Below are 461373 nucleotides of genomic sequence, written 5' to 3' on the forward strand. Positions count from 1 at the left end.
GGCTTGTCAGAATTGATGCCCACCGACTGAATAATTTTTTCAAAGTCTGCTTTTTCAGGAATCAGATACTTGATCTTTTTCCCGTCAATCATGCGATCAACCCTTACCTTTTTAAAGTCAAGCAATGTGGACTCTGGAATATGGCCGCCTACCTCAACTAAAAACTTCTTCCCTGTTTTTTTATCAATTTCAAATTCAGGGGCACGGGTATAGCTGGCTACATCGCCGCGAACCTCTAAGATCTGAACCTCTGATTGATTGGCAGCAAGCCATTCAGCGCTAACTAATGGGCCCGGCAAACTTACCGCGTGCACTAATCCAATAAAACTTGTAATCGCAACGACTAGTCCTATTTGAATCTTTTTCATTTGAACTCCTTGATTAATTTGCAGGTAATAAATATTGCGAAAGTCGATCTAATAAATCAATCTTGCTTTCAGTTAATACGTGGTGCTCCCTTGAATTGAGAGCCGACTTCAAGTCACCACGGTCAATTTCTAGTTGAGTAATTTTGTGATCCCTTTCAACTATTAATACTTTCATATCGGTAAAAAATAGCTTAGTAAGTGCACTAACCCAACGGGACACCGGACCCAAGCGACCCTTGGTTGCCATATCAAAGTTACGCAATTCATCCAGCACCAGATCTGCGGAGATTAACTTCTCCCCAGTAACCCACTGGTTTGTAGTGAATAAACGTACTGGCAAGCCTTGCTGATTTAATGCGATGCCAATGAGGTGATGGAATTCCACTCCATTACGCTTGAATAAATGGAAGTGACCGTGCTCACCATCTTGCATCTCATCAGCTGTATGTGCATGGTAGTAAAACTCATATCCACTATCGGGATCTGAGAGATCATTTTTGGGATAGTGATTCCACTCAATAAACTCTCGCGCGCCGCACAACGCTGCTTGGCTTAAAGTCAAACCTTTTTTTGCGTAACGCGTTTGGATGCTAGCTATTTCTTGAGCAGCCAAACAGAGAGTAGATTGAATGAGCACGGTAGTAAATTAATCAGCAGATTTACGTTTTTTAGGGCCACAAGGATTTGCTGGACCACATGGGTTGGCTGCTTTTTTCTTAGCCGGGCCACATGGATTGCTTGATTCCTTCTTGGGTCCGCATGGGTTCTTTTGTTCGGCACCAGCTGGAGTTGCTGGAGCATCTGCAGCATTAGCCATAGGGGCCGCTGCCAATCCAGCTAAAGCTAAAGCAAGCGCAGCTACTGTTGATTTTTTAGACATTATTTTTCCTTTTGAAGTATTAGATTTCTTGAGAACTGACAGGGCCCGTGGATTTCTTCTCCATCCATGCGCCCAAGATAAATACACCAATTGCAGCAAGCACCATGATGAGGTCTATAGAAATGCTTGAGACGTTGAAAAGCTCCGGTAATGAATCTGCATTTGCTATCTCACCCAAAGTCGTAAGAGATTCAATGCTTGGATAGATGCCTGCAAATAGGATTGTTCCCAGTAGCAAACCAATCAGAAAGATTCCGGCATCAATGCGACCTGACATCAGACCAACTACTGAAGTGCCAGGACAATAGCCACCAATAGCGAAACCGGCACCGACAAATGCACCACCCAAAGCTGCCGCACCTAAAAATGATGGGGGAACGAAAAGGCTGCCACTCTCCACGAAACCAGTCTTTTCCAGAATGAAAAGTCCGACCGCTGCAAAAACGATTGCAGTAAACATGACTTTAAATACCGACCAATCTGTTAAGCGAAATTGGCCTGTTAATTTGTTGGGATTGCCAAAACCAGCCCGCTCGAGCACAAATCCAAATGCTCCACCTATCAATAAACCCGAAAGAATTGTTCCCATCTTATTTCTCCTCTTTCATTAGGCGGCTAGCAAGTAATCCAACCGCGAAGAATGTACCTAAAAATGTAAATCCAGCCAAACTCAGAACAGCCGCGCCAGATAAACCGAGACCACTAGTACAGCCTGCAGCAATGCGAGCGCCAAAGCCAGCCAAGATTCCGCCAAATAAGGCAGTTAGAGGTCGCTTAGAGCCTCCTAAGAATTTCTGACCATCTAACTTGATTGCAATTCTTCCTGCAAAAAATGCCGAGATGAGAGCGCCTAGAGCAACCCCAATTACCTGCCAAGTGATCCATGCATCCAAGGGCTTGCCCTCTTCAACCATTCCTCCGAGATATTCATTGGCATTAGTGGCTGCTGGCAGAAGGTACATTCCAAACCATGCTGTTAGGCGCGTTGTAAATCCTGTAGCACCCAAACCATGTCCGGTAAAAGCAAATGTGGATAACAGAACAATCCCGAGCAAGATGCCCGCAAGCAAGGGATTCCAGTATGGAGCTGGTTGACCCAGTTTTTCTTTATTCATTTTTGATCACCTCAATTAAGGTATTAATAATATATTAATTTATATAATATTACCTAGGATCAACACAGTCAAGATGAAATAAGCGAATCATTTTGATGTAGATCAAAAAAAGGGGGGCAAAGCCCCCCGTAAAAGAACGAACAAGAAAATATTTAAAATTCGCCCTTAACCGTAGTTAAACCTAAGGCATCCCAATCCAGCATGCCGCCGCGATAGTAGTAAATCTTGCTGGCTGGAAAACCATCACGTGTCATTGCTGCCATAGCCATAGGGCTTTGTGGGCAAACAGGACCATTGCAAAAGGCATAGACCTTTTTAGCCTTAGAGCAATCCCATTTAGTGGAGCCGGCAGATGGCTTCTTGCAACCGAGTTCATCCATGCGCATCGCAACCTCGGTATACGGAATGCCAACAGAACCAGGAATTGTGCCCTTTACACGATCATCAACAACACGCATATCAACAACAATTGCGTCTTTATCATTTAATGCATTCAACACGTCAATCTCATCTACAGGAACAACACCCTTAATTGGGATTAATGGCTGTAACCAGCCTTTATTCTTGGCGCAAGAGGTCATCACTCGGGTGATTTCAACGGGCCCCTTGGATGTATTAACAACAAACTTGGTTGATTTATCAATAATTTGGAGTAATTCTGGATTGGAAGATGGTGCAGACTGCGCCAAAACAAAGCCCGAAACAAGGGTTAGGCAGCAAACTAATAATTTCTTCATAAAGTCTCTTTTCAGTAATGGGATGCAGAAATGGCGTTTTAAATGCATATATACGCATTTATGCATAGATTTGTAGTTTCGCCCTAAGTCACGGGTAAATTAATACAGAGAAACCCCTATTGATGGCGAATTTAGCAGTATTATCATGCCAGGAAGCTAGCGGTAATTGCTACCCACGATCCCTTTAATAATGGAGTTTCAATGAAAAATAGTCGTCGCCAATTCATGATTTTGTCTGCAGCTGGTGCCTGCACAATCGCTTTGAACGGTAAAGTTCAAGCTCAAGCAATGGTTTCTGAAACTGATCCACAAGCTGCTGCTTTGGGTTACAAGGCAGTTGCAACAACTGTTGATAAAGCAAAATATCCAAAATATGCAGCTGGTCAAGAGTGCGATAACTGCGCATTATGGCAAGCAAAAGGTTCAGCTACACAGGGTGGCTGCTCATTATTTGGCACAAAACAAGTTGCCGCCAAAGGCTGGTGCTCTGCTTACGCTAAGAAAGCCTAATGCTTCCCTAGTAGCACATCATAAAAAGCTGCTTCGGCAGCTTTTTTCTTGTCTACAGATTTACGAGCTGGCTTGTGAGAAGGCTTTTAGCTTCTCAAGACTAGGTATTTGAATGCTAAGGCGGGTGACATTTGAAATAACCCCTTGATCGGCCATAGATGCAAGCGCCCTACTGATGGTCTCGAATTTCACATCCATCATTAAACCCATATCTTCCCTCTTAAATAATGGGGCAACTGCCATATCACCAGAAACCTTAGCGGTCCTGAGAAAGAAACGCGCAAGACGTACTTCAATCCTACCCGTATTAATTTCAGAAAACCAAGACTCCGATTGGGCAAGCGCTTCGCCCCACTTCTTAACAATCTGACGATGCAATCGAGGTGACTCTTCGCCTAAAGAAGAGATGATTTTTTTAGGGATACGGCAGAGATGGATATTGGATAGTGCGGCTGCTGAATGGGCATAACTGTCACCTAAGAGCGCCTCCATACCAAATAGATCTCCAGGAACTACTAAGCGGACAATTCTTCCAGATCCATCTGAATTAATATGAAGTAACTTGATATACCCATCCCTCAAGGTGTACAGGAAATCAGCAGCTTCGCCCTGGTTGTAAATTCCCGAATGCGACTCAAATCGAAGGTCATCAATTGGCTCATGTATTTTGGAAAAATCATCTTCATTTAATTCAGCAAAGAGTGCAGAGCTTCTGATAGAGCAAGCATTACAGTCGCTGTTGCCTTGCCAAGCACTTTTGATCTCGATGGTTTTCATGCGATTTTTTTGGCAACCATGCCGAGTAAAGCTGACATGCCAGTATGTCTAGCACCTTCAGATAATTCTTTTTCGTAGCACTGAAGATCTAGGATTTCAAAGTCGTAGCTAAGTTTACGAATCATCTCTTCGGTATAGAGGTGCTCGATTAAAGATGGGCCACCAGTCTTGTACTCCAGCTGCTTGGGCGTGTAGCCCTGGAGAATAAATATACCGCCGGGTTTCAAAGTCTGATGTACTTGCTTAAAAATCCTAACTCGCATTTCTGGATCAGCAAATTGTATAAAGATAGCAATGATTGCATCATAGGAATTAGTTTTCCAGTCAAACCCATCCGTATCGCAAAGACTATATTCAATATTGACTTCGTTGTCTTTAGCAAACTGTTTCGCCTTAACAAGCGCAATATCAGAAACATCAAAACCAGTAACACGCATCCCTTGCTTGGCGAGCCAAACTCCATTACGCCCTTCTCCATCGGCGATGCAGAGCACAGAAGCATTCGGTTTTAGGTATCGAGATGTTTGCTCAACAAGATATTCATTTGGCTCTTTGCCAAAGATAAACTCTTCTCGATTAAAACGTTCATTCCAAAACTGAGTGGCATCTGTAAAACTCATGGATCTCCTAATCTGCGATTAAATAAATCTAAAGTTACTTCTTCAATCCACCAATAAGATCATTCTTCAAATCAATCACATTCTCAAGACCAACAGCAATTCGGACGAGTCCATCAGTTATACCTGCCGCCTTGCGGGCTTCTGGACTAACGCGGCAATGTGTTGTTGTTGCAGGGTGTGTAATGGTTGTACGTGTATCACCTAAGTTTGCGGTAATGGAGCAAAGCTTGGTTTGATTAATCAATTTGAAGGCGGCCTTTTTGCCACCCCTAAGAGTGAAGGACAAGATAGCGCCACCTGCTTTTTGTTGACGCTTAGCCAGTGCATGTTGCGGATGAGATTTCAGACCAGGGTGATAAACGCGCTCTACCCCAGGCTGTTTCTCTAGCCATTGAGCAATTTCCAAGGCATTTTGACTTTGCTGCTTCATGCGCAATTCGAGCGTCTCAAGACCTTTTAAAAATACCCAGGCATTAAACGCAGAGAGTGTTGGGCCAGCAGTTCTAACATACGGAAATACTTTACCCATAATGAAATCATTGCTGCCAACAATGGCGCCACCCACTACGCGGCCCTGACCATCCAAATACTTCGTTGCCGAATGGATGACTATATCGGCACCCAATGAGAGAGGCTTTTGTAACGCGGGCGTGCAGAAACAGTTATCTACTGCAAAGAGAGCTTTTGCCTTCTTGGCAATCTTAGAAATTGCCTTAATGTCTGCAATCTCAGTTAAAGGATTGGAAGGTGTTTCCAAATAAAAAAGTTTGGTGTTTTCTTGGACGGCATTCTGCCAAGCCTTGGTATCTGACAAATCCACATAAGTAGTTGTAATACCAAAACGACCCAAAATATTACTAAACAATTGAATGGTTGCACCAAATACCGAGCGAGAGCACACCACATGGTCACCCGCTTGCAGATGGGACATGGCCATTGTCAAAATAGCAGCCATTCCTGAGGAGGTTGCAATGCAAGCCTCACCACCCTCTAACGCAGCCAATCGATCCTGGAACATGCTGACGGTAGGATTGGTAAATCGTGAGTAAATAAAGCCTTGGTCTGCATGCGCAAAACCATCTGCAGCCAACTCTGCACTATCAAAGCAAAAGCTGGAAGTGAGAAACATCGCCTCTGAATGCTCTTGGTATTCAGCTGTGCGGCGAGTACCAGCGCGAACCGCAAGGGTCTCTAGCGCAAGTTTTGAGAAATCGGGTTTTTTGCGGGTAGTTTTGCTCTTCATACCGCTATTTTGACACCGAATTGCAGATTTGCCTCAGACAGTAGTATCTGAGGAATTCTGTCGTTGTTTTTAGTCTTCGGTAGCCAAATGCAGGTGAAGTTGTGAGCGTGCAAAATCGCTTGAATCGCGTTGACGATCAGCCTTAGCCTCAGAGGTATTACGAGCTGCCTCTAACGCATCTAAATAAGATTCATTGATGTCGCCAGTTATATAGTGCCCATCAAAACAAGAGGCTTCGAAGTGTTGGATATTGGGATTGATATCTTTAACTGCCTGCTTCATATCCTCAACACTTTGGTAAATCAGTTGATCTGCGCCAATCATCTTATTAATCTCTTCGTCGGTGCGACCGTAGGCAACCAGCTCACTCCGAGTTGGCATATCAATTCCGTAGACATTCGGGAAGCGGACAGGAGGCGCGGCAGAAGCAAAGATCACTTTCTTAGCACCAGACTCCCGCGCCATCTGCACTATCTCAAATGAGGTGGTGCCACGAACGATTGAGTCATCCACAATCAACACGGTTTTATCTTTAAATTCAATCCGCATTGCATTTAGTTTTTGGCGAACCGATTTCTTGCGAACCGCTTGACCTGGCATGATGAAGGTTCTACCAATGTAACGATTCTTAAAGAATCCTTCGCGGTAATCAACACCCAGGCGTTTAGCAACTTGCATTGCCGCCGGACGACTAGAGTCTGGAATCGGCATGACAACATCAATCTCACCCGGAATAGTTTCTTTACGAATCTTTTCGGCAAGATAGTCGCCCATGCGCATACGTACGTTATAAACAGTAACGCCATCAATCGTTGAGTCTGGACGCGCCATATAGACATACTCGAAAATACAAGGTGTCAAAACTGCGTCAGCAACACATTGACGGGAATAGAAATTGCCATCTAAATCAATATAGATTGCTTCACCTGGATTGACGTCACGTACAAAAGTAAAGCCAAGACCATCAAGAGCAACAGACTCAGAAGCAATCATCCACTCTGGACCCTTAGGCGTATCAATGCGACCAATACACAATGGACGAATGCCAAATGGATCCCGAAACGCTAATAAGCCATAGCCAGCAATCAAAGAAACAACCGCATAAGAGCCCTTAACGCGCTTAGTTACCTCAGTAATCGCATTAAACATTGCACCTTCGTCCAGCGCTACGCTATTAGTCTCTTTTTGAAGTTCGTCAGCCAAAACGTTTAGCAGCACTTCAGTATCAGAACTGGTATTGATATGGCGACGATCACGATAAGCCATCTCTACACGAAGGCTAGCCGCATTGGTGAGATTGCCGTTGTGAGCCAAGATAATTCCATATGGCGCGCTAACGTAAAAAGGTTGTGCCTCTTCTTCGCTACTAGCGGAGCCAGCGGTTGGATAGCGAACTTGGCCGATGCCAGCATTACCAACTAAGCTACGCATATTGCGAGTTCTAAATACATCCCGAACTAAACCATTTGCTTTATGCATCGTGAATGAGTTGCCATTCATCGTTGCCATACCTGCAGCATCTTGACCGCGATGTTGCAAGAGCAACAAAGCATCGTATATCAGCTGATTAACTGGGGAGTGGGAAACTGTTCCAACAACGCCGCACATAAGCCTAGATCCCTATGGTTAAAGATGGTGTAACGGTGGGTGTAATTTTAGGCATAGAACTGCCCAATTGTTTTGCCCAGTCGGATGGTAACCAGCCTTTTATTAAACTGGTAGCCATATCGATAGCTGGTCGAGTAATTGCTTTCTGCCAAGCTACGCTTTGAGGTATTGGTGTTAAAGCCGCTAAGGTTGCCAACACAACCACAACCACAGCACCACGTGCTAAACCAAACACCAGCCCAAGAAAACGGTCCGTCATGCTCAATCCAGCAGACAAGATAATCTTTTGAATCACATTACCGACTAAGCCACACACAATCAAAGTCAGAATAAATAGAATAAGGAAGCTCACACCCAAACTAAGTAGTTCATCCATATGAAAAGTGGATAACCATTCAACAGAAAGATAATTGGTGTAGTGATAGGCTACCCAGGCTGCAACAAACCAAGATGCCAAGGCTAAAACTTCTTTAAATAAGCCACGTGAAATCCCCACCAATGCAGAGACTAGCAGCACAACCAGGGTGAAGTAATCCACCGTAGTTAACTTTAAGGTGGATAAATATTCCATTAAGGCGCTCCGACCTCAACTAGCCTTGGAGATAGGCCCATAGATTTAACTTTCTTCTCTGCAGCTTCAGCTGCATCCTTATCAGTAAAAGGACCCGCTCTGAGAACATAAAGCTTCACACCATCTGCACCGGTTTTATTAATGACGTAATTGGGGATCTTTTGATCCTTCATCTTAGTAATCCAGCCATTTGCACGCTCTTCAGAAGCAAAGGCGCCAATCTGAATAACGTACTTACCGGCCCCAGCTTTTTTCGGAAATTCTTCGGCTTTTGACTTGGTAGCGGTACTTGGGGCTACAACCACTTCTTCCCCAGCAGCCAAACCAATTGAGTTAGCCTTGCTCGTGGATGGCGCCTTGGCATCTGGCTTCACTTGAGTTGAAGTTGTTGCCACCGGCTCCTTGACTGGAATAACTTCTTTTTCTTTTACTGGTGCTTCAATCGCTGGTACTGCTGCCTTTACCTTTTCATCGCTAGCAGGCATTGCAGCATTGGGGGCAGGCAAACTAGTCACGATATTCACAGCAATATCGTTATTCACAGACTTGGGTTTGTTATCTAGGATGCGAGGCAGACCAACCACTGCGATCAGGACTAGAACAGATGCACCAATCAGGCGATGGCGAGCACGTTGTTGTTCGGGATCTTCGGTAAGGGCAAGCTCTTCATTTTCTTGAGCACGCTGAAAACTGCGGGGGGCTGATGTATTGATGGTGCGGCGACCCCTTGCTGAACCTCGATCAAGGTCTTCAGTCTCAGAGTTTCGCTTAAAAAGCTTCGGTAAACGAATCATGGATCAATGGGCCTGGTTATTTCGATATGCCATTACGCCGGCAACGGTATAGAAGGATCCGAAGATGACAATTCTATCACCCTCACCTGCCTTAGAAAGCGCTTTTTGATACGCTGCAGCAGGGTCTGGGAAACACTCAATTCCGCCATCTGCCCCATTTTTAACTGCTACACCCAGTTCAACCAGCTTCTCAGATAAGGCTGAAGCGCTAGCAGCACGAGGGGTTGGCAAATCCGTGCAGAACCAGAAGTCCACACTGCTGAGCAAAGGCTTGATCACGCCGGCAATATCCTTATCCGCCATTGCACCAAAAATGGCATAGGTATAGGGGTGATAGCCCATCTTATCGAGGCCTTGCCCTAAAGTGGCTGCCGCATGGGGATTATGAGCGACATCCAAAACTACAGTTGGCTGGCCTGGAAGTACCTGGAAACGACCGGGTAGTTCTACTAGAGCAAATCCATTCCGGATATCTTGAGCACTCACCGGTAAACGTAGATGTAAGGCCATCAAGGCGGCAATCACAGCAGAGGCATTGAGGATTTGATTGGCGCCTCGCAAAGCGGGATAGCCTAAACCGCTAAAGCGTTTTTGACGCCCTGCCCAACCCCACTGTTGCTTATCGCCCTGAAAATTGTAATCACGACCCTGAAGCCATAAATCGCAGCCGAGTTTTTCAGCATAATCAATCAAGGATTGAGGGGGTACAGGATCACCACAGACTGCAATTGCTCCTGCACGGAAAACACCAGCCTTCTCAAGGCCAATTGCCTCACGTGTACCGCCTAAAAAATCAGCGTGATCAATATCAATACTAGTGACGATCGCGCAATCTGCATCCACAATATTTACGGCATCTAAACGACCACCCATGCCAACCTCAAGAACAACAGCATCTAAATTTGCCTTAGAAAATAAATGCATGATTGCCAAGGTAGTGAATTCAAAATACGTTAGCGTTGGAGCATTCACTAAGCTGACGCGCGCTTTCTCAACGGCGGCAAAATGCTCTAGCAAGAGATCATCTTTAACCTCCTCACCATTGACTCGAGCGCGCTCGTTAAAGACCAGTAAGTGAGGAGACATATGGCAACCCACTCTATAGCCAGAGGCCAGCAAGATACTCTCAAGATAGGCGCAAGTTGAGCCCTTGCCGTTTGTCCCAGCAACAGTGATCACAGGACAATCAAAGTGCAAGCCCAAAGCTTCTTTAACTCGATTAATCCGATCTAGACCCATGTCGATACCGACTGGGTGGGCTGTTTCGAGGTGACTAAGCCAAGCCGTTAGGCTAGAAAACAGAATGGGGGATTGGTGTGCTGAACTCAAGCGCTTTATACAGCTGCGCTACCCGCAATCGCAGGCTCAGGAAGCTGCTGGAGCAATGCCAAGAGACGAGCGATTTCACCGCGCATTTGGCGACGATCGACAATCATGTCAATGCCACCCTTTTGCAATAAGAACTCAGAACGCTGAAAGCCTTCTGGTAATTTTTCACGAACAGTTTGTTCAATAACACGCGGACCTGCAAACCCAATCAAGGCTTTGGGCTCAGCCATCACTACGTCACCCATAAAGGCGAAGCTAGCAGAGATTCCGCCCATAGTTGGATCTGTCAAAACGCTGATGTAAGGCAAACCTTTTTTAGAAAGTAAGGTCAACATGGAGTTGGTCTTAGCCATCTGAAAAAGAGAGAGCAAACTTTCCTGCATACGCGCACCACCGGTAGCTGTTATGCAGATAAATGCACACTTTTTAGCGATGGCTTCTTGCACGCCACGGGCAAAACGCTCACCAACAACTGAACCCATCGAGCCACCCATATATTGAAACTCAAAGCATGCAGCTACAACTGGAATACTTTCAATTTTGCCGCCAAGCACAATCAAGGCCTCGGACTCACCGGAGGCGTCACTTGCCTCTTTTAGGCGATCTGGGTATTTTTTAGAATCTTTAAATTTAAGCGGATCGGTTGGGTAAATGTCAGCACCAATCTCATAGCGTCCTTTTGGATCCAAAAGACTATCAAGGCGCTGACGCGCGCCGATGCGCATGTGATGACTACATTTTGGGCAAACCGATAAATTAGCTTCAATATCTGTGCTGTAAAGGACAGTTTCGCAGCTGGGGCACTTAACCCAAAGTCCTTCAGGAACAGATTTGCGATTTGCAGGATCCGTATGTTGGATTTGTGGGGGTAGTAATTTATCGATCCAGCTCATCAGTTTTTAACTATCCAGTGCATTAACTATCTAAAGCGACGCGAATTTCACGTATGAATGTTTCGAGTGATTGTACCGCTTGGCCGGGGGCAGAATCCTCTAAAAGCCGAATAATTCGACTTCCAATAACCACTGCATCTGCTGTTTTTGACACTGCGCGGGCACTTTCAGCGTCATTGATACCAAAACCTACCGCAATCGGAATGGAAGTGGCTTCACGGATTTTGGGAATAATACTGGCCACATCTTGGGTATTGAGGTGGGACGCGCCTGTAACACCCCGCATGGATACGTAATAGATATAACCAGAAGCTATTTTGGCGGCATCCTTTATTCGTTCTGGTGATGATGTTGGAGCCAATAGAAAGATGGGGTCAACTCCTGCTACTTTCATGCTGGCAGCAAAATCAACGCACTCTTCAGGTGGGTAATCCACAACCAAGACACCATCAACACCAGCAGATTTCGCCTCCGCTGCAAATCGCTCCGAACCCATTTGCTCCACTGGATTGGCATAGCCCATCAACACCACTGGAGTATTGGTATCAAGCTTACGAAATTCTTTCACCATTTCTAAGCAACCATGCAAAGTGACGCCTTGAGTAAGCGCTCTTTCAGACGAGCGCTGAATCACTGGACCATCCGCCATTGGATCGGAAAAGGGAACGCCGAGTTCAATCACATCAGCACCACCACGAACTAATGCATGCATCAAGTCAACAGTAAGTTTTGGGTCAGGGTCGCCTGCTGTAATAAAAGGAATCAGCCCTTTTTTTCCAGTAGCTTTTAGTTCGTTAAAGAGAGCGGAAATTTTTGACATGACAATTCGTGTTTATTATTTTTATAGGTGATCGTAATGGATTTATACTAACCCTCAGAGCCGGTAGCTTGTGCAACGGTATGCATGTCTTTATCACCACGACCAGATAAGTTCACTAGGATCGTTTTATCTTTAGATAAAGTTGGCGCCAGCTTGCATGCATAAGCAATAGCATGAGAGGACTCTAAAGCAGGAATGATGCCTTCGATGCGACAGCAATCATGAAATGCTTTCAAGGCTTCTTCATCGGTCACTGCCACGTAGTCAGCACGACCAGAATCTTTTAACCAGGCATGCTCTGGACCAACACCGGGATAATCCATACCAGCAGAAACTGAATGGGTTTCAGAAATCTGACCATTCTCATCTTGCAGTAGGTATGTACGATTGCCATGCAATACACCTGGCTTACCCACGCAAAGTGCTGCAGAGTGAAGGCCGCTATTTAAGCCATGGCCCGCCGCTTCTACACCAACTAGCTTCACTTCTGGGTAGTCAATATAGGGATAGAAAATACCCATGGCATTGGAGCCACCACCAACACATGCCATGACATAGTCAGGCTGACGCCCAGTCATTTCAGGCATCTGCACCTTGCACTCTTCACCAATCACACTCTGAAAATCTCTGACCATCATCGGATAAGGATGAGGCCCAGCAACAGTACCAATGATGTAGAAGGTATCTTCTACATTTGTCACCCAATCTCGCATCGCTTCATTCAGCGCATCTTTGAGTGTCTTTGTTCCAGATTCAACAGGCACAACTTTTGCGCCTAGCAACTTCATACGAAATACGTTTTGAGCTTGACGAGCGACGTCCACGGATCCTTGATACACAGTGCAATCCAAACCAAAGCGCGCACAAATCGTTGCAGTTGCGACACCGTGCTGCCCCGCTCCCGTTTCCGCAATAATGCGTGGCTTACCCATACGCTTGGCTAGCATGGCTTGGCCAATCACATTATTAATTTTGTGAGCGCCAGTGTGATTAAGATCCTCGCGCTTCAGATAAATCTGCGCACCACCCAACATTTCGCTCCAACGCTTAGCGTGATAGACCGGTGAAGGACGCCCTACAAAATGCTTGAGCTCGTAATGAAACTCTTCTAAGAATTCAGGATCATTTTGATATTTAGCATATGCCGCCTTAAGTTCATCCAAAGCAAACATCAGCGTCTCAGAAACAAATACGCCACCGTAAGGACCGAAGTGTCCACGTGCATCTGGCTTATCGTACATAAATACCTCTTTTGATTAGTTACAGCAAATAGTTAGGGCAATGTGCTTGCGTCTGCCGCTCGCACTGCCTCGATAAACTCTTTCATCAAGGCGTGATCTTTTACACCCTTGCTGATTTCAACGCCGCTAGAGACGTCAACCGCGCAAGGATGAAGACGAGCAATAGCTTCGCCCACGTTGTGAACGTTCAATCCACCACTCAAAACGACCTGAGGCGCGTTTGCGCTTATCCATGCTTGCGGAATTCCTGACCAATCAAAAGGAACGCCTCCTCCTCCATAGCCCTCAACGAGCGCATCGAGCAAAAAGGCATTTGCTTGCCTATATTGTAGGGAAAAATTATCAAATGCGAAGCCAGCTCCAACGCGCGCAGCCTTCATCCAGGGTTGGCCTGCTGCTAGGCGCTGACACTCCTGCGGAGACTCATCCCCATGAAACTGCCATAAAGTGATGGGGGCAGCGGCCCTAATAGCCTCAAATTCGGCATCTGAGGCATTTACGACTAATCCGACAGCATCAACCCCAGCTGGAAGCCTGGAAATTAATGCAGCAGCAATATTGGGGGTAACGGCTCTTGGACTGGGCGGGTAAAAAACAAAGCCGACAGCGTCTACACCAGCAACAACAGCAGCATCGACATCCGAAGGCGTCTTTAAACCGCAGATTTTGACTCTAGTGCGTCCGGGAGAGTTAGTGAGTAAGCCCATATGGGAAATGATAAGGCCTTGAGTAAATAATGACCTGCTTAAGCATAAACCGCCTTAGGCAACCAAGAATTAGCCAGCCAAGGCTTAGGAATCTGAAACTCATCGGGGTAGGCAATTTGAGTCAAATAGAGTCCAGCTGGAGAAAACGTAGGCGCCGCAATACTGCGGTCTTTTGCCTCTAGAACTTCTGCCATCCACCCTGCTTTTTGCTTACCAACGCCGATTTGAACAAAGCTACCAACTAAATTACGCACCATGTGATGCAAGAAAGCATTTCCTTTGATCTTGAAATAGAGCCAAGGTTCATTCGAAAAGATTTCGATGGAATACATGGTCTTTACTGGGGTCTTACTTTGGCACTCTGAAGAGCGAAATGAGGTGAAGTCATGCTCACCTATTAAACACTCACCAGCCAGCTTCATGGCCTCAACATCAAACCAGCGATCCGGGGGCAACATGACATAACCAGCCCGATCTGCCGCCATTGGAGATCGACATGGTCCAGCATGCAATGCATAAATATAGGTTCGCTCATGTGCAGAATAACGAGCACTGAATTCTTCAGTGACAACTTGAGCCCAATTGACCACAATCGATGCAGGCAGGAAGGTATTTACCCCCCTCACCCACGACCAGTTTTCTCGCTCCACCTCAACATCAAAGTGCACCACCTGACCTAAGGCATGAACGCCAGCATCTGTTCTGCCCGCCGTAATTACACGAATAGGATTGGATTTCGATGCATCTATCCCAACAAATGCAGAAATCGCCTTTTCTAATTCATCTTGAATTGTATTCTGACCTACTTGTGACTGCCAACCTGAATAAGGGCTGCCGTCATACTGAAGTCCGAGGGCAATACGCATCAAAGAATTTAGCTATTACTATTTGAAATCTCGACCAACATACCCTTGGCTTCAACCACAATTTCAGGGTCGATTGAAGTGCCAATACGAACAATCTCTTCTAGAGATTTCTTGGCGGCTGAAAAATCCTCAATAGTGATGTAAGCACGGGCAAGATTCAAACGTACCCTCAGTTCATCAGGCGTTAAATCTGAGGTAGTAGGTTTAGCGACAGGTAGATCTAGGTTAATACTTCCAAAGAGCGCCTTAGCTTTATCAGACATGCCCTCATGATGATGCTCATGAGGGGTATGTTCAGTTTTATGATGAACTGGCAGTATGGATTCTGTCTGCTCGCTTTCATAGGGGTACTCACGAGCTGGAATTCCAGGTGAAGCATTTTTACGTGACTGGCTCATAAAGAACCAAATAAAGAGAGCGGCCGCTAGAACTAGGCCAATGAGACCCAGAACAGCTGCTTTGACATTAAATCCACTTTTTTTAACCTCAATAACTTCCGTAGCGCCCTGAGATTGATCTAATAATTTCTTTAAGTCAGCAATATTTTTCTCTAACTCCACTACTCTAGCGTTAGTTTGTTCCAAGATTTTTTCTTGGGCTACTATTTCTTCAGTGATGCGCTTGGCATCAGCATCGGCATCGCCACTAGAGCCAATCTTTAAACGATTAGCCGGATTAACCGCCTCATCCGCGCTCACTTCAACACTGGCTGAATCATTCTTTTTCTCAGACCATTGTTGAGCAGCAGAATCAACAAACTTTTGAGCCTCCTTTGAATCAATCGCCTGCACCGTCTCGGGATTAGGAATCAGGAGCTCAGAACCAGCGCGTAAACGATTAATATTACCGCCAGCAAATGCATCTGGATTGGCTTGATATAAAGCCATCATTTTTTGATCAAGCGTAAATTCCGGCCGATCTGGATCCATCTGTGAGGCGATGGAAGAAAGTGTTTGTCCCGGCTCAACAATGAACTTAGGAATAGTTCCATTTACAAACGTGAATATTCTGGTGATCGATCCTGACGACCAATTTAAGGTCAGCAATAAATCAACAAAGATATCTTCAGTAACAGGCACTGGTTTAACTGTTTCAACCAGAACCATCAAACGCTCGTCTTTTGATCGATAGACCATGACTTGAGCATTGAAGTCTAAAATTTTGGATGAAATACCCAGTCGCTCATAAGCACTTACAGGCGGTATAGAGGCTGATAAAGTCGATAAGAGATTTTGCTCGTCGGGCGCCAACTCGATTGGCACCTCAATACGAAGGGTTTGGCCAGGGCTAGATACTAAATTAGCTTTGCCTAATGAAATAGCAAAGGCACTAGTGGAAAGCGCAATGCCAATAAATCCAGCAAAGAGAAGTTTGAGCATCTGAGCCTTAAGCATTGTTATCCAATAGAATTCTTAACATCCGACGTAATGGCTCAGCGGCGCCCCATAAGAGTTGATCGCCAACTGTAAAAGCACCAAGATACTCTGGACCCATTGCCATCTTATGCAAGCGGCCAATAGGAACTGTCAAGGTACCGCTAATTGCTGCTGGAGATAATTCACGCTCAGTAGTCTCGCGGTCGTTTGGAATTACCTTAACCCATTGATTATCGTTAGCTAAGATAGCTTCGATTTCCTTTAAGGGAATATCTTTTTTAAGTTTGACAGTGAGACCTTGGGAGTGGCAACGCATAGCGCCAACACGAACACATAAACCGTCAATTGGAATGCTTCCAGGAGATCTAAATGCAGGTCGGCCCAGGATCTTATTAAACTCAGCGCCGCCCTTCCACTCTTCTTTAGTTTGACCATTCTCTACCGGGACATCAATCCAGGGAATCAAGCTACCGGCTAGAGGCGTATTGCGGAAGTTTTTCTTCGGAAAATCCGGAGATCGCAAAGTATCGGTAACTTTGCGATCAATATCTAAGATCCACGAAGACGGATCAGCTAATTCAGTTGCTACGCTGTCGCGTAAGGCGCCCATTTGCAACAACAACTCACGCATGTTTTGAGCGCCAGCACCAGAAGCCGCCTGATATGTCATAGCGCTAATCCACTCAACCATATCGGCCTTCACCAAGCCACCCATCGCCATCATCATTAAGCTAACTGTGCAGTTACTACCAATCCAATTTTTTCCGCCAGCAGCCAATGCTTTATCAATTACAGGTCGATTCACAGGATCCAAAATTAAGACTGCATCGTCTTTCATGCGCAATGCGCTAGCTGCATCAATCCAGTGGCCTTGCCAACCGGCAGCACGTAGCTGAGGAAAAATTTCATTGGTGTAGTCACCGCCCTGGCAAGTCAAAATGATGTCGCAACGAGAAAGTGCTTTGATGTCATTTGCGTTGAGCAACACATTCTCGCTCTTGGTCACCTTCTGACCATTCAAGAGCGGTACTTCACCGCCTGCCTGACTAGTACTGAAAAATACAGGTTCAATCAGATCAAAATCTTTTTCAGCCAGCATTCTCTCCATAAGGACGCTACCGACCATACCGCGCCAGCCTACTAAGCCTACTAATGGTGTTTTTGTATTTGCCATGATGAATGATCTATTGAATGTATATGTAATGTGACAATGATTATGAAAGAGCGGCTACAACCGCATCGCCCATTTCCACAGTGGATACCTTTTTTGTACCTTCTGTAAAAATGTCAGCAGTTCGCAATCCCAGTGATAAAACCTTTTGTACTGCCGCTTCGATACGATCAGCTTCGGATGGCATACCCAGGGAGTAGCGCAGCATCATCGCAGCAGACAGAATTGTTGCCAATGGATTAGCAATCCCTTTGCCGGCAATATCTGGCGCTGAGCCATGGCTAGGCTCATACAGGCCTTTATTATTTTTATCTAATGAAGCTGATGGCAACATCCCAATCGAGCCGGTTAACATCGAAGCTTCGTCAGAGAGAATGTCGCCAAACAAGTTGCCCGTAACGACTACGTCAAACGCTTTGGGTGCCTTGACTAACTGCATTGCTGCGTTATCAACATACATGTGTGATAACTCTACATCTGGATATTCTTTGCCAACACGAATCATGACATCCCGCCAGAGCTGTGATGTCTCAAGAACATTCGCCTTATCAACGCTACATACTTTTTTACCGCGTTTACGTGCAGCCTCAAAAGCAACTCGACCAATACGCTCCACTTCTGGCTCGCTGTAATGCATCATGTCGTAACCTTCACGTGCACCCTTAAATAAAGGAAGCTCAGAAGTGCGAATGCCGCGAGGCTGACCAAAGTAGATATCACCATTGAGCTCACGAATAATCAAGATATCGAGGCCGCTCACAATTTCAGGCTTAAGACTGGAGGCAGCAGTTAGCTCCTTGTAACAAATAGCTGGCCTGAAATTGGCAAACAACTCTAAATGCTTACGCAATCCGAGGATTGCTTGCTCTGGACGCAGTTCGCGAGCCAGCGTGTCGTATTTCCAGTCACCAACAGCACCAAACAAAATAGCGTCTGCTTTTTTAGCAAGCTCTAAAGTTGCGGGAGGGAGTGGATGACCGGCCAGATCATATGCGGCGCCGCCAACGGGGGCCGTCTCGAGGTCGAATTTAGGACCAAGCGCGTTTAAAACCTTAACGGCTTCAGCAACAATTTCCGGGCCGATACCATCGCCCGGTAGGACTGCAATTTTCATGAAAGGCCTTTAACTGAATAAAAACTACGGCAGTTGCGTCGCAAGCCAAGGCATTTTCAGGATGCGCTCAGCCTCGTAAGCCTTGATTTTATCTGCATGTTGAAGGGTTAAGCCAATATCGTCTAAGCCGTTCAGAAGGCAATGCTTCCTGAATGGGGCTACATCAAAGCTATAGGCAGTGCCATCGGGCGCAATTACTTGCTGAGCATCTAAATCAATAGTGAGCTGATAACCAGCAAAAGCAAGTGTTTCATTAAATAGATGATCAACCTGGAGCTCTGTAAGCACTATTGGCAAAAGACCATTTTTAAAGCAATTATTGTAGAAAATATCCGCAAAGCTAGGGGCAATCACCGCTCTGAAGCCATACTGGCCCAGAGCCCAAGGTGCATGCTCGCGAGAGCTGCCACAGCCGAAATTCTTGCGGGCCAGTAAAATTCCGGCATCTTTATAGCGCGGCTGGTTTAGAACAAAATCTGGATTAATCGGGCGTGTGCTACAATCTTGTCCAGGTTCACCATGGTCTAAATAGCGCCACTCATCAAATAGGTTCTGACCAAAGCCCGTTTTCTTAATCGACTTTAAGAACTGCTTAGGGATGATGGCATCGGTATCGACATTCTCGCGATTGAGCGGAGCAACCAAGCCTTTATATACCGTAAATTTTTCCATAATGATCTTTTGCTAAATATCGACTGCGCGCTTACTTGACTGGCGTCACAACAACATCTTTCCCCTGAGTTTGGGACTGATTGGATGTGTTGGAATTTTTGCTCCCACCCATGGAGTTGCCCATAGTTTGCAAATCTTTACCAACACCCTCCATCGTATTTGCACAAGCAGAAAGAATGATTCCCGCAATAGCAACGATAGTTAACTTTTTAATCATTGTGAAAGAAGACCATTTAAACACTGTATTTCCTTAAGAAATTTTACGAACATCAACGAAGTGGCCTTCAATAGCAGCAGCAGCAGCCATTGCAGGACTAACTAAATGGGTTCTACCGCCATTGCCCTGGCGACCTTCAAAATTTCGATTAGAGGTTGAGGCGCAACGCTCACCTGGCTCCAAACGATCAGCATTCATTGCCAAGCACATAGAGCAACCTGGCTCACGCCACTCAAAGCCCGCAGCTTTAAAAACCCGATCTAAGCCTTCACGCTCAGCCTGAGCCTTTACTAAGCCAGAACCAGGAACGACCAAGGCTAATTTGACATTAGCAGCTACTTTCTTCCCAAGGCGATCAACTACCTTGGCCGCGGCACGGATATCTTCAATACGACTGTTGGTGCAAGACCCGATAAAAACTTTATCAATTGAAATATTGCTAAGCGGAGTATTTGGAACAAGACCCATGTACTCCAGCGCACGTTCCATTGCAGAACGCTTGTTTGCGTCACGCTCTTTTTCCGGATCAGGAACTCGATCGCTAATAGCTAGAACCATTTCTGGCGAAGTGCCCCAAGTGACTTGAGGAGCAATTTCTTCTGCGCGTAACTCCACTACTGCATCAAATTTGGCGTCCGCATCTGAATGTAAGGTACGCCAATATTGCAAGGCATGACGTAGAGCCTCACCTTTAGGGGCATAAGGTCTACCTTGAATATATTCAATAGTAGTTTCATCTACTGCCACCAGTCCAGCACGAGCACCAGCCTCAATTGCCATATTGCAGAGGGTCATACGACCTTCCATAGACAAATTGCGGATAGCTTCACCTGCAAACTCAATCGTGTAACCAGTGCCGCCAGCAGTGCCAATCTTGCCGATCACAGCTAGCACGATATCTTTCGCAGTGGAACCAGGTTGGAGGCGTCCATCCACCTTGACCAGCATGTTCTTACTCTTTTTCATGAGCAAGGTTTGCGTTGCTAATACATGCTCCACTTCTGATGTACCAATACCAAATGCCAATGCACCAAATGCACCATGCGTACTTGTATGAGAATCACCGCAGACAACTGTCATTCCGGGCAGAGTTGCACCCTGCTCTGGCCCAATCACGTGAACAATCCCTTGGCGCAGATCATTCATCTTGTATTGAGTAATACCAAAGGCATCACAGTTTTGATCCAGCGTATCTACTTGTAACTTCGATATTGGATCTGTAATGCCCTCAGAGCGGTCCGTTGTTGGAACATTGTGATCTGAAACCGCCAGATTGGCAGAGATGCGCCACACTGGTCGGCCTGCAAGATTTAACCCCTCAAAAGCTTGAGGACTTGTCACCTCGTGCAATAACTGACGATCTATATAAATTGTGGCCGTGCCATCCTCTTCGGAATAGACGACATGGTCATCCCACAATTTGTCGTAAAGCGTACGTGACATGTAAACCCTCTAAAGCTTTTATTTACGCACAGTAATGTTAGGAACTTTACGTGAAGTTTCCCCAACATATAACTGACGTGGACGGCCAATCTTGTACTCAGGATCAGTAATCATTTCTTCCCACTGTGCAATCCAACCCACTGTTCTTGCTAAGGCAAAAATACAGGTGAACATTTCAGTTGGCACGCCTAGTGCGCGCTGAACAATTCCAGAGTAAAAGTCAACGTTTGGATAGAGCTTACGGCTTACGAAGTATTCGTCTTCCAGGGCAATCTTCTCAAGCGTCATGGCTAACTTGAACAATGGATCATTCTCAAGACCCATTTCTTTTAATACCTCATGGCAAGTTTCACGCATAAGTTTTGCGCGTGGGTCAAAGTTTTTATAAACGCGATGACCAAAGCCCATCAAACGAACGCTTGAGTTCTTATCTTTTACTTGAGCAATAAATTCATGAATATTATCTACGCCACCATTAGCCTGAATTTCATTCAACATCTGCAAGCAAGCTTCATTGGCTCCACCGTGGGCAGGACCCCACAAACAAGCGATACCTGCAGAGATAGCAGCAAATGGATTTGTGCCAGACGATCCACATAAGCGCACTGTTGATGTAGAAGCGTTTTGCTCATGGTCAGCATGCAATGTGAAGATGCGATCTAAAGCGCGCACCAAGACTGGATTGACTTTGTACTCTTCACACGGTGTTGCAAACATCATGCGCATGAAGTTTGCTGTGTAGGATAAGGAATTATCAGGATAGATAAAAGGTTGGCCTACAGAGTATTTATAAGCCATTGCAACCAGTGTTGGCATCTTCGCAATTAAGCGAATTTGAGCAACTTCACGAGCATGTGGATCGCTGTAATCAATCTCATCATGATAAAAGGCAGCCATTGCACCAACCAAGCCAGTTAAGACGGACATGGGATGGGCATCGCGACGGAAGCCGCGCAAGAAAAATTGCATTTGCTCATGAACCATCGTGTGATGCATGACCATCTCTTCAAAATCTTTTTTCTGTTTAGCGTTTGGTAGCTCACCGTTTAACAGTAGATAACAAACCTCTAAGAAGTCGCAGTTATGCGCAAGATCTTCGATTGGATAACCACGGTAAAGCAGTTCACCCTTATCGCCATCGATATAAGTGATTTTGCTATTACAAGAAGCTGTGGATAAAAAACCTGAATCGTAGGTGAACTTTCCGGTTTGACCGTAAAGCTTACGAATATCAATTACATCAGGACCAATCGTGCCTTTATAAATTGGCAAGTCGATATCTGGTGTACCGTCTGAAAAAGATAATTTTGCCTTGATGTCCGATTCAATCATTTCTAATCCTTAGTCATTCAAATTGATGATTAATACACTATTGATCATGCGTCTTTACTACTGTTGCAAGCAAAAGCCTAAATTACTTCTGTCTCAGCTTTTGTAAAACAGCCTTAAAGGCTGCTTCTTGTGATTCTTTTTCCAATGAAGCTACTGAATCCTTGCGACCGATTAGTAAATCCATCAGGTCATTGTCTTCTAGAGCTAGCAACTGGCTTAATACTTTTCCATCTTCCGCATTGAGTTGAGAGCCGTGGCGCTCAAAAAAACGCTGCAGAATTAAATCGTTTTCAAGCAAACCCCTGCGGGCATCACTCTTTAAGCGATATAACTCTGCATTAGTGAGGGTCATACCGCCCTACGCACCATCAGTTCCTTAATCTTTCCAATTGCTTTGGTCGGATTCAAATGCTTAGGACAAACGTCCACGCAGTTCATGATGGTATGGCAACGGAACAGGCGATACGGATCTTCCAGGTTATCCAAGCGCGCTGCAGTATCTTCATCACGACTATCGGCAATGAAACGATATGCCTGCAACAAACCTGCTGGGCCAACGAACTTATCTGGATTCCACCAGAAAGATGGGCATGAGGTTGAGCATGATGCGCACAAGATGCACTCATACAAACCATTCAATTCTTCACGCTCTTCAGGACTCTGGAGGCGCTCTTTCTCAGGGAATGGATTGTCATTTACCAAGTAAGGCTTGATAGATAGATACTGCTTGAAGAACAAGGTCATATCCACAATCAAATCACGCACGACTGGTAAGCCAGGTAATGGGCGCAATGTGATGACTTTAGGCAAGGTCAACATATTGGTTAAGCAAGCCAAACCATTCTTACCGTTAATGTTCATCGCATCAGAGCCACAAACACCTTCACGGCATGAACGACGATAAGAAATTGTTTCGTCTTGTTTCTTGAGAGAAATCAAAGCGTCTAACAACATACGCTCACCAGTCAATTCAAGCTCATAACGTTCCATGCGAGGAGCTGCATCGACATCTGGATCGTAGCGGTAAATTTCAAATATACGAATATCACTCATTTTTAATTTCTCTTCGCTTAGAAAGTACGTTCTTTAGGTGGGAAAGACTCAACAGTCAATGGCTTCAGAACAACCGGCTTGTAATCCAAGCGATTGCCTTCGCTATACCAAAGCGTGTGCTTCATCCAGTTCGCATCATCGCGCTCTTGATGATCATCATGCGAGTGCGCACCGCGACTTTCAGTACGAGCAGCTGCTGAGATCATGGTTGCGTTTGCAGCTTCAATTAAGTTAGCAACTTCCAAAGCTTCGATACGTGCCGTATTGAAAATCTCTGACTTGTCTTTGAGCCACAAGTGTTTAGCGCGCTCAGTCAGTTTCGCCATTTGACGAACACCTTCGTCCATCAATTCCTGATTGCGGAATACACCAGCATATTTCTGCATGGTTTTACGAATGTCGTTCGCAACGTCTTGTGCATACTCACCTGAAGTCGAGTTATCAAGAGCAGCAATACGAGCCATCGTTTGCTCACCAGCATTGGCAGGCAATGGCTTGAACTCACGGTTCTTGAGGTCCATAGCAACAATGTGATTGCCGGCAGCACGACCAAACACCAGCAAATCCAGCAATGAGTTTGTACCCAAACGGTTTGCACCATGAACAGATACGCAAGAGCACTCGCCGATTGCATAGAGGCCGTTAACGATCTCGTTATGTTTTCCATTCCCAGGTACAACAACTTGACCATTGATGTTGGTAGGAATACCGCCCATCTGATAGTGAATTGTTGGCACAACTGGAATAGGCTCTTTGGTAACGTCAACGTTAGCAAAATTGATACCGATTTCATAAACAGAAGGCAAACGCTTCATGATGGTCTCGGCACCGATATGCGTCAAGTCGAGAACTACATAATCGCCATTCGGTCCACAGCCACGACCTTCTTTAATCTCTTGGTCCATACAGCGAGAAACGAAATCGCGCGGCGCTAAGTCTTTATAGGTTGGAGCGTAACGCTCCATGAAGCGCTCGCCATCCTTGTTACGCAAAATACCGCCTTCACCACGGCAACCTTCTGTCAACAACACGCCCGCACCAGCTACGCCAGTTGGGTGGAATTGCCAGAACTCCATGTCTTCCAATGGAATGCCTGCGCGTGCTGCTAGTCCCATACCGTCGCCAGTATTAATGAAGGCATTGGTGGATGCATCCCAGATGCGACCTGCACCGCCAGTAGCCATCATGACAACTTTAGTTTCGAGAATGTAAACCTGGCCAGTTTCCATTTCAAGAGCGGTAACACCAACAACGTCACCAGCATCATCACGAATGAGGTCAAGCGCTAACCACTCTACGAAGAAGTTTGTTTTTGCACGCACATTACGCTGATACAAGGTATGCAACATTGCATGACCAGTGCGGTCAGCTGCTGCGCAAGCACGTTGAACAGCTTTCTCACCATAGTTGGCTGTGTGACCACCAAATGGACGCTGATAAATCGTACCGTCTGGGTTGCGGTCAAAAGGCATACCAAAATGCTCTAACTCGTAAACGACTTTAGGAGCTTCGCGGCACATGAACTCGATCACGTCTTGGTCACCTAACCAGTCGGATCCCTTAATCGTGTCGTAAAAGTGATAGTGCCAGTTATCTTCACTCATGTTGCCCAGTGATGCACCGATACCACCCTGTGCAGCCACAGTATGTGAGCGTGTTGGGAAAACTTTAGTTAATACCGCAACGTTCAGGCCAGCTTCCGCTAATTGCAAAGAAGCGCGCATACCTGAACCACCTGCACCAATAATTACCGCGTCGAAACGGCGGCGTGGCAATGCTTTTTTAATCGCGGTCATTGAATTACACTTTCCACAAAATTTGTACGGCATAAGCCGCACAGGCTACGAGATACAAAACAGTTAACACTTGTAGTGTCAAGCGAATGCTGACGGGCTTGATGTAATCCATCCAGATATCGCGGATACCAATCCAAGCGTGATAGAACAAACTGATGAAGAATAGAAGCGTCAATAGTTTCATGAACTGATTGCTAAACAATCCAGCCCAGCCTTCATAAGTTGCACTACCAGTAATGCAATAGTCAACTAGCAAAACGATTGTGAACACCACCATCACGATGGCAGTAACGCGCTGAATAATCCACTCTTTAAGGCCGTAATGAGCGCCAACAACTAAGCGCTTCGGTCCAATTTGATAAATAGGCATTAGATTTCCTTGATAAAGAAGTGCTTAGTACAAGCCAAATAGTTTGAGACCAACAAGCGCAGTCAAAGCGAGGCCTAGGAAAAATACAAAGATCGCTGAACGATTAGCGTCAGCCTTTTCAACACCAATCTCTAAATCCAGCAAGAGGTAGCGGATACCAGCGCAGAAATGGTGCAAGAAAGACCAAATTAAGCCCAAGAGAATCAGTTTTACTAACACGTGGCCAGTGATTGCCTGGAATTTTTGGTAACTCATCTCTGAAGCAAGGCTTTGATCAAAAAGATAGAGTAAGAAAGGCAACATCAAAAACAGTGCCGCCCCACTAATCCGATGAAGGATGGAGACTTTTCCAGCCCAAGGAAGACGGTATTTGATTAACTGGGCAAGACCAATATTGCGGTAAACCGGTCTATCTTTTTTTGTGTTTTGCTGTGCATCAACCATGGGCAATCTCAATCTGTAGGTGGAGGTTCAGTGTGGTTTTGTTGTGTTGCAACATATTCTATTGGAAACCTTGGGGGTGGTGGGGACTTTTTAGCGTTTAAAGGGGTTAAATAGTGGTTTTTACTGATTTTTGAGTGTACTACCTAGTTTAATTTATTGTCGTAATGCTGATCAGAAGTGTCGTACCTTGCACGCCGAATTTCTACTGGTTTATTCCCGTAGGTAAATGCGACACGTTCAACCGACAATAAGGCAGAGCCCTCCTGAACTTGAAGATGCTTAGCAAGCTCTGAATTCGCTAAAACTGCCTTAATTTTTTCTTCCGCCCTCACCATATGAGTGGCGTATTCACTTTCATAAAATGCATACATGGGACCAGGCCAAGTATTAAGGGCTTCGAGCGTCAACCCTTCAAAGCGCCCCTCTGGCAACCAAATCTCCTCAAATACGATTGGGCGCCCCGCAGAGCTTTGCACGCGGTCAATTCGAATAATGGGGTCACCTGCCTTTAATTTAAGCAATTTTGCGATATAGGCATCGGATTGTGCGATTTCACAGGCTAAAAACTGGTTTCTGAGGTGTAACTTCTCTCCAGAATCAGGCTCTAAGCGTAAAAAACGATACTGAAAGTCCTCTTCTTGGTGGGTGGCTACAAAGGTGCCCTTGCCTTGACGTCGCACCAGTAAATTTTGTGCGGCCAACTCATCAATTGCCTTGCGCACGGTTCCCTGGCTGACTGCATATCGAGCTGCAAGCTCCATCTCACTGGGGATGGCGTCCCCAGGCAACCATTCTGAGGCCTGCAAACTTGCCAAAATCATGGCTTTAATTTGCTCATAAAGAGGGCTAAACGAGGCAATTGGTTCAGATATTAGTGACAAATTAACTCCACAGCAGCTTCTATTGGATAAAATTCAAGCTTATCTCATATCTTATATAAGACATGATTGACAGTGTAAATGGAAAGTCCATACACTTGAATGGATAATAGAAAAGATTTCATTAATTAACCTCAACTGGAGTTATTAGTAATGGCAAAAGCCCCAATGCGTGTTGCAGTCACCGGTGCAGCCGGTCAAATCGGTTATTCCCTCCTTTTTCGCATCGCTAATGGCGATTTATTAGGCAAAGATCAGCCTGTAATCCTCCAGTTACTAGAGATTCCAGACGAAAAGGCTCAAAAAGCCTTGGCTGGCGTGATGATGGAATTAGATGATTGCGCATTCCCATTGTTGGCTGGTATGACAGCCCACTCTGACCCGATGACTGCATTCAAGGATATTGACGTTGCCTTGTTGGTTGGTGCACGTCCTCGTGGCCCTGGCATGGAGCGCAAAGATTTGCTCTCAGCCAATGCTCAGATTTTTACTGCCCAAGGTAAAGCTTTAAATGCAGTTGCTAAGAAAACTGTGAAGGTATTAGTTGTTGGTAACCCAGCAAATACCAATGCATACATTGCTATGAAGTCTGCTCCAGATATTCCTGCAAAGAATTTCACTGCAATGTTGCGCCTCGATCACAACCGCGCGCTCTCTCAATTGGCTAGCAAACTCAATAAGCCAGTTGCTGATATTGAGAAATTGGTTGTTTGGGGTAATCACAGCCCAACAATGTACCCAGACTATCGCTTCGCAACAGTTGATGGCAAGTCTGTCAAAGACAGCATTAATGACCCAGCATGGAACAAAGACACATTCATTCCTACAGTTGGTAAACGTGGCGCCGCCATTATTGAAGCTCGCGGACTCTCTTCTGCAGCATCAGCTGCGAATGCAGCAATCGATCACATGCATGACTGGGTTCTCGGCACGAATGGCAAGTGGGTCACTATGGGCATTCCTTCCAAAGGTGAATATGGCATTCCAGCTGAAGTAATTTACGGTTACCCAGTAGTTTGCGAAAACGGTGAATACAAAATGGTTGAAGGCCTAGAGATTGATGAGTTCTCACGTGAACGCATGAATCACACATTGAACGAATTGCTTGAAGAACAAGCAGGCGTTAAACATTTACTCCCTTAAGGATTCTTGCATGAAGAAAACCCTGCTCGCTATTAGCTTGGCTGCTGCTGCCATTATTGGTACGACTCCAGCCCAAGCTAGTAACGAATCATTTTTGTGGACTTGTAGCGATAGCAAGCAATTCAAAACTACAGGCACGATAGAAAAATTGCGTCTGACTTGGGAGTCGAAGAGCATTGACATGAATCGCCAGACTTCGCTTCCAGGAAGTTTGCGTTACAAGAATGCTGCCACAGGGCATGACCTTGTAGTGCTTGGTAATAAAGCAATGCTTTTCAACATTAAATCTGGAACTCGTCTTGCTGATTTCTGCCAAACAGCAGAAATGAAAAAGGGTGACCTTCCGCACTTATTTGCTGATGCGGAGCCGTTTACACAGAACTAAATCTTAGCTCTGACTCCACAATGAAAAAGCCGAGAATCTCTCGGCTTTTTTACTTTATAAGATTCAACGTAGACCGAAATGCTAATGAAATAAAGGCTGCTGCGTAGGCGCATCATCAGGCAGCTCTGCATGGACAGCATCACCCGATCGATCTGGAAACAGTGGTGCTCCGCAATCATCACAAAGCTCTGGGTCAAATAGCATTGCATGACGGAATACATCTTCAACCCCTGCATCCCTAAGCGCATCGGCAATACGCTTCATCGGACTCTCATCATCCGATAAATCATTGAGCGCATCATTAGCAACACTCTCTCGGTCGTATAAAGGCCAAATCACACCATATACAACTTCTGAAGAACCTTTTAAGCTAAATGAGATTCGATACTCGTCAGCTTGATCTTCACCAAATGCGCCGACTACGCAAGATAAACCAGCCGGTAGAACTCCAAGCGTGCTCTCAAGAAAGTTCACGGCAGCTCGAATGCTTAATGGACGCACCTGCTTATCTGCCAATCGGCAATTTGTAAAATATGCTTCGGGTAATAAGAGCTCAAACTCGCAACCAGGCAAAAGCGCCGCAATAGGTTCTTGCATCATGTTTTGCCAACCTATCAAGCTGACGCCACGCTCTTGACGTGTTGGCGCATCAGCTTGCCACCGGAAAAGTGGTGAGCCGGAAGGTGCAGCAACAGCTGCAATAATAAAACGTGGATCAGCCAAAACTGCAATGGTCTCCGACATCTCTCGCAACTCTAACTTGACCTCACTGGCGCTAATGGCAGCGCTTGCTAAGGCTTCAGTAAGTAGGCGTGTTTGGCAATGTGAGTGTGGCATCTGATCAATGCTGTAAAGCCAGGGAACGATGGCTAGGCGTGCATCAGTGGAAGTGATTGAGCTATGTAATGCAGCGGCTGTAGATTCAATAACGCTCACTGAAAGTGCGCCAGAAGGAATCTGATAACGGGTGTGAGCAACAATAGGTAAAGCTAATAAAAGAACATCCCAGTTCTGGCCCTCATGCTCCATGAGCAAAGACTCAGCCAGGGTCTCAGCACAGTCTGCAAGTACCTCGAAGGCTACCGTATTAATTCGAAATGTTTGATCGAGAGCGGCATCAATCACATTTTGATTTTGGCTTTTGAGAAGACGCATTAGGCGAACATTTAAACGCTCCTCCCAAAACTGATCCTCAATGTGACTCCCGGAAGCTGCTAAGGAAATAGCGTCAGCAACTAGGCGCTCGACATCTGGTGAGGAGCGTTGGGAGGATTTAGTGCGATGAACAGCCATGATGCACTCTCCTACTTTCTTTCGGGACGTCTAAATAGCGGCTTTTCTTCTGTAGATTCAGAGGGAATATATTTGTAACCATCTAAATTGAAGCCTTTTAGATCTACTGGATTAGATATACGGTTCTCGACCACATAGCGTGCCATTAAGCCCCTAGCCCGCTTGGCATAGAAGGAAATGATTTTGTATTTGCCGTCTTTGCCATCCTGAAATACGGGAGAGATGACTGGGCAATCCAAGTTCTTCGCCTGCAATACCTTAAAGTACTCTTCAGAGGCCAAATTGAGAAGGACGGGCTTCTTCTGCTTCTCCAGCACTGCCTTTAAGGAGTTGGTTACACGCTCACCCCAAAACGCATATAAGTCTTTACCTCGAGCATTTTGAAAAGAAGTGCCCATCTCCAGGCGATAAGGCTGCATTAGATCCAGGGGACGCAGAGCACCATACAAACCCGAAAGAATGCGGATATGGTCTTGCGCAAAATCAAGGGCCTTTTGATTTAGCGTCTTAACGTCAAACCCATCATAGACGTCACCGTTAAAGGCGTAAATCGCTGGCCTGCTATTTTCTTCAGTAAATTTCTTAGACCAGTCACGGTAGCGCCCCACATTCAGCGCAGCCAATTGATCTGACAGCCCCATGAGATTAGCGACTTCCTGAGGCGAGAGCTTCTTGAGATCCGTTATCAACTTTGCAGATTCGGAGACGAATTCCGGAAGAGTCGGAGCCTTAGCCTTAACTGGTGTTTTGTAATCTAAGGATTTAGCAGGTGAAAGGACGATCAGCATGGCACAATTTGAGGATGAATAACTACCATTCTAGCGACTACCTACCTTATTTGCCCTAAACCGCCCGCATGAACCAAAATCCCCTACTGACGCCAGCATTTCCGAGTCGCCTACCTAAAGTAGGAACAACGGTATTTACAGTCATGTCGGCTCTCGCTGCAGAGCATCAAGCCATCAACCTGGGGCAAGGCTTTCCAGACTTTCCGTGTGATCGAGAGCTGATATCTCAGGTCAATACAGCAATGCTGTCTGATCAAAATCAATATCCACCAATGATCGGGGTGGCTGAGTTACGTCAAGGTGTGTCGAAAAAAATATCTGCTTTGTATGGTCATGACTACGATCCCGATACAGAAATTACTATCACCGCCGGAGGTACGCAAGGAATCCTGACGGCAATCTTGTCATGCGTCAGCGCTGGCGACGAAGTTGTCATCATCGAGCCTGCCTACGATAGCTATCGCCCTTCGATTGAGATGGCTGGTGGAAAAGTAATCGCTGTATCTTTAATTGCCAATCGTGATGATCAAGGCCGTGTTAATTCTTACTCAATACCTTGGGATGATTTGACCAAAGCAGTGAATCCAAAGACACGACTCTTCATCATCAACACTCCGCATAATCCAACTGGGATGATTTGGCAGAAGACCGATCTAGACCGCCTGGCAAATTTAGTCAGAGATACCAATGCACTGGTCTTAAGTGATGAGGTCTACGAGCATATGGTGTACGACGGACATCAACACGCCAGCATAGCCAGCCATCCTGAATTAGCGGCGCGAAGTTTCTTGATATCAAGTTTCGGTAAAACCTACCATGTCACCGGCTGGAAAGTAGGCTATGTAGCTGCGCCTGCAACGATGATGGCAGAGTTTCGCAAGATACATCAATTCAATGTCTTCACAGTAAACACGCCAATGCAATATGGTTTGGCCAAGTACCTTGAGAATGCGGATCACTACTTAGGGCTGTCATCTTTTTATCAGGCTAAGCGGGATTTCTTTAGCAAGGGCTTAACTCAGACAGGCTTTGAATTATTGCCAGCACCAGCAACCTATTTTCAGTGCGTTAACTACACCAATTTACAGATCCCTCAAGCTAAGATGGGCGAAGCGGATTTTTGCTCTTGGCTTACTACCAAGATTGGTGTCGCCGCCATTCCAGTATCAGCTTTCTATGCTCATCCGGTTGAGTCCGGCGTTATCCGTTTTTGTTTTGCTAAAAAAGAAGAAACGCTTTCAAAAGCATTAGAGCGTTTACAAACCCTGTAGAAGAGGAATCAATCCATCATGGCAATAAGCAAACCCAAGAGAGACATCATTGATGTTTATAGCTGGCCGACACCAAACGGTCATAAAGTTCACATCATGCTTGAAGAGTGTGGCTATAAATTAGATAAAGACTGGATTGCCCATCCAATTGATATTGGTGCAGGCGATCAGTTCAAACCAGAATTCTTGGCCATTAGCCCAAATAATAAGATTCCTGCCATCGTTGATCCGCAAGGGCCTGATGGCAAACCGATCCATCTTTTTGAGTCTGGGGCAATACTGCTCTACCTAGCTTCCAAAACAGGGAAGTTTTTACCCAAATCCACTCGGGGTAAATATGAAGTCTTGCAATGGCTTATGTTCCAAATGGGTGGCTTGGGGCCTCTATTGGGGCAAAACCACCACTTTCGAATCTATGCACCAGAAAAAATTGACTACGCAATCACTCGCTACACCAATGAAGCCAAGCGCCTATATGGCGTGATAGATCATCAACTGAAAGATAATCCTTATATCGCTGGTAAAAATTATTCGATAGCCGATATTGCTATTTTTCCGTGGACAAGAAACTGGAAAAACCAAGGTATTGATATTAACGAGTATCCGCATTTCAAGCGGTGGTTTGAAATGGTTGGTGAGCGCCCTGCTGTCAAGCGTGGCGTTGAAGTATTAACTGCATTACGTAAGCCATTGCATGATGACAAAGCAAGAGAGCAATTATTTGGTTCATCACAGTATCAAAAAAGGAAATAGCATGAAGATTGATTCGGTTGGAGTAATTGGTGCAGGCACGATGGGTAATGGCATTGCACAAGTTTGTGCAGTTGCAGGTCTTGATGTTGTGATGGTGGATATTAATGATGCTGCAGTTGAACGTGGTTTGAGTCAAATAAGCAAAAGCTTGGATCGTCTCGTCAAAAAGGAAACTCTCACAGCTAAAGATAAAGATGCAGCATTAAACCGGATCAAAGGAAGCACATCGTATTCAGACTTTAAGGGTCTGCAATTGGTTATTGAAGCGGCTACAGAAAATCAATCTGTTAAAGAGAAAATCTTGAAACAAGTTGATGAGATCGTCGGCAAAGAAACCATTATTGCCACGAATACTTCTTCACTATCTATTACGAAACTGGCTGCATTAGATTCCAACCCAAGCCGCTTCATTGGCATGCACTTTTTTAATCCTCCGCCGATGATGGCTTTGGTGGAGGTGATTCGAGGCTTGCAAACCTCTGATGCAACACATGCAGCAATTATTGAAATGGCTAAGCGCATTGGTAAGGAGCCTATTACAGTCAAGAACTCACCTGGCTTTGTCGTCAATCGGATTTTGTTGCCGATGATTAATGAGGCCTTTTTTGTTTTGCACGAAGGACTTGCTAGCCCAGAGGATATTGACGCTGGCATGAAATTGGGCTGCAACCAACCGATTGGTCCACTTGCTTTAGCTGACCTCATTGGTCTTGATACCTGTCTAGCAGTTATGGAAGTCTATTTTGAGAACTTCAGTGACTCTAAGTACCGCCCTTGCCCATTGCTTCGCGAGATGGTTGCCGCAGGATATCTCGGTCGTAAGACTGGACGCGGCGTCTACACCTACGAGCAATAATTTTTATATTCATCATCCATTAATCAAAATAAAGAAGTTTTTGTGAACCCATTACCCCCTCTCGTTCTTAAATTAGCTTACGCTGGCCTCATCCCTTTTGTGAGTCTCGCTTTAATGGTTCAGTTGGCACCAACCCCGCTTAACTACTTAAGCGCTGAATCACTAGCCGGTTATGGGGCTGTGATTACTTCTTTCATGGGCGCATTACATTGGGGCGCTAATTTACATACCCTAGGCAAAGCACCTCCCGGGGATCGTTGGGAGGATCGAAATGCCTGGATTTGGGGTGTGATACCGGCGATAGTGGCCTGGGTTGCACTACATATTTATATTCCAGTTGGCCTGGTAATCTTGGCATCGGCTTTACTAATACAACGCAATATCGATAAAGAAACCTATCAGTACTATTTTTCCAGTGAAGAGGCTTGCGCAGCTTTTATGACCTTGCGCAATCGACTGACACTTGTTTCTGCTATCTGCTTAATTTGGTCTGCACTTGTGATTTTGTTTGTACAGAACTAAATCAATAGAAATGGGCAATCTATTTGATCAAGCGCCTCCACCTCCATTGGCGGAAGCCTTGCGCCCAAAATGTATTGAAGAGGTCATTGGACAAACCCATCTTTTAGCTTCAGGCAAACCACTCAATCTCGCCTTTGCTTCTGGCAAGCCGCATTCAATGATTCTTTGGGGGCCGCCAGGGGTTGGCAAAACTACCTTAGCAAGACTTTCAGCAAAAGCCTTTGATCGAGAATTCATAGCCATATCAGCCGTTCTTGCTGGTGTAAAAGAAATTCGCGAGGCTATTGAGCAAGCCCAGCAAAGCATGTCGCAATATGGTAGACAAACCATTTTGTTTGTTGATGAGATTCATCGTTTCAATAAAAGCCAACAAGATGCCTTATTGCCGCATGTTGAATCTGGATTATTTACCTTCATTGGCGCTACCACCGAAAACCCTTCCTTTGAAGTTAACTCTGCCCTGCTATCACGTGCACAAGTCTATGTACTCAAATCATTAAGCTCTGTAGAGCTCAAGCAATTATTTGATAGAGCACGTGAATATGCTCTGCCGAGTATTCAATTTGAATCAGCGGCAATCGATAGTCTAATTACCCATGCAGATGGTGACGCTAGGAGATTGCTCAATTTAATCGAGCAAGTTCGTAATGCGGTTACAACACCGAACTCAAATATCCAGAAGGTAGACCAGCAATTCATTGAAAATGCTTTGACCATTCAAGCACGTCGATTTGATAAAGGGGGCGACCACTTTTACGATCAAATCTCGGCGCTACATAAATCAGTACGCGGTTCTAATCCGGATGCTGCACTGTATTGGTTTTGCCGAATGCTTGATGGCGGAGCAGATCCACGCTATCTTGCACGAAGAATAATTCGCATGGCATGGGAGGATATCGGTCTTGCCGACCCAAGAGCAATGCAGCTAGCAAATGATGCGGCTCAGACTTTTGAGAGGCTCGGCTCACCGGAGGGAGAGCTAGCGCTTGGGCAAGCAGTGGTTTATTTAGCTGTTGCCGCTAAGAGCAATGCCAGCTATAAAGCCTTCAACGCGGCAAGGGCCTACGTTGCCAATGATCAAAGCAAGCCAGTACCTAACCATTTACGCAATGCCCCAACTAAGCTCATGAAAGAGCTGGGCCATGGTAAAGAATATCGGTATGCACATGATGAGCCGCATGCCTATGCTGCTGGAGAGTCTTATCTTCCAGAAGGAATGGCAGAACCTCATTGGTACGAGCCTGTTGATCGAGGCTTAGAAAGTCAGATTGTCGAAAAGATGGCTTTCTTACGCAAGTTAGACGAGGAATCAAATAAGAAATGAATCAGGACGAGATTAGCGCCAAAGCGCTTAAAGGGACTTTTTATTACGACATCATTTCTCCGTTTTCATACTTTTACATCAAGCAGCGCCATCGACTTGATCAGCGCGTGGCTATTGAACCAGTTCCCATCTTGCTCGGCGGCCTCTTTCGAGCAACTGATAATCGTGGTCCCGGTGAAGTGGAGGCAAAGCGCCCGCACACCTACCAATACTGTGTGTGGCTAGCTGAAAAGCTGGGTTTGCCATTTCGCTTTCCAGAACACCACCCTTTTCTTACAGTGGCAGCACAGCGTTTACTAGTTCAGGAAAATGCGAATTGGGAAATGGTTGAGCGTGCATTTGAGTATGTTTGGGTTGAGGGCAAGGATCCCAATTTATCTTGGCCAGAATTTTGCCTACACCTTGGTCTATCGGCTGATACGCCTAAGCCAGATGCTCCAGAGATTAAAGCAAAGCTCATCAGCAATACCGAGCGTGCAAAATTGGATGGTGCCTTTGGGGTGCCATCCCTGATCGTAAATGGCCATGCTTTTTGGGGTGTAGATACCATTGATTGGGTGCTTGATTATCTTGATAGGCCAAACATGTTTGAAGAGACAGCTTACCGCTATGCCGCCCAAGTCCCATCTGGACTTTGAGCAATACAATCAGTCATTAGTTATTTTTATTCGATTTTTAAGGACCTACTACTATGCGCAAAATTATTGCTTCCCTATTCATGATCACCAGCTTGATTGCTAGCGCCACAAGCTTTGCAGGTCCTAAGGTTGAATTCAAAACCACTATGGGTAACTTTGTCGTTGAGTTGGACTCTGTCAAGGCACCAAAGACCACAGCCAATTTTTTAAACTATGTGAATAGCGGTTTTTATAACGGCACCATTTTTCACCGCGTGATTGACGGCTTCATGATTCAAGGTGGCGGCTTTACTCCCGACCTAGTTCAAAAACCAACCAATGCCCCAGTAGTTTCAGAAGCTCAAAATGGCCTTAAGAACCAAACTTACACCATTGCCATGGCGCGCACTTCAGATCCTGATTCCGCTACAGCTCAGTTCTTTATCAATGTTAAAGATAATGAAGGCCTGAATTATCCAAACGCGATGGGCAATGGCTACACAGTATTTGGCAAAGTCATTTCTGGAACTCAAACCATAGATGCCATTCGCAAGATTCCCACCATGGTTGCATCTGCACCGAAAATGGGCCGGATGGCCGATGTACCTAGCAAGACTGTCACGATTGAATCAGCAACTGTATTGAAGTAATTTTCACCTCTTACTAGAGCCTTGAAGGTCAATAGCATGATATTGCTAGATGACGCTCAAAGTACTCAGACTGAGCCGAGCAGCCGCCTGTATGAACAGGCACTGCATTGCTGGACTGTCTATCCCCAGCCCAGCCCTTCAGACACAATCACCGCAGTAGATGAATGTCTGCGGAGCATTAATGCAGCATTGACTCGCGGTGAATATGTTGTGGCAGCATTTGCGTATGAATTGGGTCTATATATTCATAAAATTGAACGGCACCGAGATGGCGCAATGCATCAGCATCCACTGGTTCAGGCATGGTCATTTAAATCCCATGAGAGCCTAAGCAAGCAGGATGTCGATGCACTCATTAAGGCTAGAGTTGAATTAATTGATTCCGAATCTCAAGTTGCAGGCGTTAGCAACCTTCATTCTTCTATTAATGAAGGAAAGTTCAAGTCTGATATTGAGGCTATTCAAGAATACATTCGTAATGGTGATACGTATCAAATTAATCACACCTTTCGAATTACGGGGGAGGCCTATGGTGACCCGCTCGCACTGTATGCACGATTAAGAAGTCGCCAGCCAGGAAGATTTGGGGCATTTATTAAAAGTGATTCGAACTATATTCTTTCCCAGTCTCCCGAATTATTTATTCAAAAACAAGGCAACACTCTGAAGGCTATGCCTATGAAAGGCACAGCAAGTGCCTTGAGTGATTCAGCGGAGCACTTGTCAGCAGATGCCAAAAATCAGGCAGAGAATGTCATGATCGTCGATTTACTGCGCAATGATCTAAGTCGCCTAGCCTTGCCGGGAACAGTCAGAGTTCCTCAACTTTTTGAAGTTGCCAGGTACGGTGATGTATTGCAAATGACATCAACGGTTCAGGCTCAGATGAAACCTGGAATTGAATTACGGGATGTCATGAACGCAGTCTTTCCTTGTGGCTCCGTTACAGGTGCACCCAAGAAACGCAGCATGGAGATCATCCAAGAATTAGAGCATCAAGATCGCGGCTACTATTGCGGGGCTCTTGGCTGGATTGATCCTGATGGTGACTTTGCATTTAGCGTACCCATTCGCACACTGGAAATTGATCGGAATCCAGAGACCTTAGCCTCACCTTTTACTCTAGGTATCGGCGCCGGCATTACGATTGATTCGGAAGCCAAACAAGAGTGGGAAGAATGTGAAATTAAGGCAGCCTTCTTGAGTAAGATGCCAAGCGAAATAGGATTATTTGAAACTATCTTAGTTCACCAAGGCAAACCCCAACATTTACAGCTCCACTTGAAGCGTCTGGCTGATTCAGCGCTGGCACTAGGTATACCCTGCGACGTGAGTAACACCCTCAAATCCATTGAAGATGTTTGCGCAAACTGTAGTAATGATGCTGACTATCGATTGCGAGTAGATTTAAACTTTATTGGCAAACCAAGCTGTCAAACATATCCAATTGAGCCACTGCAAGGTCCAGTACAGATCTTTTGGGCGAGTGACATTCTTCCCGATCCCAGTAATGCCATCCTTCACTCAGGCAATGTCTTATTAAGACATAAAGTCAGCAGTCGAAATGTCTATGACCAAGCCTGGAAATTAGCCGAGAATCTTGGTGGCTTTGATGCCCTATTTATTAATGAAAATGGCTTCGTAACCGAAGGTGGAAGAAGCAGTATTTTTATTAAGTCCGGAAATCACTGGCTTACACCCCCAGTCTCAGCAGGTCTTCTTCCAGGAGTGATGAGATCAATCATCTTAAATAATCCAAAATGGAATGCCCATGAAGCTAACCTGACTATTGAGGATGTTCTCAATGCAAAAGAGATTATGCTTAGCAACGCCTTACGCGGTCATCTCTCCGCCCATTTTTAGAAAGCCTGCATGAAGTTTTGCTCTCAATGCGCATCGCCAATTAGCATCAAGATTCCTGCAGATGATTCGCGGGAGCGTCATGTATGTGACTCTTGCGGCGTCATTCATTATTTCAACCCCCGCAATGTAGTTGGCTCTATTCCAGTTTATCGCGATCAAATTTTATTGTGCCGTCGCGCAATTGAACCGAGACATGGCTTTTGGACTCTTCCAGCTGGCTTTATGGAGCTAGGAGAAAGCACTACAACCGGTGCAGCCCGAGAGACACAAGAGGAGGCTGGCGCCATTGTTCAAATTGGCCCACTTTATTCACTGCTCAATGTGCCGCATGCAGAGCAAGTACATCTCTTTTATCTCGCCACCATGAGTTCACCAGACTTTCATGCTGGAGAAGAAAGTCTAGAGGTTGCACTATTTGATGAAAAAGATATCCCCTGGAGTGATATCGCCTTTCCGACAGTCAAACAGACTCTAGAGTGGTTCTTTGCTGATCGTACCGCAGGGGTGTTTAATTCAAGCAAAGAGTTTAGCGTGCGCAGTAGAGATATTCTTCCAACAGAAAAGATCTAGACGCAATAAGTTTATGAGTAACATCAACTGGCTAGGGTCTCAGGATGAATTTCCAAATCCACTGAATTGCCCAGACCCTGATGCAACTGTGCCGGGTTTAATTGCAGTCAGTGAGCGCATCTATCCAGGGCAACTGGAACGCGCCTATCAGATGGGAATCTTTCCATGGTACTCGGATAACCAACCCGTGCTCTGGTGGTCACCTAATCCCCGAATGGTATTAAAGCCCGCTCAATTTAAATGTCATGACTCTTTAAAAAAAACCATACGACATTTTTTAGCGGATGCCAGAAAAGATATCTGGGTTGATCATGATTTTGGAGCTGTCGTTCGGTCCTGCGCAACTGCGAGCAGAAAAGATCAGGACGGAACTTGGATCACCCATGAAATCATGGACGCCTACACTGGCCTTCATGAACAAGGTCACGCCCACAGCATTGCTGTAATGGAGGATGGTCGCCTGATCGGCGGTCTGTATTGCGTTGCTTTTGGTGGGATGGTATTCGGAGAATCTATGTTTAGCCACCAAGCCGATGCTTCAAAAATTGCCTTAGCGGCTCTAACTGCCTGGTGCGAACAACATCAGGTGGAAATGATTGACTGTCAGCAGGAGACTGCCCACTTGGATTCGCTGGGCGCCGAACCAATTTCTCGCGATCAATTTTTAGCTCATCTGCAAATTACTCTAAAGCAAACTAATATAGAGGTTCCTTGGAAATTTAATAAAGAAATTCTGCGTCACTGGCTATGACACAACTCAAAGAGCTTCCTCTAACCGAGCTACAGTTTTATGCAACAGCACCCTACCCTTGCAGCTATCTGCCTGGTAGAACTGCTCGCTCACAGGTGGCAACCCCATCGCACTTAATACATGCTGATTTGTATAGTGAGCTAGTCAACGCGGGATTTCGTAGAAGCGGTTTATATACCTATCGACCCTATTGCGATGAATGCAATGCTTGCACCGCTACCCGCATTCCGGTCAAACACTTCAAGCCCAGTCGCAGTCAAAAACGTACATTGAAAAAACATGCTGGACTGGAGATTCGTATTCTGAACTTGGGATACCAAGAAGAACACCTTGAGCTATATAACAACTACCAAAATGAACGTCATGCTGACGGCGACATGGGTCACAGCACTGAAGAGAGTCAAGATCAGTACATGCAATTTCTACTGCAAAGTCGTGTGAATTCCAGAATCGTTGAATTTCGGGATGGTCCAGAAGATAGCGAGCCTGGTCGTCTACGCATGGTCAGCATGATTGATATCTTAGATCAAGGCATCTCTTCTGTTTATACCTTCTACGACACCAGCAATCCATCAGCAAGCTATGGAAGCTTTAGCATCCTATGGCAAGTTCAACAGGCTTTGAACTTAGATCTTCCTTATCTTTACCTGGGTTACTACATAAAGGATAGTGAAAAGATGTCCTATAAGGCTAAATTTAAGCCTATTGAGGGTCTGATCAGTGATCACTGGCAGCCAATCATTGAGCCATAATATCTACCCATGATCGATAGCTACCCCCTTTTACGCCCCTGGCTTTTTTCTTTAGATCCAGAGCAAGCTCACAATGTCACCCTTAGCAATCTAGATCGAGCGCAACGTTGGGGTTTATTGCGTTGTCTAGTTGATCAACCCGAACCGGATCCACGCACATTTTGTGGCATCACTTTTCCAAATCCCGTGGGGCTTGCTGCAGGCCTCGACAAAGATGGCAAACATATTGATGCGCTAGCCTCTTTAGGTTTTGGATTCTTAGAAATTGGAACCGTCACTCCTAAACCACAACCTGGTAATCCAAAGCCCCGCATGTTTCGCTTGCCTGAAGCACAAGCCATCATCAATCGCATGGGCTTTAATAACGATGGTGTCGATGCATGCGTCAAGCGTGTACGAGAGTCTGCATATTGGCAGAATGGTGGCATTATTGGACTAAACATTGGCAAGAATGCAAGCACTCCAATAGAGAATGCTGCGAGTGATTACATCACTGCTATGGAAGCAGTTTATGACCTTGCTTCATATATTACCGTCAACATCTCCTCTCCTAACACCCAGAACTTACGGGCACTTCAGGGTGAAGATATGCTGCGCTCTCTCCTTAGCTCCCTGCATTTAGCACGCGAAGCTCTAAGTGATCAGTACGGTGTTCGCAAGCCCCTCTTTTTAAAAATTGCACCGGACTTAGATCAAAACGATATCAAACTCATTGCCGATCTCTTGCTGGAATTCAAGATTGATGCCGTCATCGCAACCAATACAACGGTTGCGCGCGATGCGGTGAAAGGACTCAAGTTTGGAGAAGAACTTGGTGGCCTCTCCGGCGCACCAGTTCGAATTGCCTCTACAGAGGTAGTAAAAAACCTCAAACAATATTTGGGAGACGCCATTCCGATCATTGGCGTTGGTGGCATTCTCTCGGGCCAGGATGCACTAGAAAAAGTTGAGGCAGGTGCGAGCCTAGTGCAGATCTATAGTGGGCTGATTTACCGTGGCCCAAAACTGATCAGTGATTGCGCAGCTGCTCTAAAAAGGTAATTAGCTAGCCCCTGGAATTGGGTTTAGATAGGCAATTTGCGTTTCATATTGTGCAATTTCAGCAAAAATCGCTACAATTGACAACATGAGCACAAGCAAAACCGAAAAAGTGTCAAAAGCACCTGGCGAGGCTGGTAAAACAGCGATTCAGGTGGTTGAGCGCATGATGAACTTACTTGATGCCCTTGCCAATCATGAAGAATCCACCAGCCTTAAAAGCCTTGCTGAAGAAACCGATCTGCACCCTTCCACAGCGCACCGCATCCTTAATGACTTAGTTGCTTGCCGTTTGGTTGAGCGAGGTGACGGTGGAACTTATAGGCTGGGCCTCAAATTGCTGGAACTTGGCAATCTGGTTAAGGCTCGTTTATCTGTGCGGGAGGCTGCTCAGGCACCAATGCGTGCCTTACATAAACTCACAGGTGAGACCATTAATCTTTCGGTTAGGCAAGGTGATGAGATTGTCTACATTGATAGAGCCTATAGCGAACGCTCTGGCATGCAAGTAGTCCGCGCTATTGGCGGGCGTGCACCCCTTCACCTCACCTCAGTAGGTAAATTATTTTTAGCAAGCGATGATCCGAGTCAAGTGCGCGCTTATGTCACGCGCACTGGCTTGGCGGGCCACACCAGAAATAGCATTACGGAGTTAAGCAAACTGGATTTAGAGCTAAATCAGGTGCGCAAATTAGGTCATGCAAGCGACAATGAAGAATTGGAGCTTGGTGTGAGTTGTGTTGCTGCTGAGATATATGATGACAGTGGCAAGTTAGTCGCAGGACTCTCGTTAAGCTCCCCTACTGATCGCATTCAGTCTGACTGGTTAAAACTCTTACAAGACACCGCCCTGCAGATTTCTAAAGGCATGGGCTACAAACCCAAAGCCAACGAAAACAACCATTAAAAATTCAGATCGCTTGGAATTTTAATTACATCAAGCGACGAATAGCATGCGGTTCGCCTGAGGGCATGCGTTCATACCAATCCCGAACCCTCACCGCATCAGCAAAACGCGATTGCGTACCAACTGAGTCCAAGAAAACCAATAGCAAGGGAGTGTTATTTACTCTGGCCTGCATCACCAAGCACTTACCAGCCGCATTAATGAAGCCTGTTTTTTGTAAGCCAATATTCATATCGCCAGCACGCACCAAACGATTGGTGTTCAAGAATTTCTGTGGACGCTTTGCAATCACCATAGTGAGATCTGGCCAAGTGGAAAACTCACGAATCACTTTGTATTGGTAAGCTGCACTCAACATACGGGCGAGATCTTCGGCTGAAGCTACGTTCTCACTCTTAAGGCCGGTAGGATCAGCGAAAAAGGAATGTGTCATCCCAATTTCTCTGGCCTTAAGATTCATGGCATCGATAAAGGCTGGGATGCCGCCTGGGTAATTTCTGCCGAGGGTATATGCTGCCCGATTTTCAGATGCCATCAAGGACAACAATAAAGCTTCTTCTCTCGTTAAAACCGTACCACCAGCAAGACGGGAGTTTCTATATATATTCACATCATCTGAGTTAATGACGAGCGTCTCATCCATTGGCAATTTAGAGTCAAGTACTACCATTGCCGTCATCAGCTTGGTGATGGATGCAATCGGCAGGCTGACCGAGGAGTTTTTCTCAAAGTACACGTCTTTGGTATCTTGATTAACAACCATCGCAACGCTGGACTTCAGATTGAGATCATCATGTTGACCACGCAACCCCAAGGCAGTTGCAAATGAAGGTCTTGCTGCTACCGCAGGCTCGCTTGATCGCGTTACTGTGGTTCGAACTGTTTTAGATTTCTTAGAAGATTTTGCTTGCTTCTTTACTGATGGTTTAGGAGGTGCTTTGGATGTCTTGGCAGTCTTGGGGTCATTGTTGTTTGCGCTTGCCTGAAAAGAAGTGGCTAGACCAAATGACATTAGTCCAACAAAAGCAATAAGCCAAAATCGATTCAAACGCATCCCAAATAACCTTCCAAAACTTTTAACATACTGAATGATAAATAACTTTTTCTTCTCTACAGCCATTATTGCCTGCATTAGCTAGAAAACTCCTAGTGGAGCACTCTTATTCTGCAATCGTTGCAAGAGCCTTTACCTGCCCTCGATTAACCAATATGACACCAGTCATGGTCAATATAAGGCCACCAGCCATCATTACCGTGAAAGGCTCATCAAACAAAAACCAGGCCATTACTGCGGTAGTTGGTGGTGTTAGGTACAAGAGACTGGTTACCTTGGTTGCCGCCCCCTTGCGAATCATCATGAATAGCAGGCTAATTGATCCGATTGATAAGGGGAAAATTGCCCATAGCAAAGCGCCAATAACCGAAGCATTCCAAACCATGACTCCAGACTCAAAGTAATACATACAGATAAAGCAAAGTACTGCTGAGACACCAAACTGAATTGATGACCCGGCACGAAGATCAAAAACTGGGCAAAATTTCTTCTGATACAGAGTGCCGAATGTAATAGCAAGTAAAGCAGCGAAAGCAAGAACGTAGCTTAATAATGGAATTTGAGTAAAGCCAATTTTTTCGGCCACCACCAGAGCCACACCAGCAAACCCAAAACACAATCCAACCCACTGAGGTCCCGTCACCTTTTCAGAAATCCAAGCAGCAAACCATGCAGTCAGGATTGGCTGGAGACCGACAATGATTGCGATCAAGCCTGCAGCCATACCCAAGCGTACGGCGAACCAAACACCTAAAAGATAGCCAAACTGTAGCAATACCCCAGCAATGGCAATGTGCTTCATTTGAGGCCAGCTTGGCCAGCTGATTCTCCAGACCAAACTCAGGCATGCCATAGCCATTAAGACGCCCATGAAGCGCCAAAATAGAAATGTGGCAGGCTCAACATAAGGCATTGCCAAACGCGCAATCACAAAACCCGTACTCCAGATCAACACGAAGAGTGGTGCAATTAGGTTATCTAGCTTCAAACTCATGTTTAACTTATTGAAAATAGGGGATTTTTTTATTCAATTAATGATTTTAGGCTCATTTATAAATAACTAGTCCCATATGGCTGACAGTACTCTGTTTGATATTGCAGCGCACCATGAATACGATAAAATGATAGCTAAATGAATTGACAATAATCAGATAAAGCTCATAGTGAGCAAATGAATCAAGCCCACAGGAAAGGGAAGAAATGAATCTAACGCCAGAACAAATTGCAGCAGCACAAAAAGCCAATCTAGAAACTTTGAGTGGACTAACTAATCAAGCACTTCAGAGCATTGAAAAACTAGTTGAGCTCAATATGCATATTGCCAAACAAAGCTTAGGCGACAGCATGAGTAGTGCCAAAAAGGCATTAGAAGTAAAAGATATTCAACAACTCCTCGCCCATCAAGCAGAGGCAGTTCAGCCGATGGCTGAAAAAATCATGGCTTATAGCCGTCATTTGTATGAATTAGCCCATGAAACTCAAGCAAGTTTCACAAAGTCTGCCGAGAAAGAGTTTCAAGCAGGACAGGTAAAGATTAACGCACTAGTTGAGGATTGGACTAAGAATGCGCCAGCGGGATCTGAAGCTGCTGTTGTCGCTATCAAACAAGCCATTGCCTCTGCAACCAATGTGTTTGAAACCAGTCAAAAGGCTGTCAAACATGCGGTTGAGATTACGCAAACCAATCTGAGTAACGCTAATAGTTCAGTTGAGAAGACAATCAAAGCAGCCAGCAAGCCTGCAAGCAAAGCTAGCAAGAAAAAGTAACCCCACCCTACTTCTGTTTTTTCCTTGTTGAAAAGCAGAAAGAGAAAAAGCCCCATGTTCGGGGCTTTTTCTTAAGCGGTTAAATGGAAAGCGTTCTAATGCGCCTTCTTTTTTACTGGCGGTAAATCAGTGCAGTGGCCATGTGCTGCCTCTGCAGCTAAACCAACTGACTCGCCTAGAGTTGGATGCGGATGAATGGTTTTACCAATATCAACAGCATCAGCACCCATCTCAATCGCAAGGCATACTTCACCGATTAAATCACCGGCATGAGTACCTACAATTCCACCGCCAATGATGCGTTTGCTTGTAGCATCAAAAATCAGCTTAGTGAATCCCTCATCTCGACCATTAGCTATAGCTCTACCACTGGCAGCCCACGGGAATAAACCCTTCTCATAAGCGATTCCCTGAGCCTTACATTGCTCTTCAGTCAAACCAGCCCAAGCTACTTCTGGATCGGTATAAGCAACGGACGGAATTTGCTTGGCGTCGAAGTAAGATTTTTCACCAGCAGCCACTTCAGCAGCGACATGACCTTCATGAACAGCTTTATGCGCGAGCATGGGTTGACCAACAATATCGCCAATAGCAAAGATGTTATTCACATTAGTACGCATTTGATTATCGACCGGTATAAAGCCTCGCTCATCAACAATGACGCCTGCAGCAGATGCATCAATTTTCTTGCCGTTAGGCGTGCGCCCCACTGCTACTAATACTAAGTCATAGGTCTGGGGCTCTGCAGGTGCATTCTCGCCTTCAAAACTGACCTGAATACCATCAGCCTTCACTTCAGCTTTTGATGCACGGGTCTTGAGCATGATCTTTTCAAAACGGCCAGAGTTAAATTTCTCCCAAACCTTTTCTAAATCGCGATCGGCTCCGGCCATCAGACCATCCATCATCTCAGCAATATCTATACGGGAGCCTAAGGTGCTGTAGACAGTAGCCATCTCCAGGCCAATAATGCCGCCGCCAATCACGAGCATGCGCTTTGGAATGCTCTTGAGCAATAAGGCACCAGTACTATCCACAATGCGTGGATCTTCTGGCAAAAACGGGAGTTTTACTGGCTGACTTCCAGCTGCAATGATTGCCTTCTGAAAGCGCACCACTTCTTTTTGGCCAGCTAGATCTTGACCATCGCCTTTAGTGAGCTCTACTTCAACGTGATTTGCATCTAAGAAGCGTCCCAATCCACGCACCACAGTCACTTTGCGCACTTTAGCCATACCAGCCAATCCGCCGGTTAACTTAGCGATGACAGAATCTTTGTAGCCACGCAGTTGATCTATTTCAATTTTTGGGGCGCCATAACTAATGCCATGCTTAGACATCGTCTTGACTTCGTCCATTACTGCAGTCGTGTGGAGCAGAGCCTTTGATGGAATGCAGCCTACATTCAAACAAACACCGCCTAAAGTTGCATAACGCTCAATCAAAATCGTGCTCATGCCTAAATCTGCGCTACGGAATGCAGCGCTATAACCACCAGGCCCAGCACCCAATACAAGCACTTCACACTCGTGATCCACTTTGCCGCTGTACTGACCAGCGATAGGAGCAGTGATCACTGGAGCCTCCACTGGGACTGCTACAGGCGTTGGACTGGCTGCGGATGAAGAAGCCTGAGGCGCAGATGCTGCTCTCACTTCAATCTCAGCAATCGCACTACCCTTGCTCACTTTATCGCCAGCTTTTACAGAAATACTGAGAATGGTTCCTGCAGCATCCGCTGGAACTTCCATGGTTGCTTTGTCAGATTCAAGAACAAGTAATGGCTGTTCTTTTTCAATCACATCACCCACTTTAATGAGTACTTCAATTACTGGAACATCTGAGTAATCACCAATATCTGGCACGAGAATAATTTGCTTAGCCATATCTTTTCCTTATAGTGCTGCGCGACGGAAGTCGGACATGAGCTGAGCGATATAGACGTTGAAGCGCGTTGCTAAAGCACCATCAATGACGCGATGATCAGCACTTAAGGACAGCGGGCAAATTAAACGAGGAACAAATTGCTTGCCATCCCACACTGGTTTCATAGCAGCTTTACTTACCCCCAAAATTGCCACTTCAGGTGCATTGACGATAGGCGAGAAATACGTGCCACCAATACCACCTAAAGAAGAGATCGTAAAACTGGCACCCTGCATTTGTTCTGGCTTGAGTTTTCCGTCTCGCGCTAGAGCAGCCAATTCAGAGGTTTCACGCGCGAGCTCAAAGATGCCTTTTTTATCTGCATCACGAATCACTGGCACTACTAAGCCATTTGGAGTATCGGCAGCAAAGGCAATATTGAAGTATTTCTTCAACACCAAATCATCACCATCAATAGAGCTATTAAATTCAGGGAATTTCTTAAGTGCTGCAACAGCAGCTTTCATTAAGAAAGCCAACATCGTGATTTTGAGTCCCTGCTTTTCATTCTCTTTATTTGTGAGAACTCTAAATGCCTCTAGATCTGTGATGTCTGCATCCTCGTGATAAGTCACAGCAGGAATCATGACCCAGTTACGACCTAAGTTCGCAGCAGTCAATTTCTTTATACGATTTAATGGTTGGCGCTCTGTCTCACCAAACTTAGAGAAATCGACCTTAGGCCAAGGAATTAAATTCAGGCCACCTAAGCTACCACCAGATGCAGTAGATGGACTTCCAGCTCCGCCGCTCATGGCAGCTTTTACAAAGGCCTGGACATCTTCTTGAGTAATTCTGCCTTTAGGGCCAGATCCCTTAACTTGGTGAACGGTGACGCCAAGTTCACGAGCAAATTTACGCACTGACGGGCTGGCGTGACTTGCAGTGGGATCAATCTCAACTGGGGCTATAGTTATTGGCGGTGGCGCAGGTGCGCGCACAATCGGTGGCTCTACTTTTGGAGCCGTCGCAGCAACAGGTTCAGATTTCGCGGCTACTGGAGCTGACGCAGTTTGAGTGGGTGCAGGAGCTGCGGCACCACTTTCTTCAAGCACCAGCACAACAGCGCCCTCTGAAATAGAGTCACCCACCTTCACCTTGACCTCTTTCACCACACCTGAATGGGATGAGGGAACGTCCATGGTTGCCTTATCTGATTCAAGAACAACAATCGACTGCTCTTTCTCAACACGGTCACCGGCTTTTACTAATACCTCGATGACAGGCACATCTTTGTAATCCCCGATATCCGGGACTTTAATATCAATTAGTTGGCTCATAGTCTGTCTCTTATCAAACCGTCATTGGGTTTGGTTTGGTGATATCGATTTCATATTTCTTAATCGCTTCAGCTAGCACTTGTCTATCAATCTGGCCGGCATCCACCAAAGAACGTAAAGCTGTCAATACAACCCAGCGACGATCTACTTCAAAGAAATCGCGTAACTTTTCACGAGTATCTGAGCGTCCGAAACCATCAGTACCCAAGACTTCAAAACGACGGCCCATGTGCTGAATCGCAGGACGAATCTGCTCCGCAAATAGACGAACGTAGTCAGTCGCAGCAACAATTGGACCAACGGTACCTGTCAAGCACTTCTCTACATGCGACAGAGATGGCGCTACTGTTGGGTTTAATAGATTGCTGCGATGAACTGCATTCCAATCACGACCTAACTCAGTAAAGCTTGGGCAACCCCATAAATCAGATGCGATACCCCAATCTTTATGCAAGATATCAGCAGCTTCAATCACTTCACGGAAAATCGTGCCAGAACCTAAAAGCTGAACGCGCAGTTTCGCATTAGCATCACCAACTGACTTGAGCTTGTACATGCCCTTAATGATGTCTTGTTCTGCACCCTTTGGCATTGCTGGGTGAGCGTAATTCTCATTCATGAGAGTAATGTAGTAGTAGACATCTTCTTGTTCAGCCAGCATGCGACGCATACCATCCTGAATCACCACGGCTACCTCAAATGCAAATGAAGGGTCATAGCTGATGCAGTTTGGAATAGCAGCGCTCCAGACTTGACTGTGTCCATCTTCATGCTGAAGGCCTTCACCGTTCAGAGTAGTTCTACCAGCAGTACCGCCAAGCAAGAAACCGCGGCTACGCATATCACCAGCAGCCCAACAGAGATCGCCAATACGCTGGAATCCAAACATGGAGTAGAAGATGTAGAAAGGCAACATCGGTACGCCATGAGTTGAATATGAAGTTGCAGCGGCAATCCAGTCGCACATACCGCCTGCTTCATTAATACCCTCTTGCAAAATCTGACCAGTTTTATCCTCTTTATAGAACATCAATTGATCATGATCTTCTGGGGTGTAGAGCTGACCTAGCTGATTCCAAATACCGAGCTGACGGAACATGCCTTCCATACCAAAGGTGCGGGACTCGTCTGGAACAATCGGAACCACCCTCTTGCCTAAAACCTTGTCACGCACAATCGTATTGAGAATACGGACAAAAGCCATGGTTGTGGAAATCTCACGACCTTCAGTTGTAGCTTCCAGCAAGGGCGCAAATACCTCGAGCGCAGGAACCGGCAAACTTTCAGCCTTCATACGACGCTGCGGCAAGTAACCACCCAACTCTTGACGACGCGCCTTCATATATTCAAGTTCAGGGCTGCCATCGGCGAACTTCACCAAAGGCATTTCATCGAGCTGCTCATCCTTTACAGGAATCTCGAAGCGATCACGGAAACGACGCACATCATCTGCATTCATCTTCTTGGCTTGGTGGGCAATATTCATGGCCTCACCTGATCCACCCATACCGTAACCCTTAATGGTGTGCGCCAAAATAACTGTTGGTTGATCTTTATGATTTACAGCTGAATGAAACGCTGCAAATACTTTATGGGGATCATGACCGCCACGATTGAGCTGCCAAATTTCTTCATCACTCCAATCGCTAACCAAAGACTTTAATTCAGGTGTGTTGAATACGATCTCACGTACATAAGCACCATTCTTGGCCTTCATGGTTTGGTACTCACCATCCACGATTTCACCAAGACGCTGCATCAAGATGCCTTTTTTATCGCGAGCGAATAAAGCATCCCAATGACCACCCCAAACTACTTTAATGACATTCCAACCAGCGCCACGGAATTCGCTTTCAAGCTCTTGAATAATCTTGCCGTTACCACGCACAGGACCATCAAGACGTTGCAAGTTGCAATTCACAACAAAAATTAGATTGTCTAATTTTTCACGGCCGGCCATACCGATTGCACCGAGTGATTCAGGCTCATCAGTTTCACCGTCACCGAGAAAGGCCCAAACTTTGCGGCCCTCTGATTTAATAAATCCACGATCCTGCATGTAGCGCATAAACCGCGCTTGATAAATAGCCATGATGGGACCAAGTCCCATAGATACAGTTGGGAACTGCCAGAAATCAGGCATCAACCAAGGATGCGGATAACTAGAAATACCTTTACCACCTACTTCTTGACGGAAGTTATTAAGTTGCTCATCTGATAATCGGCCCAGCATGTAAGCGCGCGCATAAACGCCAGGCGCTGAATGTCCCTGAACAAAAATCAGGTCACCACCATGCTCTGGAGATGGTGCGCGCCAAAAATGATTAAAGCCAACGTCATATAAAGTAGCGGCCGACTGGAATGATGAAATATGGCCACCAACATTGGTGTCTTTGTTTGCACGAAGAACCATCGCCATCGCATTCCAGCGAGTGTATGAACGAATTCGATGCTCTACATTTTGATCGCCAGGTAAGCGCGCTTGCTGCTCAACTGGAATCGTATTGATGTAAGGAGTTTCGGCATGGAATGCTTGATTAACTCCATTGACTCGAGCGTGTGAAATTTGCTGATCTATGAGATAGGCCGCACGTTCAGGCCCCTCATTACGAATCACGCCATCTAAGGCCTGCAACCATTCTTGAGTTTCACCTGGATCCGCGTCTTGCTTACCTGCGCTACCCAAAATTTGATCTGGAACTGCTGCCATAAACTGCCTCCATTAGTCACATCGGTCTGATTTATTCACTCTATAGGCAACATTCTAGGAAGGTCCATGGGTGTAAACAAGCAATTTTCCACATAATGATAATATTTATCACTATGTGATATTTTGTTGCAATGCAATCGAAACAAGCAAAAACGCTTTAAAGCATGAAAAAGGCTAGCAGTAAGGCAAAATAGCCCTATTACATGAAAAAAATCGCATTTTCAATATGGCAACTCAAGCCTGTGAGGTGGATCCGTCGAATACGGGGATTTAAGCTTGTCTACACACCATTAATCGCGATTGTGCTGTTTACCGTGGTGATGGGTGTCATCATGGGCACGCTTCAGCTGCAGGAAAAAAGTCAGCAAGAAGCGGCACTATTTAGAGAGCTCTCTTTTGCGAAGCAGCGCATTCAATTACGTTTTGCAAACAATACCGACGTATTGCAATCCATTGGGCGGGATTATGTCAGCGCCGGAGATTCCGCAAAGTTAAAAGATAACGTGATTATTCAGGCGGAGAATCTTCTGCAAAGCAATCATGAGATTGCAAAAATTGTCTGGTTTAACGAAACATACCAGAGCCAGTGGAAAGTTCCACCTCATAACTTAAAAACCGATTGGTTTAACAAAGTGAATAATGCAAATGTCATCAACAAGACATTGCAGAAAACGCTTGAGCTTAGTGCCGCTACCAATAGGCCAGCCTTTAGTAATTTCATCTCTCTTGAAGTTCCAAGCAATGAGGTAATCTCCAAAGAAATTCGCAATGTGTTTTGGCAAACAGTACCTCTACTTTCTGGTAACGAGATTAAAGGCATGGTTGCCGCCCTGTATACAACCCAAGGGATACTAGAAATGATCCCAGGGGAACTCAAAGCCCAATATCGATTCACTCTAATTACAGATGATGATCAGGTCTTGGCAATCTCATCTGATAAAAATACCCCGAAGCGAGCATTTAGCAATCAAACCAGTTTGGATATTGGCGTCTTAAGCCCAAATCTTAGTCTCAGAATCGATACCTACCCTCCAGAAACCAATTTAACGTTCAGGATGTTGATAGGCGTTGTTCTGGGTTTAAGTGCTTTCGTGATTTGGAGTTTATGGTCTGTTTTGAAACAAATGCAAGTTCGGCAAGAAGTAGAAGCCAATCTTCGGGCTGAGACGAATTTTCGTAGTGCGATGGAAAACTCTACGCCCGTTGGTATTCGTGCACATGATATGAATCGGGCGATCACCTATGTCAACCCTGCTTTTTGCGAGATGACTGGTTGGTCAGCAGAAGAGCTAATAGGACTTTGCCCCCCTTTTGCATTCTGGCCCGAAGACCAAAAAGAAGAGCTCACCAAAAAAATGAATCAGGCTCTCCAGTTGACACTCAATCAAGATAAGAAGATTGGTGTTGAGGGCTCAATACTCCACCGCAATGGTTCAATCATCCAGACCCGCACCTTTATTGCTCCGCTAATTGATGAAAAAGGTAAGCAGACAGGTTGGATCACTTCATTAATTGATATTTCTGAGCCAAAGAAAATTCGTGAAGAATTGGCTGCTTCTCAAGAGCGATTCATTACCGTTTTAGAAGGTTTGGATGCTTCTGTTTCGGTAGTCTCCAATGAAACGGGTGAATTATTGTTTGCTAATCGCTTCTATCGGGAACGCTTTGGCAGCTCTGCTCAAGGCCATTGTGATTTAGCCGGCGGCGATATCAAACAAAAAATATTTCAAGCTTCTATTGAAGCCAATTCGCCCTCGTCCCTGCATCAAGAAACAGAGTCAGAAGAAATTCAATTGCTGGATCCAAGCACTGGAACTTCAAAGTGGTATGAAGTACGTAGACGTTTTGTACCGTGGGTTGATGGTCAGTTAGCGCAACTATTGATTGCAACAGATATTACGATTCGTATTGAAGCGGAAGATTTAGCTCGACAACAAGAAGAGCGTATGCAATTCTCAAGCCGCTTAACGACTATGGGCGAAATGGCATCATCACTTGCTCATGAATTAAATCAACCGCTCGCTGCAATCTCTAACTACTGCATGGGTGTAGCTAAACGTTTGCAAGGGCAACTCGAGCCTGCCCTGCAAAAAGATATTCTGCCTGCACTAGAAAAAGCCTCTGACCAAGCACATAGGGCTGGAACCATCATTCAGCGCATTAAAGGTTTTGTGAAGCGCAGCGAACCACAACGAAAATCTTGTGACATCAGTGAAATTATTAATGATGCGGTTGGCTTAGTGGAGATCGAAGCCCATCGACACCGCCTGAACATTGCTACGCAAATTGCTGAAAATATCCCAACGGTGGATGTAGATCCGGTGTTAATTTTGCAGGTTTTAGTAAATCTTCTTAAGAATTCACTAGATAGTATGCGAGAGGTTTACCCCCTCTCATCTCGTTGGTCTGCCCCTCCAGTCAAAATTTCGGCCGACCTAGATACCAGCACTTTTCCTGCAATGCTACGCATCCAAGTGACTGATACGGGCGCCGGGATCGCTGATTCCGTTATCGAACGGATGTTTGAGCCCTTTTTTAGCACTAAAAACGATGGAATGGGCATGGGTCTCAATATTTGCCGGTCTGTGATCGAGTCCCACCAGGGTCGACTTTGGGCAAAAAATCAGATGGATGCAGAACAAACAAAGCTATCGGGCTGCACCTTTACAATACTATTACCGCTAGAGTCTCCGGGCTCAATGGTCAGTAGTTAATTTATGTATTTTTAGATTTATCTGTGAGAGCTAATATGAATATCAGTGCTGCTACCAAACCTAACCAAGCTGAAGTGGTTTATGTTGTAGATGACGATGAGGCAGTTCGTGACTCCCTCACCTGGCTACTAGAAAGTAATGGGTATGTTGTACGCTGCCATGCAAGCGCTGAGCGATTCTTGCAGTCACTTCAAAGCACAGATAGATCCACGATCTCTTGCGCCATTTTAGATGTTCGAATGTCAGGCATGTCAGGTCTTGAATTACAAGAACGTTTAATTAGCGAAAATCTACCAATGCCAGTTGCATTTATCACTGGTCATGGCGATGTCTCCATGGCAGTTTCAACAATGAAACGTGGCGCAGTCGATTTTATTGAAAAGCCTTTTAAAGAAAACGATCTCTGCGGCTTGGTAGATCGTATGCTTGCAAAAGCACGTGTTGATTATTCTCAAGCAAGCCAACGCAAAATCACTCAGAGCCTCTTAAGTAAGCTTACTGGGCGTGAGCGCCAAGTTCTCGAACGTATCGTGGCTGGTCGCTTGAACAAACAGATTGCAGATGATCTTAGTATCTCCATCAAAACTGTTGAGGCACATCGCGCCAATATTATGGAAAAGCTCAATGTGAATACCGTTGCAGACTTACTCCGCTTAGCGCTATCAGACCCACAACCTAATTAATTTCTTATGCCTGCACAGTTACTTGATGGCGTTGCCTTATCTAAAAAACTTCGTACTGAAATTGCTGCCCGTGGCGCAATCGTCACTGCCAAAGGCATTAGGCCAGGCTTAGCAGTCATTGTTGTTGGAGAAATTCCAGCAAGCCAAGTTTATGTCCGCAATAAAGTAAAGGCCTGCGAAGATGTTGGCTTTCATTCTGTGCTTGAGCGATATTCAGCTGATTTGGGCGAGGAAGAATTACTAGCTCGCATTACCACCCTCAATGCTGACCCTTCAATTCATGGAATCTTGGTTCAACTTCCTTTGCCAGAACATATTGCAGCGGAACGCGTTCTTGAAGCCATCGCCCCAGAAAAAGATGTGGATGGTTTTCACGTGGCGAATGCTGGCGCCTTAATGGTGGGCCAACCTGAATTCAAGCCATGTACGCCTTATGGCTGCATGAAGATTCTCGAAAGTATTGAATACCCAATCCGCGGAGCACGTGCAGTGATCGTGGGCGCCTCCAATATTGTTGGCAAGCCGATGGCGATGCTCTTGCTACAAGCGGGAGCTACAGTCACGATTTGTAATAGCAAAACGCGTGACCTGGCGCACCACACCAAAGATGCTGACATCTTGGTAGTTGCCACCGGTAAACCCAAAATGATTACGGGCGATATGGTGAAAAACGGCGCAGTTGTAATCGATGTAGGTATCAATCGGATGCCTGATGGCAAGCTTTGTGGTGATGTCGATTTTGATGCAGCCCAGTATGTTGCTGGCTGGATCACGCCTGTACCTGGTGGCGTCGGCCCAATGACTATCACCATGCTACTCATGAATACCTTAGAAGCGGCGGAAAAGGCAGCAAAACGCTAGGGAATTGACTGGGACTTTTGGCAAAATTGCTCACAGTCCATTAAGCTAGAGGGATGACTACATCTACCCCTCTACAAGCTTCTGCTGACCTACAACAAAATCCACTCATTTCATTCGGTCGCGGTATTTGCGACTACTCTCAGGTCAAGTCATCTGACATTAAACCTGCGATAGATTTTCTACTGGCACAGGCGGAAAAAGCAGTAGCTCTAGCAATCGACCCAAAGACTCCAGCAAGTTGGAACGAACTTCTTGAACCCCTCGAAGATGCTACCGAATCCCTCAGCAGATCTTGGGGGGTAATTTCGCACCTCAATAGTGTTGCAGACACCCCAGAACTGAGAGCAGCTTATGGTGAGATGATCCCCAAGGTGACTGCGTTCTTCTCCAGCCTAGGCCAAAACCTAGCGCTTTACCAAAGATTCAAAGAGCTTAGTCAAAGTGCTGACTATGCCAATTTGAGTGCTTCACAGAAAAAAGTGATTGAAAATTCTTTAAGGGATTTTCGTCTTGGTGGCGCCGAACTCAGTGATGCTGATAAGCCTCGCTTTTCTCAAATTCAGGATGAGCAAGCATTGTTAGGAAAAGCATTTTCCGACCATGTTTTAGATGCGACTGATAGCTTTGTCCATCTCGTTACAGACAAATCTGAGTTAGCTGGATTGCCTGAAGATGCTATTGCTGCAGCTGCAGATACAGCACAACAAAAAGGTTTGCAAGGTTGGGCTTTTACCCTCCACTTCCCCTCCTACTACCCAGTCATGCAGTATTCAGAGAATCGCCCACTCCGTCGCTTGATGTATGAGGCTTACGTCACACGAGCTTCGGAATTAGCCCCCCAATATTCAAAAGGGAAGCTAGATTGGGATAACACTGCAAATATGTTGGAGCAACTCAAATTGCGTGATGAAGAAGCACGCATGCTGGGATTTGAAAACTATGCTGCCCTGAGTTTAGCCCCCAAAATGGCTAGTAGCGTCAGTGAGGTAGATACTTTTCTAACTACCTTTGCACATAAAGCAAAACCATTTGCACAGAAAGATTGGCAAGAGCTTTCTGACTTTGCTAAAACTGAATTGGCTATTGATGGATTAGAGCCATGGGATATTGCTTTTGCCTCTGAAAGACTTAAACAAGAGCGCTACTCATTTTCCGAGAACGAGCTCAAGCAATACTTCCCGCTGCCCAAAGTGCTAGATGGGCTCTTTCAAGTAATTCAGACTTTGTTTGGCGTGAATATCGAGAGCGCCAATCTACCAACATGGCATGCGGATGTTCAGTCCTTCGCAGTGAAAAATACTGAAGGCCAAGTTGTAGCCTACTTCTATCTAGACCCATATGCTCGCCCTGGTAAACGCGGTGGCGCCTGGATGGATGATGCGCGTGGCCGCAGAGAATTACCTAATGGTGAGATTCAAGTGCCAGTAGCGTATTTGGTTTGCAACTTTGCCCCGCCAGTAAAAGTGGATGGGGTACTGCGTCAACCCACTATTACTCATGATGATGTCATCACCCTATTCCACGAGAGTGGTCATGGCATGCACCACCTCTTAACTCAGGTAAGCGCCCTGGGCGTATCTGGCATTAATGGTGTTGAATGGGATGCGGTGGAGTTGCCAAGCCAGTTTATGGAAAATTTCTGCTGGGAATGGGAAGTCTTAGAGAAGATGACCGCACATGCAGAGACTGGAAAACCACTCCCCAGAGAACTCTATGAAAAGATTCTAGCAGCCAAGAATTTCCAAAATGGTTATATGACATTGCGTCAGGTGGTGATGTCTCTAACCGACTGGCGTCTGCACGCTAATTTTGATGTTGAAAAAGCAAAAGGACAGGCCGTACTGGATCTATCTAAAAGCATTGCCGATGAATTCAATGTTATTCCACAACCAGCCATCTCCCGATGGATCAATACCTTTAGCCATATTTTTGCAGGAGGTTACGCAGCAGGCTATTACAGCTATAAATGGGCTGAAGTACTTTCTGCGGATGTGTACTCTGCTTTTGAAGAAGCAGCAAAACTCACTGGTAGTGTGCTAGATGAAAAAACCGGCGCTCGTTATCGCAAAGAGATCTTAGAGGTAGGCGGCAGTCGTTCGGCAGCGGATTCATTCAAAGCCTTTAGAGGCAGAGAACCGAGTATTGATGCGCTACTGAGACACGGCGGCTTAGTTACTCAATAAGATTCGGTTTAGACCGTAATTTCAGCTATGACGGGAGCATGATCTGAAGGTTGCTCCCAAGTACGAGGCTCCTTATCGATAATGCTTAGTGTGCATTTTTCTTTGAGAGCCTCGCTTAATAGAATGTGATCAATCCGCATTCCTGCATTTCTTCTGAAACCCATCATGCGGTAATCCCACCAGCTAAAGGATTTAGGCGCTTGTTCAAACATCCGATAAGAATCGGTAAGCCCTAGATTAAGTAGCTGCTGAAACGCCTCTCTTTCTGGTGGAGAAACGAGATTTTGACCAATCCACTTAGCGGGATCATGTACATCAGAATCCGTAGGCGCGATGTTGAAATCACCTAAGAGTGCTAAGCGACTATTTTGGGCCAACTCTTCACTTAACCAATTTTCTAAGGCTTTGAGCCAAGCTAATTTGTAGACAAACTTATCGCTATCGGGTGATTGACCATTAGGGAAATAAGCTGATACCAAACGAATAGGCTGCATTCCTTTAAAGCAAACTGTAGCCGCCAAAATACGCTGCTGTTCATCCGTGTTGCCAGGGATATTTCGTATTGGCTTTAAAAATGTCGTCTCATGATTACTTGCAATCGAGGCTAATGCGGCTTTACGAACGATGATAGCAACACCGTTATAAGTCTTTTGACCAGCGGCAATACTAAGGTACCCCGCCTCTTCAAGCTCTTGATGTGGATACTTATCATCAGTGAGCTTAAGCTCCTGAAGGCACAGTGCATCAATCGGCTTTTTCGCCTTCTCTTGATCCTGCAGCCATTTCAAAACATGAGGTAAACGCACCTTCAGTGAGTTGACATTCCACGCGGCAATCCTCACAGACTCAGCCATCGATACCCAGCTCCTGTAATTTACGCGTGATCGTATTGCGGCCAATTCCAAGGCGTTGGGCGGCTTCGACGCGTCTTCCGCGAGTTACTTCAAGAGCTGCCTGCAATACTGCTTTTTCAAACTTGGAACACAGTACGTCGTATACCTCTGAATCTCCATCCTGTAGCATTTTGACTGCCAAACGGCCTAATCCGCCCTCCCAGTCCGCTGAGCCAACTCTGCTCGCCACTTGTGCCGCAGGGTTAGATTCACCTTGCAAGATGACTGGCTGCTCACCCGCCTCTGCCAAAATATCAGCAGGTAAATCACTTACTCCAATAACATTAGACGGCGTCATTACTGTGAGCCAATGACAAAGATTTTCTAGTTGGCGCACATTACCAGGAAATGGCATAACACTAATTTCTTTTAAGACATCATCTGACAGCTTTTTAACTTCAACACCAAGAGACTTGGCACAGGACAACATAAAATGCCTTGCCAGAACTGGAATATCTTCCGCGCGCTCACGTAAGGCTGGCATCCTTAAACGAATCACATTGAGGCGATGCAATAAATCTTCACGGAAAGCACCAGCAGCAACTCGAGCCTCAAGATTTTGATGGGTTGATGCAATGATTCTCACGTTGGCTTTGATGGGATCTTGTCCACCAACTCGATAGAAATGACCATCGGTTAATGCGCGTAATAAGCGAGTTTGAAGATCAAAAGGAATATCGCCAATCTCATCCAAAAATAAAGTGCCACCGTCGGCCTGCTCAAAACGACCACGACGCAAGGTCAAGGCTCCAGGAAAAGCACCGCGCTCATGACCGAATAATTCAGACTCCAATAAATCCTTGGGTACTGCGGCCGTACTAAAGGCAATAAATGGGCCTTTGGCGCGAGGGCTATGCTTATGTAAAGCCTGCGCAACCAATTCTTTACCAGTACCGGATTCACCAGTAATTAAAACGGTAGAGTGCGACTGAGCCAAGCGACCAATCGCTCTGAAGACTTCTTGCATTGCAGGAGCTTGACCAATAATTTCAGTTGAGTCTTGTCTCCAGCCATTCATCTCTTTATTACCTGATTGATTGCGCTCACTTTGCTCCATTGCACGCCGAATCAACTCTACAGCCTTATCAATATCAAATGGCTTGGTGAGGTACTCAAATGCACCGCCCTGAAAAGACGAGACTGCCGAATCTAAATCTGAGTATGCAGTCATGATGATGACCGGTAGCATGGGGTGACTCTCTTTTACGTTTTGCAAAAGATCTAATCCATTACCACGGGGCATCCGAATATCAGAAATGAGTACTTGTGGAGCTTCCTTCTCCAATGCATCAAGCACATCATTGGGATTAGAAAAGCTCTTATGAGGAATATTCTCGCGAGTCAGGGCCTTCTCTAGCACCCAACGAATAGATTGGTCATCGTCCACGATCCAAACGGGTTTCATAATGCTTTCTCCTGCCTACGGTAAGGAATTTGAATATGGAAGTCGGTCCGTCCAGGACGACTGTCACAGGCTATGAAGCCTTGGTGCTGTTGAACAAAAGTTTGTGCGAGAGTGAGGCCAAGACCGCTACCACCATCTCTGCCAGAAACTAATGGAAAGAAAATACGCTCTCGGATATCCTCTGGAATACCAGGTCCGTTATCAATAACGTGCAAGTCCATAGCCATTTTGTATCGTTGCTTAGAGATAGTGACTGAACGGGCAACCCTTGTCTTCAGTTCAATTTGAGCAACACCTTGGGCAATTTCTTCTGAAAGTGCTTGTGCAGCGTTATGGGCAATATTGAGAACGGCCTGAATGAGCTGCTCGCGATCACCCAGAACTTCAGGAAGGCTGGTGTCGTAATTACGAACAATACGCAGACCCTTGGGAAATTCCGCCAAAACAAGACTGCGTACACGCTCTAAAGCTTCATGAACATTAAATGATTCCATGGCGTGCGCCTTACGATGAGGCGCAAGTAATCTATCAACTAAGTTCTGTAAGCGGTCCGATTCTTTAATAATGACTTGGGTATATTCACGCAAGCCCTTCTCTGGCAGCTCAAACTCCAGCAATTGCGCAGCGCCTCGGATACCACCCAAAGGATTCTTAATTTCATGCGCTAAGTTACGCATCAACTGTTTGTTTGCTTCTACCTGCTGCGTGACACGCTCATCACGCTCACTACGTAACTGTTGATCAATCGGAAACCATTCCATCATGATCAGAGTTGGATCTTCCAGACTAGCAACAACCACATGCGCAGGAATCGACTCCTGATGAATACTGCCAGGCAAGGAATGCAAGACCATCTCTTGACGCTGAGCTGATACGTGTCCAGCCTTGACCTCCTCGATCATGCGCTTGATAGACTGATTATCACCAAACAAGTTATGCACAGACTGGCCCTCAAGGGATTTACGCGAAAGGTCCAGAGCAGACTCTGCAGCCGGGTTTACGTAAACCAATTGTTGGTTCTCAGCCTCAAATACCACGATGGCATTGGGCATCTGATCAAGCAATGTCGGAAAAAAAGGAGCAGCCGAAGCTGCCCCTTTGAACGAATTGCGCAACAGACCTGCGCTCAACATTTCTCCTTCGCTTACAGGGAGTAGTACATATCGAATTCGATTGGATGAGTCGTCATACGGAAACGTGTGACATCTTCCATCTTCAAAGCGATATATGCGTCGATCATAGAATCAGTAAAGACACCGCCACGAGTCAAGAACTCACGGTCTTTGTTCAAAGCTTCTAATGCTTCTTCTAAGCTTGCACAAACGGTTGGGATCTTTGCATCTTCTTCTGGTGGCAAGTCATACAAGTTCTTGTCAGCTGCTTCACCTGGATGAATCTTGTTCTGAACACCATCCAAACCTGCCATCATCAATGCTGAGAAGCAGAGGTATGGGTTGGCCAATGGATCGGGGAAGCGAGTCTCAATACGACGACCCTTAGGACTAGAAACGTGTGGAATACGAATAGAAGCAGAACGATTGCGCGCAGAGTAAGCCAACTTCACTGGCGCCTCAAAACCTGGAACCAAACGCTTGTATGAGTTGGTACCTGGGTTAGTAATCGCGTTCAATGCCTTAGCGTGCTTAATGATGCCGCCGATGTAGAACAATGCGAACTCGGACAAGCCTGCATAGCCATTACCCGCAAATAAGTTCTCACCGTTCTTCCAAATAGATTGGTGAACGTGCATACCAGAACCGTTGTCGCCAACGATAGGCTTAGGCATGAAGGTTGCAGTTTTGCCATAAGCATGTGCAACGTTTTGAACAACATACTTCTGCCAGATAGTCCAGTCAGCGCGCTGTACCAATGTGCTGAACTTAGTTCCCAATTCGTTTTGGCCTTGGCCAGCAACTTCATGGTGATGAACTTCGACAGGGATGCCTAAAGATTCAAGGATCAAACACATTTCAGAACGCATGTCTTGGAATGTATCTACTGGAGCAACTGGGAAGTAACCGCCTTTTTTACCTGGACGGTGCCCAGTATTACCACCTTCGATTTCAGCAGCTGAAGACCATGGAGCCTCTTCAGAATCTACCTTAACGAAACAACCCTGCATATCAGCACCCCAACGGACGCCATCAAAAATAAAGAATTCTGGCTCTGGACCAAAGTAAGCTGTATCGCCTAGACCAGTGCTCTTCAAATAGGACTCAGCGCGCTTAGCGATAGAACGTGGGTCACGGTCATAACCTTTGCCATCTGAAGGCTCGATCACATCACATGTGATTACTAATGTTGGCTCTTCATAGAATGGGTCGATATAGCAAGATGTTGGATCTGGCATCAACAACATATCAGATGCTTCAATACCCTTCCAACCAGCAATAGATGAACCGTCAAATGCATGACCGCTCTCAAATTTGTCTTCGTCAAATGCTGAAATAGGTACAGTTGTGTGTTGCTCTTTACCCTTTGTATCTACAAAGCGGAAATCAACGAAAGTACATTCTTTCTCTTTAACTAACTTCATCACATCAGCGACGGTCTTCGTCATGCAAATCTCCTCTATTAACTAAATTCGGAATACAAACTTAAGGTGTACACCCTTGTTCATTCCAGGCATCAAACATGCCCTTGGGATGTATCTAATTTACTGAAGCAAACAAATGGGAACGATCATTATTGCACTAATTAAGTGCTGAAATACCCCCTAAAACCTGAAAAAATAGTGTATTTGCACCAAAATAGTGCTTAATCAGCTTTAGAAATATCGTGGATTGCGTAACCCAACGCCTCCGTACCAGCTCGTAAGGCAATCCAAGCATTTTCTAGCAGATTTGCATTACCTTTGATCCCCAATTCAATATGGCGTTCAGAGTAAACACCACCCTTAGATGGGTCACCAACCGATGGAAGGCTAAAGACCTTTACCCCAGGAAAAGAGGCTTCAATACGCTCCATTAATGGCGTTAAGGTTGACTCTACGCCCTTAGGAACGATAAAGCTCTGCTCAGCCCAGTTTTCACGATGGAAAAGGTTTTGATAGTAGTTATCCAGACACCAGGCCATCATAGGAGCAGCCATCACCGGGAAGCCAGGGACAAAGTAGTGCTCTCGAATAGAAAAACCTGGGATCTGGTTATAGGGGTTCGGAATAATGTCACTGCCAAGCGGGAACTCGCCCATCTTGAAGCGATGTTGATTCTCTGGCGTGTTGAGGTCTGCCTTAATAGGATCGCCCTCAGCCATTACCTGAATTCGCCCCGCAATTAATTCTTGAGCAGTTGGATGTAATTCCGTGTTGGTTCCGAGTGCCAATGCAGCACACTGCCTTGTGTGGTCATCGGGAGTGGCGCCAATACCACCAGTACTAAACACTACATCGCCACTGGCAAAACTATACTTAAGAGTGGCAGTAATTTGCTCTGGATCATCCGCTACATATTTAGCCCAGGACAAACTCAAGCCCCGCTCACTTAGAAGCTCAATCAACTTGCTCATATGTTTATCTTGACGACGCCCAGACAAAATTTCATCACCAATAACGAATAAACCGAAGCGACGTGACTTAGGCTCTGACAGATTCATGTCAACTGAATTTGATGCATCAGCCATGGAAGGGGAGCTCCATATCAATTACACGCGCTTCTATATTTAAAGATTGATCTAGTTCTTTACTACGCAATTCTTTTAGTGCATCTAGCAAATAGTGTGTAAACCACAGCGCTGCAAACACGAAGATTAATGAATAAATCCAGAGGGCAATAAAACTCACAATAGGAAACAAGACCAGGGCTAATGCAGAGGTTGCCCAAAAGAAAGTAGGAACAGCACCTAGCATGCCTGAAGCAATGCCCATGGATAACAGTGGCCAGCGATGTTGGTGCAAAAGAGTATCGCGCTCTTCAGAAGTGGCATGTTGTGCCAATACATCGTAAGACATCAGGCGCATCGTCAGCCAACCCCATAGCAATGGTGGCAAGACTGCAACTAGTGGCGGAATCCACCACACCGGTAAAGTCAACATCACTAAGGCTAGGCAGATTAAGGCAGACCAAAGGGTATATAAAAAGCTACCAAATAAACCGCCGCCCTTCTTTCTCTCAAGATCTTTGTAGGCCTGCTGACGGGTTACCACCTTTACGATGGTTGGTACGGTAGTAAAAGCGATGAACACCAATAAGCTGATTGAGATTAATGGAATGAGCATCATGACAAAAAAGAGTGGCGCAATCCAAGCGCGAGCATTTTCAAAGCCAGCCCAAATTAGGCCATCCTGAATCCAACTCGTAAAAATAGATGTAGTTAAAAAGATGCTGAGCATCTCAAGGGCTGGAGTCCAGGTCAGCCAAATTAAACTGCCCCATAAAATCGAAACGATCAAAAATGGGCGCAGACTTAACCACAGCATTCTCGGATGCATTGTTCCCACTAAAGCCAAGCCGAAAGACTTAAATACTTGCTGCATGCTATCCATAGATTTCCATTGTCAACAAACCAAACGATGGCTTTACTTTACCTTGGAAAATATTTCTCGAACTGAATGAACAATGCCCTGCCACTGTTGCTCAATTACATTAGGAGATATAGCCAAACCCCTAACGCCAGTGGGATGAACTTCCCTCGGAAAAATGGCCGTGTTGAACATCATGTCCCACCACGGGAATAAGACACCAAAATTGCAGCCCCCTAATACACCGGGCTTACCTTTGGCCTCATGACCGTAGCCTACAGCATGGTGCATGCGGTGATACATTGGGGAAACCAAAAAGTACTTAAAAGCACCAAGATGAATCTTCAGATTAGCGTGCTGCCAACTCTGAATAAATTGACTCAACACCACTAGCAAAATAAATTGGCTCGGGGAAACACCAAATAGCAAGGCAAAGAAGGAGAACACAACTGCATGCAAAATGCTATCTAGAATGTGATTACGATCATCAGACCAAGCAGTCATAACGGTTTGACTGTGATGCAATGCGTGTAATTGCCACCACCAGTTAAACGTATGTGAGGCACGGTGATATAAGTACTCAACAAAATCTAATAATACAAAGTAGATGCAAAAACTGACTACCGGTATGGACGTCACTGGTGGCCACCATGATTCAACATTCAACCTAGTAAAACGAAAATCATGGAGTACGGAATCGATTTGAAAGAAGAATCCCGACAGGGTCAGAAAAACTAAGGCTTGAAAAATACCTAGGCGATGAAACAAGGTATAAAAAATATCCGCTTTGGAACCCTTCGCGAAACGTTCCTGGATCTCGGCCGGCGAGAATCTTTCCCAGGTACGCAAAATAAGAGCGATCAGTAAGACCTGAATACAGCCGAATAAAAACCAATCGATTCCATCAAACACATCCTCAGCCATCGACATGAGATCGAATTGATACAAAATTGGCCCAGCAACATTAGCAAACAAGAATTCTTGAGTGCTGGCGTAGGCTGCAGAAATGGCGGCTATCAGAGGATTGAAATCCATATCCCTAATTGTGACTTATTTATCTTGTTTTGGCAGAGTTGCAAAGCAAAACCCCCGAGCTTTTAAATTGATAATCAGCTGCTCTAAAACTGCTGGGGCCCAAGGATCCTGGCGCGACCAAATGCCTAAATGGGCCATAGTGATGTCGCCATCTTTCAGTTGCTTGCTTGCTTTATCCAAGAGCATTTGATTTGGATGGGTCTGTGAGCTCAACTCATCACCCAAAAACCCTGCCGGACTCCAGCCGATATGCTGGTAACCGCATTGATTCCCCATCCTAATAGAACGTGGCGAAGTCTTTCCACCAGGTGCCCGCCAGATTTTTTGAATATTGACTCCAGTGAGCTCTTTAAAACGATCATCAACGCGTCTAATTTCTCGGCAATAGCTCGCTTCGTTGTATAAGCTCATTACCCCCGCCTTGGATCCAAACTGCGGCCTAGCAAAAATCTCTCCACTGGGGCCATCCTTGACGAAGTACACATGGTCGTAGGTATGACTGCCAAAGTGATGGCCTTCACGTAAACGGTCCTGCCAATAGGATTTCCATGAGTCATCTAGAGAAAAATCACCGCGCTTAGTTTTTTCATTAGCAAGAAAAAAGGTAGCCTTAATTTTTTGACGATTCAATATATCTGCAACAGTTTCGGCAACAGACATGTTGCCAGTATCGAAAGTAAGATAAATTGTTTTCTTGCATTGCATTTCTTGAGAAAAGCTAAGCGAAGAACATGTCGCTAAAAAAATTAGCGCTACTAGTCTGGCAAGATTGCTATTCAAATACATCTCGGCTGATTACTCCCAGCCAGCACGTGGCGTGAAGAAAACGCCATGCGGAGATCTTCCAACCGGGATGACGGTCATGAGCTTCATGGATGGAATATCAATGACCCCTACTTTTTTGGAGAAACGCAGAGTAACCCACATGGTTTTACCGTCAGGCGTAATTTCCATATCGTCAGGACCCGCAGGCAAGCCAGTAATATCTCCAGTCTTTTCGAGGGTCTGCATATTAATCATGCTGATAGTTGAGGCGATACGGTTGCTCACGAAAACATGTTTTTTATCACCCAATGGGCGAAAGTTATGAGCGCCCTTACCAGTAAAGATTCGCTTCACTTCTTTACGATTCTTCCAGTCAATTACCTGAACATTGTCTTCGCCAGTAATACCAACTAGAAGATATTGATCACCAGGCGTCATCCAAACACCAGCAGGAACTTTACCGGTAGTCATTTTCCAAATAACAGTCTGCGAATCTAAATCAATAGCAGCTAATTCATTGGAATCTTGCAGAGTGATAAATGCGATCTTGCTATCAGCCGTAAATGCCACATGACTTGGTGTCTTACCCAATTTAATGGACTTAGCTAGCCTAAGATCCGATCCATGTGCGTGATATACGTCCACCCTATCCAGGCGATTACCGTTTGCAACAAACCACTTATTATTTGGCGAATAGCCAATTTGGTATGGATCAATAATGTCAGGAATCCTACCAGTCAACTCGCCCGTAGTGGGATTCATTAGCACGACATCATTACCTGCAGCATTGGCAATGAGCAAGGTCTTTTGATCTGGTGTCATCATCAAGTGATGAGGCTCCTTGCCTACAGGGACTGTCTTAATCACTTTGCGGCTGGGCATATCAATTAAGCTAACTGTTGCTTCACCAGAATTCAATATAACTGCCAACTTAGGTTCAGACTTGGGATCAGAAGACGCTGAAGTTTGAGCGTGGGTGAGTGTCACAAACCCCAAAAGGGCAAGTACGATCACGGCTGAAATAGTGCCAAATTTGGCTTTAGTAATATAAATATGCATAGCTACATTGTAAGCAATTGATGCGCCACTGCAGTGCGCCTAGTCGGATCAATTTGACCTAACGCAAGCTACCCAAGACCTTTTCTAGGCGTTTTAAAGACATTGGGCTTGGAGTCTTTAGTTCCTGGGCATATAAGGCCACCCTCAACTCCTCCAGTTGCCAACGAAAATCCGTTAATGCTTGGTCTTCATCCATGGCGTAGGTGGCAGACCCGCGACTGCCTTGGACCAACTTTTGCCATGGCCTCGCAACAGACTCCCAGTCCTTTTGACATTGGGCGTCTCGACTAGGATTGGATCGCAACTTATCAATTCGCATCGCAATCGCCTTGAGATATCGAGGGAAATGCACTAACTGAGCATATGGCGTATCAGATACGAATTTCGGGAAAATTAAACCCTGAATCTGCTTCTGAATGTCTGTGTATGCAGCACCTGAAGCAGCCTTGGCTTGAGCTAACTTCTTTTGAAGGTCTGCATAAGCCTGCAAAGCCGCTAGAGCATGCTTTGAAATCTCTTGAGCAATCAGAGCCAATCGAGGCTTGCCAGCTTGTAGACGATCAGCAAATTGCTCAGCATTCACTGGCAATGGATCATTCATAAAAGCCCGCTCCAGGGCAAGATTCAGAATTTGCTCAATCAGACTGTCTACTGAGCCCACATTGATAAATAGCAGGCCGAGCTCCCGAATTCCGGGAAGCTGTTTCTGAAGAGCCTTAAGCGTATCTTTATTGGACAAAGCGAAAAGTCTTCGCAATCCTTGCCAGTGATATTTTCTAGCCTCTAGCAAGTCATCAAATACTTCAAGATCAGATGACTCAGTACGATCTACTAAAGCTGGATAGCCAAATAAGGTGCGATTGCCTTTCTGAATCTCGAGAGTCTCGGGTAGCTCTCCAAAGTCCCAGCTTCGATAGCCACCCTGCTCTACTTTTTTTACTGCAGCAGTAGTTGTGGCTTGGCTTGTATTAGTGCTTACATTTTGGGTGCTGACGGATGTATCGGCACCAAACTCTTCTTGAACCGCTTGCTGAGCAATCGCCTGGAATGCAGTTCGAGCAGTTTCTCCATGTTCAGCACGCAATCGGGCTAAGTTGCGCTCCAGCTCAAGCTGGCGACCATGTTCATCTACTAGACGGAAGTTCATTGCGGAGTGCAAAGGCAGAGATTCAGGTCTGAAGTCTGTACGCTTAATTTCTAAACCGCGTTCTTTGCGAATATCCGTAATGAGACTATCTAAAAAGTCACCAACACCAAACTGCTTTTCTGCGAGCATGCGGTCTAAGAAAGACTTTGCATATTCCGGCAGCGGAACACAGTGACGACGTAACTTCTGGGGAAGTGATTTTAGGAGCAGGTGAATTTTTTCTTCGCACATACCTGGCACAAGCCATTCGCAACGGCGACCATCTACCTGATTTAACAGAGTCAAGGGAACAACTAAAGTTACTCCATCTTTAGGACTGCCGGGCTCAAAGTGATATGTCAGACTTAGCTCAGTTCCTCCAACAATCATTTTCTTAGGATAGCGATCTACTGTAATGCCAGCAGCTTCATGTCGCATTAAGTCCGCTTTAGCTAAGCGCAATAGGGAGTCAGGGCTCTGATCGCTAGCACCTTCGCTTTTTGCAGCATTCCTTAACCAGGCTTTCATCCCCTCTCTACTGAGAACATTTTTCGGAATGCGTGAGTCATAAAAAGCAAATAAGAGCTCATCATCCACTAAGACATCAGGACGCCTTGAACGATGCTCTAGCGCCTCGATCTCTTTAATCAGCCTGCGGTTGTACCAGAAGAATTCGAAACTACCTGGATATTTTTTTCTTGCATCAGCTTCAGTCTCCCGCATCAATGCCGGAGTGTCCATACGGCCAAACATTTCTTCCTGCACCAAGGCTTGTTTAATGAATAATTCGCGAGCTTCTTCCGGATTGTGAGACTCATAACGAACGCGACGTCCGTGATAGATAGGCAGGCCGTATAAAGTGCCTCTCTCAAATGCCATGACTTCACCTTGGCGACTATCCCAAAAGGGATCGCTCAAGGATTTAATCAAGCGGTGGGCTGCAACTCTCTCAACCCATTGAGGTTCAATCTTCGCAATCGTACGGGCATACATGCGATTGGTTTCTTGGAGCTCACCAGCTAAGATCCAAGCACCGGCCTTTTTACCAATAGTTGAACCCGGCCAGATAAAAGGACGAATACCACGAGCACCAATGTAACCACCGGTCTTGCTACCGCGCTCTTGAGATTTTTCATCCTCTTCTTTTTTGGCAACATAACCTAGTAAGCCAGTTAATAAAGACAGATGTACTTGTTCATAAGTAGCGGCTGAGGGATTCTCTTTCCAACCCTTTTCACCAAGCATGGTGTGCAACTGCCCATGCACATCACGCCATTCTCGCAATCGCCTTGGAGATAAGAATTTACTACGGCACAGATTTTCTAATTGGCGATTACTGTGTTTGTGCTTCAGTGCATCCTGATACCAATCCCATAGCTTTACAAAACTTAGAAACTCAGATCGCTCATCTGCAAACTGCAGGTGAGCTTGATCGGCAGCAGCAGCCTGATCCATTGGTCGATCACGCGGGTCTTGCGTGGCTAAAGCAGAAGCAATGATGGTGACTTCACGTAGTGCGTTTTGTTCTTTAGCTGCTAAGAGCATACGACCGATACGAGGATCCAAGGGAAGATCTGCTAACTGCTTGCCTATAGGCGTTAGCTTGAAACTATTGTTAATGTCTTTGTCATCACCCCTAGAACTCTCCTCATAGACGATGGCACCCAACTCATCTAGCAACTGCACACCATCTGCAATAGCTCGACCTAGGGGTTTATCAATGAATGGGAATTCTTGAATGCGGGGTAAACGCAAAGAACTCATACGTAGCAACACTGCCGCCAGTGAACTACGGAGAATTTCTGGATCAGTAAATTTAGGCCGGCTTAAATAATCTTGCTCGCTATACAGACGAATACAAATACCGTCAGATACACGACCGCAACGACCTGCCCTTTGATTGGCTGCCGCCTGAGATATTGGCTCAATTTGCAACTGCTCGACTTTATTGCGATAGGAATAGCGCTTCACACGGGCCAAGCCACTATCCACTACATAGCGAATATTGGGAACTGTTAATGAGGTCTCAGCAACGTTGGTAGTGAGGATGATGCGTCGACCATTGCCGGGATTGAACACACGCTCTTGTTCCGCAACCGACTGGCGCGCAAATAGGCTTAATATCTCCGGATGAAAGCGTTGCTGCAGGATATGGTCTTTGCGAAGCGCTTCAGCGCAATCCCGAATCTCTCGCTCCCCAGGCAAGAAAACCAAAACATCGCCAGCACCTGAGGCGCCCTCTCGCCACACATTAGCGATCGCCTCCGCCACAGCATCTGGAATCTCCTTAGCCTCTTTGGACTCTTTCTTACCGTCTGGCTTGGTATCCGGCTCCAAAGCTTCGTAACGCTGTTCTACGGGAAAGAGTCGTCCACTGACCTCAATCACCGGAGCTGACTTACCATTTAAGGCGAAATGATCTGAAAAACGCTTGGCATCGATCGTGGCTGAGGTGATGATCAACTTGAGATCTGGGCGCTTCGGTAGCAGCTGGCGAAGGTAGCCTAGTAGAAAGTCGATATTGAGGCTGCGCTCATGAGCCTCATCGATGATAAGTGTGTCATAGGCACGAAGTTGAGGATCCCTCTGAGTCTCAGCAAGCAAGATTCCATCAGTCATCAACTTAATTGAGGCGCCCTGACTAGTCTTATCGGCAAAACGAACTTGATAGCCAACGTCTTGACCGATTGGGGTACCCAGCTCTTGAGCTATACGCTTCGCTGTGGCTGTTGCAGCAATACGGCGAGGCTGTGTATGTCCAATGAGGCGCCCGCCGTTGATGGTGCCCCTACCTAGGTCTAGACAGATCTTCGGTAATTGGGTTGTTTTGCCTGAACCAGTCTCACCACAGACAATCACCACTTGATGAGAGCTCAAAGCATCCTTAATGATTTGACGCTGACCAGATACTGGCAACTCCTCCGGAAAGCGAATTTCCAGACGTCGGGAGGTGTTGGAAGCAGGCACAGTCGCAGGGCTTGCTTTGGGTTTTTGTTGGTTTATAGGCTCTTGCACCCTATAATTTTCTCACTATGCCAACAAATGCACCAAACCCCGGCTCAAACGCCGAAGAATCAAGCTCCAACTTTCCTTTTGTAGGATGGCTGCGTGATGTTGCGCCCTATATCCATAGCTTCCGCGAGAAGACCTTTGTTATTGCTTTTGCTGGTGAACTTGCCCAAGAAATTGGCCTTGAGAATCTGATAGAAGATATCGCAATGTTGCATGCCATGGGAATGCGCATTGTTTTAGTTCACGGCATTCGCCCTCAAATTGAAGAGCAGCTCATGCTCCGGAACATCAAGAGTCAGTTCGGCAAGAGCACGATGCATAGCTATCGCATCACGGATGCCGCAGCCTTGGAATGCGTCAAAGAAGCTGCTGGTGAATTACGCCTCGATATTGAAGCAGCATTTAGTCGTGGCTTGCCCAATACTCCGATGGCAGGATCACGCATTTCAGTGATCTCAGGAAACTTTATTACCGCCATGCCTGTGGGCGTGGTTGAAGGTATTGATTACATTCATACCGGATTGGTTCGTAAGGTGGACTCCACTTCAATCAAACTATCACTTGATAGCAACAAAATTGTGTTGCTATCACCGCTGGGCTTCTCGCCAACAGGGCAAGCTTTTAATCTTGCCTTTGAAGATGTAGCGGCTTCTACTGCTGCTGCACTCAAAGCAGATAAATTAATATTCCTTAGCCCCTACGCTGGTCTTAAAGATGAGGAAGGTGATTACATTACCGAACTCTCGATGCCGCAGCTACAAGAATATGTAGCCGAGCATCCTAATCTTGATCTAGGGATGAAGAGCTTACTTAATATTTCAGGTAGAGCCATTCGTGCTGGCGTGAGTCGCGTGCACTTCTTACCTTGCAATCGTGATGGCGCACTCTTAGAGGAGCTCTTTACCCACGATGGTATTGGCATGATGCTAGCTTCATCCGATATTGAGAATTTACGCGAAGCGAATCAAGATGACGTTGGTGGCATATTGCAACTTACTAGCCCGCTTGAAGAAGAAGGTATTTTGGCTGCCCGCGGACAAGATGTGATTGAGCGTGACATTCAGCGCTTCTCGGTGATTGAGCATGATCGCGTGCTCTTTGGATGTGCCGCCCTCTTCCCCTTCCCCAATGGCGTAGGCGAACTTGCTTGCCTCGCAGTCGATCCTGATGTTCAGGGCTCAGGCGATGGAGAACGTTTACTGAAGCGCGTTGAAATGCGGGCAAAGCGTGAAGGCATTAAAAAACTTTTCGTTTTAACCACCAGAACAGAGCATTGGTTTCTAAAGCGTGGCTTTAAGCGCGCCTCTGTTGACGATCTTCCAGAAGAGAGAAAGCAAATTTACAACTGGGATCGCAAGTCCATGGTTCTCACCAAAGATCTATGAGTTTCATAACTTTCTTTGGTATACATTTTTTTATTTAGTACATCGTATTTGAAAGGCATTACAAATGGCACGCATGGTTCAATGCATCAAACTCAATAAAGAAGCTGAAGGTATGGACTTTGCTCCACTGCCAGGCGAGCTAGGCAAAAAGATTTGGAACCAAGTTTCTAAAGAAGCTTGGGCGGCTTGGTTAAAGCAACAAACCATGTTGATTAATGAGAATCGCCTCAATATGGCCGATCCTCGTGCTCGTCAATATTTGCTCAAACAAGTTGAAAAATACTTCTTTGAGGGTGGTGCTGATACTGCTCAGGGCTATGTACCGCCAGCAGATGAGTCTAAATAATTCATTTAGGCTACAAAACTAGACGGCTTACGCCTGACGCATTGCTCACCAGCAAAATATCGGCTTTCTCTTTGGCAAAGAGACCCACAGTAATCACGCCAGCAATTTGATTAATTTGCGCCTCTAGCGCGAGTGGATTGGTGATCTTTAAGCCAGCAATATCTAAAATCCAGCCACCGTTATCCGTCACAAAAGGCTGGCTTGGCGTCTGCCCTAAGTCAGCACGAGTTTCTTTTGCCATCCTGAGCGAGACTGAACCGCCTAACTTAAGCAACTCTTGAGTAACGATAGCTTTGGATAAAGGAATGATCTCCACCGGCAATGCGAAGCTTCCCAAGACTGGGACTTGTTTAGATGAGTCGCAAATACAAATGAATTGCTTTGCCATCGAGGCAATAATCTTTTCGCGGGTCAAGGCACCGCCACCGCCCTTAATCATGTGACCAGCAGGATCGATCTCATCTGCGCCATCAACATAGGTGGGCAACTGATTCACATCATTCGGATCTAAAACCTTAAAACCATGCTTTAACAAGCGCTCAGTCGTAGCATTAGAACTAGATACCGTTCCTGCAAAATGCCCCTTATGCGGCGCCAAAGCATCAATAAAACAATTAGCGGTGGAGCCAGTCCCAACACCTATGATCTGGCCAGCTGGCAACTTCAAAACCTCATCCCGCGCTGCTTCACCCACCAATTGCTTTAGTTGATCTTGATTCATGATCTTGCCCGATATCCTTATCTAAACTGGAACAGCCTTATTTATGCATCTATCATATGATATTCAATCTGCTTTACTGATTAATTAAATAAGAACATTCAAGATCCTTATGACCACTTCCCTCACCGCGCTTAGCCAACTAAAGCAACTGACAACGGTCGTAGCCGATACCGGCGACTTTGAGCGCATGCAGGAATACCAGCCCCAAGATGCAACAACCAATCCATCCCTGATACTCAAGGCGGCACAGCAAGCCAACTATCAGGCCTTGGTAAATCAAGTTAAATCAGCCCACCCTGGTATGAAACCAGTCGATTTAGTCGACCACATCCTAGTGGCTTTTGGCCTTGAGATTTTAAAGATTGTTCCAGGACGGGTTTCAACTGAAGTAGATGCCCGCCTCTCTTTTGATACTCAGGCAACCATTAACAAAGCACGGCATCTTATTGCACTGTATGAATCTCACGGGATCGATCGTCAGCGCGTCTTAATCAAACTAGCAGGTACCTGGGAAGGCATTCAGGCGGCTAAAGCTTTGGAAGCCGAGGGCATTCACTGCAATATGACGCTGCTTTTTTCTTTGGTGCAAGCTGCCGCTTGTGGTGCAGTGAATGCTAAATTGATTTCACCATTTGTAGGGCGTATTACCGATTGGTACAAAGCCAAACTGGGTAGCAGCTGGAGTGATATAAATAATGGCGGTTCGAATGATCCTGGCGTTACCTCAGTCAAGCGCATATTCCACTATTACAAGCACTTTGGCATCTCCACTGAAATCATGGGAGCCAGCTTTCGCAACACTAGCCAAATCTTAGAACTTGCTGGGTGTGATTTACTCACAATTAGCCCAGAGCTTTTGGGTGATCTTCAGAACAGCGCGACAGCGGTTAAGAAGAAGCTCAATTCGAGCAATGCAGCAAGCGCTCTTGCTAGCGAAAATATCTCAGCCCTCAAGTTAGATCAGTCAAACTTTAGATTGCAATTGAATAATGATGCCATGGCCACAGAAAAGCTTGCAGAAGGTATACGAAATTTCTGTATCGATACTGAAAAACTAGAGATCTTATTAAGTAGCTGAGGAGTCAAGATGATTATTCATTGCCCACATTGCAATAAAGCAAATCGCGTCCCTGCCGAGAAACTTAAGCAGACCCCTGTTTGTGGAGTCTGCAAACAAGAACTCCTGTCACTCCCCATCAATGCCACTGCGGCAAACTTCAGCGAACTAGTGACTCAGTCAACAATACCGGTAATAGTCGACTTTTGGGCACCATGGTGTGGTCCATGCAAGATGTTTGGTCCTACCTTTCAGGCAAGCGCTATTGCTCACGCAAATCAGGTCTTGTTTGTCAAAGTCAATACCGAGGCAGAACAAATGCTCGGATCGCAATGGAATATCCGCTCAATACCAACGCTAGCGGGATTTAAAAACGGCAAAGAAGTGCATCGCATTAGTGGAGCACTACCGCCAGCTCAATTAGAGCAATTCATTCAGCAACTAATTGCTTAATTTTTTGCTAATCAACTACCAAATTACTTCTTAGCGGTATTGATACCCAAAATACTGTAAGCAGGGCAATTTCCCATCATCCCAGTCAGCAAAGGGATGACGCCGATCCAAGCCCAGGGGCCAGTAATTCCAAAGCCTGCAAGCCCCATCAGGGTGACGCCAACAGTCATTCGTAGAACGCGGTCAGTATGTCCAATATTGCATTTCATAGAAGCCTCTTGAGTAAATTGATGGATTTACTACTTATTTAGACTCTTTAGCCAAGCGTTGTCTTAGTGCTTCGTACAAGCATACGCCACTCGCAACAGAAACATTCAAGCTCTCCACTACACCCTTCATTGGGATACGCACCAACTCGTCACAAGTCTCACGCGTTAAGCGCCTCATGCCCTCACCCTCTGCACCCATGACAATGCCAATAGGACCAGTGAGATCCAGATCGTAAATAGATTTTTCTGCCTCATCGTCAGTGCCAATTAACCAAACGCCCGCCTCTTGCATTTCTTTCATGCTGCGTACTAAGTTGGTAACGGTAATCACTGGCATTACTTCAGAAGCGCCACTCGATACCTTACTCACAGTCGCATTAATAGAGGCCGAGCGATCTTTAGGGATCACTACAGCATCAACACCAGCGCCATCAGCAACACGTAAACATGCACCGAAATTATGGGGATCAGTTACTCCGTCCAATACCAAGAACATTACCTTACTTTGATTACTCTCCGCATCTTCAACCACCTCGGTAATGGTTCTGGCGATGGTCATCTTCTCTGCTAAAGCTACTACACCTTGATGGCGATCATGACCAGCGAGTTTGTGAAGACGTTCAGAATCGGCTGCATGCAATCTTTCACCCAAAATCTCTTCAGCTTGTTTAAGAAAATCACCCATACGACGGTCACGACGGCTAGGATCAAAATAAACTGACTTCAGACTTGCGGCATCAACTCGCAAACGCGCTTGCACTGCATGAAAACCTACCAATATTTGCTTCATCTTTACTTATCTCGATTCTGTATTACCCATTATTTGCGACGCGCTTTAGTACTGCGGACAGGTGGTTTAGTACCAGCAGGCTTACCGGCAGGTCTAGTTGGTTTACCGGACTTACCTGACTTGGCAACTTTACTGGCCGCTCTTCCAGCCTGATTCTTGGACTGATTGGCACCCAGATTACCGGCAGACTTTGCAGCATTCACATTAATTCCAGAATGCTTCTGTGGCTCTTTACTGCCAGGGCGACCCTTCTTTGGGGATGCCTTTTTATTAGGCCTGCCAGTATCGCTAGCTAAAATAATTTGACGGCGATTCGTTGTACCACCTGGCTCTAGACCAACAGACTTCACCAAACTAAATTCAATCTTGCGGGCGTCAAGATCAACGCGGCTGACTAAGACATGCACACGATCACCTAAGCGATAGCGGATACCCGTTCTCTCGCCACGCAGCTCTTGTCGGGCTTCGTCATACTGAAAGTAATCGCCACCTAATTCTGTGACATGAATCATGCCCTCAACAAAGAGATTTTCTAGCTGCACAAATAAACCAAAAGAAGCTACGCCAGTAACGGTGCCAGCATACTCTTGACCCAAATGATCTCGCATGTAATAACACTTGAGCCATGCTTCGACATCACGAGATGCTTCATCTGCACGACGCTCGTTAGATGAGCAATGGACACCCAGCTGGCCCCAAATAGGCAAGGCGGCATTCGCACCCTTGGGTAATTTAGGCAAGCGCGTACCTTTAGCAGCAGCTTCCTTCGCATCACTGTGAGACTTCTTGGCATTAACTGCATTTTCACGACCCTTACCCTTGCGTGGCAAAGTCAGGTTGAGCGGGACGGTTGGCGGCAATACAGGTGTGTATGGCTTCTTGGCCAGAATCGCTTTAATAACTCGATGAGTCAATAGATCGGGGTAACGACGAATCGGGCTAGTGAAATGCGAGTACGCTGGATAGGCAAGTCCAAAATGACCTTCGTTATCAGGCTGATACATTGCCTGTTGCATCGACCGCAAAACAACCGACTGAAGCATATTGGCATCAGGACGCTCTTTGATTTCGCGCATGAGCTTGGCATAGTCTTTTGGCTTTGGCTTTTCACCACCACCCAATGACAAACCAGAGGTACGCAATACTTGGCGCAAGGTGACTAACTTTTCTTCAGAAGGTTCGCCGTGAACACGATACAAACTGAGATGCTTATTCTGATCAATAAAATCTGCTGCACAGACGTTAGCTGTCAACATGCACTCTTCAATGAGGCGATGCGCATCATTGCGCAAACGCGGCTCAATACGCAGAATCTTACCCAGCTCATTACTAATGATTTGGGTTTCAGTGGTTTCAAATTCGATAGCGCCCCGTTTTTGACGAGCATCTAACAAAATTTTGTATAGCGAATAGAGATTGGTGAGTAACGGCCTGAACTCAGCAAAGCGGGTTGCTTCAGGACCCTTGCTATTAGAAAGAATCTCCCAAACTGTATCGTAGGTAAAACGCTGTGCAGAATGCATCACCGCTGGATAGAACTGATATGCCAACACCACTCCGTTGTTATCCACAACTGAGTCACACACCATACAGAGTCGATCAACACCAGGGTTCAAAGAACAAAGACCGTTAGAGATCTTCTCAGGCAGCATTGGTATTACCCGTCTCGGGAAATACACCGACGTTGCACGCAGAAGGCCTTCATCATCTAGAGGTTGGCCTGGCTTTACGTAATGGGATACATCAGCAATGGCAACAATCAGGCGCCAAGCCTTACTCTTGCCATACATCACTGGTTCGCAATACACCGCATCATCGAAGTCGCGAGCATCGGCACCATCGATTGTGACTAAAGGGACATCACGTAGATCAACTCGACCCTCAAGGTCGGATTGCTGAACTGTATCGGGCAAGGCAGCCGCTTCTTTTTTAACAGCAGCTGAAAACTCATGAGGGACGCCATACTTGCGAACGGCGATTTCAATTTCCATACCAGGGTCATCAATTTCGCCAAGCACTTCTACAACGCGTCCAACAGCTTGACGATAACTATCTGGATAGTCAATGATCTCAACGCTGACTACTTGACCCAATTTGGCATTACCCTGACCCTTTGGTGGAATCAGAATATCGTGGCCAATACGCTTATCTTCTGGCGCAACAATCAAAACACCATTCTCATTTAAGAGACGACCGATGACGACTTTATTAGCGTGCAGAATCACATCAACGATCTGACCCTCTGGTCGACCACGACGATCTGTTCCTAATACTCTGACATTGACCCTATCACCGTGCATAACGCGGGACATTTCTCTTTCAGAAAGAAAAATATCTTCTCCACCATCATCCGGTATTACAAATCCAAATCCATCTCGGTGACCTTGGACTGTACCTAAGCGGTCAGCCTCTCGTGGCACCAAGTTTTTTGCTTTACGCATTTAATTCCTTCGGCAATTCATGCCTTATATATCAATCATTATTCTTGCTTAGGCTACTGTATCAAACCACTAAGTCTGAAGGGAAAAAGCCAAAAGGGGTTAGAAGGTAGGCCAAAAGGCACATACCTTTATAATAACGGCATGCCCAGGTGGCGAAATTGGTAGACGCACCAGCTTCAGGTGCTGGCGATCGTAAGGTTGTGGGGGTTCGAGTCCCTTCCTGGGCACCAAATACTCCTACAAAGACCTATATGGGGACTAAACAACCTCTTTTCAATAGGCGACTAAATTCCCATGGTCCTATGCAAGATCTTGGGCTTCATCTCTTCCCAAAGACTTTCAAACTCCTCCGCCCTATCTTCCGATAGCTCAATAGGCTTAAAGAGGCCGCTGAAGAAGATAGTTTTTTTAGGCGCCAAGGTCTTCTCAAACTCACTGAGTCCAACCGGCTTATCGTCAATATCCCGCGTCAACTGGGCTGAGCATACAATGGCCTCATTATCGTCTTGATCAATAACGGCAAACTCGATCAGCTGTTGATTTTTCTCCAGGATGACCAAGGTTCCTCGCGCATAGCAGACCGCCTCGTGCTCTTGAACGATATAAGCCAAAAACTGATCTTCCTCCGTCTTCTCCATACGCAGATCATCTATAAAGAAGAGGTATTGATCCCCCGCTCCATTTACTAAGGTAAACACCTTGGGGATGACGCCATGGGCCAGAGCGAGATTTCGGTAATACGAAGAAATTTCAACAGCGAGGTTTTCAGCAAAAAGATGCATTAGAAATTGAGATCAAGAAGATTATTGGGTGGAGATTTTTACAAGCCCTTGCGAGGACTAATCATTGCCTAGTGTATTTTTTAAGAATGTCATAGTGCGTTCCCAGGCTAATTCAGCAGCATCGGAGTTGTATTGCAATGGTGGTAGACCTCTTGAGTCTGATTTAGGATTTGCGAAGGCATGTTTAGTGTCATAGCGCTGAAAGTCATAAGTAACTCCAGCAGCCTTTAGCTTTGCTTCAAGTTGATCAACGCCAGCAATCGAGAAAAATTCATCATGAAGAGCCCAGTGCGCCAACATTGGTTTTTTGATAGCCGATACATCAACATATTCTAGTGGCGGATAGCCGTACCAAACTACAGTTGCATCACATTCTGGAACGAGTCCGGCAGATAATACGGTGAGGGCTCCGCCCATACAAAAACCCGTAACAGCCACTTTGGCACTGCCAGTTGCTTTGAGATATTGAACGGCACCACGGATATCTTGACTGGCAGCATCGCCAAAATTCAAACCATTCATGAGGTGTTCTGCCTCATTCGCCTCTAAGGCCAACTTGCCACGATAGAGATCTGGCACCAAGGCGCGATAACCTGCTTTCGCCAAACGATTAGCGACATTCTTAATTTCATCATCCAAACCCCACCACTCCTGAATCACTACTACACCAGGAGCATTTTTTGGATCGGCGGGCTCAACAACATAAGCCTCCACTGAAGCGCCGTCAGGTCTTTGAAATGTAATCATGACTATCTCCAATCTCTCTTTTAAAAATGAATTAGGCTTACTTCGACTGTTTATCAGTATGAATATATCCCACTAACCAAAAGGTAAGCAAGCCGCACAGAGCTGCCCCATAACCAACCTGGTTGTAATGGTCCATCATCCCATCGGCACCAATAGTCACGACCATACCCGCCAAAACCGAGGCTAGGCCAGATGCAAGCATTTGCACTGAACCCACCAAACTCATAAAGGTGCCTCGGACTTTGGCTTCGACTACTTGACTCACAATCGCCATCGCCGGAATCATCCGCCCAGAAACCAGAACAAAAAAGGCAGTGGAGTTAATCAATACCACCCAAAGTGGGACCGGCATGAGATTGGTTGTAACGATCAATGGAATTAAGCTAATCACAGCGAGCACTCTAAATACCTTGACCTTGCCGTATTGGTCGGCCATATGGCCAATCACGCGAGAACTCATGAGTGTTGCAATCCCACCGCAAAGATAAATTAAGGAAATGTAAGAGTTATCAATACCAACATTGGCGGTCAAGTAGAGGGCGATATAGGGAATGACGGAAAATCCAGTCAACATAATGAGCGCCATAAAAACAAATGCTCGCAAGTGCTGATGGGCAAAGAAGATATTCCAGATTTGACTAAGTCGACTACCTTCGTGAGTCTGACCAAGATGTCCTGTGATCTTAGGAATATTGCGATAGCCGACATACAAAATAAGGCTGGATATCAAAGCAATAAAGATAAATGGCGCACGCCAACCTAAAGAAGGAATGTTGTTGGCTAAAAATAAACTGAGCGGAACACCAGCTACTGTCGATATTGAGAATGCTGACATTACAGTACCCAATGCCTTCCCCCTACGCTCAAATGGAATGGAATCAGCAACAATCGTTTGTACCAATGAGCCTAGGATACCCCCAAATGCTCCTGCGAAGGCTCGCGCAATAAAGAGTGAATGGTAATCGGGGGCCAAGCCACAAACTAAGGTCGCAATAATGAAACAGGCATACAAACTCAGTAGCAGTACTCTCCGTTCAAATCGATCAACGAAGTAAGTGGCAAAGATTCCAGCAATGGCAGCGGCAAATGTATAAGAGGACAGTAATAAACCGAACTCATGGGTATTGATATTGAGCTCACGAATAAATTCAGGACCCAAAGGCATCATGATCATGAAGTCCAGAATATGGGTGAACTGAATTCCGGCTAAAGAGAATAAGAAAAAACGTTCCTTTCTCTTTCCGCCTGGCATGTGATGCTCGGTCAAGGGTTTCTTTACATGATATTGAGGATGTGCCATTATCAACCCACCAAGAAATCATTGCCCAAGCTCACTCAATATAAGCCCATGAACGATTTTATTAATACCCTAAACGCTTTTCATTTTGCACTTCTAGCGCGGGATACTGCTTGGGGAATCGCCTGTTTGATTGCCATTCTGATATTCCATGGCAGCGCCATTAACCATGTCTATATGCGCTTTGAGCGCCTCACTCGCAAAAATCTAGAAGCACATCAATACAACCGTGTTTTCTTTCATTTCTATGTAACCTTCTTATTTCTTGCCTTAATTCACGTATTAGAAATTCTCTTTTGGGCAATCTTTATTATTTGCCTTGGAATCATGGCAAATCCTGTTGCCGCAGTTCTTTTTGCAGGCAGCTGCTATACAACCGTAGGTTTTGAGTCAGATACATTGATTAATGGCTGGAAGAGCTTCGCCTTCTTTATTTCGCTCAGCGGCCTCTTTTCATTGGCGTGGACCACTTCAATCATGATTGGCATGACTACTGCCTATAAGAATGCTTGGGACCAGAAGTACCGTCACACCAGCATCTATTAAAACAATCTGAATTAATTGCTGCAATGCAAGATGATCGGGTGTATCATTAGGGTTAACCCTTAAGGAGCTCACCATGGCACATGCAAAATCAGTACAGCTTCATCAAGCACCAACTATTAGCTTTAAGCCTTTATTAGCAATTAAGGGCTACCTAGCCATATTGCTAGCAGCATTTGTAGAAGCTAAAGCAATGGAACTGAAATCACGCAAAACTAGTGGAAATTGGTAATTTATTGCTAATTTAGCCTGTTTTTAGGCCTTTTTTGGTCTTTTTTAAGAAATATGCCTCTGAATCTTCAGAGGCTTTTTCTTTTTCAGCCCTAATGGTTAGCGCTTAATGTAATAACCATAGACACAGCGAGAACCTCCTCGAGATGGATTATGCGTGTCGTAAATAACGCCATCAATTACGGCACTTAAGTGCTTAGAAACCTTCACTATTAATCTACCTTCAACTAGCTCATTAGCTAGTAAATGCACCTGGCAGCCAGCCCCAATCTTCATGGTCGGAACCCATTCAAAGCCATGACCTAGAATGTAGTCATGAAAGACATTGCGATGATTACCATTGCGAGGTGAAGAACCCTTCTCGGCAAGCCTTCTGGCCAACTTATCATTTCGCTGCTCCGCATAGGTTGCATTAGCAATACGAAGGTCTTCATAGACTTGCATATAAGGCAACTCTGCAGCAATGGCGATGGCACGGACAACACAGTCGCCAGCTCCACCTTTAAAGCCTGCTGCCTCCCTACCCCCATCATTAAATTGAAACCCCAGCGCTTCCCCACGTGCTGTAGCACGTCTAGCAAAGGGATTTAAAAAGCTAAACATAGAGCGATAAAGGGATTAAATAATTAGCCAGTAAAAAGAAAAATGGACTTGCCTTTCGACAAATCCATTTCGCTCATGAGACCAAGAAATAAAGATTAAGCGTGAGCCTTCTTCACCTCTAAGCGCCATGCATGAAGCAAAGGCTCGGTATAGCCATTAGGCTGCTCTAGACCTTTGAAAATAAGATCACTTGCAGCTTTATAAGCATAAGAGTCTTTGTAATTTGGCATCATCGGCTTATACAAAGGATCGCCAGCATTTTGACCATCAACTACTTTAGCCATACGCTGCAAAGACTCATTCACCTGATCTTCGGTAACAATGCCATGCAATAGCCAGTTGGCAATATGCTGACTAGAGATACGCAAAGTTGCACGATCTTCCATCAAACCTACGTTATGAATATCTGGTACTTTAGAGCAACCAACACCTTGGTCAATCCAACGCACCACATAACCCAAGATACCTTGGCAATTGTTATCCAACTCTTGCTGAATTTCTTCTTTAGACCAGTTGGCTTTTTCCACTACCGGAATGGTCAACAAATCATTGATCAAGGCTTCAGCTTCAGCAGCCGTATCTAACTGCTCCATCTCTTTTTGCAGTTGAGCGACATTCACCTGGTGGTAATGCAAGGCATGCAATGTTGCTGCAGTAGGTGAAGGCACCCAAGCCGTATTTGCACCTGCCTTTGGATGAACAATCTTTTGCTCAACCATAGCTTTCATCAGATCTGGCATTGCCCACATACCCTTACCGATTTGAGCGCGACCACGCAAGCCACAATCTAAACCAGCCAGAACGTTACGACGCTCATAAGCTGACAGCCACTTACTGGTCTTCATATCGCCCTTGCGCATCATTGGACCTGCATGCATTGCTGTATGCATTTCGTCACCAGTGCGGTCCAGGAAGCCAGTATTAATAAAGGCTACGCGAGCACCAGCAGCTGCAATTGCAGCCTTGATATTGGCGCTCATGCGACGCTCTTCATCCATGATGCCAAGCTTCACAGTATCCGCGGGCAAGCCCAGCAACTTCTCAACGCGACCAAAGAGCTCACCAGCAAAAGCAACCTCTTCTGGACTATGCATTTTTGGCTTAACAATATAGACAGAACCTTTACGAGTATTGCCAATTGCCTGAGTAGCTGGACGCTTGATATCGTACAAAGCAATTAATACAGTCACGACTGCATCCAAGATACCTTCGTAGATCTCTTTACCATCACCAGTAATGATGGCTGGATTAGTCATTAGGTGGCCAACGTTACGAAGGAACAATAAAGAACGGCCATGCAAAGTCACTACACCGTCTTTAGCATCCACTGCGCCAATGCCTGCCTTGTATTGACGATCTGGATTGAGGGTGCGAGTGAAAGTTTTCCCACCTTTGCTAACTTCTTCAACCAAAGTGCCTTTGAGAATGCCTAACCAATTCTCATAGGCCAACACTTTGTCATCGCCATCAACAGCAGCAATCGAATCTTCCAAGTCCAAAATAGTAGAGAGAGCGGCTTCAAGCACAACATCGTTAACGCCAGCAGCGTCGCTTGCGCCAATCGTTTTAGTCTTATCAATCTCGATATCAATATGCACACCGTTATTACGCAGGAGCACTGAAGAAGGTGAAGCAGCATCACCTTGATAGCCAACAAATTGCTTTTCATCAGCAAGGCCTGTTTTGCTGCCATCCTTCAGGCTAACTACTAACTTGTTGCCATCAACCGCATACTCAATAGCATCCGCATGTGAACCCTTAGCAAGAGGTGCTGATTGATCTAAAAACTTGCGGGCAAATGCAACGACCTTGGCACCACGAATCGGGTTATAGCCACCCGCCTTAGTTGCGCCGTCTTCTTCAGAGATAACGTCAGTACCATAGAGAGCGTCATATAAAGAGCCCCAACGTGCATTAGCGGCATTCAGCGCATAGCGGGCATTGAGCACTGGAACGACCAATTGCGGTCCAGCTTGAAGAGCCAACTCATCATCAACGTTCTTGGTAGTGCCAAGAACTTTTCCTGGCACTTCATCGAGATAGCCAATTTCCTTGAGATGCTTACGATAAGCAGGCATATCCTTAATCGGACCAGGATTGGCCTGATGCCATTTATCCAAGTCCACTTGCAAACGGTCACGCTTAGCAAGCAATGCCTCATTTTTTGGGCTTAGGTCTTTGACGATTTCGTCAAAACCTTTCCAAAAGTCTGCGCTTTTAATACCTGTACCAGGCAAGACTTTATCTTCAATAAAGCGATATAAGGGTGTAGCCACTTGAAGGCTATTACATTGTGTACGTGCAGTCATATCAAAACCTCAAAACAAATATGTAAATTAAATATACAAACGTTAATTAAAAACTCTTATTAACCCTTGAATGGATGTTGTAGAAGAATCGTTTCATCGCGTTCCGGTCCTGTTGAGACCATAGCGATCGGCTTTCCTGCAACTTCTTCGATACGACGCAGGAACTTCTGTGCCTCTATTGGGAGTTTGTCCCATTCACGAATACCAAAAGTAGTTCCCTTCCAGCCTGGGAAATCCTCATAAATCGGTTCACAGCGCGCAACGGCTTCAGCGCCGCGCGGCAATACATCTAATGTTTGACCATCCAGCTTGTAACCAACACAAAGGCGAATAGTCTCAAAGCCATCTAATACGTCCAACTTGGTGATACACAGGCCAGACAAGCCATTAATCTGAATGGATCGCTTGAGTGCGGCAGCATCTAACCAACCAGTCCGGCGTGGGCGACCAGTAACAGAACCAAACTCTTTGCCGACTTCAGCTAAACGAACGCCAACAGGATCTTGTTTAGCGGGATTATCAAAGTCATACAACTCGCTTGGGAATGGACCAGCACCAACTCGGGTGCAGTAAGCCTTAGTAATACCTAAAATATATTGCAAAGAATCTGGACCAACGCCAGAGCCAGCTGCTGCATTACCTGCTACGCAGTTGCTTGAAGTGACGTATGGATAAGTACCATGATCAATGTCGAGCAAAGTGCCTTGTGCACCTTCGAACAATAAATTTTGACCTGCCTGCTCTGCTGCATATAAAGCACTAGAGACATCAACTACCATCGGCTTAATGCGCTCGGCATAAGACATGGCCTCTTCTAAAGTTTTTTGGAAATCAACTGGCTCAGCACCGTAGTAATTTGTGAGCATGAAGTTGTGATATTCCAAGTTCTCACGCAATTGCGCGGCAAACTTTTCTGGGTAAAACAAATCTTGAACTCGTAAGGCGCGACGAGCGACTTTATCTTCATAAGCTGGTCCGATTCCACGACCCGTTGTGCCTATCTTGGCATCGCCGCGTTTTTTCTCACGCGCATGATCAATCGCAACGTGATACGGAAGAATTAATGTCGTTGCCTCAGAAATCTTCAAACGGGATTGAACATCCAGCCCAGCAGCTTCTAGCTCGCCGATTTCTTTAAAGAGCGCCTCTGGAGAAAGCACTACACCATTACCAATGTAGCAAATCACATTTTTGTGCATGATTCCAGATGGGATCAAACGCAGAATAGTTTTCTTGTCTCCAATGATCAAGGTGTGACCAGCATTATGTCCACCCTGAAAACGTACAACCGCTTGAGCATGATCAGTTAACCAATCCACTACTTTGCCCTTGCCCTCATCACCCCACTGGGTGCCGATGACAACGACGTTACGACCATGAGCTTGTTGCTTTGAAGACATAATAAAATCCAAAAGATAATTACAGAATGAATGCGTTATTAATGAGGCTTTACTTCGTTTTTACTTCCCATGAACTGCCCTGCTTTACCAGCTCTCGATCACAAATATATTCAGCGGTTTCGACAGCATCACCAGCCATTGCTTGAATCACCACTTCACCAGTGAGTCGCAATTCAGCGATCTTGCTGGCTAAGCCAGCATCCAAAATCCAAGGCGCTACGATGGCAGACCGTTGTTTTGCCAAAGGCGCGAGATTAGCCAAAGTCAATAGATCAAGAGAAAAGCCAGTGGCAGGACGTGGGCGCCCAAATGCTTGACCAACATAATCATATCTACCACCACGAGCGATTGGCTGCGGCAGTTTATCTACATAAGCTGCAAACATCACACCGCTGTGATACTGGTAACCACGTAAGTCTGCTAGATCAATACTGAGCTCAACATCCTTAAGAGATATAGCTGTTGCTTGCACCAGCTTTTCCAGCTGAGTCAATGCATCATCAATCAGTTGATGCTTTGGCAAAACATGTTTGGCGTTAGCTAATACTTGCGCACAAGGGCCATTCAATTCAGTCAGTGCCATTAAAGCTTCGGCTGATTGAGTGGGTAAGGATTTAGCCCAGATCGCTAAGCGTGAGCGATCCTTGCTTTGTAAGAGGCCATAAAGAGTTTCGATATCACTCTTATCCAAGTTTTGCCCATCCAAGATGCCTTCAAGGACTCCCGCATGCGAAAGGTCTAGATACACTTTATTTAGACCAGCGAGGGCTAAAGTCTGCAGAAGCAAAGTGACCGCCTCAAAATCAGCTTCCCATCCTGCGCAGCCATAAATTTCAGCGCCAATTTGCAACTCTTCACGAGCAGAACTACCGACGGGTGTACGAGCATGTGCAACGGAGCCCGCATAGCAAAGACGGGTTACACCTTGGCGATTCAATAAATGCGCATCAATCCGAGCAACTTGTGGAGTCATGTCAGCGCGCAGACCCAATGTACGACCAGACAGCTGATCGACCAACTTAAAAGTTTGTAAGTTGAGATCTGAACCAGTGCCAGTGAGCAGTGAATCTAAAAACTCCAGAATCGGAGGGGCAACAAGCTCATAGCCATAGGACTGATACAAATCGAGGATGGCACGACGCAGAGACTCTACTTTTCGAGCCTCAGCTGGTAAAACATCAGCAATATCTTCAGGAAGCAACCAACGATTCATAGTCCGAAATGTTCACTCTTAATTTTTTTTGTGCAGGAACTTGAAGAATTCACCATTAGGCTCGACCACCATGACATCCTTCTTATCCTTGAAGGAGCTGCGGTAAGCCTGAAGACTTTGGTAGAACTGTGCGAACTGTGGATCGCGTCCAAATGCCTCTGCATATAGCGAAGTGGCTTTTGCATCGCCAGAACCTTTAATCTTTTGCGCTTCACGATAAGCTTCGGCCAAAATGGTGTCACGCTGACGCTCAGCATTTGCTCGAATCTTGTCAGACTCTGCAGCACCAGTTGAACGTAGCTCGTTAGCAACGCGTTTACGCTCAGCTTCCATACGTCTGTATACAGAGTCGCTAATTTCAGCCAAGAGGTCAACACGCTTGAGTCGAACATCGACGATTTCAACACCAATATCAGAAGCGTCATCAGCTACTTTTTTACGGATTCCCTGCATCACTTGTTCACGTTGATCTGAGATGATTTCCCGGACTGTTCGCTTGGTGAACTCTTCGTTTAGCGCTGAACGTACTAATTGTGTAAGACGATCTTGCGCTAAACGTTCATCACCTTTAAAGCTAACGAAGAATTTACGAGGATCAACAATGCGCCATTTAACGTAAGAGTCAACTAAGAGGTTTTTCTTTTCAGAAGTAATAAAGCGCTCTGCTTCAGGTGTATCAATCGTCAAAATACGACGATCAAAAAAGCGTACATTTTCAAATGGTGCCGGGTACTTCAATTGCAGACCAGGCTGTTCAATCACCCTGACAATTTGCCCGAAAGCAAACACCACAGCAAAGTTGCGCTGATCTACGACAAAAATACTAGAGGCCAGCACATACCCGAGAGCAATCAGACCAGCGATAGCAGCTAAGAGACGATTTGCGTTCATTATCTTGCATCCCCTCTATCACGGCTTCTCAAGCCGTCGCGTTTTTCGGCAGCACCAATACTCGAAGCATTGCTCGAGCTTGGGCTAGTTACGTTGTTGCTAAATGGAGCGGCTGGGTTACCTGTCGCACCACCCACTGTTACTGATCCGGTAGGTGTAGAAGCTGATACCTGACCAGCAGCAACTTGTGCACTTTCAGCGCTGACTTGCGCAATGATCTTATCAAGCGGCAGATAGAGCATGCTGTTGCTCTTGGTGGTGTCCACCAGGACTTTAGAAACGTTGTTATACATCTCGCGCATGCTATCAATGTACATACGGTCACGAGTCACACCAGGTGCCTTTGCATATTCAGTCAAGACTTGCTTAAAGCGATTTGCATCACCCTCTGCAGTTGCAACCACCCTAGCCTTGTAACCTTCAGCCTCTTGAATAAGTCGATCAGCCGTACCTTTTGCACGAGGAATAATGTCGTTAGCGTATGCCTGCCCTTCGCTCTTGAGTCTCTCCTGGTCTTGCCCTGCTTTTACAGCATCGTCAAATGCTGCCTGCACTTGCTCTGGAGGCTGAACGTTTTGAACAGTCACACTAGTAACGTAGATACCAGTTTTATAGCTATCTAGAATTTTCTGTATCGAGGCCGCCAAATCAATCGCAATCTTTTCACGACCTTCGTATAAAACAGTATCCATCTTGCTACGCGCAACGATTTCACGGACTGCAGTTTCTGCAGCCTGGACCACAGTCATATCGGGATCACGATTATTAAATAAATAATCTGTTGGATCTTTTAAGCGGTACTGAACTGCAAAACGTACATCAATGATGTTTTCGTCTTCAGTCAGCATTGAGGTATCTTTTTGATTAGTTGCTTTAATCAAAATTGAACGCCCAACTTCTACAGAACGCACCCCTGAGACATTTACAGTTTGCTCAGCCTGGACAGGCCAAGGCATGCGCCAGTTAATACCAGGGCCAGACGTGTAAGAGTACTTTCCGAAGGTAGTCACTACCCCAGACTGACCCTCTTGGATCATGTAAAAACCACTCAAAAGCCACATCAATCCCACGCCACCAGCAACCAGAATCAAGCTTGCTCTTGAACCAAAGGGATTGCTGAAGTTGAAGTTAGGTGCACTCATGCCACCACCACCGTTATTGCCACCGCCATTACCGCGCTGGGATGGAGGTGGAATGTCGGTACTGTTTGGCTTATTTGCAGGCTTGCTTGAGCCGCCTGGCTTTTTCTTACCGCCAAATAAACTTCCTAGGCGGTCATTAAAGTCACGCCAAAGTTCATCTAAGTCTGGAGGGCCGTCTGGTCGTGCAGGCCGATTCTGCGGTTGAGTTTCAACAGGCTTATCCGCATCTGGCTTGGCCGGATCAACTTTAGGGTTTTGGTCGGAGCTTTGACCCTCTTTCGCATCTTTAGATCCACTGCCTGGGTGACTATTACCCCAGCCTGGATCATTGACCGAGAACAGCTCAAGAAATTTACGCATCGTTTGGTGAATATTTTCGGTTAGGAAGTGGGTTAAATTCGGAAGTCTCTGGTCGTTCGGGCAAAGGAGCTAAAAACTCGTCTGGATCCATTTGGACCTTAGCGCGATTCTGCTCGACCCTTATTCTATCAGTCATTTGAGAGCATTCAGCCAGCGCCGAGCGCAATAAATCAAGGCCAAGGCCAGTCTTGGCGGAAAGGAAAACCTGGCTCGGGATTCCCTCAGAATCACGGACCAAAACAGCCCCTTCCGTAAAGGTCTGGGGCATCTGGTCAATCTTGTTCATGACCTCAATTCGAGGGATGTCATCAGCCCCAATTTCTCGTAAAACCGCCTCTACTTCGGCCTTTTGCTCCCTAGCTACAGGGCTGCAGGCGTCGATAACATGCAAAATGAGGTCTGCATGGATAGTTTCATCTAAGGTAGCCCTGAAGGCCTCCACCAGCTGGTGGGGCAATTCCCGGATAAAACCCACTGTATCGGAGACCACAATAGAGCCCACTTCATCTAAATGGACTTTTCGGGAGGTGGTGTCGAGGGTCGCAAACAGCTGATCTGCCGCATATGTCCCTGCTTTTGTAAGGGCATTAAACAGTGTGGATTTACCCGCATTGGTGTAGCCAACTAGGGATACGGAAAAGACATCTTTACGATTGCGTGCCCTTCTTTGGGTTCTTTGCTGGCGCTGAAGCTTCTCAAGTTCTGTTTCTAGGCGCTTAGCCTTAGTTGCCAGCATCCGTCGATCAAGCTCCATCTGGGTTTCACCAGGACCGCCACGAACACCAATACCACCTCGTTGGCGCTCTAGGTGGCTCCAGGCTCGCACCAATCTAGACATGCGATAACGCACTTGGGCTAGCTCAACCTGAGTTTTACCAATATGGCTTTGTGCTCTTTGGCTAAAAATATCCAAAATCAGGCCTGTACGGTCCATGACATGAAAACCAATATGGCGCTCTAGATTACGTTGCTGTGTTGGAGATAAGGGATGATTAAAAATCACTAATTCAGCACCTTGCTCTTCCATCACTTTTTTGACTTCATTCGCTTTACCAGAGCCAATAAATAAAGCGGGATCAGTTTTACCCTTACGGGCAATCACGCTAGCAGTAGGTATAGAGCCGGCACTGTCTGCAAGAAGGCTGAGTTCAGCCATGCTGTCCGCAAAATCCTCGCGGCCTGTATCCACTCCAACCAAAACGGCTCGTGCCGCATCAACACCTGTTTTATACAGAGCCAACTTCTTCCGTACGGAACTCCACTGCACGGGCAGGGACGATTGTGGAGATGGCATGCTTGTAGACCATCTGCGTTACGGTATTACGCAAGAGCACTACATACTGATCAAATGATTCAATATTGCCTTGCAGTTTGATTCCGTTAACGAGATAGATGGATACAGGGACATGCTCTTTGCGCAAGGCATTGAGAAACGGATCCTGTAGTAATTGGATTTTGCTGTTATTCATACTGCTCCTTATTGATTTTTATTCGTTGCTTCTTTTTTTGGGAGTCTTGCTTTTTTATTTATTCGCTGCTTATTACTAGTTAGTGCTACTAACTGCGACTGTCTACCTCCAACATAAGGGGTCTGATATTCAAAAATCAAGCCCCCTAACTAAAATCTGGCTAAAACTTGGCTAAAACATACTTAAACCATAACAAAACTGTACCGCTATTTTTAACTTTTTACTTCTTTTTGCCTTTTTTACCTTTGTCCGCATCAACATAGGGGTTTTTGGCAGTATTCATCTGGATACGTAATGGCGTGCCGCGTAACTTAAATACATCCCTAAAGCGACCTTCCAAGTAGCGCTTATAGCTATCAGTTACACCACTCAAGGATGTGCCATGAATCACCACAATAGGCGGATTCATACCGCCCTGGTGGGCATAGCGTAATTTTGGACGACCCATGCCTACACGCTTAGGCTGCTGATGCTCAATTGCCTCTTGCAAAATACGGGTCAGTTTTGGTGTTGGCAATTTCGCCATTGCTGCAGCATAGGCAAGATCAACGTCTTTAAATAACTCTTTAAGGCCAGTACCTTTTTTCGCAGAGATGGGATGCACGTTTGCAAAATCGAGGAAGCGCAGTTTTTGAGCAATCTCTAAACGTGCGCGCTCTTTAACGTAAGCATCTAAACCATCCCACTTATTCACGGCGACAACCAATGCACGCCCTGCTTCCACAATAAATCCAGCGATATGCGCATCTTGCTCTGAAATATCTTGCTGTGCATCGAGCATCAAGATTACGACATTGCAATCAGCAATCGCTTGCAATGTTTTAACAACCGAGAACTTCTCAATCGCTTCAAATACTTTGCCACGACGACGCAGACCAGCGGTATCCACTAGGATGTATGGCTTGCCATTGCGCTCAAAAGGAACTTCAATCGCATCACGCGTTGTTCCTGGCATATCAAATGCAATCACGCGCTCTTCACCGATCAATTTATTTATCAAGGTGGATTTACCAACGTTAGGACGACCAACCACCGCAATTTTCATTGGGCGATTAGGGTCATTTTCTTGCTCTTCTGGCTCAGGCTCTGGAACTCCCAAAGAATCCAAAGCATCATCAATCAAACCTCGCACACCGTCACCATGTGCTGATGAAATCGGGAATGGCTCACCCAAACCTAATTCATGGAAGTCTGCTGTGACTACGCCAGCTTGCATGCCTTCCGTTTTATTGACTGCCAGAATGACTGGCCTACCTGTCTTGCGCAAGAAATCCGCAATCACACGGTCTTGTGGTGCCATGCCCAAGCGACCATCGACTAAGAAAATCACAATATCGGATTCAGCAACAGCTTGCTTGGTTTGCTTGGCCATCTCGGCAACAATACCGGTCTTCGCTACCGGCTCAAAACCACCAGTGTCTACGCAAATAAATGCGCGTTCGCCAATACGACCCTTGCCATAGTGACGATCACGGGTCAAGCCCGAGAAATCTGCCACCAATGCATCGCGTGAGCGCGTTAAGCGATTAAAGAGTGTCGATTTACCAACGTTAGGACGACCGACAATAGTGATGACTGGATTCATTTTGGACTGTACGCCGCTAGTTTTCCACCTTGAGATTGAACCAAGATGAGGCCGTTCACCGCAATCGGTGCGGCTGAGATTGGACTACTGTCATGACGAATGCGTGCCAGCATTTCACCATTCGCTTGTGAGAGTGCATGCACATAGCCTTGCGCATCACCCACGAGAAGAACTTTACCAACTGCCATCGGCTCACCCACATCTCTAAATGTCAGCTGGGTGTTTTCCCAAACTTGTGAACCATCTTTGACCGCAAATGCAGTGACGTAAGACTTTTCATTAGAAGAAAAAACTAGCTCAGGACTTTGTGCAGTACCGGTATAGCTTGAATAATCTTTGAACCACAATAAATTGCCTGTACGTGCTTGGCCACAACCAACACGGCCCTGATAAGAAACGGCGCAAATAATTTCGCCATCCATACTTGGCTTAGCAGTCACATCATTAAGGCGCTCAATTTCAGAAAATCCTTTTGGAAAGGAAACCGGGGTCTCCCAAACTAGGCCGCCATTTGCAATCGCAATCATGCCGAAACGACCACCGGCAAATCCAGTCACAATCACCTCATTGCCAATTGCCAGCATGCCATAGCCAACACGCAAAGATAAAGCGGATTGTTGACGTTGATAAGTCCACTTACGCGCACCAGTCTGAGCATCCAAACCAATAAAACGGTTATCCAGCGTACGAATGATGACAACCCCACCAGCAACCACTGGCTCTGATAGCACTTCACTACCAACATTGACATTCCAGCTTGGCTTGCCAGTATCGTCATAGGCGTAGACAGCACCTTTAGTAGTGACAACTGCAGTAGTGCGTCCGTCAGATCCAGGACCGATAGAAAGGCGATCAGGCACAGAGACTTCCCAGATTTTTTCACCGGTGCGCAAATCGATCTTAGTGAGATTCCCGCGATGAGATGCCGCATAGACTGCGTCGCCCACTACCGTAGGATGAAAGTTAAATGGTACGGATGAGCCAATACTAGTTGACCATACTGGCGCCAATTCAAACTGATTGTTAACCGATACAAGCTCAGCAGGTTTGCGTACACGCGAGCTACCAGAGCAGGCTACCAAAGCAACTACTACAGAGCCCAGTACCAAGGCTGTGCTTGCTAGTTTTGCTACGCGTTTGCAATCCATCATCACTGAGCAACTCCTCCAACAGCATCTAATTTAACCTTCAAAAGGCGACGAGCCTCTTCAGGGAATTCTTTTGAATCATTCAACTGCTTCCATGCAGCCTCATAACTCTTACGCGCATCAGCACTATTATTTTGCGCCAAATACCAGTCGCCACGTCGTTCTAACCACAATGCCTCAAAACCTGAAATGGGCTTTTCTTTGAGGATTGCATCAGCTTCAGCAAAATCTTTTTCTGTACCAAGCTCAATTAATTGAGCACTTAAGCGCAACTTAGCTAGAGCTAAGTATCCCTGGTCAGATGAGTTCTTGGCAGCCCAGCGCAAATATTCCGTCGCTTTAGCAGGGTCACCTGCATCAGAGGCAATCTTTGCAGCGACTAGACTCGACATCGCTGCGTAAGGCGTACCCGAATATTGCTTTTGCAAATCATCAGCGGCACGTAAGGTTTGATCTTTATCCCCCTTGCCAATTGCAGTGACCATTGTTTCGTATAACTGAGATGCAGAGGCAGCCTGACTTGTGCGCCACCATTGGTATCCACTATAGGCTGCGTAGGCAAATAAGGCAGCGGTGATTACAGCGGTAATCAGGTTGCGATACTTTTGCCAAAATGCTTTAAGTTGATCTAATTGTTCTTGTTCTTCTAGGTCTAAAGGCATGTCAATCCAGGCTAATAAATACAGTATTAATAATGAATGTCTTAATTCTATTCGGTGGCGCCGACTATGGCATCAATTACCGCTTCCACCACGCTATCCAGGGCTACCGCCTTCTGCTCACCAGTAGCACGTAGATCCTTGAGCTGAGCCTCATTCTTGGCCAATTCATCTGGGCCAATAATGACGGCATAGGCTGCCCCACTGGCGTCTGCCTTCTTCATTTGTGACTTAAAGCTGGCAGTCTGGCCATCTGGAGGGCAAAACAGGATGACATCAATGCCGGCATTACGGAGGCGCTCGGCAATGATCATGGCCGCAGTCAAAGTCTCACCACCCTGGTGAATGACAAAAGCATCACATTGAGCCTGAGGCTCTGGCAAGGAACCTGAAACCTTCATTAATTCCAGAACTCGCTCCATGCCCATTGCCCAGCCACAGGCCGGTGTAGCTTTACCGCCCATGCGCTCAATTAAGGGGTCGTAACGACCGCCACCAGCAATCGTGCCCTGCGCACCCAACTCTTCAGTAATCCATTCAAAAACCGTTAGGTTGTAGTAATCCAAGCCACGCACTAAGCGAGGATTGATCTTGCAAGGAATGTTGTTGGCCTTTAATAAGGTTTGTACAGCCCCAAAATGCTGGAGCGACTCTTCACCTAAGAAATCCAGTAACTTTGGAGCACCCTCAATTAAATCTTGCATTGCTGGATTTTTAGAATCCAAGATACGCAAAGGGTTTGTTAATAAACGACGCTGAGAATCTTCATCGAGCTGGTCTTGATGTTTCTCAAAGTATGTTACCAAGGCAGCACGATGCTCAGCACGCTCCGGAGCTTGCCCAAGAGAATTAATCTCCAGACGTACGCCCTTGAGTCCAAGCTCATCCCACAGACGTTGACCCATCAAAATGATTTCTGCATCAATATCTGGGCCAGCAAAGCCCATCGCTTCAATACCAAATTGATGGAACTGGCGATAGCGACCACGCTGTGGACGCTCATGGCGGAACATCGGCCCTGTATACCAAAGACGCTTTGGTCCTTCGTAGAGCAGATTGTTTTCAACTACGGATCGAACTACAGCGGCTGTACCTTCTGGACGCAATGTGAGCTGCTCACCATTGAGGCGATCCTCAAAGGAATACATTTCCTTTTCAACGATATCGGTTACTTCACCAATGCCACGCTGAAATACGGCGGTTGCTTCCACAATCGGAGTGCGCAGGTATTCATAACCGTAAGCGCGAGTAAGGTCACGTAATACATGCTCCAAATACGTCCACTGCGCAGCATCGGCCGGCAAGAGATCATTCATGCCGCGAACACCATTAATTTTCTGAATCTTTTGAGCTTTGGAGGAATTGATCTGGTCTGTCATGTTGTACGCTTGTTTTGTATTTCTTTATTGTTCTTGTTTTGTATTCTTGCTGGCTTTGGCTCTTATTTAGGAGCGTAATGTTGGTTGACGTAATCGTCCACAATCACCTGAAACTCTTGGGCAATGTTCTCGCCACGCAGGGTCTTTACTTTGACCCCATCCACAAACACTGGTGCTGCAGGAGTCTCGCCAGTACCTGGTAAAGAGATGCCAATATTGGCATGCTTACTTTCGCCTGGGCCATTAACGATACAACCCATGACAGCAACATTCATTGCCTCAACGCCGGGATGGGTTTTTTTCCATACCGGCATTTGCTGACGCAGATAGGATTGAATATTTGCGGCCAATTCTTGGAAGGTAGTGCTGGTCGTTCTGCCGCAACCAGGACATGCAATCACCATCGGCGTGAAATTACGCAAGCCCATGGTTTGCAAAATTTCTTGCGCCACAATAATTTCATTCTCACGTGGGGCACCTGGATCAGGAGTCAGAGAGACTCGAATCGTGTCACCAATACCCTCTTGCAACAAGATGCCCATCGCTGCTGTTGAAGACACAATGCCTTTGCTTCCCATACCTGCTTCCGTGAGACCTAAATGCAATGGGTAATCGGAACGACGAGACAGATCGCGATACACGGCAACCAAATCTTGCACATTACTGACCTTACAAGACAGCAAAATTTGATTGGGGTTCATGCCAAACTCCACAGCCTTTTCTGCAGACTGCAATGCCGACTGAATCAATGCCTCAATCATGACTTCCTGTGCAGTCTTGGGTTCAGGCAATGCGGCATTACTATCCATAATGCAGGCCAGTAAGTCTTGATCTAAGCTGCCCCAGTTCACACCAATCCGAATGGGCTTGTCATATTTACAAGCGGCTTCGATCATCTGCGCAAATTGTGGATCGCGTTTAGCGCCCTTACCCACATTACCAGGATTAATGCGGTACTTGGATAAAGCTTTGGCGCACTCTGGATAGTCATTCAATAAGGTGTGGCCGTTGTAATGGAAGTCACCAATCAATGGGACTAAGACATCCATCTTGTCTAACTGCTCACGAATATAGGGCACCGCTTCAGCTGCAGCTGGTGTGTCTACCGTAATACGCACCATCTCCGATCCTGCGCGAGCCAACTCTTTAACCTGTATTGCGGTAGCGAGCGCATCAGCAGTATCGGTGTTGGTCATAGATTGGACGCGTACTGGCGCATCGCCACCAACAGTAATGATGTTGGTTTTCCAAGCAACCGTTGCTTGACGTGTAGCTCTCTTAGGCGATGGGCCTAAAGGTAACTTAGGAAGATTGCTAGATGAATTACTCATGGGACTTGTTTTATGAAATCAGTCGTCTAATCTTTTGAGCCACTGCACTGAGTGCTCGGGCTGATACTCTTGCTCATCTTCTTCATCATCAAGACTGTCAACATCATCATCTTGATCGAGATTGATCTGCTTGTCGTGCACGGCACGCTCTCGTACTCGGGTACGATCGACCACATCACCCGCTAACTGACCACAGGCAGCTGCAATATCATCACCACGGGTTTTACGCACTGTGGCTACCATGCCAGCGTCCAACAGAATGCTGGCAAAGGCGTGAACGCGCTGGGCTGGTGAACGCTTCAATCCAGACTCTGGGAATGGATTAAATGGAATAAGGTTGATCTTGCACTTGATGTTGGCTAATAAGCGTACCAACTCTTTTGCCTGAATATCAGAGTCATTCACGCCATCGAGCATGCAGTATTCAAAGGTTAAGAAATCCCTTGGGGCAAACGGCAAATACCGTTCGCACGCGGAAAGCAATTCTCTTAAAGGATATTTTTGATTGAGCGGCACTAGCTGATCGCGCAACTTGTCATTCGGAGCATGCAATGAGACTGCTAATGCCACTGGGCAATCCTGAGCCAAGCGATCAATCATTGGCACAACGCCAGAAGTCGAGACGGTTACACGACGACGCGACAAACCGTAGGCTCGGTCATCAAGCATCAAACGTAAAGCAGTGACGACGTTGTCGTAGTTCAGTAGCGGCTCACCCATACCCATCATGACCACATTGGAGATCACGCGACCGGTGTGTTCCCAGCCTGGGGTTGGGTATTTTTCAATACGACGTACTGCATTCGGATCCGTGCGGAGTAAATGCTCTGCAAACCAGAGTTGACCAATGATTTCACCGGCGGTGAGATTGCGCGAGAAGCCTTGATGCCCGGTTGAGCAAAACCGGCAATTGACCGCACAACCAGCCTGAGATGAAATGCACAAGGTGCCACGATCATCTTCGGGAATAAATACAGACTCCACGGCATTACCGGCTCCAACATCGAGCAACCACTTGCGGGTGCCGTCAGCTGCATGCTCGTCTTTAATGACTGGTAGAGAAAGAACTTGCGCTTTATCGAGCAGGGTTGCTCTAAAGCTTTTTGCTAAATCGCTCATGTCGTTGATATCAGAAACACCGCGTTGGTGTATCCACTGCATGAGTTGCTTAGCCCTAAAGGGCTTTTCATTCAACCCCGCGACATACGCTGCCATTTGGTCAGCGTCAAAATCTAAGAGATTTACGCGCGGGGAGGTCAATGCGCCTACTTATGTATTAAATAGGTTGTTCGTTAGCAATCGTGAATTAACGATTGAAAACGTTCATGCCAGCGAAGAAGAATGCAACTTCGACAGCAGCAGTTTCAGGAGCATCAGAGCCATGAACAGCGTTTGCATCAATGCTGTCAGCAAAGTCAGCGCGGATAGTGCCTTTGTCGGCCTTCTTAGGATCAGTAGCGCCCATCAAGTCACGGTTCTTAGCAATTGCGCCTTCGCCTTCCAATACCTGAATCATGACAGGACCAGAAATCATGAAGCTCACCAAATCTTTAAAGAAAGGACGGGCAGCATGCACAGCGTAGAACTGCTCAGCTTCAGCTTGTGACAAATGCGCCATTCTGGACGCAACAATCTTCAAACCAGCAGATTCGAAACGGTCGTAGATCTTGCCGATCACGTTTTTTGCTACAGCATCAGGTTTGATAATAGAAAGGGTGCGTTCGATAGCCATGTAAAACTCCAATAGTGATTTCAAAGATTTTGCTGAAATTAGCGCCAATTTGGACCCAGGGTGAACTTCTGCCCCATTTCCTACAACGCGCCAGGAATTCAGCGACCCCCGAATTATACATCGGCTGACCGTATTTACCCTGATCTGGGCGTAGCTAAGCTATTGAATTTACAGGGCATAACCCTATGATTTGTAGTCTTTTTCATAGGGGGCTTGAAATTACCCCATTTTGTCTATACTTACTGTCAACAGCCCCTGGTGGGCTCGTGTTTTAACTATGAAAAGGAGTCAATATGAGTGATCTTAACTCTTACGGCTTTGGGCAAACAGGCTCGATTAGCACCCCACAAATACGCAACCGCGTACTTCGCAATACTTATGCCCTTTTGGCGCTCTCAATGATTCCAACTGTCATTGGCGCTTGGCTTGGCGTTGCCTTTGGACTCAATTTTATGGCGAGTAACCCTTTTATGGGTTTCATCGTCTTTATGGCAATCGCTTTTGGTTTTTTCTGGGCTATTCAGAAGAATAAGGACAGCGGCTTAGGTGTTTTGTTGCTGCTAGGCTTCACTTTCTTTATGGGCATCATGATGTCCGGCTTGGTCGGTTACACACTCAACAGCTACAGTAATGGCGCTACCTTGATCATGTTGGCCTTTGGCGGTACTGCGGCAATTTTTGCTGTGATGGCCTCAATTGCTACTGTGAGCAAGAGCGACTTCTCAGGCATGGGTAAATGGTTGATGGTAGGCGTACTGCTCTTGATCGTGGCTTCATTAGCCAACATCTGGTTACAGTTACCAGCCTTGATGTTGACTGTGATGGTCCTAGCTATCGCAATCTTCTCAGCCTTTATCTTGGTTGACGTGCAGCGCATTATCAACGGCGGTGAAACCAACTATGTAATGGCTACTTTGGCTATTTACCTGGATGTGTACAACGTCTTCACCAACTTGCTCGCACTCTTGGGCATTATGGGCGGCGACAGAGACTAAGAAATGAGTTTTAAGTTTTAATAAAAAAGGCACCTGCGGGTGCCTTTTTCTTTGCTTCAATATTTTGAGCAACTGATCTTTTAAAGTAAAGAATTGCTAGAGTCTTTCAAACACTGCCATTGACTCTACATGGGAGGTGTGGGGGAACATATTAACGATCCCCGCACTCTTAAGAACATAGCCCGCCTGATGACACAGGATATCGGCATCTCTCGCTAGCGTCTTTGGATTGCAGGACACATACACAATGCGTTGTGGCGGTAGATCACTGCCTTGCTCATGGAGTTGGGCTAAGGCCTGACAGATTTCCATGGCGCCCTCTCGTGGGGGATCCATCAACCAACGCTCAGCTTTGCCCCATGAAGCGATTGTCTCTGTGCTCACTTCAAACAAATTGCTTTGCATAAAACTGGCTTTATCTGCGAGCTGGTTATGCTCTGCATTGGCTTTGGCTCTGGTAGTAAGACTTTCTAAACCCTCAATACCCAGAACTTTGCTTGCCCTTCTTGCCAGCGGTAGCGTGAAATTACCAATGCCACAGAACAAATCAAGCACACGATCACTTGCGTGAACCTCTAGGAGGCGAATCGCCCTACTCACCAAGGCACGATTCATCATATGGTTCACTTGCGTGAAATCAGCCGGCTTAAATGGCATCTCGATTTCGAACTCAGGTAAACGGTAGCAAAGCTTGCCTGTTAGGGGGTAGAAAGGTGCAACGGTTTCTATACCTTTGGGTTGCAACCATATCCAAACTTGATGCTTATCTGCAAAATCTCGGAGCAACTCTTCGTCGGCTGGCGTTAGTGGCAAGAGATTTCTGAAGACCAATGCCGTGACTGGCTTTAATTTTTTAGGGTCTTCTGAATTGAGGTCCTCAGGCTCACCTACCGCGATTTCAATTTGCGGCATACGATCGACGATGGAAAGAGCCATGACCAATTTGCGCATCTCGGGCAGCAGATCAGAAACATGCTTTGGCAAAATCTCACAAGCAGTCATATCCGCGACATAGCCACTCTTGCCCTCATGAAATCCAATCAACACCGTGCCTTTTTTGATAGACCGATTGACTGCGCTCAAACGTGCGCGATGACGATATTCCCAAGCAGGGCCACCCATTGGACGAAGGATTTCTTCAGGGGCGACTTTTGCGATGTGCTTTAGATCATCCTCAAGAACGCGCTGTTTCATGGCCACTTGAGCCCGAATATCTAAGTGCTGCATGGTGCAGCCACCGCAAACACCAAAGGCTTTGCATTTAGGTTCCGCTCTGAATACGGCTGGCTTGAGGATATCGAGTACTTTGGCTTTACTAAAGCGGGCTTTGTCTTGTGTCACAACATAGGTGACTAGCTCAGTGGGTAGCGCCCCTTTGATAAAAATGACTTTACCGCTTTGACCTTCAGCCGCCTCTTCCTCATTAGGCGCTAAACGCGCAATGCCTTGTGCATCGAGATCAAGGGAATCTACTCGTACCGGCTCAGTCACAACAATGTGAACTGGCTTTTCTCCTCTACGCATCGGGAGCAAAATCCTGGAGATATTCTTGCCACTGCTCGCCATGCGGCTCTTGAGATTCTTTTTCTAAGTAGGATTTTACGAAAGTGATTTCTTCTTTGTATTCTTCTAATGAGAAGCCGCCACGCATCAACTGAAAGCGGCAGTACATCAGATAAGTATTGACCACATCGGTTTCGCAATAGCGACGAATCTCGTCAATTCTGCCTTCTTGATAAGCAGGCCAAACTTGACTGCCATCCATTTCCATCTTACCGGGGAAGCCACAGAGTTTTGCCAGACCATCTAAAGGAGCATTGGCGCGACCATTAAATTTAGCCAAGAGATCCATCAAGTCCAGATGACGCATGTGATAACGACTGATGTAGTTGTTCCACTTAAATTCACGGCTATCGTTTTCTTGGCTCTCGCCCATTTCCCAATAGCGTGGTGCTTGCACATGATTTGCTAGTGCACGGTAGTGCAGTACTGGCAGATCAAAACCACTGCCATTCCAGGAAACCAACTGCGGGGTATATTTCTCTACTAACTCAAAGAAGGTCTGTATCAATACCTTCTCATCATCTTGCGCTGTGCCTAAGGTACCAACTTTAATTTGGGGCGAGCCATCTTTTGTTGTTCTGCGAATAACGCAGGAAATAGCACAAATGCGTTGAAGATATAGCGGCAGAAACTCACTACCGGTTTTCTCGGCCCGCTCTGCCATTGCTTTGGCAGCAACCTCGCTATCCGAGAGTGCATCCGGATAGTCATTAAGACGACGTAATCCTGCTACATCAGGAATAGTTTCAATATCGAAAACGAGAACTGTTGCCATACTTAAATCGCTAGCAATTTGTCGAGAGCAATTACTGCAAGTATGGCGTGGGGTTTACTGGCTTGCCATTCACACGTAATTCAAAGTGGAGTTTTACTGAATTTGTATCAGTGTCACCCATCTCAGCAATCTTCTGATCTTTTTTCACTGTATCACCCTCTTTTACTGAAAGCGTACGGTTATGAGCATAGGCTGTGAGATACGTATTGTCGTGCTTAATAATGATTAGGTTGCCATAGCCACGTAAACTATTGCCGGCATAGACCACCTTGCCATCGGATGCTGCGGTAATGGGTTCACCTAACTTACCAGCGATATCAATCCCTTTTGTCTTTTCACTAAATTCTTCAGTGACCTTGCCTTTAGCTGGCCATGACAAACGAATCCCTGGCTCTGCAACGATTTCTTTGGGGGCTTCTTTAGCAGTATCGATCTTTGGCGCATCTGCTTTCGGAGTATCACTAGGTGTTTTTGGAATTGGCTTAACAGTTAATTTGCTGCTAGCTGGAGGTCTCACCAAAATCAGATCACCCACTTCAATTAAGTTTGGGTTCGATAAATTATTCCACTGCGCTAAATCGCGTGGAGATTGACCGTTGTCCAATGCAATTCGTGCCAAGGTATCACCACGCTTAACGCGATAGTAGCCCGGAGGAGTAGGTTCACTACCGCCACCGCTTCGATCAACCACATTTGCTGGCTTAGCCCTAGGTGTGGTCGAGCAACCAACATTGAATGCCAAAGATGCGATTGCCAGAAGTAATAGAAGATATCTAAACATGGGATTTATTGGGGTTTTCATACTACCCCTGATTGTAAGGGGACAAAAAAGACCTCGTCTAGAACGGTTCTTTGATAGCGCTGGGAGCTCATCCGCTCGACCATAATCAATTGTTGCTCTTTCTCATTCTTAGCAACTGGGGCCACAAGGCGGCCACCAATAGCCAATTGATCCAACAAGGCATCCGGAATACCCAATCCAGCGGCTGCCAAAATAATTCCATCAAATGGGGCCGCTTGGGGCAGACCTAAGATACCGTCCCCATAGATTAAGCGCAGGTTTTTAATCCGAAATGGACGCAGCTTCTCTCTAGCCATGTCATGCAAAGGACGAATGCGCTCAATTGAATACACCTCATCAGACAACAAACTCAGTACCGCAGCTTGATATCCGCAACCAGTGCCGATTTCTAATACTTTGCCCAACTGCTGCTTGGGCTTATGCAAAAGCTCAATCATGCGCGCCACTACCGATGGCTTTGAAATCGTCTGTGAATGACCGATAGGCAAAGCAGTATCTTCGTAGGCCTGAGGATGCATGCCTGCATCCATAAAAGCATGACGGGGAACGGTAGCAATCGCTTCTAATGTTTTGCCGTGCTTAACCCCGGCCGCGAGCACCTTCGCAGCCAAGGCCTGCCGGTGACCGGCATTACGTTCAGCAGCTGGCCTCAACCGCGGGTCCAGCCATTGGCACGCATCGCAGCTAAACGTGCATGATGGGTTAAATCCAACTGCATAGGTGTGATCGAGATACACCCCTCAGCAATTGCATGAAAGTCGGTACCTTCAGAACTGTCTTTTGCATGCCCAGCAGCACCAATCCAGTAAATATCATCACCACGCGGGCTCTTTTGAAGTACCACGGGTTGTGAGTGATGGCGATTGCCCAAGCGGGTGACCCGCCAACGATTGAGATCAGCATAGGGACGATTTGGAATGTTCACGTTCAGCAAGGTAGCTGCACCATCGGCGTGCGTCAACTGAGATGCCAACATTTGCGCGACGATATCGTGCGCAGCTTTGGCAGCATCATCAATCCGGTTCCAACCTTTATCAATCTGTGAGAAAGCAATGCCGGGGACGCCAAACATGACACCTTCAATTGCGGCAGCAACAGTACCTGAGTACAGGGTATCTTCACCCATGTTCTCGCCTTGATTAATACCGGAGACGACGAGATCCGGTTTTTCATCTAAGAATCCGGTCATGGCAATATGCACGCAATCGGTTGGCGTGCCATTAATAAATAGGAAGCCATCACGCTCACCACCAGCTACTCGATGAATCGATAGTGGCCGTGATAGCGTTAAAGAGTTAGATGCGCCACTATGATTTTGTTCGGGAGCAATCACGGTGACTCGTCCCAATGGGCGAATGGCATTCACTAGAGCCAAAAGGCCGGGAGCAAGATAGCCATCATCATTCGAAATCAGAATATGTGGCTGCTTTGTGCTTTCACTCATTAATATCAATACTTTCTATGTAGCCTTAGGCCTTTGCCATCTGGCTTAGCGCTCGACCTCTGAACCACCCATATATTACTGGTAATACCAAGAGGGTCAAAATAGTGGTCGTCACCATACCCCCCACAATTACTAGGGCTAAGGGGCGTTGGGCCTCTGAGCCAATCGAATGGGATAAAGCGGCAGGCAATAGCCCCAGACCTGAAAGTGCCGCAGTCATCAGTACTGGGCGAACTCGTAAGGAAGCGCCCTCCACCATGGCATCTTTCATTGCGTGATGCTCGGTAGCTGCCGTCTTATTGATGAAGGAGATCAAAATCACCCCATCCTGAATCGCAATACCAAATAAGGATAGGAAGCCAAAGAAGGCAGAAATACTCAGAGTCTCGCCAGCAAGATGCAAGGCGATTACACCGCCGATTGCCGCAAATGGTACGTTAATCATCACAATGACTGCATCACGGAAATTACCAAAAGCACTAACCAGTAATAAGAAAATACCCAGCAAGGCCAAGGGTACGATCAGCATGAGCTTCTTCTGCGCTTGCTTCATCTGATTAAATTGACCGTCCCAGCTAATGGAGTAGTTTGGCGGCAAGGTGATATTTTTCTCGACTAGAAATTGAGCATCTTCAACAGCGCTACCTAAGTCACGATTACGCACGCTGAACTTAATGGCAATGTAGCGCTTACCAGCCTCGCGATAGATAAAAAATGGTCCATCAGACAACTGGACAGTGGCAACCATCGACAAGGGAATTGCTGCACCATTAGGAGAATCCACCAATAAGCGACTGATATCAGCCACATCGTTACGGCTTCCCTCGCTCAAACGAATCGCAACCCCAAAGGTTTTCTCATCCTCCAGTAAGTTGGTGACTGCAGCACCACCAATAGCATTACTAACTAGGGTCTGAATATCATTGACATTGATGCCATAGCGAGCAGCCCGCTCTCGATCAATCTGAATATTCAAAGTAGGCTGACCTAACTCTTTCAAAATGCCTTCATCTGCTACACCACGAACTTTTTTAAGTTGGGCAATGACTTCATGAGCTTTTTGATCGAGAACCTCAAGGTCTGTGCCGTAAATTTTGATTGAGTTCTCACCCTTGACGCCAGATAAAGCCTCATTCACGTTATCTTGAATATATTGAGAGAAGCTATAAGTAATTCCTGGAATCTTATTGAGTTCAACCTCAAGATTGGCAATCAACTCTTTCTTGCCAGAACCACTTGGCATCTTATCCGGGCTCTTGAGATAGAGGCCGTATTCTTGATTAAATACGCCCGTAGAATCGGTACCATCATCTGGACGACCAATCTGAGCGGCTACTTTTTCAATTTCAGGCTGCTTTAAGAATGTCTCACGCAACTGATTGGCTACCTTCACCGAGTAATCTAAATCCACCGTATTGGGTAAAGTGACTCGTAGCCAAATATTATTTTCTTCAAGAGTTGGCAAAAAGGCTGTCCCCAAACGCGTGACACTTAACAAGGTTAAGCCCAATACAAAGACCGCCACTGAAACGACAGTTAAAGGACGATCCATCCATCTTCTGAGCAATGGTTTGTAAGCACTCAGAAGTCTTGTAATAAATCCCGGTGGTTTGTGCTGCAGGTTTTCACCAAACACCAATGAGATCATGGCTGGCAAGAATGTCAGACTTAAGATCATTGCCGCGATCAAGGCAAAGCCCATCGTAAACGCCATTGGCTTAAAGATGATCCCTTCGACACCACCCATAAAGAACAATGGGGAGTAGGCAACAATAATGATGCCAGTGGAATAAATCATGGCGCGTTGCACTTCACTTGTTGCCAGAATGATGCTTTGATTCAGTCGCTTACCACCCTCCTCTAGATGGCGCATGACGTTCTCGGTCAGGATCACCGCAGAATCTACGATGACACCGAAGTCAATCGCACCTAAAGAAATCAGGTTTGCTGGAACACTCCATAAATGCATCTGAATAAAAGATACACACAGCGCCAAGGGAATGACTGCAGCTACTACAGCCGCCGCACGTAAATTACCCAAGAAGAAAAACAATACTGCCAGAACTAAAGAGATACCAAAAAATAGTGTGTGCTTCACTGTTCCAATCGTGATATCCAGTAAAACTTGGCGATCATAGAATGGCACTACTTCAATACCAGGTGGCAAAATTTGCTTATTAATATTCTCGACAGTGTTGCGCACTCGCGCTAGAACTTCGGTGGCATTCTCGCCACGACGTAGGTAAACGATGCCTTCAACAGAATCTGGGTTGTCATTAAACTGGAACATCCCTAAACGAGGGGCGTTACCAATTTCGACACGCGCCACATCACCAATCCGAATTGGTACCCCGTTGTGAATGGAGACAACTACCCGCTTAATGTCATCGATACTTTTTAAAAGCCCCACTCCACGCACTACAAACTGCTGCTCACCGCTAGGCAGTAGTCCGCCACCGGTATTGCTATTCGCATTGGTTAATGCGGTAATCAATTCATTAACAGTGATGCCCTTCGATTGCAAACTTTCTGGACTAACAATCACTTGATATTGGCGAACCTTGCCGCCAAATGAAGAAACATCCGCAACACCGGGTGTTTGCTTTAGCTCTTTATAAATCTCGTAATTCTGCAGTGTCTTGAGATGGGACGATGAGGCGTAATCAGACTTCACCTCATAGCGCATGATCTCACCAGTCGCATCGGAGTCCGGGCTAACGCTAGAAGTGACCCCATCTGGAAAGTTCACATTAGACAAGCTGCTCATAAAACGTTGACGCGCTTGAAATGGGTCTGTCGTATCGTTGAATTTCAGAGTAACAACAGATAGGCCAAATAAAGACACTGAGCGGAAAGCCTGGAGACCAGGAATACCTGCCAAAGCATTTTCTACCGGAATGGTTACCTGCTGCTCTACCTCGGTCGTGCTTCGGCCAGGCCATTGAGAAATCGCCTGAATCGTTAATGGCGCTACACCCGGGTATGGCTGTATTGGCAACTTAGAAAGGCTGTACATCCCCAAACCGAGAAGCACAATTGAACCAACGATGACAAGCACCCGTTTTTCAAGTACACCTCGAATGAAAGAAGTAAAGGCGCTCACTTAACTAATCTTCCTGCTTTGCAAATCGATCGTTTAGTAGCACTGCACCTTCTGCCAGTATGCGCGAACCAGGTTCAATGCCACTAGTAATCGCAAAGGCCTTGCTGTTTAAATCGTAACCTTTAACAGGAATGCGACGATACACTTCGTCTCCAGCCTTAATAATCACGTAACGCATCTCGCGTATGCGGACCACGGCTGTTTGTGGCACAACGATAGCATCAGCCATGCCGGTGGTGAGCTTGGCAGATGCGTACATATCTGGACGCAAAAGGTCATCATGATTATCTATATCCGCACGAATCAATAAAGCGCGAGTTTGCGGATCAATCGCGGGAGCAATATAGTTTGCGTAAGCTACGAACTCTTTATCCGGATAGGCTTCTACCTGCAAAACTATTTTCTGACCGGATTTAATCAAGCGCAAGTCTTGTTCAAACACATTTCCCAAGAACCAGAGTTGCTTTGGATCTGCCAAGGTAGCAATCACATCACCTGAGTCCACAGCAGACCCAGGCTCCACATTCCGCTTAACCACTACACCCTTTAGGGGTGATCGCATCACTAAGTTGCTTTGAGTTTTACCGGTAGCTTCAATTGCCCTGATATCACCATCACCAGCGCCAAGATTACGCATACGATTTGCGGCCGCTTGTTGGGTAATGCGAGCATCCCCAAGTAAATCACCCATGGTCTTACTAGATTCCAATACCCTGGCTGTTTTTGAAGAGAGCAAATATTCTTGCTGAGCTGAAATAAATTCTGGGCTATAGAGCTCTACTATTGGAGAACCAATATTGATCTCGGCACCATCAAAAGCGTAAATACGTTCTACCCGCCCAGGTGCGCGTGCTGATAGCACCTTAGACTTTTCAGCATTAAACGCTAAGCGACCTGGTACTTTGATATCCACTGGTACCTGTACTTTTTCTGCCGTTTGGAAGATATAGATTTCTGGGTTCAGCTTGACGCCAGGAAGCCTTAACTCCAAGACGCCACTCTTCTCTATTTTGAGGGCCTTATCAGAAGCCTCAATCTTCACATTGCGATTGACATTGGTAATCCGACCTAAAACAATACCCATCGATAGGATGGCAAAAGCAAAAGCGGCTAAGCGGACACGGTAGCGATTTTGGGGGCTGAGATTCCAGTACAGACCAGCAATACTAGCGAGTGCCACATGTAATCTATGCCCACCAAAGTGCATAGCCTTTTCAGCAATGGGCTTAGCTTTATCACCAAGCTGTTTTAGAAAAGAAAGAATTTTGTCTTTCAATACCACTCCTTAAAAAGGTTCTTTGCCAGATGTAGCTAGCAACACGGCTTGCGCTTGAAGTAGATTGCTCTCTGCTAAGGCTAATTGAACTTCGAGGCTACGCAATTGGGTTTGTGCTGTCAGCAAATCGTTAAATCCCTGACCATTATTTGAGTACTGAGTTAAGCCAACTTTATAAGCAGCATCTGCTTGTGGAACTTGGCGCTCTTTGAGAAATTGCGCCTGATTCTTGGCTTGCTCATATGTGGCATAAGCACCATTAACCGCCAACACAATTTGTTGTCGATTAGAAATATTGCCAGCTTCAGCTGCCGCTTGATTGCGCTGCGCCTGCTCTACCCCATACTTTTCTTTGGTAAAGAAATACAGCGGAATAATCAAATCCAATTCAAACTGGTAGTACATCGCGCCATTATTCGCTGAGAATGGTCCCCGTGGTGTGAATGAAGAACCAATCACTTGAAAGTCAGGTAGGTAGGCTTTCTTGGCGAGATCAACGCCTTTGCGAGCAGCCTCAAGCTGTAATGCTGAGCTCTTCAATGAGGGGTGACTGGTTTCGGCATAGTCTTCCAACTCCAGCAAAGTTGGAACGCTGCTGATGGCACGACGGACGTCACCGCGCAAGATCAACTTTTCTCTCGAGTGGCGGCCTATCAAGGTATTAATGTTGTGCAATGAGACCGATAGCTGGCGCTCTACAATGAATTGATCTGCTTGAGCAGCACTTTGCGCCACTTGTGCGTTGAGATATTCAACATAAGCAGCAGCATTATTAGAGTAGCGCGCTTTGGCAACATTCTTAATCATCTCCAAACGCATTACCGATTCCTTGAGAACCTGCAACTGTTTCTGGGATGCTAAGGCGCCGTAATACAGAGTAGATAGCTGAGCACCCAACTGCAGGTAGGTGGATTCGCTTTGAGCTAAGAGTGCTTCCGCATTGGTATTGGCAATATCAGATGCCAAGCTTTTCTTACCTGGAAACTGAAGTGGTTGGGCAAGCGTAATGGCATTATTACTGCTGACCCCATTTGGGTATTGTGATGTCGGTGCATTTGCCCCACCCAATGCAAATGGGGAGTTCACTGGCATGCCAGACCACACCAACCCGACTTGTGGGTTAGCTGGGGCATTAATCTGCGGCACAGTAGCCTTGGCAGACAAATAGGACTCGCGCAAAGAAGACAATTGCGGGTTGTTTAATTTAAGTTCGTTCCAAAGCTGGCGCAAATCCATTTCTGCGGGGCCAGCTGGTGCACCCATGGTGTAGATCTTCGGCGTATTACTTTGCGTTACTGGCGCAAATAAGCTTGCGGCCTTGGCAGGATTCGGAGCATTAGGGGTGCTACTGACATTGCTAACTAGTGGAGGTGCAGATAAGCTCTCTTGAGATTCATTGAGCTGCACAGTGACGCTAGCTGGAGTGGCAGTATTTACAGGCGATGTTTGCGCAAAAACAGATGTCACTAAGAACAGGGGTGCAAAAGAACAAACGCCAGCAAGCCACTTTGAGGGCTTTGCTTTTGCATGCATCTGTTTCTGAGTTGTAATCTGGCCGTGAATCAAATCGGCTGCCTCTAAATCTCTACTAATGCTGTTTTTATAGTCCTGAATGTAGATTTCCCTACATATCAAGGGGTTTTAGTGATTATAGGGGTCTAGAGGCAAAAGTCCATCAAATACGAATTCTTATCTTATTGATTCTAAAGACAATAATGAATTTAGCCCTACTGATAATGCCTAGAATTCAGCATGAACCCTGAAAGATAGGATCTTGACCGGTCCGCGGGCAGAGTTATAGGCTGGATTGATGATGTGCTGCAAGTTCAAACCGGCGAGCATGTTCTTAATCACCGTGGCGTTGTAATAGATCTCACCGATGCGCTCAGGTGAATAAGAAATCGTTTGGCTGGGACTAGCGTAGTCACCAATAAAATAAGACACACCACCAGCTTGCAAGTAACCACGGCGGTAGCTCGACAAACCATTTTGCATGGCAGAGATACCAATACTGTCTTTGGGGCGCTTCCAACTTGTGCCATTCATGCCCATACCAATAGAGATGGAGTTGTCTGCTTCAGTAAATGACATCGTTTCAGTCTGACCGTCGGATGTGAAGGCACGACCATAGATACCAAGATCTTTGGTCAAAGCCTGCTCGCCATGTATGCCAATACCCGTTTTGATTTGCATATTGTTGCGGACATTGTTAATTGCTTGGGTGCCTTGGCGAGCATTGGGGTCCTGGTCAATGTAATTGGTGGCGTCTGAGAAACGTGCCAAGATCATTTTGTTGCGATAAGCCAAGACGCTGACCTTGCCTGGTAGATCGGCAATATTGTGCTGGCGCTCTACTTCTACTTGATCACCATAGGTATTAAAGATTTGCCAATTGAGATCACGACCATTGGGTGATTTGGGAGCGAGCATGCGTGAGGCACGCATCACCCAGTTATCCAAATACCACTCCCCTGCCAAGCCCCAGCTATAACCTCTTGCATCAGCTGCATAGTCGTAAGCGAGATAGGTCATATTGCCCCAATTCATAAACTGAATGCGTGGGTCTTTGGCATAACGGCTGTCATCAAAAATATCAAGTGTGGAGAACTGGCCGCCAGTAAGCACCACGCGATTACTACTCACGGTTTGTGTAATTTGATTGGCTTCATTCTCAAGAACGACTTTGTCACCCTCTTGATTGATCGTATGGCGCGCAAATGCACGAGCAGAATAGAACTTGGCCTGCGTTCCTGTTGCTTTACTACCCTCACCGTTGGTAAAGCCACCAAGACCAACTAATCCAGAAAACGGCACACCAGAAATCACTTCCGGATTGAAGTAGACATCGGTATTGGGTGCTAGGCGTGCACCCATGAATAAAGTACCCGACCAGGTATAGCTCATCGAGCTTTGAGCGTTCAAACTATTCTGCCCAGAATAAGATGAATTGAAATTGTTGTAGCGCTGATTAACGTAAGTTGTTTGCCCGTGAAGATTGACGGGCATACCCCATAGACCTCCCTCAGTAGGCACACCCTCAATCGGAGAGGCGAAACTTGCAATCTGATCTGAACCCGATCCCGCCTTCTGGGCGATAGCAGTTGTGCTGCAAAAGGCAACAAGCAAGCAAGGCAGAAGTCGAAAGGATTTGTGGGTCATTCACAATTTCACAATACTGAGCATCAATGACCAATCAATCACTAGAAAAGAAACTAAAGGTCAGATCTACCGGGGTAAAAACTAGACAACTCGGATAGGCACTGCGTGAGATTGAAGCTCATCAGGAGTGCAGGCCAAATTATCCCTAAAAAGAGCTAATTTACCTAGAATTTATGTCGCTTTAGTGACTATTGAGCCTATTGCGCCCTATCGCTTAAGGTCTCGATAAAAATTTTCATGAACTCCATAGCCAATTAATGCGATTTGAGTTCCATCCAGACTAACCGAGTATGCCAACAACATTTGTTGATGGAGATGGCGAAACTTATAAACCTGCACACCCAACAAATCACCCTTCTTCATCTCCCCAACAAATGGCTTGGAGATAATATCTTTAACCGCTGAATCAAGGGCCTTCTTTTCGGCGGGAGAAATTTTCTTAATAGCTCGATCAAATCGAGGGGTTGTTAATACCCTCATCCGAATTTATATGGGGAAAGATTGCCAGCTTTTACCTCTTCAATACTTACGAGCATATCTTGAAGCATGTTGATGGGTAGATCAGGATTCTCTTCAGCGACCTTACCCAAGCGAGCCCAGTACTCAATTTGCTTAGGTACTGATCTATGCATTGCCTGAGCATAGGGCTTGGCGTCTTCCACCAATATATCCGATAACTTGATTGCTATAGCCATAATGAGCTCCTTATTAAACTAGTATCAATTTAATACAAAAGGTTGCAAAAAGCAACTTTTTACTAAGCACCATTATTAATGGGGATTTAGGATATAACTTAGATATACCAAACTTAGCGCCGATCCATCAGCGCCCTGGCTAATGTGCCCGCATCCACATACTCAAGCTCACCACCCACCGGAATACCTCTTGCAATTCTGGTGACTTTAATACCTTTGGATTTGAGCACTTCACCAATGTAGTGGGCTGTGGCCTCACCTTCACTAGTGAAATTCGTTGCCAGAACAACTTCTCGCACTGGCACTCCAGTATCAGGAGCTTCAATGCGAGCTAGCAGTCGATCAAAATGAATTTCATTAGGGCCCATGCCATCAAGTGGTGAGATGCGACCCATTAATACGAAGTAATTACCTTTGAAACTCAAAGTCTGCTCGACCATCACTTGGTCAGCGGGGGTTTCCACAATACACAGCAAGGATGGATCACGACGATCATCGTTACAAGTTACGCAGATTTGGGTTTCGGAGAAAGTATTACAACGGGCACAGTGACCTACAGTCTCTACTGCTTCACCCAATGACTGAGCAAGCACTGCAGCACCATTGCGATCATGCTGAAGCAAATAAAAAGCCATGCGCTGAGCAGACTTGGGGCCTACGCCAGGCAATACACGCAATGCCTCGATCAAACGACCAAGGGCATCTTGCGGAGCTTCTTGACGTGCCATTAAATAAAGATATTTCTAAGGATGATTAAAACGGCAGCTTAAATCCAGGAGGCATCGGCATACCAGCAGTAGCACCAGACATCACTTGTGCATTAGCAGCCTCTACTTGTTTGAATGCATCTGTATAGGCGGTAACCAATAAGTCTTCGAGCATTTCACGATCATCCATTGCACCTGGATCGATCTGCACGCGCTTCATCTCATATTTGCCAGAGATACTCACTTTGACTAAGCCACCAGCCGCTTGGCCAGTGACTTCAAGCGCAGCCAATTGCTCTTGCGCTACCTTCATCTTCTCTTGCATCTGCTGGGCTTGTTTCATCAAACCCGCAAGGCCGCCTTTCATCATCGCTTATTTCCTTTGTTTACTTATATGTCTATCAATATTGAACTGAACAATCAAAGAGGCTTCACGGAGCCACCGACAACCTTGGCTCCAAACTCTTTTTCTAATTGCTGAATAAATGGATCTTGCGCAATCATCTGCTCTGCATTTTGTCTTTTCTCTTGATGAATCTGAGCATCTACTTTGGCCACTGTCTTACCCTCAACTTCACCCTTCTCGATAATGACTTTGATGGGTTTGCCAAAGTGTGCTGTTAATGCATCTGCAAGACGGCCAATAGAAGCTTCGGATGCCAGTTGCGGCATCGGCGTTACAACCGTGGCGCGCACACCTACCGGTGAATCTTCCCAATCTTGCAACTCCGTCTGAAATGCTAACTGCTGAACTAAGCCTTTAACCGGCAACTGGCGCATTAAGGAATGCCAGTCTGGACGATTAGCCGCAGATGCAGTAGCGACTGGTGCAGGAACTGCTGGAGCTGCGGCAGCAGGTTTAGCTGCGGCTGGAGTAGATGCCGCAGGCGCAGACCTTACTGGGGCAGCAGTTTGATTTGCTGGTGCGGAAGGTCTTGGTGCTGACGCTACTGGAGGCGCTGAATTACCTACCCTACCTGGAGTTTCATTTCCGGGACGAAAAGCTAGCATCCGCAGAAGAGTCATAGCAAAGCCAGTTTGCTCATCTGGAGCTAGCGATAAATCGGGACGGCTAGTAATACTAATTTGGTAGAACAACTGGGCTTCTTCTTTTGTCAGTGCGCTAGCTAAGCGACGAATCTCTGCCGCTTCTGGCCAGTCTTCTAGTACAGATTCCGGAACAATTTGTGCAGCTGCGATTTTCTGAATCAGGCTCGATAAATCTGCCAGCGCTAATGAGAAAGACATACTGCGCTCACCCATCTCATTGGAGATAGCTAATAATGTCGCACCATCTTTAGCAATCAATGAATCCAAAATTCTGATGAGGTAGGCATCATCGAGTGTGCCGAGCATGCCACGTACTGCCTCTTCAGATACTTTGCCAGCGGCATAAGCAATCGCTTGATCCGTCAGTGACAAAGCATCGCGCATAGAACCTTGCGCTGCTTTTGCCAAAACACGCAGTGCATTGGTTTCACATTCAACGTTTTCTGCGGCAAGTACTTTTTCTAAATGCTCAACGATGAGCGGAACAGGCATTTGCTTGAGATTGAACTGCAAGCAACGGGACAAAATGGTAACTGGAATCTTTTGTGGATCAGTAGTTGCAAGTATGAACTTCACATGCTCAGGCGGCTCTTCGAGCGTCTTGAGCATGGCATTAAAGGCATGATTGGTGAGCATGTGCACCTCGTCAATCATGAATATCTTGAAACGAGAACCCGAAGGCGAATAAGCTGCGCTTTCAAGTAAAGGGGTTATTTCCTCGACCTTGCGATTACTCGCCGCATCCATTTCAATGTAATCGACGGAACTACCACTATCAATAGCAACGCAAGACGCGCATTTTCCACACGGCGTGGAGGTCATTTGACCCTGACCATCCTCGCCAACACAATTGAGTGCTTTAGCAATAATTCGGGCAATGGTGGTCTTTCCGACCCCACGAGTGCCTGTAAAGAGCCAAGCGTGGTGTAGTCGACCTTGGTCTAAGGCATGGGTTAATGCCTTAACCACATGGTCTTGTCCTACCAATTGGGAGAAAGTTTTAGGGCGCCACGAACGGGCTAAAGCCAATGCTGTCATGTACTCCATTCTAACAAGCTAAAATGGAATTGGACGGGCCTCCCCGCATGGCGGTTTGGATAACCTGGTCAGGTCGGGAACGAAGCAGCCAAACCCAATTCTGTCAGTGCCGGGGGTCGGGCTCGTCCACCCTATTGATAAGTCCTTGTTTAGTTTGATATTTGTATTTCTAGACAAGGATTTGCACTAAGCTAAGGTCTCAATGTCACAACCAGACATGAACAAATACGTAGTCATCTCTATCGAACCGACCGATCTAAGCAACCACTGGGTCATTACCTACCAAACCCCTAGAGGCGTAACCGAACAAGAATCTGTAGAGGCTTTTGATTCCAATGACGCATTCATTAAATTTCGCAATCAGCGGATTCAAGAGTTAAAAGCAAAAGTCATTCGAAAAGCGCAAAAATAATTACTGCTTCCAAAAGCAGGATAAGCGCCGGTCAATTCCAGCAGCAAAGTCGTGATAAATCCACTTATTGCAAATGAACTGATCCACGACGATCAATACTAGGATGACTGCCACCAGAAATATCAGCAACCATTTAAGAGAAGTGTTCATACAGCAAGCTCCATTGAGGGGGTTGCGATTCGATTCAAGTTATTAGGGCTCAATCTTGATTTTCTTGAACTTACCAAGCAGAGCCAAGCTAGCTAAGATTTGATTAGCCATATCCGCACTCAGATCCCCTTTAGCCAAGGCATACAAAATTTGATCCGCACGCTCCGATTCTGGGGCAGCTAGCAAGGCTTTAAAGATTTGCGCCTCAGTCATCACGCTATTAATTTGTATTGATGTCAGATTAATCTGAACCTTGCTGCCCTTGATACCATAGCGCACTTGGGCCATTTCAATGAGTTCACTGCGTTGCTTTTCTTGCAAGCTTTCAAGTGTAGGTAATGCTGAATCAGCGCTAGGTGCTAGAGCCGGACCTTTGCGAGGCTTCTTGTAAACCAGATCATCATCCACAAAAGCCTCCAATCCCTTGATGAATGCAATTCATTTTGGGGAGTGCAAGTGCCATATCTGAGCGATTACTTATTTTGGTGCGAGCAAAATTCGCATTAAGGCAGTACGCGCTTCTGGCACCTTGAGTTGGTCAGCTAAATTGAGCAGCTCAGTGGCCTTGGGGATATTTTTTAAATATTCCATCACAAGACCATAGTTATAAATAGCTACCCCGTTTTTGCGTTTGACTTCAGTATCGAGTTCATAAAAGAGGCGGTCAATTTGACGCTCTTGCAATTGATCACTCCAAGCCATCTCGCAGCATTTACGAAAGGTGCGCTCGTAGCCTGCGCTTTCAATCGTGATGAAAGCATCAAACGCTTGGGGATATAGACCTAAGTTCTGGAAACGTAAACCTTCAGCAAAATCAGCGTTATTTAACTCGGACATAGTGGGGGCTCGATGCAATATAAAGACGTGAAGCCCATATATTACCTTGTGCGCCTACCCTTTTGGGAGCGCATGCGCTCCTCTTCTTGGGCGGCGGTTAGAAAGGCCTCTTGCTGCTGCGTTTTTTGGGCTGCCTGCTCCAATAGAGTCTTTCCGGTTTTGACTTGACCCTCTCCCAATAGCTCGTTTAAGGTCTTTTTGACCTTCGGTGGCTTGCTGGGTTTGAGTAAATCGGACATAACCACATTCTAAATTTAGAGCGAGAAAAGGCCAACCACCAGCATCCCAATAGATGCTGGTGGACTTATGAATTATCTAAATTGTTAAAGAACAGAAAAGCAAAAACTACTAAATTCAGGGGCTTACGGCATTTCGCTCGTTCGTCCCTGCTACTGCTTTAATCCACTTCTACTTCATCATCCTGGAGGTTCTCGAACTTTTTCTTCATCTTGCGATACGCTGCCAAACGCTCGAGCTGAGCAAAAGCAAAGTTTTGGGATTTCACAAAATGATCACTAAATCCAGAGAATGGCCGAAACGTTGCCTTCCAATACAAGCGCTCCAAAAGCAACGCAATCTGCGGTTTTAATCTCATGAAATGGACCTCAAAGAATAGGAAATAGGCATAACAATTTAAGTCATGCCACAGGCAATCGGGATTTTGAAGTTGGTACTCATCGAGCACTTTTTCCTCATCATCAAAGACGGCAATTTCATCGCCCCTGGCAATGAGCCATTGGTTGAGAGATTCAAACAGCTCTGGATAGAATTTGAGGGCTGCCGGCCAATCCAAACTATGGGGATCACCCGCTTCCATACTCTCTCTAATCTTGGTATGACACTCGAGCAAAAAGGTCGCGTGATCGATTCGCTCAGGTGAAATTTCATACGCAAGATTGCTTATGTAAGCAGGTGCATGAACTTGATGGTGATTACTCAAGCCCAGTTTCTCGGCAATTTTCTGAGGTCCTAGAGAGCACACCTTCTCCTCAAATTGCCCGCTCGCTCTAGCTTGCTCATAGCTTTCATAGCGTGGTGAAGTCCACAGCGCATAGGCATAGGCTTCAATGATTTCTTGCTCCACGGCATCTTGGGGTTTGAGGGTCTTCACGATCTTTTGTGCATGCGCTTCATACTCTTTGGGGTCTTCAAAGGGCATGAGCAACTTCTTAGCGCGTAGACCATGAACCATCTTGCAATTGTTGCGTGAAGCCTCTTTGCCCTTCTTGCTACGAGGACCGGTTTGGCCTTGATACTTGCCCTTCTTGCCCCGTTTTGGGGGCTCGGTGGCGAGGAGCTCTTGGCTTATTGCACTTGTATCTGTTCCATCTAGAACCTCTACTACATCTTGCACTTGCGCTTCTTCTGGGGTTGATGATTCTTCGTTGTGTATATCTCTTAAATTTTGATTTAGATCCATGATCTATCTCCTGGTAGGTTGGTTTTTTAGTTAGCTTTACAAACCCCTGCTGCGGATGACATTGCCATCCGCTCCAAAGGGCACTGCAAGTACCAACAAAACCTCAGAGACAGGTTTATGACCAGACTGGGTAAGGTTCCGGTATTTCGCTCCAAATGCGACAAGAGCGCTAAACATCAGCAATCACATCACAAGTGAATCACGCTCAATAACAGCGCTTAAGGCAAATCAATAGGGGGCAAATTCTGGGCAGAATTCTTGGATCATTCGCTAGGCTTTGACAGCCAATTAATGAACAAGTGACTGTGGAGAAGATGTCTACTCTAAGCGCTAGTAGCGAGATCATGGCGATCTACTACGTTGCTGCGCTCTACATAATTCCAACATGGTGCTTGTTAACAAAATCTTAATACGAAATATTTTGGAATGCAACAAGCAAAACATAAATTATTTTTTAGATTGTAGTTTTCATGATTTGAAGTCTGAGGCTACATTACAAACTAATTAATATTTAGTTGATGTTTACATCATGTTTACTACACATTTCCACATATTTTCCTTATATTTTCGTATGTTTTCTTATGTTTGCTAAGCCACCTCTTCATCATTGCCAAGCGAATCATCCGTCGTGGAGGTATCAAGCAATACGGAACTCGTGATGGGCAGTGCCTCTACTCCGCTTAAGGTCTTATTAATTTTGCGAGTACGCACATCAACGCTCTCAAAAGATTTGCTAGCAGCATCAAGTTTTTTACGGGTTGCATCGATTACCTCCCCAAACTTGCCGAACTCAGTCTTAATTTGACCCAAGGTATTCCATATTTCTGATGAGCGCTTTTCAATAGCCAGGGTTCTAAAGCCCATATGCAGGCTGTTGAGCATCGCTGAAAAGGTGGATGGGCCAGCTACTGTAACGCGGTAATCACGTTGCAATAACTCCAGCAAGCCTTGCCTGCGCATGACTTCGGCATATAAGCCTTCGGTTGGCAAAAACAAGATAGCAAAGTCAGTAGTGTGCGGCGGCTCGATATACTTTTCTCGAATTGTTTTAGCCTCTAACTTAATGCGCGACTCTAGCGCCTTTGCTGCAGACTCCATATCTGCGATATCCGCTCGATCTTGTGCATCCATGAGGCGTTGATAGTCTTCCATGGGAAATTTAGCGTCCACCGGCAACCAAACTGGGGACTCTGCAGATGGGCCAGGCAAGCGAATGGCAAATTCCACAACATCACGGCTACCCGGTTTAGTAGAAATATTCTTTTGATACTGATCGATTGTGAGGGTTTGCTCTATCAAGGCGCCTAACTGCACTTCACCCCATGTACCGCGTGATTTGACGTTAGTCAGAACACGCTTTAAATCACCTACCCCAGAAGCTAGGGTTTGCATTTCCCCCAACCCGCGATGTACAGCTTCCAAACGATCTGAGACCTGCTTGAATGATTCGCCGAGGCGCTGCTCAAGCGTAGCGTGTAACTTCTCATCTACCGTTTTACGCATCTCTTCTAATTTATTTGCAGTATCACTTTGAATCTCACCTAAGCGCGTAACTAGTGTTTCGCGCACTTCACGACCGGTATTACCCAATTGATCCGTCAACACTGTGCGTAAGTTCGTTAGATCTCGATTTAAATCTGCTTTTAAATCATTGCCCGCCTGACGATTATTTTCTAAAAGTGCTTTGACAGCTCCTGAAAGCTCAGCGACCTGTTGTTGCATTTGTAAGAGCGCTTTGGAAGACTCTTCGTCAGCCCTCGTATCTCCATTTAGGGAAAACATTTTATAGAGCACTAAAACCAGCAAAAGGGCTATTGCAATGAGGAGTGCGGTGTTGAGGTCAACTGCATTCATTCTAAATACCTTAGAGAGTAGTTTTTATCAATCTGACTATACCCCAGAGACATTTTTCAATGCCGCTGGGTATTAAGTTATTTACTTTTGCACATCACCTTGTGAATCGGTATTGCGCCCTTGACTGACCTTCTTGCGCATATACGCCGGTTTAACCGACTCTTCATCCATACAAAACATCATGCTGTCATTCAGATCGGCCACTCGGTTCATCATCTTGCTTGACGAATACATCAATTCTTTTTCCATCAAACCAGAATCACGGCGATCTAGTAATTTACGTAAGTACTTCACGGTTTCTTGCAGCCACGGATTGTTGTGCGCCCGATCCTCTAATTGACGCACTAACCCCTCTACAGCATCCCAGTTGCGGTTTTGCACATGGCGGCGCGCTTCACGTTGAATTTCAGCGGATTCAACTTCATTAAAGCGACGCGCGACCAGTTCATTTTCTGTTGCCATCCGGTACTCAGGTAAACCGACTACTGGCATGGCGGGTAATTTGACCTGGCATTGCTGCTCTTTACCCTGCTTGTCTTTCAAATTGATAGTGCATGTGAGAACTGAATTAGCGTCTTGCAGGTGAATAACTTCATTCATCGAAAGTGAAATCGCCATCCACACTTCAGAACCGGCAGCAATCGAAGGCAAGCAATACTGCCCCTTACCATTTTGAATATAGTCATTGCGCACTTGAATTTGACCCATGCGTGCTAATAAGGGGGTATCTAACTTCACGCGTACATCTTGAAATGCCAGGTTAGCCAAAAAGCCCATCTCTGCATCAAAGGATTCTGCTAAGTCTTCCACGCGCTCACCGTACCAAGAATTGCCTTGACCAGCATTGGCAATGGCGGTCATGAGCTCTTCATTAAAGTCGACGCCAATGCCGACGGTTGAAGTGGTGACTCCAGCACTAGCTAATTCGCGCACCTGATCGCAAATTTGCTGGGTATCGACAATACCGTGATTAGCCTCACCATCAGACAATAAAATCACGCGACTCATCATGCCACTACCGGCTGTCGGTGCTAATGTCTCAGCACCTTTGAGCCAACCAGCATGCAATGCTGTGCCACCTCTCGCTTCAACTTCTAATAAACGCATTGGCATAAGTGTGCGCGCTAAGCGCACGGGCATCGTCTCTACTAAGACATCAATGGCCGTGTCATAGACAACAAGTGATACCTTATCTTCATCATCTAAGCGTCCCAATAAATCGAGTGCGCAGCGTTTTGCCTCTTCAATCTTTCTGCCACCCATGGAACCTGAACGGTCAATGACTAAAGAGATTGCTAAAGGGGTACGTTTGACTTCACCCGTTAGCAAAGGAGCGCGCAATCGCACCAGAAGATCTAAGCTATGCCCAGCGTTACTCGCAATAACATCTTTACGAAGATCCAGAATCACTTCTAGGCCTTGGCCAGCAGCGTTGGTGTTGTTCTGTGCGTTGTTATTTGCGTTACTCATTTTCTTTTCCTTTGCATTGCTGCGCATTTGCAGCCAGTAGTTGATTCAGTATTTCTTCTATTAATAAATTTTGGTGTTGAATTTCTTTTTGCAGAATTTCAAAATGTGTGAAGGATCGCATTCGATCTCCCTCCATATCGAATCGCGTTCGCTCTAGCTCTTGCCTTAATTCCTCTATCTGCGCACGCAAGGCCTGCGTACTCTCCCCTTGCCGCTTGTAGATGTCATGCATTCCGGCTTTAAGTGTTTCGCCAATTGCGATGAGCTGCTCATTAGTTTTGGATTGTTGACCAAGGTCAACCATCTCATCCATGCTGTCGTACGAGTGAGATACCTGTTCAACTGCATCAGAAATACTGTTGCTGATTGAAAACGACATACTGTCTTGGCTGCGCTGTTCTGCTTTTTCTATTTGCTCCATAAAAGACAGTCTTTGACTATCGCGGCGAGTGCTTGCGACATTTCTGATGCTGTCTTTGGATGGATGAGGTCGCTCTAATTGACTGCGCTTTGTTTGCTGCGCCCCAGGATTTTGAAATGAAGCAACCAAGATCTCAGCCATGCTTGGTACTGTTTTGGTCATGACCAGGGTTTCGAGTTTGTCCAAATTTTCCGACATGAGATACGGCGCAACCTTTTGCATGGGGTAACCGTTTTCAACCAAGAGCCTGCCCGCTAAAAATTGCAGCAGGTGTTTGTAGCCATACTGGGCATCGCGGCCGATACGTTCAGGACGCGCTACTAAGCCTTCTGCTACGTAATAGCGCACGATGCGTTCATTGATTTTGTCTAGGTCCCCAGGTAATTGGAGGTAATGGGCGCACTGACTGGCAAGGTTGGCCAAGTCGGTGGCATTGCCACTGAAATGCTGGTGCTCGTTAATAAAAAAACCCATAAAACCCCCTTTTAATACTATCTAGACCACTATTTGGCGTTTAAATCCACTGTCAACGTATTACTGTCAATATAACTATGTTGACATCTATTACTGTCAATATCACACCAAATACTGGCAATGTCAATAGGTCTTGAAAAGTTTTTTAAGGTTTATTGACTCTGGATTCAGGGTACGGGGGTCAAAGCTCAGGGGATGAGCTTAGCAATACTAAAAGAGCCTATTTCTTAGATTTCCAGCGTACGCCAGCGCCGTCTTCTGGGCTGCCGATGAATTCAAGCCCTGCTTTTTCAAATGCTTTTTGAATTGAGTCAAGCGTCTTTGCCTGAGCAGCTGGCACGCCCTCGCCTGTTTCAAGGCGCATCAACGTAGAAAAAGCTACGCCAGAGAATTCGGCAAGTTCTTTTCCGGTCCATTTGAGTAATGAACGCGCTGCGCGAATTTGACCACTTGTAATCAAGTAACTGTTACCTTATACTAGGTAATCATTACTCATTAAGAGATAATGATTATTTAAAATAGGACAATAAATATGCTTATGAATCAAGATTTTACACAGGATCGCACGAAATACATAGGCGGTTCTGATATTGGCGCAATTCTAGGGCTTTCTAAGTTCCGCACGCCGCTTGAGGTCTGGATGGAAAAGACAGGTAAAGAAGTAAGGCATCTCGACACCCTACCCCTGCGTTTTGGATCCTTTGCAGAAGAGTTTGTTGCCAGTGAATACGCCAGAGCTACCGGCTTTGAACTTCTTCATGATGAGTCCATCTATATCCACCCCACTCACCCCATGATGAGTGCGCATGTAGATCGATTTGTATTAGGTAATGGACTAAGCAAGCCTGCAACTCGCCTCTTGGAGTGCAAGACAGCAAATCCTTTTGCTAGAGGTGAATGGGGAGAGCCAGGCACTGATCAGGTGCCCATGAGTTATCTGTGTCAATGCATTTGGTATATGGCCATTACCGGTATTGAGCAATGCGACCTTGCAGTGCTCTTTGGTAATAGTGATTTTCGGATTTATGAAATAGAGCGTGATCTGGAATTAGAAGCGCTTGTCATTGAAAAGGCAATGCGCTTTTGGAATGATTACATTCTTAAAGACATTCCACCTCCAGCCCAAACAGAGGGCGACTATCAAGCGCTCTTTAAAAAGAGCAATCCTTCTAAAACAATAGAAGCCAATCCAAAGACAGTGGAGCTCATACGGCAGTTGCAATCATTGAGTAAGCAAAGCGGTGATATGGATGAACGGATTGCACAAATAAAGCAGCACATCATGAATGAGATGAAAGAAGCGGAAATTCTCAGCTATAAAGGCAATGTGATTGCGACCTGGAAAGCCCCAAAGCCTAGCTTTCGATTAGATGGCAAACGATTAGAGGCGGAAGAGAAGGAAATCTATGAGCGCTACAAGATGCAGATTCAAAACAGCAGGCGCCTAGTGATTAAAAGCTTGGATATATAGAAAGAATATTTAAGGAGAAAACAATGGATATGAATACTGCGGTTAGTCTTCTGAACATTAAAGAAGATTTATTAGATGATGAAGTGAATAGTTTTGGGATAAGTCCTAAGAGCGAGCGACTTAATCCAGTAGACCCCAATGGAAAAGCTAAAAAAGCTAGAAGCAAAAGAATTCAAGCTGAACTCAACACTCATGAAAAATTAATGGCAACAGCAATTAAGAAAGTAGGCTGTACCGCCAGTGAATTGACAGCCTGGCTTAATGAAGCACCAAATACACCAGAAGCAGTTCAGCTCAATGCATTGAGATTGATTGGAAAGCATGAGTTAGATCCGTTTGCCGGTGAAATATCCATTCATCAATATGAAAATGGTCACTGGCAAGCGTTTATTACGATTGATGGTTGGTCAAAGCTGATTAATAGCCACCCCGCTTTTAGCGGCATTGGCTTTACTGAGTCTAATGAACTTATTAGTGGAGTGCCTTCTTGGATGGGGTGCGCTATTTATCGCAATGATCGAGTGGTTCCAATTGAAGTAAAAGAGTACCTATACGAAATTCAGACAGAGCATAGTATTTGGAAGGAGATGCCCAGAAGGATGCTTAGGCATCGGGTCATTGCACAGTGTGCGAGATTGGCTTTTGGAGTTTCGGCGCCAGAAATAATTCAGGGGGTGAACTTAACAAATAAAAATATAAAATTCTTGAAAAATCAAAGAGACGGCAATAAAAAAGCAAGCCAGACAGATAACTTAAAATTTTATATTGATGGTATGTTAAGGTAAATAACTTATGGCAATACGGACTGTCAGCGGCACTTAAGTAACTAGATTTTGATATGGCAAGAAAAATTGGCATTCAAAGCAGAAGCAAGATTGATTGCCAGTATTGGCCACAAGGATCTTGGTAAGGGCCCGCATCTAAATATGTCGGATAACGGCGAAGGAGCTAGCGGAGAAGTTAGACCCCAGAGCAAATCAAGTTTCTTCAAAAATAATCGCAAAGAATTGTCTGGGGCATGAACGAAACAATAAACACTACCCACCCAAACCGGGCCGGTCATTTAAAAGGAAGCAGTAAATGATATCTGGTAAACCAACAAAATTACCTAAGCCACGGCTTTTGCATATGTTTAGGCATATGAGAACAAACCTCAATTAACCAACCATTACGCTGTGCTGCTGCCCATGCACCCTTATGCTTTTGCTTGAATTCATTGCGGGTTTTGCATTCCTTAGCTGCGTTAGTTACAAAGCCTTTTGTATATTTCCCATGCTCTTTAACCCGCATTAGTGACTTACCAAGTTCAGCCCATATTCCGTGCTTTCGGGCATAGTCCTGAGCACTAGGATATTTTTCCCGAAATTCCTTAATGGTTTTACACTTGGCGATTGCTTCCTTAACGGTCTGATGATTCCAAATAAATGCGGTTTCCAATGTCTTGAGTTCTGAGGCGGTTAGCTTTCTTCCCTTTAAGGAAAATCCAACTTGGTTCTTTTTAGCCAGCCTAGTCAGCTCTGCTTCTAAGCAATGAATTACAGCTATTTTTGTATTGGCATCTAATTCAAGGTAATTAATCTTATTTGTTTTTGCAAAATCTCTTTTAATCTTATCTCTAGCCTGTACTCCAATGGCGCTTTGCTTATCTCTAAGCCACCCCTCTTTATGCTGCCTACCTTGATATTCAATGACCAGATTGAAATCTGGCAAATAAAAGTCGTATGGAAGCTTTGCTACTTCAGAGTGCTCCTTAAACTTATATTCGATCACGTAATTAATGTCATGAGTCATTAAATACTCCCTAATAACTCTGGGCCCAAACCATGGAGCTTTATTTAGCATATGCTGACAAACATCCTCTAACCACCCCTTACCAATAGCAATCGCATACGCACTAGTATAGGTATCTCTAAACTCTCCACGAGTCTTGCAATCTTTAGCGACCCTTGAGATATTTTCCTTAGTCCACTTACCATGAATCAGGCCTCTCTCCATTGATTTGGGGATGAGTTTTTGATTTTTTGCAGCAGCATATGAATGCGGGTCTTTGCTATGCCATTCTGCTGTGGTTTTATATTTCTTAGATGCTGAGAGAATTTTTTCTTTGGTCCAAAAACCGTTAGGCCGCTTAACAATGACCATATGAGTACAAGCCTCATCATTCCATTTGTTACGACAACAAATAGCATAAGCGCTTGAGCTACTCTTTCGCCAATCGGCTACTGTTAGATATTTTGAGGCATCTTTAATGACAGCCTCTTTATCCCAGATTTTTCTATTCATACACCTTAAAGCTCATCTAACGAGCTATTTGAGTCTAAAAATTAACATGAATTAATATAGAGATTCTAACGGGTAGAATCTTCAAACCACTCATAAATCCAAAAGGCACAGTATTCAAATGCGATACGAATATTTTTTCATAGTAGCAATTATTGGATTTTTCTTATTTGCCCTAAAAACCAATAATCAGAATTGGAAAGATCGCGCTGAAGAGGTGTTAGTAACTGCAGCCTTAGTTGGATGTTTATTTTCAATTTCAATTGCCCTATTTCATTTTGACCCATCAAACCCAATCGAATCAATTACAGCCTTTTTAGGAGATATTAGGTTCGGCTTTATTTTGAGTCTAACAGGTTTAGGATGTAAATTAGCCATGGGGATTGCGAATGGGTTGCGCAAAACTTTGACCCATGGAGATATTAATTTAGGCCACATTCAGGACACGCTTCTTGGAAACCAAACTCGTCAGATTGAGCAATTCGACCGCTTGAATAAAACGCTTGAAGATTTTGCTAAACGAATGGCCGAAGACTCAACTAAAGCAATTGTTGCTGCTTTAGAAATGGTAGTAAAAGATTTCAATAAAAACTTAACTGACCAATTTGGTGAAAATTTTAAACAACTTAATCTTGCCGTAGGCGATCTTGTTACCTGGCAAAGACAGTACAAAGCCGAACTAATAACGCTTCAAGAAAAAAATAGTCAAATTACCGAAAACTTAGGCAAAGCAACACAACATTTAATTGAAATTAGTACGAGCCTTCAACAACTCGCAGGCTCTGCAACTAACTTTACTCAAAGAAGTGAGGAAATAACAGCTTTATTAGGTGGTCTTGAACAACAGTATTCACTAATAGCGGAAGGACAGGAATCACTTACAAAAACATTAGTTGCATACGAAGGATTGCCGCCTGCTGTTAATCAGAAGATTGAAGATATGATTAACAAACTTCAAGAAGGTGCAACCAAGCTAAGCCAAACCGTAACTGAAGGACAAGAGAAGGCAACTGGTGCAACAGTAAAAGCAACTGAGGAATTAAAAAATAATTTAATTGCGCTTGATAAACAAATCAAATCAAATCTAGATTCAACAATGAGTAGGTTTGGTCAACAATTGGCTGACATTATTGAAAATCTTGCATTACAAATCTCTGATATAAAACAAAGATTATCCCAGTCAGAAATTAGATAAAGATGTCTAAGAATTCTTCATTTATTGCGATGAGCGACTTCATGACGTCGCTATTCATGATATTTTTACTTCTTACTGTTGTACTCCTAACCGAAGTATCTCGGTTAAGCATTAACGAGGATTCAGCAAAAAAAACAAGAATTGAATTGCTTGGGGAGCTGCAAACAGAGTTTGCGCAAGATTTACCTAAATGGGATGCGCAAATACTTGATGACCTTACATTACGCTTTAAGAATCCAGACCTAATGTTTGCAATTGGCAAAGCAGATGTCAGACCAGAATTTAAAGCAGTTATGGATTCATTTTTACCAAGATATTTTGCCATTATTACTAAACCAAGATTTAAGCCGTATATCAAAGAACTTAGAATTGAAGGCCACACCTCTGCTTTATGGGCTCTTGGGACTGACTCAAAAACAGCTTATCTTTTAAATATGGAGCTATCACAAAAACGAGCACTGTCTACCCTTGCCTATACACTTCAGAATGCTGGTGATAACTACGACTGGTTAGTAGCAAATTTATATTCAATTGGACTCTCAAGCTCAAAGCCCATTGATGTATCTGTTAATGATATTAGGAATCAAAGGGTTGAATTCAAAATCAATTTGATAGGCAACAATGCAAAATGATTGAGGACCATCTTGGCAATCTAATGCGTCGTTTTGGATATATCTCTGGTATAGCCAAGATTCCCAAACAAATGGCCACCCCCATTCAAGAGGACCCAACTCGTCTAAATCTGGGAACTGCAGTTGAAATTAGACATGGTGAGTATCAGGTGGCCAAAGATGGCACGATCATTGTTGATGGCAAACGTACATTTATTTATATTTGCAATCCTTCAAACTATATGGGCAAGCTCTCAAAAAGGGCTGTAGAGGATTTGCCAAAATACCACTTTACTGAATGCACCACAATTAGTAAAATGGCCTCAATCGGAAAGGCGGATCGATATGTAAGGCCTATTATTCCGGATGGAAGATTTAGATTGCTCTTAGTGGAGGGTAGAAAAAGGGAGACTTTTGATTCCCCGTTGTATCCATGCGGCTACTGTCTTCGAGCCTTATTTCCAGAAATGCCATTTTCTAAACGCTCAAGTTTTACTGTAGAGCAGTTTTTTAAAAAGTTCTCCCTTGAGTGTGCTGATGAGTTTATTACCTCAAGAAAATCAGTTCTCCAAGCGAATCACAATACTTATTCAGATAACTTCAAAACTCTCTCAGCTGAGTTAAGATCTAAAAGAGAGTGTCACGGTTGTTTTGAAAAATTTGAACCGAAATATCTGGATACCCATCACCTAAATGGAGATGCTAGTGATAACAGCACTTTAAATTTAAAAGTTCTTTGCGTACATTGCCATATTAATGAACCTAATCATGGTCACTATCGAACTTTGCTAGAAAAAAATGGACGGCTAGCGCATTTCTACGAAAAATACCCAAATGGGAAGAAAAGTTAGTTTTTAGTTGATTTACCTAACTTTGTATGCCCTCTTTATATCTCCAGTCTTGACCACTCAGCTTTAACGGCGGCTTTCTCTTAAACTCCCCCAACTTAAGCCTCACAACAAAAGAATTGCACAATTCATTATATTGAAAATTAAGGCCAAAAGGCATTAGACCTTCCTTAAGAAGTCAGCCCATGTAACTTTTAATGCGAGGTATGCCAGAATAAGATCACCGATTTAAATCCTATTACGTTACCCCGCCAAAGTTTTCTAAATACAACTTAATAAGAGTGTCTGACTAAGTAATCGCGCAAAGTATTGAGCTTTAAGGTAACGGTAAAATTCATTTAAAAGCTTGTACGCTCCTGATATCATCAAAATAATCTCTCAATTTAATTAAAAAATACTGCAAAAATGTCCTCCTCAAAGAAACCTCTTGTGATTAGTCTTTTTTCGGGGGCAGGTGGCATGGATCTCGGCTTTGAAGCTGCAGGATTTGAAATTGCTGTAGCAGTAGAGCTTGATGGAAGTTGTTGCGATACGCTTAGACAGAATAGACCAAATACCCCTTTGATTCAAGGAGATATATCTACATTAAAAACAGGTGAGATTCTAAAGGCTGCAAAGTTAAAACCGCTAGAAGCAGCTTTAGTAATTGGTGGGCCACCATGTCAAAGTTTCAGCCTTGCTGGCAAGAGACTTGGCATGGATGAGCCTAGAGGTAGATTAGTGCTTGATTTTATAAGAGTTGTTAGGGAATCGCTACCAGTTGCATTTGTAATGGAAAATGTAAAAGGTATGCAAAATTGGCATCATGGAGAAGCTCTTCGAGCAATCGAAGAGGCAATTGCAGAACCAATTCTCTATAAGCGAAAAAAATATCAATATCAGATAAAACACAAGGTACTGAATGCAGCAGAGTTTGGCGCCCCTCAATTTCGTGAGCGCATTTTTCTAGTTGGCAATAGAATCGAGGTGGACTTCAGGTTTCCGCAGCCAACACATGGTGTTGCCTCAAAACAAGGCAAGTTATTTATGGAGTCTAATCTAAAGCCATACGTAACAGTTGCAAATGCTATTGAGGGGCTACCAAAAGCTGATGAACCTTCAGAAACCGCAAAAAGAGTTTCAAAAACTATTAAAGCGAGAATAGTTAAACATGGCTATTAAAAATCATCAGCAAACTGCGCACTCTCCATCAACATTAAAGAAAATAAAAAAGGTTCGGTCAGGCCAAAAACTGAGTGATACAGAGCAAACATTTGGTTCAACATATAGAAGGCTTAACCCGAATAAACCTTCGCCCACAGTAACAAGAAGTGGCTATAGAGATTTTATACATCCAAATGAAGATAGGATGCTTACAGTTAGAGAGCTAGCGTGTTTGCAGACTTTCCCTTTAAATTGGGAATTCAAAGGCGTTCGGCTCGACTCATATAGCAGCAAAAGAAAGACAACCATGACCCAGTTTGGTCAAGTAGGAAATGCAGTTCCTCCATTGTTAGCTGAAGCGGTTGCAACAGAAATCTATTTGCAAATTTTTGATAAAAAAAATGTTAAGTAAAATAATAAATTCGTCAAAAGATCTTGAAACCACGCATGCGGCAACAAGAAGCGGGTTTCTGGAAATGGCTTTAAGAAAAAATCGGGAGGCAGCTCCTTATCTCGATGAAGCTAGAGCCCTGCATGCCATCGCGCAACAATATAATGGTCCGGAAAAATTAGCTAAAGATCCGAAGGTTAGAGGGCCCCTCTCTGAGGCATCGGGCATCTCAAGCAAGGCTAATAGTTATCTTAGCGAAAAAGATATTGATGAAATCATTAAAGAGTTCATCACGAAATTTTTAGCACCAGCAGGTGAAAAATTTGCGGATGAGATTGTTTATCGTTTTTTATTAGCCAAAGGCGACTCTCTAGGCGGCAGAATGAGGAATATCGCCGGAGCAATTGCTGGTGAAAAATTTACTAGGTTCTTAATAGCAAATTTAAGAAATTCTCAGATTGACTTTGAGTACCTATTAAAAGATAGTTCCAGATGGCAAAAGGCATCAAAGGTCACGCAAGATGATTTAATTTCTATAAAAATGATTCGTTGGACCAATATTAATGGGTCTGGACGTCAAATTATCTATAACACCAAGGTTCCAATTGTTGATAAAAATATAGATATAACTATGTTTAAAAAATTTGTCCCAATAACAAAACCAGAGCTGAAAACTTTTCTTGCAAGTGCAAATAATTATTTGGCATTGGGCGAGCTAAAAGGCGGAATTGACCCTGCTGGGGCAGATGAGCATTGGAAAACAGCTAACACTGCACTTCAGAGGATAAGAAATTCATTCAATAAAGCCGGCAACCCTGTAAAAACATTCTTTGTTGGTGGTGCCATAGAAGCAAGTATGGCTCAAGAGATCTTCAATCAAGTTCAAAAATTAGAATTGAGTAAAGCTGCAAATTTGACCAATGAAGATCAACTTGCAGCATTATGTGGGTGGCTAATTGAGCTTTGAACTACTTTAATTCTGCAAAAATAGAAGCAGTAATGTCATCAACGTTACCGGTACCGCTGACCTTGCGGTAGGCGGGAGCCTTCACTTTATCGGCGGGATTACTTTGAGTTGCCCAAGTAGAGTAGTACTCCACTAACGGGCGAGTCTGGTCGTCGTATACCTGCAAGCGTTTGCGAACGGTTTCTTCTTTGTCATCATCACGCTGAATTAAATCTTCACCAGTTACGTCGTCTTTGCCTTCAACCTTTGGTGGGTTGAATGTGATGTGATAAGTACGGCCTGATGCTGGGTGAACGCGACGACCGCTCATGCGATCTATGATGGCATCAAAAGGCACGTCGATTTCTAAAACATAATCGATTGGCACACCCGCATCTTTCATGGCTTGCGCTTGAGGAATGGTTCTTGGAAAACCATCAAACAAATAACCCTTGCTGCAATCAGGTTGAGTTAAACGATCTTTTACTAAACCAATGATGATGTCGTCAGAAACGAGGCCGCCGGCATCCATAATTTTTTTAGCAGCAATGCCAAGTTCAGTTCCAGCCTTAACAGCAGCGCGCAACATATCTCCTGTCGAGATTTGTGGAATGGCAAATTTTTCGCAAATGAACTGAGCTTGTGTTCCTTTGCCAGCACCTGGTGCACCGAGCAGAATTAACCGCATTGTTTTCCCCTTAGAAGCCCTCATTGTCCCGTATTTTTTCGGGATCTTTTGTTATCAACTCCTAGGATTATCCCCAAGAAGACTTTGCTAACACCAGGCCGCTTTTTTTCGTGCCTCACAATCATTACTATGGCCAGAGTATTAAGTTCACAGTATCTGAGCAGGGCATTTTTAATTCGCTTACGTTCTCTATCGGCAAAGTCTTCAAATCTATGCCTTACAAATGCTATTAGGGCTGTTTCGACCTATGAAATCCTCAGCTCTTCAGAATCCAATTTTTCGCCGCACCCCCTTCCTAGCATATCGTCAAGACCGGTCTTTAATCTGCTAAAGGCATCAGCCACCTATCCACTCTCCAACTAAAAAATGTGAAGTCCTTTAAATTTAGGCTATGTAATTAGCTTGGTTGAGCACCAAATACTTATTTGAAATTGGATTTAGTTAAGTGCTGCGGTTTGATACCGCATCCAGTTTTTGATCAATTAGCTCGGAAGCCTTTTCAGTTAGTACTAGGCTAACTACCAATCGCGCTCTCGAAAGACCTACAAACAACCTACGCTTGACATTTTCCGTCCATTCATCGAAGTCAATTTCAGTTAATATTACAGCGTCTGCACACTGCCCCTTAAACCTAAAGAGCGTATCGACAAATATTTTTCCATCTGACCATGTGGCATTTCCTTGGCTATCATAACCAGTAAATCTCCTAACACCTAACCCTGCAAGCTTGGATACACCGCTAGAAAGCAACTTGCTAGTAGCAACGCCTCTGTAACTCAATACCGCAATCGATTCTGGAGCATATCCTTCTGTAATTAGGTCTTGAATAGCCTTCTCGGTTGCTTCAATTTCCATGCCGTCTTGATAGGGCTCAATATTGGGAATCATCCCCGCATACCCATTGCCCGCCTCCAGATGATCATCCGTTAATTCAAGGGCATTCATCAAATTTACTATGCGTTGTGGAGACCGATAATTAATCGGGGAAGAAATCTTGACCCACTCCGGCCAGTTTGTTTGCCATCTTCCATATAGGTCTTGAGATGGATCTTCTAACCAAATGATACGGCCATCATCCTTAACCATCGTGATTAATGCATTGCCCCAAGTCTTGTCGAAGTCTTGCCCCTCATCAATAATCAGTACATCTAACTGGTTGCTCAGGAGTGAAATATTTTGAACAAGGTATTGAGCAAGTTTTTGGAATATATTTTCCTCTTGAAAATCTACTTTTTTCCCATTTTTCTTAAAAAGTAATTCAGCAAGCTCATGATAGGTCATGCAATTATTGGGCTCGGGAGCCGATAACTTCATAGCATCAACCAGAGGCCTGTTAAAGCACAAATACATAGCCGTTTGCTTATTAGCTTTTGCGAGCCTAAGCTCTTTTAATGCTAACTGGGTTTTCCCAGAACCTGCAGTACCCTGAACCCATAAACGGAATGGTGAAAACTCAAGCCTCTCACCCCACTCAGATAGGCCGCTAGATAGCCTAGTAGTCATCTCCTTGGCCGAGTGACCCAGCATCCCCATTTGTGGGACTACGTTTGCTTTTTCAGACAGGAAATCTTGGATTGTTAAAGCGTCTGCCATATCTTTTCCTGCCGGAATAGGGTCGTCTTCTAGAATCTTGAGAATAATTTCCGGCAAATACTTAGACTCGGATGAATCCACGATTCTTCCTAGTGTTAGATTGACAGGAAGCTCGCCTTCAATTTTTGCAGTTGGCAAATATAGTAGATGCTCAATATGGAGAGATTGGTTCTTATATCTCTTGGAAAACTCCTGCCTTAGAGATTGGATATTTCTCGCAACCTGGCTATGGATTTTCTTTTCTTGCCGTTGTCCATCAGCACGCGGGTATATCGCAACAAGATCACCCTGTCCGTTTCTCTCTATTGATGTTTCTTTTTGCTCTATTGCAAGAATTTTTCCGTAGGGATTTAGAATCAAAAAATCAATTTCACCATAGACCGAGGCATCATTCTCAATCTTAGTCCAGTGAACACCATGAAATATGCAATATTGATCTGAAAGCCTGTCTTTTAACGTCAATAAGGTTGCAAGTTCGCCATGAAATCGGCGCTCATTATCTACAACATCGAAGTCTTGAGGAAATAGACGTGCCATTTTTAAAAAAGGGACATAAAGTCGCTTACTTATTATCTTTACTGCTTGCCTGTGCCATTATGGCCGCCAAGCGTGCATAGGTCTCTTCCGGAAATGTTTTAAGCATCTTGATGATTTTTTCATCGCCAGATGCTAAAAATAACTCTCTCAACTTTGGAGCCATCGCTTCAGACTCTTGAACCTCATCCTCCGTCATGTCAATGCCACGAACAATTGCGCCTACGCGCATAGCATCCTCTAAGGTCAACTTGAATTCCTGCAAGAAACTATGTCCGCATGAGTGGCAGGCTGAAGCAGAAAGCCTATTTAACGCATCACATGTTGGGCAATTTTTCATTTGCCGAGGCTTAACCGGAAACTCATGGCCACACGCATTACAACTTGTTGCATTTAAAGGCAACTCGGTACTACACGATGGACACTTCTTGGTACTTGCCGTATCTTCCTTTTTGGCTGCAGCCGACATTTCTGATTCGACTCTTCTTGCATATTTATCAAATATCTCCCAGCTGGGCATAATTACATATGCGCGACTATCATCATCTGGACCTGCCGTTCTAACAACCCTACCTATAGCCTGTCTAAATGCAACCTCTGTTGATGCATTAGGAAGATATACAAGCACACGTAGACGTGGGATATCAACACCCTCAGAAATCATGGCGACCGAGACAATCCATCGCTTATTTGTATTTCTGAATGCAGAAATACGGCCCTCAGCATCACCCATTTCGCTATGAACAATGTAAGGTTTTTCTCCCTCTATTTCTTCGATAACTTTTACAAAATATTCAGCCATAGCAATGTTAGGCGCAATGACTAATCCGCCGGCATTTGGCATTCTATTTCTTAAATCTGTTAGCTTATCGCTACCCCACTCGACCATAGACCACTGGTATCCACCATTCAATGGCTTCTCAGGGCTATCAGGCTCGTAAAGAGGGGTGCAGGCTAGCCTATAAAACGATAGCGCCTTTTTAAGTGCGGGTATCTTCTTAAGATCACCGCTAAGCTCTGCATCCCCACTACCAGAGACGGTTACTTGATCATCTTCAAACGAAACTGTAAAGCGGCCATCATGCCTATGAAAAGTTACAGGTCGACAGTAGCCTAAATCAACCGCCTCTCCATAGGTGAGGGTATAAGTTCCCTCCTCGGGATGATCAATTTTTCCGCGATCATCGTAGGCCAGCCAAGCAGTACTATTACCATCACTTCGAATAGGAGTTCCGGTAAGGATAAGAACATACTTAGCATGAGCAAATGCGCTTGTTGCGCCATCACCCCATGCTGCTTCAATTGCAGCATGATGGTGTTCATCACAGATAACCATAGTTTTAGAAGATTTACAAACTGCCTGAAACGGCTCTAATAATCCCTGAACAGCAGCCCAAGTAGCACATACGTCTAGATCCAAGTCCTTGATGTCATCATCTGAACCGGTGACCTTTGACATGTAGCGACTAGTTACAACCTTGAAATCATCAGCCCACTGTCGAACAACCTCTCTTCGTGGCGCTATAACAATTACTCTTTCAATTTCACCAAGCTCAATCAAGCGTCTAGCTAGCTCACAGGAGGTAATTGTTTTACCAGCCCCTGGAGCGGCATTGATTAGAAAATGCTTATCAGTTTTTGTAACAACCAACCATTTGATAGCCTTACTAATTGCTTTCTCTTGCCAATCACGTAACTTTAATGCCATTTTGCTTCCCTTCTGTAGATTGCATTTCTCACAAAGAGCCTGCCCATTGTTAACAAGTGTTCTCCCACCTCTTGACCATGGAATAACATGATCAGCATGAAACGCTCCCTCTAGCTTTTTATTGCATTTGGCACATTTTCCAGCGGACTTAAATATTAAAATCTTTCTTTGAATGGAAGAAAAAATACGCCCCATTCAAGTTGATATCCAATACTCTGTTAGTTGAATTTCGCGTATTGGGAGATCTGTCGGTGGCTTCAAAACTGCTACCTTGTTAATTCTGACTACTGCCACCGCATACGGAATCGTTCTAGATTTAATTAAAAATCCATCCCTTCTTAGCAGGGAAATTGTTTTTGTTAGACTCGAAACTCCAAAGTAAATTAAAGCCTCCAATCCAGTTATAGGATTTCCGGTCAATAAATGCTCTCTTACTGCCGCCTCTTTTCCATGGGCTATGGACATAGAATTCCTCTATTAAAAAAGTATTAACCTAAATTCAATATTGTTTTGATTCTATCTATCAGCTCAGGATCATCTTGCTCCAACTTATCCAGAAAAATTTCTCTGTCCTCTTCATACCTATTAATATCCCAACTATCGCTATTCATAAACATATCAACTGGCCACTCTGCTGGAGAGAGCTCATCAAGGTCATCTTCAAAAACTGGGCCGTCGTCGTACTCATCACCAACCTCTAGATTTTTTAGATAGAGCTTAAGTAGGCCATGGGCGAGAGTAATTATCTCTCGTGAGCTAGTTTCTCTTGGAAGTGAGTTCCGTAGCTCCGCATATATCTCCCTCAGTATGGTCGATCTATTTTTCACAATGCGTTAACCATGACCCATTTTTTTATGATTCCCATATGAGACTGCCTCCCAAATACCTTGAGGTATAGATATTGGTGAAAAGTGAGCTCTAAAATTATCGTTTACCTTAGCAGACCATACATTTAATGGCTCAAAGTATTTAAAGTCCAATCCAGGTAAGCAAGAGGATTTAATTAACTTTGATTTCGTCTTCTCCCAGAAAGACTGATGGCCAACAGGCACATCGCTTAAAAATTTCGGCGTCTCCCTAATTTCTTTTACGGACGGTATAAATCTAGCGGGAGATATTAGTTTTGAGTACTTTATTCCTACAACCAAATGCTCAGGAATGTCAGAATGACTACAGTACCCCGAAGGATGTAAGCCGACCCATGGAGCCAAATCATCTGCCCGCGCATACTTTGAACGTTGGCTATTAAAAATACCTGCTGCTGCCTCACTTTTCAAATCAAAAAGATTTTCATCAAACCGCGCATATGCTCCCGGTTGATTTTTCATGAATTGAAAGAAAAAATCTAAAACCCCAGGGATTCCAATGGTCTGAGCAGACCTAGATGAGGATTTATTAGGATCAATACTCTTGGCATATTTCCACGCAGAAGCATTAGCCAATGCTTCTTCGGGCTGATAAGACTTTGATCGGCGGAAGGCAAATTTCTGCGGAAGGTATAAATGTGTCTTTGAAAATCCTTCAAACCCCAGTACGCCGACATCAAACTTTGCATGAAAAATCTCATGACTCCATAAGAAATTTAAAGCAATTTCTCTTAAGTTTTGAGCGCACGGGAATTCAATAGCAAGCATCTGTGAAATGTGTTGTACCCCACTATTGACGTAGAAAATTCCCCACTTGCCACGAAACGGCGGGCTATTGATATGTCGATATGACTTATAGAACGCTAGAATTTCAATGCCTGCGGCACGGACTCCGCCTTCAGCAGCCCCCATCTCCCCTTCATTTTCCGACTGTGACTCTGGATCAAAATCATCATCTTTTGGCAATGGGATTGCTTCGCCAGAATCAAATAATTCAGCCTCAGGTTGAAACTCGTCATTAGGATAACCAATCTCAATTTCCTCAAAATCCTTCGGATTAAATTGAGGTAATTTTGATAGCACTTCATTGAAGATTGATACAGCCATATAACTTATCCTTAAGCTACTTTATGTCTAGTTAATTGTAAGCACGATGAAGAATAAATTACATTTATTTCATAAATTTATAATAATTCCCACTCCCCTATCTCCTCCATTCCCTCCATATCCTTCGGGCAGATTGGTGGGCCTAGATTGAGGTGCTTCTTCAGCATTACAACTTCATAACCGCACTTAGCGCACTTAGCACCTGGTCTTTTGGGTGCCTTTTGAGCTGTCGGTATTGGCAGACTTAGTCTCCCGTGAGGGAATGTCCCTAGTCTTTCTACGATCCTGATCAAGTCTTGCTTTAAGTGTTCGCCGGCTCCTGCACTTCGCATGGGGCCTTTGAGGCCGACATCTAGCGCAATCTTTTTAAATCCCTCGCCATGGCCACTTTCACAGTTATCTACTGCATGCACTAATTCATGGACTAAGGTATCCAGAAAATCGAATGGTGTTTTGAGGTGTGGGGCAATAAAGATTTGGTTTATTTGGTCTTCAGCTGATTTTGATGACCAGCATTGGCCAAGGTGTCGACCTTTTCCGCCAGTACTCGGAAATCCTACAGATACTCTTACTTGTGGGACAACATATCCTCTTGATTCAAATATAGGGGTAATGTGCTTCACTGCACTCATTAGCCATTCCTCCCTATTCATAAAGGTCATTTGATTTGCATTATTAGATTCGCTCACCGGTCAGCCCCCCTAGTGATTGAGATAACTGCGGTTTTCAGCCATTCTCAAAAATTCTAGATCGAGTGATTTAGAACTCTCGTACTTCCAATCTAATGGGTAAGCAATCTCTCCTTGATCCCAGTTTTTAATTCGAAGTTCTTCCTTCTCATCCGTCTCTTCATAGGTTGCTGCAATCAAAATATGTTCCTGGGATGACTCCTTAAGATCCTCTTTTGATTCCCCCTTTACTTCAGCTTTCATCTTTCTAGATCTGCTTACCGGAATCAGATCAATCCACCAGACTCGTACGCTTGGCCCAAAGACTTGATCAACCAAAACAGCATCTGTCCTTGCTGGATCCTCTTCGTTAATGAGAGCAACTCTCATGCCTTTTTCAGCCAGCATCTTGAGTAGTGCTCTAGCTTCATCATGAGTTTTGTAGGCAACACAAAGCAGTTGGTTGCTAGCAATAAAGCTTACATAGTCATTGAGATCAAATAGAAATTGGGCATAACCCCCTTTGTAGCGCTCGTGAATTGAACCCTTACGAAGCAATACAGAAACACCTTCAATTAACACCGGCATAAATCATCCCTCCCTCACTTAAATTGGATCTATTGAGAGAGCGTAGGCAGACTTAAGCTCATATATCGAGCCATCAAATTTATTTATGAATTCTTCATTTTTCTCATGATGTGAAACGCGAATATGCCATACTTAAATAGGGAATTTCAATTGCGTAGTAACTTTCCAGGAGAGTGGCAATGAATAAAAATGGCACCAAATTACCCAAACAACGCACCATAAGTCAGTCCAATATCAGAGCGAGCAGTACCCATGGCGGCTGCACCTTAAGTGAAGTTGCCAGCATGCTGAGCATTGGCAAAGAGCGAGTGCGTCAGATAGAGGCTAGGGCTTTGACCAAGCTGAGAAAAGCCATGCAGGAAAAGGGTATCGAGGCTCAGGATTTGATTTAGCCACTGGATTAAAGCTGTTTTTCGCTCTGGCTCACTATTTGAGCCATTTAGTTGCAATACTAAATATCAATAAACGACTCTCTAATCTTTAGGGGATAAATGACCGCTCAAGCATCTGAATTACTAATTTATGGTGGCAAGGAAATTCGCCTATGCAGTAATCCCCTCTCCTTATATTTAAGGCAAGCAGGTATTTCGTTTAAGTCTCCAAGTACCGCCTGTTGGCGTGGCTATATAGGCACCTGGGAGATTATTGAGAGCGGTGGTGTAGAGCGTCTGTACTTGGTTGAACTCTCCGCACACCGCACTTATGAAGATGTTGTGGGGGTCTCGGACATCTTTCCGGGATTTGATCGCGTCTTTGCGCACTGGTTTACCGGTGAATTACGTTGCCCTCAAGGTGAACTCTTGAACTATGTTCATGGTGGTTATGCCAGCACCTATGAATACGACCTTCTCATGGATTTTAAGCAAGGTGTACTAGTCAATAAACACGCACGGCATAACGAAAAACCTGTGAAAGCATCTCGATGAACTACCAGTCTCCAATGGGAATTAGTTGGTATTGGTGGTTATGCGCCTACACATCACCAGGTCTTGCGTATGCAACATATCACTTATTTAAAGAGTATTTCAATCGCCCATCTGACTTTGTTAAAGGTATGCTCGAAGCAATTGGTCAAGCCAAGAAAAAAGGCTTTCTTGATCACCTACTGGAAACGTTTGCGTACACCATAGCAACTCTTTGCATTGCACTGGGGTGGCCAGCGTTCTTTGTCTGGTCAAGAATAAAAGCAAAAAAGGATGCTGCTAGGGAAATTGAGCGTAATAAACCAGAATTTATTTGCATGCCAAAGTATTTAGTTGCCAAGGTAGATCCTCAGGATGCAGAAAAATCGAATTATGTGAATGATCCCCTTGGGTATGCCCCCGCCCTACCCTTTGGCCACTTAAATCAAGCTTGGGGTAGTTTTCTATCTAACATGATAGATCCTGAAGATGAACTTTGGTCCTTTCATATACCTAAGGGTAATAAATGCGGGATGTTTGGAATGGATTCTTCTGGCGATATTTCTGGATACGCAAAAGTACGTAACGGCCAAATTCTTGAAGAATTTATTGTTGAAATTGATTAAAAATATTAGACTTCAGAGTATGTAAATGACTGAAACCATGAATAATTAAGTACGACGCTGAAGTCTTTTTAGTTGAGCAGAAGAGCTTGTTGAAACAGGCTTAACAAATTGATATTTAATATGCAAGTTGCTCATTAGTCTTTTCCAAAATGATTTTTTTGCATCCTCAGTTTCAGCAATAATATTTTTATTTATAGACTCTTGCAAAAAAATACTCCTAAAATTCATGAATTCCTCATAATTCAAGTCTTTAACAGCCTGGTAAAGAGAGTCTTCATTAATATCGAATACTTTTCTTTCTTGAAATAAATTGTTATCCATAACTCATTCTATTTGAATTTAGCACTGCGTAGATATGTAATGCCGCTTTACTCATAAAAAATCTGCCCACGCATATCTTTAATAAAGACCTGGTAAAAATCTCTCCAGTTTTGTAGCTCTTCGGGCTGGCATACCGCCCCCGCTCTTTGAACTGCCAGCTTCCTGGTTACCAATAGACTGTTATTACGCTCGGTATAGGTCGAGTCATATTTAATGCCCGCCTTTTCATAAGTCACATCTGGCGGAATCCGCGTGACCTTGGTATTACTCGGAAACGTAATTTGATAAGCCTCGCCCACCATTCGAGTTGAGCAGGTGTAAGGCTTAGTAAATTTCTCAGGAGGCCTATCGTTAGCAATCATGGCAAGTTCTCCAGGTGCCAAGCCTACCGGTACTGTAATGGCACCAGGGCCTGGGACATTGGCAATCGCATCTAGAGTGAACTCGGTATCGCTTGTGAAAGGCTTATCAAGATCATAGATATAACTTGTAGAAATCTTGCCCTCTCCTGTTTGCCTAAATTTAGCCAACTGGTTTTTCACAAACTTATCTGCGTAAGAGGTATCTACTCCTTCGTACTTGTAGCGTGCGCTGATTTCAGCACTACCAAAATACTTGGTATGCGCCTTGCCTTTAATTTGTCCATCTTTTCCAATGATCATATTGATGCCCGTAGCCATTTGGTTATCTTCTTTCTTAGCCTTGGGAGTGCGCCCTACTTGTTGCAGCTTTGTGAGTAATGTTGGCTTATCAATCACGCCATTTGAGAGTACGCCAAACGGCGCCATCTCGGATGTGGAATCTAAATACAGATCCCAAGCCGGTATATAGGTAATGACATGATTAAAGGGGCCAATGACGGGCAACTTCGGCACCACAAAGGCCGACCCTGAATTAATCAGGGCACTCGTCGCATTAATGCCTTTAGCAGAGAGCAGCGCAATGAGGAGTGCGTTGTGATCCTTACAGTCTCCATAGCGATTACGAATGATGCTACTGGCATCATGCGGAATGATTCCGCCATCACCAAGATAAATAGCTACGTAACGGATATTGCGTGTTACCCAGTTATAGATGGCCCTAGCCTGCTCTTTTTTAAGGTCTAAAGATGGATCAGCTGCCACCTTCTTATCAACTCCTTTGGTGATTTCATCAGCAAGCTTTTGCACTTCTGGGGTGACAAGTGACTTACTAGCAATCCGCTCTTCATAGACTTTGGCAAACTCGGCTTGATTAGCCATGCTCGAGATGTAAATATGGGGAGCAAAGTCACTATTGGATACTTGCAGTTGCTCTTTGGGTATTGCCTTGAGATTTTGATAGGAATAACTGACATGACGCATCCCATCTTTGCTTTCATCTCGGGTCTGCTTAACTCCCTGAACATCAAAGTACAGTTTTAAGGATTCGGGATAGCTCAGCTTGTACTCATAGTGCTTGACCTCAGCATTAGGCGACAGTATCAAGCGCGTATAAAAGTAATTGGGTAGCAGTGGCTTATAGGTCGTGAGCTTAGACTTATAGTAGGTACGCGCTCCGGGTGTGACCTTAGGAAAAATAATGATTTTGTGCTTTTGATCCGAGAACATCGCAGCGCCAGCACTATTGTCATCTTCTACTGTGCGAATCGCATTGGCAGCGACCGGGATCTTTTCACCTTGCGGAGTAATCGTATAGGCCTCTAGGATTTCTAGGTTGGAGAATGTCGAGTTGTAGGGCAAATCCGCTTGCGATTCCGCATCCACAATGATTTGCGACTTCACCAAAGTGGTCACTTCATCAATCTCCACTACCGTGCCATCAGCCCCAATGGTTTCCGTGATGATTTCACGCTCGACTACAGAGAGGGATTCATGATCGCCCCTACCTGCACTAGAGATGCCGACATTGGCGAGTAATAAAAAACCGAATAAGACAGCGCCAAGGCCGCCAATCGATTGCAGTGCAAACTTCATGAATCTTCTTTCAAGTTACGCTGGGAGCCAACAAGTTCACCAGGCTGCGTACCAGCAAGATACACGCCACCTGTATTTTCATCTACTGCCAACCAATCACAGGGCATCGTTGCTCCGCCAAAAAGGCCTTCATAAACACAAACATCTTGCCAATGCTTTATCCCATCTACTTCTTTGTAACACTCAAAACCAAGACTTGCCCATAAATCAACTAATGCCTCAATTCCTTGCGGGCCCATCGCCCCATCACGAAAGAGGTGCTCGTCATACCAAACCCGCCCACCGATGAGCTCTTTGTGGTCTTCTAGGCAACGCTCCCATCCGCCAAAGTATTTTTGACGGATGACGTGGATCGGAACAATAAAGTCGATAAATTCAGTAGCGATTGCCATAATGCATCCCTCCTTTATTTGATGATGAACTTAGCGCCGAACATAGGTGCTGATGAAGGCTTTACGTTTAGTTTGATGGCTAATGAACAGCATGCCTGAGTCTCGATACAAGAGAGCAGCAGGCTCTTGTAGTTGTGATCGATTTGCAAAATACAAATTGCCACTAGAGTCGCGCAGACGAAACTTGGGCAAACCCAAAATCTGGGCACTATCGACAAAGGCGGCCACTGCCAGGGGTTTGTTGAGGGGCAGCATCGCTGCGCCACTAGGCGAGACCTGTAGCGGCATCAATGTAATGAATACTAGGGAACTGAGCATTGCTCTCTCTATGAAATAGGGTTTATTGGCAGTGATTTGATTGTGATGAGCTAGTAGCTCATTAGGTGAGCCTAGAGCTCACTAATCTTCCGATATGCAACATTTTTCTGTCCAAAGATGCACCAAAGGAGATATCCATGTCACGCAAACCATTTAGCCTTAAGTTCACCCTGATTTTTCTGAGCACAGGCCTGATCGCTAGTAGCGCGATTGCCCAAGTGACCAATTGGGACAATTCCCCGCTCAACTACAACAATAGTCCGCTGAACTATGAGAACAGCCCACTGAATTACAACAACAGCCCGTTGAACTATCAGAACAGCCCGATGAACTACAACTCCAATAACGGGGTCTATGACAACAGTGGCAATCGCATTGGCTACCAAACACAATCGCCCACTGGCGTGACAAACGTCTTTGATAACAAAGGCAATCGCATTGGCTATTCCCCTGCTGGAGTGAAACAATGAAAACCTATGAGTACCAGGTCATCAAGATGGAGCCTGTGGAGACCGATTGCGATACCGTCGAAGAGATGCTCAATATTCATGGAGAGCAAGGCTTTCGCTTTGTAGGCATTCATAAGTTATGGGCCAGAGATAGCGAATACAACGCCATTCAGCGCAACTTTCTCGTTTTAGAAAAAGAAGTGGAAGAAGAGCTTTAATGTCCTCCACAAAAGTGGTGTACCTCGACTTTGATGGGGTCTTGCATCCGAGTAGCCCAGTGATGGATGGGCTATTTAGCCGCAGTCATTTACTGGAACCGCTTTTTGAGAACAGCAATGCTGAGATTGTGATTTCTTCTAGCTGGCGTTTCACTCATAGCCTTAGAGAACTGCAAGCCAAGCTGCCTAGTCACCTTGCTCAGCGCGTCATTGGCATGACTGGAAATGCAGTAATCGGCAAACACGCGCGCTATCAAGAAATCCTGTATCACGCAAAGCAGCTGGTGTCTGGCGCCAATTGGCGCGCTTTAGATGATTCCTATTGGGAGTTCCCTACCTCCTGCAAAGAGCTGATTCGCTGCAATCCCAATACGGGCATTGGCCCTAAAGAAGTAGGGCTACTGAGAACTTGGCTTACTATGTAGCGATATATGACTACCAACGATTCTCCAAAGCGCTCAAAGACTTTATCTACTGAATCGAGCCTAATTGCCCAAAAGAATATTGGTCATTACGAAGAGCATGCCGCCTCATACTATGAGGGCACCAAAGATCATGATGTGAGTCAAAATATTGATGCGCTCTTGCGTGCAATTACAGCGCCTGCACCCTTGACCATTCTAGATTTTGGTTGCGGCCCCGGCAGAGACTTACAAACCTTTACTAAGTTAGGTCACCGTGCAATCGGTTTAGAAGGCAGCAGTGAGGCTGCTCGTATTGCAAGATCTATTAGTGGTTGCGAAGTCTTAGTGCAAGACTTTTTTAATCTCGATTTGCCAAGGCAATCCTTTGATGGGGTGTTTGCCAACGCGGCGCTCTTTCATATTCCCAAAGAGGTGCTGCCTCAAGTCCTCAGTGATTTATGGTCTTGCTTAAAGCCTGGCGGGATTTTGTTTAGCTCTAATCCTAGAGGCAATAATGAAGCCCACTGGTATGGCGAGCGCTTTGGGCTCTACCATGATCTGGAAGGCTGGCGCTCTTATATGAGGCAGGCCAATTTTGTAGAAATTGAGCACTACTACAGGCCTACTGGTCTACCCTTTGAGCAGCAAGCTTGGCTAGCGAGCGTTTGGAAAAAGAATTAGCATGGCGGTAAGATATACCGAAGTGATTAACTAGGAGAATCCTGATGCCATACGCAATTGAAGTTAAAGCCGGTCAAGAATATTGGCTCTGTGTTTGCGGCAAAAGTGGAACGGGGCTTTGCAACGGATCGCATAAATCTACAGCAATACTACCCAGTCAATTCAGGGCTACAAAAGATCAAACCATTTATGTATGCGGTTGTACTAAAACTCAGAACAGCCCTTTTTGTGATGGGACACATAAATCCTTGTAATTCACCTATCTGGGATTTTGAGGCGGTTCGGGATACTCGCACGAAATTTGATTGGTGTAGTAATTAATTACAAAACGCTCTACGGCCACAATCCCAGTGAGTAGAACCCCAAGCACTAAGCCAATCCGAATGGATCGTTTAACAATAGCCCCGCATGCAGCGCTGGCTCGGTATTGAGATAAGAGCCAAATCGTTACCAGGAAAAAAGCGGTGCATTTGAATCCTAAAAATAGTGGGGCAAGATCTAATGGATATCGATGCGCCTCATTACTAAGCCAGTAATACGCAAATACCCGAAACGCACCTTGAACTATATTAAGTAGGCCAAAAGCGAATATCAAACTCAAACACAGTGTGATTACGCTCTTGATGAGCCATTGCACTGTTTGGATGGCCCACTGAGCGCCGGCGATTAAATCATGATTGCTATTGATCGTTTTTTCACCCGACTGCTCATTCATCCCAATCAAGCTCCAAAATAACAAAGTCGGTTCGAGAGGGATAAGATTTACGCAGGTGCTGTATTACGGCACTTTCAGACTTGCCATAAATATTCATGGTCACTGAATCAATCGAGCGATGATTGCTATCGCTCACCGGCGAATACTGAAACTTGATGCGCGCTTTATTCCAAGTGGACATAGTTAATCAAACATGATGGTTGCAGGTTCAAATTCTAGCGTCATCTCTTTGCATTTAGGGCATAAATTTCCAGTGCGCGGCGCTTTATAACCACCCCACTCCACTCCTGGTCTCCCTTCATTTGGTAGAGAGATTGGCGGCTGACCGTAAGCAATCACCTCTTGCGACTGACATGTAGGGCAAGCAATGGGATCGGCCTGCATATTGACATTTACTAGGCCGCAAGTCTTGCAGTAATGCGGAAAAGGTGCGTTTGTTTTAAAGTCGCGCATGCCTCCACCTACAGTAATGGTCGAACTAAAACCACACGCGCAGGAAACACTTTGTATTTGACCCATTTTTATTCTCTTTGCTTTTTATAAGGTACTAGGCTCAATCGCCTCGCGTGTTTGGCAATCCTCAAATTCCAAACGCATTTGATCATTCTCTGGAACTAGGCGCCTTAAAAAGCAATCAGGGATGGGGCCAGTAGCTTGAACATCAAGCTGATGTTTGTTGGGATAAAAGTAATGCAAGAGACTTCCCTCTGAGGCCACTTCAACCTGCCAAACATGGACAAGACCATCCATCTCCGGCCAAGGCATCATCCCTAAAGAATCAATCACCCGCACGACCTTGCCAATATTGCCGCTAAATTTGGCATTGACTGTAATCGCTAGTGAGCCCACTTCACAATTGAGCTTTGGTGTATCACTCATCATGCGTTAGCTCCTCTTGGATTGTTTGGTCTGCAGGTTCAGTAAGCAGTAAATCCATTTGCAATTGCTCTGAATTAATGAATTCATCCATGAGGTAGTTTTGCGGAGGCGTGATGCGCCGCAAGTACTTATCAGGCACTGGGCCTTCCTGAAAGCCCTCAATGCCATCTTCCATTTGATAAAAGAGTTGACCCCCTTCTGTGGCGACCTGCACATTCCAAGTAAAAAGCGGCTCGCTAAATCCTTGCCACTCCTCAAAGCCACTTGCGGAAAGGATTCGCACAATATTGCCTAGGTTCTGGGGAAAAGAGCAATTAACCGTTATGGCCAAGTCCCCTACACCGCAATTGAGCTTGCTTGTGTGTTCTGTCATCTTCTTCTCCTGTATTTGGCACGCACTTTTTCCCTCTCAACAAATAGCAAATGGCTACAGATTCCTCGGCTCAATACCAAGAATAAGCCGAATAAAAACCACAGCACTAATGACAGCTCAAACCCCTGCTCTAGGCTGACCGCACTGACAAACATGAGGAGGATGCCAATAAATTTGATCATTTTTACCCCTTTAAATCGATATTCATCAGATTAATGACCTACTAGCTCATTAAATGAGCTATAAAGTAAATAAAGTGATAAAAACAATAACCTTTATGACATTGATTAAGAGAGCCAAATGAGCGATCCAGAGCGTCTACACCGCATTAAGTACATGATTCAGCAGCGTAAATGCGTGCCAATTGAAGACTTTATGAGTGAGCTCGAGATCTCCAAGGCGACCTTTAAGCGCGATTTGGAATACCTGCGCTCTCGCTCAAAAGCCGATATTGAATATGATCGCTTTTTAGGCGGTTATAAGTTCAAAGAAGGCAGCGACATTAATAAGATTGAGCTCACCGGCATCTGGTTCTCTGAAAAAGAGGCTACTGCCTTAGTTCTCATGCAGCACCTTTTATCTTCACTAGATCAAGGCGGCCTCATTGGCCCACACATCGAACCGCTCACCGCGATTATTGATGGCATTTTGGGTAAAAACGAAACAACTGCCAAAGAATTGCGTAAGCGTATCAAAGTAATTGGCATGGGATCGCGCAAAAATTCCATGGATAACTTCTCAGAGATTGGAGCTGCCCTATTAAAGCGCAATCGCTTAGTGATTCGCTATCACTCCAAAGGTAAGGATGAGAATACCGAGCGCGAGATCTCACCGCAGCGCCTGATCTATTATCGTGAAAACTGGTACCTTGATGCCTACTGTCATATGCGCAATGATTTACGCAGCTTTGCTATTGATGGCATCTCCACTGCAGTACTGACGAATACCAAGGCTCAAGAGATAGCTGAAAAAGAATGCCAAGAACACTTTGCGGAGAGTTACGGCATCTTCTCTGGTAAAGCAACGCAAAGGGCAAAGCTACGATTTACACCAGAGCATGCTAGGTGGGTTGCCGGTGAACATTGGCATGGCCAGCAAGTAGGCTCTTTTGATAAAGAGGGTTACTTCAACCTCGAGTTTGACTTTAACCAAGATCCTGAATTAGTCATGGATATTTTGAAACACGGCTCTGGCGTTGAAGTGATTGGGCCAGCGGGCCTTAAAGCAAAAGTCAAAGCGGAATTACAAAAAGCATTTCAAAACTACGCTTAAGGCTAACGAATACTCCAGTCGTGTGCTAAATCAATAAAAAGCGCTGCCTCTTGCGAGAGGTATTGGGCAGATGGGTAGATCCCTACCCTACCTAGATCAAGTCGATCTGCATCCCAGCAGGTTTGAATCGTGGCATTAGTTGAGACTTCGCCCCCAGAGTGGTGATGCAAGGCATAGCAAAGATAGTCTAGTTGCAAGGGTTGTAACTGAAAGTAATCCCCATGGATGCCATGCGCAAATTCAGCAGCACGCTTACCGTGATCGGGATCGCGGCCATCATTGCGCCGGCAACTGTCATGCAAAAAACCAAAGAGCTCAACCACTAATAAGTCAGCCTTACGCAACTGGCCGATATTTTTGCCATGGTGCAAGACCCGAGCCCAATGATTAGCTCCATGGATCCCCTGCCAATCTAAAGCAAACTCATCGCGAATGAGCGCAATGAGTCCACTTCGGTCATAGGAAGACTTAACTTGCTCGATCATGGATAGAGCTTTTCTAAGCCGTTTGAAGTGAGTTTGAACATGCGGTCGAGTTCAGTCCCAATCGAAATAGCGCAACCATCAGGCCGAGCTTGTGGCCATGGCGTATTCCAATCCCAAGAGCCTGGTGCTAGCCAGTGCTCTTGCTCCTTGTTACTCACCGTCATTAACCAATTACGCTCTGCTTTTGGCAATTGCTTGGCCGCTGCATGCAAATGCACAGGCAATTCGTCAAACCATTCCTCGAGCTCTTCTGCACTAGGATCCGCTACGGGGTAACGCAGCTTGAGATTAACTAAGGCATTGGCATTGGCAATCCACAAAAATGCATTTTGCCCATATTGATCTGCCAATTGCTCAGCATGTGAGCGTGAAAGCCCCAGAGCAAGCACACTAGGCTCAGCATCCCAATCATCATGCGGATCAGTGCCCAGGCCTTCAATTGTCTCTATGCCCGCCTGAGTAAGCTCTGCCACTAGTTTTTGATGCGCCGCTTGATTTTCTTCTTCAGAACGTACTTGGCTATAGGGGTTACACGCCGTTATAAAGGCAGCACTGGTCGCGCCATAGGTATTGAGTAAATCACTGAGGGCGTGATTGACCTCTCCCGCTTTCAGTAAATAGATTTCCTCACCATGATGGACGAAGTAATGGGCATTGCGATAGGCCTTTACAAGCCATGGTGCAATCGTTCTGTTGGTATTCATGCGTTGCCCCTGGTTTGAGCTTCTAGATTATTTGCCAATGAAAAAATATCAATCGGCGCTGCAGGGTTTGTTGGCCAGTGATAGCCAATACCCAGCTCTTTCGCCTTGCGGATGCGATGATGCAATTTTAATGCTGAAGAAAAGTAATACAAGCTAGGGTTTGTAATCACCCGCTCATACTCATACTGCTCAGCTTGCACCGTCACGCCATCAACTCGGTAAAAATACTCACCTTGATGCTCAATGGCTTCAGCAATGTAATTATTTTCATCTTTGATATAGGCTATTGGAATATATCGATCTCGAAGGATCTCCAGTACCTTTTTCCACTTGCTGCCATTTGATTGCAGTAAACCAATTTTGAGTTGGGTAATATTCATTGCATTCTCCTATTTAGCCAATTTGACGAGGGTCTGGGCTTGGCAATTGGGATTAAACCGCCCTTACTACTTCAATTTCTAATGCAACACCGACTCACTCACTTCGGGCTTTCCTTCTAGATCTTTTTTTTGACTAGTGACCAAATACTCTTTGGTCTCGAGCGCCACTTTGAGGTACGCATCAGTCGCTGCTCTAAAGGCATCAGCACCCTCTTCCTTACTAAAGATGTAGGTGAGGCTATAAATCAGGTTATCGCCATCTTCACCATCGACTGTGACGGTATTGATTTCATCGTTGTCGACTACGCGCAAGCCTCTAGTAAATTCAGGCTTCTCACCATCGACCCAGCTCATGTCTAAGCGGTCAATATCAAACCGTAGACTACGAAAGAGGTTGCACACAGTAAAGCGAGCGCCATTGAGATAGGTATAGTCACGCATGATTTCTCCCTTGTTGATTTGATAAATTCATTGTAAAAACCTGATAGCTCATAGATTGAGCTTCTGACTCCTTTTTTGAGCTATCCCAAGCCATAATCACCCTCCAATACTTCTAGGCGAATTCCTTGCTCAAGCTCGTTAAGCCGAGCCTGTAATAAGGAGATCGATAGCAAGTCAGGCACTTCAACCCAGAGGGATTCATTACCCGGATGAAAGCCATCAATAAAGCGAATACTGCCCGCTGTTTTTCCGGCAACATCAAACTGCGGCCCTAGATCAATTCCCTCTAGTTCTTTGTAGGCCAAGGCATTGGGCGATTGATGACGTAGCCACCAATCCAGCACCAAGTCATCATCGGCTTTTGTATATAAGCGATCTTGCGCTCCACATTTACATAGGTCATAGTTCTCACGCAGATACTCCAGCGTGTCATTCTCACTATGTCCCCAAGCAATATTGCCAAATTCTTCCCAAGTAAATTGAGGATCAAGGTACTCGTTCGGCTTACCACCTAGGAACAAGGCAAACTTTCCCTCACTCGGTGCGGCGTATAGCGTTTCTAAGCTACGCGCTATAGGCTCAATAAGTAGAGGCTTATCTTCTTGAGCTATGAGCCACTGCGCCTCTTTTAAGAACTGGCTTGTCAATAAGGCTCCAACAGCTGCGCTTGAGCGAATCAAAAAGGATCTGCGGTTCATGAGCATACCTCCTCATGATTGGCTTGGGATATTTCATCCAAACTTGGAATATGGATCCACCAACCTGCTTGATAGTGGCGTCCTTTTTTCCTAGGCTTAAAAGTAAACCAAGTGCTACCGGTAGTTTTAATGGGGGTCTCGTACAACCACTCATCGGTGATGCAAATATACCCAGCAGGAAAAAATCCATGATCTGCATAATGAAATAACAACAGATTGAGCAAATACTCCCGCTTTAAAAAGGAATAGGCATGAGTGCCATGTGGGCCGTACCTCTGAGGCGAACAATGATCGACTATTTGCTTGGCCTGCTCGATCACCAGCTCATCTTGGATATTGGCATCAATGTTGGCCACCCAAGTTTTTTCTGCTCCGCACTCACCCCAAGAGGTTTGAATCCGTTTTGAATCTCTTGTAAAAAAAGACATATTGTTTCTCCGATTTAGCTAGTTTGACGATGTGTCGGGCCTAGCAATTTGGCTTAAAGCGCCCTTAAAACAAAAAACCCACCAAGGCGGTGGGTTTGTCGCTTTGGATTACCCGTAGCTATTCGCTTTGGGTCTCATCTTTTTTAGCACCTTACTAGCGTTAGCAGGTTGCTGTGGCGACAAAGCCATCTCTTAATGTAGGTTCAATTATAAAAACTTTAGCAGATTATTGCAAGCTCTTTCCTTGCTCAATCAAGCCATCAAAAATCTTTTCCATCTTGGTATTCGTTCCACGAATACCAGCAATCACTGCAGCAGCCCAGGCAAAGTAATCTTGTTTGCGTTTAAGATCCCAGCCTGTTGGCGGCGCGGCCAACATATCGCGCAAATTACAAATCTTATCAGCAAGCTTGACTAGTTTGGCTTCATGACTCGCAAACGGGGCATGTTCAATTTGCAGGCGTTTACGCACGTCTTTAGCAAGGGATTTATCGTCGCTCACTTCCATCACAATGGCAGCAACTTTTTTACCAAATTTAGCCAACAATTCTTCTTCGGTCGTTTGCGTATCTTCAATCACATCGTGCAATAAGGCAGCGCACAGCACATCCCAAGACATGACTCCGCCCTCATTCACTAATACATTGACTAATTCAATGGGGTGATTAATGTAGGGCGTAATTTGCGCATCTTTACGCCGCTGATTTTTATGTTTCTCAGCTGAAAAAGCCAAGGCATGGACAAAATGATTAATCATGATGTCATCCATTATAGGGATTGCTATGGTGTTTTCCAATGCGCTCATAGTCCATAGTCGCGCTACTCTTCAAGCTCCTTCCCAGCTATTCAACACTGACCTGACCAATGACCGCGCCAGGTTTTTGTAAGGCCTCTGCACGGCGCGCCACATACTCTGGATTTTTTGATCCAAGCAATCCTATTTGCTTATCAGCACCATTAGGGCCTTGCACAATCACTGCATCATTCCCAATTGCTTTAACGGATTCGAGAAGTGAACCGTCAGGCTTAGTTGCCGGAGCAACAAATGGTCTACTTGATGCTGGTGAGAGCGGTGGCATCACTTGCTCTACCCTAGCAGGCTCGGCTTGCGCACTAGGAGTACTCAATATGGGCGCTGGGGTTTTACTGATCTGCTCTACTCTATTAGGCGCTATTGGTGTCGCTACTGGCGCCACTGGTGCTGCACTAGTATTTTGGTCTCTTGTATCTTTAGCATCTCTAGTAATGCCATCGAGCTCTTTAAAGGCATCTCCTGAGCGGTTCTGAATCTCTTTAGCACTCTTAGCCACATTCTTTGAGCCTAATGGCAAAGCAACAAGTACGTAAGTACGAATGCGATTGCCTTCGGCCACATGCTTCATCTCTACGGTCTCAACCCCAGAGATATCCACATCAGGACATAGACTACGCACGCTTAATTCAGACTGCTCAACAGAGGCCGCATCGTTATCCGCACGGTACATCTTCATTTGGCTGCGCACCTTACCGCCAGCGCCGGTACAAATCTTTACATAAGCCATCGTTTTGGCTTTGAGATCAGCCATAGAAAAGTCGCTACTAATAGCCGTGCCATTTTCATAAATAACACCAGACTCTTTGGGCAGCTTGCTCATCCAATCAGGCGCCTCACTAATAGCCTGCTTTGCCACTTTGGCCTGCGCCCGATAGTCGTCTTGCTGCTGGTTTTGTACCTGCTGCACGGGATTAGTGCCACAAGCACTCAGCATGAGTCCTAGAGCGCTACTGATGGCAATACTGCGAATGCGGTAATTTTGCTGTTTCATGATGATTCCTTTTTAAATAGATTTAAAACTTGTCGACTACAGTCCATTGGTTCACGCCTGAGCGCACGGTCACTAAGGTAAAACGCACTGCTTGGTTTAAATGCATCTCAGTCTTTGAGACGAGCTGGTAAATGTTGCCTTTCCACTTACGCAAAGCTGAATGTGATGCCCCATCTTTAATATCCCTAGGACTCAAGCTCATCTGGTCCCCCACCCGAATAAACGGCCTTTCTTGGGCATAAGGAAAATTGGTGCAAATTTCTTTACGGGTGGATTTGTGATCACTTGTTAAGTATTGGGTTTGCTGATAGCCCGTTTTAGCTTCTACAGTCTCTTCAAAGTAGCAACGTGGCATTGCGCTAGGCGGCTGACTTGGAGCGGCTTGTAGATCGGCTTTAATAAAATCACGATTCACTTCACTGCCCTGACAAGCAAAACGCAAAGACCAGATTCGATACTTGGCCAGCGAGTAGTAACTCTTACTAATTTTTCCAGGGTAGGTATTGCCCTCTACCCCATCAACGGTATAAAAACGACTGCGTTTGAGCTGCTCTTCCAATAGCGCAGTCTGCTCTACTCGCCTCTCACAATCGGGCTCAAAGCGCACTAAGTCTTCATAACTTAAGCGCTCAAAATTCGATACCGTCACTGAGGGTGATACTGACGATACTTTTTGGATCGGCCTTTGCGCGCTATAGGAATTGTTTGCTGGTGCTGAATAGGCCTTAGCCTGATACTGCGGTTTAGTTGGTGCGACATAGGCATTGCTGTAGCTATAGTTACTATAGTTGCTGCCATAGCGATTAGCGCTAGAGCAAGCACCTAGCACTATCACTAGACCGAGGATCCAAAACGCTTTCATGATGCCGCTTTTGCTCCAAAATCAGGCATGATGCTAAATGGATAGACCTTAGCCCCAGCTGCTGACTCTGATGATGACGCAGTTGATAAATTAGCCTCATTGGAAGACTTACTTGCAAAAGGTTTGCTCACTGTAGCCATCGCCGGCATCACCACGCGATTAACAAATTGACCACTGGCTTGAGTAAACGACTGTTTAAATTGATGCTGCGCTCGTAGATACGCATTACTTTGACGCTTGAGCTCCTCCAATTCTTGGCGGATCCTTTCATTTTCCATGTCTTGAATAAGCTTTTGCTTGACCACATTAGAGTCCAGCTCTTGGCGCACGGCATATTGCTCTTTATCTACTAGGGCATGCTCGTGACGCGCTAGCGCAATCTGCGCATCGGCATCAAGGCGCCTTGCTGCGCTTTGATTTACTTGTGCAAGAGCGCGTGTTTTATTGTCATAGGCAAAGATCGCCATGCGATGGCCTAGCGGTGATTGCCCTGCCTGGAGCTTGAGCAAAATTGGCATGAGCTCTAAGCACAACTGCAGAAATGTAATTAAGGCGTACTTCATAAATGCGCCAGGATTGTTGCGCACTAAGGATGAGAGCACATCAGCTGAAGCCACATTGATATAGGATTCGTTTATCTTGCTAGCCTTATCCAAATCTTGTGCAATGTCTTTTTTGGCGGTATCAATATCGACTTGAGCTTGCGTGATAGCTGCGCCCATTTGCGCGAGCTCCGCCTCTTTAGGACCTACATAATTGCGATAGTTTTCGCGATAGATAGCATCGATTCGCTCACACTCACGCTTATCCTTGGCATATAAACTAATGATGTCATGCTCATCCAAATCGGGTGCAAAGGTAGTCTTGGTTTTTTTGTTGTAGTCCGCAAAACATTGACCTACTAAACTGCGCTGACGCACTAACGCGGGAGTTAGAGACGATATCTCTTTGCGAAGCTTGGTCGTCTTATCTTCCAGACTCGTAAGTCCAGCAGTCTTATCTGCTAATTCATACTTTTCTTGATAGCGCTCCTTAGCCTCAGTAAACCGGCCATCTTTCATATCCTGCGCATGAATGGCAAGTTCAGACTTTAAAAACAAAGGCATCGTAAATTGACTACTGAGTGAACCAATCACGGTAATTAAAAAGATACGAATGCCTAGATATACATAAGTGAGCTTCTTGTCAGTCTCATACCGAGTATCGGCGAGATAAATAAAATTTCGGTCCAGCACTAGAACAATGGCGGCGCCAATAGTGGCGAAGACCAATGCCATCAGCATTTGCAGAAAGATGTTTAAGTCCATTGCGAGGAACCAACCCGCAATTCCAAATTGCAAAGCTGCTAAAAAGCTGGCAAAGGCGATGGCAGCGCCAATTTTGCTAAGGCTTCCAAGCTCTTCGGCAGACGTATTTGCACTAATGCGATGGCCGGTGAGAAATACAAGGTATTGACGAACAGTGGTCATACATCCATCCACAAGTTATTAGGATGAATGCAGTATTACGACTTAAAAGCTCATAGATTGAGCTTGCAAAAATTTAGCGTAAAAATTGGCCATTAAAGCAATTTATACTGTATGTATATACAGTATCACAAAAACAATCTCTGTACTACCCAAAGAAAAAACCACCCGAAGGTGGTTTTGGTATTGCTTGAAAGCCAAGTAAAACAAGTTATGCAGCGATTGCCTTCTGTTTTTTTGGTGCAGCCTTTTTGCTCGGAGCATATTGATCTTGAAATAAGTTCATTGTGCTTTCAATTGTTTTCTCAAAACTTGTGTAAGCATCTTTTGATGCAGCATAGGCTTGATCAAAACTCTGGAGAGTTGAATCAAATACATAATCAAATGTATTGATAACCGGCGCTGAACCACCAGGAGCTCCACCAGAAATCTCTTTAACCATCTTTTTTAGCTCAAGCTTAGACTCATCGATTGCGGACTCAATCATGCCAATAACCTCTTTGTGGCTATGACTAATCACTTTAGATACCTTGCCCTGAATAGCGGATACCTCAGATACGGCTACCTGGGCTTCTTCAACAGTAAATAGCTCCAAGACTTCTTTGACATCTCGAATAGCTAGGATTTGAGCAGCCTTAACTTGCGTGGCAAGTACCGCATCTTTAGTTGCATCATAGTGAATATCAGCTATGGCTTTTGCGTTCTCAATAGCCAGTTGAGCCAACACTTGCGCAGACTCAATCGCTTTGGCTTGGGTTGCAATCAATTTCTCAGTTTGAAACATGGTGACTCTCCATAAGAATAGGCCAGAAGAAATAACAACGAATGCTGTATTTCAAAAGCTTAAATCAGATATGTGAAGTTTTGATGACTAAACCAGGCCCAGCTTGAGAATGGGTAAATTGTGGCTTTGTGTGATTGCCAACGTTAATTCGACTAATCATTGGCCGCCAAAATCGATGCTATTGATTTTTGGTGACTTTAGGTTGAAAGCCCAGGCAGGCTATGTTGGTATTTGCCAAAACTTGAGCGTCTGGAGTTGTCTTGGACTTAATTTCATATAACTTACAGCCATAGGGGAACTTCTTGTCCCAGGTAATGTAGAAAAATTGACATTTTTTACAGTTCATCACTCAACATTAACATTAAGCTTTGGAAGTCTGTAGTTACTGCATTCCAAACAAACCACCCTAAGGTGGTTTATACATTCTGAGCTTGCTTTTGGGTTCCTCTAGCTGTTGCCCACAATCGTCCCATCTGAAGCCCTTATTTTGCGGTAAGTGCGCATCATATCCATCATTACAGCAGTACTCCAAGCAAAACAAAAAAGGCTACTCATGGATAGAACCACAGCAAGAATGCGATATCTACTTGGCAGATTTGATACAGCCTGCTCGGATCCAATCGTTGTGTATATGCCACCAATCACAACAATAGCGTGATCAATACTTGTTGCCACTCCGTGCATCAAGCCTAAGATAGATAGTATGCCAATCTCACTTAAATGAATTAGCGCTAGTGCGGATAAGCCCATAAAGAAAAAAATTTCCATTCGGAAATATTGCTTTTTAGCAATCAATGTACTGGCGTGTCGGTGGTATATGGATTGAGCGGCCCACAAACATAAGCCGTGATACACAATCAATACAAAAAACACGACAATAAAGCCTATCAATAAGCCAAAAGAAGATAAGTCACCAATTGAAATGTCTTTCATTTTTGAGCACCTCACCAATACTGTCTAATTAAATTTTCAAAGCTATTGGATAGATTGTATCTAGCACCGACTAACTGTGTAGCCCGGAGCGAAATCGACCAGGGCTTCAGGAGATTTTGAATGCTCTACTGGCAAAGTCCCAATCACCGATAGAAGGCTTAGCTTTTATTCTTCAGATTATCCCCATTATTTTGCAATAGGATCTGAAGCATGCTGCTCTGCAGTGCCGTCACATTATCCGGATTATCAATGTACTGACGCAATTGCTCAAGATCAGATACGCTGACAATTTGCTGCAGTTTGGAGATGGTGATCTTCAACTGTTCTGCTGCAAGTTCAGGATGCTTAGATAAAAACTCTAGGCTCATTTCTCCTGCAGCACCTTTGCCTTGAGGTCCATCAGCATCACTGCTAGGGGCATGATCTATGCCCATTTCAACCCTGGCTTTTTCAAGTAAGCGCGTGAGCTCCCCTTGGGTCAAGTGAAGTCGCTTAGCCTCTGCTTCAATTAGCTCTTGCTCGTCTGGGGAAATCACACCATCTTCTAACATGGTGTACAACTCGGTCATCATGCTTTCACGCTCAATACGCAACTGATCACTTAAGGCTGATGACAAAATCGCCGCTGGGATCGCAAAAATACCAATTCCCAAAAGCGCAATCACAATCGTGACAGCCCTACCCGCCGGGGTAATGGGAGAAATGTCGCCATAGCCAACACTGGCCAAAGTAATCACAGACCAATAAATAGCTTGCGGAATATTTTCAAATTTATCCGGCTGAGCTTCGTGCTCAAAGACATAACCTAAGCAGGCAGCAAGCATCACCAGCAACAGCAAAATGAAGACAGCCGCCTTCATCACTGGCCACTCGCGCTTAATCACTGTAAATAATGATTGAGTGGCGCCAGAGTAACGCGCTAACTTGAGCAAACGCATCAATCTGAAGACGCGCAAGAAACGCAAGTCAAAGAGGTGATGGAGCAGATGCTCTAAATAAAATGGAAGTATCGCTAAGAGATCAATAATGCTTGTTGGTCTAAGTGAATAGCGTAAGCGCCCCTTGAACCAACCCTTGAACTTTGGATCCTCTGGGGCACTATAGATTCGCATTAAATATTCTGTGGAGAATATTGCTACTGCAATCGTATCGAGAATGACGAATTCAGAATGTAATTCGTAATAAATACCCTGGACCGATTCAAGGATGACGGCTAGCACCGACAAAATGACCCAGGTCACAATAAACATATCAAAGATATGGTGCAAATTACCGCTCGTCGGTGTTTCATTAACAAGGGCATAAATCTTGTAACGATACGATTTATCTTTATTTAGCTCTAAGAATTCATTAAATGCTGGCGCTAAAGCGCGGAATAGTTTTAATAAGCGCAGTAAACGCAGAGCTCGCAAGACACGCAGGTCGGTATCAAAGAAGGCGCCTAAGTAAAACGGCAATATGGATACCAAGTCAATAATGGCAAATGGGCTCTTAAAATAAGCTAAGCGCGGATACTTAGCAGAGCTAAAGACTTCATCTTCCGGCGCCACATAAAGCCGTAATAGATACTCTACAGAAAAGATGGCCAGTGAAACAACATCAAAAATATGGAATAACTGCTCGCGCGTGTCATAAATAACCGGAATATGCTCAAGCACCAGACCTGCCATATTGAGCACAATCATATAAGTAATGAAGCGCTCAAACTGATTGCAATAATTATTTTTAAGTTCTTGGTTAAAGAATAAGTTAAATACCCACTTGCGTACTTGCAAGTTCAAGCTACCAACAGATACTGGCTGGAGATTCATAATTTGAATTCTCCAATTTTGACTAGGTAATAGCCAGTATCACAAAGACTTAAGCGAATATTTAAGCCAGTGATCAGTTTTTCACCAGGCTCCATCGGAGAGACCGAGGATGGTCCCGCAGGATTGATGGTCATTTTTTCAAAGATGTAAGATCCGCTCGTAAGCAAATCTTTTTTATTGCATTTCATAGCGTACGCTGGGCCATCTGGCTTAAGTAGATTGACGTAGCTCTCAAAAGGACCTTTGGCTGCAAAGAGTGCTTCAATACAATCTTTCCAGATATTTGCTTTAGCACCTTTTGTAAATTTACTATCTTCATCTATAGGTTTGCATGCCTGTGGTTGAATCGGCTCATCAGTCTCAAGCTTGCTCGCTAGAGACTCAAACCACCCAATGATGACCTCGCCATTACCTTGAGATATTGCAACCTTAGCGCTGTTTTGATAGTTACTAAATCCGAGATAGGCTACTAGTATTAAGTTGGCCCATATCACTACAATAAAAATGTAGTCTGAGATACGCATCTCTCGAAATAGAATTTGGATATTCTTGCCCAACCTGCTCTCCCAGCTTTTGCTCGATGAAAGCGACTATCTTGTCGCTTGTAATTCCTGTATATTCAGCCCTTGAGTTACTATGACGGCCACTTGGGGATTTCCAATGTTTTTCCAAACGCTACTGCAAAGTTTAATTAAGAAGAAGCAAGTCAAACCAGCTGAGCCCACTCAAGAATTATCCCCATTGGCTCAGAACATAATGCAAAAACTGGCTGAGCACGATAAAAACAAGGGTTTATCCCCAGATGTTGCTAGTAAGTCAGATATTCCAGGCGATAAATAGCCTGCCTGTCTTTAGGCGATTCTCTTTTAAGAATTTATGACCCAAGCCATTATTTTTGATGTTGAAGCAACCGATAAGAAAGATGCTGTCATTATTGAAGCAGCCTCTTTAGAGGTCACCTCCATCAATCCACTTGCTGTTGGCAATCCTTGGGTACAACGCTACAACCCTGGTAAACCGATTAGCTTAGGCGCACTAGCAACCCATCACATCATGGATGAGGAATTAGTGAACTGCCCTTCTAGCAGCTCATTTAGATTGCCAGCAGGCACGAAATATATCATTGGGCATAGCGTGGATTTTGACTGGGAAGCAATTGGCAGCCCAGAGGTCAAACGCATTTGCACGCTTGCACTTGCTCGTAGCCTTTGGCCTGACTTAGATAGTCACACTCAAAGCGCCCTGCTCTATCACTTTGAGCGCGCTACTGCTAGAGAACAATTGCGTGATGCTCATAGTGCATTAGCGGATGTGTGGATTTGCTCCAAGATTCTGGGGCAGATTATCGAAAAGCTCAAACCCGCTTCTCTTGATGCTTTATGGGAGATGTCTGAGAATGCCCGCATTCCAAAGATCATGCCCTTTGGGAAGCACAAAGGTGAATTGATTAGCCAGGTACCGTCTGATTACAAGCAGTGGATGCTTCGTCAAGACAACGTTTCTGAATACTTGCGTAAAGCTTTGCAAACCTAAGCCTTTTAGTCCCAATCAATTTAGTGCTTCTGATGCGCTGAGGCTACGAGCTTTTCTGTATAGGCAATCGCGAGAGCTGAAAATACAAAGGTCATGTGAATGACGGTTTGCCACAGCAAAGTTTTTTCATCGTGTGAGGACGCATTAATAAAGGTTTTGAGCAAATGGATCGATGAGATGCCAATAATGGCCGTGGCCAATTTCACCTTGAGTACGCCTGCATTAACATGCGATAACCACTCAGGTTGATCTGGATGGTTCTCCAGCTCCAAACGCGACACAAAGGTTTCCCAACCGCCAACGATGACCATCACCAGCAAATTCGAGATCATCACCACATCAATCAGACCCAACACAATGAGCATGAGTGCGGTTTCTGTCACATTCCTCTCTGACATCATGCTAATGAGATGGGCTAACTCTATCCAGAACTGCCACACATAAACGCCCTGGGCTACGATTAAACCAATATAGAGCGGCGCCTGTAACCAACGGGACATGAATATCCAGCGCGGTAGAGGGCGTAATTTTTTATCTAAAAAGGTTTGTTTGTCTTCAATCATGGCGTCATTTTAACGATATTTAAGACATTTCTTTTGCACGCAAATATCTAGTTGGTTTGCGTCATTATGCTGAACTATTGATTTCTTGGCCTCACCTTACCTTTGACAGGGAATAAGGAATCCGTGATTTCCTTATTCCCCTTATTGGCTTACTGCTTACTTATTGCTACTGACTGATTACTGCTGACTGCTATTTTTTGCCACCCACCCTCTTACTGATAGTGACGGCTAAAGATGTGTGACTTTTTTTGCTCACTGCGCTTGGTATTTTTCAGCACAGCCCAGTAAGACATCATCATGATGATTGCAAGTGAAGCGCCGTTGAAGTTATTTAATAGTTCCATTTGATTTCTCCTGGTTTGTATCTAAGTTAATTTGGTTTTGTTGCTATTGCTTGTTACTATTTTGCTGCTATGTATTCAGAATATTTGCTTACAAGCTCACGAAATGAGCCAGTAAAATTCAGTTCATGATTTGTTGTTTTTCTTCATCTTTTTCATCGTTTTTTTGCTTTTCATTTGTCTAGTTCTTTAACGCACTACCGGCAACTCATCCCACTGCGTGGTGTAGTTCGGTGATCGGTTACTGGATCTCATTTGCCAGTCTTGCTTAGTTCCCGATGCGGCAGTTTTGATGGCGGCATTACCAAAGCGACTATTAATTGAATCCATGGCCTTCATGAGTCCAGCAGACTTGCCTTTCACTTCCATGTCATCAAATAACGATTGCTGTATCGTAGGTTTATCAGCCAAGAGATTGAGGATCACCCCTGCTTTCTTATACTTAAAGCCAGCTTTGTAGATTTGTTTCAAACCTTTTAATGCAGCGCCAGTCAAGGTTAAGGTGTTGTCACTAGGATCACTCAGAACAACGGTGATACTTTGGTGGTGCTGTGGCTCAAATGGCTTATGTGGATTAGTTTGTACAAAGATGGTGAGCGCGCCCGTCACTGACTTCTGACTTCTCAGCTTCTCAGCACCTCTTGCGGCATGTGTAGCAACTGACTCAGCTAACTCTTCCATTGAAGTGACTGGCTTACCAAAACTTCTTGAAGAAATAATCTGTTGTTTAGCTGGCGCCACTTCCTCCAGTTGAAGGCAAGAGACTCCGCGCAACTCATAGCAAATGCGCTCGATCACAACGCCAAACTGTTGACGCATAGCTTGCGGTGATATTTGCACCAAATCAAACACGCTGTTGATCTTGAGCTCTTTGAGCTTCTTGGCAGTCTTGCCACCAATACCCCACACCTCACCTACCGCTGTCTCGGCCATCCATTGATAGAGGACTTCTTTAGACATGGAACTGATGTCACACACGCCAGCAAATTGGGGATTCTTTTTAGCCAAATGATTGGCCAACTTAGCAAGCGTCTTGCTAGCACCAATGCCGACACACACCGGCAGGCCAGTAGTATCTTTAACATCTTGCTTCATGATTTGGCCCAAGCTAGTCGGGTCAGCATATTGCTTTAGCACTGTCTCGATTTGCAGAAAGCTCTCGTCAATACTGTAGACCTCTAAATTGGGTGTGAACTTTCTTAAGACTTCTACTACCCTGCCGCTCATATCGCCATACAAGGTGTAGTTAGATGAATACGCTTGAATACCATGTTGCTTGGCTAAGTCTTTCATCTGAAACCAGGGTGTACCCATCTTTACACCAAGTGCCTTGACTTCAGCGCTACGCGCTACGGCGCAACCATCGTTATTCGAAAGAACGACCATTGGTACATCTTCCAGCTTGGGCGCAAATACACGCTCGCAAGATACATAGAAGTTGTTCACGTCGACCAGCGCGAAGAGTTGATTGGTTTTGCCGGCTTGATGAATGGCGCTCATATAGATTTACCATTTCTGCTGCTAGCGTGGCTGTACTTGCGTACCACCCCAACCACTACACCCCAGATTTGGAGTTCGCTGTTCTCGTTAAATGTAATGGGCTCGTAATTGGGGTTCTCCGGCTGGAGCTCAGTCTTGCCACGCAATTGATAGAGCCGCTTGATGGTGTACTCGTCATCGACCACGGCAACCACGATGTCTTTGTGTTTTGGCTTGAGGGCTTTATCAACCACCACCTTATCGCCGTCACAAATACCTGCACCCATCATCGAATCACCCTTAACGGTGAACATGAAAGTGGCTGGTTTGTTTTGGACTAAATAGTGGTTTAAATCGAGGCCTTCCTCGGCATAATCGGCCGCTGGACTCGGAAATCCCGCTGAAATACGGTGACTCAGGAGCTTGAACTCATAGGCGCCATTTGCCACCAAGGCTTGTGGAGCCTGGGTCAGAGTGCTTTCTGAAGAGCTTTGTGGAAGTGCGATTAGTGCCATAGGTTCTAATATACTGTATATCCATACAGTATTTCAATACCCAGGCCTTATTTTTCCAAAAACGTGGTTTTTACCCCTTTTTAGGGGTACTGGCAAAACAAAGGTTGCATCTACTATCTAATCATGAATAACCGAGCTTACAGCCCAAAACCAACCCTTGCCCAGAGCAAATACAAGAAGAGTCTCACTTGGCTGGAATGTTGTATGGGCCATCAGGCAGTTGATTTGGCCCCATTAAGAAGACTTGCTGATGCGCAGACTGTGCAAGAGGCATGTAATTTGGCGCAGCTCTTGTAATGGCTGCAGAGATAGCGGCAGCAATCAAGCCACCTAAACCGCCACCGCCACTATTTTGAGGTGAGTAAGCCATTTTCTTATTTTCCTCCCATATAACCGTGCCATCTGCGGAAACCATTTTGTAGTCAAACTCTACCGTTACCGTAGTTGCAATAAATGCATACTGAGCATCCCACCGCTTAATCGTCACATATAAGATGGCATCAGCGCCAAACATTTTTGCAAGAGTTGGCACGGGTATTGTCAATATCCTATCACCCTCGTACAAACCCTCTTGCTCCAAGATGTACTTAGTTGTATTTACTGGGAACACATAGTAGCCCTTGTTGGCAAGAGGTATGGGCAATGTTGTCAGTACATATACTGGCGCATCCACATCTAAAGTCTTATTGACAACTGGGACTACCAAGATTGATCTAGGGGCAGCCGCATTAAATGCAGACATGTCCTTTTTTTGAATATTCGCACATCCAATTAGCGACAGAGCCGATAGACAGACGATTAAATATTTCATGTTTTACTCTTTTCTAAAACTTTCTTTCTGCTATCGAGATTCTTAATTAAGGTATCCATCAAGGTTTTACTTTCAGGCCAAGCATCTCGCTCTTTTGCATAATATTTCTTTGCCTTCTCTACATCTCCCTCCTGGAGATATAAAGTGCCAAGCTCTGCATATAGACCCGGGGGGACAACCTGTTTTTCCTTTTCAAGAGCATCTACAGTCTCTTGCAATTTAATCTGCAGGGCTACCACTTGATTGGGATCTTTATATGCATCATAAAGACTCTTATCGTACCCATTCCAGTTATATTTATTTTGCGCACACCCCGTTAGCAAAAGAAGAGTAAGGCCAGTAATTACTGTCATTAAGCGCATATTGATCTTTATTGAAGTAAGAATGTTTGATTAACGCCATCGCTAGTAAAAATCTTCTCATCAAGAAGCTTCTGCCCATTAAATGTCACATTGAGCATATGGGGTCCAGGCAAGATACGCATCATAGCGACGCCCTCTTGATAGTCTTTTGCTTGCCCCATATCCAATCCATCAAGCACTACCCTTCCATCAAGCAAAGCAGTATTTTGAGCTTTAAAAGAAATACCTGGACGCAAGTCGGAGATGCTTTGCTTCTCTGTAGGCCACTGCGTACAACCAGCTATAAAGCTAAGGGCTAGAATTAACCCAGCAATGTATTTAAATAGGGATTTCATTTCATTACTCCGTCATAACGAACTACCAAATCACTGATTTTTCTTCCACCCAAAGAGCCGCTGACTACAGATGCTACAGACCCCTCATTTAGCTCGCCCTCACCGAACAAAGAGATTACCCGGATGGTTGCAATGTTCTGACCAGGCAGGGTGATCTCTGCGCCAGTTTGAGGTGATTTAATTTTTTCGCCAGCACTCTGAACGTTAAAAATCATACCCTCTCTAATACCTTGACTTTTTCCACCACCAATAAAGATGCGACCACCCTCCGCCTTCAATATATAGGTTGTCCATGGCTGTTTATCAACTACAGCACTAATTTTGGAAACCGCATCAGTAATCGCCTGCCGCATTGCGGCATCATTTAAGGTTCCGTCGTAGTCCGCCTTAGAACCAAAGCCAAACGTAGAAGCTGTTTCAGTAGATGCTTCGCCGGCACCAGAAGCAGCAAAGTAGACTTGGCCATTTTTAGTATCGACCAATCTAATATCAACTTTCGCAAAAGCAACCTGACGCTTACTTTGAGATACAAATCCAGATTCACCAACAGTCTTGCGACCAAACTCAGTAAGGGAACCGACAATCAGTGTATCGACTCCAATGATGTTTAGCTTGCCACCACTCATGGCTACATCATTTTTAACCCTAGCAATATCGGGTCTTTCAAAAACTAAGTAGGCTCCGCTTTCTGTAAGTACCTTACTCATCATGTCAGTTACTTGCTTACCCAATGGGTCGTTATATTCATCTCTTAATAGTGAGCGCCCATAAATAGTCTCATTTGTAATTCGCCCAAGAGCAATTTTTCTCTTAAGGGTTGGCATAGAAGGCACTTGATCCTTAACCGCTTGCTGAGCTGCTTTTTGAGCCTGAAGAGATTGAGGAGCCTCTTTTTGCTCCAATGGTGGCGTTTGGATTGCACAACCAGACAAAAGAACAAAAAACAGTAGAAGAAGATATTTACCCATTACCGGATTCCAACATATGAATTAGTTATAAGAATTTTTAATAATAGCTTGATTTACTATGTCCAGACGAAATTCTGGTCTGAGGCTGATGACCTTAGTCCGCTTTGCTTAGCGCATGAGTCTACTTTTTTGGACCTGCAGATAATTACGGTTGCTCAGTCTTTTCCATAAAGCGCTGCACATCTTCTTTAGAGGCCGGCAAATTACTTAACTCCGCGTAATAGGCTGCAGAACCCGGAATGCTCTGGATATTTTTGGGGGTGATGCGGCCTACTGGTACCAAGTAGCCCCTCCATAAAACGCGCATATGCATACCAAAAACGGTGGCTGGAACCTTCATCTCTACTGCCCGCTCGACTAGGTGCTGACACAAAGTGCTCGGCTCTTCAATGCGCAGATGGTAAAGATGGGGGATTTCTGACTCAGCGCGCTTTTCATATTGCTCTACATGGTAGTCATGGTAGGTGCGCTGCCCAAAATCAAAGATATAGTCTGCGATGGCACGCGAGAACCAATACGCACCAGAACTATCACTTCTATGCTCTAGAGCGTCATGCAATTTAGATTGGTAGCGCTCTTTGTGTTTTTGGGTTTTATAGCGATAAAAGGGGTGCTTTTGCATATAGCGCACCACTAGGCCGCCCAACACCAACAGTGATCCTATTACTAAACCTTCTGTCATTGCGCCAAACTCTTCTAAGTAATGGTATTAATTTTAGTAAATATTTTATCGAAGCATTAAGTCTAATTGAAGACAGCAAGATGCATGGGTAAAACTAGCAAAATCCAAAGATCAAAAGGGCTGGACACCCTAAGATATCTCGGCGATCTCACCCCAAGCAGAGATTAAGTAGGCCTTAGCCGGCTTATCCGGCCGAATTCTGCCTAACTCTTGTTTGTAGTTATTGAGTTGTGCGCTGTACTTGTTATATGCCTCACTACCCACCTCTGGGATTGTGAGCTTGTAATCGAGGATAGCTAAGTGATCATCAAACTCCACTAGGCGATCTAAGCGAAAGCTCTTACCCTCTAGACTAACAACATCAATTTCATTCCAAGCCTGTACCCACTGATTTTCTGTGAGGTAAGGTTTCAGTTTGGGCGCATCCATCACTATCTGCACGCGCTCCATCAGTTTTTTGGCGTGCTCTTGATCAATGCTTAACCAATTCATGAGCTCTTGCTCGCTTGGCATTGGACTGGTTATTTGGCTACCTGAGTGCGCAGTTAAGAACTCCAGCAGCTTATGGAAATGGGTACCCTCTTCCAAAATTTCTGGGTCGGGCTGCTCTACCGCTTGCGCTTGCTCTCTTGCCTTTTCAGCTATAGCTAGTGCACCGCTTTCAATATTGGCAATGGTTTCTTGATGGGCCTGTTTAGCTGCATCCCATGACAATTGAAAATGATTTATTTGGAATGGTTCGCTACCGCTAGATTCGAGCTTCTCCTGACCTTGAAGCGGCAGCTCACGCAACTGGGTCACATCCAATGTCTCCATGCCTGCCGCAAGCGCTCTGCCATACCAAGATTTTTGGCTAATACCGTCTTTGATATGAGATTGAACGCCGCTAATCCATAAACCTTGCTGTGCACGAGTCATCGCTACATAGAGGACGTTCCAATTTTCATTCTCACTGACTTCATTCTCTTTTTCATAGATTGCCGCCCGCTTCTCCGTCAAAGACTTTGCGGTATACAAAGAAAGATGGCTTGGACTAGTCTCATCTGGCGACCAATCCAGCAGTACGCCACGATTAGGCGCCCTCCACTCCGTATGGTTGGCATCGAGCATGATGACAAATGGAGCCTCTAAGCCCTTGGCCCCATGAATTGTCATTAAGCGCACGCGCTTGTGCTGATCTTCCTCGGACATCTCACTGTCGAGATCTACTTCACCAATATCGTCATCAGCCTCAGCCTCTACATCACCCTCATCCGGAGTCTCGTCATCATCACCTCGGCGCATCGCATTAATCTCTTCGATAAAGCGACTCAAGCTCGGATAACGACCACCGTCTTGATTTAAGGCAAGCTCTAAGAATGCATCTAAATTAGCCAGCACCTGTGCACGCGCGAGATTTTGAGAGGCCACTGCATAACTGACTCGTAAATTACTCTCTTGATATATGAGATCAAGCAAGTCATGTACGGGCAAGACTTCACCTAGACTTCTCCAACGCTCTAAATAGCGTGCCGCCCTTTGTATGGGCGCATCGACGCTACTCTGTAAGGCATCCCACCAAGATGATGAGGTTTGAGTTTGGTGTTGACTTTGGATATCACCTACATGGCTGCTAAGCGACTGCATTTGCTGCTCAGTAAAACTAAAGATAGGGCTACGCAGCACCTGCGCTAGTGGCAAGTCATGCCTTGGGGATACTAAGACAGTAAGCAAGGCAATTAAGTCATCGATCTCTAGCGTATTTAAGAGGCCGCCCAAGCGGGAGCTGTCATAAGCCAAGCCCGCTTCGCGCAGTGCTCGCTCAAATTGCGGCAAATAGGCTCGGCGCCTGACGAGCAATATAAAGTCACTAGCCCTTGCTGGACGCCAATACTCTTTGCCATCTGTTTTATCAATCACTTGGCGGGTTGCCAGAACATGATGAATCAAGCGACTTACCTGTTGACCCTCCCAATAGCGCTGTTGCACTCCAACAGTCAGTCCCAAATCCTCAATCGGGCTATCCAGAGCACTACCGGTGCGTTCAGCTTGATCCTCTTGTTTGCGCTCAATCAGTGGCAATAACATCGCCTCGCCTTTAGCGGCATATTCTGGTTCAGCCATACCCCCTAATGACGGCTTCCAATCTGTACTCTGCTTAGAGAATTGGTAACTTGCAGGAAGGGATTGGGATAAAAAGATGTTGTTGACGGCATTGTTAATTGCGTCGGCATTTCTGCGAGTGGTGTTCTTCTCCAAATACCTAGCCTGCATGGTCGCTTCCAAAAACTTCTTGGCACTAGTAAATAGTCTGGGGTCAGCACGGCGGAAACGATAGATCGACTGCTTAGGATCTCCCACAATAAAGACGCTAGGGCGTGAGCCATCTTGTCCATAACCTTCTAGCCATGAACGCAGAATCTGCCATTGCAGCGGATTAGTGTCTTGAAACTCATCAATCAGAATGTGGCTGTACTTGGCATCCAGTCTTGCTTGAAGATAAGCGGCATTAGAGGGGTCGGCCATTAACTGACTCACACCAATCTCTAAATCATCAAAGTCACGCACACGCATGGATTCTTTTGTTTTTTGCATATGACCTAACATGACTTCACTCATGGCAAACCAAGCAGTGTTGATTGCATGAGCATCTTGATCATTCTGCCAAGGAAACCATGCCAGATAGGCGTCTACCCAAGCATTTCGTATGGAGGTGATCTGCATCGGGTCGCCACCAGTCGCAGCCAGATACTTCTGCATGGGTGAGGACATATTGGCGATATCGTCTGCTGGAGTGTGCTTTTGGGTTAAGAAGCAGCTTTGCCATATATCTGCAATTTCCATGACAGAGCCTCCTGCCGCGTGAAGCGAGATCGCCTTCTGAATCAGTGGCACCCTTTTCTTTTGAGTAGCAGTGCCATTGCTAAAGCAATCGAGCATCACTTGTAAATCTTCTGCAGTGCCAGGGCGTCGCCAAAATTCTTCTAGCGGATTTGGCAAAGATAAATGGGGTAAGCATTGTGCTAATGCGTCGACCGGACTAATGCCCTTAGCCTTGCAAGAAGCCAAGAAAAATGTCCAAGCGCCCCTTTGCTTAAAGAGACTGTAATTACCCATCAAGAACTTGTCAGTTTCAAAGGCTCCAAACTCTTTGAGTAACACGTCATAGTGTTTTTTAAGATCAGCAGGTAAATCGCCCCACCAATCTTGCATGCACTCTTCTTGCAAGCGCTTAGCATCTTCACGAAGATTAAATCCAGGCTGGACTTCTGCGGAGATTGGCGCCGCTCCGAGAAGTTTGCCAAACCATCCATGGAAGGTGTCAATCACAATCGATTGGGGGCTCATTAATACTTTGAGATATAGCGCTCTTGCTTGCGGCAGCAATTTCTTCGCTTCCACATCATCCAAACCCCTGATCTTGAGCTCATGAATAAGTTGCTCATCAGTCATATTGGAAAACTGTTCTAGCAATCCGTATAGACGGTCACGCATTTCTTGGGCGGCCTTACGGGTAAAAGTCAACGCCAAAATCTCTTGAGGCTTTGCACCAGCCAGCAATAAACGCACCATGCGAGCAACCAAGAGCCAGGTCTTGCCACTGCCTGCACAAGCAGAAACAATTACCGAGTGATTCGGATTGCAGGCTATGGCGTAATCAAACTGATCGCTCACCACATCCCCTTTCGACAAATACCTCTGGCTTCGCAATACTGGCAAACGCTATCAGGCGCAAACGCTTTCATGGGCTTTCGTGCCCATAAGACTTCGAGATCATCGCTGAGTTGCTCTGAAAATTGCACCATCATCTCTGGCATCTGCTCAACCGGATAGGATCTAACAATCTTGTCCTCGGCTTTCTTCAGATCTGCTTTTAAGGACACCCACTCGGCTTGCTCAATGTTACGGCCAGGAAGATGTGCTGCGATGGCATTTTCATTAACAGCTCGGGCATAAATTAGTAACTGAGGATCATCCAAGAGATGATCTGCCCGCTTCTTAATTTTATTAATGCCTTGGTTTTTGTAATCAATCACTGCTGCGGCAGTGGAATTATTGGTATTGATATCAAAGCGGTCAGCGCGCCCCGCAATCTCAATCTCTCTTTGCACGCCATCTGGATCAGTCAACGTCACCATGAATCCAACAGGCAACTCTGCATCGTGATACTGCCAACCCTCTGCCTCGCGCTGGAGTTGCCACTCTACAAAACTAGGAATCTGCTTTTGCCAATCACGCAAAGTACCAGTGACTCTGGCATCACCTTTAATTAGGCGCTCAAACTCTTTTTCTGAATACTTGGTGAGATGTTCACGCATCCATGCACGACGAGCATCTTCACCTTGATGAATACTCGAATGGGGTTTTTGCTCTTCTGTTTTTAATGCTTGGAAGAAGTTCTTTAGTAAAGCATGTAAAACCTGCCCAGCCAATGAGGCATCAAAACCCTCTTCGAATTCTTTGGCCTTACGCAAACCCAAGATGCTACGCACGTAATAACGATAAGGACAATCTCTTAATGCTTTGTAAGCACTAGGAGACATGCTGATCGGCAAAGCAATATCTGGGTGCACCGTTGTGACCGCTTCTTGTAGTGGGTCTGACAGGCTTGAATACGTATCAGGCTTCGCCTCTAATATCGGCCAATCTGGCAATTGCGTGCGTAGGCGACTAATCCAAGCTGATGGTCTGAGTGGTTCGCCGCTTTTGCTTTTACTTTGCCAAAGCAAATCGACTTGTGGGCAAGAAATCAGTAATTGCGAGAGATCTCTAGCCTGCTGAATATATTGCGCCGTAAGAGTTGAGGCTTTTAGTAAACGATTGAGCGTATCCGAGAAAAATAATGGCGGCTCAGAAAACGCTGGCAACTGTTGCTCATCGCAACCAACCAAGACAACGGCATCAAACTCACGCAAGCGTGTTGAGCTCAGAGGCAGAATGCTTAAAGTAGCCTCCGCTTGTTGACCCACCTCTTGATAGGAGGCCTCTTCAATAATCGTCTTGAGTAGGCTTAGCCATTCTGGTAAACGCATGCTGATCTGTCGGTAAGCTCCCGCCCCCAAATCAAAGGTTTTAAGCACTTCGAGTAATTGCTTACCAGCAGAGTCTTTTTCAAGTTCTTGTGCCATCCCCATGGATTGCAAATTAGATTGCAGGAGTGCATAAGCATTTTCACAATCGAGTTTGAGCTCTAACCACTGCGCATGATGTCTTTGCAATAATATGAGTAACTCTAAGAGTGATTCATGGGGTACGGTGCCACGTGATGATGAATACGCATTAGCTCGCTCAATCGCAATCCGAAAGGTTTCCCAACCTGACTTTGCTTGGCTTGCAATCAATATATCTTCAAGCTGAGCAACTAGACTGACACAAGCTTCTGATGACTTTTGTAAGGTATGAGCAAGATCAAAAAATGGGTTTTGCAAAAACTCCAGTAAGGCGCTTGCACTAGGCCCCTCCTTAGGAGAGCGAATCAACTCCAACCAACTATTGAGCGATGCTGCGGCACGGGTGGTCGAGAGCTTCCAACCGGTCTCGTCACGAATACGCAGACTTGGGCCAAAGCGCGATAACAATGCGCGCGCCCTTCTTGCGGCTAAACGATCTTGTGCAACCAAAGCGATGTTAGTTTTACCTGCAACCAAATGGGCCTCAATCGATTTGGCAGCCGCCCAAGCTAATTCTTCAAAACGTCTAGCGGACAATAACTTCCACCCATCATGAAAGCTGGCTTGAATATTACGATCAATAAGGTTCTGCTGTTCGCTATCTACTGCTTGAAGCTGCCCTTCAGCATCTTGTCCAGTTAAGGCCTCAGACCAGAGCGCTACTGAATACCAATCCATTCCGATATTGATAACGGGTGCACATTGTGAATACTCATGCAAATACCGAGCCATCGTCTCTTGATCAATTGGCTTTGGATCAGCAGTCTCCACCCAGATCAAAGGTCTTGCTACAGATTGATTGGTGCTTGCAGCTTGCAGATGGGCGGCTAATGCGAGATGCTTGCGCATGACAGGATCACCGGGACTGCTAAGGTAACGCCAGAATGCCAATAAAACGGTGGATTCTTGATCAACGACCTGACGAGATAAACCAACATAGGCCTTAGCGATCGCTTGATCCAACAATGTTTCTACTTTTTTAATCCACAACTCTGTATCCAGAGCTTGGTTTTGCGCTAGGGAATTGATCTCACCTTGCATCAGTGGCACAACCGACTCTGACAATAAATCACATGCATCGATCACTGCTTGTGCCAAACCCCAAGCTCCGGCTTCACTCTCGGCCTTAAACCAGCTTTGCAATATTTTGTGTTTGCGTAGATTGATGTACACCGATAACCAACGCTCTAAATCGGTTTGCTTTTTAGGAAACTTCCATGCACCTGGTGCCGCTTCTAACCAATCGTTAAAACTCATCACCTGGGGTAAAAAAGCAATATGACTCGGCAGGTCTTTAGGTCGATATTTTTCTAGGGCGGCTCTCACCCCCATTAATGGGCCCGCAGTACTCAGAACCACTAAAGGGCGCTGCTTCGTTTGCATCGCACAATTCCAAATACCCTCGGCAAGCGATTTCAGGGCACTGGCATTAGGCGCTATTGCCCAAGCATGAGGCTGCTTTTGCTCTTTTAGGGTTGGAAATGGGCGCGACATGCTTAGTGGGGTAGTGTGTCTAGGGCTGGCTTTAGGGTTATTTTGTGAGCGGATTATGAGAATTTAGGCAGAAAGTGTGGCTTATTGCTAATATAAGCGTTGTAGTGCAATAACTATATAAAACTAAATAAGACTAATTAAGGAATTTTCATGAGTGCCGGCATCAAATACGTAACTGACGCTTCTTTCGAGCAAGACGTTCTCAAGTCCGATAAACCTGTTCTCCTCGACTTCTGGGCTGAGTGGTGTGGTCCTTGCAAGATGATCGGCCCTATCCTTGAAGAGCTGGCTGGTGAGTATGGCGACAAGATCCAAATTGCAAAGATGAACGTAGATGAGAACCAAGGCGTTCCTGCCCAGTTCAATATTCGTGGCATCCCAACATTGATCCTCTTTAAGAACGGCACTGTTGCTGCTCAAAAAGTAGGCGCTTTGGCTAAATCCCAGCTGACTGCATTTATTGATAGTCATCTGTAAATAGTCCCAGGTCACAGGTTCACTGGGTGAGCCTGTGGTTTTTAACTGTTTTTAGTGTAGTATCTAATTCATCGCACTTTCAGTGCTCCGATTTCTAGCAAGATTCCCAGTAATTTCCCTCCCCCTTCTTTTTTAGCAAACTCCCCAAAATTCTGTTTTTCCAATCTGTCTGATGTTCGTCTAGACAGCGATACCTCAAAACACATTTACATCCTTATCTACACCCGAGAACCACATGCAATTATCTGAACTCAAAGTCCTCCACGTATCCGCTCTGCTTGAAATGGCAGCCAGCCTGGAGATTGAAAATACGCAGCGTATGCGCAAACAGGAGTTGATGTTTGCCATTCTCAAGAAACGCGCCAAGGAAGGTGAATCCGTTTTCGGTGACGGCACTTTGGAAGTGTTGCCTGATGGCTTTGGTTTCTTACGCTCCCCAGATGCCTCCTATATGGCTTCTCCAGACGATATCTATATCTCACCTGCTCAGATCCGCCGCTTTAACCTGCATACGGGTGATAGCGTTGAGGGCGAGGTTCGCACCCCTAAGGATGGTGAACGTTACTTTGCCCTGGTTAAGGTAGACAAGATCAACGGTTTGCCTCCAGAGGCTTTAAAGAATCGCATCATGTTCGAGAACTTAACGCCTTTGCATCCAAATCGCGTTGTTCAATTAGAGCGTGATATCAAGGCTGAAGAGAATTTAACTGGCCGCATTATCGATATGATCTCCCCGATTGGCTATGGCCAGCGTGGCTTGATCGTGTCTTCACCGAAATCCGGTAAGACCGTGATGATGCAGCACATCGCTCATGCAATCTCTGCAAACAACCCAGATGCGATCTTGATCGTATTGTTGGTAGATGAGCGTCCTGAAGAAGTTACTGAAATGCAGCGCTCTGTACGCGGTGAAGTCGTTGCCTCTACATTTGATGAACCAGCGGTGCGTCACGTACAAGTTGCTGAGATGGTGATCGAAAAAGCCAAGCGCTTAGTGGAGATGAAAAAAGATGTCATCATCCTGCTTGATTCGATTACCCGCCTTGCTCGTGCTTACAACACCGTGATTCCTTCATCTGGAAAAGTACTCTCTGGTGGTGTGGATGCCAACGCATTACAACGTCCAAAGCGCTTCTTCGGTGCAGCACGTAACGTGGAAGAAGGTGGCTCACTCACCATCATCGCCACTGCCTTGATTGAAACAGGTAGCCGTATGGATGACCTGATCTACGAAGAGTTCAAAGGTACTGGCAATATGGAAGTACACCTTGAGCGTCGTTTGGCTGAGCGCCGTGTTTACCCATCAATTAACCTCAACAAATCCGGTACGCGCCGTGAAGAGTTGCTGGTTAAAGCTGAAAACCTCCAAAAAATCTGGGTTTTACGTAAATTATTGGCTGATATGGACGATATCGAGGCAATGAACTTCATTGTTGATAAGCTCAAATCCACCAAAAATAATGGTGAATTCTTCGATTTAATGCGTAAGGGCGGCTAATTTAGGCTCTCAGAGTCGGTAAAAGTGGGCTTTGTTGTTGATTTCATGGCATAATTTCGCTTTTACCGCTTTAATAATTTGCATTTAACTGGGTAAGTATTTGGGTCTTTGGACCTAAACGGCTGCCTGCTAATAGGACTTAATAATGAAACCTGGCATTCACCCCGAATATCGTGAAATCGTCTTTGTAGACGTTTCTAATAACTTCAGCTTCAAGACTCGCTCCACTATGTCTACTAAAGAGACAATCAAGTGGGAAGATGGCAATGAATATCCATTGGCCAAGATCGAGACTTCATCTGAGTCACACCCTTTCTACACTGGTACCCAGAAGATTATGGATACAGCCGGTCGTGTTGAGAAATTCCGTCAGAAATTCGGTACTAAAGCTGTTGCTAAAGCTACCGGTGATGGCGCTGCTAAAACGGCTGAGAAAAAAGCTGCCGCTGCAGAAGCTAAAGCTGCTGAAAAGCCAGCTAAGAAGAAGTAATAGACTTACTCTACAAAGGGGCTGGGGTTTGGATATTCAGTATTCACCCTCCCTTGCGAGATAATCAAGGCAGCGTTTGCTGCCTTTTTTATTGCTAGTTTTCTATGGTCAAACTCACTGCCGCTGCTACCACCTCTATTCCACGCATCATTATTTTTGCGTTGACTTTGGTCTATGGTTTTGCCGGTCTTTTTGCACGCGATCCTTGGAAGAATGAAGACGCCATCGGATTTGGTGGCATGTGGACTTTGCAAAGCGGCAAAGCACTCGATTGGATTGTTCCGCATCTTGCAGGACGCGATGTTTCTCTGGGCGCACCCTTTCCTTACTGGCTAGGTGCCACCCTCATGGATCTCTTTGGTCCTTGGATTGGCATAGCCAATGCTGCACGTCTCTATGCAGCAATCTGCTTCTTCGCTGCTGCTCTCGCTATTTGGTATGCGACTTACCTATTAGGGCGTCGTCAAGAAGTTCAGCCTATGGTCTTAGCAGTGGGTGGTCAGCCTGGTCGTAAAAACTATGGAATGACTTTAGCCGATGGTGCGCTATTGATATTCTTGGCTTGCGTCGGTCTTGCACAACGTGCACATGAGACTACACCAATGATGGCTCAACTGATGGGTATCAGCATTGTCTTGTATGGCACAGTGCGTGGATTAGATAAGCCTTGGCAAGGTGGCTTATGGACTGGTCTTGGCATTGCGATTGTTGCACTCTCCGGCAATCTCACACTTAGCTTAATTGTTGTCAGCTCCACCATCATTGCGGTGATTGCGAGTAATGCGAAATTACGCTTTCGTTGGACTTTAACTAGTACAGTTTTAGGCTTGATTGGTTTTGCGATTTGGCCCGCGCTTTGGTACCTAGGTAATATCACTCCAGAGTGGCGTCATATCGCCGAAGAAGGCTGGCGCAATATGCCAGAGATGCGTGCAAGGCCTTCCATTGAATCTCTCGGATTTTTGAGTGTTAACTTCTGGGCTTACGCTTGGCCGGTTTGGCCGCTAGCCATCATCTCTCTTGCCCACTGGGGTCGAGTCAAAGAGGCAGGCCAATGGCGTGCGCCGCATCTGTGCATTCCGCTAAGTTTATTTATTGGTTGCTTGATTTATGTTCTCTTCCGCCTTGAGGCGAATGAACATGATCTCATCATTTTGATTCCGAGCCTGTCGATCATTGCTGCATTTAGCTTACCAATACTCAAGCGTAACCTCATTAGCTTTATCGATTGGTTTGCGATGTTTAGCTTCACCATGATCGCTTTGGCCATTTGGATTATTTGGCTTGCAAAAGTGACTGGCTTCCCTGAATCGACAGCTGCCAATTTAGCAAGACTCCTGCCAGGCTTTCAGGCGCAGTTTAATTACTTTGGTTTTGTGATTGCCCTCATCATTACTGGTGTTTGGTTAGCCATCGTTCGCTGGAGAACATCGCGCGCTCCAAAAGAAATCTGGCGCTGCCTGATTATCTCTGCCTCTGGAACCACCTTGATGTGGGTTTTATTGATGACGCTTTGGTTGCCAACAATTAACTATGCAAAGACCTATCGCGATGTATCTGATCGCCTGGTGCAAATGATTGCCAACACACCGGGGTGTATCGATACCAGTAATCTAGGTCCCGCACAGTTAGCTTCGTTTAATTACTTCACCAAACTACCACTACGAGATGATCCTAGCTGCAATCTGATGCTGACTCATAGCTCTTCAGAGGCTAGGGCTTACGCCAGCCTCAACAAAAAGAAAATAGAATTACTTTGGGAAGATCGCCGCGCATCTGACCGAGATGAGCGTCTGCGCCTCTATCAAATTACCCCTGCTGGTAAAGAATAAAGCGTGCTGCACTTTAAATTATCGCGTTTGCGCGAGGATATTCCCTCTCTACTAAAACTCGCTGGTCCCCTACTGATTGGTCAGCTTGCAGTCATTACCTTTGGTGTTTTAGATACCGCCATGACCGCACGCTACTCCGCTGATGACTTGGCTGCCTTGGCAATGGCCTCCGCCATCTTTATCAGCATCTATGTTGGCCTAACTGGCGTCATCTCTGCCCTCGCCCCAATTGCTGGACAACTCTTTGGTGCCAAGCGTTATGGAGAGATTGGTGAAGAAGTGCGTCAAGCCACTTGGCTAGCAGTAGGCCTGACTGTATTGGGTGGCGCCATTCTGCTCAATGCCGATCTTCTTCTGCAAATCTCCCAAGTCACACCAGATATTGAAGGTAAAGCGAAGCTGTATCTCAATATTCTTGCGATTGGCTTACCAGCAAGCATGGCAATGCGGGTTCTCATGGCATTACACAATGCCGTCTCCAGGCCAGCAGTCATTACCGTGGTGCAACTGATTGGCTTAGGCTTAAAGCTCCCGCTCAATCTGCTATTTATTTATGGTGGCCTGGGCATTGAAGGTATGGGCGGCCCAGGTTGCGCAGTTGCTACCGTCATCATCAATTGGTTTTGGCTCATCATCACTCTGGGCTTTGTGCTCTTTGATGGCTTTTACAGGCCATTTAAGATCTTTGCGCGCTTTAGCTGGCCCGACTGGCATCGCATCTGGACACTCTTGAAATTGGGTGCGCCTATTGGCTTTAGCTATTTGATTGAAGTAACCTCATTTACTTTCATGTCACTCTTTATTGCGCGCCTAGGCACTACTGCTTTAGCTGGCCATCAAATTGTGGCCAATATGGGAACTGTAATTTATATGGTGCCACTATCCCTGTCGATTGCGACGATGACCCTGGTCTCTCAATCGATTGGCGCAGATAAACAAGAACGTGCTGAGGAAATTGGGTGGTCCTCGGTATTCTTCACAACAAGCTTATGTGTTTTGATCGGTATTGCAGTCTGGATTTTTAGAGTGCAGCTTTTGGAGTTATACGATCCACCAGAAGAAGTGAAATTATTCTCGATTCCACTCTTTTTGTTTATCGCTTTTTATCAAGTCTTTGATGCTCTGCAGATTACAGCAGCCTTCATACTGCGAGCCTATCGGATTGCCTTCTGGCCGATGGTCATTTATGCCGGCTCACTTTGGGGCGTGGGGCTTGGGGGTGGCTACTTGATGGGCTTTAATGTTTTTGGCAATACACCAGAGTTCTTACAAGGCGCTAACGGCTTTTGGGCTGGTAACAGTATGAGCCTAGGATTGGCTGCACTACTCTTACTCTACCTCTTTAGAAGAACGGCGGCACGCTTCGAGAAAACGCATCCGCCGGTTGAGGTTTAGTCGAGATTCAATTCCAGTAAACCGATTTACTGGATTGGCTTGAAACCATTTGGTGGCATCGATGGCTTACCTTGTGGAATGTTGTATCCATTATTACTACTGCTTCCAAAGCTTTGGGTTGGGTAGCTAGGAACCTGATTGCCTTTGGAATACATGCACTGTTGGTAGGCAATGTTGTATTGGACTTGAGCTTGATTTTGTTTGCCAGAAGAATTCATGGCACCCATAGCAGCACCACCGAGCAAGCCAATGCCTGCACCAGTACCAATGTTCTGGCTGCTTCCACCCTGAATCACTGCACCGGCTGCTGCACCTAAAGCTGCGCCAATGGCTGCACTGGTCGCACCCTCTTTGAGCGCTGCATTACTAGTATCTTTAATTGCATTCGCAGCAAACTCACGACACTGTTGATCATCCTGCTGAAAGACTTCAAAAGGCTTCCCTTCGCGCGGCATGATTGCGATCGTTGGGCCAGTTGGTGCGGATACGCAAGCGGCTAAAGAGCTGATGATGGCTAAAGTCAGTACAGCACGTTTCATATTGATTCCTTAAATCAGTTAAAGCATTAAATTCTGTTAATTTTGATTGCGCTGTCTTGTGTTCGCACTACTAGAGGGTGGCGCTGCTGGTCGAGTTTCCCAGCCCGATGCGCAACTTTGTACATACGGAAAGTATTGCGCGCTTGCTTCGCAGTAATACCAAACTGGAGCCTGTGGTTGAGAAGCCAAGACCATGGGTTGCTGAGGCGCTGCATAAGTGACCACAGGCGGAGCTGCGTAAACCACGGGTGGTGCATAGTAGCCAGCAGCATAAGGGTAGCCATAGCCGGAGCCATAATATCCACCACGCCAGCCTGGACCCCAGCCACCACCCCAACCAGGGCCGTATGCTGCTGGACGCCAACCGCCGCCATAGCCACCTCCGTATCCACCGCCAACAGAGACTGCCCAGCCAACATTACCCGCTTGAGCTGAGACAGGAGCAAGAGCAAATAGACCTACTGCTGCAAAGAGCATCAGAACTACCTTAGACACAACTGAGTTGTATTGCTTATGGCTTGTTTTCATAGTGGACCCCATTAATTGGTCGCCTCCTACTACCTTTAACGCTTGATCCAAATCTAGGCTGACAGGATTTGGGCTTTTATTTGAATATTTGTTAATTACCTCTAGATACTCACTGCTCTAATTTTGCGCCTGATTTATAAATCACTCTACCCCATTTATTGGTCTCAGATTGAATCAATTTAGATAGCGCTTGTGGGCTTCCAGGGGCAGGATCTAGCCCGCTTGCGAGTAGCTTATTTCTGACTTCCGCTTGATTCAGGGTTTGGCGGGTTAAGGTATTTAAGCGTTTTTGCAGGTCAGATGGGAGATTGGCTGGTGCCATCAGCGAGAACCATGATGTTGCCTCAAATCCAGGCAAGCCTTGCTCTGCCATCGTCGGAATCTCAGGCGCTGCTGGAGAGCGTTTTAGCGAGGTAACTCCCAAAGCCTGAATCTCCCCTGCCTTGATTAAAGAAAGTGAGGAGGACAGATTATCAAAGAGCATCGAAATCCGACCACTAATGAGATCAGGTAAAGATTGCGCCCTTCCCTTATACGGAATATGTCGAATCTGCACTCCGGTCATTTCTTTTAGGAGCTCACCTGACATATGCAAGGAGGTGCCAACACCAGAAGAACCAAAAGTCAGTTCATTAGGTTTTGATTTGGCCAACTCAATCAGTTCATGCAGATTACTCACGCCCAATTTTTTATTCACCACGAGCACGTTAGGCGTACTCGCTAAAAAGCTAATGGGCGTGAAATCATTGATCGGATGAAAAGACATCTTGTCATAAAGAGCGCCATTGATAGTATGGATACCCACCGTCCCAATCAGGAGCGTGTAGCCGTCTGGCTCACTCTTTGCCACTAGGTCAGCACCAATATTGCCGCCATAGCCGGGACGATTTTCTACGAGGACTGGCACCCCTAGACTTTGTTGCCAACTCTCAGCAAGCACGCGCGCCAAAATATCAGGCGCTCCACCAGGAGTAAATGTCACCACAATACGAATCGCTTGTTTAGGCCAAGCAGTATTGGATTTAGCTGTTTGAGATTGAGCGGCACTGGCAAAGCTCAGGCAGGCCAAAACGATAGCTAGAGCCTTCACCACCTTAGAAGTAATCATCATCAATTTACTTGCGATTTTTTAAATGCCAAAACGCGAGCGCAACCAAATTAATCCATCGTATTTAACAGGATCATCAGCGCAAGGACCAATGCCACACTCCAGTAGCGTGGATGCCAGATTAGCAAAGACCAGAAGAATAAATGTAATCACTAAAACATTTGCAAATAGGGATCGTGAGCGCACATCACGATTAGGCAGCATCAATAAAATAGCTAGACCTGCTAATAATCCAACGTAGCCTACATAAGCCCAAGTATAAAAATGCAACTCTAAGAAAGTTTTTCCAAATCCTGTATCGCCCGGCAAGATATGCAAAAGTACTTGGCGCAAAGACACCATCATCCCTACCAAACCACCAATGATTCCCCAGCCGTAATGAGAAGAATGAGCGCCACAGCGGATATTCAATACCAGAGCGAAGCCGATGATGATAAAACCCATGCGCTGCATTAAACACAGCGGGCAAGGTAACTCGCCAAAATAGAGTTGATCAATAAAGGCATAGGACAGCATGCCAATGATCCCAGCTAAGGCTAATTGATTGCCAAGCGCAGCTAAAGAGGGAAAAGAAGAGAAAGAGTGTTTACTCATTTTTCTCAGAGACTGATATTGAGATGATTAGTGGCATGAACTCGGAACCACAACATCAGGATACCGACGGTAATAGCCAGCATCACCAAACCTGCCAGACGCTTCTCAAACCATACAAGGGCAAGACCGATCAAAGCTGTCAGGAAAGGTAGAAACATATACATAGAAGAATTCTATCGCAGGTGGGTTCTAGCTTGAAAAACAAGTGCTCCAAAGGGTCTTTTGTATAGAATGCACTCATGAACACCACCTCGCCCAGTGTCGACTTCCAGCTCGATGGCTCCATTGCCCGCATTACCTTTAACAATCCTGCGGCACGCAACGCCTTAAGCTGGCCAATGTACGAAGAGCTCAAGCGAATTTGCGATGACATAGCAAATAGACCAGAGATCAGGGTGGCTATTTTTCGAGGCGCTGGTGACAAGGCATTTGTGTCGGGTAGCGATATTCAGCAATTTGTTGATCTACAAGAAAACGAAGCTTATGAAGTTGCAGTAGATGCTATTTTTCATTCTTTGCAACACTTACCTATTCCAACCATTGCGCTGATCGAAGGATTGGCGGTTGGCAGTGGCTTACTGATTGCTACTGCTTGTGACTTCAGAATATCCACTCTTGATGCGCGCTTTGGAATTCCGGTAGCAAAAACCTTAGGTAATTGTTTGTCGCCGAGTAACCTATCCTGGATCGCCAATCACTTAGGCGTGCCCATGGTCAAACGCATGCTATTGACTGCGGAACTCGTTAGAGCCCCCGAGCTATTGAACTTAGGCTACCTTTATCAAACAACTTCACCAGAAGAGATTGCTGAGGCGACTGAAGCCCTGGCCAAAAAATTAGCTGCACTTGCGCCAATTACTCAAAAAGCGAGCAAAGTGACCTTAGCGCGTTTGATGGAAAGCAATTTACCGGACTGCACCGAACTGATGCGAGAAACTTACAACAGCGTCGACTTCAAAGAAGGGGTTAATGCCTTCCTTGAAGGACGCCCGCCAAGATGGCTTGGTAAGTAGTTTTAAAGAGCGATTGTTTGAATTAAACAATCTTAATCTTGAGTGGAGTAAGTCCCTCGACGCTACCCTCAAGTACATCACCCTTTTTAACGGGGCCAACACCTGCAGGTGTACCAGACATAATTAAATCACCTGGTTCAAGAGTAAATAAGGTGGAGAGATAAGCGATAGTGTCGGGAACATTCCAGATCAGTTGATTGAGATCACCCTCTTGGCGCACTTCACCATTGACTAATAGCTTTACTGTGCCCTTACTCGGATGTCCGAACTGAGCAGCAGGAGTCAGCGCAGCACAAGGAGCGGATTGATCAAAGGCTTTACCGGTATCCCAAGGGCGCCCCATTTTCTTAGCCTCACCCTGTAGGTCACGACGTGTCATATCCAGACCAACACCGTAACCATATACATGCTCTAAAGCCTTATCCGCAGAAATATTGGCGCCACCCTTACCGATAGCAACAACCATCTCAATTTCATGATGAACATCATTCGACAGATTGGGGTATTGCATATCCTTACCGTCTGTCACGATCGAATTGGCTGGCTTCATAAAAAAGAATGGGGGTTCCCGATCGGGATCATGACCCATCTCGCGTGCATGGTCAGCATAGTTACGGCCAACACAATAGATACGATTCACAGCAAACCGACGGGTGTCACCCACCACCGGAAGAGATGGGATGATTGGTGGGTCAATGACGTATGCAGTGCTCATAAAAGCCTTTCTAATGGGTGCCAAATTTTTTATAAATATTTTGTAAATGAATTATGACACTACTTAAAAGAAGGTCATTTTGGATCTTTGGTGCGCAGCTTGAGAAGCAAAATACTTAAAGCTAGAGCAAAAGTTAAGGCATTGGCCAAAATTAAAGGCCAGGTCTCAATCATGAGGCCATAAATAAGCCATAAACCTACCCCAGTAGTGAATAGGCTATACATTCCCACAGAGATCCCAGAGAGATCTCGAGTGCGCCAGGATTGAATAGCCTGTGGAAGAAAGGCAATTGTTGTTAGAAACGCAGCGCAGTAACCAATAATCTCAATCTGATGTGGCTGTAAATTCATGCGCTGCTAGATCTTATTACGGCTTCTTATTTAAGCTAGCTTTGCGCGCTTCAATTTCTTTATTAATGGCGGCCAAAGTTTTTGCATCGGGCGTTTTCCAGTTACCACCCGCTTTATTAGCCATGTATGCCACAGCATCGGAGAAGCCCTCTACTGTGAGGTTAGGATTGCCTCCTTTAGCAGGCATACCCCTAACACCAACATATGCATGGGCTGTCAGAGTGGCTTGCCCCTCTGCAATCAATGGGGCCCACTTAGCCTTATCACCCAGCTTGGGAGCATTTAAGACTCCAGAGCCGTGACAGGCAGCACAAACTTGTTTATAGGTATTCTCGCCAGGCTCGGCAAAGGCAGAAAAGCTTAGAACACCAAGGGCAAGAATCCAGGGGCGAAGAGATAAATTCATATCAATAGAAATAGAGAATGTTGATCATTCCTACAATTTATCTCAATTTTTAAACCAATGTGCTATTCCAGATAAAAGCAAGATTGGATGGAGGTCTATTGGGTTGATTTACAGGGGTTGATTCACAGGCTAGAGCCAGCCAGCAATCTGCTTCTTTAGTCCAATCGATTTATAGCCTGGGCTAGCACCCGAGAGGACTCGGATTTTCCGAATGAGTTTTGCAAGGTCAGTGTTGACGCTTAATTCCTCGCTCATAGCTAGAAAAAAGATTTCGTCCTTGAGTTGAATAAAATCTAAACCATTCTCCAGGGCAACGCTTTTCACTCCCATACCCACATCTGCCTTTTTGGCTAATATCGCCGTAGCAATTGCGGAGTGGGTGAATTCTTCGTTCTCGTAACCTTTAATACCCTGAGCAACCATACCTTCTTTGGCCAAAATGGTGTCTAGGAGTAAGCGCGTACCGGAACCTTTCTGTCGATTGATAAAGCGAATCTTTGGTCTCAGTAGATCTTTGATTGAAATAATGTTGAGCGGATTGCCTTTGGCCACCAATAAACCCTGCACACGTTTCATTACAGGAAATATTTGCATCCCCTCTTTTTGCAACCGTTTAGAAATAATTTGAGAGCTTTGTGGATCGGAGACATGGAAACCTGCAATATCCACCTCATAGTTGAGTAAGCGCTCCAAGGCCTCACCTGATCCAGCTGTAATGAGCTCAAATCCACCAATTTCGAAAACAGCCTTTTGAATAATGGGATCGCTACTACTAGCAAAGCGCAGCTGTTTTTTATCTTTAACTCGAAATTGGGAAAATCCTTCTTCTAAGTGCGAGAGACTAGATTGACCCAAACGCATTGTCTTTTGATCAAAGTCTTCAGTAAATTGAATCAAATACCGAGCATATTCTGATAGCTGGGAGCCATGCCCCCTCACCCTATCGATGAGCTTGAAACCAAGTGCTTGTTCAACATCATTTAGCTTTTGCCAAACATTTCTGTAGGACAGGCCCATTTTCTTGCAGGCAGACATCAGTGTTTTGCCATGCTCAATGTCTTTAAGCAAAGCCGTTAACCACACCAAATCAACGATAGCCGGGTCTTTAGTGTTTTTGCTACCAAAAACTAGGGTCGGCCGAATCTGAATTCTCATATGTAATTTTTTGCATATTCATGTTTTGTAATATGACAAATCTTAACCGAACACACTCAATGAAAGTGAACTCAAATGAAATTCTCATTTAATAGATTATTAGCAACCGCCATTACTGCGGTAGCACTTTTCAGCAATTGTGCTTACGCGCAAGAGAAAAGTATTGTTGTGTCATCCACAACCTCTACAGAGCAATCTGGTCTTTTTGGATTTATGTTGCCTATCTTCAAAATGAAGACTGGTATTGATGTCAAAGTGGTTGCAGTTGGAACTGGTCAAGCATTAGATATCGGTCGTCGCGGTGATGCCGATGTAGTGTTTGTACACGACAAGCCTGCTGAAGAAAAGTTTGTGAACGAAGGTTTTGGTACAAAACGTACTGAAGTTATGTACAACGACTTTGTGTTGGTTGGGCCAAAGTCTGACCCAGCTAAAATTGCAGGCGGAAAAGATATCAAAGCAGCATTTCAGAAAGTTGCAGCAGCTCAGGCACCATTTGTATCTCGCGGGGATAAGAGCGGCACACACGCAGCAGAATTACGCTATTGGAAAGATGCCGGCATTACAGTAGCTCCAAGCGCCTGGTATAAAGAAACTGGTTCAGGCATGGGTCCAGCGCTCAATACTGCTTCAGCAATGAATGGCTACATCCTGACTGATCGCGCAACCTGGCTCTCTTTCAAGAACCGTGGCGATTTAACAATTCTGGTTCAAGGCGATCCAAAGCTATTTAATCAATATGGCGTGATGTTGGTTAACCCAGCAAAATTCCCACATGTGAAAAAAGCTGAAGGCCAAGAATTTATTGACTGGATTACTTCCAAGAACGGGCAAGACGTAATTGCTAGTTACCAAATTGGTGGCGAGCAACTCTTCTTCCCGAACGCAAAGAAATAATTTAGATGAAAAATTCACACCAATTCATCAGCGCACTTTTTGCCACTTTATTAATGGGACTTGGAATGCAAACATCGCTAGCGCAATCCAGCCCCCCAAAAGTAGAAGCCACCTATGGTCAGGGTTCCAAGAGTTTTAAATTGGCAACCGGTAGCCCTGGGGAATTAGGCTTACTACAGCAACTTGGTGAGGCCTTTGACAAGAAGGAAGGTGCGCGCCTGGTGTGGATTAAGGCGGGAAGCGGCGCCTCCCTCAACTTACTTAAGACACAGCAGGTTGACATGATCATGGTGCATGCACCAGCTGGTGTGAACAAAGCTATTGCTGAAGGTTGGGCAACCGGGAGAACGCTCATTGGCTCTAATGAGTTTTATATCGTTGGGCCTAAAGCGGATGCGGCAAAAATTAAATCTGCTAGCAGTGGTGCAGATGCTTATGCAAAGATCGCGAACTTGCAGGCTAACTTTATCTCTCGAGGGGATAAATCCGGTACACATCAAAAAGAAATGGATATTTGGAAAAAGGCTGGAATCACACCCGAGGGAAATTGGTACATCGTGACCAATGACTTTATGACAGCATCGCTTAAAAGGGCGAATGCAGATAAAGCCTATTTCATGACAGATAGCAGCACCTGGGTGGCAGAGAAAAATGTCGCTCCTGATCTGCAAATTCTTTATCGCGGGGATCCTTACCTAGTCAATACCTACGATGCTTTAGTTGCTCCCGTAGGTGCAACTGAGAATCGCGATATTGCTGCTAATTTCATCCGATTTGTAGCGTCAGATGAGGGTCAGGCGATCATTCGCAATTATGGCAAGTCGCAATACAAGGAGGCCCTCTACAATGATGCTACCTATGCTAAACAATACGTCCACTAGGAGAAATCATGGAACTTAAAGTCAAACTCAGCGCACGCAATACTCTCAGCGGCAAAGTGGTTGAGCTCAAAATGGGTCAAACCACCTCTCACGTGAAAATCGATATTGGCTCTGGCCATATCGTTACTGCCTCTATTACCAATGAGGCAGTAGATGAACTCAAACTTAAAGTTGGCGATCAAGCTTGGGCTGTAATCAAAGCTTCTGATGTCATGATTGCTAAAGACGCTTAATCTTTTATTCGGTATGCAAAAGGCCCGCATAGCGGGCCTTTTTCTTTACTGCTCCAGCATGACTCATGCTGAAGTAGTTTTTAATGCTTCTTTCTTTGCTTATTTCTTTGGTGTTACAAAGCCAATCGCTGTGTCATCAACGAACTCAACCATAACGTCATCGCCAGCCTTGAATTTCTCAAGACCTAACACGCTTTGATCAACCTTCACTTTTTGCTTCTCACCTGATGGCAATGTGAAAGTGACAACACGGGTCTTTGCATCAATTGTGCTGATCTTCACTGTGGCATAAACAGTATCAGTCGTTTCTTCAAATGGCTTAGCAGAACCCTTACCTGCTACTACTACTGAGCGAACGCCAGAAACGCCTGGCTTGGCATCTTTTGGTGCTGCAACCAAGCCAACTGCAATCGCTTGAGCATGCTCAACTACGAACAGATCGCCTTTCTTTACTTTATCCAAGTCATTCACTTGCTTGGATACATTCATTTGTGCCAGATTGCCATTCACATCCTTCAAAACGACAATGCGCTTCTTTACATCCACTGAATCAACAGTGGCAGTCAATACAACAGCTTCTGCAGCCAAAGGCAACATCTTTGCCGGTGCTTGAGCAAATACCGAACTTCCAACAACTAAACCGAGTGATGCAACTAATGTAGCTAATAAAGATTTCTTCAAAATAACTCCTAGATAAAGGTTTTATGGGGCATTGCTAAGCTAGCCCGCTCTTCCATTTTACCCATGAAGTGGCTTGGTGATAAGCCTTGGGGCTAATATTTAAAGCTTATATAGGTGCAATTTGCTACATTAGATGTTTAATGAGCCATTCACCTCAACATACACAGCAAAGAGACTGCACGTGATCTTGATTAAACCCTGGCAAGAGGCTAAGAACGAGGCCTATTTAATAAGAAAGTGCGTGTTTATTGAAGAGCAAGGGGTTCCAGAGGATATGGAGCTAGATGAATTTGACCCGCTCGCACAGCATGCTCTTGCCTACCTTGACTCTCAAGCCATTGGCACTGCACGCCTAGTCACAATGCCTGGGAACATTGGCAGAATTGGACGCATGGCGGTACTGGCTGCATACCGCAGGGGTGGAATTGGCACTCAACTACTTCGCACCTTACTTCAACAGGCGACCTCTCAAAACATGGTGAAAATTGAGCTCCATGCCCAGTTATCAGCTATTCCTTTTTATGAGCAGTTTGGGTTTATTGCACAAGGTGATATTTACGACGAGGCAGGCATCGCACATCGCGATATGATTCTCAATATCTAAAGACACTTCATTCATCATGACTCAATCCACCCAAGCCACTAACCCGCCCTTCCTCTTTCGAGTTTGCTACTCAGATACTGATGCAGCCGGATTTGTGTATCACGCTCGCTATTTAGAGATTTTTGAGAGAAGTCGCTCGGAGTGGCTCCAGCAAAGAGGTCTAAGCCCAACAAAACTGGTGAATGAGTTCGGCATTGTTCTCCCAGTTCGAGAAATCACCATGAATTTTCATCGGCCTGGACGCTTAGATGATCTTCTGAGCATTGATCAAGTTATTGAGAATCGCGGCAGAACCCAAATTGCTGTCAAGCAAACTGCAAAACGCATTGTTGAAGGCATGGAGCCTGAGCTGATTGCCAGCGCAGTTCTACATATTGTCTGCGTTGATACCACCACCCTCAAACCGAAGGGCTTCCCCGATTGGCTGTTTTCAGCTAATCAGTAGTACCTCAATCCTGGAGCATATATGCAAGAAGGCAAGTTACTGACTTTCGTTAAAGAGCTGGCGATACTACTAGAGACCAAGCCCAGTGAAGAGATCATTTTCTCCAAAGGAAAAGCGCTCTTGGAGAATTTAGTTGCCGTGGATGACTGGCTACCGGAGGAATTTTGCAAAGCCCATCCCCAGTACTACCAACAGTACCTTCTCTATGCAGATCCACTCGATCGCTTTTCAGTAGTCAGCTTTGTTTGGGGTCCCGGTCAAAAAACACCATTACATAATCATACCGTTTGGGGCATGGTTGGACAGCTACGAGGGCAAGAACGCAGTGCTGACTATCACCAACAGACTGATGGCAGCTATAAAGCAGATGAGTCATTCCTTTGCCAGCCAGGTCAAGTTGCTACCGTATCTCCCAATACACATGATATTCACGTGGTCGAGAATGCCTTAAGCGATCAAACCTCAATCAGCATTCATGTATATGGCGGAAATATTGGGCGCATTGAGCGAGCAGTATTTGACCCAACTACAGGCACGGAAAAATTATTTATCTCGGGGTATGCGAATTCTGTAACACCCAATCTTTGGAATACAGCAAGCAATAGGGTTTGATAGCTTAAAATAGACTCTCTTTCTGCAAACACTGTAAGTGTGGCAGCTCACCCCATTGACCGGGATAGTCGTTTAATTGAATACGGGTCAATATTTATTTGGCCCCTATGTTATTTACAGATCTTGGTTTATCAGAATCCATCCTTCGCGCTATTAGCGAGGAAGGCTATACCAGCCCTACCCCCATTCAAGAAAAATCTATTCCTGCCGTATTAAAAGGTGGAGATTTACTCGCAGCAGCCCAAACCGGCACTGGCAAAACTGCAGGCTTTACCCTGCCCATTTTGCAGCGCTTAAGCAGCACCTCCAAGGCAAGTGGCAAACGTCAATTACGCGTATTGATTCTGACTCCTACTCGCGAGTTAGCTGCTCAAGTTCAAGAGTCTGTTGTGACTTACGGCAAATACACTGGCCTAAAATCCACTGTCATCTTTGGCGGTGTCGGCGCTAATCCTCAAATCAAGGCTATTGCAGCTGGCTTGGACATTTTGGTAGCAACACCAGGTCGCTTACTAGATTTGATGTCACAAAACTGCGTTTCACTTGCCAATATTGAAATCCTCGTTCTGGACGAAGCTGATCGCATGCTGGATATGGGCTTCTTGCGTGACATTAAAAAGATTTTGGCTGCACTACCAAAGCAACGTCAGAACTTATTGTTTTCAGCCACCTTCTCTACCGAGATCAAAGCTTTGGCAGATGGCTTACTCAATTCACCAGCCTTAATTGAAGTGGCACGTAGTAATAGCACCAATGAAGCAATTGCTCAACTCATCCACCCAGTAGACAGAAACCAAAAGCATCCTTTGTTAGCGCATTTGATTAAATCCAATCAGTGGCAACAAGTGCTCGTATTTACTCGCACCAAACATGGTGCCAATAAATTAGTGACCCAGTTGGAAAAAGATGGCATCACTGCCATGGCCATTCATGGTAATAAAAGTCAAAGCGCTCGCACTAAAGCCTTAGCAGAATTTAAGGATGGGAAAATCATCGTCTTAGTTGCTACTGATATTGCCGCACGCGGTATCGATATTGATCAATTGCCCCATGTTGTGAACTATGACTTACCCAATGTCTCTGAAGATTATGTTCACCGCATCGGTAGAACCGGTAGAGCAGGTTCAAATGGGGTTGCTGTGTCTTTAGTCTGCGTTGATGAACATCAAATGCTCCGCGATATTGAAAAGCTCATCAAGCAAAAACTACCGCAAGAAGTGATAGCTGGATTTGAGCCAGATCCTAATGCCGTGGCGCAACCAATCCAATTACGAAGCCAACAGCACCAACAATCTCGCAAGCCTAGACCGGGTAGTGCTGGTGGCGGCAATGGCGGAGGCAAACCCGCGGCAAAACGGAGCAGCCCGCCAAAGCGAAGTTTCAATCAATAGATTTCCGTTAATATTGCAAGCATTAATACGTATAGTTAATTGATATGAATACCCAAAGCCCTCAAGAGCCCCGTTTAACCTCACTCTCCCATGGCGGTGGCTGTGGCTGCAAGATCGCCCCCGGAGTTCTCTCGGAGATTCTGAAAAGCGTTCCACAACTACCGTTTCCTAAAGAGCTCTTGATTGGTATTGAGACCTCAGATGATGCCGCCGTATATCAAATCAATGAGTCGCAAGCGATTGTTGCCACAACGGATTTCTTTATGCCAATCGTGGATGATCCATTTGATTTTGGCAAGATTGCTGCCACGAATGCCATCAGCGATATTTATGCCATGGGCGGTACTCCAATATTTGCCTTAGCGCTTGTTGGCATGCCAATTAAAGTACTTTCAAATGCAACCATTGCCCGAATCTTAGAAGGCGGTGCTGAAGCCTGTAGATCTGCCGGAATTCCGATTGCTGGCGGTCACACGATTGATTCAGTTGAACCCATTTACGGCTTAGTTGCTATCGGTATTGTTGACCCCAAACTCGTGAAGAGTAATGCTGCTGCTGAGGCTGATGATGTACTCATTTTAGGCAAACCATTGGGAGTGGGCATTCTATCTGCCGCCCTCAAGAAAGATCTGCTCGATGGTGCGGGATACCAAGAGATGATCGCCAACACAACTAAGTTAAATTCTGCTGGTCCAGACCTAGCTAAACTGGCTGGCGTACATGCCTTAACTGATGTGACCGGTTTTGGCTTAGCAGGCCATACTTTGGAATTGGCTCGCGCTTCAAAACTGACTGCGCAAATTGACTGGCAACAAGTACCCCTGCTTTCTCATGTTCAGGATCTAGCTGATCAGGGAGTCATTACGGGCGCATCGGATCGCAACTGGCAAAGCTACGGCTCACAAGTCCATTTACCAAAACAATTTAGCCCTGCACAACAAGCCCTTCTTACTGATCCTCAGACTAGTGGTGGCCTATTGGTTTCTTGTAGCGCAGATGCCGTAAGCGCTGTGATAGAGATCTTTAAACAGCATGGCTTTACTAGTGCCTGTGTCATTGGAAAAATGACCGGCAAGCAAAATCAATTTCTAGAGGTATTGCTTTAATGAACTTGATAAATTTTTTCGGGGGATATCATGGGGATTAAAGTGATTGGCCTCATTCAGGTAAATGACCCAGAGGCATTTGAGGAGTATCGGTCTCAAGTAGGGGCTACGGTAGCCCTATATCAAGGGAAAATTGCAAGCCGAGGATCATTTCATTCATTCCTCTGGAATGAATTGGAGTGCGATTCGTTTAGTGCATTTGTGGAGCTAGAGTTTCCGAGCCTATCGGACTCCCAGGCATGGGCTAGCAGCCCAGAATATCAAGGCTTGCTGCCAGTCAGAAGCAGAGCCATGAAGTTAACCTTATTTTCTGTCAGCGTATAAAAATAAAGCCCAGCTCCTTTTGGGGGCTAGGCTGAATTTAATTCGGAGAAAGAAGAATTACTTCTTTGCTTCCATCGCTTCTTTAGCGGCTGTAATTTCTTTACGACGCTCTTTGCAAGCCCCAGCAATTTCTTGCAAAGCCTTACGAGCACGCGCAGCGGATGCCTTAACACCCTTTTCAATAAACTTTTCGTTTTCTGCTTTATAAGTTTCGAAAGCAGCCAACAATGTATCGTGTTGTGACATCTTGTCTCCTATGTAACCGTTCAATGTGTGAGTAATCAGCTCAGAATTAGTATATCCCTATAAAAACCACAGGATTTGATCGGCGATATCAGGGATAACTCTTAGATGCTATAAATCCTACAAAATACAAAAAACAAAAAAACTAACGGAGACACACGTGAAAATCATCAATAAGTCGTTTTTCAGGCTCAAAATCGTGCTTTCGGCACCCTCCCTCAGGGGTGGCCTCAAGATCTAAAAATGGAGCGCTGGAGTGAGGTAGCAATATGACCCCTACTCCCCGCATCCAGCATCAGCCGGCATCAACAAAAATCAAGAGAGAAACCCATGTCCATCAAATATCAAGACTACGCATTTGTTCGAAATAAGCTACTTAAAAAAGAAGAAGTTGCACTGCTAGATATTCGTGAAGAAGATCCCCATGCTCAAGAGCATCCTTTGTTTGCGGCTAACTTTCCGTTGTCACGTCTTGAAGTCGATGCGTTTAGCAAACTTCCCAGAAAAGATGTGCCCATCGTCACACTCGATGATGGCGAAGGCGCTGCAGAGTTGGCAGCACAAAGACTCTTAGAGCTAGGTTACTTGGATGTTTCTGTTTTTAAAGGTGGCATTCCTGCCTGGAAAGCTGCCGGCGGTGAAGTATTTAAGGACGTCAATGTACCCAGCAAATCTTTTGGTGAATTCGTAGAATCGAAAAGACATACCCCCTCTTTGTCTGCCCAAGAAGTGAAGAAGCTGATTGATGATCAAGAAGATGTTGTGGTGGTAGACGTACGTCGCTTTGATGAATACAACACCATGAGCATCCCAACGGGCATTAGCGTACCGGGTGCTGAATTGGTATTGCGCGTTCCTGAAATTGCCCCCAATCCAAAGACCAAGATCATCGTGAACTGCGCCGGAAGAACACGCAGCATCATCGGCACTCAATCCCTAATTAATGCAGGCATTCCCAATGAGGTGAATGCTTTGCGCAATGGCACAATTGGCTGGACCTTAGCTGGGCAAGAATTAGATAAGGGGCAAAGTCGTAAATTCAAAGAGGTTAGCGAAAGCACTGCGAGTGAAGCCGCGAAACGTGCACGTAGCGTTGCGGATCAGGCTGGGGTAAAGCGAGTAAAGCTTGCAGATATTGCGCAATGGAAATCTCAAGCAGAACGTACCACCTATTTCTTTGATCCAAGAACCCCTGAAGAATTTGAAGCAGGCCATCTTCCAGGATTCCGCTCCACACCAGGCGGGCAATTAGTACAAGAAACAGAAATGGTAGCGCCGGTTCGTGGCGCACGAATCGTACTATCTGACCCAGGTGGTGTTCGAGCCAATATGCCTGCCTCATGGCTTGCCCAAATGGCTTGGGACGTCTACGTGATTGATGACATCAAAGCTACCGACCTTACTGAGAAAGGGGTATGGACTCCCGCCCTACCAATTACGCCTCAGATTCAAACAGTAGATGTCAAGACAGCCTCTTCTTGGCTAGAGAGTGATACCACAACCATCTGTATAGATCTGAGCACTCATGCAAATTATGTGAAAGGTCATATTCCTGGAAGTTGGTTTGCACTGCGCTCACAGTTTTCAAACGCGATGAAAAATCTACCAACCGCAAATCGTCTCGTCCTCACAAGCACAACCGGTGAACTTGCAATCTTTGCTGCAAATGAAATACAGGCGCTAACAGGATCAGCAGTTTTTGTTCTTGCTGGCGGTAATAAAGCTTGGATTGATGCAGGCTTAACTCTTGAAAAAGGTGCCACACACCTAGCGTCACCTCCGCTGGACCGTTATAAACGCCCGTATGAAGGCACTAGCGTCGATCCAGCAGCAATGCAGGCCTACCTAGATTGGGAGTATGGCTTGGTTGAACAGCTAGGCAAGGATGGCACTCATCACTTCTGGGTTCTATAGTTGATATTGGTTGCGCAGCTTTGGCCTTAGCAACTTAGAATGCCTTATGCATAAAACAACTGCACTGGTCATCTTATCTTTAGGTCTTTTAGCCTGCGAGAGAGAAACCTATACAACCTGGTCATGCATCGATAGCGCCGGAATCAAGTACCCGATGGTTCTCAAAAAAGCTCAAATGCAGTTTCAGGATCGTCAGCTTGATTACTGCGGCAGCTTGGGGCCTGTGAGCTATTTTGATGTGAAGTGCCCAGCTCAAATCCAAAGCTCTAATAAAAGCTTTATACCCAGCTCTGGTCAATTAATTAGTAATGCCAATGAATTTCAGTGCAATGCCCTCTAAGAATCAAAACTCACTCAATCCAAAGAAGCTGTTGCTGACTAAGTGGACGGCAGTTAAACCCATTAATAAACGCAAACACTTTCTCGTTAGCAAGGTCATTATTCCAGAGCCACCTGAAATGCCTATTGAGTTCATTGAGCTAGAAGCCGTCTTTGACAAGAGTGTGCAAATCATTCCTTGGCGAGACCTGAAAGCAACTGGGGTCTGGCTTCAGGGCTGGGTGTAAAAAAGCCGTCATTGATTGACGGCTTTTTTATTGGCAACGGACTTAAAAATACTTACTTCGTTTTCTTCTTGCTAGGAGATGAACTTCTGAGATCCTCAATGTTTTTCTCAGCAGCATCTGCGACTTGGTTCACAATTTTTCGACCTTCTTTAAACATCTTTTGGCCGGCAGTGGACATGTCATGAACTACCTTAGATAACTTATCAGCATGACCTGGAATTTTATCTTCAACATCTTCAAGCCAACTTACTAAAGAACTGCGAACCTTTTCAAGATGTTTCTCAGTGCCATCCGCTGCGTCATCGCCAATCTCTTTCAGAACTGATTTCACTTTCTTCTGATAAACAGTTGCACGCTTAGCAGCCTCTTTTGCGGCAGATTCCTGGAGCTCTTTGAGCTTAACAAGATCGTTCTTAGCAGCTGACTTGGCACTCTCCATTGCATTTTTCATACCCCACTGAATTTCCTCGAGATGGTGCGCACTGAGATCCTTTGCGGCATCTAATAATTTATGGGAGTAATCAAATAACTCCTTTGCCTTCTCTTGTTGCCATGCTTGAATGTCTTTCTTATCCATTACATTTCTCCTGTAGTTAAATTAGAGCGGTGAGCCATCAAAAACCGATACTTCCACTCTATACCCAAAATAGGAACTTGCCAATTCTCCCCCTTTGTTGGCATTAAATTGGCATTAAAATTCAGGTATGAGCGAAAGAAAAATCCCTTACGAGATTATTGGTGGTGCGGCAAAGGTTGAGGAGCTAGTTGACCGCTTCTATGATTTGATGGCGCTAGAGGAGCCTTTCGCCGAGTTGCGGGCTATGCACTCCGAGGATCTTTCGAGCTCTAGAGATAAGCTCAAACTATTTTTATCGGGCTGGTTAGGTGGTCCAGATGTTTACTCGCCGAAGTATGGCCACCCCATGCTTCGTGCCAGGCACCTACCCTTTAAGATCGGCCTAAAGGAGCGCAATCAATGGCTAGCCTGTATGTATCGAGCCATGGAAGACTGCGGTATTGATGGTCAGATTGGTGCCCAGCTTGAGGAATCTTTTTTCAATACCGCAGACTGGATGAGAAACCAAGCAAACTAATGCACTGCTTGGCAGCTTGATCTAGATGGAATGTGCACAGGCAAAACCACTAGCCCAAGCCCATTGAAAGTTATGACCACCAAGGTGTCCAGTTACATCAACGCACTCTCCAATGAAATACAAACCTGGGTGCTTACGAGCCATTAAAGTCTGACCATCTAACTCTTTAGTGTCTACACCACCCAACATCACTTCTGCTTTTTTCCAGCCCAGGGTTCCAGCCGGTTTTACTGACCAATTGGTAATCAGCTCTTTGAGAGCTTGCCTATCCTTTTTAGAGACCTCAGCCCATTTTTTACCTAAGAGATTTTTTTGTTCTGCAAATGCCTTTGCTAAACGTAGTGGCATGACGGAGGCTAAGATATTTTCAGTCAACTTCAGTCGATTGTCTTCGTCATTAAATAATTCATCGCAACTGAAACTCCCATTGACCTCGACAGCACCCAACCAATCAATATGAATCACCTCACCCTCAGTCCAGTAGCTACTAGCCTGGAGGACTGCTGGGCCCGAGAGGCCTTTGTGAGTTAAGAGCAAGTCTTCGTTAAAGCGGCATGCACCATAACGATTACCCTTTGATCCTGCGGCAATACGAACCGGCAAACTGAGACCAGATAAGGCCGTTAGATGATCAAATTCTCCAGAGGTAAAGGAGAGCGGCACTAATGCGGGGCGTGGATGGACTACATTCAATCCAAACTGCTTAGCGATATCTAAAGAGTATGCCGTGGCCCCAATAGCAGGGACTGGTAGACCCCCTGTTGCCATCACCACAGAACGTGCTCTCTCAGTACCGGCATTGGTTTTAACACTCCATATCCCTGCCTCATGAGAAATGGACTTCACTGTAACTGGATGACGAATATCAACATGTCCCTTGGCGCATTCACTCAATAGCATCTCAATAATCTGCTTAGCGGAGTCATCGCAAAATAATTGCCCCTGATGTTTCTCGTGATAAGCAATTCGGTATGACTGTACGAGCTGAATAAATTCTTTTGCGGGATAGCGAGATAAAGCACTTTTTACAAAGTGCGGATTTAAGGAGAGAAAATTAGCTGGACTGCTGTGGAGATTGGTAAAGTTGCATCGCCCTCCGCCACTGATACGAATTTTTTCACACAAGACATCTGCATGGTCTAGCACTAAGACCTTTTTACCTAACTGGCCAGCAACTCCAGCGCAGAATAGTCCAGCTGCACCACCACCGATGATGATGGCATCCCAAGATCTACTCATGACTTACTTAAAGCGCTCAATGACATCGGCAGGCAAGTTCAGTTTTTGCATATGCAAACGGGTATAGGCTTGGCGGAAGTTCTTGGTCATCGAAATCATGACAGAAGCAGTCCAGGCAAAAGCAAACATCCCGGAGAAAGCAATGATGATCGCCAGCATCTTCCAACCTTTTGGCAGGAGGTCATCCATAAAACCCATTGCGGTATAGGTGCTGCCACTAAATAAAATACTCTCACCCAAATTTGGCAAGAGATTAAAAGCTTTGAGGGCAATCCCCCAGAGAATGATTTCAAAGATGTGTGTCAGAAATAAACAGAGCACGCTGATATAAAACACGATAGCTACTGAAGAGTACTTATGCTCTGAAAGATATAGGAATGATTTCACCTCATAGCGTTTCGCAATTTGAAGTAAAGCAAGACCGTGTACCAACATGACCACTAAAAGCATGGCAATGCCAAACAAATAGGCCGGTAGGTCTAGTTCGGAGCTGAGGGATAAGGTGTTGGAAATAGTCATGGTGTCTGTGAGCCTATTTTACCGTTCTCATGAACCTACTAGGCCAACTGATACCAGTTACGAATGACGTCCCAAGCTTCTTGAGCAGTTTCAACAAAGTGGATTAAATCCAAATCTGCCTGCTCAATCACCCCATGCTCAAGCATCTGGTGGAAGTTAATCACCTCCTGCCAGAATGTCTTGCCCACTAAGATGATCGGAAATCGATCCACCTTCTTCGTCTGCATTAAAGTGAGCACCTCAAAGAGTTCGTCAAAAGAACCGAAACCGCCTGGATAAGCCACAATCGCCCTCGCCCTGAGCATGAAGTGCATCTTGCGAATAGCAAAATAATGAAAGCGGAAACTTAAACCGGGTGTGAGATAGGGATTGGGATACTGCTCTCGCGGTAAGCTGATGTTAAAACCAATCGTCTCATCCCCCGCCTCAAAAGCACCACGATTAGCAGCTTCCATAATTCCAGGCCCACCACCAGTAGCGATGTGTAGCTTATTTCGATTCTCAGATTGCGTAGCGTTATAAGCAGCAACAATTGCCCCAAACTCCCTTGCCGAATCGTAGTATTTGCAATGCAGTAATGCTCTTTTAACTTCTGCTACAGCCTCTGGAGTTTTGGCATTCTTCTCTAGCTCTCGTGCCGCTTCACAGCTAATAAAACGAGTGGAACCAAATACAGTAATCGTGTGCTCAATACCTCGCTCATGCAATAAGATCTCAGGCTTTAACAACTCCAACTGAAAGCGCAAGCCTAAAGTTTCACGACGAGCTAAAAAGGCTTGGTCATCAAAAGCAAATCGATAGGAGTCTTCAGAACTCTTTTCCTCCAACTGGCTTTTCTGAAGATTCAGAAAATCAGTGATAGTTTGAGAATTATTGATCGGGAGTCTTGGGCTCATATTTGGACCTCTAGATACAGCATCAGAAAGGGTAATAGTACCTAGAATATTGCATTCATTCACTGATGGGGCTTATTCCAATTTACTAGCAGCCCCAGAAACCTTAATATGAGAGGAAATAGAGCTTGGTTTGCCACAGCTTTTTGTTTTCTTTTTCTCCACTTTGCATATGAATACACTCAACCCTTCCCTGCTGAGCTCTTTTGTTCCAACCGGCACCTTGCGAGTCGGTATTAATTTAGGCAACCCTCTTTTGGCTAGCTTGGATGGCAACACAGGGGGTCCCAAAGGGATTACTGTGGATATAGCAAATTACATTGCTACCAAGCTACAACTACCTATTACGTTTACCTGCTATCCAATGGCAGGAGCTACTGTTGAGGCAGTTAAATCAAATGAGGTGGACTTGGTATTTGTAGCAATCGACCCGGTTCGTGGGGCCGATATCAGCTACACCCCTGCCTATATTCAGATTGAGGGGGCTTATATGGTGAAGGACTCTTCACCACTCACTAAGAATGAAGATGTAGATGCAGCAGGTAATGAAATTGTTGTTGGTAAAGGTAGTGCATATGATCTTTACCTTACTCGAGAAATCAAACACGCTAGTCTGCTACGTTCTGCTAATTCTCAAGCTGTGGTGGATGACTTTATGAAGGGCATTGGAAACGTTGCCGCTGGAGTTAAACAACAATTAGAAAGTGATGCCCTGCGCTACGATGGTTTACGCATGCTACCCGAACGATTTATGGTGATCAATCAGGCCATTGGCATTCCTAAGGCACGTGTTGATTTTGAAAAAATTAATGTCTACCTTAGTAGTGTGATTCAAGAACTCAAGACCTCAGGATTTATCGCAGAGGCCATGTTGCGCCACCAAGTTCAGGGTGCTAAGGTAGCTGAATAAGCCTCAACAAGAATAGGTGTGTAGACGCTCCGGAATAATCACGTTTTTCCACTCCAGTTCGTCACGAATGGTCTGAGCCAAGACGGCCGACGCCTCCGGTTCACCGTGCACCACAAATACGGATTTGGGTGCCGACTCAAAGCCACGCAGCCAATCCAATAAGCCAGCCTGATCAGCATGAGCGGATAAACCGCCAATCGTATGAACGGATGCACGAACTTGAACCTCTTCGCCAAAGAGTCGCACTTTAGCTGCCTTATCTACCAAGCGACGACCTAAGCTACCATACGCCTGAAAGCCGGTAATCACAATCGCATTTTGTGCCCGTGGCAAATTATTTTGTAGATGATGAACGATACGACCTGCATCGCACATACCACTTGCTGAAATAATGATCGCCCCACCCTTAATCTTATTGAGGGCTTTTGACTCCTCTACATCCGCAATGAATCTCAGATCAACCGCACCAGGATTTTTCTTAAACCATTCAAAAGTAGATTGAGACTCTTTATCTAGTTGAGCAAAAAAACGTTGAGTTAAATGAGTGGCCGCTGTTGCCATCGGTGAGTCCACCCAAATACTGAGATGAGGCAATAATTTACGCCTTACTAGATCAATCAATAGAAACAGCATCTCCTGTGTACGACCTACTGCAAAGGCGGGAATAATAATATTTCCATGGGCACTCAGAGTACTGGTGACCACTTCAATTAATTCAGACTCTGTATCAGCTAAAGTTTTATGCAAGCGGTCGCCATAAGTTGACTCCACCACTACTACATCGGCTTGAGCAATTCTGGCAGGATCGGGCATCAATAACTTACCCTTCATCCCAATATCCCCAGAAAACACACAGCGCTTTTTCTGGGCATGATCCTCGGTAATGTCGATTACAGCAATCGCCGATCCCAAAATATGTCCCGCATTTAGAAACTCTAAATGAATTCCCTTGCAAAGCTCGACATGTTCTCCGTAAGACAACACTTCACATTGGCCGAGCGCAAGCTCAGCCTCTTCCATTGAGTACAGCGCTACCGGTAAGTCCCCACGCCACTTACCCGCTTTTTGCCTACGCTCTGCCCGCTCGACATCAGAGCGCTGAAGGTGAGCACTATCTGGCAACAAAATCTTGAGTAACTCAAATGTGGCATCTGTACAGTAGATCGGGCCAGTAAATCCTTGGGCGCACAGTCTTGGCAATAGACCGCTATGGTCAATATGCGCATGAGTCAACACAATAAAATCAATTTCTTTGGGAGAAAACGGCAAAGGCTCCAGATTCTTAAAGCTGGCCTCGCGCCCACCCTGGAACATACCAAAGTCCACAATGAACCGGACTTCACGTCCACCAACAGTAGCCTCTACAGAATGTCTTGAGCCTGTAACCTCACCAGCTGCACCGAGAAATTGTATTTTCATTACTTAAGCATACTCTCGATAAAATCGATTGTTAAGCCACCTTTAAGAGCGATACTATTTAAATGAGCATTCCTTCCGAACTGAGATCTCTCGAGCTTGTTACTCGACTCAAGCGAGCACCCTCAGAACATAAAGGGAATGCTGGCAAAGTCCTGCTGGTTGGTGGTGCACCCGGCATGGCTGGCGCACTGTTGCTCTCCGGTAGCGCAGCGCTTCACTTAGGGGCTGGCTGGACGATATTGGAGATGCTAGATCCAACGGCTGCTCATGCAATGCCAGAGCAGGCTGAGTTAATGGTGCGCTTAGCGAGCTTTAATGCCCAAGAACAACTCGAAGCTACTGCTCCCGATGTCATTGCGATTGGCCCAGGCCTTGGTTTTTCAGCGCTGGCAAGAGATTGGTTAGTTGCCGCACTGCACTACCCAAATGCGCCTGTGGTGATTGATGCCGATGCACTCAATTTAATTGCCGATAACCCTGAGTACTTAGATCTTCTCAAGCAGCGTAATCAAGTCTACCCAGGCATGAGTGTTCTCACCCCGCACCCAGGAGAGGCTGCACACCTGCTCAATACGACAAGCGATGTCGTGCAAGCAAATCGTTTGGCCGCATTATCAGACCTCATCACACTCACCAACTCCATTGTTGTACTCAAGGGTCAACATACACTGATAGCCTCACCGCTTAATGCAGCTATGCAGTGCCAACAAGGAAATCCTGGTATGGCTGTCGGTGGCATGGGGGATGTATTAACGGGTAGCATTGCTGCTATTGCCGCTCAAGGCCTTCGCCATGATCTCAATTTATGGGAAGCGAGCTGTATTGGGGTTCAGCTTCATGCATCTGCAGCCGATAGCTTGGTGGCCAAGCAAATTGGTCCTATTGGACTTACTCCAACAGAGGTTATTTTGGAGATGCGGAACTTGCTCAATAAACTGTTATAAAACTGCATGCCATCCGCTAGCGAAACCCTTCATCACCGTCGTTACATTTACGGCCTCTTAATGGCCGGCTTAGGTTCTGTGCTTTTTTCCGGAAAAGCGATTCTCATTAAGCTCGCCTTTAGCTACGGTGCAAATGCAGAAACTTTGATTGCTTTACGCATGTTGATGGCCCTCCCTCTATTCTGGGGGATTTTTTGGTGGCACTCACGTAAACAGTTTATGAGCCCCCTCACTTGGCGAGATCAAGTGAAGATATTTGTTCTGGGATTCATGGGTTACTTTCTATCTAGCTATCTCGACTTTCTGGGTCTTCAATATATCTCCGTTGGATTGGAACGCATTGTTCTGTATCTCACACCAACCATCGTGCTCTTGATTTCTTATTTTGTTCTCAATAAATCCATTAGTCGTTTGCAGTGGTACGCACTTGCTGTTGGGTATCTTGGTGTCATTGCGGTGTTTATCCAGGATGCCAGCTCTACCGGCACCTTGGCAGTGCTCGGCATGTTACTGGTCTTTGCAAGTGCATGCTCCTATGCGATCTACATGATTGGTTCTGGAGAAATGGTGAAGCGTGTGGGTAGCGTACGCTTAGTGGTCTATGCCAGCTCTGCCTCTGCACTTCTCAGTGTGATTCAGATTCTGATTTACGAACCTTCGGCTGTATTTAAGCAAGTGCAGCAGATCTATTGGCTCAGCCTTCTCAATGCAAGCCTTTGCACAGTCATTCCAATGCTCTTGATCATGATTGCAATCAACCGTATTGGCTCACCCTTAGTTGCTCAAGCCGGAATACTCGGCCCTGTCTCAACACTCTTTATGGGATGGCTTGTACTCTCCGAGCCGATTACCTGGATTCAGATTATTGGGATGAGCTTGGTGATGGGGGCAATGTGGTTGCTAGTGCGTAACGATGGCGCTAGCAAAACAAAAGAGTTAAACCCTTCAAAGCCTTTGGACCTTGAGGGATCTGACCCCCTCAATTAGTTCTTGAGTTAAAACCGAGAATCTATTGTTGAGGAGCGGCAGGTTGAGGAGTTGCTGGTTGTTGAGCTGCTTTTGCTTTTTTCTTCGCTTTTTTCTTAGACTTCTTCTCTGCTTTCTTATCCTTCAGGGACTTCTTAGCAGTCTTCTTGCTAGCTTTCTCTGCTTGAGCAGCAGGTGCTGTAGCAGGAGCAGCTAGTGGCGCTGGGGCTGTTACTGGGTCTGCCGCCATTACGCTCAGAGGTGATAAACCAATAGAGGCAGAAATGAAGGTAACAAAAAACAGTTTTACAAAGCGGGCAGGCATTAAAACTCCAAAATGTTTGTGGATAATTTGATAATACTCAATTATTTACCATTCATTCCTCATTTACCCAGGACCTGCCCATGAACTCTTTTCCATCTGATATTTATACAGAACCGCAGGGATACTCAGTCAATACCCTGGAAAACTTAGGCCCCCTCACCCGCCTTGCTGGCATCTGGGAAGGCCAACGAGGATTGGATATCAAACCAAAAGCTGAGGGGCCAAAGAAGCAGGTCTATACCGAACGTATTGAGATGCAGCCAATTGATCCGCAAACCAATGGGCCGCAGCTGTTTTATGGATTGCGCTATCACCTTCACATTACCAAACCAGACCAAGTAAAAACTTATCATGATCAAGTTGGGTATTGGCTTTGGGAGCCTGCAACCGGGCTGATCGTTCACACCCTTACCATCCCAAGAGGCATGGTCACTATGGCAACAGGAAAAGCTTCCGCTAATGCAACTCAGTTTGAGTGTGTAGCCAAAATTGATGATCCAACTGCTGGTATCTCATCAAGTCCTTTTCTAGACTATGCCTTCAAAACAATTGAGTACCGCATCATGGTGACCATCTTGGAAGATGGCACTTGGTCTTATGAGCAAGACACAGTGATGATGATCAAAGGCCAAACCGAAGCCTTTCATCATCTAGATACCAATGTACTGAGCAAAGTTGGTGAAGCGACACCCAACCCTCTAGCTTTAGACGCAATGAAAAAGCCGTCGTAAGACGGCCTTTCGGGTTGAATCTTTGTTGCTTAAGCTGGCTGTGCTTCAGTCTCAGTAATTTTTTCTAGAGCCGCAGCAAGATGACCAACCGTGCGATCAATATGTGCCAATTTTTCTAGGCCAAATAAACCAATTCGGAAAGTACGGAAGTCTGGACGCTCATCACACTGCAGTGGCACGCCAGCAGCAGTTTGCAAACCAAGAGCAATAAACTTCTTACCAGACTGAATATCAGGGTCCTTGGTATAGCTCACTACTACGCCGGGAGACTGAAAGCCTTTTGCTGAAACTGAGTGGTAGCCGTTCGATACCAATAAGGCACGCACCTTCTCACCCAACTCTTGCTGTTTGGCTTTGAGTGCTGCGAAACCTAGAGACTGAGTTTCTTTCATCACATTGCGCAAAATTTTGAGCGCATCTGTTGGCATGGTGGTGTGATACACGTGACCACCCTTTTCGTAGGCTTCCATAATTTGGAGCCACTTTTTCAAATCCATTGAGAAGCTGCTGCTTTGCGTAGCGTCAATACGCTCACGCGCCCTGTCACCCATTGCAATCAATGCACAGCAAGGCGAGCTACTCCAGCCTTTTTGTGGTGCCGTAATGACTACGTCAACATTACAAGCCTTCATATCTACCCACATCGCACCAGAGGCGATGCAATCGAGCACAAACAAACCATTCACTGATCGAACTGCTTCTCCGACAGCCTTGAGATAGTCATCCGGCAAAATAATTCCGGCAGATGTTTCTACATGAGGAGCAAAAACCACTGCTGGCTTTTCTTTCTTAATGAAAGCAACCACCTCTTCAATAGGCGCTGGAGCAAACACACCCTGAGCGGTATCTTCTAATTGCTTACCTTTGATAACGGTAATGTCTTGGGTAATGTTTGCGAGATCAAAAATCTGCGTCCAGCGATAGCTAAACCAACCATTGCGTAATACGAGGCACTTTTGATTATTGGCAAATTGACGGGCAACTGCTTCCATACCAAAGGTGCCGCTACCTGGAACAATCACTGCAGAGCTAGCGTTATAAGCATCTTTCAAGACGCTAGAGATATCCACCATGACTTTTTTGAACTCTTCAGACATGTGGTTTAGCGAACGATCGGTATAAACGACCGAAAACTCTAATAGACCGTCTGGATCAACATTCGGGAGTAAGCCTGGCATAGTAATTTCCTAGTAAATCGTAAGATTAGGACTAAATGATACTGATTTAGCACTCTTTAGGTGGCGAAGCTTTGAAAATTGGCTTTTTTGGCAAATAAAGGGGGTTATGCACTTTTCCGTGCCGTGGATGAAACCAATATTCCGACCACAATCAGGACAAAAGCTAGGCCATGGAACAGTTGAGGCGGATCCCCCAAAATAGCGGCTGAGAGAAGTGCTGTGAATAAGGGGATCAGGTTGGCAAAGAAAGCTGCCACCGTGGGTCCGGCACCATTTACCCCTAAACCCCAGCAGCGATAGGCAATTAATGATGGGCCGATTGCCACAAAAACGATTAATGCCCCAGTCCAATAGTTGAGATCAATAAAGGCATGCCCTGTAGCAATCTCGACCCCCTCAAATAACATCGTCCACATAAATCCAATGAAAACCTGGGCCATTAAAAACTCAGCCCACGGCCACTGTCGCTCAGTACTCTCTCCTGGACGACTAATCATCCAGCTATAGAAGGCCCAAAGAATCGTTGCCAACATGATGAATAAATCACCCATCACCACTTCCATACTTAACAGGCTAGTAGGCTCACCACGGGTTAACACCACAGTGACGCCTACTAAAGAAACAAGCGCCCCCAGCATTTGTAATAGCGTTGGTTTCACTTGATATAAGACAGCGCCAATCAAAAGCATCCAGATCGGCATACTGGCCCCAATCAGGGTGACATTAATAGCCGTCGAGGTCTGCAGGGCAAGATAGAGGAGCACGTTATAGCTACCGACCCCCAATAAACCTAAGACCAGAAAACGGCTTTTGTTTTGCCAAAGAGCGCTGCCGGGCTTAAAAATTTTCCAGCCAAAGGGTAGCAAGATCAAGGCTGCTAAACCCCAGCGAACCGCACTTAGGGTGATCGGGGAAATACTCCCCACCAACACCCTCCCGGCTATTGCATTACCCGCCCAGAAAATGGTAGCTAGCGTTAAATAAAAGACGGTCGACAGGCTTAATTGAGGCATTCAGAAGGATTTGACTAGGTAAGAAGGGCTTATTGAGCCCCAAGAAGGACTTTACCTAAGCATTGTAGAAACAAATGTCCGGTATTGCTAAGATAGAGCTTAAATTAGCATCAGCCATCTGGCATCAGCGACATACAAAGGGGTTTTAGTGGAAATCATCACCAATATTGAAGATTTGCGGGTTTTACATCAAAAGCGCACCCCCAAGATGTTCTATGACTACGCAGATTCTGGTTCATGGACTGAGTCTACTTACCGATCTAACGAATCCGATTTTCAGAAAATCAAACTGCGTCAACGTGTTGCAGTGAATATGACTAACCGCACCACCAAAACCACGATGGTGGGTCAAGAGGTGGCAATGCCAGTTGCGCTGGCTCCAACTGGCCTAACTGGCATGCAATATGCCGATGGTGAAATTCTGGCTGCGCGTGCTGCAGAAAAATTTGGTGTTCCCTTCTGCTTATCCACTATGAGCATTTGCTCTATTGAAGATGTCGCAGAACGAACCACTAAACCTTTTTGGTTCCAGCTTTATGTCATGAAAGACCGCGGTTTTATTGAGCGTCTAATTGAACGTGCCAAAGCAGCAAAATGCTCTGCTCTCGTGCTCACTTTAGATTTACAAATTCTAGGGCAACGTCATAAAGATTTAAAAAATGGTTTATCTGCACCTCCAAAGCTGACGCTCAAAAACATCATGAACATGATGACCAAGCCCCGCTGGTGCATGGGCATGGCAATGACTCCTCGCAGAACCTTTCGCAATATTGTTGGTCATGCCACTGGTGTTGGCAATATGTCCTCCCTCTCCTCCTGGACAGCTGAGCAGTTTGACCCAGGCCTTAGCTGGGATGATGTGGAGTGGATTAAAAAACTCTGGGGTGGCAAGCTCATTATTAAAGGTATTTTGGATGAAGAGGATGCACGCCTAGCGGTTAACTCCGGCGCAGATGCATTGATTGTCTCCAATCATGGTGGACGTCAATTAGATGGCGCTATCTCCAGTATTAATGCTTTACCAGGGATCGTCAATGCAGTTGGCAATGACATCGAGGTTTGGATGGATGGCGGTATTCGATCTGGTCAAGATGTATTGAAGGCTTGGGCACTTGGTGCACGCGGCACCATGATCGGCCGCCCTTTCCTCTATGGCTTGGGCGCCATGGGTGAGGCCGGTGTGACCAAATGTCTCGAGATTATTCACAAAGAATTGGATATAACAATGGCCTTTACAGGTCACCGCGACATTCAAAATGTAACTAAAGATATCTTGTATCCAGGGACTTTTTAATATTCCACACCTCGCCAATTACCCCGGATTAGTATTTGTCATCTCTGCTGTAGTCCTCTCAGGTTCAGTATGGTTTGGCAATGTTGTACTAGGCAAGTACCGTACTAAAGATACCGAGACCTCTGCTGATTTAGGAATCATTCAGACTGCAACACTAACTTTGCTGGGTCTCATTATTGGCTTTACCTTCTCTATGGCTATGGCTCGATATGATCTGCGGCAAACATACGAGGAAGCCGAGGCAAATGCCATTGGTACTGAGTTTTTAAGGGCTGATCTCTTGCCAAATAAAACGGCAGAAACTATTAAAGGGATTTTGAAGGATTACTTGGATCAGCGCATCTTGTTCTACTCCAAACAAGATCGAGAAACCGCCAGACAAATTACGCAACGCACTATTTCCATAGAAAATGCCATGTGGAACGAACTAATGCCGGTTGCTCGCAGCCAACCATCCCCCAATATGGCACTCGTAATCTCCGGTCTAAATGATGTCATTAATGCACATGGCTACACCCAGGCTGCCTGGTGGAATCGCATACCAACTGCCGCCTGGTGGTTAATGGCAGCAGTTGCTATATGCGCAAATGCATTGGTAGGTTTTGGTGCAAGAAACTATAAGCGCAATGTCGGACTATTTATGATTTTTCCTGTGATGATTTCTATCGCATTCTTTTTGATTTCAGATATTGATAGCCCTCGTGGTGGCGTAATCCGAATCGATCCACGAAATTTAATTGATTTGAAACATAATCTGAATGCTGTGCATAACCCTGCACTCTCTATAGGTGGTAAAAAATGAAACGTGTTGTAGACGTATATAAAGATCGAGGTCGTGAACTGGTATGGACTTATGTCATTCACCTTGGCAATGTGGATTTTCATCCAGCCCAAATTGACTTTGAACAAGAGGCTCTGAGACTTTCTCAGCTTGATAAGCGCGGAACTCTGAACGAACTCAGCGCCAAAGCGAGACTCTCCGTTCGATAAATTTCACACTGACTCTGATATATGAAACCCTTAAGCAAAAAAGCCAAGATGGCAGTTGGATGGACGATCTTGATGACTGTTATCGGCACTGCCATGCTGCATCAATGGGAATTCTTTGCCATGGGTTGCGCTTCCATTGCGCTACTACTAGTTGCAAACCACTACGATCTATTGAAAGATCCTGAAGACAAAAAATAAGGCCCCCATCTTTCGATAGAGGCCTGTATCAATCTTTTTAGTTTTATAGCGTTGGGTAGTCCGTATATCCCGCTTCTGCCCCACCATAAAACGTTGCACGGTTATAGGGATTGAGGGCTGCACCCTGCTGGAAACGCTCTGCTAAGTCCGGATTAGCAATATACAAACGACCATAAGCTACAGCGTCTGCCAAGCCAGCCTCTAAAACGGCCTCACCCATGGCTTGATCATATCCGCCGGCACTAATGAATTGACCCTCATATGCAGCTCGGAATATCTCTGAAGTAATGGGTGCCTCAGAGTTCACCTGATCATTACCGCCAGCAGTAGTAGATCGCGGCTCAATCATATGAACATAGGACAAGTGATAGCCATTGAGCTTTTGAATCACTGCATTGAATAAGGCAATTGGATCGCTATCAGCAATGTCATTAAAGCTGCCGTAAGGTGATAAACGCACGCCAATACGATCATTTGAAAAGACCTTGGCAACCGATTCAATCACTTCACCTAGTAGACGAATACGATTTTCAATTGAGCCACCATACTCGTCAGTACGTTGATTGGTTTTATCTTGTAAAAACTGATCCAATAAATAACCATTGGCAGAATGAATTTCCACACCATCAAAACCCGCTGCTTTGGCATTGGCTGCAGCCAATTCAAAATCTTTTAATAGGCGAGCAATATCTTCAGTCGTCATTGCTTTAGGAGTTTCATAATCATGCAACTTCCAGTCAGCGCCATAAGTTTGACCTGCAGGTGCAATAGCAGAAGGCGCTTCGGGAGCGCCCTGCTCAGGATGCAAGGAGGAATGAGAGATACGACCCACATGCCAAAGTTGGGCAACCATCTTGCCACCCTGAGCATGCACTGCATTCACAATCTCTTTCCAAGCGGCTGTTTGATCGGCAGAATAAATTCCAGGGGTTGCTGGATAGCCTTTTCCGATTGACGAAATTTGTGTTGCTTCGCTGATGATGAGACCAGCACTTGCCCTTTGTGCATAGTATGTTTTTGCCAAAGGGTTAGGCACATCGCCTTCAATAGCGCGCATTCTGGTAAGTGGAGCCATCACCAAGCGATTTTTTAATTCAATGGCGCCAAGTTTGACGGGGGTAAACATGATTTCTTTTCCAGACATGAACTACTTTCTTTTAAATTAGATACATTTATTAATGGGGCAACTTTAGCAGGGATAGCATAGTCCTGCAGACACCCCGCTAGACTCTTTGAAAACTCTTGCGACTGCCACGACTAATTCTTGGGTTAGACTTAAATCTAACTTCAATACTTTCGGCGAGCGCCTGGAACTCTTCAAGATGTGCAGTAGAAGCGCGAGCCACAAGCGCGATCACCCTCTTAGGAGCGGGCGGAGCTAGTGGTCGAGCAAGCAATGTCGTGCCATTTAAGAGCCCTCCCTTGACCGCCATCTCAGGCAGCAGTGCAATGCCCATGCCTGACTCCACCATTTGTAACAAAGTGAGCAGACTCGTTGCCTCCACACCATCTGCATTACGAATATCAGAGCGCTTACAGGCTTGCATTGTGTGGTCACGAAGACAGTGACCTTCCTCCAGCAGCAATAAGCGTTCAGCCATTTTTGCGGGTAGGTGAATATCCTTGCCTTTAAGAGCTGGATCGTCTGCTCTGGCTACCACCCAAAATTCATCGATAAAGAGTTCTTTTACCAACAAGCCGGCCGTGTCATATGGCAAAGCAATTAATGCAAAGTCCAGCTGATGATCAACTAAGCGCGACAATAAATTAGCAGTTAAGTCTTCACGCAAGGCAACTTTTAGATTGGGGTAATACTCCCGAATATCTGGCAATACATTTGGCAATAGGAATGGTGCGATAGTCGGAATCACGCCAAGGCGAATAGTTCCAGACATCGGCTTGCCAGCTGCATCCGCATATTCCACCAAATCCTGAGATGAGGCCAAGATTGCCTTAGCCCTCTCCAGAATCTCCATACCAATTGGAGTAATGGCCACGTTTTGGCGATCTCGCTCTACCAAGCGCACGCCTAGACCATCCTCAAGCTCCTTTAAGCCTGCACTTAAGGTTGACTGACCAACGAAACAGGCCTCTGCAGCCCTAGTAAAGTTCAGCTCTTGAGCAATGGCTACAAAATAGCGCAACTGACGTAATGAAGGTAAAGCAGTCATACGTTGCAAAACTCCTTATAATCGATTTATTAGATAAATAATATCATTATTATTTATTGGACTGATTATCTTTTGAGGTTCAGAATTCATTCCATGGTGTTTAAGCACCGTTTACAAATCAATATGAAAAGGAATGAAAAAATGGCACGTCCAGAAATTAAAACCATCCAAAACTTAGAGTCTGCTTTTGCAGGTGAATCTATGGCGCATATCAAGTATCGTTATTTTGCAAAATTAGCACGCGCTGCTGGCGATATTGAAACTGCTGAAATCTTTGAGGCAACTGCAGACCAAGAAGTCATGCATGCCTTTGGTCACCTCGATTTACTCTACCCCGCGAATACGATTACTCCAACTCGTGCCTTAGAGATCGCAATCGAGGGTGAGACATATGAATACACCGAAATGTACCCAACTTTCCGTAAAACAGCGGTAGATGAAGGTAATACAGCAGCGGTAGTGGAGATTGATGAGCAAATTGCCGAATCAAAAGAGCATGCAGAGCAGTTTCAAGCCATGTTGGCAAAAGCAGCAAAACGCTTTGCAGCCTTGGCTAATGTAGAGGAGCGCCATGCTAACCACTACAAAAAGGCCTTAGAAAAAGCGAAAGAATTTGCTGCAGTCTGAGCGGCTTTAGAAATAAAACAGAATTAAATTTAAACTGATCAAATTATCTTAAAGGAAATATCATGAAATCTTGGCAATGTATCGTATGCGGCTTCATCTATGACGAAGCAAAAGGCTTACCGGAAGACGGCATTCCTGCGGGCACAGCTTGGGCTGACATCCCAGAAGATTGGGAATGCCCTGACTGCGGTGTAGCAAAATCGGATTTTGAAATGGTGCAAGTTTCTTAATTCAAGCCTCATATCACTCATTTAACTGCATTACTAGGGAGTCCAGCTTTGGATCATCAGAATCAATCATCTTCATCAGGAATTGTCATCATCGGTAGCGGCTTAGCTGGATTTACAGTTATTCGCGAATTGCGCAAGCTGGATAAAGCAGTACCGATCACTCTGGTGACTCGCGAGCCAGGCTACTTTTACTCAAAGCCCATGCTCTCTACCGCACTAGCGAGTAATAAGTCTGCAGAGCAATTGGTTTCAAGCAATGCAGAAGGTATGGCAGCCCAATTGGAGATTACGATTTTGGATGACCTTGATGTCACTGAAATCAACACAGCTTCCCAGACAATTGAAACCTCTAAAGGATCAATTCCATATGGAAAGTTGGTGCTAGGCTTGGGCGCAGATCAAATACGCCTGCCTTTGCAAGGTAACGCTGCTAAAGAAGTGATTACAGTAAATGATCTGGAAGAGTATGCCCAATTTCGCAAGGCAATCGCAGGGAAAAAACGCATTGTGATTTTAGGTGCTGGACTTATTGGATGCGAATTTGCAAACGATTTAGTTTTGGGGTCTTATGAAGTGGATGTGATAGATCTAGCGCCCCAAGCCTTAGGACGACTCCTTCCTGAAGCAGCTGCTCAAGCACTCCAAACTAAGTTAAGTGAGGCGGGTGTTCGTTGGCACTTTGGAACTACCGTGCAATCAGTGGATCGCAATGGTGAATCCCTCACGGTGACCCTCGCTAATGGAACGGTGATCACCAGTGATGTCTTTCTATCAGCAGTAGGATTGAAGCCTCGACTAGATTTGGCTAAAGCGAGCGGCATTGCAACAGGCACAGGAATTACAGTGAATCGCCAGTTGGAGACTAGCGCAAAGAATGTCTTTGCCATCGGTGACTGCGCTGAAGTAGATGGCCTGGTTCTACCCTATGTCATGCCAATCATGCAGGCAGCACGTGCTTTAGCGCCAAACCTCATCGGACAGCCAGCCACCCTCACCTATCCTGCTATGCCGGTGATGGTAAAGACGCCCGCCCTTCCAACGATTGTTTCTCCACCAGCAAAAGGTGCGCTTGGCGATTGGAAAATCAATGACGTGGAAGGCGGCCTTGAGGCACGTTTTGAGTCAAGTGATGGCAAGCTGCTAGGCTTTGCTCTTTTGGGAACAGCAACAGCACAACGCGGTGCCCTGACAAAAGAGTTGCCGCCAATATTGCAATAAGCGGTAGATTTATATCGCCCATTCAAATTGTTTTTTGAAATAGCTGCATGGATTAAGTAAAAGGCCCGCAATTGCGGGCCTTTTCAATGAACTAGTTCAACTTACTTAAGCAAGCGCAACAAACCAAGTTGCATTGTGTGATTGAGCGACCATCAAAAACAACATAGGAATAGAAAGCATCGTATTAAAGCGTGAGACCAACATCGCAACACGCGCAGACTTAGCCTTGACATCAGGCTCGACCGCCACAATACCCAGGGCTCGTTTCTGAAGTGGCCAAATAATGAACCAAACATTGAAGGCCATTACCAAAGCGATCCACATACCTAAACCAATTGCACGAAATGGCGCTTGCAAGGTAAATGCTTGATGCGCATAGCCATTCAAAACGGCCAAAATCATGCCGCTAACAACGGTAAATAAAGCTGCCCAACGAAACCAAAACAAAGCCGTTGGGGCGATGACTTTACCAATAGCTGGCTTTTGCTCATCAGGAATTTTTGGCATCGAGGGAATTTGCACAAAATTGAAGTACCACAGCAAACCAACCCACATCACGCCAACCATCACGTGAATCCAGCGGAATAAAAATGGCAACTCAATAGAGCTTAGATTGGCACCTAAGCCCAAAACAATTAAAGCAAGGAGTACAAACCCAGCTAAAACTGTGCGACCTAATGAGGTAAAGATAGATGCCATAGAAACCTTCTTAATAAAAATAGTTAAGCGAGATTAAGCAAAATTCTTGCTAGCAAAATCCCAGTTCACTACATTCCAGAAATTTTCTAAATACTTAGGACGTGCATTGCGTGTATCAATGTAATAAGCATGCTCCCATACATCGCAAGTCATGAGCGGCTTTGCATCAGTAGTCAGCGGTGTAGCAGCATTGCTGGTTGAAGCCAAATCCAGTGAACCGTCAGCCTTCTTCACCAACCAAGCCCAACCGGATCCAAATGTACCTATTGCACATTTGGCAAACTCTTCTTTGAATTTATCAAAAGAACCCCACTTAGCATTGATGGCATCGGCCAAAGCACCCGTTGGAGCGCCGCCACCATTTGGCTTCATGCTATTCCAGTAAAAGGTGTGGTTCCATACTTGAGCTGCATTATTAAAAACACCGCCAGCAGATTTTTTAACAATATCCTCTAAAGATGCATTTTCAAACTCAGTCCCTTTAATTAAGTTATTGAGATTGGTGACATAAGTTTGGTGATGCTTCCCGTAGTGAAACTCTAGCGTTTCTTTAGAAATGAATGGGGAAAGCGCATCCAATGCGTAAGGTAACTGAGGTAATGTGTGTTCCATCATTTTTTCCTTTAAAGACGTGTTAATAAATAGCTATAGGGCCATATTCGACCTAACTATAGTCGATTCTGGCGATTTTGTTTGAGCGTGAAAAAATGGGGCTGACTGTATCAACCCCACCCATGGATTACTGGGCTGTCCAGCCACCATCCATATTCCAAGCCACTCCACGCACCTCAGAGGCATCAGGACCGCAAAGGAAAATGGCTAATGCAGCCAATTGCTCGGGAGCCACGAATTCGCCGGAGGGCTGCTTCTCTGAAACCAAAGCCTTTTTAGCCTCTTCATTTGAAATCCCATCGCGCTCTGCGCGGGCATCCACTTGTTTTTGAACCAAGGGGGTAAGGACCCATCCTGGGCAAATCGCATTGCAGGTAATTCCAGTTTTAGCATTCTCTAAAGCAGTCACTTTAGTTAAGCCAACAATGCCATGCTTTGCAGCAACGTAAGCAGACTTTTGAACTGAACCCACCAAACCATGCACAGAGGCAATATTGATAATGCGACCCCAGTTACGCTTCTTCATTCCAGGCAAGGCGTGATGAGAGGTATAGAAAGCTGAACTGAGATTAATGGCAATAATGGATTCCCATTTATCTGCCGGAAAATCTTCCACATTAGCTGTGTATTGAATGCCCGCATTGTTCACCAAAATATCAAGTGATCCAAAACGTGCTTCAGTTTGCTTAATCAGATCTTCAATCTCAGCAGGCTTACTCATGTCAGCACCGTGATAATCCACCTCTACTCCGCATGCTTTGATCGCAGCGATAGCGGCATCTTTTTCACCAAAACCATTGACCATAATATTGGCGCCCTGCTTTGCTAATCCGATAGCCATTGCCAAACCAATGCCACTTGTAGAGCCAGTGACCAGTGCCGTTTTACCTTTTAATTGAGACATGAATGCCCTCTAGAGAAATTGACAATAAGAACATAGGATACAACGGAAGAAATTAGATCAGATGCAGCCAGTGGCCCAACTGGTGCCAAAAGCTGGTAGGTACTAAAGTTAAAAGCCAGGTCATCGTAAGATAACGCAGCAACTTGCCGATACACATATAGATTAAACATGGTAACCAAGGCAATCTAAGCCAACCAGCAGCCAAACAAAGAGGGTCACCAAACCCAGGCAGCCAGGACAGCAGAAGCATCTTAGGACCCCGCTCCTCCAACCAGCGCTGCATTCGGTTGTTTGAAGGGCCCTTCAAGGACTCAAAGCTATTACGACTCAATAGCCCAAGCCACCAATCCAGCATACCCCCCAGGGTGTTACCAATTGTGGCAACAATAATGGCAACCCAATATAAGTGCGGATTAACCGAAACATATCCAAACAAGATGGGCTCAGAACCTACAGGCAATAAAGTTGCAGAAATAAAGGCGCTAATAAATACCGCTGGCAAACCAACTGATGGCATACCAAAGAAATCAAAGAACTGACCTAGCATTTGCTCCATTAGGCAAGCGCTCCAGGTCGGATGGAAATCAAGGATTTGGTCATGCCCCAAGTATGCCCCAAGCACCATCACACTCCATAATCAAGCAGGTAAGGGGTAAGATTTTGGGTCGCCCACAATCCTGAATTCTTGCTTAAACTGTGAGGATTCATAAATTTCATAATTTTTATAGATAGCTAAATGAACCACCCCATACCCAAGCCAGATCAATATCAAGACATGCGTGAAGCCTTGCGCGACCTTTGCGGCAGTTTTGACTCCGCCTACTGGCAAAAAGTAGATCATGAGCGCGCCTACCCCGAAGCATTTGTCGATGCCATGGCGCAAGCGGGCTGGTTGGCCGCCCTCATTCCGGAAGAGTATGGTGGCTCCGGCCTAGGTTTGGCAGAAGCCTCCGTAATCATGGAAGAAATTAATTTATCAGGCGGTAATGCGGGTTCATGTCATGGCCAGATGTACAACATGGGCACCTTATTGCGCCACGGCTCAGATGTTCAAAAGAAGCTCTTCCTCCCTAAGATTGCTACCGGAGAATTGCGCCTACAAAGTATGGCTGTGACCGAACCGACTACAGGTACCGATACCACCAAACTCAAAACTACCGCCGTTAAAAAGGGTGATAAGTATGTAGTGAATGGCCAGAAGGTTTGGATCTCCCGGATTCAGCATTCTGATTTAATGATTCTTTTAGCGCGCACTACTCCGCTTGCAGAGGTAAAGAAAAAATCAGAAGGCATGTCCATCTTTATCGTCAATCTCAAGGATGCGATTGGCAAAGGCATGGAGATTCAACCCATTGCCAATATGGTGAACCATGAAACGAATGAAGTCTTCTTTGATAACTTGGAAATTCCCGCCGAGAATTTAATTGGTGAAGAAGGCCAAGGATTTAAATATATTCTTGACGGCCTCAATGCGGAGCGTGTCCTCATTGCTGCCGAGTGCATTGGAGATGCCTATTGGTTTGTAGATAAGGCTCGTCGCTACGCAAATGAACGCGTGGTATTTGATCGACCTATTGGCAAGAACCAAGGCATTCAGTTTCCGATCGCAGATTCTTATATCGAGACAGAAGCTGCCAATCTCATGCGCTTTAAAGCGTGTGAATTATTTGATGCTAAACAAGCCTGCGGTGCCGAATCTAATATGGCCAAGTACTTAGCCGCCAAAGCCTCTTGGGAAGCTGCCAACGTTTGTCTGCAAACTCATGGTGGATTTGGCTTTGCCAATGAATACGATGTTGAGCGTAAATTCAGAGAGACGCGCCTCTACCAAGTAGCGCCAATTTCGACCAACTTAATTTATTCCTATATTGCTGAGCATGTTTTAGGACTCCCCCGCTCTTTCTAATTCTGTAGACCTTTTAATTAATTTAGTTTTTGGATAAGTAATTACATGAGCATTCGCCCTCTAGACGGCATCACTGTGGTTTCTTTGGAGCATGCCATTGCTGCTCCGTTTTGCACTCGCCAATTAGCTGACTTAGGTGCACGCGTCATTAAGGTTGAGCGACCAGGTGCCGGAGACTTTGCCCGCGCCTATGATGAGCGAGTCAATGGCATGTCATCTCATTTCACTTGGGTAAATCGCTCTAAAGAAAGCCTCACACTCGATCTCAAACAGGAGTCTGCATTAGCAGCACTAAAGACGCTGCTCAAGACAGCAGATGTACTGGTGCAGAACTTAGCCCCTGGTGCCGCAGCACGTATGGGATTGACCGCAGAACTATTGCAAAAAGACAATCCCGGCCTAATTTTGTGCGACATCTCAGGCTATGGAAATAATGGGCCTTATCGTGACAAGAAAGCCTATGACTTACTCATTCAGAGTGAGGCTGGATTCTTGTCGGTTACGGGTACGCCAGAGACGCCCAGTAAGGCAGGCAACTCCATTGCTGACATTGCAGCAGGTATGTATGCCTACACTAATATTTTGGCCGCACTACTTCAAAGAGGTAAGACTGGTAAGGGTTCTTGTATTGACGTTTCTATGCTGGAGTCTTTAGGTGAATGGATGAGCTACCCACTCTATTACGCCTATGAGGGAGCTGCACCCCCTCCTCGTAATGGCGCATCCCATGCCACGATTTATCCCTATGGGCCATTTAAGGCGGGAGACGGTGGCACTGTGATGTTGGGCCTGCAAAATGATCGTGAGTGGGTTTTATTCTGTGAAGTCGTACTTGAGAATCAAGCACTAGCTAAAGATGAGCGCTTTGATAAAAACTTCAAGCGCAACGAAAAGCGAGATGAACTCCTCTCTATTATTGATGCTTGTTTTAGCAAACTGACTACCCAGCAAGTGATTGCAAAGCTAGATCAAGCGCAAATCGCTAATGCTCGCCTAAATGATATGCAGGGTTTATGGAATCACGATCAACTCAAAGCAAGAGATCGCTGGGTTCAAGTAGGATCACCTGTAGGCCCTATTCCAGCAATGCTACCCCCGGGCAGCAATAACAGTTTTGATTACCGCATGGATGCGATACCTGCAGTAGGTCAACATACAGAAGCCATCCTCTCTGAGCTTGGTATTGCTGCTGATGAGATTGCAAAGATGCGGAGTCAGGGCTCCATTTAAAGCAAGGGTGATGTCAGATGAGCCGCATTCTCCAGCAGAATATGCCAATGCGGTCTCTTAGCCCAAGTTACTGGATTGACCATATCTGATTTAGCCAAATAAGACTCAATCAAGGTTTCGAGCTTTGCGCAAAACTCGTCGTTATAGACGATTAAACTAATTTCAAAATTGAGACGCAAGCTACGCTGATCAAAGTTCACTGAACCAAAAATTGCAACTCGCTTGTCTATTAACAGGCTCTTCGTATGCAATAGGCCGCCATGGAACTCAGCGATGTTCACACCAGCACTCATGAGATCAGAATAGAAGCTGCGACTGCTCCAAGCGACCAGTGTGGAATCATTTAATTTAGGAACAATCAGAGTCACTTTCACACCACGACCAGCAGCTGCCATCAGCGCCTGAATCAAACCATCGTCAGGACCAAAGTAAGGTGTAGTGATGGTCAGCTCTTCACGAGCATCCATGATTGCTGAGAGCAATACCTGGTACAAGATATCGTCACGGTATACCGGGCCAGAAGAAAACTCTTGAGCCAATACCTTCCCTTCAAGTGGGCTGGCAGCTGGTACTACATTGCTGAAGTGCTTAATCTTAGGGTTATCAACACTCCAGTCAAACGAGAATGTCAGCTCAAACTGAGATGCTACAGGCCCCTCAATTCTGACCATCGCATCTACCCACTCACCTACGCCCGAGTCCTGCTTGAATGTGCGCGGATCCACCATATTCATACTGCCAGTCCAAACAATGGTGTTATCGATCACAAATATCTTACGATGCAGTCTTAAATCAGCGCGTCGAAATTGAAATCGACCAACTTGAATCGGTAAGGCCTCAGTTACTTGAATACCAGCATTTCTGAAGCGCTTAGGCCAAGTCGATTTAAACCAGTCTTTACTACCCAAAGAATCCAATAGCACTTTACAAGTCACACCGCGCTTAGCTGCAGCGATTAAAGCCTCGCCAACACGATCCGCATCACCACCTAAAGCCCATATATAGAATTCCAAATGCAATGTGTTCTTGGCCTGATTAATCTCGTCAATAAAGTACTGCAAGATTTCTAGAGAATTCGTAAAGAGTTCAATCTGATTGCCAGCGATTACTGGCGAACCATTTTTAGCCTCCGCCAAGAGACTCAGAGCCCTGCCTTCAGTTGGGAGTAGTTGTTTATCAGCCTGATAGCGCTTACGCATCGCTTCGGTAATGGCAGCGTACTCTTTATCCATACGAATAATTTTTCGAGTGAGTTTTCGACCAACGGGACGCTCACCAATGAGGATATATAAGCTAATACCAATTAAGGGGAATAGAACCACAATCAGAAACCAGGCTAGTACAACACCAACCGGTCTTCTCACTGAGATTAATCTAAATCCAAATAGAATCACAATCAGGATGTGCGCGATTGGGACCCAAATAAAGGATTCGCCAAAAAGGGATCCTAGTAAAAAATTAATGATGTTCATATGATCTCAAGTTCTGCTGCAATGCCTAAGTGATCGGATAGTTTCAACCATTCATGCATCACTTCCGCAGAATGGATTTTTAAGCCCCGTACATAAATTCGATCCATCGCTAGCATAGGCTTCACACTAGGAAAGGTTTTTGCAGGGGCGCCAGTAAGCACCTCAAATACTTCATTAAAACCGGCGGCTTGCATCGGTGCACTCACGCGGTTGCGCCAATCGTTAAAGTCACCAGCCACAATAGTTGGGCCGCCATTCGCCAGTGAATCAATGTAACGAATAATTTCATTTAACTGTCGTTCTCGTCCGCCTTCGAATAAGGCCAGGTGTACACAAAAACAATGGATCGGCGTGGCCACACCCTCTAAATGAGTAACGCTGTGTAGCAAACCACGTCTCTCAAATCGATAAGCGGAGATATCGTAGTTTTCACCCTTATGCAATTGCCCTTTAGAAAGAATCGCGTTGCCATGATGCCCATCTGGATATTCGACGTTTTTACCGTAATGCCAATCATGCCAAAAGTCTTCGGATAAAAAATGGGTGAGCTCCGTTAAAGGCCATTGACCAAATCTTCTGAGTCGCCCACGATGCTCCTGCTGGAGCTCTTGCAGAAAAAGCAAATCGGGATGATGGCTACGCATTTTTTGGCGTAGCTCGTAAATGGTGGATTTCCGGTGCAAGGGTGATAGCCCCTTATGCACATTCATAGTCATCACGCTAAAACGACCCAACTGTAATTGCGTCATCAAAACTGTCCTGCAGCACGCTGTCGTCGCACGCGTGCCAAATAGATTTCACCCTCAACTAAATCTTGGCATTGCATACATTTATTGCAAATAGAAGCTTGCTCGCGCAACTCATCAATCGAGTCGATTGGATGGGTATCAAGATATTCTCGAAGATCGACATCGAGCACCTCATTGCAGAGGCAAATCACTTCAGCCATGAGTTAAAAAAGGGGAAATTGTTTGCATTTATGCCATTTTGCCATCCCCTTGCTAGAATCAAGCCCATGTTAATGACCTTTCAGGATGCATTTAAGCTACTCGCGCATTTAGATGCCGGGGTTGTGGGCATAGTACTGATCTCGCTACAGGTTAGCCTAAGTGCATTACTGCTCGGCACTTTACTTGGTCTACCTATCGGCGCCTTACTGGCTACGGAAGAATTCAGAGGCAAAAAGGCTATTACAGTCACCCTAAATACGCTCATGGGCGTCCCAACAGTCATTGTTGGCGTTGTGGTCTACCTTCTACTCTCGCGTTCTGGGCCTTTAGGGGTATGGGGGTGGCTATTTACACCCAAGGGCATGATCCTGGCCCAAACACTGCTCACAACGCCTCTAATTGCTGCTCTAAGCCGGCAAATTCTCGAAGACTCTTGGAGAATCCATCGGGATTCCTTCATGGCACTTCGCCTACCCAGAATGTCCACCCTGAAATGGCTGATCTGGGACTGCCGTTTTTCACTGACGATTGCCGTCCTGGCTGGGCTGGCTAGAGCCATATCTGAGGTTGGGGCTGTCATGATCGTAGGCGGGAACATTGATCAATCTACTAGAACCATGACCACTGCAATTGCTCTTGAAACCAGCAAGGGTGACCTGCCATTGGCACTTGCCCTAGGGATTGTTTTGCTGGGTATTGTTCTACTGGCAAACCTCTTTACATTTGTAGTTCGCCAAATTGCGGAGCGACGCTATGGTTAATCCCTCCGAACAATTTCAGCAATACATCGAGCTACAGGACATCATCGTCAAAAGTGATGGTCGGACCATATTGGATATCCCTCATGCGCTCATTCCTGCCGATCGAATTTGCGCCTGCATTGGACCTAACGGCGCCGGAAAAACAACCTTCCTCAAGTTAATTGATGGTTTGATCAAACCAGACTCAGGCACCATCAGTCACTCAAGAAGATCCATCAAATCATCCCTGGTATTGCACCATACGCCAATGATTAAGGCCTCCGCTAGAACCAATATTGCGATGGTTCAAGACTCCGATCCCTCCATTCAATCGAGTGATATAGATGCAGTCATGGAGCAGATCGGATTAGGCCGTCTTGCCAATAGCCCCGCTCACAAACTCTCGGCAGGGGAAAGACAAAAGCTCTGCTTAGGTCGAGCCATATTGCAAAGACCCAATTTGGTGTTACTGGATGAACCTACCGCTAATCTAGATCCCAATACTACAGAGCAAGTAGAAGAAATCATCCGCCAATTTAAGCTTCAAGTATCAGATGTCATCTTTACCTCTCACCAGCTGGCACAAGTACAAAGACTGGCCGAGTACATCATCTTCATTGATCATGGTCAGATAAAGGAAAAAGGACCCGTAGGTCCTTTCTTTGCCGATCCTCAGACACAAGCAGCTAAACGCTACTTACATCAAGAGTTGCTCTTCGACTAATTACTTTGCGGCAGCTACCGGTGCCACGAATGGCGGGGGAGCTACACAGGCTGCTGGCGCTGGAGTACCAGACACCCTGTATTTATCAGCTACCTTATTCTGCGACTGGCAAAGCTGAAATGCGCCAACTTTTCCGGCATAAGCCGTTTTAGCCTTCTTCAGATCAGCTTCCGCCTGAGCTTCAGGCGACAGTGGAGGTAAGGCTGCAAAAGCAATAGCGCTAGCAAATGAGCAGAGTGTGAAAGCAATGATTTTTTTCATGGCCATGTCCTTATTTATTAACTTTGTCATACCAGAGCTCATGGTGCTCTTTAGCCCAAGTAGCATCAACATAGCCAGTCTTCATGCCGTCGATTGAGCCCTGCATACCAATCGTACCGATGTAGATGTGACCCATTGCCATTGCTGTCATCAAGATAGCCGCAGAGCTATGAATGATGTTGGCCAGCTGCATAGTACCGCGCAAGTATTGAATGTCCATGAATGGCACGATCATATCGAGCACGAATCCTGAAGCAGAAATAATCAAGCCAAGGAAAACCATACCAAACCAGAACCAGAACTTCTCACCAAAGTTAAAGAAACCAGCTGGAATATGCTTACCAGAGAAGAGTCCACCGAAAGACATCAACCAGGCCATGTCCCCTTCTCCAAAGACGTTCTTACGAACAAAGAGGAAGAAGAAAATCACAATACTTAAAGTAAAGAGTGGTCCAACGAAGTTATGGATATTCTTGCAAACCATCAAGAAAGAACCATAGGCAGCACCGCCCATCAATGGCATTGCAAAGTACTTACCATACAAAATTAATAGGCCAGTCAACGCAAGAGCAATAAAGCTAGATGCCATAGTCCAGTGGGTCAGACGATCAAAACCGCTAAAGCGTTTGATCTTCACGCCTGATAAAGGCTCATGTAACTTGATCGAACCCTTGAGCGTATACATCGCAATCACACCAAAGAACGCAAGAGCAAGAAGCCAGCCACCATAAACAGTGATTACGCCGTTACGAATCAGGCGCCATTGCTGACCAGCGCGTTGAATTAAAACGCTCGACTCTTTGTCTGGAATGCTGACGTAGTTGTAAGGGGCGCTATTGGCTGAATCCCAGATAGAACCCTCTTTAGGAGCGGTATTCGCAGGCTGAGATTGAGCTTGAGTTCCATCGGGAATCGCATTGAGATTCTTAGGAAAATCAATTCCGCTTGGCGATGGCAAAGGTTGCATTGGCGCACGATCGGCCAGAGCAACCCCGCTTAACAAACTCAGTGAAACGCCCAGAGCCAAGACCCAGGAGCGACTAACACTTGAAAATGATCGATTCATACAAATATCCTTAAACGTTTTCGTTTTATTTATTGTTGTTTAACTGATCACTTAGCGCGTGAATACTCAGATTGCTTCTGATTGCGCTTGTTAATCGCCTCCGTCCAACTAGCTTGATTACCCGGAGTCCAGCCCTTTGTCATGAATCCATTGTCAGCACCCATATAAGGGGCAACATCAGGACGCTTGGCAGCTTTCGCTGCAATTTCTGGAGGCTCTGAACATGCCGCCAACAAAGTACCAGCAGCCAAACATAAGCCGAGAGTTTTGAAATTTAATTTCATGACTTTGCTCCTGGAATTTTGTCAGCAGGTGTTGGCTTCGGTGCAGGTGATCCTGATGGACCATAAGCAGTAGACCAACCGAAGATATCGTTACTTGGATAGCGGCCGTTTGCCTCACGAATCGAGACACGTTTGGCGTAGATTGAAGAAATCACTTCGTCATCGCCACCAATCAAAGCCTTGGTTGAACACATCTCAGCACATAAAGGTAATTTGCCTTCAGCCAAGCGGTTACGACCATACTTCTCAAATTCGGCAACACTACCGTTGGCTTCTGGACCACCGCTACAGAAAGTGCACTTGTCCATTTTGCTGCGGGAGCCAAAGGCACCCTGACTCAAGAACTGAGGCGCACCAAATGGGCAGGCGAAAGAGCAATAGCCACAACCGATACAGATATCTTTGTCATGCAACACCACACCCTCGTCGGTGCGATAGAAGCAATCTACTGGGCAAACTGCCATACAAGGCGCATCTGAGCAGTGCATACAAGCAACTGAAACAGACTTTTCTTGACCAACAATGCCGTCATTTACCGTAACAACTCGGCGACGATTGATACCCCAAGGCACTTCGTTATCGTTTTTACAAGCTGTGACACAGCCGTTGCACTCAATGCAACGCTCTGTATCGCAGATAAATTTCATTCTTGCCATGATGTTCTCCTGACTTTATTTTTTAACTTAGGCAAATTTTTCGATTTGGCACATAGTGGTTTTGGTTTCTTGCATCATCGTTACCTGGTCATAGCCATAGGTTGTTGCAGTATTAACCGCTTCACCTAGGACTACTGGGGCAGCGCCCTCTGGGTAATATTTGCGCAAGTCATTGCCCTGCCACCAGCCTGCAAAGTGGAATGGTACGAATGCGGTGCCTTGATCGACGCGCGGAGTTACCAATGCGCGCACCTTGATCTTGGCGCCGGTTGGTGACTTCACCCATACGTAATCCCAGTTCTTAATACCGCGAACTTCTGCAGCCTTAGGATTGATCTCGACAAAGTTCTCTTGTTGCAACTCTGCCAACCATGGGTTGGAACGAGTCTCGTCTCCTCCACCTTCGTACTCAACCAAACGACCAGAGGTCAAAATGATTGGGAACTTTTCGTAGAGCTTCTCATTCAAGTTCTTATCCTGAACTGTTTTGAAAAGGGTTGGCAAGCGCCAGAAATTCTTCTTATCGGCAGAAGTTGGGTACTTGCGCATCATTGGCTCGTTAGTACTGTAGAGAGCTTCACGATGCACTGGAATCGCATCAGGGAAGTTCCACACGACTGCACGTGCTTTTGCATTACCAAATGGATGACAACCGTTCTTCATGACAACGCGTTGAATACCGCCAGATAAGTCGGTCTTCCAGTTCTTACCTTCAGCCGCTTTTTGCTCATCCTCGGTCAACTGACTCCACCAGCCCAGTTTCTTCATGAAGACATGGTCAAACTCTGGGTATCCAGTTTTAATCGCTGAACCCTTAGAGTAAGAGCCATCTTCGGCCAACAAATTCTTACCGTCTTTTTCAACACCAAAGTTTGCACGGAAATTACCGCCGCCTTCCATGACGCTCTTGCTGGTGTCATAGAGGTTTGGTGAGCCAGGATGCTTGATAGCCGCAGTTCCGTAGCAAGGCCAAGGCAAGCCATAGTAATCGCCTGTTGTGTCGTAGCCAGTTACTGGATCAACACCACCGCGTGACTTCAATGTCTTAGGATCAAATACGCCAGCCATTCTCATGTGAGCCTTCAAGCGCTCAGGAGTTTGGCCGGTGTAACCAATCGTCCAAACACCACGATTAATTTCTCTCAAGATGGATTCAATTTCAGGCTCTCTCCACTGCTTGCCTGCAAACTTCGAGCTCAACATCTTGTAATTAACTGACAATTCTTGACCAAAACCAAGGCGGTCGGCCAAGGCTTGCATGATCACGTGATCAGGAACGGACTCAAACAACGGATCAATGACCTTCTCACGCCACTGCAGCGAACGATTGGATGCTGTAGCAGAACCAGTTGTTTCGAACTGAGTAGTAGCTGGCAATAAATACACGTTGCGATTCTTATTCACAGCATCGCCCTCTGCAGGAGGCATTGCTGCCATTGCCGCAGTTGCACTTGGATATGGATCAACTACCACCAACAAATCCAACTTGTCCATCGCGCGCTTCATATCGAGACCGCGAGTTTGTGAGTTTGGTGCATGACCCCAGAAGAACAAACCTTTGACGCTGGTTTGCTGATCAATCATGTCATTCTTCTCGAGCACCGCATCCACCCAACGAGAAACCGTTGTACCGGATTTCTCCATCATGTCTGGAGCGTAGCGACCCTTAATCCAATCGTAGTCCACACCCCATACAGTCGCATAGTGCTTCCATGAACCAGCAGCAAGACCGTAGTAGCCAGGCAATGAATCTGGGTTAGGACCAACGTCAGTTGCACCTTGAACGTTATCGTGACCACGGAAAATGTTTGCACCACCACCGGACTTACCGATGTTGCCCAAAGCTAATTGCAAAATGCAAGACGCACGAACCATCGCATTACCAATGGTGTGCTGTGTTTGACCCATACACCAGACCAAAGTGCTTGGACGATTCTTCGCCATAGTTTCAGCAACTTTGTACATCTGCGCTTCTGGAACTCCACAAGCTTCTTCTACATTCTTTGGAGTCCACTTTTCCATAACTTCTTTGCGGATCTCATCCATACCGTATACACGGTCATTGATGTACTTCTTATCTTCCCAACCATTGTTGAAGATGTGATACAGAACACCAAACAAGAATGGGATATCAGTACCTGAACGAATACGAACATACTGATCAGACTTCGCTGCAGTACGGGTGTAGCGTGGGTCGACTACGATGACCTTGCAACCATTTTCTTTTGCATGCAACAAGCTAAGCATGGATACTGGGTGCGCTTCTGCAGCGTTTGAACCAATATACAAAGCAGCCTTGGCATTCATCATGTCGTTATAGCTATTGGTCATCGCACCATAGCCCCAGGTGTTTGCAACACCGGCAACTGTTGTGGAGTGACAAATACGTGCTTGATGGTCTGTGTTGTTGGTTCCAAAGAAAGAAACCCACTTACGCAATAAATAAGACTGTTCGTTGTTATGCTTTGAAGAGCCAATGAAGAACAATGAATCTGGGCTGTACTTGCTACGCAAATCTTTCATCTGCGCAGAGATTTCGGTCAAAGCCTGATCCCAAGAAATTCTTTGGTATTTACCGTCAACCAACTTCATTGGGTAGCGTAGACGGAAATCCCCGTGTCCATGCTCACGCAAAGATGCGCCCTTCGCACAGTAAGCACCCAAGTTAATTGGGGAATCAAATGCAGAGTCTTGACGAACCCAAACACCATTCTCAACAGTAGCGTCAGTTGCGCAACCTACTGAACAGTGCGTACAAATCGTTCTCTTAACTTCGATCTTGCCCTTGCCGTCCAGCATTGCTTTGCTTTGCTCAGCAGATGCCTTCTGCACCAAAGTTAATTGGCTTGCTGCAATACCGGCACCAACACCGACACCGGAGCGCTTGAGGAAGGTACGACGATCCATCGTTGGCACTGCGGACTGAAGTCCACGTGACAAGCTACCGATGAGGCGTGATGCAGGCGTGGCACGGCTGCTTTGTGGGGTATTGGATTTACGAGTCAGACTCATATGTTGTCCCTGAAAAATATTTTTATTTAATTATTTGGAAACGACTTCATTAGCAACTAGATTTAAAGCATCGTGGTTTCGTAATACTTACGAATGTGCGCAGACAACTGATAGCCGTCATCCTTGCCCTTAACTGTGCTGCCGATTTCTTGAATCACTGCCTTACCGATTGAGGTTTGCGAAGCAACAGCAACAGCGCCAACTGTGGCACCTGCTCCGATAAAAAACTTTCTGCGTGAAGGTTTATTTTCTTCATTTACTGCAGTTGCGGATTTGGTAGTCATCGCATGCTCCTAGTTAGTGCAAATTTGATATAGATCAAGTGTAATTGGTAATTGTATTTTTTGCATATTTAGAATTAATTTATTTCTAGGGGTTTTCCTCTTGTGCAATGCAACATCAAATCATGTCAAAACTTTGGCCTTCGATTGCAAGAAACTCCCGCGTTAATGCAGCAACTGGATGGTATAGATGCATGTCTGGAATGTTTTCTATTGCATCGCACAATTCGTCATACCAAGGACGAATGTGTTCATTGAAGAAAGCACGTTGATTAGTCAGGTTCGATATTTCGACATCATCACCCGCTATGAGGTAGCGCATGACTTCACACAAGGCGGATAAGTGATCCTCTGTCTCTGTAACTTCTTCGGCAGATACCAGGCCAAAACTATCTAAAGATCGACGAATATCAACTAAGGGCTTTTCATTTAAGTGCCCCGCCATATAAAAAGAGCCATTCAAAATGACGTTGGGACGACCAACGCTAATGAAATTACGATCAAATTCCTCATGCCAAGCTTTGGCTTGGTTATTTTTGGCAACCTCCACCACGCTATCCCAGACCTTAGCGAGCGGCGCATCATCAACCCGACTCTCCTGACCATCCGGAATCGAGGCAGCAATTTGATCCAATAACTCTTGATCAGGCGGTTGATGAAAGAGTCTGGCAATCAAGCCATACAAATCAGATCTGGCCAAATCCTCTGGCAAGCCCACATCACCCACCTCAGTTGAGGCACCCTCTTTTATCCGCTCGCTCATAACTCTTTCTTCACCATATCGACAACACGACAATCACCACACATCTTGAGTCTATCTAGCCCAGCTCCTGCAAAAGCGCCATGAGCCCCCAACTTCACCAACATGAGATCCACCATCTTGGCGGTTCCAAAGACCTTGCCACAGCTGATGCAATGAAAGGGCTTGGTCTCGTTTAGCTCTACTCTTTGCTTGCGCTCCTCCACAGTCTGTAAACGGGGAGCTAAAGACAGCGCTTGTTCTGGGCAAGTTTGAACGCAAATGCCGCATTGAACACATTGCTTTTCTATAAAAGAAAGCTTGGGTTCATCTAAGTTATCTAGCAAGGCTCCCTCAGGGCAACTGCCCACGCATGACATGCAAAGCGTGCAGGCATCCTTATTGATATTGATGCCACCCAAGAAGGAAGCTTTTGGTAAAGCAGCTCCACCAGCAGGAAGTGGTGTTTTAGCTTGCTTTTGCAAATGCTCCAAAACCATTTCAATAGTTTCACGCTTCTGATTACCCAAACCAAAACTGGCTGGAGAACATATTGCTGGCAGAGAACCGCGTTGACGCAGCTTGCCCATTGCAGCAGATACAGGCTGCAGATCATCAGCAGAGCTAATCTGTATCAGCGAGAATCTAGCGTCAAATCCATAAGCAGCCAAAATTGCATTTCCCAAATCGGTTTGGGTTTCTAGTGCGGCACGATAAGCTGGGTCTTCATCACCCGTGAGTAGCAGAATGACTTCAGCAAAACCATAGCTAAGCGCACCAAGCCATAGATCTAAACCAGTGGAGGCGATATGCTCAACTCCGTAAGGCAATACATAAGATGGCAATGCCTCAAATTGCTTTGGTCTTAAATGCGCTAAGCGTCCAAGAGAATCTAAAGCTTGAGTTCCTACCTTGAGCGAATGCAACAGTAAAGCAGGTGCTTGCGATTGTTTTATCTTAGCGCTCTCAGCAGCAAACACATTAGCAAGCGTTTTAATCTCTTTGCCTTGATGGGTCACACTTGGATAGTTGTAGCGCATCGCACCCGATGGACATACGGTTGAGCAAGCACCACAACCCATACATAAATTCGGATTGACTTCTACCGTGCCCTGCCCGCTTTTGAATAAAGAGGAGATGGCGCCTGTTGAACACACATCGATACAAGCGCTGCAACCTACTTTGCCGTTGCGCCCGTGAGCGCAAATCTTTTCGTTATAAGCAAAGTATTTAGGTTTCTCAAACTCACCAACTAAACCTAATAATTCGTTTGCCACCAAGGCTTGCTCAAGCGGATCTTTTCCAGGGGCAAAGTAGCCTTGTGGAGTTTGACTCATGCGCATCTGAGGATCAGCGCGTAGATCCATAATCAAATCAAATTCAGCATTACGTTGACGCTCTGCGCGATCAAAATTAATGGCACCAATACCAGCGCAGGCTGTGACGCAAGCGCGATGGGATTTGCATTTATCTAGATCAATCTGAAACGAATCATCAATTGCACCTTCGGGACAAACCTCAACACAAGCTCCACAGCGTGTACACATTTCTGGATCGATTGGGTTTTGCAAATTCCAGTCGACTGAAAATTTACCTAAATATCCATCCAGCTTAATTACTTCACCGGTATAGATCGGGAAATTTCTTGCAAGGGGCAATGTGCCCGGCTCTGTACAGAGAACCGAGACATCAAGAGAATCACTCAGCTTTTCAGCCCAAGGCAAAGCCTGATCACCAGAGCCAACAATCAACAGGCGACCTTGGCTTTCATAGTTGACGACCGGCACTGGTTCTGCTTCAGGCATCTCTGCCAGAGCAAGCAATGCAGCGATCTTCGGTGTAGAAGATTTAGCTTCTTGAGTCCACCCAGCTACTTCACGAATATTGACAAAGCGTAATGGAGCTACTAAAGGCTTTGTAGATTGCTCAGCAAGCTCACCAAATAAAGCACGCTCCTGAGTACAGGCAATGACGATAGCATCGCTACCATCGAATGCTTTAATGACTGAGCCAATCTCCTGTCTACATAAGGAGGTGTGCATGGTAAGACCCAAAGCCTTGCCATCCAAGGGCATGGTTCCATTGCAATTACAAACTAATTTTTGACTCATTGATTTCTTCTTAACTGGTTTTCTTATCCACGGGTAATGGGTCTTTATCCCCCACTTCCTGAATAGGTAATGTTGTGGATGTTAAATCAGTCTGAGGCGCTAGGGGTAAAGCCTGCTCTTCCGGTTTGGAGACCTTGTCATCGGCAGCTTGTGTAACCGGGGCCTCATCATCACTATCTTTACGGAAAATGTTGAGCATGTCAGATTGCACCATGCGCTTGAGCATTTCGAGGGGGATGGGGTCGGGCTTGGAATAATCATCAATATAAATATCCAAACCATCCATCACATTGAAATGCGGGTCCGAGAACATCTTTTTCATCGCTGCTTGCTGAACTGCAGGATCCACATCCGGCTTCATAAAAGAAGAGAAGTCAGGAGCAAAACGATCGATCTTCTCTACATCGTCCAAAGTAGCTGATGGGAGAGCTTCTTTGGTATCAGCAGAATCTTGCTGTGCTTCAGGAGGATTTGTTAATTCTTGTTTGGATTGATCGGCTGATTTTTTCTCAAGCTCGACTTCCTCCCCAGACTTAAGGCGCGACCAGCGATTGAGAAATCCCCCAGCCATTAGTCCTCCGCCCCACGATTGGCGCCTTTGAATGATTCAGGACGATGGCGCTTCTTAGGTTCAGGGCGGTAATGCTCATTCACATACTCTTGCAACCAAGAAGCATGCTCTGAAGATAAGGGAATGTTATCGACTGACTCGCCACCATCCAATAGTCGACCTGCTTCGTTATAACTCACGCTAATACGGTGCGGAACAGCGATGGTTGCTTCCGATTTGGCTAACTCGAGGGACTGAGCATCAATGTAGCGCTCAATATCTTCTTCCAGGCGCCACATCACAAACCAACAAGGCTGGGGGGCCGAGAGATTGAGGTAGTAACCTTCAGCCTCATCTGGAAACAGATTGAGCTCATACCCGGTAAATAGCCAAGACTCACCTTGATCATCGCGCCCTAAGAACTGCCCAACAATTTTTCCCTCATCGGCAGTTGCATTATTAAATTGCCCAAAATCTGGCAACACCTCCCGAGGCTCCCAACGATAGGAAATCCAGGGGTTATCAACGAATTGCTTACGCATGAGAACTGCAAAACGCATAAGGCCTCAGGTGTTTTGAACAACGATGTTAGGAAATTTACTGCTCATATCTTTTGAAAGCGCCGCTACTTTAATGGCAACTCGTCTAGCAATCGTCTTATAGATTGCACTGATAGCACCATCCGGATCGGCCACTACAGTTGGACGACCTGCATCAGCCTGTTCACGAATCGATAAATTGAGAGGTAAGTCACCCAAGAAATCAACGCCGTATTCTTTGCACATTTTTTGGCCGCCACCGGTACCAAACACATGCTCCTCATGACCACAGCTTGGGCAAACATAAGTACTCATGTTTTCGATGATGCCCACAATAGGAACACCCACCTTCTCAAACATCTTCAAGCCCTTACGCGCATCTAGTAATGCAATGTCTTGTGGAGTAGTCACAATAACTGCGCCAGTAACAGGCACCTTCTGCGCAAGCGTTAACTGAATATCCCCCGTACCTGGTGGCATATCCACAACCAGGTAATCAAGATCACGCCAACGTGTCTGACGAAGCAATTGCTCAAGAGCTGAAGTTACCATTGGACCGCGCCACACCATAGGTGCATCATCATCGATTAAAAATCCAATCGAGCTCGCTTGCAGGCCGTGGCCTTCCATTGGCTCCATCGTATTTTCTTCAATAGAAGTGGGTCTGCCAGTAATACCGAGCATCATCGGTTGACTCGGACCGTAAATGTCCGCATCCAACATGCCAACTTGCGCACCTTCCGCAGCCAAGGCTAAAGCTAGATTCACTGCCGTGGTGGATTTTCCTACTCCACCTTTACCGCTGGCTACAGCAATAATATTTTTTACATTAGGTAGTAACTTCACTCCACGCTGAACAGAATGTGCCACGATTTGACTGCTGACATTAACGCTGACATTCTTGACATCAGGTAATTCACGCAGAACAGTAATGACAGATTTGCGGATCGAATCGAACTGACTTTTGGCTGGATATCCGAGAACGATATCTAGACTGATATCGCCACCATCAACTTTTAGATTTTTGACACTCTTTGCTGATACAAAATCAATTTGTGTATTTGGGTCAACCAGACCTTTTAATGCTGCTTGCACAGCCTCTACAGTAAGCGCCACCGACTTCTCCTAAGATAAACATTCCCACAAGGGGATCTCAATAGGGTTTATTGAGATGTATTACAAATAATGGAATAGTGGGTAGATTAACCGCACATGCAAAAAATTGCTAAAGCCGGGCTAATCTCTATTGTGAAACTGGAAATCCGGCATCTGTTATGAGCTCAGCAGCTAGCTCGGGGGTGAGGGTTGTTTCAAGCGTCACTATCTGTGTCGCCAAGTCTGCTTGAACCTGTGCCTGAGGGTCTTGAGCTTGCACAGCTCTAGTTACAGCATTAATACAGCCGCCGCATGTCATACCTGAAACCTTGAGCGCAAACATAACTACCCCTTAAAAACTGTCAAAATACGGTTGTTGATGGCCTTTTTTCACCTTACGGTAGATTATCTTCTACATGCACTCCACAGAAACGAGTAATTCAGAGTTTTATACCCTCGATATAGGTGGGATGACCTGCGCCTCTTGCGTCAGTCGTGTAGAGAAGGCTTTGGACAAGATTCCTGGGGTTGAGGCGGCTACCGTCAATTTAGCGACTGAGCAGGCCCGGGTTCGGGTAAAACGCGGCTCCTCCACCCTCGAAGACATCATCACACTTGTTAAAAAAACAGGTTATGAGGCTAAAGAAAGTTCTCCACAAGGAAATTTAGACAAGAGCACCAGCAAGTCCTTTTGGGCTGACGATGGCTTAGGCCGGGTGATTCTGAGCTTCCTGCTTTCCGCCCCACTCTTCTTGCCTATGTTCTTCATGCCTTTTGGCATTCACTGGTCTTTATCGGGCTGGTGGCAGCTAGCTCTGGCCACACCAGTGCAGTTCATTCTAGGCTGGCGCTTCTACGTGGCAGGCTATAAATCTTTGATGGCTGGTGCCGGCAATATGGACTTACTGGTTGCTTTAGGCACCAGTGCTGCCTATGGACTTAGCCTGTACCTCTTACTCACCTCAAACCACACACATGAACTCTACTTTGAGGGATCTGCGGTCATTATTTGCATGGTCTTATTAGGTAAATGGCTAGAGTCACGCGCCAAGCAACAAACTAGTGAAGCGATACGCGCCCTACAAAAACTCTGGCCTGAGCATGCGAAAGTGTTAAACGCGGATGTTGAGCTCCGAGGCAATACAGGTGTAGGCGAAGATCAACGCCGTGACTTACCCCTTGATCAAGTGCTACCAGGGGATCGGATATTAATACTTCCCGGTGAACGCATCCCAGTAGATGGCGTGATTATTTCTGGGTCTAGCCATGTCGATGAATCTCTACTCACTGGTGAAAGCAAGCCCGTTAAGAAATTAGTCGGATCGAAGGTCATTGGTGGCGCCTTAAATGGTGAAGGCGTACTGATAGTAAGTGCTCAAACAGTTGGTGTTGAAAGCGTGCTCTCGCAAATTATTAATTTAGTAGAGGAAGCGCAAACACAAAAAGCACCTATTCAAAAGTTAGTTGATCAGGTAAGCGCTATCTTTGTACCCACCGTGATTGTTCTTGCGCTGATTACCGGTATTGGGAACTGGCTCTACTTTGACTCCGTATCGATCGCAATCTTGCGGGCTGTCGCTGTTCTTGTAATTGCCTGCCCTTGCGCACTTGGACTTGCTACTCCAGCTGCGATCATGGCCGGCACTGGTATCGCCGCACGCTTTGGCATTTTGATTAAGGATCCTCAAGTTTTGGAGCTGGCGCACAAACTCAATATCGTCGCCTTTGATAAGACTGGGACACTCACTATTGGTAAGCCACGCATGCTAGCCCTGCTCCCTTTTGATCAATCATCTGCCGATACTGAGCTCATTCTCGCTACAGCCGCAGGCTTGCAGTTAGGAAGTGAACATCCTTTGGCTAAAGCACTGATAGATGCGTCCAAAGAAAAAGGTGTCACACCGATTGCTACTTCATCGAGCAAGGGTTTGCCTGGTATTGGGATTGAAGGCGTACCAAGCTCCGGTCCTTTTGTAGGTGAAACGCTTCGCCTACAAAGCGTAGCCTCACTTGAAGGAAGTCTGCAACACGATATCGTTTTGCAAAAGGCTCAGGCCTGTTTTGAGCAAGGTCAAACCGTTTCCGTCTTGATGAGTGTGAGTAGTCAGGATGAGCAAGCGTCAAAGCCAATTGCAGTGATTGCTTTTGGGGATGAGCTCAAGCCCAGTGCGAAATCAGCAGTCGCTGCACTTCATGCGTTGCATATTCAGACGGTGATGCTCTCTGGTGATAACTTGGCAGCCGCAAACCGCGTAGGCAAGACTATTGGTATTGATGAAGTGTTTGCCCAAATCATGCCAAGTAATAAAGCAGACATCATTCGAAATCTGCAGAACAGTATTAAAGGTAAAAAACATTTCGTGGCGATGGTTGGTGATGGCGTGAATGATGCCCCAGCATTAGCTATGGCAGATGTGGGTATGGCGATGTCCACTGGAACTGATGTCGCAATGCAGGCAGCTGGAATTACTCTCATGCGCGGAGACCCAACACTAGTAGCAGCTGCGATTGATATCTCTAAAAAAACTTGGGACAAGATTCGTCAAAATTTATTTTGGGCATTTGCATTTAATACGATTGGTATACCGATGGCAGCTTTGGGTTATTTATCACCCATGCTGGCTGGTAGTGCGATGGCGCTCTCCAGTTTCTGCGTCTTGAGTAACGCCCTACTGCTCAAGCGTTGGCGCCCTATGCAGTCTAAAGTTATTTAAGATTCTTGCGAACCAATTCAATATCACCGTAGAGGGCACGGGTTTCTGACTTGGTGTTATCGGTATCAGTCAGAAGTGCAATCCCAATGACATTACCTGGTGCCTCACCATAGGCTAACTTGTAGTCTGCAGCTAAATCACGCTCGTGCTTACGCCATTCACCCAAGTTATTCATACCTGAGTCAACCACAATCATCTTCACGCGAGAAGTATGAGCGTTATTCAAAACCGTATTGACTGGATTCTTACCCGACCAGACATACATCACTGTGGCGTATGGCATCTCTTGCCCACTAATCAAGCTAGCCATCTCAAAGGTGAGCTTTTCTTTTAAGGGAAGCTTGGATTTATTACCATCAAAGGCTACCAAAATGCGAAGTGGTGCATCATCCTGTTGGCTCTCTGCGTTGTCTGCATTCGGTATAGCAGCTACCGCCTTCCACTCCCACTGCAACCATAAATTTTGAGCTGAGCGCGGGCGAAGTTTTACAGCAAGACCGGATGCTGATGTTTTAGAGTTAGCAGCAAGCACCGTGCGACCTTGATAATTCTCCAACCGGTAAATCGTGTTCTTTTTATAAGGTGCTATGCGATAAAAATGCCACCCATCTGGCATGCCATTTCTGGGTCTATCCGCAGAAAATTTCGGCAAATCTTCTTGGGCTGGCAACTGATCTACGTTAAATGCTTGACCCGCCTCATTCTCAATAGAATTCCCAGTGAAGCCTGCACAGCCAAGCAAAGAGATGGCTATAGCAGTCAACAGCAGCAGGGATCGAAAGCCGGTTTTTGTAAACATCCCTAGAATTGTCCCAAAGAATGGGGTGCTAAGTCTAAAATTGCCTGATGCGCCATGAATCCCCCTCAAGCTGGGCCGCTATCAGCATCTGTATTGCTGCGGCGCTGCACTTTGCCCTTGGCTTCTCGATTGAGTTCTCTGTTGATGAAGCGCATTACGCTTTATATGCAAAACATCTTGCCTGGAGTTACTTTGATCATCCGCCATTAGTTGGCTGGATCCAGTGGCCACTAGTGGCTCTGACTTCATCTGAGGGGATCATTCGCCTCATTCCGGAATTGCTTTGGGTCCTTTCTGCTTTCTTGGTATATCAGGTAACTATTGAAATTCATCACCTCATGCAAGGACGTAATGCGGGTTACCTAACCACCGCCCTACCTTCAGCCAATCTATGTGGATTGATGGCTGTGTTAACAATCATTGCAGCGCCACTACCTCATGTTTTAGCAATCGGTCTTTTGCCTGACACCTTGCTCGCACCCTTAAGTCTGGGTTTAATGTTGATGGCTTTGCGCTGGATCCAAAATGATTGCTTCACTGTTTCTGACTGGATTATTACTGGCTTGCTACTGGGCCTAGCAGGTCTGAGCAAATACACCGCCGCATTTACTGCATTTGCCCTGCTCTTTGTTTTCTTGGCCTTACCAAAGAAACCTTGGATTACTAAAGCAGGTTTTTGGATAGCGGCAGCAATTGCCTTAATTGTGATTAGCCCAGTTCTGTATTGGAACTGGATCAATGATTGGATCTCGTTCAAGTACCAAATTGCCCATGGTAGTGGTGGCACTTGGGCATGGCGTAGAGTTGGCGCTTTCATTGGTATTCAGATTGCCTGCTTTGGGCCGCTATTACTTTTAGGCAGCTATACATATATTAAGCACTGCCTTCACTCCCACAAGCTCCTTATCTTTGCTTTGCTGAGCTTTTTCATGATCCCTTTCATGATTTTTGCTTCACTTTCTGGGGGCGGCAGTCTCCCCCACTGGACTACACCTGCCTGGTTTTGTCTAGCGCCATTTGCTGGTATTGGTCTAGCCAAGGCATGGGCCATGCAACATCGCATGGCAATCCGCATCTTGTTTGTTGGGCAACTACTCATTTGCTTAATAGGCTTTGGTTACGTTCTATCGGGAGGCATGAATACGGCAGCCCTCAAGTCCAATCCAATTGCTGACCTCTACGGATGGAAGATTGCAGGCAAAAAAGCGGCTCAATTGGTAGAAGCGACTAAAGCAAACGGTATTGCAGTACAAAACTGGACATTGGGTAGTCGCGCCGCTTGGTATGCGCAACCAGTACCAGTCTTTGTATTGGACCAGCGTCAGGATCAGTTTGACCTCTGGTTTGGGCAATTACGAGCTGGTGCGAACGTCTTACTAATCAATTGGTCCGGCATGACTTTTAAGCAGCCTGTTGGCGGAAATCCCGGCTTTGAGCTCTGCGAACCTCTGGACAGCCTAGAAATCATCCGGTTTGGGCAGGTTTTATCCAAATTTGACTACAGTCTTTGCCGCAACTGGCAGGATGCCGGTACAGCGCGTTAATTCCCCAAATTCAAGACCTTAGGAGCCATAGGCATTATCCTTATGCCTATGAGTTCACAACCCCAAGCCACCCCAAAAGCCACATCTGGGTGGAAAGCAATCCTCAAACGGGCTTGGCCCACCATTCGCATTGTTTTGTCAGTCGCACTCCTCTGGAAAGCCACGAGCGGAATTGATTGGCACGCCCTATTCAATTCTGAAATTCGGATGCAGCCTTGGTGGTTTTTAGCTGCAGTATTCACGATGCTCTCGGCATTTATTTGTGGTGGACTGCGCTGGGGATTTTTAATGCGCAAAGTTGGGTTTCAAGGAAGTCTCCTTAACTTTGTAGCGCTCTATTTTGCCGGCGGACTCATCAATCAGGGATTGCCAAGCACACTTGGTGGGGATAGTTATCGCGCCATTACCGCCACCCATTTAAGTAGCAGTGGCAAATTGACTGAAGAAAAAGGCTTAGATGAGGAGCTTCATCACTCGGTTGACTTGGAGCACGCAACACCTAAATTGCGTCTGAGTTTTTCTATGGTGCTAGTAGATCGCCTACTTGGCTTGGCAGGAAACAATTTGCTGGGTGGACTGGGTCTCATTTTGGGTGGCGCTACTTTGGCCGCTTGGGGAAAAGACTTAGGTTACGCCGTTACTGGCATCATGATTTTTGCTGGTTTATTTATTGCCGTAGTGTTGGCCTGGAGTCCGAGCTGCAACTTGCTACAAAAATTATTAGATCGCCTCAAAATGAGCCATGCCCTCCCAGGAATTAAGCTCGCTTTTTCTTGGCCCATGAATATCGCTCAAGCTATATTTGGAATTGGCATTCATGCTCTCACAATCTTGACACTGCTCTTCTGCCTCAAGGCCTATGGAGTTGATGCCCCTATTGAAGCTCTAATGATTGGCTTGCCTGCACTTAGCCTCCTTTTAATGCTACCGATTAGCATCTCTGGCTGGGGCTTGCGTGAAGCCACACTCTCTTCAGTACTGGCATTGTGGGGTGTTAGCCCTTCTATGACTGTATTAGCATCCATTAGCTACGGCGCTATTACCGTGTTATCGGTATTACCCGGCGCTTACTTTTTATTAAAACGGAAGTAATTTTTTTAGAGCCCTACTATGAGTATTAGTGTCAATACTATGCGCGCCATTGACCATTGGGTTGGTGTGCCACTTTGTGCAGTAGCAAGCCCAGTAGTCGCTCTGATGGATAGCATCAAGAATATATTTGGTCGGGGACCAGATGAGCCACGCAAACTACTCTTAATTGAGTTATCAGAAATGGGTAGCGCCATCTTAGTAGACCCAGCTATGCGTAATGCACAGGCTCGTGGCGCTGAATTATTTTTCCTAATCTTTAAAAGTAATCGCGCTAGTCTCACTTTATTAAATACTGTTAAGCCTGAGAATATTTTTACGATTGATTCTTCAAGCTTGGGCGGCTTAATTAAAGACACACTCAAATTCTTACTACTAGCTCGCAAGCATCGCATTGACACCGTGATTGATTTGGAGTTGTTCTCTCGCTTTACCGCTCTACTCACTGGCCTCTGTGGTGCACGTCGTCGCGTGGGTTATCACATCTTTCATGGTGAAGGTTTATGGCGTGGCTTTATGCTGACTCGCAAAGTCCATTACAACCCGCACATCCACATTACCAAGAATTTTCTATCTCTTATTCATGCGGCATTTGCTAAAAAGATTGAAGTCCCGTTTAGCAAGATAAATATTGCAGATTCTGAAGTGCGTTTAGAGCAAGCGGTAATTAATCCAACTGTATTGAATCAAATTCGCGAGCGTATTGAGAAACTGAGCGGGTCTTTTGGTATTCAATTTAAGCAAGGCGGGCAACGTCTGATTTTGGTCAATCCCAATGCCAGTGATTTATTGCCGCAACGACGTTGGGCGCAACAGCGCTTCTCAGAACTGATTCAAGGATTAAATCAACGTTATCCTAATGACCTTATTTTGATCACTGGCTCGCCCGCTGAATTTCAGTATGTTGAAAAAGTACGCTCAGTTGCTAATGTTAAAAACGCTCTGAACTTTGCCGGTCAAGTGAGCTTCGCAGAACTACCGGCGCTGTACACACTATCTGATGTTATGGTGACTAACGACTCTGGTCCCGGGCATTTTTCTGCAGTGACTCCGTTGCGCACAGTCGTCTTATTTGGGCCAGAAACTCCAGCGCTCTATGGCTCGGTTGGCAAGTCAATTGCGATCACAGCCAATCTCGCATGCTCACCTTGTGTCAGTGCTGCCAATCATCGCAAGACACCCTGCCACGACAATGTCTGTATGCAGGCCATCACTGTCACTCAGGTGCTGGAGAAGATGGTACATCAGCTCAATGAAGCCGATCAAGAGCGAGCACGTTAATTCGCATGACTGAGCAGCGCAAGTCGATTTTTGCAATTGCCTCGATTTGGGTTTGGTGCATCCCATTTCTGCCGCTTGGCCTAGCAATTGCTATTTACTTTGGTGAACTGCAAACCCCAACGTTTTTATTCATTAATCGCTATACCCAGATTCTGCCCGATACCCTATGGGCCTGGCTTACTTTTATTGGTAATGGTTGGGGCATCTTTGCTTTGTGCTTTCCACTCTTAGTACTAGCGCCTCGATTACTCTGCGCTGGACTATTGGCCTCTCTGATTGGTGGCGCTTTTAGTCAAATGATTAAACCTTTCTTGGCGCTTCCCCGTCCTGCAGGCGTCTTAGCTTTAGAAGATTTTTATCGCATAGGTGAGCCTTTACTGCATAGGGCAATGCCATCAGGCCATACGATTACTGCTTTTGCAGTGGCTTCTGGAATCTATTTTGCCAGCGATCGAAATAACAGAACTTCTTTGTGGTGGATTTTTATCATTGCTGGCTTTGCTGGCATCTCTCGTAACGCGCTGGGCGCTCACTGGCTTACCGATGTCCTAGCGGGTTGCGCAATTGGACTATGGTCTGGAATGCTTGGGGCGGGATTAGCCAGGCTTATTCCAGAAACCAAGCTGGCTGCTAATCAGATCGGGCCGCGCTTACTTGCCCTAGGTGGGCTTGCTACGATCTATGTACTTCTCACTCAAACTCTAGACTCAGAGCTCAATCAATCTTTGCAATATGCTTGCGTGGCATTAATCAGCATTACTTTGGCTTTATTTATTAAAGCGCAAAAACCTAGGGCCATCTAAAGATGTTTAGTTATCGCCATGCTTTTCATGCGGGTAGCCATGCCGATATTCTGAAACATCTTGTGATGATTCAGCTGGTGGAATATCTACAAGAAAAACCAGGCGCCCTGACCATTGTCGACACCCATGCTGGTGCTGGTATCTATAGTCTGATTGACGGTTTTGCGGCAGTCAGCAAAGAAGCAGATCAAGGCATTTATCGCTTAGCGAAATTTGCAGAGACCAATCCCATAAGTCCAGGCATTGCCAATTATCTCGAGTACATTCGGGCTGAGAATACTGGCGATGAGATCACGATCTATCCCGGTTCCCCATTTATTTTGGCGCGATTACTGAGAACGCAAGACCGCTTGAAGCTCTTTGAATTACACCCAAAAGAGATTGATATCTTGCGCCACAATATCAGCGAGCTTAAGCAATCAAGGCAAATTGATATCTATGCAGAGGATAGTTTTACAAGATTAAAAGGGTTAATGCCGCCACCCAGTAGGCGCGGACTTGTTTTAATTGACCCTTCTTACGAAGATAAGCAAGACTACCGTTATCTCGAAACGGCGATGGAAGAAGCTATGCAACGCTTCGCCACTGGGTGTTATGCCATCTGGTACCCATGCCTCTCCAGACGAGAATCAGCAGCCCTACCCGATCATATGAAAAAGATTGCGGCAGCACATAAGCGCTCTTGGTTACATGTTGAGTTACGGGTTGAGAACGCACCTAAAGAACGTCGACTTCAGGCAAGCGGCATGTTCATCATCAACCCACCATGGACTCTAGAGAAGCAATTGGCTGAAAGTCTACCCATTCTGGTTAAAGCGCTGGAGCAAGATGGTGGCGCTGGATTTGTATTAAAGAGTTTTGAGGCTTAAGCCTTAAAACTCAGGGCATTACTCCTGGACTTGAATCATCACTTCATTGCGACGCATGAAGGGTAAAGTCCAAGGCGGGTTGTAGCGGGCAAACTGAGGTTCACCGCTTGGCTTTAAATTCTTCAACTTAATCCACTCTCGTAATGCTTGGGTTTTTTCTTCTACCTTCTCTTGATTGTAAAAACCAGAGAAGATAATTACTGCCCTTTTTTCTGCGGGTACTTCTCTGATTTTGACTTGCGGATCCAGTGGCTTTGGCAAGCTCGCTAAGGTGTACTCTGCAGGCATCACAAACGATACCATCCATTGATTGCCTGCGTTTTCAGAAGACTTGCTGCTCTCAATTCCTACAGGAGCAGTCATGGCAATCTTGGCGCTCTGATTCTGATCGGTAGATTCAATACCAACAGGTGCAGTCATGGCAATTTTTTCAGATACCTGATTTTTTCCAAAGATATAGGCGGCAATTAAACGAAATCCTTGATTAGAGGCGGCATCCAAGTCACCGTCAACCTTAACTTCCGCCACAATCTGAGGTGCATAGGCACGCAATTCAAATGGCTCAGATTTCTCGAGAAGAGTGTATTTTGGTTCTTCGGTTGCCATTGCAGTGCTCGCAATCAATATGCTGGTGAGAAATGCTAAAACTCGCAAGGAGACGTCCTTAATTTGAAATAACTACCAATGAGACTGAATAGTAAAGCCCGAACCATCGTATTGAATGTGCGCTTGCGCACCTACTGGCAAAGTCAGTTTTTCAGCTTGATGCCCAAAAGGTAAGCCGGTCAATATCGGGATATTGTCGGGTAGACGTTTACGAATAGCCTCAATAGCACTGTCCAAGGTGTAACCACGGTCATTATCGTAAAGACGGTATGCCGAGAATCCACCCAAGAGAATGGCGCTTTGATTGGCCAATATGCCTGCATCCAATAATTGCATCAGCATGCGCTCAATCCGGTAAGGATGCTCATTGACATCCTCTAGAAACAAAATGCCGCCCTGAGTTTGCTCTTTGCTTGGCAAGTATGGTGTTCCTACTAGACCTGATAGCACTGTTAAGTTGCCACCCCAAAGCATTCCCGAAGCTTGGCCTTCAGCAGAATTTTTTAAGAAGGCTTGATTGGCTTTAATCGTGTAATCTAATCTACGCTCATGAATGGCTTTTTGAAAATGTGCCCACATGAATGTATTGGGAGCAACCCCCTCGCCCTGCTCACCCTGACAAGCAAAATCAAAATTGAGCATAGGGCCTGCCAATGTAACTGCGCCAGTCTTTGCCAATAAACCCAATTGAAAGACTGTGAAATCGCTGTGTCCACAAATCTGTAGACCATTCTTAATAGCTTTGGCAATCGCATCCCACTGAATATCTGGAAGTAGGCGATGTAAACCATATCCACCGCGCATAGCAACAACAGGAATCTCAGGAGAGAGCTTGGCGAGTTGATTGATTTCAGCTAAACGTTCAGCATCAGTGCCAGCAAAACGTTGCTCGACTCGATCAACACAGGCAGTATTGAGAACTTCAATACCCTGCTTTTGCAACCACTCGATTCCAGCCAATGGACTGCGAGTATCTAGACTAGCCCCTGAAGGAGCAATCAAATGAATTTGCTTCAACGCCGCTCCTTAAAAAAATCGCGCAGTATCTGACCACACTCTTCACCCATGATGCCACCTTCAACTACTGTCTGGTGGTTAATCTGCTTTTCTGAGAATACATTGAGTACGCTGCCTGCGGCACCCGTTTTAGGATCTGTGGCACCAAATACAACCCGATCAACCCGAGCATGGAGCATCGCTCCTGCGCACATAGTGCAGGGCTCTAATGTGACATACAGGGTTGTGCCAGGTAGGCGGTAATTAGATTCATCTGAGGCGGCAGCACGCAATGCCATCATCTCAGCATGAGCGCTAGGATCGCTATTAGTAATTGGCTGATTAAAGCCAGTGGAAATCACTTCACCATCACGGACTAATACAGCGCCAACCGGCACTTCACCAGCAGCGGCAGCGAGCTTAGCTTGATCCAAAGCTTGCTGCATAAATTGGCGATCAAGCTCTGCTTGCATATTACTTTTTATGAGTGAGAAACGTCAGCCCAGCAATTGGGGGTTTCGTAAAGACGAATAGATGCCAGCTTGAGTCGGCCATCAAAGGCTTTTTCAAAAACAGGCTGCAATACCTTAAAGGCGGCGCTAGCTAAATTCTCAACAGTAGGAACATGCTCCATCACTACCGTCTTGTGATTGGGGATGGAATTTAAATAATCCACTAATCCAGCATCTTCTTTGGCAACCAAAAATGCATGATCCCAAGGCTCCACTACATATTGATTCGTGAGGCGCTTAATATCTCCAAAATCTAAGACCATGCCATCATCTGCTTTACCAGGATGATCGGCGATCACGCCAGTGAGCGTGACTTCAATGGCATAGCGATGGCCATGCAAATGACGGCACTGGCCATCATGATTCGGAATGCGATGACCCGAGTCAAACTCAAGTCTACGGGTAATGGAGATGGCTTCTTGCTTGTTGGTCATGATTGCTTTTCTAAATACTTAAATATTGCTTGATAACGCTACTATCGAATACCGATCATTTTATGGGTCTGAACACTCAAACGCCATAAAGGTCGCTTTTGACAGAGACGAACTGCCAATGCGAGGTTTTCTTGAAGGTTTGGACCATCCATGGCCTGCAAGAAGCGATTGCGATAATCCATCTTCTCAAATCGAGCCAATAAGGTCTCAATAGCAACATGACCCTGCTGAGGAATCACCAGCTTAATTTCATCGGCTTGCAAAACAATCAGCTCAGAACCAGCCTTAGGACTGACGCATACCCAATCAATGCCTTTAGGAACCTTGATCGTGCCGTTGGTCTCAATGGCGATAGAGAAACCCTTGGCATGTAAAGCGTCGATTAAAGCAGTATCGAGTTGCAGTAGTGGCTCTCCACCGGTGAAGACAACGTAACGTTGCTGCGGGCCTGCTGAGGTGCTGACCCACACCTCTTCTATAGTATCTGCCAATAAAGAGGCGGTTTCAAACTTGCCACCACCGACGCCATCACTTCCAACAAAGTCGGTGTCGCAAAATTGGCAAACTGCAGTAGCGCGATCTTCCTCACGCCCGCTCCACAAATTGCAACCAGCAAAGCGACAAAATACAGCTGCACGACCTGCGTGGGCACCCTCACCCTGAAGGGTTGGAAAAAGTTCTTTTACGGTATACATAGCTATGTGCTGATTTTAAGCGCTTTGCTTACTTCCAGGACACAAGCTCCCACTCTAAGTAGTCTTCCCAGAGGGCATTGCTCCAAAACATACCTGCCCATAAATAGCGTCCATAGCCACGCCGGATAACCCAACGGCCGACTTCCGGGGCAAACCAAACATCTTCCTGACGATAGTTGGCTACTCGAGAGAAGTCGTTACTGGTGAAGAAAGGCGCCTCATTCTGATATTTCAAGACGGGGAATTGGCCAGCAGGCACGCTGACACCCTCCCACTGAAGTGCCGTTATATTCAATCCCCAGTAATAGTCATTATCGGGATAGCCGACTACTTGATAGCGGTCACGATAGAACCCAGACCAACCTGGAACGAGTTGCTCAGGCCACAAGGGAATCGGCTTCAAAAACTTTTGTGGAGGATTCCAATGGGGATCTTGCAAGACGTAGCCCCAAGGTTGTTGAATTTCATCGGGGAGTCGCCCTGCTTTTAGTCCACTACGCTCAATTCGAATCTGGGGCCCAATAGAAGCCACTCTCTCGGTAACAATATCTACCAACTCTTGGTTGAATACATTGCGCACGTTGTAGACCCACTGCTGCCCTACTTGCGGCGCCCTCACCTTAGGAGGATTTGTGGGTTGAGGTAAAGGTGTTGACGCTGGATACGGCTGACCAGCAATACAGGCCACCAGCAATGCTGGTGACAACAATACGAGAAGCCTACGTACAGTGTTTATTTGTAGGAGCTCAATTGCCATTGATAGCTACCTTCTAGAATCACTGCACCAATTTGTCCCTGTATTTGATAAGAGCCAGATGCCTCACGCGCAACCCAGCGACCGATCTGCGGAGCAAACCAAACTGTTTCTTTACGAATGCAATCCACCTTGTTGGGATCGTCACTCTCATAATTAATCAGAGTCTGAAAACGTAGTGCTACAAACTCTCCAGCAGGAACAGTAATTTTTTCCCAACCCTGCACGCTCATATATTCTTGCCAGTTCATTTGCGAGCCTGAGTAGCCAGCAATGCTGTACTTGGTGTTGAACTGTTTTGCCCAAGTCGTAGATAGCTGCTCAGGCCAAAGCGGCAAAGATGGACTGAAGTTGAGCAAGCGTGACCACTGTGTGTCTGTAGAAACCATTCCCCATGAAGTCTGAATTTCACTGGGCAAGCGTGCACCATCCGCAGTCATACGATCAATCACAATCGTGGAGCCAATATTAGAAACGCGCTCAGTAATCACATCTAAAGTTTTGCCATCAAAAACATTCTTCTTGATATAGGTCCACTCCTGTCCAATTTGTGGAGGACGAACCACCGGTATTGGTTTTGGTTGAGCAACCGGAATGCCATGCTCATATGAAAGGCCTCCACAAGCAACTGGAGCTAAAGCGGCAGAAACGATAAAAGTGCGACGAGATAAGTTCATATTGCTACCCACGGTAATTTAAATAAATGAGTTGGATGAATAAAGTTTACGGGTATTTAATTATGCTTGAGTGCTTTTGCTATTTTATTGCGCCCCACTGAGGCTTTTGGAATGCCGGACATATCAAACCACTGATGGGCATCTTCTTCAAAGCCCACGCCATGCATAAAGTTATAAATCGCCTTTTTAAGACCCACTCCGAGAAGATCGTGATCGACTCCAGTAGGGTCAATAAAGGCAATATCATTCTTGGCAAAGCTAATCGGGGGTAATGGCACAAGCTCAATGCCATAGGCTGCTGGATCAAGCCCAACAGGTGAGTGCACCGTACAAGTAAAGCGATGGAAGAAGCCACTCTGAATGCAGCCATTCTCAAAAAGCTGACGAACGTATTCCAGTGAGTCAACTGTCTCTTGGACAGTTTGTGTTGGGAAACCATACATGAGATAAGCATGCACGAGGATTCCAGCATCTGAGAATCCTTTGGTGACTTGAGCTACTTGCTCGACTGATACCCCTTTTTTCATCAGATCGAGAAGTCTGTCGGAGGCAACCTCTAGACCGCCGGACATGGCAATGCATCCACTTTGCGCTAACAACTCACATAGTTCAGGCGTGAAGGTCTTTTCAAAGCGGATATTGCCCCACCAGGAGATCACTACCTTGCGACGTATTAATTCCTCGGCAAGGGCTTTTAGAATTTTGGGGGGCGCTGCCTCATCTACAAAGTGAAATCCACTCTGCCCAGTCTCTGCAACGATAGCTTCAATACGATCAACCAAAAGACTTGCAGAAGCAGTTTCATAACGAGAGATGTAATCTAGGCTGACATCACAGAAGCTGCATTTTTTCCAATAGCAGCCATGAGCAACAGTGAGCTTATTCCAGCGACCATCACTCCACAAGCGATGCATGGGGTTAAGCATATCCAGCAGCGATAAATAAGAATTCAGTGGTAGACCATCCCAGGTGGCAGTACCAACTTCCTCAAAAGGAATGTCCGGCTCTTGCCAATTGATATAACGAACTTCATTACTAGCGGTTCGGATAAATGTACGAACGAGTCTTTCCACAGAGCGTTTGCCATTCAAATGCTCAATCAGGGCAAGTAATGGTCGCTCACCAGAATCTAGGGTGATGAAGTCCACAAAACCAAATATGCGCGGATCGGTCAGCTCACGTAACTCCGTATTGACGTAGCCGCCACCAAGGCCAATATGAATGTCAGGGTAATGCTGTTTGATGGTTTGGGCGATTCTTAATGCGGCGTACATTGCCCCAGGGAATGGTACCGAGAGCAATACCAAACTAGGCTGATGCTTTTCAATAGAAGATCTTGTCAGTTCCTGTAAATGCAAATCCATTAATGTGGGACTTGCAGCCAGAGCGTCCGCTAAAGGTGTAAAGGTAGGCTGACTACCCGCCAGAGATTCCGCATAGCGAACAAACTCAAACCGCTCATCTACTGCATCACGCAGGACATCGGATAGATCATTGAGATAGAGAGTTGCTAAATGACGCGCCCGATCTTGAGAACCCAGTGCACCAAATGCCCATGCCAAAGAATCCCCGCCCTCTTCTTCATCATAGGCATCAAGAGATGCAAATCGCGGACCTTCAGGTAATAAAGCACGACTGTTGATGCGATGGGCAAGAGTACTATCGCGCCCTTGCAAAAATGCAATTGCTAGAGTGATAGTGCTTTGGTAATCCGAAAAGTAATCGAGAAAAAAGTTGACGCTCGCACTGCGATTTTCTTCAGGAAGCTGTAATGCCTGCTCTTTAATTTCTTGCAAACCAGATGGAGTGAAAAAACCTAGGACCAAGGCTAATGCTAAATCCTCTTGAACTGCATCAAAACCTCTTGATCGTAGAAAGCCAGTGAGATAGGCGGTTGATGGATACGGCGTATTAAGCTGCGTCATCGGCGGAATGAGGCTAAGAATCTTCATGCCGCTTGGGTCCGCTTCTCACTCAGAGATTCCAATATCTCTAATTCCTCAGAAGTAAAGCCAGCCTGCTCACGCGCATCAAGATTAAATGGCCCCCGCAAAGTTGGCGCACGGTATTTTTCGGCCAACTCTCGATAAGTCGCAATTGGGGATAGGTTGTCATTGGCACACAAGAAGTTAAACCAGCGATTACCAACAAGCACATGCCCAATCTCATCATGGAGAATGATCTCCAGAATTTCTACTGCTCGCTCATCTTTGATTTGTTTAAACCGATCCCGAATCTCTGGAACCGCATCAAGACCTCTTGCCTCCATTGTTCGAGGAACCAAGGCCATCCGCGCAATCACTGAATCTGTTGTTCTCTCCACCATCTCCCACAAACTATTGTGAGCTGGGAAATCCCCATAACTAAATCCAAAGGACTGTAAATGGGTATTGATTAAGCTGAAATGGTATGACTCTTCTTTTGCGACCCTAAGCCAATCTTCGTAATAGGCCTTAGGCATATTTGGAAATCTCCAAATAGCATCTAAGGCTAAATTCATGGCATTAAATTCAATATGCGCCAAGGAGTGCCAAAGAATAGCTCTGCCCTCAACCGTATCCATTTTTCTTTTAGGAACAAACTTTGGCGCAACTAAATCTGGTTTAGCTGGTCGCCCAGGGAGGCAATGATTTTGACTAGTAAGGTTGCTAGAAGGGTTTATAGCAATGCGTCCAGCTTGATGCTCAGCAAACAAGTTAGCCAGCTGGCTAACCTTGGACTGCACATCAGTATTTGCCAGTATTGCGAGGGAGGTTTCTCGAAGCTCAGACATAGGTGACTTTAGAGAATCCTCTCAATCCAACAAAGCTTGAGAAGAAGCTTTATCTCGAATTGATCTTAGGATTAGCAGCAAGGTTACTAGATGCACCAGCGCAACCAGGATATTACTAATGACTACCGGGTTTGTGAAGTTTCCTACAGTGAATGGGGTTGTGAGCTTATAAAGAATCTGAACCAGAAGCAAAGGCGCAACCAGCATTGGCAAGGGATTAATTAGTAGGCCCAGCGAAACCAGCAATATAGAACCGTAGATAGATAAAAGAATGCCTCTTGCAGGGCTGGCTGGACCATAGCCATATTCAACCCAAGATGCATCCGAAATAAGACCAATGCAAACAGGAATCAAGACCACCACATTAATGATGAGGGAGATATAAATCATCCTCTTCATTGGCGTCATTCCCACTCGATAGTTGCTGGAGGTTTTCCGCTGATGTCGTAGACCACGCGATTAATGCCGCGCACTTCGTTAATGATGCGATTAGATACCTTGCCCAGCAAATCATGTGGCAAGTGAGCCCAGTGCGCAGTCATAAAGTCTTGGGTTTGAACGGCTCTGAGCGCAACAACATACTCATAGGTTCTTCCATCACCCATAACGCCAACAGATTTCACTGGCAAGAACACTGCGAAGGCTTGACTGGTAAGGTCATACCAAGATTTTTGGCTTGCTTCATCAATCGTATTACGCAGCTCTTCAATAAAGATCGCATCGGCACGCTGCAGGAGGCTAGCGAACTCTGCTTTAACTTCACCTAAGATGCGCACGCCAAGACCAGGCCCCGGGAATGGATGGCGATAGACCATCTCACGCGGCAGACCTAAAGCAACGCCGAGTTCACGCACTTCATCTTTAAATAACTCACGCAATGGCTCAAGCAGCTTGAGGTGCATATCTTCAGGCAGACCACCCACATTGTGATGACTCTTAATCGTATGCGCGCCCTTCTTGCCTTTACCAGCAGACTCAATCACGTCTGGGTAAATAGTGCCCTGAGCAAGCCACTTGGCATTTTGAATCTTGCCAGACTCAGTTTGAAAGATCTCAACGAATTCTTTACCAATAATTTTGCGCTTAGCTTCTGGGTCAGCAACACCAGCAAGCTCAGACATAAATTTGTCTTTAGCATCAACTCGAATTACTTTGACACCGAGATTACGAGCAAACATTTCCATCACCATGTCGCCTTCGTTCAAACGAAGCAAACCATGATCAACAAATACGCAGGTGAGTTGCTCACCAATCGCGCGATGGATTAATGCCGCTGCTACGCTAGAGTCAACGCCGCCGGATAAACCAAGAATGACCTCTTCATTGCCAACTTGCTTGCGAATGTGGTCAACTGCTTCGCTAATGTAGTCACCCATCACCCAGTCCGGCTTGCACAGACAGATCTCATGTACAAAACGACTCAAAATGGCCTCGCCTTGTAAGGTGTGAGTTACTTCTGGATGGAACTGAAATGCATAGAAACGACGCTCTTCATCAGCCATACCTGCAATCGGGCAAGACTCTGTTGAAGCCATTAACTTAAATGCAGGTGGCATTGTCGTTACTGAATCGCCATGACTCATCCACACTTTGAGAATGCCGTGGCCTTCGCTGGTAGAAAAGTCTTGTATACCTTTAAGCAAATTGGTATGACCATGTGCACGCACTTCAGAGTAACCAAACTCGCGTGCTTTACCCAAGGATTCAGCAGAAGCAACCGCACCACCCAATTGGGTTGCCATGGTTTGCATGCCATAGCAAATACCTAAAACGGGAACGCCTAATTCAAAAACGATTTGTGGTGCGCGAGGACTTCCCTCTTCAGTAACCGAGCTTGGTCCACCAGAAAGAATAATTCCCTTGCCACCCTGCTCTTGAATGAACTTACGAATAAATTCTGGATCGCAATCGTAGGGATGGATCTCAGAATAGACGCGCGCATCACGTACTCGTCTGGCAATTAATTGGGTGACTTGTGAACCAAAGTCGAGAATCAGTATTTTGTCGTGCACGAAAGGATTACCTTAAATTCAGCCTGCTTTTACTTCTTAGTCAATGTGGTAATTCGGGGCTTCCTTCGTGATCTTCACATCATGAACGTGTGACTCGCGCACACCCGCTGAAGTGATTTCCACAAAATTCGCTTTTTCATGAAGCTCATCAATCGTCTTGCAACCCAAGTAGCCCATTGAAGAACGGATGCCACCAGTCAGTTGATGCAAGATGGCGAGAACACTGCCCTTGTAAGGCACTTGACCCTCAATACCTTCTGGAACCAGTTTCTCAGCATTGGCTGCGCTGATGTCACTTTGGAAGTAACGATCTGCAGAACCATCGGCCATTGCACCTAAAGAGCCCATGCCACGATAACTCTTGTATGAACGACCCTGATACAAGAACACTTCACCAGGAGCCTCTTCAGTTCCAGCAAACATACCGCCCATCATTACAGAGCTTGCGCCAGCAGCTAAGGCTTTCGCAACGTCTCCAGAGTAACGAACACCACCGTCTGCAATTAATGGAATGCCTGTGCCCTTGAGTGCAGCAGCCACATTCACAATCGCACTAATTTGAGGAACACCAACGCCCGCAACAATTCGGGTTGTGCAAATGGAGCCCGGGCCAATACCTACCTTAACGCCATCAGCACCATGATCAGCCAATGCTCTAGCGGCATCGCCAGTAGCAATGTTTCCGCCAATCACTTGCACGTGAGGGTAATTTTTCTTAACCCATTTGACGCGATCTAAAACACCTTGGCTATGTCCGTGAGCGGTATCAACCACAATCACATCAACACCCGCGCGAACTAAAAGTTCAATACGCTCATCGTTGTCAGGACCTACGCCAACAGCTGCACCAACGCGCAATTTACCTTCGCTATCTTTACAAGCATTTGGATGCTCAGTAGCTTTCAAAATATCTTTAACAGTGATGAGGCCGCGCAATTCAAACTTGTCGTTGACTACCAACACACGCTCTAAGCGATGCTGACTCATCAAGCGCTTTGCTTCTTCTAGCGAGCAACCTTCTTTGACCGTGATCAAACGCTCGCGTGGAGTCATTTTGGTTTTCACTGGCGCATCTAAGTCTTCTTCAAAGCGCAAATCGCGGTTAGTAATAATGCCCACGACTTCTTTGCCAGTTAGCACTGGGAAACCTGAAAAGCCATGTTCACGAGAAAGCTGAATGACTTGACGAAGCGTGACATCGGGGCTGACTGTAATCGGGTCACGCAAAATGCCAGATTCGTAACGTTTGACCTTGGCCACTTCCCTAGCCTGTTCAGCAGGCTTGAGATTTTTGTGAACAATACCAATACCACCCTCACTAGCCATGGCAATTGCCAAACGGCCTTCAGTGACGGTATCCATCGCTGCGGACACCAACGGTGTATTGAGTGAAATATCTCGAGTTAACTTACTTGCCAAGCTGGCATCTCGAGGGAGTACCGAAGAATAAGCCGGTACGAGGAGCACATCGTCAAAAGTGAGTGCTTTTTGAATGAGTCGCATGCAAAACCCCTAGTCGCAAAAACAGATTATAGCCTCCTAGCCTTTCTTTTAGCTGCGGCAGCCTGGAATTTGGCATCCTGGTTCTGGTTAGCCTTCTTTCGGCGGACAGCCTTAGGGTCGACTAGAAGAGGTGAATACAACTCCAGGCGATCACCCTCATAAATTGGGCTATCCCAGTCCTTGCGCTTTCCAAAGACGCCAAAACAGCCTTTTCTAGCCAAGACAGGATCCTCAGGACTTTGGGCGATTCCAGCCTTAATGAGAGCTAGGCCCACTGTGGGAGCCTCGGATGGCAAAAAATGGAGTGTGAAGGGGCTCAGTTTAGGCTCACCCAAGCGGGCATCGCAAATCCAAATTTCCATGGACTGATTAGCCATAGAGATCTTCGGCTCGCTTGACGAAGCAATCCACAAAGGTGCCGGCTATATGACCAAATACTGGGCCAATGATCTTGTCGAGGATGACGCTCTTAAACTCCCAATGGAGCTTAAATTCCACCTTACAGGCATCCTCCTTAAGGGGAATAAAGTTCCATTGCCCAGAAAAATGCTTGAATGGCCCATCTACAAAGACCATATCGATGGTTTCAGGGCGGTGATTGATGTTTCGAGTATGAAAGTACTGGTCAATACCCTTAAAGTGGATATTGATTTTGGCATCCAAAACAGTCTCGGTTTGCTCAAAAATTTCCACGCCGCCGCACCAGGGCAAGAACTCTGGGTAACGTGCAACGTCAGTGACTAAGCCATACATGCGGTCGGCTGATTGGCCAATTAAAACGGTCTTGTAGACGTCTGCCATAATCGATCTTGAGAAGCTAAATAAATATGAGTATCGTCGATAACAAAAAAGCCTTCTTCGATTATTTTATCGAGGAACGGTTCGAGGCAGGACTGGTTCTAGAAGGCTGGGAAGTAAAAGCCATCCGCGCCGGTCGAGTCCACATTAAAGAAGCGTATGTTGTCATCCGTCGGGCGGAGCTATTCCTGATCGGCTGCCATATCACCCCCCTGCTATCAGCCTCCACTCATATTGTTCCCGACAGTACCCGAACCCGCAAACTCTTGCTAAATGCCATCGAGATTAAAAAGCTTATCGGTAAAGTGGAGCAAAAGGGCTACACCCTCGTCCCACTAAATCTGCATTTCTCCAAAGGAAATGTGAAATGTGAAATTGGGCTGGCTCGAGGCAAGAAACAACACGACAAACGCGCAGCAACTAAAGATCGTGAATGGGAAGTCCAAAAAGGTCGTATTGCTCGAGGCGACCTTAACGCATAAGTCCCGGAGTGGGTTTCTTAGTCATTAATGCACCAATAAAGTGCATAGGGCACCAAGCTGCCACATTCCCACCATAGCAGTTAACCTCGAAGGCATTAGTTTGTAACTATGAAATTGCCTTTTGATGAAATGCTCGACGCCAGCGGAAAAGCGCGTCCCCATTACCAAGTTTTCCATAACTGGCTGAAGCAGCAAAGCGACACCCTTATGGGCCTCAAGCGCGCTGAAGCGGATCTCATCTTCCGACGAGTTGGCATTACCTTTGCTGTCTACGGAGACGATCTGGGATCTGAGAGAACTATTCCCTTTGATCAAGTGCCCCGCATCTTTACTGCCAAAGAATGGGAGCAGCTCGAAGCTGGTCTTCGTCAACGGGTTAAAGCCCTCAATCGCTTTATCTATGACGTGTATCACGAAGAAGAAATCATTAAAGCTGGAATCATTCCAGCTGAGCAAATTTATAACAACGCGCAATATCGTCCAGAGATGCGTAACGTTAACGTGCCACGAGATATCTACGCCCAAATCGCTGGAATTGATATCGTGCGCGCTGGCGAAGGTGAGTTCTACGTTCTAGAAGATAACTTACGCGTTCCATCCGGCGTCTCTTATATGGTTGAAGACCGCAAGATGATGATGCGACTCTTCCCTGATCTGTTTCAGAAATATCGAGTTGCGCCGGTAGAGCACTATCCAGATTTTTTATTGGAGTGTCTCAAGTCCGTTAAACCGGATGATGTCAAAAAACCCAATGTCGTAGTACTCACACCAGGCATGTATAACTCCGCCTATTTTGAGCATAGCTACCTTGCCCAGCAAATGGGCGTTGAATTAGTTGAAGGCAAAGATTTGTTTGTGAAGAACGAGCAAGTCTTTATGCGCACCACTCAGGGACCTGAGCGTGTAGATGTCATTTACCGCCGCGTTGATGATGATTTCTTGGATCCGCTCGCATTCCGCTCTGACTCCACATTGGGAGTTGCTGGATTACTCTCTGCACATCGCGCAGGCAATGTGACTTTAGCCAATGCAATTGGCACCGGCATCGCTGATGACAAGTCAATCTACCCTTACGTACCGGACATGATTGAGTTCTACTTGGGCGAGAAACCAATCCTCAATAATGTGCCGACTTTCCAATGCCGTAAACCAGATGATCTCGCATATACCTTGGCTAATTTAGACAAGTTGGTGGTGAAGCTAACCCATGGTGCTGGTGGCTATGGCATGTTGGTTGGACCAGCATCTACCAAGGCAGAGATAGAAGAATTCCGTGGTCATCTGATTGCCAATCCAGATAAATATATTGCCCAACCAACACTCGCACTCTCTACTTGCCCAACTTTTGTTGAATCTGGCGTTGCACCCCGCCATATTGATTTACGGCCATTTGTTTTATCCGGAAAAACAATCAAGATGGTTCCAGGCGGCCTTACTCGCGTTGCCCTCAAAGAAGGTTCTTTAGTCGTGAACTCCTCACAGGGTGGCGGCACTAAAGACACCTGGGTTCTAGAAGAATAAAAGGGATAAATCAATATGTTGAGTCGTACCGCTGATTGCCTTTACTGGATGGCCCGCTACACAGAGCGAGCAGAAAACACTGCCCGTATGTTGGACGTCAATCACCAAACCTCCCTACTCCCGCAGCCTGCAGAGTTTTTAGAGCAGAGCTGGAAGAAGTTACTCACCATCTCGAAGCTAGAAGAATCCTTCTTGATGAAATACGATGTAGTCACTCGTGAGAATGTCTTGGATTTCATGATTTATGAAACCAGCAATCCCTCTAGCATCGTGTCCTGCTTATTTGCCGCTCGTGAGAATGCTCGCGTTATTCGGGGCAAGATTACCTCTGAAGCATGGGAAACCCAAAACACGACTTGGTTAGAGTTGCAACGTATTCTGGAAGCGCGTACTCAAGCTGACCCCAGCAGATTACTGGAATGGGTGAAGCATCGCTGCCACCTCTTTAGGGGCGTTATGCATGGCACCATGCTGAAGAATGAAGCCTTCTACTTTATGAATGTTGGCACCCTACTAGAAAGGGCTGATAACACTGCTCGTATTTTAGAAACTAAATATGAAGGTCAAGCAGCGCTAAAGGGATTGCGTTCCAATAAAAAAGATAAGTTAGTTGACGGCGATGTCTCTGAAGTGATTGATGGGGCTGATGGCAACTTCTTTGATTTTTATCACTGGGCTGCCCTGCTTCGCTCTGTCTCTGCTTTTGAGATCTATCGTCAAATCTACTCTGATCAAGTAACTCCAAAGCAGGTAGCTCAACTATTGATTTTTAATAAGCAGATGCCACGCTCATTGGTGTGCTGTGTCAATGAGCTTATTCCTCTGATTGCAGAGATGAAGAACCAGCAATCCAAGGAAATTGAACGCCTGCTTGGTAAGCTCAAAGCAAGCTTAGATTATTCCGATATTGATGAGGTCTTCTCGCAGGGCTTAGAAGAGTTCATTGAAGAGTTCTTAGAGCGCATCAATCATATTGCTGATGAATTCAGTAATGCCTACCTCATACCATTAGCTGTAGCTTAAAGATCGCCATGCACCTGAAGATTCGTCACCGCACAGAATACCGCTATGAAACACCGGTACGCTACTCTATTCAAGAGTTGCGCCTCACACCACCTGATGTGGCCGGTCAAACAATTTATAAGTGGAAAGTTAGCGCCCCCATTAAGGCAAGCACTTCGCTGGATGCTTTTGGAAACTTGTACAGTGTTTTTGTGCAAGAGAACGCATACACCTCCATGATGATTGAGGCTGAAGGTGAGGTTCATACGCAAGATGCTTTTGAGTTTATTGATGAGCCCAAGGCAGTCTCCCCTTACCACCTACTTCAACAAACCAACCTGACTGAGCCAACTGCAGAGATGCTGGAGTATTTTGCAGCCTCTCTTCCCAAGAAAAACTCAATTGATCAGGTTTTAGCCTTAGCCGCCTCAGTACAAGAGGCAATTCTGTACTCACCAGGGCAAACTAATTTTGCAACCACTGCCGCCCAATCTTTCGCCATGAAATCCGGTGTTTGCCAAGATCATGCGCACATCATGTTAGGCCTGTGTCGTGCCTCAGGCATTCCGGCACGCTATGTTAGCGGCTATTTCTTTGCTGAAGATGCGCCTAACCTCGCGAGTCATGCCTGGATTGATTTCTGTACTGATATTGATAAAGGTCTATGGACCAGTATTGATATCACCAATGCCTGCTTTACTGATGCACGTCATGTTCGCTTAGCGATTGGCCGAGACTACTACTCCGCAGCACCCGTCAAAGGGGTTCGCTCTGGCGGAGGCGGCGAAGAGTTAAGCGCCAGCATCTCAATTACCCAAGCCAAGTAAGAGATAATCCAGGGAAATAAATAAAGGGGTTGCAGGATGACGTATTGCGTTGGGCTTTGCCTAAAGGATGGCTTGGTATTTTTATCGGATACTCGCACTAATGCGGGTGTTGATCAGATCGGCACATTTAGAAAGATGTCTCTATTCCAGAAGGATAAGGATCGATTTTTTACCCTGATGAGCGCTGGCAATCTTGCCATTACTCAAGCCGTTAAAGAGATCCTATTACAAGGGCAACTCCTCAATGGAAAGAATCTTTGGAATGTCGAAAGCACCCATGATGCAGCTGTCGTGATTGGTGATGCCATTAAGCAGGTTTATGACCGGGATCACAAGGCGCTGGAAAAGGCCGGCATTGATTTCAACTGCAATTTGATCTTTGGTGGACAGATTAAGGGCGAGCGCCCTCGACTCTTTAATATCTATTCAGCTAGCAACTTTATTGAAGCTACGCCTGAGACTTGTTACTTCCAGATTGGTGAGTCTAAATATGGCAAGCCAATCTTAGACAGGGTCATTAGCTTTGATACTCCACTCAATCTAGCCACCAAGTGCGCCCTCATCTCGATGGATTCAACACTCAACAGCAATATTTCTGTTGGCCTGCCGCTAGACCTCATGGTTTACGAAAAGAACTCATTACAGGCTAGTAAGTTGGTCACCATGGATGAGTCCAACCCCTACTTCCAAATGATTCATCAATTGTGGGGTGAGAAATTACGCGCTGCATTTAATTCCATTGCGGAACCTAGCTGGTCAGGCGCAACGCCTTCACGCTCGATTGCATCCCCTGCCAAGAAGATGGGTGCAGTACCCATTCATCGCAATAGCAAGGTCGCAAAAAAGGTGGCTGCACCAGTGAAGGCGACGGCTAAAGCTAGCCCAAAGAAGAAAGTGGCTGCAAAAACTAAGCGTTAATTGAGTTAGGACTCAAAAGACAAAAGGCCTAGATTTCTCTAGGCCTTTTTGCATATTGCTAGCGATTAGCAACTCAGGGCTTAGGCTTCTTTCTTACCCAACATTTCCCAAGTAGCCACTACGCTATCAGGATTGAGGGAGATTGAAGTAATGCCCTTGGCAACCAACCAACGCGCAAAGTCTGGGTGGTCTGAAGGACCTTGACCGCAAATACCAACATATTTGTTTTGCTTACGGCAAGCCTCAATGGAGCGTGCAATCATGAACTCCACCGCTGGGTCGCGCTCATCAAAGTCAATTGCCAGCAATTCCATACCGGAGTCACGATCTAGACCCAGCGTTAACTGAGTCATATCGTTTGAACCGATTGAGAATCCATCAAAATGCTCGAGGAATTGATCTGCCAAGATGGCGTTAGAAGGAATCTCGCACATCATGATCAGACGCAAGCCGTTGACACCGCGCTTGAGACCAAACTTCGCCATCATGTCGATCACGCGCTCAGCCTGCTTGATGGTACGAACAAACGGCACCATGATCTCCACGTTATCCAAGCCCATGTCTTCACGAACACGCTTCATTGCAGCGCACTCTAAGGCAAAAGCTTCGCCGAAATCTGCTGATACGTAACGGGATGCGCCACGGAAACCCAGCATTGGATTCTCTTCATCCGGCTCATAGCGTGAACCGCCAATCAGTTTTTTGTATTCGTTTGACTTAAAGTCGGACAAGCGAACGATTACTGGTTTTGGATAGAAAGCAGCAGCAATCGTTGCTACACCCTCAACCAATTTATCTTCGTAGAACTGACGTGGGCTTGCATAGCCACGAGCAACGCTCTCAACGGCACGCTTGAGATCAGGATCAATGTTTGGGTACTCCAATACAGCACGTGGATGTACACCAATATAGTTATTGATAATGAACTCGAGACGAGCCAAGCCAACACCGGCATTCGGAATTTGGCAGAAATCAAATGCTAACTGAGGATTACCAATATTCATGGTGATCTTAACTGGGATCTCTGGTAATACACCACGCGATACTTCAGTCACTTCAGTTTCAATCAAGCCATCATAAATATGACCTTCGTCGCCTTCAGCACAAGAAACCGTCACCATCATGCCGTCTTGCAAATGTTCAGTTGCATCACCGCAACCTACTACCGCTGGAACACCTAACTCACGAGCAATAATCGCTGCGTGACAAGTACGGCCACCACGATTAGTCACAATCGCGGAAGCGCGCTTCATGACTGGCTCCCAGTTAGGGTCGGTCATATCAGCAACCAAGACGTCGCCTGGCTGCACACGATCCATCTCGCTAGGATCACGAATTACGCGAACTGGACCCGCACCAATCTTTTGACCAATCGCACGGCCTTTGGCTAGAACCTTAGAAGTGCCCTTGAGTTTGTAACGCATTTCTACCTGGCCAGCTGCCTGACTCTTCACTGTCTCTGGACGCGCTTGCAAGATATAGATACGGCCATCTTGACCATCTTTACCCCACTCGATGTCCATTGGACGACCGTAGTGCTTCTCGATGATGACGGCATATTTTGCTAGTTCAGTAATGTCGGCATCTTCCAGTGAAAAACGATTACGTTTTTCTGGAGCGACATCCACAGTCATTACCTTCTCAGCAGAACCTGCTGGGGCGAATTGCATCTGAATTAACTTAGAGCCTAAAGAGCGACGAATAATCGCCTTCTTGTCTTGTGCCAATGTCGTTTTGAATACGTAGAACTCATCTGGGTTCACTGCGCCCTGCACTACCGTCTCACCCAAGCCGTAACTAGAAGTGATGAATACGACATCTTCAAAACCAGATTCAGTATCTAGGGTAAACATCACACCAGCTGCACCCAAGTCAGAGCGAACCATGCGCTGGATACCAGCAGATAAGGCTACTTCAGCGTGAGCAAAGCCCTTATGAACGCGATAAGAAATCGCACGATCGTTATACAAGGATGCGAATACTTCACGAATCTTCTTCAGAACATCGTCAATACCTTCAACGTTCAAGAAAGTTTCTTGCTGTCCAGCAAATGAAGCATCAGGCAAATCTTCTGCAGTTGCAGAAGAGCGCACTGCAAAAGAACCTTTGCTAGAATCATCTAATTTCTTAAATGCTGTACGAATCTCCTCGTCAAGACGCGGTTGAAACGGGGCAGTTTCAATCCAGCCGCGGATCTCTTTACCAGCTTCAGCTAGAGCACGCACATCATCAATATTGAGATTCTCTAAACGCTTCTGAATGCGCTCAGTTAAATTGTTGTGTTCTAAGAAATCACGAAATGCTAATGAGGTAGTTGCAAATCCAGTTGGTACACGAACTCCTGTGGAGGACAACTGAGAAATCATCTCACCGAGTGAGGCATTTTTACCGCCGACTGACTCAACATCGGTCATTCGGAGTTGCTCAAAAGGCAAAACATAGGCATTTGCTACATCGTTACTTTGTTGCTGTTGGTTGGACATAAAATACTCTCTAAAGATAAGGAAACTGGTCGAGCGGCCGAATACAATACGGCATACTTCATTAACTGCATATTGTAGTGCTGACCACGACTGATAGGCCAATCTCATGTCTACCCAAACCCGCATTGTTTTTATTGTTTCAGACGGTACCGGCATTACCGCCGAGAACTTCAGCCAATCGATTTTGGCCCAATTTGAGGCCACTTTTAAGCACATTCGGGTGCCTTTTGTGGATAGCCCTGAAAAAGCGCATGACGCGGTTTCTAACATCAATCAGGCTGCCGTCAAATACGGAGTTCAGCCTATCGTTTTCACCACTTTGGTGAATCCAGACCTTAATCAGATTGTCGGTAAGGCTAATGGCTTGATTCTGGATATGTTCCAGACTTTTGTGGCACCTTTGGAGCAAGCTCTAGGGGTCAAATCGACCCATGCCATGAACCGCCTTCACCACAATGCCGATACCGAAGCCTACAAAAACCGCATTGAGGCTATTAACTACTCCCTAGCCCATGATGATGGTCAGTCAAACAAGAACCTTGCTGAGGCTGACGTCATTTTAGTGGGCATCTCCCGAGTGGGCAAAACGCCAACCAGTCTTTACCTGGCAATGCAATACGGTATGAAAGCAGCGAACTACCCTCTCATTCCTGAAGATTTTGAACGGGGGCAATTACCAAAGGATTTAATCCCCTATCGCAATAAGATTTTTGGCTTAATGATTGATGCTGAACGTTTATCGGAGATTCGTAATGAGCGACGCCCAGGCAGTAACTATGCCAAGCTAGAAAACTGTCGCTATGAAATCAATGAAGCCACCGCCATGATGAAAAAAGAATCTATTCCTTGGGTGGCTACAACGAGTAAATCGATTGAAGAGATTGCCACCACCGTATTGCAATCCATTAAGTCAGATAAAACAATTCTAGGCTAGTCTTTTATTGGCTTTACTTAGCATCATTGTTTAACTACGGCGCACTCGAACCGTTTCAAATAAGCAGATCGCTGCTGCCGTAGAAACATTCAGGGATTCAACTCTTGGATCAATCGGAATGGATACGCCCTTGGCTTGAGCCATCAGGTCTTCAGAAACGCCCTGCCCTTCACTTCCCATCACCCAAGCAACTGGATGAATCAATACCTTAGGCATATTGAAGAGATCAAGCTCACCATCGGCAGTAGCAGCGAGTAAAGGCGCTGTTACCGCGCTCAGCACTTGCGGGGTTGACCAACCCTCATACAGATCTAGCAGACGATGTGCGCCCATCCCAGCACGCAATACTTTGCTTGACCAAAGATGGGCACAACCCGTTAATGCAATGACTTGAGTAAAGCCAGCCGCTGCAGCAGTGCGTAAGATCGAGCCCACATTCCCCGCATCCTGAATACGATCCAAAATAATCACATCGCCAGAAATCGTCGCAACTGATTTTTGGGGATTTAATGCAGACTCCGGGAGATCTAGTAAGCCCGCAATCTGGGGAGCATTGACCAAATCACTGAGCAAGTCCCACAAGCCTTTATCCAGCTGATAAACCCGAGTATCAGGACAAATTTCTACATGGTCATAAACGGCTTGCGCAATTTCTGGGTTTTGCAAACCTAACTCTGAGGTAATTAAGGTCTTGAGCCCTGGATTACCCACCCAGGTTTGCACTAAATGGATGCCTTCCAGCAAAGCCTGACCGCAAGCAAATCTGGCCTTCTGACCTTTGGGGCCAGTAGCTTGTAATTGACGAATTTCCTTAAACAGGGAATTGTCTTTTGAGCTAATAAATTCCATTTTCATAGTTGGGATTATCAGCTATGCAGAGCTAAGACATTGCGAACAGGGGAAAAGCTCCGACGATGCTGATCGCAGGCGCCAAACTCTTTAAGAGCAGCAAAGTGCGCTTCTGTTGGATATCCCATATGTTGAGCAAAGCCATACTGGGGATGTAACTCATGTAAGGCCATCATTTGACGATCACGCGTGACTTTAGCCAAGATTGATGCTGCTGAAATCGCCGGCTCTTTGGTATCACCCTTCACAATAGCTTCTGCTGAGATTGGAAGCTCAGGACAGCGATTGCCATCGATTAGAGCTTTATCTGGCCAGCCACCCAAACGTGTGGTGAGATCTTCAATTGCACGGCGCATTGCGAGCATCGTCGCTTGCAAAATATTAATCTCATCAATCTCAGCTGGACTCGCTTCGCCGATACCCCAGGCTTTTGCCTTGAGCTGAATTTGCTCAAACAGAAACTCGCGTCTGGCGGCTGATAACTTCTTAGAATCTTTTAATCCAGCAATAGGGTTCTCGGGATCAAGAACAACAGCGCCGGCAACAACCGCCCCCGCTAATGGGCCACGCCCAGCCTCGTCAATACCACATACCCAAATCATGCTCACACAGTGGTCCGATTTTTACTAGCAGTAATTGTTTGTGCCACAGCCTGCGCAACCAATAAACCTGTTGGTCTACGCAAGGTCTCGTGCATTTCTGCAAAACGGGTTTTTAGCTGGGCAACTTTATTGGGCTTATTTAACCAATCGACTAAGGCATCAGCTAATTTGTTTGGAGTCGCATCATCTTGCAGAAGCTCGGGGACAACGAACTCGCCACAGAGAATATTCGGTAAACCCACGTAGGGCAAGTAACCCTGTCGCTTCATAATCTGTGCGGTTAACCAAGGTACCTTGTAGGAGATCACCATCGGCTTTTTCCAGAGTGCAGCCTGCAATGTTGCAGTACCACTGGCAATGAGGACGACATCGGCAGCCTCAAGTACTGCATCAGCCTCACCATCAATCAGATAAATTTTGAGGTCAGGATTTTTATCTAGGGTATTTTTTAATTGCGCCTCAAGCGGCTCTCGTAAGCGCGGTGTAGCAACCGGAATAACAAAATGAATCGCCTGGCCCGGCATCAGCTTCGTGAGCTCTGCCATCGTCTCAAAAAAGACGGGTGCAATAAGTTCAATTTCTGAACCGCGACTACCCGGTAGAACAGAAACCACGATTCCATTTAATGTATTGACTGGCAGGCTTAGGATTTTTTCTATCCTTTGCTTAGCCATTACTGGATTTGGTTCTAGCGGAATCTCACTTGCTAGAGGATGACCAACATAAGTTGCGCTAATGCCAGCACGTTCATAAATCTCAGTTTCAAAGGGAAAGATGCAGAGCATGCGCTCTACTGCTTGCTTAATCTTCGTAATACGCCCTGCTCTCCAAGCCCAAATCGAAGGAGAAACAAAGTGCAAAGTTGGAATGCCTGCTTTACGCAAAGCTAACTCGACACCCAAATTGAAATCCGGCGCATCAATACCCAAATACACATCAGGGCGACCTTCACCAGTGAGATTGCTGATGAGCTCCTTACGTAGTTTTAGAATGGCGGGCAGTTGCTTAATAGCCTCAACGTAACCGCGAACACTGAGTGTCTCCATTGGCCAATCTGAGCGCAGACCTTGCTCCTGCATACGAGGGCCACCAATGCCATAAACCACTAGATTAGAAGTATCAGGGATCTGCTTTAGCGCACTCAATACTGGCGCTGCCAGCAAGTCGCCCGAGGGCTCTCCGGCAACACAAGCAAGTTTGGACACTCGATTGACTCTATCGAATAATGCCGCGTGTAGAGGCGGCAATAAAGTCATGGAATTCTGTTAGCTTCTCTGCAGTAGCGGCATCAGATACGCTAGCCAGAGCCATCTTCTGAATCTCTACCTTAGCCTCTTCGAAACTTAGGCTATCCTTGTAGAGAACTTTATACGCCTGACGCAGCGCAGAAATCGTTTCACTGGAGAAACCACGGCGCTTCAGCCCTTCCACATTAATGCCATGTGGAGAAGCCTTATCACCTGCAGCAATCACAAATGGTGGAATGTCTTGTACTAACGCAGAAGCACCACCCAACATAGCGTGTTGGCCGATACGGACAAACTGATGCACGCCTGACATGCCACCCATGATTGCCCAGTCACTTACCTTCACATGACCAGCAATTTGCGCGTTGCTCGAGAAAATCGTGTGATTGCCGATTTGGCAGTCATGCGCAATGTGCACATATGCCATGATCCAGTTGTCATCACCAATGCGGGTAATACCTTCATCCTGAGATGTACCAGTATGGATAGTCGTGAACTCACGAATCGTATTGCGGTCACCAATAATGAGTTGTGTTGGCTCGCCACGGTATTTCATATCCTGAGGGGCGCCACCAATAGCCGCAAAGTGTGCAAAATTATTCTCTTTACCGATCGTGGTGTAACCCTCGATCACAGTATGCGAACCAATCTTACTGCCAGCGCCAATTTTGACATTTGGTCCAATAACAGAATATGGACCAATCTCTACATCACTAGCGATCTCAGCCTTGCTATCAACTACAGCGGATGCATGAATCCGAGTCATTACGCGCCTTTCGTACGAACAGCACAAGTAATATTTGCTTCAGCAGCAAGTTCACCGTCAACAGTGGCTTGCACTTGAAACTTGTATATACCAGCTCGTTCACGCTCTAGCTTAGCTGTCATGATCAGCTGGTCACCAGGCAATACTGGTTTCTTAAATCGGGCACCATCAATACCGGCAAAATAGTAAATGGCATTTTCTTCGCGTACTTCTGAAAAGGTCAGAAGTGCAGCGGTTTGAGCAAGCGCCTCAATAATTAGAACGCCTGGCATTACCGGAAAATCTGGAAAGTGCCCCTGAAAGAATGGCTCGTTCATGGTGACATTCTTAAGCGCAGTAATACTCTGACGAGGCTCAATCTCTAACACGCGATCAACCAATAAAAATGGATAGCGATGAGGCAACAACTTCAAAATTTGATTGATGTCGATAGCGATGGGTTTGCTCATGTGTTTACCTACTGGATAAAGTTTCTAATTTTTGAATGTGGTGACGAATTTATTTAGATTTATCTAATAATCGTAAGCGTTGACGTATTTTATCGAGGCCGCGCAAAATGGCAGCATTTTTCTCCCAGGCGCCATGTAGCATTGAAGGATAAACGCCTGTGTAATGCTGGCCTGGCTCGGTAATAGAACGAATAATCGAGGTATTTCCAGAAACCGTAGTTTTATCAGCAATAGTGAGATGACCTGCAAAATTAGCCGCACCGCCAATAATGCAGAAGTTACCAATTTTGGTGCTACCTGAGATAGCTGCGCAACCCGCGATCACACAACAGTTACCCACCACCACGTTATGGGCGATCTGAACTTGGTTATCAATCTTAGTTCCACTACCTATGATGGTGTCACTCATGGCGCCACGATCAATCGTCGTAGACGCACCAATCTCAACATCATTACCAATCACTACAGCACCAGTTTGAGGAATCTTGACCCACTCGGCGCCGGTTGCAGAAAAATCAGGAGCAAAACCAAAGCCGTCTGCACCAATCACAGCACCACTGTGAATAATGCAACGCTCACCAATAGTAGTCTCCGAATAAATCGAGACATTGGGGTAAATTAAAGTGTCGCTTGCAATGGCGGAATTTCTAGCAACTGAAGTATTGCCTAATAAGCTAACACGCTCACCCAATTTCACGCCAGGGCCAATTTGTACAAATGGTCCGATATGACATGAATCTGGGATATTTACAGATGGGTCTACTGCGGCACTTGAGTGCACACCAGGAGCATAAATTGGCGCAGATGCTTTCGCAAAATGCTGCGCCATTCTGGCAAAAGTAGCGTAGGGATTTTTGGAAACAAAATACACGCGCCCCACTGAGTTGCTTCCGGGATTTGCCTGAAGGAAGTCTGCGTCAGCTTGATTAACAATCAATCCACCAGCAGCACTATCACTAGCCTGTTGACGGTATAGCGGATTTGAGAGAAAGGAAATCTGGCTGACTTGGGCTCGCTCGAGAGGAGCGAGACCCTGAAGCACGAGGGAGCCATCCCCCACCAAGCTTACTTGAAACTGTTCGGCCAGCTCGATGGCGGTGGGCATAAAACTTACTTGAGACTATTCAAAGCCTTGATGACATCATCAGTTACATCAACCTTAGGATTGGCATAGGCTGGATCTTGAATAATGACATCAATTTTTCTTTGGTCAGCAATTTGCTTGAGGGCTTGATTTGCTTTTTCAGCAATCTTGGCGCGCTCTTCAAAATTACGCTGATTCAGATCTTCCGTGTACTCACGTTGTTTGCGCTGCAGTTCACGATCTTGGTCAGCCAGCTCGCGCTGACGACGAACACGATCCGCCTCAGACATCACTGCTGAGTCGCGATCTAATTTTTCTGCTGCAGCTTTAATTCTTTCAGCGCTACTACGAATCTCATTCTGACGCTTCATAAACTCATTTTGCAACTTAGTCTGACTTGCTTTAGCCATATCCGATTCGTTGAATACTTTTTCAACGTTCACAGCTGCAACACGAGTGCCGGCATCTTGCGCAAATGCCTGAGGCAAAGCGATTAGTGAAGAAACAGCAATTAAGCCGTATTGAATCCATTTTGAAGATTGACGAAGCTTCATAAAACTTTCCTTAAACAATTAAAACGCTGTACCAACTTGGAACTGCAAACGCTGAATATTATCCGTTGGTAACGACTTGATTGGAATACCGTAACTGAATTTTAGCGGGCCCAGTGGTGATATCCATGATAAACCTAAGCCATAAGAATATCGCAAGACGAGATTGATGTTTTCGTTATAAACGTTACCGCCGTCTACGAAACCAAATACGCGGAGGGTTTTATCAACGCCAGACCCAGGAACTGGGACGGTGTACTCAACGTTGCTGACAATTTTGGACTGACCGCCGGTAGGTTGATTCAGGCCGGTATAGGTATTGACGTAGGTAGGTCCAAGTGATCCTGGAGCATAGCCTCGAACAGATCCAATTCCACCCACATAGTAGTTTTTGGTAATCGGAAATGGGTACTTGCCGTATGCCTCACCATAACCAACTTCACCATTAAAGGACAGGATATTGCCCTTTGAGAAGGAGTGATATTTTTGATACTGACCAAACAAACGATAGAACATCATATTTCCAACCGGTGTACCTAATTCAGCATTCAGCTGCTGCAAGGAACCTGTTGATGGAATCAGCGTGCTATCTCGACCATCACGTGACCAACCAATTGTGATTGGAACGTTGTAAGTATTGAGTGTTGCAGGATAGCCTGGGGCAGCAATGCCATAGTCCTGCATGTAATTCAAATATGGTGTTGGCGTATTAATACTGGATTGGATTTGGAATACTTCAAATCCAGTACCGAAGAAGACTCTATCTACTTCGGTGTAGGGAACGCCAAACTTGATATTCGAACCAACAGATTTAATTTGGTAATCAGGGTCACCGGTGTAGTACAGCGGCTTAGATGAGCGGTAGTACAAATCGGTGAAGCGGCTAATACCATCCTCAGTGAAGTAAGGGTCATAGTTTGATAAAGCCAAACTTTGATTAATCTTACCGAGGGAGAAATTCAAGCCCACTGCCGTACCAGTACCGAAGGCATTCTCTTGATTAATACCAGCAGAAAGAATCAACTTCTCAGTGGATGAGAAACCGGCACCCAGAGTAATTGCGCCAGTTGGCTTCTCGGTGACCTTCACGTTCACGTCAACCTGATCAGCAGATCCTGGAACATCTTGCGTAGATACATCAGTCTCCGTGAAATAACCCAAGCGGCCCAAACGTTTTTTCGATAAATCAATCTTTTCACTGTCGAACCAGGCACTTTCAAACTGGCGCATCTCGCGACGAATTACTAGATCACGAGTCTTGGCATTACCGGTAACATTGACTTGACGAACATAGACGCGACGACCTGGATCAACCACCAGAGTCAAATCCACTTCACTTAGTTCACGACGAATGTCTGGTTGTGGATTGATGGTTGCAAACGCATAACCATATGAACCTAGAATTTCAGCAATCGCTTTAGTACTCTCAGTCAACTTAGCAGATGAGAAGGTGTCGCCAGGCTTAAGACTTACCAACTGAATTAACTCAGCCTCTTTGCCCAATAAGTCACCAGCTAAACGCACATCTTTTACTGTGAATTTATTACCCTCACGGATACTAATTGTCAGATAGATGCCTTTTTTATCAGGGGTAATAGAAACCTGGGTGGACTCAATAACAAACTCAAGGTAACCACGATTGAGATAGTAGGAGCGAATATTCTCCAAGTCGGCCGTGAGCTTTTGCTTGGAATACAAATTGTCTTTGCTATACCAAGAAAGCCAGCCACCAGTTTTCAACTGCATCTGGCTCTTAAGGGTGCTCTCACTGAACACCTTATTGCCAATAAAATTGATCTCTTGGATCTTAGCTACAGGACCTTCATCGATATTGAAATAAATCGCCACTTGATTACGCTCTACTGGGGTAACGGTTGCAACTACTTCAGCTGCATACATACCTTTACCAACATACTGGCGCTTCAGTTCTTGTTCAGCTTTATCAATCAAAGCCTTGTCATAGAAACGAGCTTCAGCAACCCCAACGGCTTTGAGTGACTTCCGAACTACCTCTACATCAAACTCCTTCATGCCAGTAAATTCAATCCGGGAAATAGTAGGACGCTCTTCAACGATCACAATCAAAACATTACCCTGAGCCTGAATTTGCACATCTCGGAAAAAGCCAGTGCTGTAGAGTGCCTTAATGGCCTCAGCACTCTTCTCTTCGGTAAAGGTATCGCCTACCTGAACTGGAAGGTAGCTAAATACAGTGCCTGGCTCCACTCGCTGCAAGCCTTCGATTCGAATATCTTTAATGACAAAGGTATCGGCTGCTTGTGCGTTTATACAAAAACCTGCCGCAACAATCAGAACGACTTGAGCAATAAATCGAGTTAGGGAGCGAAAAGAAGGTATCAAAAAATTCAAGGTGAAAGGTAGCGTTGCAAATCGTTAAACAAGGCCAGCAAGGAAAGGGCTATCAGCAGCAAAAAACCCACTTTTTGGAGCTTTTCCTGCAGAGATAATGAAATTCGCTTACCAGCAACCAACTCCCATGCATCATACAGGAGCTGACCCCCATCTAGCATTGGTAAAGGCACTAAATTCAAGAGTCCAATGCTAATACTCATGAGGGCCAAAAAGGCTACAAATGGCTGCCAGCCCACCTGGGCTGACTTCCCAGCCATATCCGCAATACTCAAGGGTCCACCCAGCTGCTTTAAGGTCGTTTTGCCGGTCAATAAACCAAGCATTAGCCTCATAGAGACCTTGGTGATCAAATAGACCCGCTGACTAGCAAAGCTCAGGGCATCAATCGGACCCAATTTCAGCTGATTCCACTCTGCAGGCGGGGTGATCTGGGGAAATAAGCCTAATGCTTTTAGTGGGTCCGATTCTGGTGTTACCGGGGGTAAATCACCCTGCCTAAAGGATTTAATATGGCGCCCACCAGAGGCATCCCGCATTTCTAGGGCAAAGCCCTGCTCTCCAGTTACGGCATCCAATAGCTGCCAACGCAGAGCATTCCAACTTGGGACGGGATCAAACTCTTCAAGAATTGGGGCGCCACTATAGTCAGATGGCAGCGATTGCCAACCAATCACTTGATCACCCGCTGCTACCCCTAGTTTGGCAGCAATCGATTGCTCAGGGGGAGCCTGCAGTTTTGCTGGCAACTGAGGCACGCCTGTGACGTAAATGATCGAAAATAAAATGACTGCCAAGAGGAAATTGGCAAATGGTCCAGCAGCCACAATGACAGATCGTTGCCAGAGCGGCTTTACATCAAAGGACTGAGATCGATCCTGCGCTGAAATATTTTGTTGACCATCTCGGCCATCCAATAATTTGACATAGCCGCCCAAGGGGATAGAAGCTACAACCCACTCGGTACCGCTACTGGCGCGAAAAGTAAATAATGGCTTGCCAAAACCTAAGGCAAAACGAAGTACTTTGACACCACATAAACGGGCTGCTAAAAAATGACCATATTCATGAAAGCTGACCAGCACACCTAAAGTGACCAAGAATGAAGCAAGAGTAATTAAGGCCTGCACAAATCGCCGATCTATCTTTTGAGATCGCGAATGAAATCATTCGCAGTACGACGAGCCAAAGCATCAACCTCAAGAATCGCTTCCAGGGAGCTCGCAGCAACTGAAGGCAAGGCATTTAAGCAGTGCTCCACTACATTAGGAATGCTTAAGTATGGCAAGCCATCATCCAAGAAAGCGGCCACAGCAACTTCGTTCGCAGCATTCAATACAGCAGGAGTAGTGCCCCCTGCTTTTGCCGCAGCAAAGGCCAAGTTAAGACAGGGGAATTGAGCAAAATTTGGTTCGGTGAAACTGAGACCACTCAACTGAGTCAGATTTAAAGGAGCAACACCAGCCTCGATGCGTTCAGGCCAGGCAAGGCCATAAGCAATTGGAGTGCGCATATCAGGCTGACCCATTTGCGCCAGCACAGAGCCATCACGATAACGCACCATCGAGTGCACTACGCTCTGCGGATGAATCAACACCTTAATCTTTTCTAGCGGCAAACCAAACAACCAAAAAGCTTCGATAACTTCCAAGCCTTTATTCATCATCGTTGCTGAATCAACTGAAATTTTTCTACCCATCACCCAGTTTGGATGGGCGCAAGCTTGCTCGGGGGTAATGTCCGATAAATCCGCAAGCTGTCTGTCTCTGAATGGTCCGCCAGAGGCAGTTAACCAAAGCTCTTCAACACCTAAATGCGCAGATGGATTTTTTGTAAAGCGATCTGGCAGACATTGAAAAATCGCATTATGTTCACTGTCGATGGGAAGTAATTCACCGCCGCCAGCTTGCATAGCCTGCATAAATAAATTACCTGACATCACGAGCGCTTCTTTATTGGCCAACAATACCCGCTTACCTGCTTGAGCTGCAGCTAGGGCAGGGACTAGGCCAGCTGCACCCACAATCGCTGCCATAACGGTATCGCACCCTGATTCGGTGATGGCACTTACTAATGCCTCAGGCCCATAAAGAACTTGAGTCGCGATCTTTTTTGCTTGCAGGAGTTGAGCCAGCTTAGCAGCGCCCTCAGCGTCAGCCACTACTGCAATAGTTGGCTTGAACTCAATACATTGCTCAGATAGACGTTCAATCTGTTTTGCAGCAGTCAAAGCGACCACCTTGAAGCGATCTGGATGCGCACGAATCACATCTAAAGTATTAACACCAATCGATCCCGTAGATCCGAGGATGGCAACTTGCTTAAGAGACATCAAATCAATCCAGCTAGTAATGCAGCAATCGGCATTGTCGGGATGAGAGCATCAACCCGATCTAGTACGCCACCATGGCCAGGCAGCAAATGACTGCTGTCTTTAACACCAGCTAAGCGCTTCAACTGAGACTCAAACAAATCACCAAAGACGCTGAACGCAGCTAATACGGTAACCATCAAGAGCATCGGCACCCATCCAAATCGAATAGCCCAGGCACCAAATAAGGTATCAGCTAGAGGTAAATACATGACACATAAGAATGCGTAGAGATAGCAAAGCACGAGACCGCCTAGCGCACCCTCAATTGACTTCCCCGGACTAATATTCACGGCTAACTTATGCTTACCAAAAGCCTTGCCAACAAAGTAAGCGCCGATATCGGCAACCCAAACTAAAGCCATACTACTCAATAAAAAGACTAAGCCCAGCTCACGTAAGAAGACTAAAGCGAACCAAGTGGCTGGGAGAATGATCAAACCCAGAATGCTGTAGAAAGGTTTGAATTTTTGAAGCGAGAGGTTCATCCCCTTTGCCAAAATAAATGGCGCCAGAAAGAACCAAAACAGGACTGCCATCATGAGCAGAGAGAACTGCCATGAGATCGCCTGAGTAGCCAGCAAAAACAAAATGATGGCCAAACAAAAAGCAGCATAGAGCCATGCCGCCTTTTTTGCCTCAGGGGCAATCATGCGACTCCATTCCCAAGCAGCTACAACTAATGCGACGAGGAAAAATCCGCCCAAATAGATTGGTGGTAATAAAAATAAGATGGGCAATAGCACTGCCATCAAGATAGTGGCAGTAATGATTCGGGTTTTTAACATAAGGGAATAAGAATACTTAGACTGCGTCGCTCAAAGGCTCGGAAGCTAGCTGAGCACTCGTACGTCCAAAACGACGCTCGCGCTGACTAAACCAGTCAAACGCTTTATGTAATTCAGCCTCATCAAAATCAGGCCAAAGGATATCCGTGAAATACAACTCGGTATACGCGAGTTGCCACAATAAGAAGTTGCTTACTCTTTGCTCCCCACCAGTGCGAATGAACAAATCTGGTTCTGGAGCATAAGCCATGGATAGATGGGCTTGCAATAACTCCTCTGATACTTGCTCCGGCTTCAAACCAGGATTAGCAGCCAAACATTGGCGCATCGCCTGCAAAATATCCCAACGACCACCGTAGTTAGCCGCAATCGTAAAAGTGAGACTTTTGCAGCCAGCAGTTTTTTCTTCAGAGAATTGCACCATCTCCTGGATCGCAGAATCAAATCGGCTGAGATCACCAATAAGGCGTAAAGAGATATCGTTTTCAGCGAGACGAGAGACTTCGCTTTTTAATGACTTGAGAAACAACTTCATTAGAAAGCCCACTTCTTCCGGTGGGCGACGCCAATTTTCAGAGCTAAATGCAAATACAGTGAGGTATTCAACACCGAGACGGCGGCACTCTTGAACAATCTTCCGCACTGCGCCTAATCCCTCAGAGTGCCCCGCTACTCGCGGCATAAAACGCTTGCTGGCCCAGCGACCATTGCCATCCATGATGATGGCAACATGGCGAGGAATAGCGCTCACCTCTGGAACAACTAAGGTAGAGCTAGTGTGCTGGGTCATAAACCGAAGAATAAAAAAATGATCTGACGATTAAACCGTCATGATCTCTTTTTCTTTTTCAGAAACCAACTTATCAATCTCAACAACCGTGCGATCGGTCATCTTCTGAATATCATCAGTTGCACGACGCTCATCATCCTCTGAAATTTCTTTATCTTTAGTTAAGCGCTTCAGGTGCTCATTCGCATCACGGCGTAAATTGCGTACGGCGATTTTGGCGTCTTCACCTTCATTCTTGACCACCTTAGTTAAGTCACGACGGCGCTCTTCTGTCAAAGCAGGCATTGGTACGCGAATCACAGTACCTTGGGAGGCTGGATTAAGACCTAAATCAGAATCGCGAATTGCTTTCTCAATTGCACCAACCATGGTCTTTTCAAATGGCTGTACATTAATCGTTCTAGCATCAGCCAAACCTAAGCTAGCTACTTGGCTTAGCGGCGTTGGATTACCGTAGTAATCCACTTGAATATGCTCCAAAATTCCTGGGTTAGCACGGCCAGAACGAATCTTGGCTAAATTGGATTTCAAAGCCTCGAGAGACTTCTGCATCTTTTGATCGGTAGTGGTTTTAATTTCTGCTGCGGACATCAAGCCTCCTATTAAACGTGTACTAAAGTACCCTCAGATTCACCCTGAACCACGCGCATCAATGCGCCTGGCTTGAGTATTGAAAATACTTTGATTGGTAATTTACGATCACGACACAATGCAAAAGCAGTTGCATCCATTACTTGCAAGTTTTTGATGATGGCCTCATCAAAGGTAATTGTCTTGTACAGAGTAGCAGTTGGATCCTTCATTGGATCTGCACTGTAAATGCCATCAACCTTGGTAGCTTTCAGAACGATCTCCGCACCCATCTCAGCACCACGCAAAGCAGCTGCTGTATCGGTAGTAAAGAATGGGTTGCCAGTACCCGCAGCAAAGATCACAACCTTACCCTCAGTCAATGCGCGAATTGCACGAGGACGAATATATGGCTCAACCACTTGATCCATTCTGAGAGCAGATTGCACGCGCGCTTCAACACCTTTTTGGCGCAAAGCATCCTGAAGTGCAAGGGAGTTCATCATGGTGGCAAGCATTCCCATGTAGTCAGCTGTTGCACGATCCATGCCGGCTGCACCACCTGCTACACCGCGGAAGATGTTTCCACCACCAATAACAATGGCCAGCTGAACACCGCTGTTTACTACATCGGCAATTTCTTTCACCATGGAATCAATGGTGACTGGATTGATGCCAAAAGCATCATCCCCCATGAGGGCTTCACCAGAGAGTTTTAAGAGAACACGTTTGTAGGCTGGCATCGTTTTATTTTCCGTAATTTGCTAAGCAATTTACTTGCTTAGCTTATTGATCTTTAAGTACTTTTTTATATCTTGCCCAAATTATAAAGGGCTTGGCACAGATCAAACAAAAGGGCATAGAAACCGAGATTTCCATGCCCTTTTGGGTATGACAGCCTTACTGGGCAAGCCCAGCAGTTTTGGAGCTAATTAAGCGCCTTTAGCAGCGGCAACCTGAGCAGCAACTTCTGCTGCAAAGTCGTCTTGACGCTTCTCAATGCCCTCGCCCACAACAAACATGGTGAAACCCTTGATTGTGGTGTTGGCGGCCTTGAGCATTTGCTCAACAGTTTGCTTGTCGTTTTTAACGAAAGTTTGGTTCAACAAAGAAACCTCTTTGAGGTACTTCTGAATAGAACCTTCAACCATCTTCTCAACGATTTCTGGTGGTTTGCCAGATTCAGCAGCCTTTTGAACGGCAACACTACGCTCCACAGCAATCGCTTCAGCAGGAACATCAGCCATCGACAAAGCCACTGGCTTCATTGCAGCAATATGCATTGCCACGTCTTTAGCTGCAGTCTCGTCACCTTCGAACTCAACCATCACACCAATACGAGTACCGTGAAGGTAAGAAACCAACTTGTTGCTACCAGCAAAACGCTTGAAGCGACGTGGCATGATGTTCTCGCCGATCTTACCGATCAAGGCGCTACGAACTTCATCAACAGTTTGACCATTCATTGGCAATGCAAGTAATGCAGCAACGTCAGCTGGATTCTTTTCAGAAATCAGATTTGCGCAGGCTTGTGTAAATGCCAAGAAATCATCATTCTTTGAAACGAAGTCAGTCTCACAGTTCACTTCAAGTAAAGAACCTGTAGTGCCATTAATGGCTGAAGCAACAATACCTTCAGCAGTAACGCGTGAAGCAGCTTTGCCAGCCTTGCTACCGAGCTTTACACGCAGAATTTCTTCTGCACGAGCCATATCGCCATCAGCTTCAGTCAATGCTTTTTTGCACTCCATCATCGGAGCATCAGTCTTGGCGCGTAACTCGCCAACCATTGCAGCGGTAATAGCGGCCATTATTCAGCTTTCCCTTCTTCAACAAACTCTTCTTCGCCTTCTTTAACGGCAGTCAAGATTTCTTGAACAGAGTTTGATTTACCTTCGAGGATTGCATCGGCAATGCCACGAGCGTAGAGAAGAACAGCTTTGCTGGAGTCATCGTTACCAGGGATGATGTAATCAACACCTTCTGGCGAATGGTTGGTATCAACCACGGCGATAACAGGAATACCAAGCTTGTTAGCTTCAGTAATAGCAATCTTGTGATAACCAACGTCCACTACGAAAATTGCATCAGGAACGCCATTCAAATCTTGGATACCGCCAAGCGCTTTTTGCAACTTGTCGAGATCGCGATCATTAGTCAAAGCTTCTTTCTTAGAAAGCTTTTCCCAATCGCCAGCCTCTTTAGCAACTGCCATATCCTTCAAACGCTTGAGGGACCCTTTAACAGTTTTGAAGTTAGTGAGCGTACCGCCCAACCAACGGCTGTCGATGTAAGGCATACCAGCACGAGCAGCTTCTTCAGCAATGATCTCGCGTGACTGACGCTTAGTACCAACGAATAAGATGGTTCCACGATTAGCAGCAACTTGTTTTGCAAATTTCAGGGCGTCCTGAAACATTGGCAATGTTTTTTCTAAGTTGATGATGTGAATTTTGTTGCGATGGCCGAAAATATAAGGGGCCATTCTTGGGGACCAGAAACGGGTTTGGTGACCAAAATGGCAACCGGCTTCCAGCATTTGACGCATAGTTACTGACATAACTTCTCCTAAGGGTTAGTTTCTAAGATTGAGTCCTAGCTGCGCTAAAAAACGCCACCCTGGAAGGCTCAACCCGCGATTTCAGATCAAAATTGACCTGAGAGCGAAATTATAGCTTAAATATCAACAACCTAGACCCCTGCCATCCTGCCCCAGGAATCTCAATCCCCGTGGAAATAGCTTCAAATCGACTATTTGCCCAATTTTTGAGCACTACGCATCTACCAAAAACTGCCAAGTCGTTGATAATCAAGGCATGAATAGTGTATTTACTGCCGAAAAAGACATCCAAGGGATGCGCGAGGCTGGCCGCCTAGCCAGTGAAGTTCTTGATCATGTTGCTCCGCACGTCAAAGCGGGTGTGAGTACCGCCGAATTGGATCGCATCTGCCACGAGTACATGCGCGATGTCCAAAAGACCATTCCCGCCCCATTGAACTACCAACCGCCAGGCTACCCACCCTTCCCGGCATCTATCTGCACTTCGGTAAATGATGTCATTTGCCATGGCATCCCCGGCGAAAAGATTTTAAAGATTGGTGACGTCGTGAATCTCGATATCACTGTCATTACTCCGGATGGCTACTATGGCGATACCAGCCGTATGTTTATGGTTGGCGAGGTTTCCGTATTAGCCAAACGTCTTACTCAAATTACATTTGAATGTATGTGGCTTGGCATTGCACAAGTCAAGCCTGGTGCTTCGCTGGGAGACATTGGTCACGTCATTCAACAGCATGCTGAAAATGCTGGCTACTCCGTTGTCCGTGAATATTGTGGTCATGGCATTGGCAAAGTGTTTCATCAGGATCCACAGATTCTTCACTATGGCCGCCCTGGCACTGGTGAAAAGTTAAAAGAAGGAATGACCTTCACTATTGAACCCATGATCAATGCTGGCAAACGTGATATTCGCACCATGCCAGATCAATGGACGGTGAAGACTAAAGATCGCAGCCTGTCTGCACAATGGGAACACACGCTTTTGGTAACAGCTACTGGTGTTGAAGTGCTTACTTGGTCAGAGGGTAGCAATCCAGCTCCTGATTGCGTTAAAGGACTATCCTTTAGGCCAAGTCTAGCAAGCGCATAAATTCATGAACAAACCCAGGGCAGCCAGCAATATTACCGATGCAGCTAGCCTGCGTGCAGCTCGCGAAGTTGCTTACGACGACTTCAGAAAAACACAGGTAGTTGGTAGGTTAACCAAACAACTTACCAAGATGAGCGATCAAGTACTCACCCATCTCTGGAGTAGCTGCGGCTTAAACAATGAAGCTAGCCTAATTGCCGTTGGCGGTTATGGAAGAAATGCTTTATTCCCCCATTCTGATATTGATATTCTCATTCTGCTCCCAGCCGAAGAAAAAAAGGCACTCGCTTTATCAAAACAGGTTGAACAGTTTATAGCCAGCTGCTGGGATATGGGATTAGAGATAGGCTCTTCAGTGCGGAACACTGCGGAATGCATGTCTGAATCCGAGCAAGATGTCACTGTACGCACATCACTCTTAGAAGCACGATTTCTGTGTGGCAATAGACAGCTATTTAAAGATTTTGTAAAAGCCTTTGAAGCAGCCATGGATCCAAAGTCATTCTTTCAGGCTAAGCTAGCAGAGCAAATTCAGCGTCACTACAAATACCAAGATACACCCTACTCTTTAGAACCCAATTGCAAAGAGAGTCCTGGTGGCTTGCGTGACTTACAGGTCATCTCCTGGGTCAGTAAAGCAGCGCACCTAGGCAATACATTTAAAGATCTTAGCCTTGCTGGTCTAGTTACTCAACGTGAGTTAACTGAACTCAATCGCAACCAGCGTTTTTTAGAAACTCTGCGTGCCAATCTTCACCTACTAGCTAAACGTAGGCAAGATGTATTGGCCTTTGACTTACAAGCGCCACTTGCTGCAGCCATGGGTATCACAGAAGAGTCCTCTAGGCTAGCTAGTGAGGCCATCATGCGCCGCTACTATTGGGCAGCTAAAGCAGTGAATCAATTGAATGACGTACTGCTGCAGAACATTGAAGCACTACTCTTTCCCCAAGAGTCCAAAACAACCCATGCGATTGCCGGTGAAGGCAATGAGTGCTTTATTGAGCGTCAAGGTGTCTTAGATATCACCGACCCCCAGTTGTTTCAGAAACACCCAGAACAAATTCTACGTACCTTCTTGGTGTTTGCACAGACAGCTAACGTCAAGAGCTTATCTGCAACGATCTTTAGAGCGCTATATAACGCGCGTCAGAAGATGGATAGTAAATGGCGCAAAGATCCAGTCAATCGTGCACTCTTTATTGAGATTCTTAAAGAGCCAGAAGGAGTGAGTCGAGCATTCCAACTCATGAACCGCACCAGCGTACTTGGTCGCTATCTACCCGCCTTCAGAAAAATTGTTGGTCAAATGCAGCATGATTTATTTCATGTCTATACGGTTGACCAACACATCTTGATGGTTCTGCGTAATGTGCGTCGCTTTATGGTGGTCGAGCATACGCATGAATTTCCCTTCTGCAGTAGCCTGATTGCCCACTTTGAAAAACCTTGGCTATTGGTGATTGCCGCCCTCTTTCATGACATTGCTAAAGGACGCGGTGGTGATCACTCTGAACTTGGCAAAGCAGATATGCGTAGGTTTGCAAAAGATCATGGCCTCGATAAAGCGGATACCGAGTTATTGGTTTGGTTAGTTGCAGAGCACTTGAATATGAGTCAAGTAGCTCAGAAGCAAGACATCACAGATCCAGAAGTAGTGCAGGCGTTTGCTAAAAAGGTAGGTGATGAGCGCCATCTCACAGCACTATATCTATTAACTGTTGCTGATGTCCGCGGAACTAGCCCTAAAGTCTGGAATGCCTGGAAGGGCAAACTATTAGAGGATCTCTATCGCGTCACCTTACGTGTATTGGGTGGTGCAAAACCAGATGCTTCTTCCGAGCTTGCACAGCATCAAGAAGGATCTCGCGCCAAGCTACGTCTCTATGCAATTGAAGATTCTGCTTATGAGAATTTATGGAAGCGGTTAGATGTTGCCTTCTTCTTGCGTCAAGATGCGGCGGATATTGCTTGGCTTACACGCCATCTCTACAACAAGGTGGATAGTGAAATTCCTGTAGTACGGGCCCGCCTCTCTCCGGTTGGCGAAGGCTTGCAAATTGCCGTCTATGTAAAAGACCAGGAAGATCTCTTTGCCAGAATTTGCGCCTACTTTGAGCGCCACGGCTTCTCGATTTGGGATGCCCGCATTCATACAACGAAGCATGGGTATGCACTGGATACTTTCCAGATCTCTGGTAGTAATTTAGTTGATGAAGGCGGCAGTTACCGCGACCTCATTCAGTTAGTTGAATATGAGCTAACAGCTGCATTGCAAAACAATGATCCTTTGCCATCTCCCAGCATGGGAAGACTCTCAAGACAGTCTCGCACCTTCCCAATCCAACCACGTGTGCACATGATTCCGGATGAACGCGGTCAGTACTATGCACTCTCCCTTTCAGCAAGTGATCGCACCGGACTACTTTACGCAATCTCTAGAGTCTTGGCTAAGCACCAAGTCTCATTGCACACTGCGCGTATCAATACCTTGGGCGAGCGCGTAGAAGACGTATTCCTATTGGATGCAGCTAACTTGAGCAAGAATCCAAAACTACAAATCCTGCTAGAGACAGACTTGCTAGAGGCATTAGGAGCTTAATTAGCTTTACCTAGCCGTACTGACTTACAAGCAGTTTTAATGCAAGAAATCTCAAAGAGAATATTGAATCCCAGTCACAAGAAGAAAAGGGGTTCTATTACATATTTTTTAAAATTTCTGCCTTCTTCTTGGCATATTCTTGATTCGTAATTAAGCCTTTTTGTAGCATTAAATTTAACTCTTCTAATGTTTTTAACGCATTGGAATTCTTTGCGCTTGCATCGGAAGAAACGCCTGTAGTGTTGCTAGATTTAACAGGACTAACTTGAGGGGCTGGGGCTGGGGCTTGAGTTGGGACAGGAGTAGGTTGCTCACCAGTTTCATTGGGGGTATTTGGTTGATAAGGAGCGGGAGGGCAATTACGATCTACGCCCATTTGCTGTAAACGATCATATCTCGCTTTAGCCGCACGCTCTTCTATGGTTGGCGTATCACCTATGTTCATAAAAAACCAGGGAATCCCAAGAGTAAAAATTCCAGCTACCCCCAGTGCAGCGTTGGTACCGGTCTGCCGATTTTTATCCCCGTTCGCCTGCAGTTGTGCAGTAATCATTTGCTGCATTTCATTCGCAATAGCATCACAACTCAAAGTACTATCTCCAGCTTGAGCAACAGGAACAGTAATGGGAACGGTGGTGGTGCAACCCACAGAAATTAGTGAAATGGCTACTATGCTCACTGTAATCTTTTTAATCACTCCCTGCTTTCGTGATATTTGTTGCACTTAACATTGCCAAAACTATTTCGCAACATTTAATGGATTTTTAACTCTTGGAAAATTTCATAATTATTTGGAATTTATCATACAAATTCACCACCCGCCTTTGTTTACGTCTATAGAGAATTAGTATTGTTGTGGTAGACCCAAGATTCAGAATAAAAATTGCTATAAATTAGTTTGAATTGCTTTGCAATTAAACAGATTCCTCATCTTCCTATCCAGGAGTGGAGAACTTAACTTAATAAGCTGAGCATTGCGGTCTCATCAATAACGGGAATGCCCAGCTCTTCTGCTTTTGTGAGTTTGCTTCCCGCGTCTGAACCCGCTACTACATAGTCTGTTTTCTTGGAGACTGAACCCGCAACTTTAGCGCCTGCTTTTTCAAGAAGATCTTTGGCTTCATCCCTTGTCATGGTTGGAAAAGTACCCGTGAGTACAAAGGTTTTTCCTGCAACGGCGGCACTGATGACTTTCTCTTCGACGCAGAGTTGCATACCTGAGGCCAACAGTTGCTCAATGACTTCTCGGTTATGAGCTTCTTCCATAAAGCTGGTGATGGAGTCGGCCACTACAGGGCCAACATCTTTTACTGTTAGTAAGTCTTCGAGCTTAGCATCCATCAGGGCATGCATGGACTGATAGTGATTAGCCAAATCTTTAGCAGTGGTTTCGCCGACGTGGCGAATTCCCAAGGCAAATATAAATCTGGCTAAGGTAGTGTTTCTAGATTGGTTGATTGCGGCAATGAGATTGTCGGCAGACTTCTCACCCATACGCTCAAGATTGGCAATAGCTGTAAAACCAAGACGATAGAGATCTGCTGGCGTTCTCACAAGATTGTGATCAACTAACTGGTCAACAATTTTCTCTCCTAGACCTTCAATATCCAATGCACGTCTATGTGCAAAATGAATTAATGCCTGCTTACGCTGCGCGCCGCAGAATAGTCCGCCACTGCAACGTGCGACTGCTTCGTCTGCCAAGCGCTCTATATGTGAATCACATACGGGGCAGTTTGTTGGCATTACAAATTCTGTTGCATTGGCAGGTCTACGTTCTTTAACCACTGAAACCACTTCAGGAATCACATCCCCTGCCCTTCTAACGGAAACGGTATCGCCAATACGCACATCTTTACGTTTGACTTCATCTTCATTATGGAGAGTAGCGTTCGTCACGGTGACTCCACCGACCTCCACGGGAGCAAGCCTTGCGACTGGTGTGATGGCGCCTGTACGCCCTACTTGCACATCAATGCCAAGTACGGTTGTTAAGGCCTCTTGTGCTGGAAACTTATGAGCCAATGCAAAGCGTGGGGCTCTAGAAACAAAGCCCAACTTGGACTGTTCTGCAAACGAATTGACCTTATAGACCACACCATCAATATCGTAAGGCAAAGAATCGCGCTTGACACCAACTTCCTCATAGAAAGCCAATATCTCATCTACAGATTTGAGTACGCGGCGCTCCGAACAAACTGGTAATCCCAGTTTGACGTAAGCATTGAGTAATTCTTCATGCGTTTTGGGGAGCCAAGATTGTGGTTCTAGCGCTCCAAGTCCATAAGCAAAGAATGAGAGCGGTCTTTTGGCGGTGATCTTGGAATCAAGTTGGCGCAGACTGCCTGCTGCAGCATTGCGGGGATTGGCAAACTCTTTTTCACCTTGAGATGCTGCTTGCGCATTCATTTTCTGGAAGTCTTTGAGATACATAAAGACTTCACCGCGCACCTCTAATACAGCGGGAATATTTTTACCAGACAGTTTTAATGGAATTGCACGAATAGTTTTGATGTTTGCTGTGACATCTTCACCGCTAGCACCATCACCACGCGTAGCAGCCCTAACTAGTGAGCCACGCTCGTAACGAAGTGAGATTGCTAAGCCATCAAATTTGAGTTCGCCCGCATAATACACTTGGTCAACATGAAGACCTTCACGACAACGACGATCAAAGGCAATGAGCTCAACATCTTCAAACGCATTGTTTAAAGACAGCATGGGCACTGTATGCGTAACCGAATCAAATTCTTTAAGTGCCGTGCCACCAACCCTTTGCGAGAGCGAATCAGCAGTAATCCACTCAGGATGAGCAGCCTCAATATCGATCAACTCTCGATAAAGACGATCGTATTCGCTATCAGGGACTATTGGATTATCTAGAACGTAGTAGGCATGCTCTAAGCGTGCTAACTCAGACTGTAAAAATGCGTAGCGATCCGCTAAATTTGTCGGACTAGAAGACGACAAAACAATTCCTTAGCTAAAAAGTCTACTAGCAGCAGAAGATCCGGCAGGAACACCGCTTCTCTCAAGGTTCTCGTATAAACCATCAAGATGCTGACGAATGCTTTGAATTGAGATATCAGACAGGTTAATTCCATTGTCATCCACCAAGCGTCCATGAGCGGCTTGTGCAATTTCAAGGCCCTCTGAAAGCATGCGCTCGAATGGTTTCTCTTCAAACGAAATTAAAGGTAATTCTAGGAGCAAAGTCAGCTGCGGCACTGGCTGCCCAGGATTCAGATCAGTGGTACTGAAAATAGGCGCTCGATTACTAAAGTAATCGTAAGTCCGGCCACTACGTGACAAGATGAACCCGCGTTGATTCATGAGTGAATCCAGCTTAGTCCAAGCGCACGCTTCATCGAATAGCACATTGATACTCAATTGAATATCGCTTTCTGCTGCCATGGCATCCAAATCTTTTGCCTTCTCTAGCATCGTACTAACACTTGGCATATCAATTTGAGCACCTAGCGTTAACGCTAGTGCTTGAGCTCTGGAGCAAAAATCAGACAGCTCTAGTACACCTATTGGTCCACGACGACTTGCTAACTGAATAGCCAACTGAAGCTCTGAATAGGAGGAGTCCGACTCAAGCAAGCCCCACCCCTCAGAAGAATTCAGATCGACGTTTAAACCTTCACACATCCAGCGAGCTGAAGATGGAGTAGACAAATCATCCCAAGAAATCATTTCTTTCAGAATTTCTGATCCAGTAATCGGTTGAGAGAAGCGAATAGTAATGACACAATCAATTCTTGGATCAATAGAAAAGCTGGCCGAGTCAGCCTTCACTGGCAAGCTTACTTCTTTAAAAGTTGGCTCAAGCTGCTCGCCTGTAATTGGATCAGCAAAGCCAGCTCCAAAAGTAGGTTCACGTGCAACACGCTCAGCAAGGTAATCCTCTGCTTCAGCCCTTGCTTTACGGAGTGCGCGCGCATACTTTACATTCAGAATAGCTACTGCAATCAGAATCAATAGGCCAATAACAGCCAAAGCAAACTGCAAGTCAGACAAACCCAGCGTTGTCATGAGTTGCTCTAGATTCACTTAAGCTGCCTCCACCATAGAAACTGCAGAAGAAATATCCACCGCCACGATACGCGATACGCCCTGCTCTTGCATGGTGACACCAATCAACTGATGCGCGATTTCCATAGTGATCTTGTTATGTGAGATGAATACAAATTGAGTCTTGCTAGACATTTTGGCAACCATCTGGGCATAACGCAAGGTGTTCGCGTCATCCAATGGGGCATCAACCTCATCGAGCAAGCAGAATGGGGCTGGATTGAGAAGGAATAATGAGAAGACTAGGGCAATTGCGGTTAAGGCCTTTTCACCACCAGAGAGTAAATAGATTGAACTATTTTTCTTGCCGGGAGGCTGAGCCATAACCTGTACGCCTGCATCCAAGATTTCTTCACCAGTCATCACCAACTCTGCATGACCGCCACCGAAGAGCTCAGGGAACAGTTTTCCAAAATGGGTATTTACTTGGTCAAAAGTGCCTTGTAATAGATCACGGGTTTCTGCATCAATCTTCGCAATAGCATCAGTCAATGTCTGCATCGCTTCGTTTAAGTCAGCCGATTGAGCATCTAGGAACTGCTTACGCTCACGTGAGCTAGAAAGCTCATCTAAGGCAGCCATATTCACTGGGCCTAGAGATTGAATTTCTGTATTCAGACGATTCACTTCGGTTTGCAAAGCTCCAACCTTGAGGTCGGGACTAAAGCTAGCTTCCAATGCAGTGAGGTCTGCTTCGGCATCTGAAAGCAAGGTTGCAAACTGTTCAAAGTTCAAGCGAGCAGCCTGTTCACGCAACTGTAAATCCACCACCTTGTCGCGCATTGGCTGAAGACTGCGCTCAATCTGTAAGCGCACTTCATCCGCTTCACGTAGTTGATGTAATAAAGCGTCTTGTTCAGTACGGGCATTTGCCAGTGCAGCCTCACGAGCACTCCGTGCCAACAATAAGCCCTGCAATTTATCTTGGGCTTCTTCATCGCTGAGAGTTTCAAGTTCTTGCTCAGAGCTAGCTTGCTTATCCTGAATCTCCATAATCTGGACACGCGCTGTACTTTGATCACGCTGCAAATCCGCAATACGCTGCTGCAAAGATCGGGTTGCAAACGCTGCTTCTTGAGCTGACATCTCAGATGAACGCAAGGATTCACGAAGACGATCACGTTCTTGAGTGGCTAACTCAAGCTTCTCCTGAGCAATCGCCAGATTTTCTTGTAAGCCTTGTTTAGATTCTTCAGACTGCGCGAGCTCTTCTGCTGATTGCTCTTGAGTTTGAGTGAGCTGCTCCATTTGCTGGCGCAACTCGCTTAACTCACTCTGAATTTGCTCAGCGCGCTGGCTGTACTTTTCTTCAGCTTGAGTTAACTGCATTCTTTCCACTTCAAAGCCATGCACTTCTTGTACAGCTTGTTCTGCAGCAATACGAGTTTGCTCAGCAGTTTGATGGGCAGCCTGATAATTAGAGACGCATTGATCCAACTCACCTTGCAACTCACTCTGAATTAACTTTTGTGCACGCAATTGCTTTTCGAGACCTTCCATCTCTTGAGCACGCGCCAACATACCAGCCTGCTCAGAGTCTGCAGCATATAACTGCACACCCACACGGCTCACCAAATGGCCTTGTTGGGTGACGAAAGCGCCTCCTGCTGGCAACTTCTCGCGACGATGCAGTGCATCTTCCAAGCTATTAGCAATGTAGATGTTATCTAACCACTCTTGCAATACGCCTGCAACACGCGGTGCGCCTGCGCTCTGAACTCGAGTCAATAGTGGCGTGAAATCCGCCGGCACAGTAGTGTGCGCAGGAGAGATGTCTTCTGTTAACAAAATAGCCAAACGACTTGGGGGAGCATCATTGGCTAAAGCTAGAGTTTCTTGGACACTCTTCGCCGTTACCGCAGCCAAGCGTTCACGTAATACGGATTCCAAAGCAGCTTCCCAACCACTCTCCACCTTGAGCTCTTGCCAAAGACGCTTGCTCTCTTTTAAGCCTTTGCTCTCGAGCCATGGGCCAATCTTGCCCTGTGCTTGAACGCTGGCTTGCAATGCAGTCAGCGCAGTTAATTTAGCTTCAGTTTGAGCCAATTCTTGGTTGGCTGATTGAATCTGCTGTTGTGCAGTATTACGAGCCTCATCAGCAGCAGGAACGCGCTGTTGTGCTTCGCCGGCTTTTTGTCTTGCTTCATCAACTTTTCGCTGAGCCATTGCATGACGATCAATTGCCATTTGTAATGCTTCAGCATCTGGTCTACGCATGCCAGCAAGTTCAGCCTCAAGACGACTATCGCGCCCTTTGAGCTCTTCTACTTGAGTGGTAATTGCTTTAACGCGTTCACCTAGACTTGCCAAGCGCTGATCGATGGTTGCCAAGCTCTCGCGGGCATCATTGAGTTCTCGTGAATAGACTTGATAGGATTCTTCGCGAGCTGGCATCTGCTCTTGTAAGCCAGATAATTCCGCTATTAATGTTTGCTCTTTTTCTGCAGCCAGGCTGAGCTCTTGCTCGGCAGTGCGTTGAGCTTGTGCAGCATCTGTTTCTTGCACAGTCCAGCGCTGTAGTTGAGCTAGTAAATCTTGAGATTGCTGCTGTAGACGCTGACGCGCTTCTTGCACGTAACGAATCTGTGACTCTACTTGGCTGACATCAGCATTGGTTTGATACAAGTCACCTTGCGCTTGAGAAACCTTATCTTGTAATGCGTACTGTTCGGTGCGCATGGTCTCGAGCTCAGTTTCAGCATGACGCATTTTTGCAGTCTGCTCTTCTAAATTCACCTGAGTATCACGAATGCCATTGGCATGACGCTCCTGCTCTTTACCAGCCTCTGTTTGACGCACGAACCAGAGTAACTGTTGCTGAGATTTCATCTCTGCTGAAAGTTCAGCATGACGCTCAGCTACTGTAGCCTGCTTTTCTAAACGCGTGAGTTGTTGATCGAGCTCACGCAGGATGTCTTCTACGCGTACTAAATTTTCCTTAGTGTCTTCAAGTCGAGAGGCGGTTTCTTTACGACGCTCTTTGTATTTAGATACGCCTGCAGCCTCTTCCAAGAAAACACGCAGTTCTTCTGGCTTTGCTTCCAAGATGCGGTTGATGGTGCCCTGCCCAATAATCGCGTAGCCTCTTGGTCCCATGCCCGTGCCCAAGAAAATATCTTGAATGTCTTTACGACGGACAACTTGATTGTTGACGTAGTAGCTGGAGTTGCCATCACGAGTTAAGACGCGTTTCACGCCCAGCTCAGTAAATGCACTCCATTGCCCTTGTGCGCGACCATCTGAATTGTCAAAAATGAGTTCTACACTGGCACGACCAGAAGGTTTACGCAAACCAGAGCCATTAAAAATAACGTCCTGCATGGATTCACCACGCAACTCACTGGCTCGGGACTCCCCCAAAACCCAGCGTACTGCATCAATAATGTTCGACTTTCCGCAACCATTAGGACCCACAACGCCGATCAATTGACCTGGCATTTCAAATTGAGTCGGATCGACAAATGACTTAAAGCCGGAAAGTTTGATGGATTTCAGTTGCACGGCGCACTTTGCAGGGAAAAAGGGGGTTTAAATAAGGGGGTAAAAATTATTACTTAAGTGGGAAGATGATAGCAAGCTTAGGTCTACCTACACGGCTTTTTGCCCCACCGATATAATGATTAATCTACTTCCAGGGGCAAAACCCCTTAACAATCTGATAGTTAACTAAAAAGCATGAGCCAATCACCACAAAGCATCATCGAACAAGCCTGGGAAAACCGCGCAAACCTGTCCCCTGAGGCCGTTTCTGGAGAAATCCGTAATGCCGTCAATGCGGTCCTAGAGGGCCTCAATACAGGCAGTATTCGCGTAGCGGAGCGCCGTAGCGTTGGCAAATGGGAGGTAAACCAGTGGGTGAAAAAGGCAGTTTTGCTCTCTTTCCGCCTAGAAGACAATAAACCCATGGGTGCTGGTGGCTATACCCAGTTCTACGACAAGGTTCCTAGCAAGTTTGAGCACTACACCGCTGAAGACTTCGCCAATGGCGGTTTCCGTGTAGTTCCTCCTGCAATGGCTCGTCGTGGCTCATTTATTGGTAAAAATGCCGTTTTAATGCCTTCCTACGTCAATATTGGCGCTTATGTCGGTGAAGGCACCATGGTGGATACCTGGGCAACAGTAGGTTCATGCGCCCAAATCGGTAAAAACGTTCATCTTTCTGGCGGCGTTGGCATTGGCGGTGTTTTAGAGCCGATCCAAGCTGGTCCAGTGATTATTGAAGATAACTGCTTTATCGGCGCCCGCTCAGAGGTGGTTGAAGGTGTGGTGATTGAAGAAAACGCCGTGCTCTCTATGGGCGTTTATATTGGTCAAAGCACCAAGATCTACGACCGTGAAACTGGAGAAATCCATTATGGCCGTGTCCCAGCAGGCTCTGTTGTGGTGCCAGGCTCCCTTCCTTCTGCTTGCGGCAAGTACAGCCTGTACGCTGCGATCATTGTGAAAAAGGTAGACGCTCAAACTAGAGCAAAAACTGCCATTAATGAACTATTACGTGATTAATCTAGATCTATGAGCGCTACCCTTGAGTTAACTGAAGCTCTTATCTCCTGCCGCTCGGTAACACCAGCGGACGGAGGCTGTCAGGATCTCATAGCCCACCGCCTTCAAGCAATTGGCTTTCACACTGAGAGCGTGATCAGTGGTCCTGAGAATTTCCAGGTCACCAATCTTTGGGCAATCAAAAAAGGTACATCAGGCGATCAAGGCGAAGTTTTGATGTTTGCCGGCCATACCGACGTGGTGCCAACCGGCCCATTGGAAAAGTGGACTAATGATCCATTTACTCCAACTATTCGGGATGGCATGCTTTATGGTCGTGGCGCTGCCGATATGAAGACCTCACTGGCAGCCTTTGTAGTTGCTACAGAAGAATTTGTCATCACTCACCCCAATCACAAAGGCTCCATTGCTTTTTTGATTACCAGTGATGAAGAAGGTCCAGCAAACGATGGCACCGTCATCATGTGCGAGCGTTTGCAAAAGCATGGTCAACGTTTGGATTACTGCGTGATTGGTGAGCCAACCTCAGTAGATAAATTAGGCGACATGATTAAAAATGGTCGTCGTGGCTCGCTCTCAGGCAAGCTTCGAGTCAAGGGTATTCAGGCGCACATTGCCTATCCTCACCTCGGTAAAAATCCAATTCACATTTCAGCACCCGCAATTCAAGCGTTGGTAGAAACTGAGTGGGATAAAGGTAATCAGTATTTTCAGCCAACCAGCTTCCAGATTTCCAATATTCATGCTGGCACCGGTGCCAACAATGTCATTCCTAGCGAGCTAGCTGTAGATTTCAACTTCCGCTTTTCCACTGAAAGTAAGCCAGAAGAATTACGCAGTCGTCTAGAAGGAATACTTGCTGCCGCAGGTCTCGACTTTGAAATTGACTGGGTGTTGGGTGGCAGTCCATTTATTACTGGCGATGGTGCCCTTGCTGGCGCCCTCCGCAAAGCCATCAAAGGCGAAACCAAAATCGATACTGAACTCTCTACTACTGGCGGTACCAGTGATGGGCGCTTCATTGCCAAGATCTGCAAAGAGGTAGTCGAGTTTGGCCCGATTAATGCGACGAGTCACAAAATTGATGAGTGTGTGAATGTGGATGATGTTGTACCACTCAAAAATATTTTCCGTAAGACTCTCGAACAACTCGTTGCTTAAACGTATTCAGCCAATTAATTCCGATACAAATTCCTAATGGACCCTGCGCCCCAGCAATATTTATCACTTGATCAATGCATTGATCAAATTGCACAACGACTAGAGGCAGCAGATTTGCATTATGGACATGGTGCGATTGATGCTGGGAGCGAGGCTCTGTGGATTGCTAGCAAACAGCTAGATCTCAGCCCTGCTGATGCACTCGATCATCTAGAGCGAATCATGACTGCCGAGCAAATTGCTAAGGCTTTTGAAGTTACACAAACTCGCATCTCTACACGCAAGCCCTTGGCCTATATCTTGGGTGAAGCCTGGTTGATGGGTGTGCCTTTTTACTCCAGCGAGCAGAGCATTGTTCCCCGCTCATGGATTGCAGAACTCATCGTAGATGGTTCACTAGAGCCTTGGCTCCCCGCCGATGGCAAAGCTCTAGATCTGTGCACTGGCAATGGCTCCTTAGCGATTTTGCTTGCCTTATCTTGCCCAGATATTCATGTCAGCGCTTGCGACATTAGCTTACCTGCATTAGCGGTGGCATCACGTAATCTTGATCGCCATGGCCTTACTTCGCAGGTAGAACTCTTTGAAGGTGACCTCTGGAATGCGCTACCAGAACCTCATGAAGACAATCTCTTTGACCTGATCATTTGCAACCCGCCTTACGTCAATGCCAATTCGATGAGCGCCCTACCTGCCGAATATCATGCAGAGCCTGCTTTAGCATTAGCAGGTGGCACTGATGGCATGGATCTGATTCGTAAGATTATTGCTGGCGCTCCGGACTATCTCTCTGAGCGTGGCGCCATTCTGATTGAGATTGGCAATGAGTATGAACATTTTAAGAAAGCATTTCCACAGATCCCTGTCATTTGGATGGAAGTGTCTGCAGGTGATGAGCAAGTCCTACTTATTCAAGCGGAAGACTTGCGCTAACTTTTGTCGCTTGCTTTAACTCAACTCTGCTGCCGCAGAGATAGCCTGATCAATACGCTCTACTGGTATCACTCTTAGCCCTGGAATCTTTGTCTTCGGCATATTTGCCTTCGGAATGATTGCCACTGTGAAGCCGAGCTTAGCCGCTTCTTTCAAACGCTCTTGACCACGTGGGCATGGACGAATTTCTCCAGCCAAACCAACCTCACCAAAGACAATCAGCTCTTTAGGCAAGGCTTTATTCCGAATCGAAGATTGAATTGCCAATAACACTGCCAAGTCAGCAGCAGGTTCTGAAATCTTCACGCCACCAACTGCGTTTAAGAAGACGTCTTGATCAAAACACGCTACACCAGCATGACGATGCAGGACTGCCAAGAGCATTGCAAGACGAGCTTGCTCTAGTCCAACTGCCAATCTTCTTGGATTAGGGATATGCGCTGTATCCACTAAAGCCTGAATTTCTACCAAGAGCGGACGACTGCCCTCTTGCGTCACTAACACGCAAGCACCAGGCACCATCTCCGCATGCTGGGATAAGAAAATAGCTGAAGGATTAGCAACACCACGCAAACCTTTTTCAGTCATAGCAAAGACGCCGAGCTCATTGACTGCACCAAAACGGTTTTTAATCGAGCGCACCAATCTAAATGAGGAGTGTGTGTCACCCTCAAAATAGAGAACGGTATCCACAATGTGCTCAAGTACACGGGGACCAGCTAAATGACCGTCTTTAGTTACGTGCCCCACCATCAGGACACAGATGCCGCTCGATTTAGCAGCTCTAGTCAGTTGCGCAGCACACTCGCGCACTTGCGCAACAGAGCCTGGAGCAGAACTCAGGACTTCTGAGTACAAGGTCTGAATGGAGTCCACCACTAAGACCTGTGGCTTTACCGTATCCATGATGGATAAGAGTTTTTCTAACTGTATCTCAGCGAGGACTTCTAATTGAGGGGCATCCAGTGCAATACGTTTTGCTCGTAATGCAATTTGAGCGGCAGACTCCTCGCCACTACTATAAAGAACATTCATGCCTGCAGCACTCATCTCAGCGAGTGCTTGCAGCAGTAAGGTTGACTTACCAATGCCAGGATCACCACCTAATAGAACCACCCCACCAGGAACTAGTCCGCCACCCAATACACGGTCAAACTCTTCGACACCAGTACTAAAGCGTGGGAGATCTTCAGCACTGATAGCAGAAAGTTTTTGACGCGGAAGTGACTGCGCTAAACCCTGAAAACGGGTGTTGGAGCTCACCTCAGGCAAACCTTCTTCTAGCGTATTCCATGCCTGGCATGAAGGGCATTGTCCTTGCCACTTAGCAGAGGTTCCACCGCATGACTGACAGATATAGATTGTTTTAATCTTGGCCAAAGTATTACCTAGTAATTAATAAGTGAGTGCAGCAGTAAAAATCATTTAATCGAGCTGGGTGCCCGCTTTATTCTCTTGAGCGCGCTTAGGTGCATCTTTGCGGCGTTGCTCTACATCTGCTGCGCGAGCTGCTGCTGCTTTTTGCTTCTCTTCAAATTCTTTCTGATTGACTACACGCTCAGCCGCTTTTTCAGCAGAGGCACGTTCAGCAATCTTCGCGGCATCGCGCTGATCTTTAATGCTGGCGCGCAACTTACGCTGGACTTCATGTAATTCGACTTCTTGCACTCGAATTGGATCAATCTCTTTGCGGTACTGAGCACGAGAATCTTTCAGGCAACTGTTAACCCAATACTTTTGATAGCACTCAGAATTGGTTTTGTCCCAGCGGTACTTAGCCCAATCACGTTGCAACTCCAGATCACCTTCAATCTTGTTGAGCTGCTCTAACTGAGCTTCTTCAGCAGGAGTAGCCGGCACTAAAGTGCTGAAGGAACATGCCAGCAGGAATGTCCCAACAGAAAATAATGCACGCACAGAAATGAACTTTATCAAATCTCCACCTTTGCACCTAACTCAACCAAGCGATTGGCAGGAATCTTGAAAAAATCTGAGGGCTTTGCGGCATTTTGCATCATCCAACCAAACAACTTCTCCCTCCACAGCGCCATCCCAGGATTCGCCGATGGAACAATGGTGTCACGAGACACAAAGAAAGAAGTATCCATCACATTAAATTCAATATTTTCTTGTTTTTGCAAGAGCTCTAAAACTTTATTGATATCGGGCGACTCTTTAAAGCCATGCACGGCCCTGACTAAGTAAACGCCACCCCCCAGATCTTTCATCGTGATGCGCTGATCATCATTCACGTATGGCACATCCCAGGTACTTAACTTAATAAAAAAGATACGCTCATGCATTACGCGGTTGTGCTTGAGGTTATGGAGCATTGCTACCGGGACATAGTCCACATGGGCTGTCAAAAAGATAGCGGTCCCCTCAACACGATGGGGTGGATGAGCTAGTAGGCTGCTCACAAATGCTTGCAATGGAATAGACCCTTCTTCCACTTTAGCGCGCAACAGTTTGCGCCCTCGATACCAGGTTATCAAGCAAGTGAAAATGACTAAGCCCAAAAACAGCGGGTACCAACCACCATCTTTAATTTTGATTAAATTCGCGGTCCAGAAAGCAAAATCTAAGATAAAGAAAATAATCGACAAGCCCAGTACTAAGAAGATGTTCATCTTCCACTCGCGATACATAACCACTCCCAATAAGATTGCAGTAATCATCATGGTAGAGGTCACTGAAATACCGTAAGCTGCAGCCAGATTGACGGACTCTCTAAATTCAATAATCGTCACTACGACCATAAACAAAAGAACCCAGTTCACAACCGGAATATAAATCTGCCCTTGCTCTGAATCAGAGGTGTGCATGATCGTCATGCGCGGCATAAATCCAAGCAAGATTGCCTGACTTACTAAAGAGTACGCCCCAGAAATAACTGCCTGAGAAGCAATTACAGTGGCAGCAGTCGCCAAGCCCACCACTGGCCATAGGGCCCACTCAGGAACCATTAAATAAAATGGATTGGAGACTGCTTCTGGGTTTGATAACAAGAGTGCACCCTGACCCAGATAATTAATCAAGAGGCTTGGTAGAACCACAATGAGCCAAGCGTAGCGCACAGGGCTTCTACCAAAATGGCCCATATCCAAATATAAGGCCTCGACCCCAGTTACCACCAGCACTACAGCGCCCATCACAATATAAGCAGTAGTGGGATGATCAACAATAAAATTGACTGCGTATATTGGGTTGATTGCCCCAATAATTTGTGGTGCTGCGCCTATATTAATAGCACCCAATACCGCAAGCGTAATAAACCAAGTCAGAGTGACTGGGCCAAAGAGATTACCAACAGCTGCGGTACCGTATTTTTGGATTAAAAATAAAGCCACCAAAATTACTAGAGAGATCGGGATAATATATTTATGCAAACCAGGCGCTGCAATTTCAATACCCTCAACAGCAGATAAAACTGAAATCGCTGGAGTAATTACAGACTCGCCAAGCAGCATGCATGCACCAAGCATCCCCAAGATCATAAGAAAGAAATATTGCTTAGACTTACTATCAAAAGAACGTAGTGCTAAGGCCATCAGCGATAAAACACCACCCTCACCTTTATTGTCAGCGCGCATCACAAACAGCACATACTTAAAGGTTACGACCATGATCAAAGACCAGATCATCATGGCAATCACACCAAATAACGCCTCTGGTGAAAATGTAATGCCGTGTTCTGGGTCAAAACATTCTTTGAGCGCGTACAAAGGGCTCGTACCAATATCTCCGAATACCACCCCGATGGCAGCAATCATCATTGCCCCAAGACCCTTTTTATGGTCATTGTGATCATCGTGCAGCTCAACCGGTTTTAACAACGTGGAATTAGAAAACTCAGGGTTACTAATTGACATTTAAAAGGCCTTGGTGGATGTTGCGTGGCAATATATTACTCCTTATGCAGCTTGACTCAGATGACTTATTTACCCTAAAAGGCCGTTTTTTATGCTGAATTTAAAGGTTTCCTCGACAGTGAGGGTCAAAAAATGGTAGAATTTCAGCTTCAGACGCGGGGTGGAGCAGTCTGGCAGCTCGTCGGGCTCATAACCCGAAGGTCGTAGGTTCAAATCCTGCCCCCGCAACCACAAACCCTTGATTTCAAAGGGTTTTTTGGTTTCTGAAGTTCCGAAAAGCACTAAAGTTAAAACTTTGGTGCTTTTTTGTTTGTGGACTCAGGGTCAATAGACACATAGCTTTTATTAATAGAAGCTGATCTTAGTTACGACTTAAGACTCTCATACCCTCTTTTTATAAGAACAATCTCACCCATCAGGAGATTCTTATTTTTTTGAAAATTTCAAAATTATCGTTAGACAAAAACACTGAACTACATTACAAATTAACAAATTAACAAATTTTGTAATTTATGGAGTTTTAGTGATACTAAAGATCTCAGATATAACTTTTGTTGGACCAAACAAAACAGCCAAAGGTTTTGTAATTCGGTTCAAAACTGGACAAGAAATCTACCTTCATAAAAGAAGAACGATTCCAGCCCTTCTAACACTCATTAAACATGGGGAGGGATGTGAATCAGATTTAAGTAATGGGGCTACAAACTTAAAAGACCTAAAAAAAGAGTTAGGTAACAAACTAACCGAAGGATTAATCCAAGATGGATACTCGGACGCTAACAAGCCCTTTAGTGAATTATGGAATGAAGAGGGATTCGTCTTTATTGAGAATCCACCAAAAGAAAAAAAGGGTGGGAGTCAAAGTTATGTATTAAAAACCTCAGATCACCATAAACTTTTTTCTGTAGTAAAAAAAGCAGAAAGAAAACCTCCAAATAAAATAGAGCAAGCTGAATTACTTAAACTACAAAAAGGTAGATGTAATTTTTGTGATTCGATTATCAAAAGTGCCGGTGAACTTAAGCAAACAACTTATGCTAAAGATAGATCAAGGCTGGTCTGGGATCACAGAGCGCCAGTTGAAAAAGGAGGTGACAGTGATAAAGGTAACTATCAAGCCCTCTGTTTTTATTGTAATAAATGTAAATGGCAAATTTGTAACATCTGTGATTTAGATAAAAAGTCTTGCTTAAAATGCGCTTTAGCCTTCCCCGAGAAATCCAAAACAATTAGCCCTACAGGGGAAGATATTTCTGATCGGGCTCCTCATCACCGTCTTTAATAGTTTTGATTACCTTTGACATGATTGCTTCTATAACTGGTGGACAAACAGCATTAGCTAATTGTTTGATGGCTGATGTTCTAGAGACAGGAAATAAATAATTATCTGGAAAGCCCATAAGCCTTTTCAATTCGATCAAATTCAAATGTCTTCTTTCTTTTGAGTAAATTGGAATCATAGCTCCACCACCCGAAATACTTACAGCCAAGGTGGGAAGAGGCTTATCTACGGAAAGCGCTCTCACACCACTTGACCTCATTTGAAAAATACAATCATTCAAATTGACATTTTTATCAGCTCGCTCAATTGACACTCTAGTTTTTGGTGGCTGAAAACTTAACTGGTCAACTCTTTTTTTACCCGTGTAGTAATCAAGATACTCTTCCCATTTTTTTGTAATCGGGATGGAGTAATCCCCATTATTGATTATGTTTCTGAAAGGGATAACTTTTGAAGATCCCACTGGAAATTTGAAGTTATTAATCTCAAGATCTCTTCTGAAGGCTACTATGAAAAGTCTTTTACGAACTTGGGGAACATTGAATCCTGAGGAATCTAAAACTGAATGAAATACTTTATACCCCATAGACTCGATTGATTGTTTTGTTGATTCAAGAAGAGATCCACCACCAAAGTTCTCAAAATTCTTAACATTTTCTAAAAATACAATCTTAGGTTTTTTAATTTTAATAATACTAATTAAGCTACTTAAAACGCCGGATCTTTCATCCTCCAAGCCGAGTCTTTTACCTGCTATTGAAAATGGTTGACATGGAAATCCGGCACAAATGACATCGAAGTCAGGTATTTTTCTTGGATTTAACTTAGTAAGATCAGAGGAAATATTTTCTTCATTAAAATTACTGTTATATGTTTTGACAGAATCATCATTAATTTCCGAAGAAAATACACAAGTAAGCCCGAGCGACTCAAGAGCAACCCGAAAACCTCCAATCCCAGCACAAAAATCAGTAAAAGTATTAAGTTGAGTCATGAATAATTGTTAATCTTGATGTGAGTACATTGTAGTTTCTAATGAATTTAGAAGCTAAATTACAATTAGCCTCAATGATGAGTAGTTCAACTTAACTCCCTTCTCATCATTAAGCCACCTATGAATAGCTAAGATTGATTCTCCATTAGCCCTTTTCTTTTTCATTTCAACTATTAGCTTTTGTTCTTTCATATTTGGGACTTTCTTACCGTCCTTGATATTAAAACCAAATCCACGACGACCACCAACAAAGTAACCTTGACTTTTCCTCATCTGCTTCACCTCACTAATTCTTGAAGCAATTCTTTCTCTTTCAAAGGAAGCAAAAGCTGAGAGGATAGTAAAAATAATAGCTCCGACACCGTTACCAGTAACATCTCCACCGAGATCAATAGAGTGAACACTACAGTTTCGCTCTTTGAGAAGATGAAGCGTATTCAAAGCGTCTCGTGTATTACGAAAGCCTCTATCTAGTTTGGGAAAGATTAAGACATCCCCTGACTGAATCACCCTGAGTAGTTTTGAGCCTTCTGGTCGGCTATTAAATTCAAGTCCACCACTGACCCCTCTTTCGACGAATACCGAACTCTCTTCTAGATCTAAACCTCTCGAGGAAGCGTAACTCGTAACTTGTTTAATTTGGGCTTCCAGTGAGTCACCTTCTTTAGCCTGTTGAATAGTTGATACCCTTACATAACCGTAAACAGCCATTTCGTCGTCCTTTTCAAAATTTGATCGAGACGAACTATTGATGGTTTTTGAATTAAAGACAACAACGGTTGAGGGTTAGATACAGTAATCCTTCAGTTTTAATTAAAAATCGTGTCAAATTTATTTTTGAAAAAGTGTTACAAATCAACAACTTATAGCTAAAAGTAATGAAAAAACAGGTCAAAATAGGTAAAAAGACTAGAAAAATGGCTTATTTTTCATAATGTGGAATTATTTTGGACTCGGATCTTATAAATAGTTAAACGAAGGAAAAACCTTCGTTAATCGACCCCTGAACCCTATCGTTGGTCTTGAACCCCCTGAGAATTGGATCGAAAAACCTGAAATTCAAATATCGTTAATGAGAACGATATGACCGTGTTCGACCTATAAAAGCTAATAATGAAAAAAGAATACTTAGAACCGTGGAAACGAATCTACCCTACGAAGAATGAGTTAGCTGAAGCCTGGTCTAACTGGTTCGAATCTAAATCTGATGAGTGGGATCTTTTTACTATGACCGTAGTCTTTAAGTCTGGTGGAAAAATACCTAGACCCGATCGATGGGAGGGGGAGTATAAAAAATATGTACTTAATAAAATAAAACGAGCCTTAGAACCAAATCAAAAAAATCAAGAACACGCTATTCCGTATGAAGAGTTCTTATATTACGAGAAAGATGAATCTTCATTGTTTAGGGTTTCCAAATCACACAAGCCTCATCACATCCACTCGTTAATTCCAATCAGAAAATCACAGGTTTATCGCTTTTGGTCTATTGACAGTAACGATCTACAGGAACGAATTAAAAGGGATATTTACTCGATTGAGACTGTCCAGTCTGTTCTTGTAGAGAAAGTTAAGGTTGATCAAACAATCAATTGGGTCAAATATCTTCTGAAAGGTAAATCAATTTAACTCGAAAAGTTTTCCTCGAGTACTAATTATGTAGTCTGAACTAAAGCTAGACCAGTTCCAAATGTAGTTGAAGTAACCACCCTTGTATGTTGGATTAATCACTGTGAAAATTGTTCCGTTATAAAGTCCATATCTCTTATATTCAAATTTAAGTTCTTTTGGATCAAAGTCACCATCAAATTCAAGTTCCGAGTTTCCATTCTTAAATCCACTCTCCGAGACATAGATGAATTTTTCCATACCTGTCGTTTTCTTAGATGAACCGAGTATGGGTAGATAGGTTCGTTCGTAGTCCGTTAACAGAGTCTTTTTTAGACCCATTCGAGCTTCGTTCACTTTAATTTCAAAGGAAGGCTTACCCTCCCATTGGAAAAAGCCGTAGTGAACTATTTCTCTGTTATTCGATTCCTTGAGGCTCTTGTAAAAGCCTCCAGCTCTACCAGTTTTTATTAACTCGTTAAATTCTTCTTTCGTAATGGACTTAAAAGCTAATCCGAACATCTTTCCATGAGCTTGTAATTGATTTTTCAAAATATCCCCTATTAAAGAGAATATTTATTTACCGAACCTACAAAGTTAAATTAATATGAAGTAATCATAAAAAAAGTATCAGGAAATAGTGTGAATTTAGATCACGGAAAAATTGTATTTAATACACAAGAAGAAGCTCAAAAGGCAGCTCAGAGAATGAGTCGAAATTATGACGAGCCATTCACAACTTATAAAATTCCGAATTCAGGTTGGGCTGTTGGTGGAGTTTTCTTAAAGAAAAAACAGCCACTTAAGGTTAAATCGACAAAAGACTTAAGACTTCTCTGGGATGAATTTAAGGAAAATGAGTTCGACACCTCCATTGAAGATTACACATCAGCGGTTGAAGCCAAAGAACTTTCTGATGAAATTAGTACAACTAATGGAGATGATTCTGTTTGGATTTTAGTAAATCATTACATTAAAACTGGATCAGAGTTAGGTATGAAAACTACTGGAATCTACCTAGTCTTAGAGATCACAAATGGTATAGAGACAGTTAATCCGAAATTGGGAGGGGCTTTTGGAAGACACATTCCACTAATGACAAAAGTGGCTGAATCTCTTAGAGACAAGCCTGTAATTTGGTCGAGTTGGAATCCAAAAACAAACCCAACTAAATGGGGTAACAATAGTTGGTTTTATAAATTAGAGCTTAATGAATCATTTAACGAGGAAGTATGAGAACCATTTCAGATAAAACAGAATTCTCCCTTCATTTCATCATATTAAAAGAAAGAATTACTCGTTCAAATCTTCCTGACAATCTAAATTCCTTTTGTACTGATTCTATAAACAATGAACCAATCACGATCTCTTTTAGATGTAATGATGAGGAGCGGTTTAATAAAATTCTTGTTCTATCATTCAAAGATAGCGGGGTACTAAACCCAATTGGAAAATATTCTACTGATGGAATTTATGGAAAATCAGGTGGTATTGAAATAGTCAGTGAATACCTACTATCAAACTTCATAACTGATCCCTATGATCCTGAATATTATGGAGAATGCTGGGTTGACCAAAATGATAATGAGCTTACCTTAGATATATTGGGTGATATTGTTGTCGATGGTGAATCTACTGGTGTCTTTCCACCTTCTTATACTGACGAGTCTGAATTTACATTCAACAACATTCTTTACAAGAGAAAATTTTCTAACAACCTCACACTAGCTCCAGATTTTAGAAATCTTCTTCTACAAAGGGAATATCCGAGCTATGACTACGATTTCGATGGACCCGTGCATGGAGATAAAAGATTTCAATACAACATCAATCAATCTAACTTGAAAACATGGATTGATGACCACAATGTTCCAGAATTTATTTTTGAGATTTTGAATCCAGCCCAAAAGAAGTTGTTATCTGAACGACTATCCAGCCATATTGAAACTTGTTCGGATTTATTTTTTACAGATATATTTAATCAAAAAATTGAAGTTAAAAATACTCTGTCCCAAAAAAAGGTGGCTCGAGATACATGGGGATCTGAAATGTATTCATCATTAGGTGGTGATGGTGAAGAGGATGTATATCTTTCTGAGGGTATCAGTATCCGACCTAATGGAACCCTTACTGATGATTAGAAATCTCTAGCCATCTTATTAAAACCACCTTCGGGTGGTTTTTTTATTGTGAACTACCTTCGTTAAAAATCTCCTAAATAGAAATACCTTCAAAAACACAAGGAGACGCTTTGTCAAAGGTCTTAAATAGAAATCAAATTTTAGGAATTAGAACCACTAATGACTTCGTTACGAAGTTCGATTCGTTATGTGACCGACTGGGTTACAACCGAAGTGAAATCATTCGATACGCTCTTAAGAGGTTTTATAACGAGCATTTCAACAACCCAGAAGGCTTTTCTAAAGTAAGAAAGGAGCTTTATTGATGATGGGATTTTTAGAGTGGGTTGAATTGAATAAGAAGAAAAAACAAAAAGAGGAAAAGAATGTCGGATCAATTAGCCAAGCAGATTCAAAAAACGGGGATGTCTATATCAAAGGACAAACTGATCGATTTGATCAAGAAATCCCCGAGCCAATCGTTTACCGTTTCTCAGAGCCAAGGTAGTAAAGCTATGGTCGTGGTGATTAATCAATGAAAAAATCTTCATCAATCTTATTCACATTAAAAGTTTGAGCGATTCTAGTTCCGACCTGGTGTTCAATCATTAAGCCAACAAGACGCTTACCGTCGATAGGGACAATTCTTGTCTGAATTGTTTTTAGATATTCGAGAGCCGGTTTAGAAAAGTATGAGGTAGTTACAAAAACACCTTTAGTGGATTGATGACCTGCTAAAGAGCCAACAAATGCTTGAAGCTCAGGTCTACCAATTTGGTTTTGAGTGTCATATCGCTTTGCTTGAATATAAACAACATCCAAGCCTAATTTGTCTTGGTGAATCACACCATCAATTCCACCGTCACCACTTTTACCAATCGCTTTAGCTAAAGTTCCTTCACTACCGTAACCCATACCAGATAAAAGCGTCACAACCAGTCTTTCAAAGAAAGCGGGGGTTTGATCTAATATTCTTTCAAGTAGCTCCCGTTGTAAATCTTCGTCAAGCTCACGAGTGGCTATTTCTAAACGGTCAGTAGGTGTTAATTCAGAAGATGTTTCAGCTTTTAAGATCGGTTTATCTCCGTCAATCTCAGCCTCCACAGCTGACTGTTTCCTGAATTCATTAAATTCAGCAAATTGAGATAAATCATTATTGTTGAAACCCGTCGGATGTTGATGGAGAAAATTAACCCCCCTGTCGGTAATTTTATAAATCCCACGGCTAGGTTTAGTTAAGAGCTCGGCTCTTCTTAAATAATGAATAGCCCACCTAACTCTATTTCTAATAATTCCTTCACCACTAGGGTAACGAAGCGCCAAGTCCTCTTCAGTAATATTTAATTCAGAGGCTACGATAGCCACATATTCATCAGCGGTTTTAGCTTCTAAAGAATTCCTAAGAAGGATTGGATAAAAATTTTGATAGGTTGGTAAGCTCATTCCGTAAACCCTGACTTTATTTACACCTTAATTGATTGATTATTTCATACTAATCATAACTAATATTTACCCTGAAATATTTTTATCAACTTTAATCTTTATAGGCTTTTTCTCAATAAATGAATGTAGTTGTTTACGAGCCTGAGCCGTTGTTAAATGGGCTCCATAGAACTGTTCAATAACGGCTTGTGAGGTTCGAGCATTCTTAGCTAAAACCAATGTGTCTACCTGTGAATAGATCAATCTGAACATGATCGAGGTATGACGAAGACTATAGAGCTGAATATTCTTTCCAGTCTTTTCCTGTAGCTTTGATTGAGCCACTACTTCACGGAAGAGACGACCCCAAGTACTCATCATGGTGGTTCTATTGAGGTAGGTCGGGAAGAAAACATAATCATCAGGGTTAATGTACGGTGATCCTTCAAGCTCCTCTAGAGCCTTCTGACGCTTCTTATCATCCTGAATTGCTTTTGCTTCTTTAAGCTTTCTAGTGTGTTCGGCTTTTCTAAACTTTACTAGCTCGTTATAAATCTCGACACACTCCGGCATTGTCTGTACTTCACGAGCCGTTGTCTTTGTGGCTGGATGAGTCAGAACCAACCACTCGACTGGCTCTCCATCAATATCCTTATCGGTCTTACGGTTTACATGTTTATGTTTTAAGACTTTGATATCCGATGGTCTTAAGAATGAGTTAACCATGAACTTATTCAAGAGTTTCATCTCTTCGGTAATCGGAACACCTCGAACTACAAATCCGTCTTTCGCTAAATCACGAGCCGTATTGTTTAGCTTCGTGTATTCACCCATCGTCAGGAAATCACGCTTTTCCTTCGTTGTCAGTCTTTCCGAAATCTTAGGAAATAGAGGAATGGATTTGATCACCCCCTCCTCCACACCGTGTTTGAAAATCTTACTCACCAAAGATAGGTAATGTTTCTTAGTAGCTGGAGATAGCTCCTTTTCATTGAGCTTTTCCATCATCCCGACTAAATCCTTGTGGTCGATCTCGGAAATGAGTTTTTCACCGAAATGAGGAATCAGGAAATTGTTGATTTTTCCCTTATCGTTCAAATACAGGCTTTTCTTAGCTGTCGTTTTTTCAATATCCAGTAGAGAAACGGCTAGACCAGAGAAAGAGCGGGTTTTGACCTTAGATCCAGCCTTACCCCCTTTATTCTGTAAAAGCTCGTAGAAGAACTCCTTAGCTACCTCAATAGCCTCTTTTTTGACCTCGGTTTTGGTCGATCTCATCCTCATCTGACCATTGACATAAACCCGAGCCCACCAAAAGCGGGAACACTCCACCTTAAAAATGACCAGTTTTTCAGGGAATTTGGGGATACTTTGTTTAGTCCCCTCTACGATTTTGGCTCGTCCCACGGTGTTTTAACCCCTTTATGACTTTGGTGCCTAGTTTAGTGCTTTTTAGGGGATGGGGCTAGAGGGTATACAGGATAAGGGGTAAAAAGTCTGGTACTTCGGGACACTGGCTCTCATAACCCGAAGGTCGTAGGTTCAAATCCTGCCCCCGCAACCAACATTCATAAAGCTTTCAGGTTTATCGACTTGAAAGCTTTTTTGATCTCTCCTGTGCCATAAGCAACCCTAGGGATACTAAAACACGGCTTTGCAAATACTGGCGCCCGCAGAGGGTGATTCAATTACAGAGGCGCAAATTATGGTAACTAAGATTGGAATTTTTAATCATGACTGCTGTAGTTGGCCAAGAGCTTCCCCTTCGAACGCAGTTATGAACACCACAATAGCAACTACCCGATGCTACCTACACAAATCAACTGGTGACTGGGGTGCCATTTTCAGGGGATCTTGGAATGTCGGATGCAATTGAGGCGGCAGCCAGCAAGCCCATCATCAAGGAAAACAGGAGACTTTCTGCATGATCGATTAACAAGGCGTTCACGACCCCTCCAACCCCCATCCAAAGAGCCAAAGCTGGGGCTAAAACACGCTCGCTTAACAAGGACATTTTCCGACCAGCCAATGCCAATCTAACCAACAAATAAAGAAAAAGTAGCAAAGCAGGAATTCCAGCTTGAACAAGAAGCAGTAGAGCCTCATTGTGAGGATTATTAGTTGGAGTTCTCCCGGTACCATCTACTTGACGCTTATATTCAACGGGAAAACTACCCAGCCCATAACCGACCAGAGGACGCTGGCTAACTAAATTAAAGCTGTTGACATAAAACTCTAATCGAGATCCGATTGAATTACCATCAGACACCGGTCTTTCAGATTGCCAATTTGAATATTCAGATACCGCAAGGTTAACTCTTTTGCGCATTGAATCGGAACCTTCATAAACCGCAAAAGAGCCCAGACAGACTAAAGCGCCGGCAATTAGCAACCCCCGCCAACCAGCACGCAGCCCGAAAACCAGAACAATAAATGCAGCTACAACAAGATATCCCGTTCGGCCTTGCACCATCACCATCACATTAATCAAAGCTAAGAGGCAGGCCAGCCCCCAGAGAGCCGCTAGAAATTTACGTCCACCCCTCCAAGCCTCTACAGAGAACAGTGAAAAAATTAGAGCGGCAAGCGACATCATGAGATTTTGCGTTATGTGCAGCCTAAAAATCGTAGCATTACCAGGCGTAGCATGCAGCCATGACATCGAAGGCAAAAGACCAAATGCCGCCAAATACGATAAGGCTAGGGTAAGCAGCATTGATATCGAAAATGCAAAAATGACTTTGGATCGGCAAGTCTTATCCAAAAAAAACCAAATGAAAATACTTACAAATAGCAAGTTTGAATACTTGCGAAAAAAGTGCACTTGGTCGTAACTAAGATCATCAACCCAAACTAGGCTTATTGCAAGCCAAGTAAATAGCACTGTGGAGGCGAGCGCTATTGGATTATTTATAAATAAACGAAATTTATCTTTATATTGACCGCTAGCAAGCCAGCATACCAAAACCAGTCCAAGAAATATATTGGATAGCGCAGTGGAAATAGGTAAGGCAAAGGCTACACCAATCACTGCGTAGCGTCCAATTACATCAATCAGAAGTCCCAAGCCCATATGACCAGACCTCAGTTGCAAAAGTTGAGTCACTTTACCGCCCAACCAATCAAGGACTTTCTAAATGATGGCACTAAGTCCTTCAGCGCAGTCCCCATTGACTGCATACGACTTAACCCAGTTCGCAAACGACGAGACTTTAAGAAAGTTACGTCAACCTTCTTAAATCCAGCCTCAACCAGCAATAATGTCAATTCATCACGAGTGAACTCGCGGTTATGACGTAGTGGATAAAAGGATTTATTTGCATAAAGAATTGGCTTGGCATGCAAGTAATGCTCAGCATAGTCATAGGTAATATTGCGACCACGAATAATGCGACTTCGATTGCGAAATGAAACAGCATTTGGAACATCAACTTCAAGCAGTCCACCAGAAACGAGAACCCGAAGCATTTCTCGCACAGCTGGAAGGTGGGAGTGAGTAAAGTGTTCAAGTACTTGACAACAAACAACTGCATCAAAAGAATTGTCTTCAAATGGGAGTGGGTCGACCTCGATATTGCATACCTTAAAACCAATTATTGAATTCTTTATTTCAATATCTTTGCTGCCATAGGCAAGCGGAAACCGCGCACTCATGTCCTCATGATCAACTGCATGGCATTCGTGCCCAAGAGCGGATAGAAATGCCACCAATATGCCGTGACCCGCTCCTACATCGAGAACGCGCAAACTGCCCTGAAGACGAAAGGCGATCTCAACAAAGCGATCAACGCTTCCACGAAAAACATCATCCAAGCCAGCATCAGCAAGATCATACAATCTACCTTCAGCGCGAAATCTGAGAGCTTTAGAAAATAGCTCGGAGCGAGACTTAATCATAATATTTCTAGGTTATCCACATAAAGTAATGATTGATTGTATACAGAGGATGGAACAATAACAAAGTACGAGTGAAAGAATAACCTCGCAAATCACTAACGCCAGCATTTAACTCTGAATTTACATTATTGAAGGTAAATTCAATATATCCTGAGCCCGCTTGAGGTATTTGGCTACCAAGAAAATTCTTCCTAAAGATTACACCAAGGGCATTAGCAAAACAACCTAAACTCAGTGGGAATTGCTTCCTATAACCCTAGTCGTCCACTATACCAAGTGCGAGAATGAATTAACAATTCCCATGAAGTACCTATTTTGGAGAACAAGCAATGACCTTAACCAGTAAATTAGTTGCGATAGCCTGTGGCTCACTCATTAGCTTTGGAGCGATCGCTCAAAACTACCCTAACAAACCTATCAGAATTGTTGTTCCATTTGCCCCCGGCGGGAGTACCGACATCATTGCACGCAGCATGGCTGAGCCATTAAGCAAGCAACTTGGTCAATCTGTCATTGTGGAAAACAAAGCTGGTGGTGGCGGCTCTGTTGGCGCACTAGAAGTGGTACGTGCTCCGAAGGATGGGTACACACTAGGTATGGCCACAATTTCTACTACAGCCTCTAATCCAGCAATTAATACTAAGATTGGTTACGACCCACTGAAGGACTTCACAGCAATTACTAATATTGCTGCGACACCCAATGTGATTGTGGTGAACCCATCATTCCCAGCAAGGGATTACAAAACCTTTATTGAGGTCATCAAAAAGAATCCTGGCAAATATTCCTACGCGAGCTCAGGTACTGGTGGTATTGGCCATCTGCAAACAGAGTTATTTAAGAGTTTGACTGGAACATTTATCGTTCACATTCCTTACCGTGGTGCAGGCCCTGGTCTCGTTGATGTTGTAGCCGGTCAAGTGCCCATCATGTTTGACAACCTACCTTCTGCACTCCCCTTCATCAAAGATGGTCGCCTTATTCCAATTGTGATTGCTGCACCTAAGAGAATCGCACAACTGCCAAATGTTCCAACATTTGCTGAGGTGGGTTTAGCACCAGCAAACAGAATGGCTTACTACGGCCTATTAGGCCCTGCAGGTCTGCCTAAGGATGTGGTGGATAAGATTTATGCAGCCGCTCAAAAAGCAGTCTTGGATCCTACTGTCAGAAAGCGCATTGAAGACACCGGTTCTATCATTAACGTGAATGGTCCTGATGCCTTCTCCAAAGAAATGGCTGCTGAGCTTGCAACCTACAAAGGAGTTGTTGCTAAGCAGAAATTAGAATTAGAGTAATTTCATAAACACTCAATAAAAAACCGCCTGAGGGCGGTTTTTTATTATTGCAATTTATTACTTAATGCGCATGTCCTTTTGAATTATACACACCATACACACCATAAACGCTTATATCGATCTACTCTCCTTTTCGATGCCATAGGCGCTGGCTATGCTGGCGCCAAAATAGTGGCTCACTCTCGTTTAACTCCCATTTAGCTGGAAATTCCCAAATCTGCGCACCAGTGATTGGTGTTTGATAGAAGGGAATATTCATACTTTGATATCGGGCTGTGACCGTTGGGTGTGGATGCCCATAACGATTTCGATAGCCGTTCTGTGCAAATGCTTCATCAGGATTTAGTGCGGTTAAGAGCTCTTGGGATGAGGATGTCTTGCTACCATGATGTGGAGCCATGAATATCAGCGCTTTGTTTTGTAAGTCACTTAGTACTTCTTGGGTTAAGCGCTCAGTAATATCAGCCTCACCCTGCTTTTCAACATCACCTGTTAACCAGAACGAAGTGCTTGAGTTACGAACTTCCAGAACACAACTTACTTCATTGGGCTTTCTAGGGTGTTGATCTTCAAAAACTGTTAGCTCATGCGGATGCCAAATATGAAACTCCACCCCATCCCATGACCATTGCTGGCCAAAGCGACAAGGGATCGCAGGAATCTTTCTACCTTCTAAATTTGCGAGCAATGGATTGGCACTTGGCAAGGATCCCATCATCGAGTCAAACCGTATTTCTTTTAACAGAGTTGCAGCACCTCCAATATGGTCGCTATCGCTATGACTAATCACCATGCGATCAATATGACTAATTACTTTCCCCCTCAAATACGGCAAGATAATTCTTTGGCCAGCATTATCTTTTCCTTGAATGGGTCCAGTGTCATATAGCAATCGCTTTGTTTTTGTTTCAATGAGGACTGCCGTGCCTTGCCCGATATCAAGTACCGTTGCTCGAAATTCACCTGTAGATAAATTGGTGTTTTGACTTGGGTGGATGAATAAACTCATAGTGAGTGCGAGCCCGATGACTCTGGAAATCCAACTCCCTCTGATCGATCCAGGGCGAATCACCAAGACGATACCAGCGGTGGTAAGTGCTATCGCCCACCAAGCAGGCTGACTGAACCAGGCGACTGCCCATCTCCAATTAGCCATCCAAGCCAGCATGATAGCTAGGCAATCCATCGTGGCATGGGCTGATATTAATAGCCACTTACCTATAAAGTCAGGCAATAAGGCGCCCGCAATCGCCAGAGGCGTCACGATATAACTCACCACAGGAATGGCAATTGCATTTGCCAATGGCGACACTATCGAGACTTGATAAAACCAATATAGAGTCAATGGCAAAAGTGCGATAGTGACAACGACCTGTACACGACAAGCCTCTTTAAGTGCTTCAGAAAATCTATGCCGCCAATCAAGCTCCAACTCTCTGCCAGTGGGTAGGCCCAACAAACCATCCGAATCCTGCATAGCGAACAAAATTGCCGCTACCGCCCCAAATGAGAGCCAGAATCCCGGCGTATAGGGTGCCATTGGATCAATCAGTAGAACAACAAAGAGAGTCCACCACCAGATATCAAATGATCGGGGGTTTCTGCCTGACCATAGAGCAAATGCAACTACGCCCACCATATACATCGTTCGTTGTGCCGGAATCTGAAATCCAGCTAACCATGCATAGACAAATGCCGTTAGAAAACCTACTGCCGCAGCAAACTTCCCAACAGGGATCAATAAGGGCAGATTATTACGACGCCATAAAAAGGTGGCCAGCATCGCACCGAAGCCGGCCAGCATCGTTACATGAAGGCCTGATATGGATATGAGATGTCCAATACCAGTGGCATTAAATACACGCCAGTCTTCTTGATCTATCGCATTTTGATCCCCCATGACCAGCGCTGCAATCACCCCACCGTAACGTGCATCCCTTGGAAGTAGACGCTCAATTTTTTGCCTTAATTTCCAACGCTGATATTCCATGGCTAGAGCGAACTCAGACATGCCAATCTCTTTTTCAAGAAGTAACTTGCCGGACCTCACTGATCCAATGGGACCAAAGTCTTGATGAAAAGACCAGCGCTCAAAATCAAAGGTGTAAGGATTGAGCGACCCATATGGCCTTTTGATTTTGACTTTGAACTCCCAGCGCTGACCCGGAATAATTTGGGTGATATCTTGAGGGTTACGCCATGCTGGCTGCCAGCTTAAATACACCTGCCTAGGAAATGAATTAATGAACTCTTTTCCTAACCATGCCTGATCGACCTCAAAAGAAAACTTAGCGCCACCAGGAGAACTTTGTGGCAAGGCATTGACTCTGCCTTCAAGAACAAGATCCTTACCCTCGTACTCGATGGAAAGAACATGAGTTAGTCGACTTTGTGCGTAATGTGCATTCCAAGCAAATCCCAAAGCAAAACAGCATGTGGTGAGTAATGCGCTGCTTACATAGCTATATTGAATTAACGAGCGCTTGATGTAGGCGCAGGATAGAGAAATGAAGATGGTTGTTATGCATATCCAATGCCAATACTCTGGCACAGCAGGCAAAAATAGAAGAAGCGATCCCCCGGCGATGAACGCCGCAATATTGATGCGCAAGTTCTTAAGAGGCGGACTGTGGGTTTAGTTTGTTAGCCAATAATAACGACCAACGGGGCAATACCTGCATTGCGTTTTGCCAAACTACTTTTGAAAATACTTCTTCATTAATACCGCGAATACCAGCTAATTGCTGAGCAATTCTGGGGAGTAAAGCGGGCTCATTAAATTGCCCACCCTCTTCTCTAAGCCATGCCGGCGGAATATCCGGCGCATCCGTTTCAGTAACAATGCTCTCAAGCGGCAATTCTTTTAAAAGACGGCGAATCTGTAATGCTCTATCGTAGGTTGCCGCCCCACCAAATCCTAACCTGAAACCCAATTCAATAAATTGCTCGGCTTGCTGATGACTACCATTAAAAGCGTGCGCTATACCGCTGGGGACTTTTCTTTTGCGTAGGGCTTTGAGAATCGCATCTTGTGAGCGGCGCACATGCAAAATGACTGGCAACTGGAAATGTTGAGCCAAATCGAGTTGTTTATGAAAGAAATATTCTTGGCGCTGCGGATCAAGTCCCTCAACAAAATAATCTAAGCCAATCTCGCCAATGCCCACAAATCGAGGATCGTCTAATGAACCCTCAATTTGTTTCTTGAGAATATCAATATCACTCTCTTGCGCTTGCTTAATATATAGCGGATGAATACCCAGGGTATAAACCAAGCCAGGAATTTGATTGCTAAATTGGTCTACTAACTCTCTAGCCTTAAGCCAATCAGACGATTGAACTGTAGGCAGCAAAATGGCTTTAACGCCTTTACTAGCCGCTCTTGAAACAATCTCAGGAAGAGAGCTTAAAAACTCCGGCGCATCTAGATGGCAATGGGTATCAACCCATACGAGCTTTTTACCAACTTCGCTCATTGCGCGAAAGTCTTTAATACTCCACGCTCTAAATGCAAAATCCGGTCACAACGTTTAGCGCGAATAGGATCATGGGTCACGATCACGAAAGCAGTGCCCTGCTCACGAGCAATATCCAACATTAAGTCAAATACACCATCGGCAGTTTCGGTATCGAGATTACCCGTTGGTTCATCTGCTAAGACGCAAGCTGGATTACCCACTAAGGCACGAGCTACCGCCACTCGCTGGCGCTCACCACCAGATAGCTCACCTGGGGTATGTTGAACTCGCTTAGCTAGACCGACCGCATGCAACATCGTATTGGCACGCTCCATAGACTCTTCATTACTCAATCCACGAATACGTAAAGGTAAGGCGACGTTTTCAACAGCACTGAATTCATCTAAGAGATGATGGAACTGATAAATGAAACCCAAACTCTGATTACGCAATTGATCTAGTTTTCTCACTGGCAATTGATGGAGATTTTCTCCAGCCAAGATGACTGTCCCTGAGCTAGGCGTATCTAAACCACCCAATAAATGCAACAAAGTACTCTTACCTGAACCTGAAGAGCCAACAATTGCTACCTTTTCGGAAGCGTTTACCTGTAAATCAATTTCCTTAAGAACATCAACTGCTGTTGATCCTTTGCCATAGGTCTTTGCTAGGTCGGATGCACTCAGAATCACATCACTGTTTTTTTCATTCTTGAAATTACTCATAGCGCAATGCCTCCGCAGGCTGAACTTGGGCGGCACGTCTACTTGGATACAGGGTTGCTAATATAGAGAGGCCGAAAGCCATTAAGCCCACTGTCACCACATCAGATAAACGCACATCCGAAGGCAACTCACTAATAAAGTAGACATCGCGGGGCAAGAAGCGCACTCGGAAGATTGCCTCTATAGCTGGAACAATCACATCAATATTTAAGGCGATAAGGAGCCCCAAACCAACACCGGCTAGAGAGCCCAGCAATCCAATCGCCAATCCCTGTACCAAGAAGATGCGCTGAATGAGTCCTGGACTTGCGCCCATCGTTCTCAAGATGGCGATATCGGCCTGCTTCTCATTCACCGTCATTACCAAGGTAGAAACCAAATTAAAGGCTGCCACAGCAATGATCAAAGTCAGGATGATGAACATCATCTTCCTTTCAGTTTGAACTGCTGCAAACCAATTGCGATTTGATCTTGACCAATCACTTACCCACAATGCTTGCGGAACAACTTGAGCTAACTCAGATGCAATCTCTGGTGCACGTTGCATATCATCCACCTTCACGCGCAAACCAGATGGATCCTGTAAACGCAATAAAGCGGCGGCATCTTTCCAATGCATGATGGCAAGGGAGCTGTCGTACTCATAATGGCCACTATCCACAATGCCGACGACTTGAAGTGTTCGCATTCTAGGCATGGCACCTGCTGGAGTGAGATCACTTTCTGGAACGATCAGATTAATACGATCGCCAACACGTGCGCCAACCATATTGGCAAGTTGTGCACCTAGGGAAACACCAAAAGTCCCCGGCTTGAGATCCTCAATGCTGCCGGTAACAAATTGTTTTGGTAAATCAGAAACCTTACCTTCTTCGCTTGGAAGTACACCTCTAATAGCGACGCCACGCATCACACTATCGCGACTCAATAAGCCCTGTGAGCTCACCATTGGGGCGACACCAACAACGTGAGGCTGAGCAGCCACCTTCAGTGCAATCGGCTCCCAATTGGCCAAGCCATCTGGGGCAGTAATTTCAACATGAGAAAGGACGGAAAGCATCCGATCGCGCACTTCCTTTTGGAAGCCATTCATGACCGAAAGCACCACAATCAGGGCGGCAACGCCTAAAGCAATACCTGCCGTGGAGATTCCGGAGATAAAAGAGAGGAAGCCATCACGCTTACCCACGGTCTTCCGACGCTTGGATCGGGTGTAGCGCAGGCCAATTTCTAGCTCAATAGGAAGTCTCAACATATATACAGTTTAGTGAATTAAACGAGCAAACCAATGGAAACTGTAAATGCCACCTAAAATCAGGGGAATGACTGCTAATTTGACCTCCCCAGCAAGTGCTTTGCGACGCTTTACCCTGATGGTGTCAGGGGAAGATGCTATTGACGCTGGACTGGACCAGAATACCCCGCCAAGTGGACTGCCACAAGAGCGGTTTCTATTGGGCGATAGACTCCCAATAGCTCCAGTATTGCTATTAGGTCAGAGTGACTTGACGATCAATCCAATTGAAACCATAGCCTGCCTTCAACCGGTGCACCTGCACGCTACCCGAGATCACTTGATTTTGATGGCACAAAGTCAGATAGATCTGACTGAAAATGAATCTGCCGGATTACTAAATGTTGCCCTCCCATTTATTGAAGAGGATTTTGGCAGCAAAGTCTTATTCCAAGGGCAGCGTGATTGGTTTATTCCAGCAGGGCCTTTTGCCAGTCTAGCTACGCACTCCATTGATCAAGCACATGGGCGCAATATCGATTGGTGGATGCCACGCGATACGAGTGAAATTGGAATTGCCAAACTCTGGCGAAAACTCCAGAATGAAATTCAGATGCTCTGGCATATTGACGCAGTCAATGTAGAACGTGAGCAACGCGGATACCCCAGCATTAACTCGCTGTGGATTAGCGGCATCGGCAAACTAGCGGATATTCAGACTCCTCAATTGTTTGAGAAAGTAAATCAGATATATGGAGATCATGCCTTTCTACCTGGATTGGCAAAGTATCTTGGAATTTCCCAGCAGAACGAAATTGATTTCTCAAAACTTCAGAATGCCTTTGCGTGGATTGATCGCCCTGACAGCATTTGGGATAACTTAAGCAAAGCGCTTCTCAATCAAGAATTGCATGAGATTGAAATTATCGATTTTCCAAAGGGTCAAACCCGCCACAGAATCTTTACAGCTAAAGACCTACATAAAAAATCTTGGGCCTTCTGGAAAAAATCAGCACCCTTAACTTGGTTAGAAATCATCTCAACATGAGTGTATTTTCTCAGCGCCCCTTTTCTGATCGTACGGCCAGTTGGTTGCAACAAAGCGGTTTACACCCACTACTGGCTAGACTGTACGCAGCACGTGGTATTGATAAACCCGATGAACTCTCATTAGATCTCAAACAACTTCTCTCACCAGTGGAGTTGAAAAACTGCATCAGCACCGCCACCCTACTCGCCGATATTCTCGAGCGTCAGGAAGCGATGCTGGTGGTGGCAGACTACGACTGTGATGGCGCCACTGCCTGTGCTGTTGCGCTCAGAGGCTTAAAGATGTTGGGTGGGCCAGATACCCCCATTCAGTTCTTAGTGCCGAATCGTTTTACGATGGGCTACGGACTAACTCCAGAGGTAGTGGATTTAGCTGCGCAGCAAACTCCAAAACCCAAATATCTCATTACGGTGGATAACGGTATTGCTAGTGAAGCTGGTGTTGATCGAGCTCGCGAATTGGGCATGGAAGTCATCGTGACTGATCACCACTTACCAGGTGATCGATTACCAAAAGCGACTGCAATCGTGAACCCCAATCAGCCTGGCTGCACATTCCCAAGCAAAGCGCTTGCAGGCGTGGGTGTGATGTTCTATTTATTGGTGGCTCTTCGCGCAGAACTTCGCAAGCGCGGAAAATTTACTACTGAGACTCAACCTAAAATCGAGAACTTATTAGATTTGGTGGCCTTGGGTACGGTAGCGGATGTAGCGCAACTTGATCGTAATAATCGCATCTTGGTTTCCAATGGCTTAAAGCGTATTCGCGCGGGAGTGTCACAAGCAGGTATTCAAGCACTATTTCAGGCCGCAACACGAGATCCTCGAAAAGCCAATACCTTTGATTTAGGTTTTGCAATTGGGCCTCGCCTGAATGCCGCTGGTCGCTTAGCAGATATGACTCTAGGCATCCGCTTATTGCTCAGCGATAAACCTGAAGAGGCTATTGAGCTTGCATACGAACTAGATCGCATTAATCGCGAGCGACGCGTCATTGAAGGTGGCATGCAAGAAGCTGCCCTCGCCCACCTCGCCGAAGATCAATTGGCAGGTACCATAGCCGAGCGCTCTAGCATTTGTCTTTGGAATGCAGAGTGGCATCAAGGCGTAGTTGGTATCGTGGCATCCCGCCTCAAAGAACGTTTTAATCGCCCTGCAATTGTGTTTGCTCCAGCAGATGGTGCTAGCGGAGAAGAGTTACGTGGATCCGGCAGATCATTGACAGGCTTTCATCTACGCGATGCTTTAGATATTGTTTCTAAACGTGAGCCGGGTCTGATTCTCAAATTTGGTGGTCATGCCATGGCAGCGGGCCTGAGCATCAGAAAAGCGGATTTTGAAAAGTTTGATGGAATGTTTCAACAAGTTGCCAATGAATTACTGAACGATGAACTATTAGAGCGTCGCCATATTCATGATGGCTCCCTCGATCTTTCTGAGTTCACGCCAGAAACGGGCGATCTTCTTGCTGAAGAAATCTGGGGCCAGGGCTTTCCTCAGCCCATTTTTTATGGGGAATTTGAAGTCGGACAGCAAAGCCTCATGAAGGAAAAACATCTACGCTTACAGCTTCGCCCGATTGGGGATGGCCAGTTAGCCAGCAAACCATTTACCGGCGTTTGGTTCAACCGGACTCAGCCCTTGCCAGCCAAGGCCAAGCTGGCCTATCGCCTAGTAACAGACCGCTTTCAGGGTCAAGCTCGCGTACAACTCATGGTTGAGGCCCACGACGAGGCTTGATCTGCAATAACCCCCTTATAATTAGGGGATGGAAGCCGAACAACTCAATATTATTTCAAATACCCTGTCCGATCTGCTCACCCGTGAGCAAGCACTTCGGGGGTATCTTTGACTTCGAAGTAAAGTCACGACGCCTTACTGAAGTTAACTCTATTCTTGAAGATCCCACCATTTGGGATGATCAAAAGAAAGCACAAGCCCTCGGCAAAGAAAAGAAATTGCTTGATGGCGTTGTTGCCACCCTCACTGATTTAAATAGCAATATCACTGGTGCCATCGAGTTATTCGATATGGCCAAAGAAGAAAGTGATTTTGAAACGATTGGCGCTATTGAGCAAGACGTTGAGAGCTACAGCAAGATCATCCATGATCTCGAGTTCCGTCGCATGTTCCATAACGAGATGGATTCCTGCAATTGCTTTATTGACATTCAAGCGGGTGCTGGCGGAACAGAGGCTTGCGACTGGGCCAGCATGCTCTTCCGCCAATACCTCAAGTATTGCGAACGCAAAGGCTATAAAACAGAAATTCTGGAAGAGTCTGACGGTGACGTTGCTGGCATTAAGAGCGCCACTATCAAAGTCGATGGTGAGTATGCTTACGGCCACCTCCGCTCAGAGACTGGCGTTCACCGCCTAGTTCGTAAATCACCATTTGATTCATCAAACGGTCGTCACACCTCTTTTGCCAGTATTTATGTATACCCAGAGATTGATGACTCGATTGAGATTGATGTTAATCCAGCCGATATTCGTACTGATACCTATCGCGCCTCTGGTGCGGGTGGTCAGCACATTAATAAAACCGACTCTGCAGTTCGCTTAACCCACCTTCCAACTGGAATTGTGGTGCAGTGTCAGAATGACCGAAGCCAACACCGCAATAGAGCTGAAGCGATGACGATGTTGAAATCACGTTTGTATGAGCATGAGATGCAAAAGCGTCGTGCAGAGCAAGACAAGCTTGAGGCAAGCAAAACCGATGTGGGTTGGGGTCATCAAATCCGCTCCTACGTGCTCGATCAAAGCCGCATTAAAGACTTACGTACTAACGTTGAGATATCCAATACACAAAAAGTATTGGATGGCGATCTTGATGCCTTTATTGAAGCCAGCCTGAAACAAGGCGTTTGATTCATTCCCCCTATTCCAGTTATTAATATTGCATATGAACGATCAAGTGAACTCCAATCCTAACCAAGCGGCAGCCACTGAAGCTGTTGATGAAAATCACATCATTGCCGAGCGTCGCGAGAAATTAGCCAAGTTACGCGAAGGCGGAGTAGCGTTTCCAAATGACTTCGTACCCACCCACTTAGCTGCAGATCTGCATACTCACTATGACAGCCTCACTAAAGAAGAATTAGCCGCTAAGAAGGTGCATGTCAAGGTTGCCGGTCGTATGGTGCTCAAGCGCGTCATGGGAAAAGCCAGTTTTGCGACCATTCAAGATCGTAGCGGTCAGATTCAGTTCTACATCAATGATGAAATCAGCGGTGCTGATACTCATGGTGCATTTAAGCACTGGGATATGGGCGACTTTATCTCTGCCGAAGGCAATCTCTTTAAAACCAATAAGGGTGAACTCTCCGTTGAATGCAGCAATCTGCGCCTGCTGAGCAAATCATTGCGCCCCCTTCCAGATAAGTTTCATGGACTCTCAGATTTAGAGACCAAGTATCGTCAACGCTATGTTGATTTGATTGTGAATCCAGAGAGCCGCAATACATTCAGAGCGCGGAGCAATACGATTGCCTCATTGCGTCGCCATATGCTAGATGCGGACTTCATGGAAGTTGAAACACCAATGCTCCACCCGATTCCTGGGGGTGCTACCGCTAAGCCATTCATTACGCACCACAATGCTTTGGATATGCAAATGTTCTTGCGTATTGCTCCAGAACTCTACTTGAAGCGCTTGGTTGTAGGTGGTTTTGAGCGCGTCTTTGAAATTAACCGCAACTTCCGTAACGAGGGAGTTAGCCCACGTCACAATCCAGAATTCACGATGATGGAATTCTATGCAGCGTATACGGATTACCGTTGGCTGATGGATTTTACGGAGAACTTAATTCGCTCTGCTGCAATGGATGCGCAAGGTACTTCCGTTCTGAACCATCAAGGTCGTGAACTTGATCTCAGCAAACCTTTCCAGCGCCTCACGATTACCGAAGCGATTCTGAAATATTGCGGCCAATCCAATAAGAGCTATGAGCCAGCCCAACTGGAAGATGCTGCATTTATTCGTGCTGAATTGAAAAAAGGTGGCGAGAACCCAGATTCCCCAACCCTGAAGAATGCCGGTATTGGCGCCTTGCAACTTGCTTTATTTGAATTGGTTGCCGAGTCACACCTCTGGGAGCCAACTTACATTATCGATTACCCAATTGAAGTCAGCCCTCTCGCTCGTGAATCCGATACACGTCCTGGCATTACCGAACGCTTTGAATTGTTCATTACCGGTCGTGAGATCGCCAATGGCTTCTCAGAGTTAAATGATGCCGAAGATCAGGCCAACCGCTTCCGTAAGCAAGTGGAGCAAAAAGAAGCGGGTGATGAAGAGGCGATGTACTTTGACCATGACTTCATTCGTGCACTGGAATACGGCATGCCCCCAACAGGCGGTTGTGGCATTGGTATTGATCGCTTAGTCATGCTACTGACTGACGCACCTAATATTCGTGATGTGATTTTGTTCCCTCACCTGCGTCGCGAGGAAGAGTAATTAATTCAAACTCTATTCTTAGAAATTAAAAAGCCGCAGACTCCTCTGCGGCTTTTTCTATTGATAGGCCTGGAAAACTCAACTTGCTGGATATAGTTTTGTGTTCTCGCTATCGATAACCGTGACATTGACTGGAATACCCAGGCTAACACTAGAAGATACGGTGCAGAAATCCTGAAACTGAGCCAACACTCGATCCAGGTTTTCTAAAGTTGCACCTGGAACACCAATATGAATATCAACGTAGATCGCCAGAATGCGTAAGCGGTTTTGTTCATTTCTTCCAATCTCGCAACGTGCCTTGGTTTCAATTGGCTCTGGATTTTGCTTAAATTTTCGGAGGGCAAACAATAGAGAATCAGACAGGCAGTTTGCAACACCAGCGAGCAAGAACTGTGACGGAGTAGCGCCTTGAGATGTACCTAATGGCGGTGGCTCGTCACCATATATAGGATCCCGCTCTTCGTTGTAATAAATCGCAAATTGATAATCAGCTTGCTGAACAAGCCTTACAGAGGGTTCGCCGCTCATATACTCTCCAATAACTTAAAACACTATCTTAATAGATTGCTGGAATTAATTTTTTAACTTTCAATTGGTATGCTGTATAGGCAGGAAAGCGCTCTACCAGCCAAATCTCCTCCCTTCTCGCCTTGACATCAAATAAAACAAATAAGGCAATTGCATAAGCCAAAACATACACGCCAGGGAAGATCAGGAACCAAGCAAGTGCTGCCAGAAGCACTCCAAAATAAATGGGGTGGCGAACATAACGATAGAGGCCAGACTGTACTAACTGCGCATTATCTTTTGGACATGGCAAGGGGGTAAGATTTTTACCCAGATTGATCACTGCAATCAGCATCACCAAGATTGACATCAGGCCAACCGAAATACCAGACGACATCAAGATATTTTTGAGAGACTCGGAAGTCAGTAAATCTGGCCCCTTAGGGCCAAGCAAAATCAAACCAATCAGAATTGCCTGAATGACGACATACCAAGCGCCGCGTTCAATAATAGATTTTGGAGCCAAGGTGTTCATTACTAAAGCGGTATAGGGAGAATGTCACAGTCTACCCTAACAGCTAGTGATGGCTATCTTAAATGTCGCGTTTGTTTTAAAGACAAACACCCTATCATCACGGCATTAAAGACACTCAATGAAATTCAGGGTAAGCTTTGAAACATTAAAAAATATCAATCAGAAGGACTACATGAAAGCTCTCATTTTATTTGGCCACGGCGCCCGTGATGTTCGCTGGCGTGAACCATTTGACCGCTTAAAGGAAAAATGGGTGGCGCAGCATTCCAATATAGGGGTTGAGCTCGCCTTTTTGGAAATGATGGAGCCAAGCCTTGAGGAAGCTGTAGGTTTTTTAGTGTCTCAGGGGGCCAAAGAGATTACGGTTCTACCCGTATTTTTTGGGCAAGGCGGCCACTTACGTAATGACTTTCCCGTCCTACTCGCCGCTTGTCGTGAAAAATTTCCTGAAATTACTTTAAGCGCTACGCCGGCAGTTGGTGAGGACGATGCTGTTTTGCAGTCCATCATTGAGTACGCTGCAAGAGCCATCTAACTCTGAGGACAGTACTTGTGGCTTTTGTCTTAAAGCTTCGCCAATCATAATTAACGCTGGTGAAGCGGCGTTAAACCACTCATTTGCTTCACCCTTAGCCAATTGGCCGAGAGTACTGGACCAATGACGTTCATTCTTGGTGCTGACGGCCTCCAGAATATGGACGGGCGTCCCATCATCGTGCCTGGCATCACTCTCAATTAATTGCTTAGCAATGCTTGTTGCATCTTTACGCCCCATGTAATACACCAAGGTATCTGCATTGGGTTGCGCCAGAGGGGCATGTTCTGATTTTGAAGGATTATCGCCGCCTAGGCCTCGTCCTTGCGCTACAGTGACAAAAGCTACACTTCTACTAACGCCTCGCAAGGTGAGTGATTGCTGCATAGAAGCAGCACCAGCTAAAGCAGCAGTAATGCCAGGCACGACTTCCACTTCAATACCAGCTAGCTTGAGTGCTTGGATTTCTTCATCAGCACGACCAAACATCATCGGGTCGCCACCTTTTAGTCTAATAATGATTTGATACTTTTTTGCCGCATCCACTAAGCGCTTATTAATAAAATGCTGTGCGGAAGAGAGTTTGCCGCAACGCTTACCTACGGCAACTTTAGTTGCCTGAGGGCAAAGCTCCAACATTGTTGGATCTACTAAGGCATCGTGAAACACGATGTCCGCCTGCGCCAATAATCTTGCACCACGCAAAGTAATGAGGTCTGCAGCCCCAGGGCCTGCCCCGACTAAAAAAACCTTACCAAGTTCTGGAGTGTGAGTTGTAGACATTCGCTGTTTCTCTGAGGTGCTTAAGCAATGGTGGCGCGTTGATCGCGCCAGCTGTTTTGCGTCACTACCGAAAAAAGATCAAACTGCTTGAGGGCAATATCGAGGTTTTGATCGGGGCGTAATTCAAAGGCATCAAAGCCAACCCGCGCACCTTGTAAGAGTTGATCAATCAAGACATCGCCAATGGCACGCACCTCACCCTGCCACTCAAAGCGATCTCTTAGTAAAGCGGCAGTACTAAAGCTTCTACCATCTCTAAAAATAGGGAAATGCGCCCCAATCACTGGCCAGAAAGATTTGCCCTCTTCAATGATTTCAGAGTGCTTCAGAATGTCATCATCGGCAGCAAACCAAACACCAATCTCGCCTTTATTGGCACGTTCAATAATGTCAGCATTTTTATAGCGTGTAATCCACCAATGGAATGGCACTAGAACCTTATGAAAGCCATGCTCCAAATCTGGAATGCCACCTTCATCGCGTTCGCCATCCCATACCTGCCACTCATTGGCAATCAAATTTGGCTTTCCGTCTTTAGGGTAATAAATAATTTTTTGGTTCATAGTGTATTTGTAATTAGACCGCTGCGCCCTTGGAGTGTTTGCCATTATTTTTATAGGCGGCTTCCTTAAATGGGATCACACCCAATCTGCGATAGGTCTCAATAAATGGTTCGTCAGTCGAGCGCTGCTCTACATAAGTGTTGATGATGCTAGTCATCACATCCGGAATTTCATTAGCGTAGAAAGAAGGTCCAATGACTTTTCCGATAGATGCATCATTACCTTGATCACCACCTAATGTAATCTGATACCACTCTTCGCCATCCTTATCAACGCCGAGTACTCCGATATTGCCAACGTGATGATGGCCGCAGGAATTGATACAGCCAGAGATATTTAAGGTGATATCACCTAAGTCATGCAAATAATCCAAGTCATCAAATCGCTCCTGAATTGCTTTAGCAATCGGCAAAGATTTGGCATTGGCTAGTGAGCAAAAGTCACCGCCTGGGCAGGCAATGATATCTGTGAGCAAGCCAATATTAGGCAGTACTAAATTATAGTTTTTAGCGGCGCGCCAAAGATTCAACAACTCTGCTTGCTCCACATCAGCTAAAACTAAATTTTGTTCATGCGTTACACGAAGCTCACCAAAACTATATTGGTCGGCTAAGTCAGCGATGGCATTCATTTGCGCGCTAGTGGCATCGCCAGGAGCAGCAGTGCCATGTGGCTTAAGCGACAAAATGACTGGGGCGTAACCAGGGACTTGGTGCGGCCTTACGTTGCGCTCTAGCCAGCGAGTAAATGCAATCTTCTCATTGGCATCTAACCTAGATTCGGCATGAGACTGTAATTGCTCATCACTCAATGCTGGAAGTGTTTTGTAACTTGGCTTGGTAAAGTGCTTAGCGACACGCTCCCACTCAGCTTGTGAGAAGTTATCTTTACCCTGCTTAGTTGCATTATGCAGTTGAGTCCACTCACCCTCCACTTGCCGTGCGAATTCTTCTGGACCTAAAGCCTTGACCAAAATCTTGATCCGCGCCTTATACAGATTGTCACGCCGACCAAATCGGTTATAGACCCTTAGAAGTGCTGTTAAGTAGCTGGGTAGGACTTGCCATGGCACATCTTTTTTAATCAAGGAACCCAGAATCGGGGTACGGCCCATGCCACCACCAGCATAGATATTTGCCGTCAACTCACCATTGTTGATGTTGGGATTTTTCTGAAGCTCTATACCCACGTCATGACAAAGCAATACAGTGCGATCTTCTTTGGCACCGTTAATGGCAAATTTGAACTTACGTGGCAAGTGCGCAAACTCTGGATGGAGTGTTGACCATTGACGGAGTAATTCACAGATAGGTCTAGGGTCGACGTATTCATCAGCCGCGACTCCGGCAAAAGCATCGCTCGTAATATTACGAATACAGTTCCCCGAAGTTTGAATGGCATGCATCTCGACTTTGGCTAGCTCAGCCAAGATATCGGGAGTCTGTTCCAGCTCCACCCAGTTAAATTGAATATTTTGACGAGTCGTAAAGTGGCCATAACCACGGTCATACTTATCCGCAATGAAAGCGAGAGTACGTAACTGTCTAGAACTCAATAAGCCATATGGGATAGCAACGCGCAACATGTAAGCATGCCGCTGATGGTAGAGGCCGTTTTGAAGCCGGAGTGGGCGGAATTCTTCTTCAGCGAGAGTGCCGTTAAGGCGGCGCTCAACCTGGTCTCGAAATTGGGTAACCCGCTGATCTACCAGCGTTTGGTCAATATGGTCGTATTTATACATAGCCTGCACATTGTCTAGTTTTAGTCATATTTCAACAAATAATTAAATGTAGAATCTATATATCTTTATTGATATATAGATGGTTCTCGCTTAACTATCTAGAGACTGCTGACAGGAAAAGATTGGGGTTGAGAGCTAGACGCTAAATTCTGAGGAGCCCCTATACATGGATAGGCCTACAACCTTCTTCAATTAGTAAGTAATGGCCTTTTCAAAAGCCTCATCAACATAAGCCCGATCCTGAGCCAGTACATGCTGAGCAATTAAAAACACTCCCGAAAAAAAGCTAACGCAGACCAATAAACCAAAAGCATGGAATTGATTAAGGCCACTTTGGTTAAGCACCTCAAGATAGCTAGCGCTTTCCAGGGCAAGATGAGTAGATAAGCTCAAAAGAGCCAAACCCAGTAAAACTCTAGCTAAGGCTAAAAATAAAGATTTTTCGCTCGTTGGCTTTGTGGACATAAGACTTCCTTTAAATAGGTACATGAGGATCTTATGGGCTTGGCGTTTATAAGTAAAAGAATCCCTTTTTATAAGCTAAATACTTTTATATCTATAGAACCATGCTCAGAATGAGGATAATTAAGGTTTACACCTCACTAATCAAGCATTTATGGCAGCCTACAACACCGAAACCGTCCTTACTGTTCATCACTGGAATGACACCCTTTTTAGCTTCACTACCACTAGAAACAAGGGCCTACGCTTTCGTAGCGGGCATTTTCTAATGATTGGCTTAGAGGTTGAAGGCAAGCCTTTGGTTCGCGCCTATAGTGTGGCGAGCCCTAATTATGAAGAGCACTTAGAGTTCTTGAGCATCAAGGTTCAAGATGGCCCCCTCACCTCACGCCTCCAGAAAATTCAGATTGGCGATCCTATTTTAGTGAGCGAAAAATCTGTTGGCACCTTGGTCATTGATGACCTAAATCCAGGCAAACATCTCTACCTGTTTAGTACGGGTACAGGGTTAGCGCCATTCATGAGCATCATTCGCGACCCAGATACTTACGAGAAGTTTGAAAAAGTCGTACTCATTCATGGTGTACGTTTAGTGAGCGAACTGGCTTATGGTGATTACATTAAGAATGAGCTCACTCAAGATGAATACATTGGTGAAATCATTCGTGAAAAATTGATCTACTACCCAACTGTTACACGCGAAGCATTCAAGCACACCGGCCGTTTAACTACCGCCATTGAATCTGGCCAACTCTTTAAAGATATTGGTTTGCCCCCACTAGATCCAGCAGTAGATCGTGCGATGATCTGTGGCAGCCCCTCTATGCTCAAAGAGACTGCAGAGATGCTCGATGCCAAAGGCTTCAAGGTTTCTCCGAGCCTAGGTCAATTAGGTGATTATGTGTTTGAGCGCGCCTTTGTGGAAAAGTAATACTTTTTATACCCGAAAGTAATTAGCTTATAGGGATATATTTCTTGTGGATATAGAGACCCCTTGGTAAATTATCTTTAACAAGATATTTACCAAGGAATAAAGAGATGTCCCCCGTACGCGAGCATTACAACCCAATCATTACTAAGCTGCTGAAAGAGCACGATCAGTTGCCGCATGAAAATGTAGCTGAACGAAAGAGCTTTCAACGCAGAATTTTATTCCTGATGACGACCATCAAGATGGAAGAGTTTGAAAACTCTTATGCTTAAATAAATTACAGAGAACTAGTAATGAAAATTAAGCCGATGGTGGCTATAAAAATAGTTTCAACAACCAGCATCACGACAGGCTGCCAACCAAGTTTAGCCAGTTCCTGAAAATTGGTTTTTAGTCCAGCCGCCCCAATAGCGATTACCAGCATCCAACGAGATAAATCAGCGATGGATTGAGTAACTTGTAGTGGCAGTATCTGCATCGAAGCAACGATAGATAGGGCTACAAATCCCAGTAAAAATGTTGGGATTAATCGTAAGCTCCCCCAACCTAAACGCTGAGATGATTTCTCGGCGCCAAAGAAAATAGAAATAAACAAAACCACCGGCAGAAGGAGTGCAACCCGGAATAGCTTTACAACCGTAGCGACATCCCCTGCCTCAGGTCCAAATAACATCCCAGCAGCAACCACCTGCGCAACATCATGAATTGTTGCGCCTAAAAAGATTCCAGCCGGCAAAGAGTTAATACTCAATAGTTGTAATGCAAATGGATAAAGCACCATGGCAATAGTGGAGAGTACGGTAACACCGACCACCACCAGCAAGGTAAACCGCTCGTTCTCTTTGGTTTTAGGAAGCACAGATGCCACTGCCAGGGCCGCGGATGCACCGCAGATACCCACTGATCCACCAGCAATCAAACCAAAATCTGGTGAGAGCTTTAAAAATTTTGCTATGAAGAAGCCAAGGCATACGGTGGCAGCTACTGCAAACATCACCATTAATCCAGTATTGATACCAATTGCACCAATATCGGCAAATGTAATTCGAATACCTAACAAAGCGACACCCAAACGCAAAACTGTTTTGGCGCAAAAATCGATTCCTGGCTTGACTGTATCGTTGAGATATAAAAAGTGGAGTAACAAACCAATCAACAGGGCATATAACAATTGCGGGCCACCATAATTTTCAGACAGAAAACTGGTTGACATGGCAATTACTAAACAGACCATCAGGCCTGGAATATTCTTTTGCGTTGATTTGAGCATGAAAGTTAAACCACCAACTCACTGAAATACTCATGCTGCGTGGTATTGAGTGTAGAGACGCGCCACTCTATCGGATCATCTTGAAGGCCTAAGGCAACCCTTCGAATGATTAAGACCGGCGAATCCGCATTCAGGCCAAGCCATTCAGCATGCTGCTTACCAGCTAGCCCGGCGCGAAGACGCTCACTACTGCGAACAACCGTCTGTCCATACTGCGCTTGATACATCTGATAGATACTGCCAGTTCGATCAATAAAATCTGAACGCGTGAGATTTTTAAACCGTTTCTTGTCCAAGGTAATCTGATCGATCATGACGCATCGCCCCTCAAGAGAAAGGCGGTTCGTAATTCTCCAAACTGGAGTACCCTCCTTGATTTGCAACTTACCAGCCTCTTCTTTATTTGCAGCAGCACTATTGAGGGATGCAAGTTCAACCTTGGGGTAAACCTTCTTTTCGATGTCATGCTTCACAACATGGAAGAAGTAATACAACAGTCTTTTGAGGTCATGCTCAACAACATAGGTTCCCCTGCCTTGGCGACGGACCACGATACCTTCCGCGACTAACTCATCTACCGCTTTGCGCAGGGTTCCTATAGATACATCCAATTCTTTTGATAAATCCTTTTCAGCAGGCAATGCCTGCCCCATAGGATATCGACCCCTGACCAGATCTTCGGTGATCTTTTGCTTTACTTCTTGATAAGCGGTCAGGGATTTCATTGCTAAGTCTTAAGCTGATTCGTACAAACGTGTTAATACGAACTCACGGTGACCGAGAATCTCAGAAGCAGTCAACTCACCATCAGCTGTCCGCTTTAAGCAGTCCAATAGCTTGTTACCTGCATCATCCATATTCTCTTCACGACGCAATAGGCCGGACACATCAACGTCAATGTGCTCACCCATCGTACGAACAGTCTTTGGATTTGCGCAAATCTTAATTACCGGAAGAATGGCATTGCCAATCACGTTACCCTGACCTGTCGGGAAGAAATGGGCCGCGAAACCAGCTGCAGCACACAGAGTTACCATTTCAGCTGCTGCTGATGATGAGTCCATAAAATGCAGTCCAGGAATCTTTGGCTCTTCACCTTTATCAAGCACGCTATCCACAATACATTTTTTACCAATTTTTTGGATATTGCCGAGGGCTTTCTCTTCGATAGTTGTTAAACCACCTGCAATATTGCCTTTGGTTGGCTGAGAGTCAGACAAATCGCTCGTCTTGTGACGCTCAATCACATCCTGGTAACGGTCAAACATCTCGCGAAACTTTTTCTTTACTTCAGGAGTGCGGCAACGTGCCTCAACTAAATGCTCACCACCAGTTAACTCGGTAGTCTCACCAAATACCAAGGTAGAGCCAATTTCATAAAGCTTATCGAATGCATCACCAACAGTTGGGTTTGCACCGCAACCAGAAGTGGTATCGGACTCGCCACACTTAGTAGATACCCACAACTCGGATAGAGGTGCAGACACGCGTTTTTGCTTAGATGCATGCTTCATCATGCTGTAGGCAGCTTTGCTTGCAGAAGCAATAGTTGCAGTGTCGCCATTACCTTCAATCCAGAAGCCTTCTACTGGCTTGCCAGAAGCTTTGATGCCGTCTACAACAATCTTTGTCCACTGTGGCTCAATACCAATAACTACGACTGCAGCTACGTTAGGGTTGCAGCCAGTTCCAATTAAGGTGCGGAAATGCAAGTCTAAGTCAGCTCCGAACTGCAAACGGCCATAGGAGTGCGGGATTGCCATTGCACCTTTGATGTTGTTTGCTACTGCTTCACAAGCCGCGTTAGACAAGTCATCTAAAGGCAAAATCAATACATGATTACGAATACCCATGCGGCCGTTTTCGCGGCGGTAGCCTAAAAAGGTCGCGTCTTTTAAATTGGTCATTTTTTATATCTCTCTCAATGAATAGGTAAATAAGGTGCCGGATTACCAGCGCTTAGTTTTAACGTTTTGAACGTGAAGGTGCTCACCTTTTTTAATTGGAGCTACCACCTTGCCAATATCAACGCCGTATTTCATTACAGTGTCACCTGGCTTGAAATCATTCAATGAAATTTTGTGGCCAATAGGAATATCACTCTCCGACTTGATATTTAAAGTTAGGTCACCATCCATCACCCAACCAATCAAATCAGTCCCGGCTTTGACACCCTCAACTACTACTACACCTACGCCATCTGCTGGCTCATGCACGACAAAGTGGATCATTACTATCTCCTCAATAATCTCATTTATAAAAAACTACTTAGTCCATAACTGGCGAATACCAGTTTGAATTTCTTCCACAACTACATCAGAAACTGTGACGCCATTCTCAAGGCCCATAGCACGCTGTTTAAAACGTCGCTGACCTGGCGGGCGGGTGCCAGAATCTTCAGCCAGAGTTTGTAATAAATCGCTCATTCTGCTGGCAAAGATTGAAGGGCCTGATAAGCCAGGATCAATGGTTAATATCAACTGGCCGATACGCGGACGGTTGCCTTTAGCATCAAAAAAGGAATCCGCCTCATAGGAGAAGCGACTGCCAGAAAGTCCTACTACCAACAACTCAACAATCAGCGCCAGCAATGCACCTTTATCGCCACCCAAAGGAACCATCAATCCCTTGAGACCCTCCTGAGGATCAGTTGTGGGCTTACCCTGAGCAGTTAGAGCCCAACCCTCAGGAATGGATTGGCCATTTTTAGCTGAAATCAATAATTTGCCACGCGCAACAGCAGAAAGAGACATATCAATCACCAAGGGATCGACACTTCCAATCGGAAATGCGGCAGCGAGAGGGTTGGTACCAAAAATAGCCCGAGTACCACCAACCATTGGCATCGCGGCGGGGGTATTGCCAAATAACAAGGAAATGTAGCCGGCACGGGCGGCGGCCTCAACGTAGTGGCCAGCAACTCCAAAATGATGACTATTATTTACCGCCACCAGACCAAGCCCATTTTTGGATGCCAAATTTACAGAAAGGTCAGTCGCAAAACGAAGTGCTGGAAATGCTAGCCCATCACAAGCATCCACCAATGCCGCGGCAGTCTTGAAAGGTCGCACCTTCATTTTGGGGTCAAGCTCAATACGGCCATTTTTTGCATGTGCAGCATATTGCGCAACCCTAGCCAAGCCATGGGAAGAAAGCCCATCTAATTCTGCTAGGGCTAGAAACTGTGCAGTTTCATTAGCAGCCTTACTGCCTATTCCAGAGGCTCTGAGACCAGCCTCGGCTAAATCATGCATTTGAGAATAAGTGAGATTCATGCTGACGCCTTAAAAACAAGAACAATGAAAATCAATTCTTTCAAACACAGGGTTTTAGAGGCTTGACTTAAATGATTGTTAAGGATCAAAATAGATGACATATCTGAATCATATAGATGATTTAGATATCTTGCAAGCAGTAATCCATTGTGCAGCGCAACGAATACAAAGTGGCGCATCATGATGGTTGGAGGAGACAGTAGTGACATATAAGCATATAACTAAACAATAGCAATTAAGCGTATTTTTTTGATGTCTAAGTAGATAAGATACAAAGATCAAATTACCACTGGAGGTCACCGATGTTTAAGATTGAAAAATATAAGTTCAGTAGACGTTTAGTTTTACTAGCCGGCGCACTCACCCTTGCGCTACCACAGCTAGCAACAGCACAATCTTGGCCCACCAAGCCAATTAAATTAATCATTCCCTTTAATGCGGGGGGAACTACAGACATTCTCGGAAGACTCTTAGCGCAGCAATTAACTAAGGATCTAGGGCAAAACGTCGTTGTTGAAAATAAAGGCGGGGCCGGCGGAAACATCGCAGCTGAATTTGTGGCGCAGTCACCTGCTGACGGCTACACCATCATGCTTGCTTCCGGAAGTATGTTGACAGTAAACCCTAATCTCTACAAAAGACTGCCTGTTAATTACAGCAAAGATTTTGTAAACATCACCAATGTGGCTAGCGGTCCAATGATGCTTTCAGTAAGCAACAAAATTCCAGTCAAGAATTTAAATGAGTTCATTACCTACGCTAAAACAAAGGATCTCAATTTTGGATCTGCAGGTATTGGCAGCCAAGTCCACATGGCTGGTGAAAATCTGACCTATGCTGCAAACATCCCAGCGACCCACGTACCATATAAAGGTGAGTCAGCCGCCATTAATGATTTAGTAGCAGGTCAAATTGACTTTATGGTTGGCAACCTCACTGCCGCTACTGGCTTCGCAAAAAATGGTCAGATTAAGCCTATCGCAGTGACTAGCTCTAAGCGTGTTAAACAGTTACCTGATGTTCCTACTGTCGCAGAAAGTGGTATCCCTGGATTTGAGAGCACTGGTTGGTTCGGTTTAGTAGCTCCTGCTAGCACTCCTAAGGCTATTACCGATAAGATCTACGCTGCTACAGTAAAAGCTGTTAACTCTGAAGCCATGAAAAAGAGTTTGGATATGAATGGCCTCACTCCTATTGTTAACACTCAAGATGAATTTAATGCCCAAATCAAAGCTGAGTCAGCTAACTGGGAAAAAGTGATTAAGGGTCGCAACATTAGTACCCAGTAGTATCTGAAGCATTTTTTAAAAGCGAGGATTCGTCCTCGCTTTTTTTATCGCTATTAATTATGCAATCTGTCTAATTAATAGTATTGCACCAGCAAATACCAAGATTAAGCCGTAGGCCATACGCATCATGGAATTACTCAGCCTGGTATGGACATGCGTGCCAGTCCATATTCCCAAAAAGGCTACCGGCATCAGAAGCACGGCCAAACCGATTACCTCCCAACTTAATATCAGACCAGTTACCAGCATCAGAATCAGTCGCAAGAAGGTCAACATAAAGATGGCAAACGCCATGGTTGCGCGCAATATCTTAGGGTTGTTAATACGAAGACCTAGATAAGAGACGTACAGTGGTCCACCGGTAGCAAAGAGCGCAGTAAATGCACCCCCCAAAAAACCAAGGGGTAATGCCCACCATTTACTAATGGGGTCTCTCGTTTCAACATTCCTTTGAATGAGAACCCTTACGCCATTAACCGCTGCAAATAATCCAAGAATCAATAACAAAGGTTCGCTTGGGGATTTAACCAGCAAAAAAATTCCCAAGAACATACCCATAACGCTAAAAGGAAATAGCCATTTCAGCTCTTGAATATCGGCGTCACCTGAGGACTTCCTGCCAACATACAAGGAAGCGCAGATGTCAACCAATACCATCATTGGCACAACTACTTTTAAGGGGTACATCTGAACCAGGAGTGGGACTGCCACTATTGAGGATCCGAATCCTGACACCCCAAAGATAAAGAATGCGCACAGAACAATTAATACTGCTAGCGCAAATGAGAGTGGTTCGATTAAATCAAAAATAATTAACTCTCAACTAAGATCGTCTCGCCTGGCTTAATCATGGTGAATTGAACTGGTCTATTTTCAATTCTTAAGCCCTGATCGCTTAACTGCACCGCAGTGAAATAGGAACTCTCCAATGGCCCCGGCTCGGGGAAATCATCGCGATAGTGAGCACCTCTTGAATTTTCTCTTGAGAGAGCCGCCTCAGTTACCGCCTTACTCACTAGGATCAAATTGCGTAAATTCATCCAATCCTGCCAAGTAATGCTGTACTGCCTCTGAATATCGCCGACACCCATTTGATCCAACTGCCGCTCTAATTCATCCAATTTAACTCGAGCCTGAATCAAATTGTCTCTGCTACGTGAAATTCCAACATCGTCCCACATGCACTCTGCCAGAGCATCGCGAATCATCTCAATATCACCTGCAGGTTTCTTGAGAGGAGATTCGTGAGCTTCAATGCTAGCTAGAACCTCCGACATATTGCACTCTTGGAAAGATTGTGAAGTCACCCACTTGGCCATCTCTTCACCCGCAATACCGCCATACACAGTGGAATTAGCTACCCCATTGCCACCCAAGCGATTAGCACCATGCACACCGCCGGTATCTTCACCAGCAGCAAATAATCCCGGCAACTCTGTGCTGCAATCTTTTTTAAATACTAGGCCACCCATCATGTAGTGTGCTGTTGGCACCACCTCCACCAAGTCGCCAGCAAGATCAAATCCGCTATCAGCGCAACGTTCAACCATACCCTTAAATTGCTGACGGACATTATCGGGCCCTAGATGACTCATCTGAATATAAACACCACCATTAGGTGTTGCTCTACCAGCCCGAATCTCTGAGTTAATCGATCTCGAAACAATGTCTCGTGTAGCACGCTCATTACGAGGATCATAGTTACCCATAAATCGCTCATGATTGCCATTGAGTAAATATCCGCCTGCACCACGCAGACCTTCCTCAAGAACAGTACCAGTCATCCTAGTTCCAGGCCCTGCCAACATTCCTGTTGGATGGAACTGCACCATCTCCATGTCACGCAGAGTAAGGCCTGCGCGTAGCGCCATAGCCAAGCCATCACAACTCTTATCGCCTGAAGGGGTGTGATACTTATACATAGTAGGTCCACCACCCGTGGCTAAAAGGACTGCCTTAGCACGTACGAGAGTGAACTGACCAGTTTGCATATTGAGCATTAGGACGCCAGCAAGGAATTTGCCATCTGTACTATGAATCAATTCAACAGCCCTGTGCTCCTCGAGACGATGAATGCCTCTTGCCCATACTTGTTCGGCAAGACGATTAATAATTTCAATTCCAGTTAAATCACCCTTATGAACTGTGCGATCAAATGTTTGTCCTGCAAATGCTTTTTGATGCACAGTCCCATCTGGATTGCGATCAAAGAAACAACCGAGCTCATTTTCCAGCTCATGAATACGTTCTACAGCCTTACTGACCAAAGTCCATGCAAGCTCTTGATCGGATAACCACTTGCCGCCCTCAATCGTATCCATAAAGTGACGCTCTACAGAGTCACCTTCAGCTAACGCTACGTTGTAACCACCCTGAACCATGCGGGTACAACCGCACTTACCAAGCAGACCCTTTACAGCAATAGTGATGTGAAGATTTGGATTGGTTTGATGTGCATGCAAAGCTGCAAATAGTCCTGCGCCACCAGAACCCAGAATCAGGATGTCCGTTTCAAGCGTGGAGATATTCATGATGCAATTCCAAAACTCTTCAATACAGCCTCTTTATTACGAGCAACATCACCTTTAACTTCTTGATAAATACTTCCGCCATGACTATCCATCGCCACTAGCAAAGGGCCAAAATCTTTAATCTTGAAACGCCAGAGAGACTCTGGATTGAGGTCATCCATGTCTACATCTTCAATCTGCTCAATCCAAGTCGTCTCAAGCGCTGCTGTGCCACCAATAATTGCAAGATACACGCCGCCAATTTCCTGAAAGGCTGCCGCAGACCCTTCTCGCATACCACCCTTACCAACAATCATGCGAACGCCATTTTCAGTCATTAATGGGCGGGTAAACCGCTCCATGCGATCTGAGGTAGTTGTGCCAATGCAGATTGGCTGATAGCCAGCTGGAAATTCTGTGCTAACCGGAACTTTGCGTACATTAGGTGCCGTATGGATGACAGCATGGCCACTCAAATCAAATCGAGTTTTCCGGCCTTTATCGAATAAGTGAATCTGCGTGGCATCTCGAATACCAAACAAAGTGTTTTGCAACGTTACTGTGTCGTTAATGCGAAGTTTACGAATATCAGCTTCGCTAACAGGAGTTGGAAGGTTGTAATGGGCCATCTTTGCTCCTAGAACCCGTAAGTCACACCGTCAGGCGTAAAAGTTGCTCGCGCTCTACGAGCCGAGTGGCACTGCATATTGACAGCTACGGGATTTAATGTGATGTGTGTATGAGCAAGCTCTACATGAACAGCAAATGCCGTGCCATCGCCACCCAAGCCTTGAGGGCCAATACCTAATTTATTCACGGCGGCCGTTAATTCTTGTTCTAACTTAGCACCCTCTTCATCGCTACAAACAGTACCTAATGCCCTTGTAGCAGCACGCTTAGCCATTGCAACACATTGCTCTGAAGTGCCGCCAATACCAACTCCAACAATGGTTGGCGGGCAAGTTTTGCCTCCAGCAGAAACAACGCTTTCAATCACAAAGGCTTTTACGCCATTAATACCATCAGCAGGAATGGCCATCTTCAAAAAAGAATTATTTTCTGAGCCACTTCCTTTGGGGACCATCTCAATTTCAAGCATTTGATCGTCATCACAAAAATCAATGCTGATTGCAGGCATATCAATGCCGCAAGAAGTGTGATTATTTTTTCTAGTGATTGGGTGGACTACAGAAGATCGCAATGGATATTCGGTAGTAGCACGTTCACAACCCTTGCGAATCGCCGCCTTTAGCTCCATGCCGTCAAGCTGAACATTACGACCAATCTTCACTTTGTAAATCGGCAAGCCAGTATCTTGGCAAAGTAAATTATCCTCGCGCTCGGCTACTGAAATATTAGTGATCATGGTTTTTAAGACAACCTGGGCACGCGCATCTGTCTCACCTTGATTTAAACGCTCGATACCAGCCTTCACATCATCTGGCAGAACTTTTAATGCTCGGATATAAAGCTCCTTACAAGCCTCTTCAACTGCTTTCATTTGTAACTGCATCACATTACCCAATCAGTTTGCTAAATACAAAAATAGAAGTCCGCAAGCGATGCCGAATAAGATGGCTGCCTGTGTCCAAGCCTTACGAAGACCGCGCCATGGACCAAACTCAATCATGAGTAGTCGAATCCCACCAACTAAATGAATGGCTAGCAAAATAACGAGTGCCCATTCACCAAATTTGAATACCCAAAAATCGGTTAACCCCAAATAGCGCTCAAAGCCACTAGCTCCGCGCAAAGACTGAGAAAGCATTAAGAAATGCAAAGGGATGAAACAAGCCAAAAGTAATCCTGAGAAGCGATGGCACGCATAAGCAAAATAGGAGAGATGACTCTTTGCGCGTAAGTCAATTTTTGGTCGAGAACTCATAGAGCGCCTCCGGTATACACGCCAACAACAGCTGTAGTTCCGAGAACGAGTATGAGTGCTGCGAGGATTGAAGACAAAGCCTTGGAGAGCAAGCCCTTCGAAAAAGTTTCTTCCAAGATATTAGCCAAGCCAATAGGTGCATGCACAAAGCAAGCTAAGACAAAAATCTCGTAAAAAACAGCGAAAGCAATATTGCCTTGTGTGCGGCCCAGGATCTCTTCAGCACTTAGCCCGCCGCGTATTGCGTAGAAAATAATAATGAGATGAATGCTGACACAGAGCCCCAAAATCATGGCGCTAATTCTTTGGGCATACCAAAGCTTGGCCTGCAAAACTGCTTGGCTCATAACTTGCCCCATTTACTGCCACGTACCGCAGCTCTGGCTACTAATTTCTTAAGGCCGGCAATACTGGCTGTAGGCTCAAGCTTTTTCGGACAGCGCTCAGTACAGGATCCGTGCGTATGGCATGCATGACAGCCTTCGTCACCAGCAACTGCACGCAGGCGATCCAATTGCTGCACATCACGTATGTCATTTGTTAGTGTCCAAGCACGATTCAAAGCTGCAGGACCAAGATAGTTAGGACGTTTTTCAACCACCTCACAAGAGGAATAGCAGACTCCACAACCAATACACTCAATACCGGCATTTGCCAATTGGCGCTCGGTTGACTCTGGCTCAACTTTTGCAAAATCATCATGACGGGTTTTATCACCCTTAAAGAAGCCAACAGCACCTTTCCACTTATTAAAGAACTCACGCATATCTGTAGCGAGATCTTTAATGACAGGAAGATTATTTAATGGTGCAATCTCTAACGCATCACCCTCAACAATTTGAGAGACATGGGTGCGGCAAGTCCAGCGAGCAACACCGTTGACGGTCATGGCGCAAGAGCCACACATACCAACTCGACAAGCAAAGCGATAGCTGAGAGTTGGGTCTAACTTTCGCTGAATGTAGGTCACCACATCCAAAACCGTTTGATTTGGATTACGTGGCACTAAATACTCAACAAACTCGCCTTCTTGAGCACCGCGCCAGACTTTTACCTTGAGATCTGAATTTGGCATGGATTCATTATATCGATAGATAATAAAAAATAAATCGAATATAATTTTCTTTGAGATAAAGAATAATTTTATATAAATATTGCCATGTCTAGCATTCGGATACTAAAAAACTTTCTAGCAATAACAAGGCACAAGAGTGTCGCGGCTGCAGCTAAAGAAATTGGGCTCACGGCCGCAGCAGCAGGCCAGCAACTTGCACAGTTGGAGTCTGAGCTTGGCGTAGAGTTATTTGATAGAACCAAGCGCTCTCTTAGCCTAAATCACCAGGGCAGATCGTTAATAGAGCCTATTCAAGAGATTGTCGCGCGGTATGAGGCCCTGGGTTCTGAATTGAAGTCCGAGCTCAGTGGAACTATTGTTTTGGGGGCTCTTGTTTCAACCTTGATGGGAGCCTTTGGCAGCACTCTCAATAAACTCAAGCAGACCTATCCCAGTCTTGAGGTAAAGCTAATAGCGGGTCTATCCAGCAACTTTTTAGATCAAGTGCTGGAAGGTAGTTTAGATGCAGCGATTGTTACTGAGTCCCCATATGCGTTACCGCAAAATATTCAGTGGACGGAGTTGTACACCGAACCCATGGTCTTGATTTACCCTACAGTTAAAAACGCAAAAGGTGCAGATCCTAAAAATATCGCAAACGACTTACCGTTTATTCGCTTTGAGAGAAACACTTGGACAGGTCATCTGGTAGATCAAACTATTCGATCAAGTAAGTTAAACGTTAAAGAGGGTATGGAACTCAATTCAGTTGAGGCCATCATTGAGCTAGTGCGCCAAGGGCTTGGTTACTCTATTGTTCCCAAGCTAGCCAATATCTCCTGGGAAAGCGACCGCCAACTCAAAATATCCGAACTACCTGGCAAAACAATTTACAGAAAAGTTGGTTTACTAGAAAAACGTAAGCACTCCCGTCAAAACATGACTCAAGAAATAAAAAAGTATTTTTTAGAGCAAGTCAGCACAAAAGAAAAACCACCCCGCGGGGTGGTTTGAAAGTAAATCTATGGAGGTAAAACTAAAGAATGAACAACGAGTTAATGTTATCCCCCAACCTCCTCTCTCCACGATTGGTTTGCTTGCTTTAAGTGCGATATGCTTCAATTTGGTGCAAATAGCTCTATTTAGTAGAATGAACCTTATTTATTAACCCCCCAATGAAGGAGTGCCAATGGTGGCATCAAAGAAAGCGAGAATACCCTCTCGCTTAATCGCAAGTCTTCTCACGGCTGCCCTAGCTCTTCCAGCTGCGGCCCCAGTGGCATTTGCTCAAAATAGCAGCCAACAACAAGCAGCAAAGCTTACGCAAGCACAACTAGAGGCCCTAGTAGCGCCGATTGCACTCTACCCAGATGCACTAGTTTCACAAGTACTAATGGCATCCACCTATCCTTTGGAGATTGCAGAAGCCTCCAATTGGGTTAAATCTAATGCCAACCTGAAAGGTGATGCGCTCAATAAAGCATTGCAACAACAAAATTGGGACGCCAGTGTCAAATCATTAGTGTCTTTTCCACCGGTGCTCGAGATGATGGGCTCCCAGTTAAGCTGGACCCAGCAACTTGGCAACGCAGTATTGGCTCAGCAATCTGATGCCATGAATGCTATTCAAGCATTGCGTGCCAAGGCGAAAAAAGCCGGCACATTAGAGTCAAACTCTCAGCAGACAGTGAGCACTCAAGGCAGTGGCAGCACTCAGACCATCATCATTGAGCCCGCGAACCCACAAGTCGTCTATGTTCCCACTTACAACCCAGCTGTGGTTTATGGCGCATGGGCATACCCAGCCTACCCTCCATACGCATACTATCCACCTGGATATGTAGCTGGCACAGCGCTACTGTCCTTTGGTGTTGGCATGGCAGTTGGAGCGGCACTTTGGGGCGGCTGTCACTGGGGAGGTGGTTACGGCGGTGGGTCATTAACCGTAAATAACAATAACTTCAACAATTTCAATAAGAACACCAATAACAACTGGAATGGCAATCGTAATAGCGGATCTAGCGACTGGAAACCAGATCAACAGCGCCGCAATGCAAACCTAGGTGGTGCGGGCAGTGGGAATCGTAATGCTGAACGAGATCAATTGCGTCAGAACCTCCAACGCGGAGATATGAGCGGCAATCGTTCGGGCGGAGACCGAATGGGTGACCGAAGCGGCGCTGACCGCAGTGGTAATTTTGGCGGTGGCGATAAAACTGCCAGCCGGCCCTCTAGTGGAGATCGATTTGGCGGTGGTGGTGGCTTTGGCGATACACGCGGTGCTCGCTTTGATGGTGGCGGCGATCACTTTGGCGGTGGTCATGGCGGCTTTGGCGGTGGTGGTTTCCGCGGCCGCCGCTAATTACCCATACCCATCTAAATTGATATATACAAAATTTGATTAAAGGAATAAACATGAAGAAGTTTTTTATTGCTGCTAGCCTAGTTCTTGGAATGGCGACTACCCTGCAAACAGCTAATGCAACTACCACCGAAGAATTATTGAAACACTGCCAAGGCGAAGGCAGTAGCAACATCACTTGCCAAATTTACGGCCAAGCTGTTTATGACACTTACCTTGCAACCCGCAACTCAAAAACTGCTCCAACTAAGATTTGCGTCAAGCAACCTGCACCATCGCGCATCCAAGTAGTTGATGAATACATTGCTTGGGCTAATGCAAATCCGGCCAATGGACCAAAGTCTGCAGCAGAAACAATGTTGAAATTTTTAGAGGGCGTATTTCCTTGCGGAAAGTAATACCCTGCATCTCATTGCCAATCAGATGATTGGATGACAAAAGCCACCTGATAAGGTGGCTTTTTTATATCTTCTGTTTTTAAAGGGGGGTTAAAAAATCAGTGATTTTCTTTTGCGTGATTGATCGAATACTTTGGAATCTCAATCACCAAATCCTGACGCGCAACAATAGCCTGGCAAGATAAACGAGACTGAGGGTTTAGGCCCCACGCACGGTCCAATAAATCTTCTTCATTCTCATCTGGTTCATTAAGACTCTGATAACCCTCTTTCACAATCACGTGACAGGTAGTGCAAGCGCAGACCATATCGCAGGCGTGCTCAATCGGAATATTATTCTCTAGCAGCGCTTCACAAATAGAAGTGCCGGGAGTTACCTCAACTACAGCACCTTCTGGGCAATATTCACTATGGGGTAGAACAACTATCTGAGTCATTTTAATAATTTCTTTTCTTAAATTTCTGCAACATTCTTGCCAGCTAAGGCCTTCTGAATACTAGAGTTCATGCGCTTTTGGGCAAAATCATCGGTCGCCTTTGCTGCATGATCAACTGCCTTTCTGAGAATATCGCTATCGGTTTCTTCCGTAAGAATCGTTTGCAAAGTGGCCATCTCATGATCTACTGCAGCCTGCTCTTGAGGGGTTAATAATCCTCGATCAGAATTCAATGCGGTTTGAACGGCATCTAATAGTCGCTGCGCATTCACCTGTTCTTCACGCAAAGATCTTGCCAAAAGATCCACCTTGGCAGAAGCAAAACCATCTTGCAGCATACGTGCAATCTCGGCATCGGTTAAACCATAAGAAGGCTTAATATCAATTGATGCCTGCACGCCAGAACCCTGCTCTGTTGCACTAACTGAAAGCAAGCCATCGGCATCTACCTGGAAAGTCACTCGAATGCGAGCAGCTCCAGCAGCCATTGGCGGAATGCCACGTAACTCAAACTTGCCTAATGAACGGCAATCTTGCGCTAACTCACGCTCACCCTGCACTACCTGAATAGCCAAGGCTGTTTGACCATCTTTAAATGTCGTGAAATCTTGAGCACGCGCTACTGGAATTGGCGTATTACGTGGAATAATTTTTTCCACCAAGCCACCCATGGTTTCAATACCAAGAGACAGTGGAATCACATCCAACAAAAGCCACTCATCATCTTTACTTTGATTGCCGGCAAGCAAATCCGCTTGCATAGCAGCGCCTAAAGCAACTACTTGATCTGGATTGAGATTATTTAAAGGCTTGGTACCAAAGAGTTCCCCAACAGCGCGCTGGACATGAGGCATGCGAGTTGCGCCACCCACCATCACCACACCCTTAACTTCGTCCGCCTTAAGGCCAGCGTCACGCAAGGCCTTCTTTACTGCAACTAAAGTTTTGTTGATGAGGTTCTGAGTAATCTCAAAGAACTGTGCCTGACTGATGCCTACATTCACCACCGTGCCATCAGTAAGCGTTTCATGAACACGAGCCAAAGGGTTGTGACTCAATTGCTCTTTTGCATGCTTGCAAGAAAGCAATAGTCTGCGATGATCCTGAATTGAGAGTGGCGGAAGTTTGGCTTGTTCGATCACCCAGCAATAGAGACGATGATCGAAGTCATCCCCACCTAAGGCGGAGTCACCACCAGTAGAGAGCACTTCAAATACACCTCTACTCATTTTCAAAATTGAGATGTCAAATGTGCCACCACCAAGGTCATAGACCGCGTAGATACCTTCTGAAGCGTTATCTAGACCATAAGCAATAGCAGCAGCAGTAGGCTCATTGAGCAAACGCAATACTTCTATTCCAGCCAACTTAGCGGCATCTTTAGTGGCTTGTCGTTGCGCATCATCAAAATAGGCGGGAACAGTAATGACCGCACCAACGATGTCATCATTCACTGAGTCTTCAGCCAATTGACGTAAACGCGCCAGAATTTCCGCAGACACTTCAATAGGACTTTTATCGCCAGCCACTGTACGTAACTTCAACATGCCCGGCTCGTCTACAAAGTCATAAGGAGTACTTTCAATGTTTTCGACATCGACGATACCGCGACCCATAAAACGTTTGACAGAAACAATCGTGTTCTTTGGATCAGAAACAATGCTTTCAATTGCCTCAAAGCCAGCTTGGGTTCTACCATTAGGCAAGTAACGTACTACTGAGGGGAGTAATTCTCGCCCTTCTGAATCAGGAAGCACCTTAGGTAAAGCATCTCGAACAATTGCCACCAAAGAGTTGGTGGTACCTAGATCAATACCCACCGCAATCCGACGTTGATGCGGAGCAAGCGATTTACCAGGTTCGGAGATTTGTAATAAGGCCATGGGGACTAGAGTGTAAAGCTATACCAAGGCTGAGATAGCATCATCTAGCTCAAGCGCAAACTTATCAATAAATAGCAGACCTCTGAGTAACTCGGCAGCACGCTCATAGTTCTTAGCTCCATCAATCGCTTGTGTGATTTCAGCCAAGGTATCACGCTTGGATTCTTCAACTTCTTCAGCTAAAGCTTCTAATGCGCTGATGTCCTCATCATGATCTTCAAGATATTCACGCCATTCCATTTGCTTCATTAAGAAAGCGGCTGGCATAGCAGTATTCGTTTCTAAGCGAGCATCCACATTATGAAGCTGGCAAAGATAAAGGCCGCGCTGAACAGGGTTCTTGAGAGTCTGAAAGGCTGTGTTGGCTAAGGTAGCCATTTGCATAGCCAAACGCTGCTCGGTATCGCTACCACGTGCATGGCGATCCGGATGCACTTCTTTTTGAATTGCTAGATAAGCCTGATCTAATGCAGACAAATCCAATTTGAATTGCTGATCTAAACCAAAGAAACGAAAGTAATCGTCAGACGCGGAAGGATTCACCACAACCACACTCATCTTTTACATTCGGATTCTGAAACTTAAAGCCTTCGTTCAAACCTTCGCGCACAAAATCTAATTCAGTGCCATCTAAGTAGGCCAAACTCTTAGGATCAATAAAAATGGTGATGCCATTGGATTCAAACTTCGTATCCTCTGGAGCTGCCTCATCCACATACTCCAGTTGATAAGCCAAGCCAGAGCAACCTGTCGTGCGAACACCTAAGCGCAAGCCACAACCTTTTCCACGCTTATCCAAATTGCGCTGTACGTGCTTTGCTGCTTTATCGGTCAAGGTAATTGCCATGATGAATGCCTCTTTATCTTTACTTGGCTGGATGCTTTTCTTTGTAATTAGCCACTGCTGCCTTGATGGCGTCCTCAGCCAAAATAGAGCAGTGAATTTTTACAGGCGGCAAAGCTAACTCTTCCGCAATTAAGGAGTTCTTAATCTCCAAAGCTTGATCCAAAGTTTTGCCTTTAACCCACTCAGTTACCAATGAAGAAGATGCAATGGCAGAGCCGCAGCCATAAGTCTTGAACTTGGCATCTTCAATGACACCCTGATCATTTACGCGGATTTGTAATTTCATGACGTCGCCACAAGCTGGCGCACCGACCATGCCAGTACCCACTTGGTCGTCACCCTTCTCAAAAGAACCGACGTTGCGGGGATTTTCATAATGATCAATTACTTTGTCGCTATATGCCATGGTATTTCCTCGTTATTTCTTTTATCTATTGTTTAGCTTAACTATCTTCAATACGGTTTAGTGCGCCGCCCACTGGATGGTACTGAGATCAATACCATCTTTAAACATTTCCCAAAGCGGGGAGAGCTCACGTAACTTCGCAATCTTCTCTTTCACTAATTTGATTGTGAAATCTACTTCTTGCTCAGTAGTAAAACGTCCCAGGGTAAAACGAATTGAGCTGTGAGCCAATTCATCATTACGACCAAGCGCACGCAGCACATAAGAAGGCTCTAAAGATGCTGAAGTACATGCAGATCCAGATGAGATAGCCAAATCTTTCAATGCCATCAGCATCGATTCACCTTCAACATAGTTAAAACTAATATTGAGGTTATGTGGAACACGATCATCCATGTCGCCATTGACATAGACTTCTTCAATATCTTTTAGACCAGTCAGCAAGCGATCGCGCAATGCACGAATGCGCGCGTTCTCTTCAGCCATTTCGATGCGAGCGATACGGAAGGCTTCCCCCATACCTACGATCTGGTGAACTGCCAAAGTACCTGAACGCATACCGCGCTCATGTCCACCACCATGGATCTGCGCTTCAATGCGGATACGGGGTTTGCGACGAACAAACAAAGCGCCAATTCCTTTTGGACCATAAGTTTTATGAGCAGAAAAGCTCATTAAATCTACTTTAGTTTTCTCTAGATCGATTTCTACTTTGCCAGTAGCTTGCGCTGCATCCACATGGAATATCACACCACGGGAACGGCACAATTCACCAATGCGCGGAATGTCTTGCACCACACCAATCTCGTTATTGACATACATCACTGAAGCCAGGATGGTGCCCGGTTTCATAGCCGCTTCAAGCTGAGAAAAATCAATCAGACCATCTGGCAAAACGTCTAGATAAGTTACTTCAAAACCTTCGCGCTCGAGCTCACGGCAAGTATCCAAGGTAGCCTTGTGCTCAGTCTTCACAGTAATGATGTGATTGCCGCGCTCTTTGTAAAAGTGGGCGGCACCTTTGAGTGCCAGGTTAATACTTTCAGTAGCGCCACTAGTAAACACAATCTCTCTTGGATCTGCATGAACTAGCTGAGCAACTTCTGAACGCGCCCACTCAACGGCTTCTTCTGCAGCCCAACCATAGGCATGACTGCGAGATGCTGCATTACCAAACTGCTCACGCAAGTACGGCAACATCTTGTCCACTACACGCGGGTCAATCGGCGTAGTAGCTGAGTAGTCCATGTATACCGGGAAGTGTTTAGGACTAAACATGGGTATCGGCTGCTGAGGAATCTCTTGTGGTGCGTTCATTTTTTTACTTATCGATTAATAGACTAAGAAGTTAATCTCTTAACTTTGCTGAGCCAGGTTAAAAACAGAATTTACGAGAGGTCGCTTCGGAGCGGCTTCTTTTACTGCTGCAACTGCTGGTGCTGGCTTTTCAGCCTTGGCACTTTCAGTCTTGATTTTCTTGGGGCGCAAATCGTGCAATACGATTCCACGTCCGGATTGCTGCTGCACTAAATCACGTAAAGAGACGGAGCTGAGGTACTCCACCATCTTGGCATTGAGGTTTGACCATAGATCATGAGTCATACAACGGCCATGGCTTTCTTCATCGCTATGGCAATTCCCTTTGCCGCCACATTGGGTTGCATCTAAGGGCTCATCCACGGCAACAATGATGTCTGCCACGCTAATTTCTTCAGACTTGCGGGCCAGGGTGTAACCACCGCCAGGACCACGAGTGCTATCAACAATATTGAAACGGCGTAATTTGCCGAACAATTGCTCTAGGTAAGACAGGGAAATCTTCTGTCTCTGGCTAATTCCAGCCAAAGTTACAGGCCCGTGCGTCTCGCGCAGGGCTAAATCAATCATTGCGGTTACTGCAAAACGGCCTTTGGTTGTAAGTCTCATATGTCACCTTGGTAATGGATTGTTATGGACAGCTAACAGTCGGGCGGGTAATACCCGACCATTCCACTCAACTTTACCATATACCCCACTAATCTGCTCAGGATTAAACAGCATCCCTAGATCGAGCCCCAAAGGCCATCTCCTTAACCTTGGTAAGGCGATCACGGGTGGCTGCCGCCTTTTCAAACTCCAGATTTTTAGCTTCAGAGTTCATTTGCTTCTCTAAACGCTTGATTTCGCCCGCTAGGTCCTTCTCGCTCATATCCTCATAGCGAGCCCGCTCCTGCTCTACCTGCATCTCAGAGCGCTTCTCTTGGACGTCATAGACGCCATCAATAATGTCTTTAATACGCTTTTGGACACCCCGTGGCTCAATCCCATTCGCCTTATTGAAGGCAATTTGCTTGGTTCGGCGACGCTCAGTCTCCCCCATGGCCCGCTTCATAGAATCGGTGATCCTGTCAGCGTACAGAATAGCCTTGCCTTTAATATTTCGGGCTGCCCTACCAATCGTCTGAATTAAGCTGCGTTCAGAACGCAAGAAGCCCTCTTTATCCGCATCCAAAATTGCAACGAGTGAGACTTCGGGAATATCCAAGCCCTCGCGCAACAAATTAATACCCACTAAAACATCGAACACGCCTAAGCGTAAGTCGCGCAGAATTTCTACGCGCTCTACAGTGTCAATATCCGAATGGACGTAACGTACTTTTACACCGTTATCCGACAAGTAATCTGTCAGCTGTTCAGCCATTCGTTTTGTTAGAACGGTTACCAAGACGCGCTCATGCACTTTGACACGCTCATGAATCTGATTGAGCAAATCATCTACTTGGGTGCTTGCTGGCAACACTTCAATTTCTGGATCAACTAGTCCTGTTGGTCTAGCCACTTGCTCCACCACTTGTCCGGTGTGCGTATTTTCATAATCAGCGGGTGTTGCAGAAACAAATACCGTTTGACGCATCTTCGTTTCAAACTCCGTGAACTTCAGTGGTCGGTTATCCATTGCCGAAGGTAAACGGAAACCAAACTCCACCAAAGTGTGTTTGCGAGACTTGTCGCCGTTATACATCGCATTCAGCTGTCCGATGAGAACATGGCTCTCATCCAAGAACATCAAGGCATCATTTGGAAGGTAGTCAACCAAGGTGGGCGGCGCCTCGCCAGGCATAGCCCCTGAGAGATGGCGGGAGTAGTTCTCAATGCCTTTGCAGAAACCCAACTCATTGAGCATCTCTAAATCAAAGCGCGTACGCTGCTCTAAACGTTGTGCCTCAACCAACTTTCCATCTTTAACAAATTCATCTAAGCGAATACGCAACTCAGCCTTAATTGTTTCAATCGCCTTAAGCACCGTGTCACGCGGAGTAACGTAATGCGAACTTGGATAGACAGTAAAGCGTGGAATTTTCTGACGAATTTTCCCAGTGAGCGGATCAAAAAATTGCAAACTCTCAATGACATCATCAAAGAGCTCAACACGCACTGCCAATTCATTATGTTCAGCCGGGAAAATATCAATCGTGTCGCCCCGCACCCGGAACACTCCGCGCTTGAAATCAGTTTCGTTACGGTCGTATTGCATCGCAATTAAGCGCATCAAAATATCGCGCTGACTCATCTTGTCGCCAGGACGCAAAGTCATCACCATGCTGTGATAGTCACCCGGATTACCAATACCGTAAATTGCAGAGACAGTAGCCACAATGATGACGTCACGTCGCTCTAACAAACTCTTAGTAGCAGACAGTCGCATTTGCTCGATGTGCTCATTAATTGACGAATCTTTTTCAATAAATAAATCGCGCGTCGGGACATAAGCCTCTGGCTGGTAGTAGTCGTAATAACTTACGAAGTACTCCACCGCATTTTTTGGGAAAAACTCCCGAAATTCACTGTAAAGCTGGGCAGCCAAGGTCTTATTAGGCGCAAAGATAATGGCGGGACGCCCTGTTCTGGCAATCACATTAGCCATGGTGAAGGTTTTGCCTGAACCAGTAACCCCCAAAAGGGTCTGGAAGGTCAATCCATCCTCAATTCCAGCTACTAAAGCATCGATTGCGGCCGGCTGGTCCCCGGCTGGTGGAAATGGCTGATAGAGCTGAAAAGGCGAATCTGGGAAGGAAACGAACTTATCTGCATCCAGGTCGTGACCCACCTCGCCCAAAGGATCAGCTACAGGGCTTTTCTTGCTTTCAACAACTTTGGAATTTGAGGAACTTTTAGGCAACTTAGGGGGCATCTCAGCTATCATTTCACCTGTGACTTTTAGTTCACAGCGAATTTTGTACAAACATTGATTTTGCCGTTTTTATTTGGAAATAGTTGAATCTAGCCTCAAAAACAGTCATTTAAAGTAAATTTAACTGAATTTAACGTCAATTAAGCCTCAAATACCTCTTTTAACCTACATTACTACCCCATTTTTGACCCTCAAATGAACCTTTTCACTTCAGTCCAGCTAGCCCCTAAAGACCCTATTTTTGGCCTCACAGAAGCCTATGTCGCCGATCAACGCGCAGACAAGGTCAACTTAGGCGTTGGCGTGTATTACACCGATGAAGGCAAGGTACCTCTTTTGAAGGCAGTAATTAAGGCTGAAGAGGCAATTGTTGCGAAGCACTCTCCGCGTAGCTACATTCCAATCGAAGGCCCGAACCCTTACAACAGCGCAGTTCAGAACTTGTTATTTGGTGCCGACTCTTCACTCATTAAAGATGGTCGTGTTGTAACTGCCGAATGTCTTGGTGGCACTGGCGCCTTGCGCGTTGGTGCGGACTTTATCAAGCGCCTTAATTTGAATGCGCCTTGCGCAATTAGCAACCCTACCTGGGAAAACCACCGCGGTATTTTTGAATCTGCAGGGTTTGAAGTACTTGAGTACACCTATTTCGACGGTAAAACTCGTGGTGTTGATTTTGATGGCATGGTGAAATCTCTAGAGTCTTTTCCGAAGTTCACCACTGTCTTATTGCACGCTTGCTGCCATAACCCAACTGGCGCTGATATTACTGAAGCGCAATGGCGTCAAGTCATTGATATTTGCAAAGCAAAGCAACTCATTCCATTTTTAGATATGGCTTACCAAGGCTTTGCTGCTGGTATTGAGCAAGACGGTATTGCGGTGCGCTTGTTCGCTGAATCCGGTATGTCTTTCTTTGTATCCAGTTCCTTCTCCAAATCATTTTCACTCTATGGTGAGCGTGTTGGTGCCTTATCGATCGTGACTCAAAGCAAAGATGAATCCACGCGTGTTCTTTCTCAATTGAAGCGTGTGATCCGCACAAACTATTCCAATCCACCTACACATGGCGCAGCGATTGCTGCCGCTGTTCTGAACTCACCAGAACTAAGAAAGCTCTGGGAAGATGAATTAGCTGAGATGCGTGATCGCATTAAAGCAATGCGTCAGGGGCTGGTACAAAAATTGGCTGCTGCTGGCGTTAAGCAGGACTTTGCTTTTATTGAAGCTCAGCGCGGCATGTTCTCTTACTCAGGCTTAACCGCTGAGCAAGTAGAGCGTTTACAAAAGGAAGATGGCATTTATGCCCTCTCCACCGGTCGTATTTGTGTGGCTGCCCTCAATACCAAAAATATTGATAAGGTAGCCAAAGCAATCGCCCGCGTATTGGCGTAACAACGCGTAATAAGCGGTTACACTGAATCATCAGGAGGCAACATGCTATATCAGTTACATGAATTTCAAAAAGCTTTACTTCAACCAGTAAGCTCATGGGCTCGAGCAGCATCTGAGGCATTCATCAATGCTTCAAACCCTGCTTCAAAAGTTCCAGGCTCTGATCGTTTGGCTGCTAGTTATGAACTGCTATACCGCCTAGGTAAAGATTACAAAAAACCTGAGTTTGGTATTCGTGCAGTTCAGGCTCATGGTCGCGAAGTGGCCATTCATGAAAGAACAGTTCTAGCTAAACCATTTTGCAATCTAATTCGCTTCAAGCGTTTCTCTGATGATCTTGATGTCATTAAGAAACTGAAAGACGATCCAGTTGTATTGGTTGTTGCCCCATTATCTGGACATCACTCCACATTATTGCGTGACACCGTGCGCACACTCTTGCAAGACCACAAGGTATACATTACCGATTGGATTGATGCTCGCATTGTTCCTGCTGACGCCGGCGATTTTGGTCTAGATGATTACGTTCATTATGTACAAGACTTCATCCGCACTATTGGTGCTGAGAACTTACATGTGATCTCCGTTTGCCAGCCAACAGTGCCTACACTAGGTGCGATTTCTTTGATGGCCTCTGCTGGTGAAAAGACCCCTGCCTCCATGATCATGATGGGCGGTCCAATTGATGCGCGCAAGTCACCAACTGCGGTTAATAACTTAGCCGACCAAAAGTCTTATGACTGGTTTGAAAGCCATGTAATTTACAAAGTACCACCAAGCTACCCAGGCGCTGGACGCAAGGTTTATCCAGGCTTCTTGCAGCACACCGGCTTTATTGCCATGAATCCTCAGAATCACTTGCAGTCACATTGGGACTATTTCCAAAACTTAGTGCGTGGTGATGAGCAAGATGCAGAAGCTCATATCCGTTTCTATGATGAGTACAACGCCGTCCTTGATATGGATGCCAAGTTCTACTTAGACACGATTAAGACGGTATTCCAAGACTACTCACTTCCAAACGGCACTTGGGCAGTATCTGGTGATCTAGTGAAGCCACAAGATATTAAGAACACTGCTCTTCTCACCGTTGAGGGCGAGTTGGATGACATTTCTGGTAGCGGACAAACCCGCTCAGCACATGCTTTGTGTGCAGGCATTCCGAAGGCTGACAAAGACCATTACGAAGTTGCGGGCGCTGGCCACTACGGCATCTTCTCTGGCCGTCGTTGGCGCGATAAAGTGTATCCAAAAATTAAGTCGTTTATTCGTGAGCATCAAGGTGTTCAGAAAAAAACAAAAGCTAGACCTCCAAAACTGGGCACTAAGAAAGCTGCATAATTCAGCGGCGCGACTTTAGGGTCGCGCTTCTAGTTTTAGGGCTCGAAAATTGCAATGGACATCAAGCAGACGAAAGAACTTGCCGATCGTCTCGAGGACATTCTTCCTCAAACTCAATGTACCAAATGCAGCTACCCAGACTGCAGAGCATACGCAGAAGCGATGGCGACAGGTGAGGTTCTGCCTAATCGTTGCCCACCGGGAGGCGTAGAGGGCATAAAAAGGCTCAGTACCATCCTGGCACCCATTTTTCCCCAGGATGCCTTTGAACTGCATCCCACGATCAACCCTGAATGCGGTGCAGAGCGCCCAAGGCCTGTTGCTTTTATTGATCCCAAGACTTGTATCGGCTGCACCTTGTGCATCCAAGCATGTCCTGTAGATGCCATTATTGGCGCCTCAAAGCAAATGCATGTGGTCTTGAGTGATTGGTGCACTGGTTGTGATCTTTGCATACCACCCTGCCCGGTAGATTGCATCTCCATGATTGATATTACCGGTGAGAAAACTGGCTGGGAAGCCTGGTCACCAGAATTAGCAGGGCTTGCACGAGCGCGATATGAAGCGCGCGATCTACGATTGGATCGTGAGCAACGCGACAATGATGAACGGCTAGCAAAGAAAGCAGCTGCGAAATTGCAGGCAGTCAATGCAGAAAGCCCAGATTCAGAGGCTGCCTTAAAAGAGCAAGAGAGAAAGCGCGCCATCATTGCCGCAGCCATTGCGAGAGCACAGCAAAAAAATGATGAATCTTGAAAAGCGCCAGGCCTTCTTTGAATTACTCAGAGAGAATAATCCCCATCCTGAAACTGAACTGGAATACAGCTCACCGTTTGAATTACTCATCGCGGTTTTGCTATCAGCACAGGCAACCGATATTTCAGTAAATAAAGGTACTCGCCAGCTGTTTAAGATTGCCAATACACCTCAAGCACTTCTTGACCTAGGAGAGGATGGTGTGAAGCCCTTCATTCAGCACATTGGCCTATTTAATTCCAAGGGCAGGCACATTCAGGAAACTTGCCAACTCCTCCTGGATAAACACGGCGGCGAAGTTCCGCAAAATCGCGAGGAGTTAGAAATGCTTCCAGGTGTCGGTAGAAAAACTGCGAACGTCATTCTTAATACTGCCTTTGGTCAACCCACTATGGCAGTCGACACCCACATCTTTAGAGTCTCCAATCGGACAGGATTGGCGCCTGGTAAAGATGTTGTAAAAGTGGAAGAGCAATTACTCAAGCGTGTACCAAAAGAGTTTTTGATGGATGCTCACCATTGGCTTATTTTGCATGGTAGATATACTTGCAAAGCACGAAACCCAGATTGTGAGCAATGCATTGTTGAACCACTCTGCGGCTTCAAACAAAAAACTGGGAAAGGAAAAGTTCGTGGCAATATTTAACCCCACTCGCGAAGAAGTGCGTCGTTTTTTTTGTGACACCTGGAAAAAGAAAACTGAGGATCAAATCCTGACACCAATGGAAATGATTGCTAGTGACTGGATGGTAGAACACCCGGAATATCATGCAGTGTTGGCGGATCCAGAGGGTGCGGTTGCGCAAGACTACACACCAGAGCGTGGTGAGACCAACCCCTTCTTGCACCTCTCAATGCACCTGTCGATTAGCGAGCAAATATCCATTGATCAACCGCCAGGAATAAAAGAGGTTTTCGAAAACCTGACTAAGAAACTAGGGTCCAAGCATGAGGCACAGCACGCCATGATGGAATGTCTTGGACAGGTGATGTGGGAAGCGCAGAGAGAAGGCCAACCCTTAAGCCCCGAGAAATATTTAGAGGCATTAAAGAAGCTAAATTAGCTGGCAAGCCTCATCAATGCCGCTTAACAAGCATCCTTTTACTCAACACTACGGTTGATACCACCAGAAAAGCAAAAACCATATTCATCAAGGTTAGCCGATCGCCTAGAATAAGACTGGCTGCAATTAGCGTACAGAAAGGTTGCATCAGTTGCACTTGGCTTACTCTGGCAATCCCGCCAATAGCCAGACCTCCATACCAAAAGAAAAAACCAAGATACATCGGAAATAAGCCGAGGTAAAAGAAACTCATCCAAGTCAAAGAGCTGGCACCCCAATAAGCAGTATTAAATGAGAAATAGGTTGCCACCAGATTCACCGGCAATGAAATAACTAAAGCCCAGGAAATCACTTGCGGTGGGCTCATCTTGCGAGATAACTCACCACCTTCCACATAGCCAATACAGGCACAAATACCACCAAGCACTAAGAGGACGTCAATATGGGTGAAACTCCCGGAGTTTTTAAGGAGTGCATAAACTACAACCAATCCCGCGCCCAGTATTGAAACTAGCCAAAATCCGAGCGATGGCCGCTCCTTAAAGCGAATAACGCCGATCACAGTAGTAGCCAAGGGCATCATGCCCAAAATCACCGCGCCATGGGCTGATGAACCATCTTCCATTGCGATTGTTGTCAAAATTGGGAACCCAAATATCACCCCTAGGGCAATAACCACCAACTTCATCAAGTCGGACCGAGCGGGAAATGGTGCCCTTGTATACAAGAGATAAGCCAAAGCAAATAGACCGGCTAAAAGAGCTCTACCAAAAGCAATGAAATAGGGATTAAAGCTGACTAAGACAATCTTTGTAACAGGCAATGTGAGACTAAAAATAAGTATGCCAACAAAGCCAATCAGCATTCCCTTAGTTTCTTTATTCACCGTCACCTTTGGGGTAAAAATAATACTAAGCAGTTTTTATGAAAGTGCTGCAATCGCAGACTTAATGGCTGCAGGTAGTTCTTGTGCTAATTGTTTTCTAGCCTCTAAATTCATTGCAGGGGTTTGCTGTGTCTTTTGCGACCATGCAGATCCAGGAAAGAATGCATCATCCTTATACCTTGGGATGACGTGCCAATGAATATGTGGAACCATATTTCCGAGCGCCGCAATATTGACCTTATCTGGGCGCATTACATGACGCACCGCCTCCTCTACCGCGAATACTAAGGTCATAAGATGCTCGCGCTCACCATAGCTCAAGTCAGTCATTTCTGCGACATGGCGATTCCAGATAACGCGGCAAAAGCCAGGGAGGTCAGAATCATTTACGAGGATGATGCGGCAGTCATCTCCGCGCCAAATCAACTGGCCTTCTTCAGGCTTGAGTTCGTCTTTACAAAGTACACAATTCGTCATGTGAAGAATGTAAACGAAAACGGCACCTAAGTCACCCTTATGGGGTTAATTAGGTGCCGCGGCAGTATTGGTGTACTACTGCTTGCTACATACTACTTAGGGATTTCTTAGTGGAACTGCTCTTCTTCTGTAGAACCAGTCAATGCCGTTACTGAAGACTTACCACCTTGGATCACAGTAGTAACATCATCGAAGTAACCAGTACCAACTTCTTGCTGATGCGATACGAATGTGTAACCACGATCACGAGCAGCAAATTCTGGCTCTTGTACTTTCTCGATGTAAGCAGTCATACCACGCTGCATGTAGTCTTGCGCCAAGTCGAACATGTTGTACCACATTGAGTGAATACCAGCCAATGTGATGAACTGATACTTGTAACCCATTGCACCTAATTCGCGTTGGAACTTCGCAATTGTTGCGTCATCCAAGTTCTTCTTCCAGTTGAAAGATGGTGAGCAGTTGTAAGCCAACATCTTGCCTGGGAACTTCGCACGAATTGCTTCTGCAAATTTACGAGCAAAGTCCAAATCAGGCGTACCTGTTTCGCACCAAACCATATCGGCATAAGCAGCGTATGCCAAGCCACGGGAGATCGCTTGATCCAAGCCCTTACGTGTTTTGTAGAAACCTTCAGCTGTGCGCTCACCTGTCAAGAATGGCTTGTCATTTGCATCGTAATCAGATGTCAACAAATCAGCAGCTTCAGCATCAGTACGAGCCAAGATAATTGTTGGAACACCCATTACGTCAGCTGCTAAACGTGCAGAAATCAATTTCTGAACAGATTCAGTAGTAGGCAGCAATACTTTTCCACCTAAGTGACCGCACTTCTTAACGGAAGAGAGTTGATCTTCGAAGTGAACGCCAGCTGCACCCTGCTTAATCAATGCCTTGCTTAATTCAAATGCGTTTAATACGCCACCAAAACCAGCTTCTGCATCGGCAACGATTGGAGCAAAATATTCAATATAACCAGCATCACCTTTATTGATGCCTTTAGCGGTTTGAATTTCATCAGCACGTTGGAATGAATTGTTAATGCGCTCAACCATCTTTGGAACTGAGTCAACTGGATACAAAGATTGATCTGGGTACATCGCTGCATATGAGTTACCGTCAGCAGCAACTTGCCAACCTGACAAGTAAATAGCTTGAACGCCAGCTTTAACTTGTTGCATTGCTTGTCCACCAGTCAATGCGCCTAAACAGTTAACGTAAGCCTCGTTGTTAACCAACTCCCAGAGACGCTCTGCGCCATGCTTAGCCAATGTGTGCTCAATCTTCAATGAGCCACGAAGACGTACAACGTCCTCAGCTGTGTATCCACGTGTAATACCCTTCCAGCGTGGATTGGTATCCCAGTCTTTTTGTAGTGCTGCGATTTCTGCTTTGCGATCTGCCATGTTTTTCTCCCTAAGTTAACAAGTACATCAAATATTTGGACATTTAAGTCTTATGTCTTATATAAGAGTGTAAGTGTCTGGGAAAAGCATGCAAGAACTATTTCTCAATTAAATAAAATTATTTAATTCAATTAATTCAATAATTTATGAAATTCATTTTGTAATATGAAATGGTCTATCAAGAGGCGATAGAAAGCCTAAGCCTAGATATTGCACTGCATTTTGCGTACGGTAATGTCTTTTCACATTATGAAAAGTTAGAAGGTATCTAGGTGGTTTTTGGACTGCTGATGGCAGCAACCTTAAATCCAGTCAAGATAATCATGAGCTGCAGAAAAGCTACGCCCACAAAAAGCAATTTGGGCAAACCGATATCTAGGAAGATTCCGAAGATTAGTGGGCTCATTGCCGCACCGAGATCGATCCCCGAATACACGATGCCGTATACCCGACCCGACGAACCAGACGGCGTTGCAGAACGAATCATTAAATCACGTGATGGGGCAGCGATACCTAGACCCAAGCCAATGACAATGAAGGCGATCACGATTAGCTCGATTGGTATCAAGCCTGTTGCTAATAAAAGCCCCATGACTATATTTACAGTAAAGCAAATCGTAATAATGCGTTCAGGCACTTTTAATTTGCTAGCCAGATAGCCACCTAAAAGCATTCCTCCAGCGCCACCCATAGACATGAGCGTGAGATAGTAATTGCCATTGCTTACCGCTATCTCATAAATTTTAAAAAGGGCTGTAGGCGCGAAAGATTGCAGGCCGGTAGTTGCAGCCATACTGAAGAAAAAGAAAATCCAACAAAGCCAGACAACAGGTAGCTTCAGAAAGCCAAAGGTACTCATTGGTGCACCGCCAGGATTCTTTTGGGCATGGCTCGCCTGAGATTCTTCTCGTCTTGCGCGGACGTCGTCAATTAAGCGCGCCCTACCCAGCCACAGAGTCAGCAAGATCAGGACCTCGACTACTGCAGCAGATAAAAAGGCGATACGCCAATCAGCAACACTAGCAATTGCAACCATGAAAGCTGGAGCTGCGGCCCAACCGATATACCCTGTTACGCCATGAATGGAATAAGCGTAAGGCAAATTCGGGGGTGATATTTTGTGATTGATCAGTGTGTAATCCACTGGATGAAAGATGCCGTTACCGCAACCGGCAATCACTGCACCTAGGACCAACATGGCATAGCCATTACTTTGGGAATATGTGAGCGCGGCTAATGCCAGTAAACCCACTCCAGCAAATAAAACGGGCCGAGCCCCAATGCGATCAACTAAAAATCCAGATGCTGCTTGAACAATGCAGGAGGCCACAAAAAAGATGGTCATGAGCAAACCTAGCTCTGCATAGTTAAAGCCAAACTCCGCCTTCAACCATGGGAACATGGGTGGCAAAATTAAATGAAAGAAATGGGAGCTGCCGTGAGCCAGGCTAATAAGACCAACAACCCGGACATCACTGGCGCGTCTCATTACTAGGGCGTCAGTCATGTTCCGAGTTTACTGGCACAGGAAAATTCCTGCTGAAATACAGCGGTATTACTTGCTAAAGCTGAAATCGCCGTTCTTATCGACACCCACAGGAACTGTGTCCTTAGGGCCAAACTTGCCTTCCAAGATCATCTTGGACACTGGGTTCTCGATATATTGCTGAATCGCACGCTTCAGCGGTCTCGCCCCAAATACGGGATCAAAACCGACCTCTGCAATCTTGCTAAGTGCGGCATCACTCACCTCCATCTGCATATCGACCTTTGCCAAACGATCTGACAAGTTCTTGAGCAAGATCTTCGCGATATTGGCAATATTGCCTTTATCCAAACCATGGAAGACCACAATCTCATCAATACGATTTAAGAACTCTGGTCGGAAGTGATTCTTCAACTCTTCAAATACCGCATCTTTAATCTCAGACTGCTTCTTATCTGTCATCGACTGAATCAGATGTGAGCCGATATTACTAGTCATCACAATCACCGTGTTCTTAAAGTCCACAGTACGGCCTTGACCATCGGTTAAACGACCATCGTCCAATACTTGCAAGAGCACATTAAAGACATCTGGATGTGCTTTTTCAATCTCATCAAACAAGATCACGCTATATGGATGACGACGGACTTGTTCGGTTAAGTAACCACCCTCTTCGTAACCAACATAACCTGGAGGCGCGCCAATTAAACGCGCAACACTATGCTTCTCCATAAACTCACTCATGTCGATACGGATCAGGTGATCTTCACTATCAAATAAGAAGCCAGCCAAAGCTTTGCAGAGCTCAGTCTTACCAACACCAGTGGGGCCCAAGAATAAGAATGAACCATAAGGGCGATTCTCTTCAGCAAGACCGGCACGTGAGCGACGAATCGCATCAGATACCGCACGAATAGCCTCTTCTTGACCAACCACACGCTTATGCAGAAGCTCTTCCATCTTCAATAGCTTATCGCGCTCACCCTGCATCATCTTCGATACCGGGATACCAGTTGCACGAGACACTACTTCAGCAATTTCTTCTGCGCCTACTTGCGTACGCAAGAGCTTGTTCTTGACGACGCCATCTTTATCACCTTTTGCTTCTGCAGCGGCGGCAGATTTGAGCTTAGCTTCCAGCTCAGGCAATTTGCCGTATTGCAATTCAGCAACTTGCTCCAACTTACCATCGCGCTGGAGCTTAGCAATATCGGCACGAACTTTTTCAATCTCTTCTTTGAGATGCGCAGCACCCAGCACGGCACCTTTTTCTGCTTTCCAGATTTCTTCTAGATCAGCATACTCAGCGCCTAAGCGCTTGATCTCATCTTCAATGAGACCAAGGCGTTTTTGAGATGCTTCATCTTTTTCTTTCTTCACTGCTTCACGCTCAATCTTGAGCTGAATGAGGCGACGCTCAAGCTTATCCATCACCTCCGGTTTGGAGTCAATTTCCATCCGAATACGTGAACCAGCCTCATCAATGAGATCAATCGCCTTATCCGGTAAGAAACGATCAGTAATGTAGCGATGTGACAGCTCTGCTGCTGCTACGATCGCAGGATCGGTGATCTCAATACCGTGGTGAAGCTCATAACGCTCTTGCAAGCCACGCAGGATTGCAATAGTCGCCTCAACGCTAGGCTCTTCCACCATGACCTTTTGGAAACGGCGCTCAAGCGCTGGATCTTTCTCAATGTATTTACGATACTCATCTAGAGTAGTTGCGCCGATGCAATGCAATTCGCCGCGCGCTAAGGCGGGCTTGAGCATATTGCCGGCATCCATGGCTCCGTCACCCTTACCAGCACCAACCATCGTATGAATTTCATCAATAAAGATGATGGTTTGACCTTCGTCTTTAGCAACATCACTCAGAACAGCTTTGAGGCGCTCTTCGAATTCGCCGCGATACTTTGCACCAGCCAATAGCAAAGCCATATCCAACACGAGGACGCGCTTATTCTTCAGGGTTTCAGGAACTTCGCCATTAATAATGCGTTGGGCAAGACCCTCTACGATGGCAGTCTTACCAACACCTGGCTCACCAATCAGCACCGGATTATTTTTACCGCGACGTTGCAAGATCTGTATGGTGCGACGAATCTCATCATCACGACCAATCACGGGATCGAGCTTGCCCATACGAGCACGCTCAGTTAAATCGACGGTGTATTTCTTTAAAGCCTCACGTTGACCTTCGGCATCTGCACTATTCACTGATTCTCCTCCGCGCACTAAATCAATAGCCGCCTCTAACGATTTACGATTTAAACCATTCTCACGAGCAATCTTGCCGAGCTCGCCCTTATCATCTGCCACAACTAGCAAGAAGAGTTCGCCAGCAATAAATTGATCATTGCGTTTATTGGCTTCTTTCTCACAGAGGTTGAGCCAATTACTTAAATCACGGCCAACCTGAACTTCACCACTAGTGCCCTGCACTTCTGGCAAGTTACTAATGAGCTTTTCGGTAGCTTTCTCAAGACCAGGAACATTGACGCCTGCGCGGGTTAACAAACTCTTGGCACCGCCATCTGAATCACGCAACATGGCCAACAATAAATGGGCTGGCTCGATATATTGATTGTCTTTTGCCAAAGCAAGGCTTTGCGCCTCGCTAAGCGCCTCTTGAAACTTGGTAGTTAATTTATCTATTCTCATTTTTTAGTCCTATCTACTTCAACTATTTTTATCTATTTCTACCTATAGAATATAGGGTCATTCTTCATAATTTCAAGTCTGTTAGACCTCTTTTTAAGTGAAATTTTCCCTATTTTGACCTGGCTTGTTTACCTCCTAGAGTGTGCTGATGGCAGCTATTACGCCGGGATTACCAACCGCCTAGAACATCGCTTGGCAGCCCACAATTCAGGGGAAGGCGCTCGTTATACAAGAGCCCGTAGACCAGTCGTCCTTTTGGCCACGCAAGAGCACCCAGATCGATCTGAAGCCTCTAAGGCCGAGGCTAGATTAAAGAAGTTGCCTAGATCAGAAAAATTAGGTTTCTTTAAAACCTAAAACATGGGTACGGTTTAAGCAGGATCCCTTAGCCTTAAAGGCACTACTTGGCTCTTAAAGCCTCTTGCTAGAGCTTTTTTCAAGATCTTATAAATATCCAGGTCAAATTCAGACTCTCCTGAGTCAGCCAATTCATAAAGCTCTTCCTCATTGATCGCTGTTCCTAGATAACGCCAGCGATCCACTACATGCATGTGACCAGCCTCTTTGATTGCAATAGGTCCTGGGTAAGGCCAAACCTGAACCTGAAACAACTCTAGGGCAGTTTTGAGTTGTAAATTATGGAGCTCGATTGATGATTCTCCAATACAAGCTCCACCACATTGCTTGACTTGGTAACCAAAGCAAGGTTTAGCCTCAATGCGTTTTTCCAAGCCGAGTAGCGCTTCACAGAGACGATATTTTTTCGCAATCGCCTTGAGATAGGAGTTAGCCTCTCGCTTGCTGTAGAACAAACCATAGAGATTTTCCTGAACTCCAGGATTGAGCTCGCGATGACCCACTAGGCGAGGAGTCAGGACACCCTGCTCATCAGAATCTAATTGCCAGGCACATAAATCCTTGGAGCGGCGCAATTTAATGTTCAAACTAGGCATCCGCTCTTTAATAAGCCTAGACTCCAAAATTAAAGCGCCTAATTCTCCACTTGTCTCAATCCAATCAATATCCCTAATCTGCATCGAGAGTTTCATTTCCTTGCGCTGAGTCAAAGCACCCTGAAAATGCCCCATCACTCTGCTACGCAAAGAAATACTTTTACCGATATACAAGGGAACTCTGTTCTCACCATAAAAAATATAGCAACCAGGCCCTTCTGGAATCGAGTCCACCAAGGCTTTATCAATGTTGGGTGGCAAGCTTGCATTACCAATCAGTTGATTAACTGCTTTTAGTAGAGCCTCACGCCCCAGCTTTGCTTCACATACTCGCCAAAATTGAAGTAGTAAATCGGCGTCACCTAATGCACGATGCCGCGAGCTAATCTTGAGATCATGCACACTGATGATGGTATCTAGATTGTGTCTAGTCTGTTCAGGGAATAACAATCGAGAGAGCTTCACAGTGCAAAGCACTTTGGGTTTGAAGTCGATGCCCACTCGCTTAAAAGATGCCTTCAAAAAACCATAGTCAAAACGAGCGTTATGGGCCACAAAAATCTTACCCTCTAGCTCTCGCGCAATTTCTGTTGCGAGTCCCTCAAAAGGCGGTTGATTGCTTACCATTTGTGGACGGATGCCAGTCAGGCTTTGGATGTTTTGCGGAATAAATGTCTGCGGATTAATGAGGCTCTCCCAGATCTCCACACGATCATCCACTAGGGATTTAATTCCTACCTCCGTAATACGATCACGCTCAAAATGGGATCCCGTTGTTTCAATATCAACAAAGGCTAATGGAAGGTATTCATACTCACTAAATGACATGAGGGATGAGGAATTACTTTTTACCTTGATACTTGGCAATACTCGCTTTGAGGTCACTGTACTCTTCACAACCAAACAGACAAGCCTTATCCAGTCTAGCCAACATAGCCTCTGCCCCAGGTAGATCCTTCTTCATCAAGAGCAGTTCACCGTAATACTCCATGGCTGATCTGTGATCTGGATCAATCTTCAGGGCTGCTTGGTAATACTTCTCGGAGGCAGCTAAATCTGGCGGCTGTTTTTTTCGCAGACTATAGCCCATAAGATTATTCCAGTCCGCAGAATTCACTTCATTCGCTGACTGTAGCTGCTTTAATGCTTGATCATAGTTATTAGAGTTAATACTGGCTCGCGCATCCGTTAGCCATGCAGGATCAGATTTTGTCGGAGCTGTATCAGCAGCCATAGAAACTATCCATGGTGCTACTGCCATCACAATCGAAGCAAATATTTTTCCAGTTAAATTCCAACTCAAGGACTTGATCATATAGAGCGTTATTTTTATCCTGCTTTGTGTAGATAGTCGCCAAAACTAAAAATAGAGTTTGGTCCCAATGGAACATCCTCCACCTTCTTAAAAGGCGCTTTGATTACCCTCTGCACCTCACCCTTAGATGGTTTATTGACCTTGGGCTCTGGATATGAAAAAGTTTGGCGCTCTGGGGCAGTTTTAGCCTCGCTAAATCGTGGTACATAATCCTTGATGGCATCAGAAAGGCTCACATTGGCCATGCAGCTGAGCATATAAGTCTCTAGGGATTGATACAACTCACTCGCGATATCGCAAGCCTCAACCTTACGTTTCTTGATGTAATTCATGGCTAAGACTACATCTTTGATAGTGACCATTCTAGGGTCCTGCAGGAGCATGTAACCCCCATTGCGACCTTTGGTACCCTTGACAATTCCTGCTGCCCGCAATGCACTAAGCAAAAGCTCTATTCTGCTTACGGACAATTTTTGACGTTGCGCCAATTCCAATCCAGTAACAGGCTGCACCCCATTGGAGTGGGAAGCTATGTCCACTAGGGTATTTAGGGCGGCTTTGACAGCTGTATTAACGTTCATGATGAATTTGGCAGATATATTGAATTTCAGAAAGTATCAAGTTGAATGGGTATTTTTGCAGGGGGTAAAGCTTTAACCCTTTTGAATCCATGGTTGTCATTAACCTAAATAGGGCCTCAGCTCTGCCAGGAGATTTTTAAATTGCTCAGGTCTAAGAAACTGGCCAAGCTCGACGCTCTGCCCTGTTTGCGCAATCGAAAATACTTTTGCGTGCTCTTCTGGCTGAGATAGCCTGGCCCAGCGGGTATTAAATTCCATCACAGTCTCTTTGTAAGCAATAAATTTCCGCACAATGAGACGTGTGCCATTGATCTCAATCTCTTCATAATCCAAGGCATGTCGGCAGTAAATCAAAAAACCAGCCGTGACTGCAGTTAACTCAATCGCAGTGAAGATCAGGATTATTTTTACTCCAGCCAATAAAAAACCTGTGGCTACAGTTAAGGAAAGAACAACCAGAGCGATGTAAAACTTGAGAAGCTGTCCTGGCGTCAATGCACAATTGCGCCGCATTTTCCAAGTTTTCATACTGATTGAGGGCGTGGTTTAGCTGTTGGCTGCTTTAACTTTTTTAGCTTTCTCAAGCTGGTCAGCACTGCGCTGCTGAAAATCAACCATCGTGTGATAACCCATTTGATAGCAAGGACAATGCTTACCAAGAATCCATCTCGCAAGCTTAACCCGTAATTTTTGCATCATCTTGATTCTCCTCTGAATTACGACAATTTAGCTGAAATCCGGAATTACTGCTGAGAGTGACACCTTTTTAAGCACTCAGCAAACTTATTTGAAATCCTTTAAATTCAAAGCATGAATAAGTCTTCACCAAATGCTTTCTGGATTCCACTTTTCCCGCTGGGAACTACCTTATTTCCAGGCGGTATTATTGCCCTCAAAATATTTGAGGCGCGTTATTTAGACATGATGAAGCGTTGCCTGCGAGAAGATGCTTCTTTCGGTGTCGTCAGCATTCTTGATAGCAACCCCAGTGAGGCGGATGCCAATGCAGGAGCCCACTTTTCAAACGTTGGTACCTTAGCGAAATTGGAAGAATTTGACGCAGTGCAGCCTGCCCTCTACATGACTAAGTCCTATGGGACGCAACGCTTTAAGTTAATCTCCGTTAAACAAGAAGCTGATGGCTTATGGATGGGTGAAGTTGAGCTCATAGACCCGGATCCTGAAATGCCCTTACCTAAAGAGCATGAAAAGGTAGCCGCACTACTTCAAGAAATTATTTCTGTCATCAGAAGTGAAGATCTGCTTGGAGATGATGCATTCAAAATGCCAGCAAACCTAGATGATTGTGGATGGGTTGCCAATCGATTGGCTGAACTCTTGCCGCTCCCTCCAGCACAGAAGAACCATTTGCTTGCTCAAAGTAACCCTAGAATCCGACTCGACTTAATCTCCGAAATTATTGAGGATGATGGCTTACGTAATATCGTGATTCATTAACGATATGATTGATGAGCTCATCCGTCGCTCAATTCGAGAAATGGTCGGCGGTGGCGGTCCCCCCGTTGCATTTTTAGAGCCACCTGGCGATAGGGGCCTATTCGGTCCCGAATCAATAGCCTGGAAAGTCCACGCCGATTTTATTTCCATGATGATTGGTGGTATCAGCTCCCTGGTGCTTCAAGCCCTTCACCCCAAGGCACTTGCTGGAGTATGGGACCACTCTAGCTTCAGGGAAGATCTCAAAGGAAGATTAGGAAGAACGGCATTCTTCATTGCCGCAACTACCTATGGCTCTCAAGAAATGGCTGCTAATGCTATTAGTCGGGTTAATCAGATTCACCAGAAAGTCACTGGGTTTGATGAATTTAACGAACCTTATAGAGCCAATGACCCCAATTTGCTTGCATGGGTACACCTAACAGAAACTCGTAGCTTTATGCGTTCCTATGAGTCATACCGAAGCGAAGTTCTTCGAAGTCAACAGAAAGATCAGTATTTCGCAGAAATGAAAATACTCGGCGAAAAATTAGGTGCCACTCATTTACCTGATACCTACCTAGCTACAGAGCAAGCCATCAAACAATACATTCCCCAGCTTCACTATGGGGATAGGGCTAAAACCATCATCGCACTACTAGATCATTTTCCAAGCAATCTTAGTTCCAAGCCTTTTGTCAAAATGATTAGTCGCGCAGGCTTTCTGAATCTACCTGATTGGGTGTACCCCATCATTGGCCGCCCTATTCCTGGGCGAATTGAACGACTGGCAATGAGTTCGGCTATTCGGCTGATGGCAATTCCAGTTAGAGAGGCGCTGAAAGATGGTGTAGCTGCCCATTCCCTTCGCAGAGTGTACGGATCACCTAAATGAAAAGGCAATCATGATTACAAACTATCTTATTTCTGGCATGGTAGGAATCATGCTGTTTTTTACTGTTGTAGTGGCACCCACTGTTTTTAAGGTGCTCCCTGTTGAGTGGTCTAGTAAATATGTCAGGAACTTCTTCCCAAAATACTATGCCAGCTTAGGGCTCGTCACTTTGGTATGTATATTCACTGAACCGGATTTTACTCACAGACTTTACCTAATAGCATGTGCCGCGTTATTTGCTTTCACTCTATTTTTTCTAACAGGAAAAATCAATACTGCAAAAGATGAAGGCAAAAATAAGCAATTCCATCTATTGCACGGGCTAAGCGTTGCTATCAATCTCGCGCAGCTGTGTATTTTCATTTTTCTACTAGCCAAAACATAATGAAACCAATGAAAACACTCATTCTTATCAGCCTATTTGCGGGGATCACCGCAAGTGTCCATGCTCAAGAGTCAAATACAGAGAAGTTTGCTAAGAGCCACAAAGAGTCGTGTGCAAAACAGCAAGCTCAAATACATGCAAAGATGAAAGATATCTCGGCAGAGTCATTTAGCGAGTACTGCGATTGCACTACGCGCCAAGTCATTACCAATCTCAGTTCAGATCAAATAAAAGAGCTCAATCAAAGTGGGGGTCGCCCCAGTTGGTTAAGAGCAGCAGAACAATCAGCTAGTAAAGCGTGTATCAAAGAGGGTCCTGCGATTCGGACTTAGTTTTACTCAGACTCAGGTCTGGATCGCTGTTTTGGGTTTTGGCGGAGATGAGGGGTGGCGCGCTCATTTTCTCGCCATCCCAAACTTGACCACACCAACACTCACCAGCTTCATTAATGATGCAAACCCCTGAACCACAGCAACGTTTATCTGGCGCTTTCACAATCAACCCCTTAGTTCTAATCCATTCATAATGAAGTCTATTCTAGAGTTTTTATTCAAATCGCGTACACAGAACATCTAGATTTACTAAGCATGCAAAACGTTTTATTCGACCACCTTAATTCGTCTGATCCAATCTGCCTTTTGGAGAAGAATGGGCGAGCTGAATATTTCCATCATTTTTATGCTGCGGATGAATCCGATCATCTTTATACAAACTTGCTAAGCTCAGTTTCTTGGTCAGCAGATGAGATCAAGATGTTTGGAAAACTAATCACAACCACGCGAAAAGTGGCTTGGGTGGGCGATCCCGATTGCCGGTATACCTATTCAGGTATGCAGAAGGAACCACAGGGCTGGACAAAGGAATTGCTTCACATGAAGCATCAACTTGAACGCACGACCGGCCATACCTACAATTCTTGCTTACTCAATCTGTATCACAATGGTGATGAAGGTATGGGTTGGCATAGTGACGACGAGAAAGAGTTGGATGCTACAAGCCCTATTGCTTCAATTAGCTTGGGTGCACGGCGTAAATTTGCATTCCGCAACAAGCTAGATAAAAAAACGGTATCGGTATTTCTTGAGCATGGCAGTCTGCTCATCATGTATCCACCTATTCAAGAACATTGGCAACACAGTCTTCTCAAGACAAAGACTATTACTATCCCAAGAATCAATCTCACCTTTCGAAAAATAATTACAAGATTATGAATGGCAATCCAACAATCAAAAGGGTAGCAATTATTGGCGCAGGTATCGCGGGTCTCTCCTGTGCGCGTGAGCTTCAATCTCATGGATTATCTGCAGACGTATATGAAAAGAGTCGCGGACCCAGTGGGCGAATGAGCACACGTCGTACACCAGATTGGTCAGCAGGCCATGGTGCCCAGTACTTCACAGCCAGAGATCCCCGTTTTATTCAGGAGGTCCAACATTGGATCAAGACCGGCAGCGCTGCAATCTGGAAACCCAAACTCAAGGTCTACGAGGCTGGGGTATGGCGGGACAGTAACTCAGAAGAAATTCGCTATGTTGGCACCCCGAATATGAACTCACCAGGAAAGCATCTTGCCGAAGAGTTATCAATTCAATATGAAGCAACAATCTCTCAGATGCAGCGCAGATCTGGCAAGTGGCATCTTCAGTGCAATGAGATTGGCGATATCCCAACTCTGTATGATGTTGTCGTTTTAGCGATACCCGCCCCTCAGTCGAGCGTCTTAATTAAAGATCTTGACGACAGGGCCTCTAGGATCACTGCTACCGCCGAAATGAAGGCATGCTGGACCATGATGGCGCATCTCCCCCATCAACTTACAACAGACTTTGATGCTGCCTTTATCAACCAAGAAATCATAAGCTGGATTTGTCAGAATAGATCAAAGCCTATGCGTCAAAGTAATCTTTGGACCATTCATGGCAACCCTAGCTGGAGTCAAGAGAATGTTGAAATCAGCAAAGAAGATGCCCAAGACCAGATGCTTAAGTGCTTAACAAGTCTTGGGTTTAACTGTGAAGATGCAGAAATCAGCATGCACCGCTGGCGCTATGCGAGCGGTGGTCTACAAAATCCAATGAACTTCCTTTTGCTATCCGATATTGGCTTAGGACTTTGTGGGGATTGGCTCAATGGCGGCAGAGTGGAAGGCGCCTGGTTAAGCGGACTCGAACTGTCTATGGCGCTAAAACAGATGGTGGACTAAATTAACTCCAGCGCGCCATTGCAGCATCGTCTGTGACGCGAGCATCAACCCATTTACCACCTTCAGGGGTCTCTTCTTTTTTCCAAAATGGGGCTGCTGTTTTAAGGTAGTCCATGATGAACTCACAGGCAGCAAATGCCTCACCTCGGTGAGCGCTGGTGACTGCTACTAAAACAATCTGGTCTTCAGGAAACAATGGTCCTACTCGATGGATGACTAAGGTCTTATACAGATCCCAGCGGCCTCTAGCCTGCCGAATGATTTCCTCTAAGGATTTTTCTGTCATGCCAGGATAGTGCTCCAGCGTCATGCCTTTAACTTGACTGCCATCATTCATATCTCGGACGGTGCCAACAAAAGTGGCTATCGCGCCTACGCGAGGATCATTCTTGCGCAGCGCTTGAACTTCAGTAGTGAGGTCAAAGTCTTGCTCTTGAATGCGGATGAAATCGTTCTGCATCTTAACCACCAGTAACCGGAGGGAAGAAAGCTACTTCAGCACCCTCCACAAGCATAGTGGAATCACTCACCATCTCTTGATTTAAGGCGCAACGAATCACCTTGCTACTTGCCAGCACATCAGCCCAAGGGTTTCCTCGTTGAGCAAGATAAGCCCTTAAGTCAGCAATAGTTTTGACATCTGCTGGAGCAGTAATACTCTCGCTAGAAAGTCCAAGGCCTTCTCGCAGAGAGGCAAAGAATCGTAATTCGAGTTTCATACTGAGATCGTAATACGATTAAGCGAGGAGCGCGTTAAATGGAATGTACTTCACCATCTCGCCAGCCTTGAATGTTGTCCCAGGTGGGCAATCTACTAAACCATCACCCCATGAAGCGCTTGTGAGTACTCCAGAGCTTTGGTTAGGGAATAGATCTAAACCGCCCTGCGCATTGATTTTTACGCGCAGGAACTCATTGCGACGATCTCCTTTAAGCCAATCAAAGTCAGCTCGCATTGGGTAAGACTGTGGCATACCCGCATCTCGTCCTTGTAGCTTCAGAATAAACGGGCGTACAAATAGGAGGAATGTCACAAAACTAGATACTGGGTTTCCTGGCAGTCCAATAAACCAGGTTTCACCATCTCTGTTCTCGGTTGACTTGCGCACAGCACCAAAAGCCAAAGGCTTACCCGGCTTAATGCCAATCTGCCAAAGATCCAATCTACCTTCAGCAGTTACAGCTGGTTTGATGTGATCCTCTTCACCAACAGATACACCGCCAGAAGTAATAATCAAATCATGATCTTTACTAGCCTTGCGCAGGGTTTCTTTCGTAGCCTCAAGGCTGTCGGGAACAATTCCAAAGTCTGTGGCATCGCAGCCCAAGGATTTAATACATGCCAATAAAGTATCGCGATTGGAGTTATAGATACCGCCGGGTTTGAGCGGTTCACCGGGAAGAGAAAGCTCATCGCCCGTGAAAAATGCTGCCACCCTGACTTTACGCTTCACATTTAAATGCGTTAGGCCAGCAGACGCTGCGACACCTAATTCTTGCGGTCGCAGAAAGGTCCCTGCACATAAAGCTGTTTTGCCAGCAGTGAGGTCCTCACCTCTGCGACGGATCCATTGACCTGATGTTGGTGCAATATTGACCTGCACTTGATCAGTTGAACCCTCTGGAATAGCGCAGTCCTCCTGCATCACAACAGCATCAGCACCCGGAGGAACTGGGGCACCAGTAAAGATTCTGGCAGCAGTGCCTGGCTCTAGCTGCGTACCCATAGATCCCGCCGGGATGCGTTGGGCAATCTTGAGAGTGCTTCCAGGAATTTGAGTATCTGTACTACGCACTGCATAACCATCCATGGACGTGTTATCAAGTGGAGGCACATCGACGAGGCTATTTACATTTTCAGCAAGTACACGACCGAGAGCAGCTTGCATAGTGACTGTCTCACACTCACCTACAGCCTTTGCATTTGATAGCAGGTGGTCTAAAGCCTGCTGAGCAGTCAACATCGGAGGCTTAGTCATGGCACTTGATTTCTGAGTTAGTTAACGTGAGCAGTAATGAAGTTCTTCACTTGATTGACATCAGCATCGATATTTTCAACGCGCTGCGGCTTTGACTTGATATCTTTAAATGCCGGTGGGCATTCTGCAGGACGCCCCAATGCCACTTCAATCGTTTCTTCAAATTTAATAGGCAAAGCAGTCTCGAGAACAATCATCGGAATGCCTGCTTGCAAATGCTCGCGCGCCACCTTCACGCCATCAGCTGTATGCGTATCAATCATGACGCCATACTGTGAGTCAATATTGCGAATTGTCTCAAGGCGGTTCTCATGAGTGCTGCGACCAGATTGGAAACCATACTTAGCAATGTCTTTAAAGACAGCATCTTTAGAAATATCAAAGCCACCAGCTTCGTCCACTTGCTTAAACATGCCAGCGGTTACCTTGCCATCTTTGCCCATCAGATCAAATACAAAGCGCTCAAAGTTACTCGCTTTAGAAATATCCATAGATGGGCTTGAGGTATGCAAAGTCTCAGCAGACTTACGCGCACGATACACGCCAGTGCGAAAGAACTCATCGAGAACATCATTCTCATTCGTAGCAGCGATCAAATGGGCGATTGGCAAGCCCATCATGCGGGCAATGTGGCCAGCGCAGATATTGCCAAAGTTACCAGACGGCACAGTGAAAGATACTTTTTCGGAGCTTGATTTGGTTGCCAGTAAATAACCTTGAAAATAGTAAACAACCTGAGCAACTACTCGGCCCCAGTTAATGGAGTTCACAGTACCAATTTGGTGGCTTGCCTTATAGCTGTGATCATTACTCACTGCCTTCACAATATCTTGGCAATCATCGAATACACCGGCAACCGCCAAGTTAAAAATATTTGGATCTTGCAATGAATACATTTGTGCGGATTGGAAAGCGCTCATCTTGCCGCGTGGTGAAAGCATAAATACTTTCACACCTTCTTTGCCACGCATCGCGTATTCAGCCGCACTGCCGGTATCACCAGAAGTCGCGCCCAAAATATTGAGCTTCTGCCCTTTTTTCTTTAACGCGTATTCAAAGAGATTGCCGAGCAACTGCATCGCCATATCTTTGAATGCCAGTGTTGGCCCATTAGATAAACTCAGCAAACCAATGCGTGTGCCCTGCTCTTCACCCAGCCAATGTAATGGCGTGATGTCTTGAGCATTATCTTCAGTCCGGCCGTTGCAATAGACTTGCTCTGTGTAGGTCTTACGTAATAAAGCGCGTAAATCCGCCTCAGGAATGTCATCACAATACAAACTCAAGACTTCATAAGCGAGATCGGCATAAGACAATCCACGCCAAGAATCGAGCTGCTCTTTAGTGACTTGTGGATACTCAGTCGGCAGATACAAACCACCATCCGGCGCCAATCCACCAAGGAGGATTTCTAGAAAAGATTGTTGCGGGCTATTGCCACGAGTAGATTGGTAACGCATGTATTTATATTAGGACAGATTTTCTAAGCGGATCTTCACTACTTCGCCAGCAACAGTTTTTAGATTCTGGATTTCAGCAATCGCTGCTAGCATGTGCTTTTCTTTGGTTTCGTGAGTCAGAGCTACCAAATCAGTTTGGCTTTCACCCTCGTCCGCTTCTTTTTGCAAGAGCGCGTCAATCGAGATGCCATGAGCTGCCAAAATTTTTGTGATGTCAGCTAAAACGCCGGCCTGATCTGCTACACGCAAGCGTAAATAGTAGCTGGTGGTGATTTCACCCATAGGCAATACAGTAATGTCGCGCACTGCATCTGGTTGGAAAGCGAGGTATGGGACACGGTTCTCAGGGCTCGCACCTAATAATCGTGTGATATCTACTAAGTCGGCAATCACAGCGGAAGCAGTTGGCTCTGAACCCGCGCCTTTACCGTAGTACAGCGTGGTACCAACAGCATCGCCGAATACCTGAACGGCATTCATAGCACCTTCTACGTTAGCAATTAAACGCTTCGTTGGAATCAAAGTTGGGTGCACACGTAATTCGACACCACTAGATGTCTTCTTGGCGATACCAAGTAACTTGATGCGATAGCCCAACTGCTCAGCGTATTTAATATCGATGGCATCCAACTTGGTAATACCCTCAACATGCGCTTTTTCAAATTGCATTGGAATACCAAATGCAATGGCACTCATGATGGTTGCCTTGTGTGCAGCGTCTACACCTTCAATATCAAATGTCGGATCCGCTTCTGCGTAGCCTAAACGCTGCGCCTCTTTTAAGACGGTTGCAAAGTCTAAGCCTTTGTCACGCATCTCAGAAAGAATGAAATTGGTTGTGCCATTGATGATGCCAGCGATCCATTCGATACGGTTTGCAGTCAAACCTTCGCGCAAGGCCTTGATGATTGGAATACCACCCGCTACAGCCGCCTCAAATGCAACCATCACACCTTTTTCATGGGCAGCCTGAAAAATTTCATTGCCATGAACGGCGATCAATGCCTTATTAGCCGTCACTACATGCTTGCCTGCGGCGATTGCCTCTAGCACCAAATCTTTAGCAATACCGTAACCACCAATCAACTCAACAACGATATCAATCTCAGGATTATTAATGACTGCACGAGCATCACTCACTACTTGAGCGCGATCTTTTACCAATTCTTTGGCACGCTCTACATTGAGATCAGCAACTGTATTAATACGAATACCACGGCCAGCGCGACGGGTAATTTCATCTTGGTTACGCTCGAGAACAGTAAATACTCCACCACCCACAGTGCCAATACCTAATAGACCAACTTGAATCGGTTTCATGATGCCTTTGTTGCTGTTGAATTAGCCGCTTTGCGACTATGTTTTTGACGATAACGCTCAAGAAAACGTGCAAGGCGACCAATCGCCTCATTAAGCACATCCTCGTGAGGTAAGAACACTAAACGGAAATGATCTGGCTTGCCCCAGTTAAAACCAGAGCCTTGTACTAACAACACTTTTTCTTCTTTCAAAAGATCGGCAATAAATTGCTGATCATCCTCGATTGGATACATCTCAGGATCAAGCTTTGGAAATAAGTACAAAGCAGACTTTGGTTTCACGCATGTCACGCCCGGGATCGCAGTAATGAGCTTCCAAGCAAGCTCACGCTGCTTTGCTAAGCGACCACCTTCGTTGACCAAATCATTGATGCTTTGATAACCACCCAATGCCGTTTGAATTGCATACTGACCCGGTACGTTGGCACACAGGCGCATCGAGGACAACATATTGAGGCCCTCGATGTAATCCCGGATCATCTCTTTGTCACCAGAAACTATCATCCAGCCAGCTCGGTAGCCGCAAGAGCGGTAGTTCTTAGATAAACCATTGAAGGTAATGGTGACCACATCAGTAGATAAGGATGCCAAGGAGATATGCTTTTCTTGGTCATACAACATCTTGTCGTAAATCTCATCGGCGAACAGAATCAATCCATGCTCACGGGCGATGGAGGTTAACTCAGTCAATACTTCTTTTGAGTAGATGGCGCCAGTTGGATTGTTGGGATTAATCACCACAATCGCTTTAGTGCGCGGCGTGATCTTTTTACGCAAATCTGCCAAATCAGGAGCCCATTCTTTGGACTCATCACACAAGTAATGCACTGGGGTACCACCAGACAGACTCACAGCAGCTGTCCACAATGGATAGTCAGGGGCTGGTACCAACACTTCATCGCCATTATTAAGCAGTGCGTTCATTGCCAAGACGATTAATTCTGAAACGCCATTGCCGGTATAGATGTCATCCAAAGTAACCCCCTGGATGCCTTTTTCTTGGCAATACTGCATGATGGCCTTACGAGCCGCAAAAATTCCCTTGGAATCGGAGTACGCTGAGGCATTACCCAAATTACGGATCATGTCCAACTGAATCTCTTCTGGAGGATCAAAGCCAAAAACACCTACATTACCGATGTTTAATTTGATAATTTTGTGACCCTCCTCCTCCATGCGCTGAGCAAGCTCCAGCACGGGTCCACGAATGTCATAGCAGACGTGATTGAGTTTTTCGGACTTTAGGATCGGTTTCACAATAAATTAAAGGGTAAGTTCTTGAAAACTAGGAAAAAACAGCTAGCTATAATCCTCATAATTATGACAGAGAGTCCATGTGAAGCTTCAATCTGACCCCCATTCCGGAGCCAATACGATCACCGGTTACGGCGATGGCTACATCGAGATCAATAAGATCCCCTACAGTCACGCGGTTTTATTGAGCTCGGATGGTGAAATCCTTGAGTGGTCAGTGAGCTCCTTTGAGGAGCTAAGTCCTGCTGATTTCGCCAAAATGGCCTCTCTCAAGCCCGAATTAATCATTATTGGCACTGGCAAACGCCAGCGCTTCCCGAAGCCTGAGCTTTTAAAAACCCTCATAGAGGCTAAGCTTGGCTTTGAAGTAATGGATTCTCAAGCGGCTTGTCGAACTTACAACATTCTTGTTGGCGAAGGTCGCCAGGTGTTACTTGCCCTCATTGTGGAACCTATCTAATGCAGTTTGGCCAAGTGCGGCAATCCAGCACCCTAAACCCAGCATCTATTTTGATACTGGTTCTTGTGTATGCCTTGCTATGGTTTGGGACCTTGAACTACCGTCACCTCATTCCTTCTGACGAAGGGCGTTACGCCGAGATTGCTCGTGAGATGCTCGTCACTGGAGATTGGGTTACTCCTCGCTATAACGGCTACAAGTATTTTGAAAAACCCCCACTACAAATTTGGGCTACTGCTACCGCCTTTAATCTTTTTGGCATCGGTGATTGGCAGGCGCGCTTATGGACTGCGCTCACTGGTTTTCTAACAATTGTATTTATTGGATTTACTGGGGCAAAGATTTATAGCGCACGAGCAGGTTGGTTAGCTGCTATCGCTTTAGCATCGAGCCCAATGTGGGTGATTGGTGGCCACATCAACTCGCTGGACATGGGATTGTCAGCATTTTTAGTTGCTGCCCTCTGCAGTCTTTTATTGGCACAAACTTCTCATAACTCGAGTGACACCAGGAAATGGATGTGGGCTTGCTGGGCCTTCATGGCTCTAGCAACCCTATCGAAAGGCGTGATTGGACTAGCTATACCGGGAATGGTTTTTATTGTTTATTCCATTACTGCATGGGACTGGAAAATCTGGAAGCGTCTTCACATTATTAGCGGCACCATTTTATTTTTAGCAATTACTGCGCCCTGGTTTGTTCTGGTAGCGCAACGTAATCCAGAGTTTCTGGAGTTCTTCTTTATTCATGAGCACCTGCAACGTTTTACGCAAACAGCCCATAGCAGAACCGGCCCGATTTATTACTTCATTCCACTGCTACTACTAGGCTTTTTGCCATGGATTGCACAAACCCCTGGTGCTATTACTCAAGCTTGGCGAGAGCGTAATCGCGAGTTCTCCAGCGGCTGGTTACTGACCTGTTGGTTTGCCGTGATCATGGGCTTCTTTAGCGTCTCTCAATCGAAGTTACCTGGCTATATCATCCCAGTCTTTCCGGCACTCGCAATGCTTGTTGGGCATTGCTTAGATCGTAAATTAGACTCTAGCAATTCACTGGGATTGCCTTGGAAGTTACAAACGATCTTCTTTGCAATTTTGGGTGGGGTTGGATTTTTCTTTTTGGATCAGGTTGGAAAACAAGCCCGGCCTGATGAGATTGAATCCTATGCGCAATATGTCTATTGGATCATCGCAGCACTGATTGCATTAATTTCTTTTAGCCTCTTAGCATTTATTCAAAGCAAGCGCTATGGGTTAAAGAGCATCACGAGTTTTGCTGGTGGCTTTTTTCTCTGCGCAATCATCGCCGGTACGGGACATGAAACTCTCGGTCGCGCAGTCTCTGGCATTGACCTGGTGGAAAAGGTGAAGGCCGGCATTCCAGAGAAAGTGAACTTTTATTCCATAAGAATCCTAGACCATACGGTGCCTTTCTATTTAGGCAGAACCATGATCATGGTGGAGTCTCCGGATGAGTTGGAGTTTGGTGTGAAACAAGAACCCCAATTGTGGCTTCCCACCTTTGATGCCTTTATCGAGCGCTGGAAGGAAGATCAAACCGCGTATGCCTTAATGGTCCCCGAGCAATATATTGAGTTACAAAAATTAAATATCCCAATGCAAGAAGTGGGAAGAGATTCTCGGCGCGTCATTGTTAAACACCCAGAATCACTAAGTAACTCTGCACAATAAATTCTTAAGGCCACCATGTCAGCCAATTCAAACTCTCTGCCATTTATTCCGTTTACGCGCCCGCACTTTAATCAAGAAACAATTGATGCAGTTGCAGAGGTATTGCGCTCTGGTTGGGTAACCTCAGGACCGAAGTTGGCGGAATTTGAAGCCACCTTGGGCGAATACTTTGGCGGACGCCCAGTGCGGTGTTTTGCCAACGGCACTGCCACCATGAAAATCGCTCTGCAGGTTGCTGGTATTGGTCCAGGCGATGAAGTGATTACTACCCCGATTTCTTGGGTAGCCACCTCAAACGTCATTCTGAGCGTTGGTGCAAAACCTGTGTTTGTCGATATCGATCCCGTGAGCAGGAATATCGACTTAAATAAAGTGGCCGCAGCCATTACACCAAAGACGCGCGCCATCATGCCAGTGTATTTGGCTGGGCTTCCAGTCAATATGGATCAACTCTATGACTTGGCTAAGCAATATCAGCTACGTGTGATTGAAGATGCAGCGCAAGCATTTGGATCGCAGTGGAAGGGTCAAAAGATTGGCAGTATTGGTGATCTCGTGAGTTTTAGTTTTCAGGCAAATAAAAATTTATCCACTGTTGAGGGTGGCTGCCTTGTTCTTAATAATGCAGATGAAGCAAAGCTTGCTGAGAAGTTTCGTCTGCAAGGCCTTACCCGCCAAGGCATGGATGGTATGGACGTTGATGTCCTTGGTGGTAAGGATAATTTGACAGATGTAAATGCTGTGATTGGTTTACATCAACTCAAACAGTTACCGACATTTCAGGCACGTAGAAGTAATTTAGCAAGAATGTACTTCGATGCAATTCGCACTAAAATCAAGTCCGCCGGCTTAGATGATCTGAATCTAGAACTTCCTGTAGAAAACTTTAGCGATAGCAACTGGCATATGTTCCAGGTCGTACTGCCTCTCGAACAACTGAATGTGGATCGAGCGGAGGTAATGACTGAACTCAAAGATCTAGGTATTGGTACAGGCGTTCACTACCCCACCATTACTGGATTTACGCTTTACCAAAAGCTAGGCTACCAAGTTGATGCCACCCCTATTGCACAGCGTATTGGTCGATCGATCCTGACCCTTCCCCTCTTCCCAGGAATGGCCGATGAAGATATTGGCCGTATAGCTAGCGCTTTAGTGGGAATTTTGAAGAAACATCGCAAAAACTAATATCGAGAACGGAATCAGGCAAAATTGCAGCATGACTGCAAATTTAGCTACCCAAGCCTGCAATCCCTCGCTCAGCGTTGTTATTCCCGTCTACAACGAGGAAGACGGCCTTCAAGCACTCTTTGATCGTTTATACCCCGCACTAGATGCGATGGCTAGCAAGCGCAACATTGCTTATGAAGTAGTGTTTGTAAATGATGGCAGCAAAGATCGCTCCGCCGGCATCCTGGCTAAGCAAGTTGAATTGCGTTCTGATGTCACTCGGGCGGTTTTATTTCATAGTAACTTTGGTCAACACATGGCCATCATGGCTGGCTTTGAATACTCCCGCGGTGAATACATCATCACGCTAGATGCAGATTTACAGAATCCCCCCGAAGAAATTGATGCCTTAGTAAATGAATTACTCAAGGGTCATGACTACGTTGGCACGATTCGTGCGAATCGTCGAGATAGCTTCTTTAGAAAATTTGCTTCCCGTGCCATGAATCATTTGCGGGAAAAAATTACTCGCATCACGATGACCGACCAAGGCTGCATGCTGCGTGGCTATAGCCGTCGTATTATTGATCTTGTTCGTCAGTGTGACGAGAGCAATACATTTATTCCAGCGCTAGCTTATACCTTCGCATCGAATCCAACTGAAATCAGCGTTAAACACGAAGAGCGTTTTGCTGGTGAATCTAAATATAGCCTCTATCAGCTTATTCGCTTGAACTTTGATTTGGTAACCGGCTTCTCCGTAATGCCTTTACAGATTTTCTCGATCCTGGGAATGTTGCTAGCAATGGCTGCGGGTAGCCTGTTTATATACCTCCTGGTCCGCCGCTTTGTTCTAGGCGCTGAAGTTGAAGGAGTCTTCACACTCTTTGCGCTCACCTTCTTCTTGATTGGCGTAATGCTGTTTGGTCTTGGTTTGCTCGGTGAATATATTGGCCGTATCTACCAACAGGTACGTGAGCGTCCACGCTATGTTGTGCAAACTGTTTTAGAGAAAAAATAATTGCACGCAGTCGTCTTTGCATATCACGATGTTGGTGTTAATTGCCTTAAGGCATTAATCGCTGCGGGTATCCAGATTGATTTGGTACTTACCCATCAAGATGATCCCAACGAGAATGTCTGGTTTGGTAGTGTTGCCAAGCTTTGTGAGGCACAGCAGATTCCTTACATCACACCAAACGCAAACGAGTTAATGGATCTCGTACCCCAGATTCAAAAACTGGCCCCTGACTATCTTTTCTCGTTTTACTATCGCCACATGATTCCGGCCGAGCTCTTGGCCTGCGCCAAAATTGCTGCGCTGAATATGCATGGCTCGCTCCTACCAAAATATCGTGGCCGTGCTCCAGTGAATTGGGCCATTCTCCATGGTGAAACTGAAACCGGCGCCACATTGCACATCATGGAAGTTAAACCAGATGCAGGCGATATCGTGGGGCAATCAGCCGTCTCTATTGGTCCCGATGAAACCGCGACAGAAGTCTTTGGAAACGTCAGTCAAGCAGCCGTAGCCGTCATGAATCAAGCTCTACCCCAGCTTGTTCAGGGCAAAGTCCCCAGAAAGTCCAATAATCTGGCTCAAGGAAGCTATTTTGGAGGTCGAAAACCTGCTGATGGCCAAATTCTGTGGCAACAGACGGCTCAGCAGGTCCATAACCTCGTGAGAGCCGTTGCACCCCCTTATCCTGGAGCCTTTACTGACTGGGAGGGTCAACGCAGGATTGTGGCCCGTACAAGCCTTATAGGCCCATTCCCAGAGGAACTCGATCTTCAGGCTCCCGGCATCCAAGTGGTTGATAATCAGGTATTCGGCGTTTGTGGCGACCAGAGAGCGGTAGAGATACTGGACTGGTTCCCAGCAGACAGCTAACAAATTAAAAGTAGCACTCTTTAGATTAAAAACGAGGCAGTAAAGATGAAAAAAGTACTCATTCTTGGCGTAAACGGCTTTATTGGTCATCACCTCTCAAAACGCATCCTGGAGACAACCGATTGGGATGTCTACGGCATGGATATGCAAAACGATCGCCTAGGTGATTTAGTGAACCACCCCCGCATGCATTTCTTTGAGGGCGATATCACCATCAATAAAGAATGGGTTGAGTATCACATTCGTAAATGCGACGTTATTCTGCCTTTAGTAGCCATTGCGACACCGGCCACTTATGTTCAGCAGCCACTCAAAGTATTTGAACTCGACTTCGAAGCTAACTTACCAATCGTACGTTCAGCTGTTAAATATAAAAAGCATTTGGTATTCCCATCTACATCCGAAGTCTATGGCATGTGTGAAGATGGTGAATTTGATCCCGCTAAATCCAATATGGTTTACGGTCCAATCAATAAGCCACGGTGGATCTATGCTTGCTCTAAGCAATTGATGGATCGCGTGATCTGGGGTTACGGCATGGAAGGTCTACGCTTCACTCTCTTCCGCCCATTTAACTGGATTGGCCCAGGTCTAGATAGTATCTACACACCAAAAGAAGGCTCCTCCCGTGTAGTGACGCAATTCTTAGGTCATATTGTTCGCGGTGAATCCATCAACGTGGTTGATGGTGGCGCGCAGAAACGTGCCTTTACTTATGTTGACGATGGCATTGATGCCCTAATGCGCATCATCGATAACAAAGATGGTGTTGCAAACGGCAAGATCTACAACATCGGCAATCCCAAGAACAATCACTCTATTCGTGAACTCGCCAATCAGATGCTAGAGATTGCTCGTAGCATTCCAGAGTATGCGAAGACAGCGAATGAAGTGAAGATTGTAGAAACTACTTCTGGTGCTTACTACGGTGAAGGCTATCAAGACGTTCAAAACCGTGTACCCGCTATTGACAACACCATGAGTGAGTTGGGTTGGAAGCCAACTATTAATATGAGCGACGCGCTGAAGAATATTTTCGAGGCCTATCGTGAAGATGTAGAAAAAGCACGTCACCTGGTTGATAACGAATAAGTACAGAGGTTCATGGCTAAGATTGCACTCAAGGTAGATGTTGACACCCTACGCGGCACTAAAGAAGGCGTCCCCAATCTAGCGCGCACACTTGAACGCTTTGGCCTTAAAGCTACTTTTTTATTTAGCCTAGGTCCAGACCATACTGGTTGGGCACTGAAGCGTGTCTTTAGGCCGGGCTTTCTAAAGAAGGTGAGTCGCACTTCTGTTGTTGAACACTACGGTATTAAGACTTTGCTCTACGGCGTCCTCCTTCCTGGGCCAGATATTGGCAAACAAGCCGCCGCTGAAATGCGTGCGATTGATGCAGCAGGTCATGAAACTGGAATTCACACCTGGGATCATGTGGCCTGGCAAGACGCAGTGCGTAATCGTGATGCCCAATGGACTAAAGCACAGATGCAAAAGAGCTGGGATCGCTTTGTAGAAATCTTCGGGCACACACCAGTTACCTATGGTGCCGCTGGCTGGCAAATGAATGAAGCTGCTTTTGAGCAACTTGATCAATGGGGTATCAAATACTCTTCTGATGGTAGAGCCGAACCGAATTTGATGCCATATCGCTTTGACCTGCCCTCCGGTAAAGCGAAACATGTGCAATACCCAACTACCCTACCCACCTTTGATGAGTTGATTGGCATTGATGATGCAGACGAGTTTGGCGCCGTCACAAGACTTCTTGAGATCACCCAAAGTAATCCCAATGATCAGGTATTTACTTTGCATGCGGAGCTAGAAGGTCAAAAGCTGCTACCCGCCTTTGAGCAATTGCTCGCCGGATGGTTAAACCAAGGTCACGATCTAGTAACTATGGGCGAATTGCATCAATCCTGGGAAGCAACTAAACAACTCGATAAAATAGCTGTACAACCCGTCACTTGGGGAGAAATTCCCAACCGAAGTGGCGAACTCATTTTGCAATCAAGTTAACTGGCATTACGTAATACATAAAATTAGAGAGGCCATCATGACAGTAGAAATTGGTAAGCCAATGCCCCCGTGTGCAATCCCAGCAACATCAGGATTGACGTTTACTCCAGACTCAGCCAAAGGCAAAAAGCTGGTAATCTACTTTTACCCAAAAGATATGACTCCTGGCTGCACAGCAGAGTCTGGTGAATTCCGGGACAACATTGATGCCTTCACTAAAGCCAATACCTTAATCGTTGGCGTATCTCGGGATAGCATCAAATCTCACGATAACTTCCGCAGCAAACTTGGGCTGCCATTTGAGCTAGTGGCTGATACCGAAGAAATCCTCTGTCAACTCTTTGGTGTGATGAAGTTGAAAAACATGTATGGCAAACAAGTTCGTGGTGTTGAGCGCAGCACCTTCCTCTTTGACTCTTCAGGTAAGCTCGCAAAAGAGTGGCGCGGCCTTAAGGTTCCTGGACATGTGACAGAGGTATTACAAGCAGCCCAAGTTACCAAATAATTTTTTAATTAATTTAATCTGGGGTACTTGCAAAGCCTAAAATTTGGGGTAAAGTTGTTCATATGCACCGTAAACGACGGGAAAGTCTAACAGTCAGTTTGACTCATCAGCCTGAGTACTTCAGAACAGGCTCGGTAAGCAACCCCCGCCGTTTTTCAGATCGTTTTACACCCAGTTTCGTTATAGACCGTCAATGCAATCCGCTTGGCGGTTTTTTCTTTTAGGAGAGTCTGCATGCCATTGCCCCCAATCCCAACTCAAATTGCTGGCCAAGTAAAAATTAGTAGCAAAGACACTCCAAATTTAAAGAAGCGTCCTGCACCAGCAAAAACTGTTGTGATGGAAAGTCATGCTCCAGATTGGGCAACAGATGCAGAAGAGGACTTATCTGCCGCTGAAGTTGCCCTCGAGAAAATCAAAAGTGATCGCAGTCCAGTTGCACCACGTCATGAGCGTGATGACAGGAAAATGGCAAGCGTCCCAGAAAAACCAAAGCGCATTGTTCGCACTGGCCCACCTAGCCTATTTGTTTTAGATACCAATGTACTGATGCATGACCCGAGCTCCCTGTTCCGTTTCTCCGAACACGACCTCTTCCTGCCAATGACCACACTTGAGGAGTTGGATAACCACAAGAAAGGAATGACTGAGGTTGCCCGTAATGCCCGTACCGTCAGCCGCTCATTAGATCAATTGGTTGCCGGCACCAGCGGTACATTAGATGAAGGTATTCCACTCAATAAATTAGGTAATCAGGACGTATCTGGTCGCCTCTTTTTCCAGACCAAACTAACCACCGAATCTTTGCCTGAAGGTCTACCCGAGGGTAAAGGTGACAACCTCATCCTCGCTGTTGTGAGCGAGCTCCAAAAGACACGCAAAGGTCAAGAGGTAGTTTTGGTATCTAAAGATATCAATATGCGTATTAAGGCGCGCGCCCTAGGATTGCCTGCTGAAGACTATTTCAACGATCAAGTGCTAGAGGATCGAGATTTAATGTATTCCGGTGTCATGTCATTGCCAGCAGACTTCTGGCCGAAGCATGGCAAAGATATGGAAAGCTGGGCTGATGGCAAATCTGGCACGATGTTTTATCGCGTCACCGGCCCTTCAGTTCCAAACATGCTGGTCAATGAGTTTGTCTATCAAGAAAATCCAGACGGCTCCACACCTTTCTACGCGCAAGTAAAAGAAATTAATGGCAAGACCGCCCTCCTACAGACTTTGAGAGATTTTTCACACCAGAAAAATAATGTGTGGAGTGTGACCGCGCGCAACCGCGAACAAAACTTCGCAATGAACTTGCTGATGAATCCGGATGTGGATTTCATTACATTACTGGGCCAAGCGGGTACCGGAAAAACCTTGCTAGCTCTAGCTGCTGGTCTTGAACAGGTGTTGGATAGTAAGCGCTATAACGAAATTATCATTACGCGCGCTACCGTTCCTGTTGGTGAAGATATTGGCTTTTTGCCAGGCACTGAAGAGGAAAAAATGCAGCCTTGGATGGGTGCTTTTGATGACAACCTTGAGGTCTTGCAACGTAATGAAGATGGTGGTGCCGGTGAATGGGGTCGTGCTGCTACACAAGAATTGATTCGTTCACGCATCAAAGTGAAGAGTATGAATTTCATGCGTGGCAGAACTTTTGTAAGTAAGTTTGTGATTATTGATGAAGCGCAAAACTTAACTCCGAAGCAAATGAAAACCTTAGTGACTCGTGCTGGGCCAGGAACTAAGATTGTTTGCTTGGGCAATATTGCCCAAATCGACACACCTTACTTAACTGAAGGCTCTTCAGGGTTGACTTATGTTGTTGATCGCTTCAAAGGCTGGCGTCATGGTGGGCATGTGACTCTAGCTCGTGGAGAACGTTCACGTCTTGCGGATCATGCTGCTGACGCACTCTAGGCATTCTTCCCCATGCCGCACTCTTATTGGGTGCGGCATTTTTATTTGCACCCTCCTCTCATTCTCGGGATGCAGTAACTTTGGATCAAAAAATAATGCCACTAAGGTTGCGCAATTTAAGCAAGATACCAGCGTAGGTACTGAAGATATTTCGATCGCTGCAGTAGGTTTAGTGGGTGTGCCTTATCGCTATGGCGGTAATAATCCTAAGGGTGGATTTGATTGCAGTGGGCTGATTGCTTATGTCTACCAAAAGTCAGCCAACATTAAACTGCCACGGACCATTCAAGAAATGAGCTCTAGGGGGCAGAGCGTTGAAAATCAACCGCCTGCACCAGGGGACCTAGTCTTTTTCAACACTACTGGTGCTAAGTATTCACATGCAGGAATTTATGTTGGGCAAGGTAGATTTGTACATGCCCCAAGCGCTGGAGGAACTGTGCGCCTGGAGTACATCACTACACCCTATTGGGCAGCTAGATTTACTGAGGCCAGAAGACTAAGCTCGGCATCTCAATAGTCTGTGGGGCTAATACATAGATGGTGATTTTTCATCAATAATCCCATGAAGATACATTTTAGGATTTTGAATTTAAACAATATGGGCAAGAAATAATGAAAGAAATTGACATAGACCGTATTCAAGAAATAATCGTCACAGCGGCAACTGATATCGGTATCAAGATCTTGGCTGCTATTGCCTTTTGGATCATTGGGCGCTGGTTGATTCGCTTTGCTATCAGCATTCTGAGTAAAGGCTTGGAGCAACAAAAATTAGACGCAACCATTCTTCGCTATATCAGATCGGTTATTTCAGTCACCCTCAATATTCTTCTAGTCATTGGCATTCTGGGCTATTTTGGCATTCAGACAACTAGCTTTGCTGCCTTGATTGCCACCGCTGGCGTTGCAATTGGCGCAGCTTGGGCAGGCCTTCTATCGAACTTTGCTGCCGGGGTGTTCATTATTGTTCTGCGCCCATTCAAGGTGGGAGACTTTATTACCGCAGGAGGAATCACCGGTACCGTAAAGGAAATTGGTCTATTTTCCTCAACGATTAACACGCCTGACAATATTGCCACCATGATTGGTAATAACAAAATTTTGGGCGATACCATTCAAAACTTTAGCAACACTCCCTATCGTAGAGTGGATCTTAAGTGTCAACTCTCGGGGGCTGCCGACCAAATCGCTGCGATGCAACTTTTACGAGAAAAAATTTCTGCGATCCCAAACGTATTAAAAGACCCAGCTGTTGAAGTCAATATATTAGAGTTCAATCTCGTGGGTCCAGTACTAGCAGTGCGTCCTTATTGCAATAACAATTATTACTGGCAAGTCTATTTTGATAGCAATCGCGTTATGAGTGAGGCATTAACTTCAGCTGGATTCCCGGCACCTATTGCCTCACAAAACATGATCATGAAGCAAAACTAGAGAATGTTAAATCTACCGAATCTCAATCTTTGGATTGAAGTAATTACTTAAAAGGGTTCGTACCCACCAGAAGAGTAGCCAACCGACCCCATCGCCAAGTTATCAAACTTGGTGTATGGGCCCTGCCAACTTAAGCGCACAGTACCAATTGGTCCATTACGCTGCTTACCAATAATGATCTCTGCCATGCCTTTATCAGTTGTCGTATCTGGGTGATAAACCTCATCACGATAGATAAACATAATTAAGTCGGCATCTTGCTCGATCGCGCCTGACTCTCGTAAGTCTGACATGATTGGACGCTTGTTCGGGCGTTGCTCAAGACCACGGTTGAGCTGTGATAAAGCAACTACTGGGCACTGTAATTCCTTGGCGAGCGACTTAAGAGAACGAGAGATTTCTGAAATCTCTGTTGCACGGTTCTCAGATCCGGATCCACTCATCAACTGTAAGTAATCAATCACCACAAGACCAAGCGTTCCGCCAAAGTTACGAGCAATACGACGTGCACGTGCACGCAACTCTAAGCTAGAAAGAGCGCCAGTCTCATCAATCAAAATTTGGGTATTACTTAAACGGGCAATCGCGTCGGTCACACGTGGCCACTCATCATCCTGTAATTTACCGGTACGCATACGACCTTGATCTACGCGCCCAACTGAACCCAGCAAACGAGCCGCTAATTGCTCACCCGACATCTCCATTGAGAACACCACAACAGGCAAGCCTTCAGCTAATGCAACGTTCTCAGCAATATTGAGCGCAAAAGCGGTGTTATGTGTCACTACGTAATCATTAGTGACATAGGTTCTATCTGGATGACTAACTGAGATACATTGCGCCTCGGACACTCTAGATGGCTCGATACTCTTAAAGGTAAGTCTGCGCCGGCGATCCCAAGTTGATCTGAGTCTTTCTTTCTTTTCAGGCAAAGTGAATGCTTGAAATCCAGGGCCAAAACTCATATTTAGAACATAAGATAGGCGTCCCTGCTTCTTCTCACCTTTATAGGTATAGCTTGTTTGCTGATGAGCAATTGAGCAAAAACCACCCAATGACCTGGCTAACAATGCAACATCTTCTGACAATTGCTGACTAGCTGTACAAAAACGAATAGAGCCCCACTTCTCAATCCAGCCATCAGTGTCCATCAGACCTTGAAAGAGTGCGAGGCGAGAGGTCTTATTTGCCTCAAGGTAAGTAGCGGGAATATATTTATCAAAACTTCCGCAACCAAGAACACCTAAGTCTTGTAGTGCAGCACGGAAATAATTTGTTGGCACAGATTGACGCTGGCCATTGGCAGCAATTCTGGTTTTGGAGACTAATCTCCAGTCATATGCATTTGCATGGACTAACTCCATCTCATAGCCGGCTAGTGCATTCATACGCTCAATCAACTCAGGAGATTTAGTCGAGAACATCACGCTACCGTGAGACAAAGCTAAAGTCCCATCACCGAGTAATGCACCCAAAACCCAAGGATTAATTGGCAGTGCATTTGAGTGACCAAAATCACCGGAGACAGGATCGATCCACAGACGATTCTTGTATCGCACACAAGAAAGCATTTCCATCAAACGCGCAGTATTAATGACTTTTGGCGCACCCCAATCGCGATACATAACACGCCATAGATGCTCATCGCAGCACTCAGCTTCACGACCGTCAGAAAAAGTGACTTTGTAGATCTGTTTAATGCCTTGAGGATAAATGCCAGTAACCATCGAATGCTGACCATCCACCGAAGCTAGGCGATCACCGAAACGCAAATCGCCCATCGACTTCCAACCCTCAACCGTTTTTACTTTTGCATCTAGCGGCTGCGCCTTACCCATCGACGGTCTGCCAGCAACAATGACTAAGTCACCTTTTTGAAGGCCGCTGGTTTGCTTGTCCAAATCAATAAAGCCAGTTGCAATACCGGTGATGTCGCTACCGCCTTGGCGGTTGTAGAGCTCATCAATACGAGCGACAACGGTTTTAAGTAATGGCTCAATTTCGAGGTAATCAGCCTTACGACTACCCTCTTCACCAATTTGCAAAATACGTGATTCCGCTTCATCCAAAAGTGTTCTCACAGAACGACCCTCAGGAACAAATGCAGAGTTCACAATGTTGTCAGAAACTTCAATTAGGCGACGCAGAATGCTGCGGTCACGAACAATGTCGGCATAGCCTTTGATGTTCGCTGCACTTGGAGTGCTTTGCGCTAATGAATTGAGGTAATCAATTCCAACCAAATCACCACCCTGTTCAGACTTAACAGCTTCATGAACAGTAATGACGTCAGCAGGATGATTGTCGCCAACTAAACGCTGAATGACTTTATAGATCAGAGCATGTTCAGGGCGATAGAAATCTTTATCAGTTAACACGCCACCTAGGCGATCCCAGGCTGTGTTATCGATCAGTAGACCGCCGAGCAAAGATTGCTCGGCTTCTACAGAATGCGGCGGTACTTTTAAGGCCTGCAAGGCTGCATCCCCAGAACCCATCATGCCAGGATTGGACATCAGGGAGCGTGAGCGGGATTCAGCCATGAGGCTAACTTACAGATCTAAAACTTACGCTTGCTCGCCAACTACACGGATAGTGATGTCAGCCACTACATCGGTATGAACAGCTACCGCTACAGGGTGATCACCAACCATCTTCAACGGACCAGTAGGCATGCGTACAGAAGCTTTTTCAATTGCAAAGCCTTTGGCTTTCAATGCATCAGCGATGTCATGGTTGGTTACAGAACCAAACAAGCGACCGTCAACACCAGCTTTTTGACCGATTTCGAGAACCAAATCTTTGAGCTTTGCGCCAACTGCTTCAGCAGCAACCAATTTCTCGGCAGCTAATTTTTCCAACTCAGCACGACGTACTGCAAAGTCAGCAATTGCTGTTTCAGTTGCACGACGAGCTTTACGTTGAGGGATCAGGAAATTACGAGCGTAACCGTCTTTAACACGAACGATGTCACCGAGGTTGCCCAGGTTAATTACTTTTTCTAAAAGAATGATTTGCATTGAGGGCTCCCAATTATTTCTTGTGTTGATCGGAGAATGGCAACAAAGCCAAATAACGAGCACGCTTGATAGCAGTGTCTAACTGACGCTGATATTTCGCTTTTGTGCCTGTCAAACGTGCAGGAGTGATCTTGGCGTTTTCGCCAATGAAGTCCTTCAATGTGTCTACATCTTTGTAGTCAATCTGCTCTACGCCAGCAACAGTGAAACGGCAATAACGCTTACGCTTGAACAATGGGTTCTGAGCTGGTTTCTTTTTGAAATCGGGTTTCTTTCCAAACGCCATGATGATTTCCTCTTTAATTTTTCAATTGAATATGGGTAATGTGGAAAACAAGTCTTTGATTACGTAGAGTCTTGGGTGCTAAGAATCCCTCAAACACTGCCTCGGCTCCTAAATCCATTTGCTCTAAGCCCTTTTGTATCGGACCAATTGCGATGGCTTCAACACTCATCTGAATTTTCCTTGCACTTCCTACCTCGCTTACCTCGCCGCTATGTTCTAGCTGGCAATGCATCACAGGTATTCCTGCTGGTGTAAATCGAATTGCGTCTTTAGATACCAAGAATGCAGTTAGGGTGAAATGATTCAACGCCGCTCCGTCACTCTGATACGTTTTCTAGTCTCTGTATTCCTCTTCAAATTTCTAACTTAAACCGCTGCTACAGGAGCGTCGGATTGAGCTGATTTGCGCGCTTCTTCACGTTGCACTTCTTTCATCATGATGGAAGGCTCAGTTTCAGCTTTCTTAGTCTTGATGATGAGGTGACGCAAAACAGCATCGTTAAATTTGAATGCGTGCTCGAGCTCGTCCAGAGTTTTCTGGTCGCACTCAATGTTCATACAAACGTAATGGGCTTTAGCAAGTTTGTCGATCATGTAAGCCATCTGACGACGACCCCAATCTTCCATACGATGAATTTTGCCGCCAGCAGCAGCTAAAGTCGCTTTGTAGCGATCGATCATCGCAGGCACTTGCTCGCTTTGGTCCGGATGGACGATAAAGACGATTTCATAATGACGCATCTAACACTCCTTAAGGATAAAGTCACCTGGGCGTCTTGCTAACTTCCGATGGTTTTAAAGTTAGCGCCAGTGTGACAAGGTAGTAACAAATTGTAGGTAAAACTAACTACGGGTATTTACAGCTTTTTGAGTCCTTACCTAATCTCAGGTAAGTCCGCTATTCTAGCAAAAAAATCCTGCCAAGTCAGGGGTTTACCGGCTTTATTTGCCTGCTTTGCAGCATTTAAAGCTAATTGCAGGCCAATTCTGGCTCTGGGTGCAGTAAGACAGCCTGAGGGTCTGCATCCAAAGGGATCTTTTTCAGGAATATTGGGCAAAGTAGCGCCAGCACCTGTTCTAGTTGTTCTCACCAAGGCAATGCCTTGAGCCATAGCCTGATCCAAAGGCTTCAACCAGTCATCATGAAAGCCACCATGCCCCGTACCAGCAATTACAAAGCCCTGAACAGGGCTACTCAACCACTGGGTGATTGTTTCAGGGCGTGCACCTGCATGACTAGTCAAGATTTCAACCCAAGGCCACTCGCCCTCTTGCGGAATCGGTAAATCTTCATTCCAGGCCGCCTGGACTGCTTTTACACCAGATAACCAGGATGGATTAATCAATCCCACTGAGCTTGATGGCGCGTTTTGCAAGGGGGCATTCAGGGCAGTAGCGTGGCGCTTAGCCAAATCGATGGCCATACATCCACGCCCATCCATCACCGCGTAGATGCCACCTGGGCAGTTATCAATCGATGTTGAGGCCCAGCGCAAGGCGTCAAGCAAATTGGAAGGGCCATCGGCTCCAGGCGCATTACTTGGGAGCATTGCCCCAGTCAGAATAACCCTCTTAGACTGAGTATGAGCTAACTTTCCACAGGTCGCCTGCAAAAATAAGCCCGTTTCCTCCATCGTATCGGTGCCATGGGTAATCACAATCCCCTGCACAGCAGCATCAAGTAAAGCATTCTTGACGGCAAGTCCGAGGCTAGTGAGGTGGGCGTCAGTCAAATTACGACTATTGATATTGGCTACCTGACGCGATACCAGCTTGACACCCTCAGGTACGACTGACTGAACATGTGCCACCAATGCATCTACCCCCACTTGGCCCGCTTGATATTGAAGAGGGTTTTCTTCAGGGTTCGGTGCAAGACCTGCAATAGTGCCACCCATACCCAAGATCAGGAGATGGGGTGTATTTTCAGAAACGTTCGAAATTGAGCTCATTTCTCCATTATCCGCCTCAAAATAGCTTGAATATTCAAAAAGTGCTGTATACAATCCCAGTATGGACATAAATACAGTCGATTTTCCGGAGGAGCTGACTGCCCTCCCCAAACTCACCTCACGTCAAAGTGAGATTTTGGAATTGATAACCAAGGCCATCGATGAAAGTGGCTCGCCACCAACTCGTGCGGAAATTGCAGCGCAACTCGGCTTTGCATCTGCGAACGCCGCTGAAGAACACTTACGCGCATTGGCAAAAAAAGGATATATCGAACTGACGCCTGGAACTTCGCGCGGCATTCGTATTGCACAGCGTTTTAACCAGACTCACAATCCAAATAAATATCGTCAGATGTCTTTGCCTTCTGGCGCACTTCAGCAACTCACACTGCCACTTATTGGTCGCGTTGCCGCAGGCTCTCCAATCACCGCTATCGAGCATATTGAGAAGCAAGTACCGATTGATCCAAGCTTATTTAGCAAGGGTGCTGATTACCTATTGAAAGTAGTTGGCATGAGTATGCGCGATGCTGGCATTTTGGATGGCGACTATCTTGCCGTAAGAAAAACTTCTGAAGTTCGCAATGGCGATATCGTGGTAGCTCGCCTAGATGATGAAGTTACTGTGAAGCGTTGGAATCAAAAGAAAACCGCAGATGGCATGGTGATCGAATTACAAGCCGAGAACCCAGACTTCAAAAATATTTTGGTAGATCGACGTCAACCGAACTTCGCTGTAGAAGGCCAGGCTGTTGGGCTCATTAGGGCTGGCGGACTCTAATCCCAGACCTTTAAAGCAAAAGGCCTCGTGTAGAGGCCTTTTTCAATTGCAGCAGTGACAGGTCACCACCTGCTGTTTACTTCTTTTTTATTCTTTACTTTTTACTTGGCGCAACTACGTTTGCATTCTTAGGGGATGCGGTAATAGTAATGATGGTCTTTGGACCGGTGAATGGGCCTTCATTTAATTCTACGGTGGATGTGCGATCGCCTTTAGTAAAAACTAAAATACTGGTTTTTGATTTCACGGCACTCACAGTAGTCCAACCAGCTCTTGGATATTCAGCCTGAAAGAAAGCGTAAATATCTGTTGGAGTTTGTACTCCAGATAAAACGACTCGCCCTACCCAATTATCACCACGACCAATGATTAAAGAATCTGAGCCAATAATTTTTGATGCCGCAGGCAATGGCATATCACCCAAGAGTTGCGACTGAATTTCTTGTACTTCGCTAGGCGTGCCTGTTGGAGAATCCCCTGAAGAGGCGCAGGCCGCCAAGAGTGCAGCTAGCACTAATGCTGAGGTGATTTTTAGGAATCGTTTCAGTTGGATCATGTGCTTGCCCTGGTAATCAATCTACATTACTGGAGGCGCGTGAGGGAATCGAACCCCCGTACGAAGCTTTGCAGGCTCCTGCCTAACCACTCGGCCAACGCGCCATATGCTTGAATCAAAAATGGGAAGCTTTTGAGGGCTTCCCATCGAACTTGGAGCGGGAAAGGAGGTTCGAACTCCCGACCTATACCTTGGCAAGGTATCGCTCTACCAGCTGAGCTATTCCCGCATAACAGGGCAGTAGTTTAACAAACAATTTGGGGGAACGCATTATTTCTGAGTTAGACCAAAAACTGACAGTCATTCTGTTTGCACCAAACCCTTATCAGCACTGGGTTTGTGGACTTTATTTGACCTTCTCTACCAATTGAGGCAACGCTTTTTTCATGTAATAGAACATCGACCAAAGCGTTAAAAAGGATGCGATCCAGATTAACCATGTTCCTACTTGTGCGCAATTAAGCCACCCAAACAAAGTGTCGTTTAGCAATAAAAATGGAATAGCTACAAGTTGAGCTGTTGTTTTTAACTTGCCGACCATGTGTACAGCAACACTTTTTCCAGCACCCAGGAGTGCCATCCACTCTCTCAGTGCAGAGATAGTAATTTCGCGACCAATAATGATTAATGCTACCCAAACTTGGACGCGATCCATATTCAGCAAAACGAGTAATGAGGCGGCAACAATTAATTTATCTGCTACTGGGTCTAAGAATTGACCAAACGCAGACTCTTGTTTCATTTTGCGAGCCAAGAAACCGTCCAGCCAGTCAGTCACTGCCGCAAACACAAAAATAATGGTGGCAGTCAGATTCTGCTCAAAGGGAGTAAGCCAGTTACTGGGCAAATAAAACACTGCAACCACAAGTGGAATTGCGGCTACGCGCAACCAGGTTAGGGCAATAGGCAGATTAAATGGCATGGCTCAAGCATAAACCAATGTGGATGTGCTGGGCAATCAATGGAGCTGCCTGTAGATTTGCTCAGCCAATGCTGTAGATATTCCCTCAACGCTGGAAAGCTCTTCAATAGAAGCGTTCGAAACGCCGCGTAGTCCACCGAATCGAGCCAGTAATTTTTGACGGCGTTTTGCGCCAATTCCTTCAATCTCTTCCAGCTGAGAAACCGTTCTGGCTTTTGCCCGTTTTGCACGCATACCCGTAATCGCAAAGCGATGCGCCTCATCCCGGATTTGCGCTACCAACAATAAGGCTGCGCTATCAATACCAAGTTCGAGCGACTTACGTCCATCTGCAAAGATCAGAGTCTCAAGACCCACCTTACGCCCCTCACCTTTAGCGACACCAACAATCAATCCAATATCCATGCCGAATTCAGAGAGAACTTGCCTTGCCATCTCAACCTGCCCCTTACCACCGTCAATCAAAATGACTTGCGGCATCTTCTCAACAGGAAGCTCTTGGAAGTTCGCATAACGGCGTTGCAAGACTTGACGCATCGCTGCATAGTCATCACCCGGAGTAATGTCATTGATATTAAAGCGGCGGTATTCACTAGGCTGCATTGCATTTTTGGAATACACGACACAAGAAGCTTGCGTAGCCTCACCAGAAGTGTGGCTAATATCAAAACACTCAATGCGCAGTTGCTCAAGACTTTCTAATTCCAATGCCAATACATCAGCCAATGCTCGTGCTCTTGCCAGTTGACCGCCCGTCTCTACCAAACGCTTTGCTATCGCAATCTTGGCATTACCTTCCGCCATGGCTAACCAATGCCGTCTCTGGCCCTGCGGCTGATGTAGGAAAGTAATACGCTTACCAGCTTGTGCATTGAGTAAATCATGCAAACCTTCCGGAGCCGTTTGCTCGGAAACATCTTCAGTACTCTCTTCCGGAGCCGCAATATCATCAAGCAACTTTCTCAAGGGGTGATTCAGAATCAGTACAGGCGGAATTAAATTAGTTGTCGCTTCACCATCACCAGACTTCTCCTCCAGATAATGCTGAGCAATAAAGGCCTCGAGAATTTCAGCTGGTGGTGGCAACTCTCCAGACGTTGAACGCAAGCCCTTGGGAAAGTAGGCGCGATCACCTAAATGGCGCCCACCCCGAATCATTGCCAGATTGACGCAGACCACGCCCTCCATTTGAGCGACCGCAATCACATCAACATCACCTTCGCCATCGGCAACCGTATCCATAGATTGTTGTTGTAAGACGCTGGACAGATCTGCAATACGATCCCTTAGTACAGCAGCCATTTCAAATTCCATGGCATCGCTATACGCATGCATTTTCTTTTCTAACTCAGAAAGTACGCGACCATGATCGCCCTCTAAAAAACGGGTTGCCTGAGCTACGTCCTGCCCATACTGCTCAACACTCAGACGTCCAACACAAGGTGCGCTACAGCGATGAATTTGATGCAGTAAACAAGGGCGACTACGGTTTTTAAATACAGAGTCTTCGCAGGTCCTTAGACGAAATACTTTCTGCAATATCTGTACGCTGTTGCGCACAGCCCATGAATTAGGGAATGGTCCGAAATAGTGATTCCGCTTATCCGTTTTACCGCGATAAGAGGCTAAACGTGGAAACTGGTGCCCAGTCAACATCACATAGGGATAGGACTTATCATCTCGGAAGAGAATATTGAATGGAGGAGCGAGCTCCTTAATCAGATTGTTCTCTAGAATGAGGGCTTCGGTTTCTGAGCGTGTTACTGTAGTTTCGTAGCGTGCAATTTTCCCAACCATCAGCTCTATGCGTGGTGAAAGTTGAGTGCGCTGGAAGTAACTAGATACACGCTTTTTGAGGTTGCGCGCTTTTCCGACATACAGAATATGTCCCGCTTCATCAAAAAAGCGATACACCCCCGGCAATCCGGGTAGCCGTTTAACATCCTGCTGAAGGGTTTCAAAAAGCGAATTGCTCATGCGTTGGGATATTTTCTGTCAAATCGTAGACAACTATGGTGATGCCGGTGTTTGCTGGCGCCTAGCAAGAAGCTTAACAAGCCTTCACGGCCAAGACGTGCGCATTTTCTGTGACGATCTACCAACCCTTAATTTACTCGCTTCTGGGGTTGATCCTGAAATCAAGCGCCTGATCGATGTTCAGCCTTGGGAAGCAAGTCATAACAACAGCCGCCATCCAGTAGATCCTCCTGATGTAGTGATCGAGGCATTTGGATGCGATCTACCAGAGCGCTATCTTGCGGGCCTATTGATTGCCCCAAAAAAACCCATCATCCTCAATCTAGAGTATTTAAGCGCAGAGCCCTGGATCGTGGAGTTTCACCAGAAGGCATCTCCACAGGCGCACGGCATTCCGAAATACTTCTTCTTCCCAGGCTTTCAGGAGAATGTAGGTGGCATTTTGATTGATCCAATACCCAAGGAGCCATCTCTCACAAAGCAATTAATCCCCGAGAATCTTAGGGCCAGTTGGAAGCTCTTGCGACCTGATACAAAACGCATCAGTGTTTTTTGCTACCCGGGTGTACCGTTACTGAAATGGCTAGAAGATCTAGCAACATTAGATGAGAACTTTGACATTGTGTTGACACATGGTCAACGTGAGCAATTGCAGTTCAGCTCCGCCCACCCTACTCAGCCACTTGCCCTACCCGAATCTATTAAGTTAATCTCCATACCGTTTGTTTCTCAAGATGAATATGACTGGGTACTCTCACAATGTGACTTCAATATTGTTCGGGGCGAAGATTCTTTTGTCCGAGCGCAGTTAGCTGGCAAGCCCTTTATTTGGCATATTTACCCCCAGGAAGATCGCGCTCACGAAACCAAATTGGCTGCATTTTTGGACCTCTATCTTGAAGATGCATCACAAGAACTCAAACACGCGGTCATTGCCGCGATGACTTGGGCAATGCCAAGTGATTGGCATCAATCGATTGATGAGTGGGATGCCCATTCCAAGGCTTGGCGAGCAGATTTACTGGAAAAACAAGCTGATGGTGGCTTAGCTGCCCGTCTAATGGGCTTTGTAGCCTGATCTTGGGCGTAATGAGGCTGCGGGCGGTTACAATCTTGTTTTTGATAAAAACCGCAGAAAATCAGCTCTGCACCCAGGAATAGCAAGATGAAAACAGCACAAGAACTCCGCGTTGGTAACGTAGTAATGATCGGCACTGATGCCATGGTCGTTTTAAAAGCAGAATACAGCCGCTCAGGCCGCAACTCTTCTGTTGTAAAAATGAAATTTAAGAACTTGTTAACCGGCGCACCTAACGAAGGTGTTTACAAAGCTGATGACAAATTCGATGTAGTGATCTTGGATAAGAAAGATTGCACCTACTCTTACTTCGCAGATCCAATGTATGTATTTATGGATGGTGACTACAACCAATATGAAGTTGAAGCGGAGTTCATGGGTGATGCATTGAACTACCTTGAAGAAAGCATGCCTTGTGAAGTGGTGTTCTACGAAGGTAAGGCACTCTCAGTAGCCATGCCAAACTCTTTGGTTCGTGAAATCATTTATACAGAGCCAGCAGTTAAAGGTGATACCAGCTCAGGCAAAGTATTGAAGACTGCAAAACTAGCTACTGGCTATGAATTGCAAGTTCCATTGTTCTGCAACACTGGTGACAAGATCGAGATTGATACTCGTACTGGCGAATATCGTAGCCGCGCTAACTAATTAGCTCGCTCGATAGCAAAAAGCTCGGTTCGCCGGGCTTTTTTATTTGTTTGAGTTTTTACTCGCAAGCAAGCTCTATCACCTAGGCAATGAGCTTCAATTGCTGGAGTAAACCTCTAGCGTGTTGATATTGCGCTTCACCCTGTAGCTCATCCCAAGCAGGAGCAGTGGCAGTTGGCATCAAACGATTTAATCGAATAGCAGACTCCGCTTGTTTCGCTTTGGAGACTTTCAACTGACTGAGCAATTGATCTGCTAAGTCTGGACGATTACAAATCAGCACTGCATCGCATCCCGCCTCAAGCGCCATATCAGCGCCCTTCACCACAGAGCCAGCAACGCTTGCCCCTTCCATCGAAAGGTCATCACTAAAGATGACACCTTGAAAACCCAACTCTTGACGCAAAATGGAATGAAGCCATATCTTAGAAAAGCCCGCTGGATTTTTATCAACCTTTGGATAGATTACATGGGCTGGCATTACTGCTGTTAAGCTGAGATCCAACCATTCATAAGGCTTAGCATCATCATTCAGAATTTGCTTCAAGGAACGCTCATCCACCGGAATAGCTACATGAGAATCTGCTTCTGCCCAGCCATGCCCCGGGAAGTGTTTACCGCAGTTCGCCATACCAGCAAGGCGTAAGCCTTCGTTCAGACTCTTCGCCAACGCAAAGGTAATTTGCGGATCACGACTAAATCCACGATCTCCAATGACACCGCTGCGACCAAAATCGAGATCCAGGACTGGGGTAAAACTAAAGTCGACACCACAAGCTCGCAACTCAGCAGCTAGAACATACCCACAGGCAGTCGCTGCCGCCATCGCAATCGCAGCAGATTCGGCGGTGTGTTTTGATTTATTCTTAGACTCCCAAAGTTCACCAAGCTTACGCATGGCTGGCAAATGGGTAAAACCATCAGTTCTGCAGCGCTGAACGCGTCCACCCTCATGATCAATCGAGATCAACACGTCAGAACGGAGTTTTTTAATTTCTGCAGTGAGTTTGGCGAGTTGTTTGCGATTGGCGAAGTTTCTGCCAAATAGAATTACTCCACCAGTTAGAGGATGCAAGATGCGACGACGATCTTCTGCATTTAAATCAAGGCCCACAACATCTAAAGTAATTGGGCCTGGTTTCATGGTCGACTTACTCATGGATTCCTCGTAATTTTTTGATGTTATTTGCTGTTATTTATTACTGTGTTTATCTTTGCGTAACAATGACATGGGCAATGGCCATATCTTGCTCATCACTTACCGTAACTTGAGCTTCCCAGTTTTTATCCTGCATAAATTGTGCAAGCGCACCTAAATAGGAGGTAACCGGTTTACCGCTGGGCTCATTGAGTGTTTGCAAAGAGCGCCAAGTCATTGGCATTCTCATGCCCAAGCCAATTGCTTTGGAGAAAGCTTCTTTTGCAGCAAAGCGCGTTGCCAAAAAAGCAATACCCCGCTTGTGATTCCTAGCTAAGCGATGCTTGAAAACCAACATCTCATCTGGCCCAAGAATTTTTTCAGCCAAGCGTCCATTGGTACGATCGTAAGCAGCTTGAAGCCGCTCGATCTGCAAAATGTCTGTGCCTATACCGATGATCATTTTTATACCGCCAGGTTCATTCCGCTTTGGAAGTGTTTGCTCTACCCTGAACCATCAGAGCCTTCATATCCGTAATGGCTTTTTGCCAGCCCTTAAAGAGTGCCTCAGCAACAATCGCGTGACCAATATTGAGTTCTGAGAGCTCCGCAATGGCAGCTACCGGCATCACATTTCCTTCGTGCAAGCCATGCCCAGCATTAACTCTCAGACCAATACTCGCCCCAAACTGAGCAGCTTTTCTGATGCGCTCAAGCTCTTGCATTTGTTGGTCACCAGAAAGATCTGCGTAACGCCCAGTATGCAACTCCACTACTGTTGCTCCAACATCCTTAGCGGCTTGAATTTGCTTTTCTTCTGGATCAATAAACAGGGATACCCGAATGCCTGCACCTTTTAATTGCGCAGTAGCTGCTTGAACAGCTTGAAAGTGTCCCAACACATCCAAGCCGCCTTCAGTAGTAACCTCTTCACGCTTTTCAGGAACAAGGCACACATCATGTGGCTGCACCCGGCAAGCAATATTGATCATCTCCGGAGTAACGGCGCACTCTAAGTTCATACGTGTCTGAATTAAGGGGCGCAAGGCTATCAAATCGGCGTCTTTAATATGGCGACGATCCTCACGTAAATGTAGGGTGATTAAATCAGCACCCGCCTCTTCAGCTAAACGGGCAGCCTTTAATGGATCAGGGTAAATCGTGCCACGCGCATTACGCAAGGTAGCAACGTGATCGATATTGATGCCAAGTTCTAGCTTTGGTTGGGTATTCATTGGCTTAGATTACTAGATTTTCTTCAGATCAATCAAAATCTGACGGGTAGTCAACACTTGATCCTGAAGATGCAATCCCAATAGGAAGCGCATTAACTGCTTACTCTCAGAAAGCGTCTCTTGATCAGAAAAGTCACCTGCTGCAATGGCTAGCAGAGATTTGCCACTCAAGACCGGCCAGTGGCCTGGATCATCCCCTTGAGCAGGCCTCACGCCACGCTCTGGTTGATAAACATACTGCTCATTGGAGATCGGAGCACTATTCGTTTCTACACAGCGATCTAGTGCTGCTGCATAACCCGTTTCCTGTAAGAGCGTTAATTCAAAAGGACGTAGAATTTCTTCTAGGCCTTTGGATTCCAGCTCAAGATTAGATAAAGCAGAAATCGTATCGGTGTAATGGTCATAGAGTTTTTCATAGTCATCCTCGCGAGCGAGAAACTTGACTAATAACTCATTGAGATAAAAACCGCATAAGAGTGCATCCCCAACTAGAGATGGCGTGCCGCCAACCCACTCTGACTTCGTTAATGTCCGTAGTTCAGACTTACCACTCCAAGAAACCAATAGAGGTTGAAAGCGTTGCAATACTGGACGAAGGCTTGAGTGGGGACGCTTAGCACCCTTAGCAATCAAGGCCATACGGCCATATTGACGCGTAAAGACATCCAGAATTAAGCTGGTTTCCTTATAAGGGATGCTGTGCAATACAAAAGCAGGTTCGTCAGCAACACGAATAGAAGCCATGAATAATTACTCTAGCCCTTGCGCCCGTAATTCAGCACGATCATCAGCCCAGCCACGTTTAACCTTGACCCAAGTCTCCAGGAATACCTTTCCATCAAAGAGCTTTTCCATGTCAATACGGGCATCAGTTGAGATCTTCTTCAGTCGCTCGCCCTTAGCACCAATAATCATCGCCTTATGGCTGTCGCGATCTACCAAAATAGTGGCAGCGATACGGCGCATCTTGCCATCCATCTTGAACTGATCAATGACTACTGTGCTGGTGTAAGGCAATTCCTCGCCAGTAAAACGAAAGACCTTCTCACGCAAAATCTCAGCAGCCAAGAAGCGTTCACTACGATCGGTGATGGTGTCGCCATCGTAGACTGCTGGTGCCTCAGGCAAGTAGCCCTCGAGCACGTCTAACAATCTTTCAACATCTCCAGGACTCTTGGCACTCATCGGCACGATTTCAGCGAACTCGCACTTCTGATCTTCATGACCACCCAATTCGCACCAAGGACGGGCCATATCCTTAATGAAGTTGAGTAGCGCCTGATCACGCTCAGAAGGAGTCTGGAAGCGGCTATTAAATAAATCTAATTTATTCAAAACTAAGACAACGGGCAGGTCATCTGGAAGTAGTTTCAGGACCTTCTTGTCATCCTCACCGAAGTAGCCAGCCTCAACTACAAAGCAAGCCACATTCACATCCTGCAAGGCAGTGGTTACCGTACGATTCAAGGCCTTGTTCAGGGTATTCATTAAACGAGTCTGAAAGCCTGGCGTATCAATGAAGATGAACTGCGCCTCTTCACGATTCTGAATACCTAAAATCCGATGACGTGTAGTCTGAGCTTTGCGCGACGTGATACTGATCTTCTGACCAACTAAAGCATTCAAGAGAGTCGATTTGCCCATATTCGGACGGCCAACAATGGCGATAGTGCCGCATCTAAACACAATTAGCCCTTCAGCTTAAGATTTAACTGTTCTTCGGTTGCTACTTTTTTTGCCGCCTTCTTTTTAGCCGACCGCGTCTTTTTGGGTTTACCCAGTGCTTGTGGCAAGGCTTTCAGCGCAGAGACTAAAGCCAACTTAGCTGCCGCTTGTTCTGCTGCACGTCTAGAGGCACCCTCACCCTTAACAGCAACCTTAAGATTAGGTATTAGGCACTCAACCTCAAATTGCTGGTTATGAGCTGCACCACTAGTACCGGTAACGTTATAAGCAGGTAGCGGCAACTGATAACTCTGTAAACACTCCTGCAACAAAGTCTTATCGTCTTTACCCAAGGTCTTGGGATCAACGTTAGCCAAAATGATGGAATATAACTTACGTAAACACGTCTTAGCCGCATCAAATCCACCATCCAAAAAGATTGCGCCAGTGACCGCCTCAAGCGTGTCAGCCAGAATAGATGGGCGACGGAAACCACCGCTCTTTAACTCCCCCTCACCTAAACGCAGGTAGTCTGATAGCGATAGCGTTTGAGCGATCTCATAGAGCGCTTGCTGCTTGACTAAGTTTGCTCGAACACGAGAAAGATCACCCTCATCTAAATCGGAATAACGCTCATAGAGCATTTCTGCAACAACGCAATTCAGAATCGAGTCGCCTAAAAACTCAAGACGCTCATTATTTTTCTTGCTATGACTACGGTGTGTAAGCGCTTGATTGAGCAGCTCTAGTTTTTTAAACGTGTAGCCCAGTTGCGCTTGCAGCGGTGCAGTTTCGATAACGGCGCGGGCATTCATGATCTTATTCGAAGCCGCCAATGCGACCTAGATCTCCGAGGTTCAGCCAAACAAAGAATGCTCTTCCCACGATATTTTTATCCGGCACAAATCCCCAGTAACGAGAATCAGCGCTATTGTCACGGTTATCGCCCATCGCAAAGTAATGACCCGCAGGCACCTTGCAAGTAAGCCCAGCATTAATGTATTGGCAGTTTTCAAATCCAGGAAAACGCTCTGCAGGGAACATGCCAACAGGTCTATCAGGATGATTCAATATCTCATGCTTGTTGCCACCCAGGTCAGCAGGAAATGATTCTGAAAACCGCTTGGCATAGCGCATATTTTCTGGATCAAGGTAAGGCTCGCCGCCGCTATATTGCAAAGGCTGATCATTTACCGTTAAGCGCTTGTCTTGGTAAGTAATAGTGTCTCCAGGTATAGCGACTACACGCTTAATGTAATCAATGGATTCATCACGTGGATAACGGAACACCACAACATCACCACGTTTTGGAGATCCTAGATCAACTACCTTCTGATTAATCACTGGCAAACGAATACCATAGGTAAATTTATTTACCAGAATAAAGTCGCCAATCTGTAGGGTTGGGATCATGGATCCCGATGGAATTTTGAATGGCTCTACAAGAAATGAGCGCAGCACAAAGACCGCGCAAATTACCGGGAAAAAACCGGCCGTATATTCCAACCACAATGGCATGCGATCGATACCAGCCACCCGTCTTTGCGGGGCAAAGTAGTAACGGTCAGCAATCCAAGCAATACCTGAGACCACTACCAAGATAAAAAGGATGAGGGCAAAATTCATTAATCGTCCACCTGCAAAATGGCTAAGAAGGCTTCTTGTGGAATCTCCACATTACCTACTTGCTTCATGCGCTTCTTACCTTCTTTTTGCTTCTCTAGTAATTTGCGTTTACGAGAAATATCCCCGCCATAACACTTAGCCAACACGTTTTTACGTAAAGCCTTCACGTTTTCACGAGCAACAATATTGCTACCAATCGCCGCCTGAATGGCGACATCAAACATCTGACGCGGAATAATGCCGCGCATCTTAGCAACCACTTCGCGCCCGCGATGCTGACTGTTGCTACGATGGACAATCACCGAGAGAGCGTCAACTCGCTCACTATTAATGAGAATGTCGACTTTAACCACATCAGCAGGACGATATTCTTTGAACTCATAGTCCATCGATGCATAGCCACGCGAGATGGATTTCATCTTGTCGAAGAAATCCAAAACAATTTCAGCCATAGGCAACTCATAGGTGAGCTTCACTTGACGACCAAGGTAGTTCATATCCATCTGAATACCGCGCTTACCAACGCATAGCGTAATGATCGAACCTACATACTCTTGCGGCATGTACAGATTGACCGTCACAATCGGCTCAAGAATCGTATTGATTTTGCTAGCCTCGGGCATCTTTGACGGGTTATCTACCGACAAGATAGTGCCGTCTGACTGCTCAACTTGGTAAACCACCGTTGGAGCAGTGGTGATGAGGTTCATACCGTATTGACGCTCTAAACGCTCTTGCACAATCTCCATATGGAGAAGACCTAAGAAGCCGCAGCGGAATCCAAAACCGAGTGCTTGTGAAACCTCAGGCTCATACAAGAGTGAAGCATCATTTAATTGCAGCTTCTCTAAAGACTCTCGTAGTTGATCGTATTCACTGGACTCTACTGGGTACAGACCCGCAAAGACCTGTGGCTTTACTTCTTTAAATCCAGGAAGCGGTTCGGTAGCAGGAACTCGACCTTGTTGTCCGGGTGTATGGGTAACGGTATCGCCCACCTTGGCAGCTTTCAGCTCTTTGATGCCAGCAATCACGAAGCCTACCTGGCCAGCAGATAACTCTGGGCGATCTACAGATTTCGGGCTAAACACGCCAACATGCTCGACCAAATGACTTGAGCCATTTGCCATCAAGGTAATTTTTTCTTTTGGCTTTAAGGTGCCGTTCACAACGCGCACCAGCATCACTACGCCAACGTAGTTATCAAACCAAGAGTCAATAATTAAAGCCTGCAAAGGATCTGCTGCATTACCCTTGGGTGGGGGTACGAGCGCAATCATTTCTTCAATGACATCCTGTACACCCAATCCAGTCTTAGCTGAACAGGTCACTGCGTCTGATGCATCGATCCCGATAACATCTTCAATTTCTTTTTTGGCCCGCTCTGGATCTGCCTGCGGCAAATCAATCTTATTGAGCACTGGCACAACCTCAACACCCAACTCCAGCGCCATATAGCAATTAGCAACTGTTTGAGCCTCAACGCCTTGACTTGCATCCACCACCAAAAGTGCACCTTCACATGCAGACAGCGAGCGACTTACTTCATATGAAAAATCGACGTGCCCTGGTGTATCAATCAAATTGATGTTGTAGGTTTTACCGTCTTTGGATTTATAAGTAAGCGCAGCAGTTTGCGCCTTAATGGTGATACCACGCTCACGCTCGATATCCATCGAGTCGAGAACTTGTGCTTCCATTTCACGATCAGAGAGACCGCCGCAAAGTTGAATAATGCGATCAGCAAGCGTGGATTTGCCGTGATCAATGTGGGCGATGATAGAAAAATTGCGGATTAAATCCATAGCGTCTTATGTGGTCTTCAAAAAACGCCTTGTCAGAACGCACCACGATGATGCGCTGCAAAAAGCCGTCTTAAAGTGATTGTAATGGGTGGCGCCAAAATGGCGCCAAACCCGTTTATTTCACCCAAAAACCTCGGTTTTGGCTTATTTTGGCCTTACTGGAATAATCATGGTGCTATCGGCTCTGCGGACAAAAACCGGGACAGCCTTAGTGGAGTCTAAGCCCTTTACCAAGCCTTCAAACTGCTTAATCCCAGTAATATCCACATCTGCAATCCGAATGATGACATCCCCAGGACGAACGCCTGCACGTACCAAAGGACCATCTCCTAGACCAGTAACCTCAACGCCACCACGGATATTGAGCTCTTTCTTCTTACTGTCTGAAAGCTCAGAAACTGCCACCCCAAGAGAATTAGCATTTCCGCCAGCTGAACCGGAGTTATCCGACCTCTTGACGGCAGCCTGACCTGCTTCAGTATCCACAACAGAAACCACTAAGTCTTTGGTGGATCCTTTGCGCCAAACTTGTACGCTGGCACTAGTACCCGGCCTAGTCTCACCAACCACCCTAGGAAGATCTGTGGATTTACCGATATCACGACCGTTGAAGCTGAGAATCACATCCCCAGACTCAATCCCACCTGCAGCTGCCGGACCACCTGGCTCAACGTTACGAACATAAGCACCACGTGGTTTACCTAAGCCTAAACTTTCAGCAATCTCTTTAGTCATCTCACCTAAAGCAACACCAATACGGCCGCGTGTCATTTTTCCATTGGTACGCAATTGGTCCGCAACGCGCATCGCTTCATCAATCGGAATAGCAAAGGAAATTCCCATATATCCGCCAGATCGGCTAAAGATTTGCGAGTTGATACCAATTACCTGGCCAGCGGTATTTAACAAGGGGCCGCCAGAGTTGCCAGGATTAACCGCTACGTCTGTCTGAATAAAGGGCAAGTAATCACCAGTATCACGACTCTTGGCGGAAACGATGCCTGCTGTCACCGTATTTTCTAAACCAAATGGGGAGCCAATCGCCAATACCCACTCACCTACCCTCACGCGAGAAGAGTCGCCGAGTGGCAACTTCGGTAAGTCACGTGCATCAATTTTGACCACCGCCACATCAGTACGCTTATCCATACCCAATAGCTTGGCCTTGTACTCACGCTTATCAGTCAAAGTAACGTAAATGGTATTTGCGCCCTCAACCACGTGGGCATTCGTCAAAATCAAGCCGTTGGATTCAATAATGAAACCCGAGCCTACGCCACGATCCGCCTCTTGCGGTTTGCCAGAGTTTGGTTGAGCTTGCTTAGGTCCGCTAGGCATTCCTGGGATAGGCACACCAAAGAATCGACGGAAGAACTCAGCCTGCTCCTCTGGCATTCCTGGAATACCACCCTGAGCTTGCTGCTGCATCACTTTTTCAGTGGTGCGAATATTCACCACAGCAGGGCTGGCCCTCTCAACCAGATCAGCAAAATCGGGAATGGAAACCCGTGGACTCTGGGCGGAGACCTGAGAAATCAATGCGAATTGCCCTAAGCTAAAGATAGCCAAGAGCGTAATAAGGTACTTTTTCATAATGCTATAGACCTGCTTGGTAAAAACCAATAATTGAAAAAACGAAGAAAGGAAAAGCCTAATCTGTATATTAGGTCAGTTTGCCAAAAATCAAGGTACCGTTAGTACCCCCAAAGCCAAAGTTGTTTTTGACGGCATGATCAATCTTCACATCGCGAGCTGTATTGGCGCAGTAGTCCAAATCACACTCGGGATCTTGATTGAAGATATTGATTGTTGGTGGAGACTTTTGATTATGTAAAGCCAGAATAGTAAAAACAGACTCCAAGCCGCCAGCACCACCTAAAAGGTGACCAGTCATCGACTTGGTAGAGTTAATCAAAACCTTCTTGGCATGATCGCCAAGAGCCGCTTTAATAGCACCGGTTTCGTTCTTGTCACCCAAAGGTGTCGAAGTGCCGTGTGCATTGATATATTGAATCTGATCGGGATTTAAGCCGGCATCACGCATAGCGTTCACCATACAACGACGTGGACCATCCATATTTGGAGCAGTCATGTGATATGCGTCGCCACTCATACCAAAGCCCAAAAGCTCACAGTAAATTTTTGCACCACGTGCTTTAGCGTGCTCATACTCTTCCAGAACAACAACACCGGCACCCTCACCCAGAACAAAACCATCACGGTCTTTATCCCAGGGACGTGAAGCTGTTGCTGGATCATCATTTCGAGTAGATAGCGCCCTTGCTGAAGCAAAGCCACCAACACCCAATGCTGAAATAGTGGATTCAGCACCGCCGGCAACCATCACATCGGCATCACCGTACTGAATTAAGCGTGCTGCCAAGCCAATACTATGCAGGCCGGTAGTGCAAGCTGTTACTGCAGCCACGTTTGGACCTTTGAGGCCAAACAAGATGCTGAGATGGCCAGAAATCATATTGATGATTGAGCCCGGCACAAAGAACGGGGAGATGCGACGAGGACCACGAGCCAGCAACTCAGCGCCAGTTTCTTCAATCATCGGCAATCCACCAATGCCTGAACCAACCATAACGCCAACGCGCTCTGCGTTCTCTTCGGTTATCTGTAAACCGCTGTCACGAATTGCTTGCGTACCAGCAGCAATGCCGTAATGGATAAAGGTATCCATATGACGCGCCTCTTTGGCAGAAACATATTCTTCGACATTGAAATCTTTAACCTCGCCGGCGAAATGTACGCTCAGCGGAGTATGGTCAAACTTCGTGATGGTAGCTATGCCTGATTTGCCCGCAAGCAAATTAGACCAAGCTATATCAACCGAATTACCAACTGGTGAAATAAGGCCTAAGCCGGTAACAACAACCCGGCGACGGCCATTTGATGCTGACACAGTAGTAGCTTTTAACTAAGCTAGGGAATTAACCCTGAGCTTTTGACTGAGCAAAATCGATAGCGAGCTGAACAGTAGTAATTTTTTCAGCTTCTTCATCCGGAATTTCAATCCCGAACTCATCTTCCAAAGCCATTACCAATTCAACAGTGTCAAGAGAGTCTGCGCCTAAGTCATTCACAAAAGAAGATTCATTCTTGATCTCTGCTTCTGCGACGCCCAATTGCTCAGCGACGATCTTCTTAACGCGTTGTTCGATGTTATCCATTAATTCCCCCAAGGGTTGTAAAAAAACGATGAAAAGGATTTTATCAGCTTGGCGAGCTAAATTAGTAAATCCGCCCAAAAATGATCAAATTTCTGCCTTATTTTTAGGCTAAATAGAGGCCACCATTAACGTGTAAGGTATTACCCGTAATGTATCCAGCTGCTGGAGAGGCTAAAAACGCCACTGCCTGAGCCACATCCTCTGGGCTGCCTAGGCGAGCTAAAGGAATATTCGCTTTTAGCGAATTTTGCTGCTCTTCGCTCAATGCACGGGTCATATCAGTATCAATAAATCCAGGTGCCACACAGTTCACTGTGATATTTCGGCTACCAATTTCACGAGCCAGGGCACGAGTCATTCCAGATACACCTGATTTAGCAGCGGCGTAATTGGCCTGTCCAGGGTTACCCATGTGACCAACAATCGAGGTAATGTTAATAATGCGACCACCGCGGGCTTTCATCATTGGTCGCATTACCGCCTGTGATAAACGAAAAACAGCACTTAAGTTGGTATCGATCACATCAGTCCACTCGTCTGTTTTCATACGCATGGCTAAGTTATCGCGGGTGATGCCAGCGTTATTCACCAAAATGTTGATACCGCCAAAATCTTTGACGATCAAATCAATGATGTCCTCACATGCTTTTGGGTCAGTCACATTCAATACTTCACCACGACCACCGCTCGCTTGTAAACGCGCATTAATTGCTTTGGCGCCATCTTCGGACGTGGCAGTACCAATTACTTTGGCGCCACATTTCACCAACTCATCTGCAATGGCCTGACCAATTCCGCGCGATGCACCTGTCACCAATGCAATTTGTCCGCTTAAATCGAGATTCATAGTTATCTTCCGCTGTTTCTTAATTGTTTCTAGAGTGTATTTTTACTTTACCGCAGCCAATGCCTCATTGAGACTGACTTCATCAAAAATAGGTAGCCCAATAACTTTCTCGTTGATGCGCTTAGTCAGCCCGGCTAATACCTTGCCTGGACCACACTCAATCACTTGAGTAATACCTTGTTGCGCCATGGCATTGATCGTCTCTTGCCAGCGAACTGGCTTAGCAGCTTGACGCACTAAGGCATCCTTAATCGCCGCTGGATCATTGAGAACATTCACATCAACGTTATTGACCACTGAAATAGTGGGGACCTTAAATTCAATGTCAGCCAAGTAGCCTTTGAGTTTTTCAGAGGCAGGCTGTAGCAATGATGAATGAAATGGTGCGGAAACTGGTAATGGCAAAGCGCGTTTCGCACCAGCTGCCTTGAGCAATTCACAGGCCTTAGTCACCGCATCAGTTCCACCAGCAATCACTACCTGACCTGGAGCATTGAAGTTCACCGCTTCGACCACGCCACCAGAGGCTGTAGCAGCTTCAGCGCAAACCGTCTTCACAATTGCATCATCCAAGCCCAAGATCGCAGCCATCCCACCAGTACCAACTGGAACCGCTGTTTGCATTGCTTCAGCACGAAAGCGCACCAAAGGCACAGCATCCTTAAAAGAGATTACGCCAGCAGCAACCAAAGCGGAGTATTCGCCCAGACTATGACCAGCCATCATCTGAGGAACGGCGCCACCAGAGGCCAACCATGCGCGATAAAAAGCAATCGCTGCAGTCAACATCACAGGCTGTGTATTGGTTGTTAAAGATAATGCTTCTGCAGGGCCTTCAGCAATCAGCTTTGCAACATCTTCACCCAGAGCTTCTGAAGCCTCCTGAAGGGTCGCACGAACTTCAGGGCGATCAGCAATCGTGTTGAGCATCCCAACTGATTGGGAACCTTGGCCTGGAAATACAAATGCAAATGTCATATGAATAGTCGCTGAATAATAGTTGTGAATATATTTTTAGCTTTAGCGCTTCGCTTTAGTATTTAATGACTGCGGCACCCCAAGCAAAGCCACCGCCCACACCCTCCAGTAGAAGGTGTTGACCACGTTGAATTTGACCAGAGCGAACTCCAACATCCAAAGCAAGCGGTATGGATGCAGCGGAAGTATTACCGTGCTCATGGACTGTCACAATGACATTGTCCATCGACATGCCCATCTTGCGAGCCGTACTCTCCATGATACGAATATTGGCTTGGTGTGGCACCAACCAATCAACTTGTTCTGGCTTGAGATTGGCTTTTTCTAGCGCCTCATGCGCAACTTGCTCAAGCACCTTAACGGCCAGCTTAAATACCGCAGGACCATCCATAGTTAAGTAAGCGGAGCCATCTACACCACCCTGTTTAGCACGCCCTGGTACGCACAGGATATCGCGCTGACTACCATCAGCATGTAAGGCTGTTGCCAAAATGCCTGGTTCTTTTGAAGCTTCGAGAATCACTGCCCCAGCACCATCACCAAATAATACGGAAGTGGTGCGATCTTGAAAATCCAAAATACGGGAAAATGTTTCTGCGCCAAGAACCAATACTTTTTTGTAAGTCCCTGTACGAATAAATGCATCTGCAATCGCGAGGGCATATGTAAAGCCAGCGCATACTGCCTGGACATCAAATGCCGCACAATTCGTGTGAGCGCCCAACTTATCTTGCACTACGCAAGCGGTACTGGGGAAGCCGCCTAAATGATCGGGCGTAGATGTCGCCAAAATAATTAAATCAAGATCTTCTGAGGTACAGCCAGCAGTCTCTAATGCTGCTTGAGCAGCTTTCACCGCTAAGTCACTGGTCAGTTGATTGTCTGCAGCAAAGTGACGTGCAGAAATTCCGCTGCGAGTCACAATCCATTCGTCACTAGTCTCAAGACCAATCTTGGCTAAACGCTCAACGAGATCCTGATTGGTTAAACGCTGCTCTGGCAAATAACTTCCAGTTCCCGCTATCCGTGAAAAAGTACTCATGATTATTTTGTCTCCGCCACAAAAGCTTGAGCGATGCGCTCCACCATGCGATTCTTTGCCGCTTCATATGCACGATCAAGCGCAAAACCAAATGCAAAACGATCTGCGGAGCCATGACTCTTAATCACGCAACCGCGCAAACCTAAAAGTACTGCCCCGTTGTAGCGACGATGATCTACACGCTTGCGTACACGCAAGAGCGGTACCATGGCGCAGATCGCCATTAACTTCGTAAGCCATGATCGATTAAATTCTTGTTTGATTAAACCACTCATCATCTTCGCCAAGCCTTCGCTTGCCTTGAGGACTACATTCCCAACAAAGCCGTCGCACACCACAATATCCGTAGTGCCTTTAAAAATATCATTACCTTCTACGTTGCCATAAAAGTTTAAGTTAGTTTGGCGTAGCAACTCACTCGTCTGCTTCACCACTTCATTCCCTTTAATCACTTCTTCTCCAATATTGAGAAGGCCGATTGAAGGGTTCTGCGTGCCATCAACTACCTGAACCATAACGTTAGCCATTTGCGCAAACTGCACCAAATGCATGGGCTCGCAATCTGCATTAGCACCTAAATCCAGCATAGTGGTGCCGCGCCCTTTTTCATTGGGGATCGCCGTAGCAATCGCAGGACGATCAACACCATCTAAGGTTTTGAGAATGTAACGAGAGATAGCCATTAAGGCTCCCGTATTGCCAGAAGAGATGATCGCGTCAGCTAGACCCTCTTTAACTTGCTCGATCGCTACGCGCATCGAAGAATCTTTTTTACGACGCAGTGCCACCTCAATAGGATCATCCATCAAGACAACCTCACTGGCGGCAATAATTTGAATGCGCTCCATTGGCGCTTTTGGAAATTGGCTCAAGGCTTGCTTGAGCGCTTCCGGATTACCAACTAAGGCAATCTTCACATCAGCATGTTTTTCAAGAAAATCACAACAGGCGGGGACCGTAACAACTACCCCGTGATCGCCGCCCATGGCATCGATAGCAAGAGTGACGCTCATAAAATCAGGTATTGCTGCAAGTGGTTTTATCCAAGAAAAAAGCGGCTTTTATGTGAGCCGCTTCTATCTTTTTAGACTAAAAAATTAGTCGTTTTTGGTTTTAACAACTTTACGGCCACGGTAGTAGCCGTTTGGTGAGATGTGGTGGCGCAAATGAGCCTCACCAGTTGTGGCTTCAACAGCCGTAGCAGGTGCGGTCAAAAAGTCGTGCGCACGGTGCATGCCACGTTTGGATGGGGATTTTTTATTCTGTTGGACGGCCATATTGAACTCCTAAGCAAGGCGACATTCTAGCATGTAAATTGAGCTAAATGCTTGATTAATTGATAAAACGTGTTTGAAATGCAAGCTCCCCAATATGGGGTTACATCAATTTTTCTTCATATTTTTCAATATGTTAAAGGGATTCTGCGGCTTTTCAGAAGCATCATCAACGTCGGCACCTACTCCAAATGAGGAGGCATGCGGCTGACAGGCGCCCGCTGGGTGCTTTGGAATTAAAGGAAGCGAGAGGAGGATTTCATCCTCAATTAAGCCCAAAAGGTCAAAGTGCTGGCTAGCTACTAATGGCTCCTGTTGATCATCTTCCATCGGAAAGGCATCCGCTTCCTCCTCGGTGGTCACCAGAACAAATCGACTCTCTTGAGCCAAATCGAGGCCGCAATCAGCCAAACAGCTCTGACAGACTAGATGAATACGGCCTTTTATGGCCAATTCCAGAATTTGCTGGGGTTCAGAGCCTGGAGAATGAGCAAAATGGGTCTTTACCTGCCAATGAAAGCCATCCCCAGACTCAATACTAGAGGCCTCCTCAGCTACCCTGGGTAATACTGAAATTTCTAGAAATCCTGCGCCTTGATAGGACTGAGGGGCGCAAAAATCGATCCGGCTTAAGACCTTGGGATCATTGGATAGCTCAACTTGAGGTAAAACTTGATTACGATTCATGACATCAGTCTAAATGAAGGCTTTAGCGAAAGTACAAGTAGTGATGAGTAATTCTGCAAAAAAACTAATTCTGGCATCCACCTCGGTCTATCGTCGCGAGTTGTTAGAGCGCCTGCGGATCCCCTTTGATGTGATCTCGCCCAAGGTGGATGAAACCCCTCTACCCGGTGAAGGCACCGTTGATCTAGCCTTACGCTTAGCCAAGGCTAAAGCTGCCGCAGTGGCTAAAGATCACCCTGAGGCTTGGGTCATTGGCTCCGATCAGGTAGCCGACCTCTGTGGCGCGGCAATTGGTAAGCCAGGAAACTTTGAACGTGCCATGGCACAACTCCAACTGATGCGTGGTGCAACGGTGACTTTTCAAACGGCACTATGTCTGATGCATGGCGATGTCGAAACGACGGTCAATATTCCTACGCAAGTGACCTTTCGCAAACTGGGTGATGATGTTCTAGAGGCATACCTTCTTGCCGAAGAGCCATACGACTGTGCTGGTAGCGCCAAGTCCGAAGGCCTAGGAATCTCACTCCTGGAATCCATCAAGAGCGATGATCCCACTGCATTAATTGGCTTGCCCTTGATAGCACTAAGCGGCCTCTTACGTGATGCCGGTTTTGTCATTCCAGCAAAAAATAAACAAGCTTAATTAAAAAGAAATTTAGCAAAGAGAAAAGAATTAAATAATGAGTTCAACACTAGGCACCCTCTTTTTAGTTCCCAATACTTTGGGGGATGATTCTCGTGCTGAACAATTGCCGTGGGTGCTGCCAACTGAAACCATTACTCAAACTGCCAAGCTCACTCACTGGGTTGTTGAGGATGCCAAAACTGCGCGGGCTTTTTTAAAAGCAGTGGATGGCGTTGCACCTTTAGCTTGCACCATTCAAGAAATGCAAATGAGTGAATGGCGTGGCGTGGCGCGTAATGCCAAATATGGTGATGCAGTCAAACCAATCGATTTACTTAAGCCACTGATTGCTGGCAAAGACATGGGCCTCATGTCAGAGGCTGGCGTTCCGGGGGTTGCAGACCCAGGTGCAGAGCTTGTGCTGGCAGCACATAAGTTAGGCGCCAAAGTAAAACCCTTAGTTGGTCCAAGTTCAATTTTGTTGGGTCTCATGGCTAGCGGTTTAAATGGTCAGCGCTTTGCATTTCAAGGCTATGTTCCACATGATGTGCAAGACCGCATTACACGACTCAAGCAACTAGAAGTGGAGTCAAGGAAATTACAGCAGACACAAATCTGGATTGAGACGCCTTATCGCAATACAGCGATGCTCATGGCTTGTCTTAATACACTCTCACCGCAATCGATGCTTTGTATGGGAATGGATCTCAGTTTGCCGAGCGAGATGATTACCACGCTCTCGATTGCAGACTGGCGTAAGCGCTTCCCAAATGAAGCTGCCTGTTCCTCACTACAAAATAGGCCAGCAATATTTCTATTACTGGCCTAGGCATTGATTTTGCTACCTTGTTGATCTATCGTTTTTACTTTAAATCAGGCGTCTTAATTAAAGCCTTACCTGCTGCAGCGCCAACCTCAGCACCAAAACGTTTAGCAACGCGCTCTGCGAAATTCTCTTTCATGGTGTAGTCGAGAATATCTGGTGCTTTAAAGATATCGCGCGCTACAGTCTCTACCGTGCCATAGCCATCAACCAAACCAATTTTGATTGCTTGCTCGCCATTCCAAACTCGACCCGAGAACATTTCCGGAGTTTCTTTTAGACGATCACCGCGACCCGCTTTGACCACCGCAATAAATTGCTGATGAATCTCATCGATCATGGTTTTAATCATCTCCACTTGCTGTGGGTTTTCTTTAGAGAACGGATCCATCATTCCCTTATTGGAGCCAGCAGCAATCATGCGACGAGTGACACCCAACTTATCCATCAGACCAGTAAATCCAAAGCCTTCCATGATCACGCCAATAGAGCCAACCAAACTCGCCTTATCAACCAGAATTTGATCTCCCGCAACGGCCACATAGTAACCACCTGATGCGCAGATATCTTCCACGACGACATACAGCGGTTTAGCTGGATAGAGCTTACGTAAGCGCTGAATCTCATCATTCATCATGCCGGCCTGAACTGGAGAACCACCAGGACTATTAATACGCAAAACAACACCTACGCTATTCTCATTTTCAAATGCAGAAGTGAGTGACGAGTTGATGTCTAAAGCATTAGCCAGCGAGCTTGAGGAAATCTCCCCTTCGATCGTTACTAAAGCGGTGTGCTTCTCTGTTCCCATGCCGCGACCAGGTAAATTGAAATCAAATACTGCAAGTACCAAACCAATAAAAATGATGAGAGTAAGAATGCGAAAGACTGCTCTCCAGCGACGAGCCTTACGAGTCTCTTTTAAATTCTCTAGCAATAAATGCTCTAGGGCTTGACGCTCCCAATTTTGATTCACATTCTCGGATTGATTTTGATCCATCTTTTTAATCCTTCTTTACTGACTCGTTTTTAATAGTGAGATTGTCGCTAAGCCATTGGCTTAGCTGTGATACATCATCCACATGAATTAATGATGGCGCTTCTTTTAGAGTGCTCGGAGGGTGTGCGCCATAAGTTACCGCTACCGCATCAACCCCTGCATTAGCCGCCATATCTAAATCATGGGTGGTGTCACCAATCATTAACATCCGACGCATCGGCACTTGCATGACGTCAGAAAGCTCCAAGAGCATTCCGGGATGGGGTTTAGAAAAGGATTCATCTGCAGTGCGTGTCTCATGGAACATCTGCTCAAGCTGGTGATGCTGTAGAGATCGATCTAATCCCACACGAGATTTACCTGTGGCAACGCCCAATAAGTAACCATCCTCGCGCAAGCGATGTAGTAGCTCACGAATACCTGGGAATAAATCCAACTCGTGATCTTTAGCGAGGTAGTGATACCGAAAACGTTCAGTCAGCTTGGGAAAGTGCGCCGGTTCAATCCATGGCACCGCCCTTCTCAGTGAATCCTGAATACCTAAACCAATGACTGAACTGGCCAAAGTGTCATCTGGCTCTTTGAAACCCAAGTCACGGCAAGCTTGCTGAATACAGTTCACGATCGTCGGCGTGGAGTCCATGATGGTTCCATCCCAATCCCACACAATCAGGTCGTAACGTCTATCGCGTTTTTGCTCTTCAAGCATTTTGAGGTAATTCAAAGTTGTTCATCATGGCAGTAAATTCAGCAGGTAATGGTGATTCGATACGCATTTTCTCGCCAGTTCGGGGATGGGTAAAGCCAGCTAAGTGAGCATGCAAATACAAGCGTTTGGATTTCACAATCTTGTCTTGGTCTTCAAAGCCGTACTTATCATCACCCAAAATGGAATGACCTAATTTCTGGAGGTGCACGCGGATTTGATGAGTACGCCCGGTTTTTAACTGAGCCTCTGCCAAGGTAATAACATCCTCCCCCCGCTTCATTACTTTGGTAACACGCAAAGCCGTATGACTTGGTAGCCCATCTGGGTCAACGCGCACTCGGCGCTCGCCATTGGCCAGCAGGTATTTATGTAATGCAAATTTCAGTTGCATGGTGCCTGCACCTTGAGCAATCTCGCCATGGGCTAGCAAGTAGTAACGCTTGTCTGTTTGACCTTCGCGGATCTGGCGATGCAATTCCACCAAGGCACTGCGCTTTTTAGCCAAGAGTAGGACGCCGGAGGTATCTCGATCCAAACGGTGTACCAATTCCAAAAATTTGAGCTCAGGCCGTGTAATACGTAAGGTCTCAATCACGCCCAGGGCAATGCCTGAACCACCATGAACCGCCAAACCTGCTGGTTTGTTTACTATTAATAAAGCTTCATCCTCAAACAAAATCGGCATTTTGTCGGAATAGCCCTGTGCCCGATTCTTAGTTTGGGCGGTATTGACTGCCGCCATTTGAGCAGGTTCGGCTATCCGAACCGGAGGAACTCTGACTATATCCCCCTCTACCAATCGCGTAGTCGGCTCAGCCCTTTTCTTATTCACCCGAACCTCGCCAGAGCGAATAATTCGATAAACGTGGCTTTTAGGAACCCCTTTTGCCCAACGCAAGAGGTAATTATCCAAACGCTGACCAGCCTCTTCTGGACCAATGGTCTGAAGATGAACGGCGGCCGGAGCACTGGTTTTTACCTGCAAAGGCTTTGAAATGGGTTCGGATTTCATGATTTATCTCTCTTGCCACCCCGACGGGGGTCGACAAGGGACTTAACAATACCCCATTGTCCTTCAACTTGTGCCGTATAATCAACGCTCTAGCCAATTTATTGGCCCGAGACAAGCCTGGTTCAGGCGTGAATCGTGGAGCTTGGAGTCGCCCTTAATAGACTCCCGGGGTTGCCCCTCCCCCGTTGTAATGAGGCGCAGGGTTGGTGTGCCGTATGCCGCGACCCGCGATTAGAAGACAGTTTTCAGGCGCGCGCCTGCATTGATGACCTAAAGGAGGTCTCTGCGGCGATCGTCAAGTGTGGCACCGGTTTAACAACATTGAACTTGGTGTACCAGGCAGTAAATGCTTGGATTGGCTTGATCCACACTCCAAAGCCGCGAATGGGCTATGCCCCAAGCGGTATCTAACCTGTCCCTAACGCAGCGCGCAACGACGCACTCCCAATAGGAGAGTGTTATGAAACGCATGTTATTTAATGCAACTCAACAAGAAGAGTTGCGAGTTGCCATCGTCGATGGTCAAAAACTCATCGATATCGATATCGAAGCTGCCGGTCGCGAACAACGCAAAGGCAATATTTACAAAGGTGTTATTACCCGCATTGAGCCTTCGCTCGAGGCTTGCTTTGTAAATTACGGCGAAGAACGCCATGGCTTCCTGCCATTTAAAGAAGTTGCCCGCACCTACTTTAAAGAGGGTATTGATGTCCGTAATGCCTCTATTAAGGATGCATTGCGTGAAGGCCAAGAAATCATCGTCCAGGTGGAAAAAGAAGAGCGTGGCCAAAAAGGTGCCGCTCTCACTTCTTTTGTCTCACTGGCAGGTCGCTATTTGGTATTAATGCCAAATAACCCACGTGGAGGCGGCGTTTCTCGTCGCATCGAAGGCGAAGATCGTCAAGAACTCCGTGAAGCAATGTCCCAATTACAAGTACCAGATGGTATGAGCATCATTGCTCGTACAGCCGGTATTGGCCGCGATGCTACTGAATTGCAGTGGGATTTAAGCTATCTCATGCAGTTGTGGACTGCGATTGATGAGGCCGCTAAAGGCAATTCAGCACCATTATTGATTTACCTTGAATCCAGCTTAGTGATTCGTGCGATTCGTGATTACTTCCAACCAGATATTGGTGAGATTCTCATCGATACGGATGACATCTACGAGCAAGCTGCAGCCTTTATGTCTGTAGTAATGCCGGATAACTTGCCTAGAGTGAAGCGTTACCAGGACGATGTTCCATTGTTCTCCCGCTTCCAAATCGAGCATCAGATTGAAACTGCTTACTCACGTACCGTACCATTGCCATCCGGCGGCGCGATCGTGATTGACCATACTGAAGCTTTAGTTTCAGTAGACGTCAACTCTGCACGCGCAACCCGCGGCTCTGATATTGAAGAGACTGCTACCCGCACCAATTTAGAAGCTGCTGATGAAATCGCTCGTCAAGCACGTTTACGTGACTTGGGTGGCTTGATCGTGATCGACTTCATTGACATGGAATCGAGCAAGGCACAAAAGGATGTTGAGAATCGTTTGCGCGATGCTCTGCGCCATGACCGCGCTCGTGTCCAGATGGGTAAGATTTCCAAGTTTGGTTTGATGGAAATGTCACGCCAGCGTTTACGCCCTGCTCTGTCTGAGGGCAGCCATGTAACTTGCCCACGTTGTAACGGCACAGGCCACATCCGCGATACCGAATCTTCTGCATTGCAAGTCTTGCGCATCATCCAAGAAGAGGCAATGAAAGAAAACACTGCTGCTATTCATTCACAAGTTCCAGTCGAAGTGGCTGCATTCTTGCTCAATGAGAAGCGCGCTGAAGTCATCAAGATTGAGACACGCTTCAAAGTCAATGTCTTAATGATTCCAAACAAGCATCTAGAAACTCCACATTACAAGCTTGAGCGTTTACGCCATGACGATCCGCGTCTTGACGATCAGAAGGCTAGCTATGTGATGGCTGAAGAAGCTGCTGCTGAACTCGAAACAGATACTGCAGTAAGTCGCAAAGATGCAGATGTCAAAGTTCGCCCAGAGGCTGCTGTTAAAGGTATTACGCCAAATGCACCAGCACCTGTAAGTCAGCCACGTCCTGCGCGTACTGAAAAAGCCAGCACTGAAACTGCGAGCTCCGGTGGATTCTTCGGATTTATTAAGAGCCTATTCTCTTCAACACCTGCGCCAGAAGTGAAGCCTGCTCCAAGCGCACCACGTGGTCGCAATCAAAACAATCGCAACGGCAATAACCGCAACCGTGGTCGTCGTGGCGAACGTAGTGATCGCGGTGAGCGTCCAGTTGAAGGTGCAGCAAGCGCCGAAGGTACAAATGCTCCACGCGAAGCGGGTTCAAGTAGAGGTCGTCAAGATGGTCGCAACCGCAATGGCAATAACGGCAATCGCAATCAAAATCCAAGACCAGAAAATCCAGCTGCGGTAACTCCAGCTACTGAGGCTGCTCCAGGTACTGATACAGCACCGAGTGCGGATGGTGAAGAGCGTCGTGGTCGTGGTCGCAACCGTCGTGGTCGTGGTCGTGGTCAACGTGGTGAGCGCACCGAGTCTACTGGTGATGCAGCGATTGCTTCTGTTGTTGCAGTAGCCACTTCATTCTCAGGTCCTCCAGTTGGAATGGCTGGGGCATCTGCTTCCATGCCGATTCAGAATATCGCTCAAAGCTTTGGAAACAGTGTTGCACCAGCAGCTTCGAATGAAGTGAAAGAGCGTGCACCTCGCGCACCTAGAGAGCAACGTGCACCGCGTCAAAGCAATCGCCCTGATAACGCTGCAACAGCCCCTACCGCACAGGCAGTGGTCACATCAGTAACAGGAGCTGCAATTGAAGTCATTGCCAAGCCAGTACCTGAGCTTCCTAAGGTTGCCTTCCAAGCACTCGAAGAGACTCCATTGCATAGCGTGGTTCAATCTGCCGGCATGGTCTGGGTAGCAACAGACTCTAGCAAGCATCAAGAAGCACAATCGCAAATCAAAGCTGAGCCAGAAGTTTTGCCTATGGGCAGAACTCCAAAGGCTCCTGTTAACCTGCAAACTGGTCCAATGGTTTTAGTTGAAACCGGCGGCCAAGAAAAAACGGTTTAATCGAATTTCTCCAGACTGCTATTTATCCCACAAGGATATTTGGCAGTTTGGCAGAAACACCGTTTCACAGCCATAATGAGACATGGTTGAAAAAGTCATTCCCATACGTGTAGATGAAGGCAAAGGCCTTACGCCGTCCATTCCTGGGCAGCTTGTTGCCGCCAATACTTCAAGCAAAGATACTCGCGGGCGCCCTCTTCGTGATTTACGAATCTCCGTAACTGATCGATGTAATTTCCGCTGCACCTATTGCATGCCTAAGGAAATCTTCGACAAAGACTATCCCTACCTCTCCCATAGTGATTTACTGAGCTTTGAAGAAATTACTCGGCTTACAACGATCTTTGCTTCTCTGGGTGTAGAAAAAATTCGCCTCACTGGTGGCGAGCCTTTGCTACGTAAAAATCTCGAAGTACTTGTTGAAATGCTCGCCAAGATTCGTACTACGACAGATCAAGCACTTGATCTAACACTCACTACCAATGGCAGCATATTACGCAAGAAGGCTGCCGCATTGAAAGCAGCAGGCTTGCAGCGCTTGACGATTAGTCTTGATGGATTGAATGACGACATCTTCAAAAAAATGAATGATGTCGACTTTCCGGTCACAGATGTGCTTGATGGAATTGCTGCAGCTCAAGAAGCAGGCTTCACTAATCTCAAAGTCAACATGGTTGTTAAGAAGGGTACTAATGACCAAGAGATTATTGGCATGGCCAAGCACTTCAAAGGTAGTGGTGTGACACTTCGCTTTATTGAATTTATGGATGTGGGCAGCTCGAATGGTTGGGATATGTCACAAGTACTCCCCTCACAAGAAGTTGCCAATCGTATTAACGCTGTCTTTCCGATTGAGCCTATTGAGGCCAACTATCCTGGTGAGGTAGCTCAGCGCTGGCGTTATCTAGATGGCTCTGGTGAGATTGGCTTTATTTCCAGTGTCACACAAACCTTCTGTCACGAGTGCACGCGTGCTCGCATTTCTACCGATGGTCAAATGTATCTTTGCTTGTTTGCAAACGAAGGTTTTGATTTCAAAACCCTCTTGCGTTCTGGTAGAAGTGATTTAGAAATTGCCAATGCCATCATGTCTACATGGTCTGGGCGCAATGATCACTATTCAGAAATTCGGGGATCCAATACCGCCGGATCCAAATCCTCGCGCAAGGTAGAAATGTCCTACATCGGCGGCTAATGATTACCTCAGAACACATTACTGGACTCATTTTGGCAGGAGGTCGCGCTCAGAGAATGGGTGGCATCGATAAGGGCTTAATTCCCTTTCATGGCAAGCCTCTAATTGAATCTGCCATTAGTCGACTCAAGCCTCAAGTCGGCACCATTCTGATTAATGCCAACCGCAGCATTACCAAGTATGCACACTATGGTTACCCGGTATTCATGGATGAAACCCCTGACTTCTCCGGCCCCTTAGCTGGTTTTTCAGTAGGTCTCAAGCACTGCAAAACACCATACTTACTCACATCACCCTGCGACTCCCCTTTATTACCGGAAGATCTTGCCCAAAAAATGGCAGACGAACTGGAGAGCAATAATTTAGAGCTCGTCTTTGCTTCCTCAAAGGAAGACGATGGCAAGATTTGGTCTCAGCCTGTCTTTTGTTTAATGAAAAGCAGTTTGAAAGACTCTTTAGATTCCTTTTTAAGTAAAGGCGATTTAAAAATTGATCGCTGGTTTAAAGAGTTGCAATCTGGCACGGTTGTTTTTGAAAATCCACAAGCGTTTGCCAATGTGAACACACCAGAAGAGTTAGCAGTTTTAGAAAAAATATCTTCATGTCAAACTTAAAGCACATACCTCCAAGTGATCCGATTTATATCAGTGGCTCACTACATGTAGATCAAGCTCGCATAGCGATCTCCGATCTAGTAAAAGACTTAATCGCAGAATCGCATGAAGGCGCTGAGTCTGGTGCTATTGAATGCATCACATTGGATCAAGCAATCAATCGCATCCTGGCGAAAGATTTACTTTCACCGATTGATGTTCCAGTTGCAGATAACTCAGCAATGGATGGCTTTGCATTTCATGGGGATTGCTTAGGTCAAAGCGAAGACCTTATTAGTCTCAAAGTGATCGGTACTGCCTTTGCTGGCAAGCCCTATGAGGGCAGTATTGCTCCAGGTGAATGCATCAAGATCATGACAGGCGCCTTAATGCCAGGCGACTGCGATACCGTGATTCCCCAGGAATTTACAGAACCCCACAGTCCTGGTGATGACTCGATCGTGTCATTCAAAGCCAATCGAGTGAAGCGTGGTGAAAACCGACGCTTACGTGGAGAAGACTTACAACAAGGTAAGCCAGCAATTACTGCAGGGCGTTTATTGCGCCCCTCTGATCTCGGTCTTGCTGCCTCCCTTGGCATCTCCGAACTTGAAGTCCATCGAAAGTTAAGGGTAGCCATACTCTCTTCAGGTGATGAATTACGTCCATTGGGACAAGAATTAGAAGCTGGCAATATTTACGATAGCAATCGCTATAGCTTGATCGGATTACTCAAGCGCCTGGACTTAGAAATCATTGATTGCGGAATTGTGCGTGATGATCCCGCCTCACTGAAAGCTGCCTTTGTAGATGCTGCCTCAAAAGCAGATGTCCTCGTCTCTTCTGGTGGCGTCTCTGCTGGTGAAGCAGACTTCACTAAGCAAATCATGCAAGAACTCGGTGATGTCGGGTTTTGGAAAATCGCTATGCGGCCAGGTCGCCCCATGGCTTTTGGGATGCTGAGGCCAGTTCAAGGCTCCAGCCGTAAAACCCTCTTCTTTGGCTTGCCTGGAAATCCAGTAGCAGTGATGGTGACTTTCTATCAATTTGTGCGCTCTGCTTTATTACAACTCAATGGCGCAAGCCAGACTGAGCCACCAATCATGCAGGCGATTGCCGAGGCGCCCATTAGAAAACGTCCAGGCCGGACAGAGTTTCAACGCGCCATTTTGGAGCGCGGCGCAGACGGAAAGCCTATGGTCAAACTGACTGGCAGCCAAGGTGCTGGAATTTTGCGATCTATGAGTGAAGCAAATTGTTTTGTGATTCTGTCTCACGAGCAGGGAAATGTGGCTGCTGGGGACTGGGTAGATGTGGCGCTTTTCGACGGACTGCTTTAAGATTGCACCTCATGAAACTCACCAAAAAAGAAATTGTCTTCCTAGACCCAATGCATACCGCCAAAACTCTGGTTTTGGTTTACCTCTGCTTCTCTGTTCCAATTGTGTTGTTAGCCTTATTTGTGGCATTCATTCGTGATGGTGCGATACCTGGATTTACTGTGCTATCAGCACTGATATTGAATGCCTTACTTGGCTTTGCACTGCTGTGGATTGCTTGCAAGGTTTACAACTGGGTAGCAGGAAAATTTGGTGGGATCGAACTAGCTCTTCGTGAGCTTCCAGAAGAAATTGAAGCCGACTAATTTCTTAGTCGACTTCAATTTTTCAGCTTATTTAACTATCTCTTACTTAAGCACTCAATACTTCAGTATTAATTAAGCTTGGTGGTTTTTTTCCATCAAGTGCTGCTCGTAAATTTTGCACTGCGAGATCAACCATCGCTCTACGCGTTTTTTCTGTAGCACTGGCAATGTGTGGAGCCAACACAATATTGCTGCACTTGAGTAACTCTGGATGCACTTGAGGCTCACCCTCAAAAACATCTAAGCCTGCCGCAAATATTTTTCCACTTTGTAATGCTTGCGCTAACGCCGCATCATCCACAATACCGCCGCGAGCAATATTAACCAGGGTTGCAGACGGTTTCATCATGGCGATTTCTGCAGCGCCAATCGTGTGATGATTTTGCGCTGTGTAAGGCAGAACTAGCACAACATGGTCGGCAGTGCGGAGCAATTCTTCTTTCGACACATAAGTAGCGCCGCAGGCTTTTTCATCAGCTTCAGATAAAGGTTTGCGATTGTGATAAATCACCTTCATTCCAAAACCTAAAGCACGCTTAGCAATCCCTTGACCAATACGGCCCATACCGATGATTCCAAGAGTGCTGTGATGCAAATCCATTCCTAATGGGTTAGTCACAATCGACCATTGCCCCCACTTACCAGCTCGCACCCAATGTTCCGATTCCGTAATCCGCCTTGCAGTTGCCATTAATAAAGCAAAGCCAAAATCAGCCGTTGTATCCGTAAGAACATCAGGGGTATTAGAAGCCATGACTCCAGCAGCAGTAATCGCTGGGACATCAAAATTGTTATATCCGACAGAAATATTGGCGACCACCTTCAAATTTTTAGCATCTGAAAGGGCGGAGGCATCAATCCGCTCACTACCTGTTACCAAAGCCCCCTCAACCTCTGAAAGCGCTTTTTTTAGCTCCTCAGGGGTCATTACTTTATCGGGCTGGTTAGAGATAACCTCATAGGACTCCTCCAATTTGGCTAGCGCCTCAGGAAATATCGCCCTAGCGACCAAAATCTTGGGTTTGGAGGAAGTTGTGGAGTGATTTGCTGGAGTGTTCATAGCGTAACTTTACCTCATCTAAATTGCGGATTCTGCCTGAAAGATGGGCTGATTCAGCTAAAATTGAGTTTTTATAACTTGGCAGTCCATTGGTATGGACTCCTTACAAGTAAACCATCATGACTTACGTTGTTACCGAAGCTTGTATCCGCTGCAAATACACTGATTGCGTTGATGTCTGCCCAGTCGATTGCTTTCGTGAAGGCCCTAACTTTTTAGTAATCGATCCTGATGAGTGCATCGATTGCGCGGTATGTGTACCTGAGTGCCCAGTCAACGCAATTTATGCAGAGGATGATGTGCCAGGTGATCAGCAGGCATTCATCAAACTCAATGCTGAATTGTCACCTGCATGGACATCGATTACCAAATCTAAAGCTGCACTGCCAGAGGCAGAAGAGTGGAAAGACGTTAAAAATAAACTTGACCAACTGGTAAAGTAAATTGCACCCCCCCATTGAAACCGATGCAGTCATTATTGGCGCCGGTCCGGTGGGACTCTTCCAAGTCTTCGAGCTTGGACTTCTAGAAATTAAAGCGCATGTCATTGACTCCCTTCCTGAAGTAGGTGGTCAATGTATTGAGCTCTATCCAGATAAACCGATCTATGACATCCCGGCAATTCCGGTTTGCACTGGTCGTGAACTGATCGGTAATCTACTCAAACAAATTGAGCCATTCAAGCCACAGTTCCACTTAAATCAAGAGGTCTCCACCCTAAATAAGCAAGCTGATGGCCGCTTTCTGATTCGTACAAGCCAAGATCAGCAATTCCTAACTAAGGCTATTTTTATAGCTGCTGGTGTTGGCGCATTTCAACCGCGCACACTCAACTTGGATGGGATTGAGGCTTTTGTAGATAAACAAGTCTTCTATCGCGTCACAAATCCCAAACAATTTGCAGGCAAGCGCATGGTCATTTGTGGTGGCGGAGATTCCGCGCTAGATTGGGCCTTATATTTTGTTGATCATGCGGCCTGCGTCACACTTATTCATCGAAGAGATGAATTTAAAGCAGCGCCTCAGTCAGTAGCGAAGATGCGCGCGCTTTGCGCCGCCGGCAAGCTGCAACTGATCATCGGGCAAATTACCGGTCTTGAAAGCTCTCATGACAAGCTCACTCAAATTGCTATCACCGATATTGATGGTGAAATTCAAAAAATTGGTCTAGATGCACTCTTATTGTTTTATGGTCTCTCGCCTAAGTTGGGCCCTATTGCTGACTGGGGTCTCGATATCGATCGCAAGCAAATTGCTGTCGATACAGCCTGCTTTCAAACTAGCACTCCCGGCATTTACGCTGTTGGAGACATTAATATCTACCCCGGCAAGAAAAAATTGATTCTGTCTGGCTTTCATGAGGCGGCATTAGCTGCCTTTGCTGCAGCAGCCTATCTGGCCCCAGAAAAGCAGATTCAGCTTCAGTACACCACCACCTCCCCAAAGCTTCATAAAGCGCTTGGGGTAAGCCCACCGACATTCGAGTAAGCTCTTAACTTCACTGAATCATCTAGCTGAATATACCTATGCGTCAATATCACAATCTTATGAAGGAAGTCCTTGAAAAGGGCGTTCAAAAGTCCGATAGAACAGGGACTGGAACGATCTCCATCTTCGGCCACCAGATGCGATTTAATCTGGCTGAAGGATTTCCAATGGTCACCACTAAGAAACTCCATCTCAAGTCCATCATTCTCGAATTACTCTGGTTTCTAAAGGGCAGCACTGACAATAACTGGCTCAAAGAGCGTGGTGTTTCTATCTGGAATGAATGGGCAGCTCCTGATGGCGACCTGGGTCCAATTTATGGCTACCAGTGGCGTTCATGGCCCGCGCCCAATGGTCAGCACATCGATCAGATTGCTGAAGTAGTTGAGACACTCAAAAAGAATCCAGACTCCCGTCGCATTATTGTTTCCGCATGGAACGTGGCAGATATTCCTCGCATGGCTTTAGCACCTTGCCATGCTTTCTTTCAGTTCTATGTTGCTGATGGCAAGCTTTCTTGCCAGCTCTACCAGCGCAGTGCCGATATCTTCTTAGGCGTGCCTTTCAATATTGCAAGCTATGCCCTATTGACCCACATGATGGCGCAGCAGTGCAATCTAGAAGTGGGTGACTTTGTCTGGACTGGTGGCGACTGCCATCTGTATAGCAACCATTTGGAGCAAGTAGATCTTCAACTATCAAGAGACTTCTTCCCCTTGCCTAAGCTCAATATTTTGCGCAAGCCAGACTCTATATTTGATTATGAATTCGAAGATTTTGAAATTGCTGGCTATGAGTCCCATCCCGCCATTAAAGCTCCAGTAGCTGTTTAAGAAATGAGAACCGCATGACTGCAGCTAAGCACCCCGCTATCTCGATGATTGTTGCCCGCTCACGTAATCACGTGATTGGTCGTGACAACCAAATGCCTTGGAAGATTTCTGCTGATCTGCAGTTCTTTAAAAAAGTAACTATGGGTCATCCAGTCATCATGGGTCGCAAGACTTGGGAATCTATTGGTCGCCCGCTTCCTGGTCGTCGCAATATTGTGGTGAGTCGCAATACTGACTTACAGCTCACAGGCGCAGAAGTTGTCCACTCACTCGATGCAGCTCTCGCTACTTTGAATGAATTCCCACGCGTATTTGTGATTGGTGGAGAACAACTCTTCACCCAAGCATTCCCTCAAGCGGATCGTCTTTACATCACAGAAATCGATATGGATGTTGACGGCGGAGATACCTTCTTTAAAGTACCCGATCCAGAGCAATGGAAAGAGATTGAGCGCACCCCAGCGTCTGAGGGGGATATTACCTTTAACTTTATTACCTTAGAGCGCAAGTAAGTTAGATTGAATTGAAAAAGACAAAGGGCTCCTAGGAGCCCTTTTCTAATCCACTGCCAGTATCCTGAGGTTTAAAGCTTCTTGGCAAAACTGTATTGCGCAAACGCCTGTTCTGCGACATTAAACCACTGCGCTTCCATGTTTCTGAAGACGCGATAGTCTTCAAAGATCTTTTTGAACTGAGGGTTCTTGGCGGATTCCTCAGCGTAGGTTTCTTGGCTAGCCTTAAAGCAGGCATCCATAACTGAGGTATTGAACTTGCGTAATACTGCACCACCCTGAACCAGTCTTTGCAACGCCGGTGGATTCAAGGCATCGTACTTGGCACACATATCAGTGTGAGCCTCAAAACAGGCTGCTTGCCATGCTGCTTGGTATGCTGGCGGCAATGAATCCCATTGCTTCTTATTTACCAAGAATGAGAGGCCCGCTGCGCCCTCCCAAAATGCGGGGTAGTAATAGTTTTTAGCAACCTTGGCAAGGCCTAACTTCTCATCATCATAGGGACCAACAAATTCTGCAGCATCAATCGTACCTTTTTCTAGAGCTGAATAAATTTCACCAGCAGGCAACTGTTGTGGCACTACACCTAGCTTCGCAAGCACTTGACCCGCAAATCCAGCGATACGGAACTTAAGCCCCTTGAGATCTTCTGGCGATTTAATTTCTTTCCGAAACCAGCCACCCATCTGAGTGCCAGTTTGCCCACCCATGAAGTTCACTACGTTGTAACTAGCATAGAGTTCGCGCATCAACTTCATACCATTGCCATGCAACATCCAAGCGGATTGCTGACGCGCTGTCATACCAAAGGGCGCCGCAGTATCAAAAATAAAAGCGCTGTTCTTACCTAAGTAGTAATAGCTGGCAGTATGACCACACTCTACCGTACCATTTTGAACGGCATCCAATACTTGCAAAGCAGGAACTACCTCGCCCGCAGCAAATACTTTGACGTTGAACTTGCCATCAGTTGCTTTGCGCAAGGCGCTAGCAAATACTTCCGGTGTGCCAATTAAAGTATCCAATGATTTAGGAAAGCTCGAGACCAAACGCCAATTCAAGGTTGGCAAACTCTGCGCTATAGACGGAGTAGCTAATGCTGCTGCACCCGCACCAATAGTTGCCTTTTTTAAAAAGGAACGTCTTTGCATCTTCTTCTCCTTCAAAAATATTTTTGCTTTGTGTTGTTGACTCTATTTTTTGTTGTCTGGTGTTTTCAGATTGCGATTACTTTATTTACCGCCAATCGTCATTGATCCAATTAAGATGGAGCCGGTTTCTTTTGTGCCACGAATGAGTGAATCGCTACCAATCATCTGAATATCCATCAGCATATCGCGCAAGTTACTGGCAATCGTAATTCCCTCAACCGGGTACTGGATCTCACCGTTCTCTACCCAATAACCAAAAGCGCCACGAGAGTAATCGCCAGTGACATAGTTCACGCCTTGGCCCATGAGCTCAGTAACTAGGAGGCCCGTACCCATTGCTTCCAAGAGTGCAGGTAATCCACCCTGAGGAGTCTTGCGACTTTGTATTGTCAGGTGATGAGAGCCACCAGCATTGCCCGTAGTTTTCATGCCGAGTTTTCTGGCAGAGTAAGTGGATAAGAAATAGCCTTGCAAGACGCCCTTGTCGACCACTGTTCTTGCCGTCGTCTTTACACCCTCTTCATCAAACGGTGCACTACCAGTCATCGACTTTAGGTGAGGATTCTCAAAGAGGCTAACGTGTTTTGGTAATACTTGCTTACCCAGGCTATCCAATAGAAAACTTGAGCGACGATATAGGGCGCCACCAGAAACAGCCTGCACCAAACCACCTAAAAGTCCAGCCGCCAAGGGTGCCTCAAAAATAACAGGGCAACGGCGAGTCGATAGTGATCTTGCCTTAAGGCGTGAAAGTACGCGCTCTGCTGCGTACTTACCAATCGAAGCTGGATCGGCCAACTCTTCTGGGATGCGCGAACTGGAATACCAATCGTCTCTTTGCATCAGCGACTTCTTGCCACCCTCATTTGCAATCGGTGCACATGAAATATAGTGACGAGAGAATGGATAGCCTCCCATAAATCCATGACTAGTCCCCATCATGAAATGTGCATGATGTGCAGATACTGAAGCTCCATCGCTATTTTGAATTTGCTTACTTACCGCAAAGGCAGCCCCTTCAGCGGTACGTGCAATATCGATTGCGGTTGCTGAATCTAAATCCCATGGATGAAACAAGTCGAGATCCAACGGATGTTTTTCGAGAAGCTCTTTTTCAGCAGGGCCAGCACACAAATCTTCCGCCGTATGTTGAGCGATATGGTACGCAGCCTCAACCGTAGCTTTTAAAGAGTCCTTGGAGAAATCACTTGTACTGGCATTGCCGCGGCGATGCCCCAAGAAGACGGTTACCCCAACCTGTTTATCCAAGCTTTGCTCTATGGTCTCAACCTCACCCTTACGGACGGTAACTGAAAGACCCTGCCCTTCAGAGACCTCTGCTACCGCATCTGAGGCACCCCGCTTTTTGGCATCCGTGAGCATGAAATCAATGATTTCTTGAAACTGGTTTGATGAGTATGTAAACATGTCCTAATAATAGCTAGAATAGAAACATGAAGCATACCGAAGCCTGGAAAAGATCCTCCCCTGACGAAATCAAAATCGGCCTAATCTCGATCTCTGACAGAGCGAGTAAAGGCATTTACACGGATGAAGGGGTTCCCGCCCTCCGAAGCTGGCTAGAAAGCGCCCTCAGCACACCCTGTGTCTTTCATGAGCGCCTGATTGCCGATGAGCGAGAAGTCGTCACTGAAACCATTGTAGAGCTAACCGATGATCTTGGCTGTGATTTAGTCCTCACCACAGGCGGTACAGGCCCATCTCGGAGAGATGTCACCCCTGAGGCCACCATGGATGCCGGAACCCGGGAAATGCCCGGATTTGGCGAGCAAATGCGCCAAATTAGTCTACGCTTTGTACCTACGGCGATTTTGTCCCGACAAACCGCTGTTTTGCGAGAAATCGAGGGGCATACTGCCCTCGTCATTAACTTACCAGGTCAACCCAAATCCATCAAAGAGACGCTCGAAGGACTGAAAGACGCTGAAGGCAAGCCCATTGTGCAGGGTATTTTTGCCTCTGTACCTTACTGTATTGAACTGATTGGTGGCCCCATCATCCAAACCCATGAATCGGTCATTAAAGTCTATCGACCCAAAAGTGCCGTCAAGAAGTAAGGCGTCCTCATGGTTGAATAAAAAAGGGTCTAGTAATAGACCCTTTTTACATTACTCATACCAAGAAGCTGAATTACTCCGGTAAAGGCACGATGAATTTTTCTCGGTAGTACTTGAGCTCTTCAATAGACTCTTCGATATCCGCCAAGGCAGTATGAGCTTGTTTCTTCGTGAAACCCTTTACCAACTCAGGATGCCAGCGCTTACAAAGCTCCTTAAGGGTAGAGACATCGATATTTCGATAATGAAAGAATGCCTCTAGTTTTGGCATGTACTTCGCCATAAAACGGCGATCCTGACCAATCGTATTGCCACACATTGGAGCAATTCCAGGCTTGAGGTATTTCTTCAGAAAAGCGATGCATTCAGCCTCAGCAGTCGCTTCATCCATAGTCGAAGCCTTGACCTTATCAATCAGTCCAGAACGTCCGTGGGTGCCCTTATTCCAAGCATCCATGGCATCTAATAGGGCATCTTCCTGATGAATCACCCAAACAGGGGCTGTGGCAATAGTGTTGAGATGCGCATCGGTGACGATCACGGCGATCTCCAAAATGCGCTCTTTTTCAGGGTCTAGGCCCGACATCTCCATATCCACCCAAATCAGGTGCTCACTGGCTGGCGCCGTCTTAACTGCTGGGATAACTATTTTTTCACTCATATCTATAATCATCTCATGACATTCACAATTGTTTTTCTAATCGCCTTCATCGCCAGCTTTGGTCTACGCCACTGGTTATCCCAACGCCAAATTCGTCACGTCGCCCTCAATCGCGACGCAGTACCCGCTGAGTTTGCCTCCCAGATCTCCTTGGCCGAGCATCAAAAAGCAGCCGACTACACCATCGCCAAACTGCGCCTTGGTATTTTTGAGAATGGTGTCAGCGCGATTATCTTAATCAGCTTCACACTCTTGGGCGGCTTGCAGTTTTTAAATCTCTCTCTTCTGCAGTTATTAGGAGAAGGAATCCCCCAGCAGATCGCTTTGTTGGTCTCTATAGTCCTGATCTCTGGGGTTATTGATCTACCCTTCTCCTGGTACAAGCAGTTTTATCTGGAGGAACGTTTTGGCTTTAATCGCATGAACGCCCGACTATTCTTTAGCGATATGTTCAAGGGCATCAGCGTTGGTGGTGCAATCGGCGTCCCCCTCCTCTGGGTCATTCTGAGTTTGATGGCTCAAGCAGGAGACTTTTGGTGGCTCTGGGCCTGGGGTGTCCTGACTGCCTTCAGCTTGTTAATGCAGTGGATATTTCCAACCTTTATCGCGCCGATCTTTAATAAGTTCGAAGCACTAGAAGAGGGCACACTCAAGACACAAATCGAAGCCTTACTAAATCGATGTGACTTTGCAAGCCAAGGTTTATTTGTGATGGATGGCAGCAAACGTAGCGCACACGGAAATGCATTTTTTGCCGGCATGGGTAAAGCGAAGCGTATTGTCTTTTTTGATACCCTGATTGAGAAACTCAATCCTGGTGAAGTAGAGGCGGTACTGGCTCACGAGCTCGGTCACTATAAGTGCAACCATATTCGTAAACGTCTACTAGTTTCCTTTGCCTTGAGTTTTGTTACCTTTGCTCTATTAGGTTGGGTCAGCACACAACCATGGTTCTACAGCGACCTCGGCGTGACTCCCAATCCAAACGGCTATAACGGCGGCTTGGCTTTAGCACTATTTATGCTGGTATCACCAGTATTTAGTTTTTTCCTCACCCCGCTATCAAGCTTGGCATCACGTAAACATGAATACGAAGCAGATGGTTTTGCTGCAGATAAATCCTCTGCAAATGATTTGATCTCTGCCCTGGTAAAGCTCTATCAAGACAATGCTTCAACTTTGACGCCCGATCCGATCTACACCGCTTTTTATAGCTCACATCCTCCTGCGCCATTGCGCATTGCCAATCTCAAACGTTTTAGCTAAGTAATCTGGAATTGATTTAGTTAATGGAACAATTTCATGCGCTATTGACTGCCTCCTATGGAAGGCATTATTTAGCGCAACGCTTAGCAAAAGATGATCGTGGCAATGAATCTCCTGTCGGTGAATTAATTCAGGTAAGCACGCCAGCAAAGCAGCACATCGGCGCAGTTGGTGATCGCATGTTATTGGAAATGACTTCAGCTGATCAAGCACGCATTATTCGCATCGAGCCACGAGAAAATTTACTCTATCGATCCGATGCTTTTAAAAGCAAACTCATTGCCTCAAATGTTGATCAAATATTAGTCGTGCTAGCTACACAACCTGCTTTCTCACCCGATCTTTTGGGAAGAGCGGTTGTCGCTGCCGAGACCAATCAAATTGGTTTACATATTCTGCTCAACAAGTGCGATCTCAAAGATAACTTAGAACACGCCCGCAAAATCATTGCGCCATATGCGCGTATGGGCTACCCCGTAACAGAGGTATCTGCCAAGTTTGATGAGGCCTCCATTGAGGCATTGCGACCAGCTATCTCCGGCAAGGTATCGGTATTTGTAGGTCAATCCGGTATGGGTAAATCCAGCCTACTCAATGCCTGGGTCCCCAACGCTGCAGCGATTACTCAAGAGTATTCAGTTCGCTTAGATACCGGCAAGCACACCACAACAGCTTGCCGCTACTTTGAGTTGCCCGAGACTTGGGGACGTGATGCTAAGGGCAAATTAGGCGCTTTAATTGATTCACCAGGCTTTCAGGAATTTGGTTTGGCCCATATGTCGGTGAGTGAGCTAGAGCATGCCTTTAGGGAGTTTCATGATCTGCTCGGCAAGTGTCGCTTTCATAACTGTGCCCATCAATCAGAGCCCGATTGTGCGATACGAGAAGCGGTCGACAGAAATGAAATAGCGCCAGAAAGACTGGCGCTATTTAGGCAATTACGTTCTGACTCAAAAACGGCTGATACGCAGATTCAGGGAATTAGCCAAGCCAAAGAGCGATGGTCAGCATTAGCAATAAAGCCATCCAAGCGATAACCAAGCGCCACACCAAGCCAATGGCGGAGCGCATCGTACGCTCATTCGGCTCAAGCCCCACTTCGTAAACAACAGGCTCACCTGCTTCAGCCATGCGCAATGCTTCATCGCTATCGGGCTCGCTCATTGGCTCACCCAAACGAACGCCTAATGCACCACTACCGGATGCCAAGATCACCGCCGATAAAGAGTCGGACCATTTGCCAGTCAGGTGGCGCCATGCGTAGACTGCACCTTCAAAGTTGCCGACGATCGCAAAGCCCATTGCTGTAATACGTGCAGGCACCCAGTCCAATACGTAGAAGAAATGACGCGCTGCTTCACTTAAATTGAAGTCGCCTTTTTCTGACCAACGCTGAGCAGCCGTATCAGCCAAGCGATACAAGACCACACCTGCAGGTCCCATTGGCATTAAGAACCAGAACAACACACCAAACACATGGTGATGTGCGCCAATAATGGCGCGCTCCAGCGCAAGTGAAATAACTTCAGTCTCGGTGAGATTGGAAGTGTCTAATTCGGGGCCGTACCACTCACCTAAGGCTGTATGCGCTGCTGGCAAATCATGGTTTGCAATTGCCTCATGAACCAGCGTAAAGGAGTGGCTAAATTGGCGGAAGCCAAAAAATAAATAGGCGATTATGACGTTCCACACAAATCCCAAAATTGGGAAGCTCACCATAAATACAACATAAATAATGAAGACTAGGAATGTTGGCAGTATGAATGCGACTAGGCAAGCCATACGCGCACCAACTGGACTGGCACCTTCCTCAGTCTTGCCGCCGAATTCGCCGGCAACCCAATCCAACCAGCGAGCACTCATACGCGCGATCCAATGGGTCGAAGTTACTGGGCGATATTGCTCAGCAATAAGGGCGAAGAGAATGGAAAAGAAAGTCATACTTTTAATAAATGATAAAGGTTACGCAACATTCCAGCAGTAGCGCCCCAGATAAAACGATTTTCATAGGGCATTGAATAAAAACGACGGCTACCCTGATCACTCTCCCAGACGCGTACTTGATGATTCGCAGGATCCATTAAAAAATGTAAAGGCACTTCGAACACATCCGCTACTTCAAAAGTATCTAAGACGTATTCTGCCTGAGGTTTTACAAATCCAACAACCGGAGTTACACTATAGCCCGAAACCGTTAAATACTGGGGTAAATGGCCGATGATCTCCACTGCAGCTCGATCAAGTCCAATTTCTTCTTCACTCTCCCTCAAAGCAGTGTCATGAGGGCTAGCATCATCTGGGTCCATGCGACCACCTGGAAAGCTAATTTGACCAGCATGATCATGTAAATGATCGGTTCTTTGCGTTAGTAAAACAGATAAGCCCTCACTCTTCAGCAACAAAGGAATTAAAACTGCTGCCCGAGTAATCTTCCCAGCTGCCTGACGTTTAGCAATAATGTCAGCAGCAATCACCTGGCGATTTTCATCGGTAATCTCTGGCTGCCAAATTGGGGGGCTCTGAAAGCGACTTCTCAAAGCTAATGGATCAAGAATATGCTGAGCTACCTTAGCCTGATCGTGACACACCTTGTGAATCGGAATTGCCTGCGCATCAAAACTCAATGGAGTCGCAGCACTCAATCCTTGATCTTGGGTTTTGGAATCTTGCGTCATTCGTTTATTTTAGGGGAATAAAAAAGGCAGCCTAGGCCGCCTTCTTTTTGGATTAAAGCAAACCTTATTCCGCGGCTGTCTCAGCAACTGCTTTAACTTTGCGTGCAGGAAGTTTTTCTTTAATACGTGCAGACTTACCTGAACGATCACGCAAGTAGTACAACTTCGCGCGACGTACATCACCGCGACGCTTCACTTCAATGCTAGCGATCAATGGTGAGTAAGTTTGGAATGTACGCTCTACACCTTCACCAGATGAAATCTTGCGAACGATAAAGCTGGAATTGAGTCCGCGATTGCGCTTAGCAATCACAACGCCTTCAAAGGCCTGGGTACGCTTACGTGTACCTTCAACTACGTTTACACCAACAACTACTGTATCGCCAGGAGCGAAAGTAGGAAGCACTTTGTTAGCACTTAAGCGAGCAATTTCTTCTTGCTCAATTTTTTCGATCAAATTCATTATTAATCCTTAAACATCTTGTCAGCGTTTAATCCCGAGATTTTCATCAACGGACCAGACAGAGGATGCAGTTAAAACCATTTCACTAAATCAAAACACAAACACTTCATTCAAAACCATAATTACTTACAGCGTTCGAAGAAATTGCTCATCTTCTTTACTTAGCAACCCATTTGCTCTTGCTGATTTAATTAAATCAGGTCTAAGCTTGAACGTCAGCTCTAAAGACTTCTGCCGACGCCAATCCGCTATTTTAGCGTGATGTCCGCCCAAAAGCACGTCTGGTACAGATAAATTTTCATATATTTCAGGGCGGGTGTAGTGTGGATAGTCCAAAAGGCCATTAATAAAGCTATCTTGGACGGCAGATTCCCCATCCCCTAAGGCCCCTGGAATAAGGCGAATAACCGCATCCATCATGGTCATAGCGGGTAATTCACCACCAGAAACCACAAAATCACCCATCGAAAGCTGTAAATCGACATTTCGATCGATAAAACGCTGGTCAACGGCCTCATATCGACCACAAATAAAGGTTAAATTGCCGTAATTGAGGATATCTGTCGCTATCTTCTGAGAAAAGACCTCGCCTTGAGGTGCCAAGAGGCAAATAGGACCAGATTGAATGTTTTGCGCCTGATGAGCCGCTTTAACAGCAAATATCGTATCTTCCAAAGGTTTCGCCATCATCACCATGCCAGGACCGCCACCATAGGCACGATCATCCACAGTTTTACGTGGATCGGAACAATAATCCCGAGGATTCCAGAGGTTGACCTTAGCAAGGCCTTGCTCACAGGCGCGCCCAGTGATGCCCCACTGCGTTAAGGCAGAGAACATTTCAGGAAATAAGGTGACTACATCAAAGCGCATATTGGAAATGGAAGATCAGTTACTTTTTTGAGCTTAGAGCCTACTACCAGTCAAGCTGCCAATCTAGAGTAATGAGTCTATTAGGTAAGTCAACGTTTTGCACCACTTCTTTTACGAAAGGCACTAACTGTTTTACTGTCTTAGTTTCTGGATCGCCAAGAGCAATGATTCCGTGGGCGCCATTATCGTTCACGTCAATCACCTCACCCAGACTCTTGCCTTCGAGATTAATTGCTTTACAACCAATCAGATCGACCCAGTAATAACTATCGCTGCCTGCTTTTGGAAATACTTCGCGTGCAACTAAGATGCGAGTACCTTTTAAAGCCTCGGCCTGATCACGATCGGTGATGCCATCTAAAGCGATCACTACGGTACCGCTATGCATCTTGGCCAGCTTTACCTTGTATAGCTTTAATGAAGCCTGCTCATGAGACGCAGCAACACCCGCACTCCGACGAGGAATGAGAGACAACCAAAGTTCTTTGCTTGATAAGAGGGCTACGGGATCGGAGGAATGAGGGCGAACCTTAATCTGACCCTGTAAGCCTTGAGCGTCCTGAACTGCACCGAGCTCAATCAAATCATCTAGGGAAGGTGTATTCATATTGAAGCCACCTCAACTCCCCAAATAACACTACCAGTAAATTCTGCTACCAAAGACTTCATCATTGAGAGAAAGTCTTTGGATTTGAAGTCTTTAGACTGCAGGATTGTTTTTGATTAAACGAACTACTGTTGGAGAGATCTGCGCGCCAACACCAGTCCAATAGGTCAAACGATCTTGAGCAATACGCATTGCTTGCTCAGTCGCTGCTGCCTGTGGATTGAAGTAACCAATACGCTCGATAAAGTTCGAGTCGCGACGATTGCGCTTGTCAGTAGCCACGATGCTATAAAAAGGGCGCTTCTTTGAACCGCCGCGTGCCAGTCGAATGACGACCATACTTATTCCTTAAAATCTAAAATGAAAACAGGTTGATTACAACCCAGTGAAATTACTAAAAAATCTTGGGCTCCTGCTAACTGAGCAAATTAACAAAACAAATGCACGGTATAGCGGAAAACCTCATATTCTAGACGAAAACCCCTACTTGATCCACCTATTTAAGCGCGCACCCTTTTAGCTTCAACAGTAGAATAGATTGCAAGCAAAGCTAAAATAATTATTAAAATCAATTACTTACAGAATTATTACCATGAAAACTGCTATTTTTAGACCCTCGAGAGGCCCTATAAAGCGCTTTTTTCTGATTCTTTCTTGCCTAGGCTTAAGCTTTTTGACTGCCTGTGCCAATGTCATTCCGCCCTGCAACGCCAAAACCAGCCCTCCCAGCACTGAATTCCGAAACACCAAATGGGAGTTAGTTCGCTGGAATCTCGCACCTAATGCCAGAGGCGAGGTTCGTACCAGACAAATTCCTCAGGGTGACAATAGCAACCCAATCCAAATCATCTTTGATGCCAATGGTGAACGTGTGAGTGGGTCTACAGGATGCAATCGGTTTACTGCTCGCATTACTGAAGATGCCAGAGGCTTTTCGCTTGATCAGATAGCCGCAACAAAGATGGCCTGTACACCACAACGCATGGAGCTAGAGAATGACTTTCTCTATGAATTAAATGATTACCGTTCGATTGTGCGCAATGGCGATCAACTGTTGATGATTGGCGCAGATCGTCAAGTCTTAAGCTTTATGCAAAAAAAGTAATTCACCAAAATAAAATACCCTTTATCGAAATTGAAATTCATCACTGAAAGTCTGAATGAAAAAGTACAAACTCCTATTCTGTTCTCTCGGATTATTTTTCCCAGGTACTGGCTTGAACTGTTTTTATTTGCAGGGACTTAAATCCTTCTGGGGCTGGGCTCAACTCTTTTCGTTTATTGGTGGAATTGCTGGTTGGCTGATTCTCAAAGACTCGCAATTTAATTCTGCGCCTGGTTGGGTTCTCATCACCTTTGGCTTTATCAGCTTCGAGGCGAGCTGGCTAACCACCATAGCTTATGGTTTACGTGCTGACGAAAAGTGGGATGCAGAATTTAATCCAAACATAGATCCGAGCAAAGCCACTAAATCAGGCTGGCCGGTTGTATTAACTGTGATCTTTTCTTTAGTATTTGGCGCTGGCGTCATGATGACCTTCCTCGCCATTGCCTTTGAGCAATTCTTTATTTCACAGCTTCAGGAAGCAAGAAAGCTATCCCAGTAATGCGGATAGCTTTTTGAATGGCGGTGACAGTTTTTTAAATCCTAAAACTGCTCCGCTGTCAGCGCATTAGTGGAATACCCGCCCTCTAGGATCGAGGTTGCTAGAGCTTGAGATTGCGGCAATAGATTTTCCGCAAAGAATCGTGCAGTGGCAATCTTGGCATCATAGAAATTAGGATCACCCGCGCGTAGCTTCTGCGCAGCCAGTAAGGCACGTGCCATTTGCCAGGCACCCAATACCAAGCCACATAAACGCAAGTAAGCAAAGCTACCGGCGTAGACAGCCTTAACATCTGTCTTTGCATTTGCCACAATAAACTCAACAGCAGATTCAAAAGTAATACGTGCCGCGGTTAATTGCTTCAGCACTGCCTTTGCATCTGCGGTGCCACTGCTTGCGAGATCTTTTTCAGTTTGCTGAATTTTTTCAGAGAATAGTTTTGCAGTTGCGCCACCATCACGCACCGTTTTTCTACCAATCAGATCATTTGCCTGAATAGCCGTAGTGCCCTCATAGATTGTCAGAATGCGGGCATCACGATAGTGTTGTGCTGCGCCCGTCTCCTCAATGAATCCCATGCCACCGTGCACTTGCACACCGAGGCTAGCCACCTCAATCGACATTTCAGTTGAGAAACCTTTCACAATCGGCACCAGAAATTCATACACCGCTTGGCTCTGCTTGCGGGTAGCTTCATCAAGGGATGCGTGTTGGGCATCATATGCAGCTGCAGCGTAATACGCCAGGGCTCTAGATGCCTCAATATAGCCGCGCATAGTCATCAGCATCCGCTTCACATCTGGCTGATGAATAATTGCTACAGGACCTGGAGAGCCGGCTAGATCGCGACTCTGTACGCGGTCTTTTGCATACTGCACCGCCTTTTGATAGGCACGCTCTGCAACTGCAATACCCTGCATACCAACTGCAAAGCGAGCTGCATTCATCATTACGAACATGTATTCCAGGCCGCGATTTTCTTCGCCCACTAAATATCCAGTTGCGCCACCATGATCGCCAAACTGTAAAACTGCAGTTGGGCTAGCCTTGATACCAAGCTTGTGTTCAATCGAGACACAGTGAACATCATTACGCTCACCAAGTGAGCCATCTGCATTCACCAAGAACTTCGGCACCACAAATAAAGAAATACCTTTCACACCTTCTGGAGCATCTGGCGTTCTAGCCAATACGAGATGGACAATATTTTTTGCCATGTCGTGCTCACCATAGGTGATGTAGATCTTGGTGCCAAAAATTTTGTATGCGCCATCAGTTTCAGGCACGGCACGAGCACGCACCATTGATAGATCAGAGCCCGCTTGAGGCTCCGTGAGACACATGGAGCCAGTCCACTCCCCAGAAATCATCTTCGGCACATAGCGCTCTTGCAACTCAGGGCTTGCTGCAGTTAACAAGGCCTCAATTGCACCATCGGTCAGCATTGGGCATAAAGCAAACGATAGGCTAGCCGAATGAACCATCTCAAAACATGCAGTTGCAATGAGCTTTGGTAAGCCTTGACCACCAAACTCTGCAGGATGAACAACGCCCTGCCAACCTGCTGCAGCAAATTGCTCAAAAGCATCTTTAAAGCCAGGTGTAGTTGTAACGATGCCATCCTTTAAAGAGCTAGGATTTTGATCACCAGCCCAATTAAGGGGTGCTACAACATCTTGATTGAATTTGGCGGACTCTTCCAAAATTGCTGGGGCTAAATCGACATCAGCTCCAACCTCAGCATAGGAAGGATAAGAAACAACCTGAGATAGCCCCGCTAGTTCGTTCATCACAAATAGCATGTCTTTTACTGGAGCTACATACGGCATAAGTATTCCTATGAATTAGGTGTAAAGATAGTTAAAGGGATATCCTAGCCAAGCAAGTTAGTCAGTTCAGGTACAGCGGTATTTAAGTCAGCAACGAGACCATAATCAGCAACACTAAAGATTGGTGCTTCTGGATCTTTGTTAATCGCTACGATCACCTTAGAGTCCTTCATTCCAGCTAAATGCTGAATAGCGCCAGAGATACCTACTGCAATGTATAACTGTGGAGCAACAATCTTGCCAGTCTGGCCCACTTGGTAATCGTTTGGAACATAACCGGCATCCACTGCAGCGCGCGATGCGCCTAGCGCTGCACCTAACTTATCAGCCAATGGCACAACGATCTCTTGATACTTCTCGCCAGAACCTAAACCACGACCACCGGAAACGATCACTTTGGCGGCAGTCAATTCAGGGCGATCTGACTTAGTGAGCTCACGACCCACAAAAGATGATTTGCCAGAAACCTCAGCAGCCGTTTGCTTTTCTACTGCAGCAGATCCACCACTTGCAGCAACTGGATCAAACCCGGTTGTGCGAACAGTAATCACTTTGACGGGGTCGGTAGATTGCACAGTAGCAATCGCATTACCGGCATAAATCGGGCGCTCAAAGGTATCAGACGAGACAACCTTAGTGATATCCGATAACTGTGCAACATCTAACTTTGCAGCTACCCTTGGCAATACATTCTTACCATTGGCAGTTGCAGGCGCCAAGATGTGGCTATAACCATTAGCAATCGAAAGAATTTGCGCAGCTAAAGGCTCCGCTAGTTGATCGGCTAATGATGCAGAATCTACCTGAATCACTTTACGCACACCAGCAATTTGGGCAGCAGCCGAAGCGGCAGCATCAGCGCCACTACCAGCTACTAATACATCTACCTCAGGGGAGCACTGTAAAGCGGCCGCTACCGCATTGAGCGTGGCTGCCTTTAAGGATCGATTATCGTGTTCAGCAATAACAAGTGCGGCCATTTAAATCACCTTCGCTTCATTTTTAAGTTTATCTACCAAAGCCGCTACATCAGCCACCATCACACCAGCAGAGCGCTTTGGGGGCTCTTCCACTTTGAGAGTTTTAAGGCGTGGAGCAATATCTACGCCAAGATCTTCGGGTTTTATAATTTCCAAAGTCTTTTTCTTCGCCTTCATGATGTTTGGCAAAGTTACATAACGCGGCTCATTTAAACGCAAGTCAGTAGTAATCACCGCGGGCAAAGTAATCGCGATTGTTTCTAAGCCACCATCTACCTCGCGGGTCACACTTGCTTTACCGTCTGCAACTACCACTTTGGAAGCAAAAGTGGCTTGCGGAATATCCATCAAGCTAGCCAACATCTGTCCAGTCTGATTGCTATCGTCATCAATTGCTTGCTTACCCAAAATTACAATCTGCGCTTGTTCTTTTTCAGAAAGGGCTTTCAGAATTTTCGCAACCGCTAATGGCTGCAACTCAGCATCAGTCTCTACCAAGATGGCGCGATCAGCGCCAATTGCTAAGGCGGTGCGCAATGTTTCCTGACACTGCGTTGGGCCAGCAGAAACTACTACTATCTCAGTCGCAACGCCTGACTCCTTGAGTCGAACCGCCTCTTCCACTGCAATCTCATCAAAAGGATTCATACTCATTTTGACGTTCGCCAAATCGACACCAGAGTTATCTGATTTAACTCGAATTTTGACGTTGTAATCAACAACACGCTTTACTGCAACTAAGATTTTCATGCTGAATTCTCTATTTTTGAGTAACTTTTCTATTTTATCCGTCTAACACCAATTAGAGTTAGACGTCGATTGCTGAAGCGGATCCTGCCTGCTTGCGCAATTCAAACTTCTGAATCTTGCCGGTAGAGGTCTTTGGTAGCTCACAGAAAACAATGGCTCTTGGAACCTTAAAGCCAGCCAGATGCTGCTTGCAATGGGCGATGATGTCAGCGGGCGTCACTTCCATGCCCGGCTTGATCTCCAAAAATGCACAAGGTGTCTCGCCCCACTTATCGTCGGGCTTGGCAACTACTGCAGCAGCCATCACTGCTGGATGACGATAGAGAACATCCTCAAGCTCCACAGAGGAAATATTTTCACCGCCAGAAATGATGATGTCCTTGCTACGATCTTTCATCTTGATATAGCCATCAGGGTTCATCACTGCTAAATCACCAGAATGAAACCAGCCTCCCTCAAAGGCCTCTTTAGTTGCCTTCTCATTCTTGAGGTAACCCTTCATGGCGATATTGCCCTTAAACATAATTTCGCCCATGGTCTCACCATCAGCAGGCACAGGCTTAAGAGTCTCAGGATCAAGAACGGCAATTGCTTGTTGCATGTGATAACGAACGCCTTGACGGGCATTAAGTCGAGCCCTCTCACCAATATCTACCTCATTCCACTCATCCTGCTTTACACAAACTGCTGCGGGACCGTAGACCTCAGTTAATCCGTAGACGTGCGTCAAATCAAACCCGAGCTTTTCCATGCCCTCAATAATCGAAGCTGGAGGTGCGGCGCCTGCGATTAAACCCTTCACTCCAGGAGGAACACCCTCCTTTAATTCATCGGGAGCATTGACTAATAGGTTATGCACAATGGGAGCCGCACAGTAATGCGTAACACCATGCTCTTTAATGGCAGCAAAAATATGTTGCGCATCAACGCGACGTAGACAGACATTAATACCTGCACGAGCAGCTATCGTCCAGGGGAAGCACCAACCATTGCAATGGAACATGGGGAGTGTCCAGAGATAAATGGGGTGCTTATTAATATCCCAATCCAAAATATTCGAGACGGCATTAATGGCTGCGCCACGATGGTGATACACCACGCCTTTTGGATTGCCAGTGGTTCCTGAGGTGTAATTGAGGCAAATGGCTTGCCATTCATCGGCAGGGACTTGCCATGCAAACTGGGGGTCCCCCTCAGATAAAAGCTTTTCATAAGTTAGTGTGCCTAACTTTTCACCAGGAACATCAAACTCTTTTTCCTCGACATCAATTACTAAAAACTCACGGCCACTTTCTTTCTTGGCGATCTCAAGGGCTTTTTTCATCACTCCCGAGAATTCGGGATCCACCATCACCACTTTTGCCTCACCATGATTCAACATAAAGGCAACTGACTCTGGATCAAGGCGGGTGTTTAAGGCATTCAATACCGCTCCAGCCATCGGGATTCCGAAGTGCGCCTCAACCATTGGGGGTGTATTAGGCAACATCACGGCAACGGTATCACCCAAGCCAATTCCATGCTTTTGCAGAGCGCTTGCTAGGCGACGACAACGATCATAAGTCTGACTCCAAGTCTGGCGCAGCTTGCCATGAACGATTGCCAAGCGATCTGGATACACCTGGGCCGATCGCTCAAGAAATAATAGTGGGGTAATCGGAGTGAAGTTGGCTGAGTTTCGCTCTAAACCTTGCTCAAAAATATTAGCCATATGCGCCTTAAATATTGGTCTTTTTTTAATCTGAACTTCTAATTTCAATTAGATATCTGCGAGTGCTTTCACATGTGCAACCACGCTGCGGCCTAAAGCAGAAAGGTTATAGCCACCCTCTAGGCAACTGACAATGCGACCTTGAGCATATTGGTTTGCAACCTCTTTAAGCTGCTTAGTCATCCAAGCATAGTCATCCTCTACCAAGCCCATCTGCCCCAAATCATCCTCACGGTGAGCATCAAAGCCTGCAGAGATGATGATGAGCTCTGGCTCAAAGTCTCGTAAACGAGGCAACCACTGCTCTTCCACTATCGAGCGCACCACATCACCACGTGTAGATGCAGGAAGCGGAACATTCACCATATTGTTTGCCCCATCTAAGCCGCTGTAGGGATAAAACGGGTGCTGAAAGAAACTACACATCAGCACATTGGGATCATTAAAAAATGCAGCTTCAGTACCATTGCCATGGTGGACATCAAAGTCAATAATGGCGACACGCTCAATACCATACTGTTCCATCGCATATCGTGCTGCTACGGCAACATTATCAAAAACACAAAATCCCATAGAGCGCGTTGGCTCCGCATGGTGGCCTGGCGGGCGCACCGCACAAAACACGTTTTCAACCTCACCCTTCATTACGGCGTCCACACCGGCGATAGCAGCACCCGCAGCACGCAGAGCGGCACTCCAGGTATGAGGGTTCATAATAGTGTCACCATCGAGCATGAAGTAACCGCTAGCAGGCGAACGCTCTTTAACAAAGGCAATATGATCTGGGCTATGAACTAACTCCAATTGGTCTTCAGTTGCTAATGGCGCATCTAAATGATGCAGAAAACGATCTACACCGCTGCGAATCAGCTGATCATTAATTGCCTGAATGCGCTCTGGGCACTCGGGGTGATGACTACCCATCTCATGCTTTAGAAAGTCTGGATGAGTTATGTATCCTGTTGTCATTACTAGAAATCCTCAATAGCAAAACTATAATTTTTATAATTTAATTAAACCCAGCAGAACATCAAAAACCCACTTTCTTATCCATGAATTTTCGCATCTCCAATCCCACATCAATACTATTTATAACCCTACTGCTAGGGGCATGCTCCAGCATCCCCACTCAGCAAGTTAGCCCTACAGAGACTATCGTAAACCAGTCTGAAGATGTCGCAACAGAAGCCCGTTTTAGCCAAAATCTCAATGAATTAATCGCTCAAATTGCCCAAACCCAAGGAATCCCTCAGGCCAGCCTTGAATTGGGTTTCTCTGATGCTAAAACGATCCCTTCCATACGCAAATTGGTATTACCCCCATCGGGCAGCTTTAAAAAGAATTGGGTCGCCTATCGCAAGCGTTTTATTGAGCCAGTTCGCCTGAAAGCTGGCAAGGTCTTTTGGGAGCAAAACCAGGCATTCTTAAGCAAGGTTGAACAAGAATCAGGCGTCCCAGCTGAAATCATCGTCTCCATTATTGGTATTGAAACCATTTATGGCCGTCAAACTGGTAATTTCCGGGTCAAGGATGCACTTTCTACATTAGCTTTTAGCTACCCAGATACACCCAACAAAGCCAGTCGAGAGCAGCTCTTTAAAGACCAACTGCAAGAACTCATCCTGATGTGCTGGACTGAAGGGGGTGGCAGCTTGCCCGCCAATAATAGTCAGCAAGGATTGAATCAAACTCGCTTTAATGCCTGCCTGAATCAGAACAGCTCCTATGCTGGTGCGATTGGCCTGCCACAGTTCATGCCAAGTAGTATTCGCAGCTTCGCAGTAGATGGCGATGGTGATGGGCGCATTGACCTTAAACAAAGTCCTAAGGATGCTATTGCTAGCGTGGCTAACTTTATGAGAAAGCATGGCTGGCAACCTGGAATGCCGATTTACTTCCCTGTGCAGGAAGGGGCAGTCAGTGAGGCGAGAGCGCTAGCAGATGGAGAGCCACAACTCAAATACTCGGTTCAAGAGCTCATCGCAAAAGGCATCCTCACTAAAGAGCAAGGCTATCTTCAGGCTGGGGGTGTTGAGCCACAAAGCAAGGCCCTCATTGTTGATCTACCTTACCCCGACAAAGATGGTGGTGATCAGGTTCGTTACGTAGTTGGACTTAATAATTTTCTGACGATTGTGCAATACAACCGCAGTTACTTTTACGCACAAAGTGTTGCTGAGTTTGCAGAAGTGCTAGGCTATAAAAATCAAAGTGTCGTTCCCACTACCGCAAGCAAAGCGAAGTCAGAAACAAAGTCAGGGGAGCCGGTCAAATCCAAGCCGAAGAAGCCTGCTAATAAGAAAAAACCGAAGCAGGCTTAATAGCTTAGATTGAATGTCTTACGCTGGGAAAACTCCAGTAGAAAGATAACGGTCGCCACGGTCGCAGACAATAAAGACAATCGTGGCATTTTCTACTTGGCGAGCAATTCGTAAGGCAACAACCAAAGCCCCGCCAGCTGAGATACCGCAGAAGATACCCTCTTCTGCAGCAAGGCGACGGGCCATCTCTTCAGCATCCGCTTGGCTTACATACTCAATACGATCAACCTTGTCGCCCTGATAAATCTTTGGCAGATACTCTGGAGCCCATTTACGAATACCTGGAATCTGCGAACCCTCTTCCGGTTGCGCACCAATAATCTGAATATCGGGATTCATGGACTTCAGATAAGTTGACACTCCAGTAATAGTTCCAGTAGTACCCATCGATGAAACAAAGTGCGTAACTTGACCATCAGTATCACGCCAGATTTCCGGGCCAGTAGTCTCGATATGGGCACGTGGGTTATCCGGATTTGCAAATTGATCTAACAATCTACCGCGGCCCTCTTTTTGCAATTGCAGTGCATAGTCACGGGCAAATTCCATACCACCAGAAGCTGCTGTCAGAATTAACTCTGCACCGTAAGCAGCCATACTTTGGCGACGTTCAATGCTTTGATTCTCGGGCATCACCAAAACCATCTTGTAGCCCAACATCGCAGCAGTCATGGCCAAAGCAATACCAGTATTACCGCTAGTTGCTTCAATGAGAGTGTCGCCTGGTTTAATTTCACCACGCTCTTGAGCGCGCAGGATCATCGACAGCGCAGGCCGGTCCTTAACCGACCCCGCTGGATTATTACCCTCCAACTTTCCTAGAATCAGATTACCTTTTGAATCGTTTTCAGCGCCAGGAATACGTTGCAAACGAACCAGGGGTGTATTACCCACGGTCTGTGAAATAGTTAAGTAAGAAGGTGTGCTCATGAAACCATTTTAGCCATAAGCCAGGCTAGACGTAAAAGGGTTTAATTTCGGCGATTTCCTTCCGCACGATCCGCACTATGGCGAGAGCTAGTTTGACCACGAGAGCTGCGTCTACTAGCCTTGACTCCCTCTTTATTCGTCCTACCATGCGGTTCACGAAAGGAGCTGGGCGCCTCAATAGTTAAGCCGTTATCCACCATCTTTTCAACTGATTTCATACCAATGCCACGTACGCGTTTTTGTAAATCATTAGCATCCTGAAAATGCCCACCATCCAAACGCTCCGCAATAATGGTTTTCGCTTTAGATGGTCCGATACCTTTGATACTCTCTAGCTCGGACTGGGTGGCCGTATTGACGTTAATTGGTGAGGCTGAAGATAAAGCTGAGACAGCAACCAATACCGAAAATACTAAGGACTTTAATAATTGATTCATGTAATCTCCATCGGTTAATAAAAAATCCACTCACACGAAGTGCAAGTGGATCAGTTACAACGAATAGAAATTCAGTCTGTTGACTGCTTTTTAAAATCTAAAGCGGGCTTGCCAAGAAATCAGCATTGGCCGATAGCCAGGCGATATAACGACTGACACCCTGCTCAACATTGAGGAAGGGCTCTGAGTATCCAGCGGCACGCAACTTAGTTAAATCAGCCTGAGTAAAGCACTGGTACTTGCCTTTGAGTGCATCTGGAAATGGAATGTACTCAATCGCTTTTTCTTTAACCAACTCTTCAAGGCTAGCAGGCTTGGCATTATCGATTTTACGCATGGCGTTTGCTACCGCATGAGCCACATCATTAAATGGCTGCGCATGACCACTACCGAGATTAAAGATGCCACTGATTTCTGGACGATCCAGGAAATACAAATTTACTTTCACTACGTCTTCTACTGAAACAAAGTCACGACTCTGCTCACCAGCAGCATAACCACCATATTCACCAAAGAGTTTTACTTTGCCATTGGCTTTGTATTGGTGATATTGGTGAAAGGCTACTGAAGCCATGCGACCCTTGTGTGACTCACGAGGACCATAGACATTGAAGTACCTAAATCCAACTACTTGAGCAGCATTAGATTTTTCAGCAAAACGCTTGCGCATGACTTGATCAAATAAGAACTTAGAGTAGCCATAAATATTCAATGGCTTCTCATGCTCACGGCTTTCGACAAAAACATCTGATCCACCATAAGTAGCTGCGGAAGAAGCATAGAGTAGCTGCACTTTTTGTTCTGTACAGATATCGAGCAAGTCCATGGTGTAGCGGAAATTATTTGCCATCATAAAGATGCCATCAGTTTCCATCGTATCGGAGCAAGCCCCCTCATGAAACACCGCCCTGACCTTACCAAAACGACCGCTTCTAAATGCTTCTAGAAACTCATCCTTATCAAGATAATCAATGATGTCTAGATCGGCCAAATTACGATACTTATCCGCAGGACGTAAATCATCTACGGCAATAATATTTTTCTCGCCTCGCGCATTGAGCGCCTGAACAATATTGGCACCGATAAATCCAGCGGCGCCAGTTACGATAATCGTCATTGCAATTCCTCAGAAGTAACGGTGGCTGTTCCTAACTTGCCAACCACAATACCACCAGCTCGATTAGCTAAAGCCATAGCTCTTTCCAGGGGCCAGCCAGCTGCCAGCGCCACTGCCAGCGTACCAATGACGGTGTCACCTGCACCAGACACATCAAATACTTCGCGTGCCTGTGCTTTTACATGACTCACACCAGCCTCAGTAAATAAGCTCATACCCTCTTCAGAGCGAGTCAGGAGAAGCGCCTCCAAATTTAATGATTTTCTAAGATCTTGAGATCTCTTTGTGAGATCTTCTTCGCTGGTCCATTGACCAACTACCTGACGCAACTCACTGCGATTAGGCGTCAGTACAGTAGCACCACGATATTTAGCGTAATCATCACCTTTAGGATCCACCAAAATCATCTTCTTCTGAGCGCGAGCCTGCTCGATCATCAAAGCGACCTGTCCCAATGCACCTTTGCCGTAATCAGACAAAATCACCACATCAGCATCGCCGACTAGCTTCTCATAACGCTCCAACTTATGAGCGAGAGCAGCCTCACTAGGGGCTTCTTCAAAATCCAAACGAATCAATTGCTGTTGTCTTGCAATCACACGTAACTTCACAGTGGTTGGCACTTTGCCATCCACCTCAAGTTGACTATCAACGTGGCTGGATTTCAGCAACTCGGTAACACGATGTCCTGGCTCATCATCGCCAATCACACCTAAAATTGTTGTCTTAGCACCAAGTGCTGCAACGTTACGCGCTACGTTAGCTGCGCCCCCTAAACGTTCATCAATCTTACCCACTTGAACTACAGGAACTGGCGCTTCTGGAGAGATCCGATTTGTATCGCCAAACCAATAGCGATCCAGCATGACGTCGCCCACCACTAATAAACGGGCTTTAGAAAATTGTTCTCGGTTGGCTTTTTCCACGATGTAACTAATCTCTCTAATCTTTCAAATAGATTCTTTTTGCTGGTAATTAATTATGACGACCAATACCTTGGTATTCAATGCCTAATTCTTGCATAGCTTGCGGCTCATACAGATTACGGCCATCAAAGATGATCGGGTTCTTGAGCTTGGCTTTGAGAAGATCGAAGTCGGGGCTACGGAAGGCTTTCCATTCAGTCACGATGACTAGAGCATCAGCACCTTGAGTGGCTGCCATAGGGTCATCCACTAAAGTGACTTGTTTGAGACCTTCTGGGTTACCTTTAAAGTCTATATCGAGGCAATGCTTAGTTTCTGGCATGGCTACTGGGTCGTAGGCCACTATCTGTGCACCACGTTTAACGAGTTCTTGAATAATCACACGACTTGGGGCTTCACGCATATCGTCTGTATTCGGTTTAAATGCTAAGCCCCACATGGCGAACTTTTTGCCCTTCAGATCCGCACCAAAGCGTTTTTCAATCTTTTCTACGAGGATGTACTTTTGAGCTTCGTTCACCGCCTCGACAGCATCCAAAATCTTCAGATCACGGCCATACTCAATTGCAGTCTTGGATAAAGCGGAAACATCTTTTGGAAAGCAAGAGCCACCATAGCCGGTGCCGGAGTACAAAAATCCATAACCAATGCGTGAGTCTGAACCAATACCTTGGCGCACTGCTTCAATATCAGCACCTACTAAATCAGCCAAATTGGCCAGCTCGTTCATAAAAGAGATGCGAGTAGCTAACATGGCATTAGCTGCGTATTTAGTCAGCTCAGCACTTTTGACATCCATGTAATAGGTACGCTCATGGTGACGATTAAATGGTGCATAGAGTTTGCGCATCTGTTCTTTTGCGCGCATTCCCGCTGGGGTGCTTTGTGTGCCAATCACAATGCGATCTGGGCGCATAAAGTCTTCTACTGCCGCGCCCTCTTTGAGAAACTCCGGGTTAGAAACTACGGAGCACAGTTCTGGTGAGAGGCCACGCTTTTCTAATTCTTCAGTAATTGCAGCAGAAACCTTATCGGCTGTACCCACTGGAACAGTAGATTTATCAACAATCACTTTAGGAGTCGTCATATGGCGACCAATATTGCGGGCTGCTGCTACAACGTACTGAAGATCAGCCGAGCCATCTTCATCGGGAGGAGTGCCAACCGCAATGAACTGAATATCACCATGGGCAACAGAAGCAGCAATATCAGTAGAGAACTGCAAGCGGCCAGCAGCGCGATTGCGCTCAATCATCTCTTTGAGGCCTGGCTCATAGATGGGCACGCCACCTGAGTTCAGAATCTCAATCTTCTTAGAATCTAAGTCAACACAAAAGACGCTATTACCCTGCTCTGCTAAGCAAGCTCCAGTAACAAGACCAACGTAACCGCTTCCAATGATGGTGACTTTCAAGATAGCTCCAAATAATTCTTATTAGATTGGTAATCGCAACGCAGATTACATTGAAGGGCCGCTAGGAACGGCACCTTCACTGCGTCTTGGTGAGTATGCCTCCCAATTGTTACAACCCGGGCACTGCCAGTAAAAACGTCGTGCACGGAAACCGCAATTGCCACAGGTATAGCGGGCCAAGCTTGTTGTGCGCTGCTTCAATAAACTGAGTGTTGCCTGTAAATCTGATACTCGCTCTGGTGTACCGTTACTTTCTGCTAAAGCCAAACGAGTCTCAGCCAGCTTAGAAAGTGCACTCAAGCTTGGTGAATGCTGCATCACTTCAACCAGCATCACTTCAGCGGCTTGTGCCCCACGAATTTGAGTCATATGCTTTTGCACAATATCAAGCAACTCACCAGAAGCTTGGGTCTTTAACAATTCACAAAGTGCACTTAAGCCTTCATCTGCTTTATTTAGCGCAGCATGTGCTGCCATCCACCGATCTGCAAGTAAATGCATGTAAGCAGGATGTGTTTTAGCAATCACGGCCCACACTTCAATTGCCTGGGCTGGACGATCCATGGCAATCAGATAATCGCCTTGCAAAATCAGCGCACGGGCATGATGCGGAACTGCTTGCAAGGCCAATTGAACAGATTGCTCGACCTCTGGCAAATCCTTACGGCGCAGTGCTTCTTGACCCAACTCACAATGAAATTGTGCAATCTCAGTATGGTGGGATTTTCCTTGTAAGCCTGCGAGTTCGCTAGCAGCAATAATGGCCTTCTTCCAATCTCGCTCGATCTGATACATCTCGAGCAGGCTCTCTTTCGCAGGCGCTGCAAACTTGCCCTCACCCACACGGTTTAAAGATGCTTCGGCGCGATCTAATAAACCAGCACGTAGAAAATCTCGGCCTAATTCATAAGCAGCATGGTCTCGATCGCGCGGCTTCAAATCATCGCGATTGGCCAAGTGTTGGTGCACTCGAATGGCGCGCTCAGTCTCACCACGGCGACGGAACAAATTACCCAAAGCAAAATGAAGTTCAATGGTTTCAGGGTCAAGCTGAGCAATCTTGACTAGAGTTTCAATCGCCTGATCTGGCTGCTCGTTTAATAAGAGACTTAAACCTTTAAAGGTTGAGCGTTGCTGACGCATACGCTCGCGCTCATCCATACGATTCTCAAGACGCAGATCCCAGCGCGAAGCCAGCCAGCCAATACCAAACATGACTGGCAATAACAGGAGCCAAGCGGTTGCAATCTGAATCATGCTGTACAGAACTTAAATAAAAAAATGGTCCGAATGGACCACTGGATATGCGCTATGTGACTAGGCACCAGAACCCTCTTTAGGGCTCACTTGCTTTAGAGGCTTGTAGTCAACGCGCTCACGTAATTCTTTGCCAGGCTTGAAATGGGGCACCCGTTTTTCTGGGATCAATACCTTCTCACCAGATTTGGGGTTGCGGCCAGTACGCGCAGGACGGTGATGCAAAACAAAGCTACCAACACCGCGTAACTCAATTCGCTTGCCTTCGGCTAAAGCGTGAGTCATGGTGTCTAGCAATGTTTTTACTGCTAACTCGACATCACGAGGTAATAGCTGGGGAAACTGTTCCGCCAAGCTCTCCACGAGTTCGGAGCGAGTAATTGCTTGTTGCTCTTGATCTGACATGATCTATCAATAAAAAAACCGCCGCTCTCCTAATGGAAAGCGGCGATATTGATTTAGCCTTGATTGTCCAACTTCGCTTTTAACAAAGCACCCAAGTTGGTTGTGCCGGACTGCGCATCACCTTGGAGCTTGCTCATAGCGTCTTGTTGGTCAGAGCTGTCTTTAGCTTTGATTGAAAGATTGATTGCACGTGACTTACGATCAATATTAATGATCATGGCAGTCACAGTGTCGCCTTCTTTCAATACATTGCGTGCATCTTCAACGCGATCTGTTGAGATCTCAGAAGCACGTAAGTAAGCTTCAACTTCATCAGCCAAGTGAATAGTTGCACCCTTAGCATCAACAGCCTTCACAGTACCAGTTACAAGGCTACCCTTGTCGCTGACAGATGTGTAGTTATTGAATGGGTCACCAGACAATTGCTTGATACCAAGAGAGATACGCTCTTTCTCAACATCAATAGCCAATACAGTAGCTTCAACTTCGTCGCCTTTTTTGTATTTCTTAACAGCTTCTTCACCTGGCTCATTCCATGAAAGGTCTGAGAGGTGAACTAAACCGTCGATACCACCAGGCAAACCAATGAAAACGCCAAAGTCAGTAATAGACTTGATTGCGCCAGTCAACTTGTCGCCTTTTTGTTGGCCACGTGAGAACTCTTCCCATGGATTTGCTTTGCACTGCTTGATGCCCAAGCTAATACGACGCTTGTCTTCATCAATATCCAGAACCATGACTTCAACTTCGGTTCCTAATGCAGTAGCTTTGCTTGGAGCAACGTTCTTGTTAGTCCAGTCCATTTCAGAAACGTGTACCAAACCTTCGATACCAGATTCGATTTCAACGAATGCGCCGTAGTCAGTCAGGTTAGTTACCTTACCGAACAAACGGGTGTTTGGTGGGTAACGACGAGCGATACCAACCCATGGATCATCGCCAAGTTGTTTCACGCCAAGTGAAACACGGTTCTTCTCTTGATCAAACTTCAAAATCTTAGCGGTAACTTCTTGACCAACAGTCAACATCTCGCTTGGGTGACGCACACGACGCCATGCCAAATCGGTAATGTGCAAGAGGCCATCGATGCCACCGAGGTCCACGAATGCGCCGTAGTCAGTGATGTTCTTAACGATACCTTGAACAACGCTACCTTCTTTGAGGTTAGACATCAACTTCGCGCGCTCTTCACCTTGGCTAGCTTCAACAACTGCTCGACGTGACAACACTACGTTGTTACGCTTACGGTCAAGCTTGATAACCTTGAACTCCATCGTCTTACCTTCGTAAGGGCTGGTGTCCTTGATTGGGCGCGTATCAACGAGTGATCCAGGCAAGAATGCGCGGATACCGTTAACCATGACTGTCAAGCCGCCTTTAACCTTACCAGTAACAGTACCGGTAACGATCTCAGCTTGCTCGAGAGCTTTTTCCAAGTTCATCCATGATGCCAAGCGCTTAGCTTTGTCACGGGAAAGGATTGTGTCGCCATAGCCGTTCTCAAGAGCGTCAATAGCAACAGAAACGAAATCGCCAGGAGCTACTTCAATCTCGCCAGCGTCGTTATGGAATTCTTCAACAGGAATAAACGCTTCGGATTTCAATCCAGCGTTAACAACGACGAAGTTATGGTCGATGCGAAGGACTTCAGCCGAAATAACTTGGCCGGTCTTCATATTCGATCGGGTTAATGATTCTTCAAATAGTTCTGCAAATGATTCAGACATTTATATATTCACTTTGTGCCGCCAGAAGGCCTGACGGGTTAGGTTAAAAAAGTCCCAAGAAACACGCTAAATTAGAAAATCGCGTTGTAGAGTTCCTTAAGACGCCAAAACAACTTCTACTACTGCTTACTGCCCACCAAGAACTAAGCTATTTTCGATTGATACCAATCTAAAACCGTCTTAACAGCTTGATCTATCGATAATTCCGATGTTTCTAGCACCTTGGCTCCGTCTGCAACTAACAAAGGTGCGGCACCTCGACTACTGTCTCTGGCATCGCGCGCTTGTAAATCCTGCAGCAAGTCCTCTAGTTTAGCAGAAATTCCCTTAGCTATCAATTGCTTATACCGACGTTCAGCTCTGGCTTCAGCGGTTGCAGTGAGAAAAACCTTCAAAGCTGCATCGGGAAATATGATGCTTGCCATGTCACGGCCATCGGCCACTAGACCTGGAGAAGTCCTAAAACCATGCTGCACCCCAACCAAGGCCTGTCTAACCTCTGGATGCACTGCAATTGCAGATGCACGCAATCCAATCTCCTCAGTACGAATAGCATCAGTGACATCTTCAGAATTGAGCAGAATTTGGCGATTTTTGAAGGAAATCACCAGTTTTTTAGCCAAAATACCCAGTTCTGAGCCATTTTTGGTATCAATCGATGCTTTTTGACTTCCCAGGGCAACCAGTCGATACAAGGCCCCGCTATCCAAATAATGAAAACCTAACTTTTCTGCCACCAAGGAGGCAACCGTTCCCTTACCAGAGGCGGTAGGTCCATCAATCGCGATAACTGGAGGCAAGTTCATCAACAGCAAGTTTTAGGAAACGACCTTTGCAAACTCAGCAAAGTAGGTGGGGAATGTTTTAGCAACACAATTAGGATCATTAATCTGTAGCGCATTAGGACCAAAAGCGGCCAATGAGAAACACATCGCCATGCGGTGGTCATCATAAGTATCAATGCCCTCTGCAGGAGACTTCCAGTCAGCGAGTGACTGAGGGGCTTGCACCACGATGTAGTCAGCGCCCTCCTCAACGATAGCACCCACTTTTTTCAACTCTTTTGCCATTGCAGCAATACGATCGGTTTCTTTCACGCGCCAACTGGCAATATTGTTTAAGCGAGTAGGGCCTTCAGCAAACAGTGCAGCAACAGCAAGCGTCATCGCCGCATCTGGAATTTCCGTGCAATCAATGGTGATCCCGTTGAGCTTGCCATTCGCATTTTTCACGCCAGCGACTTCAATCCAATCTTCACCAGAAGAAATCTTAGCGCCCATTAATGCGAGTGCATCAGCAAAAGCAACATCACCTTGAATACTCTCGCTGCCCACACCTAAGACGCGCACCGGTCCACCACCAATGGCGCCAAGCGCCAAGAAGTAAGAAGCAGATGATGCATCACCCTCAACCGATAAGGTGCCAGGGCTTTGATAGACTGCCTCAGAAGTCTTAGCAGGGATTACAAATGACTGCGCATGAGGACAATCTACTTTGACGCCAAAGCGTGCCATGAGCTTGAGTGTGATGTCGATATAAGGGCGAGAAATCAATTCACCAATCACTTCAATTCTGACGGGCTCTTTTGCTACCAAAGGCAAAGCCATCAACAAGGCTGTCAAGAATTGACTAGAGACATCACCGCGCACCTTAACAACATCCTTGATCTCAATATCCGCAGCAAGAATCTTGATCGGTGGATAGCCTTCTTGTAATTCGTAATCAATCTTTGCGCCGACTTGTCGTAATCCATCCACTAGATCCCGAATAGGACGTTCATGCATACGAGGCACACCAGATAAACGATAGTTGCCACCTTGCATTGCAAGTGCTGCTGTGAGCGGACGAATCGCTGTACCCGCATTACCCATAAAAAGATCTGCGTTTTGTATGGGGAACTTACCACCGCAACCTTCAACCACACAAACTTTGTCGGCATGATCGATTACCGATAGGCCTAATTGGCGAAGCGCATTACGCATCACTTGCGTATCGTCAGCATCTAGTAAATTTTTAAGAGTTGTCGTGCCTTTAGAAAGCGCTGCCAATAACAAGGCGCGATTAGAAATACTCTTAGAGCCTGGCAACACAATCGAGCCTTGAGCTCGCTTAAATGGACCAATCTGGATATCAGGCAAACCACTCATCAAAGTACATCCAAATCTTGACGCGCCTTACTTGCTTTATTAAATAATTTCTCTAAACCAGCACCATCATTTTCAGAAATCAACTTACGCATGTGATTGACGATGAGTAGATATTGATCAAGCTCTTTCAGAACGGCCGTGCGATTACCCAAACAAATGTCGCGCCACATTTCCGGACTTGAAGCGGCGATGCGTGTGAAATCCTTAAAACCTGCACCAACATGACTTAGCTTTTGATCAGCATCTTCTGAATTAACCACACTGGCCATTAATGCATAAGACAGAATATGTGGCAAATGAGAAACCGCTGCATAGATCGCATCATGCTGTACACAAGAAATCTTTTTCACTACAGAGCCAACCGACTGCCAGAAACCCTCAATGAGATCTGTATCTTGCGAGGAGTTTTCTTGTAACGGACAAAGAATCGTTTGTTTGCCCACAAATAAATCAGCTTTAGCAGCGCTCGCACCATGTTGCGCGCCACCCGCAATGGGATGTGCAGGAATAAATTGGCAAGCCTTTTTACCTAAGACTTCCTTGGCAGCCAAAATCACATCGCCTTTAGTGCTACCAGCATCTGTCAGCATGGTCCGAGATTCTAAGTGTGGCTCGATGACTTCAAAAGTAGCACGCATTTGCGCAACGGGTACACACAAGACAATCACATCAGATTGTTTTGTTGCTTCAATTAAATCAACCACTGCATCAATCGCGCCCATCTTGAGGGCTTGATCTAGATTCTGCGCACTGCGTCCAACACCCAAAACCTGATTAACGACGCCCGCCTTTTTAAGAGCCAAACCAAGGGATGCTCCAATCAAGCCAACACCAACAATGGTGACAGTACCGTAATTACTAGATGGATTAATGATGGCCATTGGCTAATTCAGCTTATGTATTTTTTATTGAATAACTACTTCGCCAAAATATCTTTGAGTGCTGTGATAAAGGCGGCATTTTCTTCGGGCAAGCCGATAGAAATGCGCAACCATTGTGGCAAACCATAATTACCAACTGGGCGAACAATAATGCCGCGCTTTAGCAACTCCAGATTAATGCGAGCGCCAGCGCTATCGTCTTCACCCACCTTGACCAACACAAAATTGCCAGCCGATGGGAGATAAGTCAGGCCAAGTGCATCAAATGCTTCGGTGAGTTGAGTAAACCCAGCGCGATTGAGTTCAAAGCCTTGCTGCAAGAAAGTAGAATCCTGAAATGCAGCTATTGCTGCAGCTTGTGCAAGGCTATTCACATTAAATGGCTGACGAATGCGATTCAGTAAATCGGTCAAAGCGGGCTGGGCAACGCCATAACCAATACGTAAGCCTGCTAAACCATATGCCTTAGAAAAGCTACGAGACAAAATCATATTGGGGAAACGTTTCACCCAAGCAATTGCGTCATAGCGCTGCTCTGGAGTGAGGTACTCGTTATAAGCCTCATCCAAAACTACCACCACATGCGGCGGCAATGCGATCAAGAAATCCTCAATCTCTTTAGCACTTAAATAACTGCCAGTAGGATTATTAGGGTTGGCAACAAATACCAGCTTAGCTTTATCGCCCGCAGCTTTTACTGCTTGCAGCATCGCAGGCAAGTTATGGCCATACATTGCAGTAGCAGGCACTTCAATCGCCTTAGCACCAACAGCTTGTGTTGCCAGTGGATAAACTGCAAAAGCGTGTTTAGAGAAAATGACTTCGTCGCCAGCCTGAGCAACTGCACGTGCAGCCAACTCCAAAATGTCATTACTACCGTTACCTAAAGTAATCCAATCTGTTGGTACACCTAAGCGTGCAGCCAAAACATTCTTGAGCTCAAACCCATTGGAGTCTGGGTAACGACCCAAGTCTGCTGCTGCTTTAAGCATTGCATCTTGCGCGGATTTCGGCATGCCCAATGGATTCTCATTGGAGGCGAGTTTCACAATCTTGTTTTCATCAAGACCGTATTCCCGTGCAACCTCACTGATAGGGCGTCCGCCGACATAAGGCGCTATCGCATGAATATGCTTTAAACCGATATTAGATTTTGATGTCATGCTGAGTGAGGATAGGAGCCAAGATTTTTATAAAAAGCGGCTGTTGTTTTTAACTCTTCTAATGCTTTGGCTACTTTTGCGTCTTGTACATGGCCAGCAACATCGATATAAAAGTGATACTCCCAAGTACCCTTGCGAGCAGGGCGTGACTCAAAGCGATTCATGGAAACACCATGCTTTGCCAGTGGCTCTAGCAAGCGATGTACTGCGCCAGGTTGGTTATCTACTGATAGGACTAAAGAGGTTTGATCAGCACCAGTAGGCTGACACTCATAGGTGCCGACCACAACAAAACGTGTGCGGTTGTGTGGATCATCCTGAATCTGTGCAGCTACCGCCTGCAATCCATAAGCTTCTTGTGCGGGATCGCCAGCAATTGCCGCAAGCGTTGGGTCAATCGTGGCCATGCGCGCTGCCTCAGCGTTGCTGCTGACTGCCTGCCGCTTTAATTGTGGTGCATGTACGCTTAACCATTGTTGGCATTGAGCTAACGCTTGGGCATGCGCGCAAACAGTAGTTACGCCATCCAAATTTCCACTCTTAGTTAAGAGGTGATGACGAATAGGTAGAACCACTTCGCCACTAATGCGCATTGGAGAATCCAAGAGCAAATCTAAGGTACGAGAGATGGCACCCTCGCTAGAGTTTTCTACAGGCACAACACCAAACTGCGCCGCACCCTTTTCTACCGCCTTAAATACTTCATCAAGGCTATTGCAAGGTAAGCCAGCAATCGAGTGGCCAAAATACGTTTGTGCCGCTTGCTCTGAAAATGTTCCCACTGGTCCGAGATAAGCAATCGTCTGACGGGCTTCTAAGGCGCGACAAGCTGACATCACCTCGCGCCAAATTGCAGCAATGCCATCGGGCAATAATGGGCCGCTACTAAGCTCTTGTAAGCGTGCGACAACCTGTCGCTCTCGCTCCGGCCTAAACACTGGCGATGAAAAGCCACCTTTAATGTGGCCAACTTCTTGGGCTGCTTTTGCACGCTGTGACAACAAATCTAAAATCTGTGCGTCTAGCGCATCAATCTTCTCGCGAATTGGCGCAAGGCGCTGCTCTTCAGTACTCTGGTCTTTGGAGCTCATGAGGCACGCCTTTCAAAGTCACGCATAAATTCTACTAAGGCTTTAACGCCTTCGATTGGCATTGCGTTGTAAATGCTGGCACGCATGCCACCAGCCGCCTTATGACCACGCAAGGCAACTAAGCCTGCTGCATTAGATTGCTCCAAGAACTGAGCGTTTAAATTTTCATCCTTCAAAAAGAAGGTAACGTTCATTCTGGATCGATATTCTTTAGGAATGCGATTCTCGTAAAGACTGCTTTGATCTAAAAAGTTATAGAGTAACTCTGCTTTTTCTTGATTGCGTTTCTCAATTACCTTTACACCGCCCTGCTTGAGCAACCATTTAAAGCCTAGTCCCGCCATATAAATTGAAAAAGTTGGTGGCGTGTTGAGCATTGAGTCAGTTGCCGCCTGCTTAGACCAATCCCAAATCGACGGAGTGATCTTCATGCTGTGCCCCATCAAGTCCTTACGCACGATCACAATCGTCACGCCAGATGGGCCAATATTTTTTTGCGCCCCACCAAACCAGACGCCGCACTTAGTGACGTCCATCTCTTTAGAAAGAATGTTGCTAGAAATATCTGCAACTAATAACTTGCCATTGACATCAGGCACATCTGGAAACTCTACGCCGCCAATAGTTTCATTAGCACAGTAGTGGACGTAAGCAGCATCATCCGATAGTTGCCAAGAAGATCTTGCAGGAATCGTATTAAATTTTTCAGATGCAGAAGATGCAGCTAAATGAGCAACACCATATTTTTCAGCTTCTTTATAAGACTTTTCAGACCAGATGCCAGTTACTAAAAAATCTGCTTTAGGGCCATTTTTGGCCAAGGGCATGAGGTTCATTGGAATAGCGGCATTTTGACCTAAGCCGCCACCCTGCAACATCAATATTTCATAGGAATCCGGGATATTCATGAGGGCGCGCAAGTCTTGGAGCACCTCTTCATAAAGCGCCATGAACTCTTTGCCGCGATGACTGACTTCCACGACGCTCGCGCCTAAGCCCTGCCAGTTCAACATCTCCGCTGCGGCCTGCTTTAATACCTCTTCAGGTAAGGTGGCAGGCCCCGCAGCGAAATTGAAAATGCGGCGGTCAAACGTCATGATGAATTAATTAACCTTGTATGAATGCCAATTAGGCATCACCAGCTTCATCAGAATTGGAGTCAACTGCTGGATCAGCGGCTACATCCTCGCCCTCTTCACCATCATCCAAATCATTCTCATCATCAGAATCGCTTTCAGCAATACGCTGCAGGCCAGACAAACGAGTGCCTTCATCAACGTTGATCAAAGTGACGCCTTGTGTGGCACGCCCCATTTCACGAATCTCTGAAACACGTGTGCGCACTAAGATGCCGCCAGTAGTAATCAACATGATTTGATCTTCAGGAGAAACCAGAGCAGCAGCAACTACTTTACCGTTACGTTCAGTTGTTTGGATTGCGATCATGCCCTTAGTGCCGCGACCATGACGGGTGTATTCACCAATTGGGGTGCGCTTACCAAAACCATTCTCAGTTGCAGTCAACACGCTGCTTGGAATAGCAAGGCCGTTCGCGTCGACAACTGCGGCCTCAGCACCTTCAGCAGCTTCAGCTGGAGCGACCAACATGGCAATCACTTGATGACCTTCGCCCAAGTTCATACCACGTACACCGCGAGCTGTACGACCCATTGGACGCACATCGTTCTCATCAAAGCGCACTGCTTTACCAGCGTCAGAGAACAACATCACATCATGCTGACCATCAGTAATAGCTGCGCCAACTAGGAAGTCGTTTTCATTTAAATCGACAGCAATAATTCCAGCCTTACGTGGATTGGAGAAGTCTGACAAACGTGTCTTCTTCACGGTACCTAGACTTGTTGCCATAAAGACGTAATGATCATCTTTGTATCCCTTGATTGGGAGAATTACCGTAATCTTTTCGCCTTCAATCAGCGGGAACATATTGACGATTGGCTTACCGCGTGAGTTGCGGCTGCCTTGTGGAACTTCCCACACTTTGAGCCAGTACATACGTCCACGATCTGAGAAGCAAAGAATGATGTCATGTGTATTCGCAACGAAGAGGGTTTCAATCCAGTCTTCATTCTTAGTAGCTGCAGCTTGCTTGCCACGACCACCGCGTTTTTGCGCACGGTATTCACTCAGAGGCTGGCTCTTCATGTAACCCGTATTAGAAAGCGTGACCACCATATCTTGCGGAGTGATCAAGTCTTCTGTGAACAACTCGGTGGCATTCATTTCGATAAATGAACGACGACCAGAATCACCACCAGCAACACCAAACTCAGCTTGCACTTCTTTCAATTCAGATTCGATGACTTGAGTGACGCGCTCTGGCTTAGCAAGTAAGTCGAGCAAATCTGAAATCTCTGCCATCACATCTTTGTACTCATTCACAATCTTGTCTTGCTCAAGACCAGTCAAGCGTTGCAAACGCATCTGCAGAATTTCCTGCGCTTGACTATCAGACAAACGATAGAGACCAGTTGTTTGCATGCCGTACTCAGGCAATAAACCTTCGGGACGGTAAGCATTGCGACCGCCTGGAGTATCCGTCTCAGCACGCGCCAACATCTCGCGTACCATGGAAGAGTCCCATGCCTTACTCATCAGCTCTTGCTTAGCAACCACAGGGTTTGCAGCAGCTTTAATGATGGCAATAAATTCATCGATGTTTGCCAATGCTACTGCCAAGCCTTCTAAGACATGACCACGTTCACGTGCTTTGCGCAATTCGAAAATCGTGCGACGTGTCACCACTTCGCGACGATGTTGTAAGAAGTACTCCAGCATTTGCTTTAAGTTGAGCAGGCGTGGCTGGTTATCTACCAGAGCCACCATATTCATACCGAAGTTATCTTGCAGCTGAGTGCTCTTGTATAAATTATTGAGAACGACTTCAGGCACCTCACCACGCTTGAGTTCAATCACGACACGCATGCCTGACTTATCAGATTCATCGCGTAGATCAGAAATGCCTTCTACTTTTTTCTCATTCACCAGCTCGGCAATACGCTCGAGCAGGTTCTTTTTATTCACTTGATACGGCAACTCATCAACGATGATGGCTTGACGAGCGCCCTTATCGAGGTCTTCAAAGTGGGTTTTAGCGCGCATTACTACGCGACCACGACCAGTGCGGTAGCCTTCTCGAACCCCCTGAACACCATAAATAATGCCGGCGGTCGGGAAATCCGGAGCAGGAATGATCTCAATTAACTCATCAATCGCGCATTCTGGATTGTGCAAGACGTGCAAACAAGCTGTAACCACCTCATCCAGGTTATGGGGAGGGATGTTGGTTGCCATGCCCACGGCAATGCCTGAGCTACCGTTAATCAGCAAATTAGGCACTTTTGCAGGAAGAATGAGGGGTTCTTTCTCGCTACCATCGTAATTTG

General features: G+C 45.8%; 484 protein-coding genes, 4 tRNA genes, 1 other RNA gene, 3 pseudogenes and 1 riboswitch (2 of these 493 running past the window's edge). Of the genes and pseudogenes, 163 read left to right on the forward strand and 329 right to left on the reverse strand.

Translation table 11 applies throughout. The features are described from left to right. From GQ359_RS05060 to GQ359_RS05085, 6 genes are all read right to left on the reverse strand, one after another. Positions 1-368, reverse strand: partial view of a sulfurtransferase gene (locus tag GQ359_RS05060; protein WP_215385697.1) — the start only. It extends 610 nt beyond the left edge of the window; only the first 368 of its 978 coding nucleotides appear in the window; the start codon lies at positions 366-368; its stop codon lies off the left edge, out of view. A gap of 13 nt (positions 369-381) precedes the next feature. Continuing rightward, the gene (locus GQ359_RS05065) at positions 382-1005 is read right to left on the reverse strand and encodes a hypothetical protein (RefSeq protein ID WP_215385698.1); all 624 of its coding nucleotides are present in this window, start codon (positions 1003-1005) and stop codon (positions 382-384) included. 9 nt (positions 1006-1014) lie between these two features. Continuing rightward, on the reverse strand, positions 1015-1248 hold the full coding sequence (locus GQ359_RS05070) for a hypothetical protein (RefSeq protein ID WP_215385699.1): 234 nt from the start codon (positions 1246-1248) through the stop codon (positions 1015-1017). A 19-nt stretch (positions 1249-1267) separates the two neighbouring features. Then, positions 1268-1837 (reverse strand): YeeE/YedE thiosulfate transporter family protein, encoded by a 570-nt coding sequence (locus GQ359_RS05075; RefSeq protein WP_215385700.1) that lies wholly within the window; start codon positions 1835-1837, stop codon positions 1268-1270. A gap of 1 nt (position 1838) precedes the next feature. Beyond that, the gene (locus GQ359_RS05080) at positions 1839-2363 is read right to left on the reverse strand and encodes a YeeE/YedE thiosulfate transporter family protein (RefSeq protein WP_215385701.1); all 525 of its coding nucleotides are present in this window, start codon (positions 2361-2363) and stop codon (positions 1839-1841) included. Between the two features lie 152 nt (positions 2364-2515). Next, complete coding sequence (locus tag GQ359_RS05085) at positions 2516-3100, reverse strand: rhodanese-like domain-containing protein (protein WP_215385702.1); 585 nt, start codon at positions 3098-3100, stop codon at positions 2516-2518. A 201-nt stretch (positions 3101-3301) separates the two neighbouring features. Between GQ359_RS05085 and GQ359_RS05090 the strand changes: the two genes are divergently transcribed. Beyond that, positions 3302-3610 (forward strand): high-potential iron-sulfur protein, encoded by a 309-nt coding sequence (locus GQ359_RS05090; protein WP_215385703.1) that lies wholly within the window; start codon positions 3302-3304, stop codon positions 3608-3610. Positions 3611-3670: 60 nt separating this feature from the next. On the opposite strand, the gene GQ359_RS05095 is transcribed toward GQ359_RS05090, so the two are convergent. The 25 genes from GQ359_RS05095 to GQ359_RS05215 all read right to left on the reverse strand — a co-directional run bounded on the left by GQ359_RS05095 (position 3671) and on the right by GQ359_RS05215 (position 26948). After that, a complete protein-coding gene (locus GQ359_RS05095) occupies positions 3671-4387 on the reverse strand; it encodes a Crp/Fnr family transcriptional regulator (RefSeq protein ID WP_215385704.1) in 717 nt (238 codons plus the stop codon). Continuing rightward, a complete protein-coding gene (locus tag GQ359_RS05100) occupies positions 4384-5007 on the reverse strand; it encodes a bifunctional 2-polyprenyl-6-hydroxyphenol methylase/3-demethylubiquinol 3-O-methyltransferase UbiG (RefSeq protein ID WP_215385705.1) in 624 nt (207 codons plus the stop codon). Before GQ359_RS05100 ends, GQ359_RS05095 begins: the two co-directional genes overlap by 4 nt. Positions 5008-5041: 34 nt before the next feature. Then, complete coding sequence (locus GQ359_RS05105; protein ID WP_215385706.1) at positions 5042-6250, reverse strand: O-succinylhomoserine sulfhydrylase; 1209 nt, start codon at positions 6248-6250, stop codon at positions 5042-5044. A 69-nt stretch (positions 6251-6319) separates the two neighbouring features. Further along, positions 6320-7858 (reverse strand): amidophosphoribosyltransferase, encoded by a 1539-nt coding sequence (gene purF, locus GQ359_RS05110; RefSeq protein ID WP_215385707.1) that lies wholly within the window; start codon positions 7856-7858, stop codon positions 6320-6322. 4 nt (positions 7859-7862) lie between these two features. Then, positions 7863-8429, reverse strand: coding sequence for a CvpA family protein (locus GQ359_RS05115; protein ID WP_215385708.1), 567 nt, complete (start codon positions 8427-8429; stop codon positions 7863-7865). After that, positions 8429-9223 carry an SPOR domain-containing protein gene (locus GQ359_RS05120; RefSeq protein WP_215385709.1) on the reverse strand — a complete coding sequence of 265 codons (795 nt, stop codon included), beginning with the start codon at positions 9221-9223 and terminating at the stop codon, positions 8429-8431. The genes GQ359_RS05115 and GQ359_RS05120 overlap by 1 nt, the downstream gene beginning before the upstream one ends. 3 nt (positions 9224-9226) lie before the next feature. Beyond that, positions 9227-10552, reverse strand: a complete 1326-nt coding sequence (gene folC, locus GQ359_RS05125; protein WP_215385710.1) for a bifunctional tetrahydrofolate synthase/dihydrofolate synthase — start codon at positions 10550-10552, stop codon at positions 9227-9229. Between the two features lie 5 nt (positions 10553-10557). Then, entirely contained in the window at positions 10558-11445 is an 888-nt protein-coding gene (accD, locus tag GQ359_RS05130; protein WP_215385711.1) for an acetyl-CoA carboxylase, carboxyltransferase subunit beta, read from the reverse strand. 22 nt (positions 11446-11467) lie between these two features. Next, positions 11468-12265 carry a tryptophan synthase subunit alpha gene (trpA, locus tag GQ359_RS05135; protein ID WP_215385712.1) on the reverse strand — a complete coding sequence of 266 codons (798 nt, stop codon included), beginning with the start codon at positions 12263-12265 and terminating at the stop codon, positions 11468-11470. A 47-nt stretch (positions 12266-12312) separates the two neighbouring features. Beyond that, complete coding sequence (trpB, locus tag GQ359_RS05140; RefSeq protein WP_215385713.1) at positions 12313-13506, reverse strand: tryptophan synthase subunit beta; 1194 nt, start codon at positions 13504-13506, stop codon at positions 12313-12315. 32 nt (positions 13507-13538) lie between these two features. Continuing rightward, positions 13539-14213, reverse strand: a complete 675-nt coding sequence (locus tag GQ359_RS05145) for a phosphoribosylanthranilate isomerase (RefSeq protein ID WP_215385714.1) — start codon at positions 14211-14213, stop codon at positions 13539-13541. 38 nt (positions 14214-14251) lie between these two features. Next, positions 14252-15082, reverse strand: a complete 831-nt coding sequence (gene truA, locus GQ359_RS05150; protein ID WP_215385715.1) for a tRNA pseudouridine(38-40) synthase TruA — start codon at positions 15080-15082, stop codon at positions 14252-14254. Positions 15083-15087: 5 nt separating this feature from the next. After that, complete coding sequence (locus GQ359_RS05155; protein ID WP_251367829.1) at positions 15088-16458, reverse strand: FimV/HubP family polar landmark protein; 1371 nt, start codon at positions 16456-16458, stop codon at positions 15088-15090. 7 nt (positions 16459-16465) lie between these two features. After that, positions 16466-17629 (reverse strand): aspartate-semialdehyde dehydrogenase, encoded by a 1164-nt coding sequence (gene asd, locus GQ359_RS05160; protein WP_215385717.1) that lies wholly within the window; start codon positions 17627-17629, stop codon positions 16466-16468. Between the two features lie 40 nt (positions 17630-17669). Then, on the reverse strand, positions 17670-18740 hold the full coding sequence (gene leuB / locus GQ359_RS05165) for a 3-isopropylmalate dehydrogenase (RefSeq protein ID WP_215385718.1): 1071 nt from the start codon (positions 18738-18740) through the stop codon (positions 17670-17672). Between the two features lie 24 nt (positions 18741-18764). After that, complete coding sequence (gene leuD / locus GQ359_RS05170) at positions 18765-19412, reverse strand: 3-isopropylmalate dehydratase small subunit (protein ID WP_215385719.1); 648 nt, start codon at positions 19410-19412, stop codon at positions 18765-18767. Positions 19413-19443: 31 nt separating this feature from the next. Then, positions 19444-19653 carry a hypothetical protein gene (locus tag GQ359_RS05175; RefSeq protein WP_215300863.1) on the reverse strand — a complete coding sequence of 70 codons (210 nt, stop codon included), beginning with the start codon at positions 19651-19653 and terminating at the stop codon, positions 19444-19446. Positions 19654-19662: 9 nt separating this feature from the next. Then, positions 19663-21072 carry a 3-isopropylmalate dehydratase large subunit gene (gene leuC / locus GQ359_RS05180; protein ID WP_215385720.1) on the reverse strand — a complete coding sequence of 470 codons (1410 nt, stop codon included), beginning with the start codon at positions 21070-21072 and terminating at the stop codon, positions 19663-19665. Between the two features lie 18 nt (positions 21073-21090). Beyond that, the gene (gene gltA / locus GQ359_RS05185; protein ID WP_215300867.1) at positions 21091-22404 is read right to left on the reverse strand and encodes a citrate synthase; all 1314 of its coding nucleotides are present in this window, start codon (positions 22402-22404) and stop codon (positions 21091-21093) included. 82 nt (positions 22405-22486) lie between these two features. Continuing rightward, positions 22487-22756 (reverse strand): succinate dehydrogenase assembly factor 2, encoded by a 270-nt coding sequence (locus tag GQ359_RS05190; RefSeq protein WP_215385721.1) that lies wholly within the window; start codon positions 22754-22756, stop codon positions 22487-22489. Further along, on the reverse strand, positions 22753-23457 hold the full coding sequence (locus GQ359_RS05195; protein WP_015421181.1) for a succinate dehydrogenase iron-sulfur subunit: 705 nt from the start codon (positions 23455-23457) through the stop codon (positions 22753-22755). Before GQ359_RS05195 ends, GQ359_RS05190 begins: the two co-directional genes overlap by 4 nt. Before the next feature lie 17 nt (positions 23458-23474). Further along, positions 23475-25253, reverse strand: coding sequence for a succinate dehydrogenase flavoprotein subunit (gene sdhA / locus GQ359_RS05200; protein ID WP_215385722.1), 1779 nt, complete (start codon positions 25251-25253; stop codon positions 23475-23477). 4 nt (positions 25254-25257) lie between these two features. Beyond that, positions 25258-25623, reverse strand: coding sequence for a succinate dehydrogenase, hydrophobic membrane anchor protein (sdhD, locus tag GQ359_RS05205; protein WP_215374285.1), 366 nt, complete (start codon positions 25621-25623; stop codon positions 25258-25260). A gap of 24 nt (positions 25624-25647) precedes the next feature. Beyond that, positions 25648-26067: a succinate dehydrogenase, cytochrome b556 subunit gene (sdhC, locus tag GQ359_RS05210; RefSeq protein WP_215385723.1), complete on the reverse strand. Its 420-nt coding sequence runs from the start codon at positions 26065-26067 to the stop codon at positions 25648-25650. Between the two features lie 143 nt (positions 26068-26210). Then, positions 26211-26948: a GntR family transcriptional regulator gene (locus tag GQ359_RS05215; RefSeq protein WP_215385724.1), complete on the reverse strand. Its 738-nt coding sequence runs from the start codon at positions 26946-26948 to the stop codon at positions 26211-26213. Between the two features lie 150 nt (positions 26949-27098). Between GQ359_RS05215 and GQ359_RS05220 the strand changes: the two genes are divergently transcribed. Beyond that, positions 27099-28088 carry a malate dehydrogenase gene (locus tag GQ359_RS05220; protein WP_215385725.1) on the forward strand — a complete coding sequence of 330 codons (990 nt, stop codon included), beginning with the start codon at positions 27099-27101 and terminating at the stop codon, positions 28086-28088. Between the two features lie 10 nt (positions 28089-28098). Beyond that, the gene (locus tag GQ359_RS05225) at positions 28099-28473 is read left to right on the forward strand and encodes a hypothetical protein (RefSeq protein WP_215385726.1); all 375 of its coding nucleotides are present in this window, start codon (positions 28099-28101) and stop codon (positions 28471-28473) included. An 81-nt stretch (positions 28474-28554) separates the two neighbouring features. Here GQ359_RS05225 and GQ359_RS05230 read toward each other — a convergent pair whose 3' ends face one another. Both GQ359_RS05230 and yaaA read right to left on the reverse strand, forming a co-directional pair. Beyond that, complete coding sequence (locus tag GQ359_RS05230; RefSeq protein ID WP_215385727.1) at positions 28555-29766, reverse strand: DUF2863 family protein; 1212 nt, start codon at positions 29764-29766, stop codon at positions 28555-28557. 11 nt (positions 29767-29777) lie between these two features. Then, positions 29778-30554 (reverse strand): peroxide stress protein YaaA, encoded by a 777-nt coding sequence (gene yaaA / locus GQ359_RS05235; RefSeq protein ID WP_215385728.1) that lies wholly within the window; start codon positions 30552-30554, stop codon positions 29778-29780. 68 nt (positions 30555-30622) lie between these two features. Here yaaA and GQ359_RS05240 point away from each other — a divergent pair, with 68 nt between their 5' ends. The 13 genes from GQ359_RS05240 to GQ359_RS05300 all read left to right on the forward strand — a co-directional run bounded on the left by GQ359_RS05240 (position 30623) and on the right by GQ359_RS05300 (position 42428). Further along, complete coding sequence (locus GQ359_RS05240; protein ID WP_215385729.1) at positions 30623-31825, forward strand: methionine aminotransferase; 1203 nt, start codon at positions 30623-30625, stop codon at positions 31823-31825. 45 nt (positions 31826-31870) lie between these two features. Then, complete coding sequence (locus GQ359_RS05245) at positions 31871-32578, forward strand: glutathione binding-like protein (protein ID WP_215303882.1); 708 nt, start codon at positions 31871-31873, stop codon at positions 32576-32578. A gap of 1 nt (position 32579) precedes the next feature. Next, positions 32580-33434: a 3-hydroxybutyryl-CoA dehydrogenase gene (locus GQ359_RS05250; protein WP_215385730.1), complete on the forward strand. Its 855-nt coding sequence runs from the start codon at positions 32580-32582 to the stop codon at positions 33432-33434. Between the two features lie 42 nt (positions 33435-33476). Continuing rightward, positions 33477-33956, forward strand: a complete 480-nt coding sequence (locus GQ359_RS05255) for a DUF3429 domain-containing protein (RefSeq protein WP_215385731.1) — start codon at positions 33477-33479, stop codon at positions 33954-33956. Between the two features lie 10 nt (positions 33957-33966). Beyond that, positions 33967-35280, forward strand: a complete 1314-nt coding sequence (locus GQ359_RS05260; protein ID WP_215385732.1) for a replication-associated recombination protein A — start codon at positions 33967-33969, stop codon at positions 35278-35280. Next, on the forward strand, positions 35277-35918 hold the full coding sequence (locus GQ359_RS05265; protein ID WP_251367830.1) for a 2-hydroxychromene-2-carboxylate isomerase: 642 nt from the start codon (positions 35277-35279) through the stop codon (positions 35916-35918). The genes GQ359_RS05260 and GQ359_RS05265 overlap by 4 nt, the downstream gene beginning before the upstream one ends. 80 nt (positions 35919-35998) lie before the next feature. Continuing rightward, a complete protein-coding gene (locus GQ359_RS05270) occupies positions 35999-36547 on the forward strand; it encodes a peptidylprolyl isomerase (RefSeq protein ID WP_251367953.1) in 549 nt (182 codons plus the stop codon). A 36-nt stretch (positions 36548-36583) separates the two neighbouring features. Then, the gene (locus GQ359_RS05275) at positions 36584-38410 is read left to right on the forward strand and encodes a bifunctional chorismate-binding protein/class IV aminotransferase (RefSeq protein WP_215385734.1); all 1827 of its coding nucleotides are present in this window, start codon (positions 36584-36586) and stop codon (positions 38408-38410) included. A 9-nt stretch (positions 38411-38419) separates the two neighbouring features. Next, positions 38420-38980 carry an NUDIX hydrolase gene (locus GQ359_RS05280; protein ID WP_215385735.1) on the forward strand — a complete coding sequence of 187 codons (561 nt, stop codon included), beginning with the start codon at positions 38420-38422 and terminating at the stop codon, positions 38978-38980. Between the two features lie 13 nt (positions 38981-38993). Beyond that, on the forward strand, positions 38994-39731 hold the full coding sequence (aat, locus tag GQ359_RS05285; RefSeq protein ID WP_215385736.1) for a leucyl/phenylalanyl-tRNA--protein transferase: 738 nt from the start codon (positions 38994-38996) through the stop codon (positions 39729-39731). Beyond that, entirely contained in the window at positions 39728-40483 is a 756-nt protein-coding gene (locus GQ359_RS05290; RefSeq protein ID WP_215385737.1) for an arginyltransferase, read from the forward strand. The genes aat and GQ359_RS05290 overlap by 4 nt, the downstream gene beginning before the upstream one ends. Positions 40484-40492: 9 nt before the next feature. Continuing rightward, complete coding sequence (locus GQ359_RS05295; protein ID WP_215385738.1) at positions 40493-41524, forward strand: quinone-dependent dihydroorotate dehydrogenase; 1032 nt, start codon at positions 40493-40495, stop codon at positions 41522-41524. An 85-nt stretch (positions 41525-41609) separates the two neighbouring features. Next, entirely contained in the window at positions 41610-42428 is an 819-nt protein-coding gene (locus GQ359_RS05300; protein WP_371822397.1) for an IclR family transcriptional regulator, read from the forward strand. Between the two features lie 25 nt (positions 42429-42453). Here the strand turns inward: GQ359_RS05300 and GQ359_RS05305 are convergent, their stop codons facing one another. Together GQ359_RS05305 and GQ359_RS05310 are read right to left on the reverse strand one after the other, a co-directional pair. Next, the gene (locus tag GQ359_RS05305) at positions 42454-43560 is read right to left on the reverse strand and encodes a serine hydrolase (protein ID WP_251367831.1); all 1107 of its coding nucleotides are present in this window, start codon (positions 43558-43560) and stop codon (positions 42454-42456) included. A gap of 28 nt (positions 43561-43588) precedes the next feature. Next, the gene (locus GQ359_RS05310) at positions 43589-44476 is read right to left on the reverse strand and encodes a DMT family transporter (protein WP_215385739.1); all 888 of its coding nucleotides are present in this window, start codon (positions 44474-44476) and stop codon (positions 43589-43591) included. Positions 44477-44682: 206 nt separating this feature from the next. Between GQ359_RS05310 and GQ359_RS05315 the strand changes: the two genes are divergently transcribed. Next, entirely contained in the window at positions 44683-45249 is a 567-nt protein-coding gene (locus GQ359_RS05315; protein WP_215385740.1) for a phasin family protein, read from the forward strand. 95 nt (positions 45250-45344) lie between these two features. Here GQ359_RS05315 and lpdA read toward each other — a convergent pair whose 3' ends face one another. Genes lpdA through aceE form a run of 3 tightly spaced genes read right to left on the reverse strand, consistent with a single transcriptional unit; the run spans position 45345 to position 51165 of the window. Then, on the reverse strand, positions 45345-47135 hold the full coding sequence (gene lpdA / locus GQ359_RS05320; RefSeq protein WP_215385741.1) for a dihydrolipoyl dehydrogenase: 1791 nt from the start codon (positions 47133-47135) through the stop codon (positions 45345-45347). A gap of 9 nt (positions 47136-47144) precedes the next feature. After that, positions 47145-48455 carry a dihydrolipoyllysine-residue acetyltransferase gene (gene aceF, locus GQ359_RS05325; protein ID WP_215385742.1) on the reverse strand — a complete coding sequence of 437 codons (1311 nt, stop codon included), beginning with the start codon at positions 48453-48455 and terminating at the stop codon, positions 47145-47147. A gap of 13 nt (positions 48456-48468) precedes the next feature. Then, the gene (gene aceE, locus GQ359_RS05330) at positions 48469-51165 is read right to left on the reverse strand and encodes a pyruvate dehydrogenase (acetyl-transferring), homodimeric type (protein ID WP_215385743.1); all 2697 of its coding nucleotides are present in this window, start codon (positions 51163-51165) and stop codon (positions 48469-48471) included. 203 nt (positions 51166-51368) lie between these two features. Here aceE and GQ359_RS05335 point away from each other — a divergent pair, with 203 nt between their 5' ends. From GQ359_RS05335 to GQ359_RS05350, 4 genes are read left to right on the forward strand one after another with little or no spacing between them, the layout of a single operon-like run. After that, complete coding sequence (locus tag GQ359_RS05335; protein WP_215385744.1) at positions 51369-53879, forward strand: PAS domain S-box protein; 2511 nt, start codon at positions 51369-51371, stop codon at positions 53877-53879. Positions 53880-53914: 35 nt separating this feature from the next. Next, on the forward strand, positions 53915-54562 hold the full coding sequence (locus tag GQ359_RS05340; RefSeq protein ID WP_215385745.1) for a response regulator transcription factor: 648 nt from the start codon (positions 53915-53917) through the stop codon (positions 54560-54562). Between the two features lie 6 nt (positions 54563-54568). Continuing rightward, positions 54569-55423, forward strand: coding sequence for a bifunctional methylenetetrahydrofolate dehydrogenase/methenyltetrahydrofolate cyclohydrolase FolD (gene folD / locus GQ359_RS05345; protein WP_215385746.1), 855 nt, complete (start codon positions 54569-54571; stop codon positions 55421-55423). 53 nt (positions 55424-55476) lie between these two features. Continuing rightward, a complete protein-coding gene (locus tag GQ359_RS05350; RefSeq protein WP_215385747.1) occupies positions 55477-57606 on the forward strand; it encodes a M3 family metallopeptidase in 2130 nt (709 codons plus the stop codon). Between the two features lie 8 nt (positions 57607-57614). Here GQ359_RS05350 and xth read toward each other — a convergent pair whose 3' ends face one another. The 10 genes from xth to hrpA form a co-directional block, all read right to left on the reverse strand. After that, a complete protein-coding gene (xth, locus tag GQ359_RS05355) occupies positions 57615-58460 on the reverse strand; it encodes an exodeoxyribonuclease III (RefSeq protein WP_215385748.1) in 846 nt (281 codons plus the stop codon). Continuing rightward, a complete protein-coding gene (ntrC, locus tag GQ359_RS05360; RefSeq protein ID WP_215385749.1) occupies positions 58453-59904 on the reverse strand; it encodes a nitrogen regulation protein NR(I) in 1452 nt (483 codons plus the stop codon). The genes xth and ntrC overlap by 8 nt, the downstream gene beginning before the upstream one ends. Further along, on the reverse strand, positions 59901-61037 hold the full coding sequence (gene glnL, locus GQ359_RS05365; RefSeq protein ID WP_215385750.1) for a nitrogen regulation protein NR(II): 1137 nt from the start codon (positions 61035-61037) through the stop codon (positions 59901-59903). The genes ntrC and glnL overlap by 4 nt, the downstream gene beginning before the upstream one ends. Positions 61038-61048: 11 nt before the next feature. Beyond that, positions 61049-62464: a type I glutamate--ammonia ligase gene (gene glnA, locus GQ359_RS05370; RefSeq protein WP_215300941.1), complete on the reverse strand. Its 1416-nt coding sequence runs from the start codon at positions 62462-62464 to the stop codon at positions 61049-61051. 197 nt (positions 62465-62661) lie between these two features. Next, positions 62662-63525 (reverse strand): molybdopterin-binding protein, encoded by an 864-nt coding sequence (locus GQ359_RS05375; RefSeq protein WP_251367832.1) that lies wholly within the window; start codon positions 63523-63525, stop codon positions 62662-62664. Beyond that, complete coding sequence (locus GQ359_RS05380; RefSeq protein ID WP_251367833.1) at positions 63518-64378, reverse strand: EI24 domain-containing protein; 861 nt, start codon at positions 64376-64378, stop codon at positions 63518-63520. Before GQ359_RS05380 ends, GQ359_RS05375 begins: the two co-directional genes overlap by 8 nt. Positions 64379-64420: 42 nt before the next feature. After that, complete coding sequence (locus tag GQ359_RS05385; RefSeq protein WP_215385752.1) at positions 64421-65398, reverse strand: sterol desaturase family protein; 978 nt, start codon at positions 65396-65398, stop codon at positions 64421-64423. Between the two features lie 15 nt (positions 65399-65413). Further along, positions 65414-66184 (reverse strand): polysaccharide deacetylase family protein, encoded by a 771-nt coding sequence (locus tag GQ359_RS05390; protein WP_371822399.1) that lies wholly within the window; start codon positions 66182-66184, stop codon positions 65414-65416. A gap of 9 nt (positions 66185-66193) precedes the next feature. Beyond that, positions 66194-67186 (reverse strand): cytochrome D1 domain-containing protein, encoded by a 993-nt coding sequence (locus GQ359_RS05395; RefSeq protein WP_371822469.1) that lies wholly within the window; start codon positions 67184-67186, stop codon positions 66194-66196. A 94-nt stretch (positions 67187-67280) separates the two neighbouring features. Next, positions 67281-71315, reverse strand: coding sequence for an ATP-dependent RNA helicase HrpA (gene hrpA, locus GQ359_RS05400; protein WP_215385755.1), 4035 nt, complete (start codon positions 71313-71315; stop codon positions 67281-67283). A gap of 65 nt (positions 71316-71380) precedes the next feature. Here hrpA and argA point away from each other — a divergent pair, with 65 nt between their 5' ends. Then, positions 71381-72745: an amino-acid N-acetyltransferase gene (argA, locus tag GQ359_RS05405; RefSeq protein WP_215385756.1), complete on the forward strand. Its 1365-nt coding sequence runs from the start codon at positions 71381-71383 to the stop codon at positions 72743-72745. Positions 72746-72809: 64 nt separating this feature from the next. Beyond that, positions 72810-73091: an oxidative damage protection protein gene (locus tag GQ359_RS05410; protein ID WP_215300952.1), complete on the forward strand. Its 282-nt coding sequence runs from the start codon at positions 72810-72812 to the stop codon at positions 73089-73091. Between the two features lie 10 nt (positions 73092-73101). Here GQ359_RS05410 and rpiA read toward each other — a convergent pair whose 3' ends face one another. Next, complete coding sequence (gene rpiA, locus GQ359_RS05415) at positions 73102-73812, reverse strand: ribose-5-phosphate isomerase RpiA (RefSeq protein WP_215385757.1); 711 nt, start codon at positions 73810-73812, stop codon at positions 73102-73104. Between the two features lie 109 nt (positions 73813-73921). On the opposite strand from rpiA, the gene tal reads away from it, so the two are divergent. Both tal and trxC read left to right on the forward strand, forming a co-directional pair. After that, complete coding sequence (gene tal, locus GQ359_RS05420; protein WP_215385758.1) at positions 73922-74890, forward strand: transaldolase; 969 nt, start codon at positions 73922-73924, stop codon at positions 74888-74890. 9 nt (positions 74891-74899) lie between these two features. Continuing rightward, a complete protein-coding gene (gene trxC / locus GQ359_RS05425) occupies positions 74900-75322 on the forward strand; it encodes a thioredoxin TrxC (RefSeq protein ID WP_215385759.1) in 423 nt (140 codons plus the stop codon). Between the two features lie 23 nt (positions 75323-75345). On the opposite strand, the gene GQ359_RS05430 is transcribed toward trxC, so the two are convergent. Genes GQ359_RS05430 through rnr form a run of 3 tightly spaced genes read right to left on the reverse strand, consistent with a single transcriptional unit; the run spans position 75346 to position 78762 of the window. Continuing rightward, on the reverse strand, positions 75346-75531 hold the full coding sequence (locus GQ359_RS05430) for a DUF2892 domain-containing protein (RefSeq protein ID WP_215333298.1): 186 nt from the start codon (positions 75529-75531) through the stop codon (positions 75346-75348). A gap of 34 nt (positions 75532-75565) precedes the next feature. Further along, positions 75566-76321 (reverse strand): 23S rRNA (guanosine(2251)-2'-O)-methyltransferase RlmB, encoded by a 756-nt coding sequence (gene rlmB / locus GQ359_RS05435; RefSeq protein WP_215385760.1) that lies wholly within the window; start codon positions 76319-76321, stop codon positions 75566-75568. 29 nt (positions 76322-76350) lie between these two features. Continuing rightward, positions 76351-78762: a ribonuclease R gene (gene rnr, locus GQ359_RS05440; protein ID WP_215385761.1), complete on the reverse strand. Its 2412-nt coding sequence runs from the start codon at positions 78760-78762 to the stop codon at positions 76351-76353. 143 nt (positions 78763-78905) lie between these two features. Here rnr and GQ359_RS05445 point away from each other — a divergent pair. Beyond that, a tRNA-Leu gene (locus GQ359_RS05445) sits at positions 78906-78992 on the forward strand. Positions 78993-79046: 54 nt separating this feature from the next. On the opposite strand, the gene GQ359_RS05450 is transcribed toward GQ359_RS05445, so the two are convergent. Genes GQ359_RS05450 through GQ359_RS05460 form a run of 3 tightly spaced genes read right to left on the reverse strand, consistent with a single transcriptional unit; the run spans position 79047 to position 81591 of the window. Further along, positions 79047-79544: a hypothetical protein gene (locus GQ359_RS05450; protein WP_215385762.1), complete on the reverse strand. Its 498-nt coding sequence runs from the start codon at positions 79542-79544 to the stop codon at positions 79047-79049. A 57-nt stretch (positions 79545-79601) separates the two neighbouring features. Then, on the reverse strand, positions 79602-80291 hold the full coding sequence (locus tag GQ359_RS05455; RefSeq protein WP_215385763.1) for a dienelactone hydrolase family protein: 690 nt from the start codon (positions 80289-80291) through the stop codon (positions 79602-79604). 37 nt (positions 80292-80328) lie between these two features. Then, on the reverse strand, positions 80329-81591 hold the full coding sequence (locus tag GQ359_RS05460; protein WP_251367836.1) for an MFS transporter: 1263 nt from the start codon (positions 81589-81591) through the stop codon (positions 80329-80331). A gap of 48 nt (positions 81592-81639) precedes the next feature. Here GQ359_RS05460 and GQ359_RS05465 point away from each other — a divergent pair, with 48 nt between their 5' ends. Together GQ359_RS05465 and GQ359_RS05470 are read left to right on the forward strand one after the other, a co-directional pair. Beyond that, complete coding sequence (locus tag GQ359_RS05465) at positions 81640-82134, forward strand: hypothetical protein (protein WP_215385764.1); 495 nt, start codon at positions 81640-81642, stop codon at positions 82132-82134. A gap of 73 nt (positions 82135-82207) precedes the next feature. Next, positions 82208-82363, forward strand: a complete 156-nt coding sequence (locus GQ359_RS05470) for a hypothetical protein (RefSeq protein WP_215385765.1) — start codon at positions 82208-82210, stop codon at positions 82361-82363. A gap of 98 nt (positions 82364-82461) precedes the next feature. Here GQ359_RS05470 and GQ359_RS05475 read toward each other — a convergent pair whose 3' ends face one another. The 15 genes from GQ359_RS05475 to ndk all read right to left on the reverse strand — a co-directional run bounded on the left by GQ359_RS05475 (position 82462) and on the right by ndk (position 99583). Further along, positions 82462-82965 (reverse strand): hypothetical protein, encoded by a 504-nt coding sequence (locus GQ359_RS05475; RefSeq protein ID WP_215385766.1) that lies wholly within the window; start codon positions 82963-82965, stop codon positions 82462-82464. 95 nt (positions 82966-83060) lie between these two features. Continuing rightward, positions 83061-85274, reverse strand: coding sequence for a malate synthase G (locus GQ359_RS05480; RefSeq protein WP_215385767.1), 2214 nt, complete (start codon positions 85272-85274; stop codon positions 83061-83063). Between the two features lie 59 nt (positions 85275-85333). Continuing rightward, a complete protein-coding gene (locus tag GQ359_RS05485) occupies positions 85334-86674 on the reverse strand; it encodes an adenylosuccinate synthase (protein ID WP_215385768.1) in 1341 nt (446 codons plus the stop codon). Positions 86675-86723: 49 nt separating this feature from the next. Beyond that, positions 86724-87887 carry an ATP phosphoribosyltransferase regulatory subunit gene (locus tag GQ359_RS05490; protein ID WP_215385769.1) on the reverse strand — a complete coding sequence of 388 codons (1164 nt, stop codon included), beginning with the start codon at positions 87885-87887 and terminating at the stop codon, positions 86724-86726. A gap of 18 nt (positions 87888-87905) precedes the next feature. Then, complete coding sequence (hflC, locus tag GQ359_RS05495) at positions 87906-88778, reverse strand: protease modulator HflC (protein ID WP_215385770.1); 873 nt, start codon at positions 88776-88778, stop codon at positions 87906-87908. Further along, entirely contained in the window at positions 88778-90280 is a 1503-nt protein-coding gene (gene hflK, locus GQ359_RS05500; protein ID WP_215385771.1) for an FtsH protease activity modulator HflK, read from the reverse strand. Before hflK ends, hflC begins: the two co-directional genes overlap by 1 nt. Next, a complete protein-coding gene (gene hflX, locus GQ359_RS05505) occupies positions 90273-91574 on the reverse strand; it encodes a GTPase HflX (protein WP_256442500.1) in 1302 nt (433 codons plus the stop codon). Before hflX ends, hflK begins: the two co-directional genes overlap by 8 nt. Continuing rightward, positions 91507-91749: an RNA chaperone Hfq gene (gene hfq / locus GQ359_RS05510; protein WP_062308972.1), complete on the reverse strand. Its 243-nt coding sequence runs from the start codon at positions 91747-91749 to the stop codon at positions 91507-91509. Before hfq ends, hflX begins: the two co-directional genes overlap by 68 nt. Positions 91750-91969: 220 nt before the next feature. Further along, positions 91970-93334 carry a ribosome biogenesis GTPase Der gene (gene der, locus GQ359_RS05515; RefSeq protein ID WP_215385772.1) on the reverse strand — a complete coding sequence of 455 codons (1365 nt, stop codon included), beginning with the start codon at positions 93332-93334 and terminating at the stop codon, positions 91970-91972. Further along, the gene (gene bamB / locus GQ359_RS05520) at positions 93331-94485 is read right to left on the reverse strand and encodes an outer membrane protein assembly factor BamB (protein WP_215385773.1); all 1155 of its coding nucleotides are present in this window, start codon (positions 94483-94485) and stop codon (positions 93331-93333) included. The genes der and bamB overlap by 4 nt, the downstream gene beginning before the upstream one ends. After that, positions 94485-95144 (reverse strand): tetratricopeptide repeat protein, encoded by a 660-nt coding sequence (locus GQ359_RS05525; RefSeq protein WP_215385774.1) that lies wholly within the window; start codon positions 95142-95144, stop codon positions 94485-94487. Before GQ359_RS05525 ends, bamB begins: the two co-directional genes overlap by 1 nt. Positions 95145-95191: 47 nt before the next feature. Next, positions 95192-96520, reverse strand: coding sequence for a histidine--tRNA ligase (hisS, locus tag GQ359_RS05530; RefSeq protein WP_215385775.1), 1329 nt, complete (start codon positions 96518-96520; stop codon positions 95192-95194). 62 nt (positions 96521-96582) lie between these two features. After that, positions 96583-97851: a flavodoxin-dependent (E)-4-hydroxy-3-methylbut-2-enyl-diphosphate synthase gene (gene ispG, locus GQ359_RS05535; protein ID WP_215385776.1), complete on the reverse strand. Its 1269-nt coding sequence runs from the start codon at positions 97849-97851 to the stop codon at positions 96583-96585. A gap of 18 nt (positions 97852-97869) precedes the next feature. Then, a complete protein-coding gene (rlmN, locus tag GQ359_RS05540; RefSeq protein WP_251367955.1) occupies positions 97870-99066 on the reverse strand; it encodes a 23S rRNA (adenine(2503)-C(2))-methyltransferase RlmN in 1197 nt (398 codons plus the stop codon). A gap of 91 nt (positions 99067-99157) precedes the next feature. Next, positions 99158-99583, reverse strand: coding sequence for a nucleoside-diphosphate kinase (ndk, locus tag GQ359_RS05545; protein WP_046330292.1), 426 nt, complete (start codon positions 99581-99583; stop codon positions 99158-99160). 293 nt (positions 99584-99876) lie between these two features. Between ndk and GQ359_RS05550 the strand changes: the two genes are divergently transcribed. After that, on the forward strand, positions 99877-100578 hold the full coding sequence (locus GQ359_RS05550) for a Bax inhibitor-1 family protein (RefSeq protein ID WP_215385778.1): 702 nt from the start codon (positions 99877-99879) through the stop codon (positions 100576-100578). A gap of 96 nt (positions 100579-100674) precedes the next feature. Here GQ359_RS05550 and rlmD read toward each other — a convergent pair whose 3' ends face one another. The 14 genes and pseudogenes from rlmD to dnaX all read right to left on the reverse strand — a co-directional run bounded on the left by rlmD (position 100675) and on the right by dnaX (position 116190). Further along, positions 100675-102102, reverse strand: a complete 1428-nt coding sequence (gene rlmD, locus GQ359_RS05555) for a 23S rRNA (uracil(1939)-C(5))-methyltransferase RlmD (RefSeq protein WP_215385779.1) — start codon at positions 102100-102102, stop codon at positions 100675-100677. Further along, positions 102095-102916 (reverse strand): 3'-5' exonuclease, encoded by an 822-nt coding sequence (locus GQ359_RS05560; RefSeq protein WP_215385780.1) that lies wholly within the window; start codon positions 102914-102916, stop codon positions 102095-102097. The genes rlmD and GQ359_RS05560 overlap by 8 nt, the downstream gene beginning before the upstream one ends. Positions 102917-102947: 31 nt before the next feature. Then, entirely contained in the window at positions 102948-103718 is a 771-nt protein-coding gene (locus tag GQ359_RS05565; protein ID WP_215385781.1) for a peptidoglycan DD-metalloendopeptidase family protein, read from the reverse strand. Further along, positions 103715-104338: pseudogene (locus GQ359_RS05570) on the reverse strand (protein-L-isoaspartate(D-aspartate) O-methyltransferase); the annotation flags it as partial. The gene GQ359_RS05565 and the pseudogene GQ359_RS05570, both read right to left, overlap by 4 nt. A 29-nt stretch (positions 104339-104367) precedes the next feature. Further along, a complete protein-coding gene (surE, locus tag GQ359_RS05575) occupies positions 104368-105162 on the reverse strand; it encodes a 5'/3'-nucleotidase SurE (RefSeq protein ID WP_215385782.1) in 795 nt (264 codons plus the stop codon). 25 nt (positions 105163-105187) lie between these two features. After that, entirely contained in the window at positions 105188-108265 is a 3078-nt protein-coding gene (locus tag GQ359_RS05580; protein WP_215385783.1) for an efflux RND transporter permease subunit, read from the reverse strand. 4 nt (positions 108266-108269) lie between these two features. Next, positions 108270-109541, reverse strand: a complete 1272-nt coding sequence (locus GQ359_RS05585) for an efflux RND transporter periplasmic adaptor subunit (protein ID WP_215385785.1) — start codon at positions 109539-109541, stop codon at positions 108270-108272. Positions 109542-109550: 9 nt separating this feature from the next. Beyond that, entirely contained in the window at positions 109551-111074 is a 1524-nt protein-coding gene (locus GQ359_RS05590) for a TolC family protein (RefSeq protein WP_215385787.1), read from the reverse strand. A gap of 207 nt (positions 111075-111281) precedes the next feature. After that, positions 111282-112700, reverse strand: a complete 1419-nt coding sequence (locus tag GQ359_RS05595) for a carbohydrate porin (RefSeq protein WP_215385789.1) — start codon at positions 112698-112700, stop codon at positions 111282-111284. Between the two features lie 207 nt (positions 112701-112907). Continuing rightward, positions 112908-113180, reverse strand: coding sequence for a type II toxin-antitoxin system RelE/ParE family toxin (locus GQ359_RS05600; protein ID WP_215385791.1), 273 nt, complete (start codon positions 113178-113180; stop codon positions 112908-112910). Then, positions 113177-113395 (reverse strand): ParD-like family protein, encoded by a 219-nt coding sequence (locus tag GQ359_RS05605; protein ID WP_215301013.1) that lies wholly within the window; start codon positions 113393-113395, stop codon positions 113177-113179. The genes GQ359_RS05600 and GQ359_RS05605 overlap by 4 nt, the downstream gene beginning before the upstream one ends. A 113-nt stretch (positions 113396-113508) precedes the next feature. Further along, complete coding sequence (gene recR / locus GQ359_RS05610) at positions 113509-114123, reverse strand: recombination mediator RecR (RefSeq protein ID WP_215385793.1); 615 nt, start codon at positions 114121-114123, stop codon at positions 113509-113511. Positions 114124-114148: 25 nt separating this feature from the next. Next, positions 114149-114472 (reverse strand): YbaB/EbfC family nucleoid-associated protein, encoded by a 324-nt coding sequence (locus tag GQ359_RS05615; protein ID WP_215385795.1) that lies wholly within the window; start codon positions 114470-114472, stop codon positions 114149-114151. Positions 114473-114522: 50 nt separating this feature from the next. Further along, positions 114523-116190 (reverse strand): DNA polymerase III subunit gamma/tau, encoded by a 1668-nt coding sequence (dnaX, locus tag GQ359_RS05620; RefSeq protein WP_215385797.1) that lies wholly within the window; start codon positions 116188-116190, stop codon positions 114523-114525. Positions 116191-116222: 32 nt separating this feature from the next. On the opposite strand from dnaX, the gene ffs reads away from it, so the two are divergent. Both ffs and GQ359_RS05630 read left to right on the forward strand, forming a co-directional pair. Next, positions 116223-116320: signal recognition particle sRNA small type (ffs, locus tag GQ359_RS05625), an RNA gene on the forward strand. Positions 116321-116392: 72 nt separating this feature from the next. Continuing rightward, on the forward strand, positions 116393-116602 hold the full coding sequence (locus GQ359_RS05630; RefSeq protein ID WP_215385799.1) for a hypothetical protein: 210 nt from the start codon (positions 116393-116395) through the stop codon (positions 116600-116602). Here GQ359_RS05630 and GQ359_RS05635 read toward each other — a convergent pair whose 3' ends face one another. From GQ359_RS05635 to GQ359_RS05675, 9 genes and pseudogenes are all read right to left on the reverse strand, one after another. Then, complete coding sequence (locus GQ359_RS05635; protein WP_215385801.1) at positions 116603-116752, reverse strand: hypothetical protein; 150 nt, start codon at positions 116750-116752, stop codon at positions 116603-116605. A 42-nt stretch (positions 116753-116794) separates the two neighbouring features. Further along, entirely contained in the window at positions 116795-117160 is a 366-nt protein-coding gene (locus tag GQ359_RS05640) for a hypothetical protein (protein ID WP_215385803.1), read from the reverse strand. 69 nt (positions 117161-117229) lie between these two features. Then, positions 117230-117589 carry a hypothetical protein gene (locus GQ359_RS05645; RefSeq protein ID WP_215301026.1) on the reverse strand — a complete coding sequence of 120 codons (360 nt, stop codon included), beginning with the start codon at positions 117587-117589 and terminating at the stop codon, positions 117230-117232. A gap of 41 nt (positions 117590-117630) precedes the next feature. Further along, positions 117631-117828: a hypothetical protein gene (locus GQ359_RS05650; protein WP_215385805.1), complete on the reverse strand. Its 198-nt coding sequence runs from the start codon at positions 117826-117828 to the stop codon at positions 117631-117633. A 158-nt stretch (positions 117829-117986) separates the two neighbouring features. After that, complete coding sequence (locus GQ359_RS05655; RefSeq protein WP_215385807.1) at positions 117987-119009, reverse strand: hypothetical protein; 1023 nt, start codon at positions 119007-119009, stop codon at positions 117987-117989. Between the two features lie 588 nt (positions 119010-119597). Continuing rightward, a pseudogene (locus GQ359_RS05660) lies at positions 119598-120644 on the reverse strand (DNA recombination protein RmuC); the annotation flags it as partial. A gap of 300 nt (positions 120645-120944) precedes the next feature. Next, a complete protein-coding gene (locus tag GQ359_RS05665; RefSeq protein WP_215385811.1) occupies positions 120945-122333 on the reverse strand; it encodes a VWA domain-containing protein in 1389 nt (462 codons plus the stop codon). After that, on the reverse strand, positions 122326-123228 hold the full coding sequence (locus GQ359_RS05670) for a MerR family transcriptional regulator (RefSeq protein WP_215385813.1): 903 nt from the start codon (positions 123226-123228) through the stop codon (positions 122326-122328). Before GQ359_RS05670 ends, GQ359_RS05665 begins: the two co-directional genes overlap by 8 nt. Before the next feature lie 220 nt (positions 123229-123448). Beyond that, positions 123449-123688, reverse strand: a complete 240-nt coding sequence (locus GQ359_RS05675; RefSeq protein WP_215385815.1) for a helix-turn-helix transcriptional regulator — start codon at positions 123686-123688, stop codon at positions 123449-123451. 78 nt (positions 123689-123766) lie between these two features. On the opposite strand from GQ359_RS05675, the gene GQ359_RS05680 reads away from it, so the two are divergent. Continuing rightward, the gene (locus GQ359_RS05680) at positions 123767-124699 is read left to right on the forward strand and encodes a YqaJ viral recombinase family protein (RefSeq protein ID WP_215385817.1); all 933 of its coding nucleotides are present in this window, start codon (positions 123767-123769) and stop codon (positions 124697-124699) included. 23 nt (positions 124700-124722) lie between these two features. Next, entirely contained in the window at positions 124723-125484 is a 762-nt protein-coding gene (locus GQ359_RS05685) for a recombinase RecT (protein ID WP_215385819.1), read from the forward strand. Between the two features lie 319 nt (positions 125485-125803). Here the strand turns inward: GQ359_RS05685 and GQ359_RS05690 are convergent, their stop codons facing one another. Continuing rightward, the gene (locus GQ359_RS05690) at positions 125804-126982 is read right to left on the reverse strand and encodes a hypothetical protein (protein ID WP_215385821.1); all 1179 of its coding nucleotides are present in this window, start codon (positions 126980-126982) and stop codon (positions 125804-125806) included. Positions 126983-127100: 118 nt separating this feature from the next. Between GQ359_RS05690 and GQ359_RS05695 the strand changes: the two genes are divergently transcribed. The 6 genes from GQ359_RS05695 to GQ359_RS05720 all read left to right on the forward strand — a co-directional run bounded on the left by GQ359_RS05695 (position 127101) and on the right by GQ359_RS05720 (position 132134). Then, entirely contained in the window at positions 127101-128174 is a 1074-nt protein-coding gene (locus GQ359_RS05695) for a hypothetical protein (RefSeq protein ID WP_215385823.1), read from the forward strand. A gap of 2 nt (positions 128175-128176) precedes the next feature. Beyond that, on the forward strand, positions 128177-128806 hold the full coding sequence (locus tag GQ359_RS05700) for an OmpA family protein (RefSeq protein ID WP_215385825.1): 630 nt from the start codon (positions 128177-128179) through the stop codon (positions 128804-128806). A gap of 23 nt (positions 128807-128829) precedes the next feature. Next, positions 128830-129636, forward strand: a complete 807-nt coding sequence (locus GQ359_RS05705; protein ID WP_215385827.1) for a hypothetical protein — start codon at positions 128830-128832, stop codon at positions 129634-129636. A 402-nt stretch (positions 129637-130038) separates the two neighbouring features. Then, complete coding sequence (locus tag GQ359_RS05710) at positions 130039-130794, forward strand: DNA cytosine methyltransferase (RefSeq protein ID WP_215385829.1); 756 nt, start codon at positions 130039-130041, stop codon at positions 130792-130794. After that, on the forward strand, positions 130784-131188 hold the full coding sequence (locus GQ359_RS05715; RefSeq protein ID WP_215385831.1) for a DNA cytosine methyltransferase: 405 nt from the start codon (positions 130784-130786) through the stop codon (positions 131186-131188). The genes GQ359_RS05710 and GQ359_RS05715 overlap by 11 nt, the downstream gene beginning before the upstream one ends. Continuing rightward, the gene (locus GQ359_RS05720) at positions 131178-132134 is read left to right on the forward strand and encodes an AvaI/BsoBI family type II restriction endonuclease (RefSeq protein ID WP_215385833.1); all 957 of its coding nucleotides are present in this window, start codon (positions 131178-131180) and stop codon (positions 132132-132134) included. The genes GQ359_RS05715 and GQ359_RS05720 overlap by 11 nt, the downstream gene beginning before the upstream one ends. 1 nt (position 132135) lies before the next feature. Here GQ359_RS05720 and adk read toward each other — a convergent pair whose 3' ends face one another. The 8 genes from adk to GQ359_RS05760 form a co-directional block, all read right to left on the reverse strand. After that, positions 132136-132801 (reverse strand): adenylate kinase, encoded by a 666-nt coding sequence (adk, locus tag GQ359_RS05725; RefSeq protein ID WP_215385835.1) that lies wholly within the window; start codon positions 132799-132801, stop codon positions 132136-132138. 441 nt (positions 132802-133242) lie between these two features. Continuing rightward, on the reverse strand, positions 133243-134931 hold the full coding sequence (locus tag GQ359_RS05730) for an AAA family ATPase (protein ID WP_215385837.1): 1689 nt from the start codon (positions 134929-134931) through the stop codon (positions 133243-133245). Between the two features lie 25 nt (positions 134932-134956). After that, entirely contained in the window at positions 134957-136831 is a 1875-nt protein-coding gene (locus tag GQ359_RS05735; protein WP_256442510.1) for a DEAD/DEAH box helicase family protein, read from the reverse strand. Beyond that, a complete protein-coding gene (locus GQ359_RS05740) occupies positions 136832-137101 on the reverse strand; it encodes a helix-turn-helix domain-containing protein (protein WP_215385840.1) in 270 nt (89 codons plus the stop codon). A 23-nt stretch (positions 137102-137124) separates the two neighbouring features. Then, on the reverse strand, positions 137125-137463 hold the full coding sequence (locus GQ359_RS05745) for a hypothetical protein (protein WP_215385842.1): 339 nt from the start codon (positions 137461-137463) through the stop codon (positions 137125-137127). 6 nt (positions 137464-137469) lie between these two features. Beyond that, the gene (locus GQ359_RS05750; RefSeq protein ID WP_215385844.1) at positions 137470-138609 is read right to left on the reverse strand and encodes a hypothetical protein; all 1140 of its coding nucleotides are present in this window, start codon (positions 138607-138609) and stop codon (positions 137470-137472) included. Positions 138610-138686: 77 nt separating this feature from the next. Next, positions 138687-139241, reverse strand: coding sequence for a SprT-like domain-containing protein (locus GQ359_RS05755; protein WP_215385846.1), 555 nt, complete (start codon positions 139239-139241; stop codon positions 138687-138689). Positions 139242-139310: 69 nt separating this feature from the next. Next, on the reverse strand, positions 139311-139865 hold the full coding sequence (locus tag GQ359_RS05760) for a hypothetical protein (protein WP_215385848.1): 555 nt from the start codon (positions 139863-139865) through the stop codon (positions 139311-139313). Between the two features lie 179 nt (positions 139866-140044). Here GQ359_RS05760 and GQ359_RS05765 point away from each other — a divergent pair, with 179 nt between their 5' ends. From GQ359_RS05765 to GQ359_RS05775, 3 genes are all read left to right on the forward strand, one after another. Continuing rightward, on the forward strand, positions 140045-140257 hold the full coding sequence (locus GQ359_RS05765) for a sigma factor-like helix-turn-helix DNA-binding protein (protein ID WP_215385850.1): 213 nt from the start codon (positions 140045-140047) through the stop codon (positions 140255-140257). A 99-nt stretch (positions 140258-140356) separates the two neighbouring features. After that, the gene (locus GQ359_RS05770) at positions 140357-140791 is read left to right on the forward strand and encodes a hypothetical protein (RefSeq protein ID WP_215385852.1); all 435 of its coding nucleotides are present in this window, start codon (positions 140357-140359) and stop codon (positions 140789-140791) included. After that, positions 140788-141393, forward strand: coding sequence for a hypothetical protein (locus tag GQ359_RS05775; protein WP_215385854.1), 606 nt, complete (start codon positions 140788-140790; stop codon positions 141391-141393). The genes GQ359_RS05770 and GQ359_RS05775 overlap by 4 nt, the downstream gene beginning before the upstream one ends. A gap of 45 nt (positions 141394-141438) precedes the next feature. Here GQ359_RS05775 and GQ359_RS05780 read toward each other — a convergent pair whose 3' ends face one another. Genes GQ359_RS05780 through GQ359_RS05795 form a run of 4 tightly spaced genes read right to left on the reverse strand, consistent with a single transcriptional unit; the run spans position 141439 to position 144379 of the window. Continuing rightward, positions 141439-141714, reverse strand: coding sequence for a hypothetical protein (locus GQ359_RS05780; RefSeq protein WP_215385856.1), 276 nt, complete (start codon positions 141712-141714; stop codon positions 141439-141441). A gap of 47 nt (positions 141715-141761) precedes the next feature. Beyond that, positions 141762-143669, reverse strand: a complete 1908-nt coding sequence (locus GQ359_RS05785) for a DUF3857 and transglutaminase domain-containing protein (protein ID WP_215385857.1) — start codon at positions 143667-143669, stop codon at positions 141762-141764. After that, positions 143666-144061: a hypothetical protein gene (locus tag GQ359_RS05790; protein WP_215385859.1), complete on the reverse strand. Its 396-nt coding sequence runs from the start codon at positions 144059-144061 to the stop codon at positions 143666-143668. The genes GQ359_RS05785 and GQ359_RS05790 overlap by 4 nt, the downstream gene beginning before the upstream one ends. A 30-nt stretch (positions 144062-144091) precedes the next feature. Next, positions 144092-144379 carry a hypothetical protein gene (locus GQ359_RS05795; RefSeq protein ID WP_215385861.1) on the reverse strand — a complete coding sequence of 96 codons (288 nt, stop codon included), beginning with the start codon at positions 144377-144379 and terminating at the stop codon, positions 144092-144094. A 137-nt stretch (positions 144380-144516) separates the two neighbouring features. Between GQ359_RS05795 and GQ359_RS05800 the strand changes: the two genes are divergently transcribed. Genes GQ359_RS05800 through GQ359_RS10185 form a run of 5 tightly spaced genes read left to right on the forward strand, consistent with a single transcriptional unit; the run spans position 144517 to position 146385 of the window. Next, on the forward strand, positions 144517-144849 hold the full coding sequence (locus tag GQ359_RS05800) for a hypothetical protein (RefSeq protein ID WP_215385863.1): 333 nt from the start codon (positions 144517-144519) through the stop codon (positions 144847-144849). Further along, positions 144846-145046 carry a hypothetical protein gene (locus GQ359_RS05805; RefSeq protein ID WP_215385865.1) on the forward strand — a complete coding sequence of 67 codons (201 nt, stop codon included), beginning with the start codon at positions 144846-144848 and terminating at the stop codon, positions 145044-145046. Before GQ359_RS05800 ends, GQ359_RS05805 begins: the two co-directional genes overlap by 4 nt. Beyond that, positions 145046-145471, forward strand: coding sequence for an HAD domain-containing protein (locus GQ359_RS05810; protein ID WP_215385867.1), 426 nt, complete (start codon positions 145046-145048; stop codon positions 145469-145471). Before GQ359_RS05805 ends, GQ359_RS05810 begins: the two co-directional genes overlap by 1 nt. 6 nt (positions 145472-145477) lie before the next feature. Beyond that, positions 145478-146131, forward strand: coding sequence for a bifunctional 2-polyprenyl-6-hydroxyphenol methylase/3-demethylubiquinol 3-O-methyltransferase UbiG (locus GQ359_RS05815; protein WP_215385869.1), 654 nt, complete (start codon positions 145478-145480; stop codon positions 146129-146131). A gap of 44 nt (positions 146132-146175) precedes the next feature. Then, entirely contained in the window at positions 146176-146385 is a 210-nt protein-coding gene (locus tag GQ359_RS10185; RefSeq protein WP_215385870.1) for a CDGSH iron-sulfur domain-containing protein, read from the forward strand. Between the two features lie 5 nt (positions 146386-146390). Here GQ359_RS10185 and GQ359_RS05825 read toward each other — a convergent pair whose 3' ends face one another. From GQ359_RS05825 to GQ359_RS05845, 5 genes are read right to left on the reverse strand one after another with little or no spacing between them, the layout of a single operon-like run. Beyond that, on the reverse strand, positions 146391-146846 hold the full coding sequence (locus tag GQ359_RS05825) for a hypothetical protein (protein ID WP_215385872.1): 456 nt from the start codon (positions 146844-146846) through the stop codon (positions 146391-146393). Continuing rightward, positions 146839-147027 (reverse strand): hypothetical protein, encoded by a 189-nt coding sequence (locus tag GQ359_RS05830; protein WP_215385874.1) that lies wholly within the window; start codon positions 147025-147027, stop codon positions 146839-146841. Before GQ359_RS05830 ends, GQ359_RS05825 begins: the two co-directional genes overlap by 8 nt. 2 nt (positions 147028-147029) lie before the next feature. Beyond that, positions 147030-147365 (reverse strand): hypothetical protein, encoded by a 336-nt coding sequence (locus GQ359_RS05835; RefSeq protein ID WP_215385876.1) that lies wholly within the window; start codon positions 147363-147365, stop codon positions 147030-147032. 18 nt (positions 147366-147383) lie between these two features. Next, entirely contained in the window at positions 147384-147728 is a 345-nt protein-coding gene (locus tag GQ359_RS05840) for a hypothetical protein (RefSeq protein WP_215385878.1), read from the reverse strand. Next, positions 147718-148098: a hypothetical protein gene (locus tag GQ359_RS05845; RefSeq protein ID WP_215385880.1), complete on the reverse strand. Its 381-nt coding sequence runs from the start codon at positions 148096-148098 to the stop codon at positions 147718-147720. Before GQ359_RS05845 ends, GQ359_RS05840 begins: the two co-directional genes overlap by 11 nt. Positions 148099-148398: 300 nt before the next feature. Here GQ359_RS05845 and GQ359_RS05850 point away from each other — a divergent pair, with 300 nt between their 5' ends. Continuing rightward, entirely contained in the window at positions 148399-149370 is a 972-nt protein-coding gene (locus tag GQ359_RS05850) for a YafY family protein (protein WP_215385882.1), read from the forward strand. 2 nt (positions 149371-149372) lie between these two features. Here GQ359_RS05850 and GQ359_RS05855 read toward each other — a convergent pair whose 3' ends face one another. The 14 genes from GQ359_RS05855 to GQ359_RS05920 all read right to left on the reverse strand — a co-directional run bounded on the left by GQ359_RS05855 (position 149373) and on the right by GQ359_RS05920 (position 160724). Then, on the reverse strand, positions 149373-149855 hold the full coding sequence (locus tag GQ359_RS05855) for a hypothetical protein (RefSeq protein ID WP_215385884.1): 483 nt from the start codon (positions 149853-149855) through the stop codon (positions 149373-149375). Then, a complete protein-coding gene (locus GQ359_RS05860) occupies positions 149852-150559 on the reverse strand; it encodes a DUF3293 domain-containing protein (RefSeq protein ID WP_215385886.1) in 708 nt (235 codons plus the stop codon). The genes GQ359_RS05855 and GQ359_RS05860 overlap by 4 nt, the downstream gene beginning before the upstream one ends. Beyond that, positions 150556-150939 carry a hypothetical protein gene (locus GQ359_RS05865; RefSeq protein WP_215385887.1) on the reverse strand — a complete coding sequence of 128 codons (384 nt, stop codon included), beginning with the start codon at positions 150937-150939 and terminating at the stop codon, positions 150556-150558. The genes GQ359_RS05860 and GQ359_RS05865 overlap by 4 nt, the downstream gene beginning before the upstream one ends. A gap of 78 nt (positions 150940-151017) precedes the next feature. After that, entirely contained in the window at positions 151018-151380 is a 363-nt protein-coding gene (locus tag GQ359_RS05870) for a hypothetical protein (RefSeq protein WP_215385889.1), read from the reverse strand. An 80-nt stretch (positions 151381-151460) separates the two neighbouring features. Next, positions 151461-152078: a hypothetical protein gene (locus GQ359_RS05875; RefSeq protein ID WP_215385891.1), complete on the reverse strand. Its 618-nt coding sequence runs from the start codon at positions 152076-152078 to the stop codon at positions 151461-151463. Then, positions 152075-152506 (reverse strand): hypothetical protein, encoded by a 432-nt coding sequence (locus tag GQ359_RS05880; protein ID WP_215385893.1) that lies wholly within the window; start codon positions 152504-152506, stop codon positions 152075-152077. The genes GQ359_RS05875 and GQ359_RS05880 overlap by 4 nt, the downstream gene beginning before the upstream one ends. Before the next feature lie 93 nt (positions 152507-152599). Beyond that, positions 152600-152710, reverse strand: a riboswitch (SAM-I-IV-variant riboswitch). Positions 152711-152732: 22 nt separating this feature from the next. Beyond that, positions 152733-153260: an HD domain-containing protein gene (locus tag GQ359_RS05885; protein WP_215387917.1), complete on the reverse strand. Its 528-nt coding sequence runs from the start codon at positions 153258-153260 to the stop codon at positions 152733-152735. Positions 153261-153348: 88 nt separating this feature from the next. Continuing rightward, positions 153349-154311, reverse strand: a complete 963-nt coding sequence (locus GQ359_RS05890; RefSeq protein ID WP_215385894.1) for a hypothetical protein — start codon at positions 154309-154311, stop codon at positions 153349-153351. A 22-nt stretch (positions 154312-154333) separates the two neighbouring features. Then, positions 154334-155173, reverse strand: coding sequence for a hypothetical protein (locus tag GQ359_RS05895; RefSeq protein ID WP_215385896.1), 840 nt, complete (start codon positions 155171-155173; stop codon positions 154334-154336). Further along, a complete protein-coding gene (locus GQ359_RS05900; protein ID WP_215385898.1) occupies positions 155170-156642 on the reverse strand; it encodes a DUF4407 domain-containing protein in 1473 nt (490 codons plus the stop codon). Before GQ359_RS05900 ends, GQ359_RS05895 begins: the two co-directional genes overlap by 4 nt. Before the next feature lie 208 nt (positions 156643-156850). Beyond that, positions 156851-157423, reverse strand: coding sequence for a hypothetical protein (locus tag GQ359_RS05905; RefSeq protein WP_215385899.1), 573 nt, complete (start codon positions 157421-157423; stop codon positions 156851-156853). A 447-nt stretch (positions 157424-157870) separates the two neighbouring features. After that, a complete protein-coding gene (locus tag GQ359_RS05910; protein ID WP_215385901.1) occupies positions 157871-158356 on the reverse strand; it encodes a hypothetical protein in 486 nt (161 codons plus the stop codon). A 158-nt stretch (positions 158357-158514) separates the two neighbouring features. Continuing rightward, the gene (locus GQ359_RS05915; RefSeq protein ID WP_215385903.1) at positions 158515-160167 is read right to left on the reverse strand and encodes an ion transporter; all 1653 of its coding nucleotides are present in this window, start codon (positions 160165-160167) and stop codon (positions 158515-158517) included. After that, on the reverse strand, positions 160164-160724 hold the full coding sequence (locus tag GQ359_RS05920; protein WP_215385905.1) for a hypothetical protein: 561 nt from the start codon (positions 160722-160724) through the stop codon (positions 160164-160166). Before GQ359_RS05920 ends, GQ359_RS05915 begins: the two co-directional genes overlap by 4 nt. 79 nt (positions 160725-160803) lie before the next feature. Between GQ359_RS05920 and GQ359_RS05925 the strand changes: the two genes are divergently transcribed. Together GQ359_RS05925 and GQ359_RS05930 are read left to right on the forward strand one after the other, a co-directional pair. Continuing rightward, positions 160804-161007, forward strand: a complete 204-nt coding sequence (locus GQ359_RS05925) for a hypothetical protein (protein ID WP_215385907.1) — start codon at positions 160804-160806, stop codon at positions 161005-161007. A 36-nt stretch (positions 161008-161043) separates the two neighbouring features. Continuing rightward, the gene (locus tag GQ359_RS05930; protein WP_215385909.1) at positions 161044-161700 is read left to right on the forward strand and encodes a putative quorum-sensing-regulated virulence factor; all 657 of its coding nucleotides are present in this window, start codon (positions 161044-161046) and stop codon (positions 161698-161700) included. A 20-nt stretch (positions 161701-161720) separates the two neighbouring features. On the opposite strand, the gene GQ359_RS05935 is transcribed toward GQ359_RS05930, so the two are convergent. The 11 genes from GQ359_RS05935 to GQ359_RS05980 all read right to left on the reverse strand — a co-directional run bounded on the left by GQ359_RS05935 (position 161721) and on the right by GQ359_RS05980 (position 174400). Further along, on the reverse strand, positions 161721-162263 hold the full coding sequence (locus tag GQ359_RS05935) for a TIGR00645 family protein (protein WP_215301039.1): 543 nt from the start codon (positions 162261-162263) through the stop codon (positions 161721-161723). Between the two features lie 212 nt (positions 162264-162475). Continuing rightward, positions 162476-162607 carry a hypothetical protein gene (locus GQ359_RS10155; protein WP_256442512.1) on the reverse strand — a complete coding sequence of 44 codons (132 nt, stop codon included), beginning with the start codon at positions 162605-162607 and terminating at the stop codon, positions 162476-162478. Between the two features lie 186 nt (positions 162608-162793). Beyond that, entirely contained in the window at positions 162794-164104 is a 1311-nt protein-coding gene (locus GQ359_RS05940) for a Y-family DNA polymerase (protein ID WP_215385911.1), read from the reverse strand. Further along, on the reverse strand, positions 164101-164598 hold the full coding sequence (locus tag GQ359_RS05945) for a LexA family transcriptional regulator (protein WP_215385912.1): 498 nt from the start codon (positions 164596-164598) through the stop codon (positions 164101-164103). Before GQ359_RS05945 ends, GQ359_RS05940 begins: the two co-directional genes overlap by 4 nt. Before the next feature lie 184 nt (positions 164599-164782). Then, complete coding sequence (locus tag GQ359_RS05950) at positions 164783-165409, reverse strand: GNA1162 family protein (protein WP_215385914.1); 627 nt, start codon at positions 165407-165409, stop codon at positions 164783-164785. Further along, entirely contained in the window at positions 165406-165771 is a 366-nt protein-coding gene (locus GQ359_RS05955; RefSeq protein ID WP_215385916.1) for a DUF4810 domain-containing protein, read from the reverse strand. The genes GQ359_RS05950 and GQ359_RS05955 overlap by 4 nt, the downstream gene beginning before the upstream one ends. A gap of 8 nt (positions 165772-165779) precedes the next feature. Beyond that, positions 165780-166106: a hypothetical protein gene (locus tag GQ359_RS05960; protein ID WP_215385918.1), complete on the reverse strand. Its 327-nt coding sequence runs from the start codon at positions 166104-166106 to the stop codon at positions 165780-165782. Continuing rightward, positions 166103-167074 carry a CsgG/HfaB family protein gene (locus GQ359_RS05965; protein WP_215385919.1) on the reverse strand — a complete coding sequence of 324 codons (972 nt, stop codon included), beginning with the start codon at positions 167072-167074 and terminating at the stop codon, positions 166103-166105. The genes GQ359_RS05960 and GQ359_RS05965 overlap by 4 nt, the downstream gene beginning before the upstream one ends. A 145-nt stretch (positions 167075-167219) precedes the next feature. Then, a complete protein-coding gene (locus tag GQ359_RS05970) occupies positions 167220-167756 on the reverse strand; it encodes a hypothetical protein (protein ID WP_215385920.1) in 537 nt (178 codons plus the stop codon). Positions 167757-167885: 129 nt separating this feature from the next. Then, positions 167886-171410, reverse strand: coding sequence for an exodeoxyribonuclease V subunit beta (locus tag GQ359_RS05975; RefSeq protein ID WP_251367837.1), 3525 nt, complete (start codon positions 171408-171410; stop codon positions 167886-167888). Then, positions 171407-174400 carry a PD-(D/E)XK nuclease family protein gene (locus GQ359_RS05980; RefSeq protein WP_215385923.1) on the reverse strand — a complete coding sequence of 998 codons (2994 nt, stop codon included), beginning with the start codon at positions 174398-174400 and terminating at the stop codon, positions 171407-171409. Before GQ359_RS05980 ends, GQ359_RS05975 begins: the two co-directional genes overlap by 4 nt. A 150-nt stretch (positions 174401-174550) precedes the next feature. Here GQ359_RS05980 and trxA point away from each other — a divergent pair, with 150 nt between their 5' ends. The 5 genes from trxA to GQ359_RS06005 all read left to right on the forward strand — a co-directional run bounded on the left by trxA (position 174551) and on the right by GQ359_RS06005 (position 180092). Further along, positions 174551-174877, forward strand: a complete 327-nt coding sequence (trxA, locus tag GQ359_RS05985) for a thioredoxin TrxA (protein ID WP_062309025.1) — start codon at positions 174551-174553, stop codon at positions 174875-174877. Positions 174878-175112: 235 nt separating this feature from the next. Further along, on the forward strand, positions 175113-176375 hold the full coding sequence (gene rho, locus GQ359_RS05990; RefSeq protein WP_015421283.1) for a transcription termination factor Rho: 1263 nt from the start codon (positions 175113-175115) through the stop codon (positions 176373-176375). Between the two features lie 145 nt (positions 176376-176520). Beyond that, complete coding sequence (locus GQ359_RS05995) at positions 176521-176865, forward strand: type B 50S ribosomal protein L31 (RefSeq protein WP_015421284.1); 345 nt, start codon at positions 176521-176523, stop codon at positions 176863-176865. A 104-nt stretch (positions 176866-176969) separates the two neighbouring features. Further along, positions 176970-178697, forward strand: a complete 1728-nt coding sequence (locus GQ359_RS06000) for a glycosyltransferase family 39 protein (RefSeq protein ID WP_215385925.1) — start codon at positions 176970-176972, stop codon at positions 178695-178697. Between the two features lie 3 nt (positions 178698-178700). Continuing rightward, the gene (locus tag GQ359_RS06005) at positions 178701-180092 is read left to right on the forward strand and encodes an MATE family efflux transporter (RefSeq protein WP_215385927.1); all 1392 of its coding nucleotides are present in this window, start codon (positions 178701-178703) and stop codon (positions 180090-180092) included. Positions 180093-180118: 26 nt separating this feature from the next. Here the strand turns inward: GQ359_RS06005 and GQ359_RS06010 are convergent, their stop codons facing one another. The 5 genes from GQ359_RS06010 to GQ359_RS06030 all read right to left on the reverse strand — a co-directional run bounded on the left by GQ359_RS06010 (position 180119) and on the right by GQ359_RS06030 (position 183025). Then, complete coding sequence (locus GQ359_RS06010) at positions 180119-180631, reverse strand: hypothetical protein (RefSeq protein ID WP_215385929.1); 513 nt, start codon at positions 180629-180631, stop codon at positions 180119-180121. A 36-nt stretch (positions 180632-180667) separates the two neighbouring features. Continuing rightward, the gene (locus tag GQ359_RS06015; protein ID WP_251367838.1) at positions 180668-181159 is read right to left on the reverse strand and encodes a hypothetical protein; all 492 of its coding nucleotides are present in this window, start codon (positions 181157-181159) and stop codon (positions 180668-180670) included. 109 nt (positions 181160-181268) lie between these two features. After that, positions 181269-182270, reverse strand: coding sequence for a tripartite tricarboxylate transporter substrate binding protein (locus GQ359_RS06020; RefSeq protein ID WP_215385931.1), 1002 nt, complete (start codon positions 182268-182270; stop codon positions 181269-181271). Positions 182271-182288: 18 nt separating this feature from the next. Further along, positions 182289-182861: a disulfide bond formation protein B gene (locus GQ359_RS06025; protein WP_215385933.1), complete on the reverse strand. Its 573-nt coding sequence runs from the start codon at positions 182859-182861 to the stop codon at positions 182289-182291. A 5-nt stretch (positions 182862-182866) separates the two neighbouring features. Next, entirely contained in the window at positions 182867-183025 is a 159-nt protein-coding gene (locus GQ359_RS06030; RefSeq protein ID WP_215301056.1) for a DUF5993 family protein, read from the reverse strand. A 75-nt stretch (positions 183026-183100) separates the two neighbouring features. Here GQ359_RS06030 and GQ359_RS06035 point away from each other — a divergent pair, with 75 nt between their 5' ends. After that, on the forward strand, positions 183101-183874 hold the full coding sequence (locus GQ359_RS06035) for an enoyl-CoA hydratase/isomerase family protein (protein ID WP_215385935.1): 774 nt from the start codon (positions 183101-183103) through the stop codon (positions 183872-183874). Between the two features lie 22 nt (positions 183875-183896). Here GQ359_RS06035 and GQ359_RS06040 read toward each other — a convergent pair whose 3' ends face one another. From GQ359_RS06040 to GQ359_RS06055, 4 genes are all read right to left on the reverse strand, one after another. Continuing rightward, a complete protein-coding gene (locus GQ359_RS06040) occupies positions 183897-184589 on the reverse strand; it encodes a fumarylacetoacetate hydrolase family protein (RefSeq protein WP_215385937.1) in 693 nt (230 codons plus the stop codon). Between the two features lie 74 nt (positions 184590-184663). Next, positions 184664-184939, reverse strand: coding sequence for a SemiSWEET transporter (locus GQ359_RS06045; RefSeq protein ID WP_215385939.1), 276 nt, complete (start codon positions 184937-184939; stop codon positions 184664-184666). Positions 184940-184955: 16 nt separating this feature from the next. Next, on the reverse strand, positions 184956-185345 hold the full coding sequence (locus GQ359_RS06050; protein ID WP_215301063.1) for a cytochrome c5 family protein: 390 nt from the start codon (positions 185343-185345) through the stop codon (positions 184956-184958). Positions 185346-185474: 129 nt separating this feature from the next. Continuing rightward, the gene (locus GQ359_RS06055; protein ID WP_215385941.1) at positions 185475-186500 is read right to left on the reverse strand and encodes a substrate-binding domain-containing protein; all 1026 of its coding nucleotides are present in this window, start codon (positions 186498-186500) and stop codon (positions 185475-185477) included. 75 nt (positions 186501-186575) lie between these two features. Between GQ359_RS06055 and GQ359_RS06060 the strand changes: the two genes are divergently transcribed. Genes GQ359_RS06060 through GQ359_RS06070 form a run of 3 tightly spaced genes read left to right on the forward strand, consistent with a single transcriptional unit; the run spans position 186576 to position 188511 of the window. Beyond that, positions 186576-187397 carry a substrate-binding domain-containing protein gene (locus GQ359_RS06060; RefSeq protein ID WP_215385943.1) on the forward strand — a complete coding sequence of 274 codons (822 nt, stop codon included), beginning with the start codon at positions 186576-186578 and terminating at the stop codon, positions 187395-187397. 5 nt (positions 187398-187402) lie between these two features. Further along, positions 187403-188278, forward strand: a complete 876-nt coding sequence (locus tag GQ359_RS06065; protein WP_215385945.1) for a substrate-binding domain-containing protein — start codon at positions 187403-187405, stop codon at positions 188276-188278. 8 nt (positions 188279-188286) lie between these two features. Then, positions 188287-188511, forward strand: a complete 225-nt coding sequence (locus GQ359_RS06070; protein ID WP_114654363.1) for a molybdopterin-binding protein — start codon at positions 188287-188289, stop codon at positions 188509-188511. Between the two features lie 99 nt (positions 188512-188610). Here GQ359_RS06070 and GQ359_RS06075 read toward each other — a convergent pair whose 3' ends face one another. Then, the gene (locus GQ359_RS06075) at positions 188611-189192 is read right to left on the reverse strand and encodes a hypothetical protein (protein ID WP_251367839.1); all 582 of its coding nucleotides are present in this window, start codon (positions 189190-189192) and stop codon (positions 188611-188613) included. A 181-nt stretch (positions 189193-189373) separates the two neighbouring features. Here GQ359_RS06075 and GQ359_RS06080 point away from each other — a divergent pair, with 181 nt between their 5' ends. The 6 genes from GQ359_RS06080 to GQ359_RS06105 all read left to right on the forward strand — a co-directional run bounded on the left by GQ359_RS06080 (position 189374) and on the right by GQ359_RS06105 (position 193674). Next, positions 189374-189796 (forward strand): GNAT family N-acetyltransferase, encoded by a 423-nt coding sequence (locus GQ359_RS06080; RefSeq protein ID WP_251367840.1) that lies wholly within the window; start codon positions 189374-189376, stop codon positions 189794-189796. A gap of 16 nt (positions 189797-189812) precedes the next feature. Further along, positions 189813-190241: a YbgC/FadM family acyl-CoA thioesterase gene (locus GQ359_RS06085; RefSeq protein WP_215385951.1), complete on the forward strand. Its 429-nt coding sequence runs from the start codon at positions 189813-189815 to the stop codon at positions 190239-190241. 21 nt (positions 190242-190262) lie between these two features. Continuing rightward, positions 190263-190853, forward strand: coding sequence for a hypothetical protein (locus tag GQ359_RS06090; RefSeq protein ID WP_215385954.1), 591 nt, complete (start codon positions 190263-190265; stop codon positions 190851-190853). Between the two features lie 107 nt (positions 190854-190960). Continuing rightward, positions 190961-192244 (forward strand): DEAD/DEAH box helicase, encoded by a 1284-nt coding sequence (locus GQ359_RS06095; protein WP_215385957.1) that lies wholly within the window; start codon positions 190961-190963, stop codon positions 192242-192244. Between the two features lie 44 nt (positions 192245-192288). Then, positions 192289-193350, forward strand: coding sequence for a selenide, water dikinase SelD (gene selD / locus GQ359_RS06100; protein ID WP_215385959.1), 1062 nt, complete (start codon positions 192289-192291; stop codon positions 193348-193350). A gap of 30 nt (positions 193351-193380) precedes the next feature. After that, the gene (locus tag GQ359_RS06105; RefSeq protein WP_215385960.1) at positions 193381-193674 is read left to right on the forward strand and encodes a DUF1330 domain-containing protein; all 294 of its coding nucleotides are present in this window, start codon (positions 193381-193383) and stop codon (positions 193672-193674) included. A gap of 57 nt (positions 193675-193731) precedes the next feature. Here GQ359_RS06105 and GQ359_RS06110 read toward each other — a convergent pair whose 3' ends face one another. Then, positions 193732-193920 carry a hypothetical protein gene (locus GQ359_RS06110; protein WP_173942993.1) on the reverse strand — a complete coding sequence of 63 codons (189 nt, stop codon included), beginning with the start codon at positions 193918-193920 and terminating at the stop codon, positions 193732-193734. Between the two features lie 327 nt (positions 193921-194247). Here GQ359_RS06110 and GQ359_RS06115 point away from each other — a divergent pair, with 327 nt between their 5' ends. From GQ359_RS06115 to GQ359_RS06125, 3 genes are read left to right on the forward strand one after another with little or no spacing between them, the layout of a single operon-like run. After that, positions 194248-195831 carry a rhodanese homology domain-containing protein gene (locus GQ359_RS06115; protein ID WP_215385962.1) on the forward strand — a complete coding sequence of 528 codons (1584 nt, stop codon included), beginning with the start codon at positions 194248-194250 and terminating at the stop codon, positions 195829-195831. 46 nt (positions 195832-195877) lie between these two features. After that, entirely contained in the window at positions 195878-196171 is a 294-nt protein-coding gene (locus GQ359_RS06120) for a hypothetical protein (protein WP_215385964.1), read from the forward strand. Next, positions 196161-196397: a TIGR02450 family Trp-rich protein gene (locus GQ359_RS06125; RefSeq protein WP_215385966.1), complete on the forward strand. Its 237-nt coding sequence runs from the start codon at positions 196161-196163 to the stop codon at positions 196395-196397. The genes GQ359_RS06120 and GQ359_RS06125 overlap by 11 nt, the downstream gene beginning before the upstream one ends. 52 nt (positions 196398-196449) lie before the next feature. Here GQ359_RS06125 and GQ359_RS06130 read toward each other — a convergent pair whose 3' ends face one another. Next, positions 196450-196974 carry a phasin family protein gene (locus GQ359_RS06130; RefSeq protein ID WP_215385967.1) on the reverse strand — a complete coding sequence of 175 codons (525 nt, stop codon included), beginning with the start codon at positions 196972-196974 and terminating at the stop codon, positions 196450-196452. 127 nt (positions 196975-197101) lie between these two features. Here GQ359_RS06130 and GQ359_RS06135 point away from each other — a divergent pair, with 127 nt between their 5' ends. Further along, complete coding sequence (locus GQ359_RS06135; protein ID WP_215385969.1) at positions 197102-197491, forward strand: group II truncated hemoglobin; 390 nt, start codon at positions 197102-197104, stop codon at positions 197489-197491. 21 nt (positions 197492-197512) lie between these two features. Here the strand turns inward: GQ359_RS06135 and GQ359_RS06140 are convergent, their stop codons facing one another. Genes GQ359_RS06140 through GQ359_RS06150 form a run of 3 tightly spaced genes read right to left on the reverse strand, consistent with a single transcriptional unit; the run spans position 197513 to position 200145 of the window. Beyond that, positions 197513-198730, reverse strand: a complete 1218-nt coding sequence (locus tag GQ359_RS06140; protein WP_215385971.1) for an aminoacetone oxidase family FAD-binding enzyme — start codon at positions 198728-198730, stop codon at positions 197513-197515. A 3-nt stretch (positions 198731-198733) separates the two neighbouring features. Further along, positions 198734-199249 (reverse strand): hypothetical protein, encoded by a 516-nt coding sequence (locus GQ359_RS06145; RefSeq protein ID WP_215385973.1) that lies wholly within the window; start codon positions 199247-199249, stop codon positions 198734-198736. A 38-nt stretch (positions 199250-199287) separates the two neighbouring features. Next, positions 199288-200145: an LOG family protein gene (locus GQ359_RS06150; RefSeq protein ID WP_215385975.1), complete on the reverse strand. Its 858-nt coding sequence runs from the start codon at positions 200143-200145 to the stop codon at positions 199288-199290. Positions 200146-200314: 169 nt separating this feature from the next. On the opposite strand from GQ359_RS06150, the gene GQ359_RS06155 reads away from it, so the two are divergent. Next, on the forward strand, positions 200315-201052 hold the full coding sequence (locus GQ359_RS06155) for an ABC transporter substrate-binding protein (protein ID WP_215385976.1): 738 nt from the start codon (positions 200315-200317) through the stop codon (positions 201050-201052). A 3-nt stretch (positions 201053-201055) separates the two neighbouring features. On the opposite strand, the gene GQ359_RS06160 is transcribed toward GQ359_RS06155, so the two are convergent. Next, positions 201056-202471, reverse strand: coding sequence for an MBL fold metallo-hydrolase RNA specificity domain-containing protein (locus tag GQ359_RS06160; RefSeq protein ID WP_215385978.1), 1416 nt, complete (start codon positions 202469-202471; stop codon positions 201056-201058). Between the two features lie 62 nt (positions 202472-202533). Here GQ359_RS06160 and GQ359_RS06165 point away from each other — a divergent pair, with 62 nt between their 5' ends. Together GQ359_RS06165 and GQ359_RS06170 are read left to right on the forward strand one after the other, a co-directional pair. Next, positions 202534-203415, forward strand: coding sequence for an NAD(P)H-hydrate dehydratase (locus GQ359_RS06165; protein WP_215385980.1), 882 nt, complete (start codon positions 202534-202536; stop codon positions 203413-203415). A 6-nt stretch (positions 203416-203421) separates the two neighbouring features. Further along, complete coding sequence (locus GQ359_RS06170) at positions 203422-204402, forward strand: DMT family transporter (RefSeq protein ID WP_215385982.1); 981 nt, start codon at positions 203422-203424, stop codon at positions 204400-204402. A gap of 22 nt (positions 204403-204424) precedes the next feature. Here the strand turns inward: GQ359_RS06170 and GQ359_RS06175 are convergent, their stop codons facing one another. Then, positions 204425-204706 carry a protein tyrosine phosphatase gene (locus GQ359_RS06175; RefSeq protein WP_215385984.1) on the reverse strand — a complete coding sequence of 94 codons (282 nt, stop codon included), beginning with the start codon at positions 204704-204706 and terminating at the stop codon, positions 204425-204427. Between the two features lie 80 nt (positions 204707-204786). Between GQ359_RS06175 and GQ359_RS06180 the strand changes: the two genes are divergently transcribed. Further along, positions 204787-205437, forward strand: coding sequence for an FABP family protein (locus GQ359_RS06180; protein WP_215385986.1), 651 nt, complete (start codon positions 204787-204789; stop codon positions 205435-205437). A gap of 29 nt (positions 205438-205466) precedes the next feature. Here the strand turns inward: GQ359_RS06180 and GQ359_RS06185 are convergent, their stop codons facing one another. Then, on the reverse strand, positions 205467-206615 hold the full coding sequence (locus GQ359_RS06185; RefSeq protein WP_215301109.1) for an aminotransferase class V-fold PLP-dependent enzyme: 1149 nt from the start codon (positions 206613-206615) through the stop codon (positions 205467-205469). A 104-nt stretch (positions 206616-206719) separates the two neighbouring features. Continuing rightward, on the reverse strand, positions 206720-207628 hold the full coding sequence (locus GQ359_RS06190; protein WP_215385988.1) for a DMT family transporter: 909 nt from the start codon (positions 207626-207628) through the stop codon (positions 206720-206722). A gap of 148 nt (positions 207629-207776) precedes the next feature. Here GQ359_RS06190 and GQ359_RS06195 point away from each other — a divergent pair, with 148 nt between their 5' ends. The 4 genes from GQ359_RS06195 (at position 207777) to GQ359_RS06210 (ending at position 210110) form a co-directional block, all read left to right on the forward strand. Further along, positions 207777-208922 (forward strand): alpha-hydroxy acid oxidase, encoded by a 1146-nt coding sequence (locus GQ359_RS06195; protein ID WP_215385990.1) that lies wholly within the window; start codon positions 207777-207779, stop codon positions 208920-208922. Between the two features lie 160 nt (positions 208923-209082). Continuing rightward, complete coding sequence (locus GQ359_RS06200) at positions 209083-209724, forward strand: hypothetical protein (RefSeq protein WP_251367841.1); 642 nt, start codon at positions 209083-209085, stop codon at positions 209722-209724. Beyond that, positions 209721-209912, forward strand: coding sequence for a hypothetical protein (locus GQ359_RS06205; protein ID WP_215301115.1), 192 nt, complete (start codon positions 209721-209723; stop codon positions 209910-209912). The genes GQ359_RS06200 and GQ359_RS06205 overlap by 4 nt, the downstream gene beginning before the upstream one ends. Before the next feature lie 21 nt (positions 209913-209933). Then, the gene (locus GQ359_RS06210; RefSeq protein ID WP_215385992.1) at positions 209934-210110 is read left to right on the forward strand and encodes a hypothetical protein; all 177 of its coding nucleotides are present in this window, start codon (positions 209934-209936) and stop codon (positions 210108-210110) included. Positions 210111-210153: 43 nt separating this feature from the next. Here the strand turns inward: GQ359_RS06210 and GQ359_RS06215 are convergent, their stop codons facing one another. Next, on the reverse strand, positions 210154-211254 hold the full coding sequence (locus GQ359_RS06215) for an alkene reductase (RefSeq protein ID WP_215385993.1): 1101 nt from the start codon (positions 211252-211254) through the stop codon (positions 210154-210156). 79 nt (positions 211255-211333) lie between these two features. Continuing rightward, positions 211334-212281, reverse strand: coding sequence for a hydrogen peroxide-inducible genes activator (locus GQ359_RS06220; protein ID WP_215385995.1), 948 nt, complete (start codon positions 212279-212281; stop codon positions 211334-211336). 141 nt (positions 212282-212422) lie between these two features. On the opposite strand from GQ359_RS06220, the gene GQ359_RS06225 reads away from it, so the two are divergent. The 3 genes from GQ359_RS06225 to GQ359_RS06235 all read left to right on the forward strand — a co-directional run bounded on the left by GQ359_RS06225 (position 212423) and on the right by GQ359_RS06235 (position 214356). Further along, a complete protein-coding gene (locus tag GQ359_RS06225) occupies positions 212423-212908 on the forward strand; it encodes a rubrerythrin family protein (RefSeq protein WP_215301121.1) in 486 nt (161 codons plus the stop codon). A 62-nt stretch (positions 212909-212970) separates the two neighbouring features. Further along, a complete protein-coding gene (locus tag GQ359_RS06230; protein WP_215385997.1) occupies positions 212971-213138 on the forward strand; it encodes a rubredoxin in 168 nt (55 codons plus the stop codon). 48 nt (positions 213139-213186) lie between these two features. After that, positions 213187-214356: an NAD(P)/FAD-dependent oxidoreductase gene (locus GQ359_RS06235; protein WP_215385999.1), complete on the forward strand. Its 1170-nt coding sequence runs from the start codon at positions 213187-213189 to the stop codon at positions 214354-214356. Positions 214357-214461: 105 nt separating this feature from the next. Here the strand turns inward: GQ359_RS06235 and GQ359_RS06240 are convergent, their stop codons facing one another. The 4 genes from GQ359_RS06240 to GQ359_RS06255 form a co-directional block, all read right to left on the reverse strand. Next, entirely contained in the window at positions 214462-215055 is a 594-nt protein-coding gene (locus tag GQ359_RS06240; RefSeq protein WP_215386001.1) for a urate hydroxylase PuuD, read from the reverse strand. Between the two features lie 33 nt (positions 215056-215088). After that, positions 215089-215667 carry a superoxide dismutase gene (gene sodB / locus GQ359_RS06245; RefSeq protein WP_215303899.1) on the reverse strand — a complete coding sequence of 193 codons (579 nt, stop codon included), beginning with the start codon at positions 215665-215667 and terminating at the stop codon, positions 215089-215091. Positions 215668-215794: 127 nt separating this feature from the next. After that, the gene (locus tag GQ359_RS06250) at positions 215795-216571 is read right to left on the reverse strand and encodes a 3-hydroxybutyrate dehydrogenase (protein ID WP_215386003.1); all 777 of its coding nucleotides are present in this window, start codon (positions 216569-216571) and stop codon (positions 215795-215797) included. A gap of 52 nt (positions 216572-216623) precedes the next feature. After that, a complete protein-coding gene (locus GQ359_RS06255) occupies positions 216624-217127 on the reverse strand; it encodes a YqaA family protein (protein WP_215386004.1) in 504 nt (167 codons plus the stop codon). 180 nt (positions 217128-217307) lie between these two features. On the opposite strand from GQ359_RS06255, the gene GQ359_RS06260 reads away from it, so the two are divergent. Together GQ359_RS06260 and GQ359_RS06265 are read left to right on the forward strand one after the other, a co-directional pair. Further along, on the forward strand, positions 217308-218477 hold the full coding sequence (locus tag GQ359_RS06260; RefSeq protein ID WP_215386006.1) for an acyl-CoA dehydrogenase family protein: 1170 nt from the start codon (positions 217308-217310) through the stop codon (positions 218475-218477). A 45-nt stretch (positions 218478-218522) separates the two neighbouring features. After that, positions 218523-219707 carry a CaiB/BaiF CoA-transferase family protein gene (locus tag GQ359_RS06265; RefSeq protein ID WP_215386008.1) on the forward strand — a complete coding sequence of 395 codons (1185 nt, stop codon included), beginning with the start codon at positions 218523-218525 and terminating at the stop codon, positions 219705-219707. On the opposite strand, the gene cls is transcribed toward GQ359_RS06265, so the two are convergent. Genes cls through GQ359_RS06280 form a run of 3 tightly spaced genes read right to left on the reverse strand, consistent with a single transcriptional unit; the run spans position 219704 to position 222128 of the window. Continuing rightward, a complete protein-coding gene (cls, locus tag GQ359_RS06270) occupies positions 219704-221179 on the reverse strand; it encodes a cardiolipin synthase (RefSeq protein ID WP_215386010.1) in 1476 nt (491 codons plus the stop codon). The two genes, GQ359_RS06265 and cls, sit on opposite strands and share 4 nt — an antisense overlap. After that, positions 221176-221928, reverse strand: a complete 753-nt coding sequence (locus GQ359_RS06275; protein ID WP_215386012.1) for an endonuclease/exonuclease/phosphatase family protein — start codon at positions 221926-221928, stop codon at positions 221176-221178. The genes cls and GQ359_RS06275 overlap by 4 nt, the downstream gene beginning before the upstream one ends. Continuing rightward, the gene (locus tag GQ359_RS06280) at positions 221928-222128 is read right to left on the reverse strand and encodes a hypothetical protein (protein ID WP_215301164.1); all 201 of its coding nucleotides are present in this window, start codon (positions 222126-222128) and stop codon (positions 221928-221930) included. The genes GQ359_RS06275 and GQ359_RS06280 overlap by 1 nt, the downstream gene beginning before the upstream one ends. A 66-nt stretch (positions 222129-222194) precedes the next feature. Here GQ359_RS06280 and GQ359_RS06285 point away from each other — a divergent pair, with 66 nt between their 5' ends. Both GQ359_RS06285 and GQ359_RS06290 read left to right on the forward strand, forming a co-directional pair. Further along, the gene (locus tag GQ359_RS06285; RefSeq protein WP_215386014.1) at positions 222195-222890 is read left to right on the forward strand and encodes an ABC transporter permease; all 696 of its coding nucleotides are present in this window, start codon (positions 222195-222197) and stop codon (positions 222888-222890) included. Beyond that, complete coding sequence (locus GQ359_RS06290) at positions 222883-223593, forward strand: ATP-binding cassette domain-containing protein (RefSeq protein ID WP_215386016.1); 711 nt, start codon at positions 222883-222885, stop codon at positions 223591-223593. The genes GQ359_RS06285 and GQ359_RS06290 overlap by 8 nt, the downstream gene beginning before the upstream one ends. Here GQ359_RS06290 and GQ359_RS06295 read toward each other — a convergent pair whose 3' ends face one another. The 12 genes from GQ359_RS06295 to GQ359_RS06350 form a co-directional block, all read right to left on the reverse strand. Beyond that, positions 223594-223854: a hypothetical protein gene (locus GQ359_RS06295; RefSeq protein WP_215386018.1), complete on the reverse strand. Its 261-nt coding sequence runs from the start codon at positions 223852-223854 to the stop codon at positions 223594-223596. It abuts the gene before it with no gap. 10 nt (positions 223855-223864) lie between these two features. Continuing rightward, positions 223865-224920, reverse strand: coding sequence for a formate dehydrogenase subunit gamma (locus tag GQ359_RS06300; RefSeq protein ID WP_215386020.1), 1056 nt, complete (start codon positions 224918-224920; stop codon positions 223865-223867). A 47-nt stretch (positions 224921-224967) separates the two neighbouring features. After that, entirely contained in the window at positions 224968-225204 is a 237-nt protein-coding gene (locus tag GQ359_RS06305; RefSeq protein ID WP_215386022.1) for a hypothetical protein, read from the reverse strand. Beyond that, positions 225201-225860 carry a formate dehydrogenase FDH3 subunit beta gene (fdh3B, locus tag GQ359_RS06310; RefSeq protein WP_215386024.1) on the reverse strand — a complete coding sequence of 220 codons (660 nt, stop codon included), beginning with the start codon at positions 225858-225860 and terminating at the stop codon, positions 225201-225203. The genes GQ359_RS06305 and fdh3B overlap by 4 nt, the downstream gene beginning before the upstream one ends. A gap of 27 nt (positions 225861-225887) precedes the next feature. Further along, on the reverse strand, positions 225888-228872 hold the full coding sequence (locus GQ359_RS06315; protein WP_215386025.1) for a formate dehydrogenase subunit alpha: 2985 nt from the start codon (positions 228870-228872) through the stop codon (positions 225888-225890). Between the two features lie 62 nt (positions 228873-228934). Continuing rightward, positions 228935-229156, reverse strand: coding sequence for a formate dehydrogenase (locus GQ359_RS06320; protein ID WP_215386027.1), 222 nt, complete (start codon positions 229154-229156; stop codon positions 228935-228937). A 115-nt stretch (positions 229157-229271) separates the two neighbouring features. Then, positions 229272-229916, reverse strand: coding sequence for a molecular chaperone (locus GQ359_RS06325; protein WP_215386029.1), 645 nt, complete (start codon positions 229914-229916; stop codon positions 229272-229274). Continuing rightward, positions 229913-232003 (reverse strand): 4Fe-4S dicluster domain-containing protein, encoded by a 2091-nt coding sequence (locus tag GQ359_RS06330; protein ID WP_215386031.1) that lies wholly within the window; start codon positions 232001-232003, stop codon positions 229913-229915. The genes GQ359_RS06325 and GQ359_RS06330 overlap by 4 nt, the downstream gene beginning before the upstream one ends. Positions 232004-232013: 10 nt before the next feature. Then, a complete protein-coding gene (locus GQ359_RS06335) occupies positions 232014-232574 on the reverse strand; it encodes a DUF3306 domain-containing protein (protein WP_215386033.1) in 561 nt (186 codons plus the stop codon). Further along, the gene (locus GQ359_RS06340) at positions 232574-233113 is read right to left on the reverse strand and encodes a DUF3305 domain-containing protein (RefSeq protein WP_215386035.1); all 540 of its coding nucleotides are present in this window, start codon (positions 233111-233113) and stop codon (positions 232574-232576) included. Before GQ359_RS06340 ends, GQ359_RS06335 begins: the two co-directional genes overlap by 1 nt. Before the next feature lie 6 nt (positions 233114-233119). Then, complete coding sequence (gene apbC / locus GQ359_RS06345; protein WP_215386037.1) at positions 233120-234208, reverse strand: iron-sulfur cluster carrier protein ApbC; 1089 nt, start codon at positions 234206-234208, stop codon at positions 233120-233122. A gap of 127 nt (positions 234209-234335) precedes the next feature. Beyond that, the gene (locus GQ359_RS06350; RefSeq protein ID WP_215386039.1) at positions 234336-234530 is read right to left on the reverse strand and encodes a heavy-metal-associated domain-containing protein; all 195 of its coding nucleotides are present in this window, start codon (positions 234528-234530) and stop codon (positions 234336-234338) included. Positions 234531-234603: 73 nt separating this feature from the next. Between GQ359_RS06350 and GQ359_RS06355 the strand changes: the two genes are divergently transcribed. Continuing rightward, positions 234604-236901 (forward strand): cation-translocating P-type ATPase, encoded by a 2298-nt coding sequence (locus GQ359_RS06355; RefSeq protein WP_215386041.1) that lies wholly within the window; start codon positions 234604-234606, stop codon positions 236899-236901. Here the strand turns inward: GQ359_RS06355 and GQ359_RS06360 are convergent. Then, the gene (locus GQ359_RS06360; protein WP_215386043.1) at positions 236894-237700 is read right to left on the reverse strand and encodes a DUF3047 domain-containing protein; all 807 of its coding nucleotides are present in this window, start codon (positions 237698-237700) and stop codon (positions 236894-236896) included. The genes GQ359_RS06355 and GQ359_RS06360 overlap by 8 nt on opposite strands. Positions 237701-237747: 47 nt before the next feature. Here GQ359_RS06360 and GQ359_RS06365 point away from each other — a divergent pair, with 47 nt between their 5' ends. From GQ359_RS06365 to GQ359_RS06385, 5 genes are read left to right on the forward strand one after another with little or no spacing between them, the layout of a single operon-like run. Continuing rightward, positions 237748-239244 carry a glycosyltransferase family 39 protein gene (locus GQ359_RS06365; protein ID WP_215386045.1) on the forward strand — a complete coding sequence of 499 codons (1497 nt, stop codon included), beginning with the start codon at positions 237748-237750 and terminating at the stop codon, positions 239242-239244. Positions 239245-239292: 48 nt separating this feature from the next. Further along, entirely contained in the window at positions 239293-240336 is a 1044-nt protein-coding gene (locus tag GQ359_RS06370; protein WP_215386046.1) for a lysylphosphatidylglycerol synthase transmembrane domain-containing protein, read from the forward strand. 18 nt (positions 240337-240354) lie between these two features. After that, the gene (locus tag GQ359_RS06375) at positions 240355-241614 is read left to right on the forward strand and encodes a glycosyltransferase family 9 protein (RefSeq protein WP_215386048.1); all 1260 of its coding nucleotides are present in this window, start codon (positions 240355-240357) and stop codon (positions 241612-241614) included. Positions 241615-241619: 5 nt separating this feature from the next. After that, the gene (locus GQ359_RS06380) at positions 241620-242417 is read left to right on the forward strand and encodes a phosphatase PAP2 family protein (RefSeq protein WP_215386050.1); all 798 of its coding nucleotides are present in this window, start codon (positions 241620-241622) and stop codon (positions 242415-242417) included. A gap of 2 nt (positions 242418-242419) precedes the next feature. Continuing rightward, positions 242420-243286 (forward strand): 23S rRNA (adenine(2030)-N(6))-methyltransferase RlmJ, encoded by an 867-nt coding sequence (locus GQ359_RS06385; protein WP_215386052.1) that lies wholly within the window; start codon positions 242420-242422, stop codon positions 243284-243286. Positions 243287-243304: 18 nt separating this feature from the next. Here the strand turns inward: GQ359_RS06385 and GQ359_RS06390 are convergent, their stop codons facing one another. From GQ359_RS06390 to GQ359_RS06455, 14 genes are all read right to left on the reverse strand, one after another. Then, on the reverse strand, positions 243305-243892 hold the full coding sequence (locus GQ359_RS06390) for a heme-binding protein (protein ID WP_215386054.1): 588 nt from the start codon (positions 243890-243892) through the stop codon (positions 243305-243307). 72 nt (positions 243893-243964) lie between these two features. Next, a complete protein-coding gene (locus GQ359_RS06395) occupies positions 243965-244909 on the reverse strand; it encodes an LD-carboxypeptidase (protein WP_215386056.1) in 945 nt (314 codons plus the stop codon). After that, positions 244906-245361 (reverse strand): tRNA adenosine(34) deaminase TadA, encoded by a 456-nt coding sequence (gene tadA, locus GQ359_RS06400; protein ID WP_215386058.1) that lies wholly within the window; start codon positions 245359-245361, stop codon positions 244906-244908. The genes GQ359_RS06395 and tadA overlap by 4 nt, the downstream gene beginning before the upstream one ends. Before the next feature lie 8 nt (positions 245362-245369). After that, positions 245370-245834 carry a 6-carboxytetrahydropterin synthase QueD gene (gene queD / locus GQ359_RS06405; RefSeq protein ID WP_215301213.1) on the reverse strand — a complete coding sequence of 155 codons (465 nt, stop codon included), beginning with the start codon at positions 245832-245834 and terminating at the stop codon, positions 245370-245372. A 41-nt stretch (positions 245835-245875) separates the two neighbouring features. Further along, on the reverse strand, positions 245876-246529 hold the full coding sequence (gene queE / locus GQ359_RS06410) for a 7-carboxy-7-deazaguanine synthase (protein WP_215386059.1): 654 nt from the start codon (positions 246527-246529) through the stop codon (positions 245876-245878). A gap of 28 nt (positions 246530-246557) precedes the next feature. Continuing rightward, positions 246558-247286 (reverse strand): hypothetical protein, encoded by a 729-nt coding sequence (locus GQ359_RS06415; protein ID WP_215386061.1) that lies wholly within the window; start codon positions 247284-247286, stop codon positions 246558-246560. Further along, positions 247262-247960 carry a hypothetical protein gene (locus tag GQ359_RS06420; protein WP_215386062.1) on the reverse strand — a complete coding sequence of 233 codons (699 nt, stop codon included), beginning with the start codon at positions 247958-247960 and terminating at the stop codon, positions 247262-247264. Before GQ359_RS06420 ends, GQ359_RS06415 begins: the two co-directional genes overlap by 25 nt. A gap of 56 nt (positions 247961-248016) precedes the next feature. After that, positions 248017-249912, reverse strand: coding sequence for a radical SAM protein (locus GQ359_RS06425; protein WP_215386064.1), 1896 nt, complete (start codon positions 249910-249912; stop codon positions 248017-248019). Next, positions 249909-250733: a ferritin-like domain-containing protein gene (locus tag GQ359_RS06430; protein WP_215386066.1), complete on the reverse strand. Its 825-nt coding sequence runs from the start codon at positions 250731-250733 to the stop codon at positions 249909-249911. Before GQ359_RS06430 ends, GQ359_RS06425 begins: the two co-directional genes overlap by 4 nt. Positions 250734-250754: 21 nt before the next feature. Next, entirely contained in the window at positions 250755-251141 is a 387-nt protein-coding gene (locus GQ359_RS06435; RefSeq protein WP_215386068.1) for a hypothetical protein, read from the reverse strand. Further along, the gene (guaA, locus tag GQ359_RS06440; protein ID WP_215386070.1) at positions 251138-252745 is read right to left on the reverse strand and encodes a glutamine-hydrolyzing GMP synthase; all 1608 of its coding nucleotides are present in this window, start codon (positions 252743-252745) and stop codon (positions 251138-251140) included. The genes GQ359_RS06435 and guaA overlap by 4 nt, the downstream gene beginning before the upstream one ends. A 36-nt stretch (positions 252746-252781) precedes the next feature. Continuing rightward, positions 252782-254248: an IMP dehydrogenase gene (gene guaB / locus GQ359_RS06445; RefSeq protein ID WP_215386071.1), complete on the reverse strand. Its 1467-nt coding sequence runs from the start codon at positions 254246-254248 to the stop codon at positions 252782-252784. A gap of 26 nt (positions 254249-254274) precedes the next feature. After that, positions 254275-254625, reverse strand: coding sequence for an RnfH family protein (locus GQ359_RS06450; protein ID WP_215386073.1), 351 nt, complete (start codon positions 254623-254625; stop codon positions 254275-254277). Then, complete coding sequence (locus GQ359_RS06455) at positions 254618-255049, reverse strand: type II toxin-antitoxin system RatA family toxin (protein ID WP_215301254.1); 432 nt, start codon at positions 255047-255049, stop codon at positions 254618-254620. Before GQ359_RS06455 ends, GQ359_RS06450 begins: the two co-directional genes overlap by 8 nt. A 26-nt stretch (positions 255050-255075) precedes the next feature. On the opposite strand from GQ359_RS06455, the gene smpB reads away from it, so the two are divergent. The 5 genes from smpB to GQ359_RS06480 all read left to right on the forward strand — a co-directional run bounded on the left by smpB (position 255076) and on the right by GQ359_RS06480 (position 259796). Next, complete coding sequence (smpB, locus tag GQ359_RS06460; RefSeq protein ID WP_215386075.1) at positions 255076-255528, forward strand: SsrA-binding protein SmpB; 453 nt, start codon at positions 255076-255078, stop codon at positions 255526-255528. 108 nt (positions 255529-255636) lie between these two features. Further along, positions 255637-257049 carry a circularly permuted type 2 ATP-grasp protein gene (locus GQ359_RS06465; protein WP_215301256.1) on the forward strand — a complete coding sequence of 471 codons (1413 nt, stop codon included), beginning with the start codon at positions 255637-255639 and terminating at the stop codon, positions 257047-257049. Positions 257050-257064: 15 nt separating this feature from the next. Next, on the forward strand, positions 257065-258072 hold the full coding sequence (locus GQ359_RS06470; protein WP_215386077.1) for an alpha-E domain-containing protein: 1008 nt from the start codon (positions 257065-257067) through the stop codon (positions 258070-258072). A gap of 8 nt (positions 258073-258080) precedes the next feature. Then, entirely contained in the window at positions 258081-258878 is a 798-nt protein-coding gene (locus GQ359_RS06475; RefSeq protein WP_215386079.1) for a transglutaminase family protein, read from the forward strand. A 36-nt stretch (positions 258879-258914) separates the two neighbouring features. Further along, positions 258915-259796, forward strand: coding sequence for a proteasome-type protease (locus GQ359_RS06480; RefSeq protein ID WP_215386081.1), 882 nt, complete (start codon positions 258915-258917; stop codon positions 259794-259796). Between the two features lie 80 nt (positions 259797-259876). On the opposite strand, the gene ppsA is transcribed toward GQ359_RS06480, so the two are convergent. Further along, complete coding sequence (gene ppsA / locus GQ359_RS06485) at positions 259877-262279, reverse strand: phosphoenolpyruvate synthase (RefSeq protein WP_215386083.1); 2403 nt, start codon at positions 262277-262279, stop codon at positions 259877-259879. A 106-nt stretch (positions 262280-262385) separates the two neighbouring features. Here ppsA and GQ359_RS06490 point away from each other — a divergent pair, with 106 nt between their 5' ends. Then, positions 262386-263213 (forward strand): pyruvate, water dikinase regulatory protein, encoded by an 828-nt coding sequence (locus tag GQ359_RS06490; protein ID WP_215386085.1) that lies wholly within the window; start codon positions 262386-262388, stop codon positions 263211-263213. 30 nt (positions 263214-263243) lie between these two features. On the opposite strand, the gene GQ359_RS06495 is transcribed toward GQ359_RS06490, so the two are convergent. The 16 genes from GQ359_RS06495 to rpsB all read right to left on the reverse strand — a co-directional run bounded on the left by GQ359_RS06495 (position 263244) and on the right by rpsB (position 278210). After that, entirely contained in the window at positions 263244-264068 is an 825-nt protein-coding gene (locus GQ359_RS06495; protein WP_215386087.1) for an RNA methyltransferase, read from the reverse strand. Positions 264069-264079: 11 nt separating this feature from the next. Next, positions 264080-264670 (reverse strand): ribonuclease HII, encoded by a 591-nt coding sequence (gene rnhB / locus GQ359_RS06500; RefSeq protein ID WP_215386089.1) that lies wholly within the window; start codon positions 264668-264670, stop codon positions 264080-264082. Continuing rightward, positions 264667-265920, reverse strand: coding sequence for a lipid-A-disaccharide synthase (gene lpxB, locus GQ359_RS06505; protein ID WP_215386091.1), 1254 nt, complete (start codon positions 265918-265920; stop codon positions 264667-264669). Before lpxB ends, rnhB begins: the two co-directional genes overlap by 4 nt. Continuing rightward, on the reverse strand, positions 265880-266677 hold the full coding sequence (gene lpxA / locus GQ359_RS06510) for an acyl-ACP--UDP-N-acetylglucosamine O-acyltransferase (RefSeq protein ID WP_215386093.1): 798 nt from the start codon (positions 266675-266677) through the stop codon (positions 265880-265882). The genes lpxB and lpxA overlap by 41 nt, the downstream gene beginning before the upstream one ends. After that, positions 266677-267126, reverse strand: a complete 450-nt coding sequence (gene fabZ, locus GQ359_RS06515) for a 3-hydroxyacyl-ACP dehydratase FabZ (protein WP_015421422.1) — start codon at positions 267124-267126, stop codon at positions 266677-266679. Before fabZ ends, lpxA begins: the two co-directional genes overlap by 1 nt. Before the next feature lie 49 nt (positions 267127-267175). Further along, positions 267176-268231, reverse strand: coding sequence for a UDP-3-O-(3-hydroxymyristoyl)glucosamine N-acyltransferase (lpxD, locus tag GQ359_RS06520; protein WP_215386095.1), 1056 nt, complete (start codon positions 268229-268231; stop codon positions 267176-267178). Positions 268232-268236: 5 nt separating this feature from the next. Next, positions 268237-268764 carry an OmpH family outer membrane protein gene (locus tag GQ359_RS06525; RefSeq protein WP_215386097.1) on the reverse strand — a complete coding sequence of 176 codons (528 nt, stop codon included), beginning with the start codon at positions 268762-268764 and terminating at the stop codon, positions 268237-268239. A gap of 18 nt (positions 268765-268782) precedes the next feature. After that, positions 268783-271122, reverse strand: coding sequence for an outer membrane protein assembly factor BamA (gene bamA, locus GQ359_RS06530; RefSeq protein WP_371822414.1), 2340 nt, complete (start codon positions 271120-271122; stop codon positions 268783-268785). A gap of 5 nt (positions 271123-271127) precedes the next feature. Continuing rightward, the gene (locus GQ359_RS06535) at positions 271128-272261 is read right to left on the reverse strand and encodes an RIP metalloprotease (protein ID WP_215386101.1); all 1134 of its coding nucleotides are present in this window, start codon (positions 272259-272261) and stop codon (positions 271128-271130) included. 11 nt (positions 272262-272272) lie between these two features. Further along, positions 272273-273463, reverse strand: a complete 1191-nt coding sequence (gene ispC / locus GQ359_RS06540; protein ID WP_215386102.1) for a 1-deoxy-D-xylulose-5-phosphate reductoisomerase — start codon at positions 273461-273463, stop codon at positions 272273-272275. Beyond that, positions 273463-274290 carry a phosphatidate cytidylyltransferase gene (locus GQ359_RS06545; RefSeq protein WP_215386104.1) on the reverse strand — a complete coding sequence of 276 codons (828 nt, stop codon included), beginning with the start codon at positions 274288-274290 and terminating at the stop codon, positions 273463-273465. Before GQ359_RS06545 ends, ispC begins: the two co-directional genes overlap by 1 nt. Positions 274291-274306: 16 nt before the next feature. After that, positions 274307-275080 carry a polyprenyl diphosphate synthase gene (gene uppS, locus GQ359_RS06550; protein WP_215386106.1) on the reverse strand — a complete coding sequence of 258 codons (774 nt, stop codon included), beginning with the start codon at positions 275078-275080 and terminating at the stop codon, positions 274307-274309. Positions 275081-275110: 30 nt separating this feature from the next. Next, positions 275111-275671 (reverse strand): ribosome recycling factor, encoded by a 561-nt coding sequence (frr, locus tag GQ359_RS06555; protein ID WP_215301289.1) that lies wholly within the window; start codon positions 275669-275671, stop codon positions 275111-275113. 11 nt (positions 275672-275682) lie between these two features. After that, positions 275683-276393: a UMP kinase gene (pyrH, locus tag GQ359_RS06560; protein WP_215301291.1), complete on the reverse strand. Its 711-nt coding sequence runs from the start codon at positions 276391-276393 to the stop codon at positions 275683-275685. Between the two features lie 189 nt (positions 276394-276582). Further along, positions 276583-277461, reverse strand: a complete 879-nt coding sequence (gene tsf / locus GQ359_RS06565) for a translation elongation factor Ts (RefSeq protein WP_215386107.1) — start codon at positions 277459-277461, stop codon at positions 276583-276585. After that, entirely contained in the window at positions 277461-278210 is a 750-nt protein-coding gene (gene rpsB / locus GQ359_RS06570; RefSeq protein ID WP_015421433.1) for a 30S ribosomal protein S2, read from the reverse strand. Before rpsB ends, tsf begins: the two co-directional genes overlap by 1 nt. A 256-nt stretch (positions 278211-278466) precedes the next feature. Here rpsB and map point away from each other — a divergent pair, with 256 nt between their 5' ends. Both map and GQ359_RS06580 read left to right on the forward strand, forming a co-directional pair. Then, positions 278467-279303, forward strand: coding sequence for a type I methionyl aminopeptidase (gene map, locus GQ359_RS06575; protein WP_215386109.1), 837 nt, complete (start codon positions 278467-278469; stop codon positions 279301-279303). Positions 279304-279307: 4 nt separating this feature from the next. Beyond that, a complete protein-coding gene (locus tag GQ359_RS06580; RefSeq protein WP_215386111.1) occupies positions 279308-281905 on the forward strand; it encodes a [protein-PII] uridylyltransferase in 2598 nt (865 codons plus the stop codon). A 97-nt stretch (positions 281906-282002) separates the two neighbouring features. Here the strand turns inward: GQ359_RS06580 and GQ359_RS06585 are convergent, their stop codons facing one another. From GQ359_RS06585 to smc, 4 genes are all read right to left on the reverse strand, one after another. Further along, positions 282003-282584 (reverse strand): SHOCT domain-containing protein, encoded by a 582-nt coding sequence (locus GQ359_RS06585; protein WP_215386113.1) that lies wholly within the window; start codon positions 282582-282584, stop codon positions 282003-282005. Positions 282585-282859: 275 nt separating this feature from the next. Next, entirely contained in the window at positions 282860-284875 is a 2016-nt protein-coding gene (ligA, locus tag GQ359_RS06590) for an NAD-dependent DNA ligase LigA (RefSeq protein WP_215386115.1), read from the reverse strand. 9 nt (positions 284876-284884) lie between these two features. Next, positions 284885-285961 carry a cell division protein ZipA C-terminal FtsZ-binding domain-containing protein gene (locus GQ359_RS06595; protein ID WP_251367842.1) on the reverse strand — a complete coding sequence of 359 codons (1077 nt, stop codon included), beginning with the start codon at positions 285959-285961 and terminating at the stop codon, positions 284885-284887. Then, entirely contained in the window at positions 285962-289483 is a 3522-nt protein-coding gene (gene smc / locus GQ359_RS06600; RefSeq protein ID WP_215386117.1) for a chromosome segregation protein SMC, read from the reverse strand. A gap of 174 nt (positions 289484-289657) precedes the next feature. Between smc and dapD the strand changes: the two genes are divergently transcribed. The 3 genes from dapD to prmB are packed head-to-tail and all read left to right on the forward strand — an operon-like array spanning position 289658 to position 292579. Next, entirely contained in the window at positions 289658-290485 is an 828-nt protein-coding gene (gene dapD / locus GQ359_RS06605; protein WP_215333495.1) for a 2,3,4,5-tetrahydropyridine-2,6-dicarboxylate N-succinyltransferase, read from the forward strand. Between the two features lie 9 nt (positions 290486-290494). Beyond that, a complete protein-coding gene (dapE, locus tag GQ359_RS06610) occupies positions 290495-291646 on the forward strand; it encodes a succinyl-diaminopimelate desuccinylase (protein WP_215386119.1) in 1152 nt (383 codons plus the stop codon). Positions 291647-291682: 36 nt separating this feature from the next. Further along, positions 291683-292579 carry a 50S ribosomal protein L3 N(5)-glutamine methyltransferase gene (gene prmB / locus GQ359_RS06615; protein WP_215386121.1) on the forward strand — a complete coding sequence of 299 codons (897 nt, stop codon included), beginning with the start codon at positions 291683-291685 and terminating at the stop codon, positions 292577-292579. Positions 292580-292594: 15 nt separating this feature from the next. Here prmB and radA read toward each other — a convergent pair whose 3' ends face one another. Genes radA through GQ359_RS06630 form a run of 3 tightly spaced genes read right to left on the reverse strand, consistent with a single transcriptional unit; the run spans position 292595 to position 296451 of the window. Then, a complete protein-coding gene (gene radA / locus GQ359_RS06620) occupies positions 292595-293959 on the reverse strand; it encodes a DNA repair protein RadA (protein ID WP_215301308.1) in 1365 nt (454 codons plus the stop codon). A 45-nt stretch (positions 293960-294004) separates the two neighbouring features. Then, positions 294005-294496, reverse strand: coding sequence for a hypothetical protein (locus tag GQ359_RS06625; protein ID WP_251367843.1), 492 nt, complete (start codon positions 294494-294496; stop codon positions 294005-294007). A 14-nt stretch (positions 294497-294510) separates the two neighbouring features. After that, positions 294511-296451 carry a potassium transporter Kup gene (locus GQ359_RS06630; protein ID WP_215386126.1) on the reverse strand — a complete coding sequence of 647 codons (1941 nt, stop codon included), beginning with the start codon at positions 296449-296451 and terminating at the stop codon, positions 294511-294513. A 154-nt stretch (positions 296452-296605) separates the two neighbouring features. On the opposite strand from GQ359_RS06630, the gene GQ359_RS06635 reads away from it, so the two are divergent. Together GQ359_RS06635 and GQ359_RS06640 are read left to right on the forward strand one after the other, a co-directional pair. Beyond that, positions 296606-296682, forward strand: a tRNA-Met gene (locus GQ359_RS06635). A 292-nt stretch (positions 296683-296974) separates the two neighbouring features. After that, positions 296975-297733 carry an HNH endonuclease gene (locus GQ359_RS06640; RefSeq protein WP_215386128.1) on the forward strand — a complete coding sequence of 253 codons (759 nt, stop codon included), beginning with the start codon at positions 296975-296977 and terminating at the stop codon, positions 297731-297733. Here GQ359_RS06640 and GQ359_RS06645 read toward each other — a convergent pair. Next, entirely contained in the window at positions 297687-298727 is a 1041-nt protein-coding gene (locus GQ359_RS06645) for a DNA cytosine methyltransferase (RefSeq protein ID WP_215386130.1), read from the reverse strand. The two genes, GQ359_RS06640 and GQ359_RS06645, sit on opposite strands and share 47 nt — an antisense overlap. A gap of 54 nt (positions 298728-298781) precedes the next feature. Continuing rightward, entirely contained in the window at positions 298782-299438 is a 657-nt protein-coding gene (locus GQ359_RS06650) for a recombinase family protein (protein WP_215386132.1), read from the reverse strand. A gap of 402 nt (positions 299439-299840) precedes the next feature. Between GQ359_RS06650 and GQ359_RS06655 the strand changes: the two genes are divergently transcribed. After that, a complete protein-coding gene (locus GQ359_RS06655) occupies positions 299841-300356 on the forward strand; it encodes a hypothetical protein (protein ID WP_215386134.1) in 516 nt (171 codons plus the stop codon). On the opposite strand, the gene GQ359_RS06660 is transcribed toward GQ359_RS06655, so the two are convergent. Next, the gene (locus tag GQ359_RS06660) at positions 300348-300887 is read right to left on the reverse strand and encodes a hypothetical protein (RefSeq protein ID WP_215386136.1); all 540 of its coding nucleotides are present in this window, start codon (positions 300885-300887) and stop codon (positions 300348-300350) included. The two genes, GQ359_RS06655 and GQ359_RS06660, sit on opposite strands and share 9 nt — an antisense overlap. Positions 300888-300977: 90 nt before the next feature. On the opposite strand from GQ359_RS06660, the gene GQ359_RS06665 reads away from it, so the two are divergent. The 3 genes from GQ359_RS06665 (at position 300978) to GQ359_RS06675 (ending at position 302963) form a co-directional block, all read left to right on the forward strand. Next, positions 300978-301571, forward strand: coding sequence for a hypothetical protein (locus tag GQ359_RS06665; protein WP_215386138.1), 594 nt, complete (start codon positions 300978-300980; stop codon positions 301569-301571). Next, positions 301568-302476 (forward strand): hypothetical protein, encoded by a 909-nt coding sequence (locus GQ359_RS06670; protein WP_215386140.1) that lies wholly within the window; start codon positions 301568-301570, stop codon positions 302474-302476. Before GQ359_RS06665 ends, GQ359_RS06670 begins: the two co-directional genes overlap by 4 nt. Before the next feature lie 304 nt (positions 302477-302780). Beyond that, positions 302781-302963 (forward strand): hypothetical protein, encoded by a 183-nt coding sequence (locus tag GQ359_RS06675; protein WP_215386142.1) that lies wholly within the window; start codon positions 302781-302783, stop codon positions 302961-302963. Between the two features lie 20 nt (positions 302964-302983). On the opposite strand, the gene GQ359_RS06680 is transcribed toward GQ359_RS06675, so the two are convergent. The 4 genes from GQ359_RS06680 to GQ359_RS06695 form a co-directional block, all read right to left on the reverse strand. Beyond that, positions 302984-303898, reverse strand: a complete 915-nt coding sequence (locus GQ359_RS06680; protein ID WP_215386144.1) for a restriction endonuclease — start codon at positions 303896-303898, stop codon at positions 302984-302986. Between the two features lie 66 nt (positions 303899-303964). After that, positions 303965-305155, reverse strand: coding sequence for a hypothetical protein (locus tag GQ359_RS06685; RefSeq protein WP_215386145.1), 1191 nt, complete (start codon positions 305153-305155; stop codon positions 303965-303967). Positions 305156-305696: 541 nt separating this feature from the next. Next, entirely contained in the window at positions 305697-306983 is a 1287-nt protein-coding gene (locus GQ359_RS06690) for an O-antigen ligase (RefSeq protein ID WP_215386147.1), read from the reverse strand. Beyond that, complete coding sequence (locus GQ359_RS06695; protein WP_215386149.1) at positions 306980-307774, reverse strand: class I SAM-dependent methyltransferase; 795 nt, start codon at positions 307772-307774, stop codon at positions 306980-306982. The genes GQ359_RS06690 and GQ359_RS06695 overlap by 4 nt, the downstream gene beginning before the upstream one ends. Positions 307775-308103: 329 nt before the next feature. Here GQ359_RS06695 and GQ359_RS06700 point away from each other — a divergent pair, with 329 nt between their 5' ends. Then, entirely contained in the window at positions 308104-309072 is a 969-nt protein-coding gene (locus GQ359_RS06700) for a tripartite tricarboxylate transporter substrate binding protein BugE (protein WP_215386150.1), read from the forward strand. Positions 309073-309193: 121 nt separating this feature from the next. Here the strand turns inward: GQ359_RS06700 and GQ359_RS06705 are convergent, their stop codons facing one another. From GQ359_RS06705 to GQ359_RS06720, 4 genes are read right to left on the reverse strand one after another with little or no spacing between them, the layout of a single operon-like run. Next, positions 309194-311683 carry a DNA internalization-related competence protein ComEC/Rec2 gene (locus GQ359_RS06705; protein WP_251367844.1) on the reverse strand — a complete coding sequence of 830 codons (2490 nt, stop codon included), beginning with the start codon at positions 311681-311683 and terminating at the stop codon, positions 309194-309196. A gap of 4 nt (positions 311684-311687) precedes the next feature. Continuing rightward, a complete protein-coding gene (locus GQ359_RS06710; protein WP_215386152.1) occupies positions 311688-312548 on the reverse strand; it encodes a TatD family hydrolase in 861 nt (286 codons plus the stop codon). After that, entirely contained in the window at positions 312545-313255 is a 711-nt protein-coding gene (lolD, locus tag GQ359_RS06715) for a lipoprotein-releasing ABC transporter ATP-binding protein LolD (RefSeq protein ID WP_215386154.1), read from the reverse strand. The genes GQ359_RS06710 and lolD overlap by 4 nt, the downstream gene beginning before the upstream one ends. Further along, positions 313248-314507 carry a lipoprotein-releasing ABC transporter permease subunit gene (locus tag GQ359_RS06720; RefSeq protein ID WP_215387922.1) on the reverse strand — a complete coding sequence of 420 codons (1260 nt, stop codon included), beginning with the start codon at positions 314505-314507 and terminating at the stop codon, positions 313248-313250. The genes lolD and GQ359_RS06720 overlap by 8 nt, the downstream gene beginning before the upstream one ends. 70 nt (positions 314508-314577) lie before the next feature. On the opposite strand from GQ359_RS06720, the gene GQ359_RS06725 reads away from it, so the two are divergent. From GQ359_RS06725 to lysS, 4 genes are all read left to right on the forward strand, one after another. Then, a complete protein-coding gene (locus tag GQ359_RS06725; RefSeq protein ID WP_251367845.1) occupies positions 314578-315537 on the forward strand; it encodes a hypothetical protein in 960 nt (319 codons plus the stop codon). Then, positions 315534-317279: a single-stranded-DNA-specific exonuclease RecJ gene (recJ, locus tag GQ359_RS06730; protein ID WP_215386158.1), complete on the forward strand. Its 1746-nt coding sequence runs from the start codon at positions 315534-315536 to the stop codon at positions 317277-317279. Before GQ359_RS06725 ends, recJ begins: the two co-directional genes overlap by 4 nt. A 28-nt stretch (positions 317280-317307) precedes the next feature. Further along, positions 317308-318412 (forward strand): peptide chain release factor 2 gene (gene prfB / locus GQ359_RS06735; RefSeq protein ID WP_215301335.1). Its coding sequence is split into 2 segments (ribosomal slippage): positions 317308-317388 and positions 317390-318412, totalling 1104 coding nucleotides; the frame shifts between segments, so codons are not numbered across the junction. Positions 318413-318446: 34 nt separating this feature from the next. Continuing rightward, on the forward strand, positions 318447-320003 hold the full coding sequence (lysS, locus tag GQ359_RS06740) for a lysine--tRNA ligase (protein WP_215386160.1): 1557 nt from the start codon (positions 318447-318449) through the stop codon (positions 320001-320003). Positions 320004-320081: 78 nt separating this feature from the next. Here lysS and GQ359_RS06745 read toward each other — a convergent pair whose 3' ends face one another. Continuing rightward, on the reverse strand, positions 320082-320534 hold the full coding sequence (locus GQ359_RS06745; RefSeq protein WP_215386162.1) for an OsmC family protein: 453 nt from the start codon (positions 320532-320534) through the stop codon (positions 320082-320084). Positions 320535-320562: 28 nt separating this feature from the next. Beyond that, the gene (locus GQ359_RS06750; RefSeq protein WP_215386164.1) at positions 320563-321039 is read right to left on the reverse strand and encodes an isoprenylcysteine carboxylmethyltransferase family protein; all 477 of its coding nucleotides are present in this window, start codon (positions 321037-321039) and stop codon (positions 320563-320565) included. A gap of 181 nt (positions 321040-321220) precedes the next feature. On the opposite strand from GQ359_RS06750, the gene GQ359_RS06755 reads away from it, so the two are divergent. Continuing rightward, positions 321221-321583: a sirohydrochlorin chelatase gene (locus GQ359_RS06755; protein WP_215386166.1), complete on the forward strand. Its 363-nt coding sequence runs from the start codon at positions 321221-321223 to the stop codon at positions 321581-321583. Here the strand turns inward: GQ359_RS06755 and cobA are convergent. From cobA to GQ359_RS06775, 4 genes are all read right to left on the reverse strand, one after another. After that, positions 321506-322366, reverse strand: a complete 861-nt coding sequence (gene cobA / locus GQ359_RS06760) for a uroporphyrinogen-III C-methyltransferase (RefSeq protein ID WP_215386168.1) — start codon at positions 322364-322366, stop codon at positions 321506-321508. The genes GQ359_RS06755 and cobA overlap by 78 nt on opposite strands. 20 nt (positions 322367-322386) lie before the next feature. After that, positions 322387-322929 (reverse strand): DUF934 domain-containing protein, encoded by a 543-nt coding sequence (locus GQ359_RS06765; protein WP_215386169.1) that lies wholly within the window; start codon positions 322927-322929, stop codon positions 322387-322389. Positions 322930-322942: 13 nt separating this feature from the next. Next, positions 322943-324670 carry a nitrite/sulfite reductase gene (locus GQ359_RS06770; protein ID WP_215386171.1) on the reverse strand — a complete coding sequence of 576 codons (1728 nt, stop codon included), beginning with the start codon at positions 324668-324670 and terminating at the stop codon, positions 322943-322945. A 192-nt stretch (positions 324671-324862) separates the two neighbouring features. Continuing rightward, positions 324863-325135 (reverse strand): hypothetical protein, encoded by a 273-nt coding sequence (locus GQ359_RS06775; protein WP_215386173.1) that lies wholly within the window; start codon positions 325133-325135, stop codon positions 324863-324865. Positions 325136-325286: 151 nt separating this feature from the next. Between GQ359_RS06775 and GQ359_RS06780 the strand changes: the two genes are divergently transcribed. Both GQ359_RS06780 and GQ359_RS06785 read left to right on the forward strand, forming a co-directional pair. Continuing rightward, positions 325287-326063 carry a ferredoxin--NADP reductase gene (locus GQ359_RS06780; protein WP_215386175.1) on the forward strand — a complete coding sequence of 259 codons (777 nt, stop codon included), beginning with the start codon at positions 325287-325289 and terminating at the stop codon, positions 326061-326063. A 107-nt stretch (positions 326064-326170) separates the two neighbouring features. After that, positions 326171-326335, forward strand: a complete 165-nt coding sequence (locus GQ359_RS06785) for a hypothetical protein (RefSeq protein ID WP_215387976.1) — start codon at positions 326171-326173, stop codon at positions 326333-326335. Positions 326336-326340: 5 nt separating this feature from the next. Here the strand turns inward: GQ359_RS06785 and GQ359_RS06790 are convergent, their stop codons facing one another. From GQ359_RS06790 to GQ359_RS06810, 5 genes are read right to left on the reverse strand one after another with little or no spacing between them, the layout of a single operon-like run. Further along, a complete protein-coding gene (locus tag GQ359_RS06790) occupies positions 326341-327333 on the reverse strand; it encodes a YeiH family protein (protein WP_251367846.1) in 993 nt (330 codons plus the stop codon). Between the two features lie 5 nt (positions 327334-327338). Next, the gene (locus GQ359_RS06795; protein WP_215386177.1) at positions 327339-328058 is read right to left on the reverse strand and encodes a GntR family transcriptional regulator; all 720 of its coding nucleotides are present in this window, start codon (positions 328056-328058) and stop codon (positions 327339-327341) included. A 9-nt stretch (positions 328059-328067) separates the two neighbouring features. Next, positions 328068-329240, reverse strand: coding sequence for a UxaA family hydrolase (locus tag GQ359_RS06800; RefSeq protein WP_215301361.1), 1173 nt, complete (start codon positions 329238-329240; stop codon positions 328068-328070). A gap of 42 nt (positions 329241-329282) precedes the next feature. Continuing rightward, positions 329283-329564, reverse strand: coding sequence for an SAF domain-containing protein (locus tag GQ359_RS06805; protein WP_015421504.1), 282 nt, complete (start codon positions 329562-329564; stop codon positions 329283-329285). A gap of 33 nt (positions 329565-329597) precedes the next feature. Continuing rightward, a complete protein-coding gene (locus tag GQ359_RS06810; RefSeq protein WP_215386179.1) occupies positions 329598-330608 on the reverse strand; it encodes an Ldh family oxidoreductase in 1011 nt (336 codons plus the stop codon). A 302-nt stretch (positions 330609-330910) separates the two neighbouring features. Here GQ359_RS06810 and GQ359_RS06815 point away from each other — a divergent pair, with 302 nt between their 5' ends. Then, complete coding sequence (locus tag GQ359_RS06815; RefSeq protein ID WP_215301364.1) at positions 330911-331897, forward strand: tripartite tricarboxylate transporter substrate binding protein; 987 nt, start codon at positions 330911-330913, stop codon at positions 331895-331897. Between the two features lie 57 nt (positions 331898-331954). Here the strand turns inward: GQ359_RS06815 and GQ359_RS06820 are convergent, their stop codons facing one another. The 7 genes from GQ359_RS06820 to GQ359_RS06850 are packed head-to-tail and all read right to left on the reverse strand — an operon-like array spanning position 331955 to position 337367. Then, on the reverse strand, positions 331955-332710 hold the full coding sequence (locus tag GQ359_RS06820; RefSeq protein ID WP_371822470.1) for a sulfite exporter TauE/SafE family protein: 756 nt from the start codon (positions 332708-332710) through the stop codon (positions 331955-331957). Further along, positions 332710-334428: an L-aspartate oxidase gene (locus tag GQ359_RS06825; RefSeq protein WP_215386183.1), complete on the reverse strand. Its 1719-nt coding sequence runs from the start codon at positions 334426-334428 to the stop codon at positions 332710-332712. The genes GQ359_RS06820 and GQ359_RS06825 overlap by 1 nt, the downstream gene beginning before the upstream one ends. Beyond that, positions 334425-335036, reverse strand: a complete 612-nt coding sequence (locus GQ359_RS06830; RefSeq protein WP_215386185.1) for a fumarate hydratase C-terminal domain-containing protein — start codon at positions 335034-335036, stop codon at positions 334425-334427. The genes GQ359_RS06825 and GQ359_RS06830 overlap by 4 nt, the downstream gene beginning before the upstream one ends. Positions 335037-335044: 8 nt before the next feature. Beyond that, positions 335045-335920, reverse strand: coding sequence for a fumarate hydratase (locus tag GQ359_RS06835; protein ID WP_215386187.1), 876 nt, complete (start codon positions 335918-335920; stop codon positions 335045-335047). A gap of 12 nt (positions 335921-335932) precedes the next feature. Beyond that, positions 335933-336292: a succinate dehydrogenase, cytochrome b556 subunit gene (gene sdhC / locus GQ359_RS06840; protein ID WP_215301377.1), complete on the reverse strand. Its 360-nt coding sequence runs from the start codon at positions 336290-336292 to the stop codon at positions 335933-335935. Beyond that, positions 336289-336639, reverse strand: a complete 351-nt coding sequence (locus GQ359_RS06845; protein WP_215386189.1) for a succinate dehydrogenase — start codon at positions 336637-336639, stop codon at positions 336289-336291. Before GQ359_RS06845 ends, sdhC (GQ359_RS06840) begins: the two co-directional genes overlap by 4 nt. Beyond that, the gene (locus GQ359_RS06850; RefSeq protein ID WP_215386191.1) at positions 336636-337367 is read right to left on the reverse strand and encodes a succinate dehydrogenase/fumarate reductase iron-sulfur subunit; all 732 of its coding nucleotides are present in this window, start codon (positions 337365-337367) and stop codon (positions 336636-336638) included. The genes GQ359_RS06845 and GQ359_RS06850 overlap by 4 nt, the downstream gene beginning before the upstream one ends. A gap of 84 nt (positions 337368-337451) precedes the next feature. On the opposite strand from GQ359_RS06850, the gene GQ359_RS06855 reads away from it, so the two are divergent. From GQ359_RS06855 to GQ359_RS06865, 3 genes are all read left to right on the forward strand, one after another. Continuing rightward, positions 337452-338360 (forward strand): LysR substrate-binding domain-containing protein, encoded by a 909-nt coding sequence (locus GQ359_RS06855; RefSeq protein ID WP_215386193.1) that lies wholly within the window; start codon positions 337452-337454, stop codon positions 338358-338360. A gap of 175 nt (positions 338361-338535) precedes the next feature. Continuing rightward, positions 338536-339708 carry a DUF3300 domain-containing protein gene (locus GQ359_RS06860; protein ID WP_215301383.1) on the forward strand — a complete coding sequence of 391 codons (1173 nt, stop codon included), beginning with the start codon at positions 338536-338538 and terminating at the stop codon, positions 339706-339708. Between the two features lie 53 nt (positions 339709-339761). Then, the gene (locus GQ359_RS06865) at positions 339762-340106 is read left to right on the forward strand and encodes a Rap1a/Tai family immunity protein (RefSeq protein ID WP_215386195.1); all 345 of its coding nucleotides are present in this window, start codon (positions 339762-339764) and stop codon (positions 340104-340106) included. A 98-nt stretch (positions 340107-340204) separates the two neighbouring features. Here GQ359_RS06865 and fdx read toward each other — a convergent pair whose 3' ends face one another. From fdx to uvrB, 8 genes are all read right to left on the reverse strand, one after another. Further along, positions 340205-340543 carry an ISC system 2Fe-2S type ferredoxin gene (fdx, locus tag GQ359_RS06870; protein ID WP_215301387.1) on the reverse strand — a complete coding sequence of 113 codons (339 nt, stop codon included), beginning with the start codon at positions 340541-340543 and terminating at the stop codon, positions 340205-340207. Positions 340544-340560: 17 nt separating this feature from the next. Then, complete coding sequence (gene hscA, locus GQ359_RS06875) at positions 340561-342426, reverse strand: Fe-S protein assembly chaperone HscA (RefSeq protein WP_215386197.1); 1866 nt, start codon at positions 342424-342426, stop codon at positions 340561-340563. Between the two features lie 18 nt (positions 342427-342444). Next, positions 342445-342969 carry a Fe-S protein assembly co-chaperone HscB gene (gene hscB / locus GQ359_RS06880; RefSeq protein WP_251367848.1) on the reverse strand — a complete coding sequence of 175 codons (525 nt, stop codon included), beginning with the start codon at positions 342967-342969 and terminating at the stop codon, positions 342445-342447. Further along, entirely contained in the window at positions 342950-343273 is a 324-nt protein-coding gene (iscA, locus tag GQ359_RS06885) for an iron-sulfur cluster assembly protein IscA (protein WP_215301393.1), read from the reverse strand. Before iscA ends, hscB begins: the two co-directional genes overlap by 20 nt. Before the next feature lie 19 nt (positions 343274-343292). Beyond that, positions 343293-343679: a Fe-S cluster assembly scaffold IscU gene (gene iscU, locus GQ359_RS06890; RefSeq protein WP_215301395.1), complete on the reverse strand. Its 387-nt coding sequence runs from the start codon at positions 343677-343679 to the stop codon at positions 343293-343295. Positions 343680-343736: 57 nt separating this feature from the next. After that, positions 343737-344996, reverse strand: a complete 1260-nt coding sequence (locus GQ359_RS06895; RefSeq protein ID WP_371822420.1) for an IscS subfamily cysteine desulfurase — start codon at positions 344994-344996, stop codon at positions 343737-343739. Between the two features lie 39 nt (positions 344997-345035). Next, the gene (locus tag GQ359_RS06900; protein ID WP_215301396.1) at positions 345036-345605 is read right to left on the reverse strand and encodes a Fe-S cluster assembly transcription factor; all 570 of its coding nucleotides are present in this window, start codon (positions 345603-345605) and stop codon (positions 345036-345038) included. Positions 345606-345708: 103 nt separating this feature from the next. Next, entirely contained in the window at positions 345709-347862 is a 2154-nt protein-coding gene (gene uvrB / locus GQ359_RS06905) for an excinuclease ABC subunit UvrB (protein WP_251367958.1), read from the reverse strand. A 183-nt stretch (positions 347863-348045) separates the two neighbouring features. Between uvrB and GQ359_RS06910 the strand changes: the two genes are divergently transcribed. The 5 genes from GQ359_RS06910 to GQ359_RS06930 are packed head-to-tail and all read left to right on the forward strand — an operon-like array spanning position 348046 to position 352406. Then, positions 348046-349245: an amino acid aminotransferase gene (locus tag GQ359_RS06910; protein WP_215386202.1), complete on the forward strand. Its 1200-nt coding sequence runs from the start codon at positions 348046-348048 to the stop codon at positions 349243-349245. 42 nt (positions 349246-349287) lie between these two features. Continuing rightward, entirely contained in the window at positions 349288-350586 is a 1299-nt protein-coding gene (locus tag GQ359_RS06915) for a polyhydroxyalkanoate depolymerase (protein WP_215386205.1), read from the forward strand. A gap of 54 nt (positions 350587-350640) precedes the next feature. Continuing rightward, positions 350641-351342 carry an electron transport complex subunit RsxB gene (rsxB, locus tag GQ359_RS06920; RefSeq protein WP_215386207.1) on the forward strand — a complete coding sequence of 234 codons (702 nt, stop codon included), beginning with the start codon at positions 350641-350643 and terminating at the stop codon, positions 351340-351342. After that, positions 351332-351988 carry an endonuclease III gene (gene nth / locus GQ359_RS06925; RefSeq protein WP_215387926.1) on the forward strand — a complete coding sequence of 219 codons (657 nt, stop codon included), beginning with the start codon at positions 351332-351334 and terminating at the stop codon, positions 351986-351988. Before rsxB ends, nth begins: the two co-directional genes overlap by 11 nt. After that, positions 351981-352406 carry a DUF1841 family protein gene (locus GQ359_RS06930; RefSeq protein WP_215387927.1) on the forward strand — a complete coding sequence of 142 codons (426 nt, stop codon included), beginning with the start codon at positions 351981-351983 and terminating at the stop codon, positions 352404-352406. Before nth ends, GQ359_RS06930 begins: the two co-directional genes overlap by 8 nt. 13 nt (positions 352407-352419) lie before the next feature. Here GQ359_RS06930 and GQ359_RS06935 read toward each other — a convergent pair whose 3' ends face one another. The 5 genes from GQ359_RS06935 to clpB form a co-directional block, all read right to left on the reverse strand. Next, positions 352420-353292 (reverse strand): DMT family transporter, encoded by an 873-nt coding sequence (locus tag GQ359_RS06935; RefSeq protein WP_215386209.1) that lies wholly within the window; start codon positions 353290-353292, stop codon positions 352420-352422. Positions 353293-353328: 36 nt separating this feature from the next. Beyond that, entirely contained in the window at positions 353329-353769 is a 441-nt protein-coding gene (locus tag GQ359_RS06940) for an HIT family protein (RefSeq protein WP_215386212.1), read from the reverse strand. Positions 353770-353876: 107 nt separating this feature from the next. Then, on the reverse strand, positions 353877-355175 hold the full coding sequence (aceA, locus tag GQ359_RS06945; RefSeq protein ID WP_215301409.1) for an isocitrate lyase: 1299 nt from the start codon (positions 355173-355175) through the stop codon (positions 353877-353879). A gap of 268 nt (positions 355176-355443) precedes the next feature. Beyond that, on the reverse strand, positions 355444-356682 hold the full coding sequence (locus GQ359_RS06950; RefSeq protein ID WP_215386215.1) for an MFS transporter: 1239 nt from the start codon (positions 356680-356682) through the stop codon (positions 355444-355446). Between the two features lie 48 nt (positions 356683-356730). Beyond that, entirely contained in the window at positions 356731-359325 is a 2595-nt protein-coding gene (gene clpB / locus GQ359_RS06955; RefSeq protein ID WP_215301413.1) for an ATP-dependent chaperone ClpB, read from the reverse strand. A gap of 114 nt (positions 359326-359439) precedes the next feature. On the opposite strand from clpB, the gene GQ359_RS06960 reads away from it, so the two are divergent. Next, the gene (locus tag GQ359_RS06960) at positions 359440-359682 is read left to right on the forward strand and encodes a GIY-YIG nuclease family protein (RefSeq protein WP_215301415.1); all 243 of its coding nucleotides are present in this window, start codon (positions 359440-359442) and stop codon (positions 359680-359682) included. Positions 359683-359696: 14 nt separating this feature from the next. Here the strand turns inward: GQ359_RS06960 and GQ359_RS06965 are convergent, their stop codons facing one another. From GQ359_RS06965 to GQ359_RS06985, 5 genes are all read right to left on the reverse strand, one after another. Next, positions 359697-361163 carry an exonuclease domain-containing protein gene (locus tag GQ359_RS06965; protein WP_251367849.1) on the reverse strand — a complete coding sequence of 489 codons (1467 nt, stop codon included), beginning with the start codon at positions 361161-361163 and terminating at the stop codon, positions 359697-359699. Next, a complete protein-coding gene (locus GQ359_RS06970) occupies positions 361120-361581 on the reverse strand; it encodes a tetratricopeptide repeat protein (protein WP_251367850.1) in 462 nt (153 codons plus the stop codon). Before GQ359_RS06970 ends, GQ359_RS06965 begins: the two co-directional genes overlap by 44 nt. A 26-nt stretch (positions 361582-361607) precedes the next feature. Further along, the gene (locus tag GQ359_RS06975) at positions 361608-362174 is read right to left on the reverse strand and encodes an Rrf2 family transcriptional regulator (protein WP_215386231.1); all 567 of its coding nucleotides are present in this window, start codon (positions 362172-362174) and stop codon (positions 361608-361610) included. Between the two features lie 99 nt (positions 362175-362273). Continuing rightward, positions 362274-362702, reverse strand: coding sequence for a DUF2244 domain-containing protein (locus GQ359_RS06980; RefSeq protein WP_215386233.1), 429 nt, complete (start codon positions 362700-362702; stop codon positions 362274-362276). Positions 362703-362720: 18 nt separating this feature from the next. Continuing rightward, positions 362721-362873: a hypothetical protein gene (locus GQ359_RS06985; protein WP_215301420.1), complete on the reverse strand. Its 153-nt coding sequence runs from the start codon at positions 362871-362873 to the stop codon at positions 362721-362723. Between the two features lie 111 nt (positions 362874-362984). Here GQ359_RS06985 and GQ359_RS06990 point away from each other — a divergent pair, with 111 nt between their 5' ends. The 6 genes from GQ359_RS06990 to GQ359_RS07015 all read left to right on the forward strand — a co-directional run bounded on the left by GQ359_RS06990 (position 362985) and on the right by GQ359_RS07015 (position 367094). Then, complete coding sequence (locus GQ359_RS06990; RefSeq protein WP_215386235.1) at positions 362985-363632, forward strand: LON peptidase substrate-binding domain-containing protein; 648 nt, start codon at positions 362985-362987, stop codon at positions 363630-363632. Positions 363633-363636: 4 nt separating this feature from the next. Then, the gene (locus tag GQ359_RS06995; protein ID WP_215386237.1) at positions 363637-364506 is read left to right on the forward strand and encodes an oxygenase MpaB family protein; all 870 of its coding nucleotides are present in this window, start codon (positions 363637-363639) and stop codon (positions 364504-364506) included. A 37-nt stretch (positions 364507-364543) separates the two neighbouring features. Further along, positions 364544-364891, forward strand: coding sequence for a DUF4149 domain-containing protein (locus GQ359_RS07000; RefSeq protein WP_256442542.1), 348 nt, complete (start codon positions 364544-364546; stop codon positions 364889-364891). 8 nt (positions 364892-364899) lie between these two features. After that, positions 364900-365223 (forward strand): hypothetical protein, encoded by a 324-nt coding sequence (locus tag GQ359_RS07005; protein WP_215386241.1) that lies wholly within the window; start codon positions 364900-364902, stop codon positions 365221-365223. A gap of 255 nt (positions 365224-365478) precedes the next feature. After that, positions 365479-366102 (forward strand): alpha-ketoglutarate-dependent dioxygenase AlkB, encoded by a 624-nt coding sequence (locus tag GQ359_RS07010; protein WP_215386243.1) that lies wholly within the window; start codon positions 365479-365481, stop codon positions 366100-366102. Further along, positions 366099-367094 (forward strand): NAD(P)/FAD-dependent oxidoreductase, encoded by a 996-nt coding sequence (locus GQ359_RS07015; protein ID WP_215386244.1) that lies wholly within the window; start codon positions 366099-366101, stop codon positions 367092-367094. Before GQ359_RS07010 ends, GQ359_RS07015 begins: the two co-directional genes overlap by 4 nt. A 1-nt stretch (position 367095) precedes the next feature. On the opposite strand, the gene moaE is transcribed toward GQ359_RS07015, so the two are convergent. Genes moaE through GQ359_RS07045 form a run of 6 tightly spaced genes read right to left on the reverse strand, consistent with a single transcriptional unit; the run spans position 367096 to position 373109 of the window. Beyond that, on the reverse strand, positions 367096-367554 hold the full coding sequence (gene moaE, locus GQ359_RS07020; protein WP_215386246.1) for a molybdopterin synthase catalytic subunit MoaE: 459 nt from the start codon (positions 367552-367554) through the stop codon (positions 367096-367098). A 1-nt stretch (position 367555) separates the two neighbouring features. Continuing rightward, entirely contained in the window at positions 367556-367813 is a 258-nt protein-coding gene (gene moaD / locus GQ359_RS07025; protein ID WP_215386248.1) for a molybdopterin converting factor subunit 1, read from the reverse strand. 18 nt (positions 367814-367831) lie between these two features. Beyond that, positions 367832-369073 carry a gephyrin-like molybdotransferase Glp gene (gene glp, locus GQ359_RS07030; RefSeq protein WP_251367851.1) on the reverse strand — a complete coding sequence of 414 codons (1242 nt, stop codon included), beginning with the start codon at positions 369071-369073 and terminating at the stop codon, positions 367832-367834. Positions 369074-369090: 17 nt separating this feature from the next. Continuing rightward, positions 369091-370533: a threonine synthase gene (gene thrC / locus GQ359_RS07035; protein ID WP_215386250.1), complete on the reverse strand. Its 1443-nt coding sequence runs from the start codon at positions 370531-370533 to the stop codon at positions 369091-369093. Positions 370534-370542: 9 nt separating this feature from the next. After that, complete coding sequence (locus GQ359_RS07040; RefSeq protein WP_215301440.1) at positions 370543-371853, reverse strand: homoserine dehydrogenase; 1311 nt, start codon at positions 371851-371853, stop codon at positions 370543-370545. After that, the gene (locus GQ359_RS07045) at positions 371850-373109 is read right to left on the reverse strand and encodes a pyridoxal phosphate-dependent aminotransferase (RefSeq protein WP_215386252.1); all 1260 of its coding nucleotides are present in this window, start codon (positions 373107-373109) and stop codon (positions 371850-371852) included. The genes GQ359_RS07040 and GQ359_RS07045 overlap by 4 nt, the downstream gene beginning before the upstream one ends. 79 nt (positions 373110-373188) lie before the next feature. On the opposite strand from GQ359_RS07045, the gene GQ359_RS07050 reads away from it, so the two are divergent. The 11 genes from GQ359_RS07050 (at position 373189) to GQ359_RS07100 (ending at position 384196) form a co-directional block, all read left to right on the forward strand. Beyond that, positions 373189-373566 carry an Mth938-like domain-containing protein gene (locus tag GQ359_RS07050; protein ID WP_215386254.1) on the forward strand — a complete coding sequence of 126 codons (378 nt, stop codon included), beginning with the start codon at positions 373189-373191 and terminating at the stop codon, positions 373564-373566. Continuing rightward, the gene (locus GQ359_RS07055) at positions 373566-375260 is read left to right on the forward strand and encodes a glycosyltransferase family 39 protein (RefSeq protein ID WP_215386256.1); all 1695 of its coding nucleotides are present in this window, start codon (positions 373566-373568) and stop codon (positions 375258-375260) included. Before GQ359_RS07050 ends, GQ359_RS07055 begins: the two co-directional genes overlap by 1 nt. A 15-nt stretch (positions 375261-375275) precedes the next feature. Then, positions 375276-376448, forward strand: a complete 1173-nt coding sequence (locus GQ359_RS07060; protein WP_215386258.1) for a DegT/DnrJ/EryC1/StrS aminotransferase family protein — start codon at positions 375276-375278, stop codon at positions 376446-376448. A gap of 31 nt (positions 376449-376479) precedes the next feature. Further along, a complete protein-coding gene (locus GQ359_RS07065; protein WP_215386259.1) occupies positions 376480-377451 on the forward strand; it encodes a glycosyltransferase in 972 nt (323 codons plus the stop codon). Continuing rightward, on the forward strand, positions 377452-378321 hold the full coding sequence (locus GQ359_RS07070) for a formyltransferase (RefSeq protein WP_215386261.1): 870 nt from the start codon (positions 377452-377454) through the stop codon (positions 378319-378321). Between the two features lie 45 nt (positions 378322-378366). Next, the gene (locus GQ359_RS07075) at positions 378367-379413 is read left to right on the forward strand and encodes a bifunctional UDP-4-keto-pentose/UDP-xylose synthase (protein WP_215386263.1); all 1047 of its coding nucleotides are present in this window, start codon (positions 378367-378369) and stop codon (positions 379411-379413) included. 12 nt (positions 379414-379425) lie between these two features. Beyond that, the gene (locus tag GQ359_RS07080) at positions 379426-380343 is read left to right on the forward strand and encodes a polysaccharide deacetylase family protein (RefSeq protein WP_215386265.1); all 918 of its coding nucleotides are present in this window, start codon (positions 379426-379428) and stop codon (positions 380341-380343) included. A gap of 37 nt (positions 380344-380380) precedes the next feature. After that, the gene (locus GQ359_RS07085) at positions 380381-380848 is read left to right on the forward strand and encodes a peroxiredoxin (RefSeq protein ID WP_215386267.1); all 468 of its coding nucleotides are present in this window, start codon (positions 380381-380383) and stop codon (positions 380846-380848) included. 234 nt (positions 380849-381082) lie between these two features. Beyond that, the gene (locus tag GQ359_RS07090) at positions 381083-382759 is read left to right on the forward strand and encodes a PhoH family protein (RefSeq protein ID WP_215386269.1); all 1677 of its coding nucleotides are present in this window, start codon (positions 381083-381085) and stop codon (positions 382757-382759) included. Beyond that, positions 382740-383279 carry a C40 family peptidase gene (locus GQ359_RS07095; RefSeq protein WP_215386271.1) on the forward strand — a complete coding sequence of 180 codons (540 nt, stop codon included), beginning with the start codon at positions 382740-382742 and terminating at the stop codon, positions 383277-383279. The genes GQ359_RS07090 and GQ359_RS07095 overlap by 20 nt, the downstream gene beginning before the upstream one ends. 95 nt (positions 383280-383374) lie before the next feature. Next, a complete protein-coding gene (locus GQ359_RS07100; protein WP_215386273.1) occupies positions 383375-384196 on the forward strand; it encodes a mechanosensitive ion channel family protein in 822 nt (273 codons plus the stop codon). A 47-nt stretch (positions 384197-384243) separates the two neighbouring features. On the opposite strand, the gene dnaB is transcribed toward GQ359_RS07100, so the two are convergent. The 6 genes from dnaB to GQ359_RS07130 all read right to left on the reverse strand — a co-directional run bounded on the left by dnaB (position 384244) and on the right by GQ359_RS07130 (position 389454). After that, a complete protein-coding gene (gene dnaB / locus GQ359_RS07105) occupies positions 384244-386739 on the reverse strand; it encodes a replicative DNA helicase (RefSeq protein ID WP_371822426.1) in 2496 nt (831 codons plus the stop codon). A gap of 24 nt (positions 386740-386763) precedes the next feature. Next, the gene (rplI, locus tag GQ359_RS07110; protein WP_215386275.1) at positions 386764-387216 is read right to left on the reverse strand and encodes a 50S ribosomal protein L9; all 453 of its coding nucleotides are present in this window, start codon (positions 387214-387216) and stop codon (positions 386764-386766) included. A 13-nt stretch (positions 387217-387229) separates the two neighbouring features. After that, positions 387230-387502 (reverse strand): 30S ribosomal protein S18, encoded by a 273-nt coding sequence (gene rpsR / locus GQ359_RS07115; protein ID WP_011902267.1) that lies wholly within the window; start codon positions 387500-387502, stop codon positions 387230-387232. 13 nt (positions 387503-387515) lie between these two features. Further along, positions 387516-387809 carry a primosomal replication protein N gene (priB, locus tag GQ359_RS07120; RefSeq protein WP_215386277.1) on the reverse strand — a complete coding sequence of 98 codons (294 nt, stop codon included), beginning with the start codon at positions 387807-387809 and terminating at the stop codon, positions 387516-387518. Between the two features lie 59 nt (positions 387810-387868). Beyond that, the gene (gene rpsF, locus GQ359_RS07125) at positions 387869-388243 is read right to left on the reverse strand and encodes a 30S ribosomal protein S6 (protein WP_046330543.1); all 375 of its coding nucleotides are present in this window, start codon (positions 388241-388243) and stop codon (positions 387869-387871) included. A 134-nt stretch (positions 388244-388377) separates the two neighbouring features. Further along, positions 388378-389454 carry an asparaginase gene (locus tag GQ359_RS07130; protein ID WP_215386279.1) on the reverse strand — a complete coding sequence of 359 codons (1077 nt, stop codon included), beginning with the start codon at positions 389452-389454 and terminating at the stop codon, positions 388378-388380. A 61-nt stretch (positions 389455-389515) separates the two neighbouring features. On the opposite strand from GQ359_RS07130, the gene lexA reads away from it, so the two are divergent. Continuing rightward, complete coding sequence (gene lexA, locus GQ359_RS07135) at positions 389516-390235, forward strand: transcriptional repressor LexA (RefSeq protein ID WP_215301474.1); 720 nt, start codon at positions 389516-389518, stop codon at positions 390233-390235. Positions 390236-390329: 94 nt separating this feature from the next. Here lexA and GQ359_RS07140 read toward each other — a convergent pair whose 3' ends face one another. The 5 genes from GQ359_RS07140 to uvrC all read right to left on the reverse strand — a co-directional run bounded on the left by GQ359_RS07140 (position 390330) and on the right by uvrC (position 393690). Continuing rightward, a complete protein-coding gene (locus GQ359_RS07140) occupies positions 390330-390791 on the reverse strand; it encodes a hypothetical protein (protein WP_215386281.1) in 462 nt (153 codons plus the stop codon). A gap of 30 nt (positions 390792-390821) precedes the next feature. Beyond that, positions 390822-390895 (reverse strand) — tRNA-Cys (locus GQ359_RS07145). A gap of 49 nt (positions 390896-390944) precedes the next feature. Further along, positions 390945-391020 (reverse strand) — tRNA-Gly (locus tag GQ359_RS07150). 117 nt (positions 391021-391137) lie between these two features. Beyond that, a complete protein-coding gene (gene pgsA / locus GQ359_RS07155) occupies positions 391138-391713 on the reverse strand; it encodes a CDP-diacylglycerol--glycerol-3-phosphate 3-phosphatidyltransferase (RefSeq protein WP_215301479.1) in 576 nt (191 codons plus the stop codon). 36 nt (positions 391714-391749) lie between these two features. After that, on the reverse strand, positions 391750-393690 hold the full coding sequence (gene uvrC, locus GQ359_RS07160) for an excinuclease ABC subunit UvrC (RefSeq protein ID WP_215386282.1): 1941 nt from the start codon (positions 393688-393690) through the stop codon (positions 391750-391752). On the opposite strand from uvrC, the gene earP reads away from it, so the two are divergent. Next, the gene (gene earP, locus GQ359_RS07165) at positions 393689-394768 is read left to right on the forward strand and encodes an elongation factor P maturation arginine rhamnosyltransferase EarP (RefSeq protein WP_215386284.1); all 1080 of its coding nucleotides are present in this window, start codon (positions 393689-393691) and stop codon (positions 394766-394768) included. The two genes, uvrC and earP, sit on opposite strands and share 2 nt — an antisense overlap. 87 nt (positions 394769-394855) lie before the next feature. Further along, the gene (gene efp, locus GQ359_RS07170) at positions 394856-395416 is read left to right on the forward strand and encodes an elongation factor P (protein ID WP_215301485.1); all 561 of its coding nucleotides are present in this window, start codon (positions 394856-394858) and stop codon (positions 395414-395416) included. A gap of 82 nt (positions 395417-395498) precedes the next feature. On the opposite strand, the gene nagZ is transcribed toward efp, so the two are convergent. The 17 genes from nagZ to GQ359_RS07255 all read right to left on the reverse strand — a co-directional run bounded on the left by nagZ (position 395499) and on the right by GQ359_RS07255 (position 410895). Then, positions 395499-396575, reverse strand: a complete 1077-nt coding sequence (gene nagZ / locus GQ359_RS07175; protein ID WP_215386286.1) for a beta-N-acetylhexosaminidase — start codon at positions 396573-396575, stop codon at positions 395499-395501. A 49-nt stretch (positions 396576-396624) separates the two neighbouring features. Further along, complete coding sequence (gene acpS, locus GQ359_RS07180; RefSeq protein ID WP_215386288.1) at positions 396625-397017, reverse strand: holo-ACP synthase; 393 nt, start codon at positions 397015-397017, stop codon at positions 396625-396627. 16 nt (positions 397018-397033) lie between these two features. Beyond that, positions 397034-397789 carry a pyridoxine 5'-phosphate synthase gene (gene pdxJ / locus GQ359_RS07185; RefSeq protein WP_215386290.1) on the reverse strand — a complete coding sequence of 252 codons (756 nt, stop codon included), beginning with the start codon at positions 397787-397789 and terminating at the stop codon, positions 397034-397036. Positions 397790-397801: 12 nt separating this feature from the next. Further along, a complete protein-coding gene (gene recO, locus GQ359_RS07190) occupies positions 397802-398536 on the reverse strand; it encodes a DNA repair protein RecO (RefSeq protein ID WP_215301492.1) in 735 nt (244 codons plus the stop codon). Positions 398537-398542: 6 nt separating this feature from the next. After that, entirely contained in the window at positions 398543-399478 is a 936-nt protein-coding gene (gene era / locus GQ359_RS07195; RefSeq protein ID WP_215333580.1) for a GTPase Era, read from the reverse strand. A gap of 2 nt (positions 399479-399480) precedes the next feature. Next, on the reverse strand, positions 399481-400272 hold the full coding sequence (gene rnc, locus GQ359_RS07200; RefSeq protein ID WP_215386292.1) for a ribonuclease III: 792 nt from the start codon (positions 400270-400272) through the stop codon (positions 399481-399483). 4 nt (positions 400273-400276) lie between these two features. Beyond that, positions 400277-401083, reverse strand: coding sequence for a signal peptidase I (gene lepB / locus GQ359_RS07205; protein WP_215301497.1), 807 nt, complete (start codon positions 401081-401083; stop codon positions 400277-400279). Next, on the reverse strand, positions 401083-402888 hold the full coding sequence (gene lepA / locus GQ359_RS07210) for a translation elongation factor 4 (protein ID WP_215301499.1): 1806 nt from the start codon (positions 402886-402888) through the stop codon (positions 401083-401085). Before lepA ends, lepB begins: the two co-directional genes overlap by 1 nt. A gap of 144 nt (positions 402889-403032) precedes the next feature. Next, positions 403033-404481, reverse strand: a complete 1449-nt coding sequence (locus GQ359_RS07215) for a DegQ family serine endoprotease (protein WP_215386294.1) — start codon at positions 404479-404481, stop codon at positions 403033-403035. A 70-nt stretch (positions 404482-404551) separates the two neighbouring features. Further along, positions 404552-405799, reverse strand: a complete 1248-nt coding sequence (gene fabF / locus GQ359_RS07220; RefSeq protein WP_215386296.1) for a beta-ketoacyl-ACP synthase II — start codon at positions 405797-405799, stop codon at positions 404552-404554. A gap of 28 nt (positions 405800-405827) precedes the next feature. Beyond that, complete coding sequence (acpP, locus tag GQ359_RS07225) at positions 405828-406067, reverse strand: acyl carrier protein (RefSeq protein WP_046330561.1); 240 nt, start codon at positions 406065-406067, stop codon at positions 405828-405830. 103 nt (positions 406068-406170) lie between these two features. Next, positions 406171-406914, reverse strand: a complete 744-nt coding sequence (fabG, locus tag GQ359_RS07230) for a 3-oxoacyl-ACP reductase FabG (RefSeq protein WP_215301505.1) — start codon at positions 406912-406914, stop codon at positions 406171-406173. 42 nt (positions 406915-406956) lie between these two features. Next, the gene (gene fabD, locus GQ359_RS07235; RefSeq protein ID WP_215386298.1) at positions 406957-407892 is read right to left on the reverse strand and encodes an ACP S-malonyltransferase; all 936 of its coding nucleotides are present in this window, start codon (positions 407890-407892) and stop codon (positions 406957-406959) included. A 55-nt stretch (positions 407893-407947) separates the two neighbouring features. After that, a complete protein-coding gene (locus GQ359_RS07240) occupies positions 407948-408934 on the reverse strand; it encodes a beta-ketoacyl-ACP synthase III (RefSeq protein ID WP_215301508.1) in 987 nt (328 codons plus the stop codon). 2 nt (positions 408935-408936) lie between these two features. Further along, positions 408937-409947, reverse strand: coding sequence for a phosphate acyltransferase PlsX (gene plsX / locus GQ359_RS07245; RefSeq protein ID WP_215386300.1), 1011 nt, complete (start codon positions 409945-409947; stop codon positions 408937-408939). Between the two features lie 84 nt (positions 409948-410031). Continuing rightward, a complete protein-coding gene (rpmF, locus tag GQ359_RS07250; RefSeq protein WP_011902241.1) occupies positions 410032-410211 on the reverse strand; it encodes a 50S ribosomal protein L32 in 180 nt (59 codons plus the stop codon). 105 nt (positions 410212-410316) lie between these two features. After that, positions 410317-410895: a YceD family protein gene (locus GQ359_RS07255; protein WP_215386302.1), complete on the reverse strand. Its 579-nt coding sequence runs from the start codon at positions 410893-410895 to the stop codon at positions 410317-410319. A 13-nt stretch (positions 410896-410908) separates the two neighbouring features. On the opposite strand from GQ359_RS07255, the gene GQ359_RS07260 reads away from it, so the two are divergent. Together GQ359_RS07260 and GQ359_RS07265 are read left to right on the forward strand one after the other, a co-directional pair. Continuing rightward, complete coding sequence (locus GQ359_RS07260) at positions 410909-411541, forward strand: Maf family nucleotide pyrophosphatase (protein ID WP_371822429.1); 633 nt, start codon at positions 410909-410911, stop codon at positions 411539-411541. A gap of 37 nt (positions 411542-411578) precedes the next feature. Further along, positions 411579-412352, forward strand: a complete 774-nt coding sequence (locus GQ359_RS07265; RefSeq protein WP_215386303.1) for an SAM-dependent methyltransferase — start codon at positions 411579-411581, stop codon at positions 412350-412352. Between the two features lie 34 nt (positions 412353-412386). Here GQ359_RS07265 and GQ359_RS07270 read toward each other — a convergent pair whose 3' ends face one another. Genes GQ359_RS07270 through GQ359_RS07280 form a run of 3 tightly spaced genes read right to left on the reverse strand, consistent with a single transcriptional unit; the run spans position 412387 to position 415067 of the window. Further along, on the reverse strand, positions 412387-413346 hold the full coding sequence (locus tag GQ359_RS07270) for a S49 family peptidase (RefSeq protein WP_215386305.1): 960 nt from the start codon (positions 413344-413346) through the stop codon (positions 412387-412389). Between the two features lie 4 nt (positions 413347-413350). Next, complete coding sequence (locus GQ359_RS07275; protein WP_215386307.1) at positions 413351-414055, reverse strand: HAD-IIIA family hydrolase; 705 nt, start codon at positions 414053-414055, stop codon at positions 413351-413353. Continuing rightward, positions 414048-415067, reverse strand: a complete 1020-nt coding sequence (locus GQ359_RS07280; RefSeq protein ID WP_215386309.1) for an RluA family pseudouridine synthase — start codon at positions 415065-415067, stop codon at positions 414048-414050. The genes GQ359_RS07275 and GQ359_RS07280 overlap by 8 nt, the downstream gene beginning before the upstream one ends. Before the next feature lie 135 nt (positions 415068-415202). On the opposite strand from GQ359_RS07280, the gene GQ359_RS07285 reads away from it, so the two are divergent. The 6 genes from GQ359_RS07285 (at position 415203) to GQ359_RS07310 (ending at position 421603) form a co-directional block, all read left to right on the forward strand. Continuing rightward, on the forward strand, positions 415203-415478 hold the full coding sequence (locus tag GQ359_RS07285) for a hypothetical protein (RefSeq protein ID WP_215386311.1): 276 nt from the start codon (positions 415203-415205) through the stop codon (positions 415476-415478). 49 nt (positions 415479-415527) lie between these two features. Beyond that, positions 415528-418170 (forward strand): Rne/Rng family ribonuclease, encoded by a 2643-nt coding sequence (locus tag GQ359_RS07290; protein ID WP_215386313.1) that lies wholly within the window; start codon positions 415528-415530, stop codon positions 418168-418170. 82 nt (positions 418171-418252) lie between these two features. Beyond that, the gene (moaA, locus tag GQ359_RS07295) at positions 418253-419365 is read left to right on the forward strand and encodes a GTP 3',8-cyclase MoaA (protein ID WP_215386315.1); all 1113 of its coding nucleotides are present in this window, start codon (positions 418253-418255) and stop codon (positions 419363-419365) included. Beyond that, on the forward strand, positions 419365-419979 hold the full coding sequence (mobA, locus tag GQ359_RS07300; RefSeq protein WP_215386316.1) for a molybdenum cofactor guanylyltransferase MobA: 615 nt from the start codon (positions 419365-419367) through the stop codon (positions 419977-419979). The genes moaA and mobA overlap by 1 nt, the downstream gene beginning before the upstream one ends. Beyond that, positions 419967-421298 carry a gephyrin-like molybdotransferase Glp gene (gene glp, locus GQ359_RS07305; RefSeq protein WP_215386318.1) on the forward strand — a complete coding sequence of 444 codons (1332 nt, stop codon included), beginning with the start codon at positions 419967-419969 and terminating at the stop codon, positions 421296-421298. The genes mobA and glp (GQ359_RS07305) overlap by 13 nt, the downstream gene beginning before the upstream one ends. Before the next feature lie 11 nt (positions 421299-421309). Continuing rightward, positions 421310-421603 carry a hypothetical protein gene (locus GQ359_RS07310; RefSeq protein ID WP_215301529.1) on the forward strand — a complete coding sequence of 98 codons (294 nt, stop codon included), beginning with the start codon at positions 421310-421312 and terminating at the stop codon, positions 421601-421603. Between the two features lie 46 nt (positions 421604-421649). Here the strand turns inward: GQ359_RS07310 and GQ359_RS07315 are convergent, their stop codons facing one another. Beyond that, on the reverse strand, positions 421650-422663 hold the full coding sequence (locus GQ359_RS07315) for a D-glycerate dehydrogenase (protein ID WP_215386320.1): 1014 nt from the start codon (positions 422661-422663) through the stop codon (positions 421650-421652). Between the two features lie 119 nt (positions 422664-422782). Between GQ359_RS07315 and fdxA the strand changes: the two genes are divergently transcribed. The 4 genes from fdxA to GQ359_RS07335 are packed head-to-tail and all read left to right on the forward strand — an operon-like array spanning position 422783 to position 425496. After that, entirely contained in the window at positions 422783-423106 is a 324-nt protein-coding gene (gene fdxA / locus GQ359_RS07320) for a ferredoxin FdxA (protein WP_215298290.1), read from the forward strand. 1 nt (position 423107) lies between these two features. Next, on the forward strand, positions 423108-424151 hold the full coding sequence (locus GQ359_RS07325) for an NAD(P)/FAD-dependent oxidoreductase (RefSeq protein WP_215386322.1): 1044 nt from the start codon (positions 423108-423110) through the stop codon (positions 424149-424151). Between the two features lie 38 nt (positions 424152-424189). Continuing rightward, positions 424190-424984, forward strand: coding sequence for a thymidylate synthase (locus GQ359_RS07330; RefSeq protein WP_215301534.1), 795 nt, complete (start codon positions 424190-424192; stop codon positions 424982-424984). Positions 424985-424998: 14 nt separating this feature from the next. After that, positions 424999-425496 carry a dihydrofolate reductase gene (locus GQ359_RS07335; RefSeq protein ID WP_215386324.1) on the forward strand — a complete coding sequence of 166 codons (498 nt, stop codon included), beginning with the start codon at positions 424999-425001 and terminating at the stop codon, positions 425494-425496. Between the two features lie 71 nt (positions 425497-425567). On the opposite strand, the gene GQ359_RS07340 is transcribed toward GQ359_RS07335, so the two are convergent. Then, a complete protein-coding gene (locus GQ359_RS07340; RefSeq protein ID WP_215386326.1) occupies positions 425568-426650 on the reverse strand; it encodes a TRAP transporter substrate-binding protein in 1083 nt (360 codons plus the stop codon). Positions 426651-426731: 81 nt separating this feature from the next. Beyond that, entirely contained in the window at positions 426732-428078 is a 1347-nt protein-coding gene (pmbA, locus tag GQ359_RS07345) for a metalloprotease PmbA (protein WP_215386327.1), read from the reverse strand. Between the two features lie 26 nt (positions 428079-428104). Between pmbA and mog the strand changes: the two genes are divergently transcribed. Continuing rightward, positions 428105-428728 carry a molybdopterin adenylyltransferase gene (mog, locus tag GQ359_RS07350; protein ID WP_215386329.1) on the forward strand — a complete coding sequence of 208 codons (624 nt, stop codon included), beginning with the start codon at positions 428105-428107 and terminating at the stop codon, positions 428726-428728. A 73-nt stretch (positions 428729-428801) separates the two neighbouring features. Here mog and orn read toward each other — a convergent pair whose 3' ends face one another. Further along, positions 428802-429389 carry an oligoribonuclease gene (gene orn, locus GQ359_RS07355; RefSeq protein ID WP_215301548.1) on the reverse strand — a complete coding sequence of 196 codons (588 nt, stop codon included), beginning with the start codon at positions 429387-429389 and terminating at the stop codon, positions 428802-428804. 15 nt (positions 429390-429404) lie between these two features. Between orn and GQ359_RS07360 the strand changes: the two genes are divergently transcribed. Continuing rightward, positions 429405-430655 carry a M48 family metallopeptidase gene (locus GQ359_RS07360; RefSeq protein ID WP_215386331.1) on the forward strand — a complete coding sequence of 417 codons (1251 nt, stop codon included), beginning with the start codon at positions 429405-429407 and terminating at the stop codon, positions 430653-430655. Positions 430656-430678: 23 nt separating this feature from the next. Next, positions 430679-431692, forward strand: a complete 1014-nt coding sequence (gene rsgA / locus GQ359_RS07365; protein ID WP_215386333.1) for a ribosome small subunit-dependent GTPase A — start codon at positions 430679-430681, stop codon at positions 431690-431692. On the opposite strand, the gene GQ359_RS07370 is transcribed toward rsgA, so the two are convergent. The 6 genes from GQ359_RS07370 to rpsP all read right to left on the reverse strand — a co-directional run bounded on the left by GQ359_RS07370 (position 431637) and on the right by rpsP (position 435612). After that, on the reverse strand, positions 431637-432596 hold the full coding sequence (locus GQ359_RS07370) for a CobD/CbiB family protein (protein WP_215386335.1): 960 nt from the start codon (positions 432594-432596) through the stop codon (positions 431637-431639). The two genes, rsgA and GQ359_RS07370, sit on opposite strands and share 56 nt — an antisense overlap. After that, entirely contained in the window at positions 432593-433330 is a 738-nt protein-coding gene (locus GQ359_RS07375; protein ID WP_215386336.1) for a CoA pyrophosphatase, read from the reverse strand. The genes GQ359_RS07370 and GQ359_RS07375 overlap by 4 nt, the downstream gene beginning before the upstream one ends. 64 nt (positions 433331-433394) lie before the next feature. Continuing rightward, complete coding sequence (gene rplS, locus GQ359_RS07380) at positions 433395-433793, reverse strand: 50S ribosomal protein L19 (RefSeq protein ID WP_114653724.1); 399 nt, start codon at positions 433791-433793, stop codon at positions 433395-433397. 126 nt (positions 433794-433919) lie between these two features. Continuing rightward, entirely contained in the window at positions 433920-434666 is a 747-nt protein-coding gene (gene trmD / locus GQ359_RS07385) for a tRNA (guanosine(37)-N1)-methyltransferase TrmD (RefSeq protein ID WP_215386337.1), read from the reverse strand. Between the two features lie 43 nt (positions 434667-434709). Then, entirely contained in the window at positions 434710-435273 is a 564-nt protein-coding gene (gene rimM, locus GQ359_RS07390; RefSeq protein WP_215386338.1) for a ribosome maturation factor RimM, read from the reverse strand. A 93-nt stretch (positions 435274-435366) separates the two neighbouring features. Further along, positions 435367-435612 carry a 30S ribosomal protein S16 gene (rpsP, locus tag GQ359_RS07395; protein ID WP_011902362.1) on the reverse strand — a complete coding sequence of 82 codons (246 nt, stop codon included), beginning with the start codon at positions 435610-435612 and terminating at the stop codon, positions 435367-435369. A 253-nt stretch (positions 435613-435865) separates the two neighbouring features. Between rpsP and GQ359_RS07400 the strand changes: the two genes are divergently transcribed. Together GQ359_RS07400 and GQ359_RS07405 are read left to right on the forward strand one after the other, a co-directional pair. Further along, the gene (locus GQ359_RS07400; protein ID WP_251367852.1) at positions 435866-436378 is read left to right on the forward strand and encodes an META domain-containing protein; all 513 of its coding nucleotides are present in this window, start codon (positions 435866-435868) and stop codon (positions 436376-436378) included. A gap of 55 nt (positions 436379-436433) precedes the next feature. Next, positions 436434-436880 carry a hypothetical protein gene (locus GQ359_RS07405; protein ID WP_215301561.1) on the forward strand — a complete coding sequence of 149 codons (447 nt, stop codon included), beginning with the start codon at positions 436434-436436 and terminating at the stop codon, positions 436878-436880. A gap of 41 nt (positions 436881-436921) precedes the next feature. Here GQ359_RS07405 and GQ359_RS07410 read toward each other — a convergent pair whose 3' ends face one another. The 5 genes from GQ359_RS07410 to GQ359_RS07430 are packed head-to-tail and all read right to left on the reverse strand — an operon-like array spanning position 436922 to position 443119. After that, on the reverse strand, positions 436922-438709 hold the full coding sequence (locus GQ359_RS07410; protein WP_215386339.1) for an acyl-CoA dehydrogenase: 1788 nt from the start codon (positions 438707-438709) through the stop codon (positions 436922-436924). Positions 438710-438753: 44 nt separating this feature from the next. Then, complete coding sequence (locus tag GQ359_RS07415) at positions 438754-439689, reverse strand: electron transfer flavoprotein subunit alpha/FixB family protein (protein WP_215386340.1); 936 nt, start codon at positions 439687-439689, stop codon at positions 438754-438756. After that, positions 439690-440439, reverse strand: a complete 750-nt coding sequence (locus GQ359_RS07420) for an electron transfer flavoprotein subunit beta/FixA family protein (protein ID WP_215386342.1) — start codon at positions 440437-440439, stop codon at positions 439690-439692. Positions 440440-440497: 58 nt separating this feature from the next. Continuing rightward, positions 440498-442150: an acyl-CoA synthetase gene (locus tag GQ359_RS07425; protein WP_215301573.1), complete on the reverse strand. Its 1653-nt coding sequence runs from the start codon at positions 442148-442150 to the stop codon at positions 440498-440500. A 48-nt stretch (positions 442151-442198) separates the two neighbouring features. After that, positions 442199-443119, reverse strand: coding sequence for a histone deacetylase family protein (locus GQ359_RS07430; RefSeq protein WP_215386343.1), 921 nt, complete (start codon positions 443117-443119; stop codon positions 442199-442201). An 83-nt stretch (positions 443120-443202) separates the two neighbouring features. Here GQ359_RS07430 and mltB point away from each other — a divergent pair, with 83 nt between their 5' ends. After that, positions 443203-444471: a lytic murein transglycosylase B gene (gene mltB / locus GQ359_RS07435; RefSeq protein WP_215386345.1), complete on the forward strand. Its 1269-nt coding sequence runs from the start codon at positions 443203-443205 to the stop codon at positions 444469-444471. 18 nt (positions 444472-444489) lie between these two features. On the opposite strand, the gene cysM is transcribed toward mltB, so the two are convergent. From cysM to gyrA, 15 genes and pseudogenes are all read right to left on the reverse strand, one after another. Then, the gene (cysM, locus tag GQ359_RS07440) at positions 444490-445401 is read right to left on the reverse strand and encodes a cysteine synthase CysM (RefSeq protein WP_215386347.1); all 912 of its coding nucleotides are present in this window, start codon (positions 445399-445401) and stop codon (positions 444490-444492) included. Between the two features lie 41 nt (positions 445402-445442). Then, complete coding sequence (locus GQ359_RS07445; RefSeq protein WP_215386348.1) at positions 445443-445838, reverse strand: helix-hairpin-helix domain-containing protein; 396 nt, start codon at positions 445836-445838, stop codon at positions 445443-445445. Positions 445839-445935: 97 nt separating this feature from the next. Further along, positions 445936-446955 carry an ADP-glyceromanno-heptose 6-epimerase gene (rfaD, locus tag GQ359_RS07450; RefSeq protein ID WP_215386350.1) on the reverse strand — a complete coding sequence of 340 codons (1020 nt, stop codon included), beginning with the start codon at positions 446953-446955 and terminating at the stop codon, positions 445936-445938. Beyond that, positions 446952-447881, reverse strand: coding sequence for a D-glycero-beta-D-manno-heptose-7-phosphate kinase (gene rfaE1 / locus GQ359_RS07455; protein WP_215386352.1), 930 nt, complete (start codon positions 447879-447881; stop codon positions 446952-446954). The genes rfaD and rfaE1 overlap by 4 nt, the downstream gene beginning before the upstream one ends. Before the next feature lie 49 nt (positions 447882-447930). Beyond that, complete coding sequence (locus GQ359_RS07460) at positions 447931-449295, reverse strand: UDP-glucose/GDP-mannose dehydrogenase family protein (protein WP_215386354.1); 1365 nt, start codon at positions 449293-449295, stop codon at positions 447931-447933. Between the two features lie 45 nt (positions 449296-449340). Next, entirely contained in the window at positions 449341-450552 is a 1212-nt protein-coding gene (gene lapB, locus GQ359_RS07465; protein ID WP_215386356.1) for a lipopolysaccharide assembly protein LapB, read from the reverse strand. Positions 450553-450660: 108 nt separating this feature from the next. Then, positions 450661-450957 (reverse strand): annotated as a pseudogene (locus tag GQ359_RS07470) (integration host factor subunit beta); the annotation flags it as partial. A 53-nt stretch (positions 450958-451010) separates the two neighbouring features. Continuing rightward, positions 451011-452684 carry a 30S ribosomal protein S1 gene (gene rpsA / locus GQ359_RS07475; RefSeq protein ID WP_215301598.1) on the reverse strand — a complete coding sequence of 558 codons (1674 nt, stop codon included), beginning with the start codon at positions 452682-452684 and terminating at the stop codon, positions 451011-451013. Positions 452685-452827: 143 nt separating this feature from the next. Next, positions 452828-453490 carry a (d)CMP kinase gene (cmk, locus tag GQ359_RS07480; protein WP_215386358.1) on the reverse strand — a complete coding sequence of 221 codons (663 nt, stop codon included), beginning with the start codon at positions 453488-453490 and terminating at the stop codon, positions 452828-452830. Between the two features lie 12 nt (positions 453491-453502). Then, positions 453503-454822 carry a 3-phosphoshikimate 1-carboxyvinyltransferase gene (gene aroA, locus GQ359_RS07485; RefSeq protein WP_215387934.1) on the reverse strand — a complete coding sequence of 440 codons (1320 nt, stop codon included), beginning with the start codon at positions 454820-454822 and terminating at the stop codon, positions 453503-453505. An 8-nt stretch (positions 454823-454830) separates the two neighbouring features. Beyond that, positions 454831-455712: a prephenate dehydrogenase/arogenate dehydrogenase family protein gene (locus GQ359_RS07490; protein ID WP_215386360.1), complete on the reverse strand. Its 882-nt coding sequence runs from the start codon at positions 455710-455712 to the stop codon at positions 454831-454833. A gap of 35 nt (positions 455713-455747) precedes the next feature. Beyond that, positions 455748-456875: a histidinol-phosphate transaminase gene (gene hisC / locus GQ359_RS07495; protein WP_215386362.1), complete on the reverse strand. Its 1128-nt coding sequence runs from the start codon at positions 456873-456875 to the stop codon at positions 455748-455750. After that, positions 456872-457966, reverse strand: coding sequence for a prephenate dehydratase (gene pheA, locus GQ359_RS07500; protein ID WP_215386364.1), 1095 nt, complete (start codon positions 457964-457966; stop codon positions 456872-456874). The genes hisC and pheA overlap by 4 nt, the downstream gene beginning before the upstream one ends. After that, on the reverse strand, positions 457963-459063 hold the full coding sequence (gene serC, locus GQ359_RS07505; protein WP_215386366.1) for a 3-phosphoserine/phosphohydroxythreonine transaminase: 1101 nt from the start codon (positions 459061-459063) through the stop codon (positions 457963-457965). The genes pheA and serC overlap by 4 nt, the downstream gene beginning before the upstream one ends. Before the next feature lie 31 nt (positions 459064-459094). Continuing rightward, on the reverse strand, positions 459095-461373 hold the 3' portion of the coding sequence (gene gyrA, locus GQ359_RS07510; protein ID WP_215386367.1) for a DNA gyrase subunit A. It continues 439 nt past the right edge of the window; only the last 2279 of its 2718 coding nucleotides appear in the window; its start codon lies off the right edge, out of view; the stop codon is at positions 459095-459097.

Source organism: Polynucleobacter sp. AM-7D1 (genome assembly GCF_018688455.1).
Taxonomy (GTDB): domain Bacteria; phylum Pseudomonadota; class Gammaproteobacteria; order Burkholderiales; family Burkholderiaceae; genus Polynucleobacter.

Bases quoted from the DNA above. Each gene is read 5' to 3' on its own strand.
- GQ359_RS05070 (WP_215385699.1), bottom strand. From the start codon at position 1,248: ATGTCTAAAAAATCAACAGTAGCTGCGCTTGCTTTAGCTTTAGCTGGA.
- GQ359_RS05075 (WP_215385700.1), bottom strand. From the start codon at position 1,837: ATGGGAACAATTCTTTCGGGTTTATTGATAGGTGGAGCATTTGGATTT.
- GQ359_RS05080 (WP_215385701.1), bottom strand. From the start codon at position 2,363: ATGAATAAAGAAAAACTGGGTCAACCAGCTCCATACTGGAATCCCTTG.
- GQ359_RS05085 (WP_215385702.1), bottom strand. From the start codon at position 3,100: ATGAAGAAATTATTAGTTTGCTGCCTAACCCTTGTTTCGGGCTTTGTT.
- GQ359_RS05090 (WP_215385703.1), top strand. From the start codon at position 3,302: ATGAAAAATAGTCGTCGCCAATTCATGATTTTGTCTGCAGCTGGTGCC.
- GQ359_RS05095 (WP_215385704.1), bottom strand. From the start codon at position 4,387: ATGAAAACCATCGAGATCAAAAGTGCTTGGCAAGGCAACAGCGACTGT.
- GQ359_RS05100 (WP_215385705.1), bottom strand. From the start codon at position 5,007: ATGAGTTTTACAGATGCCACTCAGTTTTGGAATGAACGTTTTAATCGA.
- GQ359_RS05105 (WP_215385706.1), bottom strand. From the start codon at position 6,250: ATGAAGAGCAAAACTACCCGCAAAAAACCCGATTTCTCAAAACTTGCG.
- purF (WP_215385707.1), bottom strand. From the start codon at position 7,858: ATGTGCGGCGTTGTTGGAACAGTTTCCCACTCCCCAGTTAATCAGCTG.
- GQ359_RS05115 (WP_215385708.1), bottom strand. From the start codon at position 8,429: ATGGAATATTTATCCACCTTAAAGTTAACTACGGTGGATTACTTCACC.
- GQ359_RS05120 (WP_215385709.1), bottom strand. From the start codon at position 9,223: ATGATTCGTTTACCGAAGCTTTTTAAGCGAAACTCTGAGACTGAAGAC.
- accD (WP_215385711.1), bottom strand. From the start codon at position 11,445: ATGAGCTGGATCGATAAATTACTACCCCCACAAATCCAACATACGGAT.
- trpA (WP_215385712.1), bottom strand. From the start codon at position 12,265: ATGTCAAAAATTTCCGCTCTCTTTAACGAACTAAAAGCTACTGGAAAA.
- trpB (WP_215385713.1), bottom strand. From the start codon at position 13,506: ATGTACGATAAGCCAGATGCACGTGGACACTTCGGTCCTTACGGTGGC.
- GQ359_RS05145 (WP_215385714.1), bottom strand. From the start codon at position 14,213: ATGGGCTTACTCACTAACTCTCCCGGACGCACTAGAGTCAAAATCTGC.
- GQ359_RS05155 (WP_251367829.1), bottom strand. From the start codon at position 16,458: ATGCTCAAACTTCTCTTTGCTGGATTTATTGGCATTGCGCTTTCCACT.
- asd (WP_215385717.1), bottom strand. From the start codon at position 17,629: ATGGCAAATACAAAAACACCATTAGTAGGCTTAGTAGGCTGGCGCGGT.
- leuB (WP_215385718.1), bottom strand. From the start codon at position 18,740: ATGAAAATTGCAGTCCTACCGGGCGATGGTATCGGCCCGGAAATTGTT.
- leuD (WP_215385719.1), bottom strand. From the start codon at position 19,412: ATGGAAAAATTTACGGTATATAAAGGCTTGGTTGCTCCGCTCAATCGC.
- leuC (WP_215385720.1), bottom strand. From the start codon at position 21,072: ATGTCACGTACGCTTTACGACAAATTGTGGGATGACCATGTCGTCTAT.
- gltA (WP_215300867.1), bottom strand. From the start codon at position 22,404: ATGATTGAATCGGACATCAAGGCAAAATTATCTTTTTCAGACGGTACA.
- GQ359_RS05190 (WP_215385721.1), bottom strand. From the start codon at position 22,756: ATGACCCTCACTAATGCAGAGTTATATCGCTTAAAGAGTGATGCCCGC.
- GQ359_RS05195 (WP_015421181.1), bottom strand. From the start codon at position 23,457: ATGAGTGATATTCGTATATTTGAAATTTACCGCTACGATCCAGATGTC.
- sdhA (WP_215385722.1), bottom strand. From the start codon at position 25,253: ATGACCGCGATTAAAAAAGCATTGCCACGCCGCCGTTTCGACGCGGTA.
- sdhD (WP_215374285.1), bottom strand. From the start codon at position 25,623: ATGCCTATTTATCAAATTGGACCGAAGCGCTTAGTTGTTGGCGCTCAT.
- sdhC (WP_215385723.1), bottom strand. From the start codon at position 26,067: ATGGTTGATGCACAGCAAAACACAAAAAAAGATAGACCGGTTTACCGC.
- GQ359_RS05220 (WP_215385725.1), top strand. From the start codon at position 27,099: ATGGCAAAAGCCCCAATGCGTGTTGCAGTCACCGGTGCAGCCGGTCAA.
- GQ359_RS05225 (WP_215385726.1), top strand. From the start codon at position 28,099: ATGAAGAAAACCCTGCTCGCTATTAGCTTGGCTGCTGCTGCCATTATT.
- GQ359_RS05230 (WP_215385727.1), bottom strand. From the start codon at position 29,766: ATGGCTGTTCATCGCACTAAATCCTCCCAACGCTCCTCACCAGATGTC.
- yaaA (WP_215385728.1), bottom strand. From the start codon at position 30,554: ATGCTGATCGTCCTTTCACCTGCTAAATCCTTAGATTACAAAACACCA.
- GQ359_RS05240 (WP_215385729.1), top strand. From the start codon at position 30,623: ATGAACCAAAATCCCCTACTGACGCCAGCATTTCCGAGTCGCCTACCT.
- GQ359_RS05250 (WP_215385730.1), top strand. From the start codon at position 32,580: ATGAAGATTGATTCGGTTGGAGTAATTGGTGCAGGCACGATGGGTAAT.
- GQ359_RS05260 (WP_215385732.1), top strand. From the start codon at position 33,967: ATGGGCAATCTATTTGATCAAGCGCCTCCACCTCCATTGGCGGAAGCC.
- GQ359_RS05265 (WP_251367830.1), top strand. From the start codon at position 35,277: ATGAATCAGGACGAGATTAGCGCCAAAGCGCTTAAAGGGACTTTTTAT.
- GQ359_RS05270 (WP_251367953.1), top strand. From the start codon at position 35,999: ATGATCACCAGCTTGATTGCTAGCGCCACAAGCTTTGCAGGTCCTAAG.
- GQ359_RS05275 (WP_215385734.1), top strand. From the start codon at position 36,584: ATGATATTGCTAGATGACGCTCAAAGTACTCAGACTGAGCCGAGCAGC.
- GQ359_RS05280 (WP_215385735.1), top strand. From the start codon at position 38,420: ATGAAGTTTTGCTCTCAATGCGCATCGCCAATTAGCATCAAGATTCCT.
- aat (WP_215385736.1), top strand. From the start codon at position 38,994: ATGAGTAACATCAACTGGCTAGGGTCTCAGGATGAATTTCCAAATCCA.
- GQ359_RS05290 (WP_215385737.1), top strand. From the start codon at position 39,728: ATGACACAACTCAAAGAGCTTCCTCTAACCGAGCTACAGTTTTATGCA.
- GQ359_RS05295 (WP_215385738.1), top strand. From the start codon at position 40,493: ATGATCGATAGCTACCCCCTTTTACGCCCCTGGCTTTTTTCTTTAGAT.
- GQ359_RS05300 (WP_371822397.1), top strand. From the start codon at position 41,610: ATGAGCACAAGCAAAACCGAAAAAGTGTCAAAAGCACCTGGCGAGGCT.
- GQ359_RS05305 (WP_251367831.1), bottom strand. From the start codon at position 43,560: ATGCAGGCAATAATGGCTGTAGAGAAGAAAAAGTTATTTATCATTCAG.
- GQ359_RS05310 (WP_215385739.1), bottom strand. From the start codon at position 44,476: ATGAGTTTGAAGCTAGATAACCTAATTGCACCACTCTTCGTGTTGATC.
- GQ359_RS05315 (WP_215385740.1), top strand. From the start codon at position 44,683: ATGAATCTAACGCCAGAACAAATTGCAGCAGCACAAAAAGCCAATCTA.
- lpdA (WP_215385741.1), bottom strand. From the start codon at position 47,135: ATGGCTAAGCAAATTATTCTCGTGCCAGATATTGGTGATTACTCAGAT.
- aceF (WP_215385742.1), bottom strand. From the start codon at position 48,455: ATGAGCCAACTAATTGATATTAAAGTCCCGGATATCGGGGATTACAAA.
- aceE (WP_215385743.1), bottom strand. From the start codon at position 51,165: ATGGCAGCAGTTCCAGATCAAATTTTGGGTAGCGCAGGTAAGCAAGAC.
- GQ359_RS05335 (WP_215385744.1), top strand. From the start codon at position 51,369: ATGAAAAAAATCGCATTTTCAATATGGCAACTCAAGCCTGTGAGGTGG.
- GQ359_RS05340 (WP_215385745.1), top strand. From the start codon at position 53,915: ATGAATATCAGTGCTGCTACCAAACCTAACCAAGCTGAAGTGGTTTAT.
- folD (WP_215385746.1), top strand. From the start codon at position 54,569: ATGCCTGCACAGTTACTTGATGGCGTTGCCTTATCTAAAAAACTTCGT.
- GQ359_RS05350 (WP_215385747.1), top strand. From the start codon at position 55,477: ATGACTACATCTACCCCTCTACAAGCTTCTGCTGACCTACAACAAAAT.
- xth (WP_215385748.1), bottom strand. From the start codon at position 58,460: ATGGCTGAGTCTGTGAGGATTGCCGCGTGGAATGTCAACTCACTGAAG.
- ntrC (WP_215385749.1), bottom strand. From the start codon at position 59,904: ATGAAACCCGTTTGGATCGTGGACGATGACCAATCTATTCGTTGGGTG.
- glnL (WP_215385750.1), bottom strand. From the start codon at position 61,037: ATGTTGAGCGCAGGTCTGTTGCGCAATTCGTTCAAAGGGGCAGCTTCG.
- glnA (WP_215300941.1), bottom strand. From the start codon at position 62,464: ATGACGAAGACCGTCGCTGATGTGATGAAGTTAGTTAAAGAGAAAGAA.
- GQ359_RS05375 (WP_251367832.1), bottom strand. From the start codon at position 63,525: ATGGCTGATGCATCAAATTCAGTTGACATGAATCTGTCAGAGCCTAAG.
- GQ359_RS05380 (WP_251367833.1), bottom strand. From the start codon at position 64,378: ATGCAGCAAGTATTTAAGTCTTTCGGCTTGGCTTTAGTGGGAACAATG.
- GQ359_RS05385 (WP_215385752.1), bottom strand. From the start codon at position 65,398: ATGGATTTCAATCCTCTGATAGCCGCCATTTCTGCAGCCTACGCCAGC.
- GQ359_RS05390 (WP_371822399.1), bottom strand. From the start codon at position 66,184: ATGTATTTGAATAGCAATCTTGCCAGACTAGTAGCGCTAATTTTTTTA.
- argA (WP_215385756.1), top strand. From the start codon at position 71,381: ATGCCAACAAATGCACCAAACCCCGGCTCAAACGCCGAAGAATCAAGC.
- GQ359_RS05410 (WP_215300952.1), top strand. From the start codon at position 72,810: ATGGCACGCATGGTTCAATGCATCAAACTCAATAAAGAAGCTGAAGGT.
- rpiA (WP_215385757.1), bottom strand. From the start codon at position 73,812: ATGAATCAAGATCAACTAAAGCAATTGGTGGGTGAAGCAGCGCGGGAT.
- tal (WP_215385758.1), top strand. From the start codon at position 73,922: ATGACCACTTCCCTCACCGCGCTTAGCCAACTAAAGCAACTGACAACG.
- trxC (WP_215385759.1), top strand. From the start codon at position 74,900: ATGATTATTCATTGCCCACATTGCAATAAAGCAAATCGCGTCCCTGCC.
- GQ359_RS05430 (WP_215333298.1), bottom strand. From the start codon at position 75,531: ATGAAATGCAATATTGGACATACTGACCGCGTTCTACGAATGACTGTT.
- rlmB (WP_215385760.1), bottom strand. From the start codon at position 76,321: ATGAAGCAAATATTGGTAGGTTTTCATGCAGTGCAAGCGCGTTTGCGA.
- rnr (WP_215385761.1), bottom strand. From the start codon at position 78,762: ATGCGTAAAGCAAAAAACTTGGTGCCACGAGAGGCTGACCGCTTAGGT.
- GQ359_RS05450 (WP_215385762.1), bottom strand. From the start codon at position 79,544: ATGCATCTTTTTGCTGAAAACCTCGCTGTTGAAATTTCTTCGTATTAC.
- GQ359_RS05455 (WP_215385763.1), bottom strand. From the start codon at position 80,291: ATGATTACATTTCAAAGACCTGACGGCGCTTCAGTGGAGGCTTATGTT.
- GQ359_RS05460 (WP_251367836.1), bottom strand. From the start codon at position 81,591: ATGGCACATCCTCAATATCATGTAAAGAAACCCTTGACCGAGCATCAC.
- GQ359_RS05465 (WP_215385764.1), top strand. From the start codon at position 81,640: ATGAACGATTTTATTAATACCCTAAACGCTTTTCATTTTGCACTTCTA.
- GQ359_RS05470 (WP_215385765.1), top strand. From the start codon at position 82,208: ATGGCACATGCAAAATCAGTACAGCTTCATCAAGCACCAACTATTAGC.
- GQ359_RS05475 (WP_215385766.1), bottom strand. From the start codon at position 82,965: ATGTTTAGCTTTTTAAATCCCTTTGCTAGACGTGCTACAGCACGTGGG.
- GQ359_RS05480 (WP_215385767.1), bottom strand. From the start codon at position 85,274: ATGACTGCACGTACACAATGTAATAGCCTTCAAGTGGCTACACCCTTA.
- GQ359_RS05485 (WP_215385768.1), bottom strand. From the start codon at position 86,674: ATGTCTTCAAAGCAACAAGCTCATGGTCGTAACGTCGTTGTCATCGGC.
- GQ359_RS05490 (WP_215385769.1), bottom strand. From the start codon at position 87,887: ATGAATCGTTGGTTGCTTCCTGAAGATATTGCTGATGTTTTACCAGCT.
- hflC (WP_215385770.1), bottom strand. From the start codon at position 88,778: ATGAACGCAAATCGTCTCTTAGCTGCTATCGCTGGTCTGATTGCTCTC.
- hflK (WP_215385771.1), bottom strand. From the start codon at position 90,280: ATGCGTAAATTTCTTGAGCTGTTCTCGGTCAATGATCCAGGCTGGGGT.
- hflX (WP_256442500.1), bottom strand. From the start codon at position 91,574: ATGCCATCTCCACAATCGTCCCTGCCCGTGCAGTGGAGTTCCGTACGG.
- hfq (WP_062308972.1), bottom strand. From the start codon at position 91,749: ATGAATAACAGCAAAATCCAATTACTACAGGATCCGTTTCTCAATGCC.
- der (WP_215385772.1), bottom strand. From the start codon at position 93,334: ATGAATCCAGTCATCACTATTGTCGGTCGTCCTAACGTTGGTAAATCG.
- bamB (WP_215385773.1), bottom strand. From the start codon at position 94,485: ATGATGGATTGCAAACGCGTAGCAAAACTAGCAAGCACAGCCTTGGTA.
- GQ359_RS05525 (WP_215385774.1), bottom strand. From the start codon at position 95,144: ATGCCTTTAGACCTAGAAGAACAAGAACAATTAGATCAACTTAAAGCA.
- hisS (WP_215385775.1), bottom strand. From the start codon at position 96,520: ATGACAGACCAGATCAATTCCTCCAAAGCTCAAAAGATTCAGAAAATT.
- ispG (WP_215385776.1), bottom strand. From the start codon at position 97,851: ATGAGTAATTCATCTAGCAATCTTCCTAAGTTACCTTTAGGCCCATCG.
- rlmN (WP_251367955.1), bottom strand. From the start codon at position 99,066: ATGGCAGCGTATGTCGCGGGGTTGAATGAAAAGCCCTTTAGGGCTAAG.
- ndk (WP_046330292.1), bottom strand. From the start codon at position 99,583: ATGGCTATCGAACGCACCCTTTCTATTATCAAACCTGATGCTGTAGCA.
- GQ359_RS05550 (WP_215385778.1), top strand. From the start codon at position 99,877: ATGAGTGATCTTAACTCTTACGGCTTTGGGCAAACAGGCTCGATTAGC.
- rlmD (WP_215385779.1), bottom strand. From the start codon at position 102,102: ATGCGTAGAGGAGAAAAGCCAGTTCACATTGTTGTGACTGAGCCGGTA.
- GQ359_RS05560 (WP_215385780.1), bottom strand. From the start codon at position 102,916: ATGGCAACAGTTCTCGTTTTCGATATTGAAACTATTCCTGATGTAGCA.
- GQ359_RS05565 (WP_215385781.1), bottom strand. From the start codon at position 103,718: ATGAAAACCCCAATAAATCCCATGTTTAGATATCTTCTATTACTTCTG.
- surE (WP_215385782.1), bottom strand. From the start codon at position 105,162: ATGAGTGAAAGCACAAAGCAGCCACATATTCTGATTTCGAATGATGAT.
- GQ359_RS05590 (WP_215385787.1), bottom strand. From the start codon at position 111,074: ATGCATGCAAAAGCAAAGCCCTCAAAGTGGCTTGCTGGCGTTTGTTCT.
- GQ359_RS05595 (WP_215385789.1), bottom strand. From the start codon at position 112,700: ATGACCCACAAATCCTTTCGACTTCTGCCTTGCTTGCTTGTTGCCTTT.
- GQ359_RS05600 (WP_215385791.1), bottom strand. From the start codon at position 113,180: ATGAGGGTATTAACAACCCCTCGATTTGATCGAGCTATTAAGAAAATT.
- GQ359_RS05605 (WP_215301013.1), bottom strand. From the start codon at position 113,395: ATGGCTATAGCAATCAAGTTATCGGATATATTGGTGGAAGACGCCAAG.
- recR (WP_215385793.1), bottom strand. From the start codon at position 114,123: ATGGCACGTCAAGAAGCTCCGCAAGATGCCCTTGGTCGTTTGATCGAG.
- GQ359_RS05615 (WP_215385795.1), bottom strand. From the start codon at position 114,472: ATGATGAAAGGCGGCCTTGCGGGTTTGATGAAACAAGCCCAGCAGATG.
- dnaX (WP_215385797.1), bottom strand. From the start codon at position 116,190: ATGACAGCATTGGCTTTAGCCCGTTCGTGGCGCCCTAAAACTTTCTCC.
- GQ359_RS05630 (WP_215385799.1), top strand. From the start codon at position 116,393: ATGTCACAACCAGACATGAACAAATACGTAGTCATCTCTATCGAACCG.
- GQ359_RS05635 (WP_215385801.1), bottom strand. From the start codon at position 116,752: ATGAACACTTCTCTTAAATGGTTGCTGATATTTCTGGTGGCAGTCATC.
- GQ359_RS05645 (WP_215301026.1), bottom strand. From the start codon at position 117,589: ATGTCCGAGTTAAATAACGCTGATTTTGCTGAAGGTTTACGTTTCCAG.
- GQ359_RS05650 (WP_215385805.1), bottom strand. From the start codon at position 117,828: ATGTCCGATTTACTCAAACCCAGCAAGCCACCGAAGGTCAAAAAGACC.
- GQ359_RS05655 (WP_215385807.1), bottom strand. From the start codon at position 119,009: ATGGATCTAAATCAAAATTTAAGAGATATACACAACGAAGAATCATCA.
- GQ359_RS05665 (WP_215385811.1), bottom strand. From the start codon at position 122,333: ATGAGTAACGCAAATAACAACGCACAGAACAACACCAACGCTGCTGGC.
- GQ359_RS05670 (WP_215385813.1), bottom strand. From the start codon at position 123,228: ATGGGTTTTTTTATTAACGAGCACCAGCATTTCAGTGGCAATGCCACC.
- GQ359_RS05680 (WP_215385817.1), top strand. From the start codon at position 123,767: ATGAATCAAGATTTTACACAGGATCGCACGAAATACATAGGCGGTTCT.
- GQ359_RS05685 (WP_215385819.1), top strand. From the start codon at position 124,723: ATGGATATGAATACTGCGGTTAGTCTTCTGAACATTAAAGAAGATTTA.
- GQ359_RS05690 (WP_215385821.1), bottom strand. From the start codon at position 126,982: ATGAATAGAAAAATCTGGGATAAAGAGGCTGTCATTAAAGATGCCTCA.
- GQ359_RS05695 (WP_215385823.1), top strand. From the start codon at position 127,101: ATGCGATACGAATATTTTTTCATAGTAGCAATTATTGGATTTTTCTTA.
- GQ359_RS05700 (WP_215385825.1), top strand. From the start codon at position 128,177: ATGTCTAAGAATTCTTCATTTATTGCGATGAGCGACTTCATGACGTCG.
- GQ359_RS05705 (WP_215385827.1), top strand. From the start codon at position 128,830: ATGCGTCGTTTTGGATATATCTCTGGTATAGCCAAGATTCCCAAACAA.
- GQ359_RS05710 (WP_215385829.1), top strand. From the start codon at position 130,039: ATGTCCTCCTCAAAGAAACCTCTTGTGATTAGTCTTTTTTCGGGGGCA.
- GQ359_RS05715 (WP_215385831.1), top strand. From the start codon at position 130,784: ATGGCTATTAAAAATCATCAGCAAACTGCGCACTCTCCATCAACATTA.
- GQ359_RS05720 (WP_215385833.1), top strand. From the start codon at position 131,178: ATGTTAAGTAAAATAATAAATTCGTCAAAAGATCTTGAAACCACGCAT.
- adk (WP_215385835.1), bottom strand. From the start codon at position 132,801: ATGCGGTTAATTCTGCTCGGTGCACCAGGTGCTGGCAAAGGAACACAA.
- GQ359_RS05730 (WP_215385837.1), bottom strand. From the start codon at position 134,931: ATGGCACGTCTATTTCCTCAAGACTTCGATGTTGTAGATAATGAGCGC.
- GQ359_RS05735 (WP_256442510.1), bottom strand. From the start codon at position 136,831: ATGGGGCGTATTTTTTCTTCCATTCAAAGAAAGATTTTAATATTTAAG.
- GQ359_RS05740 (WP_215385840.1), bottom strand. From the start codon at position 137,101: ATGTCCATAGCCCATGGAAAAGAGGCGGCAGTAAGAGAGCATTTATTG.
- GQ359_RS05750 (WP_215385844.1), bottom strand. From the start codon at position 138,609: ATGGCTGTATCAATCTTCAATGAAGTGCTATCAAAATTACCTCAATTT.
- GQ359_RS05755 (WP_215385846.1), bottom strand. From the start codon at position 139,241: ATGAGTGCAGTGAAGCACATTACCCCTATATTTGAATCAAGAGGATAT.
- GQ359_RS05760 (WP_215385848.1), bottom strand. From the start codon at position 139,865: ATGCCGGTGTTAATTGAAGGTGTTTCTGTATTGCTTCGTAAGGGTTCA.
- GQ359_RS05765 (WP_215385850.1), top strand. From the start codon at position 140,045: ATGAATAAAAATGGCACCAAATTACCCAAACAACGCACCATAAGTCAG.
- GQ359_RS05770 (WP_215385852.1), top strand. From the start codon at position 140,357: ATGACCGCTCAAGCATCTGAATTACTAATTTATGGTGGCAAGGAAATT.
- GQ359_RS05775 (WP_215385854.1), top strand. From the start codon at position 140,788: ATGAACTACCAGTCTCCAATGGGAATTAGTTGGTATTGGTGGTTATGC.
- GQ359_RS05780 (WP_215385856.1), bottom strand. From the start codon at position 141,714: ATGGATAACAATTTATTTCAAGAAAGAAAAGTATTCGATATTAATGAA.
- GQ359_RS05785 (WP_215385857.1), bottom strand. From the start codon at position 143,669: ATGAAGTTTGCACTGCAATCGATTGGCGGCCTTGGCGCTGTCTTATTC.
- GQ359_RS05790 (WP_215385859.1), bottom strand. From the start codon at position 144,061: ATGGCAATCGCTACTGAATTTATCGACTTTATTGTTCCGATCCACGTC.
- GQ359_RS05795 (WP_215385861.1), bottom strand. From the start codon at position 144,379: ATGCTCAGTTCCCTAGTATTCATTACATTGATGCCGCTACAGGTCTCG.
- GQ359_RS05800 (WP_215385863.1), top strand. From the start codon at position 144,517: ATGTCACGCAAACCATTTAGCCTTAAGTTCACCCTGATTTTTCTGAGC.
- GQ359_RS05805 (WP_215385865.1), top strand. From the start codon at position 144,846: ATGAAAACCTATGAGTACCAGGTCATCAAGATGGAGCCTGTGGAGACC.
- GQ359_RS05810 (WP_215385867.1), top strand. From the start codon at position 145,046: ATGTCCTCCACAAAAGTGGTGTACCTCGACTTTGATGGGGTCTTGCAT.
- GQ359_RS05815 (WP_215385869.1), top strand. From the start codon at position 145,478: ATGACTACCAACGATTCTCCAAAGCGCTCAAAGACTTTATCTACTGAA.
- GQ359_RS10185 (WP_215385870.1), top strand. From the start codon at position 146,176: ATGCCATACGCAATTGAAGTTAAAGCCGGTCAAGAATATTGGCTCTGT.
- GQ359_RS05825 (WP_215385872.1), bottom strand. From the start codon at position 146,846: ATGAATGAGCAGTCGGGTGAAAAAACGATCAATAGCAATCATGATTTA.
- GQ359_RS05830 (WP_215385874.1), bottom strand. From the start codon at position 147,027: ATGTCCACTTGGAATAAAGCGCGCATCAAGTTTCAGTATTCGCCGGTG.
- GQ359_RS05835 (WP_215385876.1), bottom strand. From the start codon at position 147,365: ATGGGTCAAATACAAAGTGTTTCCTGCGCGTGTGGTTTTAGTTCGACC.
- GQ359_RS05840 (WP_215385878.1), bottom strand. From the start codon at position 147,728: ATGATGAGTGATACACCAAAGCTCAATTGTGAAGTGGGCTCACTAGCG.
- GQ359_RS05845 (WP_215385880.1), bottom strand. From the start codon at position 148,098: ATGACAGAACACACAAGCAAGCTCAATTGCGGTGTAGGGGACTTGGCC.
- GQ359_RS05850 (WP_215385882.1), top strand. From the start codon at position 148,399: ATGAGCGATCCAGAGCGTCTACACCGCATTAAGTACATGATTCAGCAG.
- GQ359_RS05855 (WP_215385884.1), bottom strand. From the start codon at position 149,855: ATGATCGAGCAAGTTAAGTCTTCCTATGACCGAAGTGGACTCATTGCG.
- GQ359_RS05860 (WP_215385886.1), bottom strand. From the start codon at position 150,559: ATGAATACCAACAGAACGATTGCACCATGGCTTGTAAAGGCCTATCGC.
- GQ359_RS05865 (WP_215385887.1), bottom strand. From the start codon at position 150,939: ATGAATATTACCCAACTCAAAATTGGTTTACTGCAATCAAATGGCAGC.
- GQ359_RS05870 (WP_215385889.1), bottom strand. From the start codon at position 151,380: ATGCGTGACTATACCTATCTCAATGGCGCTCGCTTTACTGTGTGCAAC.
- GQ359_RS05875 (WP_215385891.1), bottom strand. From the start codon at position 152,078: ATGAACCGCAGATCCTTTTTGATTCGCTCAAGCGCAGCTGTTGGAGCC.
- GQ359_RS05880 (WP_215385893.1), bottom strand. From the start codon at position 152,506: ATGTCTTTTTTTACAAGAGATTCAAAACGGATTCAAACCTCTTGGGGT.
- GQ359_RS05890 (WP_215385894.1), bottom strand. From the start codon at position 154,311: ATGAAACAGCAAAATTACCGCATTCGCAGTATTGCCATCAGTAGCGCT.
- GQ359_RS05895 (WP_215385896.1), bottom strand. From the start codon at position 155,173: ATGAAAGCGTTTTGGATCCTCGGTCTAGTGATAGTGCTAGGTGCTTGC.
- GQ359_RS05900 (WP_215385898.1), bottom strand. From the start codon at position 156,642: ATGACCACTGTTCGTCAATACCTTGTATTTCTCACCGGCCATCGCATT.
- GQ359_RS05905 (WP_215385899.1), bottom strand. From the start codon at position 157,423: ATGTTTCAAACTGAGAAATTGATTGCAACCCAAGCCAAAGCGATTGAG.
- GQ359_RS05910 (WP_215385901.1), bottom strand. From the start codon at position 158,356: ATGAAAGACATTTCAATTGGTGACTTATCTTCTTTTGGCTTATTGATA.
- GQ359_RS05915 (WP_215385903.1), bottom strand. From the start codon at position 160,167: ATGAATCTCCAGCCAGTATCTGTTGGTAGCTTGAACTTGCAAGTACGC.
- GQ359_RS05925 (WP_215385907.1), top strand. From the start codon at position 160,804: ATGACGGCCACTTGGGGATTTCCAATGTTTTTCCAAACGCTACTGCAA.
- GQ359_RS05930 (WP_215385909.1), top strand. From the start codon at position 161,044: ATGACCCAAGCCATTATTTTTGATGTTGAAGCAACCGATAAGAAAGAT.
- GQ359_RS05935 (WP_215301039.1), bottom strand. From the start codon at position 162,263: ATGATTGAAGACAAACAAACCTTTTTAGATAAAAAATTACGCCCTCTA.
- GQ359_RS10155 (WP_256442512.1), bottom strand. From the start codon at position 162,607: ATGGAACTATTAAATAACTTCAACGGCGCTTCACTTGCAATCATCATG.
- GQ359_RS05940 (WP_215385911.1), bottom strand. From the start codon at position 164,104: ATGAGCGCCATTCATCAAGCCGGCAAAACCAATCAACTCTTCGCGCTG.
- GQ359_RS05945 (WP_215385912.1), bottom strand. From the start codon at position 164,598: ATGGCACTAATCGCACTTCCACAAAGCTCTTCAGAAAGCACTCTGACC.
- GQ359_RS05950 (WP_215385914.1), bottom strand. From the start codon at position 165,409: ATGAAATATTTAATCGTCTGTCTATCGGCTCTGTCGCTAATTGGATGT.
- GQ359_RS05955 (WP_215385916.1), bottom strand. From the start codon at position 165,771: ATGCGCTTAATGACAGTAATTACTGGCCTTACTCTTCTTTTGCTAACG.
- GQ359_RS05960 (WP_215385918.1), bottom strand. From the start codon at position 166,106: ATGAAATCCCTATTTAAATACATTGCTGGGTTAATTCTAGCCCTTAGC.
- GQ359_RS05965 (WP_215385919.1), bottom strand. From the start codon at position 167,074: ATGGGTAAATATCTTCTTCTACTGTTTTTTGTTCTTTTGTCTGGTTGT.
- GQ359_RS05970 (WP_215385920.1), bottom strand. From the start codon at position 167,756: ATGACAGAAGGTTTAGTAATAGGATCACTGTTGGTGTTGGGCGGCCTA.
- GQ359_RS05980 (WP_215385923.1), bottom strand. From the start codon at position 174,400: ATGTCGCGCCCATTTCCAACCCTAAAAGAGCAAAAGCAGCCTCATGCT.
- trxA (WP_062309025.1), top strand. From the start codon at position 174,551: ATGAGTGCCGGCATCAAATACGTAACTGACGCTTCTTTCGAGCAAGAC.
- rho (WP_015421283.1), top strand. From the start codon at position 175,113: ATGCAATTATCTGAACTCAAAGTCCTCCACGTATCCGCTCTGCTTGAA.
- GQ359_RS05995 (WP_015421284.1), top strand. From the start codon at position 176,521: ATGAAACCTGGCATTCACCCCGAATATCGTGAAATCGTCTTTGTAGAC.
- GQ359_RS06000 (WP_215385925.1), top strand. From the start codon at position 176,970: ATGGTCAAACTCACTGCCGCTGCTACCACCTCTATTCCACGCATCATT.
- GQ359_RS06010 (WP_215385929.1), bottom strand. From the start codon at position 180,631: ATGAAACGTGCTGTACTGACTTTAGCCATCATCAGCTCTTTAGCCGCT.
- GQ359_RS06015 (WP_251367838.1), bottom strand. From the start codon at position 181,159: ATGAAAACAAGCCATAAGCAATACAACTCAGTTGTGTCTAAGGTAGTT.
- GQ359_RS06020 (WP_215385931.1), bottom strand. From the start codon at position 182,270: ATGATGATTACTTCTAAGGTGGTGAAGGCTCTAGCTATCGTTTTGGCC.
- GQ359_RS06025 (WP_215385933.1), bottom strand. From the start codon at position 182,861: ATGAGTAAACACTCTTTCTCTTCTTTTCCCTCTTTAGCTGCGCTTGGC.
- GQ359_RS06030 (WP_215301056.1), bottom strand. From the start codon at position 183,025: ATGTATATGTTTCTACCTTTCCTGACAGCTTTGATCGGTCTTGCCCTT.
- GQ359_RS06035 (WP_215385935.1), top strand. From the start codon at position 183,101: ATGAACACCACCTCGCCCAGTGTCGACTTCCAGCTCGATGGCTCCATT.
- GQ359_RS06040 (WP_215385937.1), bottom strand. From the start codon at position 184,589: ATGAGCACTGCATACGTCATTGACCCACCAATCATCCCATCTCTTCCG.
- GQ359_RS06045 (WP_215385939.1), bottom strand. From the start codon at position 184,939: ATGAATTTACAGCCACATCAGATTGAGATTATTGGTTACTGCGCTGCG.
- GQ359_RS06050 (WP_215301063.1), bottom strand. From the start codon at position 185,345: ATGAATTTATCTCTTCGCCCCTGGATTCTTGCCCTTGGTGTTCTAAGC.
- GQ359_RS06055 (WP_215385941.1), bottom strand. From the start codon at position 186,500: ATGAGAATTCAGATTCGGCCGACCCTAGTTTTTGGTAGCAAAAACACT.
- GQ359_RS06060 (WP_215385943.1), top strand. From the start codon at position 186,576: ATGAAATTCTCATTTAATAGATTATTAGCAACCGCCATTACTGCGGTA.
- GQ359_RS06065 (WP_215385945.1), top strand. From the start codon at position 187,403: ATGAAAAATTCACACCAATTCATCAGCGCACTTTTTGCCACTTTATTA.
- GQ359_RS06070 (WP_114654363.1), top strand. From the start codon at position 188,287: ATGGAACTTAAAGTCAAACTCAGCGCACGCAATACTCTCAGCGGCAAA.
- GQ359_RS06085 (WP_215385951.1), top strand. From the start codon at position 189,813: ATGACTCAATCCACCCAAGCCACTAACCCGCCCTTCCTCTTTCGAGTT.
- GQ359_RS06090 (WP_215385954.1), top strand. From the start codon at position 190,263: ATGCAAGAAGGCAAGTTACTGACTTTCGTTAAAGAGCTGGCGATACTA.
- GQ359_RS06095 (WP_215385957.1), top strand. From the start codon at position 190,961: ATGTTATTTACAGATCTTGGTTTATCAGAATCCATCCTTCGCGCTATT.
- selD (WP_215385959.1), top strand. From the start codon at position 192,289: ATGAATACCCAAAGCCCTCAAGAGCCCCGTTTAACCTCACTCTCCCAT.
- GQ359_RS06105 (WP_215385960.1), top strand. From the start codon at position 193,381: ATGGGGATTAAAGTGATTGGCCTCATTCAGGTAAATGACCCAGAGGCA.
- GQ359_RS06110 (WP_173942993.1), bottom strand. From the start codon at position 193,920: ATGTCACAACACGATACATTGTTGGCTGCTTTCGAAACTTATAAAGCA.
- GQ359_RS06115 (WP_215385962.1), top strand. From the start codon at position 194,248: ATGTCCATCAAATATCAAGACTACGCATTTGTTCGAAATAAGCTACTT.
- GQ359_RS06120 (WP_215385964.1), top strand. From the start codon at position 195,878: ATGCATAAAACAACTGCACTGGTCATCTTATCTTTAGGTCTTTTAGCC.
- GQ359_RS06125 (WP_215385966.1), top strand. From the start codon at position 196,161: ATGCCCTCTAAGAATCAAAACTCACTCAATCCAAAGAAGCTGTTGCTG.
- GQ359_RS06130 (WP_215385967.1), bottom strand. From the start codon at position 196,974: ATGGATAAGAAAGACATTCAAGCATGGCAACAAGAGAAGGCAAAGGAG.
- GQ359_RS06135 (WP_215385969.1), top strand. From the start codon at position 197,102: ATGAGCGAAAGAAAAATCCCTTACGAGATTATTGGTGGTGCGGCAAAG.
- GQ359_RS06140 (WP_215385971.1), bottom strand. From the start codon at position 198,730: ATGAGTAGATCTTGGGATGCCATCATCATCGGTGGTGGTGCAGCTGGA.
- GQ359_RS06145 (WP_215385973.1), bottom strand. From the start codon at position 199,249: ATGACTATTTCCAACACCTTATCCCTCAGCTCCGAACTAGACCTACCG.
- GQ359_RS06150 (WP_215385975.1), bottom strand. From the start codon at position 200,145: ATGAGCCCAAGACTCCCGATCAATAATTCTCAAACTATCACTGATTTT.
- GQ359_RS06155 (WP_215385976.1), top strand. From the start codon at position 200,315: ATGAATACACTCAACCCTTCCCTGCTGAGCTCTTTTGTTCCAACCGGC.
- GQ359_RS06160 (WP_215385978.1), bottom strand. From the start codon at position 202,471: ATGAAAATACAATTTCTCGGTGCAGCTGGTGAGGTTACAGGCTCAAGA.
- GQ359_RS06165 (WP_215385980.1), top strand. From the start codon at position 202,534: ATGAGCATTCCTTCCGAACTGAGATCTCTCGAGCTTGTTACTCGACTC.
- GQ359_RS06170 (WP_215385982.1), top strand. From the start codon at position 203,422: ATGCCATCCGCTAGCGAAACCCTTCATCACCGTCGTTACATTTACGGC.
- GQ359_RS06175 (WP_215385984.1), bottom strand. From the start codon at position 204,706: ATGCCTGCCCGCTTTGTAAAACTGTTTTTTGTTACCTTCATTTCTGCC.
- GQ359_RS06180 (WP_215385986.1), top strand. From the start codon at position 204,787: ATGAACTCTTTTCCATCTGATATTTATACAGAACCGCAGGGATACTCA.
- GQ359_RS06185 (WP_215301109.1), bottom strand. From the start codon at position 206,615: ATGCCAGGCTTACTCCCGAATGTTGATCCAGACGGTCTATTAGAGTTT.
- GQ359_RS06190 (WP_215385988.1), bottom strand. From the start codon at position 207,628: ATGCCTCAATTAAGCCTGTCGACCGTCTTTTATTTAACGCTAGCTACC.
- GQ359_RS06205 (WP_215301115.1), top strand. From the start codon at position 209,721: ATGAAACGTGTTGTAGACGTATATAAAGATCGAGGTCGTGAACTGGTA.
- GQ359_RS06210 (WP_215385992.1), top strand. From the start codon at position 209,934: ATGAAACCCTTAAGCAAAAAAGCCAAGATGGCAGTTGGATGGACGATC.
- GQ359_RS06215 (WP_215385993.1), bottom strand. From the start codon at position 211,254: ATGTCTGGAAAAGAAATCATGTTTACCCCCGTCAAACTTGGCGCCATT.
- GQ359_RS06220 (WP_215385995.1), bottom strand. From the start codon at position 212,281: ATGACTGCTTTACCTTCATTACGTCAGTTGCGCTATTTTGTAGCCATT.
- GQ359_RS06225 (WP_215301121.1), top strand. From the start codon at position 212,423: ATGGCACGTCCAGAAATTAAAACCATCCAAAACTTAGAGTCTGCTTTT.
- GQ359_RS06230 (WP_215385997.1), top strand. From the start codon at position 212,971: ATGAAATCTTGGCAATGTATCGTATGCGGCTTCATCTATGACGAAGCA.
- GQ359_RS06240 (WP_215386001.1), bottom strand. From the start codon at position 215,055: ATGGCATCTATCTTTACCTCATTAGGTCGCACAGTTTTAGCTGGGTTT.
- sodB (WP_215303899.1), bottom strand. From the start codon at position 215,667: ATGGAACACACATTACCTCAGTTACCTTACGCATTGGATGCGCTTTCC.
- GQ359_RS06250 (WP_215386003.1), bottom strand. From the start codon at position 216,571: ATGTCTCAATTAAAAGGTAAAACGGCACTGGTCACTGGCTCTACAAGT.
- GQ359_RS06255 (WP_215386004.1), bottom strand. From the start codon at position 217,127: ATGGAGCAAATGCTAGGTCAGTTCTTTGATTTCTTTGGTATGCCATCA.
- GQ359_RS06260 (WP_215386006.1), top strand. From the start codon at position 217,308: ATGAACCACCCCATACCCAAGCCAGATCAATATCAAGACATGCGTGAA.
- GQ359_RS06265 (WP_215386008.1), top strand. From the start codon at position 218,523: ATGAGCATTCGCCCTCTAGACGGCATCACTGTGGTTTCTTTGGAGCAT.
- cls (WP_215386010.1), bottom strand. From the start codon at position 221,179: ATGAACATCATTAATTTTTTACTAGGATCCCTTTTTGGCGAATCCTTT.
- GQ359_RS06275 (WP_215386012.1), bottom strand. From the start codon at position 221,928: ATGACGCAATTACAGTTGGGTCGTTTTAGCGTGATGACTATGAATGTG.
- GQ359_RS06280 (WP_215301164.1), bottom strand. From the start codon at position 222,128: ATGGCTGAAGTGATTTGCCTCTGCAATGAGGTGCTCGATGTCGATCTT.
- GQ359_RS06285 (WP_215386014.1), top strand. From the start codon at position 222,195: ATGTTAATGACCTTTCAGGATGCATTTAAGCTACTCGCGCATTTAGAT.
- GQ359_RS06290 (WP_215386016.1), top strand. From the start codon at position 222,883: ATGGTTAATCCCTCCGAACAATTTCAGCAATACATCGAGCTACAGGAC.
- GQ359_RS06295 (WP_215386018.1), bottom strand. From the start codon at position 223,854: ATGAAAAAAATCATTGCTTTCACACTCTGCTCATTTGCTAGCGCTATT.
- GQ359_RS06300 (WP_215386020.1), bottom strand. From the start codon at position 224,920: ATGAATCGATCATTTTCAAGTGTTAGTCGCTCCTGGGTCTTGGCTCTG.
- GQ359_RS06305 (WP_215386022.1), bottom strand. From the start codon at position 225,204: ATGAAATTAAATTTCAAAACTCTCGGCTTATGTTTGGCTGCTGGTACT.
- fdh3B (WP_215386024.1), bottom strand. From the start codon at position 225,860: ATGGCAAGAATGAAATTTATCTGCGATACAGAGCGTTGCATTGAGTGC.
- GQ359_RS06315 (WP_215386025.1), bottom strand. From the start codon at position 228,872: ATGAGTCTGACTCGTAAATCCAATACCCCACAAAGCAGCCGTGCCACG.
- GQ359_RS06320 (WP_215386027.1), bottom strand. From the start codon at position 229,156: ATGACTACCAAATCCGCAACTGCAGTAAATGAAGAAAATAAACCTTCA.
- GQ359_RS06325 (WP_215386029.1), bottom strand. From the start codon at position 229,916: ATGAGCGAGCGGATAAAAGAGGGTGCCTCAACTGAGGTGGGTGATGTG.
- GQ359_RS06330 (WP_215386031.1), bottom strand. From the start codon at position 232,003: ATGAGTCAAAAATTAGTTTGTAATTGCAATGGAACCATGCCCTTGGAT.
- GQ359_RS06335 (WP_215386033.1), bottom strand. From the start codon at position 232,574: ATGGCTGGGGGATTTCTCAATCGCTGGTCGCGCCTTAAGTCTGGGGAG.
- GQ359_RS06340 (WP_215386035.1), bottom strand. From the start codon at position 233,113: ATGCGTTTTGCAGTTCTCATGCGTAAGCAATTCGTTGATAACCCCTGG.
- GQ359_RS06350 (WP_215386039.1), bottom strand. From the start codon at position 234,530: ATGTTTGCGCTCAAGGTTTCAGGTATGACATGCGGCGGCTGTATTAAT.
- GQ359_RS06355 (WP_215386041.1), top strand. From the start codon at position 234,604: ATGCACTCCACAGAAACGAGTAATTCAGAGTTTTATACCCTCGATATA.
- GQ359_RS06360 (WP_215386043.1), bottom strand. From the start codon at position 237,700: ATGTTTACAAAAACCGGCTTTCGATCCCTGCTGCTGTTGACTGCTATA.
- GQ359_RS06365 (WP_215386045.1), top strand. From the start codon at position 237,748: ATGCGCCATGAATCCCCCTCAAGCTGGGCCGCTATCAGCATCTGTATT.
- GQ359_RS06370 (WP_215386046.1), top strand. From the start codon at position 239,293: ATGAGTTCACAACCCCAAGCCACCCCAAAAGCCACATCTGGGTGGAAA.
- GQ359_RS06375 (WP_215386048.1), top strand. From the start codon at position 240,355: ATGAGTATTAGTGTCAATACTATGCGCGCCATTGACCATTGGGTTGGT.
- GQ359_RS06380 (WP_215386050.1), top strand. From the start codon at position 241,620: ATGACTGAGCAGCGCAAGTCGATTTTTGCAATTGCCTCGATTTGGGTT.
- GQ359_RS06385 (WP_215386052.1), top strand. From the start codon at position 242,420: ATGTTTAGTTATCGCCATGCTTTTCATGCGGGTAGCCATGCCGATATT.
- GQ359_RS06390 (WP_215386054.1), bottom strand. From the start codon at position 243,892: ATGGCAACCGAAGAACCAAAATACACTCTTCTCGAGAAATCTGAGCCA.
- tadA (WP_215386058.1), bottom strand. From the start codon at position 245,361: ATGCAAGCAGAGCTTGATCGCCAATTTATGCAGCAAGCTTTGGATCAA.
- queD (WP_215301213.1), bottom strand. From the start codon at position 245,834: ATGACCAACAAGCAAGAAGCCATCTCCATTACCCGTAGACTTGAGTTT.
- queE (WP_215386059.1), bottom strand. From the start codon at position 246,529: ATGTATACCGTAAAAGAACTTTTTCCAACCCTTCAGGGTGAGGGTGCC.
- GQ359_RS06415 (WP_215386061.1), bottom strand. From the start codon at position 247,286: ATGGCAATTGAGCTCCTACAAATAAACACTGTACGTAGGCTTCTCGTA.
- GQ359_RS06420 (WP_215386062.1), bottom strand. From the start codon at position 247,960: ATGAACTTATCTCGTCGCACTTTTATCGTTTCTGCCGCTTTAGCTCCA.
- GQ359_RS06425 (WP_215386064.1), bottom strand. From the start codon at position 249,912: ATGAAGATTCTTAGCCTCATTCCGCCGATGACGCAGCTTAATACGCCG.
- GQ359_RS06430 (WP_215386066.1), bottom strand. From the start codon at position 250,733: ATGTCTGAGCTTCGAGAAACCTCCCTCGCAATACTGGCAAATACTGAT.
- GQ359_RS06435 (WP_215386068.1), bottom strand. From the start codon at position 251,141: ATGACGCCAATGAAGAGGATGATTTATATCTCCCTCATCATTAATGTG.
- guaB (WP_215386071.1), bottom strand. From the start codon at position 254,248: ATGCGACTCATTCAAAAAGCACTCACTTTTGACGATGTGCTCCTCGTA.
- GQ359_RS06450 (WP_215386073.1), bottom strand. From the start codon at position 254,625: ATGGCTAATCAGTCCATGGAAATTTGGATTTGCGATGCCCGCTTGGGT.
- GQ359_RS06455 (WP_215301254.1), bottom strand. From the start codon at position 255,049: ATGGCAGACGTCTACAAGACCGTTTTAATTGGCCAATCAGCCGACCGC.
- smpB (WP_215386075.1), top strand. From the start codon at position 255,076: ATGAGTATCGTCGATAACAAAAAAGCCTTCTTCGATTATTTTATCGAG.
- GQ359_RS06465 (WP_215301256.1), top strand. From the start codon at position 255,637: ATGAAATTGCCTTTTGATGAAATGCTCGACGCCAGCGGAAAAGCGCGT.
- GQ359_RS06470 (WP_215386077.1), top strand. From the start codon at position 257,065: ATGTTGAGTCGTACCGCTGATTGCCTTTACTGGATGGCCCGCTACACA.
- GQ359_RS06475 (WP_215386079.1), top strand. From the start codon at position 258,081: ATGCACCTGAAGATTCGTCACCGCACAGAATACCGCTATGAAACACCG.
- GQ359_RS06480 (WP_215386081.1), top strand. From the start codon at position 258,915: ATGACGTATTGCGTTGGGCTTTGCCTAAAGGATGGCTTGGTATTTTTA.
- ppsA (WP_215386083.1), bottom strand. From the start codon at position 262,279: ATGTCCAACCAACAGCAACAAAGTAACGATGTAGCAAATGCCTATGTT.
- GQ359_RS06490 (WP_215386085.1), top strand. From the start codon at position 262,386: ATGTCTACCCAAACCCGCATTGTTTTTATTGTTTCAGACGGTACCGGC.
- GQ359_RS06495 (WP_215386087.1), bottom strand. From the start codon at position 264,068: ATGAAAATGGAATTTATTAGCTCAAAAGACAATTCCCTGTTTAAGGAA.
- lpxB (WP_215386091.1), bottom strand. From the start codon at position 265,920: ATGACTTTATTGCCGCCTCTACACGCGGCATTATTCGATAGAGTCAAT.
- lpxA (WP_215386093.1), bottom strand. From the start codon at position 266,677: ATGACTCGGATTCATGCATCCGCTGTAGTTGATAGCAAGGCTGAGATC.
- fabZ (WP_015421422.1), bottom strand. From the start codon at position 267,126: ATGAGCAAACCCATCGCTATCGACATCAATCAAATTTTGAAGTTGTTG.
- lpxD (WP_215386095.1), bottom strand. From the start codon at position 268,231: ATGCCCACCGCCATCGAGCTGGCCGAACAGTTTCAAGTAAGCTTGGTG.
- GQ359_RS06525 (WP_215386097.1), bottom strand. From the start codon at position 268,764: ATGAAGCTTCGTCAATCTTCAAAATGGATTCAATACGGCTTAATTGCT.
- ispC (WP_215386102.1), bottom strand. From the start codon at position 273,463: ATGTCTCTTAAGCAAGTTGCCATCCTCGGATCTACGGGATCGATTGGT.
- GQ359_RS06545 (WP_215386104.1), bottom strand. From the start codon at position 274,290: ATGTTAAAAACCCGAATCATTACTGCCACTATCTTGATGGCAGTGCTA.
- uppS (WP_215386106.1), bottom strand. From the start codon at position 275,080: ATGACCCAGCACACTAGCTCTACCTTAGTTGTTCCAGAGGTGAGCGCT.
- frr (WP_215301289.1), bottom strand. From the start codon at position 275,671: ATGTCCGCAGCAGAAATTAAAACCACTACCGATCAAAAGATGCAGAAG.
- pyrH (WP_215301291.1), bottom strand. From the start codon at position 276,393: ATGCCAGCCTACAAACGTGTTCTCTTAAAACTCTCTGGTGAAGCCCTC.
- tsf (WP_215386107.1), bottom strand. From the start codon at position 277,461: ATGGCCGCTATTACCGCTGCAATGGTTGGCGAGTTACGCGCCAAGACT.
- rpsB (WP_015421433.1), bottom strand. From the start codon at position 278,210: ATGTCAGTAACTATGCGTCAAATGCTGGAAGCCGGTTGCCATTTTGGT.
- map (WP_215386109.1), top strand. From the start codon at position 278,467: ATGAATAGTGTATTTACTGCCGAAAAAGACATCCAAGGGATGCGCGAG.
- GQ359_RS06580 (WP_215386111.1), top strand. From the start codon at position 279,308: ATGAACAAACCCAGGGCAGCCAGCAATATTACCGATGCAGCTAGCCTG.
- dapD (WP_215333495.1), top strand. From the start codon at position 289,658: ATGAGCCAATCACCACAAAGCATCATCGAACAAGCCTGGGAAAACCGC.
- dapE (WP_215386119.1), top strand. From the start codon at position 290,495: ATGAGCGCTACCCTTGAGTTAACTGAAGCTCTTATCTCCTGCCGCTCG.
- prmB (WP_215386121.1), top strand. From the start codon at position 291,683: ATGGACCCTGCGCCCCAGCAATATTTATCACTTGATCAATGCATTGAT.
- GQ359_RS06630 (WP_215386126.1), bottom strand. From the start codon at position 296,451: ATGTCAATTAGTAACCCTGAGTTTTCTAATTCCACGTTGTTAAAACCG.
- GQ359_RS06645 (WP_215386130.1), bottom strand. From the start codon at position 298,727: ATGACTCAACTTAATACTTTTACTGATTTTTGTGCTGGGATTGGAGGT.
- GQ359_RS06650 (WP_215386132.1), bottom strand. From the start codon at position 299,438: ATGGCTGTTTACGGTTATGTAAGGGTATCAACTATTCAACAGGCTAAA.
- GQ359_RS06655 (WP_215386134.1), top strand. From the start codon at position 299,841: ATGAAAAAAGAATACTTAGAACCGTGGAAACGAATCTACCCTACGAAG.
- GQ359_RS06670 (WP_215386140.1), top strand. From the start codon at position 301,568: ATGAGAACCATTTCAGATAAAACAGAATTCTCCCTTCATTTCATCATA.
- GQ359_RS06675 (WP_215386142.1), top strand. From the start codon at position 302,781: ATGATGGGATTTTTAGAGTGGGTTGAATTGAATAAGAAGAAAAAACAA.
- GQ359_RS06680 (WP_215386144.1), bottom strand. From the start codon at position 303,898: ATGAGCTTACCAACCTATCAAAATTTTTATCCAATCCTTCTTAGGAAT.
- GQ359_RS06685 (WP_215386145.1), bottom strand. From the start codon at position 305,155: ATGAGATCGACCAAAACCGAGGTCAAAAAAGAGGCTATTGAGGTAGCT.
- GQ359_RS06695 (WP_215386149.1), bottom strand. From the start codon at position 307,774: ATGATTAAGTCTCGCTCCGAGCTATTTTCTAAAGCTCTCAGATTTCGC.
- GQ359_RS06700 (WP_215386150.1), top strand. From the start codon at position 308,104: ATGACCTTAACCAGTAAATTAGTTGCGATAGCCTGTGGCTCACTCATT.
- GQ359_RS06710 (WP_215386152.1), bottom strand. From the start codon at position 312,548: ATGAGCGAAGTTGGTAAAAAGCTCGTATGGGTTGATACCCATTGCCAT.
- lolD (WP_215386154.1), bottom strand. From the start codon at position 313,255: ATGAGTAATTTCAAGAATGAAAAAAACAGTGATGTGATTCTGAGTGCA.
- GQ359_RS06725 (WP_251367845.1), top strand. From the start codon at position 314,578: ATGACTGCTAATTTGACCTCCCCAGCAAGTGCTTTGCGACGCTTTACC.
- recJ (WP_215386158.1), top strand. From the start codon at position 315,534: ATGAGTGTATTTTCTCAGCGCCCCTTTTCTGATCGTACGGCCAGTTGG.
- lysS (WP_215386160.1), top strand. From the start codon at position 318,447: ATGAACGATCAAGTGAACTCCAATCCTAACCAAGCGGCAGCCACTGAA.
- GQ359_RS06745 (WP_215386162.1), bottom strand. From the start codon at position 320,534: ATGAGCGGCGAACCCTCTGTAAGGCTTGTTCAGCAAGCTGATTATCAA.
- GQ359_RS06755 (WP_215386166.1), top strand. From the start codon at position 321,221: ATGAAAGCTCTCATTTTATTTGGCCACGGCGCCCGTGATGTTCGCTGG.
- cobA (WP_215386168.1), bottom strand. From the start codon at position 322,366: ATGTCTACAACTCACACTCCAGAACTTGGTAAGGTTTTTTTAGTCGGG.
- GQ359_RS06765 (WP_215386169.1), bottom strand. From the start codon at position 322,929: ATGAACCAAAAAATTATTTATTACCCTAAAGACGGAAAGCCAAATTTG.
- GQ359_RS06770 (WP_215386171.1), bottom strand. From the start codon at position 324,670: ATGTATAAATACGACCATATTGACCAAACGCTGGTAGATCAGCGGGTT.
- GQ359_RS06775 (WP_215386173.1), bottom strand. From the start codon at position 325,135: ATGTCCACAAAGCCAACGAGCGAAAAATCTTTATTTTTAGCCTTAGCT.
- GQ359_RS06780 (WP_215386175.1), top strand. From the start codon at position 325,287: ATGGCAGCCTACAACACCGAAACCGTCCTTACTGTTCATCACTGGAAT.
- GQ359_RS06785 (WP_215387976.1), top strand. From the start codon at position 326,171: ATGTCCCCCGTACGCGAGCATTACAACCCAATCATTACTAAGCTGCTG.
- GQ359_RS06790 (WP_251367846.1), bottom strand. From the start codon at position 327,333: ATGCTCAAATCAACGCAAAAGAATATTCCAGGCCTGATGGTCTGTTTA.
- GQ359_RS06795 (WP_215386177.1), bottom strand. From the start codon at position 328,058: ATGAAATCCCTGACCGCTTATCAAGAAGTAAAGCAAAAGATCACCGAA.
- GQ359_RS06800 (WP_215301361.1), bottom strand. From the start codon at position 329,240: ATGACCAATTTAAAAGACGCGACCTTTTTAGGCTACCGCCGCGAAAAC.
- GQ359_RS06805 (WP_015421504.1), bottom strand. From the start codon at position 329,564: ATGATCCACTTTGTCGTGCATGAGCCAGCAGATGGCGTAGGTGTAGTA.
- GQ359_RS06810 (WP_215386179.1), bottom strand. From the start codon at position 330,608: ATGAATCTCACTTATTCTCAAATGCATGATTTAGCCGAGGCTGGTCTC.
- GQ359_RS06815 (WP_215301364.1), top strand. From the start codon at position 330,911: ATGTTTAAGATTGAAAAATATAAGTTCAGTAGACGTTTAGTTTTACTA.
- GQ359_RS06825 (WP_215386183.1), bottom strand. From the start codon at position 334,428: ATGAATATCTCCACGCTTGAAACGGACATCCTGATTCTGGGTTCTGGT.
- GQ359_RS06830 (WP_215386185.1), bottom strand. From the start codon at position 335,036: ATGGCCCATTACAACCTTCCAACTCCTGTTAGCGAAGCTGATATTCGT.
- GQ359_RS06835 (WP_215386187.1), bottom strand. From the start codon at position 335,920: ATGCAGTTACAAATGAAAGCAGTTGAAGAGGCTTGTAAGGAGCTTTAT.
- sdhC (WP_215301377.1), bottom strand. From the start codon at position 336,292: ATGAGTTCTCGACCAAAAATTGACTTACGCGCAAAGAGTCATCTCTCC.
- GQ359_RS06845 (WP_215386189.1), bottom strand. From the start codon at position 336,639: ATGAGCCAAGCAGTTTTGCAGGCCAAGCTTTGGTATGCCCAAAGAATT.
- GQ359_RS06850 (WP_215386191.1), bottom strand. From the start codon at position 337,367: ATGCCAAATTCAGATCTCAAGGTAAAAGTCTGGCGCGGTGCTCAAGAA.
- GQ359_RS06855 (WP_215386193.1), top strand. From the start codon at position 337,452: ATGTCTAGCATTCGGATACTAAAAAACTTTCTAGCAATAACAAGGCAC.
- GQ359_RS06860 (WP_215301383.1), top strand. From the start codon at position 338,536: ATGGTGGCATCAAAGAAAGCGAGAATACCCTCTCGCTTAATCGCAAGT.
- GQ359_RS06865 (WP_215386195.1), top strand. From the start codon at position 339,762: ATGAAGAAGTTTTTTATTGCTGCTAGCCTAGTTCTTGGAATGGCGACT.
- fdx (WP_215301387.1), bottom strand. From the start codon at position 340,543: ATGACTCAGATAGTTGTTCTACCCCATAGTGAATATTGCCCAGAAGGT.
- hscA (WP_215386197.1), bottom strand. From the start codon at position 342,426: ATGGCCTTATTACAAATCTCCGAACCTGGTAAATCGCTTGCTCCGCAT.
- iscA (WP_215301393.1), bottom strand. From the start codon at position 343,273: ATGGCAATTACCTTGACCGATAAAGCAGCAAAGCACGTACAGCGCAAT.
- iscU (WP_215301395.1), bottom strand. From the start codon at position 343,679: ATGGCATATAGCGACAAAGTAATTGATCATTATGAAAATCCCCGCAAC.
- GQ359_RS06895 (WP_371822420.1), bottom strand. From the start codon at position 344,996: ATGAACGCACCACAAGAGATTCCTCAGCAGCCGATACCCATGTTTAGT.
- GQ359_RS06900 (WP_215301396.1), bottom strand. From the start codon at position 345,605: ATGAGACTTACAACCAAAGGCCGTTTTGCAGTAACCGCAATGATTGAT.
- uvrB (WP_251367958.1), bottom strand. From the start codon at position 347,862: ATGATAGCTGAGATGCCCCCTAAGTTGCCTAAAAGTTCCTCAAATTCC.
- GQ359_RS06910 (WP_215386202.1), top strand. From the start codon at position 348,046: ATGAACCTTTTCACTTCAGTCCAGCTAGCCCCTAAAGACCCTATTTTT.
- GQ359_RS06915 (WP_215386205.1), top strand. From the start codon at position 349,288: ATGCTATATCAGTTACATGAATTTCAAAAAGCTTTACTTCAACCAGTA.
- rsxB (WP_215386207.1), top strand. From the start codon at position 350,641: ATGGACATCAAGCAGACGAAAGAACTTGCCGATCGTCTCGAGGACATT.
- nth (WP_215387926.1), top strand. From the start codon at position 351,332: ATGAATCTTGAAAAGCGCCAGGCCTTCTTTGAATTACTCAGAGAGAAT.
- GQ359_RS06940 (WP_215386212.1), bottom strand. From the start codon at position 353,769: ATGACGAATTGTGTACTTTGTAAAGACGAACTCAAGCCTGAAGAAGGC.
- aceA (WP_215301409.1), bottom strand. From the start codon at position 355,175: ATGGCAGATCGCAAAGCAGAAATCGCAGCACTACAAAAAGACTGGGAT.
- GQ359_RS06950 (WP_215386215.1), bottom strand. From the start codon at position 356,682: ATGACTGACGCCCTAGTAATGAGACGCGCCAGTGATGTCCGGGTTGTT.
- clpB (WP_215301413.1), bottom strand. From the start codon at position 359,325: ATGAGAATAGATAAATTAACTACCAAGTTTCAAGAGGCGCTTAGCGAG.
- GQ359_RS06975 (WP_215386231.1), bottom strand. From the start codon at position 362,174: ATGAACGTTAATACAGCTGTCAAAGCCGCCCTAAATACCCTAGTGGAC.
- GQ359_RS06980 (WP_215386233.1), bottom strand. From the start codon at position 362,702: ATGAAAACTTGGAAAATGCGGCGCAATTGTGCATTGACGCCAGGACAG.
- GQ359_RS06985 (WP_215301420.1), bottom strand. From the start codon at position 362,873: ATGATGCAAAAATTACGGGTTAAGCTTGCGAGATGGATTCTTGGTAAG.
- GQ359_RS06990 (WP_215386235.1), top strand. From the start codon at position 362,985: ATGAATAAGTCTTCACCAAATGCTTTCTGGATTCCACTTTTCCCGCTG.
- GQ359_RS06995 (WP_215386237.1), top strand. From the start codon at position 363,637: ATGATTGATGAGCTCATCCGTCGCTCAATTCGAGAAATGGTCGGCGGT.
- GQ359_RS07000 (WP_256442542.1), top strand. From the start codon at position 364,544: ATGGTAGGAATCATGCTGTTTTTTACTGTTGTAGTGGCACCCACTGTT.
- GQ359_RS07005 (WP_215386241.1), top strand. From the start codon at position 364,900: ATGAAAACACTCATTCTTATCAGCCTATTTGCGGGGATCACCGCAAGT.
- GQ359_RS07010 (WP_215386243.1), top strand. From the start codon at position 365,479: ATGCAAAACGTTTTATTCGACCACCTTAATTCGTCTGATCCAATCTGC.
- GQ359_RS07015 (WP_215386244.1), top strand. From the start codon at position 366,099: ATGAATGGCAATCCAACAATCAAAAGGGTAGCAATTATTGGCGCAGGT.
- moaE (WP_215386246.1), bottom strand. From the start codon at position 367,554: ATGCAGAACGATTTCATCCGCATTCAAGAGCAAGACTTTGACCTCACT.
- moaD (WP_215386248.1), bottom strand. From the start codon at position 367,813: ATGAAACTCGAATTACGATTCTTTGCCTCTCTGCGAGAAGGCCTTGGA.
- glp (WP_251367851.1), bottom strand. From the start codon at position 369,073: ATGACTAAGCCTCCGATGTTGACTGCTCAGCAGGCTTTAGACCACCTG.
- thrC (WP_215386250.1), bottom strand. From the start codon at position 370,533: ATGCGTTACCAATCTACTCGTGGCAATAGCCCGCAACAATCTTTTCTA.
- GQ359_RS07040 (WP_215301440.1), bottom strand. From the start codon at position 371,853: ATGAAACCGATTCAAGTTGGTCTATTAGGTATTGGCACTGTGGGTGGT.
- GQ359_RS07055 (WP_215386256.1), top strand. From the start codon at position 373,566: ATGCAGTTTGGCCAAGTGCGGCAATCCAGCACCCTAAACCCAGCATCT.
- GQ359_RS07060 (WP_215386258.1), top strand. From the start codon at position 375,276: ATGTCAGCCAATTCAAACTCTCTGCCATTTATTCCGTTTACGCGCCCG.
- GQ359_RS07065 (WP_215386259.1), top strand. From the start codon at position 376,480: ATGACTGCAAATTTAGCTACCCAAGCCTGCAATCCCTCGCTCAGCGTT.
- GQ359_RS07075 (WP_215386263.1), top strand. From the start codon at position 378,367: ATGAAAAAAGTACTCATTCTTGGCGTAAACGGCTTTATTGGTCATCAC.
- GQ359_RS07080 (WP_215386265.1), top strand. From the start codon at position 379,426: ATGGCTAAGATTGCACTCAAGGTAGATGTTGACACCCTACGCGGCACT.
- GQ359_RS07085 (WP_215386267.1), top strand. From the start codon at position 380,381: ATGACAGTAGAAATTGGTAAGCCAATGCCCCCGTGTGCAATCCCAGCA.
- GQ359_RS07090 (WP_215386269.1), top strand. From the start codon at position 381,083: ATGCCATTGCCCCCAATCCCAACTCAAATTGCTGGCCAAGTAAAAATT.
- GQ359_RS07095 (WP_215386271.1), top strand. From the start codon at position 382,740: ATGCTGCTGACGCACTCTAGGCATTCTTCCCCATGCCGCACTCTTATT.
- GQ359_RS07100 (WP_215386273.1), top strand. From the start codon at position 383,375: ATGAAAGAAATTGACATAGACCGTATTCAAGAAATAATCGTCACAGCG.
- dnaB (WP_371822426.1), bottom strand. From the start codon at position 386,739: ATGGCTGAATCCCGCTCACGCTCCCTGATGTCCAATCCTGGCATGATG.
- rplI (WP_215386275.1), bottom strand. From the start codon at position 387,216: ATGCAAATCATTCTTTTAGAAAAAGTAATTAACCTGGGCAACCTCGGT.
- rpsR (WP_011902267.1), bottom strand. From the start codon at position 387,502: ATGGCGTTTGGAAAGAAACCCGATTTCAAAAAGAAACCAGCTCAGAAC.
- rpsF (WP_046330543.1), bottom strand. From the start codon at position 388,243: ATGCGTCATTATGAAATCGTCTTTATCGTCCATCCGGACCAAAGCGAG.
- GQ359_RS07130 (WP_215386279.1), bottom strand. From the start codon at position 389,454: ATGAGCTCAATTTCGAACGTTTCTGAAAATACACCCCATCTCCTGATC.
- lexA (WP_215301474.1), top strand. From the start codon at position 389,516: ATGGACATAAATACAGTCGATTTTCCGGAGGAGCTGACTGCCCTCCCC.
- GQ359_RS07140 (WP_215386281.1), bottom strand. From the start codon at position 390,791: ATGATCCAACTGAAACGATTCCTAAAAATCACCTCAGCATTAGTGCTA.
- pgsA (WP_215301479.1), bottom strand. From the start codon at position 391,713: ATGCCATTTAATCTGCCTATTGCCCTAACCTGGTTGCGCGTAGCCGCA.
- earP (WP_215386284.1), top strand. From the start codon at position 393,689: ATGCGTTGGGATATTTTCTGTCAAATCGTAGACAACTATGGTGATGCC.
- uvrC (WP_215386282.1), bottom strand. From the start codon at position 393,690: ATGAGCAATTCGCTTTTTGAAACCCTTCAGCAGGATGTTAAACGGCTA.
- efp (WP_215301485.1), top strand. From the start codon at position 394,856: ATGAAAACAGCACAAGAACTCCGCGTTGGTAACGTAGTAATGATCGGC.
- nagZ (WP_215386286.1), bottom strand. From the start codon at position 396,575: ATGAGTAAGTCGACCATGAAACCAGGCCCAATTACTTTAGATGTTGTG.
- acpS (WP_215386288.1), bottom strand. From the start codon at position 397,017: ATGATCATCGGTATAGGCACAGACATTTTGCAGATCGAGCGGCTTCAA.
- pdxJ (WP_215386290.1), bottom strand. From the start codon at position 397,789: ATGAATACCCAACCAAAGCTAGAACTTGGCATCAATATCGATCACGTT.
- recO (WP_215301492.1), bottom strand. From the start codon at position 398,536: ATGGCTTCTATTCGTGTTGCTGACGAACCTGCTTTTGTATTGCACAGC.
- rnc (WP_215386292.1), bottom strand. From the start codon at position 400,272: ATGAATGCCCGCGCCGTTATCGAAACTGCACCGCTGCAAGCGCAACTG.
- lepB (WP_215301497.1), bottom strand. From the start codon at position 401,083: ATGAATTTTGCCCTCATCCTTTTTATCTTGGTAGTGGTCTCAGGTATT.
- lepA (WP_215301499.1), bottom strand. From the start codon at position 402,888: ATGGATTTAATCCGCAATTTTTCTATCATCGCCCACATTGATCACGGC.
- GQ359_RS07215 (WP_215386294.1), bottom strand. From the start codon at position 404,481: ATGAAAAAGTACCTTATTACGCTCTTGGCTATCTTTAGCTTAGGGCAA.
- acpP (WP_046330561.1), bottom strand. From the start codon at position 406,067: ATGGATAACATCGAACAACGCGTTAAGAAGATCGTCGCTGAGCAATTG.
- fabG (WP_215301505.1), bottom strand. From the start codon at position 406,914: ATGAATCTCGATTTAAGCGGACAAATTGCATTGGTGACAGGTGCATCG.
- fabD (WP_215386298.1), bottom strand. From the start codon at position 407,892: ATGACATTTGCATTTGTATTTCCAGGCCAAGGTTCCCAATCAGTTGGG.
- GQ359_RS07240 (WP_215301508.1), bottom strand. From the start codon at position 408,934: ATGAGTACTTTTTCACGGATAGCGGGAACTGGAAGTTATTTGCCAGAG.
- plsX (WP_215386300.1), bottom strand. From the start codon at position 409,947: ATGAGCGTCACTCTTGCTATCGATGCCATGGGCGGCGATCACGGGGTA.
- rpmF (WP_011902241.1), bottom strand. From the start codon at position 410,211: ATGGCCGTCCAACAGAATAAAAAATCCCCATCCAAACGTGGCATGCAC.
- GQ359_RS07255 (WP_215386302.1), bottom strand. From the start codon at position 410,895: ATGAATCGTAATCAAGTTTTACCTCAAGTTGAGCTATCCAATGATCCC.
- GQ359_RS07260 (WP_371822429.1), top strand. From the start codon at position 410,909: ATGAAGGCTTTAGCGAAAGTACAAGTAGTGATGAGTAATTCTGCAAAA.
- GQ359_RS07265 (WP_215386303.1), top strand. From the start codon at position 411,579: ATGAGTTCAACACTAGGCACCCTCTTTTTAGTTCCCAATACTTTGGGG.
- GQ359_RS07270 (WP_215386305.1), bottom strand. From the start codon at position 413,346: ATGGATCAAAATCAATCCGAGAATGTGAATCAAAATTGGGAGCGTCAA.
- GQ359_RS07275 (WP_215386307.1), bottom strand. From the start codon at position 414,055: ATGCTTGAAGAGCAAAAACGCGATAGACGTTACGACCTGATTGTGTGG.
- GQ359_RS07280 (WP_215386309.1), bottom strand. From the start codon at position 415,067: ATGAAATCCGAACCCATTTCAAAGCCTTTGCAGGTAAAAACCAGTGCT.
- GQ359_RS07290 (WP_215386313.1), top strand. From the start codon at position 415,528: ATGAAACGCATGTTATTTAATGCAACTCAACAAGAAGAGTTGCGAGTT.
- moaA (WP_215386315.1), top strand. From the start codon at position 418,253: ATGGTTGAAAAAGTCATTCCCATACGTGTAGATGAAGGCAAAGGCCTT.
- mobA (WP_215386316.1), top strand. From the start codon at position 419,365: ATGATTACCTCAGAACACATTACTGGACTCATTTTGGCAGGAGGTCGC.
- glp (WP_215386318.1), top strand. From the start codon at position 419,967: ATGTCAAACTTAAAGCACATACCTCCAAGTGATCCGATTTATATCAGT.
- GQ359_RS07310 (WP_215301529.1), top strand. From the start codon at position 421,310: ATGAAACTCACCAAAAAAGAAATTGTCTTCCTAGACCCAATGCATACC.
- GQ359_RS07315 (WP_215386320.1), bottom strand. From the start codon at position 422,663: ATGAACACTCCAGCAAATCACTCCACAACTTCCTCCAAACCCAAGATT.
- fdxA (WP_215298290.1), top strand. From the start codon at position 422,783: ATGACTTACGTTGTTACCGAAGCTTGTATCCGCTGCAAATACACTGAT.
- GQ359_RS07330 (WP_215301534.1), top strand. From the start codon at position 424,190: ATGCGTCAATATCACAATCTTATGAAGGAAGTCCTTGAAAAGGGCGTT.
- GQ359_RS07335 (WP_215386324.1), top strand. From the start codon at position 424,999: ATGACTGCAGCTAAGCACCCCGCTATCTCGATGATTGTTGCCCGCTCA.
- GQ359_RS07340 (WP_215386326.1), bottom strand. From the start codon at position 426,650: ATGCAAAGACGTTCCTTTTTAAAAAAGGCAACTATTGGTGCGGGTGCA.
- pmbA (WP_215386327.1), bottom strand. From the start codon at position 428,078: ATGTTTACATACTCATCAAACCAGTTTCAAGAAATCATTGATTTCATG.
- mog (WP_215386329.1), top strand. From the start codon at position 428,105: ATGAAGCATACCGAAGCCTGGAAAAGATCCTCCCCTGACGAAATCAAA.
- orn (WP_215301548.1), bottom strand. From the start codon at position 429,389: ATGAGTGAAAAAATAGTTATCCCAGCAGTTAAGACGGCGCCAGCCAGT.
- GQ359_RS07360 (WP_215386331.1), top strand. From the start codon at position 429,405: ATGACATTCACAATTGTTTTTCTAATCGCCTTCATCGCCAGCTTTGGT.
- rsgA (WP_215386333.1), top strand. From the start codon at position 430,679: ATGGAACAATTTCATGCGCTATTGACTGCCTCCTATGGAAGGCATTAT.
- GQ359_RS07370 (WP_215386335.1), bottom strand. From the start codon at position 432,596: ATGACTTTCTTTTCCATTCTCTTCGCCCTTATTGCTGAGCAATATCGC.
- GQ359_RS07375 (WP_215386336.1), bottom strand. From the start codon at position 433,330: ATGACGCAAGATTCCAAAACCCAAGATCAAGGATTGAGTGCTGCGACT.
- rplS (WP_114653724.1), bottom strand. From the start codon at position 433,793: ATGAATTTGATCGAAAAAATTGAGCAAGAAGAAATTGCTCGCTTAAGT.
- trmD (WP_215386337.1), bottom strand. From the start codon at position 434,666: ATGCGCTTTGATGTAGTCACCTTATTTCCTGAAATGTTCTCTGCCTTA.
- rimM (WP_215386338.1), bottom strand. From the start codon at position 435,273: ATGAATACACCTTCCCTAGATGATTTGATTGAGCTCGGTGCAGTTCAG.
- rpsP (WP_011902362.1), bottom strand. From the start codon at position 435,612: ATGGTCGTCATTCGACTGGCACGCGGCGGTTCAAAGAAGCGCCCTTTT.
- GQ359_RS07400 (WP_251367852.1), top strand. From the start codon at position 435,866: ATGAAAACTGCTATTTTTAGACCCTCGAGAGGCCCTATAAAGCGCTTT.
- GQ359_RS07405 (WP_215301561.1), top strand. From the start codon at position 436,434: ATGAAAAAGTACAAACTCCTATTCTGTTCTCTCGGATTATTTTTCCCA.
- GQ359_RS07410 (WP_215386339.1), bottom strand. From the start codon at position 438,709: ATGCCGTATGTAGCTCCAGTAAAAGACATGCTATTTGTGATGAACGAA.
- GQ359_RS07415 (WP_215386340.1), bottom strand. From the start codon at position 439,689: ATGGCCGCACTTGTTATTGCTGAACACGATAATCGATCCTTAAAGGCA.
- GQ359_RS07420 (WP_215386342.1), bottom strand. From the start codon at position 440,439: ATGAAAATCTTAGTTGCAGTAAAGCGTGTTGTTGATTACAACGTCAAA.
- GQ359_RS07425 (WP_215301573.1), bottom strand. From the start codon at position 442,150: ATGGCTAATATTTTTGAGCAAGGTTTAGAGCGAAACTCAGCCAACTTC.
- GQ359_RS07430 (WP_215386343.1), bottom strand. From the start codon at position 443,119: ATGACAACAGGATACATAACTCATCCAGACTTTCTAAAGCATGAGATG.
- mltB (WP_215386345.1), top strand. From the start codon at position 443,203: ATGAATTTTCGCATCTCCAATCCCACATCAATACTATTTATAACCCTA.
- cysM (WP_215386347.1), bottom strand. From the start codon at position 445,401: ATGAGCACACCTTCTTACTTAACTATTTCACAGACCGTGGGTAATACA.
- GQ359_RS07445 (WP_215386348.1), bottom strand. From the start codon at position 445,838: ATGAATCAATTATTAAAGTCCTTAGTATTTTCGGTATTGGTTGCTGTC.
- rfaD (WP_215386350.1), bottom strand. From the start codon at position 446,955: ATGACGATTATCGTAACTGGCGCCGCTGGATTTATCGGTGCCAATATT.
- lapB (WP_215386356.1), bottom strand. From the start codon at position 450,552: ATGATTCAGATTGCAACCGCTTGGCTCCTGTTATTGCCAGTCATGTTT.
- rpsA (WP_215301598.1), bottom strand. From the start codon at position 452,684: ATGTCTGAATCATTTGCAGAACTATTTGAAGAATCATTAACCCGATCG.
- cmk (WP_215386358.1), bottom strand. From the start codon at position 453,490: ATGAACTTGCCTCCAGTTATCGCGATTGATGGACCTACCGCCTCTGGT.
- GQ359_RS07490 (WP_215386360.1), bottom strand. From the start codon at position 455,712: ATGGCCATCATTAATCCATCTAGTAATTACGGTACTGTCACCATTGTT.
- hisC (WP_215386362.1), bottom strand. From the start codon at position 456,875: ATGACATCAAAATCTAATATCGGTTTAAAGCATATTCATGCGATAGCG.
- pheA (WP_215386364.1), bottom strand. From the start codon at position 457,966: ATGAGCTCCAAAGACCAGAGTACTGAAGAGCAGCGCCTTGCGCCAATT.
- serC (WP_215386366.1), bottom strand. From the start codon at position 459,063: ATGACGTTTGACCGCCGCATTTTCAATTTCGCTGCGGGGCCTGCCACC.